Origin of the sequence: Shinella sp. (assembly GCF_035998705.1) — a bacterium.
Classification (GTDB): domain Bacteria; phylum Pseudomonadota; class Alphaproteobacteria; order Rhizobiales; family Rhizobiaceae; genus Shinella.
Genome location: NZ_DASYHH010000012.1, coordinates 1 through 336,692, shown reverse-complemented (window position 1 = coordinate 336,692; position 336,692 = coordinate 1). Strand labels below are relative to the sequence as shown.

The window sequence follows — 336,692 nt, the reverse complement described above, 5'->3', positions numbered from 1 at the left end:
GAAGCGAAGCTGAACTCGCGAAGCTCCTCGCTGAACAGGAATCGCTCGACAGCGCATTCGACGCCATCATGGCAGACGAGGAGCCGCCAGAATGACGGCGCCTTCTCCAAACAGGACGCTTGACTAAGACCTAAGAGCGGTACCCCCAATTTTTCCGCCGAACCGCTGAAGCGGCTCGACAAAAAAATCGGCTCCCCCACGCGCGAGCCGCTAAAGCGGGTTTTGACCCACACCGCTCCGTCATGGCCGACACCGTCATCTTTCACATCAACAAGGAGATGACGACGATGACGATGACCCTCGAAAACCACATCGAAGAACTGCGCCGCGAAGCGAACCACTGCGACCCGGCCGAGCGCGCCCAGATCGAGGCCGAACTGGAACAGGCCCGCGCGGAACTGGCCGCGCTCATCGCCGCAGAAGATGCCGAGCCTCCCCACTGAGGGAGGCTTTTGCCTTGAACAATGGGCCCGATCCGCCGGATCGACCGGCGCCCCGGCCCGAGGCTGCGCCTCACGCCCGCGTCTCCACCCTCGCCGAGCATCATCCGCGCGCCAGCGCCTCAATGCGCTTCACCCGGTATCCGTGGGCACGCCTCTCGCGCAGCAAGTCGAGAAACAGTGCGACAGCCTCCTCCTCCCTTTCGAAATCATGCACCATCGTCCGACCGGACGTGCCGATCCTCCCCCAGCGGCGCAGCAGACGCGGCGTGCCGAACAGCGTGGGTTCGATCGCGAGCGTATAGAAGCGCGCCATGTTCCGGTCCGGATCCACGCGCTCGACATAGAGGTGATAGGGCTCGGCAAGCATAAGCGTAGAATCGCCCACGCCGCTTCCGGCGTCCAACGACAGTTTTGAATCGATCCGGACAGTCCGATTCATCTTCGTGATGGTTCCCGGCTCGGGATAGAGGGTGCTTTGGGCGAGCCGGCCTGCGGCCGACCGCTCCCTACTCGCGCCGTTCCGTCGCTCCCCGAGCCGGCGTGGCCGTCTCGTCCTTCGGTGACGCTCACTCTCGCGGGGCGAAACGGCCGGATCGACCGGCCGCCTCGCCGCAAGGGGCTTCCCCTCACGCTCCCCGCCGGCTGATCGCCGGATACGGACCGCGCCCCAAGATGCGCGGGGGCTCTTCTTCTGACGTCCAATGATACGCCAGCCCAACGGGCCACAACTCGACACCTTTCGTCAATCGAAAGGAGACATATCATGATGACGTTCAACGCACAGGCACTCGTCCCGACCATCGCAGGCTTCCGCGACGAAGTCCTCGCGAACCGCACCGCGTGCGAAACTGCTCTCGGGCTCGGCCTGCGCGACGCGCTTGTCGCGAAACTCAACGAAGCGATCGATGCGCTTCATGAGGAAGCCGAGACGGAAATTCGGCTCGCTGCACGCAAGGGGACTGAGGACGGTGATTTCCTCTATGAGACTTACCACACCTGCCCGACCTTCGAACTTCTGTGGACCGAAAGGGGCCCGATCTCGATCCTTGATTAGATTTACGAAGATGTCGTCTTCGAGGGTGACACCTGCCGGGTCGGCCTGAACTACACCGTCATTCCCTCCGAGCAGTTGGGCGACCTCGGCGATATTCTCGACCGCATCCGCCGGCAGACGGGCATCGAGTTCGTCGCCGCGCGCGTCTGAACAACAAGAAGGGAGGTGCTCGCGCCTCCCTTCATTTATTCGTCTGGCTATGAGAACCCCATAGCGGTCTGGTTGACTGGCTGTCCTATGAATGTCGCCCCAGCCATCGATCTGTGCTTGCCCCGGTCAACCGCCGCGCCTAGACTCGCTCAAATCCGAGAGTATGCGCCGTCTGGCGACCAACGACGAGGGCCTCCAGAACAAGGTGGTGTCGCAGTGATCGAAGAACGAGCCATTGTCAAAATGAACGGACGACCGGATAAGTGGAACCCGCTTTTCCGGCTGCTCGCGCGGGCGGTTGCTGCCCTCACGATAGGAATCGTCCGCGGCATCCTCCTTTCCGTCTTGCATTTCGCCTACTTCCTGCTTTGCCTGTTTCGGCCGGTCGTCAACGTTCTCATGCTCGGCGGCGTCATCATGCCGCTGGTGGCGTTCGTCGCTTTCGTAAAGCCCGAGGCTGCCAACGGGATGCCATTCTGGGTTTTCCTCCTGATGGCCGCCGGCTTCGTCGGCGTCTCCATGGGCTACTCGAAGTTCGTCGACTGGATCGCTCCATCAGGCGCGGAAGACCCCGCCGCCCGGTATCGGCGTCCCGACTGGCGCTGACCGCTGGCGCGCTTTCACGGCCTACCCGCTTTGACGAACCGATTGATCTCGGCCGCCGCATCCATCTCCTTGCGCCTGAAATAGATCGCCCGCCCACAGCGGATCGGGCTATGTCCCTGCACGATGATGATCTGCTCGTCCTTGCGCATAGACTGGGTGATCTCATGCGGCATGATCAGCGGCCGGCGCTGGAAGTTGACGCTCTCGGATTTGCGCGAGGCGCTGTTTTTCGTATCCCAGCCGATATTGCGCGAGCTGCCCTTCACCTCGACGGTCATTTCTCCGCATTGCGCCGAAACGTTGCGCGCCGTGTCCAGCGCCTTGATCGCGGCGTAACTCGCGAAAGCGCAGCCGTCGATCCATGACACCGCGCCGTCCTTGCCGAAGTGCCGCTCCAGCTGGCCGACCGATTGGTACATCAGCATCATGCTGACCCCGTATTTGCGCCCCCGGTCGCGGGCCTCCTCCAGCACCCGCATGTAGCCAAGCAGGTCAACTTCATCCAGCATGAACAGCGCCCGGCGCTGAAACGCGCCATCCGCCTCGATCATGGCGTTGATCAACGAGCCGATGATCACCCGCCCGATGCCCGGATAGGATCGCAGGATAGATGCCGGGATGTTGAGGAAGACGTCTTTCTTGCCGGCGGCGATCTCGCTCGATTTCAAGGTATTGCCGCAGACAAGGGCGGCATAGTTCTCGAGCGACAGCCATTGCGTATCCTTCGATGCCGTCGAATAGACGCCCGAGAAGGTCTGCTCGGTCATATTGACGAACACGCCGAGTGTTTCACGGATGAAAGCAGAGGCAGAATGCTCTTGCACATCGCGAAGCATCGCAAGCACCGATGTCTCGGGCTTGGAAACGATTTGGCGCAGACTGTGCAGGTTTCGCCGGCCGGCATATTCGGGCGACAGCATCACATGGGCGAGAAGGCCGGTCAGCAGATTGTGCGCCTGGCTTTGGAAGTAGGAACCGGTCGAGCTTTCGAAGCGCATGCTCTCCGACAGCAGCATATGGGCTATGCCGACAATGTCCTCCTCCTTTTTCTTCGACGTCTCGATCCCGTCGAGGACGTTGAAGCCCATGATCGGATTTGTCGGATCGAGAACGACGACCTCGCGCCCGAGTTTTCTGCGCCTGAAATCGACGACCATCGGCGCGACCTCGGTCGAGGGGTCGAGGCAGATGATCGGCCCCGTGTAGCGCAACGCTGTCGGCACGACGTTACTGGTGGTCTTGTAGCCGCCGGACCCTGCGAAGAAGAGCATGTGGGTGGAATCGAAGTCCTGCTTGTAGGTGAGGAGCGGGGCTTTTCCGCCCCGTCCCCATGTTGCCGGATCGTTCGGATCGAACGGCAGCGCATGGACGAGTTCCTTGTCGACGCGGTAGCGCTCCCCGACGACGATCTCGCCATCTTCCGGAAACAGCCGTGCGGCCGCGGCCATCGGCAACCAATCGGCGTCGCCGAAGGTTCCGCTCTTGGCGCGCTTGACCGGTTCGGGGACGACGCTGGAAATGCGCGCCGAAACCGCGGCCGCCATGAAGCCGAGCGCGGCGCTTGCGACGGCGATCATGTCGAGGAAGGACAGCGCCCCCTCCCAGGACAGCGCGCCGCTTTCGACATAGGGTGATAACCGGGCAATCTCGCGCAACGCATATAATCCCATCACGAACAGAAAGCAGATGAAGCTTGCCATCGCGATCGGCCGACGCCGATGCAACGGAAGGGCCCAGACGGCCACAAGCCCCGCGAGAGGTCCGAACAACAGCGCTGGCACGGGCGACGCGCGCAGGAACCAGTATTGCGTTTTGCCCGCCATGCCGGTGGCGAGGTCCGGCCAGCGCCAATTGGCGACATAGAAGGCAAAGCCGGTGACGACAACAGGCACGAGAACGAGCAGCAGGCTTGGATGGGGCTTTGCCATTGCCGTCATTCGGCATCCTCCGCCATCCGCGCGAACGCCCCGTCGCTGGTTTGGGTCGGCATGGCCCTGAAGGCAACTTCGCCGATATCGCGCAAGCGCCGATGCTCCGGGGAGCCCGGCGTCACGCGCGCCAGTTCGAGCAGACCACCGAGCAGGAACGCCCGGTCGGACGACGACAACCCGGCGCGGACCACGATGCCGCCGAGCAGGAATTTCTCGCGGGCTTCCTTCTTCCGATCAGCCGTCATGAGGAACCTCCGTCGCCGCTCCAGCGCCACCACTTGGTTGTCCACGCGGCGAAGCAGCTGCGCCACCAGTCCCCCTCTTCTCCGCTTTGCGAAATCGCGCTGCGATCTCCTCGAAGATGCGATCGACCTCCTCGTCTGCAATCTCCATCTCGGCCAATCCCGCCTTCGTCGCGGCGCGTGCGAAGCGTTCAGCGGATTTTACTATCATCGTTTTTTTACGTTCCCGCAGCTTTTCGATCTGAGCGTCAATGTCCAGAATTGATGATCTCGCAGCCATATGCGCGGTTTCCTTTTGTGGGGCGATTTTGTCGATGCCGTTTATACTGACTAGAAAATGATAGTAAAATGCGCTACCTTGTGCAAGTCCCCAAAACGTCGATGCCGGAATTCCGGCCTGGGCCGTCTTCCGGAAAAGCGGCATCGGACCTGCGGTCCGATCGATTTGAGGGCGCAATATACGTCGCTGGCGCGACGTGCTTGGGTGATCAGGAGACAGTCGTGGCGATCATGTTCGTCAGAGCGCAGGTGATCAGCAGAGGGGCAGGGCGCAGCATCGTGTCGGCCGCTGCCTATCGTCATCGCGCCCGGATGATGGATGAACAGGCTGGAACCTCCTTCAGCTATCGCGGCGGCGCTGGCGAGTTGAAGCATGAGGAGCTGGCGCTACCGGATGAGATTCCCGGCTGGCTGCGGACGGCCATCGAGGGAAAGGCCGTCGCCGCTGCCAGCGAGGTGCTGTGGAACGCGGTCGATGCGTTCGAGACCAGGGCGGACGCCCAGCTTGCGCGCGAGTTGATCATCGCGCTGCCGGAGGAACTGACGCGGGCGGAGAACATCGCGCTGGTCCAGGAATTCGTCCGGGACAATCTGACCTCGAAGGGCATGATCGCCGACTGGGTCTATCACGACAAGGACGGCAACCCGCATATCCATCTCATGACGACGCTCAGGCCGCTGACCGAGGAGGGGTTCGGGCCGAAGAAGATGCCGGTCCTCGGCGCCGACGGTGAGCCGTTGCGCGTCGTCACGCCGGATCGGCCGAGGGGCAAGATCGTCTATAAGCTTTGGGCCGGCGACAAGGAGACGATGAAGACGTGGAAGATCGGTTGGGCGGAGGCGGCCAATCGACATCTGGCGCTGGCCGGCCATGACATCCGTCTCGATGGACGGTCCTACGCCGAGCAGGGTCTCGACGGTATCGCGCAAAAGCATCTTGGGCCGGAGAAGGCGGCGCTCGCCCGCAAGGGCGTCGAGATGTATTTCGCGCCGGCCAATCTTGCGCGCCGCCAGGAGATGGCTGACCGGTTGCTTGCCGATCCTGGGCTTCTGCTAAAGCAGCTCGGCAACGAGCGGTCGACCTTTGACGAAAAGGATATCGCCAAGGCGCTGCATCGCTATGTCGACGATCCCGCCGATTTCGCCAATATCCGCGCACGCCTGATGGCCTCCGCCGATCTCATTCTGCTCAAGCCGCAGCAGGTCGACCGACAGACCGGCACGGTGTCGGATCCGGCAATCTTTACCACGCGCGAAATCCTGCGCATCGAATACGACATGGCGCAGTCGGCGGAAGTCCTGTCGAAGCGCACTGGTTTCGGCATTGCCGGTACGAAGGTTGCTGCAGCCGTGCGTCAGATCGAAACCGCCGATCCGGAAAAACCGTTCAAGCTCGACCAGGAGCAGGTCGACGCCGTCCGTCACGCCACCGGCGACGGTGCGATTGCGGCGGTCGTCGGGCTTGCCGGGGCTGGCAAGTCCACGCTCCTTGCCGCCGCGCGGGTTGCCTGGGAGGGTGAACATCATCGCGTCTTCGGCGCCGCCCTTGCCGGCAAGGCGGCCGAAGGGCTGGAAGACAGTTCCGGCATCAAGTCGCGCACGCTCGCTTCGTGGGAATTGGCCTGGGAGAACGGCCGCGATCTCCTTGAACGCGGCAATGTCTTTGTCATCGACGAGGCCGGCATGGTCTCCTCGCAGCAGATGGCACGCGTGTTGAAGGCGGTCGAGGATGCCGGCGCAAAAGTCGTCCTGGTCGGTGACGCGATGCAGCTTCAGCCGATCCGAGCGGGCGCAGCCTTCCGGGCGATCGCGGAGCGGATCGGTTCGGCCGAGCTTGCCGGCGTGCGTCGTCAGCGCGAGGGATGGGCGCGCGATGCTTCGCAGCTCTTCGCCCGCGGCAAGGTTGAGGAGGGGCTGGATGCCTATGCCCAGCACGGGCGCATCTTCGAAGCCGAGGATCGCGTCGAAGTCGTCGAGCGCATCGTTGCCGATTGGAGCGAGGCGCGGGAGCAGCTGATTGCACAGTCGCAGGCGATGGACACTGTAGGGCGGCTTCGTGGTGACGAAATGCTCGTGCTCGCCCATACGAACGAGGACGTAAAGCATCTCAATGGGTCGCTCCGTGGCGTGATGAACGCGGCCGGCGCGCTGAGGGATGCACGCGCGTTCCAGACCGCGCGCGGCGTTCGGGAATTCGCCGCCGGCGATCGCATCATTTTCCTGGAAAACGCCCGCTTCCTCGAACCGCGGGCAAGGCGGCTCGGGCCGCAATATGTGAAGAACGGCATGCTGGGCACCGTTGTTTCCACCGGCGACAAGCGTGGTGGTCCGCTGCTGTCGGTCCGTCTCGACAATGGGCGCGACGTCGTCATCAGCGAAGACAGCTATCGCAACATCGACCATGGCTATGCAGCGACGATCCACAAATCTCAAGGGGCCACCGTCGACCGGACTTTCGTGCTCGCCACCGGCATGATGGACCAGCATCTGACCTACGTGTCGATGACCCGTCATCGCGACCAGGCAAATCTCTATGCGGCGCGCGAGGATTTTGAGGCCAAGCCCGAATGGGGCGGCAAGCCGCGCGCCGATCACGCCGTCGGCGTCACCGGGGAGCTCGTCGAGACGGGCCAGGCAAAGTTCCGGCCGGACGATGAGAATGCCAAGGAAAGCCCCTATGCCGACGTCCGCACGGATGACGGCGCCGTCCATCGTGTCTGGGGCGTGAGCCTGCCGAATGCTCTGGCCAAGGGCGGTGTTTTTGAAGGCGACACGGTGACGCTTCGCAAGGATGGTGTCGAAACGGTCAAGGTGGACGTCGTCGTCACAGACGAGGAGACGGGCGAAAGGCGGACGGAGAAGCGCGAGGTCGAGCGAAATGTCTGGACGGCTGAGCTGAAAGAAGCGGCAGATGTCCGCCAGGAGCGGATCGATCGTGAGAGCCATCGGCCGGAACTGTTCAAGCAGCTGGTCGAGCGTCTCGGCCGTTCCGGCGCAAAGACAACGACGCTCGATTTCGAAAGCGAGGCCAGCTACCAGGCACACGCGCGCGACTTCGCCCGCCGCCGCGGTATCGACTTGGCTGCCGAGGTCGCGGCCGGAATGGAGGAGGGGGCTGAGCGGCGGCTGGTATGGCTTGCGGAAAAGCGCGGGCAGGTGGCGAAGCTCTGGGAGCGGGCGAACGCGGCGCTTGGCTTCGCCATCGAGCGCGAAAAAAGCGTTTCCTATAATGAGGAGCGGACCGAGACCCTTGCTGCGCAGAGCCCCGCAGACCGAAAATATCTGATCCCGCCGACGACTCGGTTTGCCCGGAGCATCGAGGAGGACGCCCGCCGCGCGCAACTCGCCTCGGATCGCTGGAAGAAGCGGGAGGCCATTCTTCTGCCGGTCCTGAAGAAGATCTATCGCGATCCCGACGGCGCGCTTGTCAGGCTGAATGCGCTGGCGTCGAACGCCGGCGTGGGGCCGCGCCGCCTTGCTGAAGAACTTGCAGAACGGCCGCAACGCCTCGGTCGCCTGCAGGGATCGGAACACCTGGTCGATGGCCGCGCCGCGCGAGACGAGCGGAGTGCCGCGGTGGCCGCCCTGTCGGATCTGCTGCCGCTCGCCCGCGCCCATGCGACGGAATTCCGTAGGCAGGCGGAGCGGTTCGGCATCCGCGAGGAACAGCGGCGCGGGCATATGTCTCTGTCTATCCCCGCGCTCTCGAAACCGGCGACGGCACGTTTGGTCGAAATCGAGGCGATCCGCGAGCGCGGCGGGCCGGACGCCTACAAGACGGCCTTCGCCTATGCGGTCGAGGATCGTCTCCTGGTCCGGGAGGTAAAGGCGGTCAAGGAGGCGCTGACCGCCCGCTTCGGCTGGTCGGCCTTCGCGGAAAAGGCCGACGCCATTGCCGAGCGCAACATGGCCGAACGCATGCCGGATGATCTTGCTCCGGATCGGCGTGAGAAACTGGCGCGGCTCTTTACCGTCGTCCGTCGGTTCGCAGAGGAACAGCATCTTGCCGCACGCAAGGACCGATCGAAGGTGGTTGCCCGCGCCAGCGTCGAGCCAGGGAAGGAGACCATTGCCGTGTTGCCTATGCTCGCTGCCGTCACGGAGTTCAAGACCTCGGTCGAGGACGAGGCGCGGGGGCGGGCGCGCGACGTCGCCCACTATGGTCATAACCGCGTGGCGCTTGTCGAAGCGGCCGGACGCATCTGGCGCAATCCCGCCGGCGCCGTCGACAAGATCGAGGCCCTGGTCGTGAAAGGCTTTGCGGGCGATCGGATAGCAGCGGCCGTCGCCAACGATCCAGCAGCCTATGGCGCGTTGCGCGGCTCGGATCGCGTCATGGACAGATTGCTGGCGGTCGGGCGCGAACGGAAGGATGCACTGCAGGCCGTTCCAGAGGCCGAAAGCCGCGTCCGGTCGCTGGGTGCCTCCTATGCCACGGCTCTCGATACCGAGAGGCGGGCGATCACCGAAGAGCGCCAACGCATGGGCGTAGCGATCCCCGGCCTGTCAGGACCTGCCGACGAGGCATTGCGCGTGCTCGAAGCGGCGATGAAAAAAAAAGATGCCAAACTCGAAGTCGCTGCGGGTTCGCTTGATCCCGCCATCAGGCGCGAGTTCACAAAGGTCAGCCGCGCGCTTGACGAGCGCTTTGGCCGCAACGCCGTCCTGCGCGGTGAAAACAACGTCATCAATCGCGTGGCGCCGGCGCAACGCCGTGCGTTCGAGGCCATACAGGAACGGCTGAAGATCCTGCAGCAGACAGTCCGGATGCAGGCAAGCCAGGAAATCGTGAGCGAACGACAGCGGCGGATCCTCGATCGCGCCCGCGGTGTGATCCGCTGAAACTCGAGAAACTGAAAGGAGACAAACATGGCTGAACAGGAAATTTCTTACGACGCGATCCTCCGCACCGAGATCGCCATCGAGATCCTCAACCAGGCGCGCGCAATTGTTACCGCGCGCGTCTATGAGCTCGAGGGGACGGACCCCGGCGCGGCTGAAGCGCTGCGGCTTCGTCGCCGCGATCTCATCGCCGCCCAGCAAAACATCACTGTTGCCGATCGACAAACGGTCGAAGACCTGATCGCGCTCTGGGGACCGCGCGTCAAGGATGAAGCCCGGTTCTGGGCGGAGTTCTGATCATGGCGGAAGATCAGGCATCCGGCTCGCTCTCCCTGGAAAGAAACGAGAGCATTTTCCGCAACGACATCCTGCCAGACTATCTGCCGCACGAGATGGGCCGGGCAGGGCGGCCCCGACTTATCCTGCTTGGCGGCCAGCCGGGCGCGGGGAAAACTGCAGTTCTGATTGCCAGCCATGCCGAACTCGAACGCTCCGGGCCGACGATCCGGATCGTCGGTGACGATCTGCGTTCCTATCATCCAAACTTTCTTGCATTCCAGAGACAGGATCCGGAAACGGCCTCGGAGCATTTTGATGTTCAGCTCAACCGGGTCGTCATCGACCGGGAGCTTTTTGCCCGGACCGATCGTCTCTCCCGCATGGGTAACGTTGTGGATTCCTGGCTGGAGCCCGCCGGCATGCGCAAGACGCTCGCCCGCGCCGCCAACGCGGTCGCTGCCGGCAGCATGTCGGCGGACGCCGCCATGTCTGATATCGTCGAGCCGGGTTATGCCAAGGCGGCTTCCCACGCGCGCCGGCGCCTTGAGCGAAACATTGATATCGCCGAGCGGGTGGCGATCGCCACCGCAATCGTGGAGACGAAGGGGGAGCCCTTCCGCACAATGCGGGATGACCTCCGGCTCCTGACCGCAGATCTTGAGAACCGCGCCCGAGCCAAATCGATGATGGAGGCTATTCTGACCGAAACTGCGCGACATGATCGGCTCGACGCCGAAGGCCGCCGCACAGCCGCTGAATTCGTTCGTGGTATTGCCAAAAACGAGCGAAGTCTTGGAGCCGGTCGAGCGCGGGTGCGCAGCACGGCTCAATCCGACGTCCTCGTTCCGGCGCGGGATCTGCCCGATCTAACCGAGACCGAGATCACGGATCGACTGCGCAGCTCTGCCCGTCTTGCCGACAAGCGCGCCGAGATCGACAATCTGTCCAGGCTCGTGTTCGGAAACAGCCGTGCAGTTTCGGCCTCGGTCGAGCGGATCACGGGTACGCAAAGTGGCAAGGTTGCTGGCGATGATGTGCGTGAGGGTCGCCTTGGCGCAATGGCCGGAGAGGAACGGAAATGGTTGAGAGGCGCGAGCCCTGCACGTCAGGTGGCCGAGGCTCACGCTCCGCAGCTGGCGGCGGCATTGGTTGACTACGGGATGGCGGTCGATTTCGAGCGGCATCAGATCGACATGCATCATCGTGACGAGCAAGCGCGTCACAAGATCGGTATTCCGCCACCATCGCGGGAACTATCCGCAGTGCTGGCGGCGGATGGCCAGGAACAGGTTCGCCGGTTGAACGCAGCGCCGATGCTTCGCCGGGAGTTCGAAGCCCTCACGCTCGCGATCTCAAAGCGATTGACCCCGGACGAGAGGGCCGAGTTGAAGCGAGGGAATGTTGCCAGAATAGCGTCCTCGCTTGGCATCGGCCATGAGCAGGCCGCGGCGCTCCGGCTCGTCCACGAGCGCGGTGGCGCCCTGCAGGAGAAAGCCATCAGGCAAAACCGGGAGCTTGCGCAAACCTCCCAGTTGGGGATGCGACGCTAGGTTCGCTGGCGATACCCGGAAGCGCATAGCTGCATCGCACAATGGATAGTGTTCATGCGCCCAGGAAACGGGCATTAAGCTTGTAGTTGATGCACATCGCGGTTTTCTCCTCGCAGTACCGCCGCACCAGCTGTTCCCCCGCTGGAGGTTTTTGATCTCCACACTTCATGGGCCACGGTTTCCGATGGCCCTTTTTTTGCCTGCACCGCGAGCAGTATCCTCTATCGAGGGAATGCATGCTTCGCTCCCCATGAATATAGGGCGTCGCAGCTTTCGGCAGCGCTGGCGGATTACGGTCGTGCGGTGGATATCGAGCGCCATCCCATTGTCACCCAGCATCGTGAAGCGCAGACGCGGTAGCTGGTAGAGATCCCGGCGCCGTCGGCAGAGCTCACGAAAGTCTTGAGGAGCGATGGTCACGATCACGTCCGTCGCCTGAACAGCGAACTGTCCTTTTGTCGCAGGTTGGAGACGATGACGAATGCGATTGGCAAGCGGCTAAGGTGCCTGAAGAGATCCGCTTAGGCTTCGTCGTCACGCATAGCCGGCTCGTGAAACAGCACTTCCTTCCGCTTTCGGCTACAATCGACCGCGTACCATTCGATAGCCATAGTCGCAATGGCGGTGACGATTCCAAGCTGACCCTGCAACAACATGCGGACGCCGTAGAACGAGACCGGATCCCTGCCTTCAACACGCATTCGCAGACCACCGTTGGCAGGCCGTAGGGTTGCGCAGACGTCCTCGAAGGTAAGAAGCCGATCAACGCTGTCTTCGCCGATCGAAAGGCAATAAGCGCAGCATCGCGCGCAAAGTTGGTCGACAACGCATTTTGCGTCCGCGACAGCAACGAATGTCTCGGCGACAAATTGATCCGCAGGTTTTTTCACTTGAGTTTCCGTATTCAGGGTAGCGCCGGACGAGGGATGGCCCCGTCCGACAAGCGTACAGGAAGAGATTGCGTTCTGATGGTTGTGATTACCGTCAGCCGACAGCTGCCTTTGAAAGTTCCGTATAGGGTTGCGGCTCGTAGACATATTCCGCCGGTATCGCGGGTTCGACCATCAGCGACAGATAGCGCCACAGGTTTTCTTTGCTGTTGCTGGCAGCAAGTCCGTAGAAATTGCCGCTGTTCCAGGTGATGATGCAATGTTTGAACTGGGCGTAGACCGCGTTGGCCATTTCGGCCAAGGTTACCTCGCTGTTGTGCATGGTGGTCAGCACGTCTTTGGTCTTCTTCTCGATCTCCTCGGCACGGAAATAGCGAGTTTTGAAGCCGAAATCCTTTTGCCACTCACGCGTTTGGTAGTCGCGCGGATCTGACGCGCGGAATTTCTCGAGGAGAAGGAGGATTCCATCGCCCTTCAGGTGATGAGCAACAAATTCGATCTGTTTATTGCGGTTCGGCGAGTACATCTGAAAGGTCGTATCCTCCAGAATGAAATCGAACCCGTCAGCAAAGTGTCTAAGCTTCTCGTCGGAGCGAAGGTGGTCCTTTGAAAGCCGATGGAACGGCCCGAGGAAGAAGTTTGCATTAGACGGTTCGCCAAACGCCATGAAGCACTTGTAGTTCTCCTCGTTCGGGCTGCAAGATAGCGATTGAATTTTTCCATTGCTCAATTCCGACAGGGTACGAGCCATCGTACCTTCGGCCGTTCCGAGGCTATAGAGGAGCACATCGCTGGGGCTGAGCTGTGCGTATCGAAAGAGGGCGTGAGCCATACGGCATTCTTCCTCAAGACGATACGGGATGCTGCTATGGTAGTGTTGGTCGAAGAACCCTTGGCGACGCGCGTGAAGCTCGGCAAAGCGATGAAGCAGTGTGTCATTGGGGAAAAGCCGCGTGTCGACGGTTGGCTTGCGAATTGGCATGCCGTTTTTCCCGGCAGCCGTTTCTGTAAAGAAGCCAGCCAACTGATTAAGCCGGGGGCCACGGTCGCATTCACTGAAGAAGTCGTCAAAATCCTGCATCGAAATACACCTACGCCGATGAACACAAGGGTACGGCTTCGCAAACCAAGCGAACGAAATTACTCAGTGGTTCTGCTCACTTAGTAAGGATCAGCGTCGAGCGATGCCGCAGATTAGTGGTAGGCTTGTCCGTTCCAGCGCGCTTTCATCGGCATGCCGTTTTTTCACGAAAGTGCCATCATTAGCCAACCGTGGGTTCGTGCCGGATTGTTTGGCAACCCCTGATCAATTTATATCGTGCAGGAATTAAATGACGTGGGATATGACCTCTGTTGACGGATACACGTGATTTCGACCCTGGCGAAACCCGCCGCTCGGACCACAGCACACTTGTTCACCAACATCTCGATTGGGGCGTCGTGCGGGCTGATATCGTGAAGCGAACTGGTTTGGCGCGTCAGGAGACACATGTTTCTGCAGAGCAACATTCCTTTATGATAAACCTTCAGGGTGAAGCGCGAGAGGGTGAGGATTTTATCGAGGGACGGCGTGTTGCCTTCACGCCGCGCCGCCCAGGCTCTGTGGTCTTCCTTCCAGCACACAGCGAGTGGCGTGGATGGGACGAGGGCGACGCCACAGGATCCTATCTCTTTGTTTCCATCGATACCGCCTTCATTGAACGCGCGATCGGCTCCGATCACATAGCGAGTTTGCGGCCCGCGATAGGCTTTCGAAACACTACAATCGAGACTTGCTTGCAGCGCATAGCGGCTGAACTGAAAAACCCGGACCCGATCAGTGTGATTATGGTGGAAAGCCAAGCTATCCAGCTCTTTATTCAAATGGTGCGGCTCAACGGTTTGGGACAGGAACCGGCAAAGGGCGGGCTTTCGCCCTTCGACCTCAAGCGTGTTGTTGCCATCATTGAGGACCGGCTAGGCGATCCGCCGAGCCTGGACGAGATGGCCAGAGAAATCGGCGTGAGCCGCCGCCATTTTTCTCGCGCCTTCAAGCAGTCGACTGGAAAGTCACCCCATGCGTTTGTCGCCGCACATCGGCTGGCACGAGCCGTTGATCTTCTGCGCACGACCGAGCTTTCCGCCACTGAAATAGCATTCGACTGCGGCTTTGCGAGTTCCAGCCACTTCACCTACGCCTTCAAGAGGGCATATGGGACAGGGCCGCTGGAGTTCCGTCGACGATGGCGAAACTGATCCCACAAGAATCTTTTGGCACGATTGTGATAACTCGGCATGAATTAGGAAGCGACGGAATTCGCAACTGGCTATTTCACTCGGGTCTCTAATCGTGAAAAAGAAAAATGCCCCGACCATGCTCAGTGGCAACGCCAGACCCCAACGTCCGCGTCACGCGCTCGCTCAATTGGTTCCTGGCGAGCACGTTCGCATCCGCTGTCGGGCGCAACGGCTACCACATCGCATGTGCTTGGGTTCTGATCGCATCCGGACGCGGCAGCGGCGCGGTCGCGGGTTTCTTCGCAATCATTAGCTTGGTGGAACTCATCACCAGTCCGGCCGCCGGTTGGCTGGCCGACCGTTTCGATAGGAGCATGCTCTATATCATTGCGGAATTTATACGTGTCGTGGCCGCGATTGCCTTGGGCGCGATCCTGATGGCGACGAATGTGATGTGGGCCATTTGGTTATCTGCGGTGCTTTTCGCGACGTGTGATCGGATCGCGCTTACAGCGTCGCAATCCATGATCCCGTCGATCAGCGCGAAATTCTCGCTGGCAACAGCGAACTCAATGACATTTTCTCTGATGCAATCTGGAAGCTTCGCTGCTGCGGGGATCGTTGGCGTCCTCTTGCATGCGTCAAATGCCATGGTCACATTCGGCGCTGTTTCCATCGGGTTCGCCCTTTCAGCCATCATTATGCGTGTTGTCCGACACGGGAAAAATCCCGCGGAAGGCGTGGGGGATGTGCGGCCGATCTCACTCGTCATCGATCCCCAGTTCCTCTGTCTGGGCGCTATCTACGCTCTCCTCTACACCGGCGGTATGCTGGTTAGCGTGATCGGCCCGAGTTTTGTGTTTGATGAACACGGTGGAAATGCGATCGATTTCGGGCAACTCGAGAGCTCCTGGTCGGCTGGATCGATCCTCGGTGCCTTGCTTCTAATTCCTCTGGTACATGCAGCGAGAGTTCCGGCCTTGCAGTTCGCTATCCTTGGACTAAGCGCGGTGTCCTTTGCACTGCTCAAGGTACTCGATCCACCCTTTACCCTCGTCGCGTTTGCGACATTGGGCACCCTTTATAATCTCGGGAGAGTGGCCCTTGAAGTCACGATCCAATCGAGCATTTCGAGCGCAACACTCGGCCGGGCAAAGGGCGTGCTCCACAGCGTCGGTGTTCTCCTAGGCGTTGTTCTCTTCGCGGTCGTGTCGGTGGTCGCCGACGACGTCCCGCCATCATCGTTGTTTCTCGCCTACGGTGTGATCCTTGCCATCGGCACGGTCGTCCTCATTCTTTTCTACGGAAAAGGAAAGAATGTCGGCGTAGAGCGGAACACCGACGAACGCCCCAATGACGTTGTTTCGCATCCGCCAGGTTCGTCGACGCAATCTGGTTGATAAAATGCCACGAACTCGTCGTGCCCACCGAGGCCGCCATCTAAAGAGTAGTGCCAGAATTCAACAATCGCACCGCGATTCCAGTCCTCCACGCAATTTTTCATCGCATGTCTCTAGCGAAGTTAAACCGCTTCCTCTATTTTCGGATGCGAGGCAGTACGTGCTGCCTCGGGGCTTAGTAACCCCTCCGTGCAACTGGTGCTGGTTGTGTCAGCACCGAACTCTGCGACCTTTTGGGTCGGGGAGCCTGTGGCGTATGTCCAGGTTCCTCGGAGCTAAAGGCCATGGGGCTGTCACGGACAGTTACTAACTCCCCGATCAGTCGGAGGTTTAGCGAGTTTCGCGGGGACGCACCGCGGTAAACTCTCTTCCCGGGGATATCGATGCAGCACCCAGAACAGCGACAAGGCGTGTGGTTTGCAAAGCCGATCGGATCGGTGTGCGGCCACTTTGAGAAGCTTTACCTCTACGCCTCGATCAGTGTGGACCGCCATGCCTGCAGCGCCGCCGTGTTTCCCAAATGTGGCTGGTCGATTGACAAGTCACTGCGCACAACAGGGGGATGTGACCGATGAAGGTCCAGGCGACATCCCCGCCCCCCAGATTCAAGGCCGGCAAGTGCCGGACGATTGTCCATGAGCAAAAGACTTGGCGCCACGTCCAGGCCGATCTTGTCCGCCGCACTGGCCTTGAAGCGGAAGAGATCGCGGTTAAGTCGGACCGCCATCTCATCCTCCTGAACCTGAAAGGCAACTCCGAACGCGGCGAACACTTCCTTGACGAAAAGCGGACAGGCTTCGTCTACCGCAGGCCCGGTGCCGTCCTCTTCATTCCCGCCGGGTGTCACTGGAGGGGGTGGGAGGTTGGAGCTTCCACGGCCGCTTACCTTTCGATCACGATCGACCCAGTGTTTGTGGAGGATGTCTTTTCTCGAATGGCTACCAGCATACTTCCGACCCTTTCACCTGACCTTGGTTGCGAGGATACGATCATTATGAACGCCGCGCGCGGTATCGGCGAAGAAATCGGTGATCAAAATCCGCTCAGCACCATGGTAGTGGAAAGCTACGTGGCTACGATGTTTGCGCAGTTGTTCCGCCGCCAGAAATATGTCGCAACGACCCGAAAGGGCGGGTTGGCAACGACAAACCTGAACCGTGTCATCGAAAAAATCGACGACGAACTGACCTCCGATCTGTCGTTGGGTCAGCTTGCTGCTCTCGCGGGATTGAGCATCCCACATTTTTGCCGGGCCTTCAAGCAAACGCTGGGATGCCCGCCCCACGCCTTCATCGTCCGGCGGCGGGTCGAGCGGGCGAAGGAGTACCTTCGCCTTTCCAAGATGCCGATCACCGAAGTGGCGCTTATGTGCGGCTTCTCTAGTTCGAGCCATTTCGCCAATACGTTCCGGCGTGAGACGGGCACGACGCCTCAAGAATTTCGCAGCTCGTCGCTGGATAAATCAGTCGAATGATTTTCCGATAAAAAATCGCAGGCACGTCAATTCGCTGCAAGCCCCAACCGAGCCAGTGTTGCATCCTCGGCAAAAGACAAGTCGAGGGACTGCTAGTGAACCTACTATCAAATGGCGATCACGCTCGTGACAATACCGCGAAGCAACGAACTGCTCTGCGCGTCGTGGAGCTGAAGAAGCGCTTCGATACGCTCGAAGTCATCAAAGGGGTGTCCTTCACAGCGGAACGCGGCGACGTCATCTCAATCCTCGGAAGCAGCGGATCCGGGAAAAGCACGCTCCTTCGGTGCCTGAACTTTCTGGAAGAACCTAGCGAGGGCGAGATCTGGGTCAGCGGACGCCATATCAACGCACGCTCAGGCATCGTAGCACAAGGAGAGATCAATGCGTTGCGTTGCAAGCTCGGGATGGTCTTCCAGAGCTTCAATCTGTGGTCTCACATGACAGTCCTGGAGAACATGGTTGAGGCACCGATCCATGTTCGGGGTATAACTATAGCCGAAGCGCGGCTACGCGCGGAAGAGCTTCTCTCGAAAGTTGGCCTTGCCGACAAGCGGCACGCCTATCCAACTCACCTTTCCGGCGGCCAGCAGCAGCGCGTCGCAATCGCCCGCGCTCTGGCGATGGAACCTGAAATCCTCCTTTTCGACGAACCGACATCGGCACTGGATCCTGAACTCGTTGGGGAGGTGCTGAAGGTCATCCGCTCGCTGGCAGATGAAGGCCGAACAATGCTCATTGTTACGCACGAGCTCGGCTTCGCGCGGCAGGTCTCGAACCGCATCCTCTTTCTCCATCAGGGACGGATCGAGGAGGAGGGGCCGCCGGAAGCTGTGTTTCGCAATCCTGCGTCATTCCGACTGAGACAGTTCCTCTCTGCGCAAGCAAGGGAGCTGCACGAATGATCGAATTGCAAGGTTTCGGCGATCAGATCGCTGCTGGGGCGATAACGACTTTGCGCGTAGCGGCAACCAGCCTGGTTCTCGGGCTTGGTGTCGGTCTTTGCGGAGCGATGGCAAAACTCAGCCGCTTCCAGACCCTCAGGCAACTGGCAGACATCTACACAACGATCATTCGCGGTGTCCCCGAACTCCTCATCATCCTTATCCTCTATTTTGGCGGCACGGTTGCGATGACCGCGGCTTTCGGCCGCTACGTCGAAGTCGATGCTTTCGCTGCCGGCGTCTTTGCACTGACCATCGTCTTCGGCGCCTACGCGACAGAAGTTTTCAGGGCCGCAATCCGCGCCGTCCCGACCGGCCAGATCGAAGCGGCACATGCGCTCGGCTTGTCGAAGGTGCATACGTGGCGATTGGTCATCTTCCCCCAGATGTGGCGGTACGCGCTGCCTGGCATCGGAAACCTTTGGCTCACGCTGCTGAAAGACACCGCCCTCATCTCCGTGGTCGGGCTTGAAGACTTGATGCGCAAGACCGGTGTTGCGGCGGGTGCAACCCACGATCCACTCACCTTCTACACAGTCGCTGCAGCTCTCTACCTCTTCTTCACCTCCGTATCGCTGGCTGGGCTGACTTTGCTCGAGCGGCGCGCAAATCGCGGCGTCCGCGTCGCAGATTGAGAAATCGACATGGAATGGCACCTTATTATTGACGTTCTGCCCCTTCTGCTCGAAGGGTCACTCCTGACCATCCAACTCACAGCAGCTTCCGTTGTCTTTGGTTTCGTCATCGCAATTCCGCTTTCGCTGATGCGTGCGTCAGGGTCTACAGGGCTATCGCGCCCCATTCTGCTCTATACGTTTGCATTTCGAGGAACACCGCTCCTCGTTCAAATTTTTTTGATTTACTACGCCGCGAGCCAAATCGAGTGGATCCGCACGAGTTTTGTCTGGCCGGTCTTGCGAGAGCCTTGGTGGTGCGCGCTGATCGCGTTCTCCCTCAACCACGCAGCATATACGACAGAAATCCTGCGCGGCGGCATACGTGCAGTACCGCGCGGTGAGATCGAGGCGGCTAAGGCGCTGGGCATGTCCTACGCATTGCGAACCAGACGGATTGTTCTGCCTGTCGCCTTTCGTCTCTCGTTGCCGGCCTATGCAAACGAAGTAGTATTGATGCTGAAGGCGAGTTCGCTCGCCAGCACCATCACGATGATGGAACTGACGGGCACAGCGCGAAAGATCGTCGCGCAGACCTTCTCGCCCTATGAGGTCTTTATCTCGGCGGCGTTGATCTATCTGGGTATCACATTCGTGGTCGTCCACCTCTTCGGGCGGTTGGAGCGGGGGATCACGAGCCACCAAAGTCGCGCTCGTGCAGAGAACGACAACCGCGAGAACATCCCACCTTCGGAGGGTTACGCGATCGGGAAGGTGTCGCGATGACCGCTCACCTAGCGCCTTTCATTGAAAGTTATGACCTCGGTTGTGCAGAGGCGGCCCTACTGCGAGGAAGCTGGTACGAAATCGACCTGGGGGCAATCAGGCACAACTATCGCCAGCTGCGATCTTTGCTTCCCCAGAATGTCAGCATTTATGCGTGTCTGAAGCGGAACGCTTATGGATGTGGTGCCGGCCCGGTGGCGCGCGCGCTGGCGGCGGAGGGGGTTGATGGGTTTGCGGTAGCGTCGCTTCTCGACGCCATGGCGATCCGAAGGATGGGGGCTGAACAGCGCATCCTTTTATATCCCGGGGCCCTGCCAGCGGCTGGGCTGATGATCGAAGCGCTCGACCTCACTGTGAGCGTTTCCAGCATTGATGAGCTTGAACGATGGCGCGCGGCAATGACAAAAACCCGCGTCTTCATCAAGGTCGACTTGGGCTTCTTTCGCGCAGGGGCATCGCCACAGGACGCGGGTCCACTGCTTGCAGCGGCGAACGCGTACTCCGATGTGCAGGTCGATGGAATCTATGCACACATGAGCGAGCTTCCAACCTCAACATCATACGATGTGGGATTCCAACTTCACCGGATGCGGGCGATCCTCGCGGAGGCCGAGGTGTGTGGAGACCGACCCGTCGTCGCCATGATGTCGAGCACGGAGGGTGTACTCACCTATCCGGAAATGGACATGGACGCCGTCGATCCGGGTGCACTTTTTGTTGGGTTACCCGAAAGTCATACACCCGTCCGCCGTGTTGTCTTGCAACAGGCGTTGAAAACGATTTGCACCACCATCGTCGCCGTTAAACACCTCGATGCTTCTCTTGGTCCCATCCCGGACCTTCCAGGCTTTCGGTCGGGGATGAAGCTTGGTGTTCTCGGCATGGGTTGGGGTGACGGCCTCCCCCGGCAGGTTCCGCCGGGTGCCGAAGCGCTCGTAGGCGGCACGCGAGCCCGTCTGTTGCCGCCGGCTCATCTCGAACACGTGCGAATAGACCTCTCGAATGCTCCCGATGCCCGATTCGGTGACAAGGTCGTGCTGCTCGGCAAGCAGAGCGACGAAGTCATCACACATGGGGAAATTGCGGCGCTTTGGGGGACAGATGTCGTCGGCATCTATGCGGGCCTGCGCGACCACATTCCGAGAATCTACACCTGAAACCACATCGAAAACCTGGAAAGGGAAACTAGATGAACATCCTGAAATTTACTGCATCTGCTGTCGTTCTGAGCATCTTGGCGGGAATGGCTCAAGCCGAGGATGCCAAGACGATTAGAATTGCCACGGAGGGCGCTTTTCCTCCCTGGAACTCGGTCGATGCGTCCGGGGAGCCGGTTGGCTTTGATATCGATGTCGGTGTAGCACTTTGTGCGCGGGCGAACCTCAAATGCGAATTTGTCACCCAAGCCTGGGATGGGATCATTCCCGCTCTGACAGTCGGAAAATACGATGCCATCATGGCCGGAATGTCGATAACCGAGAAGCGCAAACAGGTTATTTCCTTCTCGGAGCCCTATGCATTGACCTCCAACTATTTCGTCGTTTCAAAGGGGGGCGACCTTCCGACGATGGAGAGTGCCTCGAAGCTCGATCTCACAACAGAAACGGATGCCGGCAAGCGCGTCTTGGCGGACCTGAAGGAAAACCTGAAAGGGCGGTCGATCGGCGTGCAGGGCTCCACAAATGCCGAAGCGTTTGTCAGGGATTATTTTGGCGACGCTGTCGAGGTTCGCACCTACGACAAACAGGACAGCCTCAATCTCGATCTTGTGGCCGGTCGGATTGATGGTGGTTTGGCGGATTTTTCCGTTTGGAAGGCGTTCTTGGATTCAAATGATGGAACCTCAACCCATCTTTACGGGCCGCGCATCTCGGGCGGAGTGTTCGGACCTGGTGTCGGGATAGGTCTCAGAAAAGAGGACGCGGTTCTCACAGAAAAGTTCAATGGCGCAATTCGGGCCATTACGGCAGATGGCACGTTGAAGGCAATCAGTCTGAAATGGTTCGGCGCGGACTTGGTCACGCGATAGTTCGGTACTGCAGGTCCTGCGACCGCCTAGCCATGGAAAACCAGGGTAGTCGGTCATCCTTTACGGACCGTGGATACAGATCTACGATACGGTTACGTATGTGAGCTTAAGCCGAGACGCGACTTGCGGGCTCGTTGATCCTATCCTGCCGACCGCATCTGCGCGAGCAGCTTCTGGCGGAAGACCTCGCCCGGCCATTCGTGTTCTCGACGGTGCCTTTCTGCCAGGGTGATTGCGGATCGCAGAACCAGGTCGCGGAACCGATCCCGGCCTGGAGATAGGGCCAGTCGGTGAATTCGGTCCCGCGGTCGAAGGTGATCGAGCGTCTTGCGCGAAGGGGCAGGGCCTGCAGCACGCCGATGAGGCGCTCCATGATCGGCCGCGACTGCCGGTCGTTGTTGCGCAGGAGCTGGCGAAACTGGATGAGGTCGCATTCCCAATGCCCGAACTGCTTGCGATCGGCGACGACGTCCGGACGGCGCAGGATGTTGAGATCCGGACTGAAGCGCTGACCGTGCCGGCGCCTGGCATGCCGCGGCCGCCGTCGTGCACGATGTTCCGGGAGATGCCTCCAGAGCTTGATGGCATGCCCGTCCGCCGAATAGGCGAACTTGTAGATCGTCTCGTGGCTGACAGAGATCGGATGGCGCTCCAGTCGCATCCGGCCCGCGATCTGCTGCGGCGACCAGCCATGCATGATCCGCTCGATGACGGACCGGCGAACATGCGAGAAGCGGACAAGCTTCCTGAGCTTGGCCCGACGCTCGCAAGCCATGTCATGCGCCGTCACGCAATGGTAGCTGCTGAGATCGGGCCATTCCTTGTCGATGTAGACGTTGCGCCGGACCTCGCGGAAAATCGTCGAGCGATGGCGCCCAAGCTTCTCGGCGATGATGTCGACACTCAGGCCAGCGTGACGCCAGCGGGCGATCCTGCGGCGTTCGGTCAAGTCCAGATGGGAGTAGAATGTACCCTTTTTGCATCCGCATTTTGCATAAGAAATGTGAATCGCCCGGTTTGGATATTTAGATTTCCTTCAGAGTGTGGAATGGGGCAGAGTTCGCTTACCTGGATCAACGTATCGCAGTCGACCATTTCCAAGCGAGTGCAGGAAGGCGAGGCCCTTCTTTCCTGCAAAATCTTTGAGCGGAGTACCCGCAACTTCATACTGACCCCGGAGGGGCGAAGCATAATCGGCCATATCGAGCGCATTCTGGACCTCTATGAGGAAATCAAACATACGCTTCGCAAACCCGGGCACTTCGCCGGACGCTTCCGCTTTGGCACGACGGAGATGGTCGCCATAAGTTGGCTGCCGCAACTCGTGTCGGCGATACGGCTCGCCTATCCCGACGTTATATTGGAGCCGGTGATCGACAACGCCTGGAACCTGTTTCATGGTCTGCGCGAGTGCACGCTCGATCCTTTTGAGGGTGGCAAGGTCAACGACATGCTGATGGCGATGATGCGCACCAACAGCCGCCTGCCTGTCGATAGCGAGGGAGACACCCACCCCACGCATGCGGATCAGTGGCTCGGTCATAGCGCGCCCAGATGCCCTATCCGGCGAAGCAGAAGTCTGCGGGCCATCAGCGCAGGCCCGAACTGCGGGTCGCTCTTGAGCGCATGATCGAGGTCGGAGAGCGCGGCGCCCATATCGCCCCGGCGTTCGGCTTCCAACGCTCTCTGGACAAAGGGCGTCGCGTCTGCGGGCGCATCGCGCATCGCCGCCTCGATATCGCCGGCGACATCGTCCGACTGCCCGACGGTATGGTTGATCGTGACGCGCAAGGCCATCGACACCCTCAACGAGGGGGACGGGCCGAATAGGGGTTTATTTCGTAGTTTCGAGCGGAACGACACTCTTGCCCGATGGTGGCAGGATCCTCTGCGATCAATGCTTGGCGGCGTATGGCCTAGCAAGAGCGCCCACTAGAGCGTTTCCAGGGGGCGCCGAGGAAAGGGGCTACTTGTGCGCCAGCACGGCGGAGAGGTATTTGCCGTCGTCGGTGAATACCTCGATGATACGCCATCTGTCGTCTTCATCGTCGTCACCGATCATGCCAAAGTTAAGGACCTGAACAGGTCCGTCCTTACCGGTCAGGGTCGCGCGGACCTTGGCTTCATAGGTACCGGCGGCGACAATCTCGGTGTCCACCTTCTCCACCTGGCTGACAGCCCCGAGAAGAAATGCCATTCCAGCATGCGACGCGCCGCTCTCCCAGGCTGCTGCCGTCTCCACATACCACGCTCCGGGGCCTCCGGGAGGCAAATCGGTCCAAGGGTGCTTGGCATAAATGCCGGCGACAACTTCGCCAGGTTCGCCCGCGTGCGCTGGTGCCAAACCTCCCATCACCGTCAGAAACAGCGTTATCGACCGGACGACTTTCAACATGGGCGCTCTCGCTGCTCGTTGTTCTTGTATTGATAGTCGCTTCGATGGTGAATGGAAGCGGCGGCTTTCAATCCGTCGATGTCGATGTGTCGAACCTGGGCACCCTATCATGAGTTAACGAACGCGGCCGCAAGCGCCTGGTCATGCCGGCAACTACCGCCGCAAAGAGGAAGGTGACGCGTCCGAAACGCCTCTCTCCTTGGATCCGCTCTCGCCGAGCATTCGTGAAAAAGCTTCTGACCGCACTTCGGCGTCACCGGCAGAGAAAAGCGCAGCACCCACCACAGCGAGATCGACCTGCATTTGGTCCAGACGCTTAAAGTGACCGGGATCAATCTTCCCGTCGACAACGGTGTAAAGACCGGCAGGGCGCTGCGCGAGGCGTGTGAAAGCGTGCTGGTCGAATGCGCCGCCGCCCGCGGGTGCCGTCAGGAAAAGGCAGCCGTCCAGTTGATCGGCCAATTTCTCGAGCACTGCGACCGGCGTTGTGTGCCGCAGGGCGGCATAGGCCTTCGAGCCGTTGCTTCGAACGATCCGAGAAAGTTCCTTGAAGTCCTCAGTCGCCTCAACATGAATAGCAATTGATCTGACCCCCAGCTCAGAAAACCGGACGGCAGGCTGCCTGGGCTCAGCAACCATGAGATGGACGTCGAGCGGCTTCGGCGTGCTTTCGCTCAAAGCTTCTATTGTTCGCGCGGTGAGACCGTATTCGGGCGCGAATACTCCGTCCATTACGTCCAGATGCAAGGATTCGACGTTGGCCAACACCGCCTCGATCTCCTCTGCGAGGTGAAACGGATCGGCGGCATACACCGAAGCGGAAAGTGCCGTCATGCTGCAGGTGCCCAGGCCGCTTCGCGCAGCTTGCCCAACGACCACTCTTCGACCGGCCTTGGTGCGGTTGTGCAGTAGCCGTGCTGAAAGATCGCGATCCGGTCACAGATCTCGATCAGCTCCTCCTCTTCGGAAGAGACTATGACGATGCATCGGCCTTCGTCAGCAAGCCGGCCGATGATGTCGTATATATCGGATTTTGCGCCGATATCGACGCCCTTGGTCGGTTCGTCGAGAAGAATGAGGTCGGCGTTCTGCTCGATAATGCGGCCGAGCAGAACCTTCTGCTGATTGCCGCCGGACAGCGACCTGGTCGGGGCGTCGAGACGCCCTCGCGTGCCGATCGATGCCAGCGTTTTGCTGGCCGAAGCCCGTGCTGCGTTGAGATCGACAAGTCCCTTGTTCCGGTAGCGTGTCAGCGTGGAAAGCACGACGTTCTGCAAGGAAGACATGAGCGGAATGAAGCCGTCCTGCTTTCGCTCTTCGGTCAGGAAGGCGATGCCATTTTTGATCGCCAGCTTGGGATTTGACGGGGTGTAGGGTTTCCCGGCGATTTCGACCGTACCGGACACCACAGGCTCCAGGCCGTAGAGCGTCCGGAGAAAACGGGTTCGCCCCGAACCGACAAGGCCGTAGAGTCCCAGGACCTCACCGCGCCGTGCTTCGACATCTGCGCCTTTGAGCCTCCTGCCAGTGAGTCCCTGGACCTTGAGGAAAATCTCGCCGGCGGCGCGTGCCTCACGCCGACTGGTGGCATGCTTGCTATGGGCGTCGCCGACAATGGCCTCAACGATGGCCTTTTTACTGACGTCCTCACCGGCCGCATGATAGACCACGCCTCCACCCGACAGGACTGTGGCCTCGTCGCAAATCGTGAGAACTTCGTCGAGCTTGTGGGACACCAGAACCACACCAATGTTGCGCTCGAGCGCGATGCGCCGGACGTGGGCAAGGAGTTCCGCCGACTGGTTGCCGTCCAATGCCGTCGTTGGCTCGTCAAGGAAGAGGTAGCGGGCCTTGCTTTCGAGATTCGCGATGACTTCGAGGAGCTGCTTTTCCGGATGGGAAAGGTCTTTTACCTTTCGCGTCACGTCGATATGAAGGACGTAGCCTGAAAGCAATGTCTTGCAATAGGTGTTCATCTCAGCCGTGCGCTTCAGACCATGAAGCGTGACTTCCCTGCCGAGGAAGAGGTTTTCCGCGACCGTGAGGTTCGGGATCAGACGGAGCTCCTGATAGACGCAGCCGATGCCCTTTGCGAGCGCCTCTCTGGGCGAAGCGAGGGTAACCGGTTCCCCGTCCACGGCCAGTTCACCGTCGTCCTGGGGCTGAGCGCCGGCGAGGATCTTGAGCAACGTCGACTTGCCGGCGCCGTTGTGGCCGAAGAGGCCGTGGATCGTGCCAGGCTTCACCTCGAAGTCGATCCCGCGTAGAACACCGACGCCCGCGAAGGACTTGGTGATGCCCGTCGCCTTGTAGCTCGACATCTTGCGTACCTCACATCTACAGATTGGCAGGCGGGCGCGCGAAGGTGTCCGCGCGCCCGGAGTGTCTTAGAGTATGTCTGGTTCAACCTGAATCAGACATACTCCAGTTTCCTTTGTTTTCGTTTGTCTTTTCGGGAAAACTGGTTCCCACTTTTCCCTGACAAACTCTAGTAGGCCTTGTCGATGGTTTCGCCGGCATTGTCCTTGTTGACGAGAAGCGGCGGGCTGTCGATGACAGGCTCGAGCGTCTCGCCGTCGAGGAACTTCTTGATGTTTTCGACCTGAATCTGCGCGAGCCTGGCAGGCTCCTGGATCGCGCCGGCCTTCAGGATCGAATTGTCCTCGATGTGCTTTACGCCGAGCTTGTCGACGAAAGCGTAGAGCGTCACGTCGCTGCGGCCGAGCTGCTCGATGGCTGCGATCGCCCCCAAAGCAGCCGGTTCGGTGTCCGAATAGACGACGGTGATATCAGGATTGCCTTGAAGCATTTCGGTGGTGACCTTAAGCGACGTGGTCTCCTCGACCTTGCCGTTCACCAGCGCGACGAACTTGACGTTCGGGTTCGATGCCAGAGCTTCCTTGAAGCCCTCATCACGGGTGTTGGCCGAAACGGAGGTCGGCTCGCCAACGATGCCGATCACGGCCTTACCCTCTGCACCGATGTCCTTCAGAAGCTGCTGGCCGATGAAGGTCCCGCCGGCCTTCTGGTCGGTTTGAACAGCTTGCTCGACCTTCAGGTTCTCGGCCTTGAGGCCTTCCGGATCCGGAAGAAGATTGATGGTGAATACGGGGATATTCGCCTGGTTGAGTTCGGAAACCGATGCGACGCAAGGGCCGGACGAGACGCAGTTCAACGCGACTGCGTTGACGCCCTGCTGGACCATGGTCTGGACCTGCGAAAGCTGCTTGGCATCGTCGTTGTCGGCGATGAGCACGCGGACTTCGAAGCCCTGCTTGGCGCCGTTTTCCTCGAAGCTCTTCTTCATGGCGACATAATAGGGGTTCGTCAGGTTCGGAAGCGCTACGCCCAGAACTGTCTTGTCCTGTGCGTGGACCGCTGCGGCCGAAAGAGCCAGTGACACCCCAAAGGCTGCCAATACGGAATTCTTCACGAGTTTCTTCATCGCTATCCTCCTGTTTGGATGATGAATTCGATTGCCGGATCGGCCGGCGCCGTCTCTGGTTCGCGCTTTCAGGCGCTGGCCGAAAACTTTTTCTTCAGCAGGGCGATCCAGGGAAGGGAAAGCCGACTGGATGAACGCATGGTGTCGAAGGTCACGCCGACGAGGATGATCACGCCGATGACGAGGGGCTGCCAGTAGGCGCTGACGTTCAGAACGTTCATGAGGTTCGAGATGGTGGCAATCAGCGTTGCGCCGATCATTGCACCCCAGATCGATCCGATGCCGCCAAAGAGGCTGACACCGCCCACAACGGCGCCGGCGATCGAAAAGAACAGTTCGTCGCCGCGGCCGGCGGTCGGATAGCCGGTCATCAGACGAGAGCCATAGATCAGGCCACCGCATGCACCGCAGAGACCGGAGATCGCATAGACGAGGATGGTAATGCGGGAGGTATTGACGCCCGCAAGGCGCGCCGCTTCCACATTGCCGCCGACGGCGAAGATATGCGTTCCGGTGACCGTTCGCTTGATGAACATGGCGGCGGCCACGACGGCAATCGCGAGAGCGACGACCGGGAAAGGAATTCCGAAGAGCTTGTATTGCCCGATGAACCGGAAGCCGAAGTCCATGACACGGATGGATTCCGCACCCGTAATGATTTGCGGGATGGAGGCAGCGACACCCATCATCGCGAAGGTCACGATGAAGGGCGGTACGCCTGTCTTGTCGATGATGAGCCCGTTGAGGGCGCCGGCAAGCGCTCCGGCTGCCAGCACGAGCAGCGCCGCGACCGGCCAGGGCAATCCGACATATTCCATGAAGACCGCAGCGAGGACGCAGGTCATCGCGACGATCGACCCACAGGAAAGATCGATGCCCCCCGTGAAGAGAACAAAGGATTGCCCCAGGCAAAGAAAGCCGATGACTGCGCCGTTGAGAAGCAGCACGAACAGGTTCGAAAGCGTGAGGAAGTTGGGAGAAGCGATTGAACCGGCGATCATCACGACGAGAAGAACGAATGCGATGCCCGCTTCGGCGGGAATTCGAACTCCCTTACCTTCTTGTGGTTGGATCTGTGTCATGTCCGTCATTCCTTCCTCCAATCTGCGAGGGGCAGGGCGGCCCTGTAGGCTCCCCGCACGTCTTCCATCCGTGCGTCATCACGCTTGCACGGCTCCGCCACGATTTCGTATCGAGGCTCCCATTGTTCAGCGATCTTTGAGGTATGGTGTCCGCCAACGGCCGCTGCTGCCTGGACTGCGGCGCCCGCCGCCGCCGCCTCCGGGAGGTCGCAAGTCCAGACCTGCCTTCCTGTGAGATCGGCGAGGATCTGGCGGTATGCCCTGGAACGCGAGGCGCCGCCCGTGACGATCAGCCGACCGTTACGCTCGAGGCCGTGAGATGAGAGATAATCGCCACCTTCGAGAAGGCCGCAAATTACCCCTTCAACGGCGGCACGGGCGATCTGGCTCGGTTCGACGTCGCTGCGAATGCCAGCGAGCACGCCGGTCGCATCCGGCAGATTGGGTGTTCGTTCTCCGTCGAGATAAGGAACGAGCACCAGTCCGCGCGCACCCGGCTCGGTGGTGAGGGCGAGTGTATCGAATTCGTCGGTCGTCGCGCGCAGGATCCTGCGAAACGCGTCGGTCACTTTCGCCGAATTCAAGGTGGTGATCATCGGCAGGAACGCGTCCGCCGCGTCGGCGTAGCCGTTGATGGCCCCGGTTGGATCCTTGATGCCGATCGTCGTCCGGCCGTAAAGCGTACCGCTGGTTCCGAGGGAGATGACAACGTCACCCTCGCGGATGCCCATGCCGAGCGCCGCCGTCATGTTGTCGCCGGAGCCGGCGCCGACGAGTGCGCCTTGAAGAGGCTCAAGCCCATCGATCCGCTGAACAGGCCCTGCTGCCTCGCTTGAAGCAATGATCTCGGGCAGGACGCGTTCCCAATCCATATCAGGCGCGGCCAGTTCGGCGAGCGCGAAGTCCCATCGGTTGTCAAAGGGATTGAAGTATCCGGTTCCCGACGAGACGCCGCGCTCGGTCGCAGCCCGGCCGCTCAGCCGGTAGAGAAGATAGTCTGAAGGAAGCATGATCCGTCGCGCTTTGGCGAGCAAACCTGGATGAACGCGTTCGGTCCACGCAAGTTTGCTGATCGTCAACGCAGCGGCAGGCACCGAACCAGTCCTTTGTGCCCACTCCTTTGGAGATAGCTTCTCGCAAAGCGTTGCGGCGTCGGACGCGGACTCGGTGTCGTTCCAAAGCTTGGCGTCGCGCAGCGGCAGGCCGTCCTCGCCGAGCATGACAAGGCCATGTCCCTGGCCGCCGACGGAAATGCAGGCGATGCGCGGAAGGTACGTCGTCAGTTCGCCGAATGCGGAGACGAGCGCCTGCCACCATGCCTCGGGCGCCTGCTCACTGCGCGGCGGCGTTGTTGGCGGGTGCGGCTTGCGCGCTTCGGCCACGACCGCGCCGTCTTCCAGGCGCCGCAGCACGACCGTGCAGGACTGGGTGGAGGAATCGACGCCGGCGGCGAGATCGCGTTGCATCCGTTCAGCCCCCGGCGTTCTGGAGCCGCTTCAGGCTGTCGTCAGCGTCGCGGCCGACCGCACCGGAAGGATGGGTGAACAGAATCTTGTCCCAACCGTAGCCCCGTGCGACGCGGCAGACTTCGACGAGAGCGTCGGTCACGGCGGCGGTCGCAAGCGAGCTGCCGGTTGCAACGACGGCGCCGAGATCGCTGTCATCAGGGAGCGTCAGCTTGATTACGTCGTCGGACATCTGCGCAAGCGGAGAACTCGGGTCTGCCGTAATGGAGATCAGCCGCGAGCAGAGAGCCTTGGCGCGTGCGCAAAACTCGTTGAGTTCATCCGAGCTGCCGCCCTTGGAAAGGGCGAGGACGAGATCTTCCGCTTGAAGGACGCCCAGTCCGCCGTGAAGGCCGTCGGCCGGAGGCAAGTAGAAGGCGGGTGTGCCGCCGACGGAAAGAAGATGTGCTGCCCGGCTGGCGATGGCGCCGGAAGTGCCGCTTCCGGTGACCAGGATCTTACCCTTGCACTCGATAAATTTCCTGGCAACGGCGATAAAAGTCTCATCGACCCCGTCAAGCGTTCCAAGAATAGCCGCGGCATCCGCTCGGATTACCTGCTTCGCGCGACCGACCCACTCGTGTTCTGACTGCATGGAAGTCTCCCTGATGAGCGGATTCATAGGGCAGGCTGCAAAACGCGTCAAGTGAGTATATGAATGCTCATTTGAGCGTAATTGTTGGTCAAGGCGCCATCAGTTTTCTTGCGACTCCGGCGTCCGTGATGAGAGTCGTGATCCAACGGCCCTTCAGTGTTGCGCGGATCGCGTCCGCCTTTTCGATGCCGCCGCCGATGCCAATGCGTTCCGGAATACGCCGAAGCTGCGCGGTGCTCAGGCAAAGGCCGGTTTTGTCCAGGGGGCTTTCCACCGCTTCGCCGGCCTCATCGATGAGCGTCGCGCATACGTCGGCGCACACGTTCTTCTTCAACGCCTCACGCCGCCAGTCCTCAGGAAATCCGGAACAGAGACACGACTCTGCCGGCCGCCAGGAGCCGATGCCGACGGCGAGAACATCGATCCTGTCATACCGCGACATGGCGCTCGCAATGGACGTCTCGTTGCGAAGCCTCGTTATCAGGTCCGGATCGTCGACCCACATCGGGCCGAATAGCGGATAGGCGGCCCCGCCGCTGGCTCGAGCCACGCGATGGACGAGCTCGGTCGGATTCTGGGAAAGGTCCAGCCCGGCAGGACTTCCGCCGGCTTGGACGACGTCCACCCGAGGTAGCCGCCCAAGAGCCTTGCCCGTGGCGGAAAGCGTGCGTCCCCAGGCGAGCCCGAGCAATTGCCCGTCCACCAGCGACTCTTCGAGAAAATCTGCCGCGAGCAGGCCCAGCGGCTCGAAGAGTTCCCCCGAATGAAGGTCCGGGCCGTCCAGGACCAGGGCCGCTTTGAGTCCGTATTTCTGCCGAAGCTTTTCGGCCAGTTCAGTATTCATGTCGCCTTGATCGCTGATCTCGATCTTGACGATCCCCTCGGCCAGGGCGGTATCCAGCAGCCGGGCTACCTTGAATCGCGAAATTCCGAGTTCGTCGGCGATCTGGGATTTTGTCTTCTGCTCGATATAGAAGCGGCGAGCGACGAGTGAGGCTTGCAATTTCTGTAGTGGGCGTCGAGACATTTGAGAAGAACTTCGCTCATTTGTTGCAAATATCTCGGTCTTTTGCCAGATTATCGGTGGATGGGCAACGGCGGCCTCGGTCGTGTTGGACAGTCATGCCTTGCCCCGCCTATCCAACGCTCTCGGACAAAGGCTGGCTGCGGCATCGGTTTTTGATTCAAGAAACTGCCGGATCCTGCAGGGGAAACGTTTCTGTCGTGGTTCCGGTGTCGTGATCGCTCGCTGTCGCGAGCAGCACGGTCGTGGCAGCATTCGCCTGGACGTTCACGACGGTCAACACCGGATCGACGATCGGATCTATCGCCACGAGCAGGATGATCGCCACCTCCACCGGCAGGCCAAGCGGTATGAGGATCAGCGACATCATGGAAAGGGCTGCCACACCGGGTGCTCCCGCCGCAGCAAGACCCGCCAGAACGGAGGCCAACAGAATGAATGCCATCTGACCCGCATCGAGATCGACGCCGTAGAGATTGGCCAGGAACACGGTCGCGATCGCGAAGTGGAAAACCGAACCTGGTGGATTGAGGGTGATGCCAAGCGGCATGACCAGGTCGACGACATCGCGATCCATGCCGAGGCCACGCTTCAAACCGCGCAACGCAGCCGGCAGGGCGGCAAAGCTGCTTGACGTGCCGAACGCCACGAACGCCGCCTCGCGCAGCGCCGATACAGGTCGCCGGACATCGCCTCCGAGCCTCCTCCAGACAATCAGGGAGGACAGCAGCACGAGCACGAGGCCACCGGCATAGATCAAAAGGACGAGTTTCAGCATGGCGATCAGGATCGGCAGGCCGATGCTCGAGACCTGACTGTAGGCCAGGCAGAAAAGACCGATCGGCAAAATGTAGATGAGCCAGCCGATGATCGTGGTGAGTGCGTCATAAAGGCTCTCGAACAGCGCTATCGCCCGCTCGGACTTCTCCTTGTCGATCGAGCCGAGCGCAACACCGAACAGCAGCGCGAAGAACAGGATGGCGAGCATGTTGCCGCTGCTGAGCGCGACGAAAATATTTTCCGGAACGATGCCGATCGCAATGTCCATGAAGTCGGCCGCATTCGTTGCGCCGGTTGCCGCCTCGGCACGGAAAATCACCTCGCCGATCACCTGCCGCGCCTGGTGCTGAAGGTTGACCCCGGGCTGCCCGGCTTCGCCGAGAAGCAATCCGAGGCCGCCGGAAAGCGCCAGCCCGGCCGCGAAAAAGCAGACAAGACGGCCGAGATATCGCCGCGCCGCGCCGCTGGAGAAAAGCTTGGCGAGGCTCGTTACCACGGCCGAGAACAGCAGGGGAATGAAGCACATCTGCAAAAGCCGGAGATAGATTTGCCCGGCGGATTCGATGAGCGGCGAGGCCCCTGCGTCGATCCATCCGTAAAAGGCCCCGCACGGGAGGCCGGCGAAAACGCTGGCCGGGTGCAGGAGGAGGGAGGCGAGATGCCGTCCGGAGGTTTCAATCATTGGCCAACCCCCTGTCGGCGGAATAAAGATGGCTATCCAGAATGGACTGCAGGAAGCCGCTCTCGCCGCTTTTGCCGAGATAGAGGTCGATCCACGCCTTCAGGTCCTGGTCATCGCGGTTCACCGCTATGGCGATCGTGTCCGGATGACCGGTGAGGTGGAATGGCCGAAGGTCGAGCGATCCTGCCGGATCGGTATGGCGCCAGTTGCCGATCTCGATCTCGTCATACATCAGGGCGACGAGTTCGCCGGTTTTCACGGCGGCGAGCATGGCGCGCCAGTCGCCGAATTCCACCATCTGGGCCCTGGGGAAATCCTGCTTGAGGAAGCCGATATAGGAGGTGCCGCTGATCACGCCTATGCGGGAGGCTGGGTCGTCGAGCAGCGTTACGACGGAATCGGCGGCATTGCCCGTCCGGCGCTCGGCAGCCAGCTTGCCGAATTCCAGCCGGTTGATCAGCAGGAACTGCCGCACGCTGACATAGCTCCGGCTGAAGCTCACGCGCGCCGCGCGCTCAAGCGTATCGCTGAGCAGGCTGATGGCGATATCGGCCGTGCCGCTTCGGACCTTTTCCACCACGCCGTCGAAGGTTGTCGCCGATCGGTCGAAGACGACCCTCACGCCAAGCTTTTCGGCAATATCGTGCGCGAGGGTCGGGTCGATGCCGACCAGATTGCCGCCCGCATCCGTGTAGAAGAACGGCGCAACGTCCTCGCGGAACATCGCAACGGTGAGCACGCCTTGCTGCTGGATGCGTCCGAGCGCGGAGCTCGCCGCCCGCGCATGCAGCGGCCCCGCCATGGAAAGCGCGAGTGCGAAAAGCAGCGACAGGGCAAGACCGAAAGCGGACGGGAAAGATCGGGACGTCATCGCAGATAGGCCGTGGTTTCAGCGTCTTGCGGCGAAACGCTCCCGCTGATTTCGATCGCCATCTTCCGGCGTAGCGCCCGCGCATAGCCGGGCGGGTCGTTCGACGCCGATACGAAGGCCCCGGGGCCTCCAATGACGTTCTCGCGCAAATAGCCGGCAAGATCGTCCGTCACCCCCTTTTCGGATCGATCGAGGGCGATGGCGTTGATGACGTGCCCCTCGGCCAGGGCCTGTCGCCGGCTGACGCCGATGGGCAGGCCGTCATTGTTGGTCCCGTTCGTCGAGATATCGATCACGGTTCTCATGGCCTTGCCGCTCCAGGGGCGAAGCGACAGGCTGCCTGCATCGATGGCAAAGGAAATCGATGTGTGCCCGCCGCGGCTGCGGCCATGGCCGGTATCGCCGTAGTCTTCTATCACCTGTGCGGCCGCTCGGGCCTGCACTTCGTTGCAAATGGCCCGCCAGGGCAGGACGGTGCGCAGGCTGCCGGCGCTTGCCCACTCGAAATAGGTGATCGCGATGCAACCGGTTTCCCCCCGGGTAATGGCGGAAATCACCTCTCGCGAACGCAGGGCCTCGGCATGCCCGATCCTCTGCCGGTCCGCGCGCGCCGGATCGACCGATGTGGAACTGTCGACGGCGAAGACAATGGCGACATCGACCTCCACGAGATCCGTTCCCGCCGCGGGCACACAGGACAGCCAGAGCGAAACGGCAAATGTTTTCAGGCGTAACATGCTGGTATTCCCCACATTCAATGCCGCACCGGTCGCTTGCTGGTCGCAAAACCGTCGAAGTCGGGGATCGTGCGGACAAGGGGCACATACCGTGTCGCGCAGGCATCGAGAGAGGCCGCGACCGTCGACGGCGGCGGACAGCGCGCGATCAGTTCCGCCAAGAGCCGCCCTCCGGCCCGATTGCTATCTGGCCGCTGCGGCCGGCATGGAATGCAAGGCGCATCGTCCCCGCATCCGCCGCGCGGTCAGACAACCCTGCGATTTCCAGCACAAGTTTGCGGCGCAGTGCCGCCACATAATCGTCCGGCCCATGGGGCGCGATCACGAAAGAGGCCGGACCGCCGATCACGCTTTGCCGGAAGTAGCCCGGCAGATCGTCGGTCACGCCGACCTCGACGGCTGAAAGCACGATGGCATTGATGACATGGCCCCTGCCGACAGCCTTGTCGCGGCTCTGCGTCACCGGAATGCCGTCGTTGTTGGTGCCGTTCGAGGAAATATCGACGACCTTGCGCGTCGCTTCGCCGGGGAACCGGTCGAGCAGCAAGCTGCTGGCCTCGATCGCGAAGGACAGCGACGTCCGGCCTCGACCGCGTCGCTCCGTCCCGGTGTCGCCAAAGGGATCGCTTGGCTTCCCTTAAGCCTTGTTCGCGACGATATCGCGCGCGGCAGCTTGCATGTCATCGGCGCCTCTTCCTGGCGCGAGCCTATCGATATCGTCCTCATTCGCAACCGATCGACGGGGTCGAAAACCCTGGACCGCTTTTGGGACGAATTGTCGGTGCGGGGCTTGAGCGGTTCGCTCGCGTGAGCTGATGTGTGGCGACCGGTTGCCGCGCTGACGTGTGTCCCAGCAGTTTCATGCGCAGCGAGGTCTTCATCACATTCCCCGGATTGGATGTGCGGCTCCCTCGAACGCTCAGTGCAGCTCTTCCATCGCAAGCAGATCGCGCGGACGCACTTCCTGCGCGATCGTGCCCTTCTGCATGATCAGTACCCGGTCTGAGAGTGCGGCGATGAATTCGCGTCGTTGCTCCACCACGATGAGGGTCAGGCCCTTGCGCCTGCGCAAATCCATCAGCGTGTCGACGATCTCCTCATTGATCGATGGCTGGATGCCCTCGGTCGGCTCATCGAGCATCATCACCTTGGGCTCGCCGCACAGGCACCGAGCCAGCGCCAGGAGCTGCTGCTCGCCGCCCGACAAAAGGCCGCCGGTCCGCTGAAGCAGCGGCTTCAGCCGCGGGAAGAGTTCGAGAACCTCCTCGGTGACGCCTTTTCGATGTCCGCCCGAAACAGCGCTGCCCATGCGCAGGTTTTCCGCGACCGTCAGCGCCGGAAATATCTGCCGTCCCTGCGGCACGAGGCCCATGCCGCTTCGGGCACGATGGTGCGTCGGCATCCGCGTCACGTCCTTGCCGGCGAATGTGATCTTGCCGCGCGTCATGGCGCGATAGCCAAGCAGGGTCGTGAGCAACGTCGTCTTGCCCATGCCGTTATGTCCCCAGATGCCGACGCATTCGCCGTCGGCGACATCGAAACCGATGTCGTGCAGGATGGGAATGGCGCCATAGCCGGATGCGAGACCGGAAACCGAAAGGATCATAGCGTCACACCTCCTGCCTGCTTGCCCAGATAGACGTCCTTCACCCGCTGGTCGGAGAGGACCCGATCGACCGTGTCCTCCATCAAGACCTGCCCACGGTTGAAGACCGTTATCGTCTTGGCGATCATCTTGATGAACTCCATGTCGTGTTCGACGACGATGATCGCGCAACGGCCATTGATCTCGCGGATGAGCTCGGCGGTTCGTTCGCGCTCGCGCCCGGTCATGCCAGCGGCCGGTTCGTCGAGCAGGATCAGCTTGGGACGGCCGGCAATGACCACCCCGAGTTCGACCCATTGCCGCTGGCCATGGGAAAGCTTCGCCACCTCGGTCAAGGACTCGGCCCTGAGCCTGATGGTTTCGAGGACCTCGTCGGTGATGCGATCGGCCTGCGCCCGCCGATTGCGCCTGCGCGCCGAAAGCCAGAGATTTTCCCGGACGCTGAGATTGTCGAAGAGGCTGGGGATCTGCGTCTTGATGCCGACCCCGAGATCGGCGATCTGGTGAGTTTGCAGACCCCGGATCGGCACGCCGTCGATCGCCACGCTTCCGGCCGATGGTCGGTGGACGCCCGTCAGCAGGCGGAAGAAGGTCGTCTTTCCGGCGCCGTTGGGGCCTATGAGACACCGCAGCTCTCCCTGCGCCAGGGAGAAGTCGACGCCTTGGACGGCCTTCAGTCCGCCGAATTGGATTCCGAGGTCTTTCGTTTCAACGAGAGGCGCTGCGTTGGTCATGCCGCTTTCTCCTGCTGGCGGATCGTCCGCGCCTGTATCGTGCGCGCAAGCTGTTGCAGCGTCGGCACGAACCCTTGCGGGAGCAGCAGCACCATCAATGTCAGAATGGCGCCGAGTATGACGTCCTTGTTGATCGTGTCGACCGTCGTCAGCCATGTCGTCAGCCACTGGATGAAGAAGCAACCAAGAATTGGTCCGATGAACGTGCCGACGCCGCCGACCACGATCCAGATGATGATCTGCACCGACTGCGAAAGTGCAAAGACGGTCGGATCCGTATAGTTGCCCCAGTTTGCATAGAGGCAGCCCGCGAGGCCGGCGATACCCGCGCCGATGATGAAGGTCACCAGCTTGTAGCGGCGCACGTCGTAGCCCAGCAGCTCGGAGCGCCTCTCGTTTTCCCTGACAGAAACAACGATGCGCCCGAAATCGCTGGAAACCAGATACCGCAGGCCGACATAGGTGGCCGCGAGAACGACGATGCAGAGCGTAAACAGCCCGATCGTGTCGAGTTCCGGGGCGGTGAAGCCCGGAACCGTGAGGCGCGGTACGGAGGGAATGCCGTTGAACCCGCCAAGCGGCGCCTTTCCGATCTTGTATGCCGGGCCGGAGGTGGAATTCGCGACCTTGAAGAAGATGAGCGACACGGTGAGCGTGATCGCTCCGAGATAGACGTCGCTGACCCTTCCGTAGAACATGAGATAGCCGAGTGCCGCGGCAAACAGGCATGGAACGACGATCGCCAGCAGCAGCGCCGATGTTGTCTCGCCTAAATTGATCGAGGCGATCGCGTAGGAATAGGCGCCCAGCCCGAAGAACATGGCATGGCCGAAGGACAGGATTCCGCCGAAGCCCCAGATGAAGGCAAGCGACAGCGCGAGGATCGCCAGGATGACGTAGATCGTCATCTGCAGGATTTCGTACTCGTTGAAGATCACGGGGAAGAGAAGGATGGCAAGCAGCGCTCCGCCCCCTGCTCCCAGGGCTGCAGCTCGATTGTTCCAATCCATGGTCATCAGATGCTTCCTCTGAAAAGCCGCCCGGTGATGCCCTTCGGCATGAGGCGGACAAGGATGACGGCAGCAAGCAGCATCGCGACTTCGCCGAAGACGGGGGTCGTGAGGAAGCTGGCGACCTGGTTGACCGTGCCGAACAGGCTGGATGCAGTGAGCGTGCCTGCAACCACCGATGCGCCACCGCCGATGACGGTGATGAAGGCCTTGGCGACGAAGCTCGTTCCGATACTGGGCAGCACGCCGGTGATCGGCGCCATGACGCCGCCTGCGAGGCCGGCGAGTGCCGCGCCGAGCCCGAAGGTGATCGCGTAGGTGCGCTTCGGATCGACGCCGACCGCGGCGGCCATGTCCGGATTCTGCATCGTCGCACGCGCGATCAGCCCGAATTCGGTCTTCTTGAAGAGAAGAACCAGCAGAAGCACCGTGACGATCGACACGCCGATGATGAAAAACTTGTAGCCGCTTACATTGGCGCTTCCGAGCGTCACGGCCCCGATCGGCGAAGAGATGCCGGTCGTCGTGTTTCCGAAGAACGTGGTGACCAGACCGACGAAGAGTAGCGACAGGCCCCATGTCGCGAGCATCGTGTCGATGATACGGCCATAGAGATGGCGAACGACCAGGCGCTCGACGACAAGGCCGAGCAAGCCCACGACGACGGGCGCGACGACGAGAATGGCGACGTAAAAATTCACGCCATGCTTCACTGCCATGATGGCCGTATAGGCACCCAGCATCAGGAATTCGCCATGGGCGAGATTGATCACGCGCATCATGCCGAAGACGATGGCAAGGCCGAGGGCGATCAGGATGAGGCTCGAAACGCCGGCGAGAATCTCCAGCCCGGCGGTCAATGCAAAGGTCACGGCTTGCATCCTTTGTAATGGGAATGGCCCGCCCCTCCATATGCGGAAAAGGAGCGAGACATGCCTCGTGAAAAGATCTTCAAGCCGTTCGGCCCGTCGTCGGCGGCCGAACGGCTCCGGGAGGGGCCGTCGTTACGGCCTGATGACGAACTGTTCGTTTGTGTCCGGATTTTCAGTCAGGTTGCAGACCGCCTGGGTATCGACGGACGCCTGCTGATCCCACTGCTTCAGGATCTTGAACTTCTGGTTCTCGGTCTCGGCCATGCGGGCGTCGAGTTTTACGTGATGGGTCTGCGGATCGATCGTGACCTTGCCGCTCGGGCCATCCAGCGAAATGCCGGTTTCCAGCGCCTCTATGACCGGAATGCGATCGGTGGTGCCGGCCTGCGCGACGGCCTTGGCCCAGAGATGCATGCCCTGATAGGTGTTGCAGGCGAACTCGGTCACGACGGGATAGTCGTCGCCGAAGCGCTTGTGCCAGCGCTCGATGAAGGCCTTGTTGACGGGAGAGTCGATGGACTCGAAGTAGCTGGCGAACGTGATGATGCCGTTGCTTTCCTCGGCGGAGAGGACAACCTGCTCCTGACCGTGGCTGAAGGTACTGGAAACCAGCGGGATCTTGCCATTGAGGCCCGCCGCCGCCCATTGCCGGTAGAAGGAAACATGCGCGCCGCCGACGAGCGCCGAGAAGACCATGTCGGGCGCCGCGGCCTGGATCTTCTGGATGGTCGGGCCGAACTCGGAGACATCGAGCGGGAAGAACTCGACGGCGACAACCTCGCCATCCTGCTCCTTGGCATATTTCTTCACCCATTCGGAAATGATCTGGCCGTAGTTGTAGTCAGCGGCAACGACGTAGATCTTCTTGCCGAAGCGGCTGATGGCCTCCGGTACGGCGGACGCCAGGTTCTGCGCCGGCGTCGCGCCGGTGCAGAAGGTGTTGCGGTCGCACACGCCGCCTTCATACTGGGTGTTGTAGAAATAGAGCGTCTTCGCCTTTTGCAGCACGGGGCGGATGACCTCGCGCGAGGAAGACGTCATGCCGCCCTGAACGACGGCCACCTTGTCGCCAAGCGCCATCTTCTGGGAGATCTGCGTATATTGCTGCATGTTGGATTGCGGATCCCGGGTGATCAGCTTGATCTGCCGGCCGAGCAGGCCGCCGGCCTCGTTGATCTCCTCGGCGGCCAGGATAAGCGCATCCGCCATCGGCTTGCCATAGAGGTCGAGCCCGCCGGACAAATCATGGATTCCCCCGACAAGGATATCGTCGGCCGCGAACGCACGGGATTCCAGCAAGGCAGGCCCCACGGCCAGGACGGCGGACGAGGTCGCCGCGCGCTTCAGAAATTCACGTCTCGATATGGTCATCGTATTCCCCTTTTTTGGTGATTTGGATTCGAGTTCGGGATGTTCGCCGGCTTACTCCCCCAGCTTCTCGAAGGCGTGGGCGGCGCGGTAGAGCGTCATTTCGTCGAAGTGCCGTCCGACGAGCATCATGCCGATAGGCAGGCCATCCACCTTGCCGCACGGAATGCTGATGGCCGGATGGCTCGTGAGGTCGAACGGAAACGTGTTGGTCATGTTTTCCGTGGCGCGGCGGAGTGCCATCGACCGGGACGCATCGGCGCCCGGCAGGGGCGGCGCCTTCATCGGTGTCGTCGGCATGAGCAGGATGTCGTGGCGCGCCAGCGCCGCGTCGTAGTCCTGCCGAAGCTTCCGCGTCAGGTTCTGGGCCTTGGCGTAATAGCGTCCACCGCCGGCGCGGATCATGCTCTCGCCGATCAGCATCGTCTGCTTGACGGTGTCCGGCAGTTCGTTGGCGCGCGCGCGCCATGCCGCCTGGGCCTCGATCATGCTGGTGATGAAAAGACCTTTCCAGTTGTAGCCGTGGCCATTGCCCTTCATCAGCTGTTCGGTGGCGCCCTCGAAAGCCACGACGATCCAGAGCGCCGGGCCGAGCCGGTGCATCGGAACCGAAACCTCTTCGACGATCGCGCCGAGATCGCGGAACCGGGCCGCTGCGCTGCGCACGCTCGCATCCACCGCCGCTTCGGATTCCGGATGACCGAAGCCTTCGCTCAGGATGCCGATCCGCAAGCCTTCCACGCTCTTGCCCAACGCGTCCGTGTAGGCTTGCGGTTGCAGAAGCGTGGGCTGGCGCGGGTCGAGCCCGTCGGGACCGGCGATCACTTCCAGCATGAGGGCGTTGTCGGCGACGGTGCGCGTCATCGGCCCGAGATGATCGATCGTCAGTTCGATCGGCATTGCGCCGGTATAGGGAACGAGGCCCCATGTCGGTTTCATGCCGACGATGCCGCAGTAGGAGGCGGGTGTCCGGATCGAGCCGCCCTGATCGCCGCCGATCGCCAGGTCAACCTCGCCGCTCGCCACGAGCGCGGCGCAGCCGGAGGACGATCCTGCGGCCGAGTGATCGGGATTGTGCGGATTGCGCACCGGCCCCTGCGAACCCGTATGGGAGCCGCCAGATAGACAGAGACATTCGCATTGCGCCTTGCCGGCAATTGTTGCGCCGGCGTCGAGCAGGCGCGTCACCACGGTCGCATCGACATCGGGAACGTAGCCCTCGAGGATCGAGGCGCCGTTCGTCATCTGCACGCCGGCGACGGCGATGTTGTCCTTGATCGCGACCGTGCGGCCGGCGAGCCTGCCCTCGCTGGCTCCCTTTATGTCCGTGCGAACATACCAGGCGTTGAGGGGATCGGAGCCTTCTGCCGGTCGGACACCGGGCGTTCTCGGATATTTGACGGGCGGCAGATAATCCTGTTCGGCGTCGACGCGGTCATAGAGGTCGAACGCGGGCTGCATCGCATCATGAAAGAACTCCAGATCGCTGTCCGAAAGATCGAGGGACAGGCTTTTCGCGACGGAGCGGAGCTCCTCCCTATCAGGGCGGATGACAGTCATGAGAATTCCCCACTTATAATTCTATATATGGAATATAGTTCAACTTGATGAATTTTTGCGTCGTTTACCCACCCCTGTCAAGGGCGTGGCCTTCTCTTCTCATCAACAACCCGCGTATCAGCCGATATGGAACGCATCGACAAAGGGCAACAAGCCTGTCTCGGGGTGACAGTTCACATAGTCGAACCGTGCGCCCAGGCTCACGAAAAGCTCATGCCAGGAAACGAACTCGCGCTCCTGCTTGTACTTCCGGTTCATCGCGATCGCATGCCGGTAGATGTCGAGATGCGTCTTGTGGGACGCCGCCCATCCCTCGAGGTTTTCAAGGGAGAGGAAATGGGCGACCACCGAGGTCTCCTTCAGCTCCGTTCCGTCCTCGCCCAGATTGGTCAGTACGCGCAGGGCAAGCGTGCCGGTTTCCTGCTTGTTATCCACGAGGTAGTTCATTCCGGTCATCAGCCGCGGCCGCATGTTGTCGACATAGTCGCCGAGTTGCTCTTCCTTCGCATGGCCCCAGTATTGCCCGGAACGCAGGGTGACCATATTGACGGGCGCCAGGACCATCAGCCGTTGGCCCTTGCCGGCAAAGGCCTTGCTGGCGCGCGGCACCGTCGTTCCATGCGGCGATTGCAGGATATCGATCGCCGAGAGGGGAATGCGGTCGCGCGCCGCGCCGAAAAAGCCGTTGGTGGTGATCGGGACGATCTCGCTGTCCGCCGTGCGTCCAATACCGACCCGGTACCAGTTTTCCGAATAGATCGTCTCGTGCCTGTCATAGGGCACGCAGAGCGTCTCGCGCCAGACACCGTGTGGTCCCGACAGGCGCGCCTCGTCCGCAAACCACGCCATCAGCGGAGCGGTGAGACAGAAGCGGGCATGGGCGACGGCGTCCGTCCAGTAGCCGACGATCACCGCATTGACATGGCCGGCGTCGTCGATGCTGCGCATGATCTCGGAGGCCTCCGGGCCGTCCGGACCGGAGAAGCTCGTTTGGACCATATGGAAGAAAGCATTCTGGCTTTCCCATGGGAGATCCTGACCCTGCAAAGCGAAGTAATCCGAAATGATGGTCGCAACCGGCTTCGTCCAGCGCAGAGCGTGGCGGGGAGCCGCAGGCTCGTGGCCCTTGGGCCGACGCTCCGGAACCGTGCGCGCATATTCCATATGGAAGACCATCGACTTTCCCTTCCCCGCGAGCCGTCGCAAGGAGCGCCGGCGCATTCTGTAATTCGAAATATAGAATAACATTCGATATAAAGAACTTCGCGTCGATGTCAACCGTCCCGAGCGGCAAGTTTTCAAAATATTCTTTATTATTCAATATGTTATATATAACGTGAAGCGCCCGCTCCATCGTACATGGAGCGGGTTGAAAACAGGCTGGCGATATTGAATTCGCCTATCGCGTGCGCATGGCCACGACAGGCGATTGCGGGTCTTCGTTCACGATCAGGGTGAAGACGTCGGGCCGGGCGTAATGGCCGACGACATCGAAATCGAATTGCGCACGCGCGACATCGTCCGTGTCGAGTTCGGCCGTCAGGATCGTTTCGCCGGAATAATCGGGGCCTGCGGCCACCCGACCGAGAGGATCGATTATGATGGCGCCGCCGCGCATCAGGACGTCCGAAGGCCCGTCGGTGATCCGGTTGACCATTGCCGCCGGGAAATCGGCACGCGTCAGATACTGGCAGGTGGATATCACGAAACAACGGCCTTCCAGCGCGATATGACGCATCGTCGAGGCCCAACTGTCGCGGTCGTCCGCCGTCGGCGCGCAATAGATGGCGACACGCTTGCCGTACATCGCCATACGCATCATCGGCATGTAGTTTTCCCAGCAGATCACGGCGCCCATCGGCCCCCAGGGCGTATCCACGGGGTCCAGGGTGGAGCCGTCGCCGAAGCCCCAGCACAGCCGCTCCGCCGCCGTGGGCATCAGCTTGCGGTGCTTTCCGGCAAAACCGTCGGGCGTGAAATAGAGGGCAGTGCAATAGAGCGTTCCGCCCTCCCGCTCGATGACGCCGATCGTCAGGTGGATGCCGACCTCGCGCACAACCTCGGCGACATCGTCCGTCTCGGGGCCTGGCACGGCAATCGCGCCCGCATGATAATCAGCGAACTCCTGGCGGCCGGCAGGCGTGCGGCCGCCGATGTGGATATCGAAATTCGCGCCCTTCGGATATCCGCCAATGAAGGCCTCCGGGAACACGACGACATCTGCGCCACGGCCGGCGGCTTCGCGGATCAGAGCTTTTGTCTTTTCGACGGTCGCGGCCGTGTCGCCGGCAACAGGGGCGGCCTGCACGGCCGCAGCAATAAACCTGGTCAATATCCCCTCCTGGTCCTTATGAAATTCGATATAAAAAATCAAATTCCATATATGGAATAATTGAGTGAATATCGAATTACGGCGGAGCGGTCAAGCTCCGTGCGGCAATGGGGTAGGGAGATCAGGATAAGGGCGTGATCAGGCGACGATCTGGCCGAAGCGCGACAGGCGGGTGGCGAGCTCCTGCACCGCGGCAACGGCCTTGATCTCGACTTCGGGCGTAGCGTCGCTTTCATACAGCATGACGGCGACGCTGGCCGTCGATCGACCGACGGAACTCGTCAGGCGCGCGCCGTAGGAATACATGTGCGGACGCGTACCGCCCTTCTCCACCGCGTAGCCGTTTTTGCGCGCCTCGGCGAGAATTGCGAGAAGTTCCGTCCGGGTTTCCGTGCTGGCCTTGGTGACCTGCGGCAGTTTTTCGGCGGGGTACAGCGCTTTGACCTCGCGATCGGTCATGGCCGCCAGAAAAGCTCTTCCCGTTGCCGTGCAGCAGGCGGGAAGGCGCATTCCGACCTTGAACGTTACTCCCAGCGGCTGCGGCGAATTACGGACGCCGATATAGAAGACGTCGCTGCCATCCAGAACCGAGATGACGGCCGCGTTCTCGCGGATCAGGGGAATCTCGTCGCAGATGTCGTAGAAATGCTGGACTATGTCATACTTGTTGATCTTGGAACTGGCGAGGTCCAGAACTTTCAGCGTCAGATCGAACGACCCGTCGGAGAACCGCTCGATATAGCCATCGGCCTGCAACGTCTTGCACAGGGAATGGGCAGAACTCATCGCAATGTCCAGTTCCCTGGCGATATCGGTCAACGTCTGGCGTTCGTCGCTGCGGGCGATGAACTCGAGAAGCTTCAGACCGCGCGTGAGGGCGGGAGCGACACTTTTCGCGGCGGATGAGTCGGACTTCGGCATTTGGAAGGCGATCCTATTCCCAGTAGATCGCGTCTTTTAAGCCGCCTGCCAGTCGGGGGCAAGGCCGACGCTTTAAGTTGCTCATTTTGCATGCAACAGAGCAGGCCGGAACATCGTGAAGAGCGGCAACCCGCACTAAACGACACAGACACCCGCCTTTACGCAGCATCTCGATGTCTGTGGCCTCCGGCTGCAACCCTGAAAGAATGCCGTCACGCGCACATGGGCGGCTGCCTGAAAGATCACCTGCTTTCGTCTTGTCGGCATCGCGCTGTCGCGTTAACTGTCTGTCAGGGCCGATTACCGGTGATGGCGTTCGCCGGTTTCGGATAGCGTGATGGGCGTATTTTATGGATTTCTTCAAGACACTCGCATTGTCGATCGCAATGGCCACTGCGGCGGGAGGGGCTCTATCGGCCGGGCCGGCGACGGCGGAGAATATGGTTGTCGTGCCACCGGGCAACCGGTTTGTCGAGCAGCCTGCCATCCCGCGCGCTTCGGCGCTTCGGACACGCGCCTTCAATACCACCTACGCGGAAAAATACGCCAAGATCGTCGACCTGCTGCGCAACGACAAGAAGCTGACGAACCTCATACCCAAGGCTGCGGTCGCCTATGGCATCGATCCCATCCATATCATCGGAGCCCTGGTGGGAGAGCATACGTTTAATGTCAGTGCCGTCGACCGGGTGCAGACCTACTATGTCAAGGCGCTTGCCTACGCCAATGCCGACTTCACATTCAGCTATAATGGAACTTCTGTGCAGGCTTTCGTGCAACGGGCGGAATTTGCTCCCTGCACCGATGCGAAAGGCAGCGCCGATTTGTGGAGTTGCCGCGATGCGGTGTGGGAAGAGCACTTTCGCGGCAGGACGGTCGACGGTCTCGCTTACGAGCCGGTGACGTTCCAGCGGGCGTTCTTCCAGCCCTTCTACGCCGGCCAGACTTTCGGTCTTGGCCAGATCAGCCCGCTGGCGGCGCTTCAGGTCACGGACCTCGTCAATCGGCTCAGCGGTCTGCCAAAACTTTCGCCAGACAAGCCGCAGGCCATTTATCGCGATGTCATGGATCCCGACCGGAGCATTCTCTACATCGCGGCCATTCTGCGGGACGCCATCGACGCCTATGCGGAGCAGGGATTCGATATTTCCGGCAATCCCGGCATCACGGCCACCCTCTACAATGTCGGTCAACCGCGCCGGCGTGCTGCGGAATTGCGGCTGGCGGTCGCCAAGGGAACCGGGCGCACATTGCCCGTCGAGAACTATTATGGCTGGCTGGTGAACGACAAGATCGACGAACTTCGATCGCTGGCCGGCGAGGGCGGCTGAGGGCGGCCGCCAGCAAGCCGCCTCGATTGCCCCGTCGCGCTCCCTTTACCCGAAAAGGATAGAGGCAGGGCTGTCTACGGGCGGCCGGGTTCTGGAGTTTGAGGTCGGATACAATCACAGTGGTGGCATCATGAGGTGCTGTTTTTTTGTCGCGAAGGCGCACATTTCGCGCCGTTCTTTTGAGAGGAAATCATGCCTGACGGCGATGGCAGTAGTAATTTGACCGATATTCTTGGGATCGTATCGGTTCTTTTTCTCGTGGCTGCGAACGGTTTCTTCGTCGCGGCGGAGTTTTCCCTGGTAGCAGTTCGAAAAAGCCGGGTTGCCGAGCTTGTCATGGCCGGGCGGATGAACGCTTCCGTCCTTCAGCGGGCCATCGACAATCTCGATGCCAATCTGGCCGCTACCCAGCTCGGCATCACCATTTCCTCGCTCGCGCTCGGCTGGGTCGGCGAACCCGCACTGGCCCATCTGATCGAACCGCTCTTGAGCGCGCTTCCGTCTTCCATCGCCACGGCAAGTTCGCATGTGATCGCCGTTGTGATCTCCTTTGTCATCATCACCGCGTTGCATATCGTGCTGGGCGAGCTCGCGCCCAAGAGCCTTGCGCTTCAGCGTAGCGAGAGCACGGCGCTTGCTGTCGTCAGGCCGCTCGGCCTCTTTCTCTTCCTGCTCAAGCCCGCGATCGTCACGCTCAACGGGCTGGGCAATCTCGTGCTTCGGCTTTGCGGCTTGCGCCCCGGTTCCGGCGAAGAATCCCTGCATTCGGCCGAAGAGATTAAAATGCTTGTGGCCGCGAGCCAGGAAGCCGGCCTGCTTCAACATGGGCAGCAGGAGGTCGTCGATCGGGTTCTGAGTATTGGTGACCGCCCGATCGCCGACATCATGACGCCGCGTCGCGACGTCGAATGGGTCGATACAGACGACGACCGCGAGGAGATGCTGCGGACCATCCGCGAGTGCGAACATGAGCAGTTGCTGATCGCGCGCGGGAGCATTGACGAATTTCTGGGCATGATTTTCAAAAAGGATCTGCTCGATCAAGTGCTCAACGGTCAGGAACTCGACCCCATGGCTGTCATCCGCGAGCCCGTGACCGTTCACGAGGCGACCCCGATCTTCAAGGTACTGGATCGGTTCAAGAATGCTCCGGTACGCCTGGCGATCGTCATGGATGAATATGGCGGGATCGAAGGCGTCGTGACCCAAACCGACCTGCTCGAAGCCATCGCGGGCGACCTCCCGGACATGGAGGGAGAGGAGCCGGAAATCGTCAATCGCGAGGACGGTTCGTTGCTGATCGATGGCATGATGTCCGTGCACGATGCTTTCAGCCGGCTCGGCCTGCGAATGAAAGCGGGAGGAAGTTTCCACACCATCGCCGGCTTTGCGATCTTCCAGATCGGCCATCTCCCGAACGCCGGCGAGCGTTTCGACTATGAAGGCTGGCGCTTCGAGGTCATCGACATGGACGGCCGCCGGATCGACAAGTTGCTGGTGCGGCGGGTGGGTGAAACCGGCTGACCGCGTCGCCTGCGAGGCTTTGACGGACTTGGCAGTCGAGTCTGGTTTTGCCTCGCATGCATGCGGCCTAATTTAATACTCCCGCAAACATTTCCTGAATTTACTATTAAACTATCGATTAAATAGCGGCTTCCCGCCTGTTCGCGAAATAAATTTGCGATCCCTATGGTCTTCCCACCAATGGAGGGAAACCCATGAACCTGGCCATGAAGCTCTTTGGCGCCGCCGCCGCCGCCTTCGTCTTGCCTTTCTCCGGTGCTGCAAATGCAGTCTACCAGAGCATGCCGACGGGTGCCTATGCGGCACCACCGATCGGCCATTACGAGTTTTGCAAGCGGGTTCCCGTCAAATGCAGCATCCGAACCGCCAAGCCGAAGCCACTCGTCCTGACGCAGGAAACATGGCGGGAGCTGATCGAAATCAATAGCCGTGTCAACGCGGAGATCGTTCCGCAAACGGATATGGAGACCTGGGGACAGGAGGAATATTGGGCCTACCCCGTCAATGGCGCGGGTGACTGCGACGACATCGTTCTCGAGAAGCGGCGGCAATTGATCGACCGGGGTTTCCCGGTCAGCAATCTTCTGATCACGGTCGTCTTCCAGCCGAATGGCGAAGGCCATGCGGTCCTGACGGTCACAACCGATCGAGGCGACTTCATCCTCGACAATCTGCAGGCGCGCATCTTGCGCTGGAGCGAGACCGCATACCGTTTCCACAAACGTCAATCGGCGACGGATACGAGGAAATGGGTCGAGATCGAGAAACGCGATGGCGACTTGGTCGGCAGCATCCGGTAATTCCTCCTCTCGCCATGTCCATGATTCGATGGGCCGTGGACAGCAAGAGATAAGGGCAACCGATGTTTCGATCTTTGTATGACTGGACGATATCCCTCGCAGGACGAAAATCGTCTGAAAAATGGCTCGCAGTCGTCGCGTTTGTCGAAAGCTCCATATTCCTCGTGCCGGCGGATGTGCTTTTCGTACCCATGGCCTTCGCCCGGCCCGATCGCGTTTGGCGTTACGCGTTTGTCGCCACCGTCGCATCCGTGCTCGGCGGCGTCGCCGGGTGGTTCCTTGGTTATTATGCCTTCGAGACCGTCGCCAAACCGGTGCTGGAATTCTATGGCAAGCTCGACGCCTTCAACCAATTGAGCCAGTCTGTCGATCTCTCGACGATCATTTTGCTCCTTATCACATCAGGGTTCGCGCATCTGCCGCCGATCAAGGTCGTGACCATTCTGTCCGGCGTCGCGCATGTGAATCTATGGCTGTTTATCGTTTCGGCCGTGGTCGCGCGTGGCGCGCGTTTCATGCTCCTGGCCTGGCTGTTGCAGCGCTACGGCGAATCCGTCCGCGACTTCATCGAACGCCGGCTGACGCAGCTTGCAATGGCGGCATGCGCGGTGGCAATTTTCTCCTTCGTCGCCTACCGGTATGTTGCTCACTAGAGTTATGTTCCGAGTCCGGGATCGAACACCTAGGTGTGTGGTCCCAGGCTGTGATGGTGCGTCAGAGCCAGTTCCCGGTGCAAATCAACAGTGGCTGGCCCGACGGCATTTTGATTCTTTCCGACCAGATCGCGAACGCACCCGATTCAGCCGCCGGCCAGTCTAGGCAACAGGTAGATTTCTGCTCCCGCTGGTAGTTCCTTCGACCATGTGTCGCGATAGATCGTCCCGTCTATCGCAACCGCAATCCCTCGATCCATCAGTGGCGTGAGCCCAGGGAACCGTTCACTCAACCTCTTGAACAGTTCCCTGATGTTTTTTGCCTCGACCTCGACCTTGCTGTTGCCCTCGGCCGCTGCGGCGAGCGCACCCCAGAGCGTCACCTCGACCATCGGGCCTCCTTATGCTTCGAGCGCTGCCAGGATCCGTGGCGGCGACATGGGGATATGCCGCATGCGCACTCCCACGGCATTGGACACTGCATTCGCCACCGCCGCGAGCGGAGGGACGATGGACGTTTCCCCGACGCCGCGAACCCCATAGGGATGGTTGGGGTTGGGAATTTCCAGGATCTGTGTGTCTATCATGGGCAGGTCCGAACACACGGGAATGCGGTAGTCGAGAAAGCCGGCATTCTGCAGTCGACCATCCTTGCCGTAGATATATTCTTCGTTGAGCGCCCAGCCGATGCCTTGTGCGGCGCCGCCTTGATACTGCCCTTCGACATAGGTCGGATGCACGGCTTTGCCGGCGTCCTGCACCACCGTGTAGCGTATGACCTTGCTTGCCCCGGTTTCGGGATCGACCTCGATATCGCAGATGTGGGTCGCGAAGGATACGCCGGCGCCGTCGGCCACGATCTCGCTATGACCGGCAATCGGGCCGCCCGTGGTGCCCGATGCGGCCGCAATATCCTTGAGGGACAGATTTGGAAGGTTTCCGTGCGTCTGGCCCCTGGCGACGGCATGGCCCTTTTCCCAAGCCACATCCTCGGCAGGAATGTCCCACATCTGCGCGGCGCGCGCTCGGAGGATTTTGATTGCGTTGCGGGCGGCGGAGATCGTGGCCATCGAGGACGAGAAGGTGCCGCGGCTGCCGTCGGTCATATCATTGTAGCCGAGGCTTGACGTATCGGCGATCACCGCTCTGACCTGCGCGTAGTCGATCCCGAGTTCCTCTGCTGCCACCAGCGAGAGGGATGCGCGCGAACCACCCACATCCACCGTGCCGACCGCGAGCGAGACCGTGCCGTCCATTCCGATGTTCAGATCGGCACAGGTCTGGCCGCCAAAGTTGAACCAGAAGCCGCACGCCATGCCACGCCCCTGGTTCTCGCCAAGGGGTGCCTTCATGTGCGGGTGGTTTTTCACGGCCTCCAGTGTCGGGCCGATGCCAATCGGACCATAGACGGGACCGTAGGATGCCTTGGTCCCTTCCTGTGCCGCGTTCTGGATACGGAAGTCCACAGCGTCCATGCCGACCTTCTTGGCAAGTTCGTCGATGGCGCTTTCTACGGCAAACGCCGCCATCGGCGCCGAAGGCGCACGGTATGCCGCAGTCTTCGGCCGGTTTACCAGCACTTCGTAGCCGACGGTCCTGACATTCTCGAGCTTGTAGCAGGCAAATGCGGTCATGGCGCCGACCTCGGCCCACGATCCTGCATAGGGACCGCACGAATAGCGAAGCGTCGCATCGGCGGCGACGATCGTTCCGTCCTTCAGCGCGCCGATTTTCACGTCGATCGACGTGGCACTGGTCGGACCGGTTGCGCGAAACACCTCGTCACGCGTCATGACCAGCTTGACCGGCCTGCCGGCCTTGCGCGACAGCGCGAGCGCGACCGGTTCAGCCCAGACATGGGTCTTGCCGCCGAAGCCGCCGCCGATTTCCGATGACGTCACGCGCAGCCGGGAGGCGTCCATGCCGAGCAGCTGTGCGCAATGTTGGCGATAGACGAAGTGGCCCTGCGTGCAAACCCAAAGTTCCGCCGTGCCGTCCGCACTGACATTGGCCACGCAGGCGTGAGGTTCGATATAGCCCTGATGCGTCTGTTCGGTCTTGAACGTCAGTTCGACCACGAAGTCGGCCCTTGCCATGCCGGCATCGACGTCACCGTGCCCGAACTGGCTCCGCATCGAGATATTCGAAGCGCGATCGGGTCTGGGGTCCACGCCGGCTGTGATCATCGTGTCGTTGACGAGTGGAGAACCTGCTGCAAATGCCTGGTCAACGTCGGTGACGTGCGGCAGGAGTTCATACTCGACCTCAATGAGCTTGAGTGCCTGTTTTGCGGTAGGTGCATCGATTGCCGCCACTGCGGCCACGGCGTGACCATCGTACAGCGCCTTCTTGCGCGCCATACAGTTGTCGAGAATGTCATACATCGCCGCGTCGCCGTCGGTGAGGTCCGGCAGGTCCGCCGCCGTCACCACGGCCTTCACGCCGGGAAGTTGCTCGGCCTTCGACGTGTCGATCTTACGAATGATGGCATGGGGGTGCGGGCTTCGCAGTATCCGTCCGACCAATTGGCCGGGCATGCTGAAATCGGCGCCGTATCGCGCGCGGCCCGTCACCTTGTCGACGCCGTCCGGCCGGATGGGCCTCGTGCCCACGGAAGAGAAGTTTCGTGTCGTGTGGCTGGGATCAAAATCCATGGTCATGCTCCTCTCATAACGCTGGCGGCGTCCTGAACGGCACGCACGATTTTGTCATAACCGGTGCAACGACAGAGATTTCCGGCGAGGCCGAAGCGTATTTCCTCTTCCGTCGGATCCGGGTTTTTCGCCAGCAGATCCTTGGCGGCGATGAGGAAGCCTGGCGTACAGATCCCACACTGCAAGGCGGCATGTTCAAGGAACTTCTGCTGCAGCGGATGAAGCTTGTCGCCCTCTGCCATGCCCTCGACAGTGGCGATATGCCGGCCTTCTGCCTCCGCCCCGAGCACGAGACAGGAGCAGACCAGCCGATCGTCGAGAATAATGCTGCAGGCGCCGCAGTCGCCCGTGCCGCACCCTTCCTTCACCCCCATCAGTCCCAGACGATCGCGCAACACGTCAAGCAGCGTCTCGTCGGGATAACAGAGGAACTCGGCATGATCGCCATTGATTGTCGTCGAAACCGCTATGCCTGCCATCACTTCTGTCCTGCACGTTGATAGGCGGTCTGTGCGACCCGTTTGGCCAGCACGCCCGCGACTTTCTTTCGGAATTCCACAGTGCCCCGCTTGTCGTCTATCGGGCGACAGGCGCCGGAACAGGCCTCGGCAAGGCGGTCCAGCGTCCGCTCGTCGAGGCGGGAGCCAACCAGGATCCTGGCGGCCTCTTCGACCAGAAGCACGGTCGGTGCCGCCGCGCCGAGCGCAACGCGCGCTGTCTCGACGACGCCCTGATCATCAAGGGTGAGATTGACCGCGGCACTGACGACGGCGATGTCCATCTCGCTGCGCGGCGTGAACCGTTGATAGGCGTCGCCCGAGTGTGGCGGGCGCTTGTCGAGCAGAATGGCTTCGATGATCTCGCCGGGCGCAAGGGATGTCCTGCCGGGTCCGACCGGCACCATTTCGACAGCAATCGTGCGGGAGCCGGCTGGCCCTCGGATCAGAGCCTTGGCGCCGGCCGCAACCAATGCCGGTACGCTGTCAGCCGCCGGGGACGCGTTGCAGAGGTTTCCGACTATGGTGCAGCGTCCCTGCACTTGCTTGGAGCCGATCAGTCTGGCTCCTTCCACCACGCCGGGCCAAGCGCGCCGGAGTGCCGCATTCTCGCCGAGGACCGCGCAAGATACAGCGGCGCCGATCACGAACCCTTCGTCATTTTCGGTGATACGTCCCAAGGCGTCTATGGCCTTGATGTCGACGACGAGGTCAGGCTCGATAAAGCCACCCTTCATTCTCACCAGCAGATCGCTTCCGCCGGCCAGCACCGCGGCATTGCCTGATGCCCCTGCCAACAGGCCGATGGCATCCTCTAACGAATTCGGGCGAACATAGCGCAAGGGAAGCTCCTCAAGATTACCTCGTATGAAAGAGGCATATATTCGTTCAACGCGGCCCGCCACCTTCCGGGTTAAACGCTTGTCCGTCAATGCTATAAAACCGAAGGGGCGGCTGCAATCCGGTAAAGCGCCCACAGAAGGTAAACCCAGCTATGGAGGCGCTAGCTGCAACTATGCGATTTGCCGTGCAGTTGCAAAGTTTCAATCCGGCCAGGATATCGAGCCCGAACATGATGATGGCGATTTCCCGCTGTCCCGCCGTGTGGGATCTCAATTCGAGCCGCGCAACGTCGGAAGAGCCGCACGAGATGGCGTGCACGTACCATGGTGCGCGCGAGAATGAAGCGCTTCAAGTCATAAGGACATCCCGTGGTTCTACGAAGCTACCTCAGCATCAGCTCTTCACGGCTACCCATTGTTCGGCACGTAGTCGCGGCCCGGATCGATGCTCGCCGGCCGGCCGTCGAGGAAGAGTTCGCCGATCCGCGGCGCGCTGCGTGAAATCACCTTGCCGCCCTTGACCACGGCCAGGCGGGTCGGCTTCAGCCGCAGCGCCTCGATGACGTCGGCGGCCTGGAGCACGATCAGGTCGGCCTTGCAGCCCACCTCGAGACCGTAGCCGTCAAGGCCCATGGTCCTTGCCGAATTGACGGTAAGCGCCTCGAAGATCCTCTTCTTGTCCTCGATTCCGCCCATCTGTGCCACATGGATCGCCATATGGCCGACTTCGAGCATGTCGGCAGAGCCCATCGAATACCAGGGATCCATGGTGCAGTCCTGGCCGAAGGATACGTTGAGCCCGGCGGCCATCAGTTCGCGCACCCGCGTCATGCCGCGCCGCTTCGGATAGGTGTCGTGGCGGCCCTGCAGCATGATGTTGATCAGCGGATTCGGGATGACGTTGATCTCGGCTTCCGCCATCAGCGGGATGAGCTTCGAGACGTAGTAGTTGTCCATGGAGTGCATGGAGGTCAGGTGGGAACCGGCCACGCGTCCCTGCAGGCCGTGGCGTACCGTTTCCGCCGCCAGCGTCTCGATGTGGCGGGACATCGGATCGTCGGTCTCGTCGCAATGGATGTCGACCGGCAGGCCCCGCTCGGCCGCGATCCGGCACAGCGCCTCGAGCGAACGTCGTCCCTCGTCCATCGTGCGTTCGAAATGCGGAATGCCGCCGACGATATCGAGCCCCATGTCGAGGGCGCGCTTCAGCGATGCCTCGCCTTCGGGCGCGCGGTAGTAGCCGTCCTGCGGAAAGGCGACGAGTTGCAGCGTGATATAGGGTGCCACCCGTTCGCGGACCTCGATCAGCGCCTCGGCCGTGACGAGGCGCGGGTCGGACGTGTCGACATGGCTGCGAATGAAGAGCAGGCCCTGGCTGACGGCGAGATCGCAGTAGCGCAGCGCGCGCTCGACCAGGGCTTCCTTCGTCAGAAGCGGCCGCAACTCGCCCCAGAGCGCGATGCCTTCGAGCAGCGTGCCGGAGACATTCATGCGCGGCATGCCGAGCGACAGCGTTGCATCCATGTGAAAATGCGGATCACAGAAGGGCGGGCTTGCCAGCCGCCCGGTCGCATCGATCTCCTCGCCGGCGACGGCATCGATCCGCTTCTCGATGGTCGCGATGATGCCGTCCTTGAGGCCGATGTCGAACCCTTGGCGGCCGTCGGGCAGGTTGGCATTGCGGATAATGAGATCGAACATGGTGTTATCTTTCGTTCAGCGCTCGCCGCGCCGATAGGGTTGCATGAGGGCCTGCGGTACGCGGGCGCGTCTGGCCATGACAGCCAGCGCCGCGATCGACAGGACGTATGGGATCATCAGGAAGAGCTGGTAGGGGACCACGCCGCCCAGAACTGTCTGGAGCCGCAGCTGGAAGCCGTCGAAGAAGGCGAAGAGCAGGGCGCCGAGCAGGGCTCGCTGCGGCCGCCAGGAGGCGAAGACCACAAGCGCGATGCAGATCCAGCCGCGCCCCTGAACCATGGTCGGGAAGAAGCTGTTGAAGGCCGACAGCGTCAGGAACGCGCCGGCCATGCCCATCAGCGCGCTGCCGGCAATCACCGCTCCGTAGCGAACCACCATGGGGTTGATGCCCTGCGCTTCTGCGGCATGCGGATTTTCGCCGGTCATGCGGATCGCAAGGCCCAGCGGCGTGCGGAACACGAGGTAGGCGAGCGCCAGCGCGATCAGGATCGCGGCATAGGTCGGCGGGGTCTGGCTGAAGACGGCCTGGCCAAGAAACGGGAGGTCGCTCAGGCCCGGAATGCGGATGGGCTGGAAGGGCGTGATCGTCGGGGGCGTGCCGGCGACCGGCACGAGAAGGCGAAAGACATAATAGCTGAAGCTCGAGGCAAAGAGCGTGACACCGAGGCCGGAGACATGCTGCGACAGGCCAAGCGTGACGGTCAATGCCGCATGCAGCACGCCGAACAGCCCGCCGGCGATCCCCGCGACGAGGAAGCCCGTCCAGAGGTCCGCGCCGTTATAGACGGCCAGCCAGCCGATCATCGCGCCGAAGGTCATGATGCCCTCGATGCCGAGATTGAGGACACCTGCGCGCTCGCACAGAAGCGCGCCGAGCGTGCCGAGGATCAGCGGTGTCGCGATGCGCAGGACGGCCGCCCACAGGCCGGCGGACGCGATGATGTCGAACACGGCGCTCATCGGCGGATCCTGTACTGGGTGAAGAAGACGGCGATGAGCATCGTCAGGAGCGAGAGGGCGACGATGACATCGGCGATATAACTCGGAATGCCCATGGCGCGGCTCATGCCGTCCGCGCCGACGAACATCGTGGCGGTGAAGAGGCCGGCAACGACGACCCCGAGCGGGTTGAGGTTGGCAAGCATCGCCACGACGATGCCGGAATAGCCGTAGCCCGGCGACAGGTCGGTTGTCACATAGCCCTTGACGCCCATGACCTCGACGGCGCCCGCCAGTCCCGCCAGTCCGCCGGACAGGCAGGCGACGACCACAAGCGTGCGGCCGAGCGGAACGCCAGCGAATACCGCGCCCTGCGAGTTAAGGCCGGCGGCGCGCGACTGTATGCCGAACACCGTGCGCGACTGGACGAAGGCCAGCACAAAGGCCAGCATCACGGCGATGACGAGGCCGAGATTGAGGCGCGAACGGGCGAGAAGCTTCGGCAACATCGCGACGTCGGTCACCGATTGCGATTGCGGCCAGCCGAATGCCGTCGGGTCCTTCAGGACCGTGTCGATGAGCATGGACACGAAGAGGACGGCGACGAAGTTGAGAAGCAGCGTCGTGACGACCTCGTCGACCGAAAAGCGCAGCCTGAGCCACAGCGGCACCAGAAGCAGGATCATGCCCGCGACCGCGCCCATGATGAGCAGCGCCGGGATCTGCAAGGCGGACGGCCAGGTGCCGATGAAGTGTGAGCTCGCCCAGGCGACCGTGATCGCGCCGAGATAGAGCTGTCCTTCGCCTCCGATGTTCCACAACCGCGCGCGAAAGGCGACGGCGGCCGCAAGGCCGGTGAGGATCAGGGGCGTGGCGCGGGTCAGCGTTTCCGTCGCCGAGAGACGCGAGCCGTAGGCACCCTTCAGAATGTTCCAGTAGGCTTCGAAAACCGGTGCACCGGCAATCGCGATGAGGATGCCGGCAATCGCCAGCGCGGCGACGACCGCGATCAGCGGCGTCGCGATGACCAGCGCGACCGGCCTGTGTTCGCGTCGTTCAAACCGCATGTGCCGTCTCGCCTTCCCATTCGCCGGCCATCATCAGGCCCAGTCTGCGCGTAGAAGCCTCTTCTGCCGGTATCGGCGGGGAGAGCCTGCCGCCGACGATGGCCTGGATACGGTCGGCGAGTGCCATCACCTCGTCGAGGTCTTCCGAAATCACCAGCACCGCCGTGCCCTGCCGCCGCGCGTCGAGGATGCGTTCGTGGACCGCAGCCACCGCGCCTTCGTCCAGCCCGCGGGCCGGCTGCGCGGCTACCAGGATGCGTGGCCGATCGATCAGGTTTCGTCCGAGGATCAATTTCTGCATGTTGCCGCCGGAGAGCAGCCGGGTGCGGCTTGCCGGTGATCCGCCGCGAACGTCGAAGGCATCGATGATCGTCTGGGCAAAGACCATGCCCGCCCGGCGATCCACCAGCCCGTGCCGGGAAAAGGCCGGCAGCCGCTCCAGCACCGCGTTTTCCCAGATGGCCATCTCACCGATGGCACCATCCTTGTTGCGGTCTTCCGGAATGCGGCCGATCCCTGCGGAGACCACGTCCTCGACGCTCAGCGCTTCGATAGGATGCCCGAACAGAAGCAGATCGCCGCTGGCCTTTGCGGCAGTGCCTGACAGCAGCTGTGCCAACGCCGCCTGGCCGTTGCCGGACACGCCGATGATGCCGAGCACCTCGCCGGCGCGCAGCCGGAAGTCCACGGACTTCAGCCGGTCGACTTGGCCGATCCTGACGGTGACGGCGGCGGCCTCCAGTACCACGTCGCCGGGCTCCGATGGCTCGCGCACCGGTCGCGACACCGCACGGCCGACCATCAGTTCGGCCAGTTCCGGCTTGCTGGTCTCGGATGCGCGGCGCTCTGCAACGTGGCGTCCGCCGCGCAGGACGACGATCCGGTCCGCGGTCGACATCACCTCGTCCAGCTTGTGGGAGATGAAGATCAGCGACAGTCCCTGGGCCGCCATGTCCTTCAGCGTGGCAAACAGCCGTTCGGCCTCGATCTGCGTCAGGACCGCCGTCGGTTCGTCGAGAACAAGGATGCGCGCCTCGTTGTAGAGCGCCTTCAGGATTTCGACGCGCTGCTGCTCGCCGACCGACAGGTCGCCAAGCCGCGCGTCCGGATCGACTTTCAGCCCGAACCGTTCCGAAATCGCCAGCAACTTCGCCCGCGCCTCGCGGCGGCGGGAGCGCGGCGACCACAGGCTTTCGGTGCCGGTGGTGACATTTTCCAGCACGGTCAGGTTGGGAGCCAGCGCGAAATGCTGGTGCACCATGCCGATGCCCGCGCGGATGGCGGCACGCGGCCGGCCGGCCGGCAGTTCTTTTCCGTCCACCATGACGCGGCCGCTGTCGGGCACGTAGTGGCCGAAGAGGATGCTCATCAGCGTCGTCTTGCCCGCACCGTTCTCGCCCAGCAGGGCAACGATTTCGCCCCTGTCCAGCGACAGCGAGATGTTGTCGTTGGCAAGGGTCTGGCCGAAGCGCTTGCTGACGCCCTCGATCTGAAGAACGGGTGTGCTCATGCGGGCCATCCTGCGATCGGGAAACGGTGCTGCCAGCGGCCATCCTGCTCCAGAAGGCCGGCAAGCCGCAAGAGCAGCGCCTCCGCGCCCATCGGCGCCATCAGTTGCACCGGTAGCGGCAGGCCCGCGGCATCGGCGCCGAAGGGCAGGGTAAGCGCCGGGAAGCCGGAAGCATTGGCGATCGCCGCAAGGGGCGCAAAGGCGGCCATACGCTCGAAATGGAGGTCCGTGTCCCTGTGCTCGCTTGGAAAGGAGCCAACCGGGCACGGCGCGGAGGCAATGATCGGGCTGATGAGGCAGTCGATGTCGTCGAAGAGCCGCCACAGGTCACGGCTGACCAGCACCATCGCGTTGAGGCTCTGCCACAGGCTCCGCGCCGACAGGGACAGGCCGCGCTCGATGACGGCCTGCGTCAATGGTTCGGTCTTGCCGGCATCCAGATCAAAGCGAACGATCGTGTCGGCGAGATTGAGACAGACGATGTCGACGAAGGCGCGACGGCTTGCCGATGCCAGGCCGTCCACGGCCTTGAACGAGATGGGGACGAGCTGGTGGCCGGCAGCCTCCAATGCGCGTGCAGCCTCCTCGATGACCGCCTGCCGCGCCGCGTCCGTCGGATGGTCGGCGCCGGTGTCGCGCAGCACGCCGATCCGCAGCCGCCCATCCCGCTGCTTCTGCATTTCAACCGGCGGAAACGGGCCGCGTGCCGTGCCGGAAAGCGCTGTCAGTGCCGCTGCGGTATCGCGCACGGAGCGCGTCACGGCAAGTTCCGTGGCGATGCCGCCCAGATGATTGCCGAAATGCGGCCCCGCCGGCATCAGTCCACGGCTGGGCTTGAGACCGACGAGCCCGCAACAGGCGGCCGGAACGCGGATGGAGCCGCCGGCGTCGGTGGCATGGGCGATTGCGACGATGCCGGCCGCAACGGCGGCCGCAGCACCACCTGAGGAGCCGCCGGCCGAAAGGTCAGGGGCCAACGGGTTGCGCGCGATCGGGCCGGTTGCCGGTTCGCTGGCGAGCGACAGGCCGAATTCGGGACTTGTGGTGAGGCCGAAAAGACAGAGGCCAGCGGCACGGAAACGCTCGGCAAGGTCGGAATCCACCAATCCGCCGCGCCGTGTCATCAGGCGCGATCCCGCGGTCGTCGGAAAACCGGTGAACGGCCCGCCGAGATCCTTGCCGAGCGTCGGCACGCCGGAGAAGGGCAGCGCGCGGCGCGCCTCGTACGGCAGGGCATCGATGGCGTCAGCCGCCTCAAACCCCTTCTCCGCATCTCGATAGGCGACTGCGCCCAGAGTTTCCCAGGCCGAAGATGCCGAAAGGGAGGCCTTCATGGCCTCCCGGCTGGTGGTCCGGCCTGCTGCAATCGCCTGCGCCAGCGCTGTTGCATCCGCCTGCATGGAACCGTTTACTTCGGTTCGTCCATGACGCGCGGGACTTCGAACGTACCCGCCTTGATCTCGGCGCGCTTGGCTTCCATCGCGGCTTCCGCGTCAGCAGGCGCCACGCCCTTGACGAAGACGATGTCGCTGCCGCCTTCCTTCATCAGGCCGTAGGCGGTGTAGTCGCGGCCGGTCGGCTTGCCGGCAGCCACGTCGGCGAGCGCCGCGTTCAGGATCGGGCGGAAGTTCCACAGCGCATTGGCAAAGACCGTGTCGGGATAGCGCGGCGTGTAGTCGATCAGCGACCCGACTGACTTGATGCCGCGCTCCTTGGCGGCGTCCGCGGTGCCGATGCGCTCGCCGAACAGGATGTCGGCGCCGGCATCGATCTGGGCAAGGCCGGCTTCGCGGGCCTTCGGCGGGTCGAAGAAGGTGCCGATGAAGGTGACGAGGTGCTTGGCATCCGGATTGACCGCCTTCACGCCGGCGCTGAAGGCATTGATCAGCATGTTGACTTCCGGGATCGGCATCGCGCCGACGGAGCCCACGACGTTCGACTTCGTCATCTTGCCTGCGAGCATGCCGGCGAGATAGGCGCCGTCGAAGTTCCAGGTGCCGAACACGCCGAAATTGTCGCCGGCTTCCTTGCCGCTCGATCCCATGACGAAGGCCGTCTCAGGATAGTCGGCGGCCACTTCGCGCGCCTGCTTCTCGACGGGAAAGGTTTCACCGATGACGAGCTTCGCGCCCTGTTCGGCATATTCGCGCATCGCGCGCGGATAGTCGGTACCGGAGACGCCTTCGGAGAAGACGTACTCGATAGCGCCTTCGGCTGCTGCATCCTGGAGCGCCTTGTGCAGGACCGAATTCCAAGCGTTTTCCACCGGCGACCCGTGGATGCCGGCGACCTTGACGGGGGCGGCAGCGCGCACGGAAGGGACGAGTGCGGAGGCACTTAAAGCGAGGCCGGAGGCAAGCACCCGGCGGCGGGAGATAAGCAGTTTGTCGATCATCGATGAGTTCCCCGGTTTTTTTACCAATTGATAAATCGATAGCGATTGCACATTTTGAAGTCAAGAAAACAAGGTGGCTTCTAAATAGGCATGTTCTGTTAGCCGTACGGGCGTGCGCGGCTTGCGCGGCTACTGTCGTGGCAGCAGCGCGCCGTCTTGAGCCTTGGGGTTCGTGGCTAGAGCAAGCTGGCGCGACCGCTGTCCCTCGTGGGGAAGGCGGTCGCGCCCGATCGGATCAAGCGATGGCTTCCTGCTTCTGGGCTTCGGCATAATGGGCGAACGTCGCGGCGAACCGGCCGTTGACATAATCGCCCGATGTCACCGGCTCGTATTTTGCCGGGTGATCCTCATCGACGCAGCTCGGCAGCGCTTCGAGCACCGTGTCGTAGTTGGGGCCGAAGAAGAACGGGATGGAATAGCGCTCCTTGCCGGAACGGTTGATCGCCCGATGCACCGTGGACGCGAACAGATCGTTGGTCCAGCGTGCCATCTGGTCGCCGATATTGACGACGAAGCAGCCTGGAATCGGATCGGCGGCGATCCATTCGCCGGAAGCGTTCAGAACCTGGAGGGCCGAAATGCCTTCCTTCTGGGCGAGAATGGTGAAGCACTCATAGTCCGAATGCGCGCCGATACCGATCTGGCGGTCATCGATCTCGCCGAACTGCGGCGGGTAGTGCAGAACGCGCAGGGTCGCGAGCGGCTTGTCCACCATGGAGTCGAAATAGGTTTCCTCGAGCCCGAGCGACAGCGAGAAGGCATGCAGCAGGTGGCCGCTGAGCTTCAGCATCTCGACGTGATAGGCTTCGAGCGCGGCGCGGAATTCCGGCTGATCCGCAGGCCACTGGTTCGGGCCGTAGAGTACCTTGCCGGCCAGCACGTCGGGATCGTCCGCCGGAACGTCGAGCGCGATATCGAAGGACTGGTGCAGGTCGCCGCGGGCGGTGGGGTCGGTATTCTCCTCCAGCATCGCCGCATAGCCGCGATTGTTCCTGGACTTCGAGACGTGGTTCTGCATCTTCACGTCGTCGGGCAACGCGAAATAATCCTCGGCCACATCAAACGTCTTCTGGATGACCTCCTGCGGGACGTGGTGGCTCTTGATGTACAGGAACCCGACTTCCGTGCAGGCCTTGCGCAACTCTTCCGCCAGCCTTTCCTTGGCGGCGGCGTCACCGCTGAACATCGGCTCAAGGTCGATGATCGGAATCTTGTCGAAGCTGACGCGCTGCGGGTCCAGCCCGCCATTCTTCATGACGCGAACGCCGTTTCCGGTCTCCAGTGCTTTCATGGTGCTGTTCCCTTTTTTTGTTGGCTCGGATCGTGGATCGCTTCCACGTAGTAGCGCGGCCCGACAAAGATAAAGCCGGGCGAGAAGTAGCGGCGGCAGACATCCATGAATGCCGCCATCTTGCGTGAACGGGCGTGAGGCCGGGTGACGCGTATGCTCACGCGCCGTTCCGCCGAGGTCCAATCGGGCAGGAGCGGCACAAGATGGCCACGCTCGCACTCGATGTCGGTGAAGAAGTGCGGAAGGTAGGCGATGCCTTCTCCCGCCACGGCGAAATATTTGATCGTCCAGAAATCGTTGGCGATCAGGCTGGAGCGCGGCAGGATGCTTTCCTGCGCGCTGCCCTTCTGCAGCCGCCAGTGCTGAAGGCCACGAGGCGTGCGGTAAAGGATACCCTGGTGATCGGTGAGATCGGCGGGAGATGCCGGCATGCCCATGCGATCGATATAGCTCTGGCTGGCGAAAAGAGCGAAAGTCGCGGTGGAGAGCGTTTCACCATCTGCCTCCCCGTCGTCCCAGGATATCACCGCATCCAGCATGTCGAGGCTTTCGGCGGCGTAGAGGACGTGGGGCGAGAAAAACGTCAACTCGATATCGACATTCGGATAGAGCCTGCGGAACACGATCAGCATCTGCGCATAAAAGGCCGTGCCGAACTCACCCGTTGCGCCGATGCGCAAGGTGCCGGCGACATCGTCCGACGGCTCCGTGACGGCGGCTCTCGCCGTGTCGCAACTTTGCAGGATCTGACGGGCGTGCACCAGCAGGGTCTGGCCTTCTTCCGTCAGCAGCAGGTTGCGTCCCGAACGCTCGAAAAGCGCGACGTTCAAATCCGCCTCAAGCTGCTTGATCCGCAGGCTGAGCGTCGACTTCGGCAATCCGTAAAGCTTCGCCGCGGCCGACAGCGAACGCAGTTCCGCAATCTTGACGAAAGAAGCCAATGCCTCGGTGTTCACGTCTGATCGTCCATAATCTTGAACAAAATGCCGAAAATTTGAGCATGATTATTTTTGTTGCATGAACGACCGTAATGGGATTTCATGCACTGCACAAGAGCCAAATCCGCTTTTGAAAATCCGGAATGAACGTCAGCGACGACGTTGCTCGAACGGGCCTTCGCCCGACGGGAGACGTGTGTCCAAAGTAAACGACGTCAGCAAAAACAAGGGGAACCGACATGACAGACACCAAATTTCCGAAGGCCCGAGCGGCCTGTCTCGCTGCCGCGATGTCGCTTCTGGCTTCGTCCACGGCCTGGGGCTTCACGCTCGATGGCCCGCCGAAGGTCGCCTTCATATATGGCAGCGCAGCATTGGACGGCGGCTGGAACGAGGCACTCGAAGCTGGCCGCAAGGCCGTCGAGGAGCAGCTCCAGATCGAAGTGGCCGTGACCGAGAACATCCCGGAGGAGGCCACCAAGCTCCGGGCCGCGATCGACCTCTATGTGAAGCGCGGGTTCAACATCATCGTCGGCACGACCTACGGCTACAGCGCTCCGATGGCTGAAGCCGCGAAGGCCTATCCGAACGTCGCGTTCCTGAGCGCCTCGGGCACCGAAAACGGCCCGAACATGGAAAGCTTCTACGCCCGTACCTATCAGGGCTGGTATCTCGCCGGCATCGCCGCCGCCCAGGCCACCAAGACCAAGAAGATCGGCATCCTCGCCGGCTTCCCGGTCGGCGTGGTCAACTGGGACATCAACAGTTTCGCTCTCGGCGCCCGCTCGGTCGATCCCGACATCGAAACCATCGCGGTGTTCACGAACTCCTGGTGGGATCCGGTGAAGGAAGGCCAGGTGGCGCAGGCGATTCTCGACCAGAAGGCCGACGTGCTCGCGACCAACCTCTCCGCCACCTCTCCGCTCGACGTCGCGGAGAAGGCGGACACGCCTTCGTTCGGCTTCCAGCTCGACATGTCGCACGCCGCGCCGAAGACCATCCAGACCTCGGTCGTCTTTCGCTGGGAAAAATATCTCGTACCGACGATCAAGGAAATCATCGACGGGAGCTGGAAGCCCGAGGAATTCGGCGCCTTCGAGGGCATGGACAAGGGTGTGATCGATCTCGCGCCGTTCGGCCCCGGCGTCTCCGACGAGACCAAGGCGAAGATCGAGGCTGCCAAGCAGCAGATCATTGCCGGCACGCTCGATCCGTTCCAGGGCCCGATCAACAAGCAGGATGGCTCCGTGCTCGTCAAAGCCGGGAGCAAGCTGGACGACGGTGCCTTGTGGTCGATGGATTACTTCGTCGAGGGCATCACCGGCACAATGCCGGCGAAGCAATGATCGATACGCCGTATCAACCGGCCGGCCGGGAGTATCTTTCTCCCGGCACACCGCCGGCGCTTGACCTCAAGGGCATCGACAAAGCCTTCGACGGCAAGCCGGCGCTGGTCGATGCGTCCTTCCGCCTCGAATGGGGCGAAGTGCACGCGATCGTCGGCGAGAACGGCGCGGGCAAGTCGACATTGATGAATGTCGCCGCCGGCGTCTACGCGGCCGACCGCGGAGAGCAGACGATAGATGGGGAAGCCAGGAGCCCGCGCAGTCCGATGGAGGCCACGGCGGCTGGCCTCGGCATGGTGCATCAGCATTTCCGGCTCGTGCAGAGTTTCACCGTTTCTGAAAATATACTCCTGAGCCTTGGCCGCGACAGCAGGATTCGCACGCCGGCACAGGCCGCGGCGGCCATCGCCGCAAAGGCCGCTGAAGTCGGCCTGCCCGTGGACCCTGCCAGGGTCGTTGCGGATCTCTCGACAGCCGAGCGTCAACGCGTCGAGATCGTACGCGTTCTGTTGCTGGGCGCCCGCATCCTCATTCTCGATGAACCGACCGCGGTGCTGAGCGAGGAGGAGGCAAAGATGCTGCTCTCCTTCGTCCGGTGTCTGGCGCGGCAGGGCCACGCCGTCGTGCTGATCACGCACAAGTTCCGCGAGGTTGCCGGCTTCTGCGACCGCATCACCATCATGCGGCACGGCAAGACGGTGATGGCGGGGGCGCCGGTTGCCGATATCGGCGAGGGCGAGGTCGCGCGGCTGATGGTCGGCGAGGCGCTTGCCGTGAGCGAACGCCCTCTGTCAAGTTCTGGTGCCGTCAATCTCAGTGTATCGGGCCTGACCCAGAAACCCGGCCGTTTCGGACAGGGGCTGAATGCCCTGAATTTCGAACTTCATGCCGGCGAAGTGCTCGGTATCGCGGGCGTCGGTGGCAACGGACAGGAAGAGCTGGTGGCCTGTCTGACCGGACTGTCAAGACCGGATCAGGGCTCTATCCGTCTCGGTGGTCGTGATCTTGCGGGTGCGTCGCCTTATGAACGGCGACAGGCCGGCCTGCGCATCATCCCATCCGACCGTTTCGAGACCGGCCTCGTTCGCGAGCTGTCCATCGCCGAAAATCTCGCTCTGACGCAGGTCGCGAAGGGTAATTTCGGCGGGCCTTTCTTTCTCGACCGCAAGGGTATGCGGCGTGCTGCCATCGCGGCGATTCAGAGCTTCGATATCAGGGGGGCCTCGCCGGAGCGCACCGCAGCACTCCTGTCGGGCGGCAACGCGCAGAAGGTCCTGTTGGCGCGCGAACTCGACGCCGGCATGAAGGTGCTGGTCGCACATTCCCCTTCGCGTGGCCTCGATATGAAGGCCACGCTATTCGTTCGCAATGCCATCAAGCAGGCCGTCGAAGGCGGCGCGGCCTGTCTTCTGATCAGCGAGGATCTCAACGAGGTCCTGTCGCTATCCCATCGCGTCGCCGTCATGAACAGGGGAGCCATCGCCGGCTGTCGTGCGATCGGCGATGTTACCCCCGAATGGATTGGAGCGCTGCTCGCCGGCCATGTTTGATGCTGCGTTTCTTGTTCGCCGGCAAGCGCCGGGCCTGCTGCTTTCCGGCGCGTGTTACGCGGGCGGGTTGTTCGTCGGCCTTGCCGTTTCCGCGTTCCTTCTCGTGCAGGCCGGCGTGCCGGCCGATGCGCTTGTCGACGAGTTTCTCGTCGCGTCCTTTCTGACGTCGGATGGTCTTTCCCAGACGCTGACCGCGGCCCTGCCGCTCGTCCTCGTCGGCCTGGCCTCGGCGGTCGCCATGCGCGTGCGGTTCTGGAACATCGGCATCGAGGGCCAGCTCTGGCTCGGGGCGATTGCCGCCACCTGGGTGGCGCTGGACGGGATCGGCCCGGAGCCATTGCGGCTACCGCTGATGCTGGTCCTTGGTGCCGTCTTCGGTGCCGCCTGGATCGCGCTGCCCCTTTGGCTCAAGCTGAAGTGGGGCGTCAACGAGGTGATCTCGACGCTGTTGCTGGGCAGCATTGCCTTTCTTATCGTGCAGCACCTGCTGTTCGGCGTCTGGCGCGATCCGGCGACGAATTTCCCCGTGACCGCGGCTTTTCCAGAGGCCTCTCGCTTTACCGCCACGGGCTGGGGCCAGCTGCATTACGGTTTCCTGCTCGTCGGCGCGGTGACCGCCGCGCTCTGGTATCTGCTCGACTATACAAGGCTCGGTTTCTACGCCGATGCCGTCGGCCACAATATAAAGACGGCGCGGGCGGCGGGATTGCCGGTCGGAGCAACGATCGCCGGACTCGTGCTGCTTTCCGGCGCGCTTTCAGGCCTCGCCGGCGTGACGATCATCGCCGGCACGGAACACCGGCTGAACCAGGTGGTCGGCAATGGCTATCTGTTCAGCGCCATCGTCGTCGCCTATCTTGCCCGCGCCAAGCCGGTCTGGGTGCTCGTCGTGGCGCTCGCGCTCGGCGCGGTCTTCACCGCCGGCAACGTGCTGAAGGTGTTTTACTCCATATCCGAAGGCATGATCGTGCTTGTGCAGGGAACCGTGCTCATCTCGATTTTGATGGCGCAGTTCTTCAGCACCTACGCGCTCAGCCGGCCGAGCTGAAGAAAGGTTTCGTCATGGATTTCCTGATCGGCTGGCTTGCCATCATTCCGAGCTATGCGACGCCGCTCCTGCTTGCGAGCCTGGGCCTCATCATCTGTGAGCGTGCCGGTGTCCTGAACCTCGGCGCCGAAGGCTTGATGGCTGTCGGGGCGATGACCGGAGCGATCATCGTGCTGTCGGGCGGCAATCCGTGGGCAGCGCTCGGCGGGGGTGCCATCGCGGCGGCAGCGCTCGCCTTGCTTTTCGGCCTCGCCACCGTCGTCAAGCGCGCCGACCACACGCTGTCGGGCCTCGCCGTCGTGGCGATCGGCCTCGGGGTGACCGGCGTGCTGGGTCGCCCCTATGCGCAAAAGACCTTTGCGGGAATTGAGAGCCTGGGTGATCTCTTCGGCATCGATCGCGGCACGATGCTCGGCCGGATCGTGGCCGTTCAGGATCCGGTGACAATCGCCTTGCCGCTGGTCGTCATCGCTCTGTGGTGGTGGCTGCAAAAAACCCGCAGCGGTCTCCGACTGACGGCGGTGGGCGAGAACCCCGCCGCCGCCGACGTGGCTGGCATCGACATCCAGCTCACGCAGCTCGCTGCCGTCCTGGCTTCCGGCGTTCTGTGTGGTCTGGCCGGCGCCTATCTTTCCGTCGCGACCAGCCATGTCTGGGTGGAAGGCATGATCGCGGCGCGCGGCTGGGTCGCCATCGCTCTCGTCATTTTCGCCCGCTGGGATCCGGCGCGGGCCCTTCTGGGAGCACTTCTCTTCGGGGCCGCCGATGCCCTGGTGCCTCGCCTACAGGCGATCGGCGCGGACTTCCCGGTCTACCTGACGATGACCGCGCCATATCTATTGACGCTGGGCGTGCTGGTCCTGAGTTCGCTTCGGGGAAAAACATCCGGCGAGCCGAGTTTCCTGGGGCGCGTCTACTTGCGGCAGGACAAGCATTGAACGCTGACGCAGGTGGTTTCCGGCAGGGACAGACGCATTTGTCTTCGATGACCGGCGTGTCCTCACCGTGTTCCCTTTTCACCTGACGCTGCTTGGCATGTCAGGAACCATCGACGCGAACCGAAACGAGACGCTCGTCGAGTCAACCGCGGTATTTTCGCCGCAATCCAATAACCTGTGAGAATAGAGCGGGCCGATCTTATTATTGGACGGAGGGTTTTGCGGATCTCATAGTGTCACTGTCGGGTGATGATGTCGGTCCTCCCAAGCGTCACTCAATCCGTCGCAAAACAATATGGGGAACAATAATGTTCAAGACACTTAGTCACCTGCCGATGTTTGCCGCGCTCGCTGTGATTTCCATGAGCGGCCAGAGCTTCGCCCAGAGTTTCGACACGTCCTCGATCAAGGTCGAGGAAGCCCTGGCAGCCCGGCTGCCGGAAAAAATCAAGGCAGCCGGCGTGCTGACGATCGGATCTGACACCGCCTATGCGCCGTGGGAATTCCTGAGCGAAAAGGATGGGCAGACGCCTGAAGGCATCGATGTCGACATTGCCAATGCCATCGGAAAGAAGCTCGGTCTCAAGATCGATTTCCAAACATCCGCCTTCGAAGCCATCCTGCCGGCTCTCGGCACCAAGTTCGACATTGGCGTCTCGGCGTTTTCGGTCACCAACGAACGCATGAAAGCCGTCAATTTCGTAAGCTACGCGGATACCGGCAGCATGTGGGCGGTGAAGGCGGGCAACCCGACGAAATTCGATCCGAGTGACCTCTGCGGCCGCAAGATCGCTATCCAGTCGGGCAGCTATCATGAGAAGGCGGTCATTGCGGAGAACGATGCCTGCAAGTCCGCAGGCAAAGTCGAAATCGAAATCCTTCCCTTCTCCAAGCAGCCTGAAGCTCTCACCCGTGTTGCCGCTGGCGGCGCGGATGCCACGGTCTCCGGCGAGGCCGGTATCGGCTATGCGGCGAAGCAGTCGAACGGTGCCTTCGAGACCATGAAACCGTCTGGCGGCGCATTGAGCAAACACGGCCCTAACGGCATTGCCGTCGCCAAATCGGATATGGCGTTGACCGAACTGATCGCCGACACGATCAACTCTCTTATCGCCGACGGTACCTACAAGGCGCTGCTCGACACCTGGGGTGTCGGTTCGGTGATCGTAGACAAGGCTCTGGTCAACCCCGAAGTCAAGATCTGAGCCGATGGCCTCCAACGTTGAAAATATCGGGACCGGCTTCCAGCCGGTTCCTTCCGGACAGGCGGTAGTCACACGCAATGTCGTTGTCCCGCGCCGCCATCCCGGCCGGTGGCTCGCCGTCGCCATCCTCGCAATTCTGGCGCTGCAGATCGTTCAGGCCGTTTCAGCCAATCCCAATTTTCATTGGGATGTCTACCTGACCTATCTCTTTTCCCCGCAGGTCATTCGCGGGGTGGGCTGGACGCTGCTCTTGACAGTCGTCGCAATGACGGTTGCGATCGTGGTTGCAGCCTTGCTGGTTATCATGCGCGACAGCGACAATCCCATTTTGCGCGGCATCGCCTATGCGTGGGTGTGGTTCTTCCGAGGAACCCCGATCTATACGCAGCTGCTGTTCTGGGGGCTGTTTGCGGTGCTGTTTCCCAATCTGAGCCTCGCTATCCCGTTCGGCCCCGAGGTGATCAGCGTCGAGACCAAATACATCGTGACACCAGCTATGGCGGCGATCCTAGGCCTCGGTTTCAACGAGTCCGCCTATCTGACGGAAATCTTCCGTGCAGGGTTCAACTCGCTTGATCGTGGGCAGGCCGAAGCGGCGCAGGCGCTCGGGATGAAACCGGCGAAGATCTGGTGGCGGATCCTCATGCCCCAGGCGATGCGGGTGATTATTCCGCCGACGGGTAATGAAACGATCGGCATGCTGAAGATGACGTCTCTGGTCCTCGCCGTGCCGTTCACCCTGGACCTTACCTTCGCGACCAATGCCATCTCGAACCGTCTCTACCTGCCGATCCCGCTGCTGCTGGTGGCCGGCACCTGGTACCTCGCCATCACCAGCCTGCTGATGGTCGGCCAGCATTTCCTCGAACGCCATTTCGGTAAAGGCGTTTCCGTTCACCCGACACGGGCGGAGTAGGCCATGAACGCACATGTTTCCGAGTTCTGTGTCGAAATGCAGAACATCCACAAGTTCTATGGTCCTGTTCATGCGCTGAAGGGCGTGGATCTCCGCGTGCCGCGCGGCGAAGTTTGCGTGGCCATCGGCCCGTCCGGTTCCGGAAAATCGACGCTGCTTCGATGCATCAATCAGCTGGAGAGCATTTCGGCCGGCCGGGTTTTCCTCAAAGGCCAATTGCAGGGTTTCACCGAGCGGGACGGCCGCTTTCACCCTCTGGCCCCGGGGCAGATCGCGTCTCAGCGGCGGCTGACAGGCATGGTGTTCCAGCGATTCCACCTGTTTCCGCACATGACCGCCCGGGAAAACGTCATGGAGGGTCCTCTGCATGTCAAAGGCTGGTCAAGGGAGCAATCCCGCAAGAAGGCGGATGACCTGCTCGGACGTGTCGGGCTGGACGGTTTCGGAAGCCGCTATCCGGCGCAGCTTTCCGGCGGCCAGCAGCAGCGTGTCGCCATCGCCCGCGCGCTTGCGATGGAGCCCGAGGTGATGCTGTTCGATGAGCCGACCTCGGCGCTCGATCCCGAACTGGTCGGCGAGGTTCTCGATGTCATCAGGGATCTCGCGCGCAGCGGCATCACCATGGTCGTCGTGACGCATGAAATCGGCTTTGCCAGGGAGGTGGGAAACCATCTCGTCTTCATGGATCAAGGCCAGATCGTCGAGGAGGGGCACCCGCGCACCATGCTTGCCAATCCGCAGAATCCGCGCACTGCCGCCTTTCTTTCCAAGGTGCTTTGAGGCGGGCCTGCTCATGACCAGAGGAAAGCACTCAGATCGCCCCACGCAGCACCCGGATGAAATCCTCCAGAATTGTGGACGGAAGACGATTGGGCGGCGTGATGAGAAGCGTTCGGAAATGAAGCGCCGGCTCGAAAGGCCGCAGCGTCAATCCGTGACCTTCGTAAGGTTCGGCCGTCAGCGGGTTGACCAGGCCGACCCCGATGCCGGCAGCCACCATGGCGCAGATCGTCGTCGAATACGGCGTTTCCATCACGGTGCGTACAGCGATGCCTTCCTTTGCAAAGGCGATCTCCGCTTCGCGACGGGTCGTGTCTTCGGGAGCGAGCGCCACAAAGGCCTGCCCTGCAAGATCGGCCGGTCGAATGATGTCAAGGGCCTCAAGCGGATGACCTTTGGGAAGCGCGACGGCCACGCGGAACCGGGCGAACTCTTCGACCTCGACGCCGGTTCGGTCGATCTCGTCGGCAACGATCCCGAGGTCGAACTGGCCGGATGCCACGAGGTCACGCACGTTGGACGACATGCGTGCCTGGAAGGTAACGGCCACATTCGGATTGGCCTGCATGAAGGCGTGAAGGGCGCGGGGCAGGACATTGGTCGACAGGGCGGAAAGACAGGCGATCCGGATTTCTCCGGAACCATAATCCCGGATGCGGGCTGCCGCGCCGCGAAGATGGGTCAAGCCCAGAAAGGCCTGCTCGACCTCCCGGAAGAACAACTGACCCTCCTGGGTCGGTTGCAGCCGTCCCTTGATCCGCTTGAAAAGGTCGAAGCCGAGCGAGCGCTCCAGCTCCTGGATCATCTTGCTGATGGCGGGCTGGGAGACATGCAGCACCTCGGCGGCGCGGGCCGTCGTACCATTCGTCATCACCACCCGGAAGACTTCCACCTGCCTCAGGTTCACCAGCGCCTACCAAATCATCAATAACTTCAACGAGTAGCAGTAACGCAAAATCGACCGTTTCGGAATTGGTTTCCGCGAGCGTTCCGCGTTTCCTTCGAAAGGCTTTTCCATGAGCGATCTCACCCAATGCGTCCTCACGCCCGAAGTGCCAACCGACGGTTTCGCGCCGCTCGGCGTTGGCGTTCATCGTGCCTCGACGATCGTCTTCAAGGATGCGGCGGCCTATGCCTCACGCGGCGAACGCGGTCATGAAGGCTATTCCTACGGCCTCTATGGCACGCCGACCACGCGCACGCTCGAAGCCAAGCTGACGAGCCTCGAAGGCGGCGTCTGGTCCTTTCTGACGCCGTCGGGGCAGGCGGCCAACGCACTTGCAGTTCTTCCATTCCTTTCAGCCGGCGATCACATTCTGATTGCCGATACTGCCTATCCGCCGATGCGCGATCTGGCTGAGACCGATTTGCATCGTCTTGGCATCGACGTCGAATTCTTCGATCCCCGGTCGCCGGAAGATGTCGCCGCCAGGATTCGCAAATCGACCCGGATCGTCTGGTGTGAAAGCCCCGGATCGACCACGATGGAAATCCTCGACTTGCCGCGGATCGCCGCGATCGCCCATGAGCATGGCGCTCTTGTCGGGGTCGATAACACCTGGGCGACACCCCTCAATTTCAAACCGCTCGAACATGGCGCCGATATCGTCACCGAGGCGCTGACCAAGTTCGTATCGGGCCATTCCGATGTGCTGATGGGTTCCATTACGGTGCGGGATGCCGCCCTGATCAAGCCGGTCCGCGCATTGATCGGCCGAATGGGGATCGGTGTTTCGCCGGACGACACCTCGCTTGTGTTGCGTGGCTTCGAGACGCTCGGCGTGCGCCTGCGCCATTCGGAGCGGGTTGCGCTGAATTTCGCCCGCAGGATCGAAGACCATCCTCTCGTGACGCAGGTCCTGCATCCTGCCCTCGAATCCTTCCCCGGTCATGCCTTGTGGAAGCGGGATTTTCTCGGCTCCAGCGGTGTTTTCAGCATCGTTTTCAGTGAAGAGGCGTCGACCCACGTCGCCGCGTCTCTCGATATGTTGAAGGTCTTCGCCATTGGCGCCTCCTGGGGTGGCACACGCAGCCTTGCGGCGCCAATGTCCATTGCGGGCTTTCGCAGTGCCACCGCCTGGAGCGGGCCGGACGTCATCCTGCGCCTCAGCATCGGACTGGAGGATGAAGGGGAGCTCTGGGAGGATGTGGAGCGCTTGCTCGCCTCCCTCGACGTCAAGGTCAACGGGGCTGCAAGCGAGGCCTCGCTTAAGACGGCCCGTCGCGGCTGATATCGCAAGCGACAGCTCAGGAATTCAGGAAGGACGAGACGTGCCAAAGACAGAAGACGTGCTGCGGGATATCGACGACAAGTTCGATATCACTCTGGGCAAACTGCTCGAGCTGGTCTCAATCCCGTCGATCTCCAGCGAGCCGACCGGCGAAGAAGCGATCGCACGTGCGGCCGAATGGCTGAGACATGAGTTGTCATCCATTGGGCTGGCGGCAAATGTCATCGAGACAAAGGGTCACCCGGTCGTTCTCGCGTGCTCCACGACAGCTTCGACCGAAGACAAGCCTCGCCTACTCTTCTACGGCCACTACGACGTTCAGCCCGTGGGTGATGCCGGTCAGTGGAAGCATCGGCCCTTTGAGCCGACCGTCATCGAGGAGGACGGCCTTCACAGGTTCTATGGACGCGGCACCTCCGACAGCAAGAGCCAGCTCTGGACGTTCATCGAAGCGTTGCGGGCGTGGAAAACCGTGTATGGCGATTTTCCCGCAGACGTCATCGTCCTGCTTGAAGGCGAGGAGGAGTGCGGATCGCCAAGCTTGCCGGCTTTCATTGCGGCATACCGGGAAGAGCTAGCCTGCGATGTCGCCTTCATTTGCGATGCCGAGATGTGGTCGGCGACGCAGCCGGCCATTACGACCCAGCTCAAGGGTCTCGTCCACGAACGGGTTACGATCTCCTCTCCAAATCCAGACCTGCATTCGGGGCATTATGGCGCGGTTGCCGCCAATCCGATCCGGATCCTGGGCACCATTCTGGCAAGCCTGCATGACGACAAGGGACGGGTTGCAATCGATGGCTTCTACGATGGGGTGCGCGATATCCCCGATGCCGTTCGCCGGCAGTGGCGGGAACTTTCCCGGCAACCCGAACTGTTTGCCGATGTCGATCTTGCGGGCGGCATCGCAGAGGAAGGCTACTCGCCGATCGAAGCGATGTGGGGTCGACCGACCGTCGATATAAACGGCATCACCGGCGGCAATCAGGGGCCGGGCGAACGTTCTGTCCTGCCGGGGGTGGCAACCGCGCGGCTATCCTTCCGGCTGGTGGCCGGACAATCGCCGGAAACGATCCGCCAGCGTTTCCGCAGCCATGTCGAACGGATGGTGCCGGACGGTTGCCGTGTCGAATTCGAGGGCCAGGGCGGTAGTTCCGCGGTCGTGCTGTCGCAGGACAGCCCCTACCTTAAGGCGGCGGCTCGAGGGCTTGAGAAGGAATGGGAAACGCCCGTCGTTCTACGCGGGACGGGTGGCGCCATCCCCCTGGTCGAACAATTCAGCGAGGCCCTCCAGACAGAATGCGTGGTCATCGGTTTCATTCTGCCGAGCGATGCCATCCACGCTCCCGATGAGCGCTACGACAGCGAGCGGCTTCGCCAGGGTGCGAGGAGCTGGATCCGGATCTTCGAGGAAATCCGGGCGCAGATGCCAATTCAGGCCTAGATGTTCCATGACGTCCAGAGAGCCAGCCGCCCCTGAAACAGCTACCCCATCCGTTCGCCTGGAAGAAGACGCTCTCGGCACGCGGCCTATCGCGAACCACATCGTCTATGGAATCCAGACGGTGCGGGCGGTCGAGAATTTTTCGATTTCCGGCCGCACCATTGCCGACATCGAGGGCTTCGTGCCGGCCATCCTCATCATCAAGCAGGCAGCGGCACGGGCAAACCGGCGGGACGGAAAGCTGCATCCCGGCATTGCTGATGCTATTCACGCCGCTGCGGTTGTCTTCCTGGCAGAAGCGGCGCGGGAGTATTTCCCGGTCGACATCTATCACGGGGGAGGCGGTACCGCGGCCAACATGAATGTGAATGAGGTGCTCGCCAACAGGGCGAGCGAGATCCTGACAGGGTGCTTGGGGCCGGATCCAGTGCATCCCAACACCCATGTCAATATGAGCCAGTCGACCAACGACGTCATCCCGTCGGCCATGAAAATTGCCGTTGGCGGTGAGCTAAAAGCTCTTGGGGACGTCCTCAACGACCTGATTGAGGCCGTCTCGCGCAAGGAATCGGAGTTCGCAGGCGTTGTGAAGCTCGCCCGTACCTGCCTGCAGGATGCACTTCCGATCACCTTCGACCAGCAGTTTTCAGGGTATCGCGGAGCCTTCGAACGACAGGCGAGCGAACTGAAGCGCCTGGAAGAGCCCTGCTTGAGCCTTCCCCTTGGCGCGACGGCTGTCGGGACAGGTGTCGGTGCCACAGCGAACTATCGAAACTACGTCTTCGAAGAACTCAGGTCGTTGACGGGCAAGGCCTATCATGCCGAAGGCAACCCCTTCGATGCCCTGCAAAACGCGGATTTCTGGATCAGCGTCTCGGCGGGGCTAAAGGCAACCGCAGTGACCCTGTCCAAGTTCGCGTCCGATTTGCGGCTGATGTCCTCCGGACCTCGCGCCGGGCTCCACGAAATTGCCCTGCCGCCGGTCCAGCCCGGTTCATCCATCATGCCGGGCAAGGTCAATCCGGTCATGCCGGAGATGATCATGCAGGTCGCGTTCCGCGTGATTGGCAACGACGCCACAATCACCCGCGCGGCGGAAGGCGAACTCGACCTCAATGTCTGGGAATCCATCATTCTGGAGAGCCTGAGCGAGTCCATACGATTGATGCGCCGCGCAATTCCGCGCTTCGTCCTGGGCTGCGTGATTGGGATCACGGTCAATGCCGGGGTGGGACGCCGGAATGCGTCTTCCTCCCTTGCGCTCTCTACGGCGCTCGCGGAGATCTTCGGATATCCCGCGGCATCGCGTGTTGCCAAACATGCCAGTAGCAGCGGCATCTCGATCTCACGGGCAGCCGTCGAATGCGGTCTACTGGACGAGGAGAGCGCTGACCGCATGTTTGAGGACGTATCAGCCTTCGCAAATGCCGAAAAAGCAGAAGACATTATTTATAGCTTCCGGCACTCCAGCCCTCTCTGATCTGAACCCAGGAACCACGCAAAGGGGCTTGACCGTCGCCATCACTTGATATTTAATTCGGTTATAGAACGAATTAAATATCAAGTGATGGCGATGATTGAGGCTCCACGGATTTCCCGACAGTTCTCCCAGCGCTCCGTTATGGAGGCGATCGTCCAGGGCGGGCCGATTTCGCGGGCTTCCATTGCGAAGCTGACGGGTCTGTCGAAGCAGACGATTTCCGAGATCGTGCGGGACCTGGAGGATGATGGCTGGGTGCGCGAGATCGGCCGCACCAGCGGGCATGTCGGCCGCACTGCCGTTACCTACGAGCTTGTGGTCGATGCGGCCTTCATCGTCGCGGTCGATCTCGGCGGTACAAAGGTTCGCGTGGCCGTTACCGATCTTGCCGGGCAGATCCTCGTCGAGGATGCGGTGCCCACTGATCCGCGCGGCGGCAAGCATCTCGTCGATCAGATCGCCGGCATGGCGTTGTCGGCCGCCGCCGGTCTCAAGGTGCCACGCGAAAAGCTGCGGCTTGCAGTTGTGGGTGTTCCCGGTGCGCCGGACAACCGGACCGGCCGGGTGCTACTGGCGCCCAACATTCGCGATTTCCACAGCATGGATGTTCTGGAGGCCTTCAAGCAGGCGCTCGGCTTCGATGTGGTGCTGGAGAACGATGTCAATCTCGCTGCCCTCGGCGAAAGCTGGCAGGGGCAGGGGCAGGGCATCGACAATCTTGCCTATATAGCCCTCGGAACGGGTATAGGCAGCGGTCTCATCCTTGGCGGAAATCTTGTGCGGGGTGCGGCCAATGCGGCGGGCGAAATGGGTTTCCTGCCGATTGGGGCCGATCCCTTCGAGGCGGAATCCATGCGGGTGGGGGCTTATGAACGCGCCGTCGCCACGCACGGCATTATCGCGCGCTATGAAGTTGCCACAGGCGAGAAGATCACGGTTCCCGCGATCTTCGAACGCGCCGCGGCAGGGGATGCCGCGGCTTCCACGGCCATCGACCAAACGGCCCGTCAGGTTGCCTGCGGCATCGCAGCCATCTGCGCCATCGCCAACCCGCAACTCGTCATCCTCGGCGGCTCCATCGGTCTGCGGCCTGAGATCCTCGAGCGCGCACGCCACTTCCTGCCGCAGTGCTTCCCCTATCCGGTCGACGTCGTCTCCGGCGACCTTGGCGCGCGCGCTGCGCTCGTCGGGGCCACGGCGGTCGGCCTCAGCCAACTCCACAACACGCTCTTTGGCGTGGCGACGCCGAATGTCGGCCTGTCCCTCCCGCCCGCCGGCACGGATTCGTCCCGGGAGGCCGCGGAATGACGATGGAGGCCGATCTTTTCGCTCGCCTGCGGGCCGCCCTCGACCGCGACGCGGCGATCGATTTGTTCCGAGGGGCGATCCAGCGCGACAGCATCACCGGCAACGAGGCCAATGTCGTCGCCTATCTGGCGGATACGATGTACAAGCTGGGCCTCTCCGGCCTGACGACGGCAGATTTCCTTCCGGGGCGCCCGAATGTCTGGGGCGAGCGCAAGGGCGCCGGTGGTGGCAAACGCCTCCTCTTCATCGGTCATACGGATGTGGTCCACGTCGATGGCTGGCAGGAGAACTGGGCGGGCACCGAGCGCGAGGATCCCTTCGGTGCGGCCATCTTCGATGGTGCGGTCTGGGGTCGCGGGGCAGGAGACCTTAAGGCCGGCATCACGTCTTCCCTTGCCGCCATGGCGCTGCTCGATGCGGCCGGCATCAAGCTTGCCGGCGACGTCTCCTTCGCCTTCGTAGGTGACGAGGAGAGCGGTCAGCCGGGAACGGGCGTCTCGGCCGGCATCAAGGACTATGTCGCGCGCATGGAGACGGGTGAGGTCGAGCGGCCGGATTTCGTTGTCTATGTGGAGCCGACACAGCTTGCGGTCTATCCGGCGCAGATCGGCTTCTTCATCGCGGACATCACCATTACCGGACGCTCGGCCTATTTCGGCGTGCCGGAACTCGGCAAGGATGCCCTGCGCGCCAGCCACGCCGCGATGAGCGCGCTCTGGAAGCATTCGGACGAGATTTCCGCCCGCGCCGAGCACGCGCTTGTCGGCCGGTCCTTCCTGCTGATCACCGGGCTTTCCGGCGGCGGGTACATCGCCGTGCCGGAAAAATGCGAACTGTCCCTGATCCGCAAACTCCTGCCGGGCGAGTCCCTCGACCAGGCGGCGGCGGAGATCGAGGCCGCCGTGCGCGGCGCCATCGACGATCCGGAGATTACGGTGGAATTCTCCTATCCGGCCGGCCGCGATCATGCGCTCGGCGGCACGGCGGCGGAGATCGACGCGGGCAGCCCGGAGGTCGCGATGCTGTCGCAGGCGATCGGTGGTGCGCTTGCCGGACGCGGTACCATCGAGGGTGCACCCTTCTGGTCCGAGTCGCCGTTCTTCGTGAACCGGCTCGGTATTCCGGTCGTTTATTGCGCACCCGGCGATATCCGCAATTGCCACACTTACAACGAGCACGTCGAGATCGAAGAATTTCTCGCGGGCGTCATCGGCTTTGCAGCCTTCATGGCGCTTTTTTGCGGAATAGTTGACTGACGCATCAACCACGAACCAAAAGATGGGAGCAGACTATGCAGATGACAAAATGGCTGACCGCAGCCCTGACTGCCGGTCTTATCATGAGTGCCGGAACCGCCATCGCCCAGACCGTCGGCCCGGCCGGCGAAGCGGCAACGCCGAGCGCTGAAGTCACGCTCAGCGATGCCGATATCGCGGCGCTGAAGGACAAGGGCTACAAGGCCGCGCTGCTCTGGCACACGTCCTCGGACTTCACCAACGCAGTCGGCCAGGGCGCGACGGATGAATTCAAGCGCGCCGGCATCGACATTGCCGTGACGACGGACGCGCAGTTCGACGCCGCGCGCCAGCGCAGCGACATCGAGACGGCGCTTGCCGCCAAGCCGAACGTCATCCTGGCCCTGCCGCTCGATCCCGTGACCTCGGCCGAAGCCTTTCGCCAAGCCGTGGCCGACGGCGCCAAGCTGGTCTTCCTGTCGAACGTACCGAAGGACTACAAGCACGGCGCGGACTATGCCGCGATCGTGACCGACGATCTCTACCAGATGGGCAAGCAGGCGGCCGATGCGCTCGCCAAGTCCATCGGCGGCAAGGGTACGGTCGGTTATATCTTTCACGATGCCACCTACTACGTGACCAACCAGCGCGACCAAGCCTTCAAGTCGACCATCGAGAAGGACTATCCGGACATCAAGATCGTCGCGGAACAGGGCATTTCCGACCCGGCGCGCGCCGAGGAACTTGCCAATGCGATGCTGCTGAAAAACCCTGATCTCGACGGCATCTACGTCACCTGGGCCGAGCCGGCGGACGGCGTGCTGGCGGCCCTGCGCGGCGCGGGCAACACCAAGACGAAGATCGTCACGCTCGACCTCGCCGAGCCGGTCGCGCTCGACATGGTCAAGGGCGGCAATGTGACGGCGCTCGTCGCCGACAAGGCCTACGAGCTCGGCCGCGCCATGGCCGCTGCCGGTATGAAGTCGCTGCTCGGCCAGGAAACGCCGGCCTTCGTCGTCGCGCCGGCACTAACCGTCACCAAGGACAATGTCTCCCAAGGCTGGAAAGACTCGCTGAACCGCGACGCGCCGCAATCGGTGCTCGACGCAGCGAAGTGACCGCCTGACCGCGGCGGCCCAGGCCGTCGCGGTCCCACCATCTGAGCATTGCAGTTTTACGGGAGAAAACCATGCGTATTGCAACGACACTCGCTTTGATGACTGGCCTTTTTGGCGCACATGCCTTCGCGGCCGACGGCGCAACGACAGGGCCGCACGGTGAAACGCCGACGGCTGCAAGCACCGTTACGCTGACCGCCGAGGAAGAGCAGAAAATCAAGGACGGCAAGTTCACCGCCGCCCTGGTCTGGCACGAGATGAGCGAATATACCAATGCGGTGAATGCCGGCGCCCAGGACGAATTCAAGCGCCTCGGCATCGAGGTGGTCGCGCAGACCGACGCCGGCTTCGACGGTGCGCGTCAGAAGGCCGATGTCGAGACCGTTCTGGCGAAAAACCCGTCGATCATCGTCTCCCTGCCGGTCGATCCGGCCAGTGCCGCGGCCGTCTATGACCCCGCGCGTGCGGCCGGCGTCAAGCTCGCCTTCGTCGACAATTCCCCGGCCGGCTACGTGCACGGCAAGGACTATGTGACGATCGTTTCCGACGACCTGTTCCAGATGGGAAACAAGGCCGCCGTCGCGATGGCCGATGCTTTGGGCAAGAAGGGCAAGGTCGGCTATATCTTCCACGACGCCGATTTCTATGTAACCAACCAGCGCGACCAGGCTTTCAGGAAGACCATCGAGCAGGATTATCCCGAGATGGCTGTCGTCGCGGAACAAGGCATGGCCGATCCCGCGCGCAGCGAAGAAATCGCTCAGGCAATGGTCACGCAGCATCCCGATCTCGACGGCATCTATGTCACCTGGGCCGAGCCAGCGCTCAGCGTGCTTTCCGCGCTGCGCTCGGCGGGCAACAGCCACACGAAGATCGTCACGCTCGATCTCAACGAGCCGGCCGCGCTCGACATGGTCAAAGGCGGCAGCGTCGCGGCCCTGGTTGCCGACGAGGCTTACACGATCGGCGTCACGACGGCTCGTTCGGCGGCCGGTGCGATGCTCGGCAAGGAGGCCGCGCCCTTCCTCGTCGTGAATTCCCTCGCTGTAACGAAGGACACGGTGAAGGAAGGCTGGAAGACGTCGCTCAACAAGGACGTCCCGCAGTCCATCGCCGATGCCCTGAAATAAGCGACGTCCGGTCGGCTCTCATTCACGGAGGTAAAACATGTCCAGTACCAACCAGGGTGCCGCGGTCCGTGCGGCGGGGCTGGCCGGCCGCGTCAACCTGCAACAATATGTCGTTTATTTTGGCTTCCTGGCGATCTTCCTGTTCTTCGCCATCGTGCTGAAGGACAGCGGATTCCTCACGGTCCGCAATCTTTCGAACATCGTGCTGCAGACGGCGCCCGCAACGATCATGGCCATCGGCCTCGTCTTCGTCATGTCGGCGGGCGAGATCGACCTTTCCATCGGCTCGACCGTGGCCGTGGCGGCGCTTGCCGCTGCGGTGACCATGCAGGGCTATGGCCTTGTCCCCGGCGTTGTTGCGGGGCTCGGCTGCGGCCTGCTGATCGGCCTCGTCAACGGCTTGCTCGTTGCCTATGTACGGCTGCCGTCCTTTCTCGTCACCCTCGCCACGCTGGGCCTGTTTGCCGGCGTCTCGCGCTCGATGACGGACCTTCGCAGCATTCCTGTCACCAATGAGGTCTTCACCGGCTTCTTCGGCTCCGGCACGCTGCTCGGCATTCCCTCGCTCATCTGGTGGACGGTGATCGCGGTTGCTATCGGTCACATCCTCTACCGCGAAACCCGCTTCGGCGCCCACGTTCTGGCGATTGGCGACAATGCGCGGGCGGCGAGCGTTTCGGGTATCTCTGTGCCGAAGATGCGGCTTGCCGTGCTGGTGATTTCCGGCGGGCTCGCCGGGCTTGCCGGCCTGCTCTATGCCGGCCGCCTGCAGGCGGCGAAGTATACGCTCGGCGAAACCGACCTGATGACGGTCATCGCCGCCGTCATCGTCGGCGGCACGCTGCTCAATGGCGGCAAGGGCTCGATCGTGGGAGCTCTCGTCGGGTCGCTGATGATGGGCATGCTCAACAACGGCCTCATCCTCATGGGCCTTTCCGTTTCCGACCAGATGATCGTTCGCGGTCTCATCATCCTTGCCGCGGTCGCCGTATCGCTGCGCGAAAAATCCCGCTGAGGAGGATCGAATGTTTCTCGACGTTCTGCGCCGGCGCAATCCCGGCTTCATCGAGGCGGCCCAGAAACTGCACCGCGAGGGCAGCATCCCGGCCAATGCCTATGTGATCGACCTCGATGCGATCGAGCGCAATGCGCGCATCCTCAAGGACGAGGCGACGCGGCTCGGCCTGAAGGCCTTCGCCATGACCAAGCAGTTCGGCCGGTCCAGCTCGGCCTGCCGGGCGATCCTGCGCGCCGGCATCGACCGGTCCGTGGCCGTCGACATGGCTTGCGCCAAGGCCACCCACCGAGCGGGCCTCAAGGTCGGCCATCTCGGCCACCTCCAGCAGGTCGCCCGCCACGAGGCGAACGGTGCAGCAAGCGTGCTCCAGCCGGATTACTGGACGGTGTTCAACGAAACCAAGGCACGCGAGGCCGCTGCCGGCGCCAGGGCGGCCGGGCGCACGCAGAACCTGCTCGCCCGCATCCATGCGGAAGGCGACACCTTCTATCGCGGCCACGAGGGGGGCTTCGACGCCAACGATGTGGTCGCCGTCGCCGATATGCTGGACGGCCTCGATGGCGGTCGTTTTGCCGGAATCACGACCTTCCCGGCGCTGCTCTTCGATCACCAGGCGCGCAAGGTCCTGCCGACGCCCAACCTCGCAACGCTGACGAAAACCGCCGAAGCCCTGGCGAAGACGGGGCGTCGGGATATCGAGGTCAACGCCCCCGGCACGACCTCCAGCGTGCTGCTTGCCGCGCTTGCGGAAGCGGGCGCAACGCAATGCGAACCGGGCAACGGCCTCCATGGCACCACGGCCCTTCATGTGGTGGAGGACCTGCCGGAGCTGCCCGCCTTGCTCTACCTCACCGAGGTCTCCCACCTGTCGGGCGGTAAGGCCTACTGCTTCGGCGGCGGCTTCTACATCGATCCGATCTTCCCGGATTACGATGTCAAGGCCATCGTCTCCGGTGAGCCGACCGTTGCCGCAAGCGCCTTGCGCAGCGTCGAAATCCCGCCGCCCTCGGCCATCGACTACTATGCGATGATCGATGCAAGCGGCCCGGGCGCACCAGCGCCGGGCGATACCGCCGTCTTCGGCTTCCGCGGACAGGCTTTCGTCACGCGCGCCTATGTCGTCGGCGTTTCCGGTATCTCGTCCGGCACGCCGAAGGTCGAGACCATCGAGAACACATCCGGCGAAACCGCCGCCTGGCCGATCTAGGAGGATAGGGCATGAACGCGAATGCTGCCGCCGTCGCAACCGGTCAGCCCGTCCTGGCGCTGAAGGACATCCGCAAGACTTTTGGCGGCGTCGTCGCCATCGAGAACTTTTCGCTGGAGGTCTATCCCGGCGAGATCGTCGCCTTGGTCGGCGACAACGGTGCCGGCAAGTCGACGCTGATCAAGATCATCTCCGGCGTGCACCCGCCGACCTCCGGTTCGATTGCCATCGAGGGTGAACCCGTCGCCATGTCGAGCGCGACGATGGCGCGGGCGCATGGCATCGAGGTTGTCTACCAGGACCTGGCGCTCGCCGACCAGCAGACGGTCTACATGAACATGTTCCTCGGCCGTGAGCCGACGAAGGCCTTCGGCCTTCTCGATCGCCGCCGGATGATCGCCGAGACGGAAAAGCTGGTGAAGGAACTCGACGTGCGTATCCCGTCTGCGCATGCGACGATCCGCGATCTCTCCGGCGGCCAGCGCCAGGGCGTCGCCATCGCCCGCGCGACGCATTGGGCCAGCAAGCTGATCCTGCTCGACGAACCGACCGCCGCCCTCGGCGTTGCGGAAACCGCCAAGGTGGAAGAAATCGTCGCCTCGCTGAAGACGCGCAACATCGGCGTCCTGATCATCAGCCACAGCCTCGATCAGGTCTTCAAGCTTTCCGACCGAATCTGCGTGCTGCGCCGCGGCAAGCAGATCGGCGTGCGCGAGACGAAGAAGACCGACAAGAATGAGATCATCGCCATGATCACCGGCCTGCAACAGAGCTGACAGGTTTGAAAGAGAAGTCATATCGAGATCCTACCGTCGTGGAGCCAGATTGGCGGTAAAAGCGTCTTGTCGGGCCGCAAAAAACGGTGCCGAAATGGCGAGACTTTACGATATCAGCGGACCGACGGTTTCGCGCATCGTCGCTGAACATCGCCAGAATATGAAGACCTTCCATGCCGACCAGCCATGACCTCAAAGGTCTGACAAAGTTCCTTGCCCGGGAAGAATGGCGCGAATGCTTCGATGAGGTGTTCTACGACCATTTCGAACCGGTCCTTGATGCAGGCGACATGGAATTTGAGGACATCGCCGAAATCCTCGGCGACGACTGGGCTATGACGCTCTGGGCTGCGCCTTCGAGGATTTCCTGACCCAGGACTTCGAGGTCGAGGGCGGCAACATCGTCGACGAATATCTCAAACGTCGCGGCTGGAAGGAAAATGCCGCGGCAAAAAACTATATGAAGGCGCTGCGCACTTCCGTCATGAGCCTTTACGAAGTCAGTGAGATCGTGCCGGGCAAGTCGCTCGTCGCGCGCGACCTTGTTCGCGGTGGCGGCCCGATCGCGGTTCGTGAGGGAACAGCCACAAGAACCCTCAAGCAGTGGGACAGGATCGCCGCCCGGATTGTGCCCGTCATGGGCACAAACATCTTTGCCGGAGGCCTTCTGCCGTTCACGCCGCAGGCCACCGATGCGTTGTTCGATGGCCTGCTACAGATGTTCGGCAAAAAGAATGCGAAGAAACTGCCGGCCATCAAGGATGAGGAGCTTCAGGCGGCGGCCTCCATGTTGATGATGGCCGAGCGACCGGCCCGCGAAAAGGAAGACCCCGCGTCTGAAATCCCGCCCGAAATTGCCGAGCAGGCCGTTCACCAGTTCATGGACCGACAATATCGTGAAACTCTTGAGCAGCCGGTCGGCATGCTCGGCAACAAGACGCCGCGTCAGGCCGCAAAATCAGCCGCTGGCCGGCAGAAGATCGCCGAATGGCTCAAATATCTCGAAAACCAGTCTTTGCGGCAGCCTGACCAAGCAGACCCCGTGGCAACATACAGTTTCGAGTGGATGTGGGCCGAACTCGGCGTCAGCGATCTGCGCCAGTAACCGCTATCGTAGTTCCGTGATTTGCAGGCGTTTGACGTGTGTATCATTTGCGTCAAATGAGAAAAGTCGGACGGCACCCACCCAATCCAAGTTAATTCAGATATCCATCCAGCCGCCGGGCACGCGACGGTTCATATCCCATCAAGACCTGCGGCAGCTGCCGCCTTCAGCCTTCGCATCGTCGTCGCGAAACGGTCGGGATCGTTGAGAGCCGAGCCGTTGAGCTGATGGATCGCCTGGTTATGAGGCGCCGACCTCACTTTTTCGGGGTCGTTATAGGCTTCATCGACCACAGTGGCGAGCACGTCGATCCAGCGGTCGATTTCTTCCTTGGACCACATTTCGCCCGCTTCCGGCGTAAACGGCTCCGGCACCACCCATGGCTCGTGGCTGAGCCAGAAAGCATCGATGCCGAAATCCGTCATGCGGCGCTGCACGTCGAAGACTGAAACGCCGGTCTGCCGCTTGAGCGGCTCCATCGACCAACGGGTCATCTCCATGCGATGGGTGGCGATATCGGCATGTGAACGCGCAAGGCTCGGAATTTCCGCCAGTCGGGCATCCATATAGTTGTTGGCTAGGACCGAGAGGTCCGAGGCCTCGTGAATGCCATCCGCGCCCATGGCTGACACCCAGGCATAGGCCTTCATCACCTGCTGCGCATTGCCGAAATATTCGCGAATCTTTCCGCAACTCTGCGGCCGATCGTAGTCTAGGTTGTATTCGTCGCCGTCGCGGACAACGAGCGGCGCCGGCAGGAATGGTGCGAGTTCGGCCGAACATCCATAGGCGCCGACGGATGGTCCGTTGCCGCCTTTCGGCGCGCCGAAGGTCTTGTGCAGCATATACATGCAGGCGTCGAAGCCGAGTTCGCGCGCCCGCAACTTGCCCATCACGCCGTTGAAGTTGGCATGGTCGTAAAAGCAGAGCCCGCCGGCCTCATGCACGATCCGCACCCATTCCTTGATGTCGGGATTGTAGATGCCCATGTCGTCTGGGTTGCCAATCATCAGCGCCGCGGTGCGGTGCGATACCGCAGTCTTCAGCTGCTCTATCGAGGGGTAGCCGTTTTCTTCCAGCGTCAGCGTGATGACCTTGAAGCCCGCAGTCGCGGCAGTGGCCGGGTTGCAGGGATGGGCCTGGATCGAGGTGATGATTTCGTCGCGCGTTCCGAGCTCGCCGCGCGCGGCAAGCCAGGCACGCGTGACGGCGCAGTTGGTATAGGCGGCATCGGCGCCGCCGCCCGGCTGGAAGATGAATTGATCCATGCCGGAGAGTTCACGCAGCATCAGGTCGAAACGGTGGAGGAATTCAAGCGTTCCCTGTAGCGTCGATGCGTCCTGTAGCGGATGCGTCTCGGCCATCTCGGGCCGCCAGGCGATCGCCTCGCTGACCGGCGCATTGTATTTCATCGTGCAGGTGCCGAAGAGACTGACGCCCTGCATGCCGAGCGTCATTTGCGCCAGATGCAGGTAATGACGAAAGACCTCGGGTTCAGAAAGCGCGGGGAGGACAGGCTCGCTCCTGCGGGCCAGCGCGGCGGGGATCAGCGCATCGGCGCTTGGGTCACCATCGAAGAACGCGCCGCGACGGCCGGGCTGGCCGAGTTCGGTCACGATGGGCTCGTCCCAGCGGGCGGCGTGGTAGCGGGGCAGCGGTGTCATCGGGAAAGAACCTTTGTCAGTGCGGAAACCAGTCGGTCGATATCGGCTTCGGTGTGGACTTCCGTGACGCAATAAAGCGCCGTCTGGCCCGACCCGGGCTCATCTTTCGACAGGTCGATGCCGCCAAAAATGCCATGTGCGAGCAATGCTTTGTTGATGTCGGCAACCGTCCGGCCCGTGGCATTGAAATCGACCAGGAACTCCTTGAAGAAGCCACCCGCCCGGACGATCGTTACGCCGTCGATCGCCCCGATCTTTCGTGCAGCCGAATGGGCATTGGCAAGAATGGTGCGGCCGAGCTCGACAAAACCCTGGGGCCCGAGCAGCGCCATATAGGCGGCGCCGGCGATGGTCCAGAGATAGGTAGAGTTGCCCGTCCAGTCCTTGCCCTCGTCGCGCATGCCGTAAGACGTCTGGTGGAAGAGGCTGAGGCCGAAGCCGTGTTCGCCCTCGACTGCGGTCGGCGCGATGCTGACGAGAAACGTCGGATATTCGCGCGCATAGCGCTCTTCATGGCGCGAGGCGATGAAGCCCCCGACGCCGCCGCCGCCATGCATGTGGACGCCAAGCGGCTGGATCGAGCCGACGGCGATATCCGCGCCGTAGGAAGCAGGCGGCGCGATGACGCCGAGCGTCAGGGGGTCGACGCCGACGATTGTCTCCGCACCGGCCTTGCGTGCGATCGCGCCGATCTCCGCGGCCGCGACTTCGAAAAGCCCGTGATAGTTTGGGTTCTCCAGATAAACGGCACAGGTCTTGTCATCGACAAGCTGGTGCAAGGCCGCAACATCCGTCAGCCCGGTAGTTTCATCGACGCCGCAAAAGACGACATCAATGACGCGGCTATCGACCGCCGAGGCGCAGTAGGTGCGAATGACCGAGAGGCGCTCCGGCGAAACCGGTCCCGCGATGACGAGTTTCGAACGGCCGGTCAGTCGCGCCGTCATGCGGATCGCGTGACCGGCCGCGCAGCCCCAGCTGTAGACGGGCATGCCGACCAGATCCATGTCCAGCAGCTCGCCGAGCTGGCTGCAAAATTCAAACCATGCCTGATTGCGGCCGTGGTCGGATTCAGGAGAGCCGAATACGGAGGTCAGCCATTCCTGACGACGCACGAGTTCGTCGCAAATCGCTGGCACATGGTGCTGCCAGATGCCGCCGCCAAGAAAACTGAGGTTCGCTTCGCAATCCTTGTTCTTCGCCGCAATGTCGCGCAAATGACGTTTCAGGGCTGCTTCCGAGTGGATAGCAGGCGGCAGATTCAGAGCGTGATGCGTCTGGTGGTCTTCAGGGATCTGCTGGAACAGCTCGGCAATCGATGCCGCCCCAATCCTGGCGAGCATGTCGGCCTTGATGGCCTCGACGCTGTTGGCCATCCATGGATGCGAAGTCGTATGGGCGGGCATGGCAATCCTTTGGCTGTTTGGATCGTGAAATTCGCACAAATGTTCGCATGTTACAAGCGCGTATGTGGCGATTCAGAAACCTGCGGCGATGCACATGATCATGCTGTCATTCGGCCCGGTATGGACACGGCGATAACCCTCGAGCGCGCGATCCAGGTCCATGTCGCCCGTATCGATGCGCAACGGATTTGGGGCGAGGGCGTGCAGTTTCTCGCGCGTGGCGATGATCCTGAGGCTGTCAGTGCTGACGTGGCGGATAACGTCAGGCGTGATCTGCTGGTTGCCGCGGCCAAAAATGAATCCCTGGCCACCGACGATGCCGACCATGAGAACCCTTTGGGCATGCGTGCGGCAGAGCTGTTCGAGCGTCGCCGCATCGGCATCCGTTGCGATCACCCGGTCATCGACCATGGCGTCGACGCCCATGAGGGTGCCGGCGCAGCCGAAGCCCCTCTTGATTGCGGCCATCGTGGTGCCTGGCCCGAAGAGCAGCAGTTGCCCCGGTTCGGCCTCCCGCGCCAGCATCCGGCCGAGCGTTTCGATTTCGGCCTCGCCACCGTTCGGTCTGGCGCCTTTCACGGCCTGGAAAAGCCGCGGCACGTCGGGTGTGGCAGCATAGCCGAACAGTTGCGCCGACGGTCTGCCTGCCGCGAGCGCATCGGCGTCGGCGTCCATGATTTCCGCCAACCGGCTGCCGAGGGGCTGGCGCAAGGCGATTGCCACGGTTTCGCCCGCGGCCTCTGGGCTCAGGGCAAAAACCGATGAGTGCATTTTCACGCCGCTCGGAATGCCGACAAGGGGTATACGTTCGGCCGCGGTTTCGAATATGTCACGCGCGGTGCCGTCTCCGCCGGCAAACAGGATAAGCCGCACCCGGCTTTCCAACATGCTGCGGGCGGCAACCTGTGTATCCAGCGCCGTTGAATGGTCCTTGATCGGGCCACCACATATCGATGGATTAAACCCGGCTGCACGGGCCACAGAGAGGCCCATCGGATCGGCCATCGTGATGATTTCAGTCTCCGGACGCAGCATATGAAGCCGCCGCAGCGCGCGCAGCGCACGATCGGCCGAGACGGCTTTTCCACCCAGATTTTCGGCCTCCTGCATCGTCGCAAAGCCGTCACTGCTGCGGGCAGCGAGCGGTCCACCGATGCCGGCGATGGGATTGACGATCAGACCGATCCTGCTGTGCTCAGCCATCATCGCGGGACAGGTCCTGCTTCAGACGATTGAGCGCCATCAGCCGTCGGTCGCGCCAGGCGACGCGCTCACTCCATCTGTCCAGCGGCAGTTGCTCCCGCCGCTGGCTTGCGACAGTGGCGACGAGATCCGGCGTCCAGGAGTCGTGCTGGCCGCGCTCGGCTCCCATGCGTTCATAGGCGGCTCCCATTCGCGCCGCATGCGCGGTGATGCCGCCGCGGACGTTGAGGTCGCTGGTTTCAAACGGACCGATGAAGGCGTAACGCATGCCGAGCCCGTCCCGGATAATCTTGTCGAGGTCATCGACGGAGACGACGCCATCGCGAACGAGGCAATAGGCTTCGCGCAGCACTGCGCCCTGCAAACGGTTGAACACGAAGCCTTCGACTTCCTTGCCGAGGGTGACAACGGACATGCCGGCATGCGTGAAAAGCGACTGGGCTGCGGCGACGATGTCTGACGCGGTAAATTCAGCGGGAACGATCTCCACCACGGGCAGGAGATATGGAGGATTGCCGGGATGGGCCACGAGGCAGCGGTGGCGGTGCGGCAGGTCATGTGCGATGGCACTTGCGGTGATGGCCGACGACGACGAAGCAAGGATCGCTGTCTCGCGCGTGGCTGCGGCCAAATGCGCGAAAAGCGCGCGTTTGAGTTCGGGTACTTCGGGCGCCGCCTCAATGACCAGATCGGCGTCTTCGACCGCGGATGTCAGATCATCATCGTAGCGAATACGGCTGGCGATGGTGGCCGGGTCGCCGCCGAGCAAGCCGAAGGTTTCAAGTTCACTGAGGCGCTCTCCGATGACAGCCTCCGCGCTTTTAAGCTGGGTGGGCGATATATCGTTGAGCGCGACCACGAAACCGGCGCGGGCAAAAACGATGGCCCAGGCGGCACCGATCGAACCCGAGCCGACAATGCTGATCTTCTGCGATTTGGCCTCTGAATCCGCCATGCTTTTTGCTCTCCTCGGACGACCATTTGGGTCGCAGTCTATTTCTTGCGGGCAAAAGAGGGCAACAGAAAATGCTTGAAATTCGCACAAATGTTCGGCTAGTGAGCGATGCGTATTGAAGAGGATGGCGATCGATGTTTTCTCTGACCGGAAAGACGGTGCTTTTGACGGGTGCGTCGAAAGGAATTGGTGCCGAAACCGCAAAGATGTTGCTGGGGATGGGTGCCAATCTGATCGCGCACTACGGTGGCGATCGCGCGGGCGTCGAAGCTGTCCTCGCCGGGGTCGATCCCGCGCGCGCACTGGCCTTGCAGGCCGATTTCTCGAAGCCGGAAGATGTCCGGCAACTATGGGAGCAGGCCGTTGCCTGGAAGGGCCGCGTCGATGTTCTTGTCAACAACGCCGCCATTTTCCTCAATGCCGGCGGCATCGAAGAGGACGAGGCTGAGTGGGACGAGGTCTGGGACAAGACCATGCAGGTCAACGTGCGCGCGCCGGCTGATCTCATGCGCAACGCCGTGCATCACTACAAGACCAACGGCGGCGGCATTATCGTGACCGTTGTCAGCTGGAATGCACAGCGCGGCTCATCCAGCCCGAAAACCATCGCCTATGCGGCATCGAAAGGCGCGATCAAGGCTGCGACGCAGACGATTGCCCGCACCTATGCCGATCAGAACATCCTGGCCTTCATCATCGCGCCGGGTGTTGTGAAGACGCGCATGTCGGAGGAATCGGCACTGGTTCTCGGCGGCGTAGAGAAGCTGACGGCGGACCTGGCGATGAAGGAATGGGTGCCGCCGGAGGAAATCGGCTCGCTGATCGGCTTCCTCGCCACCGGCGCCTGCCGCCACATGACGGGCGGCACCATCGATGTCAACGGTGCCACATATGTGCGCTGAGCGGTCTGATGGTCGGGAGAATGGCGAGCGATCGTTTTCCTATGATTAGTTTGAGAGCCGATGTTGACATTGTGCGCCATATGAACAAATGTTCGATTAATGCATCGCATATCCCGTTCGCGTTCGACATCCAAGCGGACGTTCCGCGAAAGGCATTGAAATGAGGAGAGAAGTCGCATGGGCATTGAGTTCAGGGGGAGCTATACAGTTACCGTTACTCCCTTCACGCCGGGTGGAGAGAAAATCGACTACGAGGCCCTGAAGCGGTTTCTGGATTGGCAGATCGAATGCGGCGTTCCGGGCGTCATCATTCTGGGAACAACAGGCGAATTCCTGACGCTGACGGATGACGAGCGCAACGACTATGTCGAAGCGACGGTAAAACACGTCAATGGCCGCATGCATGTCCTGGTGGGGGCGATGAACGCCTATACGCCGCGTGCCGCCGCCTATGCGAAGATGGCTGAAGATCTCGGGGCCGACGGCCTGATGATCCTGCCGCCTTATTATTATACCCCCACCGAGGAGGAGATTTTCGGTTACTACAAGGCGATCTGTGCAGCCACCAAGCTGCCGATCATGCTCTACAACAACCCGTTCACGTCGAATGTTGATATGTCCGCCAAGCTTGTGGCGCGGCTGACGGGGGCTTTCGAGCAGGTTCAGTATATTAAGGAAGCCTCGACCGATGTTGGCCGGGTTTTCGACGTCATCAAGGAATCGAACGGCGGCATGAAGGTGTTCGCCGGCGAGCGGATCGTCGAGTCCTTCCTGCTCGGCGCCATCGGTTATGTCGACCCGTTCGGCAACTATATTCCGCGCGCCACGCAGAAGCTCTGGAACCTCCTGGAAGCCGGTCGGATCGAAGATGCCAAGAAGATCCAGCGGCATATCACCAAGATCGAGCACACAATCGCCGAGGGTCATCCGACCTATGGCCACCAGTGCTATTCCAAGGCGTTGGCCGCTCTTGCCGGCTATCCTGTCGGCGACGTGCGTGCGCCTCTGACCACTTTTGCCTCGCTCGGTGAGGAAGGCAAGGAGCGGCTCGCCGTTCTTGCCGGTGTGATGAAGGAACTCGATCAGCTGCTGGTCGACCTCGACAAGAACGCGGCAGCCTAAGTATCAGTGCGTAAGCTCCCAGTGAAAATGAGCGCCCAAGGCGCTCATTTTCATATCTGGACCATGGTATTGCTGATTTAGAGTTGTCAGGGAAAAGTGGGAACCGGTTTTCCCGAAAAGACAAACGAAAACAAAAGACCCTAGTGCGGCAGTGAGAGCGTAATGCGGCTGGAACTGTCGAGCAGGGCTGGCAGGACCTTCTGCGTCATCTCTTCCAGCGTATAGCGCGGGCTCGGGCAACAGACGTTGAGTGCCGCAATAACGTGGCCGGCACGATCGGCGATCGGCACCGAAATCGAGCGCAGGCCAATCTCATATTCCTGATCGACGATCGAATAGCCCTTGGTGCGCGCATCGCGGATGGCACTTCGTAGCTTCAGCTTCGATGTGACCGTGTTTTCGGTGATCTGTTCGAGCTTGATGCTCTCCAGAATCGCATCGAGTTCCTCGGCTTTAAGGCTGCCGAGCAGAACGCGACCGGAGGACATGCAATGGGCCGGCGCACGGCTGCCGAGCTCGATCGAGACATTGATCATACGGCGTGATTTCGCTGCCGCGATGTAGACGGTGGAATCGCCGTCGAGAAGCACACAGAAGCAGCTTTCCTGCAACTTTTCAGCCAGGTCGTTGAGAACAGGCTGAACGGTTTCCGGCAGGCTCATGGACGCCAATGCAGAGAAGCCCAACTCCAGGATCTTTGGATTGAGCCCGAAATACTTGCCGTCGAACTCGGCATAACCTTCACGCACCAGTGTCAACAGGAAGCGCCTTGCGGCGGCGCGGTTCATGTCGGCCTGTTCCGCGACTTCGCTCAAGGTCATTCGCGGCTTGGAACGGGTGAAAGTCCGGATGACATCCAGTCCACGTGCGAAGGATGTGACGTAGTCGCGTGCATTTTCGTCTTCGAGAGGTGTTTCCTCGGCCTGCTTTTTAGCTTTTGTTGCAGTTGCCATTTTTTCTCGCCTGGTCGGTGGTAAGAGAGTCGAATTATCCAGCTATGGCATGTGTTGCAAGCAGAGGCGATAGATTTCGCACTTTTGTACACGCCGAACTGCCAGTCTTCGCCAATAATGAGGTTTTATGATACCTTATTGACGCTTAAAGGCTGACAAGACCTGCTCGCGTCGTGTCAGGTAGAATGCAAATTGCGCCGGCAAGACCTGCTCCGGCGACGGCAGTTTCAAGGCCTGTGCGGCCCGATATGCAAAAGCCGGATCCGCCAGAAGTTCGCGGCCCAGCGCCACCAGATCGGCACTTCCGTGAGCAATCACGTTCTCCGCCTGGGCTCCATCGACGATGAGACCGACCGCCATGGTGGCGATGTCCGCTTCGCGGCGAATTTGCGCCGCAAAGGGCACCTGATGTCCCGGATGCTGGGGGATGTTCGCCCGCGCGATCGGGCCATTGATACCGCCGCTCGAGGCGTCGATGACGTCGATGCCGGATTGCTTCAGCGCTGCCGAAAGCTGGACGGTATCGCCAATGCCCAGTCCCTGCGGATCGTGATCGACAGCCGAAACACGCCAGAAAAGCGGCATCGTCGAAGGGATGGCCGTCCGCACCGCTGCCGCCACCTCCAGCGCAAATCGCATGCGCTTCTCGGCCGTGCCGCCGTAACCGTCATTGCGCATGTTGGCGAGCGGCGAGAGAAAGCTGTGGAGGAGATAGCCATGCGCGCCATGGACCTCGACGAAGTCGAAGCCTGCCTCCACGGCACGTCTTGCAGCCGCCGCGAAACTCTCAACGATCTCCGCAATCTCCTCGGCTGAAAGCGCGTGTGGTGTGGGCCAGGTCAATGTATGCGCGATCGGGCTCGGCCCCACGGTGCGCCATGCCGCCTCGGGCGCCGATGCCGAGAGCGGGCCCGCGCCGTCCCAGGGCGCCGCCGAGCTTGCCTTGCGCCCAGCATGGGCCAGTTGGATGCCGACGGGAATGCCGTGGCTGCGATAGAGCTTGGTAATCCTAGCCAGGCCCTCGATCTGCCCACCGTGCCAAAGGCCGAGGCAGCCAGGCGTAATGCGGCCCTCCTTCGTCACGCCGGTCGCCTCGACGATCGCGCCGCCGACGCCGCTCAAAGCAAAGCGTGAATGATGCGCGAGATGCCAGTCCTTTACCTCTCCCTCGACAGCCGCATACTGGCACATAGGCGACAGGACGATACGATTCGGGAAGGTCACCGAGCGGATCGTGAACGGCGTAAAAAGCTTGGAAACGGTCACCTGCAAATCCTGATATCTGTTTTTGGCGCTTGGCACATTGATTTTAAGAGTGCGATATGCGAACAAAAGTTATCATAGTGAACTTTCGATACCAAGACCTTTGCGGGCGCCAGACGAATAAATGACAGCAGATGTTATTGTGATTGGTGGCGGGCTGGCAGGTTGCGCCACGGCCTATTATCTCGCGGCTGACGGCGTGGATGTCACGCTCCTTGAGCGTTTCGATCTCAACACCCTGGCGTCGGGCTCCAATGCCGGCAGTCTGCATGCACAGATCCCGCACGATCCTTTCGTGCGGCTCGGCGAGACCTGGGCCGCGAGTTACGCATCGACGGTGGGACTTCTGGCAAAATCGATCGAGATATGGCGCGGGCTGGGCGACGAGCTTGGCGCGGATCTCGAGGTCAAGCTGCGCGGCGGCCTTCTTGTGGCCCGTACGCCCTATGATATGCGCGCCATCGAGCGCAAGGCGCGCTACGAGCGGGAGCAGGGGCTCGAAATCCAGCTCTTCGACCGCGCCGATATTGCGCGCGAGGCGCCCTACGTCTCGGAGGAGATGATCGGCGGCGCCTTCTGCCCCGACGAAGGCAAGGCCAATCCCTTTGCCGCGGCACCTGCTTTTGCGCGGGTCGCTCGCCAGCGTGGCGTTCGCATCGAGCGGCAGACCGCGGTGCTGGGCATCGAGCGCACGAACCAGGGCTATGATGTCGCAACCAGCAAAGGCAAATTTTCGGCGCGCCGGGTCGTCAATGCGGCAGGTTCCGATGCCGGCAGAATTGCCGAAATGCTTGGCATCGATCTTGCCGATGTTCAGGGCTTTCCGATTCAGGTCAGCGCCACCGAGAAGGTCGGGCCGCTTATTCCGCATCTCCTCTATTGCGCCAGTGACAAGTTGACGCTGAAGCAGAACCAGGTTGGCTCGCTGCTGATCGGCGGCGGCTGGGAGGCCAATATCGGGCCTCACGGCACACCTGTCGCAAATCCTGAGTCATTGAGCAAAAACATGGGTGTGGCGCTCTCCGTCGTGCCGGCTCTGCGCGATATCAAGGTTCTGCGGACCTGGGCGGCCATCGTCAACGGGACTGAAGACTGGAAGCCGATTCTGGGCGAAATCAGGAAATCGCCGGGCTTCTTCGTCAACTTCTTTCCCTGGATGGGCTTCACTGCCGGGCCGATCGCCGCTCGCATCGTCGCCAATCTGGTGCAGGGTAAACCGGCACCGTTCGATATCGACCTGACGCCGTTTCTACCGAAGACCTGACACGCGTTTCCAGCGCTTGCGCCATCTGGAGATTGCGGAAGCACTGCGAAAGGAACACCGCGTCGCGGTTCTCCTCAAATTGTCGTTCAATGCCGCAGGATCTTGCTGACGAACTCCGTCGTGCGCGGCTGCTTGGGCGTCTCGAAAATTTCTGCCGGCGTGCCGACTTCGACGATCTGCCCCTTGTCCATCATGACAACGCGCGAAGAAACTTTGCGCACGAAACCCATTTCGTGGGAGACGATCAGCATGGTGATGCCTTCATTCGCCAGCTGGCCGACAGTATCCAGCACTTCGTTGACGAGTTCGGGGTCGAGTGCCGCCGTGACCTCGTCCAGGAGCAGGATTTCCGGCTTGAGCGCCAGCGCCCGGGCAATCGCCACGCGCTGCTGCTGGCCGCCGGAGAGCTGGTCGGGATAGGCTTTCAGCTTCGCAGACAGGCCGACCCGGTCGAGGATCGCGCGGGCTTCGCTATCGACATCCGCTTTCGGGCGCTTCTTGATTTCGACAGGCGCAATCATGACGTTGCGCAACACATCCATGTTCTGGAAGAGATTATACTGCTGGAAAACGATGGCCATGCGGTCGCGGATTGAGCGCAGGCTGGATCGCGACCCGTAATTCACCGACTGTCCGTCGATCGTCACATTGCCTTCGGCTGGCTTCAGCAAGCCCATCAGCACGCGCAGCAAAGTGCTTTTGCCGGAACCTGAAGAGCCGATGAGGCTGACGACCTCACCCTTTTCGATCGACAGGTTGATGTTTTCCAAAACCTTGTATGTGCCGTAGGAGGCCGACAGGTTTTTGACTTCAAGAAGTGGCAAAACGTTTCTCCATATAGGCACCCAGCCGCGCGAGCGGATATGACATGATAAAGTAGCCGAGTAGAATGGCACCGTAGACGAGGAAGGGCGAAAAGCCGCGATTCATCAGGCTCTTGCCTGTGAAGGTGAGCTCGATCACGCCCATCTGGGAGGCGAGCGAGGTGTCCTTGATGAACATCACCATGAAGGCGAAGGCCGGTGGGATGATGACTTTCCAGGACTGCGGCAGGATTACCCGCAACTGCGTGCGCCAGAAGCCGAAATTGAGGGTTTCCGCAGCTTCGACCTGCTGTTGCGGCACGGATTCCATGCCGGCGCGGATGATCTCGGAAAGGAAGGCTGTCGACAGCATGCAGATCGAGATGACCGCGATCGTGAATAACGAGATATCCCGGCTGATCACCTGAATGGCAAACATGATGATGAAGAGCGTAACGAGAAACGGGATGCGCCGGAAGATTTCGACATAGACCGTGACAAGAATCCGGAAGGGCAAAAGCGACGTGGCCTTGGTCGAGCGGACGGCGGCAATCACGAAGCCGAAGACGAACCCCACCACGCAGCCGAGCACCGTCAGCAGCAGAGTTATGCCCATGCCCTTCAAAAGGAAGATCATGTTGTAATAGGTGAAGAAACGCGGCGCCTGCGCCAAGATCTGATCGAACATCAGAAGATCCTCGCCGTCACGCGGAATGCCCAGCGACCCAGCAGGGCAAGCGCTGCCGAAGCAATGATGGTCAAGAGGATATAGATAACAGCCACCACGGAGAAGGTTTCAATCGTACGCATGTTGCTCGTGGAGATATTGATGGCGCGGCCGGTCAGTTCTTCGACGCCGAAAATCGCCGCCATTGAGCTGCCGAGCACGAGCCAGATGAAGAAATTACTAAGTGGGGCAAACAGCGTCTTGGCGATGTGCGGCAGGATCACGTAGCGCAGGGTCTGCAGATGCGACATGCCGAGAACTTCGGCCGTTTCCAGTTCCGTCTTGCGCACCGAAAGCATGCCGCCGCGCAGGATTTCCGTCAGGTAGGCTCCGGTATTGACCGTAAGGCCGATGATGACGGCGGTGAAGGGATCAAGCACGACGCCGATATCAGGCAGTGCGTAGAACAGGAAGAAGATTTGCACCAGGACCGGTGTATTGGTGAAAAACGTGACATAGGCGCCGACGACACCGCGCAGGATCTTGCCGCCGCGCAATTTCGCCAGCGCGCCCGCAAGACCAATGACCGCGCCGAGCCAGAAGGAAATGAACGCGACTTGAAGGGTCACCAGCGCCCCGTCGATCAGATAGGGCAGGTGCTGGAGAACAACGCTATATTGGAATGTGTAGTTCAAACGTCTCGGTCCCTTGTCTGAGGATCGGCATCCGCATCGGGATTGTTCGGAAACGACCCGGAGAAAATATCTCCGAGTCGCCGCCACGTGACAATCAGAAGAACGGGTTCGGAACGACCGGCTTCAGCATAGGAGAACCATACCACTTGACCCAGGTGGTGTTGATGTATTCGTTGGAATGGAGGTCGAAGAGGAGCGTGTTGAGGAAGGCGCGCAGGCCTTCATTGCCCTTGGAAACGCCGATGCAATCGTAGTTGGTGAAGATCGTGTCGTTCAGCGTCTTCCACTTCACATCGGGATAGTTCTTGGTGAAGGACATGAAGAAGTCGACGTTTTCGACCAGCGCGTCGGCGCGGCCCTGGGCGATGGCGCGAACGGTATCGGCGTTGCTTTCAACCAGCAGCACCTTGGACTTCGGCAGCTTGTCCTTGAGGAAGTCGACCGACCAGTTGCCGCGCATGTTGACGAGCGTCACCATGTCGGTGTCGAGATCCGTCCACTTGGTGGCGGCGACCTTGTCGGTCGTCAGCACGGCCATGGATTCGGTGTGAAGCGGCACGGTGAAGTCGATCAGCTTGGCGCGTTCGGCGCTGCGGGTCAGGGCGCCGAGCGAAATGTCGATCTGGTCGGCCACGAGGAAGGGCACGCGCTGGGCGGTCTCGGTCGGGACGAACTCGGCCTTGACGCCGAGTGCTTCCGCGATCTTGTTGCCGACGTCGATGTCGAAGCCTTGGAACTCGTTTGTATCGCCATAGGAACTCATCGGCGGGAAGTTCGGATTGACGCCGACCTTGATCGTTCCGGACTGTATGATCTGGTCGAGCGAGCGGGCTTCAGCGGCGGAGAGGGTAAGCGCGGCGCTTACCACCGCAATCGACGCAAGTGACAGCAATTTACCAAGCATGAAAGACCTCCAGTTCCGGACGACGCCGGTGCGGTTGTTCCTGATTATTATGGGCTGGAACGCACGGCGCTCCTTTAAGCCTGTGTTAAGCTGACAATTGCGCGCTCACTCGTCAACCGAAAAAGTACGTGATGCGAACTTTTGTCCGAAAATGGAAAATCCTTCTTCAGGCCATTCCGGCATCGACGCGAAGCAACTGGCCGGTAATGCCGCTTGCGGCTTCGCTGGCAAGGAAGGCCACTGTATTCGCTACCTCCTCTGCCGTCGCCAGCCTGCCGAGTGCTGTCTGTGCCTCCAGTGCGGCGATTGCGTCCTTTTCAGACGGGCCGGATTGCGCCCTCGTTCTGATACGGCCGACCAAAGCTTCGGTGGCGATCGGTCCTGGTGCAATACCGTTGACGCGGATGCCGTGGCGGCCGAGATCGAGCGCGGTTGCGCGCAGGATGCCGAGCACTGCATGCTTGCTGGCGGTGTAGACCAGTTGCCTCGGATGAGCGACGACGGAATTGATGGATCCGGTAACGACGACGGAGCCTCTTGTCTCCGAAAGCGGTGCAACCGCGTGCTTTATCGTAGCAAGCACGCCGCGCGCGTTGATCGCCATTACCTCGTCCCACTGGCCGAGATCGAGATCCTTCGTCTCCGACCAAGGCGGTACGACGCCGGCATTGGCAATGACGATATCCAGCCTTCCGAACCGCGCGATCGTCTGTTCGATCGCTGCCTTTACCGAGGCCTCATCCTTCACGTCGCCGGTGATCACGATGAAACTGGCCGGCAGTTTTGCCGGCTCTGAGGGCAATTCGCGGTCAACCGCCGCGCCCTTGGTGCCGTGGCTTGCCAGGCATCCAATGATGGCTGCGCCCAGTCCCCGCGATCCACCGGTGACCAGCGCGATCTTGCTATCGAGAAAAAACGACATTCAAACTCTCCGGCCTTTGGCAGGGTCTTGCGAACGAGATCCGCGCGTGTAGAATACGTACAGAAGTTCGCAGAGAGAACATATTGTGTGCGGTCGCGCAACTCCGCATCAGTATAAATTCTTTCGAACGGGCCAAGGCCTTGGGCGGCGAGATGCGGGCTGAGATTGGAAATGTGATGACGGAAAAGACCGAAACGATCGAGTTCGACGGACGCATAATCGAGGCGAGGCATGGCGAAAGCCTGGCGGCATGTCTGACCGCCGCCGGGGTGAAAACTTTCCGCACGACGGCACAGGATCGCGAGCGCGGCATGTTCTGCGGCATGGGCGTCTGCCAGGATTGCCTGGTCGAAATCGATGGTCAGCCGAATGAGCGCGCCTGCATGACCAAGGTCACCGGCCGGCTGAAAGTTCGCTCCGAGGCTCATGCGCGACCTCTGCCGCCGGCGTCAGGCTATCGCCCGCCGGTCACGATCGACGATATCCATGTCGAGTCGCCTGACGTGCTCGTCATCGGCGCCGGGCCAGGCGGCCTTTCTGCTGCAATTGCGGCGCGCCGGGCAGGCGCGGCGGTCGTGGTGGTTGACGAACGTTCGCAGCCGGGCGGCCAGTATTTCAAGCAGCCTGACGTCGAAGGCGCGGGCATTGCACCGCCCGATGCGCAGCATAGCAAAGGCGCAAAGCTGATCGCCGAAGCGCGCTCGCTGGGAGTCTTGATCAGGAGCGGCGTGACTGTCTGGGGCGCTTTCGCGCCGCTGGAATTTGCCACCTCTTCCAAGGCAGGAACGGTTCGCTATCGCCCAAGGACGGCGATCGTCGCAACCGGTGCCTATGAGCGCGGCTGGCCCGTGCCTGGCTGGACGCTTCCGGGCGTCATGACGACAGGTGCCGCGCAGACGCTGTGGCGCACGGCAAGGCGCAGTCCTGGGAAGAGAGTGCTGATTGCCGGAAATGGTCCGCTCAATCTGCAGCTCGCTGCCGAATTGATCGATGCCGGCTCCGAGGTCATTGCCGTGGTCGAGGCGGCGGCAAAGCCGGGGCTCGCCAGTCTCGGCACCGCCTTGTCCATGCTCTCGGCTTCGCCCTCGCTGATCCGAAGCGGCATAAACTATCATCTCAAGCGCATGCGCGCGGGCTCGCCGATCATCTACAGCGAAGTCGTGCGCAAGGTCGAGAAGAGCGGCGCCGGTCTGCGCGTGACCTGTGGCGCGGCGGATGGCAGCGGCCATGCACGAGTTTTCGAAGTCGATGCGCTATGCCTGGGTTATGGCTTCGAGCCGGCCAACGAATTGTTGAGGGGCCTTGGCTGTCAGCATGATTTCGATGCCGAGCGCCGCCAGCTGGTAACGCGCCGCGACGTATCGGGATCGACGAGCGTCGCAGGCCTCTACGCCCTTGGCGATTGCACCGGCCTCGGCGGCGCGGGTGCTGCCTTGGCGGAAGGCATGCTTGTCGGCGCTGCGGCAGCGGAAAGCCTCGGCAAGCCTGCGCAGAACCTTGCAGCATCGCGGGCGGACCTTGCCAGGCATCGGCGGTTCCAGAGGGCACTCTGGCAGCTCTATGCCTTTGACGGTTACCACGCTTCGCTTGCAGATCGTGAAACATTGATCTGCCGCTGCGAAGAGGTGAGTTTCGGCCAGATCGAGGATGCGCTTGCCGACGATCTGGCGATGATCGGCGCGGTCAAACGACAGACGCGGGTCGGCATGGGAAGATGCCAGGGCCGTTATTGCGGGCCTGTGCTTGATACGCTCATGGGTGCAAAACTCGGCTACACCAGAGACGATTATTCCGGCTTTGCTCCGCGCGTACCGATACGGCCCGTCAGGATCGAAGACCTTGCCGGCGGTGGCCAGGCGTGACGCGGAACGATATCGATGTCATCGTGGTCGGCGGTGGCGTGGTGGGCAACTGCGTCGCGGGTTTCCTGGCTGAAGCCGGCAAGGGCGTCATGCTGATCGATGAAGGGAAAGGTGGTGGCTCGACGGCCAATGCCGGCAGCCTTCATGTCCAGATGCAGAGCCGTTTCATGCAGCTCTACCCGCAGAACGTGCCGGGCATGCAGCGGCAATTGCCGCTCTATCCGAAAGCCGTTCGTTTCTGGCAAGCCTTGGAGAAGAAACTCGGTGCGGATTTCGAAATCAAGAAAAACGGCGGGCTCATGGTCGCTGAGACCGAGGAGCAGCTGGCATTTCTGCATACCAAAGCGGCGCAGGAGCGGTTGCTGGGGCTTGAAGTCGATATCCTCGACCGTGCCGATCTCGATCGTATGGCACCCTATCTCGGTCCTGCCGTGATCGGCGCGGAGATATGCTTCGACGAGGGAAAGCTCAACCCGCTTCAATGCAACGCCGCCATCCACCGCTGGCTGATATCGCTTGGCGTCGTCCTGCGGGAGGGAGAGGCGGTCAAGACGCTGAAACGCGAGGCCTCCGGCTTCCGCGTTGAGACCGCCAGGGGCGCCGTTTTTCGGTCAGGCATGCTCGTTCTCGCTACAGCCGCCGGCACGGCGCCGCTCGCCGGCCAGCTGGGCATCCATATCCCGGCGCGCGCCGAGCCCCTGCATATGAATATCACCGAGGCGACCGCACCGATGATCGGCCATCTGGTGCAGCATGCCGACCGTATGATCACGCTGAAGCAGTTTGCGACCGGCCAGATCGTCATCGGCGGTGGCTGGCCTGCCGACATTGTCGGTGACCGCAACCATCCGACAGTGCGGCTCGACAGTCTCATCGCCAATGCCACGCTCGCGCGCCACATCGCGCCGCAGATCGCCCCCCTGCGGATCATCCGCACGTGGGCCGGCGTCAACACATCGGTTGACGGCAAAGGCGTGCTAGGCCCCGTATCATCCGTCGAGGGATTGCATTTCGCCATTCCAGGCGATGCCGGCTATACGCTTGGGCCACTCTCGGCTGATATGGTTGCGAATATGGTGCTTGGCCGCGATCCGGGCGAGGATATGACCGACTACACGCCGATGCGCTTTGCGTGAGCCTCGCTCAGCGGTGCAATGCGCGCGTGATGTTGCGTGACGCTTCGAGCGTCATCGCCAGGATACGGGTCTTCATGTCATCGAGGCTAATGCGGGTCGACGGACAGCAGACGTTGAGCGCAGCCACGATCTGGCCTGCGCCATCGCGGATCGGCACCGACAGCGAGCGCAGGCCGACTTCCAGTTCCTGATCGACGATCGACCAGCCCTGTCGCCGGACTTCATCAAGCAGGCTGCGGAGCTGGACCTTTGATGTGATCGTGTTCGGCGTGAACTTGGTGAAGACCATGTCTTCGATATAGCGATGCACGTCCTCTTCCGGCAGCGCCGCCAGCAACACGCGCCCGGTCGAGACGCAATAGGCGGGAACTCGGCTGCCAATCGAGATGCCGACATTGACGCGCCGGTTGTTCGGTGTGGCGCGTGCGACATAGATCACCGACTGGTCGTCGAGCACGGCGGAAAAGCAGCTCTCGCTCAGCTTTTCCGAAAGACCGTTCATCACGGGTTGCGCGACGTCCCAGAGATCCATCGAGGAGAGCGCCGAAAAGCCGAGCTGAAGAACCTTGGGCGCCAGGGAGAAATGCTTGCCGCTGATATCGACATAGCCCTCATGCGCCAGGGTCAGCAGGAAGCGGCGCGCGGTGGCGCGCGTCATTCCCGTTGCCTGTGCGATCTCGCTCAGCGTCATTTTCGGCGTGAAGCGGGTGAAGACCGTGATGACCTCCAGCCCGCGCGCAAGCGCGTTGACATAGTCACGGCTGGAGGCGGTGAGGTCGCCGACTTCGTCGGCGGCGATCTCCTCGATTTCCGACTCCTGCGATGGGTCGGTTCTTGCGCTCAATTCATGTCACCAAGGCAGAGATACTTGAGCTCAAGATATTCATCGATGCCGTGATGCGAGCCTTCGCGGCCGATGCCGGATTGTTTCACGCCGCCGAAAGGCGCGCCTTCGAAGGCGGTGATGCCGGTATTGATGCCCATCTGGCCGGCCTCAAGCGCTTCCGCGACGCGCCAGGTGCGGGCGAGATCACGGGTGAAGAAATAGGCCGACAGGCCGTATTCCGTATCATTGGCGAGCCGGATTGCCTCTTTCTCATCGGTGAAGCGGATGATTGGGGCAACAGGGCCGAATGTTTCCTCATGGGCGATCTTCATCGTCTGCTTGGCATCGGCAATCACGGTCGGCTCGTAGAAGGTGCCGCCGAGGGCATGCCGCTTGCCGCCGGTCACGACGCGGGCGCCGCCTTCGATCGCGTCGCGAACGTGGTCCTCGACCTTGGCGACCGCCGCCTCGTCGATCAGCGGGCCCTGGATGACGCCTTCATCGAAGCCGTTGCCGACCGTCATCGCCGCGACCACTTCGGCAAAACGGGCCACGAAAGCGTCGTAGATGCCGTCCTGCACATAGATGCGGTTGGCGCAGACGCAGGTCTGGCCCATGTTGCGGAATTTGGAGGCGAGAGCGCCCTGTACCGCTGTTTCCAGCGAGGCGTCGTCGAACACGATGAGCGGCGCGTTGCCGCCGAGTTCAAGCGAGACCTTCTTGATCGTTTTGGCAGCCTTGGCCATCAATTCGCGGCCAACTTCCGTCGAGCCGGTAAAGGTGATCTTGCGCACCAGCGGATTGGTGACCAATTCTTCGCCGACGACGCTTGCAGTGCCCGTCACGACATTGAACACACCTTTCGGCAGACCGGCGCGTTCGGCCAGTTCCGCCAAGGCCAACGCGGAGAAGGGGGTGGCACTTGCCGGTTTCAGCACCATCGTGCAGCCGGCGGCGATCGCGGGGCCTGCCTTGCGCGGGATCATGGCCATCGGGAAATTCCACGGCGTGATCGCGGAGCAGACGCCGATCGGCTGGCGGATCACCAGCATGCGCTTGTCCTTGGTCGGCGCCGGAATGGTTTCGCCCGAAATGCGCTTGGCATCCTCGGCAAACCATTCGAAGAAGGCCGCCCCGTAGAGAATTTCACCGCGCGCTTCCGGAAACGGCTTGCCCTGTTCGGCCGTCAGCAGACGGCCAAGATCGTCGGCATTCTCGACGATGAGTTCGAACCATTTGCGCATGATCGCCGACCGTTCCTTCGCCGGCCGCGCGGCCCAGTCAGGAAAGGCCGCATGAGCCGCTTCGATTGCGGCGCGCGTGTCTTCACGCGTGGCTTTGGGCACGGTGCCGATCACATCGCCGGTCGCTGGATTGACCACCTTGATGGTGTCCCTCCCTCCCTTGTGCCACCGCCCATCGGCGTAGAAGGCCGCACGAAAGAGCGACGGATCCTTGACGATATTCATTGCTGTTCCTCGGGTTGCTCGTGTGCCTTCCGACTACATCATCCCGAAAGTTTTGTCATTATTTTCGAACAAGTGTTCGCAAAGAAAATTAACCTGAAGTTTTCGCGACGCCTGTAACGCATAACGAATTCATATGGATGGCGGGAAAATACCGGTTTTGTCGCCAAAATCGCAAATGGCTCTTGTCACGGAAATGAATTGCTGTTCATATTTGCGCACAGATGTACGCATTACGAATTTGCGCTAAATAAAATAGGGGAGTGCTTATGTCAAAAATTTCCACGTCTTTGATCAATATGGCAAAGACCGGCGTCTCGCGCCGGCATGTGCTGCAGGGCATCGGTGCTGCGGGCCTTGCGGGGCTGGCGCCAGATCTTGTTCGCTCCGCTGGGGCGGCGGACGAGGTCACGATTCGCTGGTGGTCGCCGCAGGCGTCGCCCGATCAGCTCGCCATGTATAATTCCCAGATCGCCGCCTTCGAGGCCGCCAATCCCGGCGTCAAGATCCTGTTCGAGGCGACCTCGGACGAAGGCTATCCGGCACAGCTCGCGGCAGCATTCTCCGCAAAGCAGGTTCCGAACGTGCTGACGCATCTGCCGTCCTTCGCGGCGCAGAACTATTATGGCCAAGGCCTGCTCGAGCCGATGGACGACGTCATCAAGGCGGTCGGCGAAGCCAATTATTTTCCGGGTGCCAACGACGTCTACAAGACGGCCGACGGCCATTATTGCGGCACGCCAATCGGCAACACCGCTGCCGACATGCTGTGGCTGCGCAAGGATCTGATGCAGAAAGCCGGGATCGACAAGGTCCCGGAAACCTGGGACGAGCTGCGCGATGCCGCGAAGAAAATGCAGACGGGCGGCATCTATGGTGCGCCTCTGCCCTACGGTCTGAATTCGATGACGTCGTTGATCTTCATCGGCTTCATTCACCGCGCCGGCGGCCAAATCTTCTCCAAGGACCTGGATATCGAGCTCGATAGCGACGGCACCTACAAGGCGCTCGAATTCTATAAGTCGATGCGCGAATTCTGCCCGCCCGGCGCCACGAACTATAGCTGGGGCGAAAGCCTGACGGCCTTCGTCTCCGGCGCCACGGCAACAGGCATCTATGCCGGCCGCGTGCTCGCCAATGTCACGGCGCAGAACCCTGATATCGCCGATTCCGTCACCTGCGCGGTCTATCCGACGATTTCCAAGGATGTGAAGCCGTGGACGTTCAACGACTTCCCCTCGGTCTTCATCCCCAAGGACGCCTCCAACATGGACGTCACGAAGAAATTCGCGGCCTTCCTGTTCGAGCCGAAGGGCTACATTCCGCAGCTGCACGCCGCACCGGGCCACGTCCTGCCCGTGCTCAAGACCATCGCCGAGGATCCGGCTTATCTCGATAACCCGATCATCAGGAAATATCCGAAGGAAGTCGAACTCATGTCGCAGGCGGCCGCGGCCGGCAAGAACCTGGGCTACGAGGAAGACGGCTGGAAGGCCAACGTCAAGGCCAATGACATCATTGGCAGCAATACGATTGCCGAACTTGTTCAGCGCGTCGTGCTGAACGGCGAAGACGCCAAGGCAACCGTCAAGGAAATCGCCGGCAAGATCGAAGCGATCATGAAGGCCTGATCGAGCAATCCCCGGCGGGACGCCCTGGCGGCGCCCGCCGCGATCTTTTTTGACAGAAGCGGATGATTGCATTGGCGGCGATACAGGAAAATCGAATGACGCTCGAGAAGCGCTACAGCCTGATCGGCATGGCGCTGATCGCGCCGACCGTGCTGATTCTGACGGCAGTTATCGTCTACCCGCTGGTTTCGGCGATCTACCTCTCGTTCTTTTCGATCTACACGCCGACGCTGAAGGGCAGCTGGGTTGGTCTCGGCAATTACGCCGCGATCCTCAGCGGCAAGTATTTCTGGTTCGCGCTCTGGACGACGGTGCTCTGGACCGCAGGCACGCTTTTCCTGCAGATCCTCTTCGGGGTCGGCATGGCGATGCTGCTAAACCAGAACATCCTGTTCCGCTCGCTCGCGCGCAGCCTGGTGCTCTTTCCCTATTTCATTTCGACAGTCGTTGCCGTTCTCGTCTGGCGTTGGCTGTTCAACGATCTCTATGGCATCCTCAACCATCTCTTGTTGATGATGGGCATCATCGACATGCCGGTCGACTGGCTGGGTAAGATGCCGAATTCAATGCTCTCGGTCATTACCGTCGGAGCGTGGAAATTCTTTCCCTTCGTGGTCATCGCCGTTCTCGCCCGTCTGCAGACGATCCCTGAACATCTCTATGAAGCCGCCAAGATCGATGGCGCCGGCGCCATCAGCCGTTTCTTCGACGTGACCCTGCCTCAGCTGCGCGATGTCCTCTCGATCGTGATCCTGCTGCGCATCATCTGGGACTTCAAGGAGTTCGACCTGATCTATCTGCTGACCGGCGGCGGGCCGGTCGACAACACCCGCACATTGCCGCTCATCGTCTATCAGCAGGCCTTCAGCCTCAACCAGATGGGAATGGCCGCGACCTATGCTGTCGCGATGATGATCTTGATGCTGGTCTTCATGCTCATTTACCTGTTTCAGGCACGCAAGGGCGCACAATGAACCAGCAGAGCCGCCTGTCCTATATCATCACCAATCTCGTCACCTGGTCGCTGGTGCTGGTCATCGCCTTTCCGCTGATCTGGATGGTGCTGACTTCGATCAAGCCGCAAAACGAGCTGTTCAAGATCCCGCCAAGCATCCTGCCGCAGCAGGTGACGTTCGAGCATTATGCAATCCTGCTGCAGAAGACGCCGTTTCTGCGCTACTTCGCCAATTCGATGATTCTTGCGACGGCAACCACCGTGCTCGTCATCATCGTCGGTGCGCTCGGCGCCTATAGTCTGGTGCGCTTCAAGTATCGTGGACGCGAGACGTTAGCCGGCATGGTACTGTTCACCTATCTCCTGCCGTCGGTGGTTCTGCTCATTCCGCTTTACCTGATGATGGTGAAGATCGGGATCTCCAATACGCTCGCCAGCCTCGTCGTCGCCTATACGACCTTTTCCCTGCCTTATGCGCTCTGGCTGTTGCGCTCGTTTATGGCCGGCATTCCCGAAGATCTGGAATCGGCGGCACTCGTCGATGGTGCGAGCCGCATGGGCGCCTTCGTCGACGTGATCCTGCCGCAGGCCTTGCCGGGCATCATTTCGACGGCGCTTTTCACCTTCATCCTGGCTTGGAACGAATATCTCTATGCCCTCGTGCTGGTGAATTCCGACCAGTCGCGGCCGTTGACGACGGGCGTCATGAACATGCTGATTACTTCCTTCAACATCGACTGGTCGTTGCTGATGGCGGCATCCGTCATGATGAGCATTCCCCTCATCATCATCTTCGCATTCCTGCAGAGCTATCTCACCCGCGGCTTCGGTGCCGGCGGCGTGAAAGGTTGAGCGGCAAAGGACAGACATTTGGTAAATGTGGTTTTCGATAAGGTTCAGAAGGTATTCGGGCCGGTGGTCGCAATTCCCGACCTCAACCTTGAAATCGCTTCCGGCGAATTCGTCTCGCTGCTCGGTCCGTCCGGCTGCGGCAAGACGACGACACTGCGCATGCTGGCCGGCCTCGAACAGCCGACAGGCGGCCAGATTCGCATCGGCGAGCGGCCGGTCAACAATGTCGCGCCCGGCGAACGTGATATCGCCATGGTGTTCCAGTCCTACGCGCTCTATCCGCATATGAGCGTCAGCCAGAATATCGCCTACCCCTTGAAGAAGCGCGGCGTTCCGAAATCCGAACATCCGGCACGGATCAAGGCCGTGTCCGACCTTCTGCAGCTCGGACCTCTGTTGGAGCGCAAGCCGAAGCAATTGTCGGGCGGCCAGCAGCAGCGTGTCGCGCTCGGCCGCGCGCTTGTGCGCGATCCCAAGGTGTTCCTGCTGGACGAGCCGCTTTCCAACCTCGACGCCAAGCTTCGCGCGCATATGCGCAGCGAGCTGATCGAGCTGCACCGCCGGCTCGGCAGGACAATGGTCTATGTCACTCACGACCAGCTCGAGGCGATGACCATGTCGACGCGGATCGCCGTCATGCATGGCGGTAATCTGCAGCAGTTCGGCACGCCCTCGGAAATCTACAACCGCCCGGTCAACACGTTCGTCGCCTCCTTCATCGGCACGCCGTCGATGACACTGGTGGAGGCGGAGTTATTGGCAGAGAACGGATTGAAGCTGAAGCTCGGTTCGACCTTGTTCGATATTCCCGAAGCGTTGCTGGCCCGCCGCCCATCCGGCACCCCGCGCATCACGCTCGGCATTCGCCCTGAGAACATCATCCTCGGCAGTGGCGATGGCACCGCCACAATCCGGCTGGTGGAGCCGACAGGGCATGAATCGATCGTCACGCTGGACATCGACGGGCGCCAAGCCATCGTTCGCGCGGCCGGCGATACGCCGCTTAGGAGCGGCGAAACGGTGCATTTCGATCTGCGCCGGGACCGGTTGCATTTCTTCGATCACGGCAGTGGTCAAAGGCTCAATTCAGACACACAGGCATAACGGCTTTCAGGAGACCAGCGATGAACTCCATTCTGCGCAATGCGCCCGATATCGAAGAACTCGATAAGAAATATCTCTTCCATCCGTTCACGGCGCTGGCCGACCACGAGAAGAACGGCCCGTCCGTCATCGTCAAGGGCGAGGGCGTTCGCCTGGAGGACAACCATGGCAATCAGTATATCGATGCCATGGCCGGCCTCTGGTGCGTCAATGTCGGCTACGGCCGCAAGGAAATCGCCGACGTCATTCACGAGCAGGCGGTGACGCTTCCCTATTTCCACTCCTTCTCGTCCTGGGGCACCGAAGCGCCGGTGTTGCTTGCCGAAAAGGTGATCAGCAAGGCGCCGGAAAGCATGTCGAAGGTGTTCTTCGGCCAATCGGGCTCAGACGCCAACGACACCCAGGTCAAGATCGTCTGGTACTACTGGAATTCGCGCGGCATGCCGCAGAAGAAGAAGATCATTGCCCGTCAGCGCGGTTATCATGGCGTGACCATCGTCTCCGGCAGCCTCACCGGCATGGCTTCGCTGCATTCGGGCTTCGACCTGCCGCTGCCTTTCGTCAAGCACACCTCGCCGCCTTACCGGCTTTGGGAAGCCGAGGCCGGCATGAGCGATGCCGATTTCGTCGCCAGGCTCGCCAATGATCTCGAACAGCTGATCCTGGCCGAAGGTGCCGATACGATCGGTGCGATGATCATGGAGCCGGTGATGGGTGCCGGCGGCGTGATCGTGCCGCCGCCGGGCTATTACGACGCCATCCAGGCGATCCTGACCAAATACGAGATACTGCTGATCGCGGATGAGGTCATCTCCGGTTTCGGCCGCCTCGGCGAGTGGTTCGGCTCGACCGTCGTCGGCATGAAGCCGGACCTCATCACGGTCGCCAAGGGCATCACCTCGGCCTATATCCCGCTGTCCGGCTGCATCGTTTCGGAAAAGGTCTGGCGGACCATCGTCGATGGCCAGGCAAAATTCGGCGCTTTCGGCCATGGCTATACCTATTCGGCTCATCCACTCGCGGCGGCCGCAGCCCTTGCAAACCTGCAGCTGATCGAGGATGGCGGGCTGATCCAAAAGGCGGCCGAGACCGGCGACTTTCTCCATGAACAACTGCAGGCCGCGTTCGGGGATCATCCGCTTGTCGGCGAAATTCGCGGTCAGAAATTGATCGCCGCGCTGGAATTCGTGGCGACAAGGAACCCGATGACAAAATTCGATCCGACGCTGAAGATCGCCGCGCGCATCGTCAAGCAGGCGCGTGACCGCGGCATCATCACCCGCGCATTGCCGCATGCCGACACGATTTCCTTCTCGCCGCCCTTCATCATCTCCAAGGCCGAGATCGAGGAAGTGGTCGCGAAGACGAGGCAGGCAGTCGATGCCGTGATGGACGAACTGGTACGCGAAAAGCTCTGGAAGTAAGCGAGGGACACGGACAATGGATAGAAACAGCGTCAACTGGACAGGGCCGCTGCCCGCCGTCACCACGCCTTTCACCAAGGACGGCGCGATCGACGAGAAGGCCTTTGCCGGCAATGTCGAACGCATGTTGAAGGAAGGCGCCACCGGCATCGTCGCCGGCGGCTGCACCGGCGAATTCTGGGCGCTCAGCAATGCCGAGCGCAAGCGGCTCTATGCGATTTCGGCCGAAGTCATGAAGGGCAAAGGCACGCTGATCGTCGGTACGGGCGCCGTGACGGTCGATGAAACGGTCGACCTGACCAATGCGGCCGAAAAGGCCGGAGTCGACGGCGCGCTGCTGGTGCCCCCCTATTTCGTCAAGCTCACCGACGACGAGATTTTCGCGCATTACAAAGATGTCGACGCGCGCGTCGGCCTCCCGCTTGCCGTCTACAACATCCCCGGCAATGCCGTGAATGCACTTCTGCCGTCACTGGTCGCCCGTCTTGCCGATCTCGACAAGGTCGTGGCCGTCAAGGAAAGTTCGGGCGACTGGAACAACTATTATTCGACCTTTCTTGCTGTGCGCAACAAGCTGCGCGTCTTCTGTGGACCATCCTCGGTCTTCGGCGTGCCCGCCGTCGATCTCGGTGCTGACGGCACGGTCGATTGCTTCCCGAACATGTGGCCTGTCGGCGGGCTCGATCTCTATTTCGCGCCGAAGCGCGGCGACGCCGCCAAGGCGGCAGAGGTACAGGCGATGGGGCGTCGGCTGACCGATCTCTGCACGTCCGGCGGCCGCACGCTCTATCCCGCAACCAAGGCGGCCATGGACATGATGGGCCTTCCCGGCGGCGGCGTGCCGCGCCGGCCGCTCAGGGCGCTGGAAGGCGCTCCCCTCGAAGGCCTTGAACAGGGCCTGAAGCAACTCGGCCTGCTCTAGTTGAACATTCGAACAAGGAGATCATCATGGCTCATGCAAAGCTTCGCGCGCCGGAACTGAAGCCGGTCGCCTACAGCACCACATTTGGCGAGTTCATCGGCATCGGACCCAACGGCAACCTCTTCGTCGATGGCTGCGATGTGCAGGTGCTCGCCGAGACCTACGGTACGCCGCTCTATATCATCTCGGAAAATCAGCTGCGCCATAACTACCGCGCCTTCCGCGACGCGTTCCAGAAATACTATCCCGAAACCGAGATCCTCTTCGCCAACAAATCCAACAACGGTCTCGCCATTCGCCACATCATGAACCAGGAAGGTGCCGGCGGCGATTGCTTCGGCGCTCAGGAGATGTATATGGCGCTGCTTGCCGGCACCAATCCGAAGAGCCTGGTGCTCAACGGCTCCAACAAGCAGGACGAAGAACTGGAAATGGCGATTGCCAACGGTCTGTGCATCAATATCGATGCCATGGACGAGCTGGACCGCATTGCCGAAATCGCCACACGCCTCGGCTGCGAGGTCGATATCGGCATCCGCCTGAAGCTCGATCTTGAACCGCTGCGCGACCGTACGGGCGTTGCTATGCACGGTCCCGGCACGCTGAAGCAGCAGAGCGACAGCACCAAATGGGGCATGAGCCGCGAACAGACGGTCGAGATCGTCAACCGGGCGAAATCAATGCCAGGTATTCGCCTGAAGGAAACCCATTTCCACCTTAGTCGTATGTCCAACGATCCCGCCGCATTCGCCGTCATGGCGCGCGAAATGATCACGTGGTCGGGCTATATCCGCGACAACACCGGCTGGACGCCACCCTGCATCGACATCGGCGGCGGCTGGACGTTCGGCAAATGGTACGGCACCGGCCCGAACAGCCAGCTCGACGGTCCCGATGCTCCGACGCCTGACGATTACGCCCGTCTTTGCACGGCTGCGATCAAGGAAGAGGCCGAGAAGTTCGGTCTTCCCTTGCCGAAGCTGCGGCTGGAGCCGGGACGCGCCCTTTCCGGTCCCGCGGGCGTCGCCGTCGGCAGGGTCGGTGCGGTGAAAACAGGCACATCGAAGAAGTGGGTCAATCTCGATCTTTCGACCAACCATCTATCCTGGGCAGCCGTTCTCGACTGGTATTATCATGCGGTCCCGGTCAGGAATGCCGGGGCTGCGGCAGCGGAAACCGTCGATCTCGTCGGGCCGCTCTGCAATTCGGATGAAATCGGCCCGCATCGCAAGATGCCGGTGCTGAACCGCGGCGATTTCGTCGCCTTTCTCGATGCCGGCGGTTACACGGAATCCTCTGCGGCGCGCTATAATGCCCAGCTCCTGCCGGCGACCGTTCTGGTGTCCGGAAGCTCGGCCGAAGTCATTACCGAGCGCGAGCAGCTCAAGGATGTCGCGGGCCGCTTCCGGGTACCGCCGCGTCTGCTCGCCGGTTCCTTCGCACCGTAATTCCCGCGCAGCGTCGCCAGCGGCGGAATTCCGTCGCTGGCATTCACAACATGGAGGTATGCGATGGATCTGGGGATCAGGGGACGGCATGCGCTGATCTGCGGCGGCAGCAAGGGCCTCGGCCATGCTGCGGCGGAAGCGCTGGCGCTCGAGGGTGCATCTTTGACGCTGGTGGCGCGTGGCGCGAATGCGCTGAAAGCCGCGGCCGACAGACTTTCCGAACAATTCGGCATCGACGCCCGCTATGTCGCGGCGGATGTGACCACGCCGGAGGGCAGGGCGGAGGTGCTGGCCGGCTGCCCGGATCCCGACATCCTCGTCACCAATCCGGGCGTGCGCCAGACGCCGGCGGACTTTCGCACATTGTCCCGCAGCGATTGGGACCATTGGTTCGAAGCGCATTGCTTTTCTTCGCTCGAGCTTATCCAGAAGATCGTGCCCGGCATGTGCGACCGTAAATTCGGCCGCGTCGTCAATATCTCGGTCAGCAACATCAAGTTTCCGCAGGTGAACTTCGCCCATAGCCATGCGGCCCGCGTCGCTCTCTCCGGTGCGATCGCCTCGATGGTGCGCGAACTCGTGGCGCACAACGTCGTGATCAACAGCGTATTGCCGGGTTTCTTCGACACCGACGCGCTGCAGACGAACCTGCACGGACATGCCGAACGCGGCGGTACGACCTATGAGGCGATCGTCGCCGACCGGCTGAAGATGACGCCCGCCGGTCGCTTCGCTTCTCCGCGGGAATGCGGCGATCTGATTGCTTTCCTCTGCGGCGCCAATGCCGGCTACATGACGGGCCAGAATATTGTCAATGACGGCGGCGTTTATCAGGGGATCTTCTGATGGTGGAGACTGTGAGTTCAACCCGCTCGTTATCGCCCGAGGGCAGGGTCGTGATGATTTCAGGCGCCTCGCGCGGGATTGGCCTCGCCATCGCCAAACGCCTTCAGGAGGATGGCTATCGTCTGTCGCTCGGCGTGCGCAATCCCGACGCATTGAAGGACTTCGACCCTTTGTGCACCCTTGCCGCCAAATTCGATGCAAGCAAACCGGAGGATGCGGCGTCCTGGCTCGATGCGACGATCGAGCGCTTCGGCAGGCTCGACGGATTGATCAACAATGCCGGTATCCTGCGCCCCATCGATTTGCGTTCGGGGGATGAATCCATTCTCGACGAGATGTGGGCGGTCAATGTCAAAGGACCGTTCCGCCTCATCCGGCTCGCTCTGCCGCATCTTGAAAGGACGGGACACGGCCGCATCATCAACGTCGCGTCTACTGACGGCAAGCGTTATCGCGACGGCGTGTCGGTTGCCTATGCCATGACGAAGCATGCGGTAATGGCGCTGACGCATGCCGCGAAGTTCGCTGGATGGGAGCATGGCGTGCGCGTGACGGCGCTCTGCCCGGGCGCCGTGGATACGCAGCTGGTGGCCTCGGTCCCGGGTGTGGTGGCATCGGCCAATCGTATTCCGCCCGAGACGATCGGCGATACGGTCAGCTTTTTAATGAGCCTGCCCAACACCGCCTCGGTCGCCGAGCTGGTCATGAACACACGCCTGGAAAGCTGGATCTAGAGTTTGTCAGGGAAAAGTGGGAACCGGTTTTCCCGAAAAGACAAACGAAAACAAAGGAAACTAGAGCATGTCTGGTTCAGTCTGAACCAGACATGCTCTAGGGATTGCGGTTCCGGCCGGGGGCGGAATGACAGCTTCCCGGGCGGTGGGTTGATAGGGTGCTCGGCCGGCGAAAAAAAATGGGGTGCCGGTGGTGGCACCCCAATTCCAACTCACATGAAAGCTGGTCTCCGGCCAGCTATGCCGCTCTTTCTTCGGCGGCGTTCGGTCGCCACTTGATAAGCCGGCCTTCCAGAACATCGAGAATGCGGTCGATGATGAGCACGAACATGGCCAGGATGATGATGCCGGCAAACACGCCGACCGCGTCGAAGTTGCCTTCCGCCTGCGCGATCAGGTAACCGAGCCCTGCAGAAGAGCCGAGATATTCGCCAATGATGGCGCCGACCACCGCGAAGCCGACAGAAGTACGAAGGGAGGACAGGATCCAGCTGGCCGCCGCGGGAAAGTACACATGCCGCAACAGGTCGGAACGTTTGGCCCCGAGGATCCTTGCATTTGCGAGGACCACCGGGTTCACTTCGCGCACGCCCTGCATGGCGTTGAAGAAGGTGATGAAGAAAACAAGCGTTACCGCAAGCGCCACCTTCGACCAAAGGCCGAGCCCAAGCCAAAGAACGAAAATCGGTGCAAGCACAACGCGTGGAATTGCGTTGAGCCCCTTGATGAACGGATCGAGGATCCGCGCCGCGCTACGGCTGAGACCGAGCCATACACCGGCGGCGACACCAAGACCCGTGCCGATGATGTAACCGAGCACTGTTTCCGTCAGGGTGATCGAGACATGTTTGTAAAAGCCCGGGTCAACGATCCAGCTAACGATCTGGTTGAAGATATCGAGGGGCGCTGGGAAAAAGAACACGTCGATGAAGCCGGCGGTCACGCCGAGCTGCCAGCCACCGAGGATAAAAACCAGCATGCCGAGCTGGATGATGCGTTCAGTCACGACGTTCATAGCTTTTCTCCACTTCGCCGCGCAGGGAAGCCCAGATATTGCGATAGAGATCCATAAAGCGCGGATCGAGTTTGATCTCAGCCACATCCCGTGGGCGCTCGAGATCGACCGGGAAACTTTCGATAACCCGCGAACGAGGACCGGCGGCCAGTATCGCGACGCGGTCTCCGAGCGCGATTGCCTCTTCAAGGTCGTGTGTGATCATGACCACGGCGCGACGTTCTTCCTGCCAAAGACGCAGCAACTCATTCTGCATGAGGTGCCGCGTGTGGATATCGAGTGCGGAGAAGGGCTCATCCATCAGGATGACCTTCGGCCCCGCAATCAGGGCTTGCGCCATCTGGACTCGTTTGCGCTGGCCACCGGACAGTTGGTGCGGATAGCGGTGTTCGAAGCCCTTCAGCCCGACCTTGGCAAGCCAACTCATCGAACGCTCGCGGCGCTCGGTCGCTGCAACACCCCTGAACATGAGGCCGAGTTCGACATTCTCGATGGATGTCTTCCACGGCAGCAGCGCGTCCTGCTGAAAGAGATAGCCGATGTCGTTCTGGACGCCCTTTACCGACGTTCCGTCAATCGACACCATTCCACTCGCGGGTTTCAAAAGCCCTGCGATCGCGTTCAAAATGGTGCTCTTGCCGCAACCGGTCGGGCCGACGATGGCGAGAAATTCGCCATCGGCAACTGTCATGTTCACGTCCTGCACCGCGACATAGGAACCAAACGACATCGTCACGGCGTCGATCGACACCATAGACTTTGCGTTTTGCTGCCCCTTCGGGATGGGCATGGGGTTTACGATAGCCAAAGACATGGCCTTCTCCTCGGATCAGTTGATGGTCTTATCCGTCACCTTGTCCACGAAAGCGTTCGTGTAGGTTTTGGAAAGATCGATTGTCGCGGCAGCAACCTTTTCGTTGAAGCTCTTGAGAACGGCCAACGGCGTCTGTGTGTCGACCTCGCTGAATTTGCCGTCCACCGAGAAAATCGGTTTGGCATTCTGGACGGCCTTCACATAGGTGTCCCGATCGCCGGAAATGAATTCTTTCGGCAGTTTTTCGACGATCTCTTCGGCGCTGTGTGTGTTCATCCATGCCAGTGCCTTGACGGTCGCGTTCGTGACCTTCTGGATGGTTTCCGGGTTCTCATCGATATAGGCTTGCGTCGCATAGAGGACGGAGGTCGGGTAGATCCCGCCATAGATCTCCTTGGCACCCTCGTCACTGCGGGCGTCGATCAGAATCTTGCCGACACCCTTAGCCTCGATAAAGGTCGCCGCGGGATCGTAGTTGACCAGAAGGTCGACCTTCCCCTGCTCGAGCGCCGCGACCGCGGCCGCGCCGGAACCGACGCCGATCAGCGAAATGTCGTCGGCCGAAAGATTGTTGCGCTGCAGGTAGTAGCGCACGAAGAAGTCGGAAGACGATCCCGGTGCGGTGATGCCGATCTTCGCACCCTTGATCGTTTCCGGTTTGGTCGGATCGAACGATGCGTTTTTCCCGCCGGCCAGAACCAGACCAGAATTGCGCGCAAGCTGGACAAAGCCGACGACCGCCTTGTTCTGCGACTGCATCTGGATCGTATGGTCGTAGAAGCCGACAGCGATATCCGTGGAGCCTGCAACAAGCGCCTGCAGCGTCTTGGAGCCGCCGGATGCGAAGTTTTCGACGGTCACCTCAAGACCTTCCTTCTCGTAGAGACCCAGGCCAGCTGCGACCGGGAAGGGCAGGTTGTTGAGGTTGTAGGACCCGACGCTGATGCGGACGGGTTCCGCCAAAGCCGCACCGGTGAAAGCGACCGTTGCCGCAAGGGCGAGTATGAGTTTACGCATGTGTATTCCTCCCTGATGCGTGGCGCCCTCCCGGCAACCACTTTCGATTATGCCGCGCAAACCATTTGCACGATAGGTTTTGCAAAGACCCGGCCCTCGAAGAGGCGTCGGGCCGTCCGCAGGATTCCGGCAATTGTCTTGCCGTCGCGGTCATCCAGTTTTACTTCCAAACGACCGCTTGGATGTTCCAGAACGAGGACGACCGGCGGCTTGCGGTCGCCGATCAACTGCGCAGCGACGGTTCCGTCGCTGATGCAAGCCGTGGCAATCCCGACGGCGCCGGTCGTCGCGAGAGAGGGGTGGCACTCGTGCGGCATGAAATAGCGCACGCCGAGATCGCCGCCCTTGTTGGGCCTGGAGATCAGCACCGGTTTTGGCGTCACCTGATTGCCGACATCGCCCATGCCCATGCGCCGGCCTGCTTCGAGCCGCAAGGTTTCGAGCCGCTGCAGCAGGGCGCCATTGGCATTGAGTTCGGCAGCCGATTCATTGCCCGTAACGCCGAGGGCGGCGGCCTCGAGCAGCATCATCGGCATTGCGCAATCGATGCAGGTCACATCAATGCCGTCGATCCTGTCACGCGGGTTGCCGGTGGGAAAAAGCTTTCCAGTGCGTGCCCCGGCGGCGTCCATGAAGGTCAGCGCGATCGGCGCGGCATTGCCGGGCACGCCGTCGATCGAGGCATCTCCCATATAAGCAACGCGGCCATCAGGGGTCGGAACCTCCGCTTCGATGAGTTTGCCGGTATTGACGTTGTGGATGCGCACGCGGGTTACGCCCGTCGCCGCCTTGACCAGGCCGGCCTCGATCGCGAACGGTCCGACGGCCGCCAGCATATTTCCGCAGTTCGGTGAGATATCGACGAACTGCTGATCGACGCGGACCTGGGCGAACAGATAATCCACGTCGGCATCGGACACGGTTGCCGGGCCGACGATGGCAACCTTGCTGGTGACTGGGTTGCCGCCGCCGATACCGTCAATCTGCAGAGGATGACCGGACCCCATGACCGAAAGCAGAATCTCATCGCGTTGACGCGAATCCGACGGAAGGTCGGATGCCAGAAAGAACGGTCCTTTCGAGGTGCCACCTCGCATCAGAACACAGGGAATGGAAATCAGGTCGTTCATGGTTGTGTCCGCATACTGATGTGACTTAAATATCAATCAGCTTCTTTGTTGCAGTAAGCGGCAAAACGATTGATATGTGAAATGTCAATATCAGAGGGAATGATGCGTTATGAGCATTAATTGCGAAATATTGGATCTGCGCGCGTTTCTGTTGGTCGTCGAACTGGAAAACTTCCACCGCGCTGCCGAAGCGCTCAATCTTTCCCAGCCGGCACTCAGTCGGCGGATTCAAAAGCTCGAGTTGGCAATCGGGGCGCCTTTGCTCGAGCGCACGACGCGGCATGTCTCGACAACGGCCCTTGGTGCAGAGCTGATCCCCTTGGTGCGGCGCATGCTGGAGGAGTTCGACACGTCGCTCTTTGCGGTGCGCGATGTCGGGTCCCAGCGCAGCGGCCTTGTGACGATCGCATGCCTGCCGACGGCTGCATTCTATTTTTTGCCGACCGTCATCAAGCAGTTCAGCGCCGAGTATCCCAATATTCGTTTTCGCATTCTCGATCTGCCAGCCACCGACGGTCTGCAGGCAGTCGCCCGCGGGGAAGTCGAGTTCGGTATCAATATCATGGGCTTTTCAGATCCCGACCTCATCTTCGACAGGCTCATCGAAGATCCGTTTGTGCTGGCGGCACGCAAGGATCATCCGCTGGCGGCCAAGAGCGAGCTTCAGTGGGGCGATCTGGCGCCCTATCAACTGATCACAGTTCACCGGTCCAGCGGCAACCGTACGCTTCTTGACGCAGCATTGGCGAAATCGAACCTGAAACTGCGCTGGTCCTATGAAGTTACGCATCTCTCGACGTCGCTTGGTTTGGTGGAAGCCGGACTTGGAATTTCGGTTCTGCCGAAACTGGCCACACCACAGGAAGAGCACCCGTTCCTCGTCACGAGACCTATTCGTAATCCCGAAATCTCACGAACGATCGGCATTGTACGTCGTCGCGGTGGGACGCTTTCGCCTGCCGCTGAGCGCTTCATGACAATGTTGATCGGAACGTGGGCCGAAGGAAACTAAGCAACGAAAAGTGCCCATTTGCTCAAAGATGCGGCGCGCGGCGGCCGTGTCGTTCTTTCGGACAATCAGGAATTTGAGCGATTCCGGGCGAGCGGAAAGGATGACCACATCAGCGTCAAGCAGTTCGCTCTTTGGCGCTCAGGCGTATACTCCGCGGTTAAGGAAATGAAGCAGGGCAGGGCCGCGCTCTGCTGAGCGAACTTAATGCAGCATTCGAGATTGGGATGGGCAGCAGCGGAGATCTATTTGAGCGCATCGGCACTGACAAGAGTCGCTCCTATGTCGCGGATCCCGCTGCTCGAACGCGGGGGAGGGCCGGGGGAACATGTTCCGGCACGGATCAAGTCCTATGCCGGTTTGGCCGGTACGCGGTGAGGGGCCTGTTGCCTAAAGTGGGATAATCAATAGGAGCCCCCATGTCGAGATTCCGGAACACCATTTCGCTGACCGCCGACGCGGCACTGGACGCACTTTTCGCTGCCGTGGAGCGGGCGAAGGCAATCCAGGTTCCACAGTGCATTTTCATCGTCGATACCAGCGGTGAGACCATCGCGAGCATCCGGATGGACGGCGCGAAATATCTCAGCATGCACACCGCGCGCGCAAAGGCGCGGACTGCCGCCTCCATCAACGGCGCGACCGGCGCCATGGCGGCGGAGTTCGGCTTCGCCGCCGGCATCGCCTCGCAGGGCGGGGTGACCCATCTGCCGGGCGGGCTTCCCATCCGCTTCGGCGGCGTCATCGCAGGGGCGATCGGTGTCGGGTCCGGCACGGGCGAGCAGGATTTCGATGTCGCCCGCGCCGCGCTGAAGGCGCTCGGAGCCGACGAGGTCTGACCCGGCGATGAAAACCGCGGCCTGACCACGCTTTCGTGCGTCTGGTTCCCTTTGCCGCGACCGCGCGCGGCAAAGGGTCAGTTGGCCGCATCGTGGTTTCCGGACAGTTCCCGCAGGATGCCTGTCAGGCGCGTCGCGACCTCGCGGCTCGCCCGGCTGAGGGGGCGTTGTTGTCCGGTCACGAGGACGACGTGGCGATTGATATAGGGTTCGCGGATGACGCTGCTGGCGAACTGGCCCCTCGACGTCTCCTCGGAAATCGTATGGGGCGCCTTCACCATGTAGCAGCCGCACCGGGCGGTCATGGCCTTCTGGCCGCCGGTGGAATCGATGTCGGCAATGACGTTGAGGGAGACCTTCAGCCGCCGGGCGACGGAATCCACCATGATCCGCAGCCCGTTCGTCGGAGCCGGCAGGACCAGGGCGAAGTCTGCGAGCCGTTCGAAGGCGATCTCCTCCGGCAGGGTCCAGCCTTCTCTGGGCCCGGCGAGCACCAGGCGGGATTCCAGGAGGAGCGGCCCGTTCTCCATCCTGCCTTCGCGGTACTTGCTGTAGGCGCCGATGTCGATCAGCCCTTCCGACAGCCAGCGTTCGACCTGATCGCTGAAACCCTCATAGACCTGCAGCCGTATGCCGGGCGTATGGACGCGTAGCTGGTTGACGAGTTCGGGAATGATGGGCTCGACGAGCGAGGTCGGCAGGCCGAGCGACACGATGCCGCTCGGAAGGCGGCTGAACGCCTTCAGGTCTTCCGCCGCCTGGTCCGCCTCACGCAACAGGAAACGCGCCTTCTTCAGGGCTTCCTCGCCCAGCTCCGACAGCGCTACGCCCCTGCCGGTCCGGTAGAAGAGGGGACCGTCCCATTCCCGTTCCAGGTCGCCGATCGTCCGGCTCACCGAGGGCTGCGCCAGCCCCATGGAAACGGCGGCCTTGCTGAAGCTGCCGAGTTCCGCCGCGCGCACGAAAATCCTGAGGCTGCCGAGTTCCATCTTTCCCACCTATACGGAAAATGAATATCCGATATTGGTAGCATGTAGTGGACGGATGGCAAGGGAGCGCGATACCTTGCCTTTCATGCACGGAGGAGACCTGCGACAAACAGGTTGTGCACTTGGGAACATTGGGAGGAGAATGGCATGATGGCCCGAACACGCATGTATCTGACCGTTGGAGGCAGCCTGGCGGCGCTGCTGATGTCCAGCACCGCCTGGGCGCAACAACAGGTCGTCCGCTTTCTGCACAACGAAACCGACCCGCCGAGCATCGAGTTCTTCAACAACGCGATCAAGGCCTTCGAGGCGGAGAACCCCGGCATCCATATCGAGATGGAGGCCGTCAGCACCGATGGCCGGCTTCAGAAGGTGCTCGCTTCGATCAACACCAAGACCATGCCGGAGATCTTCAAGGTCCTGCCGGAAGAGCGCTTCGAGTTCGCCCGCAAAGGCTATCTCGTCCCCCTTGACGACATGATCGACGAGATCGGCCGCGACGACTACGTTTCAGGCTCGCTCGTGCCCGTCGAGGGCAAGATCTACGACGTTCCCTATACGCTCGGCAATTACGGCGTGCTCTGGCAGCGCGAGGATTTCCTCAAGGCCGGGAACATCTCGACCCCGAAGACCTGGGACGATCTTCTGGCGAGCGCCGAGGCGCTGACGGGAGGGGACGGCAATTTCGGCTTTCTGTTCCCCGCCGGCAAGAACCGCATGACCGGGATCTTCCTGTCGCAGATGATCTGGAGCGCCGGCGGCACCTATTTCGACAAGGACCTCAACGTCACCTTCGACAATCCCGGTACGGTCAAGGCGCTGACCTTCCTGCGCGACATCGCGAAATTCTCGCCGCGGGGCATCGGCTCCTATTCCTACGGCGACATGATCAACGTCTACCTGACGGGCAAGATCGGGCTCGACATCTATGCGCCCCGTCTCATCGCCACTGCGGCCGCCAACACGCCCGATCTTCTGAAGAACACCGTCGCCGGCAGCATGCCGGTCGGCCCCAGCGGCGTAGGGGTCAAGTTCGTGAACGCGAACAGCTTCGCGCTTTCCTCGGAGGCGGTCGGCTCGAAGAATATCGAGGCCGCGCGCAAGTTCCTGAAGTTCATCGTCACCGGCGAGCGCCTGCGGGACTTCTCGCTCACCGTCCATCCCCACCTCATCCCGCCGCTCAAGGGCGTCCAGGAAGAGGTCATCACGCAGGGGGCGGCGCAGACCCTCGGCGGCCGCGAGGAGATTTCCCGCATCGCCTTCGACACCTCCAACGCGCTCGATTTCGAATCGGAGGCCGGCGCGCAGTTCAAGGACGGCGCGGTCATCCGCTCCGGCGTGGTCAATCCCTATATCGGCTCGATCGTTGCGCGGGATATTCCCGCCCAGGTCGTGCAGCGCGTCGTCCTGCAGGGTGAGGACCCGGCAGCTGCCGCTGCATGGGGTCAGAAGCGCATGCAGGCCATCGTGGACGATCTGAAGAAGAAATAGCGTCCAGACAAGGTCCGCGTGAAGGACACGCGGACCGCATTTTTCAGGAGAAGCATATGTCAGAGGAACAACCGGTGGCGCCGGTCGTCTCGTTGCGCGAACGCGTCAAGTCGCCGCCCGCACCGGCCATGGTGGAATCCTATTTCGGCCCGGCGGTCGCCGCGGGGATCCGCTTCCAGTTCGAGCCGGAAATGCGCGTCCACCTCGCCCACGCCGTTATGCTCGCCGACCGCGGCATCGTCGGCAAGGCGGACATCGCCCGCATCCTCGCTGTCCTGCTCGACCTCAAGGCGACCGGCGTCAAGGCGCTGACCATCGATTACCAGCAGGAAGACCTCTATTCCTATATCGAGCGCTACATCGTCGAGACGCTCGGCCCGGAGACCGGCGGGCGCCTGCACACCGGCCGCAGCCGCAACGACCTGCACACGACCTCCTGGCGGCTGGTGCTGCGCGGCCTGCTGCTCGACCTGCTCGACATCGTCGGCACCCTCCGGCGGACCCTGCTCGACCTGTCCGGGCGGCACATCGAGACGGTGATGCCGGGCTACACGCATTCGCAGCACGCCCAGCCGATCTCGTTCGGCTACTACCTGCTTGCGACCGCCGACCTGATGGAGCGCGACTACGGCCGCCTCTTGCACGCCCTTGCCTGCTGCGACCGCAGCCCGCTCGGCTCGGGGGCGCTGTCGACGACGGGCTTTCCCATCGATCGCGAGATGACGGCGAACCTCCTGGGCTTCTCGCGGCTGGTCGAGGTCGGTTATGACGGCGTCTCGATCCGCGACGACCTCCAGGAGACGGCCGCCGCCCTTGCCGTGCTGATGACCGGCGTCTCCCGGATCGCCACCGACATCCAGACCTGGAACACGATGGAGTTCGGCATGCTCGAACTGGACGACGCCTATTCGAGCGTCTCCAGCATCATGCCCCAGAAGAAGAACCCGCAGGCGATGGAGCATGTGAAGGCGGTCGCCGCGATGGCGGTCGGCACGCTGAACACGGTGCTCGCCGCCTCCAAGAACACTGCCCTTGCCGATGTCAATGACGGCGTCACCGCCGGCAACGCGCCGACGATGGACATGCTGGAGCGGACGGCGAGGGCGCTCACCGTCTTCGAGGGCGCGCTGCGCACGCTCACCGTCAAGCCGGATGTGATGCGCCATCTCGCCGAGATCGGTTTCGGCACGGCGACCGAGCTTGCCGACATCATCGTGCGCGAGGCCGGCATGTCCTTCCGCATGGCGCACAACATCGTCGGCCGCGTTGTCCGCGAGGCGATCGAGGCGCATCATACGGCGATGGATATCACATCCGCCGATCTCGACGCTGCGTCGCAGGCCCTGTTCGGCCATCCGCTCGGCATTTCCGAGGACGAGGTGAGGAAGGCGCTGGACCCGACCGAAAACCTGAAGACCCGCGCCGTCACCGGCGGCCCGGCCCCGATCCGCATGGCTGAGATGCTCGACCGCCGCAAGGCGGAGCTCGAAAACGATCTCGCCGGCGTCGCCGATATCCGGCGGCGGATCGCAGAGGCCGACCACACCCTCATGGAGCAGGCGCGCCGGATCATGGATGATGCCGGTTTGCAGACCCCGTCACAGATTGCGAGAGAGAGCCATGGCACGAGTTGAAATCAATCAGATCAGCAAGATCTTCGCCGATCATACCGCGGTTTCCGACGTCAGCCTGACCGTCAACGACGGGGAGTTCCTCGTGCTGCTCGGCCCTTCCGGCTGTGGCAAGAGCACGCTGCTGCGCATGATCGCGGGCCTGGAACTGCCGACCTATGGCGACATCTTCATCGGCGACCGCCGCGCCACGCGCCTGCAGCCGAAGGACCGGAACATCGCGATGGTGTTCCAGAACTACGCCCTCTATCCGCATCTGACGGTCTACGAGAACATCGCCTTCCCGCTCCGGGTGCGCGGGGCGGACAGGAAGCTCGTCGACGACAAGGTGCGCTGGGCCGCCGAACTGGTCGGCCTCACCCGCATGCTCAAGCGCAAGCCGCGCCAGATGTCCGGCGGCGAGCGCCAGCGCACGGCGCTTGCCCGTTCGCTGGTGCGCGATCCCGACGTCTTCCTGCTCGACGAGCCGCTCTCGAACCTCGACGCCAAGCTGCGCCATTCCTCCCGCGAGGAGCTGCGCCAGTTCCAGGACCGGGTCGGCGTCACGTCGATCTACGTCACGCACGATCAGGTCGAGGCCATGGGGCTCGGCGACCGCATCGTCGTCATGCAGGGCGGCTCCGTCCGCCAGGTCGGCACGCCGGAGGAGATCTACCTCCATCCCGCCGACACGTTCGTCGCCACCTTCATGGGCTCGCCGCCGATGAACCTGGTCGCGACCGGCGACGTCACGCTCGGCTTCCGGCCCGAGAACTTCCTGCCCAAGGCGAGCTTTTCCGCCGACGTCGCCGTCACGCCGATCACATTCAACGTGCACCGGGTCGAATATCTCGGAGGCGACCGGCTGCTCTACGGGGCGGTTTCCGGCGATCTGCCGGAAACCCAGGTCATCGCCCGCATTCCTTCCAGCGTCTCCTACAGCCCGCTTCTCAACACCGACGTCACCTTCGCCGTCGCCGATCGCGAGCTGCGCCGCTTCGACACCGCGAGCGGCAAAGCGATCGCTTGCGAACCCTCGACGGAGAAGAGGAGAGTGGCCAATGGCTGACAATCGCGCCGCGCTCTCGGGCGACCGCCTGCTCGCCTATGCCGCCCTTGCCCCGAGCGCCTTCCTGCTACTGCTGCTCGCCGGCGTGCCGACCATCACCGTCTTCGTCACGACCATGCAGGATGTCGGCATGGGCGATACCGACGGCCCGTTCATCGGGTTCGAGAACTTCGCCTGGGTCTTCGCGGAGCCGGCCTTCTACACCGCGCTCTGGAACACCTTCGTCTGGGTCTTCGGCAGCGTCGCGCTGGAAATGCTGCTGGGACTCGGTCTCGCGCTGCTGCTCAACAAGAACTTCGCCTTCCGCGGCGCCGCCCGGGCCATCATCCTTGCGCCCTATCTCGTGCCGACGGTCGTGGCCGTGCTGACATGGCGCTACATGCTGCACGACATCGTCGGCGTCGTGAACGCCGTCCTCACCAATCTCGGCATCACCGACCAGCCGCTGCTCTGGCTGAACAGCCAGGGGCTGGCGATGACCTCGGTCATCATGGTCGGCGTCTGGAAGTTCTTCCCCTTCGTCGTCATCGCCATTCTCGGTATTCTGCAATCCATCCCGCAGGAGCAGTACGAGGCGGCGAGGATCGACGGGGCTTCGGACTTCCAGCAGTTCTGGCGGATCACGCTGCCCTATGTGCTGCCGGTCTTCCTGCTGACGGCGCTCTTGCGCACCATCTGGTCCTTCAACAAGTTCGAGATCATCTACCTGATGACCGGCGGCGGCCCGCTGGATGCGACCACGACGCTTCCGATCCTCGTCTATCTCAAGGCATTTTCGGATTTCGAGTTCGGCCGCGCCGCGGCGATCGCGATCGTCACGCTGGCCATCCTGTGCGGCCTGCTCGCCGTCTACTTCTACTTCATCAAGAGAGCGGAGGCACGCCAATGACCGCCATCGCCAACAGCGTCGCGTCGCTGCCACGCAACCGGGAAATCGCCGACGTGCATTACCTCGCCTCGCGGGTCATGCTCTATCTCCTGGCCTTCACCGCCGTCAGCGTCATCGGCTTCCCGCTGTTCTGGATGCTGATCTGCTCGTTCAAGCCGGGCGGCGAGCTCTACGCCACGCCGCCGACCTTTCTGCCGAACGAATGGACGCTGCAGAACTACCGCGACCTCTTCGTCCAGACGAACTTCCTCACCTATTTCGCCAACAGCCTGATCGTCGCCTGCGGTGCGACCTTCCTGTCGCTCGTCATCGGCGGGCTCGGCGCCTACAGCCTCAGCCGGTTCCGCTTCTTCGGCATCGCCGCGTTCTCCAACGCGACGCTCGTCTGCTACATGCTGCCGGAAGTGCTGATCGTGCTGCCGCTCTATATCTACGTGGTCAAGCTCGGCATGGCCGACACGCTGATCTCGCTGATCATCGCCAACACGGCGTTCACGCTTCCGCTGGCTCTCTGGTTCATGCGCTCGTATTTCAACGCGATCCCCGTCAGCCTTGAGGAAAGCGCCATGATCGACGGATGCACGCGGCTCGGCGCGATGATGCGCGTCACGGTGCCGCTCGCCCTGCCGGGCATCATCTCGGTCGGCGTCTTCAGCTTCAACCATGCCTGGAACGAGTTCCTCTTCGCGCTGGTCTTCGTGTCTTCCGAGACGAACAAGACCTTGCCGCTGGGGCTCGCCACCTGGATCGGCCAGGACAACATCTATTCCTGGGGCATGCTGCTTGCGGGCGCCGTGCTGGTGACGGTTCCGGTCATCCTTTTCTACCTGCTCGTCCAGCGCAAGCTCGTCGTCGGCCTCGCCGATGGCGGCGCCAAGGGCGAATAATCTTTCGAACGGAGGAAGTCATGAAGATCAAGAACGTGACGGTCATCGCCGTCGAGATCCCGCTTGCCCGCAATTTCGGCGGCAGCCGGTACAATGTCACCAAGCGCTGCACCATCATCACGCGGATGGAGACGGACAGCGGCCTCGTCAGCGAGATCTACAACGGCGACAACCGCGACCATATGCGCGAGGTCGTCGAGATCATCGAGACGGAACTGGCGCCGATGCTGATCGGCGAGGAGATATTCGCGATCGAGCGGCTCTGGCAGAAGATGTTCAAGGCGGCCGAGTGGAACCGTGACCGCAAGCTCGTCATGGAGGCGATCGCCTGCATGGACAGCGCGCTCTGGGACCTGATGGGCAAGGCCGCGGGCGTCAATGTCTGCCGGCTGCTCGGCGGTTACCGCCAGGAGCTTCCGATCATCTGCATCGGCGGCTATTACGAGAAGGACAAGACGCTGGCCGACCTCGGCCGGGAAATGGAGCGGCTGCGCGAGGCCGGCCTTGCTGGCTGCAAGGTGAAGGTCGGCGGCCTTTCGGCCGAGGAGGACGCCAAGCGCGTCGAGGCGGCCCGAAAGGGCGGCGGCGACGACTTCTGGATCGCGGTCGACGCCAATCGCGGCTGGCCGGTGGCCGAAGCCGTGAAGTTCGCCCGCCTGATCGAGAAATACAACATCGCCTGGTTCGAGGAACCCTGCCACTGGTACGACGACGCCCGCATGATGGCGCAGGTCCGCCGCGCGATCTCCATCCCCGTCGATGCCGGCCAGAGCGAGATGAACGCCGCGGGCGTGCGGCGCCTCGTCGCCGCGGAAGCCGTCGACATCGTCAATTTCGACGCGTCGGAGGCCGGCGGCATCACCGAATGGCGCCGCGCCGCCGCTCTGTGCGCCCTCAACGACATCCGCGTCGGCCATCACGAGGAAGCGCAGATCGCCATGCACATGATCGCCGCCATTCCCAACGGCCTCTGCGTCGAGTGCTTCGAGCCGGCGCGCGACCCGATTTGGGCCGGCCTTATCGCCAACCGTCCCAACCCGAAGGACGGCATCATCCAGGTCCCGCAGGGACCAGGTTTCGGTGTCGAGCTTGACTGGGACATGGTCAAGCGCTACCGCGTGAACTGACCGATGGCCGTCGCCGACAGCAGAGCGCCTCACGCGGAAGGGCGACGCCGCAGCGTGCGCCTCGCCAAACAGGTGCGGCTGGCGGCCGCCTTCCTGCTCATGATGGTCTCGGGGCTCGTGTGGAATTCCTTCGCTTTGTTCCTCGTCGCGCTGGAGGGGGAGTTCCACTGGTCTCGCGCCTCGATCTCGGGCGCCTACGGCGCCTTCGCGCTCGTCAATGCGGTGAGCGCGCCTCTCTTCGGCTACCTGCTCGGCCGGTACAACAGCCGAGTCCTCCTGGCCGGCGCGGCGATGCTGCTCGGCACGGCCTTTCTCCTGACCGCGCATGTGTCGACGATTGGGCAGTTCTGGCTCGCCTTCGGCCTCGTCGGCGGCCTGGGGACGCATTGCACCAGTTCCTATGCGATCTTCGCCGTGCTTGCCGGCCGCTTCCGCAAGCGGCCGGCAACGGCGATGGCCATTGCCGATGCCGGGTCGGGCCTCGCCGCCTTCCTGGGCCTGCCGGTGATGAGCTGGATGATCGAGAACCTTGGCTGGCGCTTCACGTATTCCGCCCTCGGCATCGTCCTGATGGGCATCGCCGTGCCGCTCCATCTGTTCGTGATCGACCGGGTGAAGTCCGCGTCCGGTACGGGCGGCAGATATGGCTTGGCGGGGCTCGGCAGGGTCACCATACTGGCGCTCGTCATCAGCTATTTCTGCGGTTCGGCGGCCTATCACGGACTGATGACCCAGCAGATCGCGCTGTTCGAGGACAACAGCGTCAATGCGCAGACGGCGGTGTGGATCGCGGCCGTTGCCGGCCTGATCATCTTCGTCTGGCGCCTGCTGTCCGGCTGGCTCTGCGATCTGTGGGGCTCCGGGCCGGTCATGGCGCTTGCCGCGCTGGCAGGTGTATTGACCTTCGGCATGCTCGTGGCGATCCTCGTGACGGCGAACGTCGCCGCGCTCCTCGTCTATCCCCTCGTGCTCGGCGTCGCCTTCGGCGGCCAGCAGGTCCTGCTCGCCGACCGCGCGCGCCTCGTCGTCACGCTTTCCGCACTCTCCGCGGTTCTCGGCGTCTGCCGGCTCGCCTCCGGCGCGGGCATGGCCGCAGGGCCGGTCCTCGCCGGTTCCCTCCACGACTGGGCGGGCGGCTACGGCGCCGCCATTGCGGTCATAGCCGGCCTCGCTTTGCTTCACTTCGTCACTTTCGCCGCCATTCGGCGAAGGCAGGCGCCGAAGATGTGATACGGCGCGGCCGATGCTGCGGTTCCCCTGTTTCTCGCCGAAACGCTGTTGCGAAAGCCCGGATTCCGCCTGATCTCCGGTGAGCCGGAAATCCTGCCGGGGATCCGCGTGCTTCACACGCCGGGGCATACGGGCGGGCATATTTCGCTGTCCCTGGCTGTCGGCGGCAAGCAGGTCGTACTGGCGCAGGATGCGCTCAAGCATCGCGGTGAAATCGCCGCCGGGACCCTGGCGGGGGCCTTCGATGCCGAAGCCGCACGGAAAAGCAGGTCTTCAACGCGCCAAGGCATGACTATACCCGCAACCTCCTGAATGCGGTTCCGGGCAAGCACAGTCTTCCGGTCTGCGCCGCCGGAGAATGCGGCGAGCCGCTGATCGCCGTCAGGGACCTGTCGAAGGCCTATCCGAGCGCGTCGCGGTCTCCGACCATCATGGCGCTCGACAAGGTGTCCTTCGTGCTCGCGCGGGGGGAAACGCTCGGCGTCGTCGGCGAATCGGGTTCCGGCAAGTCGACGCTCGCCCGCACGCTGCTCGGTCTCGAAAGGGCGTCGGGCGGCACCGCATCCTACCGGAACTGCGACATGCTGCAGCCGACGGAGGCTGACCGGACGGTGTTGCAGCGCCAGATCCAGATGGTCTTCCAGGATCCGACCACATCCCTCAACCCGCGCATGACCGTCGAGGAGATCATCTCGGAGCCCTGGGCCATTCACCGCGATGTCCTGCCGAAGACGGAATGGAAAGGCCGGGTCGGCGCGCTTCTCGAACAGGTCAGCCTGATGAGGGAGCATGCCCAGCGCTATCCGCACCAGTTCTCCGGCGGCCAGCGGCAGCGCATCGCCATCGCGGGCGCTCGCCCTGCGGCCGGATGTCATTATCTGCGACGAGGCGGTCTCCTCGCTGGACGTGTCCGTCCAGGCGCAGATCATCGCGCTTCTGAAGAGCCTCAAGGACGAGCACGGCCTCTCCTACATCTTCATCGCCCACGACCTGCCCGTGGTCCGCAGTTTCGCCGACCGGGTTCTCGTCATGCGGAAGGGACAGATCGTCGAGCAGGGCAGGACCGACGACCTCTTCACCAACCCGCAGCATCCCTACACCCGTGAACTCCTTCAATCCGATCCCGTTCTCGGCAGCCAGGTTGAGCCTGGTCGCGCTGCATCCGATCGTCCCGCGTGCGGCGCATTCCAATGGAGAATTCAATGACATCGCACTCCCAATACAGTTGGCTCCGGTCCTCTCTGGTGATGATCATGACGCTTCGCGAGAGCGATGCGGGAACGTGGAACACCGAGGAGATGGCCGAATACGCCAGGTCCTTCTCGCTCGACGCGCTGGGATTTTCGGTGGGCGGCATCATGGCCTCCTATCCAAGCGACATCCCCCTGCACCCCCGCGCGAAAACCCTCGGCGAACGGGACCTCGCCGCGGAGATGATCGCCTCGCTCGCAAAGCGCGGCATCCGGCCCATCGCGAGCATCGACCCCAGCATGGCGTCCCGCGCCCTCTACGCTGAGCGGCCGGAATGGTTCGCGCAGGACAAGACCGGCGGCCCTGTCGAAGTGCACGGCCATTTCGTCACCTGCCCGAATGGCGGCTACTACAACGATTTCATGATCAGGGTCGTCGAAGAAATCCTGACACGCTACGCCTTCGATGTGGGCGAATGCCGCCCAGTTCTCCGCGTGGCACACGCCGCAATGCCACTTGTACCGTCTGCCAGCAGAAATTCCGGGCGAAGACCGGCAAGGCCATTCCCGTCCCGTATGGCGCCAGTACAACGAGTGGCGCTACGAATGCATCGCCGAATGGAACGCCCGCGTTCAGGCCGCCAAGACGCGCATACTGCCCTCCTGCGCCTGGACGCCCCTGAGTCAGGTCGCGGAATCCTGGGATTATTCCCGCGTCGGCGGATGGGACCTCGACTATACGGAACCGCATCAGGGCGGTATCGTGCTGGAAGCCCAGCGGCGCTACGCGAACATGTTCTGGCCGGGCCTCGAGGCACGCTATATGCGCAGCCTCGCGCCCGAGAAAGGCGGCGGCATCACGACCAGCTACTTCCTGCCATGGTACGGCTCTGAACACCGGCGCCATCCGATTGCGCACAGGAAGGAACAAAAGTGGGCACCATCATCAAATCGGTCGAGGCCTTTCAGGCCACCTGGGTCGAGAACGAACTGCCGGGGCGCAGGACGGCGATCGTCCGCGTGACGACGGAGGACGGGCTGGTCGGCTACGGCGAGGCCTCCCCGATGCTGGGCGGGGAGCATTCGCTCGCCATCGTGCGGGACTTTGCGGCTTCCCTGACCGGCCAAGACGCGCCGGACTAGGCCGTCATCTGCGACAGGCTGCTTCACAAATACGTAAAGCTCGGTCCGCGCCTGCTCTCAGGCGTCCTCGGACGCCTTCGCAGGGCGGGTGGTGAGATAGACCGCTTCCAAGCTCATGATGTTTGAAAGGTCGACGCTCATGGAGGCCTGGTAACCGAAGGCGCCGCGCATCAGGCAGGTTTGTGCTGCGGCCTCCGCGGCTTTTGTCAGGATGGCCTCCGGCTGGCGGCCATCGAGCAGGCCGACGAGGACGTTGGCGATATAGGTGTCGCCGGCTCCCAGCGTGTCGATGGGATCGACCGGCTTGGCCGGGACTTCGAAGATGCCGGTTCCGCCGGCGAGAAGAGCACCTTCGATGCCGCGGGTGACGAGGCTCCAGCGGGCGCCGGCTGCATGGGCCCGTTCAGCCAAAGCAAGTGCCTCCTCACGGGAAGCGTCGCCGGCCGAGAAGGCGATCAGGAAACAATGCGGCGCCACCTGGGCAATACGTTCGGGATCATGGACGGTTGCGAGATCGTAGGAAACCTTCGTCGCCTCTGCAAAGCGCGGCAGCCAGGCGTCGACATGACTCGACCGGCCGGTATGAATGGCGTCGAAGTCCGAAAGCCGTGCCAGGTCGGCCCGTGACGGCGCGATGATCGAGACGCCGAGATTGGCGCCGACGAAAACCCGCTCGCCGTCCTGCGTCTCGATCACGCAATAGGCCGTCTGCCCGGGTTCGATCCGCACCGACGAGATGTCGACGCCTTCCTCGATCAAGGCCTGACGGATCAGGCGTCCGGCATCGTCGTCGCAGACCGCGCCCGCATAGGCGCTTTCGGCGCCGGCGCGACTGGCAAAGACGGCATGATTGACGCAGTTCCCGCCGGGAAACATCAGGTTCTGGTCGCGGTAGCAATCGACGACGTTGTCACCGAAAGCGAGAATTCTGGCGGGGCGTGGCATCGGGCAAGCTCTCCTGAGAATAAAACTGAGAACGTTCTCAATTATAGGGCCGTGCTGAAAAAGGCAATCGGTTTCCTGCGCCGGGCGCGGTGGACATTGGGGGGCGGTGATGGAGTTCAGAGGAAACGGTCCAGCTCGTTGAAAGAGGACCATCGCAAATCGGCTGGGAAAAGCATGGAGGCACAACGTGGTATACGCCCTCATACTCGGCTTGTGCCGAGAGCGTCTTCGTTGCGCGTAGCGAAGTCAGAAACGCGTGACCGAGCCGCGTTCGATCAATTCTGCGGGCATCAGCACTGTGCGCGGCGGATAGTCCTCGCCGCGGATGCGCTCCAGCAGCATCCGTGCGGCAGCCTCGCCCATGGCAAGCCGCGGCTGTGCGACGGTGGTGATACCGGGACGGTGAAAGCTCATCCAGTCGAGATCGTCGAAGCAGATGATCGATACATCCTGCGGGATTGAAAGCTTCAACTCGGAGAGCGCCCGCATGGTGCCTTCCGACATGGTGCCATCCGTGGTGAACAGCGCCGTTGGCGGCTCAGGGCTTGTCATCAGGCGCGGTACGACGGCTTGCGCGGCCAGGGCAGAATAGCTGCCGGCTCGCAGTGTCAGGCCCGGGTCCACGGGCAGGCCTTCGATCCGATGCGCGCGGATATAGCCGAGAAGACGCTGCCAGCTCGGATAGAGCGTCTCGCTTTCGATCGGGTCTCCGGCGACGGCGCGGGCGAGGAAGGTCTCCAGCCCGCCGCTTTCCTCGTCCACGAGTTCCGCCACGATGCCGATCCGGCGATGGCCGGCGGCGATCAGGTGGCGCACGGCCTGCTCGGCCGCGGCGATGTTGTCGGTCGCGACGCGATCAACCATAAGGCCGGCGACGGCGCGGTCGATCAGCACCAGTGGAACGCCCATGGACTTGAGATTGTGCAGGTGCCGCGCCTTGCGCGTATCGCTCGGCGTGACGATCAGCCCGTCGACCTGTTTCTGTGTCAGAAGCTCGACCGAGTGAACCTCCTTGGGCTGCGCCTCGTCGCTGTTGGTGATCAGCAGGCCGAAGCCGTTGGCTTCCGCGACGTTGGAAATGCCGCGCAGAACCGAGGCGTAGAACGGGTTCTGGATATCGCCCGCCACCACGCCGAGCGTACGGGTCTTGCCGGTGATGAGGCTGCGAGCCAGAGCATTGGGCCGGTAGCCGAGGCTCTGGGCCGCCTTGAGGACCTGCTCCTTCTTGTCTTCGCTGGTGTAGCCATAGCCGCCGAGCACCCGTCCCGCAGTCGCCGTGGAAACACCTGCCGCCCGTGCAACATCCGTGATCGTTGCCTTGTTTTTCGGAGCCACGTGGCCATTCCTCTCACATTTTCGACCTGCCGAACTGAGAATCCTATCATGTCCGGTCGGGAAAAATCGGCAGCTCTTTATAGGTGTTAGCAGATCGGCGGCGGTTTTCAACGGCTTTGGCATCACATTCGTTACGCAACGGCGCTTGACGGATGGGCCGTCTCCGTGTCTCATATGTGAGAACGTTCTCGCCATTATCTGCAAGGGGAACCAGAGAACGAAACCGCGGACCCACCGGGCTCGCAACGACAAGGAGGTTGTCATGTTTAAATCCATTCTGGCTGGTTGTATCCTGAGCGCAGCTCTGGCGATGCCAGCATTGGCCGACGTCATTCCCGCCCTGCACGATGCCCTGCCGCAGGAGTACAAGGACAACGGCATCAAGGCAGCGGTCTTCAACGACTGGGCGCCGGACGAATTCCTTGACGCCGACGGCCAGCTGAAAGGCTGGAGCGTCGATATCGCCAGGGAGATGGAAGATCGGTTGGGCGTACCCTTCACGTTCGAAGGCACGAGCTTCGATGCGATCATTCCGGGTCTCCAGTCCAAGCGCTTCGACGCCGGCTTTTCCTCGTTCGGCACCACCGCGGAACGCCTGAAGACGCTGGATTTCGTCTCCCAGCGCAAGATCGGCACCTCCTTTGCCTATCCGATGGACAGCAAGCTCGATATCAAGGCGGCGGCAGACGCATGCGGCCTGACGGTCGCCGTGCTCAACGGCTCCTGGGACCTCAGGCTTCTGGAAAAGCTGAATGCCGAAGAGTGCAAGGACAAGCCGGTGGTCGTGCAGACACATGGCACGCAGGCACAGGCGGAACTTGCCGTACGCTCAAAGCGCGCCGAGGCGACCGTGGCTGGCTCGGTCAAACTTGCATACATGGTCAAGCAGACCGGCGATCTTAAAGTGTCCGAACTGGTATTGTCGCCTGTCAACAGTTGCATCGGCGTTCGCAAGGGTGACCCGATCGGCCAGGTCATGACGGACGCAATTCAGTCGATGATCGACGACGGCACCTATGAGAAGATCATGGCCAAGTGGGGGCTGAACGATTCCGGGATGCTGACCAAGGCGCTTCTGATCACGGAAGAAAACCCGGCAGACCTTTAAGATCGACGCCCGGCCCGAGGGCTCGTCGGGTCGGGTGTCCCGCTACCGGAAGCAAGGAATGACGATGTCTGATGAATCGCCACACCGTCCATCAATCCACGATCTCAAGCCCATTTCGGTGCCGAAGTTAGGCCACTGGATCGGCGGCGCGGTTCTCGCAATCTTCGCGGTCATCTTCCTGCAGGTGCTCGTCACCAACAAGAACATGCAGTGGGGCGTCGTTGCCGAATACATGTTCGCTCCGGCCATCCTGTCGGGCCTCGGCATGACGCTGCTGCTGACGGCGCTTGCCATGGTGCTGGGTCTGGCAATCGGCGTCGTGCTGGCGATCATGCGCCTGTCGGCCAGCCGTGTCTTCCAGTCCGTCAGCTGGGGCTGGATCTGGTTCTTCCGCGGCGTGCCGCCGCTCGTTCAGATGATTTTCTGGTACAATCTGGCGCTTCTGCTGCCGGAGGTTTCGATCGGGATTCCGTTCGGCGGCCCCAAGCTCATTTCCTGGGACACCAATGCGCTCATCACGCCTTTCAGCGCCGCCATCATGGGGTTGGCCTTCACCGAAAGTGCCTATGCCGCCGAAATGATCCGCGCCGGCATCCAGGCCGTGAATGGCGGCCAGACGGAGGCCGCTGCGACGCTTGGCATGACGCGCGGCCAGACGCTGCGGCGCATCGTGCTGCCGCAGGCGCTTCGTATCATCATACCACCCATCGGCAACGACACGATCTCGATGCTGAAATTCACCTCGCTCGTCTCCGTGCTGGCGCTGCCCGACCTGCTCTATTCCGCCCAGATGGTCTATGCCCGCACCTATCAGACGGTGCCGCTGCTGCTCGTCGCGACGATCTGGTATCTCGTGCTCACCACGGTCCTGACGGTGGTCGAGCACGCCGTCGAGAACCGCTTGAAATCCGAACATCACGCCGGCGCGAAGAAATCCGGGTTCCTGCCCTTTCGCCTGTTTGCGCGCCAGCAGGAGGCCGTGTGATGAACCAGCAAACGAAGGCCGAGCCGCTGCTGAAGGTCGAGCGCCTGCGCAAGAGCTTCGGCACGCATGAGGTTTTGAGCGGCATCGATGTCGCGGTGATGCGGGGCGACGTGACCTGCATCGTCGGCCCGTCCGGGTCGGGCAAGAGCACGTTGCTGCGCTGCCTCAACTATCTCGAGAAACCGAGCGGTGGCGCGATTTTCCTGCATGGCGAACCCGTCGGCGTGCGCTGGAGGGGCGACAGGCTTTACGAGATGAGCTTCAACGAACTCGCCCGCCAGCGTCAGCGCATGGGCATGGTGTTCCAGGGCTTCCACCTCTTCCCGCACAAGACCGTGCTCGAAAACGTCATCGAGGCCCCGGTTCTCGTCAAGCGCGTGGCGCGCGCCAAGGCGGTCGAGGAGGCGATGATGCTCCTGGAGCGCGTGGGCATGCAGGAGCGCGCGGGCTACTATCCTGCCCAGCTTTCCGGCGGTCAGCAGCAGCGTGCGGCAATCGCCCGCTCATTGGCGATGAAGCCCGACGTCATGCTCTTCGACGAGCCGACCTCGGCGCTCGATCCCGAGCTTGTCGGCGAAGTTCTCGCGGTGATGCGACAGCTTGCCGACGACGGCATGACGATGGTCGTCGTCACGCATGAAATGGGCTTTGCGCGCGACGTTGCCGACCACCTCATTTTCATGGATGGCGGCGTGATCGTCGAGCAGGGAACCCCGGTCGACGTCCTGACGCGCCCGCAGCATGATCGCACGCGGGCCTTCCTGGCGCGGGTTCTGGCTGGCGCGTAAGCGTCAGCCGAGCGTCTGCGACAGTGCGGAGGCGGTGAACAGATCGAGATGGGCACCGCCGTTGTTCTTGAATACGGTGATCTGGTCGGAGGAAGTGCGGCCGCTGCTTTTGCCCTGGATAAGCTCGAAGAGGTCGGCCTTCACGGCATCCCAGGTGATCGCACCGGATGCGACGGCCTGCGAGAGGTCGCCGCCGCCTTGCATATTGTTTCGGCTGTCGACGAAAATCGTGCCGCGCGCAAGCGCTGCATCGTCCGCTTCGCGCAGCGTGGGCAGATAAGCGCCGACGAGGTCGAGATGGGTGCCTGGCCGCAGGATCGCGCCCTTGACCAGCGCCGTGTCCGACATGGTGACGCAGGACACCACATCGGCTCCCGCGACGGATGCGTCGAGGTCCCGGCTCACGGAAGCGTCGATGTCCTGGTCGCGAAGCTGTTTGACAACAGCTTCGGCCCGAGCCGCGGTGCGGTTCCAGACGGTCACCCTGCGCAACGAGGGGCAGGCCGCCAGATGGGCTCCGGCGAAATGCGGGGCGAGTGCGCCTGCCCCGACGATCAGCAGGGTCTCCGCGTCTTCGCGCGCGAGAATGGCCGCGCCGAGGGCGGAATCGGCGGCCGTCTTGCGTGCCGTCATGGCCGCGCCGTCGGCTGCGAGAAGCGGTCCGCCGGTCGTGCCGTCGAACAGCGCCACCAGCCCCTGAACGGCGGGCTGGGGCGGCTGCAGGGTTGCGTTCTGCGGAAAGACGCCGACCATCTTCACGACGATCGGTCCGCCGGGCGCCCAGCCGGGCAGGGTCACGAACTGCGCTTCACCACCCGCCGGATCGGATTGCACCACGACATCGGACGCGGGCATTGGCCCCAGATGCGCCTTGCGCAGCGCCTCGATCAGAAATGGCCAGGGAAGTGCCGCGTGGACGGCAGCAGCGTCGAAAACGTGCATGTTGGACCTTTCAGGTCTTGATCGTGTAGGTGACGAGATGGCTCGGGGTGACGAGTTGCGAAAAGGCGAGCGGGCACCCCTTAGCGTCAGTGACGATCTTTTCGATCCGGTAGACAGGCTGGGCGGCGGTCACGCCGAGGATGCCGCGCTCGGCCGCCGAGGCCAGGCCAACGTCGATCTGCCGCTCCGCATGCGCCGGCTCGATGCCGGCTTTGTCGCGCAACGCGGCGAAGAAGGAGCCTCCGGCGGCAACCGGCTCGATAACCTGCGGGAAGCGCAACCGATCGAACCAGAGCGTTTCGAGCGTCATCGGACGGCCGTCGTCCTCCAGCAGCCGGTCGAAGCGGATCAGGGCTCCGGCTTGCAGGCGGTCACGGATGCCCGGGGCTTCGGGGTTGTCGTCGCGAGAAAGAATGCGGTGTCCGGCCTTTCGGCCGAGCCCGTCCATCGTTTCGGAAAAGCCCGAGAGTGATACCAGTGTCTGGCGCACCTTGGCCGGCATGATCACGGTGCCGCGACCCTGCTGTCGATGCAGGCGGCCGGCGGCGCAAAGCTCGCCGATCGCGCGCCTCAGCGTGATCCGGCTGACGCCGTAGCGCGACATCAGTTCCGGTTCGGGGGGCAGGAAGCTGCCCTCGGTGAACTGGCCGGTCTCGATGCCGGCCAGGATGGAACGCCGGACCTGTTCATAGAGCGGCAAGAGGTTTGCGTGGTCGTCCATCCGCTCTACCAGGTTTGATCAGTAGCTGATCTTCTTCATGTAGCGCCGTGCCTCGAGCATCTCGTGCTTGCGCAGTTCGGCGATCTTATAGGCGAAACGCCACAGTGTGTCGAAGAAGATCAGCGGCACGACGTTGCCACGGAACTGCGGATCGATGCCGGAGAGATCGAGCTTCTCGGCATCGAGAACGAGGATATTCTGCGCCGAGCCGAAGCGGTGCAGGAATTCATCGGCGCGTTCCTCCAGCGGCCGCGTGCTGTCGAGGCCCTTCATGAGGATGAAGGCGCGGTCCTTGTCCAGCACCTCGAAGGGCCCATGGAAGAACTCGTTGGCATGGATCGCCTGGCTGTTGATCCACTGCATTTCCATGAGCACGCAGATGGCAAAGGAATAGGCGGCGCCATAGCTCGCTCCGCTGGCAACCGTATAGACCACGTCTTCCTTCGCAAAGCGCGGCGCATAGTCGTCGAACATCGGCGCGAAGGCGGCCTGCGCACGATCGATGGCCGGCTGAAGGGCGAGCAGGCTTTCGATCAGCGTCTCCGTCAGATCTTCGCCACCGGTGAGAGCAACGAGGCCCATGACGATCTGGTAGATCCGCGAATAGTTGCTGTTCTTTGCATCGATCGGTACGCCGGTCGTGTAAGGCGCCTCGAATCCGACGACATGATCGACCGTCTTGCCAAGCGGGGAGGCCGGCTCGACCGTCAGGCCGATGGTTGCTGCGCCCTTGGACCGGGCGAACTCGGCAGCGGCGGTGGTCTCTTTGGTCGTGCCCGTCATCGAGCAGAGAATGACCAGCGAATTCTGATCCAGCGACCGCGGCGCGCGGGCGACGAATTCGGCGCCGTTGTAGACATCCGACGGCAGCGGCGCGTGCTGGTCCAGCAGGAACTTCGCCGGATGCATGATCGACAGCGAGCCGCCGCAGGCGACGAAGAACACATGTTTCAACGATTTTGTATCGAGTGCGGAAAGCGCGGCGACAACGCCGGCGTCAAACGCGGAGGGGAGGGACATGGCCGTACCTTTCTATATGACGTTATAATACGTATTATAGTTTTCGAGGCCGCGTCAAGCGGCTTGACAGTCGTGGCCAAACTTTGCGAACGTTCTCACATCCGGCGGACAAATGTGAAGCCACGCGACAAACAGGCGGAATTGGATGTGACCCAGACTTACGACACCGTGGTGGTCGGTGGCGGTATCATCGCCGCGGCGGCAGGGCAACATCTGACGGCTGCAGGCTACCGCACGCTGCTCGTCGAGCGCGACGACTATGGTTCCGGCACCTCCAGCAAAACCTCTCGGTTGCAGCATTGCGGGCTCGGTTATCTCTCCGCTGCCAGCGGATCGATCGCCGCATTCCTCACCCGGCCGCGCAGCGCGATCGAATGTTTCCGCCTCATGCACCGGGCGATGCGGGGCAGGGCCGAGTTCGTCCACACCGCGCCCGAGCGTGTCAAACCCGTCACCTTCATCGTTCCGCTGACACGGGAGAACGCCATTCCCCGCTGGAAGGCACAACTCGCCTTCCGCCTGATGGCGGCGAGCGACGGCGGGAAGGTCGCGCTCGATCTCCGCATCCTTTCCCAGAGGGAAGCGCAGGCACATCCGGCCCTGCAAGGCATGGCCGGGCTCGAAGACATTCGCGGGGCGATGACCTTTACCGAATATCAGTATCAGTGGCCGGAGCGCATCGTGGTGGATACGGTGATGAAGGCGCGCGCGATCGGCATGGAGGCGTTGAACCACACGGCGGTGAGCGGGCTGGTGCGCGAAGGCGATCTTTGGCGGGTTACTCTGGCGGCGCCCGAGCGGTCGCGCGATGTGCTGACGCGCGCCGTGGTCAACTGCGCGGGGGTCTGGGTCGATGAAATCACCGCCCTCGCCGGTGCGCCGCATATCCGCAAGAACATCGGTGAAAAGGGTACGAACATCGTCCTTCGCCTGCCCGAAAGCCTGCAGGGCATCGGTTTCGAGACCGTCACGGCAGCCGGCGCACCCTTCTATCTGATCCCCTGGGGTGACCTGCACTATGTTGGTCCGTGGGATTCCGCCTCCGACGGCCGGCCCGAAGGCTTCCGGGCGAACGAGGCGGAAATCGCCGCTATTCTCGACCAGTTGGGGCGACTGTTTCCCGGCCTCGGGCTGCGCCGGGAGGATGTACTCTATTCCTGGGCGGGCGTGCGGCCGCGCAGCCTTGCCAGAGACGGCGTGGGTTCCGCGCCGACCGTCCGGGAACACGACCTTACCGAGGAGGGCCTGTCGAACATCTTCACCTTCACCGGCGGGTTGCTGATGACCCATCGCGACGCCGGGCGGCGGCTTACGCGCGCCGTGTCGCGCCGCCTCAAGCCGTCCGGGCCGAAGCGTCCGCTTGAACCTGCACCGCGGCCCGTCGAGGACATCGACCACGTCACGGAAGCCTCGGTCGCCCATGCCATCCTGCACGAGCAGGCCCGCACGCTTTCGGATATTTTGCGCCGCCGCCTCTCCGTCGGCTGGGAGCCGGATCTCGGCCTGCGCCACGCGGAATCAGCTGCACGATTGGCCGCCCCGCATCTCGGCTGGACGCCGGATGAGACAGCAGCGCAGATCGCCCGCTTCATCGAGGAAACCGTCACGGAATTCGGTCTCAAGGCGTCGCCTCCGTGATCTGCAACGAAGACTGGTGGATGTGAAGTCGTTGACGCAAAAGAGAGAACGTTCTCAGAAATGACCAGGAATTCCGTATCGAAACTCAGGGGAGGAGGCAGGTAATGGCACTTGACGAGCGCAACATCAGCGTAATGAACTTTCACTATGTCCGGCATACGATGGATCGGTTTCTGGCCGATGTGTGCGACGCCGGGGTCTCGCGCATCGAGCTCTGGGCTGCGGCGCCGCATTTCTACATCGGTGACAAGACGCTCGCCGATGCGCGGACGCTTGGGCGGAAAGTGCGCGGCATGGGCCTCGACATCGTCGCCTTCACGCCGGAACAATGTATCTATCCCATCAACATCTCGGCGAAGGAGCCGGAGTTGCGCGACCGTTCGGTGCGCTATTTCCTGGAGTCGATGGAATTTGCCGTCGAATGCGGTGCGCCGGCGCTTCTGGTGACGGCGGGCGGCGGTTACCGCGACGAGCCGGCGTCGCAGGCGCTGGAGCGCTGTGTCGATTCCATGGGCATCCTCTGCGACCGTGCGCAAAAACTCGGTGTCGATCTGTGGATGGAGGCGCTGCCGGATTCGTTCGCCAACATCATTCGATCGGCAAAAGAGATCCGCGACTTGATGGACAAGCTCGCAAGCCCCGCGCTCCACGCGGTCTACGACGTCGCGGGCGCGGTGATGACGCATGAGACGCCGGAGGACTACTTCACCCATCTCGCCGGCCGCGTCGCGCATGTGCATTTCACCGACGCGGATGCTGGCGGAAGCCATCTCGCCTGGGGCGACGGCATGATCGACCTGGACAAGCTGGTCGCCTATCTCCGCAGCCAGAACTATGAGGGCTCGCTGACGATCGAGCTGACGAACTGGAAATACAATGTCGATCCCACCCCGCCGTTGAAGCAATGCGTTTCGGCCATGCGCAGCGCCCTCGGCATGGCGTAGACAACCGGGGATACGATCATGGAAGAGCGAACGCTTTCGGGTGGCCCGGGCACCGGCGCGGCCACAGGTCCAGCCGGAAAGACCGACCCGTTGCTGCGGCCATTGCAGATCGGTCGCCTGACGTTGCGCAACCGGATCATGAGCACCAGCCACGAGACCGCTCTCGACGAGGGCGGCCACCCGCTCGAAGCCTATCAGCGGTATCACGAGGAGAAGGCGAGGGGTGGGCTTGCGCTGACGATGTTCGGCGGCTCGGCCCGCATTTCCGCCGATACGAGCTGGGGCGGCACGCAGCTCGACGTTTCGAGCGATGCGATCGTTCCGGTGTTTCGCGCTTTCTCCGAGCGCATCCATCGCCACGGTGCGGCGGTCATGTGTCAGATCTCGCATGTCGGCCGGCGCGCGAACGCGACGGTGGGCGCCTGGCTTCCCGCGCTCGGCCCCTCCCACTCCCGCGAGGATTACAACCGCAACTTCGCCCACGAGATGGACCGCCACGATATTGCGCGGATCGTGCGTGACTTCGGCCAGGCTGCCCGGCGTGCGCGCGACGGCGGGCTCGACGGTGTGGAGACCATGACGGGCGGTCATCTGATCGGGCAGTTCCTGTCGCCGATGGTCAATCGCCGCGCCGATAATTTCGGTGGCTCCCTGGAAAATCGGACGCGCTTCCTTCGCATGGTCTATGACGAGATCCGCCGCCAGGTGGGAGCCGATTATCCGCTCGGCATCCGCTACACGATCGATGAGGACCATGCGGAAGGCTTGAGCTTTGCCGAAGCGGTCACTGTTGCCAACATGCTGGAGCGCGAGGGACTGATCGATTTCTTCAACTGCATTTTCGGCCGGTTCGACACGCGCCTCAACCTGCTCGTCTACAACATCCCGGACATGATGGCTGCGTCCGCGCCGTGGCTTCGCCAGGTCGGAATGTTCAAGACGCAGACGGGATTGCCGGTCTTTCATGCCGCCAAGATCGCCGATGTCGCCACGGCGCGCTATGCCGTCGATGCGGGACTGGTCGATATGGTCGGCATGACGCGCGCGCATATGGCGGACCCGCAGATCGTCAACAAGCTACGATCGGGCAGGACGGAGCAGATCCGCCCATGTGTGGGTGCGTCGCACTGTCTCTATCGCGCGGTGCATTGCATCCACAATCCGGCAACGGGCCGCGAGACCTGGCTGCCGCAGGTCATCGACCGGTCGCCGAATGCGGGCCGAAAGGCCCTTATCGTGGGTGGCGGACCTGCAGGGCTGGAGGCCGCGCGGGTGCTGGCCGAGCGGGGACACGATGTCGTGCTTTTCGAAGCGGCGGATCGGCTCGGCGGACAGCTGGTCCTCGCCGCAAAAGTCCGTCTTCGCCGCGACCTGATCGGCATCGTCGACTGGCGCATCGCCGAATTGGAACGGCTCGGCGTGGATGTCCGGCTGAATGTCTACGCGGAAGCATCCGAGGTTCTTGCCGAAGCACCCGATCTCGTCCTCGTCGCCACCGGCGGCGTTCCGGATTTCGGCCCCGTCATGGGGAGCGAGTTGTGCCTCAGTGTCTTTGACGCCCTCGGCAACCCCATGCAAGTTGCCGATGACGTGCTGATCTACGACGCGACCGGGCGCCATCCCGCACCCTTGGTTGCCGCCGAGATCGCGGCCGCTGGTAAAATGGTAACGTTCGTTGCCCGCGACCCGTCGGTCGCCCCGGAAATGGAGCATCATTCGAGCATTGCCTACCGCAAAACGCTTGCCGAGCATGATGTGCGGGTTCTGCTGGAATACGAACTGGTTTCGGTGCGTGCGCGGGAAGGGCGGCGAGACGTGGTGTTGCGTCATCTGCTGACGGGCCGGGAATTGCGCGAGACCCACGCGCAGGTCATCATCGAGCATGACACGATGCCGGTGAACGACCTCTTCGACGAATTGCGACCCTTTTCGGTGAACGACGGCGTCACCGGGATCGAAAGTCTGGTCGGCCCGGCGCCTCTCCGCGCCCGGCCGCCGGCCCGCTTCGAACTGCACCGGATCGGCGACGCCGTCAGCAGCCGGTCGGTTCATGCCGCCATGCTGGATGCCCTGCGGCTGGGGATGCAGTTCTGAGGACCTGATATCTATGCGGGCGCATTTGCGACGGAGGCGCGCTCGACGACTTCCGTCCGCAGGACAACGCGGACCGCCTCCGTGCGGTGTCCGTTCAGCCTCTCGACCAGCAGCTTGGCTGCCGTCTCGCCGAGACGGTAAACGGGCTGGCGGACGACGGTGACGGGCGGCGTCGTAACGGACGTCCAGTCCGCATCGTGGAACGACACCAGCGACAGATCGTGCGGAATCCGAAGGCCAAGTCCGCGGCAGACCTTGAAGACCTCAAGGCCGATCACGCTGTCCGACGCGATGATCGCCGTTGGACGATTTTTCGCCTCGAGGATCTGCGTGGCGATGCGGCGCGTTTCCTCCGGCGTTACCGCGCCCATATGTACCCAACTTTCCGTTTCCGTCAGGCCCGCTTCGCCGCAGGTGCCGAGAAAGCCCTCGATGCGCCGGCGCACCGAGCCGGTGTTGATGTCGGCGGGTGTGCGGAAAAGATGATCCGGCGTGTCGCAGGCGGTGAGATAGGCGATGCGGCGGTGGCCGCGCGCGATGAGCTGGCGCGTGACGTCCTCGGCGGCATGCCGGTCGTCGGCGATGACCGTGTCGACGTCGAGGAATTCGCTGCCGCGATCGAGCAGCGCAAGCGGCCGGCCGGAGCCCGTAGCCTCCCGGAGATGCCCGACATCGCTTTCCTTGGCCGGCGAGACGATCAGGCCGTCCACCCGCTTGGCAAGCAGCGTGCGGATCGCGGCCTTTTCGATTTCCGCATCCTCGCCGGAATTGATGAGAATGACGGTGAAGCCGGCCTGTCGGGCGACGTCGGTGATCCCTCGCACGGCAAGGCTGAAAAACGGGTTTTCGATATCGCCCACCACCACGCCGATCGTGCCCGAGCGGCCGGTCGTCATGCTGCGGGCAAGCTCGTTCGGCCGGTAATCGAGCGAGCGCGCGGCGGCGGTCACGGCTTCGCGCACCCGCTCGCTGACCGTTCCGTATCCCCCGAGTACGCGCGCGGCCGTCGCCTTCGAGACGCCAGCCTTGCGGGCGACGTCGGCTACGGTGACGGAGGTGTTTTGGGATTGGCTCTGATCCATGAACGCAAGCCTTACAAGAGATATTGACGACTGGCAAATGCGAAGATAACAATTGCGAAAAGTCAAAGAGACCGGTCTCTTTATATTTGAGACCGGTCTCAATAATAAGAACGCTAAAATCTGACATGCGAGTTGCATGGGTCGGGCGCGTGGATCGTACCGCCGCCCGGACGGGATCCGTGCGCCTTGAAGACATTGCAGCAACACCACCAGAGGAGACGAAACCAATGCGATTTACCGAAGCCTTCACTTCCCCCTTTGCCCGAATGCGCACCACCGCCATCGCGGTTGCCCTTGGTATCCTGACAGGTGCCGCGACGCCGGCGCTTGCCGAGGACAATCCACTCGGCCTGATCGATCCCGCCGTCATCAGCGTCGGTACGATGGGCGATGCCAAGCCCTATGCTTTCACCACCGCTGACGGCAATTTCACCGGTTTCGATATCGAGCTCATCCTCAATGTCGCCGAGCGCATGGGCTTCAAGAAGGAGCAGGTGATCTTCACGGGGCAGGAATTTTCCGCGCTGATGCCCTCGGTCGCCAACAGCCGCTTCGACATCGCGGCCGCGGCCATCGGCACGACCGACAAGCGCAAAGAGAACGTCGATTTCTCGGACGGCTATCTCGCCGGCTTCCTCACCGTGCTGACGCCGGACGCCGGCATCACCGCTGCGGCCGGCCTCAAGGGCAAGCGCCTCGGCGTCGTGCAGGGCACGCTGCAGGAAATCTATGCCGAGAAGAATTTCACCGGAACCGACCTCGTGAAATTCCCGGACAACAACTCCGCCGTTTCGGCCCTCAACAATGGCACGGTCGACGCCCATTTCCTCGACTACGAGGCGGCGAAGGACTATTCGGCGCGCTATCCCGAACTGAAAGTGGCGGTCAACATCCCGAGCTTCGACGCGCCGGCCGGTTTCGTCATCCGCAAGGGCAACGATGCGCTGCGCGCGGCGCTGAACAAGGGCCTGCACGAAGCCATGCAGGACGGTACCTGGAAGACGCTGCATGAAAAGTGGTTCCCCGGCACGCCGATGCCCGACACCTATCTTCCCAAGCCGTGATGCCGCCTTGCCGGTCCGGCCTTTCCGGTCGGACCGGCCCTTCTTTCAAGGGACCTCCTGATGAACTGGCTTGAAAATCTGCGCCGCAGCTTCCTCGACTGGAATGCCATGGCCGAAGTCCTGCCGACCATGATCACCGTCGGTCTCAAGAACACGCTGATCCTGGCGGCCACCTCGACGGTGCTTGGCGTCGTCATTGGAATGGTGCTCGCCATCATGGGCATTTCGCGCTCGGCCTGGCTTCGCATTCCGGCCCGCATTTACACCGATGTTTTCCGCGGCCTGCCGGCCATCGTCACCATTTTGTTGATCGGCCAGGGCTTTGCGCGTGTCGGCCGCGAACTCTTCGGCCCTTCGCCCTATCCGCTCGGTATACTGGCACTGAGCCTGATCGCCGGGGCATATATCGGCGAAATCTTCCGCTCGGGCATCCAGAGCGTCGATCGCGGCCAGATGGAGGCGTGCCGGGCGCTGTCGATGAGCTACGGCCAGGGCATGCGGCTCATCGTCGTGCCGCAGGGCGTACGTCGCGTGCTTCCGGCCCTCGTCAACCAGTTCATCGGCAACGTCAAGGATTCGAGCCTCGTCTACTTCCTCGGCCTGCTCGCCTCCGAACGTGAGATCTTTCGCGTCGGGCAGGATCAGGCCGTCGTGACGGGCAATCTTTCGCCGCTGCTGCTGGCGGGCGTCTTCTATCTCGTCGTCACCGTGCCGCTCACCCATGTCGTCAACGCGATCGACAATCGCCTGCGGATCGGCAAGCAGCGCCCGGCAGTCATCACCAGCGGGCTGGAGGAAGTCAGCGAACTCGACAACGCCAACCGCGCCTCGGGCGCCACATTCAAGGGCGGCAGCCTCGATGTCCGCCAGCTTCGCATGGCCTATGGCGAGCTGGACGTTCTAAAGGGCGTCGATCTTTCGGTGAAGCCCGGCAGCGTCACCTGCATCGTCGGCCCGTCCGGCTCCGGCAAGTCGACCCTGCTGCGTTGCCTCAACCGGCTGGTCGAGCTGAAGAGCGGCGACATCCTCATCGACGGCGACAGCATCCTCGCCATGAAACCCGAGCATCTTCGCCGCCGGGTGGGCATGGTCTTCCAGCACTTCAACCTCTTTCCGGATCACACCGCGCTGGAAAACGTCATGCTGTCGCTGACGAAGATCAAGGGTCTGCCACGGGTCGAGGCCGAGCGCATCGCCCAGGCGCGACTCGCCGATGTCGGACTGGCCAACCGCCAGCACCACCGCCCCGGCGGCCTTTCCGGCGGCCAGCAACAGCGCGTCGCCATTGCCCGTGCGCTCGCCATGGAGCCGGAAGTCATCCTCTTCGACGAGGTGACGAGTGCGCTGGACCCGGAACTGGTCAAGGGCGTGCTCAACCTAATGGCCGATCTCGGCAAGCGCGGCATGACCATGGTCGTCGTCACGCACGAAATGGGCTTTGCCCGCCGCGTCGCCGATCAGGTGGTCTTCATGGATGAGGGACGCGTGGTGGAAGCCGGCACGCCCGAGGCGATCTTCGACAACCCGCAGAGCCCGCGTCTCCAGCGCTTCCTCGCGGAAGTGCTTTGAGCGCGGGTGAGGAGAGAAAGATGACACGAACGATACGCAACCGGGAAGATGATCGACGCGCTCTTCCGCTTCGCCGCCAGCGGTCGGTGGGAACAGCCCTGAACCGCTCATCCATTCGCATGACCAACCGATTGAAAGACACCCCATGACAGACAACACTATCTCTTCGGCCGTCATCATCGGCGCCGGCATCTTCGGCGTTTCCACGGGCGTTCAGCTTGCCCGTCGCGGCATCCGCGTCACGATCCTCAATGATGGCCCGCCGGCCAACGGCGCTTCAGGCCGCTCGCTTTCCTGGCTGAATTCGGCGCGGATGCGCTCGGCCCCTTATCATCGCCTGCGCATGGCCGGCATTGACCGCTACCGCACACTCTCGACGCGATATCCGGACGCGGAATGGCTTCGCTTCCATGGCGGCCTGACCTGGGATGCCGACGACGAGCGCAACGAGATCGATGCGGCCTATCGCCATGAGGTGTCGCTCGCCTATGAGGCGCAAAAGCTTTCGGCAAACGATGCCGCCGACGTCACGCCCGGTCTCGATGTGCGCGCGATCACGCCGCAAGGCGCGATCTTCAATCCCGGCGAAGGCTGGGTCGACCTGCCGATGTTGATCGGCGTGCTGCTGGAGGAGTTTTCTGCGCTCGGTGGGGTGCTGGTGATGGACCAGGGGGCGGCCCGGGTCATGGTCGAAGATGGCCGCGCCGTGGGCGCGCAGACGTCGACAGGCAACCGCTTCGCGGCCGATGCCGTCGTGCTCGCGACGGGACCCGCCGTGCCGAAGATGGCCGCTGAAAACGGACAGACCATCGGGGACGGGACACCGATCGCTCTTCTCGTGCAAACCAAGCCACTCGCCCATCCGCTGCGCGCCGTGCTCAACACGCCACGCGTCGCCGTTCGCCCCGCGCCGGGCGGCACCTTCTCGCTGGATGCCGACTGGGCAGCGGACGAGGGCGTGACGATGCGGGCGGATGGCGGTTACGACATAGACGACAGTGTCGTTCAGGCGCTTCTGATCGAAGCTGCAAAGGTGATGGAGGGCAATCCGAAGCTCGAGGTCGCTTCCATCGGCGTCGGTGGCAAGCCGATCCCCGGAGATGGCGAACCGGTGATCGGTGCTCTCAAGGCGATCCCCGGCTACTACGTCGCCTTCAGCCACAGCGGCGCGACGCTCGGCCTCATCGTCGGCGAGCTACTCGCCTACGAGGTTGCCACCGGTTGCGAGCATCCCATGCTGGCGACGTTCCGGCCGGAGCGATTCACGGGAACCTAGAGTATGTCTGGTTCAGACTGATCCAGACATACTCTAAATTAGTTCTTTTGTTTTCGTTTGTCTTTTCGGGAAAACCGGTTCCCACTTTTCCCTGACAAACTCTAAGCCCGTCGTCGCAGATATCGAGAACGCGAGCCCGCCGCTACAGCGGCGGGGTGTACAGAGGCGCCCGGATGAGCGTTGCACTGGGATGAGTTGAGGCTATGGACATCAATTTCCACCGCAACGTCGAGGTTGCGATGGAGATATTGAGGTTAGCGCTTCAATCGTGCGTCAGTAGATATCGAAGTCGAAATACTTCGAGACGATAGCCTTGTAGGTGCCGTTCGCGACGATGGCGTCCATGGCGGCGTTGATCTTTTCCTTCAGCGCACCGTCTTCCTTGCGCAGGCCGACGCCGATCTCCGTCTGGCCTTCGGCGAGATCGCCGATCAATTTGCAGCAGCCGGCGCCGGTGCTTTTCATCCAGGCGGCGAGATAGAACTTGTCGGCGATGATCCCGTCGAGCCGGCCGTTGGTGAGGTCCATATCGGCCTCGTCCTGCGACGGGTAGAGTTTGACCGTCGCGCCGTGTTTGCCGAAGGTCGCCTCGGCCTGCTCGGCCTGGGGCGTCGACGACTGGGCACCGATCGTCTTGCCGTCAAAACTTTCCGGCTTGATGCCTGCCAGGTCGCTGTCGGCCTTGGTCATGACGGAGAGTTTGGAGCTGTAGTATTTCTTGGAAAAGTCGATTTCCTTCAGGCGCTCTTCGGTGATCGACATGGAGGCGACGATGGCATCGAATTTCTTGGCCTTGAGCCCCGGAATGATGCCGTCCCAATCCTGGGCGACGATCGTGCATTTTGCTTTCATTTCCGCGCAAAGCGCATTGGCGATGTCGACGTCGAGGCCCTGCAGCTTGCCGGCTGAATCGACGAAGTTGAACGGCGGATAGGCGCCTTCCGTGGCGATCTGGATTTCGTTCCAGTCCGGTCCCTGCGCGGCGGCGTCCCGCGCGAATTGCAGTCCGAAGACCAGGGTCGCGGAAAGAAGGACGGTCGTGAGATTTTTCATGTGTTCGTTCACCCTTATTGTTGTCGATGTTGGATTTCTTGCGACGTTCGCGTCGTTCTTGTTTTTAACGGCTGTTCGTTGCCCTGCTGCTGGCGATGGCCGCGTCTAGCCAGCCGGCATCCATCTGCGGCACGGCCGACAGGAGTTTTCGCGTATAGGGATGGTCGGGAGAGGACATGACCGATGCCTTGGCGCCCTGCTGCACGACCTGTCCCCGATGCATCACGACGACATGGTCCGCGATGGCATTCACCGTCGCGATGTCATGGGTGATGAACAGGTAGGTCTTGTTCATCTCCTTCTGGAGCTTGAGGATCAGCTTGAGAATCTGCTCCTGTACCAGCTGGTCGAGCGCCGAGGTGATTTCATCGCAGATGAACACGTCGGGATCGGCCGCGATTGCGCGGGCAATGGAAACGCGCTGTTTCTGCCCGCCCGACAGTTCCGGGGGAAAGCTGATGATGTGGCGGTCGCTCAACTCGACCATGTCGAGCAGTTCGGCGACGCGGAGGTCCCGCGCCCGGCCGCGAAGGCCGAAATGGAACGACAGCGGCCGGCCGACGAGATCGAGCACCGTCTGCTGCGGATTGAGCGAGGTATCGGCCGACTGGTAGATCATCTGGATACGGCGCAGCTGATCGCGGCTGCGCTGCTTCAGGGAGGGCGCGAGGCGAACGCCGTTGAGGCTGATTGTGCCGGCGACAGGGGGCAACAGGCCGGCGATGACGCGGGCGAGCGTCGATTTACCGGAACCGGATTCACCGACGACCGCAACGGTCCTGCCCGCCGGCAGCGCGACGGAAACGTTGTCCAGAACCTTGAACGTGCCGTAATGCGCCTCGACATTGGCAATCTCGAGCATGGTCTCGGCGGGTGGTTCTTCCGGCTTCTCCATCGTGCGGACTGCCCAGAGCGAGCGCGTATAGGCTTTTTCCGGTGCGGCGAGCATCTTGGCGGTGTCCGCCTGCTCCACCAGTTCGCCATGACGCAGCACCATGATGCGATGCGCCATCTGTGCCACGACGGCGAGATCGTGGGTGATATACAGAGCGGCGGTGTGATGCTCCTCGACGATCCTGCGGATTGCGGCGAGCACCTCGACCTGCGTCGTCACGTCGAGCGCGGTGGTGGGTTCGTCGAATACGATGAGATCCGGCTTGCAGGTCATGGCCATTGCCGTCATCGCCCGTTGCAACTGGCCGCCGGAGACCTGGTGCGGAAAGCGTCCGCCGATGCTGTCCGGGTCGGGCAGCTGCATCTGGGCGTACAGGTCCTTCGCATTGCGGATGGCAAGGGTACGCGACGTGTTGCCCTGCATCATGGCGCATTCGATCGTCTGCTCGATGAGCCGGTGCGCAGGATTGAAAGAGGCCGCTGCACTTTGCGCGACATAGGCGATGCGGTTGCCGCGCAACCGCCGCCGGCTTTCCTCCGTTTCCGTCAGGAGATCGCGCCCGTCGAAGAGGACGGAGCCGTCGGCAAATCGGCAGCCGGCGCGCGCAAATCCGAGGGCGGCGAGGCCGAGTGTCGATTTACCGGCACCCGATTCCCCGATGATGCCGAGAACTTCTCCACGCTTGAGGTGAAGGCTGATGTCCTTGACGATCGGTTGCCATACGCCGTCACGCTCGGCCTCGATGGTGAGGTTGCGGATGTCGAGCAGGGTGTCGCCGGTCCGGCGTGTCTCGGCGGCGGGATTACTGGTCATTGCGCAGTCCGCTTGCGATGTCGAGGAACCAGTCGACGACGAAGTTGATGCTGATCGTCAGCAGGGCGATGGCGGCGGCGGGAAGCAACGGCGTGATGTCGCCATAGCTGATGAAGGTCGCCCCCTCCCGGACCATCGTTCCCCAGTCCGCCGAGGGCGGCTGGATGCCGAGCCCGAGGAAGGACAGGGCGGAGATGGTGAGGAAGACGAAGCAGAAGCGCAGGCCGAACTCGGCGATCAGCATGGGCAGGATGTTGGGCAGGATTTCCCGCACGATGATCCATCCCGTTCCCTCGCCGCGAAGGCTGGCGGCCTCGATGAACTCCATGGCCGCGACATTGCGGGCGGACGAGCGCGCCAGCCGGAAAATCTGCGTGGCATTGAGCACGGCGATGTTCAGCACGATGCTCGGAATGGACGAGCCGAAGAGTGCGAGCAGGATGAGCGCGAAGATCAGCTGCGGGATTGCCATCAGCGTGTCGGCGAGGCCGGACAGCAGATGATCGAGCCAGGAAGGCGAGATGGCGGACAGGATGCCGAGCGTGCCGCCGAGCAGGAAGGCGATGGTGGTCGTGACGAACGCGATGCCGACGGAATTGCGCGCGCCATAGATGATGCGGCTCAGGACGTCGCGGCCAAGCTGGTCGGTGCCGAGCAGGAAGGTCCGGCTCCAGTCCGCAAAGGGTTCGCTCGAGACGACGTCCGCCTCGCCATAGGGCGCGATCAACGGGGCAAAGATCGCAAGTATGGCATAGAGCACGATGACGGCGAGGCCGAGCCAGGTGCTCCAGGAGGACTTTCTCAGCCCCGCGCGGACCTGCTCAAGACGGGAGCGCCGATAGCGCACGCGGCGAACGGGTTGGATCGTTTCGCTTGTTTGCATCGTGTCTCTCATCTCGGATGTGCCAGCCGGGGATTGGTCGCGATGGCGATGACATCGGCCAGAAGATTGAGCAGGATGTAGGAGGCGGCGAAAATCAGGGCGCATCCCTGCACCACCGGAATGTCACGCGAGCGCACGGCATCCACCATGGCCTGGCCGATGCCGGGATAGACGAAGACGACCTCGACCACGACAACGCCGACGATCAGGTAGGCGAGGTTGAATGCGACCACTGCCGCGATCGGCGCCCAGGCGTTGGGCAGCGCATGGCGCAGGATGACGCGCCACGGCGGCACGCCCTTGAGTTTGGCCATTTCGATATAGGGATGGGACAGCAGGCCGATGATGGCCGCGCGGGTCATGCGCATCATATGGGCGATGATGCCGAAGCTCAGGGTGAGGACGGGCAGGGCTATGCGCTGGAAGGTCTCGACCGCACCCATGTCCGGCGTGATGCGGGCGAGCGAATAGAAGATGGGCAGCTTCACCGCGAACAGCAGCATCAGCACATAGGCGACGAAGAATTCGGGAAAGGAAATGCTGGCGAGTGTCGTGGCGTTGAGCGCCTTGTCCAGCCAGCTGTTTCGCCTTATAGCGGCAATCAGACCCAGCACAAGGGCAATCGGAACGGCGACGAGCGCCGTGATGCCGGCGAGAAAAAGCGTGTTCTCCAGGCGCGGGCCGATGATGCTGACGACAGTGCGCGGCGTGCCGCTGCCAGACGAGAACGACAGTCCGAGATCACCGGTGACGGCGCCGCCGATCCAGGTGGCGTAGCGCTGCACGGCGGGCTGGTCGAGGCCGAGCGACTTCTGGAAGTTGGCGATCGTCTCGGGCGTTGCGGCGCGACCGAGCGTCGATTTCGCGAAATCGCCCGGCAACACGGCGATGGCTGCAAAGATGATCAGCGACACGACGAACAGCGTCACGAAACCCGATCCGAGACGCGCGAGAACGGTTCTGAACAGCGTGTTTGACAGGATGCCTTGGTGCAATGGACAATCTTCCGGTGGCGCTGGTGGTCACCGCCCCGAAAGGGCGATGACCGGCGACGGTCAGGCGATCTCGGGGCAGGCCTCAGGCCAGCCACCAGCGCTCGGCCATCCTGAAGTTGTCGCATTGCAGCATGTTGCCGATCGTGCCGTGTGCGATCTTCTTCGACATGGCATCGATGAACAGCGCATAGGCGATGACGAGCGCGCCGCCGTCATCATGCAGGAGCTGCTGCATTTCGCCGTAAATGGCCTGCCGCTTTGCCGTGTCCGGTTCGGCCCGTCCGAGCACCAGCAGTTCGTCGAAGCGCGCGTTCTTCCACGCGGTGTCGTTCCACGGCGCATCGCTGGCATAGGTGGTGGTGAACAGGGAATCGCAGGTCGGCTTGCCCAGCCAGTCGACGCCGACGAAGGGCTTGTGCTGCCAGACATTGTCCCAGTAGCCGTCGTCCGCCTCGCGGATGACATTGATCTCGATGCCGGCCTTCGCCGCGTGCTCCTTGAAGAGGAGCGCCGCGTCGATGGCATTGGGGAACGCCGTTTCGGCAACCGACAGGTCGAGCGTGACGCTGGTCAGGCCGGCCTTCGCCAGATGCTCCTTCGCCTTCTCGATATTGTAGCTGTGCACCGGCTCGGGATTGACGGCAAAGGCGATCTGCGGGGCGACCGGATTGTCGTTTGCCACCTTGGCATTGCCGAGGAAGGCCTTGGCGACGATATCGTCGCGGTCGATCGCGTATTTCACCGCCATGCGGACGTCCGGATTGTCGAAGGGTGCAATCGCGGTGTTCATGCTGAAGCTGAAGTGGCGCAGGCCGCTGACCTTCGAGATCTCGATCTCCGCGTTGCGCTCCAGGAGCTTGAGCGTCTTGATGTCGGCATCGACCATGTAGTCGATTTCGCCCGTCAGGAGCGCATTGGTGCGGGCAGCGACATCGATGATGTTGACGAATTCGACTGCGTCGAAATAGGGCTGGCCCGGCTTGTGATAGTTCGGGTTGCGCTTCATCTTGACGGCGATGCCGGGCTGCGAATCCTCGATGACATAGGGGCCGGTGGCGACGCCGCGCGCCCAGTCGATGCCCCCGCCGGCCTTGGCCGGCATCACGACGAGGTGGCAGTCGGACACGAGGTACGGGAAGTCGGCATTGCCGCCGGAAAGCGTGAAGACAACCGTGCCGTCGCCGCCATCCTTGACGTCCGTGATGGCCTCGACGAGCGCCTTCGCGGCCGAACTCGACGACGGACCCATATGGTGGCGGAAGGATTCGATCACATCGTTTGCCGTGACCGGCGCGCCATCATGGAATTGCAGGTCGGCGCGCAGCTTGAACGTCCAGACCTTCAGGTCGTCGGAGGCCGAAAAGCTTTCCGCGAGATCCGGGACGGCCGAACCGTCGGCAGCAAGCTCGGTGAGCGCGTTGCAAAGCGTTCCGCCGAAAACCACCTGCGTGAAGGAACTTTGCCAGGTCGCCGGGTCGTAGGAGTCGGTCTGCGCACCGTCATTGATGGCGAACCGGACCGAGCCTCCCTGTTTTGGTGCGGCATAGGCGGCGCGTATATCCAGCGGCAGAAGCGATGCGCTCAATACCAGCGCGCCGACCCCGCCCATGAACTGGCGGCGCGTTGCTGCCGGAAGGCCGCCTTGTTTGGTTTGGCCCGGACGATCCTGTTCATTCTTCATGACGTTCCCCTTTTTTTCTGCTGACACGTTTGATGCGGTGGCGCGGCCTGCATCCTCAACGGACACACGGCGCAGATCCTTGCGGCCAGCCCGGCGTGCGCATTCTGGTGCCGCAAATCCCCGGCGCTCCCACGCACCGGAAACCTCACCGGGTCGGCTTCAGTGGCGGCACTATTATGTCATTAGATTGATTGGTCAATAAGAAATTGATCGATCGATCAGTTTTGATTTTTGAAAAAGCATTTGACTACAGTCGTTTACGTCATTATTAAAAATAACATGGCTAAAAAAACTACAGAAATTTCAAACCAGAGTTCGGTACGGCGTCAGCAATTGCTGGATGCTGCGCTGAGTGTCGTGGCGCGTCGGGGGCTATCCGGCATCACCGTCAACGACATCGCCGACGAGGCCGGATGCAGCTACGGGGTCATCGCATTCCACTTCAAGACGAAGGAGCGCCTGCTGCTTGCGGTGCTGGATCTGCTGGCCAGCAATTATGAAAAGATCTGGCTCGACGCCGCCGCATCTGCCTCCGCGTCGCCGGCCGAAAAGCTGCGCCTCCTGATCGATGTGGATTTCGATCCGCGTGTGGCCAAGACCAAGAACCTCGCTGTCTGGATGGCGTTCTGGGCGGAGGCATCCCGTGTTCCGGCGTACAAGAAGCGTTGCAGCGAGCTGAAACATCGCTCGCTCGACACGATGGTGACGCTGGTGTCGGAGCTTGCCGCCGAGCGCGCGGTAACGGTCGATGCGCCGGCCATCGCGCGCGGCCTCTACGCCATCACCGACGGTTGCTGGGTATTCAGCCACGTGACCGGCGAAAACAGCCCGGACATGCGCGAGCGCTCCCGGAAGCTCTGCCTGACATTCCTCGCCGCATTCTTCCCGTCCGATTTCGGCGCGGCCGACGGCGCGTGACGACAAGAAAAATGAAGCAATCGGCCGTGCAGCGAAATGCCGGCCAGACACTATCGAGTAGGAAAACACGATGTATGCCGAAACCGGATCGCAGTGGAACGTCGCCGAACTGGAAGATGCGGCGCACCGCCATCTGATCAGCCCCGCCGAGGAAATGTCCAAGCTGGGCACCTCCGGGGGCCGCCCGCTTTTCACCTCCGCCAACGGCATCTACATCCACGACAGTCAGGGCCGCACGCTCATCGATGGCCCCGGCGGCATGTGGTGCACGCAGGTCGGCTACAACAGCCAGCCGATTGCCGACGCGATCTCCGCCCAGGCGCTGCGCATCTGCTACAATTCCCCGTGGTATTCGATCAGCGGTCCGGCCTCGGAACTGGCGCGCCGGATCGCCTCGTTCGCACCGGGCGATCTCGACCACGTGTTCTTCACCACCGGCGGGTCGTCCGCCGTCGATTCCGCCCTGCGCTTCATGCAGTTCTACAACAACGTGCTCGGTCGCCCGTCCAAGAAGGCGATCATCTGCCGCATCGACGGCTATCACGGCAGCACGCATCTGACGGCCGCCTGCTCGGGCCGGGCGGGTAACCGGCCGAATTTCGATCTGGAGCTGGACAACGTCTCCTTCATTTCGGCACCCAACGTCTTCCGCCGTCCGCGCGGCATGAGCGAGGAGGCCTTCCTCGATTTCCTCGTTGCCGAGTTCGAGGAGCGGATCGCAACGCTCGGGGCCGACAATGTCGGCGCCTTCCTGGCCGAGCCGCTGCTGGCGTCGGGCGGCATCCTCATCCCGCCGAAGGGCTATCATCGCCGCATTCTCGAGATCTGCCGCAAGCACGACATTCTCTACATCTCGGATGAGGTCGTCACCGGCTTTGGCCGCTGCGGCCACTGGTTCGCCTCCGAAGAGGTTTTCGACATCGTCCCGGATATCATCACCTTCGCCAAGGGCGTCACCTCCGGCTACGTACCGCTTGGCGGCTTCGTCATCTCCGACGCCGTGCTGGCGCGTGTCAGCGGCGAAAACGCCAAGGGCAGCTACTACACCAATGGCTACACCTACAGCGGCCACCCGGTCAGCTGCGCGGCCGCGCTCGCCAATATCGATGTCATCGAAGACAACAACCTTCTCGCCCATGTGCGCGACATCGCACCCTATTTCCAGGAGCAGATCCGCAAGCTCGGCGAACTGCCGTTGATCGGCGACGCCCGCGGCATGGGCCTCGTCGCCTGCGTCGAATGCGTGACGGATCCGGATTCGGATGCGGCAACGGACTTCGACAAGGAAGTGGCACTGCGCGTCGACCGCTATTGCTACGAGGGCGGCCTCATCGTCCGGCCGATCGGCAGCATGTGCGTGCTCTCGCCGGCGCTGATCATCACCCGCGAGCAGATCGACGACATGATGACCATTCTGCGCGACAGCATCGTGCGCGTGCAGGATGAGCTGAAAGCGGAAGGGCGCTGGTAGGCGATCCCGCATTGCATCCGCCATGCGGAGCATCGCCTTCGCATGGCCGCCCGTCATTTTGTGGATATCCCGATGGCTACGATCCAGTCGACCTCCGCCGCAGCGTCTCCCGTCAACAAGGACCCCTTGCTGCAACCGCTCCGGATCAAGGGGTTCACGCTGCGCAATCGCATCATGAGCACCAGCCATGCCTCGTTCATGGATGATGGCGGCCTGCCGATGGAGCGTTACCAGCGCTACCACGAGGAAAAGGCCAAGGGCGGGCTGGCGCTCACCATGTTCGGCGGCTCGTCCATGGTCGACGTGGATTCGAGCTGGGGCGGCGGCGGCCAGCTCAATCTCGCCACCGACGAGGTTGTTCCACACCTCCAGCAGTTTTCGCAGCGCATCCACGGGCATGGCGCGGCCCTGATGTGCCAGATCTCGCATCTCGGCCGGCGCGCGGATGCCACCACGCTCAACTGGCTTCCGGCGCTGGCACCCTCCCGTTCACGCGAAACGCAGCACCGGGCATTTTCGCGCGAGATGGACGAACACGACATCCGGCGCATCGTGAAAGCCTATGGCGCTGCCGCCGAGCGCTGCCGCGAGGGCGGGCTCGACGGGGTCGAAACGCTGACCGGCGGCCATCTCATCGGCCAGTTCTTTTCTCCGCGCACGAACTTCCGCTCGGATCGTTTCGGCGGGTCCGTCGAGAACCGCGTTCGTTTCGGGCTGATGGTGCATGAGGAAATCCGGCGCCGGCTTGGCGACGACATGATCCTCGGCATGCGCTTCATCATCGACGAGGCGAGCGAGGACGGCCTCTCCTTCGCGGACTGTCTGGAGATCGCCGCGATCTTCGAGCGCGAAGGGCTGGTTGACGTCTTCAACTGCATCTTCGGGCGGATGGACACCGTCATCGCGCTGGCCGAGCAGAACATGCCCGGCATGTCCCAGCCGCTGGCGCCGTTCCTGTCGAAGGTCGGCGAGTTCCGCCGGCACACCAAGCTGCCGGTTTTCCACGCCGCCCGCATCACCGATATCGCGACCGCGCGCTATGCGATCCGCGAAGGCCTGCTCGACATGGTGGCGATGACGCGGGCGCATATGGCCGATCCGCAGATCGTCAACAAGATCATGCGCGGCGAGGAGGACCGGATCCGCCCCTGCGTCGGCGCATCCTATTGCATGCACAAGAAGGTCAACTGCATCCACAACCCGGCCTCCGGGCGGGAGACGATGCTGCCGCAGGTCATTTCACCGTCCAGCGAAAAGCGCCGTGTCGTGGTCGTCGGCGGCGGGCCGGCGGGGCTGGAGGCCGCGCGCGTCTGTGCCGAACGCGGACATGAGGTCGTGCTGTTCGAAGCGGGGAGCCAGCCGGGCGGGCAATTGCTATTGGCCTGCCGCGCGAGCCAGCGCCGCGATCTCATCGGCATCATCGACTGGCGCACCGCCGAACTGGCGCGTCTCGGCGTCGACCTGCGTTGCGACACCTATGCGAGCGCCGAGGATGTGATTGCCGAAAACCCGGACGTCGTCATCGTCGCCACGGGCGGCCTGCCGGATGTGGATTGGCTCGACGGCGCCGAACACTGTCAGACCGTGTGGGATATTCTGAGCACCACGACCGACCGTTCGGGCGACATCATCGTCTATGACGGCACCGGCCGCCACGAGGGCATATCCACGACCTTGCACCTGAACGAACAGGGTTGCAGCGTGCATCTGGTGACGATCGACGACAGCCTGGCGCAGGAGGTCGAGTATTCGACGCGCGCCGTCTACCGCAAGCAGTTCCAGCAGCGCGGCATTCGCTCGACCATGGATCACCATCTGATCAAGGTCAGCCGCAACGGCGCCAATTCCCTGACCGCCACCTTCCGTCACGAACTGACCGGCGACCTTCTCGACATGGTCGCCTCGCAGGTCGTCATCGAACGCGGCACGACACCGCTCGACGAGGTATTCAACGATCTCCGGGACCAGTCGCGCAACGAGGGCGTGACGGATCTCGACGCACTGATTGGCGGTACCGCGCAACCCCGCGGCGGGGCGGCAGGCGCGTTCGAACTGCACAGGATCGGCGACGCGGTCGCCAGCCGCAACGTTCACGCCTCGATCTACGAGGCGATGCGCCTTTGCGTGGTCCTCTAGTGGCCGGGAAGGACCTTTTCGACGTGGCCGTCATCGGCGGCGGCATAACCGGGGCGAGCGCCGCGAACCATCTCGCTGCGGCGGGATTTTCCACGGTGCTTCTCGAACGCTCGGATTTTGCAAGCGGAACGTCGAGCCGGTCGAGCCGGCTGCAACATTGCGGGCTCACCTATTTTTCACCTGGCCGTTCGATCTGGAATTTTCTCCGCAATCCCCGCACGGCCATCGAGCATCTCGAACTGGCGCGGCGCGCCATGCGCGACCGCTCCCGCTTCGTGACCGCGACGCCCGGCCGAACGACGGCCATCCGCTTTTACATGCCGCTCTACCGTCATGAGGGCGTTCCGCTCTGGAAGGCGCGGCTCGGTTTCGGGCTGCTTGCCGCACTCGACCCCGGCGGCGTGCCGCTCGATTTCAAAGCGATGTCGGCGGACGAGATTGCCGCCACACCTGCCTTGGCGCACCTGCGCGACGGACAAGCGCTATCCGGCGTCATCCGCTTCACGGAATACCAGTTCGACTGGCCGGAGCGCATCTGCGTCGACACCATCCTCAATGCACGCGATCTCGGCGCGACGGTTCGCAACTATACCGGCGTGACATCGGTCAGCAGGCTGCCGGACGGGCACTGGCGGCTGGACCTCCTCGACCACCGGACGCAGACGACGGACGCCGTCGAGGCCCGCACGGTGGTCAACGCCGCCGGCGCATGGGTGGATGACATTGCCGGGATATCCGGGCTCTCCTTGCCGAAGATCAACCAGGGCCTGAAGGGAACCAATGTCGCGGTCCGCCTGCCACCGGAATTCCGTGGCATTGCCATCGAAACCTCTCTTGCGAACGGCGATCCGTTCTATGTCATTCCGTGGCGGGACCTGCATTATTTCGGACCTCGCGACCAGCCGCACGAACCCGAGCCGGCCGGATTCCGGGCGGACGAAGACACGATTGCGTGTCTTCTGGAGGATTTCAATTCGGTGTTCCCGGACATGGTGCTGAGCCGCAAGGACGTGCTCTACAACTGGGCCGGCGTACGGCCGAGGACAGCGCGCGCGGGACAGCCGGACGGTTGCGAGGCGGTTCTGCTGCACGACATGGCAGGGCAGGGTGCCCCCGGCTATTTCGTCTATACCGGTGGGCTCCTGATGACGCACCGCAATGCCGGAGCGAGCATCGCGAAGGCGGTGACCGGCCGCATCCAGCCGAGCCATCGGGCACGCCCGATTTCCCATGCCGCCCGGCAATTTCCGGATGCCGGATCGGGCCGCACCATTTCCACGGGCGGAGAAACGGTCCCGCTGGCGCATCTGCGTTTTGCCGCAGAACATGAGCATGTCGTCAATCTCGACGACCTGATGTTTCGCCGCGTGCCCTTCGGCTGGTCGGAGGGCATGGGACTGGATATCGCCGAAACGGTTGCAGACGGCATCAGCGATATCATGGGCTGGTCGCCCGCACAGGTCGGCCAGCAGGTCCAGCAATACCGGGCGCGGATCGCGCGTGATTTCGGAGTGGGGGAACCATGCATCTGATCGACGGTCGTGATGTCCATCGTCTTCTCGATTACCCGGCGCTCGTTGCGGCGTTGCGTGAAGCCCATCGCGGCGCGATGCCCGATGCCGGCGAACTGTTCATGAGCGAACCCGGCAATCGCGAGGGCGGTCGCGGGCTGATGACGCTGCCGGCGTGGAGCCGCGCCGAAATGCTGGGGGTCAAGCTCGTCAGCATTTTCCCCGACAATCCGCGTGCGACGCCGTCACTACCCGCCAACCAGGGCCTCTACATCGCCTTTGACGGTGTGACCGGCGCGCCGGCACTGGTTGCCGATGGCACCGCGCTCACGCTGCGCAAGACGGCGGCTGATTCCGCGCTCGGCGTCGATCTTCTGGCGAGGCCCGATGCCGAAACGCTGCTCGTGCTGGGCGCGGGCGCGCTGGTTCCCCACATCATCGAAGCGATCGTCAGCGTGCGGCCGTCCGTGCGCACCGTCTCGATCTGGAACCGCACGGCCGAAAATGCCCGGCGCGTGGCGGCGGACATGCACATAGACGGCGTCGAGATAGACGCCGTGGAACGTCTGGAAACAGTCCTGCCGTTGGCTGATATCGTTTCAAGCGCGACGATGGCGACTGAGCCCCTCATTCGGGGCGCCTTGCTGAAAGAAGGGTGCCATGTCGACCTCATCGGCGGCTGGCGGCCTGACATGCGCGAAGCCGACGACGACGTCATTCGCCGTGCCACCCTCTTCGCCGATACGCGCGATCTTTGCCGCGATTGCGGCGATTTTCTCCAGCCGGTCGAAAAGGGCCTTATGTCCTGGGTGGATATTCAGGCCGATCTGTTCGAATTGTGCAGCGGCTCCCGGCCGGGCCGAACGTCCGCCGGCGAGATCACGCTGTTCAAGAATGCGGGCGGCGCCCATCTCGACCTGTTCACTGCACAGGAACTGCTGCGAAGACTGCAGCTGGAAACGGACCATTGATGCCGGTCGATCAGACCGTGTCTAGACTTGAAGGATACCGACCATGATCATGAAGACAGAGTTCTATATCGACGGCACATGGGTCGCGCCGCTGGCGGCAAAGCCGCTCGCGGTCATCAACCCGGCGACGGAAGAGGCCTATGCGACGATCTCTGCCGGCGCCTCCGGCGATATCGACAAGGCGGTCGCTGCCGCCCGCAAGGCGTTCGAGAGCTGGAGCCGGTCGCCGAAGGACGAGCGCCTGTCTATGATCGAGAAGATCGTTGCGGTCTACTGGTCGCGGATGGAAGAGATGGCGGACGCCATTTCGAAGGAAATGGGCGCCCCGATCCGCCTTGCCCGGGATGCGCAGGCCGCCGCCGGCCTTTACCATATGGAAGCGTTCCTGAACACGCTGCGGACCTTCACCTTCGAACATGCGCTCGACGCGGCCAACCCGCAGGAAAAGATCGTTCATGAACCGATCGGCGTCTGCGGGCTGATCACGCCGTGGAACTGGCCGATGAACCAGATCGCCCTGAAGGTGATCCCGGCGATCGCGACCGGCTGCACCGTCATCTTGAAGCCCTCCGAGATTGCACCGATGTCGGCCATGCTTTTTGCGGAAATCGTCGATGAAGCGGGCCTGCCCGCCGGCGTTTTCAATCTGGTGAACGGCGAGGGACATATCGTCGGAGACGCGCTCTCAAGCCATCCAGACGTCGACATGATGTCGTTTACCGGCTCGACGCGCGCCGGCATGGCCGTCTCGCGTTCGGCAGCCGGAAACGTCAAGCGGGTCTCGCTGGAACTCGGCGGCAAGTCTCCCAACATCGTCTTTGCCGACGCCGATCTCGAGGACGCGATCGGCCGCGGCCTTGCCCATTGCTTCCAGAACACCGGGCAATCCTGCAATGCGCCCACGCGCATGCTGGTGGAACGCCCGGTGTATGACCAGGCGGTCAAGTTCGCCGCCGGCATTGCCGCCGGCTATGTCGTCGGCGATCCGGCCAAGGATGGCGACCATATCGGCCCGCTGGTTTCGGACGTGCAGTTCAACAAGGTCCAGCAGCTGATCGAAACCGGCATTGCCGAGGGTGCGACCCTCGTTGCCGGCGGCCCCGGCCGGCCCGACGGTTTCGACCGCGGGTATTTTGTCCGTCCGACGGTGTTTGCCGGTGTCCATAACGCCATGACCATCGCCCAGGAGGAAATTTTCGGACCCGTGCTGGTGATGATCCCCTTCGACACCGAGGACGAAGCGGTCGGCATCGCCAATGACACGCCCTACGGCCTGTCCGGCTACATCCAGACGGGCAGTCCGGAAAAGGCCCAGCGCGTGGCGCGCCGCATCCGTGCCGGCATGATCCAGATCAACGGCAAGAGCCGTGCTCCCGGCAGCCCTTTCGGTGGCTTCAAGCAGTCCGGCAATGGCCGCGAAGGCGGCAAGTGGGGGCTCGAAGACTTCCTGGAGGTAAAGGCGATCAGCGGTTGATCTGCTTTTAAGAGTCGGCCTCAGGTATCGCGTGATTGCGGTTTGAAGCGTTAAGCATGGGCGATCTGTCCTCATGCTCGCGGCAAATTTAACCTGACATCACCGGGTCAAGGGTTTTAAGGAGTGCCGCACCGACGCGGCCGATGTCGCCGTCGGCCTCGTCGCTTGCGCCCGAGATGCCGATCGCGCCGATGATCTCGTCGCCGGCCTTGAGGAGAACGCCGCCGTCGAGGGGGATGCCGTTCGGAATGCAAAGCAGCGCCAGGCGGCCTTCTCCTTCGACGACGTCCTGGAAATCCCTGGTCTGGCGACGAAACAGCACCGCAGTCCGGGCCTTCAACGTGGCGATCTCGACACTGCCGATCTGGGCGTCGTCGTCGCGCTGAAGCAGCACGAGATGGCCGCCGTCGTCGACGACCGCGATGACGAGCCTCAGCTCCAGCCTTCTGGCTTCCGCCTCGCAGGCCGCAGCGATCCTCTTGGCCGCCGCGAGTGTCAGCACGGTTTTCGTGGCAAGCATGTGGTTCTCCTCCCTCTTCAAAGCGTGACGTTCAGCGTTTTCGTCCAGGCCAGCCCATCATCCGTGCCGCCGCGCGGTTTGTACTCGCAGCCGACCCAGCCACCGTAGCCGAGGCGGTCGAGTTCATCGAACGCATGGGCATAGTGAACCTCTCCTTCGTCGGGCTCCGCGCGGCTCGGCACGGCGGCGATCTGGACATGGCCGATCAGCGGGAAGTAGGTTTCGAGCTTCCGGAAAATATCTCCTTCGGAAACGCCGACATGGTAGATGTCGAACATGATCTTCACATTCGGCGCGCCGACCTCGGCGATGATGTCCGCTTTCTCGCCGATCGTGGAATAGAAGTAGCCGGGCTTGTCGCGGTGGTTGAGGCCTTCCAGCAGAAGTGTCATTGCGGGCGCCATGGCCGCGGCTTTCCGCAGGTTTTCGACAAGCGTCCTGCGGCCTTCCCGCTTTTGATCGGGCGCAACGACACCAGCCATGACATGGATGGCGGAGGCACCGGCGATTTCGCCCCACGCGAGGGATTGCCGAAACGTATCCTTGAAATCCGCTTCACGGCCGGGCAGGGCGCCCAGTCCGAAATCACCATTTTCGACATTGCCGAGTGGTGTATTGATGCCCAGCAGCTCAAGGCCGTGATTGGCGCAGCGTTCCTTCACATGGCCGGCCGGCACGTCATAGGGCCAATGCAGTTCCACTGCACGAAACCCGGCCCTGGCGGCGGCATCGATACGGTCGAGCAAGGGGCGATCGGGCCAGAGGAACCCGAGATTGGCGGAAAATTTCGGCATGAGTCACCGTAGCTTGAAGGTGGCGTTGAGATCGTCGATGGCTGCCTTCGACAAGTGCCTGACCGGCAGGCCGCGGGTGAGGATTGCGAGCCTTGCCGCCTCTTCCAGTTCCTCGATGGCAAACACCGTGGCGTCGAGTGTGGCGCCGGAGACGATCGGCCCATGGTTTTCGAGGAGGGCGGCGCTATGGTCGGCGACGATCCTTGCGATGAGCGGTTTGACCTCCGCAGAACCCGGCCGCGTATAGGGCACGACCGGAACCCGGCCCACGCGCATCACGACATAGGGCGTGATCTGCGGAAGGGCGTCTTGCGGATCCGTGTCCGACAGGCAGGAGAGCGCCGTGGCATAGGTCGAGTGCAAATGCACCACGGCGCCGCATGTGCGGCCTTCGTAGAAGGCGAAATGCAATGGCAGTTCCTTTGTCGGCTGGTCGCCCGAAATGTGGTTGCCGTTTGCATCGAGCTTCGACAGACGGTCGGGCTCGAGAAATCCGAGGCAGGAATTCGTCGGTGTCGCGATGAAACCATTCTCGATGCGTGCGGACATGTTGCCGGACGAGCCGGCCGTCAGCCCGCGGTCGAACAGCGATTTTCCCCATTTGACGATAGCCGCGCGCACGATTGCTTCGTTCATCGCTGCCCTACCTGCTTGAGTGCCTTCTCGAAGAAGTCCGCTGCGCCGAAGTTTCCGCTTTTCAGCGCCAGTCCCAGCGGACCGTTGCGCGCGCCGACGAGCACCGGGACGCCCGGGTCGATCTCGGGCCCGACCTGCATGCTGGACAGTTCGAGCGCTTCGACAACGGCGCCGGATGTCTCTCCCCCACCGACGACGATGCGTCGTGTTCCCGTATCGGCGAGGTGGCGGGCGAGGGTGGCGAAGAAGTCTTCGATCTTCGCCGCGACGGCCGCGCGGCCGAACCGCGCCTGCGCATCGGCAACCGTGTCTTCGGCGGCGGTCGAATAGACGATCGGTGTTTGCGTTCCCTGGTCCCGAATCCAGCCTGCGACATTGTTGAGCGTTATCTCGCCGCGCATGAGAGCCGAAGGATCCATGGCGAATGAGGGGTGGTTCGTCGCGTAGAAGGCAACCTGCTGCTGCGAGGCTGTCGAACATGATCCGCACAGAACGATGCCCGGCCCGGCGACGGCCGGCAATTCCGCAGGCATTTCGGAAAGCTTGCCCTTGGCGCGAAAGTTCCGCGGCAGGCCCTGCGCGATGCCGGATCCGCCCGTGATCAGCTTGTGGTCGGCAATCGCGGCGCCGATCGTCATGAGGTCTTCATCGGCAACGGCGTCGGTGACGACCAGCCGGCGGCCTGCCTGCGCCTCGGTTGCAAATGCGGCCCACATGGCATCGACGCCGGCGCGAACGGTGTCGAGAGTGACGCCGCCGACATTGCCGGCGGTCTGGAGGGACAGCCAGCGGCGGATGTCGGGATCGGTCATCGGCGTCAGGGGATGATGCCGCATGCCCGTTTCGGACAGCAGGCGATCCCCGACGAAGAGATGTCCCATGAAAATGCGCCGGCCCGCGCCCGGAAAGGCCGGACAGACAACCGCCGTCTCGGCGCCCAACAGGTCGAGCAGGGCTTCTGCGACCGGGCCGATATTGCCTTTCGGCGTGGAATCGAATGTCGAGCAATATTTGAAGATGATCTGTTCGCAGCCCTGGTCCAGAAGCCAGTGCGCCGCGGCAAGGGATTGCGAAACGGCATCGGCTGCGGGAATGGAGCGCGTCTTGAGGGCGACGACGCCGGCTTCGCAATCCGGCACGGTGTGACCGATGCCTGAAAACTGGACGGTCGACATGCCGCCCTTTGCCAGCGTGTTTGCCAGGTCGCTTGCACCGGTGAAATCGTCTGCAATGGCGCCAAGCAGCATGTCAGGCGTGCTCCCGAACCTGGTTTTCCAGTTCATCCTCTATATGGACGCGGATGATCTCTTCAAAGGACGTTTCGCCGCGGAAACCGAGGGCTTCGGCCCGTTTTGCATCAAAGCCCTGCGGCCAGCCGGCGATGATGCCGGCAATCGTCTCATCCGGTTGACGATGGATGAGCTTTGTCGCCGCATCGCCTGCCACACGGCGAAGCGCCTCGATCTGGTCGCCGACCGTCGCGCAAAGGCCCGGCATCGTGATGGTGCGCAACTGGCCGAGCGACCCGGTGTCGAGTTCGGCGGCATGCAGCAGGAAACCGGTGGCAGCGCGCGGGCTGGCGAACCAGTGGCGCACAGTCTCGCTGACGGGCAGGATGGCCTCCTGGCCGATCAGCGGCTCCCGCAGAATGGATGAGAAAAAGCCCGAGGCGGCCTTGTTGGGCTTGCCCGGCCGGATCGAGATGGTCGGCAGGCGAATTCCGATGCCGTCGAAGAAGCCCTTTCGGGAATAGTCCGCCAGAAGAAGCTCGCCGATCGCCTTCTGCGTGCCGTAGCTCGTGAGCGGGGTGAGGCAATGGGTGTCGCTGATCACCGGCGGCAGAGGCTCGCCAAAAACCACGATCGAAGAGGTGAACACCACGCGTGGTGTGTAGGGACGTTCCAGGCCGGCACGGCGTATGGCTTCAAACAGCGAATAGGTGCCGCCGAGATTGACGCTGTAGCCTTTCTCGAAGTCGGCCTCGGCCTCGCCCGATACGATGGCGGCCAGATGGAATATGATATCCGGACGGGAGGCGATGAGCGCGGCGGCGGCATCTTCGCGCGAGAGATCGATCGCAATGGTTTCGACCTCTCCGTCGAAGTCGGGTTTTTCGGGCGCTGCGATATCGGCAAGGGTCAGGCGGCGTATCGGCCTGCCGGCCACGTTGCCGGCCTGCAAGAGTGCGCGCACCAACTTGCGCCCGATCATGCCGGCCGCGCCAAGTATCAGAATGTTCATATGAGCCGACTCCTTACTTTCTGCCGGCGGCGTCGAATGGCACCGCCTCCGCGGCTTTCTTGCCGGCGTGCGCGAGACCGCCCTCGTCGACGGCGCGCGATGTGTCGTGAATGCGCAGGATGTGTTCGGAAAACGCTGCCGCCACGGCTTCAGGGTTGCGCATCTTCAGCGCCCTCACGATGAAGCGGTGGTCTTCCAGGCTTTTCTCGATCGCACCCGGCTGGCCCATCGCGATGCGGCGATGGTCGAGCATGTAGGTGTAGAGGTCGACCACGAAATCGGCGAGCAGCCGGTTCGTGGACGCATAGTAGATCGTCAGGTGAAACTCGCGGTCGCAGATCAGGAAGCGGATCGGATCGTCAAAAGCCTGTTCCTGGGCGGCAATCGAGTCTTCGAGGCGACGAATATCGTCCGCGCTGAGATTGCGTGCGGCATCGGCGGCCACCGCGGTCTCGACGAGAAGCCGCGCCGCGTGAACGGCCTCCAGGCTGTAGCCGTTGATGGAGGTGGGGTTGGTCACGCCGATGCGCTGCGTTCGAACCGTTACGTCGATGCGGGCGACACGGGTTCGCGCGCCTTGCGAGACCTGGACGACGCCCTCGCCGGCAAGCAGCTGGATCGCGCCGCGAACGGTTTCCCGGCTGACGGCCAGCATCGTGGAAAGCTCTCGTTCGCTCGGAAGCTCGTCGCCCAGTTGCAGAATTCCGGAGGCAATCATGGAAATGATCTTGTCCCGGATCATGTCCTTGGCGGTCTGTTTGTGGATTGTCTCGTGCAGGGGCGATAAGGGAAGGCTCGACATTGGTTCACCAAGACTGGACTGATGTATAGTCCAGTTAAACCATTCGCTACCGACTGTCACCTCCCCGGCGATAAAAAATTTGGGGCGGGGGTGGTGTGGTGGCTGCGTGACGCAATGAGGGTGCCATTTTGATCCGCACTCCGATTTTCCCCTGCTTCTCGGGGATTTGTCATTAAATTCAATTGATTAAGCAAGGGTCGATGCGTGTTGGCGCCAGGCCTCCATTCATTCCCGGCGGTTTTTCTTTTTTGCTGCCTGGGTGATCGGGTCTAAAGACCCGGCTGACTGGAGCGGGGTCGGGGCGCAGAAAAATCAACTGGTCCGCTGCCTCGACCAGTTGACAAGTTGAGGCGCCACATCTAGCGTGCCTTTCGTCAGCAGCGAAGCCGCAGTTTCGCAAGGCGCGCCGGAGGAATGCGTGCCCTGACGGAGGAGGATTGAAATGGTTTGGACGATGTGCCGCCGCCGTCAGGCGAGGGGGTCTCTGTCATGAGCGGCGTGGAGGCAGCCGTTGCAGCTCAGCTGCCGATCGACGCACGACGCGAGATTTTGCTGGCGCGCGGCGTCACCAAATCCTTCCCGGGCGTGCTTGCCCTCGACAATGTCGATTTTGACGTCCGTGCCGGCGAGGTTACGGCCCTTCTCGGCGAGAATGGTGCCGGAAAATCGACGCTCATCAAGCTGATGGCGGGTTTCTACACGCCGGACCGTGGCGACATCACCGTCGACGGCGTACCCTTGCAAGCCGATCCTGCGGCGGCGCACCGGATCGGTGTGGCGACGATCCACCAGGATGCGCATCTCGTGCCCGCCATGTCGGTCGCCGAGAACATCATGCTCGGGCGCTGGCCGGGGCGTTATGGCTGGCTTTCGATGCAGCGGCAGAAAGAGAGGGCGCGTGCGGCGGTCGCCCGTGTGGCGCCGCATCTCAACATATCAACGCCGGCCGGCCGGCTTTCGCCCGCCGATCAGCAACTCGTCGAGATTGCTCGCGCCATTTCGGAGGATTCGAAAATCCTCGTCATGGACGAGCCGACGACATCGCTGTCGCCGCCGGAGATCGACCGCCTCTTTCGTGTCGTCGAGGACCTGAAGGCCAATGGCCTCGGCATCGTCTTCGTCTCGCATTGGCTCGAGGAGGTCTTCGCCATCGCCGATCGCGTGACGGTACTCAGAGACGGTCGGCTGGTGGGGACGAAGCCGATTGCCGAGCTCGACCACGACAAGGTCATCCGCATGATGGTCGGCCGGGAAGTGCGTGAAACGCAGCACAAGCTGCGGCCGATCGGCGAGGTGGTCATGCGGGTCAGCAACCTGTCGCGCGATGGGGTGCTCGACGACATTTCGTTCGATGTGCGTGCGGGTGAAATCGTCGGCATGGCGGGGCTCGTCGGGGCAGGGCGAAGCGAGACAGCCGCCTGCGTTTTCGGGATCGATCCCTATAATACAGGGACCGTGGAAATTGCGGGGCGGCGGGTGAAGCCGAACGACCCGAAGGCCGCGATCGATGCCGGCATCGGCCTCGTCCCGGAAGACCGGCGCCGGCAGGCCCTGGTTGGCCTGATGAGCGTGCGTAGCAACATGACGCTGAGCCTCTTCGACCGGGTCTCGCGGTTCGGTTTTCTGTCGAATGCGCTTGAAGACGAGATTGCGGACCGCGAAATGCGCAGCCTCGCCGTCAAGGCGCCCTCGTCGAAAGTGCGGGTGTCCACGCTGTCGGGCGGCAACCAGCAGAAAGTCGTGCTCGGCCGGTGGCTGGCGCGGCAACCCAAGGTGCTGATCCTCGACGAGCCGACCAAAGGCATCGACGTCGGCGCCAAATCGGAAATCAGCGACCTGATCGTCCGGCTCGCCGAAAGTGGCATGGCCATCCTGCTGATCAGCTCGGAACTGCCGGAAATATTGTCGTTGTCGGATCGCGTTCTGGTGATGCGGGCGGGGCGGATATCAGCGTCGCTCAGCCGGTCGCAGGCCACCAGCGAGACCATCATGAGTTATGCGACGACGGGCTGACGTCGGGGAGAGAGATTGAAAATGGCACTGGAGAACACACCGATGAGCGATGTCGCCCCCTTGGATTCCGGCAAGCTATCCGGACTTCGCGGACGCATATCGTTCATCGATTTGATGCAGAGCGTCGGCCTTCTTGCGATCATTCTGCTCGGCGGCAGCATTATGAGCGTCCTCAGCCCGGTCTTCGCAACGATGCGCAACATCGAGAATGTGCTGCAATCGGCGACGATCATCGCGGTCGTGGCGATCGGCCAGACCTTCGTCATCCTGGTCGCCGGCATCGACCTCTCCGTCGCGTCGGTTCTGGTGCTCTCCTCCGTTCTCTCCGTGGGGCTGGTGCAGTTCCAGGGCTTTTCGCCGGAAATCGGCGTCCTGGTCGCGCTGCTGGTAGGTCTCGGGGTCGGCCTGGTGAATGGCCTCGCCGTCACCAAACTGCGCATTCCGGCACTGATCGCGACCCTTGCCACGATGACGATCGGACGCGGCATGGCCTACATCTATTCCGGCGGCACCAATATTGCGCCGGTCCCCCAGTTCTTCGTCGATCTTCAGGCTGCGCGCCTGTTCGGCATCCCCGCGGTGATTGTGCTCACGCTCGCCCTGGCCGTGATTGCGCAGGTCGTGCTGTCGCGCACGTCTTTTGGACGGTCCGTCTATGCGACCGGCGGAAATCCGCTGGCTGCGCGGCTTGCCGGCATCAACACCGAGCGCGTCATCATCATCGCCTTCATGATCTCCGGCCTGATGTCGGCAATTGCCGGCCTCCTGATCACGGCGCGCTTCGAGGCCGGGGCGGCCACGGCAGCGCAGGGTCTTGAACTTGCGGTCATCGCGGCGGTGGTCATCGGTGGCGTCAGCCTGTTCGGGGGGGAGGGCAATATCGGAAGCATGCTCTTGGGGGTGCTGCTGCTTGGGCTGGTCCAGAATTCGGTCAACCTGCTCAACGTGCCGCCGAACTGGGACTCGGTCGTCTCCGGCCTGGTGATTGCTGCGGCGGCCGCGCTCGATGTCTATCGCCGCAGCTACCTGGAGTCGGGCATGCGCAAGAAGGTGATCGCCACCAAGGTGGCGAAATCCCGGAAAGCTTGAAATACCCGGCGTGACGTCCGCGTCGCGCCAGTCAAACAAACACATGATCTGGAAGAGATATGCGTCCCCTTTGGGGGTGAACGGGATCGCTTTGCCCGGAAGAACGGTGAGGCGGGAATGGCAATACCACCCGATGAGGGTGGCCACGGGTCCAATTGGGAGGAAACAGCATGGACACGAAGACCAGAATGCCGACGACACGTCGTACACTTTTGCAGCTTGCAGCAGGCGCTGCCCTCATGATGACGGGTGCCGTCGCACTGCCGGGGGTCGCTCAGGCCGAAGACAGCGCGCTGAAGGGCAAGAACCTCGCCTACATCGCCTTCGGCCTTCAGTATGAATACCAGGTCACGCTCGTCGATCACGTGAAGAAACTGGCGGCAGAGAAGGGCATGACCATCTCCGTCTATGACGGCAAGGGCGATGCTTCAACCCAGACGACGCAAATGCTGGACGTGCTCTCCAAGCAGCCGGACATCATCCTGCTTAACCCGGTCGATGCCAAGCTGTTGCAGGGCGGCGTCCGCAAGGCCAACGAGGCCAAGATCCCGCTCTTCATGCTCGAAAACCTCCCGCCGGAAGGCGAATGGGTCGCCTACAACACCTTCGATGACGTTGCCGGCGGGCGGGCTGCTGCCGATGCCGTCGCAAAGCTGACGGGTGGCAAGGGGCGTGTGCTGGAAGTGCGCGGCGCGATCGGCTCCGGCCAGTCGGAAAAGCGCTATCAGGGTTTCCACGAGCAGATGGAAGCGAAATATCCGGATATCACGATCGAAACCCTGAAGGCCGAATGGACCGCGGACAATGCCCAGACGCTGACGGTTGATTCCTTCACGCGTGATCCGAACGTCGCTGCCATCTGGGCCCACAATGACGAGATGATCCGTGGCGTGGTCTCGGGTCTGCGCCAGATCGACCGGTTGAAGCTCAACGGCGAAGAAGGTCATGTGCCGGTGATCGGCTTCGACGGCACGCCGCTCGGCCTTCAGCGCATCCGCGAGGGAACGCAGACGGCCGACGTCGGCCAGAATCCGTTCTCCATGGGAACCTCCATCGTTCAGGAGATGGAGAACCATTTCAGCGGCAAGCCGGTCAACAAGGACACGCTGATCCAGCCGGTAATGATCTGGAAGGAGAATGTCGACAGCGAGGAAAACTGGGGCAACATGGTCAAAGGCTGACCTCCAGGTAAGGCGGGGCGCGCTGAGACGCGCCCCGCCGAACGCTTGAGTAAAATGAACGGATTGACGCATGACGACAGAGATTATGAAGCCCGACCATGCCCGCAACATGCGGCTCGTCGGCCATTCCGACCAGGGGGGGCTGCGCGACGGCATCCAGGTAATGGTGGAAGGCGGGTATGCCTATGTGGGACATTTGTTCAGCCAGGGGTTTTCCATCGTCGATGTGCGCGATCCCGCCAATCCCAAGGCGGCCGGCTATGTTCAGGCACCGCCGAACACCTGGAACGTGCACCTCCAGGTCGCCGACGGTCTCCTGCTCGTTATCCACGGCAAGGACGTCTTCGCAGACGCTGCCTTCGCGGACGAGGCGTCTTACTACAAGGCCGCAGCCGGCACGGCGCTCGGAACGGCTGCGCCGAAAACGGCAAGGAACTGGGATGCCGGTCTTGCAGTCTATGACATTGCGACCAGGCCGGGCGAACCGCGCCGTATCGGTTTCATGCCCGTTTCCGGCGGCATTCACCGGATCTGGTGGACGGGCGGAAAATGGGCCTATGTCTCGGCGCTGCTCGATGGCTACACCGACTTTATCTTCATGACCGTGGACATGTCCGACCCGGCCAATCCCCGGGAAGCGGGCCGCTATGCGCTGCCCGGCATGAACCTTGCCGCCGGCGAGACACCGGCTTGGCCAGCCAATGCCAAGTTCGGCCTGCACCACGCCATCGTCGACGGAGATATTGCCTGGGGTGCCTGGCGGGATGCCGGTCTCGTGGTGATGGATGTCGCCGACCGCGCCAGGCCATCGCTGATCCGCCATATCAACTGGTCGCCACCCTTCCAGGGCGGCACGCACAATTGCCTGCCGATTGCCGGACGCGACTTGCTCGTGGTTCTCGACGAAGCGGTGCTCGACGATTTCGAGGACGGGCTCAAGAACATCTGGATCTTCGACATCAAGAATCCCGCCAATCCCGTTCCGATCGCCACCATGCCGCCGCCGTCGGATCAGGACTATACGCACAAGGGCGCCCATTACGGGCCGCACAACATCCACGAGAACCGGCCGGGCAGCTTCCAGAGTTCGTCACTGATCTTTTCGACCTGGCAGAATGCCGGCGTGCGCGTCTACGATATATCCAATGCCTACCAGCCGAAGGAGGTGGGCGCGCTGGTGCCGCCGCCGCCGGCAGGCCTCATGGACAAGCGCCCCGGCAAGAAGCCGATCATCCAGTCCTGCGACATCTTCGTCGACAAGGCCGGCCTCGTCTACGTGACCGACTACAATGCCGGTCTCTACATCATGGAATATACCGGCTGATGGCTGAGGCCGGCCGACGCTTTCTCGAAAGGAATGACTGATGAACCTGTTCGGCTCTTATGACGTGGTGGTCACCGGTGCTGGCTCCTCCGGCATCGTTGCCGCCATCCGGGCCGCCCGCGAGGGGGCGAAGGTGCTGCTCCTCGAGGGCACCGGCTTTCTCGGCGGCCTCATCACCGGCGGCCGGCTCACCAAGCCGACAGGCCTCATCAACTCGAAAATCTTCGAGGAGATGCTGGACCGTTGCGTGGGCTATCGCGGGGCCGACGGGCGGGTGCGCGAATCCTACTGGGGCAAGTACACCGGCACCTTCGATGCGGAGGTGATGCAGCGCGTCATCATCGAAATGGTCGAGGAGTCCGGCGTGGAGGTGCTGCTGCGTGCCAATGTCGTGCAGACGGTGATGAAGGAGGGCGCGGTTCACGGGCTGATGATCCGCACCAAATCCGGCGAGAGCCTGGTGCTCGCGAAGGCCTTTATCGATGCGTCGGGAGACGGTGACGTCGCGGAACTTGCCGGGGCGGACTTCATGCTCGGTCGCAAGGGCGACGGGCTGACCCAGCCGATCACCTCCTATTTCCGCGTGCTGAACGTCAATGTCCCGGCCCTGATTGCCGATTGCGAGGCCAATCGCGCCGACATGTGGGAGGTCGTCTATCCGAAGGAGGCGGGCAACCGCAACGGAGACTACGCCATGGCCGTCCTGCTGACGGGCTTCCAGCAGCGCATCAAGGACAAGGTTGCCGAAGGGTTCGACTGGATCATCCCCAAGGACCACATCACGATGAAGACCGGCCTGATCCCCGGCGAGATCAGCGTCAACGTCACCCGTTTCCAGGGCAATGGCCTTGATGACCGTGATCTCAGCCGTGCCGAGATCGAGATCCGCAAGCAGGCCTATTGCGCCTTCGACTTCCTGCAACGCTACGTCAGGGGTTTCGAGGATGCGATTTTCCTTGAAGTGGCGCCCAAGCTCGGCGTCCGGGAGACGCGGCGGATCACGGGGAACTATGTGCTGACGGAGGCCGACGTGCGCGGCAACGGTCGCTTCGACGACGCGATCGGCCTGTGCAATTCGCCGGTCGATGTGCATGAGCCCGGTGGCAGCCGCGCCATCATGGACCATGTCGGCGTGGGCTACGGCATTCCCTATCGCTGCCTCGTGCCGCTCGGGATCGACAACATCCTGCTTGCCGGGCGCTGCATTTCCGTCGACGAGATTGCGTTCGGTTCGACCCGAAACGTCCCGGCCTGCACCATGACGGGTGAGGCCGTTGCAATCGCTGCGGCGTTCGCCGCCAAGCGCGGCGTGCCGACCTCGCAGGTTCCGGCAGCCGATGTTCAAGCCCGCCTGCGCGACCTCGGCGTCTGGCTCGGCACGCCCGGAGAAGCCGTTCCGAATGTGTTGAAGCAGGCGAGTTGAGGAAGGAAAACCAGATCCGTAAGGCGACCATTGCGGCGGAGGAACCGTCCAGGGCGATCCTCATCTTCTGAGCCCGTTTTGCTGTCTTAGAGTCCGACTCTTAGAGTATGTCTGGTTCAGACTGAACCAGACATACTCTAGCGCGTGACGAACTGAAAGCCCACGCCGACGGTTCGCTTCCCATCAAGAGCAGTCAAACGAATTTCGGAGATCGTTTAGCGTGGGCGCTCAATTTCCTTGCAAACTGTTCGGCGTGGTCGAGTAGGCAAAGATCGATGCGATGTTGATAGTCCAGGCTGGAAAGATGTCTCGCAAGCCGACCGGTCGCAAGATTGCCCGCGGCACCGGGCGCATAGGGGCACCCACCCAGGCCGCCTGCAGCGCTGTCGAAGACCCGGATGCCGTGGTCGAGCGCGACATCGACATTGGCGAGCGCCATGCTGGACGTATCGTGAAAATGGCAGGCCAGCCGCTCGACGGGCATGATATCGAGAACGGCCCGCAGCATGTCGTCTACACGCTCCGGCGCGGCGCGGCCGATCGTGTCGGCGACGGCGATCTCCGCACAGCCGATGTTTGCAAGCCGCTCCGAGACCGATGCCACGGCCGCCGGTGCAATCGCGCCTTCATAGGGGCAGTCCACGGCGCAGGAGACGTAGCCGCGAACCGGCAGGCCATTGTCCCTGGCCAGTGCCAGCACGGGGGCGAAACGTTCGATGCTTTCGGCGATCGTGCAGTTGGTGTTCTTCATCGCGAATGTCTCGGACGCGCTGGCGAAGACGGCCAGTTCCTGCGCGCCGGCGGCGATTGCGGCGAGCGCTCCCTTCTCGTTCGGAACGAGAGCGGACAGCCGCAACCCGTCACGGCGGACCGCATGCCGCATGACGGCATCGTGGTCGGCCATCTGCGGCACCCATTTAGGAGAGACGAAGGCGGTCGCCTCGATACGGGCGAGGCCCGCTCCCGCAAGCAGACGGATGAGTTCCACCTTGTCGTGCGTGGAGATCACGCCGTTCTCGTTCTGCAGGCCGTCGCGGGGGCCGACCTCGACGATGGTTATCTCCCGGCCGGCGGGCATCAATGCACCGCCGCGTACATGATCTTCTCCTCCGTCGCCTCGTCGATGGCCAGTTCCTCGACGATGCGGCCTTGCCTTGCGACGAGGATGCGGTCCGAGATCGCGAGGATTTCGGGCAGGTAGGAGGAGATGACGACGACCGCGGCGCCGGAATCCGCGAGTTTCTGGATGATGTCATGGATCTCGGCGATGGCGCCGACATCGACGCCGCGCGTCGGCTCGTCGAAGATGATCAGCTCCGGCGCCTGGATCAGGCTCTTGGCGATGACCACCTTCTGCTGATTGCCGCCCGAAAGTTCGACGACCTTGGCGTTTTCCCGGATGGTGCGGATGCTGAGCTTCGCCATCCATTCCGCCGCATCGCGCCGGACATGCGCCATGGTTACGATGGATGCCGGGTTCGCGCGCCTCACGAGCTTGCCGTAGAAGATGTTCTGGGCAATGCCCATCGTGTCGAACAGCCCGTCGAGCTTGCGATCCTCGGTTATGTAGGCGATGCGGTTGTTGACGGCGCCGCGCGGGACGTTGAAGCGCACCGCCTTGCCGTTCAGCTTGATACGGCCGCCGTGGAAGACGTCGCGCTTCAGCACGCCGGCCGCGATCTTCATCATTTCCGTGCGTCCCGCGCCGACCAGCCCGAACATGCCGGTGATCTGGCCGGAAAAGATCGAGAGCGTGGCGCTGCGCACCGCCTTGCCCATGGAGACGTTTTCCAGCGCCAGCACCTTGCGCCCGGCCGGACGCCCGGTGCGTCTCGCCGGATTGCCGTAGAGCTCGTCCTTCAGCTGGCGGCCGACCATTGCCTGAATGATGCTGTCGCGGGTGAAATTCACCTTATCGTCGGTCACGACGAGTTCGCCGTCGCGCAGGATGCTGATGCGGTCGGCGATCGCCAGCGCCTCTTCCAGCGCATGGCTGATGAAGATGATCGAACCGCCGTCGGCCTTCAGCCGCTCGACCAGCGTGAAGAAATGCTGCTTTTCCTCCGGCGTCAGCGTTGCCGTCGGCTCGTCGAAGATGAAGATGCGGGCGTTGTGCTGGACGGCGCGGGCGATCTCGACCATCTGCTTCTTGGCCGCGCCCAGCGAGGAGACGAGCGCGGTCGGCTCCACATGGAAGCTCAGCCGCTGCAACTGCTGTTGCGCCTTGATGTTGATGCCGCGCAGCCGGTTGAAGAAATTCTCCTCGCCGAGGAAAAGGTTCTGCGCGACGGTCATCGAGGGGATGAGGTTGGTCTCCTGGAAGACCATCGCGACGCCGTGCGACAGGGCATCGCCGGGGGACGTGAAGCTGCACGGTTTTCCTTCGACCAGCATGTCGCCGGCGGTCAGCGGATAGAGTCCGGCCAGGACCTTGGTGAGGGTCGACTTGCCCGCGCCGTTTTCGCCGAGAAGCGCATGCACCTCGCCCTTGCGCAGGGTGAAGTTCACATTCCTGAAGGCGGCGACGCTGCGGAATTCCTTGGTGGCGTTCCTGAATTCGACGATATCGGTCATGGCGTTGTCCCCGATGTCGGATCGAGGCGGACGAGCATGCCCGCGCCGCGCGAAGCGGCGTAGAGCGAGCCTCCAACCTCGGCGACGGAGGCGATGCCGTGCACCTTACCGTCGGCGCGTGAATGGTAGCTCGCCACGGGCTGCAACGCTGCGTCGAGACGGACCACCATGCCGTAGGAGCGCGAGGGCGCCCAGGGCTTCATGATCCCCATCTGCCGAACGGAACCGGATTGCAGCGGCTGCTCCGCATTGCCACCATCGGCAAAATCAGGCCCGATCCAGGCCTCGGGCTGGATCGTCGCCATCATCTCCATGCGGTAGTCGTCCTCACGCAGCACGAGTTCGGTCAATTGCCGCCGCGGCGCGAAGAGCGCCAGCCAGTAACCGCCGCCGGAAGCCGGCGCGAGGCGGGCGGGATAGGCCGGCAGATCCTGCAGCACGGGAGAGGGGCGGGGATTGCCGGGCTTTACCGTGACGATACGATGGCGCCAGCTTTCGGTTACGGCGATCGTGCCATCGGGCAGCCGCGCCAGCCCGTAGGGGAAGGCAAGGCCGCTTTCGAGGGTGTCGGTCCGCCCGGTCGAGATGGTGTGGCGGATAACCATCCCGGTGGCGCCGTGGCTCATCAGATCGCGCTTCCAGTCTGCCATGGCGTGCTGGCGAGAGCCGATGGCGAGCAGCAGGGTGTCGTCGTCTTCGAAGAGGCCGGCGGTGACGCAGGCGGCATGGTCCTTCGGCAGGTCGATCGAACGGATGGCGCCGGTCTCGTCAACGATGGTGAGTCCCGCACCCTCGCAGGCTATGGCAAGACCGCTGCCCGGCCGGGTGGTGAGCATGCTGATCCGGCCGTCGAATTCGCGCACGAGCTTGGCGGTCGAGGCTTGCAGGTCGATGCGGAAGAGGCGGTTGCCGCTGGAGCAATGGAGCCCGCCGTCTGCGGATGCGACGAGATTGTCGATATAAGGCAGGTCCAGCACACGCTCCGCCGTATCCAGCAGGGTGTTGGGCTTGAGGGCGCCGTCCATCGGCGGGACGCTCAGGGCATCCTCGTCGCTTCGGCCGAACAGAGCGGAAATGCGGGAGAACATGCCCATTAGTCCTTCCCCCAGTAGTCCTTGCGGGCCGTCCATTCCTGATCGGCATCCGGCAACGGTATGCGACCGATACGGTTGTTGGAGACGCCGCCGAGATAGAGGTAGCCCTTGTGCTCGCAGGTCGAGGTTATCGACGGATGGTTTTCGCCGGCCAGGTCCCAGAGCACGTCGAGGATGTCGCCGCTTTCCGAAACCTGCACGACGCAGCCGCGGTTGACGTTGGGGAACAGCCACTCGTCGGCGGCAATGCGACGGGCCATGCGACGGCGGAAGCTGGGTTTCTTCATGGCAAGGTCGAAGGTGGGTGTCCTCAGGCCGAGGAGTGCCACCCAGAAGGTGCCGTCCGAGCCCCGGTTGATGTTGTCGGGATAGCCGGGAAGATTGGCGATCAGCACCTCGCGCCTGCCCTTGTTCGGGCCGTCGAACCAGTAGCGGGAGATGCGGCAGGCCCAGGTCTCGGCGAAGAGTAGTGATTGCCCGTCGCGGCAGATGGTGATGCCGTTCGGGAAAATCAGGCCGCGCAGCAGCGTTTTCGTCTTGCCGGTGGCCGGGTCGTGGCAGATCAGGCGGCCGTTGCCGCGGCCCTCCAGCGCGTCCACCACCCAGTCCGCCATTTCATAGCGGATCGTCGCCTCGCTGAAGAAGATGCGCCCGTCCGGCGCCACGTCGAGGTCGTCGGGGAGACGAAGGCGGGAATCGTCGATGACCGAGAGCCAGCTCCGGTTGGTCTCATCGGTGACGCGCGAGACCGCGCCGGCCGGCGAGACCTTGTAGACGCCCATGCCGCCGACGCAGGTCAGGAGATCGCCGTTTTCGGCGAAGGCGAGGCCGAGCGGATGGCCGCCGATGCGGGCGAAGACCTCACTCTTCTTGTAGTCGGGCGCGAGGAAGCGGACGATCGTGCCGTGCCGGGTGCCCGTGTAGAGATTGTCGTTACGGTCGAGCACCACGTCTTCCGGCCCCTCGACGTCGCCGATGCCGATGGTCTCGACGGCACCAAGCCGGTCGTTGAGCGCGAACGGATCGTTTTCGGATGCCTGGCGCTTCGGCAATTCGAGATAGGTCGGCGACACATAGACCTTGCTCAGGATCTTGCCACGGTTCTTGACCCACTTGGCATCGAAGAGCACGGCGAGGATGAGGATCAGGCCGAGCAGGAGCTGGTTGACAGATCCGGGTGTCGAGAGCCGGATCAGGCCGTTGGTGAGGATCAGCACGAGGATGGCGCCGATGATGGCGTTGCCGACAGAACCCCGCCCGCCGCCGAGCGACACACCGCCGAGCACCACGGCGGTCAGCACCTGGATTTCGAGGCCGATGCCGGTATCCGCGCCGGTGCTGCCGAGGCGTGCGGCAAAGAGAAAGGCGGCAATCGCCGTCAGGATGCCGGACGAGGCATAGGCCATGCAGACGGTGAGCTTGACGTCTATGCCGGCATTGTAGGCGGATTTGCGCGCACCGCCGACGGCCCTCAGCCGCCAGCCGGGCCTGAGCCGCGACAGCGTGATGTGGATGGCGACGGCGATGACGGCAAAGATGAGAAAGGAGACCGCGACGCCATAGAGGTCGCCGAAGCCGAGATAATCCCAGGCAGGCGATTCCGGCATGCTCCCGACGATGGCGCTGGCGAGCCGCGGGAAGATGATGTCGTAGATCGCGCGGAAGATGACGAGCGTCACCAGCGTGGTGATAAAGGCGCGCAGCCGGAGATAGCCGATCAGGATGCCGTTCAGGAGCCCGCAGGCGAGCCCCGTCGCAAGCGTCATGGCAAGCGCTGCGGGAAACGGCAGGCCGAGCACATTCATGCCGACGAGCGCCGCAAGCACGCAGAGCGCAAACATGGAGCCCACCGAAAGGTCGATGCCCCCGGACATGATCACGATGGTCAGCGCGAGCGCGATCAGGCCGAACTCGGCAAGCTGGCGCGAAAGGTCGGACACATAGGCGGCATTGAAGAGGCCCGGGATGATCGACGCCATGATGATCGTCACCACCAGGAGGGCGGCGACGGGTATTGCGCTGTCGATCCAGCTCTTCGACAGGACTTCTCCGACCAGACGGCCGGAGAAATACCTGTAGCGCAGGCGGGTCAGCGCGTTGCTGTTCGTCATGGCCGGGATCGCCTCAGTTCAGTTCTTCCAGCGTCCAGCAATTGCGCTGGTTGACGTTGGCCTTGGTGATCAGGGTGAGCGGATTGAAGTACATCGTCTTGGTTTCGCCGGCCGGGTTTTCCGACGTCAGCAGGCGGACGATTTCCTGATTCAAAAGATCGCCCTGCAAGGGAACGTTGTAGCTGATGTAGAGGTTGAAAAGGCCTTTCTCGACGTTTTCGCAGCCGACCCGGTTGCCGCCGCCCGAGGTGACGAGGAAGACCTGGTCGCTCTTGCCCGCTTCCTTGATCGCCGAGGCCGTGCCGGTGTCCTGGTTGTCCCAGATGCCGATGGCGCCGCACAGGTCCGGATGCTGCTGGAGCACCGTCGCCATGATCGAACGGGCCTTTTCGGGATTGTATTCGGTGGCCTGCTGGGAGACGACCTGGATGTCCGGATGCGCATCCAGCACCTTGTAGATGCCGTCGAGCTGGAACACGTCGGAGGCGGCAGTCGGCACGCCGGTATCGATCGCGACCTTGGTGGAGATGCCCTTGCCGGCATCGCACTTCTCGACGACCGCCTCGGCGGCCTTGCGGCCGATCTCGGTCCAGTCCGCGCCGACATAGGAATCGGTCGTGGTGTTGGATTCGAGGTTGATCTGGACGATCTTGATGCCGGCTGCCTGGGCCTGCTTCAGGAGGCGGGCGTAGGACTGGATATCCGGGTTGTGGATGACCATCAGGTCGGGCTTTTCCGATATCAGCGACTGGATCGCCTTGGTGCCGGCATCCGTGCTCCAGGCCGGGTCGCGGATCTCGAACTGGTAGCCCAGGCGGTCGGCCTGCTTGCGCATCTGCGCGGCCCAGCCCTCGGTGAGGTCGAAGCCCATGGAGAGCGGCACGAAGGCGACCTTCTTGTCCTTCAGCACGGTGTGAAAGCTCGTGCTGCGCGGGTTTTCGAGGCCCTTGTCCTGCGCTGTCGACGACGAGATGCCGGTGGCCAGAATGGCGGTTGCGAATGCGATTGTCTTCAGGAATGCAGTTTTCATGTTCTCCTCCCAGTTCGAACACGTTCGAGTGACTTACAGGTCTCCCTGTTGCGACGTCTGTTCGTCGCGTGGATTGACGATGGAGTCGGCGACGATCGCAAGCAGCAGAACAACGCCTTTGACGAGGTTCTGGATCGTGTAGTCGACGTTCATGATGGTCATGCCGTTGAGCAGGATGCCGACGAAAACGGTGCCGAGGATGACGTTGCGAACGCTGCCGTGGCCGCCGTTGAGGCCGATGCCGCCCAGCACGACGACGAGCAGGATGTCGTAGATCATCGTCGAGTTGAAAAGCCGGGCATTGATGGCGGCGGCCGAAGACGACAGGATCAGGCCGGCGATGTAGGCGACGAAGGCGCTGATCGCATATTGCGCGACCACCATGGGCCGGAAAGGCACGCCGGTGACGCGCGCGGCGTTCGGGTTGTTGCCCATCGCGTAGATCAGCCAGCCGAAGCGCGTGTAGGTCAAAAGGACATGAAAGAGCGCGCAGAGGATCGCGAAGGCGATGATCGTGACCGGGATGCCGAGCACGCTGCCCTGGCCGATCACGCTGAACCAGTCGGTATCCGGCGGAACGTTCTGCATTTCCAGCGTGAAGAAGAAGGTGCGGCCGGTGCCGTAGATGACGGAGCCCGCTGCAAGCGTCGCGAAGATCGGCGGCACGTCGCCGAAGGCGATCAGTGCGCCGATGAGGACGCCGGCGAAAATCGCGAAGGCGGCGCCGATCAGCAGCGCGAGTTCGAAGGGATAGCCGGCCCGCGTGATGACGAAGGCCCAGGACACCGAAACGACCATGATTGCGATCATCGACACATCGATGCCGCGTGCGATGACCACCATGGCCATGCCGAGCGCGAGGATGCCGAGGATCGAGACGCTGCGCACGAGCACCAGCAGGTTGCCGGGGCTGAGGAAGCTCGGCAGCAGCACAGAAAAGAGTACGAAGGCGAGAAGCGCCAGTACGAAGACGATGCCTTCCTGGCTGCGCAGGAGGCGCAGTCGGAGCGGTGGTCGGGCTTCGTCACGGGTGACTTGTGTGTTCATCGGTTTCAGTTCTTGCTGTTGCGGAGCGCATCCAGCACTTCCTTGGCGCGGTCGACACGCACGTCATGGTTGGCTGCAAGGGCTGCGGCGACCGTTTCTATCTCGTCGCCGGCCGCACCCGCCACGATGGCGATGTTGCGTGCATGCAGCGCCATATGGCCTTTCTGTATACCTTCGGTTGCCAGCGCGCGAAGGGCCGCCATGTTCTGAGCAAGGCCGACGGCGACGGTGACTTCCGCCAGTTCCTGCGCGGTTTCAACGCCGAGGATCTTCAGCGCAGCGCGGGCGGCGGGATGGGTTTTCGTCGCGCCGCCGACGAGGCCGAGCGCCATCGGCATTTCCAGCGTGCCGACGAGATTGCCGTTTCCGTCCATCTCCCATCGGGTGAGCGACGTGTAGCGTCCCGAACGGGCCGCCCAGACATGGGCGCCGGCCTCGATGGCCCGCCAGTCGTTGCCGGTGGCGACCACGACCGGGTCGATGCCGTTCATGATGCCCTTGTTGTGGGTGGCCGCGCGATAGGGATCGACGAGGGCGAAGGCGCAGGCCTCGACGATGCCGCGGGCGATGCGTTCGCCGGAATAGTCCTCGGTCTTCAGCGCGTCCGGCGTCAGCGACACCATGGCGCGCGCCAACCGGAGATCGGCATAGTTGGACAGGATACGGAGGCGCACGACGCCGCCCGTGATGGTCTCGATGAGCGGCGCCACCGTCTCCGCCATGGTGTTGACCGTGTTGGCTCCCATGGCGTCGCGCACGTCGACGAGAAGGTGCACGGCGATCATCGGGCCGACGAGCGTATCCTCGAAGACGTGCACCTCGATGTCGCGGCAGCCGCCGCCGAGCGAGATGAGCACCTTGTCGCGGGCGTTCGCCGCGGCCATGATCGCTTCGCGTTCGCGCAGCACTCTTGCCCTTGCGCCATACGGGTCCGGAACCTCCAGCACCTGCACCTGGGCGCGCATGATCGGCCCGGTGCTCGATGTCTGGAAGCCACCGCACTTGCGGGCGATGCGCGCCATGTAGGAGGCTGCGGCGACGACGGAGGGTTCCTCCACTGCCATGGGAACGAGGTAGTCGCGGCCGTTGACGGTGAAGTTGGTGGCGATGCCGATCGGCAGTTCGAACGTGCCGATGACGTTCTCGATCATGCCGTTGGCGAGTGCGAGGGGAAGTCCGGCATGGCTGAAGACGTTTTTGTCCGCATCGGTCAGCGATACCGCGTCGGCAACCTTCGCCAGTCGCTCGGCGGGCGAAAGGTTGCGCATGTTTTCCAGGCGCGAGTTGATGGACGGGCGCGATGCACCCCTGTTCACGTCGGCCAAGGCCGCCTCCCATGCGAAATTCAAAATCCTCTTGAAAGGTTTATGGCCATTTTGCTACCGTGATGAAAAGGTACAGTTTTAGAAAATTGTCTTTAACTGTACCCATTGGAGGATGCCGTGACGGCCATTGATGGTGTGGGCTCCAGGGGAGGCACCCTGGCAGAGTCGGTTGTGGAACGGCTGCGCGAGGAGATCATATCCGGAGCCCTCCCGGCCGGTAGCCGCCTTTTGTCCATCCGCAAGGCTGCAGACGCGATGGGCGTTTCCAAGAACACTGTCGTGGAGGCCTATGACCGTCTGGTCGCCGCCGGGCTTGTCGCTGCCCGCAAGGGTTCCGGTTTCGTCGTCGTCCATGCGCCGGAGGCCGACGGCGGTCAGCGCCCGAGGCATGTGGCCGAAGCAGTCGACATCGCCTCGCTGCTGAGTGCTCAGCTGGAGCAGAGTTTCCAGATCCGCGTCGGCGACGGCCGCCCGCCGGCGTCCTGGACCGAGCAGTCCGAAATCAAGCGGCATCTCGGCTCCTATGGCCGGGCGCTTCCGGCGGATACCGATGCCTATGGTTCGGCGCTCGGCTTCCTGCCGTTGCGCCAGCAGATCGTGCGGCGGCTCGCTGCTCAGCAGATAGAGGCCCGCGAGGACAATGTCCTGATGACCTTCGGCGCGAACCACGCTCTCGATCTGGTCATCCGGGGCATGCTCTCCGCGGGCGACACCGTGCTCGTCGATGATCCCGGCTACTATCCGCTGTTTGCCAAGCTTGCGCTGGCACAGGTGAAGATGGTGGGCGTGCGCCGCACGCCGGACGGGCCCGACATCACAGATTTCACTGCCAAACTCGCGGCAGAACGGCCAAAACTGTTCTTCACCCAGTCGCTGGGACACAACCCGACCGGAGGGTCTACCACGCTGCCTGTCGCGCATGCGATCCTGACGGCAGCAGGTAGGCACAACCTGACCGTCGTGGAGGACGATCCCTTTGCGGATCTCCCGCTGGTGTCGGCGAACAGGTTGGCGACGCTCGACCAATTGAACAATGTCATCTCTGTCGGCACGTTCGCGAAAACGCTGTCCGCAAGCCTGCGATCGGGTTTCATCGTCGCGCGCCGGGACCGGATCGCGGCGCTGGCGGAGCTGAAGATGCTCACCACCGTCAACAGTTCCGGCCATGTCGAGCGGCTGCTTCACCGGCTGATGGCGGACGGGCACTATGAGCGTCACCTGAAGCGCTTGTGGCAGCGTATCGAGGCGGCGTCGTTTAGCGTACAGGGCTGGCTGCACCAGGCCGGCTGGCGGACCTTTTCCGACACGATCGGAGGCTATTACCAGTATCTGATGCTTCCGGCCGGCGTGAGCGATATCGATCTTGCCCGCGCGGGGGCGAAGGAGAGTATTTTCATCGCTCCGGGCAGCGTTTTCTGTGTCGACAAGCAGAGCCCGCTCGCGAGGGGGATTCGTATCAATGTCTCTCGCGCCGAGGATGCCAAGTTTTACGAATTTCTCCTCCGCAAGCTTTAAGATCAAGCAGCCGACATGGTGATGTCACGAACGCTGGTAAGGGCCCTCCAGGCATTCTCTGCGCAACATTGTGGTCAGCAGGTTGCTTTCGAGTAGTATTTGCTCGCCAGCCAAGGCAGCTCCTGCGTCCACCAATTGGTCGAGCGCCGAGAGGAAGGCATTCGCTGCAGTGCGAAGTGCTTCAACCCGACCGGCATCTGCACGAAGAGCTTCCAGCCGGGCCTGGTTAAGACCGTCCGGTCTAACGACGCCTGCGTCGCGATATCCCGCGGGCAAATCGCCCTTCAGATTGCGCGTGATGCGCTGCTCGATCGCGTCGAGGATCTGGTCCACGGCCTGAATTGCGCCCGAAACGCGGGTCGGGTGATCGGTATCGGCGGCCGCATGCGGCAGGAGCGACAGTTTTGCCGCGTGCGCCGGCAGGAGCGACAGATAGGGGACCATCGGGCCCGACAGGGTGCCCTGCGCCGGGTCCTGGAAAAGGTCCGCGTCGATGGCGGCGTGGGAAACGCGTCCCGACGAAAGCGCCGCAGAAAGTGCGGGAACATCGATCAGTTCGCCGCGATCGTAATTGATCACGATCGCGCCCGTGGCGAGCGCCGACAGCACCTCCTCGCCGACGAGACCGGCATTTGCGTAGCCGTCCGCACCGAGCGGGCCGAGGCCGATATGCACGGAAAGCACGTCGGCGCCGCGCGCGGCCTCACCCGGCGTGGCGGCATAGTGGAACCCCTCGCTTTCGATCCAGGCGCGATGGCGGGGACGGGCATGGATACGCACCGTCATGCCGAAGGCGCGTGCGAGCTTCGCCACTTCCCGCCCTATATTGCCGTAGCCGATCACCCCGAAGACCTGGCCTTCCAGCTTGGCTGTCTGGAAGCGCACGAGATCGCGACCGGTATCGAAGCGACCGGCCGCCACCAGGGCGTTCATCTCGTCGACCGGCAGATCGGGCCGAACGCGCAGCAGCGCCTTCATGACCATCTGCGCGGTGGCGCGCGCGTTGATGCCCGGCGTGTTCATCAGGGGGGCGATGCCGCCCCGTCCGTCACCGCCGCCCCAGCTGGCGGAGCCCATATTGCCCGTCCCGGCACCGATCCGCACGCCGCCGAGATCGAAACGGGTGTCCTTCGGGAGGAAGGTGGCCGCCGCAATCACCGCGTCATAGAGGCCATCCCCGGCCTCGGCCAGAAGTTCCGCCTCGGTGGACAGCATGGGCAGATAGTAGAAATGCGGGCGTCCGGCTTCCGGGGCGGGCAGACCGCGTGCGGAGCCTTCGTGGAAGGCGCCGCCGCGGGCCTCGACATGAGCCTTGACGGCGGAATGGTCGGGACGGCCGTCCGGTCCGGGGGCGAGGCCCACCAGGTCGACGATCAGGATCTTCGGCGTGGTCTTGTCGGTCATCTTTGCTGGGCCTCGCTGCGATGTCAGAACAGTTCGGAGACGAACTTGGTGCGCTGGAACGCCTCCAGCCCCTCGATGCCGCTTTCGGAACCGAAACCGGACTCGTTGACGCCGCCGAACGGCGTCTCGGGGGTGGAGATCATGGTGTGGTTGACGCCGACAAGGCCGGCCTCGAGCGCCATTTCCGCATCACGCGCCGTCGCGCCGTCCTTGGTGAAGACGAAGGAGGCGAGGCCGTAAGGCAGGGCGTTCGCCCGCGCGATCACTTCCGCGAAGGTCGAGAACGACACGATGGAAGCGACGGGGCCGAAGGGCTCCTCCGACATGATGCGGGCATTCTCCGGCACGTGGGACAGCACGGTCGGGGCGTAGAAGCTGCCCGCCCGGTCGATGCGATGACCGCCGGTCAGCAGACGGGCGCCCTTGCCGACGGCGTCGTCCACCAGCGACTGGATGGCGTCGCAGCGGCGCGGCGCGATCATCGGCCCCATCTGTGTTTCAGGATCGAGCCCGTCGCCGAGCTTCAGCGAGGCGGCCTTCGCGGCCATGCCGGCGGCAAAGGCTTCGAGGATGCTTTCATGCACGAAGAAGCGGGTAGGCGAGGTGCAGACCTGCCCGGCATTGCGGAATTTGGCGGCGGCAAGCGTCGCGACCGCGTGATCCACGTCGGCATCGGCGAAGACCAGCACGGGCGCGTGGCCGCCGAGTTCCATGGTCGTGCGCTTCAGGGTGTCGGCAGCGCGCTTCTGCAGAAGCTTGCCGATGGGGGTCGATCCGGTCAGAGAAACCTTCTTGGGGATCGGCGAGGCGATGAGATGGCTCGACACCTCGTCCGGCACGCCGAAGACGAGGTTCAGCACGCCCTTGGGCAGGCCGGCGTCCTGGAAACACCGGGCGAAGGCCACGGCCGTGCCGGGGGTCTCCTCGGCGGTCTTCAGGATGATCGAGCAACCGGCGCCGAGCGCGCCGGAGATCTTGCGGATGACGTTCGAGGCCGGGAAGTTCCAGGCGGCGAAGGCGACGACCACGCCCACCGGCTCCTTGTAGACCATCTGGCGCTGGCCGGGCACGCGGCCGGGCACGATGCGTCCATAGGCGCGCTTGCCTTCCTCGGCATACCAGCGCGTCGCCTCGGCCGAGAAGGCGACCTCGCCCTTCGCTTCGGCGAGCGGCTTGCCGTTCTCCATGGTCAGCACGCGGGCAATGGTCTCCAGCCGCTCGTCGATCAGGTCGGCGGCCTTCATCATGATCTTGTAACGGTTGATCGCCGGCAACGCCTTCCAGGGGCCGAAAGCCCGTTGGGCGGCGGCGAGCGCGGCGTCGAGATCGGCGGTGGAGGCGTGCGGTACGGTCGCGATCTCCTCGCCCGTCGCGGGGTTGACCAGCGGCTGGCTCTTGCCTCCGCTGCCCTTGCGGAACACGCCGTCGATCAAGAGGTCGATTGTTTCTTCATACATCGGTTTCTCCTTTCCGGCACCTCGGCCGGGTTGTCACATGCGTCCGATCAGAACCGGGACGAACGGAAATGCGAAATGTCGATCGAAGTCGGCCGGCCGGCCGCGAGCTCCGCCACCAGGCGGCCGGTCACCGACCCGCCCATCAGCCCTTGATGGCCGTGGCCGAAGGCGAGAATGACGTTGGCATGGCGCGGTGCGGTCTCGATCACCGGAATGCTGTCGGGGGTGCCGGGACGGTTGCCCATCCAGCGCTCGACGCTGCTGAGATCGGCGTCGGGGAACATATGAGCGGCTTGGCGGACGAGGATGTCGGCCCGCCGCCAGTTCGGCGCGGCTTCCGGCCGTGCGAACTCCACCGTGCCGGAGAGGCGCAGGCCTCCCTCCATCGGCGCGGCGACGAACTTGCGCTCGGCGGCGTTGACATTGACCTTCAGGCCGGTGTCGGCGTTGGGCAGCATGATGTGATAGCCGCGCTCGCTGATCAGCGGCACGCGCACGCCGACCTGTCTAGCGAAGGGCGCGGAAAACGCCCCGGCGGCAATCACCACCTTGTCGGCGGGGGTCACGCCGGCCTCGGTCGCGACACCCTTCACGAGGCCGTGTTCGAGCACGAGTGCGCGCACGCTCTGGCGGGTAAACATCGCGCCCTTGTCGGCCGCGAGCCTTGCAATGGCGGCGACCAGCCGGCCCGGATTGGGGCATTGGCCCTGTTCGGGCAGGAAGACGCCGGCGGTGTAGGCGGGGGAGATCGCCGGCTCCAGCTCACGCATCTGGCGGGCGTCGAGGATATCGACCTTGACGCCGCGCTCGCGGCGCAAGGCGATGGAAAGCGCACTGCCCGCCGGTCCGTTCGGGTTCTCGTAGGCGAAGAGCTGGCCGCGATGGAGGATAAGGTCCTCGCAGCCCGCTTCCTTCACCAGCGGCTCGTAGCAGAAAAGTGTCAACCGATTGAGCGCGATCATCGCGTCAGATATCCGCTTCACGCGCGAGAGGCGCGAATTGGAAAGGAAGCGCAGGAGCCAGGGCAGGGCATGGGGAAGGTCGAGCAGGCGCAGCCCGATCGGCCCGTCCGGATCGAGCAGCATGCCCGGCACCTGCGCGGCGATACCGGGCATGGAGTTGGGAATGCACGACCCCGGCGAGAGCCCCCCGGCATTGCCGTAGGAGCACTGCCCGGGACTGCCGGGCTCGACAGGGTCTATGACCTCGACCGAAAAGCCTTCGTCCACGAGGGCGTTGGCGGCGCAGACACCGATGATGCCCGCGCCGATGACGATCACTTTTCCGCCGCTATGCGATCCAGCCATTGTCCCGGCTCCGTTCTTTCCGCCTCAGGGCACGTTCGGCTCGGGCTTGCCGGCGCGGAAGGCCGGAAGCGCGCGGGCATAGGCGATCTGCAGCATGCGGAAGTCCGAGAGATAGGCGATGAACTTGTAGCCGAGGTCACGCATCTTCTGGCCGTACTCGACCGAGCCGACATGGATGCCCGGCACGACGCCGGCCTTGATGCAGCGCTCGGCGATCATGGCGATCGTTTCGTTCACATCGTCCCACTTCGGGTCGAAGCCGGGCGTGTGGCCCATGGAGACGGCGAGGTCGGACGGACCGACGAAGATCGAATCGAGACCCGGCGTCGCGAGGATCTCGTCAAGGTTGGCGACGCCTTCCTTGTGCTCGATCATCGCCATGGTGATGACCGTCTTGTTGGCATTGGCGAAATAGTCCGCCCCGCCATAAAGGCCGGCGCGGATCGGGCCGACCGAACGGCCGCCCTCGGGATAGTAGCGGCATGCCTCGACGAAGGCGCGGCATTCGGCGCCGGTGTTGACCATCGGCACGATCACGCCATAGGCGCCGGCATCCAGCACGCGGCCGATGATCGCCGGATCGTTCCACGGCACGCGCACGAAGGGCGTCCTGTCGGTGGTGGAGATCGCCTGCAACATCGACAGCATGTCGGAATAGTCGGCGCAGCCGTGCTGCATGTCGACCGTGACGGCGTCGACGTCCTGCTGGGCCATCATCTCGGCGGAAAGGCCGGACGGGATCGCCAACCAGCCGGTGACGGCGCATTCGCCCTTGGACCAAAGGGTCTTGACCTTGTTCTCACGCATTTCGGTTTCCTTTTCGAATCTGGTTCAGGAGTTGAGGATGAGATCGGCGGCCTTCTCGGCCATGGCGATCGTGGTGATGTTGGTGTTGGCGGCGATGACCGAAGGCATGGCGGAGGCATCGACCACGCGCAGCCCCTCGACGCCGCGCACCCGGCACCGGTTGTCGAGCACGGCCATCGGGTCGTCGTCGCCGCCCATCCGGCAGCTGCAGGAGACGTGCCACCCAGACCAGACCGCCTTTTTCGCCCAATCGACGATCAGGTCGCGGTTCTGCATCATGTGGTGCATCCGCTCGGTGGTGCCGAACTTGTGGCGCAGGAGCGTTTCGCGGAAGAAGGGCGCATAGTCGAACAGCAGCGCCGCCGCGCCGGTCTTGACATAGTTCGACAGCTTGCGGACCGAAAGCGAGCGCGCCTCCTCCGTATAGCCGGCGAGGAACCATGTGTTGACATGGGCCTGCACGCGTGGGTCCTCCATGATGCGGTAGATGCGCTCGAAACCGTCGACGAGCCGCATCAGGTCGCGTTCGTCGCCGGCAAGATTGAGGTTCACCTCGGGTTCGTCGCGCCAGTCGGCGGTCTTCAGGCTGACGGTGCCGCGCGAGTAGGATTTGTTCACGCAGACGTTCAACGCGCCCATCGCCTTGCCGAGCGGGTGCCATCCGGCGCGGTTCACAGGCATCAGCAGCATGTCCGACGGCGAACATCCCTCGTAGCCGGAGGAATAGCGCACGCCGAGGAAGATGTGCCGGCGCTGGCCGCGCTTCAGCCGGGCGGAGCGTTTGAAATGCGCGCCGACGGACAGGTGCGGATGGTCCATCAGGTTGGCGCCGACGCCCGGCAGGTCGGCCACGACCGGGATGCCGAGCGCACGCAGATCCGCCGCAGGGCCGATGCCGGCGCGAAGCAGGATCGGCGGTGTGTGCAGCGCGCCCGAGCAGAGGATGACCTCGCGCGCCCGCCAGAGTTCCGGCGGACGGTCCCCGGTATGGGCGTGGACGCCGGTGATGCGCTTGCCGTCGATCTCCAGCGCTTCGACCTGCGTATCGGCGAAGATGTGCAGGTTCTTGCGCGCGCGGGCCTGGCGGGTGAGGTAACCGAGCGCGGTGGAGACGCGGTGGTCGTTTTCGTTGGCGAGCGGCAGGGGAAAGGAACCTTCATCGAAGGAGGCGTTGTAGTCCTCCCCGTAGGGGGCGTCCTTCTCGGTCACCGCCAGCACTGAACGGGTGAAGCCCGCCCAGTCCTTGGGGAAGACGCGCCGGATCGGCATCGGGCCGTCCTTGCCGTGCAGCGGGCCGTCGAAATCGAGATCGCGCTCGAGTTTCCTGAAATAGGGAAGCATGTCCTCCCAGCTCCAGCCCGAAACGCCCACCGCCTGCCATTCGTCGTAGTCGGCAGGAAGGCCGCGCACGGCGAACTGGCCGTTGATCGACGATCCGCCACCCATGACCCGGGCCTGTTCGAGGCGGGTGGGCGGAATGACCTCCGAATTGGAGCGCGGGTTGCGAGCATAGACCCTGAGCTTCGACCAGTGGTACTTCGGATCGAAGTAGGAGAGGCCCGGATAGCTGTCCGAAATCACATCCGGCACATTGTCGGGCGGCGTGTCCGGCCCGGCTTCCAGCAGCGCCACCTGCTTGGAGGGGTTTTCGGACAGGCGGCCCGCAAGCGCCGCGCCTGCCGACCCGCCTCCCACGATGACGTAGTCGTAGATCATTTGGGGTGTCCTCAGAGATAATTGATCCACACGGCCTTCTGCCGCGTGAATTCCTCGATGCCGGCGCGGCCCATGTCCTTGCCGAAGCCGGAGCCCTTCCAGCCGCCCGCGGCATAGGTGAATTCGGGGTCGCGTCCATGCTGGTTGACCCAGACCATGCCGGCCTCGACGGCGTCGGCGACCTTCAGCGCGAGCTTCAGGTCCTGCGTATGGACGGAGGCCGAGAGGCCGTAGGTGGGATGCTGCGCCTCGGCGATGGCCTGCTCGATCTCGTCATAGGTCGTCACCGACATGACGGGGCCGAAATATTCGTCGCTGAAACCGATATTGTCGCGCGAAACGCTGGCAAGCACCGTCGGGGCGTAGAAATTGCCTTCGTTCGGGCCTTCCAGCCGCGTTGCGCCGGTCAGCACCTCTGCGCCCTGCTTCACCGTCTCCTGCACCAGCGCGTCGGTGCGCTCGAACTGCTTTGCCGAGATGACGGGGGCGAAGGTGGTGGTCTCGTCCCAGGTCGGGCCGGCCTTGATCGCCTTCGTCTTGGCGAGCACGCGGTCGATCAGCTCGTCGGCGATGGTGCTGTCGACGATCAGCCGCGAGGCGAGCGTGCAGACCTGGCCGGCATTGACCATGAAGCCGTTGGCGACGCGGGTCGCCACGGCATCCATGTCGCCGGGATTGCGGGTGACGATCTGCGGGCTCTTGCCGCCGAGTTCCAGCACGACGGGCTTGATGCCCGACTGCGCGGCGAGCGACATGACCGCAGCACCCGTGGCGGTCGAGCCGGTGAAGGAGACGATGCCGATCTCGGGATGGGCAACGATCGCCGCACCCGTCGTGTGGCCCCAGCCGTTCACCACGTTGATGAGGCCGCCCGGCAGTCCGGCCTCGGCGGCACATTCGGCGAGCGCCAGCAGGCTGTGCGGCGTCAGTTCAGACGTCTTCATCACCACGGCGTTGCCGGCGGCCAGCGCGGGGGCGAATTTCCACGCCGCCGTGATCATCGGGAAGTTCCACGGCACGATCGCGCCGGCGATGCCGTAAGGTTCGCGCCTGGTATAGCTCAGCGTGTCGCCCTTGGTCGCCGTGACGATGCCCTCGAGCTTGTCGCAATATTCGGCGAAGTAGCGCACGACGCCGGCGGTGCGCACCGCGTCGCCGGTGATCGTGCCCGCTACCAGGCGGCTCGACCCCATGGCTTCCAGCCGGCCGAGATATTCCGCCTTCTCCTCGATCCGTTCCGCGAAGCGGAAGAGGGCCTTCGCCCGGTCACGCGGGTTCATCCGGGCCCAGCCGGACGCGGCGAGCGCCGATTTTGCGGCTGCGACCGCCATGTCGACGGCGGCCTGTCCGCCATCGGTGATCGGCCGCATCGGCTGCGCGTCCGAGGGGCGCAGCACGGCGATCTCCTCGCCCGGCAGGTCGACGAAACGTCCGCCGATATGATGGCCGGAGGGGACGGTGACGGTATCGGGATTGAAACTGAGGGACATGGGATTTCCTTCGTGTCTTGCCTGCGCCAGGACGCAGCGAGCCGGTCGGCTTCGGGGTGGGGCCGACGCGCGGATTGCGGGTCAGGCGGGCAATGGCCCGCCGGATCGTTCGGGATCAGCCGCCTTCCAGGAAGGGGCGCAGCAGATCGGCGGTCTCGTGGAAGCGGCCGACGAAGCTTTTCAGTCTGGGATGCGTCGGACGCAGCAGCACGTCCTTCGGCGGGCCGTCCTCGGCGATCGTGCCGTGGTCGAGGAAGACCACCCGGTCGGCGATCTCGAAGGCAAAACCGAGCTCGTGGGTGACGATGACCATGGTCATGCCGGTCTTGGCGAGATCGACCATCGCCTTCATCACCTCGCCGACCAGTTCGGGATCGAGCGCCGAGGTCGGCTCGTCGAAGAGCATGACCTGCGGATGCATGGCGCAGGCCCGCGCGATGGCGACGCGCTGCTGCTGGCCGCCCGAGAGCTGGCGCGGATGCTTGCCGACATGGTCCTGCAGCCCCATCTGCGCGAGCAGGTCGAGCGCCTCCTTGCGGATCGTCGCCGGGTCGGCCTTCTTGACGGTGACCGGCCCTTCCATGACGTTCCCGAGCGCGGTCATGTGTGGGAACAGGTTGAACTGCTGGAACACCATGCCGGTCTGCGAGCGGATCCGGTTCACCGTCTTCGTCGGCACGGCATTGCCGTCGCGTGCGGCCGGATCGGCGTCGTAGATCGCCTCGCCGCCGATGGTGATCCGGCCGGCTGAGGGCATGTTGAGCAGGTTGATGCAGCGCAAGAGCGAGGTCTTGCCCGAGCCGGACGCGCCGATCAGCACCACGACCTCGCCCTTCTCCACGGAAAGGTCGACACCCTTCAGCACCTCGCGCTGGCTGAATGTCAGCCGCAGTCCCTCGATTTTCAGAAGCGGGTCGGACTTGCTCATTTGACGCGCTCCGAGATGGTTTCAAGCTTGCGCGACAGGAATGTCAGCGGCACCAGCAGGACGAGGAACATGACGCCGACCATGGTGTAGACTTCCATGGGCCGGTAGGTGAAGGAGCTGACATAGCTCGCCTGGTAGAGCAGGTCGGGCACGGTGATCATCGACATGAGCGTGGTGTTCTTGATCTGGATGATGGACTGGCCGGCTAGCGGCGGAATCATGCGGCGGAAGGCCTGCGGCAGGATTATCCGGCGCATGCGCTGGCCGTAGGTCATGCCGAGCGCGGTCGAGGCGTCGGTCTGGCCCTTGTCGATCGACTGCACGCCGGCACGCAGGATCTCGGCATAGAAGGCGCCGGCATAAAGGCTGAGGCCCGCGAAACCGGCCCAGAACTTGGTGACGGCCAGCCCGGCGAAGATGGGGAAGGCATAGTAGATCCACAGCAGGATCACCAGGAGGGGAATGTTGCGGAATATCTCGACATAGACCCGACCGAGGATGGACAGCGCGCGGGAACCCGTAAGCTGGATCAGGCCGATGACCAACCCGATAACGAGGCCGGCGGCAATGGAGATCGCCGAGTAGAACAGCGTGACCAGGAGCCCGTTCCAGAACAACGGCCAGTTCTGAATGATGACGGAAAGATCGAACAAGTGCATGACTCCTGGGATGGTTTGACCAACATGCGGGAGCGGGATTGAAGGGCCGGCCGGTCAAAGGCCTGGCCGGCCCAAAGGCGGATCAGAAGCTGAAGTTGGCAGGCAGGATCGACAGGTCGATGCCGCGGTCTTCCCAGGCCTTCGCGAGACGGCCCTGTGCCAGGCCCAGCGAACGCTGCTGCTGGATCCAGTTGGTCAGGAAGTTGATGAAGCCCGCATTGCCCGGCTTGCGGGCGACGGCCAGCGTCGCGGGATTGCGCAGCATGGGCTCGGGCACCGAGACCTCGCCGCCAACCTGCTTGGCGATCTGCAGGGCGTCGAAAATGGACTGGACCATCGCATCCGCACGGCCGGCCTGAAGTTCCATGATCGCAAGGTTGCGATCCTCGACCACCGTGATCTTGGCCTTGGGCAGCAGTGCCTCGGCCACGATCTGCATGGTCGAGCCCTTCTGCACGACGACGGTCTTTTCGGGCGCGTTCAGTTCCGCCCAGGTGGCGACCGGCTTGCCCTTCGGCGCGAAGACGCCCCAGGCATCGGTGAAGATCGGTTCCCAGAGATAGTCGATAACGAGGCCGCGCTTCGGGTTCGGATTCACGCCGATGGCGACATCGATCTTGTTCGACTGGAAGTCGGCCGCAAGGTTGCCCCAGGTGGTTTCGACCGGCGTGATCTTCACGCCGAGTTCGTTGGCGACATCCGTCAGGAAGTCGACATAGAAGCCGCTCCAGGCACCGGTGGCCGGATCCTTGATATAGCCGGGCTCCTCGCCGATCATGACGGGGATCTTCAGCTCGCCGCTCGCGCGGATCTGATCGATCACGGCCGACGGGTTTTCCTGCGCGACTGCCGGGTTCCATGCGGCAATAGCTACCGCCGCCCCCAGGGCGCAGGCCCGGAGGATCTTTCCAAAAAATGACATTTCAATTCTCCCTGATTTGTTAGACGAATGAGCCCGGCCTTGTCACCGGCTCAAGAACCCCCCGGAAAGCGGATCACCCTTTTCGAGGTAGAGCGTGCCCTGGGAGACGACATGAGCCGCTCCCCGGACGATGATGGCGTAGCCTGTCGTGCCGTTCACTTCGCTCTTTTCGGCAAGTGTTGCAGTGAAGGGCACACCGAATATGTTTTCGGCGCGATAGGTTTCGGCCTCTGACAGTTCGCCGCGGATCAGAAGCTGTGCCATGCGGGCGCAGGTTCCGGTGCCGCAGGGCGAACGGTCAAACTTGTTGGAGGCGAGGACGAGGAACTGGCGCGCAGCGCCCCGTCCCTGGTCGCTGTGAAACAGGACCGAGGGGGCGGGAAGGCCCTGCATCTCGGGTCGTCCGTCCGTCGCTTTCGCGATGGCCTCCTTGATCTTCCAGCCGAGCGCAAGGCCGGCGGAGGCGTTCTCGGGCGTGAGGGCAAGGCCAAGCGCGTCGGCGTCGACCATCGCATACCACATCCCGGAGTAGAGGATGTCGGTGCGGATCGTGCCCAGCCCCGGAACATCCACCTCCAGCGCCTCGATGCCCATATGGGCGGGAACGTTCTTCAGCGAGACGGCGTCGAGCTTGCCGTCCGCGTCCCATTCCAGCTGGACGTCGACCACGCCGGCCGGCGTTTCCAGCGTGAAGCTGGTGCCGGTTTCCGGCGAGATCGCGCCCGTGAAGGCGAGCGTCTTGGCAAAGCCGATCGTTCCGTGGCCGCACATGCCGAGATAGACATAGGATGACACGAATATCGCACCGAAATCCGCCACCTCGGATGCCACCGGAATGAGTCCGACCATCGCTGCATGGCCGCGCGGTTCATGCAGCAAGGCGGCGCGGAGATGATCGAAGCGGCGTTCGAAATCCTCGCGTTTCTCCCGAACGCTGCGCCCCTGAAGCGGCGGAATGCCGCCCAGTATGGCGCGCGTGGGATGACCCGCGGTATGGGTATCGATATAGGGGAACGCCGCCTCGAGGTCGATCATTTGCGTCCGTCCCCGAAGTCGACGCGGATCACGTCGCGGGCTTCGCTCCAGATGCGTTCGATCAGGTCCCGCTCGAGCGCGTGGGATTGTTCCGCATCGCCGTCGACGATGGCCCGGAAAACCCGGGTCGTGTCGTTGAACGAGAGATCCACGACATCGCGGTTGCGCTGGTAAAGATGGTAGCGGTAGCGCAGGGCCTGCTTCTCCAGACCCCTGAGCAGCCTACGAAGTGTGACATTGTCGGCCATCTCGTAGATCAGCTCGGAACCTTGCACGTCATGCTTGAAGAAGAGCCGCGCATCGCCTGCCTCTCGCGCTTGCTTCATATCGTCGAGCACCTGCCATAACCGGTCCTTTAACGCCGTATTGGTTGAGCGTGCCGCTTGCTCGGCCGCGATGGCTTCGAGCGCGATACGGCAGGTGTAGACCTCGTCGAAATCCCTTAACGACATCGGCGTGACCCATATGCCCTTGCGCGCTTCGCGCATGACGAGGCCCTCGCGTTCGAGGGATCGCAGGGCGTCGCGCACCGGGGAGCGACTGACGCCATAGCGTTCGGCGACTTCCTCCTCGGTCAGCCGTTCGTTTGGCCGCAGCTCGAGAAAGACGATCGCTTCCTCGAGGATGGCGACGAGGTTATCGGCGATTCCTGCCGAAAGCCTATATTGCGCGGTGCTCATGTTCATGTGTTCACCATACTGTACTCTGTATACAATGCAAGTCCCTCTCTCCGAAACGTTGCGATTTCCGCCTGACATTTTTGCAATCGAATTCGCTCCCTCTCAACATTTAATCCAGGCTTTCCAAATCGTCATGGGAGTAGGCCTTGACGGTGGCATCCTTGATCGTTCGGTTCATCCGCTCGGCCTGGCCATCGTCCAGGGATGGTAGGGTGTAGCGCACTGCGACTGAGGTTGGGGATGGTATCGCGCAAACAGCCAGCACGTCATCCAGTGGCAGCAGCGTCTTCTGTCGGAAAGATTGACGATGGCTTCCTCGGCCATCGCGGTCCGCTCGCGCCATTTGGCCACCTCATAGCGGGCGGCCAGGGACCGGGTGCTTTCTGCGACGCTTGGGGTTCGGCTCGGAGACACGGCGTCGTGCGGGCGCTGCCGTGAAGAATACTTCCCAGAAGGACTCAGGATCGATGATGCACCATCACAGTCCGGGACTGCACAGCGAGAGCATTTCCAGCGGAAGCGGCATCGCTTCGGCGTCGGATAATGCGGCATAAACAGAAGCCTGGAGCACTTCCGGTGAACCGGAGTCCAGCGGAAGTGCTCTACGTCGACTCAAACTTGCTTGGCAGCCGTAATCAGGATCTCCACCTTCAGCCCAGGCCTTCCGACGCGAACCTCGCCAGACGCACGCGCCGGCGCCTGGCCCTGCGGAACCCAGGCTTCCCATACCTCATTCATGGCGGCGAAATCGCGCATGTCGTCAAGCCAGATCTCGGCTCTCAGGATATGCGCCTTTGACGAGCCCGCTTCGGCGAGCAGCGCATCGATCTTGGCGAGCGTGTCGCGCGTCTGTGTGACGATGTCATCGCCCGGGTCACCGACCTGACCCGCAAGGAAGACGAGGTTCTGGAACGTGGTGATCTGGCTCATGCGGGCATTGGTGTGGGCGCGCGTGATCATGCGGTAAACTCCGTTGGATGGGTTCAGGCGGCAAGGCGCGCAAGCACGCTGCGCTCGGCGACCGAAACCAGGCGGGTCAGCGCGAAGCCGACGAGGAAATAGAGGATGCCGACGACCGTGAGCACTTCGATCGGCCGGGCGGTCGCGTTGGCGATGTTCTGGCCGATATACATGAGCTCGACCGTGCCGACGGCCGAGGCGAGCGAACTCTCCTTGAAGAGGGCCACCGTGTTCGAGAGCAGGTTCGGGATGGCGCGCATCACCGTCAAGGGGACGATCACGTCGAGGAGCCGGGAGCGGTTGGTGAGGCCGAGCGCCGTGCAGGCGTCGTGCTGGTCGTGCGGTATCGCATTGAGCGCGGCGCGGAAGGATTCGCAGGTCGCAGCGCCCATGAAGAGGGTGAGCGCCAGCACCGAGGAGGCGAAATTGCCGATTTCCAGGCCCGTGACGACGGGCAGGCAGAAGAAGATCCAGAACAGCAGGATCAACACGGGAACACCGCGGATGAGCTCTACATAGGCCCGCACCAGTGCGCGCAGGGCGGCATTCTTCGACTGGGAGAGGAGGGCGAGGAGGAGGCCGAGCAGCGTGCCGCTGACGATGCAGATCGCGGTGAAGCGCAGCGTCAGGCCGAGGCCCGTCAGCAGGGCCTGCCAATATGTCGCGACGAAGGTGATATCGAAGCCGGGCATCTCTGGTCCTACCGGTAAAGCGCGTTGCGCCGCTCGATCATTCCGGCGAGCTGGCCGAAGACGACGGAGATGACGAGGTAGATGACGGCGACGCTGGTATAGGCCTCGATCGGCCGGTAGGTCTGCGTGGAGAGCAGCTTGCCCTGATACATCAGGTCCGCGACACCGACGAGCGCGACGAGCGCGCTCTGCTGGAAAGCACCGATCGCATTGGTGACGAGTACCGGCATGGCATTGCGTGCCGCCTGGGGCATGACGACGTTGAACGCCGTCACCCGCCAGCCGAGCCCGAGCGCCACCGCCGCATCATGATGCGCCGGCGGAATTGCCTGGATGCTGGCGCGATAGGCTTCGGCATTGAAGGCGGTCAGGTTGAGGCCGAGGATCAGCAGGCCGAGGAATTCGCCGGACCAGTAGACGTTGAAGAGGATCGGCACGCAGAAGAAGAACCAGACGATCTGCAACAGGATCGGCGTGCAACGAAAGACCTCGATATAACAGGTGTAAAGCCATCGCAGCGGCCGGATCGGCGAGACGCCCACCATGGCGAGCAGGAAGCCGCAGGCGAGCCCGATCACGTTCGACCAGAGCGTCAGCCAGAGTGTCACCTTCAGGCCTTCCAGCAATTGCGGGGCGGAGGCGAACGCGAAGAAGAAATCGAGATCCTGCATCAGACGTCACCGCGCATGGAGGACGTTCTCGATGAAATCACGGGTGCGCTGGTTCTTTGGGTTCTCGAACAGGTCCGTTGGCGACGCGTCCTCCTGGATCACGCCATCGGCGCAGAAGACGATGCGGGTCGCGACGCGGCGCGCGAACCACATGTCGTGGGTCACGATCATCATCGGCAGGCCATTGTCGGCAAGGCCGATGATCATCTGCTCGACTTCCGACACGAGTTCGGGATCAAGGGCTGAGGTCACCTCGTCGAAGAGCATGAGCTTCGGATCGAGCATCAGGGCCCGCGCGATTGCGACACGTTGCTTCTGGCCGCCGGAGAGACGGTTGGGATATTCGCCTGTCTTGGCCTTCAGGCCGAAACGGTCGAGCAATGCCTCGGCGCGCTCGGTCGCTTTCGCTTTCGGCACGCCGCGGCTCTTGACCGGGGCGAGGGTGAGGTTCTGCATCACGGTGAGATGGGGAAAAAGCGTATAGCTCTGGAAGACCATGCCGATCGACGAACGGACGGCGGTGTCGATCGACGTCGCCCTCGCGCCCTCCGCCTTCTTCACATAGGCCTTGCCTTCGAGGCTGACGCTGCCGCCGTCGATCTGTTCGAGACCCATGACACATCTGAGAAGCGTGCTCTTGCCGCCGCCACTCGGACCGATCACCACCACGCGATCCCGGTTCGTCATCGAGAGCGAGAGCCCCTTGATGACCGGGACGTGGCCGTCGCCGTAGCTCTTTCTGAGGTCGCTGACCTCGATGAAACCCTGCCGGCTATCCATGGAACTCACCATTCGTCGCAGTTTCCTGTGCCATCCCCGCGACGCGCACGGGGATGGTGCGGCATGAAACGCCTGCGCTCAGTTCTGCGCAAGCAACTGCCTGACGTATTTGTCGATGCTCGCGTTGATTTCGTCCTTGGCGATCTTCTCGGCAAAGAGCAGGTTGATCACGGCGAGATCCGCGCTCGTGACGTTGCGCTGCAGACCGATGCCGACGCCCTGCTTGGCGATGGCCGGCTCCGGAAGGACGGTCGACCAGTCCTCTCCGTTCTTGGTGGTGAAGAGCAGGTTGCTGTCCGCATCGTCGACGAGAATGTCGGCGCGGCGCGACATCAATGCGAGACGCGTGGCGTCATTGTCGGGCAGCCGAAGCAGCGTGGCGCTCTTGATCTGGGTGGAGAGGATCTGTTCCTGCGCCGTGCCCGACATGATCGCGATCGTGATGCCCGGCTTGTCGAAATCGGCAAGGCTCTTCCAGCCGGCTTCGATCTTCGGGTTCGCCTTGTTATGGACAATCGAGACCTGGTATTCCCAGGCGCTGTCCGTAAACGCGATGGCCAGTGCGCGCTTCGGCGTGCGGTTCAGGGCCAGCGAGAGATCCCAGCGGTCCGCCTGAAGGCCGGCGACGATATTGTCCCAGCTCGTGTCGATGATCTCGGGCTTCACGCCGACGACTTCGGCAATCTCCTTGCAGAGATCGATGAAGAGACCGCTGAATTCGCCTGTCGCAGGATCGCGCATGACGTGTGGTGGTGCAACCGCAGCGCCGCAGCGAAGCGTGCCGCGGCTTTGGACCTTCTGCCAGAAGCCGGCATCCTGCGCGACGGCCTGACCCGCCGTCAAAACCATCAGACCACCCACGGCAGCCCATGCCATCGTCTTCAGAAATTTCATCTCGCTCTCCTCTGAGGTCTCCGGAAACTGACGTTCCGGTTGGTAACGACACGCATATTGTCGCTTTAATGTCGACAATGTCAAACGGGATTTTGAGATTTTTTTGCGAGCCCTGAAAACATGATGTTGCTTGGTTATCCCTTGACGGACAGGGGATGTGGCGCTACGCCTATCGCTATTGTCGACAAATGATCGACCAAATAATTCGATAATCAAGAGGGAATTTGCCATGCGCACAGCCCGCATCGGAACCGATATCGGCGGGACGTTCACCGACCTGGTCCTGCTCGACAATCTCGGTCAGACTTTCTACGCCAAGGTGTCGTCAACGCCGTCCGACCCTGGAGAAGCGGTGCTGACGGGCATCCGCCAGCTGCTCGAAACGGCCGATCTCGACGTCGGCTCCGTAACTCATGTCCTGCACGGCACAACCGTGGGTTCCAACACGCTGCTTCAGCAGCAGGGCGCGAAATGCGGATTGCTGACGACGCGCGGGTTCCGGGACGTGCTTGAAATCGGCCGTCTGAGGACGCCGGTCATCTTCGATCTACTGTGGGACAAGCCCGAACCGCTGGTCGCCCGGCGCTATCGCATCGGCATCGGCGAGCGGATGAGTGCGGGCGGCGAGGTGCTTGCACCGGTGGAACGCGACGAGATCATCGCGGCCGGCGAGTTCTTCCGCGCCGAAGGTATCGAATCCGTCGCGATCTGCTTCCTGAATTCCTACCGAAACCCCGAAAACGAACGGGCCGCCGAAGCGATCTTCCGCGAGGCCTTCCCTGAAATCTGGGTGACCTCGTCCGTTTCGGTTCTGCCGGAAATCCGGGAGTACGAGCGGACGTCGACGACGGCGGTCAATGCCTATGTGCTGCCGTCGCTGCGCAAATACCTGCAGCGGCTGGAAACGGGCCTGCGCGGCATCGGGATCACGGCGCCGCTCCTCGTCAGCAATTCCAATGGCGGGCTTGCGGCGGCATCCACGGCACAGGAAAAGCCGGTCTTCTTCATCACGTCCGGGCGTGCGGCCGGCGTCGTCGGGGCAGGACGGCTCGGCGGCTCCGTCGACATGGCCGATCTCATCGCCTTCGACATGGGCGGGACGACCGCTTCCGCCTCGCTCGTGCAGAACGGCAAACTCACGCGCAGCAACGAATATGAGTTCCGCGCCGGCATCTCCACCCCGAGCCGGTTCATCAAGGCCGGCGGCTATCTGATGCGCGTGCCGAATGTCGATGTCGCGGAAGTCGGAAGCGGCGCCGGTTCGATCGCCGCGATCGACGAGGGCGGGCTCCTCCATGTCGGGCCGACGTCGGCGGGAGCCGATCCGGGTCCTGCCTGCTATGGCATCGGCGGCACGAAGCCGACGGTGACGGATGCCAATGTGGTGCTCGGCTATCTTCCCTCGGTGCTTGCCGGCGGGCAGATGAAGCTCGACGTCGATGGCGCCCGCAAGGCGATCGGCGACAAGCTCGCGACCCCGCTCGGCCTCGATGTCGAGGCGGCTGCTGTCGGCGTCCGGGACGTGGCGAATGCCAATATGGCCCGCGCCATTCGAGCGGTGACCGTCGAGCGCGGCGTCGACCCGCGCGACTTCACGCTGCTTGCCTTCGGTGGTTCCGGTCCGGTCCATGCCTGTGATCTCGCGAAGATGCTCGGCATCAAGACAGTTCTTTTCCCCCGTGCACCCGGCGTCTTCACGGCGATGGGCATGCTTGCCGGCAATGTCGAGCGCTATTTCATCCGCGCCTTCCCGGGCCTCCTGCACGCACTCGACACGACGGCAGCAAATGCCGCAATCGCGGATCTCTCCGACGAAGCCTATGCGGCGCTCGCAGGCGAGGGCTACGACCGCAGCGCCATCTCGCTCGCCTTCGAGCTCGACCTGCGCTTCCGCGGCCAGGATTCGGAGGTTCCGATCGCCATTTCCGCGAGCCTCGGCGATGCCGATCAGGCATCGATCCGCCAGCAGTTCCTCGACGCCTATATCGCCCTCTACGGCTATGCCTCCACCGATCAGGTCGAGACGGTCAATATCCGGCTTTCGGCGACGGTCGTCGGCGACATTCTGGATTTCAAGAAGCTGACCTCCAGCCAGTTCGACATCAGGGACGGGGTCATCGATCACCGCGACGTCTATTTCTCGCGCGAGAGCGGCTGGATCAGGACGCCGATCATCGACCGCGCTGCCTTCGACGGCGAAGTCACGGGGCCGGCCATCCTGCAGAGTCCCGATTCCACGATCGTCGTGCCGCCCGGTGCCTCGGCGGCACTCGACGCGGCTCAGAACATTATCGTTTCCCTCTGACGGCAGGTGATTTCATGACCAAGAGACATATCGATCCGATCAGCTTCGCTGTCATCAAGAGCGCACTCGACACGATCGTGGACGACATGGCCTATGCCGTGATGCGTACCGCACGCTCGCCGATCGTTCGGGATATCCTCGACTATTCCGCCACGCTCTGCGATCGCGAAGGGCGCATCCTGACCCAGGCGAAGACGGTGGCGCTCCATCTCGGCGCCGTACCGGACGCGATGGACGTCATTACCAGCCGGTTTTCCGAGACGGCCCGGCCGGGTGACGTCTTCATCCTCAACGACCCCTATCAGGGCGGCATGCACCTGCCCGACATCTTCATGTTCAAGCCGCTGTTCTTCAACGACAGGCTCGAAGGCTTCTCGGTCGTCATCTTCCACCATTGCGATGTTGGCGGGCGCGTGCCGGGCTCGAATGCGGCCGATTCCACCGAGATCTTTCAGGAGGGGCTGAGAATCCCGCCGGTCAAGCTCTATGATCAGGGCACGCCGAACAACTGGATCTTCGATATCATTCGCGAGAACGTGCGCCTGCCCGATCTCGTCATCGGCGATCTCGAATCCCAGCTCGCCACCTGCAATATCGGCGAGCGCGAATATCTGAAGCTCTTCGAGCGCTACGGCTCCGAGACGCTCAACGACTATTTCGAAGAGCTGATGGATTATGGCGAGCAGATGACCCGCAAGGCCATCGCCTCGTGGCCGGACGGCGACTATGAATTCACCGACTATGTCGATGGCGACGGCTTCAGCACGGATGCGATCCCGATCAAGTGCAAGATGACGGTTGACGGCGATCACCTGACCGTCGATTTCGAGGGGACCTCGCCGCAGGTGCGCGGTGCGATCAACCCGACCTTCTCCTTCACGAAGTCGGCCACCTATCTGACCATCCGCTGCGCGCTCGACCAGGACGTGCCGAACAATGCGGGGGTTTACCGCGCGATCACGGTGAAGGCACCGCTCGGCACCATCCTCAACCCCATCTCGCCGGCGCCCGTCGCGGCGCGGGCGCTGACGGGTTACCGGGTCATGGATACCGTAATGGGAGCGCTCGCCCAGGTCGCGCCGAACAAGGTGATTGCCGCGAGCGAGGGCGGCAATACCGTCATCGCCTTCGGCGGCTATGACAAGGCGACGGGCGAGCCCTTCATTCTTGTCGACATGATCAACGGCGCCTGGGGCGGCCGGTTCAACAAGGACGGCGTCGAAGGCGTGACGAACCCGGCGCAGAACCTCTCCAACCTGCCGGTCGAAAGCCTCGAGGCGCGGTATCCGCTGCGCATCGACGAATATTGCCTGCGCGACGATTCCTGTGGCGCGGGAGAATTCCGCGGAGGCCTCGGGCTGGCGCGGCAGTATCACTTTCTCGCCGACGAGGCGATCCTGCAGATCCGCGCCGACCGCTACTACCATGCGCCCTACGGTCTCTTCGGCGGGGAGGCGGCGGCTCTCACCCGCAACCTGCTCGATCCGGGGAGCGAGGCGGAAACGCTTCTGCCCTCGAAGGTCACCCGTCAGGTCACGAAAGGCCTCGTCTATCGCCACGAACAGTCGGGCGGTGGCGGCTATGGCGACCCGCTGAAGCGCAGCCTGCCGCTCATCGCCAAGGACATCGCCAACGGCAAGGTGTCGCGCTCCTATGCGGAAGAGAGACACGCGGTGGTCTTCGAAGGCGACAGCGACCGGATCGACGTTGCGGCGACCGAGGCAAAGCGCCGCGCGCGCGCTGCCTGAACCGATGCGGAGGCGGGCTCGCAAGCGCAGGCCCGCCTTTTCTTGACGCGCCAAAGGGAGAGCGCCTTGGAACGAGACCTTTCACGCTTCGCCATCAATCAGATCACCACGCGGGCCTGGTCCATGCCGCAGGCGATCGATGGCTACGGCCGCCACGGCGTCAACGGCATCGCCGTCTGGCGCGACAAGATGTACGACTACGGCGTTCGGCAGACGGCACGGCATCTGAAGGATGCGGGCATGTGGATTCCCTGTTTCTGCGCGACGGCCTGGATGAACCAGACGGACGATGCCCTGTTTCGCAACACGCTCGAGGAGAACCGTCAGGTCCTCCACGATGCCGCCGAGATCGGCGCGCCGAATGTCGTGTTCGTCACCGGCGGGCCGCCGTCCGGGACGAAGGATATCGAGGGCTTTCGCCTTCGCATGCGCGACGTGTTGGGCGAGCTTGCCGAGACGGCGCGGGCGGTCGGCATCAAGATCGGCATCGAACCGATCCATCCGATGTATGCCGGCGACCGGCATGTGATCAACACGATGCGCCAGACCAATGATCTCATCGACGAGTTCGGCGATGTTCTCGGCATCGTCGCGGACGTCTATCATTGCTGGTGGGATCCAGACTTCGAAAGCGAACTGCGCCGGGCAGGCCCGGATCGCATCCTCACCTTCCACTATTGCGACTGGTTGGTGCCGACCCGCTCGTGGTTCGACCGCGGCATGGTGGGCGACGGGATCATCGATATCGGGCGCTACAAGCGCATTCTCGACGAGATCGGCTATACCGGCCCGTTCGAGCTGGAAATCTTTTCCGATCTCGACTGGTGGCAACGCGATCCGGACGAGACAGTGCGGATCGGGATCGAGCGCTGCGCACCGTTCGTGGCCACCAGGGAGGCTGTTCGATGAGACACGCGGTGATTACCGGGGGCGCAAGCGGGATCGGCGAGGCGACGGCCCGTCATCTGGCGGCGGACCGGATCCGGGTCACGATCGCCGACCGGGATGCGGAACGCGGGTGCGCGGTGGCGACCGATATCATGGCGAGCGGCAACGTCGCGGCCTTCCGGCCGCTGGACGTCAGCGACGACGAGGCGGTGGAGAGACTGGCGTCGGATCTTTTCGCGACCGGCGGCGTGGACATTCTCGTCAATTCCGCCGGCATTCTCCAGAACGCCGTGCGGCTGCACGATCTCGACATGGCGGAGTTCGACCGGATTATCGCCGTCAATCTGCGGGGCACTGTCGTTGCCTGCCGGGCCTTCGGGCGGCGGATGTGTGCGGCCGGATCCGGCGCGATCGTCAATCTCTGTTCGCTGACCTCACTGATCGCCTCGCCGCAGCCGGCCTATGGCATGTCGAAGGCGGCGCTGAAGATCATGACGGAGAGCCTTGCCGCCGAATACGGGCCGGCCAACATCCGGGTCAACGCGGTCGCGCCGGGCTATACGCTGACGCCGGCCATGCAGCAGCGGATCGACGAGGGCGCCCGCAATCCGGACAAGATGATTGCCCAATCGGCACTGCGGCGGCTCGTCTCGACGCCGGAGGTCGCCGAGGCGATCGCCTTCCTCGCCTCCGAGCGTGCCTCCGCGATCACGGGAACGGTCTTGCCGGTCGATTGCGGCTTTCTCGTCGCGTCTGCCTACCAGGCCTACGCGACGCAGCCGTAACGGCCTCTCTCATTCTCGCAGGCTGAAGAAATCGAGGGTGAGGTCGCGCTGCATGTCGAGCATGCCGCCGCCGTAGCGAATGTCGCAACCGATCGCCCCGGCTGCTGCAAGCAGCGGCGTGATACGTGGCTTCATGACGATATCCGCGACGATCATGGCGGGCGAGAGTGCTGTCGTGTCGACGGGGATTGGATCCGTTTCCGGGTGAAGCCCGCAGGGCGTTGCGTTGACGACGATGTCGAAGCCGCGAGGGTCGTTGCCGCCGGCCCTGACACCCACGCCATCAAAGCGTTTCGCAATACGAGCGGCCAGATCGCTGGCCCGGGCCGCGTCAATATCCGTGATCGTGATGGACCGGGCGCCGGCCCTGGCCATGGAAAAGCCGATGGATGCGCCCGCGCCGCCGGCACCGAGCAGCAGGACCGATTTGCCGGCCACCTCCGCGTCACCGCGCATGACGCCAGCCATGAAGCCGGGGCCGTCGAAATTCGCTCCGGTGAGCCTGCCCGTCGCGTCGCGCCGCACCGCATTCACGGCCGTCACCAATTCGGCCGTCTCCTCGCGCGCATCGCAGAGATCGTAGGCGAGTTCCTTGTGCGGAACGCTGATCATGAACCCGCCGAGATTGGCCGTGCGGCGCAGACTGTCCCAGACGGCAGCAAAATCGTCCGGGCGATAGTGCACCGGGATCATCACCGCATCGACATTGTTCTCCTGAAACCAGGGATTGAAGACTTCGGGAGAACGGACATGATCGATCGGGTGGGCGATCATGTAGAAAATCTTGGTCTTGCCGGTGATATTCAACGGAGTTTCGCTTTCGGTTCAAACTTTGTGCTCGACATAATGTCGACATATGATAAACAAATATCAAGCCCGACGGCAAGCCGTCACCAGGCGCAAATCAGAATTTCATCGCCTTGAGGGACAGGGATGCCGATATTGAAGGTCGAAATGCTTTCGGGACGGACCCGCGAGCAGAAACGTGAGCTTGCCAAGGCGCTTACCGCCGAGATGGCGCGCGTGACGGGCAACCGCCCGGAGACGATTCAGGTGATTTTCGCCGAGACGAGCTCGTCCGACTGGGCGACCGGCGGCGTCATGCTGGACGAACAGGGCCACTGAGCAGGAACGGCAATGGCGGACGTCACGATCATCGGCGGCGGCATCATCGGACTGGCCTCGGCGAGCGCCCTGCAGGACCGCGGCTACAGTGTCGAGCTCATCGAGCGCGGCGCGGTCGGCTTCGGGGCATCCTATGGCAATTGCGGCCTGCTGGCACCCGGAGAGGTTGTGCCGATCTCCAAGCCCGGCGTCCTGTCCAGGATCCCGAAATGGCTTTTCGACCCGGAAGGTCCACTCTTCGTGCGCCCGCAGGGTCTCGCCCGCGATCTCACCTGGCTTCTCCGGTTTCTCCGGGCAGGCCGCGTCGATCGCGTCCGCCATATCGCGTCATCGCTCGCCCCGATGATGCGGCGGGTCAATGCCGACTACGCGTCATTGCTCCGGAAGATCGCCCGGCCGGACCTGCTGTCCTCCGTCGAAAACCTGATGCTCTTCAACCACCGTTCGGAATATGACCGCGACCGCTTCACCTGGGATCTGCGGACCGAACTCGGGTTCGGCCACACCTTCATCACGGGCGACGAGGTCCGGAGACTTGAGCCCGCGATCGAGGGACCGGTCACCTGTGGCGTCGTCATGACCGATTGGTTTCATTTTCCCGATCCCTACGCGCTCTCCATGGCGCTCGAAGCGGATATCGTCCGGCGTGGCGGACGCGTTCTCAAGGCGAATGCGGTCGGGTTCGAGCATCGCGACGGACAGATCGGAAAGATCGTTTTCGACACGGGCGAGCGCCTCGATGTCACGCAGGTCGTGCTTGCGGCCGGCGCCTGGAGCGGGCCTCTTGCGAAAAAGCTGGGGCTCGACATCCCGCTTGCGCATCTCAACGGCTATCACGTCCATGCACCCCGTCCGAATGTCGAGGTACGAAGGGCGATCTATTATGCGAGCGGCGGCTTCGTGCTGACGCCGATGGCGACCGGGCTGCGGATCGGCGGGACGATCGAGGTGGCGGGCCCGGACCCGAAGCCGAACTATCGGCGGGCCGACGTGCTGGCGGAGCGGGCGAGGGCAATCTTTCCCGCCCTCGATATCGAAGGCAGCACGCGCTGGATGGGACCGCGCCCCTTCATTCCGGATACGATGCCGGTGATCGGCGCGGCGCCCACGTTCCGGAACGTCACGCTCGCCTTCGGTCACGGCCAGATTGGCCTGACGCTCGGGGCGACGACCGGTCAACTCGTTGCGCAGATCGTGTCCGGCGAAGCGCCGGACGTGAACCTCGCGCCCTACAGCCCGGTGCGTTTCGGCTAGAGATATCCGTTACTTCTTCGGTGCCAGCGACATCTTGGCGGTGACGCTCTGGTCGTAGTAGTCGAGGAACCGGCCCTTGAACTGCATGGCATGTTCATGCGCGATCGCATCGGCATAGTCGAGATCCTTGTCGCGGATCGCCTCGATCATCTGGACGTGATGGACGGCCACTTCCTCGAAGGTCATGTGCTCGGACAGCGCCTGGAATTCGAAATGGAAGTGCAGCATGCGTCGGCCCTCGTCGAGAAGGCGCTTGTAGAACATCTGGAAATAGGCGTTCTTGCCGGCCTCGGCGATCGCCATGTGGAAGTTGAAGTTCGCGTCGATGTTGTAGATCGGGTCGCGCGTCTTCAGGCTCTTGTTGAACGCTTTCTCGAAGTCGCTCTGCATCTTCTCGATCGTGCGCAAATCCGCCGTCGTGCGGAACTGCGCTGCGAGGCGCGTGGTCGCCCGCTGCAGGAGATCGAGGGAATCCAGATATTTAGGCACGTCGCGAAAATCGATCGGTGCGACGATGGTGCTGCGGTTCGGCAGGATGTTGACGAAACCTTCGCTCGAAAGCCGCACGAGCGCCTCGCGAACTGGCGAGCGCGAGAGGTCGAACCGGTCGCTCAGACTGTTTTCATCGATCGGCGAGCCCGGCGCCAGTTCCAGCCGCAGGATCTCGTCGCGCAATTGCGCATAGACCCGGGCGCTGCCCGTGATCTTTTCCGCTTTTTCAGGCGCCGCCCCTTGATCCGCCATGTGGATCCACTCCTCGCAATTCTATCTTCATCCGTCGATAGCATCTCCTTCGAACCGCATCAAACCGGCTGAAATAGCGCTCACCCGTGATTACAATAGGGTCGACATAATGTCGACCCTATTGTAATGTCGCCATCAGCTTTCGAAAGGAAATCCTGATGGCCCATGAACTGAAGACCGCCGCCGCATCGCCCGCAGTCCTGCGCAACGTCCCGCTCGATACGCCGGAGATCATCGAGGCGCGCCGCGACCTTGCGGCGTCCTTCCGCATGGCGGCGAAGCTCGGGCTTCAGGAAGGCATCTGCAATCACTTTTCGGCCGTCGTTCCGGGACATGAGGACCTTTTCCTCGTGAACCCCTATGGCTGGGCTTTTGCCGAAATCAAGGCGTCGCAGCTCCTCATCTGCGACTTCAACGGCAATGTGGTCTCCGGCGAGGGCAAGCCCGAAGCGACCGCATTCTACATTCATGCGCAGATCCACAAGGTCCTGCCACGCGCCACCGCCGCCTTCCACACCCATATGCCGAATGCCACTGCGCTCTCCATGGTGGAAGGACAGCCACTCGTCTGGGCGGGGCAGACAGCCCTGAAATTCTACGGCCGCACGGCCGTCGACGAGAATTACAACGGGCTGGCGCTCGGCAATGACGAGGGCCTTCGCATCGCGAAAGCGATTGGCGATGCGGATATCGTCTTCATGCGCAATCACGGCGTCATGGTTCTCGGTCCCACCATCGCGGAGGCCTTCGACGATCTTTACTATCTGGAACGTGCCGCGGAGGTGCAGCTGAAGGCGATGTCGACAGGCCGCAACCTCCTCCCCATCCCCGATAAGATCGCGCAGAAAGCCTATGAGGAAATGCGGGAAGGCGACCCAGAAAGCGCCCGCCTCCATCTCGCGAGCGTGCGTCGCCAACTGGCTATCGTCGAACCCGATTATCTCGACTAACAACGGCCGCCACACCGCCAACCGCAGCTCGATCCGGCCTGGACCTCGCCAGGCTGCTATCCCTCTTTGCAATGGCGCTGCAATATCAGGACAAAGATGAATAATCCCAGCGCAGTGAGAGCGAAACCGGACCACGCTGTCGAAAGATAGCTCATGCCGGAACCGACCGTGGCGCCGGCAACCCAGGCTCCCAGTCCGTTTGCCACGTTGAGTGACGCCACGTTCAACGCGCCCATTAGGGATGGAGCCTCGGGTGCGAAGCGGATCAGGCGCACCTGGACGGTGGGAATGACGGCCATGATCGACGCTCCGACACCAAACAGGCAGGCGAGGAGCACCACGGGCTGGGCGCCTCCCAGTGCAAGTGCGACCAGAATGCCCAGGGCGCAGCCATAGCCCAAGGTGATGCCAAGCGTGGCAAAACGGTCGGCGAGAACACCGCCTGCTGCATTTCCGACGGTCATCCCGACACCGAACACCGCCAGGGCAACCGGGATCATTCCCGGGGGCAACCCGGCAACCTCGGTGATCATCGGTGCGATGACCGTGTAGACCGCGAAGATGCTGGATACCCCTGTCGCGGCCACTGCCATCAGCCCCCATGCCGCACGGCTGCGCAGAGCGGTAATCTTGGTGCTGACCGGTCGGCCATTGAGCGCTTCGGTCCGCGGGACCCGCAAGTAGATCGCAACTGTTGCAGCGGTCGCCAGCGTGGCGACAGTGGCATAGGCCTCCCGCCACCCCCAGATCTGTCCAATATAGGTCGCTGTCGGGGCGCCGATGACAGTCGCGACGGTTAGCCCAGCCATGACGACGGCAAAGGCCTTGCCACCGTGGCCAGGTCCCACGACGTAGGTCGCGACAACTGCGCCGGCACCGAAATACGCCCCGTGCGGGATACCTGAAATAAACCGGGCAAGCATGAGTGTGGCCAAGTCCTGCGCCAAGGCGGAAAGCACGCTCCCCGCAAGGAATATGGACATGAGCAGCACGAGAAGCGTGCGGCGGTTCATCTGCGCGGCGCCTATGGTGAGGAGCGGCGCTCCGATTACCACTCCCGCGGCATAGGCGCTGATCGCCCAGGTCGCCTGGGGCAACGAAATATTCAAGCTTTGCGAGAAGAGCTGGATGATGCCCATGCTTGCGAAGGCCGACGTGCCGATGGCGAAACTGCCCAAAGCGAGCGCGAACAGCGTCAGCGGCCGATCCCAGGCCCTGTCAGCCGATTCAGGAAAATTCGCGGGGTTGGTCGGGCGGGCAGCCATTTCGCGTGCCCGTCACTGGTCAAGGATCGTCAGGTGTATGACCTCCACTCCCCCCCTCGGCGAGGTCGGGCAACAGCTTGAACCAGCGCTGCACATGTTCCGTCCCATTGTGGGCGTCAAAGGCTTCGCGACTGGCGAATATTTCGTAGAAGACGAAGTGACCGGGCTGCCCGCGGTCCTCATGCAGAAAGTAGAGAACGTTATCGGGCTCGCTCCGCACTTGGGACACCAGAGGGAGCGTCGCCGACCGGAGCTCCTGCTCCTTGCCGGTCTTGGCGCGTACCTGGGCGATCACGGCGATGGCGCCGGACGGCATTGCCTCATATCGGATATCAAGCATTGGAGAGCTCCCTGTATGAAAATGCCCTGGCCGCAGGACCGGGACGCAAAGCCTCAACCGCGCTGGCGGGTGTCTCGGACGGCGTCGAACTTTGCCTTCACAGGCCCCAGAGCCTGCACGAATTCCAGCTGCTCGCCTTCGGGACCCTTGCAGTAGATCAGCCGCCAACCTTCCGACTGGCCTTCCGTGATTGCATTGGAATTGCTGTTCCTCGGAGCGTTGCGACGCTCCTCCTCCGTGGTGACCGTCACAATGCGGTTCGCCCTGACCTGCGCCATTCCGCGCCGCGCGCATTCCGCCTCGAGGTCGGCGATGAACAGATCGAAGTCCACGTCGTCGCCGAGATGGAAACAAATATGCATCATGCGCGGAAAGGCAGGACTCATGTGGCCGAGGGGCTCGGCGAAGGCGGAGCTTCCATCGGCGGGTTGATCCGCATCGCGATACTTCAGCAGTTCGATCACCACATTGTCGAAGCGGATAAAGCGCACGTCCAGGCGCTGGGCGCCGCTCCGGAGGTCCGGAATGCCCATCGTGCGCGGGTTCACTCGTCGTGCACGCGCCTCGATGTCCTGATCGGTGAGCAGTGTGTTGTGAATCCGCTCCCCCTGGAAATCTCCGTCGCGCATAACCTCGGTTCCGCCGAGGACTTCCGTATAGAACGTGTAAGCTCGTTCCATGTCCTGAACCGTCAGGCCGAAGTGTTGAACGCCTTGCAATCGATCACCGAGCGAACTGCGAACACTCATCTTGTTTTCCTCCAATTCAGGTCGGTTATTGCTAAGGACAGCTATTACGCAGAGCTTACGGCTGATCCAAACCCGATGTATTTGCGGATCGTGCGGATCGATTGATCGATTTTGCTACGATGGTGGGACCGGGCAGGATGTCGATCTTCGCGCCTCGGCTGGCGATCAGTTGGTCCGGTGTATCTCGCGGTAGCGGCGCGGCGTGAAGCGGTGATCTTCAGGAAGGCCCGACAGAAATTCGCCAGCCAGCCGATTCCCGCTCGCGCGACGTCTATCGGCGGTGGGCCATCGTCGGCTTGGCCAACATGTGCTCCGCCCGAGACGACATAGACCGTCTCGATGCTTTGCGGCCGAACGCAGTTCCGGACTCCAGCGTCACCATCGGTCTGCAGCATTAGGCCCTCCGGCGTCACGGCGAGGCTTCGACGAGGTCGCCCCGGCGCGAGGTCAAGCGTGTTCGTTTCGATGCAGGAAGTATCACCGCGACAGCGCCAGCTGGCGAGTTAAACGAGGTTAAATCTCGCCGCCCTCTTGGAATACATGGCGGCGGCATCGCGTGCTATTATGCTGGCGAACCTGAAAACAGCACAGTCGAAGCGACATGACGACAGATCTACCGCGACCACCGGGCCGAACCTATGTGTTTGGTCCGTTTCGGCTGATCCCGCAGCGCCAGCTTCTGGTGCATGGCGAGCAGCGCGTGCGCATCGGCGGCCGTGCCCTCGACATTTTGACCGTGCTGGTGGAAAACCCGGGCGAGATCGTAAGCCAGGACGAGCTGCGTTCACGGGTCTGGCCAAAAACCTTCGTCGAGGACGGCAATCTCAAGGTCAACATGGCGGGGCTGCGGCGTGCCCTCGGCGACCGGCCGGCCGGACCCCGCTACATCTCGACCGTGATCGGTCGTGGCTACCGCTTTGTCGCACCCGTCGGAATTTCCGACTCGGCGGAGCCGATCGTCGAAGCCGTGCCCGCTCCGGGGCGCTCTCACAACCTTCCGACCGCAACGGTGCGTATCGTCGGACGCGACCACGCGATCGCATCGATCAATCGCGAACTGGAAAACACCCGGCTGGTGTCGGTCGTCGGCGCAGGCGGCGTCGGCAAGACCACCGTGGCGCTCGCGGTGGCCGAGCAGGCGATCGGGCGCATGCGGGACGGGGTGTGGTTTATCGATCTCGCCGCGCTCACCGACCCTTCGCTGATTGCGAGCGCCATAGCGACGATCTCGGGCCTCACGGCACATTCGGCGAATATGCAGGCGGCCGTGATCGAGTTCCTGCGCGACCGGCAGATGCTCTTGCTGCTCGATAGCTGCGAACACGTCATCGAGCCCGCCGCCGCGATCGTCGACCGCATCCTGGCCGAGGCAGCCGGGGTGCGTATCCTGGCGACCAGCCGTGAACCGCTTCGTGTCAAGGGCGAGCGCGTACGCAGGTTGCCCGGGCTCGGAATACCGGGCGAAACGACAGTCCTGACGGCCGCGAAAGCCATGGGCTTTCCAGCGGTGGAGCTCTTCGTCGAACGCGCCACCGATCGGCTCGAAACCTTCACCCTCAGCGATGCCGAGGCTCCGCTCGTCGCCGAAATCTGCCGAAAGCTGGACGGCTTGGCGCTGGCGATCGAACTTGCCGCGACAAGGATCGATGCCTTTGGCGTCACCGGCCTGCTCGCAAGGCTCGATGACCGTCTGCGGCTGCTCGAAGGGCACAGGGGTGGCATCGAACGTCACCGCACCCTCAGTGCGACGATCGACTGGAGCTACGGGGTTCTCACGCCTTCAGAGCGTCTGGTGATGCGCAGACTCGCCGTCTTCGCGGGCGCGTTCGGCCTCGCATCGGCGATCGCCGTCGCCTCCGACGAGCGCGTCGACAGGGTCGAGGTCGCTCAATGCCTGGCGAACCTGGTGTCGAAGTCGCTCCTCTCGGCGGAAATCCGTGGTTCAGAGATGGAATATCGTCAGCTCGATTCAACGCGCGCCTATGCGCTTCAGAAGCTCGCGGAAGAAGGCGAGATCGAGCAGGCCAGACAACGTCACGCCGTTCACTGCCTCGAACTCCTGGGGCAGGCAAACAGCGACGCCGAAAAGCTTTCGAACGCGGATTGGCTGTCGCGGCACGGGGGCAAGGTCGACGATATCCGCAGTGCCTTGCACTGGGCCCATAATAGCGCGACCGAGGATTCGCTGGCGGTGAAGCTTACCGTCGCGTCGATCCCCTTCGGCAAGCAGGTATCCTTGGTTGAGGAGTGCCGCCAAGCCGTCGAGCTTGTGCTGGAAGAACGTTTTCGGCCGCACCGGAACAGCCGCGACGACCTGCTTTTGAACCTGACGCTCGGCGCAACGCTGCTGCACACCCGTGGACCGCTCGTCCGGGTGAAGATTTCCCTTACCAAGGCGCTGGCCATCGCCGAGGAGATCGGTGACGTCGACCTGCAACTTGAATGCTTGCGCGGTCTGTCCGAATTCGAGCTGTGGACGGGCGATTCGCATTCGGCCATTGCCGTCGCGGAGAAAATGCGGGCGCTGACATCGAAGGGCCAGGCGGCGGCGGCCGGCGATGCCGATGCGCAGACCGGATCGGCGCTATCGTGGCTTGGCGTCCTCGCCGCCGCGCGGCATCGGCTGGAGAGCATCGTCCAGCGTCCGGTCGGACGCCACCTTCGCCCCGACGTCGCGCGGTTCGAGTTCGATCAGCGGCTGACGGCCCGGGGCGCGCTGGCGACGGTGCTGTGGCTGCAAGGTTTTCCGGATCAGGCCGTGGAAATCGCAAGGCGGCAGTTGAGGGAGGCCGAAGCCTCCAATTATGCCGTCTCGCTCTGCTATGCCTTGCTGCACGGTTCGGCCATCATATCGATGTATATCCGCGACTATGAAGAGGCATATCGCTATCTCGACCTCGGCGCCCAGCATGCGACCAGGCACGGGCTGACGATCTGGCGCGCCATGGCGATCGGCCCGCGAAACCGGCTGAACCTCTACACCTGCCGGCCGATCGATCTATCCGCCTTCCGCGATACCCTTGCCGAGGTGCGGGACGGCGGCTTCCGCATGCGATATCCGAACTACCTGACCAACTACGGCGAGGCTCTCGCGCGCCAGGGCGACCTTGAGGGAGGGCTCGCCGCGATCGACGAGGCAATCGCACTGTGCCGGAGCAGTGGTCAGGTCGTCGGCATCCCGGAAATCCTCCGGATCAAGGGCAACACCATCCGGTTCGGCGATCCGGCCGGATGGGAGAGGGCGGTCGACTGCTATCTTCAGTCGATCGAACTGGCGCGAGAGGATCGCGCGCTGTCATGGGAACTGCGGTCCGCGATTAGTCTGGTCAAGCTGTGGCGAACCCGCGGCGGCAGCAGCGGCGCCGAGGATATGCTGCGATCGGTACACGAGAAGTTCACCGAAGGATTCACGACCGGTGATCTCCGCCGCGCGCGCGCCTTGCTCGACGCGAGACCGGCGGTGTGATCGTCGTTTCGGCTTTCGTCACGGTAACTGCGCCCTGAGCGCCGCGATGCCCTTGCGCACGGGCGGCCAGACGATTGCGAAGGCGGCCAACGCCGCAACCAGGCTGACGGTTGCCATCGCGGACTGAAGGGCGCCTTCGCCGCCGTAGACGTGTTCGGCCACCAGCGGCACGAGGGTCGGGCCGAGGCCGATGCCGATCAATGCGGTAACCGCCAGCGACAGCGCGATCGTGGTTGCGCGCATCTCATTCGGCACGCCTTCCTGCATCACGACATGCCCGATCACGTAGCCGCCGATCGAGCCCAGTGCCCAGACGGCGAATGCAAGCGCGGTGTGCTCACCCGTCTCGACGAAGAATACCGCGCAGGCTCCGACAATGGTCAGCGTATAGCAGCCAAGCAGAAGCACCACTCGCGTCTGCACGCCCCAGCGACGGACGAACGCGTCCGACAGCGTGCCTCCCGCCAGCGATGCGATCACGCCGCTGGTGGTGATCGAGAGCGCAAGCAGGCCTCCCGCCTCGAGCGGCGACATGCGGTATATGCGTTGCAGGAGGGTAGGCAACCAGGCGATCAGGGCGTAGTCGCCAACGCCCAGCGCACCCTTCACTATGCATACGCGCAGCACCGTGCCGTTATCGGCGATGAGGCGGGCCGCGACGCCCGAGAGCGGAAGCAGCCCCGAACTGTGGCGGCGCAACGGCTCTCGGATGAGCAAGATGAACGGCACTAGAAGAAAGCCCGGAAGGCCCGCCAGCAAGAAGAGCTGTCGCCAAGGCGAGAGGGCTGCGACCAGCGGTATCGGCTCCAACAGGCCGGCCGTGATCCAGGCCAGCAGCAGGCCTCCGAGAAAGAGCGCGGTGCCTGTGCCGAAGGTCGCGCCCAAGGCGAAGATGCCAAGCGCCGTGCCCCGGTGGCGTGCTGCGAACAGATCGACGATCAGCGATGACGCCGCCGGTATCAGTGCTGCTTCGCCGAGACCTACGGCGATGCGGGCGGCGAGAAAGACTCGAAAGTCGATAGCCAGCCCGCAGGCGATCGTGGCGGCCGACCAGAGGGTTATGCCGGCGATGATCAGGTTGCGCCGGTTTATCGAGTCGGCCAACCGCCCGCTCGGCAGCCCGGCCAGAGCGAAGACGACGGCGAAGCCGGCGCCTTGTAGCAGGCTGATCTGAAAGTCGGAGAGCGTGAGTTCCGATCTGATCGGATCGACGACCAGATTGATGATTAGCCGGTCGGTGAAGGAAATCAGGAGGGCGACGAGCAGCACGCTCACCGCATACCAGCCCGTCATCGTGGAACGATGTCGATCCGCGGGCACGCTGTCATGATCCGTCCGTGCATCGGGCATTTCGGCGTCTCTCGTGTCGGCGAAGCAAGCGGGAGCCCTGTCCGCGCCCAGAAGTGGCATGGACATGAACGGACGGCAAGAGCGCTGCTTTGCGCTTCCGTTCACACCGTGTTATAAGTTTTCCACGGAATACTTATAACGCCCATTTGCATTGGGTCGAGGGTTAGATGAAAACGCTGGATCTGGTTTATTCTACAATGCTTGCGGAACTAGGCCAACGCTCTCTCGACGGCGCTTTCGCAACCGACTTTCCGCTCGATGGCAATTTCGTTTCAATTCCTGTGAAGGATCGACACTATTGGTATTTCGATCAGCCGGGGCAGAAACGTCGGTATGTTGGGCCTGCCGCCGATCCCGAAATAGCAGCTCGTGTGTCAGACTTTCAAGCAATCAAGGACGACATTCGATCCCGCCGAAAACTCGTCTCTACTCTAACGAGGGAAGCCTACCTGCCATCCCCCGAACGCTTGTCAGGTGATGTCGTCGAGGCGATGGCGAATGCAGGCCTCTTTCGTCTCCGTGGCGTCCTGGTCGGAACGGTTGCCTTTGGGTGCTATGCCGGCCTGCTTGGCGTCCGTCTACCAAATGCTTCGTTGCAGACAGGTGATGCGGACTTCGCGCAAGATTTCGCAGTGTCGGCCGAAGTCCTCGATTCCATTCCCCCGATCCTCGATGTGCTGCATGGGGTCGATCCGTCGTTTCGCGCCATCCCACACCAGTCGGGCAAGGCCGGTTCAACGGCTTTCGTCAACCGAAGCGGCTACAAGGTGGAGTTTCTGACAGGAAATAGGGGAAGCGATGAGAATACGGGTAAGCCTTCACCCATGCCTGCCCTCGGCGGCGCGTCGGCTGAACCACTCCGCTTCCTTGACTTTCTTATCTACGAACCCGTGAGGGCGATTGTCCTCCATGGCTCGGGCATTCCAGTTCTCGTACCGGCTCCTCAACGCTATGCGGTGCATAAACTCATCATCGCCACGCGGCGGCTGGCGGATGAAGGTGGCTCTACGAAGTCCCAAAAGGATCTGATGCAGTCGGGCATTTTGTTCGAAGCAATGGCAGAAACAAGGCGGTCTGACGATCTCGCCCTAGCATGGTCAGAAGCGTGGAGCCGTGGTGACGCATGGCGTGAGGCGCTCACGAAAGGTTTAGAACTTATGCCGGGAAAGGCCGCCTCGACCGTGCGCCAAGCGCTCCTGGACGGCTTTGGGCGGCTAAAGGAAAATCCGGAGAAATTTGGGATTCTCTGACGAGGTCATACACGACGATCAATTCCATAGCGGCTATGCGCCCGCACAATCGAAGTTAAATCAGATGCCGATCCAAACCGCCGAACGGAGCGGTGGTTCAGAGATCGCTTCAAGCGCTTAACGGTTCCTGATGAATTTGATCATGTGGTTGGCGAACCAAGACTCAGAATCCACTGGTGCACGGCGGCGGCCCTTGGAGTAAGAGGACGACCTTTCCTGTAGACCAGCAGAAAATCGTTGCTGGTCGTCTGGGCCTCCTTCAACGGGCGCACCAGGGCGCCGCTGGCAACGAGGTCGCCGACGGAATGCTGCCAGCCGAGGCCGATCCCCGCCCCCGACAGCACGGCGTGAACCACCAGGATATAGTTGTTGAATGTCGAGACGCCGCCCGGCAGCGTGTAGTTCAGGCCGTAAAGGGCGAGGAAATCCCGCCATGTCGCGCCTTCGTGATAGTGGCTGTCGAGATGCAGGAGATTGTGGGCCGGCAGATCCGCGAGCGATGACAGCGGCCCGTGCTTTTCGAGATAACCGGGGCTGCAAACCGGAAACATCGTTTCCGCCGTGAAGGGCAGGACCTCGTAGCCCTGCCAGTCCACCCGGCCATTCGTGATCGCCATCGACACGCCGTCTGCCGGCAGGTCGAGTTTCTTGTCGGAATTGTAGAGCTGCATCTCGATGCGTGCATCGTGGCCCGGATAGGTCGATATCCGCGGCAGCAGCCAGTAGGTTCCCACGGTGATCGAGGCGTAGACCTTGATATCGGACGCCGCCGTCGAATGGATCTCGATTGCCGTGCGCTCGATCTGGTCGAGCCCGCTTTCCACAGACCGAAAAAGCTTCTCGCCGTCATCCGTCAGCTGCAACTGGCGATGTTTGCGGTGAAAGAGCGATGCACCCAATCCCGTTTCGAGCTGGCGTATCGCATGGCTGATCGCCGCCGGCGTGACGTTCAATTCCTCTGAGGCTTTGGTGAAACTTTGCAGCCTTGCGGCGGCGTCGAACACGTAGAGAAGGTTCCCCGAAGGAATGAAGCGACGCATGTCTCGCATGAGCTGAATTCATCCAAATGTGAGTTTTTTTGCTAGTCACAGCCGGTCTTCTTTGGACTAGCTCTATCCGACAGTCAAATCCTGTTTGCAGGATACCTAGCTGACCGGGAGAGGGTTGAGGATGGAGATGCTTCACGCGGACGGTATTCGCAAGACGTTCGGCGATCTCGAAGTCCTGCGCGGCGTCAGCCTGACGGCCAACAAGGGCGATGTGATTTCGCTGATCGGCGGAAGCGGTTCGGGCAAGTCGACTTTCCTTCGCTGTCTCAACTGTCTGGAGCATCCGACCGGCGGAGAGATCCGCGTGGATGGCGAGGCGATCGCTTTCAAGCCTGACGGCCACGGCAACAGGGAGCCGGCATCCAAGGCGCAGATGCGCCGCATCCGCGCGCGGCTGGCCATGGTCTTCCAGAGCTTCAACCTGTGGAGCCACATGACGCTCCTCGAAAACGTCATCGAGGCGCCGGTTCATGTGCTGGGCGTCGACCGCAAGCAGGCGGTCGACGAGGGGCTGCGGCTGCTTGAGCGCGTCGGCCTTTACGACAAGCGCGATGTTTATCCGGCCTTTCTCTCGGGCGGCCAGCAGCAGCGCGGCGCCATTGCCCGGGCCCTGGCGGTGCAGCCGCTCGCCATGCTGTTCGACGAGCCGACCTCCGCGCTCGATCCCGAACTCGTCGGCGAGGTGCTGAAAGTCATCCGCGAGCTTGCCGAGGAAGGCAGGACGATGATCCTCGTCACCCATGAAATGTCCTTCGCGCGCGACGTCTCCAACCAGGTCCTGTTCCTGCACGGCGGCGTCGTCGAGGAAGCCGGAGCGCCGGCAGAGGTTTTCGGCAACCCTAAATCCGAGCGCCTGGCCCGGTTTCTGGGAAGCTTCCACTAACAGTGCAAAAAAAGGGGAATGACATGAAAAAATACATGTTTGCAATGATGGCCGGCGCCCTGCTCGTCATGGGCGGCACGGCGCATGCCGAAAAGACACGGGTCGGCTTCGCGCCGGAAGCCTACCCGCCCTTCTGGGTCGCGGATGCGAACGGCAACTGGACGGGCTGGGAAGTCGAGATCATCGATGCCGTCTGCGCCGAGGCCAAGCTCGATTGCGAGCGCGCGCCGGTCGCCTGGGAAGGCATCATTCCCGCGCTGCTGGGCGGCAAGATCGACATGATCATGAACTCCATGCGCATCAACGACGAGCGTCGCAAGGTCATCGATTTCTCCAACAAGTACTACGAGGTTCCGACCGTGGTCGTCGCGGCCAAGTCGGCGACCATCGACACGACGCCCGAGAGCATGGACGGCAAGATCATCGGTGTGCAGGTCTCGACGGGCCAGCAGGCCTATGCCGAAAAGAATTTCGGGGCGAATGCATCCGAAATCCGTGGCTACAACACCCAGGACGAGGTTTATCAGGACCTCGCCGCAGGCCGCATCGATGTCGCGATCGACGGTGTGGTCGCCATGAACGAATTCCTCAAGTCGGCCTCCGGCGCGGAATGCTGCGAATCCAAGGGGGTTCTCAAGCGCGATCCATCGACGCTCGGAGAGGGTTATGGCGTCGGCCTGCGCAAGGGTGACGATGCGCTCAAGGCGAAGGTCAACGATGCCATCGCCGCCATTCGCAAGAACGGCACCTATGACGCCATCACCAAGAAGTACTTCGACTTCGACATCTACGGCGGCGACTGAGGCTCAGGCCAAGTTCGCTTTTCCAAGGAAGATGCTGGAGAACGACGATTAAAGAACTGTTCGACATGATCTGGTCTCCCGCCGCCGGCAGCATCGCGCTGCTGACGACGGGAGGATGGGGAAGCGCCATGCTCGTCGGCCTGGCGCGCTCCCTCACCATCGCGCTCGGCGCCTTCGCCCTCGGGCTGGTGATCGGTATCGCCGGTGCGCTGGGCAAGCTCTCCGGTGGTGCCGTGACGCGCCAGGCCCTCGACCTCTACACGACGATCGTCCGCTCGGTGCCCGAGCTCGTGCTGATCCTCATCGTCTATTTCGCCGGTGCCGATTTCATCAACGGCATTCTGACGGCCCTCGGCCAGGCGAAGATCGACTTCAACGGCGCGATTGCCGGCATTGTCGTGCTGGGTGTGGTCCAAGGCGCCTATTCCACCGAGGTCATCCGCGGCGCCATTCTTTCGGTTCCGCGCGGCCAGATCGAAGCGGCGCAGGCCTATGGCATGTCCTCGTGGCTGACCCTTCGCCGCATCACGCTTCCCGCCATGTTGCCCTTCGCGCTGCCGGGGCTTTCCAACCTCTGGCTGATTGCGATGAAGGATACCGCGCTGCTAGCCGTTCTCGGCTTTGGCGAACTGACGCAGGTCACCCGTCAGGCGGCCGGCACCACCAAGGCTTATTTCACCTTCTTCTTCGCGGCCGGCTGCATGTATCTGCTTGCCACGATGGCCTCCAACCTGCTGTCGCGCCGGCTTGAAGCCCGCGCGACAAGGGGTGTGGCCCATGTCTAGCCTGCTGGATGCGACCGTCCGTGAAGCGCCGGCCCGCGACCGGCGTCGGTGGCTGGATGCCAGAACACTGACGCCCGTCATCGCCGCGCTACTCTTCGGCGCTTATGCGGCGCTGCAGATGCGCTGGGACTGGCTCGGCGATTATTATCCCCTGCTGCTGCGCGGCCTGGGCATGACGGTGCTTCTGGTTGTCGTCACCAGTTCGCTCGGCATGCTGCTGGCCATCCCCATCGGCCTCGTGCAGGTCGTCGGCCCGAAATGGCTGGCGCTGCCGGCGCGCGCATTCTGCACTGTCATTCGTGGAACGCCGCTGCTGCTCCAGCTCTGGCTGCTCTATTACGGGCTCGGTTCGCTGTTTCCGCAGTTTCCCTGGATCCGTGACTCAGCCCTCTGGCCGATCCTGCGGCAGGCATGGCCGTATGCGTTCCTGGGGCTGACCCTTTCCTATGCGGCGTATGAGGGCGAAGTCTTTCGCGGGGCGTTCAAGGGCGTGCCGAAAGGCCAGCTCGATGCGGCCAGGGCCTACGGCATGTCGGGGTTCCTGATGTTTCGCCGCATCTGGCTGCCGCAGGCCTTCAAGCGGGCGATGCCGACCTTGGCCGGCGAAACGATCCTCCAGCTCAAGGCCACTCCGCTGGTGGCGACGATCACGGTCATCGACGTCTATTCGGTGGCAGCCCAGGTGCGCCAGCAGACATACCTGACCTACGAGCCTCTTCTTCTTATTTCCGCCATCTATATTCTCATGGCGGTGGTGATCACAAAGGTCTTCGCTCGGCTTTCCGGGCCGGGCCAGGACAACACCGCCTTCCGCAAATCCTGATTTCAAAGAGCAATGCAATGCCACTCACTCTGGCCAAGAGCCTGAAAGCGCGACTTCGCAGCGACCAGCCCGTTTTCGGCGCATGGGTCGGCATCCCCCATCCCATAGTCATCGAACTAATGGCGCGGTCGCAGTTCGACTTCCTGTTGCTCGACGGCGAGCATTCGCCCATCGGTGTGCAGGATCTCGGCAGCCTTCTGCCTTCGGCCGAACTGCACGCAACGCCCACCATCTTCCGGCCGCGGTCGAAATCGGCCGCAGACATCAAGGCGGCGCTGGATGCGGGCGTATCGGGCATCATGGTGCCGATGATCGAGACGGCCGAGGAAGCCCGGGCCATCGTCTCCGCCAGCAAATACGCGCCGGCCGGGGTGCGCGGCATCGGCCCGTGGCGGGCATCCGGCTACTACGAGGGTTTCGAGGCCTATCTGGCCGATGCCAACGATGCGACGACCGTGATCCTGCAACTCGAAAGCGCCAAAGGCCTCGCCAATCTGGAGGACATTCTGGCCGTGGACGGGTTCGACGTGCTGTTCGTCGGACCCGCGGACCTCGCTTCGTCGCTCGGCCTGCCGATCGGCCGCTTCGACGGCGAGATGCGCGATGTGCTGAAGCGTGTGGCCGATGCCGCAAAACGGGCAGGAAAGCTGGCGGCGATCGACGTGTCGGCCGTCTCGGCCATTCCGGATCTGGTCGAGATGGGCTATTGCCTCTTCACCATCGGCTCGGACATGGGGTTCATACAGGCATCGGGCCGCGGGCTGGTCAGGGATTTGGCAGCGTTTCGACAGGGCAGGGCATATGATCGATCTTGAGGACGCAAGGCAAATCGTCGGGGCGCGCAATGTGATCGACGCGGCGGCGTTGCGCGACCGGCCACAGGATTTCTGGATCAACACCCCGACCCGGGCCTTCGGCCTCGTGAAGCCCGCCGACACGGGCGAACTCGCAGCACTTCTGGCGCTCTGCCACAAGCATTCGCAGGCGGTCATCTTCGAGGGTGGACGCACAAACCTCGTCGGCGCCACGCAATCCGACGCCGAGACCTTGCTGATCTCGCTCGAGCGCCTCAACCATATAGGCGCCCCCGACCGCAAGGGCATGACGATCGAGGTCGGTGCCGGCGCGGTCGTCGAGGCCGTCCAGCAGCGTTGCACGGCCGAGGGCCTGCGTTTCGGTCTCGATTTCGGGGCGAGGGGTAGCGCGATGATCGGCGGGGCGCTCTCCACCAATGCCGGCGGGTTTCAGGCCCTGCGTTACGGCGTGGCGCGCGACCAGGTTCTCGGACTGGAATGCGTGCTTGCCGACGGCACTGTGCTGAGCCACCTGACGCCCTATACCAAGGACAATACCGGCTACGACCTGAAGCACCTCTTCATCGGATCGGAAGGCACGCTCGGCGTCATCACGCGGGCCGTACTCAAGCTGCATCCCGCGCCGCGCTCGGTCAACACCGCGCTGCTCGCCTTCGAGACCTTCGATGCGGTCGCCGAGACGCTTGGGATGATGCGCCGCGACCTGCACGGCACGCTGTCGTCGTTCGAGATCATGTGGGCGGAGTTTTTCCATTTCAATGTCGATGCGCTTCTGGGTGGCCGCTCACCGATCGAAGGCCGGTTTGCCTATTACATCCTTTGCGAATCCGAAGGGTTTGAGCCTGAAGAGGATGCCGCGCTTTTCGAACGGGTGGTCGGCCTGGCGCTGGAGGGCGGTCTCATCGCAGATGCGGTGATCGCGACCTCGTCGCGCCAGCGTGCTGAGCTCTGGAAAATCCGCGAAGATTTCGAAGCCGAGATGCAGCTTTTCACGACAATGATCGACTTCGATGTTTCTCTTCCCGTGGCAAGCATGGAGGCCTTCGTCAACGACGTGCAACGCCGCCTCGATGAAGAGGTGCCCGATAATCTCGGGCTGCACGTCCTCGGTCATTTGGGCGACGGCAACCTGCATGTCACGACAGGCCTGCCGACGCCGGAGGGCAAGGGCGAGGTCCGCGCGCTCGTCTACGCGCTCATCACCGGCTATAGCGGCTCGATTTCCGCCGAGCACGGCGTCGGCGTCGCCAAGCGCGATTATCTGCATTACTCGCGCACGCCGGCCGAGCTCGCCACCATGCGCCTTCTGAAAAGCGCACTCGACCCGAAGGGTATCCTCAACCCGGGCAAAGTCATCTGACGTTCACGGTGTGGGACACCGCCCGGATGGCCCCCCAAACCGAACTGCATGGAAGAACAATGGCCAGATCGCCGCTCGACACGATCGTGAACACCGATGATCTGGAGCAGGCGGCGCGGCGCTACCTGCCCCGGATGCTGTATGACTGGATCGCCGGCGGCGCGGGAGACGAGCGCGGCCTTTCCGACAACTGGTCCGCCTTCGACCGGTTCCGCTTCATGCCGCGCTATCTGCGCGATGTCGCCACCTGCTCGATCTCGAAAAACGTGCTGGGGCGGAGTTTCAAAGGGCCGCTGGGCATCGCGCCGATGGGGTATTCCGGACTGTTCCGCCCGCAGGCGGAGCTTTTCTTTGCCGAGACCGCGAAGCGCTTCGATGTTCCCTACATCATGTCCGGCGTCAGCGTTTCCTCGATGGAGGCAGCTGCGCAGATCGCCGGCGAAAACCTCTGGTACCAGATCTATACGACCGCTGACGACACCATCAATCGCGACATGATCCGCAGGGCGGAAGCCTGCGGATGCGGCGCACTCGTCATGACAGTCGACATTCCGGTGGCCGCCAAGCGGGAACGCGACATTCGCAACGATATCGATATCCCGCCGAAATTCACGCCGAAGGCGATCCTGGATGGCCTGCTCCATCCGGCCTGGACCCTGCGATATCTGCTCGCGGGGGGCCTTCCCGTCATGGAGAACTGGGCGCCCTATCTTCCCAAGGGGGCCTCGGGGCTCGAGGTCGCGAAGTTCTCCATCGAACACGGCTATGCCTTGCAGACATGGGATCATCTGCGGCAGTTCCGCCAGCTCTGGCCGCGCGCCCTCGTCATCAAGGGCATCCTGCACCCCGAAGACGCGCGCCTGGCGCGTGAAGCGGGCGCGGATGCCATCATCGTGTCCAATCACGGCGGACGGCAGTTCGACCGCGCCGTCAACTCCATCGATTGCCTTCCTGCCATTCGCAAGACGGTCGGGGCGGATTTCCCCGTCATGTTCGACGGCGGCGTGCGCCGCGGGTCGGATCTCCTCACGCTTCTGTGCTGCGGTGTGGACTACGTCTTCGCCGGACGGCCGTTTCTCTATGGCGCGGCGGGCTTCGGCCAGGGCGGCGTGCACCGGGTGATGGAAATCTTCAACGACGAGCTTGCTGGTCTGATGCGGCAGCTCGGATGCCTCGACCTCGAGCGTGCCGACCTTGAGACCTTCATGATTGACCACCCTGGAACGCTTTCCGCGGGAAGAATGAGATGACATCAAGTCTCCGTGGCCTTGCAATGTAGCGGCGTCAGAACTTAACCCATCGGGTAAGCGCTTGGGCATTGCACGAGGAGGGCCCGCCGCCTCGTGCGCCACGTTCATATTCATTCGTGCTGCAAAAATGGGAGATAATCATGGAATATACACGCCTTGGAAATACAGGACTTGAGGTTTCCCGCCTCTGCCTTGGCTGCATGAGCTATGGCGAGCCCGACCGCGGCAGTCATCCATGGACGCTGTCGGAAGAGCAAAGTCGGCCCTTTATCCGCAAGGCGATTGAACTGGGGATAAACTTCTTCGATACCGCCAATGTCTACTCCGATGGAACGAGCGAGGAAATTCTCGGCCGCGCCATCAGGGACTACTCAGCGAGAGACGACGTCGTCATCGCCACGAAAGTCAACGGCCGGATGAAGCCCGGACCAAATGGGGCCGGCCTGTCGCGAAAAGCCATTCTTTCGGAGATTGATGCCAGCCTGAAGCGGTTGGGGACCGATTATGTCGACCTCTACCAGATCCACCGGTTCGACTATCAGACGCCAATCGAGGAAACGCTGGAAGCTTTGCATGATGTCGTCAAGGCGGGCAAAACACGTTACATCGGTGCGTCGTCCATGTACGCATGGCAATTCTCGAAAATGCTCGCCGTCTCGCAGGCGAACGGATGGACACGATTCGTCTCCATGCAGAACCACCTGAACCTTCTATACCGGGAGGAGGAAAGGGAGATGCTTCCGCTGTGCAAAGCAGAAGGCATTGGCGTCATCCCATGGAGCCCGCTCGCACGTGGTCGTCTGACCCGCGATTGGAACGCGCAAAGCGATCGCTCCGAAACCGACGAGATCGGCAAAGGCCTCTACAGGCGGGTGACAGAGGACGCCGACCGGCAAGTCGTGGAGGCAGTTGCAGAGATCGCGCAGAAGAGGGAGGTTCCCAGAGCGCAGATCGCGCTCGCATGGATCCTGTCGAAATCCGAAATCACGGCGCCCATCGTCGGGGCGACGAAGTTGCAGCATCTGGACGACGCTGTCGCTGCGCTGGCTGTCAGGCTCACCGCCGCGGAAATACAGGCTCTTGAGATCAACTACATTCCCCACTCTGTCGTTGGGTTTTCCTGACGACAGAGTGCAGGTGCCGAGGCGTCCACGGTTCATTGCAAAGCCGCCCATACTGACGACGCGGCCTACTTGCGAGAGAGAGCTGGGGCCTTGTGGCAATGGTCAAACCTGTTCTCCAAGGTGCTGTTGGACCCACTTCACCTCTTCCGATGCGGTACGCCCGAAATGCCGTCTGAAATCGCGGCTGAATTGCGCCGGGCTGACATAGCCGACCGATACGGCCACGTCTGCAATGGTCCCGCTCTGGCGGGCGATCATAAGTCTCGCTTCATGGAGCCGCATCGCTTTCACATACTGCATCGGGCTGGAGCCTGTCAGGTCCTTGAAATGAACATGATAGGAAGGGACGCTCATACCCACGCGTCTCGCAAGATCCGCGACGGCGATTTCTGAGCCGTAGTTTTCGCGCAGCCACGCCACGCTCTCGACCAGTTTTCCGGACGTCCCTTTCCGCTGAAGGGCTGCGATCGCCGCGCCGCCTTGCGGGCCGACCATGACGCGATAGTGCAATTCGCGCAGGATCGAGGTGCCGAGTACAGCGACATCAACCGCGCTGTTTAGCGCGGTCAGCAAGCGCAGCAGGACGTCCTCGATATCGCCTGAAATTCTGCTCGACAGAAGACTTTTCGGCCTTTCGCTGATAGGTCCTCCGTATTTTTCAACCTGCATGGCGATCTCGGCCGCCATCTGCATGTCGAACTCCAGATAGATGGCCAGCAACGGCCGTTGTGGACTGGCCATCGAGGTCATCCGGAATGGAACAGGCACCGAGACAGCGAGGTAGTGATCCTCGTCGTAGAGGTAGATTTCTCCTTCCAGAATCCCCTGCTTGCGTCCCTGCAGGACAAAGACGGCCCCCGGTTTATAGAGGACAGGGATGTCGTGAAGGACGGTTTCGGTGCGCAGGATGCGGATGCAGCCGAGTGCGGTTTGATTGTAGCCGTGACGAGTTGCGAGTGGTCCGGCCAATGCGACAAGCCGGTCCTTCATGGATGGATGGCGTCCGGAATTTATAGGATTTGGCAACATTATCAGAGTAATCGCAATCGCATTGGGCGATATGGAATATTATTTGTCATATATACATTTAACAGGAAGTTGCAGGGCATGTCACTCAAAACCTTCTTCATCACCGGAGCGAATTCCGGTTTCGGCCTCGCCATTGCCAAGGTCGCCATCCAGGCGGGGTACACGGTCATCGGGACCGTCCGCTCCGAAGCCGCGCGAGATATGCTGGCCAAGACGCTTCCTGCACTCCATACCGTCCTCTGTGACGTCACCGAATTCGACCGGATTCCAGGTGTGGTCCAGCAGGCGGAGGACGAACACGGCTCGGTCGATGTGCTGATCAACAATGCCGGATATGGTCACGAGGGCGTGCTCGAGGAATCGCCGATCGAGGAGATGCGGCGTCAGTTCGACGTCAATGTATTCGGGGCGGTTGCCGTGGCGAAGGCGTTTCTTCCCAGGTTCCGGAAGCGCCGCCGCGGCTTCGTCGTCAACGTCACCTCGATGGGCGGCATGATCACTATGCCCGGCATCGCATATTATTGCGGCAGCAAGTTTGCCCTTCAGGGCATCTCCGAGGTCATGCGGTCGGAAATGGCGCCGTTCGGTGTCCATGTCACGACGCTGTGTCCCGGCTCTTTCCGAACGGACTGGGCGGGGCGCTCCATGGTCCGTACGCAACGGTCCATCGCGGATTACGACAACCTGTTTGATCCGATACGCGAGGCCCGAAAGGCCGTGAGCGGCAAACAGCTTGGCGACCCGGAAAAGCTGGCAGCGGCCGTGCTCACCCTGATCGGGTCCGACAACCCCCCGCCGCAACTTCTGCTCGGCAGCGATGCCCTCAGGCACGTCACCGCGCGGATCGAGCGTCTGGAGCAGGAAATCGAGGAGTGGAAAGGCATTACAGTGTCGACGGACGGGTGACGGCAAAAATCAAGACCTTTGCCATTGACGCTCTGCCTACTAGTCTCGGCGAGAACATACGGGAAGCCGGAAATATTTGCGACGATACTCGAACCGGCGCTCAGCCGACTGACGCCCGCCGCCTCTCACTGAATATGTCTGATTCAGACTGAACCAGACATACTCTAGCGCAGAAAGGGTAAAGCCGTTCCCTGCGTAGGTATGCATATGCCTCAACCGAAATGTGTCGCCAGGATTTCATCAACGATGCCCTCGTCGTCGAGCCCGTAGACAAGGTTCCAGCGTTGGAAAGCCGTGCACGGATGCGAAATTCCAAGCTCGACAATATCACCGACGCAAAGGCGTTCGCTTTGCCGCACGAAGGCATGCTGATCGTTCAGCTTTTCGACAACCGGCGCCGCACCGCTGCCGATGTCGAGTTGGCCTCCGTTGCGAAAGGCTCTGCGGATGACCGGCAGCCCCTGATCATTGGGCGCGTCGCGCATGCCGAAACCACAGATGGCAAGGTCCGGTTCCGGTCTCGAGATGACTTCCGCCCATAGGGAAAGCACAGGCCTGATGGACGCTGCTACCTGGCTTGAGGCGCTGCGACGTGCCACGGATTCAAGCGCCTGTTTGTATAGCCCGTCGTCGGAAAAAAAGATGGCGCCCGAGCGTAAAACGAGACTGGCGCCGTACTCTCGCGCAAATGGCGCCAGCCGGGCGACGACCTCGTCGAAATACATCGATCCTCCCGCTGTTATCGTGAGCGACGTCTCCTTCCCGGCGGCGTCGCGGACGGCGAGGAACGTGTCTTCCACCAGCTGAAAGAGCTCGTCGAAGGCCGGGCGATAGTCGGCTCCCTGGACTGCGGCCGCCTCATAGGTGGCGACGCCGGCCAGTGCGATCTTTCCATTTGTTGAAAGCATGGCGTCGCGAATGCCGATGGCAGTTTCGAGTTTTCGTGCGCCGGTTCTGCCGAAACCCAGTTCGACAAGGCCGCGGATTTTCACGTCGTCGCTTTCGGCCATAGCCGCGTGAAGCGTTTTAACGGCCTCGACCGAATCCAGGAAAACCAGAATTTCCGCCTGGGGAAACGGCTTGATGGCCTTGACGAGATGGGCAGCGCCCGTCGCGCCGCCGGGCGGGCTGGCGTAGATCAGGCGGGTAAGCCCTGCATCCAGGAGCGTGTAGAGTTGCTGGATATTGGCGACCGTTGCGCCCCATGCACCCTGTTCGACCAGTGATCGTGCGAAAGCCGGCATCATCGGCGTCTTCGCATGGGGAGCAAGCAGCACCCCGGCATCATCCGCATAGTCGAGAAAGCGTTTTGTGTTCGCAAGCAATGCCGACTTGTCGAGCGTGAGAATGGGCAAAGGCATGTCGCCGCGCGCCGGCGACCAGTTTTTCGATCTGACCGACCCTCCGGACAGCGCCACGCCGGGCGGTATGCCGCGAAACCTGGCATCGATAACGGTCGTTGACTGGGTGGCGGCGTCGGTCATTGCTGTGGGAGCTCCATGGGCTGCTATAGTTTTTGCGATATTCGCTCGCAGGTTTGCTTGACGGCATCGAGGACTTGCGTGAGGTCGTCGGTGTCCGAAACGCGGTCGACATGGGGCACGATGATGCTTGCGACCGCGTCTCCGTCAAAGTTCAGGATCGGGCAGCAAATATCCGTAATCCCGAGGAAGTCCGTGCTTTTCCCGAGGATGTGGCCCTGGCGCCGAACGCCATCCAGGATGGCATTGATCGCGACGCCGTCGAATGGCTTCGCGCCATGGTTCTGGCAATCCCTCAGCATCAGCGCACGCTTCTCCTCCGGCTGGAAGGCCATGATGACCCGTCCGCTTGCGGCCTCGGAAGCGACGCGTCCATATCCGAGGTGAAGATTGAAGGTGACATCGGAATTGGTCGGGATCGACCCGATGATCACCGTGCGCCCTCTGTAAAGGACGACGAGGTGCGGGGCCTGGTTCACCGCCTCCGCGAGCGTGCGCATCTCCGGCAGGGCGATTTCGAGCAGCGTGCGCGATTGCGGCGTGCGCAGGCCAAGCGCGAAGAGCTTGGGGCTCAACGTCAGTTCGTCCGTATCGCTGTCGCGTTGCACGTAACCCCGGGCGATCAGCACGTGGATCATCCGAAAGATTTCGTTCTTGCTCTTGCCGAGCCGCTCCGCGAGTTCGCGGAGGGATACGGCGGATTCCTTTTCCGCAAGGCTTTCAAGGATATCGAGCCCCTTTTCCAAGGCCGGGGCCGAATAGGATTTATCGGCGCCGGTCGTTTCGTCAGACATTATCACATCTCCTTCTTTTGGCAATACACGTTTCATATAAGAAATGAGCTTTACATATGAAACGAAATGTGGTGCCATTCGTCAACATCTCGAGTTTGGCGGTTCAGAGATGTCACACAAAATCATCCGTCTCGATCGTTGTCAGCCAGAGGGAACAATTATGGCAATCTCGAAATTCACCCAGGTCATCCTCGCCTCCGCGCTTGGTCTCGGCCTCTATGTTTCACCTGCGGTATCGCAGGACAAGGCGACGATCGGCATCGTCGCGATCGATCTGCAGAGTTCATTCTTCGTTCGCATGCAGGAGGCCGGCGACAAGGCCGCCGCCGACTACGGCGTCGCCACGGCTTGGCAGAGCGCCGAAGGCAGCCCTGAAAAGCAGGTCTCGCTTATCGAGAACTTCATCAACCAGAAGGTCAGCGCGATCCTGATCGATCCCCTGGACAAGAACGCGCTCGTTCCGGTGATCAAGAAAGCACAGGACGCCGGCATCAATGTCATAACGATGGGCAACAAGATCGAGGGCGCCGGCAACTATGCAACGCTCTATCCCGACTACCAGAACATGTCGGAGGTCGCCCGTGCACTTGCTCATTCGATCGGCGGCAAGGGCGAAGTGGCCCTTTTGATCGGCGCGCGCGGCAATTATGTTTCGGATACGCGCGAAAAGGGATTTACCGATACGCTTGCGAAGGAATTCCCTGACGTCAAGGTCGTCGGCATCCAGCCTGCCGGCTGGGATCCTTCGAAGGCCGCGGATATCGCCCAGACCTGGTTGACCACCTATCCGGATCTCAAGGGTCTCTCCTGCATCTCCGACACGATGTGCCTTGGAGCGAACTCCGTGGCGGAAACCATGGGCAAGAGCCTGAAGATTGCGGGCTATGACGGCGATGCCGAAATGGCGCCGCTGATGGAAAGCGGAGCAATGTCTCTCGATGTTCTGACGGGGGCCTATCGCGTCGGCTACTGGAACGTCGCGGTCGCGGCGCGCCTCTCCAAGAGCGAGGAGCTCCCCAGGGACCTCTACATGCCGACCCATTTCATCGCGACGGATGCATCCGCAGCAGAACTGGAGAAGGCCGGACTGAAGCTGAACTACATCACGCCGCAGCAGGCCCAGGAGGTCAGCGTGGATTATTCCAGCGAATTCGGCCCGCAGCAGCCCACCTCGGCGATGAGCGTCGAAAACTGAGGCGAGGATCATCACGTGACCAAGGTGCAAGAAGAGCGCGAACTTGGCCCGTTGAAGGTTGAACGGCTGTCAGTCCTGACGGAAATGCGCGACGAGCTCCTGCTCGTCGCGCTGATCGGCCTCGCCATCATGGGGTTCGCGTTCGCGCACCCGACCTTTCTCTCGGTGGCAAACCTTCTCAACATCGGCCAGCAAAGCGCGATCGTGGCAATCGTCGCTTTCGGGATGACAGCGGTAATCATCGCGCGCGGCATCGACATTTCGGTGGGCGGCATCATGGCCTCGGCCGGCATCGTCGCGGCCATGACGGTCGAGGCGACAGGCTCGGGTGTGCTGGGCATTCTCGCCGCGTGCCTTGCCGGAGCGTTTTTTGGCGGCATCAATGCCGTTCTGATCGCCGTGATCGGCATCAGCCCCTTCATCGCAAGTCTCGGCACGATGGCGCTCGCAAAGGGAGCCGCGCTCAGCGTCTCGCACGCATCCAGCATTCTCGTGACGAATGAAACCATGCTGTGGGCCGGCCAGGCCACCGTGTTGGGCCTGCCCGCGGGCTTCCTTGTTGCTCTTCTGCTGTGCCTCGGCTGGAGCCTCCTGCTGAACAGGACTGTTCTCGGACGATCGATCTATGCCGTTGGCGGCAATGCCCCCGCTGCACAGGCGTCGCTCATCAACGTCCGGAAAACGCAGACCGCCACCTATATCCTGTGCGGCGCGTCCGCCGGGTTGGCTGCCGTCATCGGCATCGGACGGCTCGGCTCCGCCCAGCCGCTCGCGGGGACGGGCCTGGAATTTGCCGCCATCACCGCAGCCGTCGTCGGGGGAGCGAGTCTCGCTGGCGGAAAGGGTTCGGTCACCGGGACCATGCTCGGCGCAATCGCCATCGGAACCATCAATGCGGGACTGTCCTTTCTCCAGGTCTCGCAGCAGATCATCTACATGGTTTCGGGCCTCATGATTTTGGGCGCCGTTCTTGCCCGTGGGGACCTCGCCTGGACACAGCAGATCTTTGCCACGAACAAAGCGGCCTCCGGCACGCGAAAAAATGCTTCTGCCAGCGGCGAACGCCGTCTCAACATATCGGGAATTTCGAAATCCTTCGGCAGCGTAAAGGTGCTGCACGATATTTCCTTCACCGTTGAAAGCGGTGAGGTGGTTGCATTGATGGGCGAAAACGGGGCGGGCAAGTCGACCCTGATCAAGTGTCTGTGCGGCGTTCACAAGGCAAGTGACGGCACCATCGAGTTTGCTGGCGGCGATGCCGGGGAAGACGATGAGCGAAAGGACATCGCCGTCATTCATCAGCATTTCAGCCTTGTGCCCGACCTGACCGTCGCCGAAAGCCTCTCGCTCGGGCGCGAACCGGTGCAAGGGTTCTGGCTTCGCAGGTCCGTGATGCGGCGCAGGGCGGAAAAGGTCCTGGTCGAGGTCGGCCTGACATGTGATGTGGACGCGCCGGTCCGCAGCCTCACCGTCGGCCAGCGGCAGATGCTCGAAGTCGCAAAGGCTCTGATGGCCTCCGCCTGGCTGGTCGTCATGGACGAACCGACAAGCGCACTCAGCAATCGCGAGCGCGACCAGCTCTACGCGATCATCGCCAAGCTGAGGGCGAAGGGATGCGCCGTGCTCTATATCTCGCACAAGATGGAGGAGGTGAAGGCGCTTGCATCCCGTGCGATTGTCCTGCGAGACGGTCGTCTCGTCGGTGAAGCAGACCTGTCTTCCACATCGGAACGCCAGCTGGTTCACATGATGGTGGGCCGCGAGCTGGAAAACGTCTTCCCATGGAGCGGCGCCGATATCGGCGGCGAAATGATCGGGCTCAGCGCCATGGCGGGTGGGCTGGCCAAGAACGTCTCCTTCACCGTGCGACGGGGCGAAGTCGTCGGTCTGGCCGGGCTTATGGGAAGTGGCCGGTCCGATATCCTGCGCTGCATTGCCGGCGTGGATCGCCACGTTTCCGGCGACATAGTGCTGGGCGGCAAGCCACTGAAGCCCGGCGATCAGCGCATGTCGGCGCAGAACGGCATCGCCTTCATTCCAGAGGATCGCCATGTCGAGGGGATCGTGGGATGCCTGAGCATCGCCGACAATCTTGGTCTCATATGGATGCAGCGGCAGGCGCGCCTTGGCGTGGTTTCGAGGCGCGGCGTGCGCCGGGTTTCCGAATCCCTGATCCGCCAGCTGGATATCAGGCCGCCGGTGCCGAGCAAGGCGGTGGCGACGCTCTCTGGCGGAAACCAGCAGAAGGTCGTCATCGGAAAATGGCTGGCCGTAAATCCTGAAATCGTCCTGCTGGACGAGCCGACCAGCGGTGTCGATGTCGGTGCGAAGTCTGAAATTCACAAGGTCATCGGCGAGTTGAAGGCGAAGGGCGCGGCGATACTGCTCGTTTCGAGCGAACTTCCCGAACTCCTCGGCGTATCGGACCGCGTCGTGGTTATTCGCAACGGCGTGAGCGTGGGTGAATTGCCACGCGGCGTCAGCGAGCAGGAGGTCATGGAGCTTGCCTTCGGTTCCTCGGCGCCCGCGAAACTGGAGGCTCAGGCATGAAAGCGTCAAACAAGCTTCTTACCAATATCGGTCCGATCGCGCTTCTGCTGGTGACCATTCTCGTCTGTGGTCTGATCGACCCGCGCATTCTGACCGCCGAGAACCTGATCAACGTTCTGGCACAAAGCGTGCCCGTGCTCATGCTGGCCCTCGGCGCCTTCATTGTCCTGGTAACCGCCGGCATTGACCTGTCGGCGGGGGTTGCGGTCACGCTGGGCAGCATCGTGGTCGCCAGCTTGCTGACGGCGGGCGTCGACCTTCCGGTCGCTTTGGGCGGCGGCCTTCAGTCCGTCGCGACGATCGGCCTGGTGAATGGGGCTCTGGTGAGCATATTGCGCATTCCGGCCTTTGTTTCGACCCTTGCGACAATGTCCTGCATCCAGGGTCTCAGCCTGCTGATGGCGAAGCGCGGCGTCTATGTTCTCAGCGACCCCACCCTGAAGTTCTTGGGGATTACCCGCCTCGGGAACATTCCCGTCCTGCTGCTCTTCGCATGCCTCGTCGTTCTTTTCGCCTATGTGCTGATGCACCACACGCGGTTCGGCCTTCGCGTCTATGCCACCGGCTCCGACCCGGCTGCCGCGTCGCTTGCAAACGTTCCGGTCAACCGAATCTACCTTCTCACCTATGTGGTTGCGGCAGGCTTCACGTTCATGTCGGTCATCACATTGATCGCGCGGACCCCGATCGTGACGCCCAATCTCGGCGGCCAGTCCCTGCTTCTCGACGCGATTGCCGCCTGCGTCCTCGGAGGAACCAGCATCTTTGGAGGGCGGGGCACCGTGGTGGGCGTGGTCATGGGAACGCTCATCGTCGGACTGTTTTCAAACGCCCTGCGCGTCGTCGGCATCGATCCCTCCAGCCTGGACCTCATGAAGGGAACGCTGGTCATCGCAGCCCTTCTTTGCGACGCCGCGATGCTGTCGGCGCGCCGCAGCATACTTAAGGAACATGCAAAGTGAATCCCAAACCCGCCATGCAAAACCATGATCGTCACCAGGCGGAGCCGATCCTGGAGGTTGCGATCGATATTCTGGCGAAGCTGGTCTCCTTCGCATCGGTCAGCTCCGAGCCGAACGGTGATGTCATCGCATTCATCAGCGACTACCTTTCCGCGAAGGGTGCGCGCGTGGAGCGGCTGCGCAGCCCGGACCAGGAGAAGGAAAATCTCTGGGTCACGTTCGGTGACGACGCTGATAGCGGGGGTCTTGTCCTGTCCGGCCATATCGACGTCGTGCCGGTGACGGGTCAGACCTGGACGAAGCCGCCGTTTTCGCTGACGCGTGACGAAACGCGTGTCTACGGCCGCGGAACGACAGACATGAAAGGCTTCCTCGCCTGCGCCATGGCCGCAAGCGATCTTTTCCAGCAGGGAAAGCTGCGGCGCCCGGTGCACATTGCCGTTACCTTCGACGAGGAGGTCGGCTGCCAGGGAGCGCGGGAACTGGTCGATTTCCTGGAGCGAAGGAACATCCGGCCCGCAGCCATTATCGTCGGAGAACCGACATCGATGGCCGTTGTCGATCGTCACAAGGGATCGGTCGGCTTCACGACGGAGATCGTCGGCACGCCCGCGCATTCGTCGCAGGTCCATCTGGGGCAGAGCGCGATCAGGATCGCCAGCGAGCTCGTAAACGAACTGGTCGTGATCGGCGAGCAACTGATGGCAGAGGCGGCCGACGCTGCTTTTCCCTATCCCTATCCATCCATCAATGTCGGTGCGATCAGGGGAGGCGAGGTCAGGAACATCGTCGCTGCGAGCTGCACCCTCGACTGGGAGATCCGCCCGATCGTTCCGCAGCAGCTCGTCGACATCAGACAGGCTTTCGACCAGCATGTGGCGGAGAAGATGCGGCAATACACCGATGCCGGAGGATTGATCCCCTCGATCGTGACGCATGTCGCCTATGACACGCCGCCTCTGGTTTGGTGGCCGACCTCCGAGGCCGTCTCTCTGGCGATGAAATTCGCGGATCGGAACGACGCGTCCGCCGTGTCCTACGGCACGGAAGCGGGGATCTACCAGGAGGCCGGTTTCAGCACCGTCGTTTGCGGTCCCGGCGACATTCAGCAGGCGCACGCCGCGGACGAGTGGATCGCGATCGACCAGCTCGAACAATGCCTCACCTTCATGCGTCGTCTCGCGCAATTTGTGGCCGAGCCCGTTTAGCGGTCTGGAGTTGCGAAAATGAGAATTGCCGAACACGTCTATCTCGTCGCATCCGGAATGCAGGGCTGCGCCCTGACGGACGACCTCGACTGCAATTGTTATCTGTTCGATTCCGGTGCCGGACTTGTCCTGTTCGACAGCGGCGCCGGACGGGATATCGGCCGGATACGCGCCGTCATCGAAGCGGACGGATTGTCTGTCGAAGACATCACTCATGTCTTTCTCACCCATGGGCATGCGGACCACTCCGGCGGGGCGGCGGCGATAGGCGCGGCTGGCAACGCCCGCATCGTCTGCGGCGCCGCGACGGGCGAAGTCCTCTCCATAGGCGAGGTCGGGATTAGCCTGGATGCGGCCCGCAGGGCCGGGGTCTATCCCGCCGACTATCGGTACACGGCTCCTGTCCCCGATCGGATTGTCGGTTCCGGCGAGACGCTGGAAATCGGCAGGCTGCAGATAACCGCGCTGCCGACGCCCGGCCACAGCGCCGATCACATGTCCTACGTGGTGAACATGACGGGCACGGGCTTTCTGGTGTCGGGCGACGCGCTCTTTCATTCAGGGCGCATCATCTACCAGGCAACCTACGATTTCGACATTGGCCAATCCTGCAAGAGCATCCAGACGATCGCTGCGCAGGCGTTTTCCGGCCTGCTCCCCGGCCATGGAATGTTCACGGTTTCGGCGGGACAACGCCATGTGCAGGCGGCGCTCGCCGCGATCCGGGCCATGAGCCCGCCCGCACCGTTGCAGCTTGTGAAATTGTGACTTGGAGATGGTGAGATGACGAGGTTCAGCGGCAAAGTCGTGGTTGTGACTGGTGGCGCAAGCGGGATCGGCGCTGCGACCGTCGCGGCATTTCTGGGCGAAGGCGCGCGCGTCGCCGTGCTCGACCGTGCGTTCAGCGGGACGAAAGACAACGGAGACGACATGCTTGTCGAAGTCGCCTGTGACGTGTCCGAGGAAAGCGACGTCGAGACTGCCTTCGATGGGGTCGTGGACCGCTGGGGCGCGGTCGATGTCGTGGTCCATGCCGCAGCGGCGCTGGGCTCGAGCGCCCCGTTTCACGAGCTTTCGCTTGCGACCTGGCGCAAATATATCGACGTCAATCTCACGGGCTCATTCCTGATATGCCGCGCGGCCGCCAATCGCATGATGACCGGCCGTATCGAGGGGCGCATCATCCTGGTCGGTTCGGTCAATTCCTTCGCCGCCGAGCGGGAGGCTGCCCCCTATGTCGCGAGCAAGGGCGGGGTTCGTCTCCTGACAAGAGCGGCGGCCGTCGATCTCGCGCGGTTCGGAATAACGGTCAATATGGTCGCGCCAGGCCCTATCACCACGCCGGCCACGGCGGCGAATTTCGACAGCGACGACACTAGGGCCCTCTTCTCGCGGGTGTTGCCGGCGGGCGGTCCGGGTCAACCGCAAGATGTCGCCGCTGCCATCCTTTTTCTGGCGACGAAGGAAAGTCGCTTCATCACGGGAACGGACATCGTCGTGGACGGCGGCATGTTTGCGCAAATTCTGGGCTGATCGGAAGTCACCGCCGCCGAAAAGAGGAACAGGCGGCCATACCTTTGAGGATATCATCATGAACTATGACGTCATCGTCGTTGGCGCCGGGTCGGCCGGTGCCGTGGTTGCCGCTCGATTGAGCGAGGATCCGGACCGGCGCGTCCTGCTTCTGGAGGCTGGGCCGAGCTATCGCAGCGCCGAGCAGCCCCCGGAGATGCAGAGCGCCAATCCCTTCAACCTGATCCTGCCGAAACACTTTCAGGACCGCTACATGTATACGGACCTGATGGCCCGGCGGACCAAGAAACAGGACCATCGCATCTACTGGCGCGGCAAGGGGCTGGGCGGCTCGTCCGCGGTCAACGCGCAGATTGCCATTCGCGGCCCCCTGCATGCCTTCGATCGCTGGGCCGAAATGGGCTGCGAAGGCTGGTCGGGTCGCGACGTGCTGCCCTATTTCATGAAGCTGGAGGACGATCCCGTCGACGCCGCTTATCATGGCAAGGATGGTCCCATCCCGATCTACAGGGCTCCCTTCGAGCGCTGGGGCAATGTGGACAAGGCCATGCGCGAAAGTGCGATGGCGCTTGGTCACCCCTGGTGCGACGACCTGAATGCGCCGGACGCCGAGGGCGTCTGCACATTCGCAATCAACAGCCGGGACGGCAAACGCGTTTCCGTCAGCGACGGCTATCTCGAGCCTGCGCGCGGCAGGGCCAACCTGACGATCATTGGCGAAGCACTGGTCGATACGGTCGTTTTCGACGGAAACGCTGCAACGGGCGTCGCTGCGATCGTCGGCGAAGAACGACATGAATTCTCCGCGCCGCTGGTCGTCCTCTCGGCGGGCGCAATCCATAGTCCCGCCATTCTCCAGCGATCGGGCATCGGGCCGGCCGCCCTGCTTGCCCGGCACGGGATCGCTATTCGCGCGGACCTTCCGGTCGGGGAGCGGTTCTTTGATCATCCCTATTGCCGCATCGAACTGAAGTTGAAACCGCAGTTCAAGGCCGTCGATGTCGATGCGCGCCACACGAATTGCTGCGTCAAGATGAGTTCCGGCGTTGCCGGCGGCACGCCACAGGATATCCTCTTCAATGCAATGAACCACGGTGGCGTTGGTGTCGAAGCCGATCGCGCGCAATTCGGCGAATCCATGATCAACCTGATCCTGATGGAAGCCAAAAGCAGAGGCTCCGTCCAGCTGTCGTCGCCGCGGGTGCAGGACCAGCCGATCATCGACGAGAACATGCTGGATCATCCGAATGATCTGGAGCGCATGCGTCTCGCCTATCGCCATCTGGGCAAAATCGGCAAGCAGGCGCCGCTGCAAACCATCGCCGATCGCATGCTGCTCGGAAATACCGATTTGCCGTTGACCTGGCTGGATACGGCGACGGACGATCAGGTCGACGACTTCCTGCTCGAACAGTCCTCCGATGCCCAGCACGGGGCCGGGGGCTGCTGCATGGGCCCGGCCGATGATGCAGACAGTGTCGTCGACGTGACGGGCAGGGTGCGGGGCATGCGTGGACTGTACGTGGCGGATGCGTCGGTCATGCCGCTCGATTGCCAGGCAAACACCAACCTTTCCATCATCATGATCGGTGAAAAGATCGCTGATGGCCTTCGCCACGGGAACGCACAATGAGCACGACCGAAAGCCCCGTCGGCCGCCTCAAGGCGCTCGGACTTGAACTGCCGCGGGAATTCAGCCCGGGCGGCAATTACATACCCTACCGGCGCTGTGGCGATGTCCTCTATTTCTCGGGCCAGGGGCCCAGAACGGCATCGGGCGCTTGGATCACGGGCACTGTGGGAGAGGACGTTACGGTCGAACAGGCCTATGAGCAGGCCCGGGACATCGGCCTTGCCCTTCTTGCCGCCGCCGACAAGGCGGCAGGCGGCCTGGAACGCATCGAGGTGGTGAAGATCTTCGGCATGGTGCGGGCGAGCGGCGACTTTGCGCGACATGCGGAGGTCGTCAACGGGTGCTCGGATCTCCTCGTCAGCGTGCTCGGTGACCGCGGCAAGCATGCACGCTCGGCGGTCGGCATGGGCTCTCTCCCGAACGGCATGACCGTCGAGATCGAGGGAATTATGCGCATCCTGCCGGAGGGAACATCTTGATCTGCTACAATGAAGGTTGCTTCGTTGGTCGGGCATGGTCGCCGGAGGCGCAAGGCCCGATCCTGGTCACCATCCGCGACGGCCGCGTCCTCGATATCACATCGAAGGAGGCCGCGACCGTTCGCGACCTCCTTGAACGGGATGATCCGGCGGCCTTCCTGCGGGATGCGCAGGGTCGCGATGTGGGTGCGCTGGAACAGCTGCTCGACATCCGGCAGCCCGACCTTTCACGCCTTCATCTGCTGGCGCCGATCGATCTCCAGGCGATAAAGGCCTGTGGCGTCACGTTCGCCCGCTCCATGATCGAGCGCGTCATAGAGGAGCGCGCCGCTGGCAATCCCGACCGGGCGGCAAGCATCCGCGACAAGGTGGCGGAGATCATCGGCACGAGCCTGCGCGACCTGAGGGCGGGCTCCGAAGCCGCGCAGAAGGTCAAGGCCGCATTGATCGAGGAAAACCTCTGGTCGCAATATCTGGAGGTCGGCATCGGCCCGGATGCCGAGGTCTTCACCAAGGCTCAGGTCTTGTCCGCGGTCGGAACGGGGGCGGATGTCGGCTTGCATCCGAGCTCCAGGTGGAACAATCCGGAGCCGGAGGTCGTGCTCGTGGTCGACAGCGAGGGCGTCGTCAAGGGCGCGACGCTCGGCAACGACGTCAACCTGCGCGACATCGAAGGCCGCTCGGCGCTGCTGCTTGGCAAGGCGAAGGACAACAACGCCTCCTGCGCCATCGGTCCCTTTGTCCGTCTCTTCGACCCGGCCTATTCGATCGACGACGTGCGCAATGCGGAGCTCGACCTGCATGTCGCGGGTGAGGATGGTTTCGTGCTGCGCGGCAAGAGTTCGATGAAGGAAATCAGCCGCGATCCGCTCGAACTCGTCGCCCAGACGCGCGGCCGGCACCACCAGTATCCGGATGGCTTCGTCCTCTTTCTCGGCACGCTCTTTGCGCCGGTGCAAGATCGCGGTACGCCGGGACACGGTTTCACGCACCAAATCGGTGACGTGGTGACGATCTGCAACGACAAGCTCGGTGCTCTCGTGAACCGGGTCATGCTTTCGACAGAATGCACGCCATGGACATATGGAGCGTCGCATCTCATGCGCAGTCTCGCCGCCCGAAACCTTCTCTAGAGATTCCGCCTGACCACGCACCAGCTAGAAGGAAATGACCATCGCGGCTCGAGAGGAGCAGTCGAGGTGGTCTTAAAGCGCCGGATCGCCTTGGGTCTGATGATCAGAGCACGGGATCCGCACGGCGCGGCACGCGATCGGAAACATGAACCCTCGCCCGACATGCGGCGGGCGAGGGGCGTCTGTTCGGATGAAATCAAGCCGCTTTCTTGGTGCGACCCGCGAGAGCGGAGATCGCATGTTTCACAGTCGAGACAACGAAATCACGCTCGGCCCCGACAAGCGGGAGCCGCGGAGCGCGGGTCCATTCCGGAGCGCCGTAGACAAGATTTTCGGCAAGCTTGATGTACTGGACAAGCTTGACATGCGTGTCCAGGTGGAACGACGGCGTCAGGATCCTGTAGAGGGCGCGGGCTTCTGCATAACGGTCTTCGGCGCACAGGTTGAAGAGCTCGACACATTCGGCGGGCCAGACATTCGTCATGCCGGAAACCCAGCCGGTCACGCCGAGCGCCGAGCTTTCGACGATGAGGTCGTCGACGCCACAGAAGATGCTGAACCGGTCGCCGAAGGCCACATACATGTCGGTGACGCGGCGGATGTCGCCGGTCTCTTCCTTGATGCACACGATCTCCGGCACATCGACGAGATCCTTGAGAACGTCGACGGTGCAGTCGACGCCATATGCGATCGGATTGTTGTAGATCATGATCGGCAGCGACGAGGCGCTGGCGATGCCCTTGTACCATTCGACGGTCTCGCGGTTGTCCGTCTTGTAGCCAAGGCTCGGGAAAACCATGAGGCCCTGCGCTCCGAAGGATTCGTAGAGCTTTGCGTTCTTCTTCGCATTTTCCAGCGTGATTTCGGCGAGGCCGGAAAGGACGGGAACGCGGCCTTTCACGACGTCGACAGCGGCCCGAATGACGGCTTCACGCTCGTCCATGCTCATCGACGCATTTTCGCCGAGCATCGGAAGAACGATAATGCCCGAAACGCCCGAGTTCACGAGGCGCTCGATGCTCGCCTTGGTCTGTTCGATCTCGACCTTGCCGTCCTGCGTCAGCTTCGTCGTCACTGCCGGAAACACGCCTGTCCACTTCGTCATAGTCTAACCATCCTGTCCTGTTGGCCTTAAAAGAAAGATTGGATCCAATCTACAATTAAACAATCATGCTGTCCACACCGGCTGTGAAACTTTTTTTGGTCCGCCTGATTCCGCGGCGAAAGCCGGTCGGCGGATCGCAGGCGTTTCGCACGTCATGTGGTGCGACAAGCCGCATGATCCGGAGGCGAACGCGCGCAACGCGGTCTTTTACGGGGAAAAGGCGATTGACCGTTCGCCGTGCGGAACCGGATCGTCGGCGCGAATGGCTCAACTGGTGGCGCGGCAGCGCCTCAATGTCGGCGAAACATTCGTCCATGAAAGCATTATCGGCACGATGTTCCATTGGCCGCGTGGAGGCCGCGGCCAATGTGGGGTCTTTCTCTGGTATTCTTCCGAGTGTATCTGGATGGGCGCGCGTGACCGGGCACAACACGATCTTTGTCGATGACCACGACCCGCTTCGCCACGGCTTCCAGATTGTATGAATCGTCATTCCTCCCATTTTCCGTCCCAGCAGCCGGCTTATGCGGCCCGCTTTCCCGACATTTCAAGGGAAAGCGCGCTCGCGGATGTCCTGGACGTTGTCCAGTTGGCGCATGCAAATTATTTCGTCGAGGGCGCCAACGACGCGACGTCGCTGCCCTACGACCGCCGGCCCGTGAAGCAGGGCGACCCATATGACCTCGTTTCCATCGGCGCCGTCGGTTTCGGAATTCTGGCCATCGTGGTCATGACGTTCCGGCAATGGATCGCGCATCCGGAAGCATGTCGCCGCATCGACCGGATCGTGGACAGCCTTGAGCAGATCCCACGATTCAAAGGCGCCTTCCCGCATTTCGTTCGGGCGACGACGCTGAAGGTCGTGCAGTGGATTCCGAGGGACGACGGCGCCGATCTCGTGGAGACGAGCCTGCTCATCCAGGGCCTTATCTGCGCCCGCGAGTTCTTCTCGGGTGATACGCCGGTCGAGAGCGATTTGCGGAAGCGGATCAATCGTCTCTGTAACGCCGTCGATTGGTCGGGCTTCGTTCGCCCCGGCGCCCGGCCGTCGCTGTACTGGCACTGGAGCCCTAAGCACGAATGGCACCTGAACACGCCCATCACGGGCTGGAACGAGGCGCTGATCGCTTACGTGCTGGCGGCAGGTTCCGAATCTTCGCCGATCGATCCGGAAGTCTACCATGTCGGCTGGGCAAATGAAGGCAGGCATCGAAACGGAGGGTCCTATTACGGTCATGCCCTTCCAGCCGGCATGCCTTTTGGCGGACCGCTTTTCCTGTCGCAATATTCCTTCTGTGCGCTGGATCCTCGAAATCTCCGTGACGACTATGTCGATCATTGGGAGCAGGCCGTCGCGCATGCGCGCATCAATTTCGAGCACTGCAAGCGAAATCCGAAAGGTCACGGCGGCTATGGCGCGCACGGATGGGGACTGACGGCCTCCGATGGTCCGCGCGGCTATCTGGTGAGTTGCCCTGCCAACGATCACGGCGTGCTGTCGCCGACCGCTGCTCTTTCGAGTTTTCCCTTTGTCCCTGTGGAAGCGGAAGCTGCCCTTCGGTCGTTTCTTTCGTACGAGGATGGCCGGCTCTGGTCGAAATATGGCTTTGCCGATGCGTTTTCCCCAGGTGAGAACTGGATCTCGGCCTGGCATCTTGCAATCGACCAAGGCCCTATCGTCGCGATGATCGAAAACTATAGATCAGGGCTGCTTTGGCGCCTGTTCATGGGCGCTCCAGATGTGCAGCGCGGCTTGCATCTGCTCGGTTTTCGCGACACGCGCACCTGATCGTTTTCTGGGCTCCCGCGTGCTGCGATTTCCCCGCGTCGACACTAGACGCAGCTTTCGGAATATAATAGATTGGATCCAATAATGGCTCATGCTTTTTGGTTTAGCGGGTCGCGCCGTGACAAATAGCGGATGCCACCGGTTTACAACAAAAGGCGACATCAATCATGCCGGGTGCGGCCAGCCTGACCGGAATTGTCAATTGGGGACATGAAATGCCAACTAAAACATACGATTACATCGTGGTGGGGTCGGGTGCTGCCGGGTCGGTCGTCGCCGCACGCCTCGGCGAGGACCGCAACGTCCGGGTCCTTGTCCTGGAAGCCGGGCCTCATGACAATTCGATCTACGTGCGCATGCCGGCGGCCATGTCCTATCCGCTGACGGACAAGGCCCGCACCTGGGAATTCGACACCGGGCCGGAGGCCGCGCTGAATGGCCGAATGGTGCCCCATATCCGCGGGAAAATGCTCGGCGGTTCCGGGTCGCTCAACGGGATGGTCTATGTTCGCGGCAATCCGCGCGATTTCGATCGCTGGGCCGAGGATGGTTTGACGAACTGGTCCTATGCCCACTGCCTGCCCTATTTCAAGAAGCTCGAGAACTACGACAAGGGAGCGAACCAGTACCGTGGCGGCGAGGGGCCGATCACGATCACCACGCTGAAGGCGGAGCTCGAACCCTTCCAGGCATTTCTCGAGGCCGGACAGCAGGCCGGCCATCCCCTGAATGCGGACTACAATGCCTTCCGCCAGGAAGGCGTGCATGCCTATCAAGCCAATATCGACAACGGCATCAGGGCAAGCGGGGGACGTGCCTATCTCCGCCCGGCCATCAAGCGCGGGAACGTCGAGCTGCAACTCAACGCGCTTGTTCACAAGGTCCTGTTCGACGGCAAACGGGCCACCGGCGTGCGCTATGAACAGAAGGGGCAGATTGTCGAAGCACGGGCGGCGCGGGAGGTCATCCTTGCGGGAGGGGCCTTCAACTCCCCGCAACTGCTTCTTCTGTCCGGCGTCGGCCCGACTCACGAGCTCGCGGAGCACGGCATCACGTCGGTGTCGGACCTGCCGGGCGTCGGCAAGGGCCTTCAGGACCATGTTGCCGTATCCATCAAATACCGGGCGTCGCGTAAGGGCGTTTCGCCGGCCGTGGACATGAACCTGTTCAAGATGGCGATGATCGGCGCCCAATGGATGTTCCTGCGCAGCGGCCTTGGCACGACAAACCTCTGGGAGGTCGGTTCCTTCTTCAAAAGCAGCGATAGCGTCGATTATGCGAACATCCAGCACGAGTTCCTGCCCATGCTGGGTGAACTCATGCACGGCAAGGTCAATATCGAGGAGGGCTTCCAATATCAGGTCTGCCTCGGCCGGCCGAACAGCAAGGGCGCGGTCACGCTTTTGAGCGGAGATCCTCGCAAACATCCTTCGATCGTGCTCAATTATCTTTCGGACCAGGAAGATCGCCGCAACCTGATCGACGGTGTCCGGCATACGGATGAGATCATCCAGCAGCGCGGCTGGGACAAGATCAGAGGCGAAGCGATTTTCCCCGGTCTGCGCAAGTGGAGCGACGAGGACGTGTTCGCCTGGCTGCAAGAAAACATGGGCACGCAATATCATCCATGCTCAAGCTGCCGCATGGGCAACGATGACCTGGCCGTCGTCGATGACGAAGGCCGTGTGCATGGGCTTGAAGGCCTTCGCGTCGTCGATGCATCCATCCTGCCGCGGATCACCAACGGCAACCTGCATTGCCCGACGATGATGGTCGCCGAGAAGATTTCGGATCGGATCAAAGGTGTTCCCGCCCTCGCGCCGCAGTTCATAGCCTATGAGGGCCGGAAGGAAGCCGCCTGATCGGTCTCGACAGGAAAGTGTCCGCGCAGATGGCGCGGGCACCCGTCACGACATTCGGGCTAGGAAGCGACCTTTGCGCCGCGGTGTTGAAGGCCGCGGATAACGTCGTCGCGGGCATCGGCGATGTGCTTCTTGAGAAGCTTTTGCGCGGCGCTGCTGTTGCCATCGGCAAAGTACTGGGCAAGCGCGCTGTGTTCTTCAAGAGCCTTCGTCTGCGCTGCCTTGGCGTCGATCTGGAGCCGTAGATACCGGTCAGCGGAATTGTAGAGCGTCGAGAGCACGGACAGAGACCGTGGCCTGTCGGCGGCGTAGGAAAGCGCGATGTGGAATGCCCAGTTCAATTGGCTGAGGATCGCCGGGCTTTCGCCGGCCAGAAGTGCCTTCTCGTAGTCGCGATAGGCGCTCTGGACGCGCTCGACATCCTCGGGCGTTGCCTTTTCCATCGCTTTGGCGAGGATGAACGGTTCGAAGATCAGGCGCGCCTCGAAGATGTCGACGGCATCTTCCGGCGTGAGCTTCGCGACCACCGCGCCCTTGTGCGTATGGATGACGACGAGCCCTTCCGCCTCCAGCTGAACCAGCGCTTCGCGCACCGGAATGCGGCTGACGCCGACTTCGTCGGCGATCGCTTCCTGGCGGATCTGATGGCCGCCGTCGTAGTAGCCGGATATGATCCGGTCACGAAGCAGGTCCAGGACGGACGAGGTGACTGTGCGGCGCTTGATAGAGGGGGAAGCTTTCATTACGGACTCATTTAGAAGTGTAACCCGTATATTGAATACAAAGCCCTCTTTAAGCAAGCAACCGACAGGCGGTATTTAGCGGATAGATCGACTTCAACACCGAAATCACACGCAGAAAATGCGAAAACAGTGTGCGGACGCCGAAGCGGTGCCGCTTCGGCTGTAAACACTTAGGCGAACCAGGTATCCGACAGGCGATAGCCCTCCGGGAACGGATCTTCCGGATCGACGCCGTAGTGGCTGACACCCGTAAGCCATGCACGGCCGGAGACCTGCGGCGTGACGGCCGGGATTGGGCCGGCCGTGCCGGTCTCGAGGATTTCGCAGTCGAATACCGTGTCGAGGATCGAGAGGTGACGGAATGTCTCGCCGACAGCCAGGTCTCCGCGGGCATGAAGCAGGGCCATGCGGGCGGACGTGCCGGTGCCGCATGGACAGCGGTCGAGCCGGCCTGGGGAGACCACCACGGCGTTCTTGGAGGTTTTCACCCCGCCAACGACCTGAAGCGGGCCCGCGAACTCGACCTGGTTTATCGTGTGGATCTGCGGGTTTTCGGGATGGATGGACGGCAACTGGCGTGCTGCCGCCGCCTTGATCTTTTCCCCCAGGTCCACAAGCCGGCGGGCTTCGCTGCGGTCGAGCGTCAGGTTCAGGTCTTCGGCGTCCACGATGCAGTAGATCATGCCGCCGTAGGCGACATCGACCCGCAGCCGGCCGAGATCCGGGACGTCGATCGTTGCGTCGCGGTGCATGACGAAAGACGGGATGTTGCGGAACGTGATGCGCTTGCACTTGCCGTTCCTGCATTCCGCAATGACCTCCACCAGGCCCGCGGGCGTGTCGACCCGCACGATCGTTTGCGGCTCGATCATCGGGATCATGCCGGCTTCGAGCGCCACCGTCACCGTGCAGATCAGATTTGAGCCCGACATCGGGACGAAATAGTCCGATTCCATCACGATCATGCCGAGATCGGCGTCGTCGCGGCACGGCGGCGTGATCAGGTTGACTGCGGCATTGACGCTGCCGCGCGGATCGAACAGCAGCATGTTTCGAAGCCAGGCGCCATCGCGTTCGAGGTTCTGCATCCTCTCGAACATGGTCGTGCCTTTGGGCGGCAGGACGCCGCCGGTGATCACGCGGCCAACTTCGCCTTCCGCATGGGCCCCTACGACGGTAATAACGCGATCAAGTTGCATGTCTTTCCTCTATTCCAAATGAATGCCGCCGGCGTCCTAAGTTATCGGCGTGGATCACGGCGCCTTTTTCAGCATATTCAGGCTTTTCGTAACATCGTCTCGTGCGCCGGAAATATGCCGGGCCAGCAGGCGCTGTGCCAGCGCCGTGTCTTTCTGCACGAACGCGGCTGCGATTGCCCGGTGATCCTCCAGCGCGTTTCGGCGCGCCTCGGCATTGTCGATCTGAAGGCGCAGATAACGGTCGGCCGACTTGTAGAGGGACGAGAGGACAGCGAGCGACCGCCAGCGTCCCGACGCGCTGGAAAGCGCCTTGTGAAACGCCCAGTTCAATTCGCTGAGTTGCGCTGGAGACGCGTCGTTGGCGACCCCGCGCTCGTATTCGTGCAGCGCTTTTTGCACCCGGTCGATGTCCTCCGCTGTCGCCTTCGCCACCGCCTGACGAAGGATGCTGGGCTCGAGGACGAGGCGCGCCTCGAAGATGTCGATGGCGTCCTCGACGGTCAGTTGGGCGACGACCGCGCCCTTGTGCGTGTGGATCTGAACGAAGCCTTCCGCCTCCAACTGGACCAGAGCCTCGCGGATGGGAATGCGCGATACGCCGAACTCTTCGGCAATGGCTTCCTGGCGGATTTGCTGGCCGCCGGAATAGATACCTTCGACAATGCGGTCCCTGATCAGTTCAAGGACGGTCGCGGTGACCGTGTGGCGTTTTATAACGGGGGAATTGGGGGTCATGTCTTCACTGCTCAATGGCTGGGGGATGCCGGCAGCACCACCGACCCATCGTGGGGCCAGCAGACATGCACACGGTCACCCACATTCGGCCGGTTCAGGCCCGGCGTGTTCTGTATCTGGGCGCGAAGTGCTTCTCCTCCGTCACTGACGAGGTGATAGAAGGACCGGCTGCCCGTGAAGAGCACGTCGGTCACGGTCGCCGCAATGGCATTGTCCCGCGCGGGGCTTTCGGCAAGCAGCGAAATCGCTTCCGGTCGCACCGACATGATGGCAGTGCTCTTCGAGGCGATCTGGCTCGTGGGCTGGTAGTGGAAGCTGCCCTCCGCCGACCTGAATGCCCTTTTGCCGGACGCGTCTTCGACGATCACTCCATGCAGGATATTGGTCTCACCAAGGAACTTGGCGGAGAAAAGACAATTGGGCCGGTTGTACATGTCCTGCGGCGTATCGACCTGCACGATCTGTCCGCGGTCGATCAGCACGACGCGGTCCGAAAGGATCATGGCCTCGTCCTGGTCGTGCGTCACATAGATGAAGGTCGCCCCGGTTTCCGCGTGGATGCGCTTCATCTCCGTCAGCATGTGCTGGCGGATCTTCAGGTCGAGCGCGGCGAGCGGCTCGTCGAGAAGGAGAACCTTCGGCCCGTTGACGAGCGCGCGGGCGAGCGCGACACGCTGGCACTGGCCGCCGCTCAGCTCGGTGATGAAACGCTGCTGCAAATGATCCATCTGCACGATGCGCAGCATATTGCGAACCCGTTCTCGAACCTCGTCCTTGCCGATACCCTTCACCTTGAGCCCGTAGGCAACGTTCTCGAAGACGTCCAGATGGGGGAAGAGGGCGTAGCGCTGGAAGACCATGTTGACCGGGCGCTTTTCCGGCGGAAGGTCGGAGACGTCCTTTCCGTCGATCTTGAGCGATCCGCTCGTCAGGCTCTCAAAGCCGGCGAAGATGCGCATCAGCGTCGTCTTCCCGCAGCCGCTCGGGCCGAGCAGCGTGACGATCTCGCCCTGGGCGATGGAAAGATTGATGTCCTGAAGCGCCTTGAAGTTGCCGAAGGCCTTGTTGCCATCCGTGATTTCGATGATTGGGGGCATGGGCGTTTTCCTTCAAGCGACGTCGCGGCTGGAGAGATTTGTGGCGCGTTTCATCGCGGCAATGGCAAGGGCGATGGAAATGATGGCGATGGTGAAGACCATCGCGAGCGTGGAAATCGCGTTGATGAGCGGCGTGACCGTGCGGCGCATCATCGACCAGATATACATCGGCAGCGTCGTTTCGGTGCCCGATACGAAGGCCGTGACGACGAATTCGTCGAACGAAAGCGCGAAACTGAGCACGGCACAGGAAATGAGCGTCGGCGCGATGAGGGGGAGGGTGACCCGGCGGAATGTCAGGGTCTGGGATGCCCCGAGGTCGCGCGATGCTTCCTCGAGGTTCGGGTCGAACAGGGCGAGCCTGGCTCGCATGGCGATCATCAGCATCGGAAGCGCCAGAACCACGTGGGAGAGCACGATGGTGATCATCGACAGCTGTACACCGACCTGGGATGCGAGCACCAGCAGCGATACGCCGAGGAACAGGCCCGGAAGGGCAATCGGGGTGATGCACAGGATTTCAAGCACGGTGCGGCCCTTGCGCCCCAGCCGCAGCCAGGCCAGCGATGCGGCGGCGCCGAGAAGGAAGGTGATGATCGCCGTCAGCGTCGCGATCCAGAAGCTCTTCCACAAGGCCGAACCCAGCTGCGGGTCCGAGAAGATCTGCGCATACCACCGCATGCTGTAGCCGGTGATGGGAAAGGTGAAGGAGGGGCTTTCGTTGAAACTGAACAGAACGATCAGCGCCAGCGGGATGAGCAGGAACGCCAGGATCAGGTAAACGGTGATGCGGAGGATCATCTACTTGTCCTGCGTCAAGATCGTCGTGCTTTTGCGGGAGCGGGTGAGGCCCGAAGCCCGTGCAAGTGCCGTGATGAGCAGGTAGATGAGGACCGACAGGGCAAACATGATGAACGCCTGGGCCGCGCCTAGCGGCCAGTTGCCCGTCTTGCGGAACTGGTCGGCGATGAGGAGGCCGGTGGTCTGGCCCGAAGAGCCGCCCACCATCTGCGGGGTCACGTAGTCGCTGGCGGCAAGAATGAAGGTGAGCATGAACGCACCGATCAGGCCTTGCGCGGCATTGGGTGCGACGACCCTCATGAAGGCGCCGAGCGGGCTTGTCCCGAGGTCGCGGGACGCCTCGATCAGCTCCTTCTTGATTTCGCTCATCGCGGAAATCACCATCAGGACCGCGAAGGGGAGATAGATGTGCACGAGGGTCACACCCACGGCGAAGGGGCTGAACAGGAAGGCGTCGACGGGTGTTGAGATTATGCCCAATTGCAGCAGTGCCGCGTTCAGAAGACCGTTCGTGCCGAGCAGCGTGCGCCACGCATATATCCGCACCAGATAGCTGGAGAACCAGGTGATGAGGATGAGGTAGAAGATCACCTTGGAGCGGGTGACGTAGGTCAGATAGTAGGCGATCGGCAGCGACAGCAGCACCGAGATCGTTGCGGTGACGAGGCCGATGAGCAGCGCGTTGAGCGTGACCTTGAGAAACAGCAGGGATCGCAGCGACGAGAGATAGTTCGTCAGGACGAAGTCCGGCACGATACGGAACGCGCTTGCCGTCCAGAAACTGTATGAAAACAGCAGCAGGCTCGGGGCGACGAAGAAAATCACCATATAGGTGACTGCCGGAGCCGCCAGGAACCCGCCCGTTTTTTGTGAACTGACCACCGAAATTTACTCCTGATACCGTTGCATTCCGGGCCGCTTCGCAAGACGCAGCCCGGAATGCCGGTGCGCTTACATGCCGGCCTTGAACTGCTGCCAGGCCTGGATCCAGTCGTCGTAGCTTGCCACCTCGTCCTCCGCCTCGACAGGCGGAATGCCGGGAAGTCCCGCGGAGAAGATCTGGTCGATCTTCGAATAGTCGATGCGCTGGCGGGCGGCGTCGTCGAGAAGCTCGACCGCCTTCTTCGAGACCGGGGCCTGGTGGATGCTCATGCAGACATTGGCCTGCACCTGCGGGTCAAGCGACTGGTTGATGAAGGCATGCGCGGTTTCCACATTGTCCGCCGAGACGGGGATGAACCATGCATCGACCCACAGGACCGGGCCTTCTTCGGGAACCGCCATTTTCAACGGCACGCCCTGCGCGGTGACCTGCTGGATGATCTGCGGATCTGCCACCACCACGGCCAGCACTTCCTTGGAGGCGATGAAGTTCGCGACATCGCCCTGGTTGATGGCGATCAGGCGGGCCTGGTCGCGGAAGGCGGCGAAACCGTCGAACGCGGTCTTCAGCTCATCCTTCGTGAGGGCGGGGTATTTCTCGCCGAAGCCGGCCAGCCGGGCAATCAGCGGCCAGTTGCCCGTGGCGTCGTCCATGATGGCGATCTTGCCCTTGAGCTCCGGCTTGAGCAGGTCCTTGTAGGACTTAGGTTCCTCCATCTCGGCCGAGTTGTAGAGGAGCGTATTGAAGCCCCAGATGTAGGGGGAGCCATAGAGCGTTCCGTCCTTGAACCATGTCGGCTTGTCGAAGAAGACGCTGAACAGGTTGTCCGCATTGTAGTTCGGGATTTTCGAGACATCGAGCGGCGAGACGATCTTGATCTGATCGATGTAAAGCTCGCTATAGGCCTGGTTGTATTCGGCAAGATCGAGCGGCGGCGGATTGCCGGCGATGAACTTGGTATGCACGTCGTCCTGCGACGCGATCGACGTGGTTTCGACGGTGACGCCGTTTTCCTCGCGCCACATCTTCAGCTCGTTCGTCAGGTCATAGCCTTCCCACGCCATGACCTGAAGCGTGCCGCCCGTTGCGGCGGAGGCCGGCGTGGAAAACAGTCTTCCGAAAGAGACAGTCAGGCCGGCAGCGGCGCCGCCGATAAGAAGCGCCCGGCGGGCTTCACTGAAGTTTGGAGTTGCGTATTTCGGTCCCATGATCATATTCCCCTTGTTTATAGGAGACAATATATTGGATACATTGTGAACGGTGTCAACGGTTTTTTGACGAGACCCTTGCCCCAAAATCTCGCCAGCAGCCGATCCGCACGGCGATGTGGAAGCCCGGCGTCGCTCCGTCTCCGGCGACCTGTACATGCGGAAAGTGAAGATTGGATATAATGTAACAATAAGGCAATTCGAAATGCAATAGCCCGACCCCCGGCGGCATTGCTGATCCCGTCGGGGCCGGGTTGGCGCGTCTTCAGTCGTGCAATTCGCGCGCGATCGGCGGCCCGATAACGAAGTCCTTGAAACGGGCAGTAAAGCCGGCGCGCTGTGGGGAGCAGCACATGACGCCGACCTGGACTGTCTTCGTCGGCGGGAAATAGGCAAGGCGGACCGGTGTCCAGGCGCCGTTCTCGCTGTTGAGATATTGGACCCGGATCGCCTCGCGATGGCGGGTCAGCCGAATGCGGATACCGCCGGGATCGACCGGCACTTGGACCAGGGACCAGTCGGATTGGTTGTTGGTAACGACGACGGAGAAAAACATCCGCCCGTCGGTGAATTCGATGCCGGTCTTGATCCAGTGGCTCTCGCTCAGGCGCATCATCAGGCCAGCCTGATCGTAGAGAACCTCATAGTCGCCTTGAACCGTGACCTCGGCGCTGAAATCGCCCTCGACATCCCTGGATAGGAAATGGCCGTCGTCACGCCAGAAATCGTAGAAGGTTTCCCGCCAATAATCCGTCTTGTCTCCGGTGACGACCTCCAGAGTGCCATCCCGGTAAGAGCAGGCTGACGGTTCGCTATGCCATTCGAGCTTCATTCCAAACGCATCCATGCGGGTTCTCCTTGTGTTGATTGGACGGATAGATGGGTGTCGTTCCGATGGTCATTGGTGCGCCTGTGCCCGCCTGTTGCTGACGAGCAGCATCAGGATGATCGTGCCGCCGTAGATGATCAGCCGCAGCGCCTCGGGCGCCTGCATCAGGGAAAGGACGTTGGAAAGGAGTGTGAGCGCCAGCACGCCGACGACGGTGCCGAGATATCTGCCTTCGCCGCCTGTCACCTTCGTGCCCCCGACGACGACGGCTGCGATACTCGGCAGCAGCATAGGGTCGCCCATGGCCTGAAAGGCCTGGCCTGAATAGCCCGAAAGCAGCACGCCCCCGACGGCGGAGCAGAGCCCGGCCCACAGGAAGGCGAAGAAAACCACGGCGCGCGTTCGGATGCCGGCGAGGTAGGCGACACGCGGGCTGCGGCCCATCGCATAGATCCAGGCGCCAAGCGGCGTCAATCTGAGAACCAAAACAAGGATGCCGCCAATGAACATCCAGACCAGCGCAGCCACCGGCACGACGTCGAACACGCGCCCGACGGCGAGGTGGCGCATCATGGGGGAGGCATTCGTCTGCGGGCTGTAGCCACCCGCATAGACCACGGTCAATCCGAGCAGTATGGCATTGACGCCAAGCGTCCACACCATGGACGGCGCCCGCAGGACGGCCACGCCGAAGGCGTTGAGGCCGCCGATTGCCAGGCCCAGCAGCAGTGCCGCGGAGATCGCGGTGCCGTCGCCCGCCCAGGCCGCACCGCTGCTGAAAACGCCGCAGGCGAGCATGCCGGCCGCGGTCGCGGTCCAGGGCATGGAAAGGTCGATCTCGCCAAGCAGGAGGACCACCATCGCGCCGCTGGCAAGAATGCCCACGAAGGCCGCGATCTGCAATTGCTGCATGTAGTAATTCACAGAGACGGTCGCCGGATACATGATGCCGATTGCGATGCTCAGGGCGAGCACGAAGAGACAGGCGATCCAGATCGGCCTCTCCACGCGGAAAGCCACGGAAAACACGTTCATCATAGGAATGCCTTCAGGCGGTTGGGGTCGCGGACCAGCGTGAGAGAGGCTGCCGCCACGGCGGTGATCAGCACCATGCCTTCGAAAAGCGGCTGGGCGAGGGGCGGAGCGCCGGTGAAAAGCAACACGGCGCTGATCGCGCGCAGCGCATGTGCGCCGAAGATCGCGCTGAGCGGCGAACCCGCACCACCCCGAAGCGACAGCCCGCCGATGACGATCGCGGCAATGGAGTTGATCGTATAGGGCACGCCGATCGTCGCATCACCCGAAAGGGTCTGAAAGCCGAGATAGAGGCCGGCAAGCGCGGCAAACAATCCCGAGAGCATATAGGCCGCGATGATCGATCGCTCGATGCGCAGGCCTGACAGTCGCGCAGCCTGTGGCGCCGATCCGGCAGCGAATATGCCGCGCCCCAGAGATGCCCGCGATATCGCGGCCCAGGTGCAGGAGGCGATGATGGCTATCAGCAGCGTGGAGACCGGCAGGACGCCGAACAGAATGGCCGTCATCGCGTAAGCAAGCCCGGTATCCACCTCGCCACCGGGAAAGGGCCTGATGAAGAGGGCAAGGCCGCTGAAAACCGCCCCTGTGGCCAGTGTGCCGATGATCGGCTGGAGCCGGCCGTAGACAATGAGCGCGCCGTTGAGCGCGCCGCAAACCGCGCCTGCGGCAAGCACGGTCAGGACGCCGAAGGCAATTTCCAAGGGTGAACCCTGCACCAGCTCCGAGGCGAGTGCATTGGTGAGCGCCACCATTCCCCCCACCGAAAGATCGAGCCCGCCGGTGAGGACCGGAAAGGTCTGGGCCAGCGCGGCAAGGGCCAGCGGCGCTGCCGAATTGGCGTAGGACTGGATGACGAAGCTGGAAATGCCGCGTGGATGCACGGCGAGATAGGTTGCCAGTACGATGGTGAAAACCGCCGCGCCAAGCAGGACCGGCATATGTCGTGATGTCAAGAAATTCATTGCCGGACTTCCCTGTCGTCTGGTTTTCGGGCCGTCGCGGGACGCATCATGTTGAGCGACGCTTCCATGATGTTGACCTCGTTGATGGCGTTGCCTTTGAGTTCCCGCCTGATGGCGCCGCCGTAGAGAACGAGCACGCGGTCGCACATGCCGATGAGCTCTTCGAAATCGGTGGTGAGAAAGAGAACGGCCGCGCCGCGGTCCGCGAGTTCGCGAATGAGCGCATAGATTTCCTGCTTGGTGCCGACGTCGATGCCGCGTGTCGGATCCATGAGAATATAGACGGCGGGCTCATTGAGCAGCAGCCGCGCGAGCAGAACCTTTTGCTGGTTGCCGCCGGAGAGCGACGAAACCGGCGCATCCGGCGATGAAATCTTGATGGCCAGTTTCTGGGTGATCGCACTGCTGCAGGCGGTTTCGGCACCCCGGTCCCGCACCCCGTATCTGCTGAGCTTTCCCGTTACGGAGAGCAGCATGTTGTCACGGATCGATTCGGCCAGCAGCAAACCGTCCGTCTTGCGATCCTCCGGAAGAAGCATCACCGGTCGCTGGCCGACAATGGCCGCCGCCGGGCCGGTCGGCTTGAATGGCTTGCCATCCAGCGCCACCGAACCCGCCGTCGTGCGAATGGCGCCATAGAGGGTTTGCAATAGTTCCTTCTGGCCCTGTCCTTCGAGACCACCGATCCCGAGCACCTCGCCTTGCCGGAGCGCAAACGAGATGTCGCGCACCTTGTCGATCGCTGAAAGCCCCGAGACGTCCAGCACGACGGGCGCATCCGCCGGCACCGGGCGCCGCGGCGGAAACACCTGCGAGATCTCACGGCCGGCCAGCATCCGGCATATCTCGTCATGCGAGCGCGCATGCGCGTCGAACGTCTCTATCAACTGGCCATTGCGCAGCACGCTGCACCGGTCGGCAATGCGCTCGATCTCGCTCATCCGGTGCGAGATGTAGATGACGGTGAGGCCCTCGCGCCGCGCCTTGGCGATGATGTCGAAGAGCCGGTCGACATCGTTGCCGGGAAGGGAGGCCGTCGCTTCGTCGAGAAGCAGGATGCGCGGCTTCTTGGCGAGCGCCTTGGCGATTTCCAGCAACTGTTTCTGGGTGAGGGACAGCTGGCCGACATGGGTGCCCGGATGGACGTCGCCCAATCCGACCAGGTCAAGCCAGTGGCGCGATTCCGCCCGCTGCCGGCGCAGGTCGATCCAGCCGAATTTCGACCGTGGCGGATTGGACAGAAACAGATTGTCCTCGACCGACAGGTGCGGGACGAGGGAAAGCTCCTGAAACACCGTTGCGAGCCCGCGTTTCTCGGCAGTTTGCGGGCCGTCATGGTCGAGACACTCGTCGAAGAGATCGACGGTGCCCGTATCGGGCGCGAGGACCCCGGTCAAAATCTTGATGAGCGTGCTCTTGCCCGCCCCGTTTTCCCCGAGCACCGCATGCACCGTGCCGGCCTCGATATCGAGACTGACATCGGCAAGCGCCCTGGTCGGCCCGTAGGATTTGCCGACGCTCCGCAATCGTATCGCATTCACCGTCATTCCTGTCCCTTCTCGTCGGTTCCGGCCAAAGCCGGCGGGCTAGGCACAGCCCGCCGGCGCCGCTTCACTTGGAGGTCAGTTCATCCGCGGTGAAGAGCAGGTTGCATTCCTTGAAACCCGTTGCGGTGTCGAAGGAGGCCGGGAGTTGCGAGAAATAGGCGACGCCATCCTTCCAGTCCGTCGATGGCAGCGACGGCGGCGGCAGCTTGATGCGCTGCGGCATCCGCTTTCCTTCGAAGGTCGAGAGGGCCGCGAGAATGGCCACTGCCGAAACCGAAGGCGAGGAGCCGATCGCAACGCCGGTGAAGCCGTTTTCGGCGAGCATGCGCACGGCGCCATTCATCGTGTCCGAACCGAAGGGCACGGCAGGATGCTTGGCGTCGAGCAGCGCCTGGATCGAGCCCATGCTGCCATAGGCATTGGCGACACCGATGAATTTACCGTGCGCAGCAACCGCTTCCGCCGTCACGCGCTGCGACGTGCCGACATCCCAGTTGCCGACGACTTCGACCACTTCGAAGGGCGTTCCCTCGAACACCTTCGTGAAGCTTTCGGTCTGCTGCTTCTCCGTTGCATTTCCCTGCAGGCCGCGGACCCAGAGCACCTTGCCTTCGGTGACGTTCTTCGCCTTCAGGTCGTCGAGGATGGCCTGCGCCTTCTTGGCGGCGATGTCGCCGTGGTCGATATCGACGATAAGGTGGTTGTCGTTGAAGACGACATTGTCGAAGGAGACGAGGAGCGTGCCGGCCTGGTTGGCACGGCCGATCACGGCATCGAAGGCCTCCGGATTGACGGCGATGAACAGCACGGCATCGTAGCCGGCCGCCACGTAGTTCTCGATCGCCGCAATCTGTGCCGCGACGTCGTTGCCGACGCTGACAGCGGTGAATTCCTTGATCTTGGCGGCGATCTCGGGCCGCTTGACGTAGGACTCCGCGGCGCGGATCATCTGGATGCGCCAGTCGTTGCCGGCAAAGCCGTTGACGAGCGCGATGCGATACGGGCCTTCGCGCGGCGTCACGGCAGACAGTTGTTTCGTCTCAGCGTCCCAAGGTGCAAAGCATTCCGGGAAATAGCTCTCCGCAGCCTGTGCGCCTGACGCGCCAAGACCGATCGCCAGTATCATTGCTGCTGTCGTCGATTTCCAAATTTTTCCCATCTGAAAGCTCCCTCTTGTTGGTCGGCTCAGCCGTGCAGGCGAAAGAATAGTATCCAATATATTGATGTCAATATACGAAATTGGCGATGTGGAGGAGCGTGCGCGATAAGCCTGCCGCACGACTTCCCCGCGAAATAATGCGCGCGCCGCTTGACATGCAAATAAATTGCAGATTGGATGCAATCATACAATCAACGAAAAATGAGGTGGAGCAATGAAGAAACTGCTTAAGATGACGACGCTTGCCGTTTCGGCTTTCTTTGCGGCCGTGGCCCCGTCGGCGGCTGCCGACAACCCCTACGGCGCACCGCCGTGGACCATTGGTTTTTCGCAGGACACGATGGACCACCCGTGGCGAGCCTTCATGGTGACCAGCGCCGAGGCGCAGGCGAAAAAATATCCTGAGCTGATCAAGGAATTCATCTACACCGACGCCAAGGGCACCAACGAGAAGCAGATCGCCGATATCGAAGACCTGATCGCCCGCGGCGTGGACCTCATCATGATGAGCCCGCGCGAAGCCCAGGCGCTCGTTCCGGCCGTCGAGGCGATCAAGAAGGCGGGTATTCCGCTCGTCGTGCTCGACCGCGAAATCGTCGGCGAGGACTACAATGTCTTTATCGGCGGCAACAATCTCTCGCTTGCCGAGGGCCTGGGCAAGCACGTGCTCGGCTCCGTCGGGGAGAAATTCAGCTATCTCGAACTGGAAGGCATTCCCGGCGCCACGCCGACGATCCAGCGCCATCAGGGCTTTGCAGCTCAGCTCGAAGGAAAGGCGGACATCAAGCTGCTGGATGCGCGGCCCGCCAACTACGACCTCGCCCCGGCAATTCCGATCGTCGAAGATTGGCTGACGCGTTATCGTGACCAGTTCCAGGTCATCTATGCCCACAACGACCCCATGATTCTCGGCGCCATCAATGTGCTGAAGGAAGCCGGCTACAAGCCCGGGGATGTCTATCTCATCGGCGTCGACGGGCAGCGGGAAGCCTTCCAGGCGATCAAGGACGGCTGGTTGCAGGCAACGTCGATCTACGCCACCGGCGGCGCGATCGGCCTGGACATGGCGGTCCGTGTGCTCAAGGGCGAGCCCGTTCCCAAGCGGATCACCACGGAAACGCCGATCGTCACCAAGGACAATGTCGACGAATTCTACAACGCCGACCTTCAATACGTGCGCTGAGGATTTCCGCTGGAGACGCGGGCTGCCGGTCTATGCCGGCCGCCCGCGCACTCGCAGGAAGGTGAATTGTTGATGGCAAACAAAACCAACGGTCAGAGCCCCCATCTGAAGGCCGTCCCGAAGGGCGAGCCTGCCGTGCTTTTGACGATGGCCGGCATCTCGAAGTCCTATCCGGGTGTGAAGGCGCTCTCGGATGTCGGCTTGCAGGTCCGGGCCGGCGAAATCCTGTCGCTGGTCGGCGAAAACGGGGCCGGCAAGTCCACCATGATGAAAATCCTGGCGGGCGCGGTGAAGCCGGATGCGGGCACGATCTCTATCGACGGCAAGCCGGTCGAGCTCAGCGACACCTCGACTGCCCACCGCATGGGCATCAGCACGATCTACCAGGAACTGATGCTCGTCCCCCATCTCAGCGTCGTCGAGAACCTCTTTCTCGGCAATCTGGTGCGCAACCGTTGGGGCCTGCTCGACTGGAAGGGCATGCGCACGCGCGCCGTCGCGATCATGCGCGATCTCGGCTATCCGGGGTCAATCGATGCGGCGATCCGTGACCTCAGCGTTGCCGAGCAGCAGCTGGTGGAGATCGGCAAGGCTATCACCCGCCCCTGCCGCCTGTTGATCATGGACGAGCCGACCGCGCCTCTCAACCGCGAGGAGGTCGAGCACTTCTTCAAGATCGTCCGCAAGCTTCAGAAGGCGGGCACCTCCATCATCTTCATCACCCACCACCTCAACGAGATCTTCGAAGTCTGCGATCGCGTCGTCGTGCTGCGCGACGGCCGGATGGTCGGCGAGTCCAATGTTGCGCATCTCTCCGAGTCCCAGCTCGTCGAAATGATGCTCGGCCGCAAGCTCAGCCTCGAAAAGCGCGAGTGGGATCGGGGCGTGGCGCCGGACGCCGACGTCGTGCTCGAGGTCGATGGCCTCTCGACCGAGGACCTCCTGAAGAACGTTTCCTTCAAGCTTCGCAAGGGCGAGGTGCTGGGCCTTGCCGGCCTCATGGGTTCCGGTCGCACGGAAATCCTGCGCACCGTTTTCGGCGTCGACAAGCCAAGCGCGGGAACGATCCGCGCCGAGGGCAAGCGTGCGATGTTCTCCGGCCCGCGACAGGCGCTGGAGGGCGGCATCGGCCTTGGTCCCGAAGATCGCAAAAGCGACGGCCTCATCCTGTCGATGCCGATACGGCACAATGTGACGCTCTCGTCCCTGGCACGCTATGCGGGGCCTGTCGCGCTACGGCGGGGTCGCGAAGTGGCAGCGGTCAAGGATCTCTGCCAGCGTCTTCAGGTCAAATACAGCTCGACCGAGGTGCCTGTCGGCAAACTCAGCGGCGGCAACCAGCAGAAGGTCATCCTGGCCCGGCTGCTGGATGCCAAGGTCGATATCTTCCTGCTGGACGAGCCGACCCGCGGCATCGACGTCGGCGCGAAAGGGGCGATCTTCGAGCTGATCCGCCAGCTTGCCGCAAATGGCGCCAGCGTCATCATCGTCTCCTCGGTGATCGAGGAGCTGATTCACGTCTGCGACCGCATCGTCTGCCTCAATCTCGGCCGCGTGACCGGGGAGCAGGCGCGTGCCCGGTTCGACATGGCCGACATCATGCTCAATGTCATGGGCGGGCATTCCGAGGCTCCCCAGGCGCGCGTGGGGGATGCGCGATGAGGGAACGTCTTTCCGTAAACAGCAATCTCGTGGTCCTTGCCGTTCTACTTGTCGTGGCGGGGCTTGCCTCGCCCTATTTCTGGACGATCGAGAACATCGTCAACCTGATCCGCGTCACCTCCCTCATCGGCATCATCGCCGTCGGGATGAATGTCGTCGTCATTTCGGGCGGCATCGATCTTTCAGTGGGTTCTGTCGTGGCACTCGTCGGCACGCTCGCCGCCTCGCTCGCGACGGCGGGCTATCCGCTTGGCGTCGTCGTGCTGGCGCCGATCGTCGCGGCGCTCACTGCCGGCCTCGTCAACGGTTCCCTCGTTGCGCTGCTTGGTTTCCAGCCCTTCGTCGCCACGCTGGTGACGATGACCGTCTTTCGCGGTTCGGGCCTGGTCTACAGCGCCGGCCAGCCGATCTATGCGGATTATCCGGCCTTCATCGGTTTCCTCGCGCGCGGCACATTCGGCGGCGTTCCAGCACCGGCCGTCCTGTTCCTCGCGATCGTTCTCGTCACCTGGTACGTGATGCGCTTTCGCGCCATCGGCCGCATGATCTACATGGTCGGGGCCAACGAGAAGGCGGCCTACTACGGTGGTGTACCGGTGTGGCGGGTGAAGCTTTTCACCTATGTCTATTGTGCGGTGCTCGCCGGTATCGCCGGCCTGATCCTCACCGCGCGCATGGGATCGGGCGAACCCGGGCAGGCGGGTGTTCTCTATGAGCTTGACGCGATCGCCGCCGTGGTGATCGGCGGCACGGCCCTTCAGGGCGGCCGGGGTTCGGCCTGGGGGGCGCTCGTCGGCGCTCTGGTCATCGGCGTCATGTCCAACCTCTTCAACCTGCTGGGCGTTGCGCCGGAGTGGCAGAATGTCTCCAAGGGCGCGGTCATCCTCGCCGCCGTCGTCATGGCCAGTGCCGGCCCCTTCATCGCTGCGATCTTTGCCAGGAGGGTATCCAATGGCTAGTCCATACGTCACCGCACCCGTGCAGGACACTCCCCTCCGGCGATGGATGGCACCGCTTTCCCTGCTGCTGTTCCTTTTTGCCACCATGAACGGCGGCGCCTACCTCCTCGCGCCCACGCTTTTCCAGGCGGACCAGGCGCGTGGACCCTATACGCTCGCCAACAACTACGAACTGACCCGCGTCTACAGCCGCTCGCTCGAAGGTTATCAGCAGATCGTGCAGCGGTTCCCGGAAAGTGGCTATTACGACGCAGCGCGCATCGGCATCGCCAATTCGCTGATGGGGCTCGGCCGCCGCGACGAAGCCATCGCAAAGTACCAGCAACTGCTGACGACCCTGAGCGCGGGCGAAACCCTTAAGGCCAATCGCCTCGCCGTGCTGTCCAAGCTCGCTTCAGCACTCGAGGAAGCCGGCGACATGGCGCAATTCCCCGAAGTGTATGCGCTTCTTGCTGCAGAATATCCCGATAGTCCCGCGACGGCGGATGCCAAACGATATGCGGACACCATCGCGGCAGCCGCGGCAAATGCAGTCGAGTCGCAATCCGGCGGCGGGTCCGATCTCGTCGCGATCGACATCGCGCCCGCAGTGGTCGGGAAACCCTTTACGATGTCGGTGCGTGTCGATCCCAAGGCGGTGCCCGCCGGCACCTTCTCCATCGCGCTCAACAGCAGCTTCGTCTCGGCCTTCGACATCGTGTCGGTGAAGCCTGCCACAGGCGGCACCAGCGACTATTGGGGCAAGCGCTTCTTCCAGTTTTCCATGGCCGGCGAGCCGCTTGAGGTGGTGTTCACGCTCAAGGCAAAGGCCGCCGGCAAGCAGCTTCTCGATATCGATCTGGAAAGCAACTTCACGCTGATCGAACTCGAAACGATCATGTCCGTGGACGTGGCGGGACAATGACCATGGCAAATATGCGCGCATTCATCTCCAGCCAGCCGATCATCCTGGTGCTCGTCGCCCTCGTCGCGGTCTTCACGCTTATCGCCGATGGCTTTGCCGATGCCGCCAATATCAGCAATGTGCTGCGCCAGACATCGATGCTCGGCATCGTCGCGATCGGCATGAGCATCGTCGTTCTGACCGGCGGCATCGACCTTTCTGTCGGTGCGGTGGTGGCGCTTGCGACGGTTCTCGTCGCCGGCATTGCCAACACGCATCCGCCGATTTTGGGCATCAATCTCGCGCTCATCGCCGGGGCAGCGATGGGGTTCATCAACGGCATCCTGATCGCCGGCCTTCGCCTCCAGCCGATCATCGTGACGGTTTCGACAATGGCGATCGTGCGCGGCCTCGCCATGTGGCTGTCGGATTCACGTCCCATTTTCGGCACGCTGCCGAAAGCGTTCTTCCAACTCGCCGAAGGCCTGATCGCCGGCATTCCGGTGCCGGTCATGATTTTTGCCATCTTCGCCGTCGCGACGATGCTTTTCCTGGGAAATACCCGGACAGGGCGCGCCATCTACCAGATCGGTGGCAACGAGGAGGCGGCTGTGCTCAGCGGCATCAAGGTGGGTGCCACCAAAGTGATCGCCTACACGCTCTGCGGCACGTTCGCTGCCGTTGCCGGCATCATCCTGACCGCCCGCATGCAATCGGGCGATGCGGTGCGGACCGGTATGGGCTGGGAGCTCGACGCCATTGCCGCCGTTGCGGTCGGCGGCATCTCGCTGATGGGCGGCCGCGGCCATCTCGTCGGCGCCATCTGCGGCGTGCTAATCATCGGTTTCCTCGCCAATGCCTTCAACCTCATGGGCATCAACCCCTATTGGCAACGCATCGTGATCGGCCTCGTGCTGGCCGTGGCGGTGGTTGCCTATAACGAGCGCATCCGCGCGTTCCTGGTCTGCCGGCGGCGCGGGCAACAGCCGGCCCAAGGCCTGCCGGCGCCCGCGGAATGATCGTACCGATTTCTTGAAACCAAACAGGTGTTTGCAATGTCTCATCGTCAATACGGGCTCTGGATCAACGGCGCGGTCGAACGGCCCGCGGAAAACCGGACCTATGACCGCCACTCTCCGGCCACGGGCGAACCGGTCGCGAGCGTCTGCCTCGCGACGCCGGAGGATGTCGGCCGGGCGGTCGCGTCCGCCAAGGCCGCGTTCAAGTCGGGGGTCTGGTCGAAAATGCCGGCGATCGAGCGCGGCAAGATCGTCCAGCGCTTTGCAGACCTTGTCATGGCCGAACTCGATCACCTCAGCGTCATCGAGGCGGACGAGGCGGGCAAGACCATGGCAGCCGCCCGCGGCGAGATCGAATGGTCGGTGGAGCTAGCGCGCTTTGCCGCCACGCTGGCCTGGAACATCCCGGGCAGGGTGGTCAACCACGAGGGCGCCGACAAGCTCGGCCTGGTGACTTATGAGGCGCTGCCGGTCGTCGGCATGATCCTTCCCTGGAATTTCCCGACGGTCACGCTTTTCCAGAAGCTGCCCTATGCGCTGGTTGCCGGCTGCTCGGTGGTGATCAAGCCCTCGACCTTCACGCCGGGCACGACGCTGGAATATGCCCGCCTCGCCAAGGAGGCCGGAATTCCCGACGGCGTGATTTCCGTCCTGCCGGGCAACGGCGACGAGGTTGGGCGCATGCTTTGCCTGCATCCCGATATCGACATGATCTCCTTCACGGGCTCGACCGATGTCGGCAGGGAGATAGCCGGTCTCTGCGGGCAGACGCTCAAGAAGGTGGCGCTCGAACTCGGTGGCAAGGGCGCCAACATCGTCTTCGCCGACGCCGATCTCGACGCTGCCGTGGACGGCGCGCTCGCCGCCTTCACGATCAACCAGGGCGAGGAATGCTGCGCTGGCGCCCGTCTTCTCGTCGAGAAGTCGATCGCGGGTGATTTCGTCGCTCGCCTCGCCACCAAGGCCCGCGCCTTGAAGCTCGGCACGTCGAAGGATGCCGATGCGGATCTCGGCCCCATGATCCACGAGCAGCACCACGCCAAGGTGCTCTCCTACATCGAAACGTCGAAACGGGAAGGCGCGACGCTCGTGACGGGCGGCGGCCGGCCGGCGGACCCGAGGCTCGATGCGGGATATTTCGTCGAACCGACGATCTTCACGGGCATTACGCCCGAGATGACCATCTTCAACGAAGAGGTCTTCGGCCCCGTTCTCGGGGTCACGACCTTCGAAAATGAGGCGGAGGCGATCGCGCTCGCCAATGCCACGCCCTATGGCCTTGCCAACGGGGTCTGGACGAAGGATATCGATCGCGCCATGCATGTATCCGCCGCGCTCGAAAGCGGCTTCGTCTATGTCAATTGTTATCTCGAAACCGTACCCCAGCTGCCTTTCGGCGGCGCCAAGGCAAGCGGGCTCGGACGCGAGAACGGCACGGAGGGCCTCCTGGAATTCATGCAGACCAAGTCGACCTTCATGCGCCTTCGCGCCACGCGCTGAGCACCATCCGACCTCAAGGACATTATCAATGAAGCCAGTTCGTTTTGGTATTCTCTCGACCGCAAAGATCGCACGCGATTGGGTCATTCCCGCCATGAAGGCGGTGGACGAATGCGAGGTCGTCGCCATTTCGTCGCGCGACTTGGAGCGCGCGGCCTCCGCCGCCTCCACGTTCGACATCCCGCGGCACTATGCATCGCTCAGCGAGATGCTGCGCGACGATGCTGTCGAGGCCATTTACATTCCCACGCCCAACAATTGCCATGTCGACGAAGCCATCGAAGCGTTGGAGGCCGGCCGGCATGTGCTCTGCGAAAAGCCGCTCGGGCTCGATGCAAAAGAGGCAGAACGCCTCCAGGCCGCCCAGCTGGCGACGGGCCTTCAGGTCTCCGAGGCGTTCATGGTGCGCTATCATCCGCGCTGGCTTGCCGCGCGTGACATCATCCGCAGCGGCAGGCTCGGCCGCGTCACGCAGATTCACGCGACCTACAGCGTCATGAACGACAATCCCGACGATATCCGCTTCCGACCGGAACTGGGCGGCGGCGCGCTCGGTGATGTCGGGATCTATCCGGTTACGGCCGCGCGCTTTCTCTTCGAAGACGAGCCGTTCGCCGCCACCGCCACCTTCGAGCGGCAGTCGCCCGATGGCGTCGACATCGCCGTCGCCGGCATGCTGGAGTTTCCGGGACACCGCAATCTGCTCTTTTCAGGTGCGCTGCTCCAGGCCTGGTCGCACTGGATCATGGTGACAGGCACGGAGGGATGGATGGAGTTGCCGGTGTCCGTCTGGCCCTCCGCACAGCAGGAAACCGTCATCCGTCTGCGCGGCCGCGACGATCTCTATGACCAGAATATCGAGACGATCCGGTTTCCGCCGGCCAACCAGTATGAGCACGAGGTCCGCACCTTCGCGCGGGCTGTCCGCGGCGAAATCGAACAGCCCTGGCCTATCTCGAATGCCGTCTCGGGCATGCGGGTGCTCGATGCGATAAGGCAGTCGGCCGCCACGGGCGCACGAATCCGGATCGATGGTTAGCTGGCCTCATCGCAGGCTCATGCCGGTCGTCCGATGGCTACATTGCTGCTACAGCAGCGGCGAACGACCTTTCCCTGACAAACTTTAGCGTGCGCGGGCGCGATAAATGAAGTCTGGTGGTGCCCCAACTTGTTTGGCAATGATGAGATCCACGATCTGTCGTGCCGGTGAGCGGTGGCAGACCGGATCGGCTGCGTTGGGATCGGAGGCGAGTGCCATGGCCTGGCAACGGCAGCCGCCATGATCACGGTCCCGGCGGGCGCAGCTGCGACAGGGCTCCTGCATCCATTCGTGGCCGCGAAACGCGTTGAAGGCCGAGCTGTCATACCAGATATCGGCGAGGCCGCGGTCTGTCACCCGATCGAACTGAAGGCCCGGTATCGTCGCTGCGGCATGGCAGGGCAGGGCGGTGCCGTTGGGGGCGATGTTAATGCCGGTCGAGCCCCAGCCCCCCATGCAGGCTTTGGGATAGTCCGCGTAATAATCCGGCGGAACAAAGTCTATCACCAGTCGACCGGCAAAGGCTCGTCTTGCCTCCGCCACCGCGTCCTTCGCTCGCATGACCTGATCCCGGGACGGCAGGAGGGCCGCCCGGTTCGCCAAGGCCCAGCCATAGAACTGGACACAGGCGACCTCGATCCGGCGCGCTCCGAGATCGGCGGCAAAGGCAATCGCCGTGTCCATATCGTCGATCGTATGACGGTGCATGACGGCATTGACCGTGAGGGGAATGCCGCGCTGGCGAACCTCGCCCGCGAAAGCGAGCTTGCGGGCAAAGCCGCCTTTGTAGCCGCCGATCCAGTCGGCCTTTTTGGCGTCTATGGCCTGCAGCGAGAGCTGCACGTGATCGAGCCCTGCCGCCTCGAGCGCATCGAGCCGCGCCGGGGTCAGGCCGATACCGGACGTGATCAGGTTCACGTAAAGCCCTGCGTCGCGTGCCGCTTTGACGAGTTCTTCGAGATCACCCCGCGATGCCGGTTCGCCGCCGGAAAGATGCAGTTGCAGAACGCCGAGACCGGCAGCCTCGCGAAAGACGCGCGCCCAGACGTCCGTCGGAAGCTCTTTTTCGCGAGCCGTCAATTCGAGCGGATTGGAACAGTAGGAGCAGGAAAGCGGACAGCGATGCGTGAGCTCCGCCAGCATGGCGATCGGCGGGCCGGGACGCTCGGTCATTGGTAATCCACCAGACGCTGGGCGACCAGCCCGTCGAGAAAGACGCGGATGTCGGCTGCCACATCCGGCTCCGGCGCGCCATAACGCTCCGCCAGCCGGGCGGATATCGCCGCGAGCGTCGATTTGCCGTCCACCTCCTGAAGGATGGCGGTGCCGATCTCGTCGAGCAGCAGCGCGCGTTCCGGCACAAGCAGCACCATGGTGTCGCGGACCCGGTCGTGATGCAGGCGCGTGCCGCGCGGCAGGAGGGGAACGGGATCGGTGCTCATGGGCGATCCGCCATCTGTCCTTCGCCCGGTTTCCAGGCACCCGGCGGTATATGGCCTTCGACATAGCCGCTCCAGAGCGCGTCGAGCTGAGCCCAGAGCACGTCCGTCTTGAATGTCAGGGCGGCGACCGCCGCTTCCTGGTCCGCACGCGTCACGGCACGGGTCAGCACCCATTCGAGCGTGAACTGCACATCCTTTGGCGCTTCCGTCAGGCGGTGGCCGAAATAGGCGATCGTTTCCGGATCGGCGAAGTCGTAATGCGCCAGCAGGCCGGCGATGCGCTGCGTATGGATGGCGGGCGCAAACATCTCGGTCAGCGAGCTTGCCATGGCGGCGATGAGCGGCTCGTCGCGCACGAAGCGGATATAGGCATCGACGATGAAGCGCGTGGCCGGCATCACGCCGCGGCCGGAGGCGACGTAGGCGGGATCGAGCCCGACGCCCTGCGCGAGCCGCAGCCAACGGCGGATGCCGCCGCCATCCTCGACCGCGCCGTCATGGTCCTCGATGCGCGACCGCCAGATGCGGCGCAGATCCGGGTCGCGACAGCGCGACAGGAAAGCGGCGTCCTTCATGGGGATCGAGGACTGGTACTGCCAGCGATTGATCACCCAGGCCTGCACCTCGTCCATGGTGCATTGGCCGCCATGCAGGCGATCATGAAACCGGTGTTTGTCATGATAGCGCGCCTCGCCGACCTGGCGCAGGCGCGCCTCGAATTCCGCGCGGCTCAAGGGCCAGTCTTCGTGCCTCGGGCTGATGTTCACAGGATTATCTCCATGCCATCCGTCGCAATCTCCCATCCGGCGGCCGTGATCGCCGCGCGGGCATTGCTTTCGGGCATCAGCGCCGGATTGGTGTTGTTCACATGCGTGTAGATGCGCCGTCCCCGAAGCCGGGAGAGGCGTTCGAGCGAGCCGTCCGGTCCGCTCATCGCCACATGCCCCATGCGGGCTCCGGTCTTGGGGCCGGTGCCGGACGCCGGCATTTCGTCGTCGCTCCAGATCGTCCCGTCGAACAGCACGACGTCGGCTGGCTCCAGCCGTGCGACGAGCCAGTCGCGCAGGGCCGCGCAGCCCGGAACGTAATGCACGTCGTGTCGCGCCGATTGCAGGCGCAACCCTACGGTCTGTTCTCCCATCAATTCCAGGTCCAGCGCCTCGCCTTCGAGATAGAGCGGAATCTTTCCGGGCACCGCATAGGCCGTGATGGTCAAGCCCGGCAGCGGACTGAAGGGCCGATCGAGGACGATGGTTTTCCGCTCGACCAGCGCGGGATCGAGAACGCCGAAGACCGTGTTCTCCGAGAGAACCCGATGCGTGGCTTCGGTCGCGTAGACGGCCAGGGCCGTTTTCTCGCGCAATGTGAGAAGACCGGCAATATGATCGACATCGCCGTTGGTCAGCACCACCGCCTTGACGGGGCTGCCGCGCAGGCTCGTCGGGTGCAGCGATGCACAGGCGGCAAGCTGGTGGCGCAGATCCGGAGAGGCGTTGAGCAGAACCCAGTCGGGACCGTCGATGCTGACGGCCAACGTGCTCTGCGTCATGGCGGGGATCAGGCCTTCGCGCGCTGCGGCACATTGCAAACAGCCGCAGTTCCATTGGGGCAGGCCGCCACCGGCGCCTGCCCCGAGAACGGTGATACGCACAGCGCCCCGTTCAGAACGGATGGTCGGGACGCGGATCATCTTCCGACGGGCCGTACATGTTGATTTCCATGCCGCAGGCAATGTCTTTGACGACGGGTTTCTTCCAGGCCATTTGTCTCTCCTCCAGAATGTGGACAGTTCACCCTGTCAGGCTGCGCCCGTCCGCCCGGCTTCACAATGCGACCAAGGTCTCAGTTCACCGCCGCTGCCGCCAGCGCATCGAAGGCAGCCGTCATGCGCTCCGCCGCTTTCTTCGGCAGCTTCACCGCTTTCGCAGCGTCGAGATTGGGGGAGCCATCGCCGACCCGGATGAGGGCGACCATGCCCATGCTGTAGTGCGGCGAGCATTTCACGCCGTAGAAGCCGGGCTCGCTGACCGTCAGGATATATTCCTGGTTCACCTTGCTCTTGAAGGGTTTGACGCCCTCGGGAAGCATGCCTTTGATGCCCTCGACATTGTGGCTCTTGTCCGTCGGGATGAAGCGGATCGTATCGCCGGGTGCGGCCGCGATGGCGGCCGGTTCGAAGACCATGGCGCCGCTTTCGCCCTTATTCATCATCTTGACGGCGTGCTCGGCCGCCTGTGCCGCGCCGCTCGCAAGGATCATCAGGGCGGTTGCCGCGAGTAGCTTCTTCATGTCCTTCCTCCTCCAATTCAGGTGGAAGGGATGTCCCATCTGGCACGCCGTGTCGCAATGCGACCTTGGTGCCGGGTCAACTGGCGTGCAGCACGAAGGCCTCCAGCGCGTCCGCGGCGATGGGTTTGTACATGACCTCGATGCCCGCGGCGTCCGCGGCAAGCCGCGTCTCCGGCGTGCGGTTGGCGGTGAGCAGGCGGGTTGGGCGCTCGCCATATGCCGCGTGCAGCGCCAGCACGGTTTCGATGCCGGTGAGCGTGCCGTCGAGCTGCTGGTCGATCAGGTAAAGGTCGGGCACGATCCCGATCTCTTCCAGCAGGGAGAGCGCCTCTTCGCCGCTTGCCGCTTCGAGCACGCTGACCCCGCGCCGCTCCAGGAGCAGGGAGATGGCGCGGCGCAGGTCTTCATCGTTCTCCACGAGAAGCGCGATGCGATCTGAGTTGTCGCCCGGCTCCTCGAGTATGGCCGGTGCGGTCTCTCGATAAGCCGGTTTGGCGTGGTGCGGAACAACGGCCAGATCGACTGCGAAACAGGTGCCACGCCCCGGTTCGGAGTAAAGCGCCAGCCGGTGGCCAAGCAGGCCGCAGGCCCTTTCCACGATCGCAAGGCCGAGCCCCATCCCCTCGGACGCCGAGGCGGAGCCCTGGATGCGATGGAATTCACGGAAGATCGATTTCTGCTGGTCGGCTGCGATGCCGGGTCCGGTGTCATGCACCTCGATGCGCACATGCCCTTTCACCCGCCGCGGACCGACGAGGACACGGCCGCTGCTCGTGTAGCGGATGGCGTTGCTGATCAGGTTTTGCAGGATGCGGCGCAGGTAGGTCGGGTCGCTGGATACGGTCAGGCCACAGTGCAGAATGTCGAGCCGCAGGCCCTTGCGGGCGGCAATGGGGGCGAATTCGTCGGTCAGCTGGTTGAGCAGAAGGGAAAGGGGAACCGGGCCGATGTCGACCGCAGCGCCGCCGGCTTCCAGACGGGAAATGTCGAGCAATGCGCCGAGAATCCCCTCCACGCTGACAAGGGCATTGTGCGCCTTTTCCAGCGTCCCGCACATCGGCGTGGCGCCCGCGTCGTCACGCGCGGCCGCGACGAAGAGTTTGGCGGCGGACAGCGGCTGCAGGAGATCGTGGCTTGCCGCCGCGACGAAGCGGACACGGGCGGAACTGGCGCGCTCGGCTTCGGCAAGCGCTGCCGCAAGATCCCCGGTGCGCGCCGCCACCCGCGCTTCCAGCGAGCTGTTGGCGCGGATCATGGCGTGGATGGCAAGGCGCTCGCGCGTCACATCGGCAAACGACATGACGAAGCCGCGCCCCGGCATTTCCTGCGCAAAGACGTCGAGGATGATGCCCGAAACATGCTGGAGTTCGAAGGACAGGGGTTCGCGCGGCAGGCGGCCGTCGATCCATTGGCGCAGCATGTCGGCGGAAAAACCGTCGCTGAGGGTGATCGAGCGGGCAATGCGATCGGCCAGCAACTCGAACGGCGTTCCCCGCCGCAGCAGCCGCGGCGGAATGTCGAGAAGCTGCGCGACGCGGCCGTTCCAGCCGGCCAGCCGGCGGTTTGCGTCGAAGATGCCGACGCCCTGCTTGATGTGTTCCAGCGTTGCGCGGATCATGCGGGCCTGGTCGTCCAGCAGCTTGCCGCGTTCCGAGCGCTCCATGCGGATGATGTCGGTGATATCGGTCTGGAGGATGACGGTGCCGCCATCGGCGGTGCGCTGCTCGCTGACCTGAAGCCAGCGGTCGCCGGTCAGCCCGACATTGAAGACCTGCCGGGTTCGATGCAGGCGCATGCGTTCCGCGGCCCACGCCTTGACCGTCACACCTTTGGGAAAGGCCAGCATCGTGGAACGGCTGACGACTTCCACATAATCGGCAAAGGCGATGCCGGGAAAGAGCTTCGAGCGAACGTCGGTGAGGTCGCGACAGAAGCGGGAATTGCACAAGACGAGGATGTCGGCGGGATCGAAAAGGGCGAAACCTTCATCGACCGCCTCGATCGCCTGGGACAGGTCGCGTCTCGCCCGCTCGGCGGCGCTGTTGGCGTCATTGAGCTGCTTGAGCGTTGTTTCGAGGTCGCGCGTGCGCTGGCGCACACGGTCCTCCAGAACGGCGGCGCGGCGGAACTGCTCGAAAGCCGCACCCCTGTCGCCGGAATTCTGCTCGACATGGCGGATGAGGGCGTCGGAGATGACGAGCATCTTCTCGAGATTGCGCCTCTCGCCATCGGAGGGGTCCAGCAGTCCTTCGGACAGGGATGTGTTCATGGATCGCTTCCCGAGACGATGGTGCCGGGCGGGTAAAAGGCAAAGCCGGTCATCGTATGGTTGATGTGCATCGGGCCGATCTGCTCGCCATAGGTCGAAAAGCCGATGACGCCGTGTTGGCGCAACAGCTCCGACACACGCCCGCTCATCTGCCTTTCCTGAGCCTCGATACGCCGAAGGATGCAGTCGAAGGCGAGAATGGCGACAGGGTTGCCGGGCTGCTTCAAGGCCTGCAATTCGCCGGCGAGGTGCCCGACGAGATCGCGTGGTTCGGCGATCGTGAGAACCATGCCTTCATCGATCGCGGAAAAGAACAGCAGCTCTCCGGAAGGCAAGACGCGCTGGATGGCACGCACGTGATGCCGTTCTCCCATGCGCACGGTCAGCGGGTGGATTGCGAATGTGAGCGTGTCGACGCTTTCCGGCTGCATCCCGATAAGGCGGGCATATTCGCGCACCGCGGGCTCGGCATTGATCTGCCGCACGATGCGGGCGGCCGGGTCTGCCTCCGTCACGACCATGCGGCGCTCGGTGGGCCTGACATGATCCATCTTGAAGGCCTTGAGAGGACAGGCGCCGCGCATGACGGAAATCACCGCCGCATTCGCCAGAAGCCGCTTGTCGTCGAAGACGAGAGTTTCGCGGAAGGTCGTGCCGTCGCCGGCCGAACCGCCGATCAGCGGCATCGCCCCTGTTCCGGCTGCAAGCGCTGACGCGAGCTCGTCTTCGCGGGCGGACAATCCATCGACCAGAAGCAAAGCGAATTCTTCCGGCAGGTGCCCGTGATCGCGAGCGAGCGTCAGCCTTACTTGAAGCAGCGCATCCGAAAGGTCGCTTGCCACGAGTTGGGACAGATCGGGAATGAGCAGCGTTTCCGCCGCAAAATGGCGCGCGCGAAAGCCGATGGCGACGATGCTTCCTTCGTCATATCCGGCGCCGGAGATTTCTCCGGCGGTGGTACAGCCGGCAATGCGTGCGTCCGGCCACGCCTTTGCCGCGTCCGAAACGATCGCCGGCACGTCGGCGTCCGGCGATACGAACAGCAGGACGAGCGAAAACGGGCCGGGGCCAAGGCTTGCAGCCAGCCGCTCGACCGCGTTGACGTCATGCGCCGACACGAGCGCACGCGTGATGAACTGTTCCTCCACGGGCGATGGCCTCCTCCGCCGGTTCCCCCGCCGTTCAGTTTAGAGCATCTGGCGCGGGCAAGCGCCAGCGCGGATTGCGTTCAGGCGTCGGCCGCCATGACGTTGAAACTTGCCTCTTGCGCAAAGAGCACCGCCTGCATGCGCGTCTGCACGCCGAGCTTTCGCATGATGGCTGTCACATGCGCCTTCACGGTGGTTTCCGCGATGGAGAGCTCATAGGCGATATGCTTGTTCATGCGGCCGGCGCAGACGAGCTGGAGGATGCGCGCCTGCTGGCGCGTCAGCAGCGACAGTCGCTTGACGGCTTCCTCCGATGGCGTGGGTGTTGCGGCTTCCAGCGCCATCTGGCTTGCGTGGACTTCGCCGCGTGCGATGACGGCGAAGGCTTCTCGAAATTCTTCACGCGAGGCATGTTTGGGCACGAAGGCGTTGATTCCGGCCTTCAGCGCAGCCCGCACGACGCGGATCTCGTCGAGCGATGACACGACGACGATCGGCGTTTCGGGAAGCGCGCGGCGCAGGCGCACCACCCCGTCCAGTCCGTTGACGTCGGGAAGATTGAGATCCAACACCACGACATCGGGCAGGGGGCCGGTCTCCAGTCTTGTAAGTGCGGCATCCAGCGTTCCGACGGCTTCGATGTCGGGAATGCCGACCGAGCCGGTGAGCGTCATCGCCAGCGCATCGCAAAATAATGGGTGATCATCGACGATCAACGCCGATTTCAGCGTGCGTACGTGTTTCTCGGGGACTGGAATTGGCATCATGCGAAATTCCCGAAAGGGCTGGCGATAGCTTAGCATCGAATTCGTCCGTCTTCATCGGCGTTTTTTGGGCCTGTGCAAAAAGCGGGAAGCCGGGCGTTTCCGCCCGGCCCACGTCCTAGTCCAGCGATGCAAGTTGTTTCGGTAGACGGAAGGTCCAGACCATGCCGCCCTGGTTGAGATAGTTGACCTTCTTGGCCACTTCCCCACCCCAGAGCGGAACCGCGCCGCCCCAGCCGGAAATTACCGAGACATATTGCTCGCCGTCCTGTTCCCAGGTCACCGGCTGGCCGACGATCCCGGAACCGGTCTGGAACTTCCAGAGTTCCTCGCCGGTCTCATTGTTGAGGGCGACGAAGTCACCTTCGGGCGTGCCGAAGAAGACGAGGCCGCCGGCGGTGGTCATCGCGCCGCCCCAGAGCGGCGCGCCGTTCTTGTATTCCCATTTGATCTCGCCGGTATTGGGGTCGATCGCCTTCAGGCTGCCGATATGGTCTTCGAAGAGCGGCTTGATGGTGAAGCCCGCACCGAGATAGGCCGCACCCTTCTTGTAGCTGATCGGCTCGTTCCAGATGTCCATGCCCCATTCGTTGGAGGGAACGTAGAACAGGCCGGTCTTCGGGCTGTAGGCCATCGGCATCCAGTTCTTGCCACCGAGGAACGACGGAACGGCGAAGACCTGCTGGCCCTTGGCGCCATCGGCGGCAGCAGCGGCATCACCCGGGCGGTTGTCCTCGTTGTAGATCGGGCGGCCCGTCTCATCGATGCCCTTTGCCCAGCTGATGTTCTTCACGAAGGGATGGGCGGAGACGAACTTGCCGTCCTCGCGGTTCAAGACGTAGAAGAAGCCGTTGCGATCGGCTGTCGCAAAGCGCTTGTTGCCGTCCTTGTCGACAAAGGGCACGACCTCGTTGACGCCGTCGAAATCCCAGCCTTCGCGCGGCGTGGTCTGGAAATGCCACTTGATCTCGCCATTTGCCGGATCGATGCCGAGGCGCGATGCCGCATAGAGGTTGTCGCCCTTGTTGCCGTCCACCGGTTTGCCGGCGCCGCGCAGGTGGCTGTTCCAGGGCGAGGGGTTGCCGGCGCCGAAGACGAGCGTCTTCGTGTCTTCATCGTAGGAGCCGCCGAGCCAGGTCGCGCCGCCGCCGGTCTTCCACATGTCGCCCGGCCAGGTCGCGTTGAGCGTCCCGGTCATCGTGCTTTCCTTGCCATTGAGGGTGCCCATGTGACCTTCGATCACCGGACGGGTCCAGACGAGTTCGCCGGTTTCGGCATTACGTGCCTGCACTTCTCCGACAACGCCGAATTCGCCGCCGGAATTGCCCGTGACGACGAGACCGTTCACGATCAGCGGCGCGGCGGTGTAGCTGTAGCCTTCCTTGTAGTCGGCGATCTTCTTGTTCCAGACGACATCGCCCGTCTTTCGGTTCAATGCGACGAGGCGGGCGTCAAGCGTGCCGAAGTAGATGTTATCGCCGAAGATAGCCGCACCGCGGTTCACCACGTCGCAACAGGGCAGGATGCCTTCCGGCAGGCGCGCATCGTACTGCCAGACTTCCTTGCCGGTTTTGACATCGATGGCATAGAGGCGGCTGTAGGAGCCGGTAATGTACATCATGCCGTCGTAGATGATCGGCTGGCTTTCCTGGCCGCGCTGCTTTTCGCCGCCGAGTGAAAACGCCCAGGCCGGCAGCAGGTTCTTCACGTTCTTCGTGTTCAGCGTTTCCATCGGCGAAAAGCGCTGCAGGCCGCGCCCCATGCCGTTGGTCAGGACGTCGCCGGCGGTTTCGGCGTCCTTCGCGAGATCCTCTTCCGTGACGCCGGCCTGTACCGCACTCGCACAGGCAATGACCGCAACAGCGGCCAGAACGAGACTCCTCATAGTATCCTCCCACTCCGTACCCGCAGATGGATGCGGGCTCCATGGTGTGGATCATCTGCCGACTCTTCCGCCGGATGAATTGGACCTTGGTCGTAATGCCCGCGTTCCCAAGCCCCGCAGAACCCCCCAATAGGTCGTATATCGGGCCGCCCACGCGGTGGATAGCATCGCCCGATTAAGGGGAGGAAGCCGATGACGATCATGAGAGCGCTTGCCGGGGCGGCGGTCGCCGCACTTCTGTCCGCCCTGCCGGCGGGCGCCGAAACACCCGTCGTGCGCGTTGCGCTCCAGCTTTCAGGAACCGTGAACTGGGAGGTCGACACGATCCGTCACTATGGTCTCGACAAAGCGAACGGGTTTTCGATGGAGGTAACCGACATCGCCGGCGCCCCCGCGGCACAGATCGCGCTTGTCGGCGGAGAGGTGGATGCGATCGTCTCCGACTGGCTATGGGTGGCGCGGGAGCGTGCGGCCGGACGTGATGTCGTCTTCATCCCCTATTCACGCGCTGTCGGAGGGCTGATGGTGCCGGCGGACAGCGCAGCCAAGTCTCTTGTCGACCTGGAAGGACAAAAGATCGGCGTCGCCGGCAGTCCGGTCGACAAGAGCTGGCTCGTTCTGCGCGCCTATGCCCGCAAGGTCGAGCATTTCGATCTGGCCGGATCGACCGAACAGGTCTTCGGCGCGCCGCCGCTCATCTACAAGGCCGCGCTGGACGGAGAGGTACAGGGCGCCTTGAATTTCTGGAATTTCGGTGCCCGCATGCAGGCGGCGGGCATGCGAACGCTTGTTAACGTCGATGACGCGGTCGCAGCACTGGGGCTCGATCCGGAAACACCGCTGATCGGCTACGTGGTGCGCGGGGAGGTCCTGGAGACGCATCCGGGGCTTGGCGAGGCGATCGCGGCGGCGTCCCGTGCCGCGAAGGACAAACTTGCCTCCGACCCGGCAGCCTGGGAGCGCATCCGGCCGATGATGCATGCAGAAACCGAGGCAGAGTTTCAAGCCCTGAAAGCGGGATTCCTCGCCGGCACGCCGAGCCCGGGTGCGGTGGACGAAAAGGCTGCTGCCCGCATGCTTGCCATCATGACCGAATTCGGCGGTGCCGATCTGGTCGGCGACCTGAAAGAGCTGCCCGATGGCGTCTTCCACCACCCCGGCAGTTGAGCCCGTCCTCACGCTCGACCTTCAACGCGGCGGGCCGGGCGGTGTGCTCGGCCCGATGATGTTTTCGCTGGCGCCGGGCGAGACCGTGGCAATGACCGGCCCGTCGGGTGTCGGCAAGACGTCGCTGCTGCGCGTCGCCGCCGGCCTCGATCGCGGCTTTGTCGGGCGGCGCAGGGCGACCGAGCGGCTCGCGATGGTTTTTCAGGAGCCGGTGCTTCTGCCATGGCGCACCGCACGCGACAATCTGACGATCATTGCCCGCATTTCCCGCGAGGAGGCGCAGCGCTGGCTTGAGGATGTAGGGCTTGCGGGGCTTGCAGATCGCTTTCCCGGCATGCTCTCCCTTGGGCAGCAGCGCCGTCTGTCGCTGGCGCGTGCCTTCGCATGCGCACCCGATCTCCTGCTGATGGACGAACCGTTCGTCAGTCTCGACCCGGCGCTCGCCTCGGAGATGATGGGGCTTTTCGAGCGGCTTATTGCGAAGCGACCATGTGCGACCCTTCTTGTCACGCATGTGCATGCCGAGGCCGAGCGGCTCGCCGCCCGTACTTTACGGCTCGAGGGGCGCCCGGCGCGGATCGTCGAAGCGGATCAGAATGCCGGTGCGTATTTCCAGTTGTCGGCGTCCGGCGTCACCACGTCGAGATCGTAGTCGCTCGCCTGCAAGCGCTTTGCCGTGGGAAGGCCGCTACGGGCCGCGTCATCGACGTATCGACGGCCGAGCGCACGGTCTTCCGCAACCCCGCGGCCGCGCATCAGGTCGAGCCCGTAGTTCAGCTTGCCGACCGGATCGCCGGCCTCCGCGGCCCTGCGGTCCCATTCGGCGGCGGCATCCGGGTCTTCGATGCCTCCCAGGCCGTTATCGTCGAGCTGCGACATCCAGGTCATCGCCCCGGTCCAGCCGGCGGCCGCGCAACGCTCGAAAAGTTCACGCGCCATCGCATGGCGACCCGACTTGGTCATGTAATAGCCGGTCGCGCAGATGGTCATGCTCGTGTGCCCCTCCGCGACATCCTTCATGACCCGATTGAGCGTGAGCTCTTCCGGGTTGAGCGTGCCGCCCGCCGCCGCATCTGCCTGCGACAGCGCAGCACTCGGGAAAAGCAGCGGAAGGCCGGCGGCAAGAGTGGTGAGGCGCATGCGGTTCTCCTTGATGGTCGGCGGTCAGGCCTTGCGTGCGGCCAGGCCTCGGGCCGGATCATAACCCCAGACGGCAACGAGGCCGAAAAGGACGAAAGCCGCGAGGGTGACGGCAAGGGCGGTCATGTTGCCCTTGGCATAGAGGGCAAAGCGGATCAGCTCGACCGCATGGGTGAAGGGGTTGAGCGCACAGAGATCCCGCAGGCGCGGGGAGGCCTCGGCCATCTTCCACAGCGGATAGAGCGCCGAAGACAGGAAGAACATCGGAAAGATGACGAAGTTCATCACGCCCGCAAAGTTTTCGAGCTGGCGGATGAAGGAGGAGAGCAGCAGGCCGAGTGCCCCGAGCATCATGGCGGCGGCGGCCATCGCCGGCGCTGCGGCCAGGTAGCCCTGCCAGGGAAACCGGATACCATAGAGTGCCGCGATGGCGAGGAAGGCATAGGCCTGGAACACGGCGATCAGGCTTCCGGCGAGCAGCCGGCAGAACAGCAGCCACCAGCGTGGCAAAGGTGCTGTCAGCAAAAGCCGCATCGATCCCATTTCGCGATCGTAGACGAGGCTCAACGAGGATTGCATGCCGCTGAACAGCAGGATCATGCCGACCAGCCCCGGCACGATATAGATCTCGTAGGTAATGTAGGTCTGGTAGGGCGGCGTGATCGAGAGGCCGAGTGCCGCCCGGAAACCGGTCGCGAAGACGAAGAGCCAGACGAGGGGCCGCACGAGCGCGGCGATCAGCCGTCCGCGCTGGCCAAGGAAACGCAATGCCTCGCGATGGAGGATCGCTCGCAGCGCGACGAAGGGGTGCGACCCGAGGAAACTCGTCGCTTTGGCCTCGATGGAAGGAAGCGTATCCGTCATGCCGGCTCCCCGGTCATTGCGAGAAACTGGGTCGTCAGATCGGCGCCTCCGATGGCACCGGCTTCTCCATCGGCCAGCACTTTGCCGCGATGGAGAATGACAAGGCGATCACCCGGCCGCACTTCGTCCACCAGATGGGTCGCCCAGAGGACTGTCAGCCCCTGCGAGGCGAGATCGTGCACATGCTGCGTTATGGCGGCGCGTGAGGCGGCATCCAACCCGACCGTGGGCTCATCGAGCAGCAGAACTTCCGGCCGGTGAAGCAGGGCGCGGGCAATCTCCATGCGCCGACGGTGGCCGCCGTTCAGCTTCGCGGTCCTCTCTCCGGCGCGTTCGGCCATGCCCAGCCGATCGAGTACCGCCATGGACCGGATTTCCGCTTCCCGCCCGGAAAGCCCATGGAGGGCCGCAAAATACAGGAGATTGCGTTTGACGCTGAGGTCGAGGTCGAGGGTGGAGGATTGGAAGACGACGCCCATTCGGGCGAGGGCGGCGCGGGGCGCAAGGGCCATGTCGTGACCGGCAACGACGATACGCCCCGTGCGCGGGGTGAAGAGCCGCGTGAGCATGCCGAACAGCGTGGATTTCCCGGCGCCGTTCGGCCCGAGAAGGGCGCAGAATCGGCCGGGCTCAACGGCAAAAGACACGCCGTCGAGCGCACGCCGCGCGCCCCAGTCGTGGCTGATGCCCTCTACGGTCAATCCACTCATGGCCTGCTCATTCTATGGTGATGGCAACCTGCTGCGTATCGCCGGTGCTGCCGGGAATCTTGAGGTAGTAGCTGCCCGGCTTGATGGCGATGAAGCTGATTTCCGCTTTGCCCGCCTCGTCGAATTCGATGGAATCGATGCCGAGCGGCCGGATCTCGATACCCTCGATCACGATCTCGTTGACCCAGACTGCGCGGAAGAAACCGGCACCTTCCAGCGCCAGTTCCTGGCTGCCGTCCGCCTTGATCTCCAGCGTGTAGTATTTGCCGGATTTCAGCGTCAACTGCCCCTTGGAGATCGGCTGGCCTGCCGAAAGCGTGAATTCCGGCAGCGCCTCTCGATTGGATTTCGACAGGACGCCGGCAAGACCCATGCCCGTCTCGGCCGGCGCATCGTCGTCATCATCCGCAAGTGCCGTGAACGGCATGGCGAGCAGCGCGATCGCCAGCAGAATTGCTCTCTTCATCGTATTCCTCCTCTTCGAATCTTATGGCCGGGTCGCCGCGCCCCAGGGGAAGCGGCCGACCTTGATGGATTTCACCGGCTCCAGCGTGGCGACATCGACGACGGTGACGTCGCCGGAAACGCCGTTGGTGGTGAAAAGCTGGGTGTGATCCGGCGAGAAGGCGAGGTGCCAGACCCGCCGGCCGACGAGGATGTATTTCTCGACGACGAACGTATCGGCATCGATCGCCGCCACATGGTTGGACGGGCCAAGTGCGACAAAGGCCGTCTTGCCGTCCGGCGTGAATTCGAAGCCGACAGGCTGGATGAGATCGGCATTGACGCCGGTGATCTCGAAACGGATCTTTGCCTTCTCCGCCTGTGTCGCCACGTCGAAGACGGTGATCGTGCCGCCGATCTCGGAAGACACCCACAGTTCCGTGCCTCCCTTGGCGAATTCGGCGTGGCGCGGGCGGGAATCGACGAGCGTATTGGCGAAGATCGTCTTCTTGTCTGTATCGATCCAGTGCGCCATGTTCGTCGTTTCCGACGTGGTGACGACGATCCTGCCGTCGGGCGAGACGGCCATGCCTTCCGGTTCGATGCCGACATTGATCTGTCCGACGACCTTGCGTGTCTCGACATCGACGACCGTGGTAACCGCATCGTCCTCGTTGGCGATCCAGAGGTGCCGGTCATCGGGTGCGAGCACGAACTGTTCGGGATCTTCGCCGGAGGGCAGATCATGCAATACCTCGCCGGTCGACGGGTCCATCACCTGGACCGTGTCGCTGTCGGAGGCGCAGATATAGACGCGGCTATGGTCGGAGTTGAAGGTAATGCCGCGTGGTCGCTCGCCGGTCTTGATGGTGCGCACCACTTCAAGCGTCGCGGTGTCGATGACGGAGATCGTATCGTCCTTCTCATTCGTCACCCAGATTTCGCCGGCGGAGGCCTGAAGCGGGGCAGCGGCCAGCAAGGGCGCGATCAGCAGGGCGGGCAATCTCATGTCATCCTCCAAAAGCAGTGCAGGCGCTTTCGGGCCGGTCGAGGCCCAGCGTATCCATTTCATTGGTCTGGTGCAGATAGCCGTCGAGCGGCGCGAGCTCGACAAGCGCGCGGGCATTGACGACCGCCATCGGCTGGCGGAGCTGTCCGTCCCAGGCGCGATAGCTGAGGCTGCGGCCCTTGAAGCCGTCGAGGGCAAATTTGTCCGACAGAATGAAAGCGCGAAGCACCGCCGGATCGGCGGTATTGGTTCGCGTCACGGCCTCGCCGATGGTGCGCAATGCCGCCCAGGCAGCGTAATCGCGCGACCCCATCTCACGCCCAGCCGCCTTCTCGAAGCGGTTCTGGAGCTGCACGGCGGCCCATTGCTCGAGAACCGGCGCCCAGCCTTCGCCACGCAAGCCGTCGGACCCTGCCACGGGACGCGGCAGCCAGGTGTTATCCTGCACATAGCGCGCGAAATCGTCAGCCTCATCGGCGATCAGCAGGACGTCATGGTCGGGAAAGTCTTGCGTGAAGAGCGGGATTTCCTGGCCTGCGGCGCGCCGAAGGTCCGTATCGAAGGTCCAGTCCTTGGAGGCAAGCACGTCGACACCGAATTTCGCGGCGGAGGCACGCAGCGTTTCCGCAAAGGCCCGGTCTTCAGGCTTGGGGCCGACGATGAGGACGGTGCGCGTCCAGCGCCGTGCCTTCAGCACCTGCATCAATGCGTCCGTGCGCATGGCGTCTTCCGCCATGGCGTGCAGCACGTTGGCCCGGCAATCCCCGTCGCGCAGGCGCTTGGCTCCGGACGCAACGTTGAAAAGGAGCACGCCTCTGGCTTCAGGCAGGTCGGCGATTGCCAGGATTGCTTCGGGAGGGGCATCCAGGAAGATGATTTTCGAGGCGGCAAGTATCTTGCGGGCGGCCGCGAGAAAATCACCACCCGGTTCGACCGAAACCAGATCGAGATTATAGTTGTGGCCCATGAAGCTGCCGGTGGTTTCGGTGTCGGTCAGCGCCACTTCAGCGCCGGCGATGCCGCGGTCCTGCGGCACGGGGTCGAGATTGGAGAGCACCGGCGGCATCTCCACTTCCTGCCTGAGATAGGTCATCTGTATCGCGATCTCGGCCGCGGCCGATGAGGCCCAGCAGATGAACGCGGCCGCAAGGCATACGCCCTTACGCCCCGCTTTGAAGGTTCCCGTCATGCCACATCCTCCCGCCGTCAGGATGGCGGGATGGTGCATGGCTCGAAATACGACCTTGGTGCCATGCCGTCGCGACCTAGGTCGCATATCCCGCCGCGCTCATGCTGCCGTACAAAATGCGCAGCTTGAAATGCGACGGAGGACCGTATGTCGGCCAATATCATTCGCGGCGGGATCGCCATATTCATCCTGATGGCGACGACAAGCCTGGTGATCGCTCACGGCGATGTCGCGCCGCAGCCGGTCAACACGGATGCACTTCCGGAAGTGGGCGAGGAATGGGGCGCTGAAAACCCTTATCGCGAGGCGAAGGCCGGTCATGACGTCTGGCTGAAGGCCGTCGAGATCGGCGGGTCGGGATACACCCAGAACTGCGCGCGCTGTCATGGCCTCGGCGCGGTGTCGGGCGGTCTGGCGCCCGATTTGCGCTTCCTCGAGGCAGAGGAAGTTGGCGACGAGTGGTTCATCGAACGCTTCCGTCACGGCTACACCCAGGACGGTACGACCAAGATGCCGGCCTTTGGCGATATTCTCGGCCAGAAGGCGGCCTGGGCGATCCGCACCTATGTGGAAACGCGGCCGGAAGACGGGGCGCTCGATGCGCATGCACAGCGCCTGCACGAGATCCGCGACGAACTCGGCAGTGGCAAGGTGGCCGATACGGCGGCGATCAAGAAGGAACTGGAAACGATCGCCACCGAGGTGAAGACGGCATCCGGCGCGCCGGTGGCAGACAGCGTCACCTACGAGGCCGCGCGCATTCTCTCGGACAAACCCGAAAGCTGGAAGAAGGCGGCCGAGGTGCTGACCGTCGGCCTTTCGGCCACGCAGTAGACTGCCATGCTGCGCCGCGCCCTTCTGGCATTCGTGATCGGCGTGGTCCTTCAGGGCCGCGCCTTTGCGCGTTGCGAGGATTATGTGCCTCAGGCCAAGCCGCAGAATACCTTTGCGCAGGATGTCGGACGGGAGTTCGACCGGATCATCGAGGACGGTTGGATCGAGTTTGCCGTCTACGAAAACTATGCGCCCTGGTCCTACGAAGAAAAGGGCAAGGCTGCCGGCGTGGATGTCGAGATCGGCCGCGTGATTGCTGAGGCACTCGGCGTCGAGGCGAAGTTCCGTCTTGTTGCGGCCGGCGAGAATCTCGAAGCCGATCTGCTGAACTATGTCTGGAAGGGGGCCGCCGTCGGCGGCCGCGTCAGCGACGTGATGCTGCACGTGCCCTATGACAGCGCGCTGGTCTGCCGCATCGAGCAGGTGAGCTTCACCGGACAATACGCCACGGAAAACATCGCGATCGCCTACCGCGCAGCCGACTACGAGGAAAAGGGGCCGACACCGCCGTTCTTCCGGTTCGATCCGGTCGCAGTCGAGAACGACGCTATCTCGGATTTCTACCTCACGTCATTGATCGGCCCGGTGGACAAGATCCGTCGCTATCGCTCAACCGCTGCTGCGATGGACGGTCTGGCGAAGGGCGATACCAAAGCGGCGATGGGGCCTCGCGCTGAACTGGAGGCCGGGATCGTCCGCCATCCGGACGCCGGGCTGAAGGTCCATTCGCCGCCCCTCGTCGGCTTTGCGCGCGGAAGCTGGACGGTCGGCGTAGGCGTGAACTTCCAGCATAAAGATCTCGCCTATGCGGTTGACGAGGCTATTGAAAATGCACTAGCCGATGGGCGGATCGCCGGGATTTTCGCAGCGCATGGCCTGACCTTCACCCCGCCGAAACGGTAGAATCAGAAGGTCGATACGTCTCCTGCCTCGTCGACGGCCGTCACGCGCGTGATGTCATGAACACGGCGCAGTGTCGCGCGAATTTCATCCGGTGCCATCAGGCAGAAGGCGGTCGAAAAGCCGTCCGCCGCTGCCGCACTTTCCGCCTCGACCGAGATCGTCGACCAGCAGGGCCGTTCGCCGCGTGGTCCGAGAATATGGAAGCCGGTTCCAAGCATCATCGCCGAAGGGCTCGAGGTGGCGATGGCGTTTCCGGCGAGGCGACGGGTGGCGACCGGACCCAGGGCGGGATCTTCGATGGAAACGGTGAACGGACCGCCGATGGCGGCAAATTCTCCCATGTCCACGAGCGCCTGCGCATAGCCGTGTGCGAGCAACAGGCGACGCACCCGATCCGCCGCATAGCCCTGCGCGATGCCGTTCATGGTCAGGGCTTGCCCATTACCCAATCGGACCGTCGAACCAAGGCGCACCCGGTCCCAACCGATCGTGGTGCATGCGTCGGTGGTGTCACGCCCCTCGGCGAGTGCGCGCCAGAGCGGCTGTACCGTCGGATCGAACCGTCCACCCGTTGCCCGGTGCATCCGGTCTGCCAGACCCAGGAGATCAACAAGAGCGGTTGGAGGGTTCTCCAGCCGACCCGTGGCATTCAGCCTGCTTAGGGCGGACGTGGCCTTAAACAGGCTGGCCGCCGCCTCGACCTCCGCAATCGTGTCACCGATCTTGCCGGCCACATCCTGGGCCAGGCCGCGCGGACCGCGCAGCTCGACGCGCACCGTGCCGCCCAGCATGTCTGCCTGCCAGGTCGCTATGCCGGCACGGGCGCCGCCGGCGAAAGCGGCCGCCGCAGCGATGAACAGGAAGCGTCGGCGCCTCATGCCCGCACCTCCGCCGTGGCATGTGCCCGAACCGGCGCACGCCTTCGCTGCGCGAGTACCAAAGGCACGCACTGGGCCTTGTCGTCGTGGATGGATACGCAGTCAAGGCATTGGAAACATTCGCTATAGGCGATGTCGCCCGCCTTGCGGATGGCGCCGTAGGGGCAGCGCACCCGGCAGAGCTGGCACGGTGAACCACATTCGACACGACGGGGTATCCAGCGTCGCGTCCGCAGCATTCCACCGAGCGCCATGACCGCGCCAAGGGGGCAGACGTAGCGACAGAAGCCCTTGAACGTCGTTGCCGCGAGAAGCAACCAGAAGACAGCGTAAGCGACATAATACCATTCGCGCTGGAAGAGCGTGGTGACCGCCGTCTTGAAGGGCTCGATCTCGGCGGCGATTTCAATTTTTGCGGGCGCGAGAACGGTGACTGCGATCAGGCCGGCGAGGGAGAGCCATGCGCCTGTCTTTAGCCGCCTGTCCCAGAGCGGCGAGGGGTTCCATTGCGGCAGCCGAAGCAGGCGGCCGGCATGATGGGCGAATTCCTGCATGGCGCCGAACGGGCAGAGCCAGCCGCAGAACAGGCCGCGTCCCCAGAGAACAAATCCGACGATCGCGGCGCCCCAGATGACGAGGGAAAAAGGATCGTAAAGCAGAACCGCCAGGCTGCCGCCATCGTTGGCGGTCCGCAGTGCTGCAAGCGGTGTGACGATGGAAAGCTGGCCTTGTCCCCACCAACCGACGAAGCCGACCATCACGCCGAGGAAGGCAAGCCGCACCGGGCGCAGCACCGTCGGCGCGGAAAGCCGGTGCATGCCGGGGCCGACGGCGCCGAGCAACCCTGCAAGCAGAATCCCGAGACCAGCAAGGTCCCATTTCCGATCGGCGATCGCGGCCTGCCAGGGTGGCAGCGCCACGGACATTTCCGGACGGACGAAGAATGCGGGGTCAGCCTTCAAGGCGAGCGGAAAGTGCGCCGAGCCCATTTCCGGCTTCAGCATGCCGTGGGCGCGCACGGCCTGGGCGGTGAGCGTCCAGTCGCGGGTGGGGTCGAAGCCGAGCCGGCGGTCGATCCGCAGGATCATCGTCGTCCCCTGCGGCACATCCCGTCTTGTCTCGACCATCATGTCGGCATCGCGAAGGGCTACGGGCAGACCGTCCTGCATCGCCGCAAGCCTGTCCGGCGCGGTGTTGCGCACGAAATCTGACGAGACGAGGCCATGGCGGCCGGCATCGATGACAAGCAAGGGCTCGTCGTCCGGCGACACGCGCAGCAGGCGTTGAAGGTCGGTAAAACTCTCCTCGCTCAACACTGCCCGGGCGATGGCCGGGGGGCCGATATCGACCGCCCACAGATCGAGGAAGAAGCCCTGCGGATCGTCCGCCGCCTCGGGGTCGTCATGCGCCCAGATCGTCGTCGCGAAGCCCTTGTCCAGTTCGGCGTTGGTTACCTTCAGGTTCCGCGCCAGTCCGCGCTCGACCAATTCTCCCCAATCCAGTTTCTCGTCGATCGCCGGATCGGGATGCACCGGCGGGCTGCTTGCCACGCCCTGCATCTTCTCCCTCGCGACGGCGAGGGTTGCGGCAAGGATCGATTCATGCGCGATGCGAACGGAGGCGGTGGCTTTGGTGACGCCGTCGAGATAGACGAGGTCGGAGCCGCTGCCGGCGTCGCCATAGGGCGTGCCGACGACAAGCGCCTCCCGGATGGAGTGTCCCCGGTACTGTTCCAGGAATGCACGCAACGGCGCTTCCCCCAGGCCCGAAACGAAGATCGGTTCATTGTGCGCGATGAGGCGCACATCGAGAAAACGTCCATCCCGGTCGATCGTCACGAGCATGTTGATGGGCGCACCCGAGAAGCCCGGCAGCGGCGCGAGCGGGCCGGTCTCGAAAACATAACCTGCCTCCGCCCCGCCGGAATTCAGCAGCGTCCAGACGCCCTGGTCGTTTACCTGTTGGCCCAGCGCATACGGCGGTACGATCATGTCCGCCAATGCGTCCCGATCGAGCGGTGCGGCCGCGGCCATTCGAGCGTAGACGAAGACGGCAAAAACGAGAATGCCCAGCACGGCCAAGCGTCGTCCCATGGCATGATCCTCCCGCCCTGATTTCTATGCCGCGGGGAAACCGACGCCATACGACCAAGGTCGGGGATCGGCTGTTCGACCGGCCAGCTAGAATAGGTCTGGTTTCTTTTGTTTTCGTTTGTCTTTTCGGGGAAACCGGTCCCCGCTTTTCCGTGACAAACTCTCTGATCGGTCCGGGAGATTTCGCATGTCGCAAAAGAGCCTCGCAGACCGCCTGCAAGGGGGTGTCTTCCTTCTTTCGCTTGGCCTGTTCGGGCTTTTCTGGGCGGCGCTTGCGGCGTTGAAGGCAGACCCGACCGTGCTTCCGGGCCCGGTCGAGGTCGCCCGCGTTTTCTGGTCGGAAGCCCTGTCCGGACGATTGGTGCGCGAACTAACGGCGACCCTTCTACGCGTCACCGCTTCTTTTGGCCTGGCCATGGCGGCGGGTTGCCTGCTGGGTTTTCTTCTCGGCCGCCATAGGGCGCTGAACCGCTGGGCCGATCCATGGGTGACCATCTTCATGAACCTGCCCGCGCTGGTCCTGATCGTGCTCTGCTATCTTTGGATCGGGTTGAACGAGGTCGCGGCCATCGTCGCCGTAACACTCAACAAGGCGGCCATGGTGTTGGTCACCGTGCGGCAAGGCGTCCATTCCTTCGATCCGGCGCTGGACGACCTGGCACTGGTGTCACGACTGTCACGACGCGACCGGCTTCGCCATCTCGTCCTGCCGCAACTGGCGCCGTGGCTGGCGGTCGCCGCCCGCAACGGCATCGCCGTCATCTGGAAGATCGTGCTCGTCGTCGAGTTCCTCGGCCGGTCCAACGGTGTCGGTTTTCGCATCCACTTATATTTTCAACAGTTCCAGACCGCGCATGTGATTGCGTACTCTATTGCCTTCATCGGCGTGATGCTGGTCGTGGACCATGCGCTTATCCGGCCATGGGAGGAACGATCGAATCGTTGGAAGACAACCCATGCATGACACCGAAGGCCGATCTGCCGTCGCGGCAGAAGACTGTGCTGAACCGGGGGATGCCGCGTAGGGATAGGGACCTTCTGGCGTCCCCGTCATCGGCATCTACAGGTCTGAGACACTGCGTCAAGCCAGCCCGTCTTACCGCGCGGCTGATGGCCATCCTTCGTTCGCGACTTTGGCCCCATCCCCACTTTTCCCTGACAAACTCTAGAACCTGACGTTAAAGCCCACGGTTCCCTTGATGCTGTAGCTTTTGGTGAAGTCGCCCAGGCTCGTGTTGGCAGTCATTTCGCCGTGGAGGGCATATCTGTCGCTCCCCCATTTGTAGGTGCCGCCAGCTCCCAGGCCGCCCCAAAGTGGATCCTGCCTGCTGGCGAGCCTGACATCGGCGACGTTGACCGACGTACCCGGCGAGAAGTCGTAGTAGAGGTTGGCGATGCCATAGGCATGGATGCGCCTCGTCTCGCCGGAATCCCCGGTCCAGTTGTTCTGATGGTCGATGGACAGGCCGAGACGGCCTCTGAAATAGTCACCGCCCGTCAGGGCAACAGCAGCACCGAAGACGTCGGTGAACTTGTCGTAGTCGACCGCGGAATAGGTCAGCTGCGCCTGTGGCGTAATCGACCAATTGGGATCAAGCGCGATCTGCTGGCCCGCCTCCAAACCCACCGCATAGCCAAAGCCGCCATTCCCCGAAACCAGGCCGGTGTTCGCCGTGGTTGAGAAGAGGTCACTATCATACCAGGTCAGCTTGGCCTGGGCATCGAGATAAAAGCCGTTGGTCTCATACCAGGTCAGCGTCCCTCCCACACCATAGCCCGTGCTGTCGATCGTGCCCGCGCCGAATACCGACCTGACATCGGCAGAAACTGTACCGTAGTGCGCCGAGAGGCCTCCAACCAGTTCGCCGAACTCCCCTGTATAGAGCACGCCATCGACCCCGGCATGCAACTGCCATGTGCGGCTGTCGTAATCGATGCGGGTGGTGGAGGATTTTGGGTCGATACTGTCCTGGCTAGCCACGATCCTGGCCCAGATGCCAGCACGGATATTGGCAGCCTCGGAAGAGACGCCCGTATCGGCTGCGCCATTCGACCATGCTCGATTGCCGATTCGTTGTTGCATCGTATCGAGAGCGTTGAAGGTCTGCAGCACGCCTGCATAAGCCTCGTAAATAGATGCACCGGGCTGATAGAGGACATCAGGGTCGTCGGGATCGGTCGGATCGGTCGGGTCATCGGGATCCGTTGGATCCGTAGGATCGGTTGGGTCCGTCGGATCAGTCGGGTCGGTTGGGTCCGTCGGGTCGGTGGGATCAACCGGATCGTCCGAGTGTAAGACCGAACGCAGATACCAATCGCCATCCATCGGGGTGCTCAAGCCACCCTTGTAAAGACGATAGGCATATGCCCCTGCGACCACTGCTGGATCGCCCGCATATGTGTAGCTGCCCAGAAGGGTGAAATCCCCGTTCGAAAGGCCGGCAACATCGATAATCTTGATACCTTCGGTCGTCGAAGCACCGACCCCGCCGAGATTGATGACTTTTACACCGGTGTGGCCGGAAGTGTTGCCGGTCACGACGAGCTTGTCCGAAAGCGAACTGTCATCCCCCAGCACGGTCTCGATTTCGAGCGTGCCGCCACTGCCGATATAATCACCGGCGATGGTCAGCGTATCGATCGAATTGCCGGGCGCAATGACGCCGCCGGTAAAATTGGTGGTGCGACCGACCCGGCCGCTACCCTGAAGCCGCCCGCCAATCACCTCCAGCGCACCACCGAGCACGCCATCGACCGATAGGATGCCGGCCTGAACCTGGGAGACGCCCGTGAGATTGGAACTGTCGGCGGTGAGCTTGGTCGTCCCCGTTCCGATTTGGTAGACGCCGCCTGTTCCCGCGATCTCGCCATCGAATGTCACCGTGTCCGAGCGGTTGAACGCCAGGACGCCGTCATTGTTGGTTATGGTGTCGTCGAGTATCCACCCTGACGTCCCGCCATCCCCGATTTGCAACGTACCATCCGTAATCGTTGTGCCGCCGGCATAGGTGTTGTCTGTCGCGAGGACCAGGGTTCCTGCGCCAATCTTCTCAAGCGCACCTGCCCCGGTCAAAACGCTCCGAGCCGCCACGGTGAAGCCATTGGAATCGACGAACATCTTTCCGGGCCCGATCACGAGGTCGCCATCGTCGAAACCCCGAATGAAGACGTCGTTGTCGCCCCTCGCGCGCAGAATGCCGCCATCGAATACGACCGAGGCATCGCCCTGGTATTTGCGCAGACTGTTGACGAAGACAACACCTTCCGCGCCTGACGTGCCGTTGACATGGAGCCTTCCGCTTGAGCCGCTGTTGTCACCCCCTATGGTGAGAGTTGTGGTCGTCACGAGACCGCCGTCTTCCACTGTGAGGCTTCCCCGCCCGACGTTTCCATCGAAGAACGTACCCACGGTGAGACCGGCCGTGTTCAAGCGCAATTCGGATCCGGGGCCGGTCACCGTTGTTGCCCCAAGACCACCGCGCCCGATGTGGCCACTCCCGTTGACCGTCATGAGGCCGCCGTCGGAGATCATCAACATGGCTTCCATCGTCGCCGTGCCGCCGACAGCCAGGAAGCTGCCAGCGTTCCAGATTGAACCCGGTCCCGTGAGAACGGCCTCCAGACTGGTGGCAGCAACGGAATTGCCGGTTGCGCCGATACCTTCGCCGATATAGCTGCGGCCCGTGGTTAGCTGCCCGCCATCCTCAACCGTGATGGTCGTGGCGCCTGTCTCACGCCCGAGTACCAAGTCTGCTGTTGTCGTGAAGCTGGAGCCGCCGCCCGAGACCAGAAGGTCGCCCGAGTCGAGGAACATCGTGCCTCTAAGTTGGACCGTACCCCCATCCTCGATGTCGAGTACACCACCCCGAAGATAAACATCCCGCAGCGTCCACGAGGAGCTGGAACCTGTCACCGTCACTGTACCGGTTGGGTCGATGCCGACTGCATCGGCCTCGGCAGCGGCGCCGTTGATAACCACCGAGCCAGAGGAGATAATCCCGTAGCTCGACGCGTCGGGCGTGCCATCGCTCCAATTGCTTGCATTAAACCAGTCACTATCGGTCGCTCCGGTCCACTCGGTGCTTTGTGCAAAGACCGGAGTGGCGACGGCTGACAGAAAGCAACCGATGATGGCGACCTCGGTTTTAAGCAAGCTCCTCAACCGCACAGGCCAAACGATCCGCACCCGGCCTGCAATATCAGTTCGTCGCTCTCCGCCGGCATTGCAGAACATTTACGCACGCCCCCGTAGCAAAAAGTCAGCCGCGATAAATTCAATAAAATTCAGCTTATGATTGTCGTTTTATGGTTAATAACGCATTAATCTCAGCGGCTTGTGTTGCCGTTACGTCTTTAACGAAAGGCGAAACTGACCGGGTTGGGGGATGACACCCTTCTAAGCGGCGTTGGAGTGGCACGATGGCGTCGCCTTAACCTGGCGCGATTCGCGGCGAGGATTTGTGTGCCGCGTTTCAGGCAGCGGTCGACCACGCCCTCTGGCTCTTCATCATTTTCGTCGGCCTCGGCATGGGCGTGATGCCACCTTCGACCTGCCGGGCGGACGTACCATCTGTTGAGTCTTCACCCGCTTGAAAGGATTCTCATAAGGCGGGGTTGCTGATGGGGGTATCCGCTACGGTGGGCAAGGTCCACAAAGGCCTTGATACGGCGCTCGATTTTCTGGGCGTGATTTTGCCCGATGTCCACAAGACGGTGGTCGAGGAACGGATTGGCAAAACGCTCCAGGGTGACGGCCATGTAGCGCTCCGACGCCTCTCCTTGGCCGAGATGGGCGAAGACCGGAATAACCTCCCGCCGATAGATCTCCATCAACTCGTCCAGCACGCCGGGCGACGCCATGAAAGTGCGCACGATCGGATCGCCTTGCCCGCCCCGTCGGCGCCACAGATCGACCAGAACCGTATGGCCGAGGTTCAGAATGTGCAGTTTCAGCCGCTCGATTTCCGTCAGGTCGTCGACCATCTCGATGGCCGGATGGATGCAGGGCGCAACGATGCCCGGCCCCTTCTGGATCGCCCAGAGCGCATAGGGCTCCGCCACGGCGCCGGCCGGTTCCATCGGCTCCGAAACGATGCGGTCAACGAGGCTGCAAGCCCAGAATACCCGCTCTTCGATGTATGAAATCAGGGCGTCGCTACCACCACGGAGACGCGCCACCGCCAGGACGGCATTTTTCAGAACCGCGCCGTTGTCGACGACGAGCTCCATCGGCATCACGACGAGCGGTGCGGCGCCGGCAGCATGCCGGGCGGCGAGCAGATGAAAGAGCTTGGCGGGAAAGCTCATCGACGGGTGATAGGTTGCCGCACCGTCCTCCGGCTGGCTCTGGTAGCCGGCATCCCCCGTATTGGACAGAACGAACTCCGCCTCCTCGACGAAGACACGGACCACCTGTGTCCATTCGGTGGATGCGGAGAGGCACCGCGTCACGGAAGTTACCGTTTTCGTCTCATCGACGACGCGTCCTTCCGAAAGCCCGCGAATGCGAACCGGGTAGCCCTCCGGTGCTGCAAGGGCGGCAAGCCGCCGGCTGCGCGCGGCATCGCCGGACGTCTGTACGATGGTGACCGTCAAAGGCAGCGTTGCTTCCGAGAGAAAGAGGTCTGCATGGGCTTGCAGGAACCGGCTGGTTCCGAACTGAATGACAGGCGTTTTCACGCCGCCATCCGCGGTCAAAGCGCCAGCTCGCGCCGAAGGGTTTCCAGCCGCTCCATGGCGATTACGCCGTCACGGATCGTCGGTGCCGGTGTCTCGCCGCCTGCGAGCGCGGGGACCACGTCGGCCAGCAGTGAATGGTAGCCCTTTGGATCCTCGTTGGCGGCAGCCGTGAAATTCGGCTTCCACGTCAACGTGTCGTCGGCGTCGGCGAGCGTGGCAACAGGATCGTCCACCTTGAAGGGCGGATTGCGGTTCCAGCGCACCTCGATGACATTATCGACCTCGATACGCTGATGGTCGCCCATGATCTCCAGCCGTTCCACCGGCGCACCGCGGGATTGCATGGTGCCCATGGCAATCGTGCCGATCGCACCGCATTCGAAATCGAAATTCACATGAAAGAGGACCTTGCCTCTGCCTTTCTCGACCTTGCGGGCCGTCAGTTTCCTCACCGGGGAAACGAAGAAGGAAACGAGGTCCATGTAATGCACGCAGTGATGCAGGAAGAAGCCGGTATAGTCGACATTGCCGGCAAAATAGCCAGGTGCCGTCATATAGTAGCCGGTCAGGCCGTAGATATCGCCGAAACGGCCGGATCGCAGAATGTTTGCGGCAACCTTGTTGCCGGCGGAATAGCGCTTCATGAAGCCGACAAGCAGAGGCCTGCGGGATTTTTCAGAAGCCGCCAGCAATTCGCGCGCGCCTGCGGCACTGCCGGACGGTGGTTTTTCCATGAATACGGGCAGGCCGCGTTCGAGGGCCTTCTTGCCGAACATCAGGTGCTGATCCGGTCCCACAGCCATGCCGACGGCATCGATATCGGGACGTCGAATGAGCTCTTCGGCATCGCTCGTCAGGTTCGTAACGCCGAACTGCCGCCCCGCCGAGGCGAGACGATTGCCGTCGATGTCGCAGAGCGCCGTCACCTGGACGTCATGGCGAACGAGCTGCGGAAGCAGCATCTGGGTGGCATGAATGCCACAGCCGATCCAACCGATCTTGAGTGTCATCGACGATATTCCGTAAGCAGGATGTGGGATTTGATGAAGTCGGCACTGGCAGCGAGACACGCGCTCTCATCCTCGTGCGGCGGACGCCATTGCGCGAAGGGCACGCCGAATCGGTCGTCGTTGCGGCGGAAGGGTTCGAGCGAGACAGGTCCCTCGTAGCCGATCTCGTGGAGCGCCCGGAACACCTCGATCCAGTCGGTCGCACCCGTTCCCGGAAATCCGCGATGGTTCTCGTTGGCCTGGAAATGCGCGACGCGTTTGCCGCCAAGCCGGATCGCCTCGGCAATCGAGGCCTCCTCCATGTGCATGTGGAAGGTGTCGAGCATGAGCTGCACGGCGGGATGATCGACGGCATCGAGCAATTCTATCGCCTGCTGCGTCGTGCACAGCACGTCGCTCTCGAAACGATTGAGGGGCTCCACGGCCAGGACGACACCGAGCGCCGCTGCATGGTCGCCCGCCTCTTTCAATCCCGCAACGCAGCGCGTCTTGCGGGCGAGCCGCTCTTCCTCCGTCACCGGCTGCGGCGGGCGACCGGCGAAAACCAGCGGATTGCCGGTGAGCGGACCGCCGACAATGGTGGCCCCGAGAGCGGCTGCGCAATCGGCCGTGTATTTGAGATAATCGATGCCCGCGCGATGGGCCGCGGGATCATCCGACGACAGGTTGCGCTGGAGATTGACGCGGGCGGCGAGCACGACGCCGAGTCCCGCCCCCTCAAGCGCGCGACGCGTCTCCTCGAGGTCGAGTTCGCCGGGTTCCGGCACGAGAAGCTCGACGAAATCGTAGCCGAGCCTGCGCATTTCGGCAAAATGCCGGAAGTGCTCGGCCGTGAATGGCCGCGCATATTGCATGGAGATCAACCCGACGGGGTTCATTGTCTGTCCTCTCATTCGCATTCAGCCCTTCACCGCGCCCTGGGTCAGCCCGCCGATGAGGCGGCGTTGCACGATGAGGAAAAGCAGGGTTGCCGGCATGGCGCCTACAACCGCACCGGCGGCAAGCAGGCCCCATTCGATCTGGTATTCGCCGATCAGCGTCTGGATCGCGACCGTGACCGGACGCACATTCTTGCCGCCGAGCGTCAGGGCATAGAGATATTCGTTCCATGCGGTGATGAAGATGTAGATGCCCGTGGAGATGATGCCGGGCATGGTGAGCGGCAGCACGACACGGCGCAGCGCCGTCAGCCGCGAACAGCCGTCGATCATCGCCGCTTCATCGAGGCTCTTCGGGATCGCGCCGATATAGCTCGTCAGCATCCAGACCGCGAAGGGAATGGCGACGGTCGCATTGGCGAGGATCAGGCCGAAATGCGTGTCGAGGATACCGACTTTCCGCATCAGCACGAAGAGCGGCAGGATCAGCAGCACGATCGGGAACATGTTGATGAGCAGGAACTGCAGCATCAGCAGCTTGCGCCCGGCAAAGCGGAACCGCGAGAAGGCATAGGCTGCCGTGACCGCCACCGCGAGGCCGAGCACCACCGTGCCGCAGGCGATGATGAGGCTGTCGAGCATGTTGCCGAGGAACGACGTCTGCCGGAGCAGGCGCACGTAATTGTCGAGGCTCCAGCCGGCCGGGGACACCGAAACACCGGTAGCGTTGAGCGTTTCCGTCGGGGTCAGCGAGGTCAGCACCATCCAGGCGAACGGTCCCATGGCGAAGAGCACGATCACCAGCACCGGCAGATCGGTGGTGAGGATGCGGCGTAGCGTGGATGGCTTGTTCATCGTTCGACCTCCCGCATGGTCCGGGCGAGATAGACGGCGACGATCGCGCCGAGAAGGATGGTGAAGGTCACGGCAATCGTCGTGCCGTAACCGAAATCGAGGTTCTGCCGGGCGCGAACGAAGGCGTAGAGCGGCAGCGTATGGGTCGCGTAGCCCGGCCCGCCGCCGGTCATGACGAAGATGACGTCCATCGAGTTGGCGACCCAGATGACGCGCAGCAGCCCCGCCGTCGCCAGGACCGGCGCGATACCGGGCAGCGTGATATGGACGAACTGCCGCCAGGCCGAGGCGCCGTCGATCGACGCGGCCTCATAGTGGCTTCTCGGAATGCCTTGGAGACCGGCGAGGATCATGACCGCGAAGAAGGGAAAGCCCTGCCAGGTGAGCGTCGCGATGATCGCGTAGAGCGCGAGTTTGGGATCGGCAAGCCACGGCACCGCCGACTGTACGACCGAGAGATAGAGCAGGATGTCGTTCAGCACGCCGGTATTGGGATCGTAGATCCAGCGCCACATCAGCGCGATCACGACGCTCGGCAACGCCCAGGGGATGATGATGAGCGCGCGCGCCAGGCCGCGCCAGGGAAATTCGCGATTGAGCAGCAGCGCCGTGAGGAGGCCGAGCCCCATCTGCAAGGGCACGGTGAGGCCGATCCAGAGCGCCGTGTTCCAGAGCGCCGTCCAGAACACCGGGTCGGCGAAAAGCTTCACATAGTTGCCGAAGCCCACGAGGCGGCTGGCATTCGGCTTCCAGAGGATGAGATCGTAGAGACTGGTGAAGACCGCCTGCACCATGGGGAAGAACACGATGAACAGCGTGACGAGCACCGCAGGCGCCAGCAGAATGTAGGGCATCAGCCGCACGTTCCACGGTGTGGGTATCGCGATTGGGGTGGGTTTCGGAGCTGTCGTCGCGGTCATTCGGTCGTTCCCGGCCGTTGGCAATCAAAAGGGCCCACCCGCCCTGATGTTCGGGCTGGGCGGATGGGAGTTCGGAGCGGGCGGAGGATCGCCCGCTCCGGAGAGATTACTGCTGCGCGAACAGCGCTTCGAGTTGCTGCATCATCTGCTCGGAGGTGATCTGGCCGGTCAGCGCCTGTTGCATCGCCGTCTGCCAGGCCGTGTTGACGAACTCCGATGTCGCGGTGTTCTGCGGCAGCACCTTTGCGAAGGGCAGCGACTGGACGGTCGCATCGACGAAGCGGCGCTCATGCAACGTCCAGTTCGCCGACCCGCTCTTGGTCACCGTCATCTGGCCCGTCGCCTTGTTGAAGGCCACGTTGTTTTCGCCCTCGGCCAGGAAGGAGATCCACTTCCAGGCCGCATCCTTCACCTCCGACGACGAGAAGATCGCCAGCGATTCGTCGCCGTAGGACGTCCAGCGACCGCCGCCGCATTCCGGCACCGGCACCGCCGAAACCTTGTCGCCAAGCGCCTTCACCATGTCGTTGGACGAGCCGATATGATGGATCGTCATAGCCGTGGTCCCCTTCTTGAAGGCACCGGTGATTTCCTGGAAGCCGTCGTTCGGCGCCGAAGCAGGAATGACCTTGTCCTTCTGGAAGAGGTCGATCAGCCACTGGTTGGCAGCGATCGCCTGCGGGGTCGTCAGGCCGCCCGGCTCCAGCTTCGCGCCCTGTGACAGCACGAAGGCACCCCACTGGTCCCAGCCGCCCTTGCCGCCGCGCAGGCCGAAGCCATAGGTCGCCGGCGCCTTGGTGAGCTTGGTGGCCGCATCGCGGAACTCGTCGCAGGTGGTCGGCGGCTTCAGGCCGGCCTGTTCGAAGAGATCGGTGCGATAGTAGAGATAGAGCACGACATACTGGATCGGCAGATAATATTGCTGGTCATCCGGTCCCTTGTTGAGCTCCAGCAGATTGTCGAGCAGATCCGCCTTGCCGGGCCAGGCGCCGATGCGCTCGCCAAGCGGCTCCAGTGCGCCCATTTCGAGAAGGCGCGGCTGGGCAAAGAGCTTGACCATAGCGGCATCCGGTGCGTTGCCACCGACAAGCGCGGTGTAGAGGTTGTCGTAATAGCTGTTCCACGGAACGTTTTCCGCCTCGACCTCGATGCCCGGATTGGCCGCCTCGAACTTGGCGACCAGATCGGCCATCGGATTTTCAGGGTTGTCGAAGTGGTACCAGAAGCGAACGGTTTCCGCCGACGCCGTGCTTGCCAGAAGCGACGTCGCGAGTGCGGCGCCGATTGCCAGTTTCTTCCAGATTTTCATTATCTCCTCCTTTGAAAATCGAAATCAGTTCGAGCCGGCCATTTGTCTGGCATCGGCTCCTGCTGCTGCCAGCGCCTCCCGCGCGGCAGCCAGATCAAGCGTGTTTTGCAAAAAACCATGCGTGACGCCCGGCACGACGGTCAGCCTCTCGCCGCGCCCGAGGCGTTTCAGGCGCGCGTGCAGCGCGACGCTGTCGGACAGCAAGGGATCGACTCCAGCCGCCATCAGGTGAAGCGGCGGCAGGGCTGCCAGAGCCGCGTCGGTTGCAGCAAGCGGGCAGGCGAGCGGATCGGCCGAGACGTCTTGATCACCGACATACCACTGCCAATAGCGCTGCATCTTCATCGTCGTCAGGCCGGGACCGTTTTCGAAATCCCGATACGACTGCGTGTGAAAATCACCGGCATAGGTTCCATAGAAAAGCAGCGCCCCGGCCACCGGCGGACACCCCTTGCCCTGCTCGTGCAACATGGCAGCCAATGCGAGGTTGGCGCCTGCCGAATCGCCGGAAAGCAACAGCGGACCATGCGCGACACCATAGGGTGCGGAAACGACAAAGGCGTTGCGGATCGTCGCGATCACATCCATCAGGCCCGCGGGATAGGGATGCTCCGGCGCGAGGCGATAATCCGGCAACAGCACGGGAAGACCACATTCGAGGGCCAGTACGCGGGCACAGCGCTCATGGGTCTCCGGGCTGCAAAAGGCAAAACCGCCGCCGTGTACGAAAATGACCGCGCCTGCACCTGCGCCCGGAGGGACCAGAACCTTGAGACGCACCCGATCGGAGCCAAGGCTTTCATCCGCGTCAATAAAGACATCGGCGACCGTGACCATGTCGGGCATATCGACATTCCAGCGCCGGTTGCCCTCGGCGGAAAGCGCGCGGCCTTCTGACGGCGGCAGCGTCGTCGGATCGAGCTGAGGCCCCGTTTCGGCTGCCACACGGGCGAGCAATCCGGCCATTTCAGGCGAAAGTCGCGACATGTCCGGCACCGCGCTCATTGCGTTGCATCCGCAAAAACGTCTGGGCCGAAATCGACGATGGTCGCAATATGGTGGCTCAAGGCCGCGCTCGCGGCCGCCACATTCCCGCTTTCAATCGCCTCGACGATCGCGCCATGACGCTGGGCCGTCGCCACGAGATCACGCGGCGTCGTGCTGCGCGAAATCTTGAAACGATGATTGTGTACCAGGCAGCGGTGCAGGATCGGATCGAGCGCCGGCAGCTGCGCGTCCTGAAAGATGCGGCGATGAAAATCCCGATCGAAGGACGCGAGTTCCAGTTCGTCGCCAGTCTTCCCTGCGTCGATCATCGCGGCAAAGAGCGCCTTCAGGTCCACCACCAGCGTGCGGCTCGGCGCCTGCAACGCCCGGACGATGCCGTTGCACTCGATCTGCTGGCGCACGCGGAACATTTCCACGGCCTCCGCTTCCGTGCACTCGGAAACCTGCGTGCCGCGGTGGCCCTGCCGGCGCACTAGGCCCTCTTCCTGCAATTGCAGAAGCGCCTCGCGCACCGTGCCCTGACTGCACGAAAAATGCGCCGCAAGCTCCAGCTCCGTCAAAGCCGTACCCGACGGAAGAATGCCCAGCATGATATCGCGCTTGAGCGCGTTGAAGGCGGCCGCCGACTTCGCCGGCTTGGCGGCGTGTCTCGCATTGGACGCTGTAGAAAAATAAGTCATCGCCCGGCTCATGGAGTTGCTAATCGGCGTCAGTATCATTATTGATATTGATATCGATAATGAAGGTCAAGTGCCGATTGACCCACTGGAGGAGAAAACCGTGACCGCAATCGCATTGAGGCAGATCCGGAAAACCTATGGTTCGCTAGAGGTCATCCATGACGTCGACATCGATATTGCGAGTGGCGAATTCCTGGTCCTTGTCGGGCCTTCCGGCTGCGGCAAGTCCACCCTGCTGCGCATGATCGCTGGTCTTGAAGAGATATCGGGCGGGGTATTGGACATCGGCGGCAAGGTGGTGAACGCATTGCCGCCGTCCGAGCGCGACATTGCCATGGTCTTTCAGGACTATGCGCTCTACCCCCATATGAGCGTGCGCGAAAACATGGCTTTCGGCCTGAAAATGCGCGGCACGGCAGAGGAAACGATCGACCGGCGTGTCTCGCATGCCGCCGGCATCCTCAAAATCGAGCCCTTTCTGGATCGACGGCCGGCCCAGCTTTCCGGTGGCCAGCGCCAGCGTGTCGCCATGGGCCGCGCCATCGTGCGCGAGCCCTCGGCCTTCCTTTTCGACGAACCGCTTTCCAATCTCGACGCGGCTCTCCGCGTCGAAATGCGCCTGGAGATCGCCAAGCTGCACAACCGCATGAAGGCGACGACCGTCTACGTCACCCACGATCAGGTCGAGGCCATGACGCTCGCCGACCGCATCGTCGTGCTGAACGCGGGCCGGATCGAACAGATCGGCGCCCCGCTCGATCTCTACCATCGCCCGGCGAGCCTGTTCGTCGCCCGCTTCATCGGCAGCCCCACCATGAACACGATGACTGTCGAACTCATGTCCCATGGCAATGAAAAAGCCTTGTCTTTCAAAGATCGAACTTTGCCGCTTGCCGGTGCAGGCACGGCGCGGATTGCGCCCGGTGCTGTGACGCTCGGCATCCGCCCGGAAGACCTCACCGCCTGCCCACAGGAGGAAGCCTGGTTCAGCGGCGACCTCGCCGTTGCCGAACGGCTGGGAAGCCAGACCTATGGCTACGTGGAGATCGGTGAAGCCCGCATGCTGACCGTCGAGTTTCCGCGCGATACGCCGATCCGCGTGGGCGACCCTATTCACGTCCGCCCGAACACGGATGCGATTCACCTGTTCGAGAAAGCCTCCGGCCTGCGGATCAACTAACCCCCCGCCGACAAGCAGGTCAAACCGATCCGGCGCGGTCTGCCCTTTGGCGCCGCGCCGTCCGCAGGCTTCAGGCGCCTGGAACATTTCGCGGAAAAGTCGGTTGCTCTCCGACATCCACTCTGCGAGGCGAACAGATGACCCTGACAGCATTGGCGCTCAACTGCACCCTGAAGACGAAAGCCGCAACCGATCCGTCCTCCACCGAACGCATGCTCCGACTGCTGGCAGAAGCAATGGAGCCCTACGACGTGTCGACGACGTTCATCCAGCTTGCCGACCACGACATCAAGCCCGGCGTCACCTCCGACGAAGGCGAAGGCGATGCGTGGCCGGGTATCCGCCGGAAAATTCTCGACGCGGATATTCTCGTCATGGGAACGCCGATCTGGATGGGCCAGCCGTCGAGCGTGTGCAAGCGCGCCATGGAGCGCATGGACGCCTTCCTCGAGGAGAAGGACGACAAGGGTCGCATGGTCTCCTATGGCCGGGTCGCCGCCGTCGCGGTGGTCGGCAACGAGGATGGCGCACATCACGTCTCGGCCGAACTCTTCCAGGCGCTGAACGATGTCGGCTTCACCATTCCCGCCAATGCGGTGACCTATTGGGTCGGCGAGGCCATGGGCTCGGTCAATTTCGTCGATCTCAAGGAGATTCCGGAGGTAGTGCAATCCACGCTCGACCTCGTCGCGCGCAACACGGCGCATGTTGCGCGTCTGCTGAAGGAAAAGGCCTATCCCGGCGAGGATGAGTAAACACCACCCGGATTGCCCAGAACACCTGACGCTCACCACGGAACATCGGGCTGGCAGATTGGTTTAGTGACGAAAAGGAGACACGACAATGGTTGCCAACAAACCCCGCGACGGCGCGCCCGGCACGACGGACCAATCTCCCCGCTGGGAGGGACCTCAGGAAAACCGGCCGCGTGGATATCTTCCGGCAAAGGACGATCCGGATACCGCGCGCGACGCGGCCGGCGAAACGAACAAAAGCCCGGAGCGGAGACGCCCTTCGGACGCGTTGAAAGCGAGGGAGCGAAGCAATGAGCGATAGACGCGAGACGAGCGGTCAGTTTGCACCGTCTCAAGCCGATCGTAAGGCCAGCGGTGTGGCGAGCGCCAAGCCGACTGTCATCACTGGATCCGAAGACGCGACGGCGCATAGGGATCCCCCGGGGAAGAAGCGTCAGAAAGACTGGGATGTCGGCTTCGACGATCAACAGCCGGATCAGTCGTGAACACCATGATGGTACTGCCGGGGTTCTGTCTCCACCAAATCCGGCCGTAGGGGGTGGATCGATATGCCGGCCATAGCAGCTCCAAGACCAACCGTAGAATCCGCCCTCGTTCACCGAATTGAGATAGGCAAGAGTTCATCGCATTCGTTCACGACCGTCCAGAGTTGACCAGTCCGACCATCGGATAGTGGTTGGAACAATGCCCCGTTTGCCTTCGTTTGCGACTGGTCGTTAGTGTGAAAGGCAGGACCAATGGATACCGCGCTCGCCCACTCAGCATTCCCCACCAGTCCACTGTCGTTGACTATCAACGGCAAGGCCCATTCTTTCGATATCCATCCATGGACCACGCTTCTCGACCTGCTGCGAAGCGACGACCTGCAGCTCACCGGCACGAAGAAGGGATGCGACCATGGCCAGTGTGGCGCCTGCACGGTGCTGATCGAGGGTGAAAGGATTAACTCGTGTCTCAAGCTGGCGGTCACGCTGGACGGCCGCGAGATCACGACCATCGAGGGACTGGGCGCGCCGGGCAATATGCACCCGATACAGACGGCATTCGTCGAGCACGATGCCTTCCAGTGCGGCTACTGCACGCCAGGCCAAATCTGTTCCGCCGTCGGCCTCGTGAACGAAGGCCATGCGCATTCGCGTGAGGAAATCCGCGAGCTGATGAGCGGCAATCTCTGTCGGTGCGGCGCATATACGAACATTGCTGACGCGATCGAGGACGTGCTGGGCAAGCAGGGCACCCACCCGTACCGGGAGGCTGCCGAATGAAACCGTTCTCCTATACCCGCGCCGAGACCGTTGGTGATGCCGTTGCCGCACTTGTCGCGAACCCGCAGGCGCAGCTGATGGCTGGCGGCACCAACCTCGTCGACCTCATGAAATACGATGTGGCGAAGCCCGACGCGATCGTCGATATCAACCGCCTGCCGCTGAAGGACATCGACGATCTGCCCGATGGGGGCATTCGTATCGGGGCACTCGCCAGCAATTCGGCGGTGGCCTACGACGCGCGCATCAAAGCGCGCTTTCCGCTGCTCTCGAGCGCGATCCTTGCCGGCGCCTCGCCGCAACTTCGCAATGCTGCGACGACCGGTGGCAATCTTCTGCAGCGGACCCGCTGCTACTATTTCTACGATCCTTCGACGCCCTGCAACAAACGCGAGCCGGGATCGGGCTGTTCGGCGATCGGCGGCCTCAACCGAATCCATGCGATCCTTGGCGCGAGCGACATGTGTATCGCGGTTCATCCGTCGGACATGTGCGTGGCACTTGCCGCACTCGATGCTGTGGTGGAGGTGGAGGGACCGGCGGGAGCGCGGCAGAACGCCTTCGCGGAGTTTCACCGCCTGCCGGGTGACGAGCCGGAGAGGGACAATACGCTCGCGCATGGTGAGATCATCACCGGCATTCGTCTCACGCCCAATCATTTCGCCGGCCATCACACCTATTTGAAACTGCGAGACCGGCTGTCCTACGCCTTTGCACTCGTCTCAGTCGCCGTGGCGATGGAGACCGCCGACCGGCGGATCGTCGAGTTGCGCATCGCGCTCGGCGGCGTCGCCCACAAGCCGTGGCGCGACCCGCTTGCCGAGGCGGAGTTTTCCGGCGCGCAAGCCGATGAAGCGACGTTTCAGCGCGTCGCCGACCGTCTGCTTGCCGGTGCGATGGGCCAAGGCGACAACGACTTCAAAATCCCCCTTGCCCGCAAGACCATTGTCCGCGCCCTCAGACAAGCGGCCAGCGGACGCCCGCAGGACCAGGCGGTCAAGGCAATCCAGTAGGAGGCCGGAATGTTCAACCAATCCAAGATCGTAGGTCTCCCGGTGTCGCGCATCGATGGACCGCTCAAGGTGACCGGGCAGGCCAAATATGCGGCCGAGCATTTCGAGCCGGGAATGCTTTTTGGCTCCATCGCGCTTGCAACCATCGCCTCCGGCCGTATCACCGCGATCGATACGAAGGCAGCCGAGCGTTTCCCCGGCGTCGTGAAGGTCTACACCCACGAGAACCGGCCGAAGCTCGCTTATCGCGACAAAAAATGGAAGGATGAGGTAGCCGTTCCCGGCCATCCTTTTCGCCCGCTGGAAAACGACCGCGTGCTGTTCGACGGCCAGCCGGTCGCCTTCGTCGTCGCCGAGACGCCGGAGGCCGCGCGCGATGCCGCAGCTCTGATCCGCGCCGACTATGCGACCGACGAGCCCCATACCGATATCATTGCAGAACAGCACAACAGTTATGAACCGCCGGTCGCGCGCATGAAGCAGTTCCTCCCGCCGCCGCCACGCGGAGACGCCGAAGCCGCCTTCGCCTCCGCGCCCCATAAGATCTCCGCGGACTATGTCATCGAAGGCGAACACCACAATCCGATGGAACTCTTCGCCGCGACCGTGCTGTTCGAAAAGGATGGCGAACTCACGATCCACGACAAGACGCAGGGGTCGCAGAATTCGCGTGACCATGTCTGCGGCGTCTTCGGCCTGGATCCGGAAAAGGTCCTCGTCAAGAATAGTTTTGTCGGCGGCGCTTTCGGCCAGGGGCTCAGGCCGAAACACCATCTGGTGCTTGCCGTCATGGCAAGCCTCGACCTCAGCCGGTCGATGAAGGTGGAGATGACGCGGCGGGAAATGTTCTACCTGACCTGGCGCCCCTCCAGCGTCCAGACCGTATCGCTCGCGGCGGATGCGCAGGGGCATCTGCTTTCCGTCATGCACCACGCCGTGCATGCTACCTCGCGCTACGAGGACTACCAGGAAAACGTCGCGAACTGGACGGGCCTTGCCTACAAATGCGAAAATGCAAAGCTTTCCTACGAGCTTGCGAAGCTCGACATGGCAACGCCCGGGGATATGCGCGCACCGGGCGCTGCAACCGGTGTCACCGCGCTGGAAACGGCGATGGACGAACTCGCCTATGAGGTGGGTGTCGATCCTGTGGACCTGCGCGTCCGCAATTTCATCCACCGGGACCAAAACCAGGACAAAGCGATCACGTCGAAGGCCCTGCACGCCTGCTATCGCGAGGGTGCGACGCGTTTCGGGTGGTCAAAGCGATCTCCTGCTCCGCGCTCGATGCGCGATGGCCACGATCTCGTGGGCTGGGGCATGGCGGGTGGCATCTGGGAAGCGACGATGGCGCCGGCGGAAGCCACGGCACAATTGTTCGCGGACGGCAAAGTCATCATCGCCGCTGCCGCCTCGGACATCGGTACCGGTACATATACCATCCTTGGCCAGCTTGCGGCTGAAGAATTCGATGTGCCGATAGAACAGGTGACCGTGAACATCGGAGAATCGGCCCTGCCGAAAACCGGTGTTCAGGGTGGCTCCTGGACCGCGGCGTCGACCGGCTCTGCCGTTCAGAAGGCTGCAAAGACCGTGATCAAGACCCTGCTCGGCCATGCCCGGGAGATGGAGGACTCGCCGCTTGCCAAAGCCTCGGAGGATCAGGTCGTGATAGCCGAAGGGCGCCTTGTACTGGAGGCCAACCACCAGACCGGCATCGCCATTGCCGATATCATGCACGCCGCCGGCCTGTCGTCCATCGAAGAACATGCCAAGGTGGCCCCGGACATGATGAGCATGATGACGTTTGCCGCCTACAGTCATTCGGCCGTGTTCGTCGAGGTGAAGGTGGACGAGGACCTCGGCATCGTGCGCGTGACACGCGTCGTCAGCGCCATCGCGGCCGGCCGCATCCTCAACCCCAAGACTGCGCGCAGCCAGATTTTTGGCGGCGTCGTCATGGGGCTCGGTATGGCACTGCACGAGGAAGGCATGATCGACCATCGTACGGGGCGGATCATGAATCACAATCTCGCTGAATACCATGTGCCGGCCCATGCGGATATCCGGGACATCGAGGTGATCTTTGTGGACGAGGACGACGACAAGGCAAGCCCAATCGGGGTCAAGGGACTTGGAGAGATCGGCATTGTCGGGGTCGCCGCCGCGGTCTCGAACGCCATCTTCCACGCCACCGGCAAGCGCATCCGCACTTTTCCGATCACTGTCGACAAGATTCTCGAGAGTGAGACCGTGCAATGACGAACCACCTCCTATGACGCCTCTTCGTTATCATGCGGATGTCGAGCATATCGAACCTGATGAGCCGCAGCATGCTGTCGATCGCCCGAAAGACCTATGCGGATACGAAACCGTGTTCAAGCAAACGGTGATCGAGCCCTTCAATGCCGAATTGCAGCGCTCGTCCTGCGCGTGTGTTCATCGAGGTCGTGCTGCCGGCATGCACGACGGGTATTTTCTCGTCCGCATTGTTCGCCTTCGTCATCTCGCTCAACGAATTCGTGATGGCGCTGTTCCTGACGGATCGCATCAATGATGCTCACCGGCTCGGTTTTGATTGGCCTGCTGGCAATCGCGATTACGCGAATGCGTCGCCGCCAGTGGATCGGCTGACGTCGCACGCAAATTGCAAGCGCCATTCCATACGAAATATATGAGGTGGATTGAAGGTTCGAAACCCTTCAAGACCTTCGTGTTGACCGACACCGGTCGGGGCGGGGTGCTGCTGTGCTCTAGCTGAGAACGGAGATCGTGTTGCGGCCGATGACGGTGAAGTCGATCTCAACGCCGAGGCCCGGAGCCTCAGGGACTCGCGCCATGCCATTGGCATCAATCTCGATGTCGTTGATCAGCCCGAATTTCTGCACTTCGTCGGGGAGGATGACCTCGAAGAATTCCGAATTGCGGATGCCGCACATCACATGGAGATTGGCGACGTTGTTGAGTGAATTTCCGCCATGATGGATTTCGTACGTCATCTGGAAGCCCTCCGCGAGATGTGCCGTCTTCATGCAAGCCGTGATCCCGCCCTTCACCGCAACGTCTCCGCGAAGGTAGTCGGTCGCCTGGCTCATGATCCATGGGGCATAGGCGTGAAAGCCCCCGGACGAAAACTCGGTTGCAAGGATTGGAATGTCTAGCTTCTGGCGAAGCTTGGCATAGTTATAGATGTCGTCTTCCGCGAGCGGATCCTCGAACCAATAGAACCCGAGCTCCTCGATCGCCCTGCCTACACGCAGGGCCTCTGTATAGGTGTACATCCAGGTCGAATCGAGCATAAGCCGGTAGTCGTTGCCGACGGCCTTGCGAACCGCCTTGCAAACTTCGATGTCGCGTTGCCAGCCCTTGCGCGGCGGATGGATCTTGTATGCATGAAAACCACGTGCCTTGGTTTCCAGCGCTTCCTGTACATAGGCCTCAACGCTTTCGTGGCCCGGAGAGCTCGCATAGGCCGGCACCAACTGCCGGTACCCTCCTATTAGCCGGTAGATCGGTAGTCCGGCAATCTTGCCCGCAAGATCCCAGAGTGCGACATCGATGGCGCCGATGCAGCGCCAGGTCGTTGAGCGAAACCGCTTGCAGATCTGCTGATGCAACACTTCCCTGTCGAGCGGATCGCGGCCAAGAAGGATAGGCTTGAGGGTTTGAATGAGGGAGAGGGCATCCAGTTCGGACGACTTTGTGATCGAGCCCAGAAAAGCATGTCCCTCCAAGCCTTCATCGGTCGTCACCGTCACGAGGCCGAGCATCGATTTGCCTGTGGTGGGGGAGTTGTGCGGTCCGAATGAGAGGCTGCGGATATTCGCTTGCTCGAACTGGGTGACGGTTACGTCGACGATCTTCATGCTCTTGCCTCGGTATCGTCCATTTAAGCCGCTTGCCAAGCAATATCCGCCGGCGGGGCAATCCCGACGGCTTCCGCTGCCGTGATGATGTCGGACCATGACTTGCGATCGATCGGCACACCGTGCGCCTTGCGGTCGATGGTCGTTGTCGCCTCGATATCGCCCGGCAGAAGGACGGAGCTGTTGTCGCCGGAACGGACCCAGCCAATGAACTGCTCGGTTTCCCTCGAAAGCGTGTCAGCCGTGCCGAGCCGCTCCGGCGAGATGATGATGGACAACATGCAGTTGATCGTGTTGTTGCGCTTCTTCGGGCCGGATTGGGTGCGTCCGCCGGTGAGTGCGGCGCCGAGAAGTTCGCATGCGAGCGACAGTCCCCAACCCTTGTGATCCCCGAAGGGGAGCAGAATGCCTTTGGGCATGCCGAACAGGACGGACGGATCGGTCGTCGGTTCGCCCTCAGCTGTCAGAAGTGCTCCCGGTGGCAGCGGCTTGCCTTGGTTCATCGCGACACGGACCTTGCCGACCGCGAGCTTGCTCGTGGCGAAATCAAGCACGACAGGGCGCTGGCCATCCCGCGGAATGCCGACGGAAAAAGGATTGGTGCCGACGCGCGCCGCAACGCCGCCGAAGGGCGCAACCGACGGATCGCTGACCACATTTACGAAATGGACCGAAACGAGCCCGGCTTCCGCGCATTGCTCGGCCCAATGGCCGATGCGTCCGACATGGTGGCTATTGCGCAATCCGACGAGTGCCACCCCCTCCTGCTGCGCTTTGGCGATGCCGATATTCATCGCATCATAGGCCATCACCTGACCGAAACCTCCGTTGCCATCCAGGATGGCAAAAGTATCGGTTTCGAGCACCGTGGTCAGCGTCTGGTTGATCAGCAGTTCGTCGGCGCGCAGATTGCGGATATAAACCGGAATAGAGCCGACACCGTGGGAATCGTGCCCTCGCAAATTCGAATCGACGAGATGGCGGGCGATCAGTCCCGCCTCCCGTTGGCTGGAACCGGCGGCAAGAAAAATCTCGACGACGAAATCGTGTAGCTTCCCGTCGTCGACGAGAATCGGCTGTGCGCCCACGGCACCACTCCTTGGAAAATCGGCCCGCGGCCCGGCATTTACGCTGCAATGGCTGCGGCTACAGTGTATGCCGCAGCCGCAGCAATCCCTTTAATCGACCGTGACACCGGCCAGATAGGGAGCCTCAATCGGTGAGAACTGCAAGCCGGATACGTTGGAGCGAGCCGCATAGACGATTTTCAGGTCGCCCCAAAAGATGCCCACCGCATCGTCCCAAATTACCTTGGTCGCCTCGGCGTAGAGTTCCTTGCGCTTGCCCTGGTCGCTCTCGGCCTTGGCGGCCAGCAGCAGCTTGTCGAGGTCAAGGTTGGTGTAATTCATTTCCTTGTTCTCGGAGTAATAAAGCCGGCCTACCGTATAATCTGCATCTAGCGTCAGCGCTGGATTGGACGACAGCACCATGTCCCAGTTCATTTCGCGGAAATTCTGGGTGAAGATTGCCCGCTCCTGTTCCAGCGGCCGCACCTTCACGCCGATCGCATCCCAGTAAGACACGAAGATCTGCCCGAAATCGGAAATGCCGGGAAAGAAGTTCTGGCCAAACAGTAGACTGGTCTGAAAGCCCTGCGGGAAACCGGCCTCGGCGAGCAGCGCTTTCGCCTTCTCGGGATCGTAGGCATAGGGCTGCAGCGGCGTGAAGCCGAACACGGTTTCAGGTATGACATTGCGTGCCGGCGTCCCTGTTTCTGGTTTCAGGTCGCGCAGGACCATTTCGACATCGATCGCATGCCACATGGCCTGGCGGACGCGCGGATCGTCGAATGGCTTGCGGGCGGCGTTGAACCACGTGTAGCCGTAGGTCGCGCTTGGAACGATATCCACCTTTACGGTGGGCTCGGACCGCAGCGTCGATACCTCGTCGTCCGAGAATGCCCAGGCGATGTCGACTTCGCCGTTGAGGATCGCCGTAACGCGCGCCGTCTGCTCGGGAATGTTGACGAATTGAAGGCCGTCGATCTTCGGCTTTTCACCCCAATAGTCCGGATTTGTGGTCACGGTCAGGCTGTCGCCGGGCGAAAAGTCGCCGATCTTGAATGGCCCGGTGCCGGGCAGGATGACGCCGGCACCATATTCTTCCGGTCCCTTGGCGTCGATGACCTCGGACGGCGCGATGGACAGGAACGACGTGATGCGAAGGAACGGACCCACTGGGTTCTTCAGCCGGATGATCGCCGTCAGCGGATCCGGCGTCTCGACGCTCTCCAGCACCTTCCATTGGCTGGCGAGGCCGCCCTTGGCACGGGACAGTCGCTCAGCCGAGGCCTTGATGTCGGTGGAATCGAAAGCGCTTCCGTCATGGAACTTGACGCCCGGGCGTAGCTTGAACTCCCAGGTTTTGTTATCGATCTGCTTCCAGCTTTCGGCAAGCACGCCGACCGGCTCATCGCCATCGAACCTCACCAGTGTTTCAAAGACCTGTCGTGCGACGAGTACGGATTCCCGCAGCAGGGCATTCGGTCCGTGCGGATCGATATCGATGATATTGCGCGGCGGTGATACTTTCAGTGTCTGCGCGAAGGCAGTCGTCGAAAGCAGAACTGCCGCCAAGGCGACCAGAATTCTCCTCATTTCATCCTCCCGATGAATTCGCTCCCCTTTTAAGGTGGCGAGATCCAATAAAAAGAGTTGTCATTCACATGTCAATAACAAAGCCAAATTTGGTTGATATTTGTAATTTTCAATGGTAGCGACAGACAAACAGTGCACGGCAGTCAGCCGGAATATGACACGCAAGATGTCCGAGACGGCTTTCGCAGGGCATTTTTGTCAACAAAAATAGCAATTTTATTACAAATCGGAGATGTAATGGGAGGAGATTTCTCGGTTCTTCAGGTGGGAGAGTTTCAGGACCATGTCGTCGAAGGACTGCGCAAGCGTTTTGTGCTGCTAGAAGCGCCACTTGCGGCGAACCTAGGCGCAATCCGGGCGATCGCAACGACGGGCAAGGTGGAGATCGGGCGACAGATGATCTCGCGCCTGCCCCGCCTGGAAATCATCTCCTGCCTTGGCGCCGGTTGCGAGGGCGTCGATCTGGAGGCCGCTGCGGAGCGCGACATCGAGGTCACAACCACATCGAGGGTCCTGGCCGCCGACGTCGCGGATATCGCCATGGGGCTGATCCTGACCATGGCGCGGGATCTGGCCGGAGCCGATCGCTTCGTCCGCGCAGGCCATTGGACGGCGGGGCGTTATCCGCTTGGGACCACCCTTGGCGGCGCCTGGCTCGGCATCGTCGGATTGGGAAATATCGGCAGCGCATTGGCGCGGCGGGCCGAGGCCTTCGACATGAAGATCGCCTATCACACCCGTTCGCCGCGCCGGGAATTATCGTGGCATCATATGGCCGATCTGACCGCGATGGCGCGGCAATGCCGCTTTCTCGCATTGTGCTGCCCCGGTGGCCCGGCGACCCACCGGCTCGTATCCGCCGATATATTGCGGGCACTCGGGCCGGATGGATACCTGATCAATGTGGCGCGCGGGTCGGTCGTGGACGAGGCGGCGCTCGTTGAGGCCTTGGAAACAGGGGGCATCGCGGCTGCGGGGCTCGACGTTTTCCAGGACGAGCCCAGGCCTCATCCCGGCCTGATCGCCAGCCCACGCGCCGTGCTGCTGCCGCATATCGGCAGCGCCACCCTCGAAACGCGACAGCGGATGGCGGTGGCGATGATCGAGGCGATCGAACGCCGTGCGGCACGCTGAACTCAGCCCTCGTCGGTCACGGGAATCTTGTTGATCATGTATTCGTAGGCGCTTTGAATGTGATAGCGCATGTATTCGCGGGCGTCCTCGGCCTGCCGTCGCTCGATCAGCCGGAGGATTTCCCGGTGTTCGCCATTGATCCGGGTCCGATGCGCCACCGGATCGTCGGCCTTCGTGGCACTGCACAGCCTCAGATAGACTTGGAAACCGCGCTGCGAGACGATCGTTTGAATAGAATGTTCGAGAAACGGGTTGTCGGCCGCGAGCACCACGAAATGGTGGAAATCGAAGGCTTCCAGCGGTTGCTGGCTTTTCGTTGGAAACGTATGCGTCGGCGGATAGACGCATTCGCTGATCCGTTCGAGCGAGGCAGGACTGTGCCTAAGCGCCGCCAGATAGGCCGCTTCGCTCTCGATCAGCAGGCGGAATTCGAAGCAGCGCTGCAGATCCCTGACACTGCTGCCCTGCAACAACTGCATGCTGTTTACGGCAGGCGGCGCTGGCTCGTGGATCACCACGGTTCCGGAGCCCTGGACGGATCGCACGAGCCCTTTTTCCCGCAGCTTTGCGATTGCCGTCCGCACGACCGGGCGTGAAACCTGAAAGTGCTGTGTCAACTCGTTCTCGGTCGGCAACTTGCCATCCAACGGAATGCGACCCTCTTCGATCCAGCTCAGCAACGAGCGATATACGGATTCACTTCGGCTGATGCCGCCATCGGGCAGGGCCGGATTTATGGGGTAAGAGCTTTCGATCGATTCCAAGGGCATGCAACGTCTCCACTCCATCGAAACTAGCACATCCCGCACAAATTTCGCAAGACATCTACCAAATCGTGACAAATGCGTTGACAATGTGCCCTTAATGGGCAATTTGGCTGTAATTTGTAAAGACGAAGGGGTGGGCGGCTCATGAAAAAAATCGACGTAAAGGACCTGCGCAGTCAGCGCTGGTACAACGCTCCCGCTATGCGCACCTTCAACCATCGCTCCCGCACTTTTCAGATCGGCTATTCGAAATCTGACTTCGAGAACAAGCCCGTCATCGCCATCGTCAACACCTGGAGCGACTTCAACCAATGTCACTCGCATTTCAAGCAGCGGGTGGAGGAGGTCAAACGCGGTGTCTGGCAGGCTGGCGGTTTCCCGATCGAGGTGCCGGCGATCTCGCTGAGCGAGCCGATGATGAAGCCCTCGACCATGCTATATCGCAACCTGCTGGCGATGGAGACGGAAGAGGTGCTGCGCGCCCACCCCGTCGATGGGGCGGTCCTGATGGGCGGTTGCGACAAGACGACGCCGGGCCTGCTGATGGGCGCGTTCAGCATGAACGTTCCCTGCATATTCGCTCCCGCGGGGCCGATGCTCAACGCCCGCTGGCGCGGCCACACGCTTGGCAGTGGCAGCGACAACTGGAAATTCTGGGACGAGAAGCGTGCCGGCAACATCACCGATCGCCAGTGGCAGGAGATGGAGGAATCGATCGCCAGATCGCCGGGCCATTGCATGACGATGGGCACCGCCTCCACCATGACCAGCGCTGCCGAGGCGCTTGGCGTGACGCTTCCGGGTGCTGCCTCTATTCCTGCTGCGGATTCGAACCATTCCCGCATGGCTTCGGATTCGGGACGGCGCATCGTCGACATGGTCTGGGAGGACATGCGTCCGTCGAGCTTCATCGACATGAAGTCCTTCGAAAACGCCGTGTCCGTTATTATGGCGCTCGGCGGTTCCACCAATGCGATCATCCACCTGATCGCCTTGGCGCGGCGGCTCTCCATTCCGCTCGACCTCGATATCTTCGACCGGATCTCGCGACGGATACCGGTGATCGCCAACCTCAGGCCATCGGGGAAGTTCCTGATGGAGGACTTCTATTATGCCGGGGGGCTGCGGGCACTGATCCGCAACATGCTGAGCCTGCTCAATGCCGAGAGCCTCACCGCAAACGGCCACTCTCTGGCGGACAATGTGTCGGACGCGGATGTTTTCGATGCGGACGTCATCCGCACCCTGGACAATCCGATCCTCGCTGAAGGTGGGCTTGTGGTGGTCAAGGGTACGCTGGCGCCCAACGGTGCCGTGCTGAAACCCGCGGCCGCCTCGCCGCATCTGATGAAGCATCGCGGGCGGGCCGTGACGTTTGAGAGCCGCGACGACCTGGCGAAACGGATCGACGACCCGGATCTCGATATCACCGAAAACGATGTGATCGTGCTCAAGGGGGCAGGGCCGGTGGGCGCACCGGGCATGCCCGAATGGGGCGCGTTGCCGATCCCGAAGAAACTGTTGAAGCAGGGCGTGCGCGACATGCTGCGCATCTCTGATTCCCGCATGAGCGGCACCAGTTTCGGTGCATGCGTGCTGCATGTTTCTCCAGAAGCGGCGCGTGGCGGCCCGCTTGCGTTGGTGGAAGACGGCGACGTGATTGAACTGGACGTCGCCGAGCGGCGGCTCGACCTGCTCGTTCCGGAAGAGGAACTGGCGCGGCGGCGGGCACTGTGGCGCGAACCGCCTGCCTATTACTCGCGCGGTTACGGCGCGATGTTCGCCAACCACGTGATGTCGGCCGATCAAGGCTGCGACTTCGACTTCCTGATCCCCGCCGGCGAGACGCCGGAACCCAAGATCTACTGACGGCCAAGCGGAGCCATCGAATGACAACGACGGATATGGATATTATCGACCGCCTCAAGCGCTGCGGTACGGCGACGCTGGCGACCATTCTCAACAAGCGAGGCCTGAACCGGGTCTTCATGTATGGCGTGACGCCACTTCCCGGTTCGCGGCCGCGTATGGTCGGACGCGCCTTCACCATGCGCTCCGTGCCGGTTCGCGAAGACAAGCTGGCCGAGGACAAGGCCCTTAACCCACGCGCCAACCTGCAGCGGCGGGTGACGGAGGAATGCGGGGTCGGCGAGGTGCTGGTGATCGACTGCCGGGGCGATGCCACCGGCGCAAGCGGCGGCATGATGCTGTTCGAACGCATGCGGCTGCGCGGCTGCGCCGGCGTCGTCTCGGACGGCGGCGTGCGCGACGCGTGGGAAATCGCGGATTCGGGTTTTCCCGTCTATGCTAAGGCGGTCTGCCCGCCCAACAGCATGGTGGCGCATCGCTTCTACGAGTTGAACGTCGCTATCGGCTGCGGCGGTGTGGCGGTCTATCCCGGTGACTTCATCGTCGGTGATCCGGACGGTGTTATCGTCGTGCCGCAGGAGATTGCCGACGAGGTCTCCCGCCAGTCCCTCGAATACGAGGAGCAGGAGGAGTTCATCCTGCGCAAGATCAGAGGCGGCGCGGCGATCTACGGTACCTACCCGCTCGAAGGGGAAGGCCTGGCGGAATATGAGGCCGAACGCGCGGCACGCGGCAAAAGCTGATGTATAACGGCCCTGATCCTACACTGCCGCCGCTTTCGGCGCGGCGGCCGTCGACCCATGAGGAAGGTGATGCTCCAGTGAACGACAACGCATCCGCGCCGGCCCACGGGACCGCCGACAAGCTCCTCTCTGTCCGAGACCTTTCAATTACCGCAGGCGGCCTCACGTTGGTCGACGGCGTAAGCTTTGATTTGGAGCCGGGCACGACCACGGCACTCGTGGGAGAATCGGGCAGCGGCAAGAGCCTGACGGCGCAGGCGATCCTCGGTCTGCTGAATCCAGAGATCTATTCGGTTTCCGGCACTGCGCTGACCTTTCAGGGAAAGCCGCTGCATTTCGGCGGACGCCAGGCGCCGGCCGGTTTCAGCGGTCGGCTTACCGGCTTCGTGATGCAGGATCCTTCGTCGGCGCTTGACCCGACGATGACGGTCGGACGGCAGATCGCCGAAATGTTCATCGTCCATCGCGGCCTCGGCATGCGGGCCGCATTGCGCGAGGCCGCACGTATGCTCGACTTCGTGCGCATACCCGATGCGACGGCGCGGATAGGCGACTATCCCCACCAGTTTTCCGGCGGCATGAAGCAGCGCGTTTTGATCGCCATGGCGGTCGCCCTGTCACCGCGCCTGCTGGTGGCCGACGAACCCACCACGGCGCTGGACGTAACCGTGCAGGCGGAGATCCTGACGCTGATCGACGATCTGCGCGCCGAACTCGACATGACGGTGCTGATCATCACCCACGACTTTGGGGTTGTCTATCAGTGTGCCGACCGTACGCTGGTGATGTATGCCGGAAAGCTGGTCGAAGGCGGCGAGACGTTGCAGGTGACCGAGAGCGGGCGCCATCCCTACACCCGCGGGCTGATCGACTCCATTCCGGATATCGATGACCTCGATCGCCCCGTCGTCGCCATACCCGGGCAGCCGCCGCGCGCCGGCAGGAACTGGAGCGACAGCTGCGCCTTCCATACCCGCTGCAGCTGGAAGGCGGAACGCTGTCTGACCCATACGCCTGAAATGGAGAGCCTCGCCAATGGCGCGACGGTTCGCTGTTTCGAATGGCGCCGCGCTATCTCGGAGGCACGGGCATGACGGCAATATTGGAAACCGAGAGGCTGATCTTCGGATATCCAAGCCGGCGGACAGCGGCATCGTCGGAACCCGTGATCAAGGCGCTGGACGACGTGAGCCTCGCGGTCGAGCCGGGCCGCGTGCTCGGTATCGTCGGTGAATCCGGTAGCGGCAAGAGTACGCTGCTGCGCACGATCGTCGGCCTCAACGGCAGCGGTTATACCGGCAGCGTACGTTTCCGCGGCCAGACGGTCGACCATTCGGCGAGCAAAGCCAGCCTCGCGCCGTTCAGGGCCGCCGTGCAGATGATCTTCCAGGATCCGGGCGGCAGCCTCAATCCCTTCAAGACCATCCGCCACACCCTGTCGGCAGCTCTCGACAGCGTGCCGGCCACCGCGCCGATGACGGATCGGCTCGCCGCATTGCTCGACAGGGTGGGTATGAACGAGACCGCGCTCGACAGGCGCCCATCGGAATTCTCGGGCGGGCAGCTGCAACGCCTTGCGATCGCGCGGGCGCTCGCCTCCAACCCCTCTGTACTGCTTTGCGATGAACCGACATCGGCGCTCGACGTGTCCATCCAGGCGCAGATCCTCGGCCTGTTTGCCGCATTGAAACACGAAGGCAGCGCCTTCGTGTTCGTCACCCACAATCTCGGCGTGCTCGGCCATGTCGCCGATACGATCGCCGTGATGTTTCGTGGCCGCGTCGTCGAGGTGGGGCCGGCGCGCGAGATTATCAACAATCCGCAGCAGCCCTATACCGCGGCGCTGATTGCAGCATCCCCGCGTCTCAAGAATCGCGGGGCATTGATGGAAAATGCGCGACGGCGGCTGGGTTTGGTCACGACGGCAGCGGAGGCCCGGACATGATCGGTTTCATCGGCTCGCGTTTCTTCAACGCCGCGATTACCCTGGTCGCGGCGGTGATCGCGACCTTCCTGATGATCCGCGTCGCCCCCGGTGATCCGGTCCTGGTACTGCTCGGCGATCTCGCATCGCCCGAACAGATCGCAGCTGCCCGGATCGAATACGGGCTCGACCGGCCGATTTACGAGCAATTGTTCATCTACCTGGGCAAGGCCTTCACGCTCGATTTCGGCAATTCGATCATCCAGGGCCGCGCCGCCGTCGATATCGTAATACAGCGCATGACGGCGACGCTGACGCTCGGCGCCGTGACCTTCGCGCTGGTGTTGGCGCTTGCCCTACCGCTCGGGCTGCTTTCCGCCCTCTATCGTGACCGGCTGTTCGACCGGGCGACGTCCAACAGCTCGCTCGTGGTGCTGGGCATTCCCGACTTCTGGCTGGGTCTCGTCTTCATCCTGGTTTTCGCACGCTGGCTGCAGATTTTGCCGAGTTCAGGCTGGCTCTCCACCACGTCCATCATATTGCCGGCTGCTACGCTGGCGCTGCCACTCGTGGCGGTCAACATGCGCCTGCTGCGCAACGAAGCGATCGGTGTGCTCGATTCGAACATGGTCAAGATCCTGCGCGCCAAGGGCATCCCGACGCGGCGCATCGTCACCCATCATGTCCTGCGCAACGCGCTCTTGCCGGTGCTGACCGTCGGCGGCGTACAATTCGGCCACCTGCTCGGCGGCGCCGTCATCGTCGAAACCGTGTTCGGATGGCCCGGCCTCGGCAAGGAGCTGATCGCGGCGATCAGCTATCGCGACTATGCCGTGGTGCAGGCCTGCATCTTCGTCATGACGTTTCTCGTCGTGGCCATTAATCTTGTGGTCGATTTCAGCTACCGTCTGATCGACCCGCGTCTGAGACGGGGCTAATCATGGCAGCGACCAAATCCATCGCGCGCACGTTCGGCAACGGGCTTGCCTTCACCGAGATGCTGGCAATCGGCTTCGTGATGCTGTTCTTCCTGGCAGGTCTGTGCGGCCCCTATCTGATCGATTTCAATCCTGTCGCGACCGATACCGCGGCGAGGCTCAAGCCACCGATGACCCAGCTGGCCGATGGCAGCATCGCCTGGTTCGGCACCGATGCGGTCGGCCGCGACGTCGCCAAGCAGGTGCTCTACGGCGCCCGGGTCTCGCTGCTGGTCGGCTTCACCGCGGCGGCGTTGGCAGCCGCATTCGGCGTCATTGTCGGCGTCTGGGCGGGATGGGCCGGCGGCCGCACCGAACAGGCGCTGATGCGCTTCGTCGATATCCAGCTTGCCTTTCCCTCCATCCTCATCGCCGTGTTTCTGGCGGCTTTCATCCAGCCCAGTCTGCTGTCGGTCATCCTGATCCTTGCGGTGACCCGCTGGGCGGTGGTCGCCCGTGTCGCCCGGGCCATCACTGCGCGCGCCCTGACCAAGAGCTATGTCGAGGCCGCCATCATTTCAGGTGAAAGCACGTGGCGGATCGTGCGCGACTGCATTCTTCCAAACATCTGGATACCCTTGCTCATACTGATGTCGGCCGAACTCAGCCTGATCATCCTTGCCGAAGCCTCGCTTGGCTTCCTCGGTCTTGGTACGCCGGTCGATGTGCCGTCATGGGGACGCATCATTTCCTCGGGCCGCAACCACCTCGCCAATGCGTGGTGGATCGCAACCATGCCCGGACTGGTCATCGTCGTCGTCGTGGTCTCGATCGGCGTGACCGGCGAGGTCTTGCGCCGCAGGCTCGGCAAGGGCGTCAGCGCCGCTCTCTGAAACCGACTGGAACAGACCCGTGATCTACGACTACTGCATCATAGGCGGCGGCATCGTCGGCCTGGCCACAGCCATGAAATTGCTGGAACGCCGGCCCGGCGCCAGCCTGCTGCTGCTGGAGAAGGAAGCGCGCGTCGCGAGCCACCAGACGGGGCACAATAGCGGCGTTATCCATGCCGGCATCTACTATGCGCCCGGCAGCCTGAAGGCGAAGCTCTGCACCGCAGGCGCCCGCGCCACGCGGGAGTTCTGCACGACGCACGATATTCCCTTCGATCTCTGCGGCAAGCTGATCGTCGCCACCAATTCGGTGGAGATGCGAAGGATCGACGCGCTTTACGAACGCGCGGCGGCCAATGGGCTGAAGCTCGAGCGCGTCGGCAGTTCGGATCTGCGGGCACTCGAGCCCAACATTGCCGGCGACGGCGCGCTGCTCAGTCCCGAAACCGGTATCGTCGACTATAGGCTGATCTCGCAAAAGATGGCGGAACTGCTCGTCGCGGCCGGCGCCAGCCTCCGTTGTAATACAAAAGTCGACCATATCGCCGAGGACGAATCTGCCGTCACCATCGGCGCTGGTGGCAATACCTGGCGCGCGCGACGGCTGGTGGCCTGTACCGGACTGCAATCCGACCGGCTCGCGCGGCTTGCCGGCGCGAAAGTCGGCTTCCGCATCGTGCCGTTCCGCGGTGAGTATTTCCGTCTGCCGTCGGACAAGAGCGACCTCGTGCGTCACCTGATCTATCCGGCACCGGACCCCGATCTGCCCTTCCTCGGCATTCACCTGACCCGCATGATCGACGGCAGCATCACGGTGGGGCCGAATGCCGTTCTCGGCCTGTCACGCGAAGGCTACCCGAAACTCTCGTTCAATCTGCGCGATGCGTTCGATCTCGCCTCATTCGGCGGCTTCTGGAAACTGGTCGCCGGCAACCGCAAGCACGCCTTGTCAGAACTCCGAAACTCGCTGTGGAAGCGCGGCTATCTCGAGGAATGCCGCAAATACTGCCCCAGCCTGATGCTCGACGACCTCCAGCCATATGAGGCAGGGATACGCGCGCAGGCCGTTACCCCGAAGGGAGAGGCAATCCACGATTTCCTCTTCGTGAAAACGCCGAGAACCCTTCATGTCTGCAACGCCCCGTCGCCAGCGGCGACCTCGGCTTTGCCGATCGGAGAAATGATCGCGGTAGAATGCCTGGAGAAAGTTTGAAGACACGTGACCACAAAACGTCGCCAAGTACTCTGGCCATAGCCAACCTCCGTCAAAGCGGGCTTCGAGATGCCCTTCGCCACTGCGTCGTTTTCACTCAGCAGAAAAATTTCCTCCGAATAACGAGATGTTTCCTGTAAGGAACATAATTCGCAGGGAGATCACGATGACCGACAAGAACGAGAAGGATGGGCAGAAGCTGGCCATCTTGTCCCAGGATCCGCATCGGGTTCGCGAGCCCCGGGAAAACAATCTGGAGATGGCGATAGGACACGAGGTTCGCACCTATCGCAAGGCGCTCGGCATCACGGTCACCGACCTTGCCGCCGCGACGGGCATTTCCGTGGGCATGCTGTCGAAGATCGAAAACGGCAATATCTCGCCCTCGCTGACCACGCTGCAAGCGCTGACCAGAGCGCTCGGCGTGCCGCTCACGGCGTTCTTTCGCCGGTTCGAGGAGCCGCACAACGCGACATTCGTCAAAGCCGGAGAAGGCGTGAACATCGAGCGGCGCGGGACGCGCGCGGGACATCAGTACAGCCTGCTCGGTCACATCGCCAACAATACCAGCGGTGTCACGGTCGAGCCCTATCTCATAACGCTGACGACCGAGTCCGATGTCTTCCCGACCTTCCAGCATGAGGGCATGGAGTTCCTCCACATGCTGGAGGGCGAAGTGGTCTATCGCCACGGCGATCAGCTCTACACCATGCAGCCGGGTGACAGCCTGTTCTTCGATGCCGATTCACCGCACGGGCCGCAGGAACTGGTTCGTCTGCCGGCGCGTTACCTGTCGATCATCAGCTACCCGCAAAAGCGGAGCCAAACCGCCTGATTTTTCTCTTGGGGGAATTTAAAGCCGCACGGACGGTCTATCGCGCCGTTCTCGCGTCCACACCAAACTCAAGGCTCATCTGGATAAGCTCGTCCCACAGGCTTTCGGCAAAGCCGCGCAACACCAGAAGCTCGAAACTTTCCGGGCCCGTCCGGGTGATCAGCGCCGAGATATGGCCGATCAGCGTCATGGCGGACTGGCCGGTGGGGAAGTTGGCAATGTCGAGATCGACGGCCGTGCCTTTGGCAAGGACGGTCTCGACCGCCCGTCCACTGATGCCGATGCGGATACGGCCGTGGCCCTGATCGGCAATGGAGGCCCTGCCGTCCAGAAGCGGCGTCCTGCCGAAAATTTCCGCGGCGGAAAGCGGCGCGTCGCCGACGACGAACCATTGTCCGGGGCCGTAGGGGCGCACCGCATGGAGGGTGCCGTCGCCGAGCTGCGGGATCAGGTCGTGCAGGTCGCCGCTGCCGCGCGCGGCCAGAACCTGCAGGACATGCCCTTCCGGCAGGGCGGTGAGCACGATCCGCGTACCGGTTGAAGGAGCGCCGAACGAACCGGATTTGGCGCTGGCAAGGGCAGGGCGGTGAAGGAGCGCAAAATCAACCATGGAGCTTTCCGTTTTCCGGATCGAAGAAGACCGGACTGCAAAGCACGGCCTTGGTGTACTCGTTTTTCAGGTCGTTCCAGACGGTGACATGCTCGCCGTGGCGTTTCGGGCCATGCTTGACGAGTGCCAGGCCGATGGTCGAGCCGAGGTTGGGCGAGTAGCAACTGGAGGAGACATAGCCCTGGTCGTTTTCGAGCGACGGAACGACGCCGTCCGAGAGGATATGCGAGCCGGTCTTGAAGCTCGTCGCCGGATCGAGCGGTTTGACGCCGACGAGCGACAGCCGGTCATCCGCTGTCAGGCCCTCGCGCGACAGCATCGCCTTGCCGATGAAGTCGGGCTTGGTCGTGGACACCATTTTGGCAAAGCCCAGATCGGCGGGGATGACGGTGCCGTTGATTTCGGAATGGGTGACATGGCCCTTCTCGATGCGCATCACCCCCAGCGCCTCGACGCCATAGGGGCAGATGCCATGCGGCTTGCCGGCCTCCATGATGGCATCGGCGATCGCCTCGCCGTAACCGGCGGGAACGGCCAGTTCGTAGGCGAGTTCCCCGGAAAACGAGATGCGGAACAGCCGGCCTGTCAGCCTGCCGCCGCAGAGCGACACTTCCGTTGCGCCGAGGAACGGGAAGGCCGCGTCGGAAATATCCTCGTCCACCAGCGTTTGCAGGATCATGCGGGATTTCGGTCCGGCAACCGCGATCTGTGCCCATTGGTCGGTGGAGGAGGCGAACTGCACGTCGAGATCGGGCCACAGCGCCTGGGCGCAGAATTCCAGATGGTTCATGACGCCGGCCGCGTAAGCCGTGGTCGTCGTCATGAAGTAATGGGTTTCGCCAAGACGGCTCGTCGTACCGTCGTCGTAGATCATCCCGTCTTCGCGCAGCATCAGGCCGTAGCGTGCCTTGCCGACCGGCAGCTTCAGGAAGGCGTTGCAATAGACCCGGTTGAGGAATTCGGCGGCGTCCTTGCCGAAGATTTCGATCTTGCCGAGCGTGGAGACGTCGCAGATGCCGGCATTCTTGCGGACATCGAGCACTTCGCGATCGACGCTTTCGCGCCAGGTCGTTTCGCCCGCTTTCGGGAACCAGGAGGAACGATACCAGAGGCCCGTTTCGACGAAAACGGCGCCATTCTTCTTTGCCCAGTCATGCAGCGGCGATTTGCGCACCGGCTGGAAGTGCTTGCCCTTGGAGGCACCGGTCAGGGCGCCGAAGGAGAGGGGCGTGTAGAACGGGCGGAACGTTGTGGTCCCGACATCGGCCGGCGAGATTTTTCGCGCTTCGGCGAGAATGCCGATGGCGTTGATGTTCGACAGCTTGCCCTGGTCGGTTGCCATGCCGTTGGTGGTATAACGCTTGGCAAGCTCGACATGGCCATAGCCTTCGCTGACGGCGAGACCGAGATCCTTGAGGTGCACGTCGTTCTGGTAGTCGACGAAGGCCTTGCCCTTCGATCCGTGGACCCGCCAGAGCGGCCTGGAGACGGTTGTCGTGTCGGCTTTTTCGGCGAATGCGGCGCTGGCCTTCGAGAAGCCGAGCGCCTGCAGAGCCGATGCGGCTTTTCCAGCTCCGTCTGCAAGGCAGGCGTCGATGCTGCCAATGCCTGCGGCAGCACCAGCGACAGTCAAGCCTTCCTGAAAGTCCGGCGCAAGGAACGCGGCCTTGGCGTCGGACCAGACCGGTTTTGCGCCGCGATGGCAGGCGAGATGGATGATCGGGCTCCAGCCGCCGGACATGCCGAGCGCATCCGCCGCGATGGTTTCCGTGCGGCCGTTGCTCAGCACGGTGACACCCTTGAGGCTCCTGCCGCCATTGGCATCGACAACCACGGCGCCGGGCAGGATGCGCGCCTTGCCGGACCAGGTGCGGGCGGCATCCGGGCGGCTGTCGACGATGGCCGCGACGTCGAGGCCGGCCGCTTCCAGATCGGCGGCGGTCGCGTAGCCGGAGGCATCGTTGGTGAAGATGACCGTGCTCTTTCCGGGCGCAATCGCTTGCCGGCCGAGATACGAGCGCATGGCGCCTGCCATCATCACGCCGGGAATATCGTTGCCGCCGAACACCAGCGGGCGCTCTTCGGCGCCGGAGGCGAGGATCGCCTGTTTGGCGGCGATGCGCCAGATGCGCTCGACCGGCCGGTTCGGGTCCACTGTGGCCGTGTTCTTCTGCACGCTCTCGACGGCGCCGAAGACATTGCCGTCGTACCAGCCGAAGACCGTCGTCCGGGAGAAAACACGGACATTCGGCATATCCGCCAGTTCGGCCAGCGTCTGGGCCAGCACGTCGCCTGCGGATTTTCCACCGACAGGCGCGGATTGTGACAGCAGCGAACCGCCGGGTTCAAAACCTTCATCGGCAAGAACGACACGGGCACCGGCGCGGCCTGCGGTCAGGGCGGCGGCGAGACCGGCTGGGCCTGCGCCGATCACCAGAAGGTCGCAATGCGCCCAGCATTTTTCGTAGGCGTCGGGATCGGGCTCATAGGTTGCGCGGCCGAGGCCCGCCGCCTTGCGGATGATCGGCTCGTAGACCTTTTCCCAGAAGGCCGCCGGCCACATGAAGGTCTTGTAGTAGAAGCCGGCGCCGAGGAAGGGCGAAAGCAGGCTGTTGATGGCGCCGAGGTCGAAATCGACCGACGGCCAGCGGTTCTGGCTTTTTGCCGTGAGGCCGCCGTAAAGCTCGACCAGCGTGGCGCGGGTATTGGCTTCGGTGCGTCCGCCTTCGCCGATCGTCACCAGCGCATTGGGTTCGGCGGCACCCGCCGTCAGGATGCCGCGCGGGCGATGGTACTTGAAGCTGCGGCCGACGAGCTGGCGGCCGTTTGCCAGAAGCGCGGAGGCGAGCGTGTCGCCGGCAAAACCCCGCATCGGCTTGCCGTCGAAGGTGAAATCGAGCGGCTTGGCGCGATCGATGCGGCCGCCCCGGGAAAGACGATAGGACGTCATGCGGTCGCTCCCTCGGCACTGGCATCCGATACGGCATGGATTGCGTGGGTCATCGTATCGCGCTCGACCACCAGCCAGCGGCGGCAGCCGGATGTGTGGTGCCAATGTTCCCTGTGGCGCCCGCGCGGATTGTCGCGCAGGTAGACGTAGGCGTGCCAGGCATCCCCGCCGGCATCCGGCGCCGGGCGGGTTATGCCGGCATCGCCGCGAACGGTGAATTCTTCCTTGGGGCGCGGCCCGCAATGGGGGCAGGCGATCAGGCTGGCCATGTGAATTCCTCAGTGAAGATTGGGCCTCAATGCAGATTGGGTTGCGAGCCGACGCCCTTTTCATCGATCATCCGGCCGCGCGCGAAGCGGTCGAGCCTGAAGGCGCGGCCGGTCTCGTGCGGTTCGTTCCTGGCGATCAGATGGGCGTAGCAGAAGCCGGAAGCGGGCGTGGCCTTGAAGCCGCCGTAACACCAGCCGGCGTTCAGGTAGAGATTGTCGATCGGCGTGCGGTCGATGATCGGCGAGCCATCCATGCTCATGTCCATTACGCCGCCCCAGGAGCGAAGCACCCGGACACGCGACAGCGCCGGGATCATCGCGACGCCGGCCTCGGCGACATGCTCGACCGTCGCGAGGTTGCCGCGCTGAGCATAGGAATTGTAGCCGTCGATATCGCCGCCGAAGACGAGGCCGCCCTTGTCGGACTGGGAGACATAGAAGTGGCCGGCGCCGAAGGTGACGACATTGTCGATGAACGGCTTCAGCCCCTCGGAGACGAAAGCCTGCAACACATGGCTTTCGATCGGCAGTTTCAGGTCGACCATGTCGGCAACCACGGTGGAATTGCCGGCCGCCGCAAGGGCCAGCTTACCGCAGCCGATGAAGCCCTGGCTGGTCTCGACACCGGTGACGCGGCCGTTCTCCCGGCGGATGCCGGTGACTTCGCAATTCTGGATGATATCGACCCCCCAGCTGTCGGCACCACGGGCATAGCCCCAGGCGACGGCGTCATGACGCACGGTGCCGCCGCGCTTCTGCATCAGCGCGCCCTGGATCGGGAAGCGGGCATTGTCGAAATCGAGGAAGGGCAGCATTTCGCGCACCGCAGCGCGGTCGAGCAGGTCGGCATCGACGCCGTGCAGCCGCATCGCGTTGCCGCGTCGCGTATAGGCGTCGCGCTGGGCGTCGGAATGGTAGAGATTGAGCACACCGCGCTGGGAAACCATGGCGTTGAAGTTGAAATCCTGCTCCAGCCCCTCCCAGAGCTTCATCGACAGCTCGTAGAACGGGTTGTTGCCCTGAAGCAGGTAATTGGAGCGGATGATCGTGGTGTTGCGGCCGACATTGCCGGAGCCGATGTAACCCTTTTCCAGCACCGCCACATTGGTAACGCCGAATTCCTTGGCAAGGTAATAGGCCGTTGCAAGACCATGTCCGCCGCCGCCGATGATGACCACGTCATAGTGGTTCTTCGGAACCGGGTTGCGCCACGCCGGCGCCCAGCCCTTGTTGCCGCGCAGGGCGTTCAGGAAAACGGAAAAGGCAGAATAGCGCATGGCAAGGACATCCCGGTGGAGTGTGTCGATCATGACAGGATTGCGTTTCAGCACTTGCAGAAAGGAGACGCTTTCAGCCATGATTGAGCCATGGCCACAGATGACCTGAAAAACGTCCAGAAGATCGGCTTCATCCTGATTCCGGGATTTGCGCTGATGTCCTATGCATCGGCGGTGGAGCCGCTGCGGGCAGCCAATCTTCTGGCTGGCCGGGATATTTATGCGCTGTCGGCGCATGTCGTCGAGGGGAATGCCGGAATGACATCGTCCGGCATTCCCGTTCCCGCCACGCCGCTGCCGAGTCGTGGCTCCGGTTTCCACACCGTCTTCGTCTGCGCCGGCGGTACACCGGTCGACTGGAACGTGCCGGCCGTTCTGGCATGCCTTCGCCAGCTTGCCCGCGACGGCGTGCGCATCGGCGGCATTTCCGGCGGTCCCTATCTCATGGCGGCGGCGGGATTGCTGGAGGATCGCGATTTCACCATCCACTGGGAGCATGCGCCGGCCCTGGTGGAGGCTTTTCCCCGCCTTGCTCCCCGTCAGGCGCGGTATGTCCTTGACGGCAACCGCCTTACTTGCGGCGGCGGCGTGGCGCCGCTCGACATGATGCACGCGCTGATCTCGGAGCGCATGGGTTCGGATTTCGCCCGCCGGGTGAGCGACTGGTATCTCCATACCCAGGTGGAAAGCTCCGGCGCACCCCAGCGGGCGTCACTGGCGGAACGTTACAGGGTCAATCATCCGGGCTTGCTGGCAGTGCTAGAGAAGATGGAAGCGACGATCGAAGCGCCGCTCGACCGGCACGCCATGGCCAAACTGGCCGGGGTTTCGCCGCGTCATCTTGATCGTCTTTTTTCCAGCCAGATGGGTTCATCCTTCCTGCGTGAGTACCGGAAGCTGCGGCTGGATCACGCCCGGCGCCTGTTGCAGCAAAGCCCGCTTTCCATCTCCGAAATTGCGTTCGCCACCGGATTTTCCAGCGCCGGCCATTTCGCGAGGACCTACCGTGCGGCGTTCGGCGAGCCACCGCGTGCGCACCGGCAGTCCACAGTGCCGATCGCGTCGATTTAATTGCTTTAAAGGAAAATAACTTTCCTCGGAGTTGAAATCAAAAATCGCACCTGTTATCCATCTTTCATCAACGAAACGAAGGATCGTCCCCATGTGCGGAATTGTCGGATTGTTTTTGAAGGACAAGAGCCTGGAGCCGCAATTGGGTGCCATGCTGTCGGATATGCTGGTCATCATGACCGACCGCGGGCCCGATAGCGCCGGCATCGCCATCTACGGTGCGGCTTCGGACGGCCGCGCGAAAATCACCGTTCAATCGGCAGACCCCAAGCAGGATTTTGCCGGGCTTGAAGCGCTGTTGAAGCCGGCGGATTCGAGCGTTGCCGTGGAGCTGAAAAGCACCCACGCGGTCATCGAAGCCAGCGCCGACAAGGCTCTGGCGGTGCGTGACCTGCTGGCCGAGGCGCGGCCGGAAATCCGGGTCATGGGCTCGGGCGACAGCGTCGAGATCTACAAGGAAGTCGGGCTGCCGAAGGACGTGGTCTCCCGCTTCGGCATTCGCCAGATGGCTGGCACGCATGGCATCGGCCATACCCGCATGGCAACGGAATCGGCCGTCACCACGCTTGGCGCCCATCCGTTCTCGACCGGTGCCGACCAGTGCCTGGTGCACAACGGTTCGCTCTCCAACCACAACAACCTGCGCCGGGAGCTTGTGCGCGAAGGCATGACCTTCGAGACGCAGAACGACAGCGAGGTCGCCGCCGCCTATCTGACGGCCGAGATGGCCAAGGGCAAGGATCTCGGGCAGGCGCTGACCAGCGCGCTCGATGATCTCGACGGTTTCTTCACCTTCGTCGTCGGCACGAAGTCCGGCTTCGGCGTTGTGCGCGATCCGATCGCCTGCAAGCCGGCCGTGATGGCCGAAACGGACCAGTACATCGCCTTCGGCTCCGAATACCGCGCACTCGTCAACCTGCCGGGCATCGAGAATGCCCGCGTCTGGGAGCCGGAGCCGGCCACCGTATATTTCTGGGATCATGAGAAGGCGGCCTAACCGTGGATGTCAGCGTCAAACGAGAAAGTCTGGAAGCGATGCGCGTATTCGACCTTGCCAAAACGCCGTTGCGTGAACTGAACAGCGCGCTTCACGCCATCGCCCCCGGCACCAATGATACGAACTTCGAAGTCGTCAATCCGCGCGGCAGTCATTCCGTCGCCGTTGGCATCGATCAGCCGGTCACCGTCGAGGTGCGCGGCAGCGTCGGTTATTACTGCGCCGGCATGAACGATGGCGGCGCCGTGACCGTCCATGGTTCCGCCGGCCCCGGTGTCGCGGAAAACATGATGTCGGGAACGGTCGTCATCGAGGGTGACGCGTCGCAATATGCCGGTGCGACGGGCCGCGGCGGCCTCCTGGTCATCAAGGGCAACGCCGCCTCGCGCTGCGGCATCTCGATGAAGGGCATCGATATCGTCGTTCACGGCAATATCGGGCACATGTCCGCCTTCATGGGGCAGTCCGGCCATCTGGTGGTGCTGGGCGACGCCGGTGATGCACTGGGAGATTCGCTTTACGAGGCCAAGCTTTTCGTGCGCGGCGAGGTCAAGAGCCTCGGCGCCGACTGCATCCAGAAGGAGATGAAGCCGAAGCACATCAAGCTGCTGGCAGAACTTCTGGAAAAGGCCGGTGTTTCCGGCGTCGCTCCGGAAGAATTCAAGCGCTACGGCTCGGCTCGCACGCTCTACAATTTCAACATCGACAACGCTGATGCGTACTAAGGCAGGGAGCCGTTCATGAGCTATCACAACCCCTATACCCCGCCGCGCAAGTCAGCGACCTTCGATGATTACACGCTTGCCGAAATCCGCCGCGCGGCGGCAACCGGCATCTATGATATCAGAGGCGCCGGCACCAAGCGAAAGGTTCCGCATTTCGACGACCTGTTGTTCCTCGGCGCCTCGATCTCGCGCTATCCGCTCGAAGGCTACCGCGAGAAATGCGACACTTCCGTCGTGCTCGGCGCGCGCCACGCCAAGAAGCCGATCATCCTCAAGACGCCGATCACCATCGCCGGCATGAGCTTCGGTGCGCTCTCGGGCAATGCCAAGGAAGCGCTCGGACGCGGAGCCACCATCGCCGGGACATCGACCACCACCGGTGACGGCGGCATGACGGACGAGGAGCGTGGCCATAGCCAGACGCTGGTCTACCAGTATCTGCCGTCGCGCTACGGCATGAACCCGAAGGACCTGCGCCGCGCCGATGCCATCGAGATCGTCGTCGGCCAGGGCGCCAAGCCCGGCGGCGGCGGCATGCTGCTCGGCCAGAAGATTTCCGACCGCGTCGCCAACATGCGCAACCTGCCCAAGGGCATCGACCAGCGCTCGGCCTGCCGTCATCCGGACTGGACCGGCCCGGACGATCTCGAAATCAAGATCATGGAGCTGCGCGAAATCACCGACTGGGAAAAACCGATCTATGTGAAGGTCGGCGGCGCGCGTCCCTATTATGACACGGCGCTTGCCGTGAAGGCGGGCGCCGACGTCGTCGTGCTCGACGGCATGCAGGGCGGCACGGCGGCGACGCAGGATGTGTTCATCGAGAATGTCGGCATGCCGACGCTGGCCTGCATCCGCCCCGCCGTCCAGGCGCTGCAGGATCTCGGCATGCATCGCAAGGTGCAACTGATCATCTCCGGCGGCATCCGTTCGGGCGCCGATGTGGCCAAGGCTTTGGCGCTGGGTGCCGACGCGGTTGCCATCGGTACGGCAGCGCTGGTCGCCATCGGCGATAACGATCCGCACTGGGAAGAGGAATACCAGAAGCTCGGAACGACGGCCGGCGCCTATGACGACTGGCATGAAGGCAAGGATCCGGCCGGCATCACCACGCAGGACCCGGAGCTTTCCAGGCGTCTCGATCCGGTGGCCGCCGGGCGCCGTCTCGCCAACTATCTGAAGGTGATGACGCTCGAGGCACAGACCATCGCGCGCGCCTGCGGCAAGAACCATCTGCACAATCTGGAGCCGGAGGACCTTGTCGCCCTGACGATCGAGGCATCCGCCATGGCGCAGGTGCCGCTTGCAGGCACCAGCTGGGTCCCCGGCAAGGGAGGCTTCTAACCCTAAAAAACTTCGGCCGTCGTCTGATCTCCCAAGCCAGCGGCGGCCATTTTCATGAAAAAGTGTCTGAATAATCCAAAGGGGAACACAGTGACACTCGATCTTGCTACCTTTGCCAAGGACCGTGGCATCAAATATTTCATGATCAGCTTTACCGACCTGTTCGGCGGCCAGCGGGCAAAGCTTGTCCCGGCCGAGGCGATCGCCGACATGCAGAAGGACGGTGCGGGCTTTGCGGGTTTTGCCACCTGGCTCGATCTGACGCCCGCCCATCCCGATCTCTTTGCGCTGCCGGATGCGTCTTCGGCCATCCAGCTGCCGTGGAAGAAGGATGTCGCCTGGGTCGCCGCCGATTGCGTGATGGACGACCAGCCGGTCGACCAAGCGCCGCGCGTCATGCTGAAACGGTTGATCGCCGAAGCCGCCAGGGAGGGCCTTCGCGTCAAGACCGGCGTCGAGCCGGAATTCTTCCTGATCTCGCCGGATGGCGGCAAGATTTCCGACGAGTTCGATACGGCTGAAAAGCCCTGCTACGACCAGCAGGCCGTCATGCGCCGTTACGACGTGATCGCCGAGATCTGCGACTATATGCTCGAACTGGGCTGGAAGCCCTACCAGAACGACCACGAGGATGCGAACGGCCAGTTCGAGATGAACTGGGAATATGACGACGCGCTGCAGACCGCCGACAAACATTCCTTCTTCAAGTTCATGGTGAAGTCGGTCGCCGAGAAACACGGTCTTCGCGCCACTTTCATGCCCAAACCTTTCAAGGGCCTGACCGGTAACGGCTGCCACGCCCATATCTCCGTCTGGGATCTGGAAGGCCGGACCAATGCCTTTGCCGACAAGGACATGCCGTTCGGCCTGTCGGCCAAAGGCAAGACCTTTCTCGGCGGGATCATGACACATGCCTCGGCGCTTGCCGCAGTGACCAATCCGACGGTCAATTCCTACAAGCGCATCAACGCGCCGCGCACGATTTCCGGGGCGACCTGGGCGCCGAACACGGTGACGTGGACGGGCAACAACCGCACGCACATGGTCCGCGTTCCGGGTCCGGGACGGTTCGAACTGCGCCTGCCGGATGGCGCCGTCAATCCGTACCTGCTGCAGGCGATCATCATCGCGGCCGGCCTCAACGGCATCCGCAAGAACGCCGATCCCGGCCGCCACTACGACATCGACATGTACAAGGAAGGCCATACCGTCACCGACGCGCCGCGCCTGCCCTTGAACCTGCTCGATGCGCTGCGGGAATACGACAAGGACGAGGAATTGAAGGCCACGCTCGGCAAGGATTTCTCCAGCGCCTACCTGAAGCTCAAGCATCAGGAATGGAATGCCTACACGTCGCATTTCACGGAATGGGAGCGGCAGACGACGCTCGATATCTGAGGACGATCGTTTCGGAAAGAGACGCCAGTTCTCCAATCGTTTGACCGGGAAAGAACCGATGAAAAGCCACGTCCTGACCGTATCCTGCCAATCGACCCGCGGCATCGTCGCCGCGATCACCGGCTACCTCGCCGAAAAGGGGTGTTATATTTCCGACAGTTCGCAGTTCGACGACCTGGTGACGGGCCTGTTCTTCATGCGCCTCACCTTCCTCAGCCAGGAAGGCGTGTCGGAAGAGGACATCAAGGCGGGCTTCGCGCCGGTCGCCAAGACGTTCGCGATGACGTACCGCTTCAACGACAGCGACGAGCGCATGAAGGTGCTGCTCATGGTGTCGCGCTTCGGCCATTGCCTGAACGACCTGCTCTACCGCTGGAAGATCGGCGCGCTGCCGATCGAC

307 protein-coding genes and 5 pseudogenes are annotated in these 336,692 nt (G+C 62.4%); 151 read left to right on the top strand and 161 right to left on the bottom strand.

From position 1 onward, the window contains the following. Positions 1-242: 242 nt before the first annotated feature. On the top strand, positions 243-443 hold the full coding sequence (locus tag VGN93_RS11365; RefSeq protein ID WP_006472601.1) for a hypothetical protein: 201 nt from the start codon (positions 243-245) through the stop codon (positions 441-443). 100 nt (positions 444-543) lie between these two features. Here the strand turns inward: VGN93_RS11365 and VGN93_RS11360 are convergent, their stop codons facing one another. Beyond that, complete coding sequence (locus VGN93_RS11360; protein ID WP_413818735.1) at positions 544-828, bottom strand: WGR domain-containing protein; 285 nt, start codon at positions 826-828, stop codon at positions 544-546. A gap of 378 nt (positions 829-1,206) precedes the next feature. Between VGN93_RS11360 and VGN93_RS11355 the strand changes: the two genes are divergently transcribed. Together VGN93_RS11355 and VGN93_RS11350 are read left to right on the top strand one after the other, a co-directional pair. Beyond that, a complete protein-coding gene (locus VGN93_RS11355; RefSeq protein ID WP_319324504.1) occupies positions 1,207-1,497 on the top strand; it encodes a hypothetical protein in 291 nt (96 codons plus the stop codon). 366 nt (positions 1,498-1,863) lie between these two features. Further along, a complete protein-coding gene (locus VGN93_RS11350; protein WP_319324503.1) occupies positions 1,864-2,253 on the top strand; it encodes a hypothetical protein in 390 nt (129 codons plus the stop codon). Positions 2,254-2,267: 14 nt separating this feature from the next. Here the strand turns inward: VGN93_RS11350 and traG are convergent, their stop codons facing one another. The 3 genes from traG to VGN93_RS11335 are packed head-to-tail and all read right to left on the bottom strand — an operon-like array spanning position 2,268 to position 4,706. Beyond that, on the bottom strand, positions 2,268-4,190 hold the full coding sequence (traG, locus tag VGN93_RS11345; protein WP_327507585.1) for a Ti-type conjugative transfer system protein TraG: 1,923 nt from the start codon (positions 4,188-4,190) through the stop codon (positions 2,268-2,270). Continuing rightward, positions 4,187-4,429, bottom strand: a complete 243-nt coding sequence (locus VGN93_RS11340) for a conjugal transfer protein TraD (protein WP_319324501.1) — start codon at positions 4,427-4,429, stop codon at positions 4,187-4,189. Before VGN93_RS11340 ends, traG begins: the two co-directional genes overlap by 4 nt. Next, positions 4,419-4,706 carry a TraC family protein gene (locus VGN93_RS11335; RefSeq protein WP_327507595.1) on the bottom strand — a complete coding sequence of 96 codons (288 nt, stop codon included), beginning with the start codon at positions 4,704-4,706 and terminating at the stop codon, positions 4,419-4,421. The genes VGN93_RS11340 and VGN93_RS11335 overlap by 11 nt, the downstream gene beginning before the upstream one ends. Before the next feature lie 221 nt (positions 4,707-4,927). On the opposite strand from VGN93_RS11335, the gene traA reads away from it, so the two are divergent. Genes traA through VGN93_RS11320 form a run of 3 tightly spaced genes read left to right on the top strand, consistent with a single transcriptional unit; the run spans position 4,928 to position 11,376 of the window. Further along, entirely contained in the window at positions 4,928-9,547 is a 4,620-nt protein-coding gene (gene traA / locus VGN93_RS11330) for a Ti-type conjugative transfer relaxase TraA (RefSeq protein WP_327507584.1), read from the top strand. A gap of 27 nt (positions 9,548-9,574) precedes the next feature. After that, positions 9,575-9,844, top strand: coding sequence for a hypothetical protein (locus VGN93_RS11325; RefSeq protein WP_319324500.1), 270 nt, complete (start codon positions 9,575-9,577; stop codon positions 9,842-9,844). 2 nt (positions 9,845-9,846) lie between these two features. After that, entirely contained in the window at positions 9,847-11,376 is a 1,530-nt protein-coding gene (locus tag VGN93_RS11320) for a zeta toxin family protein (protein ID WP_319324498.1), read from the top strand. 521 nt (positions 11,377-11,897) lie between these two features. Here VGN93_RS11320 and rctB read toward each other — a convergent pair. Beyond that, the gene (gene rctB, locus VGN93_RS11315) at positions 11,898-12,266 is read right to left on the bottom strand and encodes an SMa0974 family conjugal transfer regulator (RefSeq protein ID WP_327507583.1); all 369 of its coding nucleotides are present in this window, start codon (positions 12,264-12,266) and stop codon (positions 11,898-11,900) included. Between the two features lie 94 nt (positions 12,267-12,360). Beyond that, positions 12,361-13,347, bottom strand: a complete 987-nt coding sequence (locus tag VGN93_RS11310) for a class I SAM-dependent methyltransferase (RefSeq protein ID WP_327507582.1) — start codon at positions 13,345-13,347, stop codon at positions 12,361-12,363. Positions 13,348-13,619: 272 nt separating this feature from the next. Here VGN93_RS11310 and VGN93_RS11305 point away from each other — a divergent pair, with 272 nt between their 5' ends. The 8 genes from VGN93_RS11305 (at position 13,620) to VGN93_RS11270 (ending at position 21,730) form a co-directional block, all read left to right on the top strand. Then, positions 13,620-14,501 carry an AraC family transcriptional regulator gene (locus VGN93_RS11305; protein ID WP_327507581.1) on the top strand — a complete coding sequence of 294 codons (882 nt, stop codon included), beginning with the start codon at positions 13,620-13,622 and terminating at the stop codon, positions 14,499-14,501. Positions 14,502-14,626: 125 nt separating this feature from the next. Next, on the top strand, positions 14,627-15,883 hold the full coding sequence (locus VGN93_RS11300) for an MFS transporter (RefSeq protein WP_327507580.1): 1,257 nt from the start codon (positions 14,627-14,629) through the stop codon (positions 15,881-15,883). A gap of 571 nt (positions 15,884-16,454) precedes the next feature. Next, positions 16,455-17,357: an AraC family transcriptional regulator gene (locus VGN93_RS11295; protein WP_327507579.1), complete on the top strand. Its 903-nt coding sequence runs from the start codon at positions 16,455-16,457 to the stop codon at positions 17,355-17,357. Between the two features lie 95 nt (positions 17,358-17,452). Beyond that, entirely contained in the window at positions 17,453-18,262 is an 810-nt protein-coding gene (locus VGN93_RS11290; protein WP_327507578.1) for an amino acid ABC transporter ATP-binding protein, read from the top strand. Beyond that, positions 18,259-18,936, top strand: a complete 678-nt coding sequence (locus VGN93_RS11285) for an ABC transporter permease (RefSeq protein WP_327507577.1) — start codon at positions 18,259-18,261, stop codon at positions 18,934-18,936. The genes VGN93_RS11290 and VGN93_RS11285 overlap by 4 nt, the downstream gene beginning before the upstream one ends. Before the next feature lie 9 nt (positions 18,937-18,945). Next, complete coding sequence (locus VGN93_RS11280; RefSeq protein ID WP_327507576.1) at positions 18,946-19,701, top strand: ABC transporter permease; 756 nt, start codon at positions 18,946-18,948, stop codon at positions 19,699-19,701. After that, positions 19,698-20,858, top strand: a complete 1,161-nt coding sequence (locus VGN93_RS11275) for an alanine racemase (RefSeq protein WP_327507575.1) — start codon at positions 19,698-19,700, stop codon at positions 20,856-20,858. The genes VGN93_RS11280 and VGN93_RS11275 overlap by 4 nt, the downstream gene beginning before the upstream one ends. Positions 20,859-20,890: 32 nt before the next feature. Beyond that, positions 20,891-21,730 (top strand): transporter substrate-binding domain-containing protein, encoded by an 840-nt coding sequence (locus tag VGN93_RS11270; RefSeq protein ID WP_327507574.1) that lies wholly within the window; start codon positions 20,891-20,893, stop codon positions 21,728-21,730. Between the two features lie 184 nt (positions 21,731-21,914). Here the strand turns inward: VGN93_RS11270 and VGN93_RS11265 are convergent. Beyond that, positions 21,915-22,733 (bottom strand): annotated as a pseudogene (locus tag VGN93_RS11265) (IS30 family transposase); the annotation flags it as partial. On the opposite strand from VGN93_RS11265, the gene VGN93_RS31300 reads away from it, so the two are divergent. Beyond that, entirely contained in the window at positions 22,686-23,360 is a 675-nt protein-coding gene (locus VGN93_RS31300; RefSeq protein WP_414714082.1) for a LysR family transcriptional regulator, read from the top strand. The pseudogene VGN93_RS11265 and the gene VGN93_RS31300 sit on opposite strands and share 48 nt — an antisense overlap. Here VGN93_RS31300 and VGN93_RS11255 read toward each other — a convergent pair. The 23 genes and pseudogenes from VGN93_RS11255 to VGN93_RS11145 all read right to left on the bottom strand — a co-directional run bounded on the left by VGN93_RS11255 (position 23,270) and on the right by VGN93_RS11145 (position 45,249). Then, positions 23,270-23,527 carry a hypothetical protein gene (locus tag VGN93_RS11255; RefSeq protein ID WP_327507571.1) on the bottom strand — a complete coding sequence of 86 codons (258 nt, stop codon included), beginning with the start codon at positions 23,525-23,527 and terminating at the stop codon, positions 23,270-23,272. The genes VGN93_RS31300 and VGN93_RS11255 overlap by 91 nt on opposite strands. 169 nt (positions 23,528-23,696) lie before the next feature. Next, on the bottom strand, positions 23,697-24,125 hold the full coding sequence (locus VGN93_RS11250; RefSeq protein ID WP_319317102.1) for a hypothetical protein: 429 nt from the start codon (positions 24,123-24,125) through the stop codon (positions 23,697-23,699). Positions 24,126-24,278: 153 nt separating this feature from the next. Continuing rightward, positions 24,279-24,959 (bottom strand): hypothetical protein, encoded by a 681-nt coding sequence (locus VGN93_RS11245; RefSeq protein WP_319317099.1) that lies wholly within the window; start codon positions 24,957-24,959, stop codon positions 24,279-24,281. Next, a complete protein-coding gene (locus VGN93_RS11240; RefSeq protein ID WP_319317096.1) occupies positions 24,956-26,446 on the bottom strand; it encodes a sugar ABC transporter ATP-binding protein in 1,491 nt (496 codons plus the stop codon). The genes VGN93_RS11245 and VGN93_RS11240 overlap by 4 nt, the downstream gene beginning before the upstream one ends. 167 nt (positions 26,447-26,613) lie before the next feature. Then, entirely contained in the window at positions 26,614-27,570 is a 957-nt protein-coding gene (locus VGN93_RS11235; protein WP_319317092.1) for a substrate-binding domain-containing protein, read from the bottom strand. Between the two features lie 68 nt (positions 27,571-27,638). Further along, positions 27,639-28,661, bottom strand: a complete 1,023-nt coding sequence (locus VGN93_RS11230) for an ABC transporter permease (protein WP_319317089.1) — start codon at positions 28,659-28,661, stop codon at positions 27,639-27,641. Beyond that, on the bottom strand, positions 28,658-30,118 hold the full coding sequence (xylB, locus tag VGN93_RS11225; RefSeq protein WP_327507570.1) for a xylulokinase: 1,461 nt from the start codon (positions 30,116-30,118) through the stop codon (positions 28,658-28,660). The genes VGN93_RS11230 and xylB overlap by 4 nt, the downstream gene beginning before the upstream one ends. A gap of 4 nt (positions 30,119-30,122) precedes the next feature. Then, positions 30,123-30,752: an SIS domain-containing protein gene (locus VGN93_RS11220; protein WP_327507569.1), complete on the bottom strand. Its 630-nt coding sequence runs from the start codon at positions 30,750-30,752 to the stop codon at positions 30,123-30,125. Positions 30,753-30,840: 88 nt separating this feature from the next. After that, positions 30,841-31,779, bottom strand: a complete 939-nt coding sequence (locus tag VGN93_RS11215; RefSeq protein WP_319317080.1) for a sugar-binding transcriptional regulator — start codon at positions 31,777-31,779, stop codon at positions 30,841-30,843. A 157-nt stretch (positions 31,780-31,936) separates the two neighbouring features. Further along, positions 31,937-33,238 carry a dicarboxylate/amino acid:cation symporter gene (locus tag VGN93_RS11210; protein WP_319317077.1) on the bottom strand — a complete coding sequence of 434 codons (1,302 nt, stop codon included), beginning with the start codon at positions 33,236-33,238 and terminating at the stop codon, positions 31,937-31,939. Then, entirely contained in the window at positions 33,231-34,109 is an 879-nt protein-coding gene (locus tag VGN93_RS11205) for an ABC transporter substrate-binding protein (RefSeq protein ID WP_319317074.1), read from the bottom strand. Before VGN93_RS11205 ends, VGN93_RS11210 begins: the two co-directional genes overlap by 8 nt. After that, entirely contained in the window at positions 34,106-34,846 is a 741-nt protein-coding gene (locus VGN93_RS11200) for a DUF1194 domain-containing protein (RefSeq protein WP_319317071.1), read from the bottom strand. The genes VGN93_RS11205 and VGN93_RS11200 overlap by 4 nt, the downstream gene beginning before the upstream one ends. Positions 34,847-34,863: 17 nt before the next feature. Further along, positions 34,864-35,007, bottom strand: a complete 144-nt coding sequence (locus VGN93_RS11195; protein ID WP_319317068.1) for a hypothetical protein — start codon at positions 35,005-35,007, stop codon at positions 34,864-34,866. After that, positions 34,995-35,438, bottom strand: a pseudogene (locus VGN93_RS11190) (DUF1194 domain-containing protein); the annotation flags it as partial. The pseudogene VGN93_RS11190 and the gene VGN93_RS11195, both read right to left, overlap by 13 nt. Positions 35,439-35,765: 327 nt before the next feature. Continuing rightward, positions 35,766-36,452: an ABC transporter ATP-binding protein gene (locus VGN93_RS11185; protein ID WP_319317047.1), complete on the bottom strand. Its 687-nt coding sequence runs from the start codon at positions 36,450-36,452 to the stop codon at positions 35,766-35,768. After that, on the bottom strand, positions 36,449-37,186 hold the full coding sequence (locus tag VGN93_RS11180) for an ATP-binding cassette domain-containing protein (protein ID WP_319317044.1): 738 nt from the start codon (positions 37,184-37,186) through the stop codon (positions 36,449-36,451). The genes VGN93_RS11185 and VGN93_RS11180 overlap by 4 nt, the downstream gene beginning before the upstream one ends. Then, entirely contained in the window at positions 37,183-38,202 is a 1,020-nt protein-coding gene (locus tag VGN93_RS11175; RefSeq protein ID WP_319317041.1) for a branched-chain amino acid ABC transporter permease, read from the bottom strand. Before VGN93_RS11175 ends, VGN93_RS11180 begins: the two co-directional genes overlap by 4 nt. Beyond that, positions 38,202-39,068, bottom strand: coding sequence for an ABC transporter permease subunit (locus VGN93_RS11170; protein WP_413818643.1), 867 nt, complete (start codon positions 39,066-39,068; stop codon positions 38,202-38,204). The genes VGN93_RS11175 and VGN93_RS11170 overlap by 1 nt, the downstream gene beginning before the upstream one ends. Positions 39,069-39,200: 132 nt before the next feature. After that, entirely contained in the window at positions 39,201-40,439 is a 1,239-nt protein-coding gene (locus VGN93_RS11165; protein ID WP_319317035.1) for a transporter substrate-binding protein, read from the bottom strand. 51 nt (positions 40,440-40,490) lie between these two features. Further along, on the bottom strand, positions 40,491-41,996 hold the full coding sequence (locus VGN93_RS11160) for an amidase (protein ID WP_319317032.1): 1,506 nt from the start codon (positions 41,994-41,996) through the stop codon (positions 40,491-40,493). A gap of 117 nt (positions 41,997-42,113) precedes the next feature. Continuing rightward, positions 42,114-43,172, bottom strand: a complete 1,059-nt coding sequence (locus tag VGN93_RS11155; RefSeq protein ID WP_327507568.1) for a phenylacetaldoxime dehydratase family protein — start codon at positions 43,170-43,172, stop codon at positions 42,114-42,116. 223 nt (positions 43,173-43,395) lie between these two features. Beyond that, on the bottom strand, positions 43,396-44,328 hold the full coding sequence (locus tag VGN93_RS11150) for a nitrilase-related carbon-nitrogen hydrolase (RefSeq protein ID WP_319317026.1): 933 nt from the start codon (positions 44,326-44,328) through the stop codon (positions 43,396-43,398). Between the two features lie 138 nt (positions 44,329-44,466). Then, entirely contained in the window at positions 44,467-45,249 is a 783-nt protein-coding gene (locus VGN93_RS11145) for an IclR family transcriptional regulator (RefSeq protein WP_319317024.1), read from the bottom strand. A 386-nt stretch (positions 45,250-45,635) separates the two neighbouring features. On the opposite strand from VGN93_RS11145, the gene VGN93_RS11140 reads away from it, so the two are divergent. From VGN93_RS11140 to VGN93_RS11125, 4 genes are all read left to right on the top strand, one after another. Continuing rightward, positions 45,636-46,580, top strand: coding sequence for a DUF1402 family protein (locus tag VGN93_RS11140; protein ID WP_319317135.1), 945 nt, complete (start codon positions 45,636-45,638; stop codon positions 46,578-46,580). A gap of 192 nt (positions 46,581-46,772) precedes the next feature. Beyond that, positions 46,773-48,104, top strand: coding sequence for a hemolysin family protein (locus tag VGN93_RS11135; protein ID WP_319317021.1), 1,332 nt, complete (start codon positions 46,773-46,775; stop codon positions 48,102-48,104). Positions 48,105-48,298: 194 nt separating this feature from the next. Then, a complete protein-coding gene (locus VGN93_RS11130; protein WP_319317018.1) occupies positions 48,299-48,904 on the top strand; it encodes a transglutaminase-like cysteine peptidase in 606 nt (201 codons plus the stop codon). A gap of 62 nt (positions 48,905-48,966) precedes the next feature. Continuing rightward, positions 48,967-49,557, top strand: coding sequence for a YqaA family protein (locus VGN93_RS11125; protein ID WP_327507567.1), 591 nt, complete (start codon positions 48,967-48,969; stop codon positions 49,555-49,557). 146 nt (positions 49,558-49,703) lie between these two features. Here the strand turns inward: VGN93_RS11125 and VGN93_RS11120 are convergent, their stop codons facing one another. The 12 genes from VGN93_RS11120 to VGN93_RS11065 all read right to left on the bottom strand — a co-directional run bounded on the left by VGN93_RS11120 (position 49,704) and on the right by VGN93_RS11065 (position 63,409). Beyond that, the gene (locus tag VGN93_RS11120) at positions 49,704-49,949 is read right to left on the bottom strand and encodes a MoaD/ThiS family protein (RefSeq protein ID WP_319317012.1); all 246 of its coding nucleotides are present in this window, start codon (positions 49,947-49,949) and stop codon (positions 49,704-49,706) included. Positions 49,950-49,958: 9 nt separating this feature from the next. Beyond that, on the bottom strand, positions 49,959-52,211 hold the full coding sequence (locus VGN93_RS11115) for a xanthine dehydrogenase family protein molybdopterin-binding subunit (RefSeq protein ID WP_327507594.1): 2,253 nt from the start codon (positions 52,209-52,211) through the stop codon (positions 49,959-49,961). A gap of 2 nt (positions 52,212-52,213) precedes the next feature. Next, a complete protein-coding gene (locus VGN93_RS11110) occupies positions 52,214-52,690 on the bottom strand; it encodes a (2Fe-2S)-binding protein (RefSeq protein WP_319317009.1) in 477 nt (158 codons plus the stop codon). After that, positions 52,690-53,550: a xanthine dehydrogenase family protein subunit M gene (locus tag VGN93_RS11105; RefSeq protein ID WP_327507566.1), complete on the bottom strand. Its 861-nt coding sequence runs from the start codon at positions 53,548-53,550 to the stop codon at positions 52,690-52,692. Before VGN93_RS11105 ends, VGN93_RS11110 begins: the two co-directional genes overlap by 1 nt. 408 nt (positions 53,551-53,958) lie before the next feature. Then, positions 53,959-55,251 (bottom strand): amidohydrolase family protein, encoded by a 1,293-nt coding sequence (locus VGN93_RS11100; protein ID WP_327507565.1) that lies wholly within the window; start codon positions 55,249-55,251, stop codon positions 53,959-53,961. A gap of 15 nt (positions 55,252-55,266) precedes the next feature. Beyond that, positions 55,267-56,211, bottom strand: a complete 945-nt coding sequence (locus tag VGN93_RS11095) for an ABC transporter permease (RefSeq protein ID WP_327507564.1) — start codon at positions 56,209-56,211, stop codon at positions 55,267-55,269. Further along, the gene (locus VGN93_RS11090; RefSeq protein WP_327507563.1) at positions 56,208-57,257 is read right to left on the bottom strand and encodes an ABC transporter permease; all 1,050 of its coding nucleotides are present in this window, start codon (positions 57,255-57,257) and stop codon (positions 56,208-56,210) included. Before VGN93_RS11090 ends, VGN93_RS11095 begins: the two co-directional genes overlap by 4 nt. Next, a complete protein-coding gene (locus VGN93_RS11085; protein ID WP_327507562.1) occupies positions 57,247-58,767 on the bottom strand; it encodes an ABC transporter ATP-binding protein in 1,521 nt (506 codons plus the stop codon). Before VGN93_RS11085 ends, VGN93_RS11090 begins: the two co-directional genes overlap by 11 nt. Beyond that, a complete protein-coding gene (locus VGN93_RS11080) occupies positions 58,764-60,167 on the bottom strand; it encodes an amidase (RefSeq protein WP_327507561.1) in 1,404 nt (467 codons plus the stop codon). The genes VGN93_RS11085 and VGN93_RS11080 overlap by 4 nt, the downstream gene beginning before the upstream one ends. Before the next feature lie 8 nt (positions 60,168-60,175). Beyond that, entirely contained in the window at positions 60,176-61,162 is a 987-nt protein-coding gene (locus VGN93_RS11075; RefSeq protein WP_327507560.1) for a BMP family protein, read from the bottom strand. 235 nt (positions 61,163-61,397) lie between these two features. Continuing rightward, on the bottom strand, positions 61,398-62,453 hold the full coding sequence (locus tag VGN93_RS11070) for an isopenicillin N synthase family dioxygenase (protein WP_327507559.1): 1,056 nt from the start codon (positions 62,451-62,453) through the stop codon (positions 61,398-61,400). Beyond that, positions 62,450-63,409 carry a LysR family transcriptional regulator gene (locus tag VGN93_RS11065; RefSeq protein WP_327507558.1) on the bottom strand — a complete coding sequence of 320 codons (960 nt, stop codon included), beginning with the start codon at positions 63,407-63,409 and terminating at the stop codon, positions 62,450-62,452. Before VGN93_RS11065 ends, VGN93_RS11070 begins: the two co-directional genes overlap by 4 nt. A 221-nt stretch (positions 63,410-63,630) precedes the next feature. On the opposite strand from VGN93_RS11065, the gene VGN93_RS11060 reads away from it, so the two are divergent. The 7 genes from VGN93_RS11060 (at position 63,631) to VGN93_RS11030 (ending at position 71,174) form a co-directional block, all read left to right on the top strand. Next, on the top strand, positions 63,631-64,737 hold the full coding sequence (locus tag VGN93_RS11060; RefSeq protein WP_327507557.1) for a BMP family ABC transporter substrate-binding protein: 1,107 nt from the start codon (positions 63,631-63,633) through the stop codon (positions 64,735-64,737). After that, on the top strand, positions 64,734-66,287 hold the full coding sequence (locus tag VGN93_RS11055; RefSeq protein ID WP_327507556.1) for an ABC transporter ATP-binding protein: 1,554 nt from the start codon (positions 64,734-64,736) through the stop codon (positions 66,285-66,287). The genes VGN93_RS11060 and VGN93_RS11055 overlap by 4 nt, the downstream gene beginning before the upstream one ends. Then, positions 66,280-67,335: an ABC transporter permease gene (locus VGN93_RS11050; RefSeq protein WP_327507555.1), complete on the top strand. Its 1,056-nt coding sequence runs from the start codon at positions 66,280-66,282 to the stop codon at positions 67,333-67,335. The genes VGN93_RS11055 and VGN93_RS11050 overlap by 8 nt, the downstream gene beginning before the upstream one ends. Before the next feature lie 14 nt (positions 67,336-67,349). Beyond that, positions 67,350-68,273: an ABC transporter permease gene (locus VGN93_RS11045; RefSeq protein ID WP_327507554.1), complete on the top strand. Its 924-nt coding sequence runs from the start codon at positions 67,350-67,352 to the stop codon at positions 68,271-68,273. A gap of 308 nt (positions 68,274-68,581) precedes the next feature. After that, positions 68,582-69,478 (top strand): ABC transporter substrate-binding protein, encoded by an 897-nt coding sequence (locus VGN93_RS11040; RefSeq protein ID WP_327507553.1) that lies wholly within the window; start codon positions 68,582-68,584, stop codon positions 69,476-69,478. A gap of 4 nt (positions 69,479-69,482) precedes the next feature. Further along, positions 69,483-70,394, top strand: a complete 912-nt coding sequence (locus tag VGN93_RS11035) for an amino acid ABC transporter permease (protein WP_327507552.1) — start codon at positions 69,483-69,485, stop codon at positions 70,392-70,394. A gap of 3 nt (positions 70,395-70,397) precedes the next feature. Continuing rightward, positions 70,398-71,174: an amino acid ABC transporter ATP-binding protein gene (locus VGN93_RS11030; RefSeq protein WP_327507551.1), complete on the top strand. Its 777-nt coding sequence runs from the start codon at positions 70,398-70,400 to the stop codon at positions 71,172-71,174. A 31-nt stretch (positions 71,175-71,205) separates the two neighbouring features. Here the strand turns inward: VGN93_RS11030 and VGN93_RS11025 are convergent, their stop codons facing one another. Further along, a complete protein-coding gene (locus VGN93_RS11025; protein ID WP_327507593.1) occupies positions 71,206-72,066 on the bottom strand; it encodes a LysR substrate-binding domain-containing protein in 861 nt (286 codons plus the stop codon). Between the two features lie 124 nt (positions 72,067-72,190). On the opposite strand from VGN93_RS11025, the gene VGN93_RS11020 reads away from it, so the two are divergent. From VGN93_RS11020 to VGN93_RS10970, 11 genes and pseudogenes are all read left to right on the top strand, one after another. After that, positions 72,191-73,405 (top strand): trans-sulfuration enzyme family protein, encoded by a 1,215-nt coding sequence (locus tag VGN93_RS11020; RefSeq protein ID WP_327507550.1) that lies wholly within the window; start codon positions 72,191-72,193, stop codon positions 73,403-73,405. Positions 73,406-73,445: 40 nt separating this feature from the next. After that, positions 73,446-74,849: a M20/M25/M40 family metallo-hydrolase gene (locus tag VGN93_RS11015; RefSeq protein ID WP_327507549.1), complete on the top strand. Its 1,404-nt coding sequence runs from the start codon at positions 73,446-73,448 to the stop codon at positions 74,847-74,849. A gap of 7 nt (positions 74,850-74,856) precedes the next feature. Then, positions 74,857-76,329 (top strand): aspartate ammonia-lyase, encoded by a 1,473-nt coding sequence (locus tag VGN93_RS11010; protein ID WP_327507547.1) that lies wholly within the window; start codon positions 74,857-74,859, stop codon positions 76,327-76,329. A 93-nt stretch (positions 76,330-76,422) separates the two neighbouring features. Next, the gene (locus VGN93_RS11005; protein WP_327507546.1) at positions 76,423-77,637 is read left to right on the top strand and encodes an ROK family transcriptional regulator; all 1,215 of its coding nucleotides are present in this window, start codon (positions 76,423-76,425) and stop codon (positions 77,635-77,637) included. Beyond that, positions 77,634-78,893 (top strand): M20 family metallopeptidase, encoded by a 1,260-nt coding sequence (locus VGN93_RS11000; protein WP_327507545.1) that lies wholly within the window; start codon positions 77,634-77,636, stop codon positions 78,891-78,893. The genes VGN93_RS11005 and VGN93_RS11000 overlap by 4 nt, the downstream gene beginning before the upstream one ends. Before the next feature lie 41 nt (positions 78,894-78,934). Continuing rightward, entirely contained in the window at positions 78,935-79,990 is a 1,056-nt protein-coding gene (locus tag VGN93_RS10995) for a substrate-binding domain-containing protein (RefSeq protein ID WP_414714081.1), read from the top strand. A 71-nt stretch (positions 79,991-80,061) separates the two neighbouring features. Continuing rightward, positions 80,062-81,120 (top strand): substrate-binding domain-containing protein, encoded by a 1,059-nt coding sequence (locus tag VGN93_RS10990; protein ID WP_327507543.1) that lies wholly within the window; start codon positions 80,062-80,064, stop codon positions 81,118-81,120. A gap of 37 nt (positions 81,121-81,157) precedes the next feature. Continuing rightward, on the top strand, positions 81,158-82,135 hold the full coding sequence (locus tag VGN93_RS10985; protein ID WP_327507542.1) for an ABC transporter permease: 978 nt from the start codon (positions 81,158-81,160) through the stop codon (positions 82,133-82,135). Positions 82,136-82,145: 10 nt separating this feature from the next. Then, positions 82,146-83,345 (top strand): alanine racemase, encoded by a 1,200-nt coding sequence (locus VGN93_RS10980; RefSeq protein WP_327507541.1) that lies wholly within the window; start codon positions 82,146-82,148, stop codon positions 83,343-83,345. An 11-nt stretch (positions 83,346-83,356) separates the two neighbouring features. Beyond that, positions 83,357-84,121, top strand: coding sequence for an ATP-binding cassette domain-containing protein (locus VGN93_RS10975; protein ID WP_319316931.1), 765 nt, complete (start codon positions 83,357-83,359; stop codon positions 84,119-84,121). A 173-nt stretch (positions 84,122-84,294) separates the two neighbouring features. Further along, positions 84,295-85,226 (top strand): annotated as a pseudogene (locus VGN93_RS10970) (hypothetical protein). Between the two features lie 131 nt (positions 85,227-85,357). Here VGN93_RS10970 and gcvPB read toward each other — a convergent pair. The 4 genes from gcvPB to VGN93_RS10950 all read right to left on the bottom strand — a co-directional run bounded on the left by gcvPB (position 85,358) and on the right by VGN93_RS10950 (position 90,454). Continuing rightward, the gene (gene gcvPB / locus VGN93_RS10965; protein ID WP_327507540.1) at positions 85,358-86,890 is read right to left on the bottom strand and encodes an aminomethyl-transferring glycine dehydrogenase subunit GcvPB; all 1,533 of its coding nucleotides are present in this window, start codon (positions 86,888-86,890) and stop codon (positions 85,358-85,360) included. Next, positions 86,887-88,296, bottom strand: coding sequence for an aminomethyl-transferring glycine dehydrogenase subunit GcvPA (gcvPA, locus tag VGN93_RS10960; protein WP_327507539.1), 1,410 nt, complete (start codon positions 88,294-88,296; stop codon positions 86,887-86,889). Before gcvPA ends, gcvPB begins: the two co-directional genes overlap by 4 nt. A 72-nt stretch (positions 88,297-88,368) precedes the next feature. Continuing rightward, entirely contained in the window at positions 88,369-89,502 is a 1,134-nt protein-coding gene (locus VGN93_RS10955) for an ATP-NAD kinase family protein (RefSeq protein WP_327507538.1), read from the bottom strand. Then, positions 89,492-90,454, bottom strand: coding sequence for a 3-hydroxyacyl-CoA dehydrogenase (locus VGN93_RS10950; protein ID WP_327507537.1), 963 nt, complete (start codon positions 90,452-90,454; stop codon positions 89,492-89,494). Before VGN93_RS10950 ends, VGN93_RS10955 begins: the two co-directional genes overlap by 11 nt. 134 nt (positions 90,455-90,588) lie before the next feature. Between VGN93_RS10950 and VGN93_RS10945 the strand changes: the two genes are divergently transcribed. Both VGN93_RS10945 and VGN93_RS10940 read left to right on the top strand, forming a co-directional pair. Then, positions 90,589-91,356, top strand: coding sequence for an SDR family oxidoreductase (locus tag VGN93_RS10945; protein ID WP_327507536.1), 768 nt, complete (start codon positions 90,589-90,591; stop codon positions 91,354-91,356). Positions 91,357-91,533: 177 nt separating this feature from the next. Continuing rightward, positions 91,534-92,478 (top strand): dihydrodipicolinate synthase family protein, encoded by a 945-nt coding sequence (locus tag VGN93_RS10940; protein WP_327507535.1) that lies wholly within the window; start codon positions 91,534-91,536, stop codon positions 92,476-92,478. Positions 92,479-92,618: 140 nt separating this feature from the next. On the opposite strand, the gene VGN93_RS10935 is transcribed toward VGN93_RS10940, so the two are convergent. Together VGN93_RS10935 and VGN93_RS10930 are read right to left on the bottom strand one after the other, a co-directional pair. Beyond that, positions 92,619-93,431, bottom strand: coding sequence for an IclR family transcriptional regulator domain-containing protein (locus tag VGN93_RS10935; RefSeq protein WP_319316912.1), 813 nt, complete (start codon positions 93,429-93,431; stop codon positions 92,619-92,621). A gap of 135 nt (positions 93,432-93,566) precedes the next feature. Beyond that, positions 93,567-94,697, bottom strand: coding sequence for an NADH:flavin oxidoreductase/NADH oxidase (locus VGN93_RS10930; protein WP_327507534.1), 1,131 nt, complete (start codon positions 94,695-94,697; stop codon positions 93,567-93,569). 121 nt (positions 94,698-94,818) lie between these two features. Between VGN93_RS10930 and VGN93_RS10925 the strand changes: the two genes are divergently transcribed. Next, positions 94,819-95,958, top strand: coding sequence for an FAD-binding oxidoreductase (locus VGN93_RS10925; RefSeq protein WP_327507533.1), 1,140 nt, complete (start codon positions 94,819-94,821; stop codon positions 95,956-95,958). An 86-nt stretch (positions 95,959-96,044) separates the two neighbouring features. Here VGN93_RS10925 and VGN93_RS10920 read toward each other — a convergent pair whose 3' ends face one another. The 5 genes from VGN93_RS10920 to VGN93_RS10900 form a co-directional block, all read right to left on the bottom strand. Continuing rightward, on the bottom strand, positions 96,045-96,782 hold the full coding sequence (locus VGN93_RS10920) for an amino acid ABC transporter ATP-binding protein (RefSeq protein ID WP_319316902.1): 738 nt from the start codon (positions 96,780-96,782) through the stop codon (positions 96,045-96,047). Beyond that, positions 96,769-97,449, bottom strand: coding sequence for an amino acid ABC transporter permease (locus VGN93_RS10915; protein ID WP_319316899.1), 681 nt, complete (start codon positions 97,447-97,449; stop codon positions 96,769-96,771). Before VGN93_RS10915 ends, VGN93_RS10920 begins: the two co-directional genes overlap by 14 nt. Further along, positions 97,449-98,123 (bottom strand): amino acid ABC transporter permease, encoded by a 675-nt coding sequence (locus VGN93_RS10910; protein ID WP_319316897.1) that lies wholly within the window; start codon positions 98,121-98,123, stop codon positions 97,449-97,451. Before VGN93_RS10910 ends, VGN93_RS10915 begins: the two co-directional genes overlap by 1 nt. A gap of 94 nt (positions 98,124-98,217) precedes the next feature. Further along, a complete protein-coding gene (locus VGN93_RS10905; protein WP_319316894.1) occupies positions 98,218-99,027 on the bottom strand; it encodes a transporter substrate-binding domain-containing protein in 810 nt (269 codons plus the stop codon). 166 nt (positions 99,028-99,193) lie between these two features. After that, on the bottom strand, positions 99,194-99,949 hold the full coding sequence (locus VGN93_RS10900; protein ID WP_327507532.1) for an SDR family NAD(P)-dependent oxidoreductase: 756 nt from the start codon (positions 99,947-99,949) through the stop codon (positions 99,194-99,196). Between the two features lie 140 nt (positions 99,950-100,089). Here VGN93_RS10900 and VGN93_RS10895 point away from each other — a divergent pair, with 140 nt between their 5' ends. Beyond that, complete coding sequence (locus VGN93_RS10895) at positions 100,090-101,811, top strand: FAD-dependent oxidoreductase (protein WP_327507531.1); 1,722 nt, start codon at positions 100,090-100,092, stop codon at positions 101,809-101,811. Further along, positions 101,808-102,947 (top strand): FAD-binding oxidoreductase, encoded by a 1,140-nt coding sequence (locus VGN93_RS10890; protein WP_327507530.1) that lies wholly within the window; start codon positions 101,808-101,810, stop codon positions 102,945-102,947. The genes VGN93_RS10895 and VGN93_RS10890 overlap by 4 nt, the downstream gene beginning before the upstream one ends. A 7-nt stretch (positions 102,948-102,954) precedes the next feature. Here the strand turns inward: VGN93_RS10890 and VGN93_RS10885 are convergent, their stop codons facing one another. Both VGN93_RS10885 and VGN93_RS10880 read right to left on the bottom strand, forming a co-directional pair. After that, positions 102,955-103,791: an IclR family transcriptional regulator domain-containing protein gene (locus VGN93_RS10885; RefSeq protein ID WP_327507529.1), complete on the bottom strand. Its 837-nt coding sequence runs from the start codon at positions 103,789-103,791 to the stop codon at positions 102,955-102,957. Further along, a complete protein-coding gene (locus VGN93_RS10880; protein ID WP_327507528.1) occupies positions 103,788-105,242 on the bottom strand; it encodes an NAD-dependent succinate-semialdehyde dehydrogenase in 1,455 nt (484 codons plus the stop codon). The genes VGN93_RS10885 and VGN93_RS10880 overlap by 4 nt, the downstream gene beginning before the upstream one ends. Before the next feature lie 266 nt (positions 105,243-105,508). On the opposite strand from VGN93_RS10880, the gene VGN93_RS10875 reads away from it, so the two are divergent. The 9 genes from VGN93_RS10875 (at position 105,509) to VGN93_RS10835 (ending at position 115,155) form a co-directional block, all read left to right on the top strand. After that, positions 105,509-106,870: an ABC transporter substrate-binding protein gene (locus VGN93_RS10875; protein ID WP_327507527.1), complete on the top strand. Its 1,362-nt coding sequence runs from the start codon at positions 105,509-105,511 to the stop codon at positions 106,868-106,870. A gap of 95 nt (positions 106,871-106,965) precedes the next feature. Then, positions 106,966-107,844 (top strand): sugar ABC transporter permease, encoded by an 879-nt coding sequence (locus tag VGN93_RS10870; RefSeq protein ID WP_319316872.1) that lies wholly within the window; start codon positions 106,966-106,968, stop codon positions 107,842-107,844. After that, complete coding sequence (locus VGN93_RS10865; RefSeq protein ID WP_327507526.1) at positions 107,841-108,677, top strand: carbohydrate ABC transporter permease; 837 nt, start codon at positions 107,841-107,843, stop codon at positions 108,675-108,677. The genes VGN93_RS10870 and VGN93_RS10865 overlap by 4 nt, the downstream gene beginning before the upstream one ends. Before the next feature lie 27 nt (positions 108,678-108,704). Beyond that, entirely contained in the window at positions 108,705-109,781 is a 1,077-nt protein-coding gene (locus VGN93_RS10860) for an ABC transporter ATP-binding protein (RefSeq protein WP_327507592.1), read from the top strand. A gap of 20 nt (positions 109,782-109,801) precedes the next feature. Next, positions 109,802-111,205 carry an aminotransferase gene (locus VGN93_RS10855; protein WP_327507524.1) on the top strand — a complete coding sequence of 468 codons (1,404 nt, stop codon included), beginning with the start codon at positions 109,802-109,804 and terminating at the stop codon, positions 111,203-111,205. Between the two features lie 16 nt (positions 111,206-111,221). Next, positions 111,222-112,127, top strand: coding sequence for a dihydrodipicolinate synthase family protein (locus VGN93_RS10850; RefSeq protein WP_327507523.1), 906 nt, complete (start codon positions 111,222-111,224; stop codon positions 112,125-112,127). A gap of 26 nt (positions 112,128-112,153) precedes the next feature. Continuing rightward, positions 112,154-113,575, top strand: coding sequence for a diaminopimelate decarboxylase family protein (locus tag VGN93_RS10845; RefSeq protein WP_327507522.1), 1,422 nt, complete (start codon positions 112,154-112,156; stop codon positions 113,573-113,575). A gap of 63 nt (positions 113,576-113,638) precedes the next feature. Next, positions 113,639-114,421, top strand: a complete 783-nt coding sequence (locus VGN93_RS10840) for an SDR family oxidoreductase (RefSeq protein ID WP_327507521.1) — start codon at positions 113,639-113,641, stop codon at positions 114,419-114,421. Continuing rightward, the gene (locus tag VGN93_RS10835) at positions 114,421-115,155 is read left to right on the top strand and encodes an SDR family NAD(P)-dependent oxidoreductase (protein WP_319316853.1); all 735 of its coding nucleotides are present in this window, start codon (positions 114,421-114,423) and stop codon (positions 115,153-115,155) included. Before VGN93_RS10840 ends, VGN93_RS10835 begins: the two co-directional genes overlap by 1 nt. Positions 115,156-115,393: 238 nt before the next feature. Here VGN93_RS10835 and VGN93_RS10830 read toward each other — a convergent pair whose 3' ends face one another. Genes VGN93_RS10830 through VGN93_RS10815 form a run of 4 tightly spaced genes read right to left on the bottom strand, consistent with a single transcriptional unit; the run spans position 115,394 to position 119,131 of the window. Continuing rightward, on the bottom strand, positions 115,394-116,170 hold the full coding sequence (locus tag VGN93_RS10830; protein ID WP_112849371.1) for an ABC transporter permease: 777 nt from the start codon (positions 116,168-116,170) through the stop codon (positions 115,394-115,396). Beyond that, positions 116,154-116,984 carry an ABC transporter ATP-binding protein gene (locus tag VGN93_RS10825; RefSeq protein ID WP_414714079.1) on the bottom strand — a complete coding sequence of 277 codons (831 nt, stop codon included), beginning with the start codon at positions 116,982-116,984 and terminating at the stop codon, positions 116,154-116,156. The genes VGN93_RS10830 and VGN93_RS10825 overlap by 17 nt, the downstream gene beginning before the upstream one ends. 15 nt (positions 116,985-116,999) lie before the next feature. After that, positions 117,000-118,001 (bottom strand): ABC transporter substrate-binding protein, encoded by a 1,002-nt coding sequence (locus VGN93_RS10820; protein ID WP_319316845.1) that lies wholly within the window; start codon positions 117,999-118,001, stop codon positions 117,000-117,002. 47 nt (positions 118,002-118,048) lie between these two features. Next, a complete protein-coding gene (locus VGN93_RS10815; RefSeq protein WP_319316842.1) occupies positions 118,049-119,131 on the bottom strand; it encodes a 4-oxalomesaconate tautomerase in 1,083 nt (360 codons plus the stop codon). A 109-nt stretch (positions 119,132-119,240) separates the two neighbouring features. On the opposite strand from VGN93_RS10815, the gene VGN93_RS10810 reads away from it, so the two are divergent. Both VGN93_RS10810 and VGN93_RS10805 read left to right on the top strand, forming a co-directional pair. Then, on the top strand, positions 119,241-120,143 hold the full coding sequence (locus VGN93_RS10810) for a LysR family transcriptional regulator (RefSeq protein ID WP_327507519.1): 903 nt from the start codon (positions 119,241-119,243) through the stop codon (positions 120,141-120,143). Positions 120,144-120,559: 416 nt separating this feature from the next. Further along, on the top strand, positions 120,560-120,979 hold the full coding sequence (locus tag VGN93_RS10805) for a heme-binding protein (RefSeq protein WP_319316836.1): 420 nt from the start codon (positions 120,560-120,562) through the stop codon (positions 120,977-120,979). Between the two features lie 77 nt (positions 120,980-121,056). On the opposite strand, the gene VGN93_RS10800 is transcribed toward VGN93_RS10805, so the two are convergent. Further along, positions 121,057-121,968 carry a LysR family transcriptional regulator gene (locus VGN93_RS10800; RefSeq protein WP_319316833.1) on the bottom strand — a complete coding sequence of 304 codons (912 nt, stop codon included), beginning with the start codon at positions 121,966-121,968 and terminating at the stop codon, positions 121,057-121,059. A gap of 147 nt (positions 121,969-122,115) precedes the next feature. Between VGN93_RS10800 and VGN93_RS10795 the strand changes: the two genes are divergently transcribed. The 12 genes from VGN93_RS10795 (at position 122,116) to VGN93_RS10745 (ending at position 132,604) form a co-directional block, all read left to right on the top strand. Beyond that, entirely contained in the window at positions 122,116-123,459 is a 1,344-nt protein-coding gene (locus VGN93_RS10795; RefSeq protein ID WP_319316830.1) for a sugar ABC transporter substrate-binding protein, read from the top strand. A 56-nt stretch (positions 123,460-123,515) separates the two neighbouring features. Further along, positions 123,516-125,093: an argininosuccinate lyase gene (argH, locus tag VGN93_RS10790; protein ID WP_327507518.1), complete on the top strand. Its 1,578-nt coding sequence runs from the start codon at positions 123,516-123,518 to the stop codon at positions 125,091-125,093. Next, complete coding sequence (locus VGN93_RS10785) at positions 125,080-126,138, top strand: ABC transporter ATP-binding protein (RefSeq protein WP_319316822.1); 1,059 nt, start codon at positions 125,080-125,082, stop codon at positions 126,136-126,138. The genes argH and VGN93_RS10785 overlap by 14 nt, the downstream gene beginning before the upstream one ends. Further along, a complete protein-coding gene (locus VGN93_RS10780; RefSeq protein ID WP_327507517.1) occupies positions 126,131-127,027 on the top strand; it encodes a sugar ABC transporter permease in 897 nt (298 codons plus the stop codon). Before VGN93_RS10785 ends, VGN93_RS10780 begins: the two co-directional genes overlap by 8 nt. Continuing rightward, positions 127,024-127,914 (top strand): carbohydrate ABC transporter permease, encoded by an 891-nt coding sequence (locus VGN93_RS10775; protein WP_327507516.1) that lies wholly within the window; start codon positions 127,024-127,026, stop codon positions 127,912-127,914. The genes VGN93_RS10780 and VGN93_RS10775 overlap by 4 nt, the downstream gene beginning before the upstream one ends. Positions 127,915-127,934: 20 nt before the next feature. Further along, a complete protein-coding gene (locus VGN93_RS10770; protein WP_327507515.1) occupies positions 127,935-129,041 on the top strand; it encodes a mandelate racemase/muconate lactonizing enzyme family protein in 1,107 nt (368 codons plus the stop codon). A gap of 54 nt (positions 129,042-129,095) precedes the next feature. Further along, a complete protein-coding gene (locus VGN93_RS10765; protein ID WP_327507514.1) occupies positions 129,096-130,271 on the top strand; it encodes an MFS transporter in 1,176 nt (391 codons plus the stop codon). A 48-nt stretch (positions 130,272-130,319) separates the two neighbouring features. Beyond that, positions 130,320-130,583: a hypothetical protein gene (locus tag VGN93_RS10760; RefSeq protein ID WP_327507513.1), complete on the top strand. Its 264-nt coding sequence runs from the start codon at positions 130,320-130,322 to the stop codon at positions 130,581-130,583. Between the two features lie 119 nt (positions 130,584-130,702). Then, positions 130,703-131,377: an ATP-binding cassette domain-containing protein gene (locus VGN93_RS31295; protein WP_414714078.1), complete on the top strand. Its 675-nt coding sequence runs from the start codon at positions 130,703-130,705 to the stop codon at positions 131,375-131,377. Continuing rightward, positions 131,301-131,477 (top strand): hypothetical protein, encoded by a 177-nt coding sequence (locus VGN93_RS31290; RefSeq protein ID WP_413818645.1) that lies wholly within the window; start codon positions 131,301-131,303, stop codon positions 131,475-131,477. The genes VGN93_RS31295 and VGN93_RS31290 overlap by 77 nt, the downstream gene beginning before the upstream one ends. Before the next feature lie 47 nt (positions 131,478-131,524). Continuing rightward, complete coding sequence (locus VGN93_RS10750) at positions 131,525-132,355, top strand: hypothetical protein (RefSeq protein WP_327507511.1); 831 nt, start codon at positions 131,525-131,527, stop codon at positions 132,353-132,355. A gap of 39 nt (positions 132,356-132,394) precedes the next feature. Then, a complete protein-coding gene (locus tag VGN93_RS10745) occupies positions 132,395-132,604 on the top strand; it encodes a hypothetical protein (protein WP_327507510.1) in 210 nt (69 codons plus the stop codon). A 57-nt stretch (positions 132,605-132,661) separates the two neighbouring features. Here VGN93_RS10745 and VGN93_RS10740 read toward each other — a convergent pair whose 3' ends face one another. Continuing rightward, on the bottom strand, positions 132,662-133,549 hold the full coding sequence (locus VGN93_RS10740) for a PfkB family carbohydrate kinase (protein ID WP_327507509.1): 888 nt from the start codon (positions 133,547-133,549) through the stop codon (positions 132,662-132,664). A gap of 246 nt (positions 133,550-133,795) precedes the next feature. After that, the gene (locus VGN93_RS10735; protein ID WP_327507508.1) at positions 133,796-134,884 is read right to left on the bottom strand and encodes a LacI family DNA-binding transcriptional regulator; all 1,089 of its coding nucleotides are present in this window, start codon (positions 134,882-134,884) and stop codon (positions 133,796-133,798) included. A 262-nt stretch (positions 134,885-135,146) separates the two neighbouring features. Between VGN93_RS10735 and VGN93_RS10730 the strand changes: the two genes are divergently transcribed. From VGN93_RS10730 to VGN93_RS10720, 3 genes are all read left to right on the top strand, one after another. After that, a complete protein-coding gene (locus tag VGN93_RS10730) occupies positions 135,147-135,992 on the top strand; it encodes an ABC transporter substrate-binding protein (protein ID WP_327507507.1) in 846 nt (281 codons plus the stop codon). Positions 135,993-136,056: 64 nt separating this feature from the next. Beyond that, a complete protein-coding gene (locus VGN93_RS10725; protein WP_327507506.1) occupies positions 136,057-136,977 on the top strand; it encodes an amino acid ABC transporter permease in 921 nt (306 codons plus the stop codon). Further along, positions 136,977-137,765, top strand: a complete 789-nt coding sequence (locus VGN93_RS10720; protein WP_327507505.1) for an amino acid ABC transporter ATP-binding protein — start codon at positions 136,977-136,979, stop codon at positions 137,763-137,765. The genes VGN93_RS10725 and VGN93_RS10720 overlap by 1 nt, the downstream gene beginning before the upstream one ends. A 3-nt stretch (positions 137,766-137,768) precedes the next feature. Here the strand turns inward: VGN93_RS10720 and VGN93_RS10715 are convergent, their stop codons facing one another. From VGN93_RS10715 to VGN93_RS10705, 3 genes are read right to left on the bottom strand one after another with little or no spacing between them, the layout of a single operon-like run. Next, positions 137,769-138,707, bottom strand: coding sequence for an ornithine cyclodeaminase (locus tag VGN93_RS10715; RefSeq protein WP_327507504.1), 939 nt, complete (start codon positions 138,705-138,707; stop codon positions 137,769-137,771). 10 nt (positions 138,708-138,717) lie between these two features. After that, entirely contained in the window at positions 138,718-139,428 is a 711-nt protein-coding gene (locus VGN93_RS10710) for a GntR family transcriptional regulator (RefSeq protein ID WP_327507503.1), read from the bottom strand. 18 nt (positions 139,429-139,446) lie between these two features. Beyond that, positions 139,447-140,448 carry an SIS domain-containing protein gene (locus VGN93_RS10705; protein ID WP_327507502.1) on the bottom strand — a complete coding sequence of 334 codons (1,002 nt, stop codon included), beginning with the start codon at positions 140,446-140,448 and terminating at the stop codon, positions 139,447-139,449. A 147-nt stretch (positions 140,449-140,595) separates the two neighbouring features. On the opposite strand from VGN93_RS10705, the gene VGN93_RS10700 reads away from it, so the two are divergent. The 3 genes from VGN93_RS10700 (at position 140,596) to VGN93_RS10690 (ending at position 145,124) form a co-directional block, all read left to right on the top strand. Then, a complete protein-coding gene (locus tag VGN93_RS10700; protein WP_327507501.1) occupies positions 140,596-142,086 on the top strand; it encodes an FAD-dependent oxidoreductase in 1,491 nt (496 codons plus the stop codon). Positions 142,087-142,190: 104 nt separating this feature from the next. Next, positions 142,191-143,030, top strand: coding sequence for a sugar phosphate isomerase/epimerase family protein (locus VGN93_RS10695; protein WP_327507500.1), 840 nt, complete (start codon positions 142,191-142,193; stop codon positions 143,028-143,030). An 18-nt stretch (positions 143,031-143,048) separates the two neighbouring features. Next, complete coding sequence (locus tag VGN93_RS10690; protein WP_327507499.1) at positions 143,049-145,124, top strand: FAD-dependent oxidoreductase; 2,076 nt, start codon at positions 143,049-143,051, stop codon at positions 145,122-145,124. An 11-nt stretch (positions 145,125-145,135) separates the two neighbouring features. Here VGN93_RS10690 and VGN93_RS10685 read toward each other — a convergent pair whose 3' ends face one another. Continuing rightward, complete coding sequence (locus VGN93_RS10685; RefSeq protein ID WP_327507498.1) at positions 145,136-146,206, bottom strand: LacI family DNA-binding transcriptional regulator; 1,071 nt, start codon at positions 146,204-146,206, stop codon at positions 145,136-145,138. Between the two features lie 227 nt (positions 146,207-146,433). Between VGN93_RS10685 and VGN93_RS10680 the strand changes: the two genes are divergently transcribed. The 3 genes from VGN93_RS10680 to VGN93_RS10670 all read left to right on the top strand — a co-directional run bounded on the left by VGN93_RS10680 (position 146,434) and on the right by VGN93_RS10670 (position 150,115). Further along, positions 146,434-147,270, top strand: coding sequence for an ABC transporter substrate-binding protein (locus VGN93_RS10680; RefSeq protein WP_327507497.1), 837 nt, complete (start codon positions 146,434-146,436; stop codon positions 147,268-147,270). Positions 147,271-147,330: 60 nt separating this feature from the next. Next, positions 147,331-148,839: an amino acid ABC transporter permease/ATP-binding protein gene (locus VGN93_RS10675; protein WP_327507496.1), complete on the top strand. Its 1,509-nt coding sequence runs from the start codon at positions 147,331-147,333 to the stop codon at positions 148,837-148,839. Positions 148,840-148,984: 145 nt separating this feature from the next. Then, entirely contained in the window at positions 148,985-150,115 is a 1,131-nt protein-coding gene (locus VGN93_RS10670; protein ID WP_327507494.1) for an FAD-binding oxidoreductase, read from the top strand. A gap of 273 nt (positions 150,116-150,388) precedes the next feature. On the opposite strand, the gene VGN93_RS10665 is transcribed toward VGN93_RS10670, so the two are convergent. The 5 genes from VGN93_RS10665 to VGN93_RS10645 all read right to left on the bottom strand — a co-directional run bounded on the left by VGN93_RS10665 (position 150,389) and on the right by VGN93_RS10645 (position 156,435). After that, on the bottom strand, positions 150,389-151,168 hold the full coding sequence (locus VGN93_RS10665; protein ID WP_327507493.1) for a transporter substrate-binding domain-containing protein: 780 nt from the start codon (positions 151,166-151,168) through the stop codon (positions 150,389-150,391). A 64-nt stretch (positions 151,169-151,232) separates the two neighbouring features. Continuing rightward, positions 151,233-152,876: an ABC transporter ATP-binding protein gene (locus VGN93_RS10660; RefSeq protein WP_327507492.1), complete on the bottom strand. Its 1,644-nt coding sequence runs from the start codon at positions 152,874-152,876 to the stop codon at positions 151,233-151,235. Next, positions 152,866-153,759 (bottom strand): ABC transporter permease, encoded by an 894-nt coding sequence (locus VGN93_RS10655; protein ID WP_327507491.1) that lies wholly within the window; start codon positions 153,757-153,759, stop codon positions 152,866-152,868. The genes VGN93_RS10660 and VGN93_RS10655 overlap by 11 nt, the downstream gene beginning before the upstream one ends. Before the next feature lie 8 nt (positions 153,760-153,767). Continuing rightward, complete coding sequence (locus VGN93_RS10650; RefSeq protein WP_327507490.1) at positions 153,768-154,754, bottom strand: ABC transporter permease; 987 nt, start codon at positions 154,752-154,754, stop codon at positions 153,768-153,770. Between the two features lie 82 nt (positions 154,755-154,836). Further along, on the bottom strand, positions 154,837-156,435 hold the full coding sequence (locus tag VGN93_RS10645; RefSeq protein WP_327507489.1) for an ABC transporter substrate-binding protein: 1,599 nt from the start codon (positions 156,433-156,435) through the stop codon (positions 154,837-154,839). Positions 156,436-156,678: 243 nt separating this feature from the next. On the opposite strand from VGN93_RS10645, the gene VGN93_RS10640 reads away from it, so the two are divergent. From VGN93_RS10640 to VGN93_RS10615, 6 genes are all read left to right on the top strand, one after another. Then, positions 156,679-157,353 (top strand): TetR family transcriptional regulator C-terminal domain-containing protein, encoded by a 675-nt coding sequence (locus tag VGN93_RS10640; protein ID WP_327507488.1) that lies wholly within the window; start codon positions 156,679-156,681, stop codon positions 157,351-157,353. 70 nt (positions 157,354-157,423) lie between these two features. Then, entirely contained in the window at positions 157,424-158,824 is a 1,401-nt protein-coding gene (locus tag VGN93_RS10635) for an aminotransferase (protein ID WP_327507487.1), read from the top strand. Positions 158,825-158,896: 72 nt separating this feature from the next. Further along, on the top strand, positions 158,897-160,960 hold the full coding sequence (locus tag VGN93_RS10630; RefSeq protein ID WP_327507486.1) for an NADH:flavin oxidoreductase: 2,064 nt from the start codon (positions 158,897-158,899) through the stop codon (positions 160,958-160,960). 23 nt (positions 160,961-160,983) lie between these two features. After that, positions 160,984-162,492 (top strand): FAD-dependent oxidoreductase, encoded by a 1,509-nt coding sequence (locus tag VGN93_RS10625; RefSeq protein ID WP_327507485.1) that lies wholly within the window; start codon positions 160,984-160,986, stop codon positions 162,490-162,492. Beyond that, on the top strand, positions 162,483-163,442 hold the full coding sequence (locus VGN93_RS10620; RefSeq protein ID WP_327507484.1) for an ornithine cyclodeaminase: 960 nt from the start codon (positions 162,483-162,485) through the stop codon (positions 163,440-163,442). The genes VGN93_RS10625 and VGN93_RS10620 overlap by 10 nt, the downstream gene beginning before the upstream one ends. A gap of 43 nt (positions 163,443-163,485) precedes the next feature. Next, the gene (locus VGN93_RS10615) at positions 163,486-164,916 is read left to right on the top strand and encodes an aldehyde dehydrogenase family protein (protein WP_327507483.1); all 1,431 of its coding nucleotides are present in this window, start codon (positions 163,486-163,488) and stop codon (positions 164,914-164,916) included. Positions 164,917-165,004: 88 nt separating this feature from the next. Here the strand turns inward: VGN93_RS10615 and VGN93_RS10610 are convergent, their stop codons facing one another. Genes VGN93_RS10610 through VGN93_RS10585 form a run of 6 tightly spaced genes read right to left on the bottom strand, consistent with a single transcriptional unit; the run spans position 165,005 to position 169,909 of the window. Further along, positions 165,005-165,436: a GlcG/HbpS family heme-binding protein gene (locus VGN93_RS10610; protein WP_327507482.1), complete on the bottom strand. Its 432-nt coding sequence runs from the start codon at positions 165,434-165,436 to the stop codon at positions 165,005-165,007. 17 nt (positions 165,437-165,453) lie between these two features. Further along, entirely contained in the window at positions 165,454-166,230 is a 777-nt protein-coding gene (locus tag VGN93_RS10605; protein WP_327507481.1) for a hydroxypyruvate isomerase family protein, read from the bottom strand. Between the two features lie 3 nt (positions 166,231-166,233). Beyond that, positions 166,234-166,866 carry an aldolase gene (locus VGN93_RS10600; protein WP_327507480.1) on the bottom strand — a complete coding sequence of 211 codons (633 nt, stop codon included), beginning with the start codon at positions 166,864-166,866 and terminating at the stop codon, positions 166,234-166,236. Beyond that, positions 166,863-168,113: a 3-oxo-tetronate kinase gene (gene otnK, locus VGN93_RS10595; RefSeq protein ID WP_327507479.1), complete on the bottom strand. Its 1,251-nt coding sequence runs from the start codon at positions 168,111-168,113 to the stop codon at positions 166,863-166,865. Before otnK ends, VGN93_RS10600 begins: the two co-directional genes overlap by 4 nt. Before the next feature lies 1 nt (position 168,114). Continuing rightward, the gene (denD, locus tag VGN93_RS10590; RefSeq protein WP_327507478.1) at positions 168,115-169,107 is read right to left on the bottom strand and encodes a D-erythronate dehydrogenase; all 993 of its coding nucleotides are present in this window, start codon (positions 169,105-169,107) and stop codon (positions 168,115-168,117) included. A gap of 13 nt (positions 169,108-169,120) precedes the next feature. Then, positions 169,121-169,909, bottom strand: coding sequence for a FadR/GntR family transcriptional regulator (locus VGN93_RS10585; RefSeq protein WP_319316711.1), 789 nt, complete (start codon positions 169,907-169,909; stop codon positions 169,121-169,123). A gap of 489 nt (positions 169,910-170,398) precedes the next feature. On the opposite strand from VGN93_RS10585, the gene VGN93_RS10580 reads away from it, so the two are divergent. The 5 genes from VGN93_RS10580 to VGN93_RS10560 all read left to right on the top strand — a co-directional run bounded on the left by VGN93_RS10580 (position 170,399) and on the right by VGN93_RS10560 (position 176,939). Beyond that, positions 170,399-171,922 carry a sugar ABC transporter ATP-binding protein gene (locus VGN93_RS10580; RefSeq protein ID WP_327507477.1) on the top strand — a complete coding sequence of 508 codons (1,524 nt, stop codon included), beginning with the start codon at positions 170,399-170,401 and terminating at the stop codon, positions 171,920-171,922. Between the two features lie 42 nt (positions 171,923-171,964). Continuing rightward, entirely contained in the window at positions 171,965-173,011 is a 1,047-nt protein-coding gene (locus tag VGN93_RS10575; RefSeq protein ID WP_327507476.1) for an ABC transporter permease, read from the top strand. Positions 173,012-173,181: 170 nt separating this feature from the next. Further along, on the top strand, positions 173,182-174,192 hold the full coding sequence (locus VGN93_RS10570) for a sugar ABC transporter substrate-binding protein (protein WP_327507475.1): 1,011 nt from the start codon (positions 173,182-173,184) through the stop codon (positions 174,190-174,192). A gap of 70 nt (positions 174,193-174,262) precedes the next feature. Further along, positions 174,263-175,516 carry a hypothetical protein gene (locus VGN93_RS10565; RefSeq protein WP_327507474.1) on the top strand — a complete coding sequence of 418 codons (1,254 nt, stop codon included), beginning with the start codon at positions 174,263-174,265 and terminating at the stop codon, positions 175,514-175,516. 40 nt (positions 175,517-175,556) lie between these two features. Beyond that, the gene (locus VGN93_RS10560) at positions 175,557-176,939 is read left to right on the top strand and encodes an FAD-dependent oxidoreductase (protein ID WP_327507473.1); all 1,383 of its coding nucleotides are present in this window, start codon (positions 175,557-175,559) and stop codon (positions 176,937-176,939) included. 193 nt (positions 176,940-177,132) lie between these two features. Here the strand turns inward: VGN93_RS10560 and VGN93_RS10555 are convergent, their stop codons facing one another. Genes VGN93_RS10555 through VGN93_RS10525 form a run of 7 tightly spaced genes read right to left on the bottom strand, consistent with a single transcriptional unit; the run spans position 177,133 to position 186,120 of the window. Then, the gene (locus VGN93_RS10555) at positions 177,133-178,017 is read right to left on the bottom strand and encodes a hydroxymethylglutaryl-CoA lyase (protein WP_327507472.1); all 885 of its coding nucleotides are present in this window, start codon (positions 178,015-178,017) and stop codon (positions 177,133-177,135) included. Further along, on the bottom strand, positions 178,017-179,513 hold the full coding sequence (locus tag VGN93_RS10550; RefSeq protein WP_327507471.1) for a sugar ABC transporter ATP-binding protein: 1,497 nt from the start codon (positions 179,511-179,513) through the stop codon (positions 178,017-178,019). The genes VGN93_RS10555 and VGN93_RS10550 overlap by 1 nt, the downstream gene beginning before the upstream one ends. Then, positions 179,510-180,607, bottom strand: a complete 1,098-nt coding sequence (locus VGN93_RS10545) for a strictosidine synthase (protein WP_327507470.1) — start codon at positions 180,605-180,607, stop codon at positions 179,510-179,512. Before VGN93_RS10545 ends, VGN93_RS10550 begins: the two co-directional genes overlap by 4 nt. Further along, positions 180,607-182,718 carry an ABC transporter permease gene (locus VGN93_RS10540; protein WP_327507469.1) on the bottom strand — a complete coding sequence of 704 codons (2,112 nt, stop codon included), beginning with the start codon at positions 182,716-182,718 and terminating at the stop codon, positions 180,607-180,609. Before VGN93_RS10540 ends, VGN93_RS10545 begins: the two co-directional genes overlap by 1 nt. A 13-nt stretch (positions 182,719-182,731) precedes the next feature. Continuing rightward, a complete protein-coding gene (locus VGN93_RS10535; RefSeq protein ID WP_327507468.1) occupies positions 182,732-183,748 on the bottom strand; it encodes a sugar ABC transporter substrate-binding protein in 1,017 nt (338 codons plus the stop codon). A gap of 33 nt (positions 183,749-183,781) precedes the next feature. Next, complete coding sequence (locus VGN93_RS10530; RefSeq protein ID WP_327507467.1) at positions 183,782-184,795, bottom strand: ABC transporter permease; 1,014 nt, start codon at positions 184,793-184,795, stop codon at positions 183,782-183,784. 5 nt (positions 184,796-184,800) lie between these two features. Beyond that, positions 184,801-186,120, bottom strand: coding sequence for a hydroxymethylglutaryl-CoA reductase, degradative (locus VGN93_RS10525; RefSeq protein WP_327507466.1), 1,320 nt, complete (start codon positions 186,118-186,120; stop codon positions 184,801-184,803). Positions 186,121-186,237: 117 nt separating this feature from the next. Here VGN93_RS10525 and VGN93_RS10520 point away from each other — a divergent pair, with 117 nt between their 5' ends. Beyond that, positions 186,238-187,635 (top strand): PLP-dependent aminotransferase family protein, encoded by a 1,398-nt coding sequence (locus VGN93_RS10520; protein WP_327507465.1) that lies wholly within the window; start codon positions 186,238-186,240, stop codon positions 187,633-187,635. A 24-nt stretch (positions 187,636-187,659) separates the two neighbouring features. On the opposite strand, the gene VGN93_RS10515 is transcribed toward VGN93_RS10520, so the two are convergent. From VGN93_RS10515 to VGN93_RS10435, 17 genes are all read right to left on the bottom strand, one after another. After that, positions 187,660-189,039 (bottom strand): NAD(P)-dependent oxidoreductase, encoded by a 1,380-nt coding sequence (locus tag VGN93_RS10515; protein ID WP_414714077.1) that lies wholly within the window; start codon positions 189,037-189,039, stop codon positions 187,660-187,662. A 23-nt stretch (positions 189,040-189,062) separates the two neighbouring features. Then, complete coding sequence (locus VGN93_RS10510; RefSeq protein WP_327507464.1) at positions 189,063-190,496, bottom strand: NAD-dependent succinate-semialdehyde dehydrogenase; 1,434 nt, start codon at positions 190,494-190,496, stop codon at positions 189,063-189,065. 47 nt (positions 190,497-190,543) lie between these two features. Further along, positions 190,544-191,803, bottom strand: a complete 1,260-nt coding sequence (locus VGN93_RS10505) for an NAD(P)/FAD-dependent oxidoreductase (RefSeq protein ID WP_327507463.1) — start codon at positions 191,801-191,803, stop codon at positions 190,544-190,546. A 24-nt stretch (positions 191,804-191,827) separates the two neighbouring features. Then, positions 191,828-192,610 (bottom strand): HpcH/HpaI aldolase family protein, encoded by a 783-nt coding sequence (locus VGN93_RS10500; protein WP_327507462.1) that lies wholly within the window; start codon positions 192,608-192,610, stop codon positions 191,828-191,830. A gap of 24 nt (positions 192,611-192,634) precedes the next feature. After that, complete coding sequence (locus tag VGN93_RS10495) at positions 192,635-194,326, bottom strand: GMC family oxidoreductase (protein ID WP_327507461.1); 1,692 nt, start codon at positions 194,324-194,326, stop codon at positions 192,635-192,637. A gap of 11 nt (positions 194,327-194,337) precedes the next feature. After that, positions 194,338-195,816, bottom strand: a complete 1,479-nt coding sequence (locus VGN93_RS10490) for an aldehyde dehydrogenase family protein (protein ID WP_327507460.1) — start codon at positions 195,814-195,816, stop codon at positions 194,338-194,340. Between the two features lie 115 nt (positions 195,817-195,931). After that, positions 195,932-196,744, bottom strand: a complete 813-nt coding sequence (locus VGN93_RS10485) for an amino acid ABC transporter ATP-binding protein (protein WP_327507459.1) — start codon at positions 196,742-196,744, stop codon at positions 195,932-195,934. Next, the gene (locus tag VGN93_RS10480) at positions 196,741-197,403 is read right to left on the bottom strand and encodes an amino acid ABC transporter permease (protein WP_319316653.1); all 663 of its coding nucleotides are present in this window, start codon (positions 197,401-197,403) and stop codon (positions 196,741-196,743) included. Before VGN93_RS10480 ends, VGN93_RS10485 begins: the two co-directional genes overlap by 4 nt. 82 nt (positions 197,404-197,485) lie before the next feature. Next, positions 197,486-198,325, bottom strand: coding sequence for a transporter substrate-binding domain-containing protein (locus VGN93_RS10475; protein WP_327507458.1), 840 nt, complete (start codon positions 198,323-198,325; stop codon positions 197,486-197,488). Positions 198,326-198,367: 42 nt separating this feature from the next. Next, entirely contained in the window at positions 198,368-199,360 is a 993-nt protein-coding gene (locus VGN93_RS10470; protein WP_327507457.1) for a proline racemase family protein, read from the bottom strand. Then, positions 199,357-200,046, bottom strand: a complete 690-nt coding sequence (locus VGN93_RS10465; RefSeq protein ID WP_327507456.1) for a GntR family transcriptional regulator — start codon at positions 200,044-200,046, stop codon at positions 199,357-199,359. The genes VGN93_RS10470 and VGN93_RS10465 overlap by 4 nt, the downstream gene beginning before the upstream one ends. 103 nt (positions 200,047-200,149) lie before the next feature. Next, complete coding sequence (locus tag VGN93_RS31285) at positions 200,150-200,383, bottom strand: hypothetical protein (RefSeq protein WP_414714084.1); 234 nt, start codon at positions 200,381-200,383, stop codon at positions 200,150-200,152. Positions 200,384-200,652: 269 nt separating this feature from the next. After that, positions 200,653-201,000, bottom strand: a complete 348-nt coding sequence (locus VGN93_RS10455) for a RidA family protein (RefSeq protein WP_319316641.1) — start codon at positions 200,998-201,000, stop codon at positions 200,653-200,655. A 23-nt stretch (positions 201,001-201,023) separates the two neighbouring features. Further along, positions 201,024-201,692, bottom strand: coding sequence for an amino acid ABC transporter permease (locus tag VGN93_RS10450; protein WP_319316637.1), 669 nt, complete (start codon positions 201,690-201,692; stop codon positions 201,024-201,026). Positions 201,693-201,700: 8 nt separating this feature from the next. After that, positions 201,701-202,363: an amino acid ABC transporter permease gene (locus tag VGN93_RS10445; protein WP_319316634.1), complete on the bottom strand. Its 663-nt coding sequence runs from the start codon at positions 202,361-202,363 to the stop codon at positions 201,701-201,703. 6 nt (positions 202,364-202,369) lie between these two features. Further along, positions 202,370-203,143, bottom strand: a complete 774-nt coding sequence (locus tag VGN93_RS10440; protein WP_327507590.1) for an amino acid ABC transporter ATP-binding protein — start codon at positions 203,141-203,143, stop codon at positions 202,370-202,372. Positions 203,144-203,221: 78 nt separating this feature from the next. Next, complete coding sequence (locus VGN93_RS10435) at positions 203,222-204,037, bottom strand: transporter substrate-binding domain-containing protein (protein ID WP_413818640.1); 816 nt, start codon at positions 204,035-204,037, stop codon at positions 203,222-203,224. A 229-nt stretch (positions 204,038-204,266) separates the two neighbouring features. Between VGN93_RS10435 and VGN93_RS10430 the strand changes: the two genes are divergently transcribed. The 4 genes from VGN93_RS10430 (at position 204,267) to VGN93_RS10415 (ending at position 209,763) form a co-directional block, all read left to right on the top strand. After that, entirely contained in the window at positions 204,267-206,342 is a 2,076-nt protein-coding gene (locus VGN93_RS10430; protein ID WP_327507455.1) for a hydantoinase/oxoprolinase family protein, read from the top strand. Positions 206,343-206,356: 14 nt separating this feature from the next. Beyond that, positions 206,357-208,090, top strand: coding sequence for a hydantoinase B/oxoprolinase family protein (locus VGN93_RS10425; protein WP_327507454.1), 1,734 nt, complete (start codon positions 206,357-206,359; stop codon positions 208,088-208,090). A gap of 66 nt (positions 208,091-208,156) precedes the next feature. Then, positions 208,157-208,999 carry a sugar phosphate isomerase/epimerase family protein gene (locus tag VGN93_RS10420; protein WP_327507453.1) on the top strand — a complete coding sequence of 281 codons (843 nt, stop codon included), beginning with the start codon at positions 208,157-208,159 and terminating at the stop codon, positions 208,997-208,999. Beyond that, complete coding sequence (locus VGN93_RS10415) at positions 208,996-209,763, top strand: SDR family oxidoreductase (protein WP_327507452.1); 768 nt, start codon at positions 208,996-208,998, stop codon at positions 209,761-209,763. Before VGN93_RS10420 ends, VGN93_RS10415 begins: the two co-directional genes overlap by 4 nt. A 9-nt stretch (positions 209,764-209,772) precedes the next feature. On the opposite strand, the gene VGN93_RS10410 is transcribed toward VGN93_RS10415, so the two are convergent. Next, positions 209,773-210,570 (bottom strand): shikimate dehydrogenase, encoded by a 798-nt coding sequence (locus tag VGN93_RS10410; protein ID WP_327507451.1) that lies wholly within the window; start codon positions 210,568-210,570, stop codon positions 209,773-209,775. Positions 210,571-210,696: 126 nt separating this feature from the next. On the opposite strand from VGN93_RS10410, the gene VGN93_RS10405 reads away from it, so the two are divergent. Further along, complete coding sequence (locus tag VGN93_RS10405) at positions 210,697-210,888, top strand: tautomerase family protein (protein ID WP_319316613.1); 192 nt, start codon at positions 210,697-210,699, stop codon at positions 210,886-210,888. A gap of 12 nt (positions 210,889-210,900) precedes the next feature. Next, a complete protein-coding gene (locus tag VGN93_RS10400) occupies positions 210,901-212,142 on the top strand; it encodes an NAD(P)/FAD-dependent oxidoreductase (RefSeq protein ID WP_327507450.1) in 1,242 nt (413 codons plus the stop codon). A 9-nt stretch (positions 212,143-212,151) separates the two neighbouring features. Here VGN93_RS10400 and VGN93_RS10395 read toward each other — a convergent pair whose 3' ends face one another. Then, entirely contained in the window at positions 212,152-212,886 is a 735-nt protein-coding gene (locus VGN93_RS10395) for a GntR family transcriptional regulator (RefSeq protein ID WP_327507449.1), read from the bottom strand. Between the two features lie 158 nt (positions 212,887-213,044). Between VGN93_RS10395 and VGN93_RS10390 the strand changes: the two genes are divergently transcribed. Beyond that, a complete protein-coding gene (locus tag VGN93_RS10390) occupies positions 213,045-213,836 on the top strand; it encodes an aldolase (protein ID WP_327507448.1) in 792 nt (263 codons plus the stop codon). A 56-nt stretch (positions 213,837-213,892) separates the two neighbouring features. On the opposite strand, the gene VGN93_RS10385 is transcribed toward VGN93_RS10390, so the two are convergent. Genes VGN93_RS10385 through VGN93_RS10375 form a run of 3 tightly spaced genes read right to left on the bottom strand, consistent with a single transcriptional unit; the run spans position 213,893 to position 216,190 of the window. Beyond that, positions 213,893-215,101: an MFS transporter gene (locus VGN93_RS10385; protein ID WP_327507447.1), complete on the bottom strand. Its 1,209-nt coding sequence runs from the start codon at positions 215,099-215,101 to the stop codon at positions 213,893-213,895. A 19-nt stretch (positions 215,102-215,120) separates the two neighbouring features. Then, positions 215,121-215,441 (bottom strand): putative quinol monooxygenase, encoded by a 321-nt coding sequence (locus tag VGN93_RS10380; RefSeq protein WP_327507446.1) that lies wholly within the window; start codon positions 215,439-215,441, stop codon positions 215,121-215,123. A gap of 53 nt (positions 215,442-215,494) precedes the next feature. Then, positions 215,495-216,190, bottom strand: coding sequence for a VOC family protein (locus VGN93_RS10375; RefSeq protein ID WP_327507445.1), 696 nt, complete (start codon positions 216,188-216,190; stop codon positions 215,495-215,497). Positions 216,191-216,791: 601 nt separating this feature from the next. On the opposite strand from VGN93_RS10375, the gene VGN93_RS10370 reads away from it, so the two are divergent. Next, positions 216,792-219,656: an ATP-binding protein gene (locus VGN93_RS10370; RefSeq protein WP_327507444.1), complete on the top strand. Its 2,865-nt coding sequence runs from the start codon at positions 216,792-216,794 to the stop codon at positions 219,654-219,656. Between the two features lie 18 nt (positions 219,657-219,674). On the opposite strand, the gene VGN93_RS10365 is transcribed toward VGN93_RS10370, so the two are convergent. Then, positions 219,675-221,006 (bottom strand): MFS transporter, encoded by a 1,332-nt coding sequence (locus tag VGN93_RS10365; protein WP_327507443.1) that lies wholly within the window; start codon positions 221,004-221,006, stop codon positions 219,675-219,677. Positions 221,007-221,173: 167 nt separating this feature from the next. Between VGN93_RS10365 and VGN93_RS10360 the strand changes: the two genes are divergently transcribed. Continuing rightward, the gene (locus VGN93_RS10360; RefSeq protein WP_327507442.1) at positions 221,174-222,256 is read left to right on the top strand and encodes a nucleotidyltransferase family protein; all 1,083 of its coding nucleotides are present in this window, start codon (positions 221,174-221,176) and stop codon (positions 222,254-222,256) included. Between the two features lie 140 nt (positions 222,257-222,396). On the opposite strand, the gene VGN93_RS10355 is transcribed toward VGN93_RS10360, so the two are convergent. Next, the gene (locus VGN93_RS10355) at positions 222,397-223,305 is read right to left on the bottom strand and encodes a LysR substrate-binding domain-containing protein (RefSeq protein WP_327507441.1); all 909 of its coding nucleotides are present in this window, start codon (positions 223,303-223,305) and stop codon (positions 222,397-222,399) included. 121 nt (positions 223,306-223,426) lie between these two features. Between VGN93_RS10355 and VGN93_RS10350 the strand changes: the two genes are divergently transcribed. The 8 genes from VGN93_RS10350 (at position 223,427) to VGN93_RS10315 (ending at position 231,148) form a co-directional block, all read left to right on the top strand. Beyond that, positions 223,427-224,188 carry an ABC transporter ATP-binding protein gene (locus tag VGN93_RS10350; RefSeq protein WP_327507440.1) on the top strand — a complete coding sequence of 254 codons (762 nt, stop codon included), beginning with the start codon at positions 223,427-223,429 and terminating at the stop codon, positions 224,186-224,188. A 23-nt stretch (positions 224,189-224,211) separates the two neighbouring features. After that, positions 224,212-224,991 (top strand): transporter substrate-binding domain-containing protein, encoded by a 780-nt coding sequence (locus VGN93_RS10345; protein WP_319316578.1) that lies wholly within the window; start codon positions 224,212-224,214, stop codon positions 224,989-224,991. A gap of 65 nt (positions 224,992-225,056) precedes the next feature. After that, complete coding sequence (locus VGN93_RS10340; protein WP_327507439.1) at positions 225,057-225,776, top strand: ABC transporter permease subunit; 720 nt, start codon at positions 225,057-225,059, stop codon at positions 225,774-225,776. Continuing rightward, positions 225,769-226,599: an ABC transporter permease subunit gene (locus VGN93_RS10335; protein ID WP_327507438.1), complete on the top strand. Its 831-nt coding sequence runs from the start codon at positions 225,769-225,771 to the stop codon at positions 226,597-226,599. The genes VGN93_RS10340 and VGN93_RS10335 overlap by 8 nt, the downstream gene beginning before the upstream one ends. Positions 226,600-226,616: 17 nt before the next feature. Beyond that, the gene (locus tag VGN93_RS10330) at positions 226,617-227,414 is read left to right on the top strand and encodes an HpcH/HpaI aldolase family protein (protein ID WP_327507437.1); all 798 of its coding nucleotides are present in this window, start codon (positions 226,617-226,619) and stop codon (positions 227,412-227,414) included. Next, on the top strand, positions 227,401-228,774 hold the full coding sequence (locus VGN93_RS10325) for an FAD-binding oxidoreductase (protein ID WP_327507436.1): 1,374 nt from the start codon (positions 227,401-227,403) through the stop codon (positions 228,772-228,774). The genes VGN93_RS10330 and VGN93_RS10325 overlap by 14 nt, the downstream gene beginning before the upstream one ends. An 8-nt stretch (positions 228,775-228,782) precedes the next feature. Beyond that, complete coding sequence (locus VGN93_RS10320; RefSeq protein ID WP_327507435.1) at positions 228,783-230,024, top strand: alpha-hydroxy acid oxidase; 1,242 nt, start codon at positions 228,783-228,785, stop codon at positions 230,022-230,024. Positions 230,025-230,164: 140 nt separating this feature from the next. Next, positions 230,165-231,148: an aldo/keto reductase gene (locus VGN93_RS10315; protein WP_327507434.1), complete on the top strand. Its 984-nt coding sequence runs from the start codon at positions 230,165-230,167 to the stop codon at positions 231,146-231,148. A gap of 102 nt (positions 231,149-231,250) precedes the next feature. Here VGN93_RS10315 and VGN93_RS10310 read toward each other — a convergent pair whose 3' ends face one another. Then, positions 231,251-232,177, bottom strand: a complete 927-nt coding sequence (locus tag VGN93_RS10310) for an AraC family transcriptional regulator (protein WP_327507433.1) — start codon at positions 232,175-232,177, stop codon at positions 231,251-231,253. A gap of 78 nt (positions 232,178-232,255) precedes the next feature. On the opposite strand from VGN93_RS10310, the gene VGN93_RS10305 reads away from it, so the two are divergent. Then, positions 232,256-233,083 (top strand): oxidoreductase, encoded by an 828-nt coding sequence (locus tag VGN93_RS10305; RefSeq protein ID WP_327507432.1) that lies wholly within the window; start codon positions 232,256-232,258, stop codon positions 233,081-233,083. 212 nt (positions 233,084-233,295) lie between these two features. Here VGN93_RS10305 and VGN93_RS10300 read toward each other — a convergent pair whose 3' ends face one another. Next, positions 233,296-234,567: an alanine racemase gene (locus VGN93_RS10300; RefSeq protein WP_327507431.1), complete on the bottom strand. Its 1,272-nt coding sequence runs from the start codon at positions 234,565-234,567 to the stop codon at positions 233,296-233,298. A 23-nt stretch (positions 234,568-234,590) separates the two neighbouring features. Beyond that, positions 234,591-235,436: an IclR family transcriptional regulator gene (locus tag VGN93_RS10295; protein ID WP_327507430.1), complete on the bottom strand. Its 846-nt coding sequence runs from the start codon at positions 235,434-235,436 to the stop codon at positions 234,591-234,593. 82 nt (positions 235,437-235,518) lie between these two features. Here VGN93_RS10295 and VGN93_RS10290 point away from each other — a divergent pair, with 82 nt between their 5' ends. Then, on the top strand, positions 235,519-236,553 hold the full coding sequence (locus tag VGN93_RS10290) for a sugar ABC transporter substrate-binding protein (protein ID WP_327507429.1): 1,035 nt from the start codon (positions 235,519-235,521) through the stop codon (positions 236,551-236,553). Positions 236,554-236,622: 69 nt separating this feature from the next. Here the strand turns inward: VGN93_RS10290 and VGN93_RS10285 are convergent, their stop codons facing one another. Beyond that, on the bottom strand, positions 236,623-236,748 hold the full coding sequence (locus tag VGN93_RS10285) for a hypothetical protein (RefSeq protein WP_327507596.1): 126 nt from the start codon (positions 236,746-236,748) through the stop codon (positions 236,623-236,625). 30 nt (positions 236,749-236,778) lie between these two features. On the opposite strand from VGN93_RS10285, the gene VGN93_RS10280 reads away from it, so the two are divergent. Genes VGN93_RS10280 through VGN93_RS10245 form a run of 8 tightly spaced genes read left to right on the top strand, consistent with a single transcriptional unit; the run spans position 236,779 to position 246,051 of the window. Beyond that, positions 236,779-239,103 (top strand): ATP-binding cassette domain-containing protein, encoded by a 2,325-nt coding sequence (locus VGN93_RS10280; protein WP_327507589.1) that lies wholly within the window; start codon positions 236,779-236,781, stop codon positions 239,101-239,103. A gap of 50 nt (positions 239,104-239,153) precedes the next feature. Further along, entirely contained in the window at positions 239,154-240,065 is a 912-nt protein-coding gene (locus VGN93_RS10275; protein WP_327507428.1) for an ABC transporter permease, read from the top strand. Next, on the top strand, positions 240,062-241,273 hold the full coding sequence (gene argE, locus VGN93_RS10270) for an acetylornithine deacetylase (RefSeq protein ID WP_327507427.1): 1,212 nt from the start codon (positions 240,062-240,064) through the stop codon (positions 241,271-241,273). The genes VGN93_RS10275 and argE overlap by 4 nt, the downstream gene beginning before the upstream one ends. A gap of 18 nt (positions 241,274-241,291) precedes the next feature. Continuing rightward, on the top strand, positions 241,292-242,041 hold the full coding sequence (locus tag VGN93_RS10265) for an MBL fold metallo-hydrolase (RefSeq protein ID WP_327507426.1): 750 nt from the start codon (positions 241,292-241,294) through the stop codon (positions 242,039-242,041). A 15-nt stretch (positions 242,042-242,056) separates the two neighbouring features. Beyond that, a complete protein-coding gene (locus tag VGN93_RS10260; RefSeq protein WP_327507425.1) occupies positions 242,057-242,806 on the top strand; it encodes an SDR family NAD(P)-dependent oxidoreductase in 750 nt (249 codons plus the stop codon). Positions 242,807-242,864: 58 nt separating this feature from the next. Beyond that, positions 242,865-244,439 (top strand): GMC family oxidoreductase, encoded by a 1,575-nt coding sequence (locus VGN93_RS10255; RefSeq protein ID WP_327507588.1) that lies wholly within the window; start codon positions 242,865-242,867, stop codon positions 244,437-244,439. Next, positions 244,436-244,918: a RidA family protein gene (locus tag VGN93_RS10250; protein ID WP_327507424.1), complete on the top strand. Its 483-nt coding sequence runs from the start codon at positions 244,436-244,438 to the stop codon at positions 244,916-244,918. The genes VGN93_RS10255 and VGN93_RS10250 overlap by 4 nt, the downstream gene beginning before the upstream one ends. After that, positions 244,912-246,051 carry a fumarylacetoacetate hydrolase family protein gene (locus VGN93_RS10245; RefSeq protein WP_414714080.1) on the top strand — a complete coding sequence of 380 codons (1,140 nt, stop codon included), beginning with the start codon at positions 244,912-244,914 and terminating at the stop codon, positions 246,049-246,051. The genes VGN93_RS10250 and VGN93_RS10245 overlap by 7 nt, the downstream gene beginning before the upstream one ends. A gap of 196 nt (positions 246,052-246,247) precedes the next feature. On the opposite strand, the gene VGN93_RS10240 is transcribed toward VGN93_RS10245, so the two are convergent. Continuing rightward, positions 246,248-247,156: a dihydrodipicolinate synthase family protein gene (locus VGN93_RS10240; RefSeq protein WP_327507422.1), complete on the bottom strand. Its 909-nt coding sequence runs from the start codon at positions 247,154-247,156 to the stop codon at positions 246,248-246,250. Between the two features lie 130 nt (positions 247,157-247,286). Between VGN93_RS10240 and VGN93_RS10235 the strand changes: the two are divergent. From VGN93_RS10235 to VGN93_RS10225, 3 genes and pseudogenes are all read left to right on the top strand, one after another. After that, positions 247,287-247,641: pseudogene (locus VGN93_RS10235) on the top strand (proline racemase family protein); the annotation flags it as partial. Continuing rightward, positions 247,638-248,945: a glucoamylase family protein gene (locus tag VGN93_RS10230; RefSeq protein ID WP_327507421.1), complete on the top strand. Its 1,308-nt coding sequence runs from the start codon at positions 247,638-247,640 to the stop codon at positions 248,943-248,945. The pseudogene VGN93_RS10235 and the gene VGN93_RS10230, both read left to right, overlap by 4 nt. Positions 248,946-249,160: 215 nt before the next feature. Continuing rightward, the gene (locus tag VGN93_RS10225; protein WP_327507420.1) at positions 249,161-250,807 is read left to right on the top strand and encodes a choline dehydrogenase; all 1,647 of its coding nucleotides are present in this window, start codon (positions 249,161-249,163) and stop codon (positions 250,805-250,807) included. 59 nt (positions 250,808-250,866) lie between these two features. On the opposite strand, the gene VGN93_RS10220 is transcribed toward VGN93_RS10225, so the two are convergent. The 12 genes from VGN93_RS10220 to VGN93_RS10165 form a co-directional block, all read right to left on the bottom strand. Then, entirely contained in the window at positions 250,867-251,550 is a 684-nt protein-coding gene (locus VGN93_RS10220; protein WP_327507419.1) for a GntR family transcriptional regulator, read from the bottom strand. A gap of 170 nt (positions 251,551-251,720) precedes the next feature. Beyond that, complete coding sequence (locus VGN93_RS10215; protein ID WP_327507418.1) at positions 251,721-252,749, bottom strand: proline racemase family protein; 1,029 nt, start codon at positions 252,747-252,749, stop codon at positions 251,721-251,723. 54 nt (positions 252,750-252,803) lie between these two features. After that, the gene (locus tag VGN93_RS10210) at positions 252,804-253,484 is read right to left on the bottom strand and encodes a GntR family transcriptional regulator (RefSeq protein WP_327507417.1); all 681 of its coding nucleotides are present in this window, start codon (positions 253,482-253,484) and stop codon (positions 252,804-252,806) included. Positions 253,485-253,495: 11 nt separating this feature from the next. Continuing rightward, positions 253,496-254,581: an ABC transporter ATP-binding protein gene (locus VGN93_RS10205; protein ID WP_327507416.1), complete on the bottom strand. Its 1,086-nt coding sequence runs from the start codon at positions 254,579-254,581 to the stop codon at positions 253,496-253,498. 12 nt (positions 254,582-254,593) lie between these two features. Then, positions 254,594-255,382 (bottom strand): ABC transporter permease, encoded by a 789-nt coding sequence (locus VGN93_RS10200; protein ID WP_319316515.1) that lies wholly within the window; start codon positions 255,380-255,382, stop codon positions 254,594-254,596. Further along, the gene (locus tag VGN93_RS10195) at positions 255,383-256,264 is read right to left on the bottom strand and encodes an ABC transporter permease (RefSeq protein ID WP_327507415.1); all 882 of its coding nucleotides are present in this window, start codon (positions 256,262-256,264) and stop codon (positions 255,383-255,385) included. A gap of 69 nt (positions 256,265-256,333) precedes the next feature. After that, positions 256,334-257,473: a PotD/PotF family extracellular solute-binding protein gene (locus VGN93_RS10190; RefSeq protein ID WP_327507414.1), complete on the bottom strand. Its 1,140-nt coding sequence runs from the start codon at positions 257,471-257,473 to the stop codon at positions 256,334-256,336. 265 nt (positions 257,474-257,738) lie between these two features. Further along, positions 257,739-258,305 carry a DUF1349 domain-containing protein gene (locus VGN93_RS10185; RefSeq protein ID WP_327507587.1) on the bottom strand — a complete coding sequence of 189 codons (567 nt, stop codon included), beginning with the start codon at positions 258,303-258,305 and terminating at the stop codon, positions 257,739-257,741. Between the two features lie 66 nt (positions 258,306-258,371). Next, positions 258,372-259,340 carry an ABC transporter permease gene (locus VGN93_RS10180; RefSeq protein WP_327507413.1) on the bottom strand — a complete coding sequence of 323 codons (969 nt, stop codon included), beginning with the start codon at positions 259,338-259,340 and terminating at the stop codon, positions 258,372-258,374. After that, on the bottom strand, positions 259,337-260,302 hold the full coding sequence (locus tag VGN93_RS10175) for an ABC transporter permease (protein ID WP_327507412.1): 966 nt from the start codon (positions 260,300-260,302) through the stop codon (positions 259,337-259,339). Before VGN93_RS10175 ends, VGN93_RS10180 begins: the two co-directional genes overlap by 4 nt. After that, entirely contained in the window at positions 260,299-261,849 is a 1,551-nt protein-coding gene (locus VGN93_RS10170) for a sugar ABC transporter ATP-binding protein (RefSeq protein WP_327507411.1), read from the bottom strand. Before VGN93_RS10170 ends, VGN93_RS10175 begins: the two co-directional genes overlap by 4 nt. 64 nt (positions 261,850-261,913) lie before the next feature. After that, positions 261,914-262,975, bottom strand: coding sequence for a substrate-binding domain-containing protein (locus VGN93_RS10165; protein WP_327507410.1), 1,062 nt, complete (start codon positions 262,973-262,975; stop codon positions 261,914-261,916). Positions 262,976-263,222: 247 nt separating this feature from the next. Between VGN93_RS10165 and VGN93_RS10160 the strand changes: the two genes are divergently transcribed. From VGN93_RS10160 to VGN93_RS10130, 7 genes are all read left to right on the top strand, one after another. Continuing rightward, on the top strand, positions 263,223-264,191 hold the full coding sequence (locus VGN93_RS10160; protein WP_327507409.1) for a substrate-binding domain-containing protein: 969 nt from the start codon (positions 263,223-263,225) through the stop codon (positions 264,189-264,191). 72 nt (positions 264,192-264,263) lie between these two features. Then, positions 264,264-265,853: a sugar ABC transporter ATP-binding protein gene (locus VGN93_RS10155; protein WP_327507408.1), complete on the top strand. Its 1,590-nt coding sequence runs from the start codon at positions 264,264-264,266 to the stop codon at positions 265,851-265,853. After that, the gene (locus VGN93_RS10150; protein WP_327507407.1) at positions 265,850-266,812 is read left to right on the top strand and encodes an ABC transporter permease; all 963 of its coding nucleotides are present in this window, start codon (positions 265,850-265,852) and stop codon (positions 266,810-266,812) included. Before VGN93_RS10155 ends, VGN93_RS10150 begins: the two co-directional genes overlap by 4 nt. Then, positions 266,805-267,716: a hypothetical protein gene (locus tag VGN93_RS10145; protein ID WP_327507406.1), complete on the top strand. Its 912-nt coding sequence runs from the start codon at positions 266,805-266,807 to the stop codon at positions 267,714-267,716. Before VGN93_RS10150 ends, VGN93_RS10145 begins: the two co-directional genes overlap by 8 nt. Positions 267,717-267,718: 2 nt before the next feature. After that, a complete protein-coding gene (locus VGN93_RS10140; RefSeq protein WP_327507405.1) occupies positions 267,719-268,714 on the top strand; it encodes an ABC transporter permease in 996 nt (331 codons plus the stop codon). 36 nt (positions 268,715-268,750) lie between these two features. Next, positions 268,751-270,214, top strand: coding sequence for an aldehyde dehydrogenase family protein (locus tag VGN93_RS10135; protein WP_327507404.1), 1,464 nt, complete (start codon positions 268,751-268,753; stop codon positions 270,212-270,214). Between the two features lie 28 nt (positions 270,215-270,242). Further along, a complete protein-coding gene (locus tag VGN93_RS10130) occupies positions 270,243-271,253 on the top strand; it encodes a Gfo/Idh/MocA family oxidoreductase (protein WP_327507403.1) in 1,011 nt (336 codons plus the stop codon). An 84-nt stretch (positions 271,254-271,337) separates the two neighbouring features. Here VGN93_RS10130 and pqqE read toward each other — a convergent pair whose 3' ends face one another. The 10 genes from pqqE to VGN93_RS10080 all read right to left on the bottom strand — a co-directional run bounded on the left by pqqE (position 271,338) and on the right by VGN93_RS10080 (position 281,050). Continuing rightward, positions 271,338-272,426, bottom strand: coding sequence for a pyrroloquinoline quinone biosynthesis protein PqqE (gene pqqE / locus VGN93_RS10125; protein WP_327507402.1), 1,089 nt, complete (start codon positions 272,424-272,426; stop codon positions 271,338-271,340). Beyond that, positions 272,423-272,695: a pyrroloquinoline quinone biosynthesis peptide chaperone PqqD gene (pqqD, locus tag VGN93_RS10120; RefSeq protein WP_327507401.1), complete on the bottom strand. Its 273-nt coding sequence runs from the start codon at positions 272,693-272,695 to the stop codon at positions 272,423-272,425. Before pqqD ends, pqqE begins: the two co-directional genes overlap by 4 nt. Next, the gene (pqqC, locus tag VGN93_RS10115; RefSeq protein ID WP_327507400.1) at positions 272,692-273,462 is read right to left on the bottom strand and encodes a pyrroloquinoline-quinone synthase PqqC; all 771 of its coding nucleotides are present in this window, start codon (positions 273,460-273,462) and stop codon (positions 272,692-272,694) included. The genes pqqD and pqqC overlap by 4 nt, the downstream gene beginning before the upstream one ends. After that, a complete protein-coding gene (gene pqqB, locus VGN93_RS10110; RefSeq protein ID WP_327507399.1) occupies positions 273,459-274,385 on the bottom strand; it encodes a pyrroloquinoline quinone biosynthesis protein PqqB in 927 nt (308 codons plus the stop codon). The genes pqqC and pqqB overlap by 4 nt, the downstream gene beginning before the upstream one ends. Then, positions 274,357-274,458, bottom strand: coding sequence for a pyrroloquinoline quinone precursor peptide PqqA (gene pqqA / locus VGN93_RS10105; RefSeq protein ID WP_319316463.1), 102 nt, complete (start codon positions 274,456-274,458; stop codon positions 274,357-274,359). The genes pqqB and pqqA overlap by 29 nt, the downstream gene beginning before the upstream one ends. Positions 274,459-274,537: 79 nt before the next feature. Continuing rightward, the gene (locus VGN93_RS10100) at positions 274,538-274,984 is read right to left on the bottom strand and encodes a pseudoazurin (protein WP_327507398.1); all 447 of its coding nucleotides are present in this window, start codon (positions 274,982-274,984) and stop codon (positions 274,538-274,540) included. Between the two features lie 76 nt (positions 274,985-275,060). After that, on the bottom strand, positions 275,061-277,253 hold the full coding sequence (locus VGN93_RS10095; RefSeq protein ID WP_327507397.1) for a PAS-domain containing protein: 2,193 nt from the start codon (positions 277,251-277,253) through the stop codon (positions 275,061-275,063). Next, positions 277,250-278,401, bottom strand: coding sequence for an FIST N-terminal domain-containing protein (locus VGN93_RS10090; RefSeq protein ID WP_327507396.1), 1,152 nt, complete (start codon positions 278,399-278,401; stop codon positions 277,250-277,252). Before VGN93_RS10090 ends, VGN93_RS10095 begins: the two co-directional genes overlap by 4 nt. 80 nt (positions 278,402-278,481) lie before the next feature. Continuing rightward, positions 278,482-279,168 (bottom strand): response regulator transcription factor, encoded by a 687-nt coding sequence (locus VGN93_RS10085; protein ID WP_327507395.1) that lies wholly within the window; start codon positions 279,166-279,168, stop codon positions 278,482-278,484. A gap of 115 nt (positions 279,169-279,283) precedes the next feature. Further along, on the bottom strand, positions 279,284-281,050 hold the full coding sequence (locus VGN93_RS10080) for a PQQ-dependent methanol/ethanol family dehydrogenase (RefSeq protein ID WP_327507394.1): 1,767 nt from the start codon (positions 281,048-281,050) through the stop codon (positions 279,284-279,286). 192 nt (positions 281,051-281,242) lie between these two features. Between VGN93_RS10080 and VGN93_RS10075 the strand changes: the two genes are divergently transcribed. Beyond that, a complete protein-coding gene (locus VGN93_RS10075; RefSeq protein ID WP_327507393.1) occupies positions 281,243-282,217 on the top strand; it encodes an ABC transporter substrate-binding protein in 975 nt (324 codons plus the stop codon). Further along, the gene (locus VGN93_RS10070) at positions 282,189-282,869 is read left to right on the top strand and encodes an ABC transporter ATP-binding protein (protein WP_327507392.1); all 681 of its coding nucleotides are present in this window, start codon (positions 282,189-282,191) and stop codon (positions 282,867-282,869) included. Before VGN93_RS10075 ends, VGN93_RS10070 begins: the two co-directional genes overlap by 29 nt. Here VGN93_RS10070 and VGN93_RS10065 read toward each other — a convergent pair. From VGN93_RS10065 to VGN93_RS10040, 6 genes are read right to left on the bottom strand one after another with little or no spacing between them, the layout of a single operon-like run. Then, entirely contained in the window at positions 282,809-283,357 is a 549-nt protein-coding gene (locus VGN93_RS10065; protein ID WP_327507391.1) for a sel1 repeat family protein, read from the bottom strand. The genes VGN93_RS10070 and VGN93_RS10065 overlap by 61 nt on opposite strands. 24 nt (positions 283,358-283,381) lie before the next feature. Then, the gene (locus VGN93_RS10060) at positions 283,382-284,221 is read right to left on the bottom strand and encodes an ABC transporter permease (protein WP_327507390.1); all 840 of its coding nucleotides are present in this window, start codon (positions 284,219-284,221) and stop codon (positions 283,382-283,384) included. Further along, the gene (locus VGN93_RS10055) at positions 284,218-284,931 is read right to left on the bottom strand and encodes an ABC transporter ATP-binding protein (RefSeq protein WP_327507389.1); all 714 of its coding nucleotides are present in this window, start codon (positions 284,929-284,931) and stop codon (positions 284,218-284,220) included. Before VGN93_RS10055 ends, VGN93_RS10060 begins: the two co-directional genes overlap by 4 nt. A gap of 7 nt (positions 284,932-284,938) precedes the next feature. Further along, complete coding sequence (locus VGN93_RS10050; RefSeq protein ID WP_327507388.1) at positions 284,939-285,397, bottom strand: hypothetical protein; 459 nt, start codon at positions 285,395-285,397, stop codon at positions 284,939-284,941. A 21-nt stretch (positions 285,398-285,418) separates the two neighbouring features. Then, positions 285,419-286,384, bottom strand: coding sequence for a YVTN family beta-propeller repeat protein (locus VGN93_RS10045; protein ID WP_327507387.1), 966 nt, complete (start codon positions 286,382-286,384; stop codon positions 285,419-285,421). A 1-nt stretch (position 286,385) separates the two neighbouring features. Then, positions 286,386-287,573: an ABC transporter substrate-binding protein gene (locus VGN93_RS10040; protein ID WP_327507386.1), complete on the bottom strand. Its 1,188-nt coding sequence runs from the start codon at positions 287,571-287,573 to the stop codon at positions 286,386-286,388. Between the two features lie 147 nt (positions 287,574-287,720). Here VGN93_RS10040 and pedF point away from each other — a divergent pair, with 147 nt between their 5' ends. Together pedF and VGN93_RS10030 are read left to right on the top strand one after the other, a co-directional pair. Then, positions 287,721-288,407 (top strand): cytochrome c-550 PedF, encoded by a 687-nt coding sequence (gene pedF, locus VGN93_RS10035; RefSeq protein WP_319316421.1) that lies wholly within the window; start codon positions 287,721-287,723, stop codon positions 288,405-288,407. 6 nt (positions 288,408-288,413) lie between these two features. Then, the gene (locus VGN93_RS10030; protein WP_327507385.1) at positions 288,414-289,310 is read left to right on the top strand and encodes a transporter substrate-binding domain-containing protein; all 897 of its coding nucleotides are present in this window, start codon (positions 288,414-288,416) and stop codon (positions 289,308-289,310) included. 2 nt (positions 289,311-289,312) lie between these two features. Here the strand turns inward: VGN93_RS10030 and VGN93_RS10025 are convergent, their stop codons facing one another. Together VGN93_RS10025 and VGN93_RS10020 are read right to left on the bottom strand one after the other, a co-directional pair. After that, entirely contained in the window at positions 289,313-290,188 is an 876-nt protein-coding gene (locus VGN93_RS10025; RefSeq protein ID WP_327507384.1) for an FAD:protein FMN transferase, read from the bottom strand. Then, the gene (locus VGN93_RS10020) at positions 290,185-292,281 is read right to left on the bottom strand and encodes a 4Fe-4S binding protein (RefSeq protein WP_327507383.1); all 2,097 of its coding nucleotides are present in this window, start codon (positions 292,279-292,281) and stop codon (positions 290,185-290,187) included. Before VGN93_RS10020 ends, VGN93_RS10025 begins: the two co-directional genes overlap by 4 nt. Positions 292,282-292,468: 187 nt before the next feature. Here VGN93_RS10020 and VGN93_RS10015 point away from each other — a divergent pair, with 187 nt between their 5' ends. Next, positions 292,469-293,245, top strand: a complete 777-nt coding sequence (locus VGN93_RS10015; protein ID WP_327507382.1) for an ABC transporter permease — start codon at positions 292,469-292,471, stop codon at positions 293,243-293,245. 201 nt (positions 293,246-293,446) lie between these two features. Here the strand turns inward: VGN93_RS10015 and VGN93_RS10010 are convergent, their stop codons facing one another. The 9 genes from VGN93_RS10010 to VGN93_RS09970 form a co-directional block, all read right to left on the bottom strand. Beyond that, entirely contained in the window at positions 293,447-296,515 is a 3,069-nt protein-coding gene (locus VGN93_RS10010) for an autotransporter outer membrane beta-barrel domain-containing protein (protein ID WP_327507381.1), read from the bottom strand. Between the two features lie 347 nt (positions 296,516-296,862). Further along, positions 296,863-297,978, bottom strand: a complete 1,116-nt coding sequence (locus VGN93_RS10005; RefSeq protein ID WP_327507380.1) for a mannitol dehydrogenase family protein — start codon at positions 297,976-297,978, stop codon at positions 296,863-296,865. After that, positions 297,975-298,970 carry a Gfo/Idh/MocA family oxidoreductase gene (locus tag VGN93_RS10000; RefSeq protein ID WP_327507379.1) on the bottom strand — a complete coding sequence of 332 codons (996 nt, stop codon included), beginning with the start codon at positions 298,968-298,970 and terminating at the stop codon, positions 297,975-297,977. Before VGN93_RS10000 ends, VGN93_RS10005 begins: the two co-directional genes overlap by 4 nt. After that, complete coding sequence (locus tag VGN93_RS09995; protein WP_327507378.1) at positions 298,967-299,848, bottom strand: sugar phosphate isomerase/epimerase family protein; 882 nt, start codon at positions 299,846-299,848, stop codon at positions 298,967-298,969. Before VGN93_RS09995 ends, VGN93_RS10000 begins: the two co-directional genes overlap by 4 nt. Positions 299,849-299,869: 21 nt before the next feature. Continuing rightward, a complete protein-coding gene (locus tag VGN93_RS09990) occupies positions 299,870-300,703 on the bottom strand; it encodes a carbohydrate ABC transporter permease (RefSeq protein ID WP_319314893.1) in 834 nt (277 codons plus the stop codon). After that, a complete protein-coding gene (locus tag VGN93_RS09985) occupies positions 300,700-301,623 on the bottom strand; it encodes a sugar ABC transporter permease (RefSeq protein ID WP_327507377.1) in 924 nt (307 codons plus the stop codon). The genes VGN93_RS09990 and VGN93_RS09985 overlap by 4 nt, the downstream gene beginning before the upstream one ends. A 106-nt stretch (positions 301,624-301,729) precedes the next feature. Beyond that, entirely contained in the window at positions 301,730-302,932 is a 1,203-nt protein-coding gene (locus tag VGN93_RS09980) for a sugar ABC transporter substrate-binding protein (protein WP_327507376.1), read from the bottom strand. Between the two features lie 24 nt (positions 302,933-302,956). Continuing rightward, entirely contained in the window at positions 302,957-303,937 is a 981-nt protein-coding gene (locus VGN93_RS09975; RefSeq protein WP_327507375.1) for an alpha/beta hydrolase, read from the bottom strand. Next, complete coding sequence (locus tag VGN93_RS09970) at positions 303,934-304,620, bottom strand: GntR family transcriptional regulator (RefSeq protein WP_327507374.1); 687 nt, start codon at positions 304,618-304,620, stop codon at positions 303,934-303,936. The genes VGN93_RS09975 and VGN93_RS09970 overlap by 4 nt, the downstream gene beginning before the upstream one ends. A gap of 100 nt (positions 304,621-304,720) precedes the next feature. Here VGN93_RS09970 and VGN93_RS09965 point away from each other — a divergent pair, with 100 nt between their 5' ends. The 8 genes from VGN93_RS09965 to VGN93_RS09930 all read left to right on the top strand — a co-directional run bounded on the left by VGN93_RS09965 (position 304,721) and on the right by VGN93_RS09930 (position 311,390). Continuing rightward, positions 304,721-305,800 (top strand): sn-glycerol-3-phosphate ABC transporter ATP-binding protein UgpC, encoded by a 1,080-nt coding sequence (locus VGN93_RS09965; RefSeq protein WP_327507586.1) that lies wholly within the window; start codon positions 304,721-304,723, stop codon positions 305,798-305,800. A 137-nt stretch (positions 305,801-305,937) separates the two neighbouring features. Next, positions 305,938-306,555, top strand: a complete 618-nt coding sequence (locus VGN93_RS09960) for a flavodoxin family protein (protein WP_327507372.1) — start codon at positions 305,938-305,940, stop codon at positions 306,553-306,555. 88 nt (positions 306,556-306,643) lie between these two features. Further along, a complete protein-coding gene (locus VGN93_RS09955) occupies positions 306,644-306,856 on the top strand; it encodes a hypothetical protein (protein ID WP_319314908.1) in 213 nt (70 codons plus the stop codon). Next, entirely contained in the window at positions 306,846-307,040 is a 195-nt protein-coding gene (locus VGN93_RS09950; RefSeq protein ID WP_319314910.1) for a hypothetical protein, read from the top strand. The genes VGN93_RS09955 and VGN93_RS09950 overlap by 11 nt, the downstream gene beginning before the upstream one ends. A 252-nt stretch (positions 307,041-307,292) precedes the next feature. Continuing rightward, positions 307,293-307,820 carry a (2Fe-2S)-binding protein gene (locus VGN93_RS09945; protein WP_327507371.1) on the top strand — a complete coding sequence of 176 codons (528 nt, stop codon included), beginning with the start codon at positions 307,293-307,295 and terminating at the stop codon, positions 307,818-307,820. Then, positions 307,817-308,833, top strand: a complete 1,017-nt coding sequence (locus VGN93_RS09940) for a xanthine dehydrogenase family protein subunit M (protein WP_327507370.1) — start codon at positions 307,817-307,819, stop codon at positions 308,831-308,833. The genes VGN93_RS09945 and VGN93_RS09940 overlap by 4 nt, the downstream gene beginning before the upstream one ends. A 9-nt stretch (positions 308,834-308,842) precedes the next feature. Beyond that, positions 308,843-311,095: a xanthine dehydrogenase family protein molybdopterin-binding subunit gene (locus tag VGN93_RS09935; protein WP_327507369.1), complete on the top strand. Its 2,253-nt coding sequence runs from the start codon at positions 308,843-308,845 to the stop codon at positions 311,093-311,095. A gap of 13 nt (positions 311,096-311,108) precedes the next feature. Beyond that, complete coding sequence (locus VGN93_RS09930) at positions 311,109-311,390, top strand: hypothetical protein (RefSeq protein WP_327507368.1); 282 nt, start codon at positions 311,109-311,111, stop codon at positions 311,388-311,390. A gap of 196 nt (positions 311,391-311,586) precedes the next feature. Here VGN93_RS09930 and VGN93_RS09925 read toward each other — a convergent pair whose 3' ends face one another. The 3 genes from VGN93_RS09925 to VGN93_RS09915 form a co-directional block, all read right to left on the bottom strand. Then, the gene (locus VGN93_RS09925; RefSeq protein ID WP_327507367.1) at positions 311,587-312,699 is read right to left on the bottom strand and encodes an enolase C-terminal domain-like protein; all 1,113 of its coding nucleotides are present in this window, start codon (positions 312,697-312,699) and stop codon (positions 311,587-311,589) included. A gap of 23 nt (positions 312,700-312,722) precedes the next feature. After that, complete coding sequence (locus tag VGN93_RS09920; protein ID WP_327507366.1) at positions 312,723-313,787, bottom strand: malate/lactate/ureidoglycolate dehydrogenase; 1,065 nt, start codon at positions 313,785-313,787, stop codon at positions 312,723-312,725. Between the two features lie 90 nt (positions 313,788-313,877). After that, entirely contained in the window at positions 313,878-315,404 is a 1,527-nt protein-coding gene (locus VGN93_RS09915) for an ABC transporter substrate-binding protein (RefSeq protein ID WP_327507365.1), read from the bottom strand. A 189-nt stretch (positions 315,405-315,593) separates the two neighbouring features. On the opposite strand from VGN93_RS09915, the gene VGN93_RS09910 reads away from it, so the two are divergent. Continuing rightward, on the top strand, positions 315,594-316,490 hold the full coding sequence (locus tag VGN93_RS09910) for a 2-hydroxyacid dehydrogenase (RefSeq protein WP_327507364.1): 897 nt from the start codon (positions 315,594-315,596) through the stop codon (positions 316,488-316,490). 2 nt (positions 316,491-316,492) lie between these two features. Here the strand turns inward: VGN93_RS09910 and VGN93_RS09905 are convergent, their stop codons facing one another. Next, positions 316,493-317,260 (bottom strand): FadR/GntR family transcriptional regulator, encoded by a 768-nt coding sequence (locus VGN93_RS09905; RefSeq protein WP_327507363.1) that lies wholly within the window; start codon positions 317,258-317,260, stop codon positions 316,493-316,495. 141 nt (positions 317,261-317,401) lie between these two features. Here VGN93_RS09905 and araD point away from each other — a divergent pair, with 141 nt between their 5' ends. The 8 genes from araD (at position 317,402) to VGN93_RS09865 (ending at position 325,651) form a co-directional block, all read left to right on the top strand. Further along, entirely contained in the window at positions 317,402-319,126 is a 1,725-nt protein-coding gene (gene araD, locus VGN93_RS09900; RefSeq protein ID WP_327507362.1) for an L-arabinonate dehydratase, read from the top strand. A 20-nt stretch (positions 319,127-319,146) separates the two neighbouring features. Continuing rightward, positions 319,147-319,869 (top strand): ribonuclease activity regulator RraA, encoded by a 723-nt coding sequence (locus tag VGN93_RS09895; RefSeq protein ID WP_327507361.1) that lies wholly within the window; start codon positions 319,147-319,149, stop codon positions 319,867-319,869. 77 nt (positions 319,870-319,946) lie between these two features. Then, positions 319,947-320,963, top strand: coding sequence for an ABC transporter ATP-binding protein (locus VGN93_RS09890; protein WP_327507360.1), 1,017 nt, complete (start codon positions 319,947-319,949; stop codon positions 320,961-320,963). Beyond that, positions 320,960-321,814 (top strand): ABC transporter ATP-binding protein, encoded by an 855-nt coding sequence (locus VGN93_RS09885; RefSeq protein ID WP_327507359.1) that lies wholly within the window; start codon positions 320,960-320,962, stop codon positions 321,812-321,814. Before VGN93_RS09890 ends, VGN93_RS09885 begins: the two co-directional genes overlap by 4 nt. After that, complete coding sequence (locus tag VGN93_RS09880; RefSeq protein ID WP_327507358.1) at positions 321,811-322,731, top strand: ABC transporter permease; 921 nt, start codon at positions 321,811-321,813, stop codon at positions 322,729-322,731. The genes VGN93_RS09885 and VGN93_RS09880 overlap by 4 nt, the downstream gene beginning before the upstream one ends. Positions 322,732-322,733: 2 nt before the next feature. Beyond that, positions 322,734-323,603, top strand: a complete 870-nt coding sequence (locus VGN93_RS09875) for an ABC transporter permease (protein WP_319314952.1) — start codon at positions 322,734-322,736, stop codon at positions 323,601-323,603. Between the two features lie 22 nt (positions 323,604-323,625). Beyond that, positions 323,626-324,816 (top strand): L-2-hydroxyglutarate oxidase, encoded by a 1,191-nt coding sequence (gene lhgO, locus VGN93_RS09870; protein ID WP_319315659.1) that lies wholly within the window; start codon positions 323,626-323,628, stop codon positions 324,814-324,816. 166 nt (positions 324,817-324,982) lie between these two features. Continuing rightward, positions 324,983-325,651 carry an XRE family transcriptional regulator gene (locus tag VGN93_RS09865; protein ID WP_319314955.1) on the top strand — a complete coding sequence of 223 codons (669 nt, stop codon included), beginning with the start codon at positions 324,983-324,985 and terminating at the stop codon, positions 325,649-325,651. Between the two features lie 37 nt (positions 325,652-325,688). Here VGN93_RS09865 and VGN93_RS09860 read toward each other — a convergent pair whose 3' ends face one another. The 4 genes from VGN93_RS09860 to VGN93_RS09845 are packed head-to-tail and all read right to left on the bottom strand — an operon-like array spanning position 325,689 to position 330,757. Further along, entirely contained in the window at positions 325,689-326,261 is a 573-nt protein-coding gene (locus VGN93_RS09860; RefSeq protein WP_319314959.1) for a sarcosine oxidase subunit gamma family protein, read from the bottom strand. Further along, complete coding sequence (locus VGN93_RS09855) at positions 326,254-329,211, bottom strand: sarcosine oxidase subunit alpha family protein (RefSeq protein ID WP_319314962.1); 2,958 nt, start codon at positions 329,209-329,211, stop codon at positions 326,254-326,256. The genes VGN93_RS09860 and VGN93_RS09855 overlap by 8 nt, the downstream gene beginning before the upstream one ends. Next, on the bottom strand, positions 329,208-329,480 hold the full coding sequence (locus VGN93_RS09850) for a sarcosine oxidase subunit delta family protein (RefSeq protein ID WP_319314965.1): 273 nt from the start codon (positions 329,478-329,480) through the stop codon (positions 329,208-329,210). The genes VGN93_RS09855 and VGN93_RS09850 overlap by 4 nt, the downstream gene beginning before the upstream one ends. Before the next feature lie 26 nt (positions 329,481-329,506). Beyond that, positions 329,507-330,757 (bottom strand): sarcosine oxidase subunit beta family protein, encoded by a 1,251-nt coding sequence (locus VGN93_RS09845; protein WP_319315662.1) that lies wholly within the window; start codon positions 330,755-330,757, stop codon positions 329,507-329,509. 90 nt (positions 330,758-330,847) lie between these two features. Here VGN93_RS09845 and VGN93_RS09840 point away from each other — a divergent pair, with 90 nt between their 5' ends. The 6 genes and pseudogenes from VGN93_RS09840 to purU all read left to right on the top strand — a co-directional run. Next, complete coding sequence (locus VGN93_RS09840; RefSeq protein WP_319314968.1) at positions 330,848-331,828, top strand: GlxA family transcriptional regulator; 981 nt, start codon at positions 330,848-330,850, stop codon at positions 331,826-331,828. 91 nt (positions 331,829-331,919) lie between these two features. Continuing rightward, positions 331,920-332,825 carry a glutamine amidotransferase family protein gene (locus VGN93_RS09835; RefSeq protein WP_319314971.1) on the top strand — a complete coding sequence of 302 codons (906 nt, stop codon included), beginning with the start codon at positions 331,920-331,922 and terminating at the stop codon, positions 332,823-332,825. Positions 332,826-332,863: 38 nt separating this feature from the next. Continuing rightward, a complete protein-coding gene (locus tag VGN93_RS09830; RefSeq protein ID WP_319314974.1) occupies positions 332,864-333,550 on the top strand; it encodes a GXGXG domain-containing protein in 687 nt (228 codons plus the stop codon). 15 nt (positions 333,551-333,565) lie between these two features. Continuing rightward, on the top strand, positions 333,566-334,894 hold the full coding sequence (locus VGN93_RS09825; protein ID WP_319314977.1) for an FMN-binding glutamate synthase family protein: 1,329 nt from the start codon (positions 333,566-333,568) through the stop codon (positions 334,892-334,894). Between the two features lie 90 nt (positions 334,895-334,984). After that, the gene (glnT, locus tag VGN93_RS09820) at positions 334,985-336,292 is read left to right on the top strand and encodes a type III glutamate--ammonia ligase (RefSeq protein WP_319314980.1); all 1,308 of its coding nucleotides are present in this window, start codon (positions 334,985-334,987) and stop codon (positions 336,290-336,292) included. Between the two features lie 58 nt (positions 336,293-336,350). After that, positions 336,351-336,692, top strand: a pseudogene (purU, locus tag VGN93_RS09815) (formyltetrahydrofolate deformylase); the annotation flags it as partial.

Excerpts from the sequence above, each read along its gene's own strand:
- VGN93_RS11365 (WP_006472601.1), top strand. The coding sequence starts at position 243 with ATGGCCGACACCGTCATCTTTCACATCAACAAGGAGATGACGACGATG.
- VGN93_RS11355 (WP_319324504.1), top strand. The coding sequence starts at position 1,207 with ATGATGACGTTCAACGCACAGGCACTCGTCCCGACCATCGCAGGCTTC.
- traG (WP_327507585.1), bottom strand. The coding sequence starts at position 4,190 with ATGACGGCAATGGCAAAGCCCCATCCAAGCCTGCTGCTCGTTCTCGTG.
- VGN93_RS11340 (WP_319324501.1), bottom strand. The coding sequence starts at position 4,429 with ATGACGGCTGATCGGAAGAAGGAAGCCCGCGAGAAATTCCTGCTCGGC.
- VGN93_RS11335 (WP_327507595.1), bottom strand. The coding sequence starts at position 4,706 with ATGGCTGCGAGATCATCAATTCTGGACATTGACGCTCAGATCGAAAAG.
- VGN93_RS11325 (WP_319324500.1), top strand. The coding sequence starts at position 9,575 with ATGGCTGAACAGGAAATTTCTTACGACGCGATCCTCCGCACCGAGATC.
- VGN93_RS11320 (WP_319324498.1), top strand. The coding sequence starts at position 9,847 with ATGGCGGAAGATCAGGCATCCGGCTCGCTCTCCCTGGAAAGAAACGAG.
- VGN93_RS11310 (WP_327507582.1), bottom strand. The coding sequence starts at position 13,347 with ATGCAGGATTTTGACGACTTCTTCAGTGAATGCGACCGTGGCCCCCGG.
- VGN93_RS11295 (WP_327507579.1), top strand. The coding sequence starts at position 16,455 with ATGAAGGTCCAGGCGACATCCCCGCCCCCCAGATTCAAGGCCGGCAAG.
- VGN93_RS11285 (WP_327507577.1), top strand. The coding sequence starts at position 18,259 with ATGATCGAATTGCAAGGTTTCGGCGATCAGATCGCTGCTGGGGCGATA.
- VGN93_RS11280 (WP_327507576.1), top strand. The coding sequence starts at position 18,946 with ATGGAATGGCACCTTATTATTGACGTTCTGCCCCTTCTGCTCGAAGGG.
- VGN93_RS11275 (WP_327507575.1), top strand. The coding sequence starts at position 19,698 with ATGACCGCTCACCTAGCGCCTTTCATTGAAAGTTATGACCTCGGTTGT.
- VGN93_RS11270 (WP_327507574.1), top strand. The coding sequence starts at position 20,891 with ATGAACATCCTGAAATTTACTGCATCTGCTGTCGTTCTGAGCATCTTG.
- VGN93_RS31300 (WP_414714082.1), top strand. The coding sequence starts at position 22,686 with ATGGGAGTAGAATGTACCCTTTTTGCATCCGCATTTTGCATAAGAAAT.
- VGN93_RS11255 (WP_327507571.1), bottom strand. The coding sequence starts at position 23,527 with ATGGCCTTGCGCGTCACGATCAACCATACCGTCGGGCAGTCGGACGAT.
- VGN93_RS11250 (WP_319317102.1), bottom strand. The coding sequence starts at position 24,125 with ATGTTGAAAGTCGTCCGGTCGATAACGCTGTTTCTGACGGTGATGGGA.
- VGN93_RS11245 (WP_319317099.1), bottom strand. The coding sequence starts at position 24,959 with ATGACGGCACTTTCCGCTTCGGTGTATGCCGCCGATCCGTTTCACCTC.
- VGN93_RS11240 (WP_319317096.1), bottom strand. The coding sequence starts at position 26,446 with ATGTCGAGCTACAAGGCGACGGGCATCACCAAGTCCTTCGCGGGCGTC.
- VGN93_RS11235 (WP_319317092.1), bottom strand. The coding sequence starts at position 27,570 with ATGAAGAAACTCGTGAAGAATTCCGTATTGGCAGCCTTTGGGGTGTCA.
- VGN93_RS11230 (WP_319317089.1), bottom strand. The coding sequence starts at position 28,661 with ATGACGGACATGACACAGATCCAACCACAAGAAGGTAAGGGAGTTCGA.
- xylB (WP_327507570.1), bottom strand. The coding sequence starts at position 30,118 with ATGCAACGCGATCTCGCCGCCGGCGTCGATTCCTCCACCCAGTCCTGC.
- VGN93_RS11220 (WP_327507569.1), bottom strand. The coding sequence starts at position 30,752 with ATGCAGTCAGAACACGAGTGGGTCGGTCGCGCGAAGCAGGTAATCCGA.
- VGN93_RS11215 (WP_319317080.1), bottom strand. The coding sequence starts at position 31,779 with ATGTCTCGACGCCCACTACAGAAATTGCAAGCCTCACTCGTCGCTCGC.
- VGN93_RS11210 (WP_319317077.1), bottom strand. The coding sequence starts at position 33,238 with ATGATTGAAACCTCCGGACGGCATCTCGCCTCCCTCCTCCTGCACCCG.
- VGN93_RS11205 (WP_319317074.1), bottom strand. The coding sequence starts at position 34,109 with ATGACGTCCCGATCTTTCCCGTCCGCTTTCGGTCTTGCCCTGTCGCTG.
- VGN93_RS11200 (WP_319317071.1), bottom strand. The coding sequence starts at position 34,846 with ATGTTACGCCTGAAAACATTTGCCGTTTCGCTCTGGCTGTCCTGTGTG.
- VGN93_RS11185 (WP_319317047.1), bottom strand. The coding sequence starts at position 36,452 with ATGATCCTTTCGGTTTCCGGTCTCGCATCCGGCTATGGCGCCATTCCC.
- VGN93_RS11180 (WP_319317044.1), bottom strand. The coding sequence starts at position 37,186 with ATGACCAACGCAGCGCCTCTCGTTGAAACGAAAGACCTCGGAATCCAA.
- VGN93_RS11175 (WP_319317041.1), bottom strand. The coding sequence starts at position 38,202 with ATGACCATGGATTGGAACAATCGAGCTGCAGCCCTGGGAGCAGGGGGC.
- VGN93_RS11165 (WP_319317035.1), bottom strand. The coding sequence starts at position 40,439 with ATGACCATATCGAGACGTGAATTTCTGAAGCGCGCGGCGACCTCGTCC.
- VGN93_RS11160 (WP_319317032.1), bottom strand. The coding sequence starts at position 41,996 with ATGACTGTCATCCGCCCTGATAGGGAGGAGCTCCGCTCCGTCGCGAAA.
- VGN93_RS11155 (WP_327507568.1), bottom strand. The coding sequence starts at position 43,172 with ATGGTCTTCCATATGGAATATGCGCGCACGGTTCCGGAGCGTCGGCCC.
- VGN93_RS11145 (WP_319317024.1), bottom strand. The coding sequence starts at position 45,249 with ATGCCGAAGTCCGACTCATCCGCCGCGAAAAGTGTCGCTCCCGCCCTC.
- VGN93_RS11140 (WP_319317135.1), top strand. The coding sequence starts at position 45,636 with ATGGCCACTGCGGCGGGAGGGGCTCTATCGGCCGGGCCGGCGACGGCG.
- VGN93_RS11135 (WP_319317021.1), top strand. The coding sequence starts at position 46,773 with ATGCCTGACGGCGATGGCAGTAGTAATTTGACCGATATTCTTGGGATC.
- VGN93_RS11130 (WP_319317018.1), top strand. The coding sequence starts at position 48,299 with ATGAACCTGGCCATGAAGCTCTTTGGCGCCGCCGCCGCCGCCTTCGTC.
- VGN93_RS11125 (WP_327507567.1), top strand. The coding sequence starts at position 48,967 with ATGTTTCGATCTTTGTATGACTGGACGATATCCCTCGCAGGACGAAAA.
- VGN93_RS11120 (WP_319317012.1), bottom strand. The coding sequence starts at position 49,949 with ATGGTCGAGGTGACGCTCTGGGGTGCGCTCGCCGCAGCGGCCGAGGGC.
- VGN93_RS11115 (WP_327507594.1), bottom strand. The coding sequence starts at position 52,211 with ATGGATTTTGATCCCAGCCACACGACACGAAACTTCTCTTCCGTGGGC.
- VGN93_RS11110 (WP_319317009.1), bottom strand. The coding sequence starts at position 52,690 with ATGGCAGGCATAGCGGTTTCGACGACAATCAATGGCGATCATGCCGAG.
- VGN93_RS11100 (WP_327507565.1), bottom strand. The coding sequence starts at position 55,251 with ATGTTCGATCTCATTATCCGCAATGCCAACCTGCCCGACGGCCGCCAA.
- VGN93_RS11095 (WP_327507564.1), bottom strand. The coding sequence starts at position 56,211 with ATGAGCGCCGTGTTCGACATCATCGCGTCCGCCGGCCTGTGGGCGGCC.
- VGN93_RS11090 (WP_327507563.1), bottom strand. The coding sequence starts at position 57,257 with ATGCGGTTTGAACGACGCGAACACAGGCCGGTCGCGCTGGTCATCGCG.
- VGN93_RS11085 (WP_327507562.1), bottom strand. The coding sequence starts at position 58,767 with ATGAGCACACCCGTTCTTCAGATCGAGGGCGTCAGCAAGCGCTTCGGC.
- VGN93_RS11080 (WP_327507561.1), bottom strand. The coding sequence starts at position 60,167 with ATGCAGGCGGATGCAACAGCGCTGGCGCAGGCGATTGCAGCAGGCCGG.
- VGN93_RS11075 (WP_327507560.1), bottom strand. The coding sequence starts at position 61,162 with ATGATCGACAAACTGCTTATCTCCCGCCGCCGGGTGCTTGCCTCCGGC.
- VGN93_RS11070 (WP_327507559.1), bottom strand. The coding sequence starts at position 62,453 with ATGAAAGCACTGGAGACCGGAAACGGCGTTCGCGTCATGAAGAATGGC.
- VGN93_RS11060 (WP_327507557.1), top strand. The coding sequence starts at position 63,631 with ATGACAGACACCAAATTTCCGAAGGCCCGAGCGGCCTGTCTCGCTGCC.
- VGN93_RS11055 (WP_327507556.1), top strand. The coding sequence starts at position 64,734 with ATGATCGATACGCCGTATCAACCGGCCGGCCGGGAGTATCTTTCTCCC.
- VGN93_RS11050 (WP_327507555.1), top strand. The coding sequence starts at position 66,280 with ATGTTTGATGCTGCGTTTCTTGTTCGCCGGCAAGCGCCGGGCCTGCTG.
- VGN93_RS11045 (WP_327507554.1), top strand. The coding sequence starts at position 67,350 with ATGGATTTCCTGATCGGCTGGCTTGCCATCATTCCGAGCTATGCGACG.
- VGN93_RS11040 (WP_327507553.1), top strand. The coding sequence starts at position 68,582 with ATGTTCAAGACACTTAGTCACCTGCCGATGTTTGCCGCGCTCGCTGTG.
- VGN93_RS11035 (WP_327507552.1), top strand. The coding sequence starts at position 69,483 with ATGGCCTCCAACGTTGAAAATATCGGGACCGGCTTCCAGCCGGTTCCT.
- VGN93_RS11030 (WP_327507551.1), top strand. The coding sequence starts at position 70,398 with ATGAACGCACATGTTTCCGAGTTCTGTGTCGAAATGCAGAACATCCAC.
- VGN93_RS11020 (WP_327507550.1), top strand. The coding sequence starts at position 72,191 with ATGAGCGATCTCACCCAATGCGTCCTCACGCCCGAAGTGCCAACCGAC.
- VGN93_RS11010 (WP_327507547.1), top strand. The coding sequence starts at position 74,857 with ATGACGTCCAGAGAGCCAGCCGCCCCTGAAACAGCTACCCCATCCGTT.
- VGN93_RS11005 (WP_327507546.1), top strand. The coding sequence starts at position 76,423 with ATGATTGAGGCTCCACGGATTTCCCGACAGTTCTCCCAGCGCTCCGTT.
- VGN93_RS11000 (WP_327507545.1), top strand. The coding sequence starts at position 77,634 with ATGACGATGGAGGCCGATCTTTTCGCTCGCCTGCGGGCCGCCCTCGAC.
- VGN93_RS10995 (WP_414714081.1), top strand. The coding sequence starts at position 78,935 with ATGACAAAATGGCTGACCGCAGCCCTGACTGCCGGTCTTATCATGAGT.
- VGN93_RS10990 (WP_327507543.1), top strand. The coding sequence starts at position 80,062 with ATGCGTATTGCAACGACACTCGCTTTGATGACTGGCCTTTTTGGCGCA.
- VGN93_RS10985 (WP_327507542.1), top strand. The coding sequence starts at position 81,158 with ATGTCCAGTACCAACCAGGGTGCCGCGGTCCGTGCGGCGGGGCTGGCC.
- VGN93_RS10980 (WP_327507541.1), top strand. The coding sequence starts at position 82,146 with ATGTTTCTCGACGTTCTGCGCCGGCGCAATCCCGGCTTCATCGAGGCG.
- VGN93_RS10975 (WP_319316931.1), top strand. The coding sequence starts at position 83,357 with ATGAACGCGAATGCTGCCGCCGTCGCAACCGGTCAGCCCGTCCTGGCG.
- gcvPB (WP_327507540.1), bottom strand. The coding sequence starts at position 86,890 with ATGACACCGCTGCCCCGCTACCACGCCGCCCGCTGGGACGAGCCCATC.
- gcvPA (WP_327507539.1), bottom strand. The coding sequence starts at position 88,296 with ATGCCCGCCCATACGACTTCGCATCCATGGATGGCCAACAGCGTCGAG.
- VGN93_RS10955 (WP_327507538.1), bottom strand. The coding sequence starts at position 89,502 with ATGATGGCTGAGCACAGCAGGATCGGTCTGATCGTCAATCCCATCGCC.
- VGN93_RS10950 (WP_327507537.1), bottom strand. The coding sequence starts at position 90,454 with ATGGCGGATTCAGAGGCCAAATCGCAGAAGATCAGCATTGTCGGCTCG.
- VGN93_RS10945 (WP_327507536.1), top strand. The coding sequence starts at position 90,589 with ATGTTTTCTCTGACCGGAAAGACGGTGCTTTTGACGGGTGCGTCGAAA.
- VGN93_RS10940 (WP_327507535.1), top strand. The coding sequence starts at position 91,534 with ATGGGCATTGAGTTCAGGGGGAGCTATACAGTTACCGTTACTCCCTTC.
- VGN93_RS10935 (WP_319316912.1), bottom strand. The coding sequence starts at position 93,431 with ATGGCAACTGCAACAAAAGCTAAAAAGCAGGCCGAGGAAACACCTCTC.
- VGN93_RS10925 (WP_327507533.1), top strand. The coding sequence starts at position 94,819 with ATGACAGCAGATGTTATTGTGATTGGTGGCGGGCTGGCAGGTTGCGCC.
- VGN93_RS10915 (WP_319316899.1), bottom strand. The coding sequence starts at position 97,449 with ATGTTCGATCAGATCTTGGCGCAGGCGCCGCGTTTCTTCACCTATTAC.
- VGN93_RS10905 (WP_319316894.1), bottom strand. The coding sequence starts at position 99,027 with ATGCTTGGTAAATTGCTGTCACTTGCGTCGATTGCGGTGGTAAGCGCC.
- VGN93_RS10900 (WP_327507532.1), bottom strand. The coding sequence starts at position 99,949 with ATGTCGTTTTTTCTCGATAGCAAGATCGCGCTGGTCACCGGTGGATCG.
- VGN93_RS10880 (WP_327507528.1), bottom strand. The coding sequence starts at position 105,242 with ATGAATATCGTCAAGGATCCGTCGCTCTTTCGTGCGGCCTTCTACGCC.
- VGN93_RS10875 (WP_327507527.1), top strand. The coding sequence starts at position 105,509 with ATGTCAAAAATTTCCACGTCTTTGATCAATATGGCAAAGACCGGCGTC.
- VGN93_RS10870 (WP_319316872.1), top strand. The coding sequence starts at position 106,966 with ATGACGCTCGAGAAGCGCTACAGCCTGATCGGCATGGCGCTGATCGCG.
- VGN93_RS10865 (WP_327507526.1), top strand. The coding sequence starts at position 107,841 with ATGAACCAGCAGAGCCGCCTGTCCTATATCATCACCAATCTCGTCACC.
- VGN93_RS10855 (WP_327507524.1), top strand. The coding sequence starts at position 109,802 with ATGAACTCCATTCTGCGCAATGCGCCCGATATCGAAGAACTCGATAAG.
- VGN93_RS10850 (WP_327507523.1), top strand. The coding sequence starts at position 111,222 with ATGGATAGAAACAGCGTCAACTGGACAGGGCCGCTGCCCGCCGTCACC.
- VGN93_RS10845 (WP_327507522.1), top strand. The coding sequence starts at position 112,154 with ATGGCTCATGCAAAGCTTCGCGCGCCGGAACTGAAGCCGGTCGCCTAC.
- VGN93_RS10840 (WP_327507521.1), top strand. The coding sequence starts at position 113,639 with ATGGATCTGGGGATCAGGGGACGGCATGCGCTGATCTGCGGCGGCAGC.
- VGN93_RS10835 (WP_319316853.1), top strand. The coding sequence starts at position 114,421 with ATGGTGGAGACTGTGAGTTCAACCCGCTCGTTATCGCCCGAGGGCAGG.
- VGN93_RS10830 (WP_112849371.1), bottom strand. The coding sequence starts at position 116,170 with ATGAACGTCGTGACTGAACGCATCATCCAGCTCGGCATGCTGGTTTTT.
- VGN93_RS10825 (WP_414714079.1), bottom strand. The coding sequence starts at position 116,984 with ATGTCTTTGGCTATCGTAAACCCCATGCCCATCCCGAAGGGGCAGCAA.
- VGN93_RS10820 (WP_319316845.1), bottom strand. The coding sequence starts at position 118,001 with ATGCGTAAACTCATACTCGCCCTTGCGGCAACGGTCGCTTTCACCGGT.
- VGN93_RS10815 (WP_319316842.1), bottom strand. The coding sequence starts at position 119,131 with ATGAACGACCTGATTTCCATTCCCTGTGTTCTGATGCGAGGTGGCACC.
- VGN93_RS10810 (WP_327507519.1), top strand. The coding sequence starts at position 119,241 with ATGAGCATTAATTGCGAAATATTGGATCTGCGCGCGTTTCTGTTGGTC.
- VGN93_RS10805 (WP_319316836.1), top strand. The coding sequence starts at position 120,560 with ATGTCGAGATTCCGGAACACCATTTCGCTGACCGCCGACGCGGCACTG.
- VGN93_RS10800 (WP_319316833.1), bottom strand. The coding sequence starts at position 121,968 with ATGGAACTCGGCAGCCTCAGGATTTTCGTGCGCGCGGCGGAACTCGGC.
- VGN93_RS10795 (WP_319316830.1), top strand. The coding sequence starts at position 122,116 with ATGATGGCCCGAACACGCATGTATCTGACCGTTGGAGGCAGCCTGGCG.
- argH (WP_327507518.1), top strand. The coding sequence starts at position 123,516 with ATGTCAGAGGAACAACCGGTGGCGCCGGTCGTCTCGTTGCGCGAACGC.
- VGN93_RS10785 (WP_319316822.1), top strand. The coding sequence starts at position 125,080 with ATGGCACGAGTTGAAATCAATCAGATCAGCAAGATCTTCGCCGATCAT.
- VGN93_RS10780 (WP_327507517.1), top strand. The coding sequence starts at position 126,131 with ATGGCTGACAATCGCGCCGCGCTCTCGGGCGACCGCCTGCTCGCCTAT.
- VGN93_RS10775 (WP_327507516.1), top strand. The coding sequence starts at position 127,024 with ATGACCGCCATCGCCAACAGCGTCGCGTCGCTGCCACGCAACCGGGAA.
- VGN93_RS10770 (WP_327507515.1), top strand. The coding sequence starts at position 127,935 with ATGAAGATCAAGAACGTGACGGTCATCGCCGTCGAGATCCCGCTTGCC.
- VGN93_RS31295 (WP_414714078.1), top strand. The coding sequence starts at position 130,703 with ATGGCGCTCGACAAGGTGTCCTTCGTGCTCGCGCGGGGGGAAACGCTC.
- VGN93_RS31290 (WP_413818645.1), top strand. The coding sequence starts at position 131,301 with ATGCGGAAGGGACAGATCGTCGAGCAGGGCAGGACCGACGACCTCTTC.
- VGN93_RS10750 (WP_327507511.1), top strand. The coding sequence starts at position 131,525 with ATGACGCTTCGCGAGAGCGATGCGGGAACGTGGAACACCGAGGAGATG.
- VGN93_RS10740 (WP_327507509.1), bottom strand. The coding sequence starts at position 133,549 with ATGCCACGCCCCGCCAGAATTCTCGCTTTCGGTGACAACGTCGTCGAT.
- VGN93_RS10730 (WP_327507507.1), top strand. The coding sequence starts at position 135,147 with ATGTTTAAATCCATTCTGGCTGGTTGTATCCTGAGCGCAGCTCTGGCG.
- VGN93_RS10725 (WP_327507506.1), top strand. The coding sequence starts at position 136,057 with ATGTCTGATGAATCGCCACACCGTCCATCAATCCACGATCTCAAGCCC.
- VGN93_RS10720 (WP_327507505.1), top strand. The coding sequence starts at position 136,977 with ATGAACCAGCAAACGAAGGCCGAGCCGCTGCTGAAGGTCGAGCGCCTG.
- VGN93_RS10715 (WP_327507504.1), bottom strand. The coding sequence starts at position 138,707 with ATGCACGTTTTCGACGCTGCTGCCGTCCACGCGGCACTTCCCTGGCCA.
- VGN93_RS10710 (WP_327507503.1), bottom strand. The coding sequence starts at position 139,428 with ATGGACGACCACGCAAACCTCTTGCCGCTCTATGAACAGGTCCGGCGT.
- VGN93_RS10705 (WP_327507502.1), bottom strand. The coding sequence starts at position 140,448 with ATGTCCCTCCCCTCCGCGTTTGACGCCGGCGTTGTCGCCGCGCTTTCC.
- VGN93_RS10695 (WP_327507500.1), top strand. The coding sequence starts at position 142,191 with ATGGCACTTGACGAGCGCAACATCAGCGTAATGAACTTTCACTATGTC.
- VGN93_RS10690 (WP_327507499.1), top strand. The coding sequence starts at position 143,049 with ATGGAAGAGCGAACGCTTTCGGGTGGCCCGGGCACCGGCGCGGCCACA.
- VGN93_RS10685 (WP_327507498.1), bottom strand. The coding sequence starts at position 146,206 with ATGGATCAGAGCCAATCCCAAAACACCTCCGTCACCGTAGCCGACGTC.
- VGN93_RS10680 (WP_327507497.1), top strand. The coding sequence starts at position 146,434 with ATGCGATTTACCGAAGCCTTCACTTCCCCCTTTGCCCGAATGCGCACC.
- VGN93_RS10675 (WP_327507496.1), top strand. The coding sequence starts at position 147,331 with ATGAACTGGCTTGAAAATCTGCGCCGCAGCTTCCTCGACTGGAATGCC.
- VGN93_RS10670 (WP_327507494.1), top strand. The coding sequence starts at position 148,985 with ATGACAGACAACACTATCTCTTCGGCCGTCATCATCGGCGCCGGCATC.
- VGN93_RS10665 (WP_327507493.1), bottom strand. The coding sequence starts at position 151,168 with ATGAAAAATCTCACGACCGTCCTTCTTTCCGCGACCCTGGTCTTCGGA.
- VGN93_RS10660 (WP_327507492.1), bottom strand. The coding sequence starts at position 152,876 with ATGACCAGTAATCCCGCCGCCGAGACACGCCGGACCGGCGACACCCTG.
- VGN93_RS10655 (WP_327507491.1), bottom strand. The coding sequence starts at position 153,759 with ATGCAAACAAGCGAAACGATCCAACCCGTTCGCCGCGTGCGCTATCGG.
- VGN93_RS10645 (WP_327507489.1), bottom strand. The coding sequence starts at position 156,435 with ATGAAGAATGAACAGGATCGTCCGGGCCAAACCAAACAAGGCGGCCTT.
- VGN93_RS10635 (WP_327507487.1), top strand. The coding sequence starts at position 157,424 with ATGTATGCCGAAACCGGATCGCAGTGGAACGTCGCCGAACTGGAAGAT.
- VGN93_RS10630 (WP_327507486.1), top strand. The coding sequence starts at position 158,897 with ATGGCTACGATCCAGTCGACCTCCGCCGCAGCGTCTCCCGTCAACAAG.
- VGN93_RS10620 (WP_327507484.1), top strand. The coding sequence starts at position 162,483 with ATGCATCTGATCGACGGTCGTGATGTCCATCGTCTTCTCGATTACCCG.
- VGN93_RS10615 (WP_327507483.1), top strand. The coding sequence starts at position 163,486 with ATGATCATGAAGACAGAGTTCTATATCGACGGCACATGGGTCGCGCCG.
- VGN93_RS10610 (WP_327507482.1), bottom strand. The coding sequence starts at position 165,436 with ATGCTTGCCACGAAAACCGTGCTGACACTCGCGGCGGCCAAGAGGATC.
- VGN93_RS10605 (WP_327507481.1), bottom strand. The coding sequence starts at position 166,230 with ATGCCGAAATTTTCCGCCAATCTCGGGTTCCTCTGGCCCGATCGCCCC.
- VGN93_RS10600 (WP_327507480.1), bottom strand. The coding sequence starts at position 166,866 with ATGAACGAAGCAATCGTGCGCGCGGCTATCGTCAAATGGGGAAAATCG.
- otnK (WP_327507479.1), bottom strand. The coding sequence starts at position 168,113 with ATGCTGCTTGGCGCCATTGCAGACGATTTCACCGGTGCAAGCGACCTG.
- denD (WP_327507478.1), bottom strand. The coding sequence starts at position 169,107 with ATGAACATTCTGATACTTGGCGCGGCCGGCATGATCGGGCGCAAGTTG.
- VGN93_RS10585 (WP_319316711.1), bottom strand. The coding sequence starts at position 169,909 with ATGTCGAGCCTTCCCTTATCGCCCCTGCACGAGACAATCCACAAACAG.
- VGN93_RS10580 (WP_327507477.1), top strand. The coding sequence starts at position 170,399 with ATGAGCGGCGTGGAGGCAGCCGTTGCAGCTCAGCTGCCGATCGACGCA.
- VGN93_RS10575 (WP_327507476.1), top strand. The coding sequence starts at position 171,965 with ATGAGCGATGTCGCCCCCTTGGATTCCGGCAAGCTATCCGGACTTCGC.
- VGN93_RS10570 (WP_327507475.1), top strand. The coding sequence starts at position 173,182 with ATGGACACGAAGACCAGAATGCCGACGACACGTCGTACACTTTTGCAG.
- VGN93_RS10565 (WP_327507474.1), top strand. The coding sequence starts at position 174,263 with ATGACGACAGAGATTATGAAGCCCGACCATGCCCGCAACATGCGGCTC.
- VGN93_RS10560 (WP_327507473.1), top strand. The coding sequence starts at position 175,557 with ATGAACCTGTTCGGCTCTTATGACGTGGTGGTCACCGGTGCTGGCTCC.
- VGN93_RS10555 (WP_327507472.1), bottom strand. The coding sequence starts at position 178,017 with ATGCCCGCCGGCCGGGAGATAACCATCGTCGAGGTCGGCCCCCGCGAC.
- VGN93_RS10550 (WP_327507471.1), bottom strand. The coding sequence starts at position 179,513 with ATGACCGATATCGTCGAATTCAGGAACGCCACCAAGGAATTCCGCAGC.
- VGN93_RS10545 (WP_327507470.1), bottom strand. The coding sequence starts at position 180,607 with ATGGGCATGTTCTCCCGCATTTCCGCTCTGTTCGGCCGAAGCGACGAG.
- VGN93_RS10540 (WP_327507469.1), bottom strand. The coding sequence starts at position 182,718 with ATGACGAACAGCAACGCGCTGACCCGCCTGCGCTACAGGTATTTCTCC.
- VGN93_RS10535 (WP_327507468.1), bottom strand. The coding sequence starts at position 183,748 with ATGAAAACTGCATTCCTGAAGACAATCGCATTCGCAACCGCCATTCTG.
- VGN93_RS10530 (WP_327507467.1), bottom strand. The coding sequence starts at position 184,795 with ATGAACACACAAGTCACCCGTGACGAAGCCCGACCACCGCTCCGACTG.
- VGN93_RS10515 (WP_414714077.1), bottom strand. The coding sequence starts at position 189,039 with ATGACCGACAAGACCACGCCGAAGATCCTGATCGTCGACCTGGTGGGC.
- VGN93_RS10510 (WP_327507464.1), bottom strand. The coding sequence starts at position 190,496 with ATGTATGAAGAAACAATCGACCTCTTGATCGACGGCGTGTTCCGCAAG.
- VGN93_RS10505 (WP_327507463.1), bottom strand. The coding sequence starts at position 191,803 with ATGGCTGGATCGCATAGCGGCGGAAAAGTGATCGTCATCGGCGCGGGC.
- VGN93_RS10500 (WP_327507462.1), bottom strand. The coding sequence starts at position 192,610 with ATGCGTGAGAACAAGGTCAAGACCCTTTGGTCCAAGGGCGAATGCGCC.
- VGN93_RS10495 (WP_327507461.1), bottom strand. The coding sequence starts at position 194,326 with ATGATCTACGACTACGTCATCGTGGGAGGCGGGTCGGCAGGCGCGGCG.
- VGN93_RS10490 (WP_327507460.1), bottom strand. The coding sequence starts at position 195,816 with ATGTCCCTCAGTTTCAATCCCGATACCGTCACCGTCCCCTCCGGCCAT.
- VGN93_RS10485 (WP_327507459.1), bottom strand. The coding sequence starts at position 196,744 with ATGAGCAAGTCCGACCCGCTTCTGAAAATCGAGGGACTGCGGCTGACA.
- VGN93_RS10480 (WP_319316653.1), bottom strand. The coding sequence starts at position 197,403 with ATGCACTTGTTCGATCTTTCCGTCATCATTCAGAACTGGCCGTTGTTC.
- VGN93_RS10475 (WP_327507458.1), bottom strand. The coding sequence starts at position 198,325 with ATGTCATTTTTTGGAAAGATCCTCCGGGCCTGCGCCCTGGGGGCGGCG.
- VGN93_RS10470 (WP_327507457.1), bottom strand. The coding sequence starts at position 199,360 with ATGATCGACCTCGAGGCGGCGTTCCCCTATATCGATACCCATACCGCG.
- VGN93_RS10465 (WP_327507456.1), bottom strand. The coding sequence starts at position 200,046 with ATGAACATGAGCACCGCGCAATATAGGCTTTCGGCAGGAATCGCCGAT.
- VGN93_RS31285 (WP_414714084.1), bottom strand. The coding sequence starts at position 200,383 with ATGGCGCGAGCGGACCGCGATGGCCGAGGAAGCCATCGTCAATCTTTC.
- VGN93_RS10455 (WP_319316641.1), bottom strand. The coding sequence starts at position 201,000 with ATGATCACGCGCGCCCACACCAATGCCCGCATGAGCCAGATCACCACG.
- VGN93_RS10450 (WP_319316637.1), bottom strand. The coding sequence starts at position 201,692 with ATGCCCGGCTTCGATATCACCTTCGTCGCGACATATTGGCAGGCCCTG.
- VGN93_RS10445 (WP_319316634.1), bottom strand. The coding sequence starts at position 202,363 with ATGCAGGATCTCGATTTCTTCTTCGCGTTCGCCTCCGCCCCGCAATTG.
- VGN93_RS10440 (WP_327507590.1), bottom strand. The coding sequence starts at position 203,143 with ATGGATAGCCGGCAGGGTTTCATCGAGGTCAGCGACCTCAGAAAGAGC.
- VGN93_RS10435 (WP_413818640.1), bottom strand. The coding sequence starts at position 204,037 with ATGAAATTTCTGAAGACGATGGCATGGGCTGCCGTGGGTGGTCTGATG.
- VGN93_RS10430 (WP_327507455.1), top strand. The coding sequence starts at position 204,267 with ATGCGCACAGCCCGCATCGGAACCGATATCGGCGGGACGTTCACCGAC.
- VGN93_RS10425 (WP_327507454.1), top strand. The coding sequence starts at position 206,357 with ATGACCAAGAGACATATCGATCCGATCAGCTTCGCTGTCATCAAGAGC.
- VGN93_RS10415 (WP_327507452.1), top strand. The coding sequence starts at position 208,996 with ATGAGACACGCGGTGATTACCGGGGGCGCAAGCGGGATCGGCGAGGCG.
- VGN93_RS10405 (WP_319316613.1), top strand. The coding sequence starts at position 210,697 with ATGCCGATATTGAAGGTCGAAATGCTTTCGGGACGGACCCGCGAGCAG.
- VGN93_RS10400 (WP_327507450.1), top strand. The coding sequence starts at position 210,901 with ATGGCGGACGTCACGATCATCGGCGGCGGCATCATCGGACTGGCCTCG.
- VGN93_RS10395 (WP_327507449.1), bottom strand. The coding sequence starts at position 212,886 with ATGGCGGATCAAGGGGCGGCGCCTGAAAAAGCGGAAAAGATCACGGGC.
- VGN93_RS10390 (WP_327507448.1), top strand. The coding sequence starts at position 213,045 with ATGGCCCATGAACTGAAGACCGCCGCCGCATCGCCCGCAGTCCTGCGC.
- VGN93_RS10385 (WP_327507447.1), bottom strand. The coding sequence starts at position 215,101 with ATGGCTGCCCGCCCGACCAACCCCGCGAATTTTCCTGAATCGGCTGAC.
- VGN93_RS10380 (WP_327507446.1), bottom strand. The coding sequence starts at position 215,441 with ATGCTTGATATCCGATATGAGGCAATGCCGTCCGGCGCCATCGCCGTG.
- VGN93_RS10375 (WP_327507445.1), bottom strand. The coding sequence starts at position 216,190 with ATGAGTGTTCGCAGTTCGCTCGGTGATCGATTGCAAGGCGTTCAACAC.
- VGN93_RS10370 (WP_327507444.1), top strand. The coding sequence starts at position 216,792 with ATGACGACAGATCTACCGCGACCACCGGGCCGAACCTATGTGTTTGGT.
- VGN93_RS10365 (WP_327507443.1), bottom strand. The coding sequence starts at position 221,006 with ATGCCCGATGCACGGACGGATCATGACAGCGTGCCCGCGGATCGACAT.
- VGN93_RS10360 (WP_327507442.1), top strand. The coding sequence starts at position 221,174 with ATGAAAACGCTGGATCTGGTTTATTCTACAATGCTTGCGGAACTAGGC.
- VGN93_RS10355 (WP_327507441.1), bottom strand. The coding sequence starts at position 223,305 with ATGCGAGACATGCGTCGCTTCATTCCTTCGGGGAACCTTCTCTACGTG.
- VGN93_RS10350 (WP_327507440.1), top strand. The coding sequence starts at position 223,427 with ATGGAGATGCTTCACGCGGACGGTATTCGCAAGACGTTCGGCGATCTC.
- VGN93_RS10345 (WP_319316578.1), top strand. The coding sequence starts at position 224,212 with ATGAAAAAATACATGTTTGCAATGATGGCCGGCGCCCTGCTCGTCATG.
- VGN93_RS10340 (WP_327507439.1), top strand. The coding sequence starts at position 225,057 with ATGATCTGGTCTCCCGCCGCCGGCAGCATCGCGCTGCTGACGACGGGA.
- VGN93_RS10335 (WP_327507438.1), top strand. The coding sequence starts at position 225,769 with ATGTCTAGCCTGCTGGATGCGACCGTCCGTGAAGCGCCGGCCCGCGAC.
- VGN93_RS10330 (WP_327507437.1), top strand. The coding sequence starts at position 226,617 with ATGCCACTCACTCTGGCCAAGAGCCTGAAAGCGCGACTTCGCAGCGAC.
- VGN93_RS10325 (WP_327507436.1), top strand. The coding sequence starts at position 227,401 with ATGATCGATCTTGAGGACGCAAGGCAAATCGTCGGGGCGCGCAATGTG.
- VGN93_RS10315 (WP_327507434.1), top strand. The coding sequence starts at position 230,165 with ATGGAATATACACGCCTTGGAAATACAGGACTTGAGGTTTCCCGCCTC.
- VGN93_RS10310 (WP_327507433.1), bottom strand. The coding sequence starts at position 232,177 with ATGTTGCCAAATCCTATAAATTCCGGACGCCATCCATCCATGAAGGAC.
- VGN93_RS10305 (WP_327507432.1), top strand. The coding sequence starts at position 232,256 with ATGTCACTCAAAACCTTCTTCATCACCGGAGCGAATTCCGGTTTCGGC.
- VGN93_RS10300 (WP_327507431.1), bottom strand. The coding sequence starts at position 234,567 with ATGACCGACGCCGCCACCCAGTCAACGACCGTTATCGATGCCAGGTTT.
- VGN93_RS10295 (WP_327507430.1), bottom strand. The coding sequence starts at position 235,436 with ATGGCACCACATTTCGTTTCATATGTAAAGCTCATTTCTTATATGAAA.
- VGN93_RS10290 (WP_327507429.1), top strand. The coding sequence starts at position 235,519 with ATGGCAATCTCGAAATTCACCCAGGTCATCCTCGCCTCCGCGCTTGGT.
- VGN93_RS10280 (WP_327507589.1), top strand. The coding sequence starts at position 236,779 with ATGACAGCGGTAATCATCGCGCGCGGCATCGACATTTCGGTGGGCGGC.
- VGN93_RS10265 (WP_327507426.1), top strand. The coding sequence starts at position 241,292 with ATGAGAATTGCCGAACACGTCTATCTCGTCGCATCCGGAATGCAGGGC.
- VGN93_RS10260 (WP_327507425.1), top strand. The coding sequence starts at position 242,057 with ATGACGAGGTTCAGCGGCAAAGTCGTGGTTGTGACTGGTGGCGCAAGC.
- VGN93_RS10255 (WP_327507588.1), top strand. The coding sequence starts at position 242,865 with ATGAACTATGACGTCATCGTCGTTGGCGCCGGGTCGGCCGGTGCCGTG.
- VGN93_RS10250 (WP_327507424.1), top strand. The coding sequence starts at position 244,436 with ATGAGCACGACCGAAAGCCCCGTCGGCCGCCTCAAGGCGCTCGGACTT.
- VGN93_RS10240 (WP_327507422.1), bottom strand. The coding sequence starts at position 247,156 with ATGACGAAGTGGACAGGCGTGTTTCCGGCAGTGACGACGAAGCTGACG.
- VGN93_RS10230 (WP_327507421.1), top strand. The coding sequence starts at position 247,638 with ATGAATCGTCATTCCTCCCATTTTCCGTCCCAGCAGCCGGCTTATGCG.
- VGN93_RS10225 (WP_327507420.1), top strand. The coding sequence starts at position 249,161 with ATGCCAACTAAAACATACGATTACATCGTGGTGGGGTCGGGTGCTGCC.
- VGN93_RS10220 (WP_327507419.1), bottom strand. The coding sequence starts at position 251,550 with ATGAAAGCTTCCCCCTCTATCAAGCGCCGCACAGTCACCTCGTCCGTC.
- VGN93_RS10215 (WP_327507418.1), bottom strand. The coding sequence starts at position 252,749 with ATGCAACTTGATCGCGTTATTACCGTCGTAGGGGCCCATGCGGAAGGC.
- VGN93_RS10210 (WP_327507417.1), bottom strand. The coding sequence starts at position 253,484 with ATGACCCCCAATTCCCCCGTTATAAAACGCCACACGGTCACCGCGACC.
- VGN93_RS10205 (WP_327507416.1), bottom strand. The coding sequence starts at position 254,581 with ATGCCCCCAATCATCGAAATCACGGATGGCAACAAGGCCTTCGGCAAC.
- VGN93_RS10200 (WP_319316515.1), bottom strand. The coding sequence starts at position 255,382 with ATGATCCTCCGCATCACCGTTTACCTGATCCTGGCGTTCCTGCTCATC.
- VGN93_RS10190 (WP_327507414.1), bottom strand. The coding sequence starts at position 257,473 with ATGGGACCGAAATACGCAACTCCAAACTTCAGTGAAGCCCGCCGGGCG.
- VGN93_RS10185 (WP_327507587.1), bottom strand. The coding sequence starts at position 258,305 with ATGAAGCTCGAATGGCATAGCGAACCGTCAGCCTGCTCTTACCGGGAT.
- VGN93_RS10180 (WP_327507413.1), bottom strand. The coding sequence starts at position 259,340 with ATGATGAACGTGTTTTCCGTGGCTTTCCGCGTGGAGAGGCCGATCTGG.
- VGN93_RS10175 (WP_327507412.1), bottom strand. The coding sequence starts at position 260,302 with ATGAATTTCTTGACATCACGACATATGCCGGTCCTGCTTGGCGCGGCG.
- VGN93_RS10170 (WP_327507411.1), bottom strand. The coding sequence starts at position 261,849 with ATGACGGTGAATGCGATACGATTGCGGAGCGTCGGCAAATCCTACGGG.
- VGN93_RS10165 (WP_327507410.1), bottom strand. The coding sequence starts at position 262,975 with ATGATACTGGCGATCGGTCTTGGCGCGTCAGGCGCACAGGCTGCGGAG.
- VGN93_RS10160 (WP_327507409.1), top strand. The coding sequence starts at position 263,223 with ATGAAGAAACTGCTTAAGATGACGACGCTTGCCGTTTCGGCTTTCTTT.
- VGN93_RS10155 (WP_327507408.1), top strand. The coding sequence starts at position 264,264 with ATGGCAAACAAAACCAACGGTCAGAGCCCCCATCTGAAGGCCGTCCCG.
- VGN93_RS10150 (WP_327507407.1), top strand. The coding sequence starts at position 265,850 with ATGAGGGAACGTCTTTCCGTAAACAGCAATCTCGTGGTCCTTGCCGTT.
- VGN93_RS10145 (WP_327507406.1), top strand. The coding sequence starts at position 266,805 with ATGGCTAGTCCATACGTCACCGCACCCGTGCAGGACACTCCCCTCCGG.
- VGN93_RS10140 (WP_327507405.1), top strand. The coding sequence starts at position 267,719 with ATGGCAAATATGCGCGCATTCATCTCCAGCCAGCCGATCATCCTGGTG.
- VGN93_RS10135 (WP_327507404.1), top strand. The coding sequence starts at position 268,751 with ATGTCTCATCGTCAATACGGGCTCTGGATCAACGGCGCGGTCGAACGG.
- VGN93_RS10130 (WP_327507403.1), top strand. The coding sequence starts at position 270,243 with ATGAAGCCAGTTCGTTTTGGTATTCTCTCGACCGCAAAGATCGCACGC.
- pqqE (WP_327507402.1), bottom strand. The coding sequence starts at position 272,426 with ATGACCGAGCGTCCCGGCCCGCCGATCGCCATGCTGGCGGAGCTCACG.
- pqqD (WP_327507401.1), bottom strand. The coding sequence starts at position 272,695 with ATGAGCACCGATCCCGTTCCCCTCCTGCCGCGCGGCACGCGCCTGCAT.
- pqqB (WP_327507399.1), bottom strand. The coding sequence starts at position 274,385 with ATGATCCGCGTCCCGACCATCCGTTCTGAACGGGGCGCTGTGCGTATC.
- pqqA (WP_319316463.1), bottom strand. The coding sequence starts at position 274,458 with ATGGCCTGGAAGAAACCCGTCGTCAAAGACATTGCCTGCGGCATGGAA.
- VGN93_RS10100 (WP_327507398.1), bottom strand. The coding sequence starts at position 274,984 with ATGAAGAAGCTACTCGCGGCAACCGCCCTGATGATCCTTGCGAGCGGC.
- VGN93_RS10095 (WP_327507397.1), bottom strand. The coding sequence starts at position 277,253 with ATGAACACATCCCTGTCCGAAGGACTGCTGGACCCCTCCGATGGCGAG.
- VGN93_RS10085 (WP_327507395.1), bottom strand. The coding sequence starts at position 279,168 with ATGATGCCAATTCCAGTCCCCGAGAAACACGTACGCACGCTGAAATCG.
- VGN93_RS10080 (WP_327507394.1), bottom strand. The coding sequence starts at position 281,050 with ATGAGGAGTCTCGTTCTGGCCGCTGTTGCGGTCATTGCCTGTGCGAGT.
- VGN93_RS10075 (WP_327507393.1), top strand. The coding sequence starts at position 281,243 with ATGACGATCATGAGAGCGCTTGCCGGGGCGGCGGTCGCCGCACTTCTG.
- VGN93_RS10070 (WP_327507392.1), top strand. The coding sequence starts at position 282,189 with ATGGCGTCTTCCACCACCCCGGCAGTTGAGCCCGTCCTCACGCTCGAC.
- VGN93_RS10065 (WP_327507391.1), bottom strand. The coding sequence starts at position 283,357 with ATGCGCCTCACCACTCTTGCCGCCGGCCTTCCGCTGCTTTTCCCGAGT.
- VGN93_RS10060 (WP_327507390.1), bottom strand. The coding sequence starts at position 284,221 with ATGACGGATACGCTTCCTTCCATCGAGGCCAAAGCGACGAGTTTCCTC.
- VGN93_RS10055 (WP_327507389.1), bottom strand. The coding sequence starts at position 284,931 with ATGAGTGGATTGACCGTAGAGGGCATCAGCCACGACTGGGGCGCGCGG.
- VGN93_RS10050 (WP_327507388.1), bottom strand. The coding sequence starts at position 285,397 with ATGAAGAGAGCAATTCTGCTGGCGATCGCGCTGCTCGCCATGCCGTTC.
- VGN93_RS10045 (WP_327507387.1), bottom strand. The coding sequence starts at position 286,384 with ATGAGATTGCCCGCCCTGCTGATCGCGCCCTTGCTGGCCGCTGCCCCG.
- VGN93_RS10040 (WP_327507386.1), bottom strand. The coding sequence starts at position 287,573 with ATGACGGGAACCTTCAAAGCGGGGCGTAAGGGCGTATGCCTTGCGGCC.
- pedF (WP_319316421.1), top strand. The coding sequence starts at position 287,721 with ATGTCGGCCAATATCATTCGCGGCGGGATCGCCATATTCATCCTGATG.
- VGN93_RS10030 (WP_327507385.1), top strand. The coding sequence starts at position 288,414 with ATGCTGCGCCGCGCCCTTCTGGCATTCGTGATCGGCGTGGTCCTTCAG.
- VGN93_RS10025 (WP_327507384.1), bottom strand. The coding sequence starts at position 290,188 with ATGAGGCGCCGACGCTTCCTGTTCATCGCTGCGGCGGCCGCTTTCGCC.
- VGN93_RS10020 (WP_327507383.1), bottom strand. The coding sequence starts at position 292,281 with ATGGGACGACGCTTGGCCGTGCTGGGCATTCTCGTTTTTGCCGTCTTC.
- VGN93_RS10015 (WP_327507382.1), top strand. The coding sequence starts at position 292,469 with ATGTCGCAAAAGAGCCTCGCAGACCGCCTGCAAGGGGGTGTCTTCCTT.
- VGN93_RS10010 (WP_327507381.1), bottom strand. The coding sequence starts at position 296,515 with ATGTTCTGCAATGCCGGCGGAGAGCGACGAACTGATATTGCAGGCCGG.
- VGN93_RS10000 (WP_327507379.1), bottom strand. The coding sequence starts at position 298,970 with ATGACACTCAAGATCGGTTGGATCGGCTGTGGCATTCATGCCACCCAG.
- VGN93_RS09995 (WP_327507378.1), bottom strand. The coding sequence starts at position 299,848 with ATGAACCCCGTCGGGTTGATCTCCATGCAATATGCGCGGCCATTCACG.
- VGN93_RS09990 (WP_319314893.1), bottom strand. The coding sequence starts at position 300,703 with ATGAACAAGCCATCCACGCTACGCCGCATCCTCACCACCGATCTGCCG.
- VGN93_RS09985 (WP_327507377.1), bottom strand. The coding sequence starts at position 301,623 with ATGACCGCGACGACAGCTCCGAAACCCACCCCAATCGCGATACCCACA.
- VGN93_RS09980 (WP_327507376.1), bottom strand. The coding sequence starts at position 302,932 with ATGAAAATCTGGAAGAAACTGGCAATCGGCGCCGCACTCGCGACGTCG.
- VGN93_RS09975 (WP_327507375.1), bottom strand. The coding sequence starts at position 303,937 with ATGAGCGCGGTGCCGGACATGTCGCGACTTTCGCCTGAAATGGCCGGA.
- VGN93_RS09970 (WP_327507374.1), bottom strand. The coding sequence starts at position 304,620 with ATGACTTATTTTTCTACAGCGTCCAATGCGAGACACGCCGCCAAGCCG.
- VGN93_RS09960 (WP_327507372.1), top strand. The coding sequence starts at position 305,938 with ATGACCCTGACAGCATTGGCGCTCAACTGCACCCTGAAGACGAAAGCC.
- VGN93_RS09955 (WP_319314908.1), top strand. The coding sequence starts at position 306,644 with ATGGTTGCCAACAAACCCCGCGACGGCGCGCCCGGCACGACGGACCAA.
- VGN93_RS09950 (WP_319314910.1), top strand. The coding sequence starts at position 306,846 with ATGAGCGATAGACGCGAGACGAGCGGTCAGTTTGCACCGTCTCAAGCC.
- VGN93_RS09945 (WP_327507371.1), top strand. The coding sequence starts at position 307,293 with ATGGATACCGCGCTCGCCCACTCAGCATTCCCCACCAGTCCACTGTCG.
- VGN93_RS09940 (WP_327507370.1), top strand. The coding sequence starts at position 307,817 with ATGAAACCGTTCTCCTATACCCGCGCCGAGACCGTTGGTGATGCCGTT.
- VGN93_RS09935 (WP_327507369.1), top strand. The coding sequence starts at position 308,843 with ATGTTCAACCAATCCAAGATCGTAGGTCTCCCGGTGTCGCGCATCGAT.
- VGN93_RS09930 (WP_327507368.1), top strand. The coding sequence starts at position 311,109 with ATGACGCCTCTTCGTTATCATGCGGATGTCGAGCATATCGAACCTGAT.
- VGN93_RS09925 (WP_327507367.1), bottom strand. The coding sequence starts at position 312,699 with ATGAAGATCGTCGACGTAACCGTCACCCAGTTCGAGCAAGCGAATATC.
- VGN93_RS09910 (WP_327507364.1), top strand. The coding sequence starts at position 315,594 with ATGGGAGGAGATTTCTCGGTTCTTCAGGTGGGAGAGTTTCAGGACCAT.
- VGN93_RS09905 (WP_327507363.1), bottom strand. The coding sequence starts at position 317,260 with ATGCCCTTGGAATCGATCGAAAGCTCTTACCCCATAAATCCGGCCCTG.
- araD (WP_327507362.1), top strand. The coding sequence starts at position 317,402 with ATGAAAAAAATCGACGTAAAGGACCTGCGCAGTCAGCGCTGGTACAAC.
- VGN93_RS09895 (WP_327507361.1), top strand. The coding sequence starts at position 319,147 with ATGACAACGACGGATATGGATATTATCGACCGCCTCAAGCGCTGCGGT.
- VGN93_RS09885 (WP_327507359.1), top strand. The coding sequence starts at position 320,960 with ATGACGGCAATATTGGAAACCGAGAGGCTGATCTTCGGATATCCAAGC.
- VGN93_RS09880 (WP_327507358.1), top strand. The coding sequence starts at position 321,811 with ATGATCGGTTTCATCGGCTCGCGTTTCTTCAACGCCGCGATTACCCTG.
- VGN93_RS09875 (WP_319314952.1), top strand. The coding sequence starts at position 322,734 with ATGGCAGCGACCAAATCCATCGCGCGCACGTTCGGCAACGGGCTTGCC.
- VGN93_RS09865 (WP_319314955.1), top strand. The coding sequence starts at position 324,983 with ATGACCGACAAGAACGAGAAGGATGGGCAGAAGCTGGCCATCTTGTCC.
- VGN93_RS09860 (WP_319314959.1), bottom strand. The coding sequence starts at position 326,261 with ATGGTTGATTTTGCGCTCCTTCACCGCCCTGCCCTTGCCAGCGCCAAA.
- VGN93_RS09855 (WP_319314962.1), bottom strand. The coding sequence starts at position 329,211 with ATGACGTCCTATCGTCTTTCCCGGGGCGGCCGCATCGATCGCGCCAAG.
- VGN93_RS09850 (WP_319314965.1), bottom strand. The coding sequence starts at position 329,480 with ATGGCCAGCCTGATCGCCTGCCCCCATTGCGGGCCGCGCCCCAAGGAA.
- VGN93_RS09845 (WP_319315662.1), bottom strand. The coding sequence starts at position 330,757 with ATGCGCTATTCTGCCTTTTCCGTTTTCCTGAACGCCCTGCGCGGCAAC.
- VGN93_RS09840 (WP_319314968.1), top strand. The coding sequence starts at position 330,848 with ATGGCCACAGATGACCTGAAAAACGTCCAGAAGATCGGCTTCATCCTG.
- VGN93_RS09835 (WP_319314971.1), top strand. The coding sequence starts at position 331,920 with ATGTGCGGAATTGTCGGATTGTTTTTGAAGGACAAGAGCCTGGAGCCG.
- VGN93_RS09830 (WP_319314974.1), top strand. The coding sequence starts at position 332,864 with ATGCGCGTATTCGACCTTGCCAAAACGCCGTTGCGTGAACTGAACAGC.
- VGN93_RS09825 (WP_319314977.1), top strand. The coding sequence starts at position 333,566 with ATGAGCTATCACAACCCCTATACCCCGCCGCGCAAGTCAGCGACCTTC.